General features: G+C 72.7%; 355 protein-coding genes, 6 tRNA genes, 3 rRNA genes, 3 pseudogenes and 1 riboswitch (2 of these 368 running past the window's edge). Of the genes and pseudogenes, 245 read left to right on the top strand and 122 right to left on the bottom strand.

From position 1 onward, the window contains the following. From OG764_RS11695 to OG764_RS11660, 8 genes are all read right to left on the bottom strand, one after another. A protein-coding gene (locus tag OG764_RS11695) for a GTP-binding protein (protein WP_328968356.1) crosses the window boundary here: on the bottom strand, nt 1-254 show its 5' portion. 340 nt of this gene lie to the left of the window's left edge; the window shows 254 of its 594 coding nt (coding positions 1-254); its start codon is at nt 252-254; its stop codon lies off the left edge, out of view. Then, on the bottom strand, nt 235-804 hold the full coding sequence (locus OG764_RS11690) for a DUF742 domain-containing protein (RefSeq protein ID WP_328968355.1): 570 nt from the start codon (nt 802-804) through the stop codon (nt 235-237). The genes OG764_RS11695 and OG764_RS11690 overlap by 20 nt, the downstream gene beginning before the upstream one ends. Nucleotides 805-919: 115 nt before the next feature. Further along, nucleotides 920-1,333 carry a roadblock/LC7 domain-containing protein gene (locus OG764_RS11685; protein ID WP_328968354.1) on the bottom strand — a complete coding sequence of 138 codons (414 nt, stop codon included), beginning with the start codon at nt 1,331-1,333 and terminating at the stop codon, nt 920-922. A gap of 10 nt (nt 1,334-1,343) precedes the next feature. Then, nucleotides 1,344-4,514 carry a sensor histidine kinase gene (locus OG764_RS11680; protein ID WP_328968353.1) on the bottom strand — a complete coding sequence of 1,057 codons (3,171 nt, stop codon included), beginning with the start codon at nt 4,512-4,514 and terminating at the stop codon, nt 1,344-1,346. A 286-nt stretch (nt 4,515-4,800) separates the two neighbouring features. After that, entirely contained in the window at nt 4,801-5,394 is a 594-nt protein-coding gene (locus tag OG764_RS11675) for a GTP-binding protein (RefSeq protein ID WP_328968352.1), read from the bottom strand. After that, nucleotides 5,375-5,770 carry a DUF742 domain-containing protein gene (locus OG764_RS11670; protein WP_328968351.1) on the bottom strand — a complete coding sequence of 132 codons (396 nt, stop codon included), beginning with the start codon at nt 5,768-5,770 and terminating at the stop codon, nt 5,375-5,377. The genes OG764_RS11675 and OG764_RS11670 overlap by 20 nt, the downstream gene beginning before the upstream one ends. 151 nt (nt 5,771-5,921) lie before the next feature. Next, on the bottom strand, nt 5,922-6,335 hold the full coding sequence (locus OG764_RS11665; RefSeq protein ID WP_328972957.1) for a roadblock/LC7 domain-containing protein: 414 nt from the start codon (nt 6,333-6,335) through the stop codon (nt 5,922-5,924). A 9-nt stretch (nt 6,336-6,344) separates the two neighbouring features. Continuing rightward, nucleotides 6,345-10,184, bottom strand: a complete 3,840-nt coding sequence (locus tag OG764_RS11660; RefSeq protein ID WP_443055895.1) for a nitrate- and nitrite sensing domain-containing protein — start codon at nt 10,182-10,184, stop codon at nt 6,345-6,347. Between the two features lie 571 nt (nt 10,185-10,755). Between OG764_RS11660 and OG764_RS11655 the strand changes: the two genes are divergently transcribed. From OG764_RS11655 to OG764_RS11615, 9 genes are all read left to right on the top strand, one after another. Continuing rightward, entirely contained in the window at nt 10,756-10,941 is a 186-nt protein-coding gene (locus tag OG764_RS11655) for a hypothetical protein (protein ID WP_328968349.1), read from the top strand. A 94-nt stretch (nt 10,942-11,035) separates the two neighbouring features. Next, nucleotides 11,036-11,842, top strand: coding sequence for a fumarylacetoacetate hydrolase family protein (locus OG764_RS11650; RefSeq protein WP_328968348.1), 807 nt, complete (start codon nt 11,036-11,038; stop codon nt 11,840-11,842). Further along, nucleotides 11,835-13,313 carry a glutamate--tRNA ligase gene (gltX, locus tag OG764_RS11645; protein ID WP_328968347.1) on the top strand — a complete coding sequence of 493 codons (1,479 nt, stop codon included), beginning with the start codon at nt 11,835-11,837 and terminating at the stop codon, nt 13,311-13,313. The genes OG764_RS11650 and gltX overlap by 8 nt, the downstream gene beginning before the upstream one ends. A gap of 90 nt (nt 13,314-13,403) precedes the next feature. Beyond that, on the top strand, nt 13,404-14,132 hold the full coding sequence (locus tag OG764_RS11640) for an HAD family hydrolase (protein WP_328968346.1): 729 nt from the start codon (nt 13,404-13,406) through the stop codon (nt 14,130-14,132). Nucleotides 14,133-14,218: 86 nt separating this feature from the next. Next, nucleotides 14,219-14,290, top strand: a tRNA-Gln gene (locus OG764_RS11635). Between the two features lie 28 nt (nt 14,291-14,318). Then, nucleotides 14,319-14,391: transfer RNA gene (locus tag OG764_RS11630), tRNA-Glu, on the top strand. 61 nt (nt 14,392-14,452) lie between these two features. Continuing rightward, a tRNA-Glu gene (locus OG764_RS11625) sits at nt 14,453-14,525 on the top strand. Nucleotides 14,526-14,549: 24 nt separating this feature from the next. Then, nucleotides 14,550-14,621: transfer RNA gene (locus OG764_RS11620), tRNA-Gln, on the top strand. A 28-nt stretch (nt 14,622-14,649) separates the two neighbouring features. Continuing rightward, a tRNA-Glu gene (locus tag OG764_RS11615) sits at nt 14,650-14,722 on the top strand. Nucleotides 14,723-14,980: 258 nt separating this feature from the next. Here the strand turns inward: OG764_RS11615 and ndgR are convergent. Then, on the bottom strand, nt 14,981-15,697 hold the full coding sequence (gene ndgR / locus OG764_RS11610; RefSeq protein WP_037837458.1) for an IclR family transcriptional regulator NdgR: 717 nt from the start codon (nt 15,695-15,697) through the stop codon (nt 14,981-14,983). 145 nt (nt 15,698-15,842) lie between these two features. Between ndgR and leuC the strand changes: the two genes are divergently transcribed. From leuC to OG764_RS11590, 4 genes are all read left to right on the top strand, one after another. Continuing rightward, complete coding sequence (leuC, locus tag OG764_RS11605; protein ID WP_328968345.1) at nt 15,843-17,267, top strand: 3-isopropylmalate dehydratase large subunit; 1,425 nt, start codon at nt 15,843-15,845, stop codon at nt 17,265-17,267. Between the two features lie 5 nt (nt 17,268-17,272). Continuing rightward, complete coding sequence (gene leuD, locus OG764_RS11600; protein ID WP_328968344.1) at nt 17,273-17,866, top strand: 3-isopropylmalate dehydratase small subunit; 594 nt, start codon at nt 17,273-17,275, stop codon at nt 17,864-17,866. A gap of 137 nt (nt 17,867-18,003) precedes the next feature. Beyond that, a complete protein-coding gene (locus tag OG764_RS11595) occupies nt 18,004-18,231 on the top strand; it encodes a hypothetical protein (RefSeq protein WP_328968343.1) in 228 nt (75 codons plus the stop codon). Nucleotides 18,232-18,374: 143 nt separating this feature from the next. After that, the gene (locus tag OG764_RS11590) at nt 18,375-19,046 is read left to right on the top strand and encodes an HU family DNA-binding protein (RefSeq protein ID WP_328968342.1); all 672 of its coding nucleotides are present in this window, start codon (nt 18,375-18,377) and stop codon (nt 19,044-19,046) included. Nucleotides 19,047-19,161: 115 nt separating this feature from the next. Here the strand turns inward: OG764_RS11590 and OG764_RS11585 are convergent, their stop codons facing one another. Next, complete coding sequence (locus OG764_RS11585; RefSeq protein WP_328968341.1) at nt 19,162-19,365, bottom strand: hypothetical protein; 204 nt, start codon at nt 19,363-19,365, stop codon at nt 19,162-19,164. A 9-nt stretch (nt 19,366-19,374) separates the two neighbouring features. Continuing rightward, nucleotides 19,375-20,067 carry a 2-phospho-L-lactate guanylyltransferase gene (gene cofC / locus OG764_RS11580; protein ID WP_328968340.1) on the bottom strand — a complete coding sequence of 231 codons (693 nt, stop codon included), beginning with the start codon at nt 20,065-20,067 and terminating at the stop codon, nt 19,375-19,377. Between the two features lie 143 nt (nt 20,068-20,210). Between cofC and OG764_RS11575 the strand changes: the two genes are divergently transcribed. From OG764_RS11575 to OG764_RS11565, 3 genes are read left to right on the top strand one after another with little or no spacing between them, the layout of a single operon-like run. Continuing rightward, nucleotides 20,211-20,963, top strand: coding sequence for a lysophospholipid acyltransferase family protein (locus OG764_RS11575; protein ID WP_328968339.1), 753 nt, complete (start codon nt 20,211-20,213; stop codon nt 20,961-20,963). Next, nucleotides 20,960-21,970, top strand: coding sequence for an NAD(P)H-dependent glycerol-3-phosphate dehydrogenase (locus OG764_RS11570; RefSeq protein WP_328968338.1), 1,011 nt, complete (start codon nt 20,960-20,962; stop codon nt 21,968-21,970). The genes OG764_RS11575 and OG764_RS11570 overlap by 4 nt, the downstream gene beginning before the upstream one ends. A 39-nt stretch (nt 21,971-22,009) precedes the next feature. After that, nucleotides 22,010-23,167 (top strand): D-alanine--D-alanine ligase family protein, encoded by a 1,158-nt coding sequence (locus OG764_RS11565; RefSeq protein WP_328968337.1) that lies wholly within the window; start codon nt 22,010-22,012, stop codon nt 23,165-23,167. A gap of 22 nt (nt 23,168-23,189) precedes the next feature. Here the strand turns inward: OG764_RS11565 and OG764_RS11560 are convergent, their stop codons facing one another. Beyond that, nucleotides 23,190-23,678 (bottom strand): DUF3515 domain-containing protein, encoded by a 489-nt coding sequence (locus OG764_RS11560; protein ID WP_328968336.1) that lies wholly within the window; start codon nt 23,676-23,678, stop codon nt 23,190-23,192. 20 nt (nt 23,679-23,698) lie between these two features. Next, the gene (locus OG764_RS11555) at nt 23,699-23,932 is read right to left on the bottom strand and encodes an Lrp/AsnC family transcriptional regulator (RefSeq protein WP_226737462.1); all 234 of its coding nucleotides are present in this window, start codon (nt 23,930-23,932) and stop codon (nt 23,699-23,701) included. 257 nt (nt 23,933-24,189) lie between these two features. Between OG764_RS11555 and OG764_RS11550 the strand changes: the two genes are divergently transcribed. Further along, on the top strand, nt 24,190-25,167 hold the full coding sequence (locus OG764_RS11550; protein ID WP_328968335.1) for a thiamine-phosphate kinase: 978 nt from the start codon (nt 24,190-24,192) through the stop codon (nt 25,165-25,167). Next, nucleotides 25,164-25,976, top strand: coding sequence for a bifunctional hydroxymethylpyrimidine kinase/phosphomethylpyrimidine kinase (thiD, locus tag OG764_RS11545; protein WP_328968334.1), 813 nt, complete (start codon nt 25,164-25,166; stop codon nt 25,974-25,976). The genes OG764_RS11550 and thiD overlap by 4 nt, the downstream gene beginning before the upstream one ends. Nucleotides 25,977-26,150: 174 nt before the next feature. Here thiD and rpmB read toward each other — a convergent pair whose 3' ends face one another. Then, on the bottom strand, nt 26,151-26,336 hold the full coding sequence (gene rpmB, locus OG764_RS11540) for a 50S ribosomal protein L28 (protein WP_016642993.1): 186 nt from the start codon (nt 26,334-26,336) through the stop codon (nt 26,151-26,153). A gap of 243 nt (nt 26,337-26,579) precedes the next feature. Here rpmB and OG764_RS11535 point away from each other — a divergent pair, with 243 nt between their 5' ends. From OG764_RS11535 to mutM, 11 genes are all read left to right on the top strand, one after another. Next, nucleotides 26,580-28,283: a DAK2 domain-containing protein gene (locus OG764_RS11535; RefSeq protein WP_328972956.1), complete on the top strand. Its 1,704-nt coding sequence runs from the start codon at nt 26,580-26,582 to the stop codon at nt 28,281-28,283. 26 nt (nt 28,284-28,309) lie between these two features. Further along, complete coding sequence (gene recG / locus OG764_RS11530) at nt 28,310-30,502, top strand: ATP-dependent DNA helicase RecG (RefSeq protein ID WP_328968333.1); 2,193 nt, start codon at nt 28,310-28,312, stop codon at nt 30,500-30,502. A 53-nt stretch (nt 30,503-30,555) separates the two neighbouring features. Beyond that, entirely contained in the window at nt 30,556-31,137 is a 582-nt protein-coding gene (rsmD, locus tag OG764_RS11525; protein WP_328968332.1) for a 16S rRNA (guanine(966)-N(2))-methyltransferase RsmD, read from the top strand. Nucleotides 31,138-31,163: 26 nt separating this feature from the next. Further along, nucleotides 31,164-31,643 (top strand): pantetheine-phosphate adenylyltransferase, encoded by a 480-nt coding sequence (coaD, locus tag OG764_RS11520; protein ID WP_328968331.1) that lies wholly within the window; start codon nt 31,164-31,166, stop codon nt 31,641-31,643. A gap of 92 nt (nt 31,644-31,735) precedes the next feature. Beyond that, nucleotides 31,736-32,806 carry a DivIVA domain-containing protein gene (locus OG764_RS11515; RefSeq protein WP_328968330.1) on the top strand — a complete coding sequence of 357 codons (1,071 nt, stop codon included), beginning with the start codon at nt 31,736-31,738 and terminating at the stop codon, nt 32,804-32,806. A 66-nt stretch (nt 32,807-32,872) separates the two neighbouring features. Then, nucleotides 32,873-33,598, top strand: coding sequence for a YceD family protein (locus tag OG764_RS11510; RefSeq protein WP_328968329.1), 726 nt, complete (start codon nt 32,873-32,875; stop codon nt 33,596-33,598). Between the two features lie 2 nt (nt 33,599-33,600). After that, nucleotides 33,601-33,774, top strand: coding sequence for a 50S ribosomal protein L32 (rpmF, locus tag OG764_RS11505; RefSeq protein WP_053675094.1), 174 nt, complete (start codon nt 33,601-33,603; stop codon nt 33,772-33,774). Between the two features lie 19 nt (nt 33,775-33,793). Continuing rightward, a complete protein-coding gene (gene rnc, locus OG764_RS11500; protein ID WP_328968328.1) occupies nt 33,794-34,624 on the top strand; it encodes a ribonuclease III in 831 nt (276 codons plus the stop codon). Nucleotides 34,625-34,717: 93 nt separating this feature from the next. Next, the gene (locus OG764_RS11495; protein WP_328968327.1) at nt 34,718-35,155 is read left to right on the top strand and encodes a hypothetical protein; all 438 of its coding nucleotides are present in this window, start codon (nt 34,718-34,720) and stop codon (nt 35,153-35,155) included. A gap of 12 nt (nt 35,156-35,167) precedes the next feature. Continuing rightward, on the top strand, nt 35,168-37,726 hold the full coding sequence (locus tag OG764_RS11490) for a tetratricopeptide repeat protein (RefSeq protein WP_328968326.1): 2,559 nt from the start codon (nt 35,168-35,170) through the stop codon (nt 37,724-37,726). Between the two features lie 38 nt (nt 37,727-37,764). After that, entirely contained in the window at nt 37,765-38,634 is an 870-nt protein-coding gene (gene mutM / locus OG764_RS11485) for a bifunctional DNA-formamidopyrimidine glycosylase/DNA-(apurinic or apyrimidinic site) lyase (RefSeq protein ID WP_328968325.1), read from the top strand. On the opposite strand, the gene OG764_RS11480 is transcribed toward mutM, so the two are convergent. Continuing rightward, the gene (locus tag OG764_RS11480) at nt 38,607-39,002 is read right to left on the bottom strand and encodes a winged helix-turn-helix transcriptional regulator (protein ID WP_328968324.1); all 396 of its coding nucleotides are present in this window, start codon (nt 39,000-39,002) and stop codon (nt 38,607-38,609) included. The two genes, mutM and OG764_RS11480, sit on opposite strands and share 28 nt — an antisense overlap. 144 nt (nt 39,003-39,146) lie before the next feature. Here OG764_RS11480 and OG764_RS11475 point away from each other — a divergent pair, with 144 nt between their 5' ends. Next, the gene (locus tag OG764_RS11475) at nt 39,147-39,737 is read left to right on the top strand and encodes a flavodoxin family protein (protein WP_328972955.1); all 591 of its coding nucleotides are present in this window, start codon (nt 39,147-39,149) and stop codon (nt 39,735-39,737) included. A 64-nt stretch (nt 39,738-39,801) separates the two neighbouring features. Here the strand turns inward: OG764_RS11475 and OG764_RS11470 are convergent, their stop codons facing one another. Continuing rightward, a complete protein-coding gene (locus OG764_RS11470; protein ID WP_328968323.1) occupies nt 39,802-40,710 on the bottom strand; it encodes a CAP domain-containing protein in 909 nt (302 codons plus the stop codon). A gap of 156 nt (nt 40,711-40,866) precedes the next feature. Between OG764_RS11470 and OG764_RS11465 the strand changes: the two genes are divergently transcribed. The 4 genes from OG764_RS11465 to OG764_RS11450 all read left to right on the top strand — a co-directional run bounded on the left by OG764_RS11465 (nt 40,867) and on the right by OG764_RS11450 (nt 47,497). Then, the gene (locus OG764_RS11465) at nt 40,867-41,148 is read left to right on the top strand and encodes an acylphosphatase (RefSeq protein WP_328968322.1); all 282 of its coding nucleotides are present in this window, start codon (nt 40,867-40,869) and stop codon (nt 41,146-41,148) included. 327 nt (nt 41,149-41,475) lie between these two features. Next, complete coding sequence (locus OG764_RS11460) at nt 41,476-41,688, top strand: hypothetical protein (RefSeq protein WP_328968321.1); 213 nt, start codon at nt 41,476-41,478, stop codon at nt 41,686-41,688. A 165-nt stretch (nt 41,689-41,853) separates the two neighbouring features. Beyond that, a complete protein-coding gene (locus OG764_RS11455; RefSeq protein WP_328968320.1) occupies nt 41,854-45,858 on the top strand; it encodes an AAA family ATPase in 4,005 nt (1,334 codons plus the stop codon). Between the two features lie 208 nt (nt 45,859-46,066). Beyond that, a complete protein-coding gene (locus OG764_RS11450; protein WP_328968319.1) occupies nt 46,067-47,497 on the top strand; it encodes a sugar porter family MFS transporter in 1,431 nt (476 codons plus the stop codon). 45 nt (nt 47,498-47,542) lie between these two features. Here the strand turns inward: OG764_RS11450 and OG764_RS11445 are convergent, their stop codons facing one another. Next, on the bottom strand, nt 47,543-48,529 hold the full coding sequence (locus OG764_RS11445; protein WP_328968318.1) for an LLM class flavin-dependent oxidoreductase: 987 nt from the start codon (nt 48,527-48,529) through the stop codon (nt 47,543-47,545). A gap of 63 nt (nt 48,530-48,592) precedes the next feature. Further along, complete coding sequence (locus OG764_RS11440; RefSeq protein WP_328968317.1) at nt 48,593-50,083, bottom strand: cytosine permease; 1,491 nt, start codon at nt 50,081-50,083, stop codon at nt 48,593-48,595. A gap of 139 nt (nt 50,084-50,222) precedes the next feature. Here OG764_RS11440 and ftsY point away from each other — a divergent pair, with 139 nt between their 5' ends. Further along, entirely contained in the window at nt 50,223-51,443 is a 1,221-nt protein-coding gene (gene ftsY / locus OG764_RS11435; RefSeq protein ID WP_328968316.1) for a signal recognition particle-docking protein FtsY, read from the top strand. Nucleotides 51,444-51,571: 128 nt separating this feature from the next. On the opposite strand, the gene OG764_RS11430 is transcribed toward ftsY, so the two are convergent. Continuing rightward, nucleotides 51,572-52,240 carry a bifunctional DNA primase/polymerase gene (locus OG764_RS11430; protein ID WP_328968315.1) on the bottom strand — a complete coding sequence of 223 codons (669 nt, stop codon included), beginning with the start codon at nt 52,238-52,240 and terminating at the stop codon, nt 51,572-51,574. Nucleotides 52,241-52,582: 342 nt separating this feature from the next. Between OG764_RS11430 and nsdA the strand changes: the two genes are divergently transcribed. The 5 genes from nsdA (at nt 52,583) to ffh (ending at nt 60,292) form a co-directional block, all read left to right on the top strand. Next, nucleotides 52,583-54,082, top strand: a complete 1,500-nt coding sequence (gene nsdA / locus OG764_RS11425; protein WP_328968314.1) for a transcriptional repressor NsdA — start codon at nt 52,583-52,585, stop codon at nt 54,080-54,082. A 318-nt stretch (nt 54,083-54,400) separates the two neighbouring features. Beyond that, a complete protein-coding gene (locus tag OG764_RS11420; RefSeq protein ID WP_328968313.1) occupies nt 54,401-55,747 on the top strand; it encodes an ammonium transporter in 1,347 nt (448 codons plus the stop codon). Then, nucleotides 55,744-56,082 carry a P-II family nitrogen regulator gene (locus OG764_RS11415; RefSeq protein WP_328968312.1) on the top strand — a complete coding sequence of 113 codons (339 nt, stop codon included), beginning with the start codon at nt 55,744-55,746 and terminating at the stop codon, nt 56,080-56,082. Before OG764_RS11420 ends, OG764_RS11415 begins: the two co-directional genes overlap by 4 nt. 29 nt (nt 56,083-56,111) lie before the next feature. Then, nucleotides 56,112-58,571 (top strand): [protein-PII] uridylyltransferase, encoded by a 2,460-nt coding sequence (locus OG764_RS11410; RefSeq protein WP_328968311.1) that lies wholly within the window; start codon nt 56,112-56,114, stop codon nt 58,569-58,571. Nucleotides 58,572-58,729: 158 nt separating this feature from the next. After that, nucleotides 58,730-60,292 (top strand): signal recognition particle protein, encoded by a 1,563-nt coding sequence (gene ffh / locus OG764_RS11405; protein WP_328968310.1) that lies wholly within the window; start codon nt 58,730-58,732, stop codon nt 60,290-60,292. A 139-nt stretch (nt 60,293-60,431) separates the two neighbouring features. On the opposite strand, the gene OG764_RS11400 is transcribed toward ffh, so the two are convergent. Beyond that, a complete protein-coding gene (locus OG764_RS11400) occupies nt 60,432-61,160 on the bottom strand; it encodes a methyltransferase type 11 (protein WP_328968309.1) in 729 nt (242 codons plus the stop codon). Between the two features lie 119 nt (nt 61,161-61,279). On the opposite strand from OG764_RS11400, the gene proS reads away from it, so the two are divergent. From proS to OG764_RS11310, 18 genes and pseudogenes are all read left to right on the top strand, one after another. After that, nucleotides 61,280-62,692, top strand: a complete 1,413-nt coding sequence (proS, locus tag OG764_RS11395; RefSeq protein ID WP_328968308.1) for a proline--tRNA ligase — start codon at nt 61,280-61,282, stop codon at nt 62,690-62,692. Between the two features lie 215 nt (nt 62,693-62,907). Further along, nucleotides 62,908-63,507, top strand: a complete 600-nt coding sequence (locus OG764_RS11390; RefSeq protein WP_328968307.1) for a hypothetical protein — start codon at nt 62,908-62,910, stop codon at nt 63,505-63,507. A gap of 157 nt (nt 63,508-63,664) precedes the next feature. Then, nucleotides 63,665-64,105 carry a 30S ribosomal protein S16 gene (rpsP, locus tag OG764_RS11385; protein ID WP_328968306.1) on the top strand — a complete coding sequence of 147 codons (441 nt, stop codon included), beginning with the start codon at nt 63,665-63,667 and terminating at the stop codon, nt 64,103-64,105. Nucleotides 64,106-64,107: 2 nt separating this feature from the next. Further along, nucleotides 64,108-64,347 carry an RNA-binding protein gene (locus OG764_RS11380; RefSeq protein WP_266383839.1) on the top strand — a complete coding sequence of 80 codons (240 nt, stop codon included), beginning with the start codon at nt 64,108-64,110 and terminating at the stop codon, nt 64,345-64,347. A gap of 79 nt (nt 64,348-64,426) precedes the next feature. Beyond that, nucleotides 64,427-64,987 carry a ribosome maturation factor RimM gene (gene rimM / locus OG764_RS11375; protein ID WP_328968305.1) on the top strand — a complete coding sequence of 187 codons (561 nt, stop codon included), beginning with the start codon at nt 64,427-64,429 and terminating at the stop codon, nt 64,985-64,987. Continuing rightward, nucleotides 64,987-65,808: a tRNA (guanosine(37)-N1)-methyltransferase TrmD gene (gene trmD, locus OG764_RS11370; RefSeq protein WP_328968304.1), complete on the top strand. Its 822-nt coding sequence runs from the start codon at nt 64,987-64,989 to the stop codon at nt 65,806-65,808. Before rimM ends, trmD begins: the two co-directional genes overlap by 1 nt. A gap of 133 nt (nt 65,809-65,941) precedes the next feature. Beyond that, the gene (gene rplS, locus OG764_RS11365) at nt 65,942-66,292 is read left to right on the top strand and encodes a 50S ribosomal protein L19 (protein WP_114054377.1); all 351 of its coding nucleotides are present in this window, start codon (nt 65,942-65,944) and stop codon (nt 66,290-66,292) included. A gap of 43 nt (nt 66,293-66,335) precedes the next feature. After that, nucleotides 66,336-67,121, top strand: a complete 786-nt coding sequence (gene lepB, locus OG764_RS11360; protein ID WP_328968303.1) for a signal peptidase I — start codon at nt 66,336-66,338, stop codon at nt 67,119-67,121. Next, a pseudogene (gene lepB, locus OG764_RS11355) lies at nt 67,114-68,128 on the top strand (signal peptidase I). The gene lepB (OG764_RS11360) and the pseudogene lepB (OG764_RS11355) overlap by 8 nt, the downstream one beginning before the upstream one ends. Further along, entirely contained in the window at nt 68,088-69,011 is a 924-nt protein-coding gene (gene lepB, locus OG764_RS11350) for a signal peptidase I (protein ID WP_328972954.1), read from the top strand. Before lepB (OG764_RS11355) ends, lepB (OG764_RS11350) begins: the two are co-directional and overlap by 41 nt. 66 nt (nt 69,012-69,077) lie before the next feature. Beyond that, complete coding sequence (lepB, locus tag OG764_RS11345) at nt 69,078-69,941, top strand: signal peptidase I (protein WP_328968302.1); 864 nt, start codon at nt 69,078-69,080, stop codon at nt 69,939-69,941. Continuing rightward, on the top strand, nt 69,931-70,446 hold the full coding sequence (locus OG764_RS11340; RefSeq protein WP_328968301.1) for an NUDIX hydrolase: 516 nt from the start codon (nt 69,931-69,933) through the stop codon (nt 70,444-70,446). Before lepB (OG764_RS11345) ends, OG764_RS11340 begins: the two co-directional genes overlap by 11 nt. Nucleotides 70,447-70,501: 55 nt before the next feature. Beyond that, a complete protein-coding gene (locus tag OG764_RS11335; protein ID WP_014675276.1) occupies nt 70,502-70,810 on the top strand; it encodes a DUF2469 domain-containing protein in 309 nt (102 codons plus the stop codon). Nucleotides 70,811-70,892: 82 nt separating this feature from the next. Beyond that, nucleotides 70,893-71,336, top strand: coding sequence for a YraN family protein (locus tag OG764_RS11330; protein ID WP_328968300.1), 444 nt, complete (start codon nt 70,893-70,895; stop codon nt 71,334-71,336). Beyond that, nucleotides 71,336-72,952 (top strand): YifB family Mg chelatase-like AAA ATPase, encoded by a 1,617-nt coding sequence (locus tag OG764_RS11325; RefSeq protein ID WP_328972953.1) that lies wholly within the window; start codon nt 71,336-71,338, stop codon nt 72,950-72,952. Before OG764_RS11330 ends, OG764_RS11325 begins: the two co-directional genes overlap by 1 nt. Beyond that, entirely contained in the window at nt 72,949-74,268 is a 1,320-nt protein-coding gene (dprA, locus tag OG764_RS11320) for a DNA-processing protein DprA (RefSeq protein WP_328968299.1), read from the top strand. The genes OG764_RS11325 and dprA overlap by 4 nt, the downstream gene beginning before the upstream one ends. A gap of 251 nt (nt 74,269-74,519) precedes the next feature. Continuing rightward, nucleotides 74,520-75,356, top strand: a complete 837-nt coding sequence (gene whiG / locus OG764_RS11315; RefSeq protein WP_328968298.1) for an RNA polymerase sigma factor WhiG — start codon at nt 74,520-74,522, stop codon at nt 75,354-75,356. Between the two features lie 52 nt (nt 75,357-75,408). Continuing rightward, nucleotides 75,409-75,966: a TetR/AcrR family transcriptional regulator gene (locus OG764_RS11310; RefSeq protein ID WP_328972952.1), complete on the top strand. Its 558-nt coding sequence runs from the start codon at nt 75,409-75,411 to the stop codon at nt 75,964-75,966. Nucleotides 75,967-76,030: 64 nt separating this feature from the next. Here OG764_RS11310 and OG764_RS11305 read toward each other — a convergent pair whose 3' ends face one another. Beyond that, entirely contained in the window at nt 76,031-76,495 is a 465-nt protein-coding gene (locus tag OG764_RS11305) for a M23 family metallopeptidase (protein ID WP_328968297.1), read from the bottom strand. Between the two features lie 268 nt (nt 76,496-76,763). Here OG764_RS11305 and rpsB point away from each other — a divergent pair, with 268 nt between their 5' ends. From rpsB to OG764_RS11260, 9 genes are all read left to right on the top strand, one after another. Next, nucleotides 76,764-77,672 (top strand): 30S ribosomal protein S2, encoded by a 909-nt coding sequence (rpsB, locus tag OG764_RS11300; RefSeq protein ID WP_328968296.1) that lies wholly within the window; start codon nt 76,764-76,766, stop codon nt 77,670-77,672. A 133-nt stretch (nt 77,673-77,805) separates the two neighbouring features. Continuing rightward, nucleotides 77,806-78,639 carry a translation elongation factor Ts gene (tsf, locus tag OG764_RS11295; RefSeq protein WP_328968295.1) on the top strand — a complete coding sequence of 278 codons (834 nt, stop codon included), beginning with the start codon at nt 77,806-77,808 and terminating at the stop codon, nt 78,637-78,639. 162 nt (nt 78,640-78,801) lie between these two features. Next, nucleotides 78,802-79,581 carry a UMP kinase gene (pyrH, locus tag OG764_RS11290; RefSeq protein WP_328968294.1) on the top strand — a complete coding sequence of 260 codons (780 nt, stop codon included), beginning with the start codon at nt 78,802-78,804 and terminating at the stop codon, nt 79,579-79,581. Between the two features lie 63 nt (nt 79,582-79,644). Then, nucleotides 79,645-80,202: a ribosome recycling factor gene (frr, locus tag OG764_RS11285; RefSeq protein ID WP_328972951.1), complete on the top strand. Its 558-nt coding sequence runs from the start codon at nt 79,645-79,647 to the stop codon at nt 80,200-80,202. Then, nucleotides 80,202-81,314, top strand: coding sequence for a phosphatidate cytidylyltransferase (locus OG764_RS11280; protein WP_328968293.1), 1,113 nt, complete (start codon nt 80,202-80,204; stop codon nt 81,312-81,314). The genes frr and OG764_RS11280 overlap by 1 nt, the downstream gene beginning before the upstream one ends. Nucleotides 81,315-81,515: 201 nt before the next feature. After that, complete coding sequence (gene rlmN, locus OG764_RS11275; RefSeq protein ID WP_328968292.1) at nt 81,516-82,631, top strand: 23S rRNA (adenine(2503)-C(2))-methyltransferase RlmN; 1,116 nt, start codon at nt 81,516-81,518, stop codon at nt 82,629-82,631. A gap of 242 nt (nt 82,632-82,873) precedes the next feature. Next, nucleotides 82,874-83,974: a thiamine ABC transporter substrate-binding protein gene (locus tag OG764_RS11270; RefSeq protein ID WP_328968291.1), complete on the top strand. Its 1,101-nt coding sequence runs from the start codon at nt 82,874-82,876 to the stop codon at nt 83,972-83,974. 68 nt (nt 83,975-84,042) lie between these two features. Beyond that, on the top strand, nt 84,043-85,659 hold the full coding sequence (locus OG764_RS11265; RefSeq protein WP_328972950.1) for an ABC transporter permease: 1,617 nt from the start codon (nt 84,043-84,045) through the stop codon (nt 85,657-85,659). Beyond that, on the top strand, nt 85,659-86,741 hold the full coding sequence (locus OG764_RS11260; protein ID WP_328968290.1) for an ABC transporter ATP-binding protein: 1,083 nt from the start codon (nt 85,659-85,661) through the stop codon (nt 86,739-86,741). The genes OG764_RS11265 and OG764_RS11260 overlap by 1 nt, the downstream gene beginning before the upstream one ends. A 330-nt stretch (nt 86,742-87,071) precedes the next feature. On the opposite strand, the gene OG764_RS11255 is transcribed toward OG764_RS11260, so the two are convergent. From OG764_RS11255 to OG764_RS11230, 6 genes are all read right to left on the bottom strand, one after another. Further along, complete coding sequence (locus OG764_RS11255; RefSeq protein ID WP_328968289.1) at nt 87,072-87,983, bottom strand: hypothetical protein; 912 nt, start codon at nt 87,981-87,983, stop codon at nt 87,072-87,074. 148 nt (nt 87,984-88,131) lie between these two features. Then, nucleotides 88,132-89,241 carry an LOG family protein gene (locus tag OG764_RS11250; RefSeq protein WP_328968288.1) on the bottom strand — a complete coding sequence of 370 codons (1,110 nt, stop codon included), beginning with the start codon at nt 89,239-89,241 and terminating at the stop codon, nt 88,132-88,134. A gap of 35 nt (nt 89,242-89,276) precedes the next feature. Next, nucleotides 89,277-90,344 carry a hypothetical protein gene (locus OG764_RS11245; protein WP_328968287.1) on the bottom strand — a complete coding sequence of 356 codons (1,068 nt, stop codon included), beginning with the start codon at nt 90,342-90,344 and terminating at the stop codon, nt 89,277-89,279. After that, on the bottom strand, nt 90,326-91,072 hold the full coding sequence (locus OG764_RS11240; RefSeq protein WP_328968286.1) for an ABC transporter ATP-binding protein: 747 nt from the start codon (nt 91,070-91,072) through the stop codon (nt 90,326-90,328). The genes OG764_RS11245 and OG764_RS11240 overlap by 19 nt, the downstream gene beginning before the upstream one ends. A 288-nt stretch (nt 91,073-91,360) precedes the next feature. Then, nucleotides 91,361-92,740: an aspartate aminotransferase family protein gene (locus OG764_RS11235; protein WP_328968285.1), complete on the bottom strand. Its 1,380-nt coding sequence runs from the start codon at nt 92,738-92,740 to the stop codon at nt 91,361-91,363. Then, nucleotides 92,725-93,228: an Lrp/AsnC family transcriptional regulator gene (locus OG764_RS11230; RefSeq protein ID WP_328968284.1), complete on the bottom strand. Its 504-nt coding sequence runs from the start codon at nt 93,226-93,228 to the stop codon at nt 92,725-92,727. Before OG764_RS11230 ends, OG764_RS11235 begins: the two co-directional genes overlap by 16 nt. A gap of 169 nt (nt 93,229-93,397) precedes the next feature. Here OG764_RS11230 and OG764_RS11225 point away from each other — a divergent pair, with 169 nt between their 5' ends. Together OG764_RS11225 and OG764_RS11220 are read left to right on the top strand one after the other, a co-directional pair. Next, nucleotides 93,398-94,837, top strand: a complete 1,440-nt coding sequence (locus tag OG764_RS11225; RefSeq protein ID WP_328968283.1) for a gamma-aminobutyraldehyde dehydrogenase — start codon at nt 93,398-93,400, stop codon at nt 94,835-94,837. A 95-nt stretch (nt 94,838-94,932) separates the two neighbouring features. After that, nucleotides 94,933-96,123, top strand: coding sequence for an ABC transporter substrate-binding protein (locus OG764_RS11220; protein ID WP_328968282.1), 1,191 nt, complete (start codon nt 94,933-94,935; stop codon nt 96,121-96,123). A 20-nt stretch (nt 96,124-96,143) separates the two neighbouring features. Here the strand turns inward: OG764_RS11220 and OG764_RS11215 are convergent, their stop codons facing one another. The 5 genes from OG764_RS11215 to OG764_RS11195 form a co-directional block, all read right to left on the bottom strand. Then, entirely contained in the window at nt 96,144-97,397 is a 1,254-nt protein-coding gene (locus tag OG764_RS11215) for a serine hydrolase domain-containing protein (protein ID WP_328968281.1), read from the bottom strand. A 157-nt stretch (nt 97,398-97,554) separates the two neighbouring features. Beyond that, on the bottom strand, nt 97,555-98,241 hold the full coding sequence (locus tag OG764_RS11210; RefSeq protein ID WP_328968280.1) for a response regulator transcription factor: 687 nt from the start codon (nt 98,239-98,241) through the stop codon (nt 97,555-97,557). After that, a complete protein-coding gene (locus OG764_RS11205; RefSeq protein ID WP_443055891.1) occupies nt 98,238-99,629 on the bottom strand; it encodes a sensor histidine kinase in 1,392 nt (463 codons plus the stop codon). Before OG764_RS11205 ends, OG764_RS11210 begins: the two co-directional genes overlap by 4 nt. Then, nucleotides 99,626-100,315, bottom strand: coding sequence for a glycerophosphodiester phosphodiesterase (locus tag OG764_RS11200; protein ID WP_328968279.1), 690 nt, complete (start codon nt 100,313-100,315; stop codon nt 99,626-99,628). The genes OG764_RS11205 and OG764_RS11200 overlap by 4 nt, the downstream gene beginning before the upstream one ends. A 20-nt stretch (nt 100,316-100,335) precedes the next feature. Continuing rightward, entirely contained in the window at nt 100,336-101,361 is a 1,026-nt protein-coding gene (locus tag OG764_RS11195) for an adenosine deaminase (RefSeq protein ID WP_328968278.1), read from the bottom strand. A gap of 108 nt (nt 101,362-101,469) precedes the next feature. Between OG764_RS11195 and OG764_RS11190 the strand changes: the two genes are divergently transcribed. Continuing rightward, nucleotides 101,470-102,288, top strand: coding sequence for a DUF4190 domain-containing protein (locus OG764_RS11190; protein WP_328968277.1), 819 nt, complete (start codon nt 101,470-101,472; stop codon nt 102,286-102,288). A 51-nt stretch (nt 102,289-102,339) separates the two neighbouring features. On the opposite strand, the gene OG764_RS11185 is transcribed toward OG764_RS11190, so the two are convergent. Continuing rightward, nucleotides 102,340-102,906, bottom strand: coding sequence for an NADAR family protein (locus OG764_RS11185; RefSeq protein WP_328968276.1), 567 nt, complete (start codon nt 102,904-102,906; stop codon nt 102,340-102,342). A gap of 174 nt (nt 102,907-103,080) precedes the next feature. Here OG764_RS11185 and OG764_RS11180 point away from each other — a divergent pair, with 174 nt between their 5' ends. The 8 genes from OG764_RS11180 (at nt 103,081) to OG764_RS11145 (ending at nt 112,947) form a co-directional block, all read left to right on the top strand. After that, nucleotides 103,081-104,595 (top strand): gamma-aminobutyraldehyde dehydrogenase, encoded by a 1,515-nt coding sequence (locus OG764_RS11180; RefSeq protein WP_328968275.1) that lies wholly within the window; start codon nt 103,081-103,083, stop codon nt 104,593-104,595. A gap of 49 nt (nt 104,596-104,644) precedes the next feature. Further along, nucleotides 104,645-105,895: a polyamine ABC transporter substrate-binding protein gene (locus OG764_RS11175; protein WP_328968274.1), complete on the top strand. Its 1,251-nt coding sequence runs from the start codon at nt 104,645-104,647 to the stop codon at nt 105,893-105,895. A 48-nt stretch (nt 105,896-105,943) separates the two neighbouring features. Further along, nucleotides 105,944-107,101 (top strand): ABC transporter ATP-binding protein, encoded by a 1,158-nt coding sequence (locus OG764_RS11170; protein WP_328968273.1) that lies wholly within the window; start codon nt 105,944-105,946, stop codon nt 107,099-107,101. Continuing rightward, nucleotides 107,098-108,027: an ABC transporter permease gene (locus OG764_RS11165; protein ID WP_328968272.1), complete on the top strand. Its 930-nt coding sequence runs from the start codon at nt 107,098-107,100 to the stop codon at nt 108,025-108,027. The genes OG764_RS11170 and OG764_RS11165 overlap by 4 nt, the downstream gene beginning before the upstream one ends. After that, nucleotides 108,027-108,830, top strand: coding sequence for an ABC transporter permease (locus OG764_RS11160; protein WP_328968271.1), 804 nt, complete (start codon nt 108,027-108,029; stop codon nt 108,828-108,830). Before OG764_RS11165 ends, OG764_RS11160 begins: the two co-directional genes overlap by 1 nt. Nucleotides 108,831-108,855: 25 nt before the next feature. Beyond that, nucleotides 108,856-110,274, top strand: coding sequence for an NAD(P)/FAD-dependent oxidoreductase (locus OG764_RS11155; RefSeq protein WP_328968270.1), 1,419 nt, complete (start codon nt 108,856-108,858; stop codon nt 110,272-110,274). A 172-nt stretch (nt 110,275-110,446) separates the two neighbouring features. Then, complete coding sequence (locus tag OG764_RS11150) at nt 110,447-111,052, top strand: hypothetical protein (protein ID WP_328968269.1); 606 nt, start codon at nt 110,447-110,449, stop codon at nt 111,050-111,052. Nucleotides 111,053-111,147: 95 nt separating this feature from the next. Further along, complete coding sequence (locus tag OG764_RS11145) at nt 111,148-112,947, top strand: chitinase (protein ID WP_328972948.1); 1,800 nt, start codon at nt 111,148-111,150, stop codon at nt 112,945-112,947. On the opposite strand, the gene OG764_RS11140 is transcribed toward OG764_RS11145, so the two are convergent. Both OG764_RS11140 and gabT read right to left on the bottom strand, forming a co-directional pair. Beyond that, nucleotides 112,886-113,695, bottom strand: coding sequence for a phosphatase PAP2 family protein (locus OG764_RS11140; RefSeq protein ID WP_328968268.1), 810 nt, complete (start codon nt 113,693-113,695; stop codon nt 112,886-112,888). The genes OG764_RS11145 and OG764_RS11140 overlap by 62 nt on opposite strands. Before the next feature lie 144 nt (nt 113,696-113,839). Next, on the bottom strand, nt 113,840-115,174 hold the full coding sequence (gene gabT / locus OG764_RS11135; protein ID WP_328968267.1) for a 4-aminobutyrate--2-oxoglutarate transaminase: 1,335 nt from the start codon (nt 115,172-115,174) through the stop codon (nt 113,840-113,842). Nucleotides 115,175-115,398: 224 nt separating this feature from the next. On the opposite strand from gabT, the gene OG764_RS11130 reads away from it, so the two are divergent. From OG764_RS11130 to OG764_RS11090, 9 genes are all read left to right on the top strand, one after another. Continuing rightward, on the top strand, nt 115,399-117,804 hold the full coding sequence (locus OG764_RS11130; RefSeq protein ID WP_328968266.1) for an ATP/GTP-binding protein: 2,406 nt from the start codon (nt 115,399-115,401) through the stop codon (nt 117,802-117,804). Nucleotides 117,805-117,888: 84 nt separating this feature from the next. Continuing rightward, nucleotides 117,889-119,478, top strand: coding sequence for a PucR family transcriptional regulator (locus tag OG764_RS11125; RefSeq protein ID WP_328968265.1), 1,590 nt, complete (start codon nt 117,889-117,891; stop codon nt 119,476-119,478). Between the two features lie 152 nt (nt 119,479-119,630). Next, nucleotides 119,631-121,076, top strand: a complete 1,446-nt coding sequence (locus tag OG764_RS11120; protein ID WP_328968264.1) for an aldehyde dehydrogenase family protein — start codon at nt 119,631-119,633, stop codon at nt 121,074-121,076. A 171-nt stretch (nt 121,077-121,247) separates the two neighbouring features. Next, nucleotides 121,248-123,188, top strand: a complete 1,941-nt coding sequence (locus OG764_RS11115; protein WP_328968263.1) for an acyl-CoA dehydrogenase family protein — start codon at nt 121,248-121,250, stop codon at nt 123,186-123,188. Nucleotides 123,189-123,304: 116 nt separating this feature from the next. Then, the gene (gene dxr, locus OG764_RS11110) at nt 123,305-124,555 is read left to right on the top strand and encodes a 1-deoxy-D-xylulose-5-phosphate reductoisomerase (RefSeq protein ID WP_328968262.1); all 1,251 of its coding nucleotides are present in this window, start codon (nt 123,305-123,307) and stop codon (nt 124,553-124,555) included. Next, complete coding sequence (locus tag OG764_RS11105; protein ID WP_328968261.1) at nt 124,552-125,853, top strand: M50 family metallopeptidase; 1,302 nt, start codon at nt 124,552-124,554, stop codon at nt 125,851-125,853. Before dxr ends, OG764_RS11105 begins: the two co-directional genes overlap by 4 nt. Before the next feature lie 177 nt (nt 125,854-126,030). Then, a complete protein-coding gene (gene ispG, locus OG764_RS11100; protein ID WP_328968260.1) occupies nt 126,031-127,188 on the top strand; it encodes a flavodoxin-dependent (E)-4-hydroxy-3-methylbut-2-enyl-diphosphate synthase in 1,158 nt (385 codons plus the stop codon). Between the two features lie 183 nt (nt 127,189-127,371). Then, entirely contained in the window at nt 127,372-128,214 is an 843-nt protein-coding gene (locus OG764_RS11095; RefSeq protein ID WP_328972947.1) for a GNAT family N-acetyltransferase, read from the top strand. A gap of 62 nt (nt 128,215-128,276) precedes the next feature. Continuing rightward, the gene (locus OG764_RS11090) at nt 128,277-128,849 is read left to right on the top strand and encodes a GNAT family N-acetyltransferase (protein ID WP_328968259.1); all 573 of its coding nucleotides are present in this window, start codon (nt 128,277-128,279) and stop codon (nt 128,847-128,849) included. On the opposite strand, the gene OG764_RS11085 is transcribed toward OG764_RS11090, so the two are convergent. Genes OG764_RS11085 through OG764_RS11075 form a run of 3 tightly spaced genes read right to left on the bottom strand, consistent with a single transcriptional unit; the run spans nt 128,812 to nt 131,111 of the window. Beyond that, a complete protein-coding gene (locus tag OG764_RS11085; protein WP_328968258.1) occupies nt 128,812-129,714 on the bottom strand; it encodes a slipin family protein in 903 nt (300 codons plus the stop codon). The two genes, OG764_RS11090 and OG764_RS11085, sit on opposite strands and share 38 nt — an antisense overlap. Before the next feature lie 42 nt (nt 129,715-129,756). Further along, nucleotides 129,757-130,659, bottom strand: a complete 903-nt coding sequence (locus OG764_RS11080; RefSeq protein WP_328968257.1) for an aminoglycoside phosphotransferase family protein — start codon at nt 130,657-130,659, stop codon at nt 129,757-129,759. Nucleotides 130,660-130,685: 26 nt separating this feature from the next. Further along, nucleotides 130,686-131,111: a ferritin-like domain-containing protein gene (locus OG764_RS11075; RefSeq protein WP_328972946.1), complete on the bottom strand. Its 426-nt coding sequence runs from the start codon at nt 131,109-131,111 to the stop codon at nt 130,686-130,688. 773 nt (nt 131,112-131,884) lie between these two features. Between OG764_RS11075 and rimP the strand changes: the two genes are divergently transcribed. From rimP to OG764_RS11030, 9 genes are all read left to right on the top strand, one after another. Further along, nucleotides 131,885-132,400, top strand: coding sequence for a ribosome maturation factor RimP (gene rimP / locus OG764_RS11070; RefSeq protein ID WP_328968256.1), 516 nt, complete (start codon nt 131,885-131,887; stop codon nt 132,398-132,400). Between the two features lie 2 nt (nt 132,401-132,402). Further along, entirely contained in the window at nt 132,403-133,398 is a 996-nt protein-coding gene (gene nusA, locus OG764_RS11065; protein ID WP_328968255.1) for a transcription termination factor NusA, read from the top strand. Nucleotides 133,399-133,558: 160 nt separating this feature from the next. Further along, a complete protein-coding gene (locus OG764_RS11060) occupies nt 133,559-133,834 on the top strand; it encodes a YlxR family protein (protein ID WP_328968254.1) in 276 nt (91 codons plus the stop codon). A gap of 151 nt (nt 133,835-133,985) precedes the next feature. Beyond that, complete coding sequence (infB, locus tag OG764_RS11055) at nt 133,986-137,153, top strand: translation initiation factor IF-2 (RefSeq protein ID WP_328968253.1); 3,168 nt, start codon at nt 133,986-133,988, stop codon at nt 137,151-137,153. Between the two features lie 163 nt (nt 137,154-137,316). Further along, entirely contained in the window at nt 137,317-137,610 is a 294-nt protein-coding gene (locus tag OG764_RS11050; RefSeq protein ID WP_219671569.1) for a DUF503 domain-containing protein, read from the top strand. Nucleotides 137,611-137,636: 26 nt separating this feature from the next. Then, nucleotides 137,637-138,077 carry a 30S ribosome-binding factor RbfA gene (rbfA, locus tag OG764_RS11045; RefSeq protein ID WP_328968252.1) on the top strand — a complete coding sequence of 147 codons (441 nt, stop codon included), beginning with the start codon at nt 137,637-137,639 and terminating at the stop codon, nt 138,075-138,077. Beyond that, nucleotides 138,074-138,982 carry a tRNA pseudouridine(55) synthase TruB gene (gene truB / locus OG764_RS11040; RefSeq protein WP_328968251.1) on the top strand — a complete coding sequence of 303 codons (909 nt, stop codon included), beginning with the start codon at nt 138,074-138,076 and terminating at the stop codon, nt 138,980-138,982. The genes rbfA and truB overlap by 4 nt, the downstream gene beginning before the upstream one ends. A 481-nt stretch (nt 138,983-139,463) precedes the next feature. Further along, the gene (locus OG764_RS11035) at nt 139,464-143,189 is read left to right on the top strand and encodes a serine protease (protein ID WP_328968250.1); all 3,726 of its coding nucleotides are present in this window, start codon (nt 139,464-139,466) and stop codon (nt 143,187-143,189) included. Between the two features lie 67 nt (nt 143,190-143,256). Then, nucleotides 143,257-144,216, top strand: coding sequence for a bifunctional riboflavin kinase/FAD synthetase (locus tag OG764_RS11030; protein ID WP_328968249.1), 960 nt, complete (start codon nt 143,257-143,259; stop codon nt 144,214-144,216). A gap of 119 nt (nt 144,217-144,335) precedes the next feature. On the opposite strand, the gene OG764_RS41745 is transcribed toward OG764_RS11030, so the two are convergent. The 4 genes and pseudogenes from OG764_RS41745 to eccE all read right to left on the bottom strand — a co-directional run bounded on the left by OG764_RS41745 (nt 144,336) and on the right by eccE (nt 150,001). Beyond that, complete coding sequence (locus OG764_RS41745) at nt 144,336-146,213, bottom strand: AAA family ATPase (protein WP_443056203.1); 1,878 nt, start codon at nt 146,211-146,213, stop codon at nt 144,336-144,338. 1,311 nt (nt 146,214-147,524) lie between these two features. After that, nucleotides 147,525-147,668: pseudogene (locus OG764_RS41740) on the bottom strand (SCO5717 family growth-regulating ATPase); the annotation flags it as partial. A gap of 324 nt (nt 147,669-147,992) precedes the next feature. Beyond that, entirely contained in the window at nt 147,993-148,727 is a 735-nt protein-coding gene (locus tag OG764_RS11020) for a hypothetical protein (protein WP_328968247.1), read from the bottom strand. Next, nucleotides 148,727-150,001, bottom strand: a complete 1,275-nt coding sequence (eccE, locus tag OG764_RS11015; RefSeq protein WP_328968246.1) for a type VII secretion protein EccE — start codon at nt 149,999-150,001, stop codon at nt 148,727-148,729. Before eccE ends, OG764_RS11020 begins: the two co-directional genes overlap by 1 nt. Nucleotides 150,002-150,297: 296 nt before the next feature. Here eccE and eccB point away from each other — a divergent pair, with 296 nt between their 5' ends. From eccB to OG764_RS10995, 4 genes are all read left to right on the top strand, one after another. Beyond that, nucleotides 150,298-151,839, top strand: coding sequence for a type VII secretion protein EccB (gene eccB / locus OG764_RS11010; RefSeq protein ID WP_328968245.1), 1,542 nt, complete (start codon nt 150,298-150,300; stop codon nt 151,837-151,839). Nucleotides 151,840-151,853: 14 nt separating this feature from the next. Beyond that, nucleotides 151,854-153,089: a type VII secretion-associated serine protease mycosin gene (mycP, locus tag OG764_RS11005; RefSeq protein ID WP_328968244.1), complete on the top strand. Its 1,236-nt coding sequence runs from the start codon at nt 151,854-151,856 to the stop codon at nt 153,087-153,089. Nucleotides 153,090-153,230: 141 nt separating this feature from the next. After that, a complete protein-coding gene (locus OG764_RS11000) occupies nt 153,231-153,578 on the top strand; it encodes a WXG100 family type VII secretion target (protein WP_328968243.1) in 348 nt (115 codons plus the stop codon). 80 nt (nt 153,579-153,658) lie between these two features. Then, nucleotides 153,659-153,949: a WXG100 family type VII secretion target gene (locus OG764_RS10995; RefSeq protein WP_328968242.1), complete on the top strand. Its 291-nt coding sequence runs from the start codon at nt 153,659-153,661 to the stop codon at nt 153,947-153,949. A gap of 158 nt (nt 153,950-154,107) precedes the next feature. Here the strand turns inward: OG764_RS10995 and OG764_RS10990 are convergent, their stop codons facing one another. Beyond that, nucleotides 154,108-154,341, bottom strand: coding sequence for a DUF397 domain-containing protein (locus OG764_RS10990; RefSeq protein WP_328968241.1), 234 nt, complete (start codon nt 154,339-154,341; stop codon nt 154,108-154,110). A 70-nt stretch (nt 154,342-154,411) separates the two neighbouring features. Beyond that, on the bottom strand, nt 154,412-158,413 hold the full coding sequence (gene eccCa / locus OG764_RS10985) for a type VII secretion protein EccCa (protein ID WP_328968240.1): 4,002 nt from the start codon (nt 158,411-158,413) through the stop codon (nt 154,412-154,414). A gap of 174 nt (nt 158,414-158,587) precedes the next feature. Here eccCa and eccD point away from each other — a divergent pair, with 174 nt between their 5' ends. The 6 genes from eccD to OG764_RS10955 all read left to right on the top strand — a co-directional run bounded on the left by eccD (nt 158,588) and on the right by OG764_RS10955 (nt 165,661). Continuing rightward, nucleotides 158,588-160,045 (top strand): type VII secretion integral membrane protein EccD, encoded by a 1,458-nt coding sequence (gene eccD, locus OG764_RS10980; RefSeq protein WP_328968239.1) that lies wholly within the window; start codon nt 158,588-158,590, stop codon nt 160,043-160,045. Between the two features lie 172 nt (nt 160,046-160,217). Continuing rightward, nucleotides 160,218-160,505 carry a 30S ribosomal protein S15 gene (gene rpsO / locus OG764_RS10975; protein WP_328968238.1) on the top strand — a complete coding sequence of 96 codons (288 nt, stop codon included), beginning with the start codon at nt 160,218-160,220 and terminating at the stop codon, nt 160,503-160,505. Nucleotides 160,506-160,805: 300 nt separating this feature from the next. Next, complete coding sequence (locus OG764_RS10970; protein ID WP_328972945.1) at nt 160,806-163,028, top strand: polyribonucleotide nucleotidyltransferase; 2,223 nt, start codon at nt 160,806-160,808, stop codon at nt 163,026-163,028. After that, nucleotides 163,025-164,404, top strand: coding sequence for a M16 family metallopeptidase (locus OG764_RS10965; RefSeq protein ID WP_328968237.1), 1,380 nt, complete (start codon nt 163,025-163,027; stop codon nt 164,402-164,404). The genes OG764_RS10970 and OG764_RS10965 overlap by 4 nt, the downstream gene beginning before the upstream one ends. Before the next feature lie 28 nt (nt 164,405-164,432). Beyond that, nucleotides 164,433-165,185, top strand: a complete 753-nt coding sequence (gene dapB / locus OG764_RS10960) for a 4-hydroxy-tetrahydrodipicolinate reductase (protein ID WP_328968236.1) — start codon at nt 164,433-164,435, stop codon at nt 165,183-165,185. Nucleotides 165,186-165,202: 17 nt separating this feature from the next. Continuing rightward, a complete protein-coding gene (locus OG764_RS10955) occupies nt 165,203-165,661 on the top strand; it encodes a hypothetical protein (protein ID WP_328968235.1) in 459 nt (152 codons plus the stop codon). A gap of 60 nt (nt 165,662-165,721) precedes the next feature. Here OG764_RS10955 and OG764_RS10950 read toward each other — a convergent pair whose 3' ends face one another. After that, nucleotides 165,722-166,288, bottom strand: coding sequence for a hypothetical protein (locus tag OG764_RS10950; protein WP_328968234.1), 567 nt, complete (start codon nt 166,286-166,288; stop codon nt 165,722-165,724). 94 nt (nt 166,289-166,382) lie between these two features. Further along, entirely contained in the window at nt 166,383-166,649 is a 267-nt protein-coding gene (locus OG764_RS10945) for a hypothetical protein (protein ID WP_328968233.1), read from the bottom strand. Between the two features lie 147 nt (nt 166,650-166,796). On the opposite strand from OG764_RS10945, the gene thyX reads away from it, so the two are divergent. From thyX to OG764_RS10910, 7 genes are all read left to right on the top strand, one after another. After that, on the top strand, nt 166,797-167,546 hold the full coding sequence (thyX, locus tag OG764_RS10940; protein WP_443055888.1) for an FAD-dependent thymidylate synthase: 750 nt from the start codon (nt 166,797-166,799) through the stop codon (nt 167,544-167,546). Nucleotides 167,547-167,731: 185 nt separating this feature from the next. Further along, the gene (gene dapA, locus OG764_RS10935; RefSeq protein WP_328968231.1) at nt 167,732-168,631 is read left to right on the top strand and encodes a 4-hydroxy-tetrahydrodipicolinate synthase; all 900 of its coding nucleotides are present in this window, start codon (nt 167,732-167,734) and stop codon (nt 168,629-168,631) included. A 128-nt stretch (nt 168,632-168,759) separates the two neighbouring features. Further along, nucleotides 168,760-170,445 carry a ribonuclease J gene (locus tag OG764_RS10930; RefSeq protein ID WP_328968230.1) on the top strand — a complete coding sequence of 562 codons (1,686 nt, stop codon included), beginning with the start codon at nt 168,760-168,762 and terminating at the stop codon, nt 170,443-170,445. Nucleotides 170,446-171,055: 610 nt separating this feature from the next. Further along, nucleotides 171,056-172,579: ribosomal RNA gene (locus tag OG764_RS10925) — 16S ribosomal RNA — on the top strand. 285 nt (nt 172,580-172,864) lie between these two features. Continuing rightward, a 23S ribosomal RNA gene (locus OG764_RS10920) occupies nt 172,865-175,987 on the top strand. Between the two features lie 74 nt (nt 175,988-176,061). Beyond that, nucleotides 176,062-176,178, top strand: a 5S ribosomal RNA gene (rrf, locus tag OG764_RS10915). The 16S, 23S and 5S rRNA genes sit together here with 1 tRNA gene alongside, the layout of an rRNA operon. 5 nt (nt 176,179-176,183) lie before the next feature. Beyond that, nucleotides 176,184-176,256 (top strand) — tRNA-Thr (locus OG764_RS10910). Between the two features lie 108 nt (nt 176,257-176,364). Here the strand turns inward: OG764_RS10910 and OG764_RS10905 are convergent. Next, the gene (locus OG764_RS10905) at nt 176,365-179,028 is read right to left on the bottom strand and encodes a SpoIIE family protein phosphatase (RefSeq protein ID WP_328968229.1); all 2,664 of its coding nucleotides are present in this window, start codon (nt 179,026-179,028) and stop codon (nt 176,365-176,367) included. A gap of 256 nt (nt 179,029-179,284) precedes the next feature. On the opposite strand from OG764_RS10905, the gene OG764_RS10900 reads away from it, so the two are divergent. From OG764_RS10900 to OG764_RS10865, 8 genes are all read left to right on the top strand, one after another. Then, nucleotides 179,285-184,783, top strand: coding sequence for a HAMP domain-containing protein (locus OG764_RS10900; RefSeq protein WP_328968228.1), 5,499 nt, complete (start codon nt 179,285-179,287; stop codon nt 184,781-184,783). A gap of 229 nt (nt 184,784-185,012) precedes the next feature. Further along, nucleotides 185,013-185,693, top strand: a complete 681-nt coding sequence (locus tag OG764_RS10895) for a response regulator (protein WP_328968227.1) — start codon at nt 185,013-185,015, stop codon at nt 185,691-185,693. 203 nt (nt 185,694-185,896) lie between these two features. Beyond that, nucleotides 185,897-188,656 (top strand): DNA translocase FtsK, encoded by a 2,760-nt coding sequence (locus tag OG764_RS10890; RefSeq protein WP_328968226.1) that lies wholly within the window; start codon nt 185,897-185,899, stop codon nt 188,654-188,656. 213 nt (nt 188,657-188,869) lie between these two features. After that, complete coding sequence (locus OG764_RS10885) at nt 188,870-189,715, top strand: helix-turn-helix domain-containing protein (RefSeq protein ID WP_328968225.1); 846 nt, start codon at nt 188,870-188,872, stop codon at nt 189,713-189,715. 159 nt (nt 189,716-189,874) lie between these two features. Next, a complete protein-coding gene (gene rimO / locus OG764_RS10880) occupies nt 189,875-191,362 on the top strand; it encodes a 30S ribosomal protein S12 methylthiotransferase RimO (protein WP_328968224.1) in 1,488 nt (495 codons plus the stop codon). Further along, nucleotides 191,359-192,027 (top strand): CDP-diacylglycerol--glycerol-3-phosphate 3-phosphatidyltransferase, encoded by a 669-nt coding sequence (pgsA, locus tag OG764_RS10875; protein WP_328968223.1) that lies wholly within the window; start codon nt 191,359-191,361, stop codon nt 192,025-192,027. Before rimO ends, pgsA begins: the two co-directional genes overlap by 4 nt. Nucleotides 192,028-192,121: 94 nt before the next feature. Then, entirely contained in the window at nt 192,122-192,601 is a 480-nt protein-coding gene (locus OG764_RS10870; protein WP_328972944.1) for a CinA family protein, read from the top strand. Between the two features lie 109 nt (nt 192,602-192,710). Further along, nucleotides 192,711-193,085, top strand: a complete 375-nt coding sequence (locus OG764_RS10865) for a helix-turn-helix domain-containing protein (protein WP_328968222.1) — start codon at nt 192,711-192,713, stop codon at nt 193,083-193,085. Between the two features lie 472 nt (nt 193,086-193,557). On the opposite strand, the gene OG764_RS10855 is transcribed toward OG764_RS10865, so the two are convergent. The 4 genes from OG764_RS10855 to OG764_RS10835 all read right to left on the bottom strand — a co-directional run bounded on the left by OG764_RS10855 (nt 193,558) and on the right by OG764_RS10835 (nt 201,460). Next, entirely contained in the window at nt 193,558-194,328 is a 771-nt protein-coding gene (locus OG764_RS10855; RefSeq protein WP_328968221.1) for an SDR family NAD(P)-dependent oxidoreductase, read from the bottom strand. A gap of 32 nt (nt 194,329-194,360) precedes the next feature. Next, nucleotides 194,361-195,623 carry a nuclear transport factor 2 family protein gene (locus tag OG764_RS41735; RefSeq protein WP_443055886.1) on the bottom strand — a complete coding sequence of 421 codons (1,263 nt, stop codon included), beginning with the start codon at nt 195,621-195,623 and terminating at the stop codon, nt 194,361-194,363. Between the two features lie 299 nt (nt 195,624-195,922). Continuing rightward, nucleotides 195,923-200,527: an ATP-dependent helicase gene (locus OG764_RS10840; RefSeq protein WP_328968220.1), complete on the bottom strand. Its 4,605-nt coding sequence runs from the start codon at nt 200,525-200,527 to the stop codon at nt 195,923-195,925. 60 nt (nt 200,528-200,587) lie between these two features. Further along, complete coding sequence (locus OG764_RS10835) at nt 200,588-201,460, bottom strand: AraC family transcriptional regulator (RefSeq protein WP_328968219.1); 873 nt, start codon at nt 201,458-201,460, stop codon at nt 200,588-200,590. Between the two features lie 206 nt (nt 201,461-201,666). Here OG764_RS10835 and OG764_RS10830 point away from each other — a divergent pair, with 206 nt between their 5' ends. After that, nucleotides 201,667-202,413 carry an AzlC family ABC transporter permease gene (locus OG764_RS10830; RefSeq protein ID WP_443056202.1) on the top strand — a complete coding sequence of 249 codons (747 nt, stop codon included), beginning with the start codon at nt 201,667-201,669 and terminating at the stop codon, nt 202,411-202,413. After that, on the top strand, nt 202,410-202,718 hold the full coding sequence (locus OG764_RS10825; RefSeq protein WP_328968217.1) for an AzlD domain-containing protein: 309 nt from the start codon (nt 202,410-202,412) through the stop codon (nt 202,716-202,718). The genes OG764_RS10830 and OG764_RS10825 overlap by 4 nt, the downstream gene beginning before the upstream one ends. Here the strand turns inward: OG764_RS10825 and OG764_RS10820 are convergent. Continuing rightward, on the bottom strand, nt 202,687-203,628 hold the full coding sequence (locus OG764_RS10820; protein ID WP_328968216.1) for a hypothetical protein: 942 nt from the start codon (nt 203,626-203,628) through the stop codon (nt 202,687-202,689). The two genes, OG764_RS10825 and OG764_RS10820, sit on opposite strands and share 32 nt — an antisense overlap. A gap of 81 nt (nt 203,629-203,709) precedes the next feature. Between OG764_RS10820 and OG764_RS10815 the strand changes: the two genes are divergently transcribed. The 5 genes and pseudogenes from OG764_RS10815 (at nt 203,710) to OG764_RS10795 (ending at nt 210,137) form a co-directional block, all read left to right on the top strand. Continuing rightward, on the top strand, nt 203,710-203,904 hold the full coding sequence (locus OG764_RS10815; protein WP_328968215.1) for a DUF3046 domain-containing protein: 195 nt from the start codon (nt 203,710-203,712) through the stop codon (nt 203,902-203,904). A gap of 348 nt (nt 203,905-204,252) precedes the next feature. Continuing rightward, nucleotides 204,253-205,530: an AI-2E family transporter gene (locus tag OG764_RS10810; RefSeq protein WP_443056201.1), complete on the top strand. Its 1,278-nt coding sequence runs from the start codon at nt 204,253-204,255 to the stop codon at nt 205,528-205,530. A gap of 245 nt (nt 205,531-205,775) precedes the next feature. Further along, on the top strand, nt 205,776-206,912 hold the full coding sequence (gene recA / locus OG764_RS10805; protein ID WP_328968213.1) for a recombinase RecA: 1,137 nt from the start codon (nt 205,776-205,778) through the stop codon (nt 206,910-206,912). Beyond that, nucleotides 206,807-207,475: pseudogene (gene recX / locus OG764_RS10800) on the top strand (recombination regulator RecX); the annotation flags it as partial. The gene recA and the pseudogene recX, both read left to right, overlap by 106 nt. 100 nt (nt 207,476-207,575) lie before the next feature. Then, nucleotides 207,576-210,137 carry an ABC transporter permease gene (locus OG764_RS10795; RefSeq protein WP_328968212.1) on the top strand — a complete coding sequence of 854 codons (2,562 nt, stop codon included), beginning with the start codon at nt 207,576-207,578 and terminating at the stop codon, nt 210,135-210,137. 94 nt (nt 210,138-210,231) lie between these two features. On the opposite strand, the gene OG764_RS10790 is transcribed toward OG764_RS10795, so the two are convergent. From OG764_RS10790 to OG764_RS10755, 8 genes are all read right to left on the bottom strand, one after another. Then, nucleotides 210,232-210,627 (bottom strand): rhodanese-like domain-containing protein, encoded by a 396-nt coding sequence (locus tag OG764_RS10790; protein ID WP_328968211.1) that lies wholly within the window; start codon nt 210,625-210,627, stop codon nt 210,232-210,234. Next, entirely contained in the window at nt 210,624-211,181 is a 558-nt protein-coding gene (locus OG764_RS10785) for a cysteine dioxygenase (RefSeq protein WP_328968210.1), read from the bottom strand. Before OG764_RS10785 ends, OG764_RS10790 begins: the two co-directional genes overlap by 4 nt. Before the next feature lie 110 nt (nt 211,182-211,291). Further along, nucleotides 211,292-211,378, bottom strand: coding sequence for a putative leader peptide (locus OG764_RS10780; RefSeq protein WP_328972941.1), 87 nt, complete (start codon nt 211,376-211,378; stop codon nt 211,292-211,294). A gap of 40 nt (nt 211,379-211,418) precedes the next feature. After that, complete coding sequence (locus OG764_RS10775) at nt 211,419-213,122, bottom strand: FAD-dependent monooxygenase (protein ID WP_328968209.1); 1,704 nt, start codon at nt 213,120-213,122, stop codon at nt 211,419-211,421. Nucleotides 213,123-213,289: 167 nt separating this feature from the next. Beyond that, nucleotides 213,290-214,201, bottom strand: a complete 912-nt coding sequence (locus OG764_RS10770; protein WP_328968208.1) for an amino acid ABC transporter permease — start codon at nt 214,199-214,201, stop codon at nt 213,290-213,292. After that, entirely contained in the window at nt 214,198-214,872 is a 675-nt protein-coding gene (locus tag OG764_RS10765) for an amino acid ABC transporter permease (RefSeq protein ID WP_328968207.1), read from the bottom strand. Before OG764_RS10765 ends, OG764_RS10770 begins: the two co-directional genes overlap by 4 nt. A gap of 78 nt (nt 214,873-214,950) precedes the next feature. Continuing rightward, the gene (locus OG764_RS10760; RefSeq protein ID WP_328968206.1) at nt 214,951-215,775 is read right to left on the bottom strand and encodes a glutamate ABC transporter substrate-binding protein; all 825 of its coding nucleotides are present in this window, start codon (nt 215,773-215,775) and stop codon (nt 214,951-214,953) included. A gap of 73 nt (nt 215,776-215,848) precedes the next feature. Then, a complete protein-coding gene (locus OG764_RS10755; protein ID WP_328968205.1) occupies nt 215,849-216,634 on the bottom strand; it encodes an amino acid ABC transporter ATP-binding protein in 786 nt (261 codons plus the stop codon). 286 nt (nt 216,635-216,920) lie between these two features. On the opposite strand from OG764_RS10755, the gene OG764_RS10750 reads away from it, so the two are divergent. The 3 genes from OG764_RS10750 (at nt 216,921) to OG764_RS10740 (ending at nt 220,213) form a co-directional block, all read left to right on the top strand. After that, complete coding sequence (locus tag OG764_RS10750) at nt 216,921-217,619, top strand: response regulator transcription factor (protein WP_328968204.1); 699 nt, start codon at nt 216,921-216,923, stop codon at nt 217,617-217,619. A gap of 12 nt (nt 217,620-217,631) precedes the next feature. Then, nucleotides 217,632-219,047: a sensor histidine kinase gene (locus OG764_RS10745; RefSeq protein ID WP_328968203.1), complete on the top strand. Its 1,416-nt coding sequence runs from the start codon at nt 217,632-217,634 to the stop codon at nt 219,045-219,047. 236 nt (nt 219,048-219,283) lie between these two features. Beyond that, complete coding sequence (locus tag OG764_RS10740; protein ID WP_328972940.1) at nt 219,284-220,213, top strand: ROK family protein; 930 nt, start codon at nt 219,284-219,286, stop codon at nt 220,211-220,213. Nucleotides 220,214-220,253: 40 nt separating this feature from the next. Here OG764_RS10740 and OG764_RS10735 read toward each other — a convergent pair whose 3' ends face one another. Continuing rightward, nucleotides 220,254-221,255 carry a TAXI family TRAP transporter solute-binding subunit gene (locus tag OG764_RS10735; protein ID WP_328968202.1) on the bottom strand — a complete coding sequence of 334 codons (1,002 nt, stop codon included), beginning with the start codon at nt 221,253-221,255 and terminating at the stop codon, nt 220,254-220,256. A gap of 119 nt (nt 221,256-221,374) precedes the next feature. Between OG764_RS10735 and miaB the strand changes: the two genes are divergently transcribed. Together miaB and OG764_RS10725 are read left to right on the top strand one after the other, a co-directional pair. Beyond that, a complete protein-coding gene (miaB, locus tag OG764_RS10730; protein WP_328968201.1) occupies nt 221,375-222,856 on the top strand; it encodes a tRNA (N6-isopentenyl adenosine(37)-C2)-methylthiotransferase MiaB in 1,482 nt (493 codons plus the stop codon). Between the two features lie 79 nt (nt 222,857-222,935). Next, a complete protein-coding gene (locus OG764_RS10725) occupies nt 222,936-223,655 on the top strand; it encodes a class III extradiol dioxygenase subunit B-like domain-containing protein (RefSeq protein ID WP_328968200.1) in 720 nt (239 codons plus the stop codon). Between the two features lie 97 nt (nt 223,656-223,752). On the opposite strand, the gene OG764_RS10720 is transcribed toward OG764_RS10725, so the two are convergent. Next, nucleotides 223,753-224,013 (bottom strand): antitoxin, encoded by a 261-nt coding sequence (locus OG764_RS10720; protein ID WP_328968199.1) that lies wholly within the window; start codon nt 224,011-224,013, stop codon nt 223,753-223,755. Nucleotides 224,014-224,037: 24 nt separating this feature from the next. Beyond that, nucleotides 224,038-224,256: a hypothetical protein gene (locus tag OG764_RS10715; protein WP_328968198.1), complete on the bottom strand. Its 219-nt coding sequence runs from the start codon at nt 224,254-224,256 to the stop codon at nt 224,038-224,040. Nucleotides 224,257-224,417: 161 nt separating this feature from the next. Between OG764_RS10715 and miaA the strand changes: the two genes are divergently transcribed. The 6 genes from miaA to hflX all read left to right on the top strand — a co-directional run bounded on the left by miaA (nt 224,418) and on the right by hflX (nt 232,435). Further along, on the top strand, nt 224,418-225,356 hold the full coding sequence (gene miaA, locus OG764_RS10710; RefSeq protein ID WP_328968197.1) for a tRNA (adenosine(37)-N6)-dimethylallyltransferase MiaA: 939 nt from the start codon (nt 224,418-224,420) through the stop codon (nt 225,354-225,356). Nucleotides 225,357-225,459: 103 nt separating this feature from the next. Next, nucleotides 225,460-225,933, top strand: coding sequence for a hypothetical protein (locus OG764_RS10705; RefSeq protein ID WP_328972939.1), 474 nt, complete (start codon nt 225,460-225,462; stop codon nt 225,931-225,933). A gap of 232 nt (nt 225,934-226,165) precedes the next feature. Further along, nucleotides 226,166-227,041: a diaminopimelate epimerase gene (gene dapF, locus OG764_RS10700; protein ID WP_328968196.1), complete on the top strand. Its 876-nt coding sequence runs from the start codon at nt 226,166-226,168 to the stop codon at nt 227,039-227,041. A 141-nt stretch (nt 227,042-227,182) separates the two neighbouring features. After that, the gene (locus OG764_RS10695) at nt 227,183-229,273 is read left to right on the top strand and encodes a RelA/SpoT family protein (protein ID WP_328968195.1); all 2,091 of its coding nucleotides are present in this window, start codon (nt 227,183-227,185) and stop codon (nt 229,271-229,273) included. A gap of 81 nt (nt 229,274-229,354) precedes the next feature. Next, a complete protein-coding gene (locus tag OG764_RS10690) occupies nt 229,355-230,812 on the top strand; it encodes a M1 family metallopeptidase (RefSeq protein WP_328968194.1) in 1,458 nt (485 codons plus the stop codon). 135 nt (nt 230,813-230,947) lie between these two features. Then, nucleotides 230,948-232,435, top strand: a complete 1,488-nt coding sequence (hflX, locus tag OG764_RS10685; RefSeq protein WP_328968193.1) for a GTPase HflX — start codon at nt 230,948-230,950, stop codon at nt 232,433-232,435. Between the two features lie 183 nt (nt 232,436-232,618). On the opposite strand, the gene OG764_RS10680 is transcribed toward hflX, so the two are convergent. Continuing rightward, nucleotides 232,619-233,845 carry a trypsin-like serine peptidase gene (locus tag OG764_RS10680; RefSeq protein ID WP_328968192.1) on the bottom strand — a complete coding sequence of 409 codons (1,227 nt, stop codon included), beginning with the start codon at nt 233,843-233,845 and terminating at the stop codon, nt 232,619-232,621. Between the two features lie 221 nt (nt 233,846-234,066). On the opposite strand from OG764_RS10680, the gene OG764_RS10675 reads away from it, so the two are divergent. From OG764_RS10675 to OG764_RS10655, 5 genes are all read left to right on the top strand, one after another. Continuing rightward, a complete protein-coding gene (locus OG764_RS10675; RefSeq protein ID WP_443056200.1) occupies nt 234,067-235,668 on the top strand; it encodes a diaminobutyrate--2-oxoglutarate transaminase family protein in 1,602 nt (533 codons plus the stop codon). A 41-nt stretch (nt 235,669-235,709) separates the two neighbouring features. Further along, the gene (locus tag OG764_RS10670; RefSeq protein ID WP_328968191.1) at nt 235,710-237,617 is read left to right on the top strand and encodes an IucA/IucC family protein; all 1,908 of its coding nucleotides are present in this window, start codon (nt 235,710-235,712) and stop codon (nt 237,615-237,617) included. Nucleotides 237,618-237,636: 19 nt separating this feature from the next. Continuing rightward, nucleotides 237,637-238,392, top strand: a complete 756-nt coding sequence (locus OG764_RS10665; RefSeq protein ID WP_328968190.1) for a GNAT family N-acetyltransferase — start codon at nt 237,637-237,639, stop codon at nt 238,390-238,392. 61 nt (nt 238,393-238,453) lie between these two features. Beyond that, a complete protein-coding gene (locus OG764_RS10660) occupies nt 238,454-240,307 on the top strand; it encodes an IucA/IucC family protein (protein WP_328968189.1) in 1,854 nt (617 codons plus the stop codon). 37 nt (nt 240,308-240,344) lie between these two features. Further along, nucleotides 240,345-242,315 carry an ATP-dependent DNA helicase gene (locus OG764_RS10655; RefSeq protein ID WP_328968188.1) on the top strand — a complete coding sequence of 657 codons (1,971 nt, stop codon included), beginning with the start codon at nt 240,345-240,347 and terminating at the stop codon, nt 242,313-242,315. 79 nt (nt 242,316-242,394) lie between these two features. Here OG764_RS10655 and lexA read toward each other — a convergent pair whose 3' ends face one another. Then, nucleotides 242,395-243,186 carry a transcriptional repressor LexA gene (gene lexA, locus OG764_RS10650; protein WP_328968187.1) on the bottom strand — a complete coding sequence of 264 codons (792 nt, stop codon included), beginning with the start codon at nt 243,184-243,186 and terminating at the stop codon, nt 242,395-242,397. Nucleotides 243,187-243,687: 501 nt separating this feature from the next. Between lexA and nrdR the strand changes: the two genes are divergently transcribed. The 9 genes from nrdR to OG764_RS10605 all read left to right on the top strand — a co-directional run bounded on the left by nrdR (nt 243,688) and on the right by OG764_RS10605 (nt 253,075). After that, nucleotides 243,688-244,200: a transcriptional regulator NrdR gene (nrdR, locus tag OG764_RS10645; RefSeq protein WP_328968186.1), complete on the top strand. Its 513-nt coding sequence runs from the start codon at nt 243,688-243,690 to the stop codon at nt 244,198-244,200. 150 nt (nt 244,201-244,350) lie between these two features. After that, on the top strand, nt 244,351-247,239 hold the full coding sequence (locus tag OG764_RS10640) for a vitamin B12-dependent ribonucleotide reductase (RefSeq protein WP_328968185.1): 2,889 nt from the start codon (nt 244,351-244,353) through the stop codon (nt 247,237-247,239). Between the two features lie 174 nt (nt 247,240-247,413). Further along, nucleotides 247,414-248,151, top strand: coding sequence for a DUF2071 domain-containing protein (locus OG764_RS10635; RefSeq protein WP_328968184.1), 738 nt, complete (start codon nt 247,414-247,416; stop codon nt 248,149-248,151). Nucleotides 248,152-248,200: 49 nt separating this feature from the next. Then, nucleotides 248,201-249,022 (top strand): arylamine N-acetyltransferase family protein, encoded by an 822-nt coding sequence (locus OG764_RS10630; protein WP_328968183.1) that lies wholly within the window; start codon nt 248,201-248,203, stop codon nt 249,020-249,022. A gap of 33 nt (nt 249,023-249,055) precedes the next feature. Beyond that, a complete protein-coding gene (locus OG764_RS10625) occupies nt 249,056-249,661 on the top strand; it encodes a YdbC family protein (RefSeq protein WP_328968182.1) in 606 nt (201 codons plus the stop codon). Between the two features lie 133 nt (nt 249,662-249,794). Beyond that, complete coding sequence (locus tag OG764_RS10620; protein WP_328968181.1) at nt 249,795-250,454, top strand: histidine phosphatase family protein; 660 nt, start codon at nt 249,795-249,797, stop codon at nt 250,452-250,454. An 11-nt stretch (nt 250,455-250,465) separates the two neighbouring features. Next, nucleotides 250,466-251,386, top strand: a complete 921-nt coding sequence (locus tag OG764_RS10615) for an ADP-ribosylglycohydrolase family protein (protein WP_328968180.1) — start codon at nt 250,466-250,468, stop codon at nt 251,384-251,386. Nucleotides 251,387-251,687: 301 nt separating this feature from the next. Continuing rightward, complete coding sequence (locus OG764_RS10610) at nt 251,688-252,389, top strand: ribonuclease HII (RefSeq protein ID WP_328968179.1); 702 nt, start codon at nt 251,688-251,690, stop codon at nt 252,387-252,389. 59 nt (nt 252,390-252,448) lie between these two features. Beyond that, the gene (locus OG764_RS10605) at nt 252,449-253,075 is read left to right on the top strand and encodes a hypothetical protein (RefSeq protein ID WP_328968178.1); all 627 of its coding nucleotides are present in this window, start codon (nt 252,449-252,451) and stop codon (nt 253,073-253,075) included. 80 nt (nt 253,076-253,155) lie between these two features. Here the strand turns inward: OG764_RS10605 and OG764_RS10600 are convergent, their stop codons facing one another. After that, nucleotides 253,156-253,785 carry a hypothetical protein gene (locus tag OG764_RS10600; RefSeq protein WP_328968177.1) on the bottom strand — a complete coding sequence of 210 codons (630 nt, stop codon included), beginning with the start codon at nt 253,783-253,785 and terminating at the stop codon, nt 253,156-253,158. A gap of 214 nt (nt 253,786-253,999) precedes the next feature. Then, nucleotides 254,000-256,159 (bottom strand): RecQ family ATP-dependent DNA helicase, encoded by a 2,160-nt coding sequence (locus OG764_RS10595; RefSeq protein ID WP_328968176.1) that lies wholly within the window; start codon nt 256,157-256,159, stop codon nt 254,000-254,002. 111 nt (nt 256,160-256,270) lie between these two features. Between OG764_RS10595 and OG764_RS10590 the strand changes: the two genes are divergently transcribed. From OG764_RS10590 to OG764_RS10560, 7 genes are all read left to right on the top strand, one after another. Then, on the top strand, nt 256,271-257,551 hold the full coding sequence (locus OG764_RS10590) for a DUF4192 domain-containing protein (RefSeq protein WP_328968175.1): 1,281 nt from the start codon (nt 256,271-256,273) through the stop codon (nt 257,549-257,551). A gap of 125 nt (nt 257,552-257,676) precedes the next feature. Beyond that, entirely contained in the window at nt 257,677-259,710 is a 2,034-nt protein-coding gene (locus OG764_RS10585) for a glycogen debranching N-terminal domain-containing protein (protein WP_328968174.1), read from the top strand. A gap of 72 nt (nt 259,711-259,782) precedes the next feature. Beyond that, nucleotides 259,783-260,544 carry an NUDIX hydrolase gene (locus OG764_RS10580; RefSeq protein ID WP_328968173.1) on the top strand — a complete coding sequence of 254 codons (762 nt, stop codon included), beginning with the start codon at nt 259,783-259,785 and terminating at the stop codon, nt 260,542-260,544. Between the two features lie 116 nt (nt 260,545-260,660). Continuing rightward, nucleotides 260,661-262,541 (top strand): ABC transporter ATP-binding protein, encoded by a 1,881-nt coding sequence (locus tag OG764_RS10575; RefSeq protein ID WP_328968172.1) that lies wholly within the window; start codon nt 260,661-260,663, stop codon nt 262,539-262,541. Nucleotides 262,542-262,711: 170 nt separating this feature from the next. Continuing rightward, entirely contained in the window at nt 262,712-263,599 is an 888-nt protein-coding gene (locus OG764_RS10570; RefSeq protein ID WP_328968171.1) for a FadR/GntR family transcriptional regulator, read from the top strand. Nucleotides 263,600-263,985: 386 nt separating this feature from the next. After that, entirely contained in the window at nt 263,986-265,569 is a 1,584-nt protein-coding gene (locus OG764_RS10565) for an RNA polymerase sigma factor (protein WP_328968170.1), read from the top strand. Between the two features lie 164 nt (nt 265,570-265,733). After that, nucleotides 265,734-266,558 carry a S1 family serine peptidase gene (locus tag OG764_RS10560; protein WP_328968169.1) on the top strand — a complete coding sequence of 275 codons (825 nt, stop codon included), beginning with the start codon at nt 265,734-265,736 and terminating at the stop codon, nt 266,556-266,558. Between the two features lie 109 nt (nt 266,559-266,667). Here OG764_RS10560 and OG764_RS10555 read toward each other — a convergent pair whose 3' ends face one another. Continuing rightward, on the bottom strand, nt 266,668-266,898 hold the full coding sequence (locus OG764_RS10555) for a DUF7455 domain-containing protein (protein WP_328968168.1): 231 nt from the start codon (nt 266,896-266,898) through the stop codon (nt 266,668-266,670). A 445-nt stretch (nt 266,899-267,343) separates the two neighbouring features. Between OG764_RS10555 and OG764_RS10550 the strand changes: the two genes are divergently transcribed. From OG764_RS10550 to OG764_RS10540, 3 genes are all read left to right on the top strand, one after another. Beyond that, on the top strand, nt 267,344-269,464 hold the full coding sequence (locus tag OG764_RS10550) for a DNA gyrase/topoisomerase IV subunit B (protein ID WP_328968167.1): 2,121 nt from the start codon (nt 267,344-267,346) through the stop codon (nt 269,462-269,464). A gap of 199 nt (nt 269,465-269,663) precedes the next feature. After that, on the top strand, nt 269,664-270,218 hold the full coding sequence (locus OG764_RS10545; RefSeq protein ID WP_328968166.1) for a DUF485 domain-containing protein: 555 nt from the start codon (nt 269,664-269,666) through the stop codon (nt 270,216-270,218). Nucleotides 270,219-270,271: 53 nt separating this feature from the next. Beyond that, nucleotides 270,272-271,864: a solute symporter family protein gene (locus OG764_RS10540; RefSeq protein WP_328972937.1), complete on the top strand. Its 1,593-nt coding sequence runs from the start codon at nt 270,272-270,274 to the stop codon at nt 271,862-271,864. Nucleotides 271,865-271,939: 75 nt separating this feature from the next. Here OG764_RS10540 and OG764_RS10535 read toward each other — a convergent pair whose 3' ends face one another. Next, a complete protein-coding gene (locus OG764_RS10535; protein WP_328968165.1) occupies nt 271,940-272,629 on the bottom strand; it encodes a response regulator in 690 nt (229 codons plus the stop codon). Continuing rightward, nucleotides 272,626-274,167 (bottom strand): sensor histidine kinase, encoded by a 1,542-nt coding sequence (locus OG764_RS10530; RefSeq protein ID WP_328972936.1) that lies wholly within the window; start codon nt 274,165-274,167, stop codon nt 272,626-272,628. The genes OG764_RS10535 and OG764_RS10530 overlap by 4 nt, the downstream gene beginning before the upstream one ends. Before the next feature lie 303 nt (nt 274,168-274,470). Here OG764_RS10530 and OG764_RS10525 point away from each other — a divergent pair, with 303 nt between their 5' ends. Next, nucleotides 274,471-275,682 carry a CobW family GTP-binding protein gene (locus OG764_RS10525; RefSeq protein WP_328968164.1) on the top strand — a complete coding sequence of 404 codons (1,212 nt, stop codon included), beginning with the start codon at nt 274,471-274,473 and terminating at the stop codon, nt 275,680-275,682. Here OG764_RS10525 and OG764_RS10520 read toward each other — a convergent pair. Beyond that, a complete protein-coding gene (locus tag OG764_RS10520) occupies nt 275,661-277,904 on the bottom strand; it encodes a restriction endonuclease (protein ID WP_328968163.1) in 2,244 nt (747 codons plus the stop codon). The two genes, OG764_RS10525 and OG764_RS10520, sit on opposite strands and share 22 nt — an antisense overlap. 128 nt (nt 277,905-278,032) lie before the next feature. Next, nucleotides 278,033-280,492, bottom strand: coding sequence for a DNA gyrase/topoisomerase IV subunit A (locus OG764_RS10515; RefSeq protein ID WP_328968162.1), 2,460 nt, complete (start codon nt 280,490-280,492; stop codon nt 278,033-278,035). Nucleotides 280,493-280,671: 179 nt separating this feature from the next. Between OG764_RS10515 and OG764_RS10510 the strand changes: the two genes are divergently transcribed. From OG764_RS10510 to OG764_RS10495, 4 genes are all read left to right on the top strand, one after another. Beyond that, nucleotides 280,672-282,048, top strand: coding sequence for a M16 family metallopeptidase (locus OG764_RS10510; protein ID WP_328968161.1), 1,377 nt, complete (start codon nt 280,672-280,674; stop codon nt 282,046-282,048). Between the two features lie 20 nt (nt 282,049-282,068). Next, nucleotides 282,069-283,436 (top strand): M16 family metallopeptidase, encoded by a 1,368-nt coding sequence (locus OG764_RS10505; protein ID WP_328972935.1) that lies wholly within the window; start codon nt 282,069-282,071, stop codon nt 283,434-283,436. A gap of 227 nt (nt 283,437-283,663) precedes the next feature. After that, nucleotides 283,664-283,823: riboswitch (cyclic di-AMP (ydaO/yuaA leader) on the top strand. 12 nt (nt 283,824-283,835) lie between these two features. Then, entirely contained in the window at nt 283,836-284,630 is a 795-nt protein-coding gene (locus tag OG764_RS10500) for a M23 family metallopeptidase (protein WP_328968160.1), read from the top strand. A 283-nt stretch (nt 284,631-284,913) separates the two neighbouring features. Continuing rightward, on the top strand, nt 284,914-285,597 hold the full coding sequence (locus OG764_RS10495) for a GntR family transcriptional regulator (protein WP_328968159.1): 684 nt from the start codon (nt 284,914-284,916) through the stop codon (nt 285,595-285,597). A gap of 265 nt (nt 285,598-285,862) precedes the next feature. Here OG764_RS10495 and OG764_RS10490 read toward each other — a convergent pair whose 3' ends face one another. Further along, nucleotides 285,863-286,144 carry an HPr family phosphocarrier protein gene (locus OG764_RS10490; RefSeq protein ID WP_328968158.1) on the bottom strand — a complete coding sequence of 94 codons (282 nt, stop codon included), beginning with the start codon at nt 286,142-286,144 and terminating at the stop codon, nt 285,863-285,865. Nucleotides 286,145-286,316: 172 nt separating this feature from the next. Between OG764_RS10490 and OG764_RS10485 the strand changes: the two genes are divergently transcribed. From OG764_RS10485 to OG764_RS10470, 4 genes are all read left to right on the top strand, one after another. Further along, nucleotides 286,317-289,019, top strand: a complete 2,703-nt coding sequence (locus OG764_RS10485) for a bifunctional acetate--CoA ligase family protein/GNAT family N-acetyltransferase (RefSeq protein WP_328968157.1) — start codon at nt 286,317-286,319, stop codon at nt 289,017-289,019. A gap of 40 nt (nt 289,020-289,059) precedes the next feature. Next, nucleotides 289,060-289,659: a DUF5998 family protein gene (locus OG764_RS10480; RefSeq protein ID WP_328968156.1), complete on the top strand. Its 600-nt coding sequence runs from the start codon at nt 289,060-289,062 to the stop codon at nt 289,657-289,659. Continuing rightward, nucleotides 289,659-290,864, top strand: a complete 1,206-nt coding sequence (locus tag OG764_RS10475) for an alkaline phosphatase family protein (RefSeq protein ID WP_328968155.1) — start codon at nt 289,659-289,661, stop codon at nt 290,862-290,864. The genes OG764_RS10480 and OG764_RS10475 overlap by 1 nt, the downstream gene beginning before the upstream one ends. Before the next feature lie 94 nt (nt 290,865-290,958). Next, nucleotides 290,959-291,609 carry a thymidine kinase gene (locus tag OG764_RS10470; protein ID WP_328968154.1) on the top strand — a complete coding sequence of 217 codons (651 nt, stop codon included), beginning with the start codon at nt 290,959-290,961 and terminating at the stop codon, nt 291,607-291,609. On the opposite strand, the gene OG764_RS10465 is transcribed toward OG764_RS10470, so the two are convergent. Both OG764_RS10465 and OG764_RS10460 read right to left on the bottom strand, forming a co-directional pair. Next, nucleotides 291,596-292,357: a nucleotidyltransferase domain-containing protein gene (locus tag OG764_RS10465; protein ID WP_328968153.1), complete on the bottom strand. Its 762-nt coding sequence runs from the start codon at nt 292,355-292,357 to the stop codon at nt 291,596-291,598. The two genes, OG764_RS10470 and OG764_RS10465, sit on opposite strands and share 14 nt — an antisense overlap. Nucleotides 292,358-292,867: 510 nt before the next feature. After that, a complete protein-coding gene (locus tag OG764_RS10460) occupies nt 292,868-293,641 on the bottom strand; it encodes a VOC family protein (protein WP_328968152.1) in 774 nt (257 codons plus the stop codon). A 196-nt stretch (nt 293,642-293,837) separates the two neighbouring features. Here OG764_RS10460 and OG764_RS10455 point away from each other — a divergent pair, with 196 nt between their 5' ends. Beyond that, nucleotides 293,838-294,704 carry a sulfurtransferase gene (locus OG764_RS10455; protein ID WP_328968151.1) on the top strand — a complete coding sequence of 289 codons (867 nt, stop codon included), beginning with the start codon at nt 293,838-293,840 and terminating at the stop codon, nt 294,702-294,704. Nucleotides 294,705-294,782: 78 nt separating this feature from the next. On the opposite strand, the gene sepH is transcribed toward OG764_RS10455, so the two are convergent. Further along, a complete protein-coding gene (gene sepH, locus OG764_RS10450; RefSeq protein WP_328968150.1) occupies nt 294,783-295,844 on the bottom strand; it encodes a septation protein SepH in 1,062 nt (353 codons plus the stop codon). Between the two features lie 502 nt (nt 295,845-296,346). Here sepH and OG764_RS10445 point away from each other — a divergent pair. Beyond that, entirely contained in the window at nt 296,347-297,273 is a 927-nt protein-coding gene (locus OG764_RS10445) for a hypothetical protein (protein WP_328968149.1), read from the top strand. 15 nt (nt 297,274-297,288) lie between these two features. Here OG764_RS10445 and OG764_RS10440 read toward each other — a convergent pair whose 3' ends face one another. Further along, complete coding sequence (locus OG764_RS10440) at nt 297,289-298,632, bottom strand: D-arabinono-1,4-lactone oxidase (protein ID WP_328968148.1); 1,344 nt, start codon at nt 298,630-298,632, stop codon at nt 297,289-297,291. After that, complete coding sequence (locus OG764_RS10435) at nt 298,577-299,833, bottom strand: MFS transporter (protein ID WP_328968147.1); 1,257 nt, start codon at nt 299,831-299,833, stop codon at nt 298,577-298,579. The genes OG764_RS10440 and OG764_RS10435 overlap by 56 nt, the downstream gene beginning before the upstream one ends. Nucleotides 299,834-299,991: 158 nt before the next feature. Between OG764_RS10435 and OG764_RS10430 the strand changes: the two genes are divergently transcribed. Together OG764_RS10430 and OG764_RS10425 are read left to right on the top strand one after the other, a co-directional pair. Further along, nucleotides 299,992-301,137, top strand: coding sequence for a ferrochelatase (locus OG764_RS10430; protein ID WP_328968146.1), 1,146 nt, complete (start codon nt 299,992-299,994; stop codon nt 301,135-301,137). Nucleotides 301,138-301,183: 46 nt separating this feature from the next. Further along, the gene (locus OG764_RS10425) at nt 301,184-302,005 is read left to right on the top strand and encodes an inositol monophosphatase family protein (protein ID WP_443056199.1); all 822 of its coding nucleotides are present in this window, start codon (nt 301,184-301,186) and stop codon (nt 302,003-302,005) included. 200 nt (nt 302,006-302,205) lie between these two features. On the opposite strand, the gene OG764_RS10420 is transcribed toward OG764_RS10425, so the two are convergent. Next, nucleotides 302,206-302,373: a hypothetical protein gene (locus OG764_RS10420; protein ID WP_328968144.1), complete on the bottom strand. Its 168-nt coding sequence runs from the start codon at nt 302,371-302,373 to the stop codon at nt 302,206-302,208. Between the two features lie 248 nt (nt 302,374-302,621). On the opposite strand from OG764_RS10420, the gene OG764_RS10415 reads away from it, so the two are divergent. The 4 genes from OG764_RS10415 to OG764_RS10400 all read left to right on the top strand — a co-directional run bounded on the left by OG764_RS10415 (nt 302,622) and on the right by OG764_RS10400 (nt 306,179). Then, nucleotides 302,622-303,275, top strand: coding sequence for a response regulator transcription factor (locus OG764_RS10415; RefSeq protein ID WP_328968143.1), 654 nt, complete (start codon nt 302,622-302,624; stop codon nt 303,273-303,275). 5 nt (nt 303,276-303,280) lie between these two features. Beyond that, nucleotides 303,281-304,525, top strand: coding sequence for a sensor histidine kinase (locus OG764_RS10410; protein WP_328968142.1), 1,245 nt, complete (start codon nt 303,281-303,283; stop codon nt 304,523-304,525). 395 nt (nt 304,526-304,920) lie between these two features. Continuing rightward, nucleotides 304,921-305,217, top strand: a complete 297-nt coding sequence (locus OG764_RS10405) for a DUF4193 domain-containing protein (RefSeq protein ID WP_328968141.1) — start codon at nt 304,921-304,923, stop codon at nt 305,215-305,217. A gap of 8 nt (nt 305,218-305,225) precedes the next feature. Continuing rightward, nucleotides 305,226-306,179 carry a hypothetical protein gene (locus tag OG764_RS10400; protein WP_328968140.1) on the top strand — a complete coding sequence of 318 codons (954 nt, stop codon included), beginning with the start codon at nt 305,226-305,228 and terminating at the stop codon, nt 306,177-306,179. A 29-nt stretch (nt 306,180-306,208) separates the two neighbouring features. On the opposite strand, the gene OG764_RS10395 is transcribed toward OG764_RS10400, so the two are convergent. After that, the gene (locus OG764_RS10395; protein ID WP_328968139.1) at nt 306,209-306,700 is read right to left on the bottom strand and encodes a DUF3093 domain-containing protein; all 492 of its coding nucleotides are present in this window, start codon (nt 306,698-306,700) and stop codon (nt 306,209-306,211) included. A gap of 58 nt (nt 306,701-306,758) precedes the next feature. On the opposite strand from OG764_RS10395, the gene OG764_RS10390 reads away from it, so the two are divergent. The 7 genes from OG764_RS10390 to OG764_RS10360 all read left to right on the top strand — a co-directional run bounded on the left by OG764_RS10390 (nt 306,759) and on the right by OG764_RS10360 (nt 313,630). Further along, nucleotides 306,759-307,352, top strand: a complete 594-nt coding sequence (locus OG764_RS10390; RefSeq protein WP_328968138.1) for a PaaI family thioesterase — start codon at nt 306,759-306,761, stop codon at nt 307,350-307,352. After that, nucleotides 307,352-307,885 (top strand): dUTP diphosphatase, encoded by a 534-nt coding sequence (gene dut / locus OG764_RS10385; RefSeq protein ID WP_328968137.1) that lies wholly within the window; start codon nt 307,352-307,354, stop codon nt 307,883-307,885. The genes OG764_RS10390 and dut overlap by 1 nt, the downstream gene beginning before the upstream one ends. Before the next feature lies 1 nt (nt 307,886). After that, nucleotides 307,887-308,675: a DUF3710 domain-containing protein gene (locus OG764_RS10380; protein ID WP_328968136.1), complete on the top strand. Its 789-nt coding sequence runs from the start codon at nt 307,887-307,889 to the stop codon at nt 308,673-308,675. Between the two features lie 299 nt (nt 308,676-308,974). Then, the gene (locus OG764_RS10375) at nt 308,975-311,584 is read left to right on the top strand and encodes a sensor histidine kinase (protein ID WP_328968135.1); all 2,610 of its coding nucleotides are present in this window, start codon (nt 308,975-308,977) and stop codon (nt 311,582-311,584) included. Continuing rightward, nucleotides 311,581-312,273: a response regulator gene (locus OG764_RS10370; protein ID WP_328968134.1), complete on the top strand. Its 693-nt coding sequence runs from the start codon at nt 311,581-311,583 to the stop codon at nt 312,271-312,273. Before OG764_RS10375 ends, OG764_RS10370 begins: the two co-directional genes overlap by 4 nt. Nucleotides 312,274-312,406: 133 nt before the next feature. Continuing rightward, nucleotides 312,407-312,826, top strand: a complete 420-nt coding sequence (locus OG764_RS10365; RefSeq protein WP_328968133.1) for an OB-fold nucleic acid binding domain-containing protein — start codon at nt 312,407-312,409, stop codon at nt 312,824-312,826. A 3-nt stretch (nt 312,827-312,829) separates the two neighbouring features. Beyond that, complete coding sequence (locus OG764_RS10360) at nt 312,830-313,630, top strand: DUF3159 domain-containing protein (RefSeq protein ID WP_443055884.1); 801 nt, start codon at nt 312,830-312,832, stop codon at nt 313,628-313,630. A gap of 132 nt (nt 313,631-313,762) precedes the next feature. Here OG764_RS10360 and OG764_RS10355 read toward each other — a convergent pair whose 3' ends face one another. Continuing rightward, on the bottom strand, nt 313,763-314,431 hold the full coding sequence (locus OG764_RS10355) for a potassium channel family protein (protein WP_328968132.1): 669 nt from the start codon (nt 314,429-314,431) through the stop codon (nt 313,763-313,765). Next, nucleotides 314,428-315,096 carry a potassium channel family protein gene (locus tag OG764_RS10350; RefSeq protein ID WP_328968131.1) on the bottom strand — a complete coding sequence of 223 codons (669 nt, stop codon included), beginning with the start codon at nt 315,094-315,096 and terminating at the stop codon, nt 314,428-314,430. The genes OG764_RS10355 and OG764_RS10350 overlap by 4 nt, the downstream gene beginning before the upstream one ends. Before the next feature lie 198 nt (nt 315,097-315,294). On the opposite strand from OG764_RS10350, the gene OG764_RS10345 reads away from it, so the two are divergent. From OG764_RS10345 to ddaH, 12 genes are all read left to right on the top strand, one after another. Then, nucleotides 315,295-317,343 carry an APC family permease gene (locus OG764_RS10345; RefSeq protein ID WP_328968130.1) on the top strand — a complete coding sequence of 683 codons (2,049 nt, stop codon included), beginning with the start codon at nt 315,295-315,297 and terminating at the stop codon, nt 317,341-317,343. A gap of 147 nt (nt 317,344-317,490) precedes the next feature. Next, entirely contained in the window at nt 317,491-318,822 is a 1,332-nt protein-coding gene (locus tag OG764_RS10340) for a class I SAM-dependent RNA methyltransferase (protein ID WP_328968129.1), read from the top strand. 312 nt (nt 318,823-319,134) lie between these two features. After that, nucleotides 319,135-323,943 carry an amino acid adenylation domain-containing protein gene (locus tag OG764_RS10335; protein WP_443055883.1) on the top strand — a complete coding sequence of 1,603 codons (4,809 nt, stop codon included), beginning with the start codon at nt 319,135-319,137 and terminating at the stop codon, nt 323,941-323,943. A gap of 49 nt (nt 323,944-323,992) precedes the next feature. Further along, the gene (locus tag OG764_RS10330; protein WP_328968127.1) at nt 323,993-328,531 is read left to right on the top strand and encodes a non-ribosomal peptide synthetase; all 4,539 of its coding nucleotides are present in this window, start codon (nt 323,993-323,995) and stop codon (nt 328,529-328,531) included. Between the two features lie 501 nt (nt 328,532-329,032). After that, nucleotides 329,033-330,868, top strand: a complete 1,836-nt coding sequence (locus tag OG764_RS10325) for a non-ribosomal peptide synthetase (protein WP_328968126.1) — start codon at nt 329,033-329,035, stop codon at nt 330,866-330,868. After that, the gene (locus OG764_RS10320; RefSeq protein WP_328968125.1) at nt 330,865-331,734 is read left to right on the top strand and encodes a thioesterase II family protein; all 870 of its coding nucleotides are present in this window, start codon (nt 330,865-330,867) and stop codon (nt 331,732-331,734) included. The genes OG764_RS10325 and OG764_RS10320 overlap by 4 nt, the downstream gene beginning before the upstream one ends. After that, complete coding sequence (locus OG764_RS10315; protein WP_328968124.1) at nt 331,728-332,912, top strand: cytochrome P450; 1,185 nt, start codon at nt 331,728-331,730, stop codon at nt 332,910-332,912. The genes OG764_RS10320 and OG764_RS10315 overlap by 7 nt, the downstream gene beginning before the upstream one ends. A 295-nt stretch (nt 332,913-333,207) precedes the next feature. Beyond that, nucleotides 333,208-333,420, top strand: a complete 213-nt coding sequence (locus OG764_RS10310; RefSeq protein WP_328968123.1) for an MbtH family protein — start codon at nt 333,208-333,210, stop codon at nt 333,418-333,420. Nucleotides 333,421-333,428: 8 nt separating this feature from the next. Further along, nucleotides 333,429-334,427, top strand: a complete 999-nt coding sequence (locus tag OG764_RS10305; protein ID WP_328968122.1) for a TauD/TfdA family dioxygenase — start codon at nt 333,429-333,431, stop codon at nt 334,425-334,427. Between the two features lie 47 nt (nt 334,428-334,474). Further along, complete coding sequence (locus OG764_RS10300; RefSeq protein WP_328968121.1) at nt 334,475-348,091, top strand: non-ribosomal peptide synthetase; 13,617 nt, start codon at nt 334,475-334,477, stop codon at nt 348,089-348,091. A gap of 6 nt (nt 348,092-348,097) precedes the next feature. Further along, nucleotides 348,098-349,399 (top strand): MFS transporter, encoded by a 1,302-nt coding sequence (locus tag OG764_RS10295; RefSeq protein WP_328968120.1) that lies wholly within the window; start codon nt 348,098-348,100, stop codon nt 349,397-349,399. A gap of 138 nt (nt 349,400-349,537) precedes the next feature. Continuing rightward, nucleotides 349,538-350,350, top strand: coding sequence for a dimethylargininase (gene ddaH / locus OG764_RS10290; RefSeq protein WP_443055881.1), 813 nt, complete (start codon nt 349,538-349,540; stop codon nt 350,348-350,350). Nucleotides 350,351-350,658: 308 nt separating this feature from the next. On the opposite strand, the gene OG764_RS10285 is transcribed toward ddaH, so the two are convergent. From OG764_RS10285 to OG764_RS10230, 12 genes are all read right to left on the bottom strand, one after another. Further along, nucleotides 350,659-351,111 carry a GNAT family N-acetyltransferase gene (locus OG764_RS10285; protein ID WP_328968119.1) on the bottom strand — a complete coding sequence of 151 codons (453 nt, stop codon included), beginning with the start codon at nt 351,109-351,111 and terminating at the stop codon, nt 350,659-350,661. A gap of 190 nt (nt 351,112-351,301) precedes the next feature. Next, complete coding sequence (locus tag OG764_RS10280) at nt 351,302-352,096, bottom strand: 4'-phosphopantetheinyl transferase family protein (protein ID WP_328968118.1); 795 nt, start codon at nt 352,094-352,096, stop codon at nt 351,302-351,304. 87 nt (nt 352,097-352,183) lie between these two features. Further along, on the bottom strand, nt 352,184-352,600 hold the full coding sequence (locus OG764_RS10275; RefSeq protein WP_328968117.1) for a hypothetical protein: 417 nt from the start codon (nt 352,598-352,600) through the stop codon (nt 352,184-352,186). Beyond that, a complete protein-coding gene (locus OG764_RS10270) occupies nt 352,600-353,940 on the bottom strand; it encodes a glutamate synthase-related protein (RefSeq protein WP_328968116.1) in 1,341 nt (446 codons plus the stop codon). Before OG764_RS10270 ends, OG764_RS10275 begins: the two co-directional genes overlap by 1 nt. Further along, complete coding sequence (locus OG764_RS10265) at nt 353,937-354,935, bottom strand: asparagine synthetase A (protein WP_328968115.1); 999 nt, start codon at nt 354,933-354,935, stop codon at nt 353,937-353,939. Before OG764_RS10265 ends, OG764_RS10270 begins: the two co-directional genes overlap by 4 nt. A 104-nt stretch (nt 354,936-355,039) precedes the next feature. Next, on the bottom strand, nt 355,040-356,431 hold the full coding sequence (locus OG764_RS10260) for a methylaspartate mutase (protein ID WP_328968114.1): 1,392 nt from the start codon (nt 356,429-356,431) through the stop codon (nt 355,040-355,042). Continuing rightward, nucleotides 356,428-356,847 (bottom strand): cobalamin B12-binding domain-containing protein, encoded by a 420-nt coding sequence (locus OG764_RS10255; protein ID WP_328968113.1) that lies wholly within the window; start codon nt 356,845-356,847, stop codon nt 356,428-356,430. Before OG764_RS10255 ends, OG764_RS10260 begins: the two co-directional genes overlap by 4 nt. Before the next feature lie 281 nt (nt 356,848-357,128). After that, on the bottom strand, nt 357,129-357,569 hold the full coding sequence (locus OG764_RS10250; RefSeq protein ID WP_328968112.1) for an acyl carrier protein: 441 nt from the start codon (nt 357,567-357,569) through the stop codon (nt 357,129-357,131). A 214-nt stretch (nt 357,570-357,783) separates the two neighbouring features. Then, nucleotides 357,784-359,055, bottom strand: coding sequence for a trypsin-like peptidase domain-containing protein (locus OG764_RS10245; protein ID WP_328968111.1), 1,272 nt, complete (start codon nt 359,053-359,055; stop codon nt 357,784-357,786). Nucleotides 359,056-359,058: 3 nt separating this feature from the next. Further along, complete coding sequence (locus OG764_RS10240; RefSeq protein ID WP_328968110.1) at nt 359,059-359,325, bottom strand: hypothetical protein; 267 nt, start codon at nt 359,323-359,325, stop codon at nt 359,059-359,061. Between the two features lie 307 nt (nt 359,326-359,632). Further along, nucleotides 359,633-360,493, bottom strand: a complete 861-nt coding sequence (locus OG764_RS10235; protein ID WP_328968109.1) for a phosphopantetheine-binding protein — start codon at nt 360,491-360,493, stop codon at nt 359,633-359,635. A gap of 139 nt (nt 360,494-360,632) precedes the next feature. Continuing rightward, nucleotides 360,633-362,084: a helix-turn-helix domain-containing protein gene (locus tag OG764_RS10230; RefSeq protein WP_328968108.1), complete on the bottom strand. Its 1,452-nt coding sequence runs from the start codon at nt 362,082-362,084 to the stop codon at nt 360,633-360,635. Between the two features lie 342 nt (nt 362,085-362,426). Here OG764_RS10230 and OG764_RS10225 point away from each other — a divergent pair, with 342 nt between their 5' ends. Next, the gene (locus OG764_RS10225; RefSeq protein ID WP_328968107.1) at nt 362,427-362,642 is read left to right on the top strand and encodes a hypothetical protein; all 216 of its coding nucleotides are present in this window, start codon (nt 362,427-362,429) and stop codon (nt 362,640-362,642) included. Nucleotides 362,643-362,821: 179 nt separating this feature from the next. Here OG764_RS10225 and OG764_RS10220 read toward each other — a convergent pair whose 3' ends face one another. Next, nucleotides 362,822-366,136: an AfsR/SARP family transcriptional regulator gene (locus OG764_RS10220; RefSeq protein WP_328968106.1), complete on the bottom strand. Its 3,315-nt coding sequence runs from the start codon at nt 366,134-366,136 to the stop codon at nt 362,822-362,824. Between the two features lie 195 nt (nt 366,137-366,331). Here OG764_RS10220 and OG764_RS10215 point away from each other — a divergent pair, with 195 nt between their 5' ends. After that, entirely contained in the window at nt 366,332-366,730 is a 399-nt protein-coding gene (locus tag OG764_RS10215; RefSeq protein ID WP_328968105.1) for a nuclear transport factor 2 family protein, read from the top strand. A gap of 111 nt (nt 366,731-366,841) precedes the next feature. Here the strand turns inward: OG764_RS10215 and OG764_RS10210 are convergent, their stop codons facing one another. Both OG764_RS10210 and OG764_RS10205 read right to left on the bottom strand, forming a co-directional pair. Then, nucleotides 366,842-368,074: a YncE family protein gene (locus OG764_RS10210; RefSeq protein WP_443056197.1), complete on the bottom strand. Its 1,233-nt coding sequence runs from the start codon at nt 368,072-368,074 to the stop codon at nt 366,842-366,844. A 145-nt stretch (nt 368,075-368,219) separates the two neighbouring features. Beyond that, nucleotides 368,220-368,843, bottom strand: a complete 624-nt coding sequence (locus OG764_RS10205; RefSeq protein ID WP_328968104.1) for a TetR/AcrR family transcriptional regulator — start codon at nt 368,841-368,843, stop codon at nt 368,220-368,222. Nucleotides 368,844-369,002: 159 nt separating this feature from the next. On the opposite strand from OG764_RS10205, the gene OG764_RS10200 reads away from it, so the two are divergent. The 4 genes from OG764_RS10200 (at nt 369,003) to OG764_RS10185 (ending at nt 371,891) form a co-directional block, all read left to right on the top strand. Further along, the gene (locus OG764_RS10200; protein WP_328968103.1) at nt 369,003-369,398 is read left to right on the top strand and encodes a cell division protein SepF; all 396 of its coding nucleotides are present in this window, start codon (nt 369,003-369,005) and stop codon (nt 369,396-369,398) included. Nucleotides 369,399-369,490: 92 nt separating this feature from the next. Beyond that, complete coding sequence (locus tag OG764_RS10195) at nt 369,491-370,849, top strand: AAA family ATPase (RefSeq protein ID WP_328968102.1); 1,359 nt, start codon at nt 369,491-369,493, stop codon at nt 370,847-370,849. Continuing rightward, entirely contained in the window at nt 370,846-371,256 is a 411-nt protein-coding gene (locus OG764_RS10190) for a nucleotide pyrophosphohydrolase (protein WP_328968101.1), read from the top strand. The genes OG764_RS10195 and OG764_RS10190 overlap by 4 nt, the downstream gene beginning before the upstream one ends. A 125-nt stretch (nt 371,257-371,381) precedes the next feature. Continuing rightward, the gene (locus OG764_RS10185; protein ID WP_328968100.1) at nt 371,382-371,891 is read left to right on the top strand and encodes a DUF6099 family protein; all 510 of its coding nucleotides are present in this window, start codon (nt 371,382-371,384) and stop codon (nt 371,889-371,891) included. Between the two features lie 28 nt (nt 371,892-371,919). On the opposite strand, the gene OG764_RS10180 is transcribed toward OG764_RS10185, so the two are convergent. Beyond that, nucleotides 371,920-372,186, bottom strand: a complete 267-nt coding sequence (locus tag OG764_RS10180) for a hypothetical protein (protein ID WP_328968099.1) — start codon at nt 372,184-372,186, stop codon at nt 371,920-371,922. A gap of 202 nt (nt 372,187-372,388) precedes the next feature. Between OG764_RS10180 and OG764_RS10175 the strand changes: the two genes are divergently transcribed. From OG764_RS10175 to OG764_RS10135, 9 genes are all read left to right on the top strand, one after another. Beyond that, nucleotides 372,389-373,336: an LLM class F420-dependent oxidoreductase gene (locus OG764_RS10175; protein ID WP_328968098.1), complete on the top strand. Its 948-nt coding sequence runs from the start codon at nt 372,389-372,391 to the stop codon at nt 373,334-373,336. Then, a complete protein-coding gene (mmuM, locus tag OG764_RS10170) occupies nt 373,336-374,196 on the top strand; it encodes a homocysteine S-methyltransferase (protein ID WP_328968097.1) in 861 nt (286 codons plus the stop codon). The genes OG764_RS10175 and mmuM overlap by 1 nt, the downstream gene beginning before the upstream one ends. Before the next feature lie 574 nt (nt 374,197-374,770). After that, nucleotides 374,771-376,333 carry a 3' terminal RNA ribose 2'-O-methyltransferase Hen1 gene (locus tag OG764_RS10165; RefSeq protein ID WP_328968096.1) on the top strand — a complete coding sequence of 521 codons (1,563 nt, stop codon included), beginning with the start codon at nt 374,771-374,773 and terminating at the stop codon, nt 376,331-376,333. Then, nucleotides 376,330-378,882: a polynucleotide kinase-phosphatase gene (locus OG764_RS10160; RefSeq protein WP_328968095.1), complete on the top strand. Its 2,553-nt coding sequence runs from the start codon at nt 376,330-376,332 to the stop codon at nt 378,880-378,882. Before OG764_RS10165 ends, OG764_RS10160 begins: the two co-directional genes overlap by 4 nt. Before the next feature lie 143 nt (nt 378,883-379,025). Continuing rightward, nucleotides 379,026-379,493, top strand: coding sequence for a hypothetical protein (locus tag OG764_RS10155; protein ID WP_328968094.1), 468 nt, complete (start codon nt 379,026-379,028; stop codon nt 379,491-379,493). Between the two features lie 51 nt (nt 379,494-379,544). Then, entirely contained in the window at nt 379,545-380,774 is a 1,230-nt protein-coding gene (locus OG764_RS10150; protein WP_328968093.1) for an arginine deiminase, read from the top strand. Nucleotides 380,775-380,920: 146 nt separating this feature from the next. Further along, nucleotides 380,921-381,925 (top strand): ornithine carbamoyltransferase, encoded by a 1,005-nt coding sequence (gene argF / locus OG764_RS10145; RefSeq protein WP_328968092.1) that lies wholly within the window; start codon nt 380,921-380,923, stop codon nt 381,923-381,925. A 48-nt stretch (nt 381,926-381,973) separates the two neighbouring features. Next, entirely contained in the window at nt 381,974-382,801 is an 828-nt protein-coding gene (locus tag OG764_RS10140) for an enoyl-CoA hydratase family protein (RefSeq protein WP_328968091.1), read from the top strand. A gap of 2 nt (nt 382,802-382,803) precedes the next feature. Continuing rightward, nucleotides 382,804-385,128 carry an oxidoreductase gene (locus OG764_RS10135; protein WP_328968090.1) on the top strand — a complete coding sequence of 775 codons (2,325 nt, stop codon included), beginning with the start codon at nt 382,804-382,806 and terminating at the stop codon, nt 385,126-385,128. A 428-nt stretch (nt 385,129-385,556) separates the two neighbouring features. On the opposite strand, the gene OG764_RS10130 is transcribed toward OG764_RS10135, so the two are convergent. The 3 genes from OG764_RS10130 to OG764_RS10120 form a co-directional block, all read right to left on the bottom strand. After that, entirely contained in the window at nt 385,557-386,393 is an 837-nt protein-coding gene (locus OG764_RS10130) for a GNAT family N-acetyltransferase (RefSeq protein WP_328968089.1), read from the bottom strand. A 91-nt stretch (nt 386,394-386,484) separates the two neighbouring features. Further along, nucleotides 386,485-387,414, bottom strand: a complete 930-nt coding sequence (locus tag OG764_RS10125; RefSeq protein WP_328968088.1) for a PaaX family transcriptional regulator — start codon at nt 387,412-387,414, stop codon at nt 386,485-386,487. Nucleotides 387,415-387,418: 4 nt separating this feature from the next. Further along, entirely contained in the window at nt 387,419-389,023 is a 1,605-nt protein-coding gene (locus OG764_RS10120; protein ID WP_328968087.1) for an AMP-binding protein, read from the bottom strand. A gap of 251 nt (nt 389,024-389,274) precedes the next feature. Between OG764_RS10120 and OG764_RS10115 the strand changes: the two genes are divergently transcribed. Together OG764_RS10115 and OG764_RS10110 are read left to right on the top strand one after the other, a co-directional pair. After that, a complete protein-coding gene (locus OG764_RS10115) occupies nt 389,275-390,384 on the top strand; it encodes an acyl-CoA dehydrogenase family protein (RefSeq protein WP_328968086.1) in 1,110 nt (369 codons plus the stop codon). Then, on the top strand, nt 390,381-390,779 hold the full coding sequence (locus OG764_RS10110) for a RidA family protein (protein ID WP_328968085.1): 399 nt from the start codon (nt 390,381-390,383) through the stop codon (nt 390,777-390,779). The genes OG764_RS10115 and OG764_RS10110 overlap by 4 nt, the downstream gene beginning before the upstream one ends. Nucleotides 390,780-390,882: 103 nt before the next feature. On the opposite strand, the gene OG764_RS10105 is transcribed toward OG764_RS10110, so the two are convergent. Next, entirely contained in the window at nt 390,883-392,262 is a 1,380-nt protein-coding gene (locus OG764_RS10105) for an aminopeptidase P family protein (RefSeq protein WP_328968084.1), read from the bottom strand. 196 nt (nt 392,263-392,458) lie between these two features. Here OG764_RS10105 and OG764_RS10100 point away from each other — a divergent pair, with 196 nt between their 5' ends. The 14 genes from OG764_RS10100 (at nt 392,459) to OG764_RS10035 (ending at nt 408,998) form a co-directional block, all read left to right on the top strand. Continuing rightward, nucleotides 392,459-394,825, top strand: coding sequence for a collagenase (locus OG764_RS10100; RefSeq protein ID WP_328968083.1), 2,367 nt, complete (start codon nt 392,459-392,461; stop codon nt 394,823-394,825). 112 nt (nt 394,826-394,937) lie between these two features. Further along, nucleotides 394,938-396,248, top strand: a complete 1,311-nt coding sequence (locus OG764_RS10095) for an NAD(P)/FAD-dependent oxidoreductase (protein ID WP_328968082.1) — start codon at nt 394,938-394,940, stop codon at nt 396,246-396,248. After that, complete coding sequence (locus OG764_RS10090) at nt 396,245-396,556, top strand: (2Fe-2S)-binding protein (RefSeq protein ID WP_328968081.1); 312 nt, start codon at nt 396,245-396,247, stop codon at nt 396,554-396,556. The genes OG764_RS10095 and OG764_RS10090 overlap by 4 nt, the downstream gene beginning before the upstream one ends. After that, nucleotides 396,537-398,204, top strand: a complete 1,668-nt coding sequence (locus OG764_RS10085; RefSeq protein WP_328968080.1) for an FAD/NAD(P)-dependent oxidoreductase — start codon at nt 396,537-396,539, stop codon at nt 398,202-398,204. The genes OG764_RS10090 and OG764_RS10085 overlap by 20 nt, the downstream gene beginning before the upstream one ends. Before the next feature lie 76 nt (nt 398,205-398,280). After that, nucleotides 398,281-399,192 (top strand): dihydrodipicolinate synthase family protein, encoded by a 912-nt coding sequence (locus tag OG764_RS10080; RefSeq protein WP_328968079.1) that lies wholly within the window; start codon nt 398,281-398,283, stop codon nt 399,190-399,192. 78 nt (nt 399,193-399,270) lie between these two features. Further along, entirely contained in the window at nt 399,271-400,275 is a 1,005-nt protein-coding gene (locus tag OG764_RS10075) for a proline racemase family protein (protein WP_328968078.1), read from the top strand. Next, nucleotides 400,272-401,303 (top strand): proline racemase family protein, encoded by a 1,032-nt coding sequence (locus OG764_RS10070; RefSeq protein ID WP_328968077.1) that lies wholly within the window; start codon nt 400,272-400,274, stop codon nt 401,301-401,303. The genes OG764_RS10075 and OG764_RS10070 overlap by 4 nt, the downstream gene beginning before the upstream one ends. Next, nucleotides 401,300-402,274: an ornithine cyclodeaminase family protein gene (locus tag OG764_RS10065; RefSeq protein WP_328968076.1), complete on the top strand. Its 975-nt coding sequence runs from the start codon at nt 401,300-401,302 to the stop codon at nt 402,272-402,274. The genes OG764_RS10070 and OG764_RS10065 overlap by 4 nt, the downstream gene beginning before the upstream one ends. A 56-nt stretch (nt 402,275-402,330) precedes the next feature. Further along, nucleotides 402,331-403,050 (top strand): GntR family transcriptional regulator, encoded by a 720-nt coding sequence (locus tag OG764_RS10060; RefSeq protein WP_328968075.1) that lies wholly within the window; start codon nt 402,331-402,333, stop codon nt 403,048-403,050. 193 nt (nt 403,051-403,243) lie between these two features. After that, entirely contained in the window at nt 403,244-404,995 is a 1,752-nt protein-coding gene (locus tag OG764_RS10055) for an ABC transporter substrate-binding protein (RefSeq protein WP_328968074.1), read from the top strand. A gap of 37 nt (nt 404,996-405,032) precedes the next feature. Next, nucleotides 405,033-405,983 (top strand): ABC transporter permease, encoded by a 951-nt coding sequence (locus OG764_RS10050; RefSeq protein ID WP_328968073.1) that lies wholly within the window; start codon nt 405,033-405,035, stop codon nt 405,981-405,983. Then, entirely contained in the window at nt 405,980-406,966 is a 987-nt protein-coding gene (locus OG764_RS10045; RefSeq protein ID WP_328968072.1) for an ABC transporter permease, read from the top strand. The genes OG764_RS10050 and OG764_RS10045 overlap by 4 nt, the downstream gene beginning before the upstream one ends. After that, on the top strand, nt 406,966-407,979 hold the full coding sequence (locus OG764_RS10040; protein ID WP_328968071.1) for an ABC transporter ATP-binding protein: 1,014 nt from the start codon (nt 406,966-406,968) through the stop codon (nt 407,977-407,979). The genes OG764_RS10045 and OG764_RS10040 overlap by 1 nt, the downstream gene beginning before the upstream one ends. Then, on the top strand, nt 407,976-408,998 hold the full coding sequence (locus OG764_RS10035) for an ABC transporter ATP-binding protein (RefSeq protein WP_328968070.1): 1,023 nt from the start codon (nt 407,976-407,978) through the stop codon (nt 408,996-408,998). The genes OG764_RS10040 and OG764_RS10035 overlap by 4 nt, the downstream gene beginning before the upstream one ends. 77 nt (nt 408,999-409,075) lie before the next feature. Here OG764_RS10035 and OG764_RS10030 read toward each other — a convergent pair whose 3' ends face one another. Further along, nucleotides 409,076-411,211: a S9 family peptidase gene (locus OG764_RS10030; RefSeq protein WP_328968069.1), complete on the bottom strand. Its 2,136-nt coding sequence runs from the start codon at nt 411,209-411,211 to the stop codon at nt 409,076-409,078. A 115-nt stretch (nt 411,212-411,326) separates the two neighbouring features. Here OG764_RS10030 and OG764_RS10025 point away from each other — a divergent pair, with 115 nt between their 5' ends. Continuing rightward, on the top strand, nt 411,327-412,859 hold the full coding sequence (locus tag OG764_RS10025; protein WP_328972931.1) for an MFS transporter: 1,533 nt from the start codon (nt 411,327-411,329) through the stop codon (nt 412,857-412,859). Between the two features lie 37 nt (nt 412,860-412,896). Here the strand turns inward: OG764_RS10025 and OG764_RS10020 are convergent, their stop codons facing one another. The 4 genes from OG764_RS10020 to OG764_RS10005 all read right to left on the bottom strand — a co-directional run bounded on the left by OG764_RS10020 (nt 412,897) and on the right by OG764_RS10005 (nt 418,778). After that, on the bottom strand, nt 412,897-414,345 hold the full coding sequence (locus OG764_RS10020; protein WP_328968068.1) for a cytochrome P450: 1,449 nt from the start codon (nt 414,343-414,345) through the stop codon (nt 412,897-412,899). A gap of 122 nt (nt 414,346-414,467) precedes the next feature. After that, nucleotides 414,468-414,926 carry a lamin tail domain-containing protein gene (locus OG764_RS10015; protein WP_328968067.1) on the bottom strand — a complete coding sequence of 153 codons (459 nt, stop codon included), beginning with the start codon at nt 414,924-414,926 and terminating at the stop codon, nt 414,468-414,470. 188 nt (nt 414,927-415,114) lie between these two features. Further along, complete coding sequence (locus tag OG764_RS10010; RefSeq protein ID WP_328968066.1) at nt 415,115-416,644, bottom strand: helix-turn-helix domain-containing protein; 1,530 nt, start codon at nt 416,642-416,644, stop codon at nt 415,115-415,117. A gap of 199 nt (nt 416,645-416,843) precedes the next feature. Continuing rightward, nucleotides 416,844-418,778 carry an amidohydrolase gene (locus OG764_RS10005; protein WP_328968065.1) on the bottom strand — a complete coding sequence of 645 codons (1,935 nt, stop codon included), beginning with the start codon at nt 418,776-418,778 and terminating at the stop codon, nt 416,844-416,846. A 140-nt stretch (nt 418,779-418,918) separates the two neighbouring features. On the opposite strand from OG764_RS10005, the gene OG764_RS10000 reads away from it, so the two are divergent. The 5 genes from OG764_RS10000 to OG764_RS09980 all read left to right on the top strand — a co-directional run bounded on the left by OG764_RS10000 (nt 418,919) and on the right by OG764_RS09980 (nt 426,522). After that, complete coding sequence (locus OG764_RS10000) at nt 418,919-419,944, top strand: LacI family DNA-binding transcriptional regulator (RefSeq protein ID WP_328968064.1); 1,026 nt, start codon at nt 418,919-418,921, stop codon at nt 419,942-419,944. Between the two features lie 154 nt (nt 419,945-420,098). After that, entirely contained in the window at nt 420,099-422,816 is a 2,718-nt protein-coding gene (gene acnA, locus OG764_RS09995) for an aconitate hydratase AcnA (RefSeq protein WP_328968063.1), read from the top strand. 314 nt (nt 422,817-423,130) lie between these two features. Next, on the top strand, nt 423,131-424,582 hold the full coding sequence (ngcE, locus tag OG764_RS09990; RefSeq protein ID WP_328972930.1) for an N-acetylglucosamine/diacetylchitobiose ABC transporter substrate-binding protein: 1,452 nt from the start codon (nt 423,131-423,133) through the stop codon (nt 424,580-424,582). A gap of 46 nt (nt 424,583-424,628) precedes the next feature. Next, nucleotides 424,629-425,573, top strand: coding sequence for a carbohydrate ABC transporter permease (locus OG764_RS09985; RefSeq protein WP_328968062.1), 945 nt, complete (start codon nt 424,629-424,631; stop codon nt 425,571-425,573). A gap of 13 nt (nt 425,574-425,586) precedes the next feature. Beyond that, on the top strand, nt 425,587-426,522 hold the full coding sequence (locus OG764_RS09980) for a carbohydrate ABC transporter permease (protein ID WP_328968061.1): 936 nt from the start codon (nt 425,587-425,589) through the stop codon (nt 426,520-426,522). 59 nt (nt 426,523-426,581) lie between these two features. Here OG764_RS09980 and mgtA read toward each other — a convergent pair whose 3' ends face one another. Continuing rightward, a complete protein-coding gene (mgtA, locus tag OG764_RS09975) occupies nt 426,582-429,329 on the bottom strand; it encodes a magnesium-translocating P-type ATPase (RefSeq protein ID WP_328968060.1) in 2,748 nt (915 codons plus the stop codon). Between the two features lie 605 nt (nt 429,330-429,934). Here mgtA and OG764_RS09970 point away from each other — a divergent pair. The 6 genes from OG764_RS09970 to OG764_RS09945 all read left to right on the top strand — a co-directional run bounded on the left by OG764_RS09970 (nt 429,935) and on the right by OG764_RS09945 (nt 438,641). Continuing rightward, complete coding sequence (locus OG764_RS09970; RefSeq protein WP_328968059.1) at nt 429,935-431,104, top strand: ROK family transcriptional regulator; 1,170 nt, start codon at nt 429,935-429,937, stop codon at nt 431,102-431,104. Nucleotides 431,105-431,301: 197 nt separating this feature from the next. Further along, on the top strand, nt 431,302-432,417 hold the full coding sequence (locus OG764_RS09965) for a substrate-binding domain-containing protein (protein WP_328968058.1): 1,116 nt from the start codon (nt 431,302-431,304) through the stop codon (nt 432,415-432,417). Nucleotides 432,418-432,718: 301 nt separating this feature from the next. After that, nucleotides 432,719-433,507, top strand: a complete 789-nt coding sequence (locus OG764_RS09960) for an ATP-binding cassette domain-containing protein (protein WP_328968057.1) — start codon at nt 432,719-432,721, stop codon at nt 433,505-433,507. After that, nucleotides 433,504-434,808: a sugar ABC transporter permease gene (locus tag OG764_RS09955; RefSeq protein ID WP_443055880.1), complete on the top strand. Its 1,305-nt coding sequence runs from the start codon at nt 433,504-433,506 to the stop codon at nt 434,806-434,808. Before OG764_RS09960 ends, OG764_RS09955 begins: the two co-directional genes overlap by 4 nt. A gap of 216 nt (nt 434,809-435,024) precedes the next feature. Beyond that, the gene (dxs, locus tag OG764_RS09950) at nt 435,025-436,947 is read left to right on the top strand and encodes a 1-deoxy-D-xylulose-5-phosphate synthase (RefSeq protein WP_328968056.1); all 1,923 of its coding nucleotides are present in this window, start codon (nt 435,025-435,027) and stop codon (nt 436,945-436,947) included. Nucleotides 436,948-437,072: 125 nt separating this feature from the next. Further along, nucleotides 437,073-438,641 carry an amino acid permease gene (locus OG764_RS09945; protein WP_328968055.1) on the top strand — a complete coding sequence of 523 codons (1,569 nt, stop codon included), beginning with the start codon at nt 437,073-437,075 and terminating at the stop codon, nt 438,639-438,641. Nucleotides 438,642-438,747: 106 nt separating this feature from the next. On the opposite strand, the gene OG764_RS09940 is transcribed toward OG764_RS09945, so the two are convergent. Further along, a complete protein-coding gene (locus OG764_RS09940) occupies nt 438,748-439,803 on the bottom strand; it encodes an LCP family protein (RefSeq protein WP_328968054.1) in 1,056 nt (351 codons plus the stop codon). 221 nt (nt 439,804-440,024) lie between these two features. Here OG764_RS09940 and OG764_RS09935 point away from each other — a divergent pair, with 221 nt between their 5' ends. Further along, entirely contained in the window at nt 440,025-441,182 is a 1,158-nt protein-coding gene (locus OG764_RS09935; RefSeq protein WP_328968053.1) for a hypothetical protein, read from the top strand. Between the two features lie 655 nt (nt 441,183-441,837). Here OG764_RS09935 and OG764_RS09930 read toward each other — a convergent pair. The 11 genes from OG764_RS09930 to OG764_RS09880 form a co-directional block, all read right to left on the bottom strand. Further along, nucleotides 441,838-443,439: a glycosyltransferase family 2 protein gene (locus tag OG764_RS09930; RefSeq protein WP_328968052.1), complete on the bottom strand. Its 1,602-nt coding sequence runs from the start codon at nt 443,437-443,439 to the stop codon at nt 441,838-441,840. A gap of 13 nt (nt 443,440-443,452) precedes the next feature. Next, nucleotides 443,453-444,262, bottom strand: coding sequence for an Ig-like domain-containing protein (locus OG764_RS09925; RefSeq protein WP_328968051.1), 810 nt, complete (start codon nt 444,260-444,262; stop codon nt 443,453-443,455). A 12-nt stretch (nt 444,263-444,274) separates the two neighbouring features. Continuing rightward, on the bottom strand, nt 444,275-445,078 hold the full coding sequence (locus tag OG764_RS09920) for a rhamnogalacturonan acetylesterase (RefSeq protein ID WP_328968050.1): 804 nt from the start codon (nt 445,076-445,078) through the stop codon (nt 444,275-444,277). A 2-nt stretch (nt 445,079-445,080) separates the two neighbouring features. Then, nucleotides 445,081-446,577 carry a bifunctional cytidylyltransferase/SDR family oxidoreductase gene (locus OG764_RS09915; RefSeq protein WP_328968049.1) on the bottom strand — a complete coding sequence of 499 codons (1,497 nt, stop codon included), beginning with the start codon at nt 446,575-446,577 and terminating at the stop codon, nt 445,081-445,083. A 93-nt stretch (nt 446,578-446,670) separates the two neighbouring features. Further along, a complete protein-coding gene (locus tag OG764_RS09910) occupies nt 446,671-448,665 on the bottom strand; it encodes a hypothetical protein (RefSeq protein WP_328968048.1) in 1,995 nt (664 codons plus the stop codon). Between the two features lie 234 nt (nt 448,666-448,899). Further along, entirely contained in the window at nt 448,900-449,955 is a 1,056-nt protein-coding gene (locus OG764_RS09905; RefSeq protein ID WP_328968047.1) for a phage baseplate protein, read from the bottom strand. Between the two features lie 90 nt (nt 449,956-450,045). Continuing rightward, the gene (locus tag OG764_RS09900; RefSeq protein ID WP_328968046.1) at nt 450,046-452,184 is read right to left on the bottom strand and encodes a 3-hydroxyacyl-CoA dehydrogenase NAD-binding domain-containing protein; all 2,139 of its coding nucleotides are present in this window, start codon (nt 452,182-452,184) and stop codon (nt 450,046-450,048) included. Then, nucleotides 452,181-453,407, bottom strand: coding sequence for a thiolase family protein (locus tag OG764_RS09895; RefSeq protein ID WP_328968045.1), 1,227 nt, complete (start codon nt 453,405-453,407; stop codon nt 452,181-452,183). The genes OG764_RS09900 and OG764_RS09895 overlap by 4 nt, the downstream gene beginning before the upstream one ends. A 296-nt stretch (nt 453,408-453,703) precedes the next feature. After that, nucleotides 453,704-454,987 (bottom strand): ribonuclease D, encoded by a 1,284-nt coding sequence (locus OG764_RS09890; RefSeq protein WP_328968044.1) that lies wholly within the window; start codon nt 454,985-454,987, stop codon nt 453,704-453,706. Between the two features lie 116 nt (nt 454,988-455,103). Further along, the gene (locus OG764_RS09885) at nt 455,104-455,766 is read right to left on the bottom strand and encodes a response regulator transcription factor (protein ID WP_328968043.1); all 663 of its coding nucleotides are present in this window, start codon (nt 455,764-455,766) and stop codon (nt 455,104-455,106) included. A gap of 276 nt (nt 455,767-456,042) precedes the next feature. Continuing rightward, entirely contained in the window at nt 456,043-456,693 is a 651-nt protein-coding gene (locus OG764_RS09880) for a DUF3000 domain-containing protein (RefSeq protein WP_328968042.1), read from the bottom strand. Nucleotides 456,694-456,784: 91 nt separating this feature from the next. Between OG764_RS09880 and hemE the strand changes: the two genes are divergently transcribed. Beyond that, nucleotides 456,785-457,849: a uroporphyrinogen decarboxylase gene (hemE, locus tag OG764_RS09875; RefSeq protein WP_328968041.1), complete on the top strand. Its 1,065-nt coding sequence runs from the start codon at nt 456,785-456,787 to the stop codon at nt 457,847-457,849. A gap of 196 nt (nt 457,850-458,045) precedes the next feature. On the opposite strand, the gene OG764_RS09870 is transcribed toward hemE, so the two are convergent. Together OG764_RS09870 and OG764_RS09865 are read right to left on the bottom strand one after the other, a co-directional pair. Further along, nucleotides 458,046-459,455, bottom strand: a complete 1,410-nt coding sequence (locus OG764_RS09870) for an FAD-dependent oxidoreductase (protein ID WP_328968040.1) — start codon at nt 459,453-459,455, stop codon at nt 458,046-458,048. A gap of 73 nt (nt 459,456-459,528) precedes the next feature. Then, complete coding sequence (locus OG764_RS09865; RefSeq protein ID WP_328968039.1) at nt 459,529-460,635, bottom strand: DUF4349 domain-containing protein; 1,107 nt, start codon at nt 460,633-460,635, stop codon at nt 459,529-459,531. A 199-nt stretch (nt 460,636-460,834) separates the two neighbouring features. Between OG764_RS09865 and hemG the strand changes: the two genes are divergently transcribed. After that, a protein-coding gene (gene hemG / locus OG764_RS09860; protein WP_443055879.1) for a protoporphyrinogen oxidase crosses the window boundary here: on the top strand, nt 460,835-461,373 show its 5' portion. Its footprint extends 955 nt past the window's final position; only the first 539 of its 1,494 coding nucleotides appear in the window; its start codon is at nt 460,835-460,837; the stop codon falls past the right edge of the window.

Here is a 461,373-nt window from a genome sequence, read left to right as displayed (position 1 = left end):
TCTTGGTCGAGGGTGATGCGGCCGAAGTCCATGGCGACCGTGGTGGTCGTTTTGTCACCGGTGTGGGTGAGGTCGTCGATGCCTGCGGAGGCGCTGGTCATGACGGCTTCGGTGCGCAGCGGGTTGATCTCGGAGACGGCGCCGACGAACGTGGTTTTGCCCACGCCGAAGCCGCCTGCCACCACGATCTTCGCGGAGGTGGTGGAGCGGGTGGCTCCGCCGGCAGAACCTCCGTTAGAGCTTGCGAAGTCCACTGAGCACCCTTTCGAGCAGTGTCACGTCAGGCTGACCGCCGGCCGACTCGTCGCCGCCGGGCTGGTGAATGGCGACAAGGCCGGCCTCCGCCAGGTCGGCGACGAGGATCCGGGCGACGCCGAGAGGAATGGAGAGGAGTGCCGAGATCTCCGCGACGGATTTGATCTCCAGGCACAGCCGGCAGATGCGCTGGTGCTCCGGCAACTGCCCTTGCAGCCGCGAGGGATCGGCCGTGGTGCTGACCAGCGCCTCGATGGCGAGCTGGTAGCGCGGCCGGGTCCGGCCACCGGTCATCGCGTACGGACGCACCAGCGGGTTGTGGGCCTTCGGAGCCGCCGGGGCCGCCCGGGTGGGCTGCGGCGGCGGCATATGAGGGGGCTGGGGCTGCTGTCCGTATGGCTGTTGCCCATATGGCTGTTGCATGTACGGGTTCTGCTCCTGGGCGGGGTACCGGGTGGGAGCGGAAGGGAAATTGAAGCGGTTCTGGTCGTGCGCACCCTGCGGCTGCTGCGCGCCGCCATAAGGATGTCCTCCGGGGGGTGTTGTCACGTTTCCTCCTCCGACTCCAAGAACGCAGTACTCCCTGTGGAACCGCGCCACCGCACCCTATGGTGCGATGACGCGAAACGCACTGCCTGTCTGCTGGTTGAGAACTGTTTGCCGACTAGTTGAGAAGACTTCCCTGGAGTTCGGCACGCAGGTCCGGGGTGAGGACGCTGCCCGCCCGGTCCACGAGGAGGGCCATCTCGTAGCCCACGAGGCCGATGTCGCACTCGGGGTGCGCCAGCACGGCCAGCGAGGAGCCGTCGGAGACCGACATCAGGAACAGGAAGCCCCGCTCCATCTCCACCACGGTCTGGTTGACGTGGCCGCCCTCGAAGATGCGGGACGCGCCCGCGGTCAGCGAGGTCAGTCCGGAGGCGACCGCCGCCAGCTGGTCGGCACGGTCCCGCGGAAACCCGTCGGACATGGCCAGAAGAAGGCCGTCGGCGGAGACCACCACGGTGTGGGACACCCCGGGGGTGTTGTCCACGAAATTGGTGATCAACCAGTTCAGGTTCTGTGCCGCCTGGCTCATCGGGCTCACACTAACGCTCCTGGTCATAGCTGTTACTGGACTGCTCTGTTCCCGCGGTGCGGCCCTGCTGAACACCGCGCCGCAGGTTGCTCAACCTGCCGCGCACGTCCTCGGGGGCGCGGGAGACCTGGGGGCCGCCCTGCGGGGTCGATTCCGCGGTGCCCTCGACCAGGTTGGCCTTGGGTACGCGCCGGGGGAGACCCGAGGGGGTGACCCCGCCTGCCTTCGGCTCCTTGAGCTTTCCGGCCTGCTGCCAGCGCTCGTCGTTGCGCGAGCGCCAGGCTTCGTCGCCCGCCTCGTTCTCCGTGGCGGGCGAAGTGGCCCCCTCGAAGAACGACTTGCGCTCCGTTTCCTGCTGCGCCGGCTGCCACTGCTGCTGGCTGCCGCGCCGCGGCAGGCCCGCTCCGGTCATCGTGTGACCGGCGTCGGCAGTGGTGTCCGGACGGTCGAAGCCTACGCGGTTCTGGACCTGTTCGGCACCGGCCTGAGATTCCGATTCGGACCCGAAACCCTGCTGGTAGTCGGCCTGGTACGTGTTCTGCGCAGGCCACTCGGCCTGGTGGGACTGGGCGCCGTAGCCGCCCTCGTACTCCTGGCCGACCGCCTGCTGATCCTGGTACTGCGCCTCCGGATACGCGTACCCCTCCTGCTGGTACGGCGCGTAGCCGGACTCGGCGGGCTGGGCGTAGCCGTTGTCCTGCTGCGGGTAGCCGTCGGCCTGCGGGTAGCCGCCGTTGTCGGCGTACTGGCCTTCCGATTCACCCGGGTACTGCTGGTAGCCGTGTTCCGGCTGGGGTTCCGGCTGGTACTCCGCCTGGGCGGCGAGCGCCTCGCGGCGGCCCTCGCGCTGGAGCGAACGGCCGACCGGGTCGAGGTCCACGGCGCCGTCGGCCTGCGGGGCGTCGTAGCGCGAGTCGTCGAAGCCGAGTTCGGCGGCGGTGCGCAGCGGCGCACCCTCGAAGCTCTGCTGCTGCGGGATCATCGAGGACACGGTGAAGTCGTCGTCCGGGATGCCCTCGCCACCGCCACCGTGGGTGATGGCGTCGGGGAGCATGACCAGCGAGGTGGTGCCGGCGGCCTCGCCCGAGGGGCGCAGCTGGACGCGGATCCCGTGCCGGTCCGACAGCCGGCCGACCACGAAGAGGCCCATGCGCTGCGAGATCGCGGCGTCGACGGTCGGCGGGTTGGCCAGCTTGTGGTTGATGTCCGCGAAGTCCTCGGCGGTGAGGCCGATGCCCTTGTCGTGGATCTCGACCATGACGCGGCCGTCGGGCAGGCGGGTCGCGTTGACGCGGACCTTGGTCTGCGGGGAGGAGAACGTGGTGGCGTTCTCCAGGAGCTCGGCGAGCAGGTGCACGAGGTCGGTCACGGCCTGGCCGTGGATCTCGGCCTCGGAGACGCCGGAGAGTTCGATGCGCTCGTACTGCTCCACCTCGGAGGAGGCGGCGCGCAGGACGTCGACCAGCGGGACCGGCTGGTCCCAGCGGCGGCCCGGCTCCTCACCCGCGAGGATGAGGAGGTTCTCGCCGTTGCGGCGCATACGGGTGGCCAGGTGGTCCAGGCGGAAGAGGTTCTCCAGCTGGTCCGGGTCGGCCTCGTTGTTCTCCAGGTCGGTGATGAGGGTCAGCTGGCCCTCGATCAGCGACTGGTTGCGCATGGAGAGGTTGGTGAAGATCGCGTTGACGTTCCCTCGCAGGAGCGCCTGCTCGGCGGCGAGACGGACGGCTTCGCGGTGGACCTGGTCGAACGCGCGGGCGACCTCGCCGATCTCGTCCTGGGAGTCGATCGGGATGGGCGTGACCCGGGTGTCGACCTTGCCGGGGTCGGTGCGCGAGAGCTGGTCGACGAGCGAGGGCAGGCGCTGCTCGGCGATGTCGAAGGCGGCGGTGCGCAGGTGGCGCATCGAGCGGCCCATCTGGCGGGCCATCATGCCGGCGAGGATGAAGGCGGCGAGGAGGGCCACGACCACGATGGCGCCGATGATGATGGCGTCGTTGCGGGCGTCCTCGGAGATCGCGACGGCCTCGTCCACGGCCTGGGCGACGACGTCCTTCTCGATGTCGGCGTAGGCGTCGAACTTGGCGGTCGCACCGGCCTGCCAGAAGGTGGCGTTGGTGCCCTTCTTCGCCAGGTCCTCCGGGTCCTCGCCGCTGGCTATCGCCTCGGTCATGCCCTCCAGAGCGGAGCCGTCGACGACCGGCGGCGGCACGAAGGGCTGTCCGGCGGCCTGGGCGTCCTGCTTGGCCTGCGCGAGCATGCCCTCGGCCTCTTGGGTCTTCTGGGCGAAGACGGCCTTGAGGCGCTCGGTGTCCGCGTCGGTGCCGGCGGCCACGTACTCGGCGAGGGCGATCTCCTCCAGGTACGCGTACGAGGAGAAGGCGATCAGCTGGCCGGCCTTGACGTCGTCCTTCTTGCTCGGACGGACCAGCAGGTGGGTGCCGATGGAGCGCTGGAGCGAACCGGCGGCCTTGGCCAGCTGGATCGCGTACGCCATGCGGCCGTACGAGGTGATGTTCCCGGTGCCGAGGCCGAGCTCGTTGGAGAACTGCATGAGGTTGTGCTGGACCAGCACGTAGCCCTCTTCGGTGGCCACCGGGCCGCCCTGCTTCGCCGCGACGTTCTTCTTCGCGGTCTCGGCCTGCGCCATGTACGCCGTCGCGCGGATCTGCTCCAGCTTGGGCTCTTCGCGCCGGAACAGGTCGAGGCGGTGCTCCAGGCCCTTCTTGGCGGGCATCCCCTTGACGACCTCGTCGAAGTTCACCTTCGCGCGGTCGGTCGCGGAGCGGGCCTGCGCCACCGCGTCGCTGTCCCGTTTGCCCAGCAGCAGCGGTTCGGCGGTGAGGTCGCGCTCGTTGAGGAGCGCCTGGCTGTATTCGGACGCCGCCTGGACCACGCGCGCGGTCTTCTCCGCGTCCTTGGCCTCGTTCCACGTGGCGATGGCTCCGTTGACCTGGAAGCCACCCATGACCAGTCCGACGAGGACGGGCACGAGGAGGATCGCGTTCAGACGCGTGGGCACACGCCAGTTGCGGGGGGAGAAGCGGCTCTGACTGCCGCTGCTGACGGGCAGGTCGGCAGGTACGTCCGACGACGGCACCGCGCGCTGCGCTGGGGTGAAGTTGCCCCGTGCGTTCCCGTCGGACGGGACTGCCTCCGCGGGGCCCTCGTTGCTTCGCCTCACTCGACCAACAACCTCTCGGCGGTGCTACTAGCTAGTTCATTGAATTCCAGCATGGGGAACGTCCGTGTTCCAAACAGTTGAATCCGGCCATTCGTTGGGTGTTACGTCCCGCATAAACCGGACATAAAGAGCGAGCTGCGGCAAAAATCGGAGCTTTTGTGCGCGCAGCGGCACCGGACGAACGCGTGGGGTGTCCGACTCACCGCAATTCTCTGTCGAAACGTTATGAACGAAAGGGGCGGGCCGTGTCAGAGGACACAGCCCGCCCCGATCCGGCGGTGCGCGGTTACTTCAGTCGTGCCATGAGGGCGTGTTCGACGAGGGTGATGAGTGCGGATTTGGCGTCGGCGCGGTGGCGGGCGTCGGTGGTGATGATGGGTGCGTCGGGGCCGATCTGGAGTGCTTCGCGTACTTCTTCGGGGGTGTAGGGCTGGTGTCCGTCGAAGCCGTTGAGGGCGATGACGAAGGGGAGGCCGCTGTTTTCGAAGTAGTCGACGGCGGGGAAGCAGTCGGCGAGGCGGCGGGTGTCGACGAGGACGACGGCGCCGATGGCGCCGCGGACGAGGTCGTCCCACATGAACCAGAAGCGGTCCTGTCCGGGGGTGCCGAACAGGTAGAGGATGAGGTCTTGGTCGAGGGTGATGCGGCCGAAGTCCATGGCGACCGTGGTGGTCGTTTTGTCACCGGTGTGGGTGAGGTCGTCGATGCCTGCGGAGGCGCTGGTCATGACGGCTTCGGTGCGCAGCGGGTTGATCTCGGAGACGGCGCCGACGAACGTGGTTTTGCCCACGCCGAAGCCGCCTGCCACCACGATCTTCGCGGAGGTGGTGGAGCGGGTGGCTCCGCCGGCAGAACCTCCGTTAGAGCTTGCGAAGTCCACTGAGCACCCTTTCGAGGAGCGTTACATCCGGCGTTCCGCCGGCCTCGCCGTTGCCCGGCTGGTGAATGGCCACCATCCCGGCCTCCGCCAGGTCGGCGACGAGGATCCGGGCCACACCGAGAGGCATCTGCAGCAGCGCCGAGACCTCGGCGACCGACTTCACCTCACGGCACAGCTGGCAGATGCGCTGGTGCTCGGGCAGCAGGCTCGAGAGGTGCACCGGGTCGGCCGTGGTGCTGACCAGCGCCTCGATGGCGAGCTGGTAGCGCGGCCGGGTCCGGCCACCGGTCATCGCGTACGGACGCACCAGCGGCTGGTCGCCTTCCGCGTACGACTGATCGCCGTACGAATCGGAATAGGCGGGGGGCGGGGTCATTGATCCTCCGGGCTGGACGGCAGTGGTCAGCCTGCCGTCGTAGAGGGCCGGTGGGGGGACGGGGGTACGGCCTGTCGGTGGTACTTGGAAAGGTTCCGGGTACGCCCCGGTCCCCCGGCCGGGAGTACCGCCCGGCCGGAGGAGTGGCGGTCTAGGTGAGGAGGCTGCCCTGGAGTTCGGCGCGCAGGTCCGGGGTGAGGACGCTGCCCGCTCGGTCCACGAGCAGGGCCATCTCGTAGCCCACGAGGCCGATGTCGCACTCGGGGTGCGCGAGCACGGCCAGCGAGGAGCCGTCGGAGACGGACATCAGGAACAGGAATCCCCGGTCCATTTCCACGACGGTCTGGTTGACGTGGCCGCCCTCGAAGATCCGGGAGGCGCCCGCGGTCAGCGAGGTCAGTCCGGAGGCCACGGCCGCGAGCTGGTCGGCGCGGTCGCGGGGGAACCCTTCGGACATCGCCAGAAGGAGGCCGTCGGCGGAGACCACCACGGTGTGGGACACCCCGGGGGTGTTGTCCACGAAATTGGTGATCAGCCAGTTCAGGTTCTGTGCCGCCTGGCTCATGGAACTCAACTAACGCTCCTGCTGGTGAGTGGGGCCGGTGCGGTGACTGCCCGTGGCCGGACCGTTGTTGCCCGCCTGGCGACCCTGCTGGATACCCCGGCGGAGGTTGGTGAGGCGGCCGCGCACGTCGTCGGGCGCACGCGATACCTGCGGCCCGGACTGCGCGTCGGACTGCTGCTGGGCCGTGCCCGCCACCAGGTTCGCACGGGGCACCCGGCGGGGCAGACCCGAGGTGGTGATTCCGCCCGCGGCCGGCTGGCGCACCCGCTCCGCCTGCTTCATCAGCTCGTCGTTGGGCGAGCTGCGCCAGCTGACGGTCGGGGTGGCGCCGGTGGCCGTGAGGGCGTCGCCGCCCCGCTCCTGGGCGCGCTGCGGGGGCTGCGGCTGCTGCGGGGCCGGCCGGCCGGGCTGCTGCCCGAACTGCAGGTCCTGCGGCGGCTGCTGCTGGAACTGCGGCTGGGGCTGCTGCGGTGCGGCCTGGCCCTGAGGGGCGGGCTGGCCGCCCTCCGGGCGGTACCAGTTCGACTCCAGCGTGTCGAAGAGCGGGGTGCGCCCGTCGAACGGACCCGCCGACGGCGGCAGCGCCTCCGGCTGGGGAGCCTGCGGCAGCTGCGGCGCGTCGACGCGCGGCGCCGCCACGGCCGGGAACTCGCCGGTGGTGTGCTGCTGGGGGTACTGCTGCGCGGCCGGGCCGCCCTGCTGTCCGTAGCCGCCGGCACCCGGGCCGCCGACACCGGGGCCACCGGGACGCGGGGCCTGGAAGTCGGGCCGCTCGAACTGCGCCGTGGAGGACGGGTCCTGGACCGCGGGGACCTGCGGGCGGGCGAACTGGCCGGTGGTGGAACCGGACTGCGGCAGACCCTGCTCCGGGCGGGCGAACTGGCCCGTCCGGGACGGGTCGGCCGCACCGCGCACGTCGGGCCGCTCGAACTGTCCGGTCGTGCTGTTGCCCTGCGGCGGCGGCGCGTTGAAGTCCGGCCGGGCGAACTCGGCCGTGGAGCCGGGGCCCTGGCGGTCGTCGTGACCGCGCGGGACGTCCTGGCCACCGCGGGCCGCCTGGTCCGCACCCCAGCTGGGGGCCTGCGGCATGCCGCCGGGCAGTTCGGCGCGCGCGCCGCCCCGCGGGGGCAGCTGCGGGCGGGACGCGCCCGGAGCGCCGCCGGCATCGGCCCGTACCGGAGCGGCCGGAGCCGCCGGGGCGGCGGGGGCCTGCTGGGGACGCTCGAAGCCGTTGCCCTGCGGGAAGCCGGGGTTGCCGGGCTGCGGGGCGGCCGGACGCTGCTGCGGGGAGGCCTGCGGGCCGCCCTGCGAGACCTGGGGACCGCCCTGCTGCGGACCGCGGCCGGCGCTCATCGGGGCGCCGGCGCCGAAGGCGTTGGGACCCTGCTGCTGACCGGGGCCGCCCTGGCCCTGGCCCTGCGGGCGCTGGCCGTCGCGGCCGGGGAGCGCGGCACGCTGGCCGGCTCCGGCCACCTGACCGCGCTGCGGGCCGCCGGCGAGCCGGTTCTGGCCGCCGCCCTGCGGCGCCGCACCGGCGTTCGGCCCACGGCCGGCCGGAGCCTGACCGCCCTGGCCGCCGGGCAGCGGGGCCTGCTGGCCGGCGCCGGGCACCGGGCCCGGCTTCTTGCCGCCCTGGGCCACGTCGACGGGGAGCATGACGAGCGCCGTCGTGCCGCCCGAGTCGGACGGGCGCAGCTGGATGCGGATGCCGTGTCGCAGGGACAGGCGGCCGACCACGAACAGGCCCATGCGGCGGGAGACGGAGACGTCCACGGTGGGCGGCGCGGCGAGCCGCTCGTTGATCGCGGCGAGGTCCTCGGGGGAGAGGCCGATGCCGGTGTCGTGGATCTCGACCAGCACCCGGCCGTCCGGCAGGGCGTGACCGGTCACCTTGACCTTGGTCTGCGGGGAGGAGAACGAGGTGGCGTTCTCCAGCAGCTCGGCGAGGAGGTGCACGAGGTCGTTGACGACGCGGCCGGCGACTTCGGTGCCGGGCACCGACGCCAGCTCGATGCGCTCGTACTGCTCCACCTCGGAGGCGGCGGCACGGAGCACGTCGACGAGCGGGACCGGGCGGGTCCAGCGGCGGCCCGGCTCCTCGCCCGCGAGGACGAGGAGGTTTTCGCCGTTACGGCGCATGCGGGTCGCGAGGTGGTCGAGCTTGAAGAGGGAGGACAGCTGGTCCGGGTCGGCCTCGCGCGACTCGAGCTCGGAGATGAGCGAGAGCTGGCGCTGGATGAGGCCCTGGGAACGCCGCGAGAGGTTGGTGAACATCGCGTTGACGTTGCCCCGGAGGAGGGCCTGCTCGGCGGCGAGGCGGACGGCCTCGCGGTGCACGTCGTCGAAGGCCGCGGCCACCTGGCCGATCTCGTCGCGCGAGTGCACACCGACCGACTCCACGGACGTGTCCACGTCCTGCGGGTCGGATTCGGAGAGCTGCTTGACGAGCTCGGGGAGGCGGTCCTGGGCGACCCGGGTCGCGGTGTCCTGGAGGCGCTTCAGCGAGCGGATCATGGAGCGGGCCACCACGAAGGCGCCGACGAGCGAGACGCCGAGGACGAGGAGGATCAGCGCACCGTTGATGATGGCGTCGCGCTGGGCCTCGTTCTTCAGCCTGCGCGCCTCCTGCTCCATGTCGTCGAGCAGCGAGAGCTCGATGCGCTTCATCGCGCTGATCTTGGAGTCGTTCTGGTCGTACCAGTCCATCCAGGACCGGTTGACTTCCTTGGAGAACTGGCCCGGGGTGCCGAGGATGCGGCGCGCGTAGTGCTCGCCGGCGGAGATCTCGGCGTTGCCGTCGTTGAGGGTGTCCGTGAGCTCCTCGGCCTTGCCCTGGTAGACGAGGTCGAAGGTCTTGCGGGCCTGGCCCTCGCTCTTGAGGGCGGCGAGCGCGTAGAGGCGGTCGTTCTCGCTCAGCGCGCCGCGCACGGTGTTCGACTCGGGCAGTGCCGCGGCGATGACGGCGCGCTGGATCGAGGCGTACTCCTTCGCGGAGGAGAACGCGGCCAGGGCGCGCGTACGCTTGATCATCTCCGGGCTGGAGGTGGCCTGCGCCATGTCCTGGGAGAGGCTGAGCAGCGAGAGGATCAGCTGGTTGTACTCGGAGACGGTCTGCTGGGAGCCCATCTGGTACGCGTTCTTCCGGATGTCCTCGATCGTCATCAGCTGCTGGCTGATCTGGAGGACGTTGGACCGGATCGACTGGAGCGTCTCGTCGTTCTGCTCCTGCTCGTCGATGTTCTGCGTGGCATCGACGAAGGCGGTGGCGGCGTCGTCCGTGTTCTTGCGGACGCCGTCGACCAGGCTGTTCGGCTTGTTCTTGTTGTTCTTCAGCGGGCCCGCGGACTTGTCGCGCTCCTCCTGGAGCGCGGACGCCAGCGCGGTCGCCTGCTTCGTCATCGTGGTCAGCAGCTGCATGTGCTCCAGCTGCTGGATGTCGTTCATCGACTCGTTGATACGGAAGCCACCGAGCGAGGTGGCGGCCACGACCGGCAGGGCGAGCAGCGACACGAGTCGCGTGCTGATGCGCCAGTTCTGGAGGGCGAGGCGGGAGCCGGGGCCCTGCGGGGCCGCGGCGACGGGTATCGCCTGCTCCGGCTGGCCCGGCGGCCGGCCCTTGTCGCCCTTGGCTTTGTTCTTGCCCTTGCCCTTGCCCCTGGCCTTGGCCGGAGCACCCGGTTCGGGGGCCGTGCCGGCAGCGCGGCCGCCGGCGGCAGGCCCGTGGTTCTGGGCGTGCTGGGGCGCGGAGCCACGGTCGTTCCCGCGCGGCTCCTGCTCTGCCGCAGCGTCCCCTCGGCCCTGACGGGCCTGGGGAGACCCCACGCCATCCCGCTTGAATCGTCCCTGCACTAGCGTCGCAACCTCTGGACCAGGCGTCCCTCCGGCGAGCGGTGGGACGGTGTCGAGTCGTGGGGCACTAACGAGCCCCATGGTGGTCGTCGGTGACCGGCGCTTCTCCCCTTCCGTACCGCCGCTCGGCGCTGCGTCGCGCCGCCTGCGCGCCGGATGATTCCCGCGGCGGTCCCCGGAATTCCAGCACAGTGCCGGATCTCCAACAAGGTGCGAGGAGCCCACCCCTTGATCCGTGACCCCTTGTGACGGCAGTGCTACGCGATGTGGGAGCGGTTCCTGGAGAAAACGGACTTTCGCTTATGAATCCCTTAGGCGGCCCTAGTGTCCCAGTCCTCATGATCAGGAGCGGAATGGAGCATTCAGTGGCGCAATGTCCGTTTCTCGGGGCCGAAGTGACTGTCCATTATGGCCGGAATGCCCGGTCATTGGTGAGGAAACTCACATGGCTGGAGGCATTACTTACCGACGTCGGCGGGGAATCCGATGTTTAGCCTTGCTCTTTACAGGCATGCCAATCCGACAACCGGCGCCCGCGGGTGCCCGTCACCGACAGGGTTCCGAGACAGCGATGAAGACGACGATGATGTTCCGCAACATAGCCAACCCGCGCCGCACCACCCTCGCGCACCTCAAGGACGCCGAGGAAATGCAGGCCGTCGAGGCCCCGGAGCACACCGCCGAGCTGCCGGCCCAGACCGCCAACCCGCGCCGCACCATCCTGATGAACGCCCCGGTCGCCGCCGCCGCGGAGTAGTCGCCCCACAACGGAACGCGAAGCGGCCCCGCCCGCCGCGTTAGCCTGGAGCCGCAGACTCCAGCCAGCGCAACCAGAGGGGCAGACGCAACACGTGCGCATCGCCAGGTTCTCCATCGACGGCAACGTCGCCTTCGGCGCCGTAGAGGGCAGCACAGCTCCGGGCGAGGAAGCGTCGCTCGTCCTCGACATCATCAAGGGCATCCCCTTCGCGGACTTCGAGCTCTCGGGCACCAAGGTGCCCCTCTCCAAGGTGCGCCTGCTGCCGCCCGTGCTCCCCAACAAGGTCGTGGCCGTCGGCCGCAACTACGCGGAGCACGCGGCGGAGCTCGGCCACGCCGTCGTCGACGAGCAGGGCCGGCTCGAACCGCCCCTCACCTTCTTCAAGCCCTCCACCTCCGTGGTCGGCTCCGGCGACCCGATCGCCTACCCCTCCTTCTCCCAGGAGCTGCACCACGAGGCCGAGCTGGCCGTGGTCATCGGCCGGATGTGCCGCGAGGTCCCCCGGGAGCGCGTCAAGGACGTCATCCTCGGCTACACCTGCGCCAACGACGTGACCGCACGCGACGTGCAGCAGCGGGAGAAGCAGTGGGCCCGGGCCAAGGGCTTCGACAGCTCCTGCCCGCTCGGCCCCTGGATCGAGACCGACCTCGACCCGTCGGACCTCGCCATCCAGTGCACGGTCAACGGCGAACAGCGGCAGCTGGGCCGTACCAGCGAGATGGTCCGCTCCATCGAGGACCTGATCGTGCACATCACCGAGGCCATGACGCTGCTCCCCGGCGACGTCGTCCTCACGGGCACCCCGGCAGGGGTCGGCCCCCTCAACGTCGGCGACGAGGTCGCCGTCACCATCGAAGGCATCGGCACTCTCACCAACAAGGTGATCAAGCGTGGCTAGCGCATCTCCCGTACGCGTACGGTTCTGTCCCTCGCCGACCGGCAACCCCCACGTGGGCCTGGTCCGCACCGCCCTCTTCAACTGGGCGTTCGCCCGCCACCACGGCGGCACGTTCGTCTTCCGCATCGAGGACACCGACGCGGCGCGCGACTCCGAGGAGTCGTACGTCCAGCTCCTCGACTCGCTGCGCTGGCTCGGCTTCACCTGGGACGAGGGCCCCGAGATCGGCGGCCCGCACGCCCCGTACCGGCAGTCCCAGCGCATGGACATCTACGCGGACGTCGCGAAGAAGCTCCAGGACGGCGGCTACGCCTACTCCTGCTACTGCACCACCGAGGAGCTCGACGCGCGCCGCGACGCGGCTCGCGCGGCCGGCCGGCCCTCCGGCTACGACGGCCACTGCCGCGACCTCACCGCCGAGCAGAAGAGCGCGTACGAGGCCGAGGGCCGCACCTCGATCGTCCGCTTCCGGATGCCCGACGAGACGATCACCTTCACCGACCTGGTGCGCGGCGAGCTCTCCTTCACCCCGGAGAACGTGCCGGACTTCGGCATCGTCCGGGCCAACGGCGCGCCGCTCTACACGCTCGTCAACCCGGTCGACGACGCGCTGATGGAGATCACGCACGTGCTCCGCGGCGAGGACCTGCTGTCCTCCACCCCGCGCCAGATCGCCCTGTACAAGGCGCTGATCGAGCTCGGCATCGCGAAGGGCGTGCCGGAGTTCGGCCACCTGCCCTACGTCATGGGCGAGGGCAACAAGAAGCTCTCCAAGCGCGACCCCGAGTCCTCGCTCAACCTGTACCGCGAGCGCGGCTTCCTCCCCGAGGGCCTGCTGAACTACCTCTCGCTGCTCGGCTGGTCCTTCTCCAAGGACCAGGACATCTTCTCGATCGAGGAGATGGTGGCGAAGTTCGACATCCCGGACGTCAACGCCAACCCCGCGCGCTTCGACCTCAAGAAGTGCGAGTCGATCAACGGCGACCACATCCGGATGATGGACCCGAAGGCCTTCGCGGACGCCTGCGCGCCGTGGCTGCGGGCCCCGCACGCCAACTGGGCCCCGGAGGACTTCGACGCCGCCGCCTGGGAGCGCATCGCGCCGTACGCCCAGACCCGCGTGACGGTCCTGTCGGACATCACCGCCAACGTCGACTTCCTGTTCCGGAAGGACCCGGTCGAGGACCAGGCCTCGTGGGACAAGGCGATGAAGGGCGAGCCGGCGGCCCTGCTGACGACGGCCCGCGAGCACCTCGACGCCGCCGACTGGAACGACCCCGAGTCGCTCAAGCAGGCCGTCCTGACCGCCGGCGAGGCCCACGGCCTCAAGCTCGGCAAGGCCCAGGCCCCGGTCCGCGTCGCCGTCACCGGCCGCACCGTCGGCCTGCCGCTCTTCGAGTCCCTGGAGATCCTGGGCAAGGAGCGCTCGCTGGCCCGCATCGACGCGACCCTGGCCAAGCTGGCCGCGTAAGGCACCCCGTACGCGCCCTGCCCGGGCCGTACCGGACGAAGCGCCCGGAAGCACCTCCGCTTCCGGGCGCTTCGTCGTATCGTCGGTCCCATGCCGATCCGCGCCGTGCTGTGGGACATCGACGACACGCTCTTCGACTACACGGGAGCCGACACCGTCGGCTTCGCACGCCACCTCGCGGCCGAGGGCCTGGCCGGCCGGTACGGGGATCCCGTCGCCGCGCTGGCGCGGTGGCGCGAGACCACCGACGTCCACTGGGCACGCTTCGCCGCCGGCGGCATCACCTTCGCGCAGCAGCGCCGCGACCGGGTGCGGGACTTCCTCACCGCCCCGGACCTCGACGACCCTGCCGCGGACGCCTGGATCGACCGCTACCTCGTGCACTTCAAGGCCGAGTGGACGGTGTTCCCCGACGTCGTGCCCGCCCTGGACCGCCTCGCGACCAGCCACCGGCACGGGGTGCTCTCCAATTCCACCCTGGCCAACCAAGACCCCAAGCTGCGCGCCCTTGGGCTGCGGGACCGCTTCGAGGTCCTTCTGTGCGCGGCCGAGCTGGGCGTTTCCAAGCCGGAGCCGGAGGCCTTCCTGGCGGCCTGCGAGGCCCTCGGGCTGCCGCCGGGCGAGGTCGCGTACGTCGGCGACCAGCCGGAGATCGACGCGCGCGGTGCCCGGGACGCGGGGCTGACCGCGGTCTGGCTGGACCGGACGGGCGACCGCGGACCGGGACCGGCGGACGTCCACCGGATCGAGGACCTCGACGCGCTGCCCGGGGTGCTGGCCGGGGATACCCGTTTTGGAGCACGGTCAGGCATCCGGTAATGTTCTTTCTGCGCCGCCGGAGCGGGCCGAAAGGCCGGACGGAGGCGCCACCCGAAGGAAATGTCCCGCAAGGGGTTGACTTTTGGTGGGGTATAGTGTAATTGGCAACACGAGGGTTTCTGGTTCCCTTATTCTAGGTTCGAGTCCTGGTACCCCAGCGCAGTGCAAGTAGTAACGCAGTGCTTTGCCCCCGTTGTGTAGCGGCCTAGCACGCCGCCCTCTCAAGGCGGTAGCGCCGGTTCGAATCCGGTCGGGGGTACAGATCCTTCCCGCGAGATCTCCAGGGTCGCACCCGGACGTCTCGATGCAGGATCGCTAGGGCCCCCGTTGTGTAGCGGCCTAGCACGCCGCCCTCTCAAGGCGGTAGCGCCGGTTCGAATCCGGTCGGGGGTACTGTTGGTCTGGTTTAGACCACTTTGGGCTATAGTGTAATTGGCAACACGAGGGTTTCTGGTTCCCTTATTCTAGGTTCGAGTCCTGGTAGCCCAGCGCAGTGCAAGTAGTAACGCAGTGCTTTGCCCCCGTTGTGTAGCGGCCTAGCACGCCGCCCTCTCAAGGCGGTAGCGCCGGTTCGAATCCGGTCGGGGGTACGCATCGAAAAGGCCCCTCGCGATCATCGCGAGGGGCTTTTTCGCGCTCCCGTTCCGCGTCCACATCGTGGACAGGCGCTCGACCGGCGGTGGAGCGGCGGCCGCGCACCGGCGGCGTACCGGTGGGGCCGCGGCCGCGGACCGCTGGATTCCGTTGCAAGTGATGCAAGAAAAGGGCCCAGGGGCGCCTGTGCGGACGTGTGCGGCGTCTTCAGGCGCCCCCGGGCACCGGGGGAGTATCGGGGGGAGTGCGGGCCGTCAGCCCGAGCGGCGCAGGGCCTCGCTCAGGCGCGCGGCCGCGTCGATGACGGCCTGCGCGTGCATCCGGCCGGGGTGGCGGGTCAGGCGCTCGATCGGCCCGGAGACCGACACGGCGGCCACCACGCGGTTCGACGGCCCGCGCACCGGAGCCGAGACGGAGGCCACACCGGGCTCCCGCTCGCCGATCGACTGGGCCCAGCCGCGGCGCCGTACGCCGGACAGGGCGGTGGCCGTGAACCGGGCACCCTGCAGACCGCGGTGGAGCCTCTCGGGCTCCTCCCACGCCATGAGGATCTGCGCAGCTGAACCGGCCTTCATGGGGAGCGTGGAGCCCACCGGGACGGTGTCCCGCAGACCCGACAGCCGCTCCGCCGCCGCCACGCAGATGCGCATGTCGCCCTGCCGGCGGTAGAGCTGCGCGCTCTCGCCGGTGACGTCGCGCAGGTGGGTGAGCACCGGCCCGGCCGTCGCGAGCAGCCGGTCCTCGCCGGCCGCGGCGGCGAGCTCCGCCAGCCGCGGTCCGAGGATGAACCGGCCCTGCATGTCCCTCGCCACCATCCGGTGGTGTTCCAGTGCCACGGCCAGGCGATGTGCCGTGGGTCGTGCAAGCCCTGTCGCCGCGACCAGCCCGGCGAGGGTGGCCGGACCGGACTCCAGTGCGCTCAAAACCAGAGCTGCCTTGTCGAGAACGCCGACGCCGCTAGAGTTGTCCATGCAACGATATTCACGTCTCACACTGTGAAACGCAAGTTCAATTTTTCCAAGAAGCCGCCAGTCTGTATGTACGGGCCCACGAACCAGTGGGTTCTGGGTCTCAACAAGTGCCGGCCCAAAGAAGCCGCCGGCCGGAGGGAAGGCGATGGGTAGGACACTCGCGGAGAAGGTCTGGGACGACCATGTCGTCCGGCGCGCCGAAGGCGAGCCCGACCTGCTCTTCATCGATCTTCACCTGCTGCACGAGGTGACGAGCCCGCAGGCCTTCGAAGGACTGCGGCAGAACGGCCGCAAGGTCCGGCGCCTCGACCTCACCATCGCGACCGAGGACCACAACACCCCCACCCTCGACATCGACAAGCCGATCGCGGACCCGGTCTCCCGGGCCCAGCTGGAGACGCTGCGCAGGAACTGCGCCGAGTTCGGCGTCCGGCTGCACTCGCTGGGCGACGTCGAGCAGGGTGTCGTCCACGTGGTGGGACCGCAGCTGGGCCTGACCCAGCCCGGCACCACCGTGGTGTGCGGTGACTCGCACACCTCCACCCACGGCGCGTTCGGCGCGCTGGCCTTCGGCATCGGCACCAGCCAGGTCGAGCACGTGCTGGCCACCCAGACGCTGCCGCTGGCCCGCCCCAAGACCATGGCGATCACCGTCACCGGCGCACTCGCCGACGGCGTCACCGCCAAGGACCTGATCCTGGCGATCATCGCGAAGATCGGCACCGGCGGCGGCCAGGGCTACATCCTGGAGTACCGCGGCGAGGCCATCGAGAAGCTCTCGATGGAAGCCCGCATGACCATCTGCAACATGTCGATCGAGGCCGGCGCCCGCGCGGGCATGATCGCCCCGGACCAGACCACCTTCGACTACCTGCGGGGCCGCGACCACGCGCCGCAGGGCGGCGACTGGGACGACGCCGTCGCGTACTGGCAGACCCTGCGCACCGACGACGACGCCGTCTTCGACGCCGAGGTCGTCATCGACGGTGCCACGCTCTCCCCGTTCGTCACCTGGGGCACCAACCCGGGCCAGGGCGCGCCGCTGTCGGCCAGCGTCCCCGACCCGGCTTCGTACGAGGACGCTTCGGAGCGGCTCGCCGCCGAAAAGGCCCTGGAATACATGGGGTTGACCGCGGGACAGCCGCTGCGTGACATCAAGGTCGACACGGTCTTCGTAGGTTCCTGCACCAACGGCCGCATCGAGGACCTGCGCGCGGTCGCGGGCATCATCGAGGGCCGCAAAGTCGCCGACGGCGTACGGATGCTGGTCGTCCCGGGCTCGGTCCGGGTCGCGCTGCAGGCCGTCGAAGAGGGCCTGGACAAGGTCTTCAAGGAGGCCGGCGCCGAGTGGCGGCACGCGGGCTGTTCCATGTGCCTGGGCATGAACCCCGACCAACTGGCCCCCGGCGAGCGCTCCGCGTCCACCTCCAACCGCAACTTCGAAGGCCGGCAGGGCAAGGGCGGGCGCACCCACCTGGTGTCCCCGCAGGTGGCCGCCGCCACCGCGGTACTGGGCCATCTGGCCTCGCCCGCCGACCTGTCCGACGCCCACGCGACCGCCGGAGTCTGAACACCATGGAAGCCTTCACCGCCCACACCGGCCGTGCCGTACCGCTGCGCCGCAGCAACGTCGACACCGACCAGATCATCCCGGCCCACTGGCTGAAGAAGATCACCCGCGACGGGTTCGAGGACGGTCTCTTCGAGGCCTGGCGCAAGGACCCGGAGTTCATCACGAACCGTCCGGAGCGCGCCGGGGCGACCGTCCTGGTCGCCGGCCCCGACTTCGGCACCGGCTCCTCGCGCGAGCACGCCGTCTGGGCCCTCCAGAACTTCGGCTTCAAAGCGGTCATCTCGTCCCGCTACGCCGACATCTTCCGCGGCAACTCGCTGAAGAACGGGCTGCTGACCGTCGTTCTGCCGCAGGAGACCGTCGACGCGCTGTGGGAGCTGACCGAGGCGGACCCCACCGCCGAAATCACCGTCGACCTGGTCGCGCGCCAGGTCCGCGCCGCGGGAATCGAGGCGGAGTTCGAACTCGACGACAATGCCCGCTGGCGACTGCTGGAGGGGCTGGACGACATCTCGCTCACCCTTCAGAACGAAGCGGACATTGCCACGTACGAAAGCACGCGGCCGGCCTTCAAGCCGCGCACGATTCGGGCCTGATTCCTGCCTGATCAGCGCTTATTCGCCAGTCGGCGAACGCTGAACGAACACTGTGCCCCCTGCCGTCCGGCAGGGGGCACAGTCGTATGTTGAGGCCCCGTGAGGCGACAACTCGCCCCAGATGGCACAATCTGTGCATGGAACGCGACAGTCAACTCGAGCTCTACGAGCTCGTCGCGGACCGGCTGAAAGAAGCACACACAAGGGTGCGCACACTGCAAGTCCCGGAGGGCGTAAGGATGGCGCTGACCCGGAAGCTGTTGGTCGTCACGGCCGCGGCGAAGCACGATCTCGCCGATGCGGCAAGGCGCCTGGACAGGTTGATGAAGGACCTCGACGAGGGTCGATTCCCTGAAGGCGACTGATGCGAAGGAACTCCGCAACGGTCCACATCGTTGCGGCACTAGGGTGATTAGCCCGTTTCGTGTTTGATTTGCGGTATATATCCGCCTAACGTGCGAAAAAGCTTGAACACATTCGTTCTGGCAATGTCTCCGAAGGGGAAGACGTGAACAAGGCGCAGCTCGTAGAAGCGATTGCCGACAAGCTCGGTGGCCGTCAGCAGGCCGCGGACGCTGTCGACGCGGTGCTCGACGCGATGGTCCGCGCGGTCGTCGCGGGCGACCGAGTCTCGGTCACGGGCTTCGGCTCGTTCGAGAAGGTCGACCGCCCGGCCCGATACGCCCGTAACCCGCAGACGGGTGAGCGCGTCCGGGTCAAGAAGACCTCCGTGCCCCGATTCCGCGCGGGCCAGGGCTTCAAGGACCTGGTCGCCGGCACCAAGAAGCTGCCCAAGGGCGGCGAGGTCTCGGTCAAGAAGGCCCCCAAGGGCAGCCTGACCGGCGGCGCTTCCGCGACCGTGAAGAAGGCCGCGGCGAAGAAGGCCACCACCGCCAAGAAGGCGGCGGCCACCAAGACCGCGGCGGCGAAGAAGACCACCGCCACGGCGAAGAAGACGGCCGTCAAGAAGACCACCACGGCCGCCGCGAAGAAGACCACCGCCACCGCGAAGAAGGCGGCCCCGGCCAAGACCGCGGCGAAGAAGGCCACCACGGCCAAGAAGGCGACCCCGGCCAAGACCGCGCCCGCCAAGAAGGCCGTCGCGAAGAAGGCGCCGGCCAAGAAGACGACGACGGTGCGCAAGGCCACCGCCAAGAAGACCACCGCCCGCAAGAAGTAACGGCGGCGGCAGCCCCTTCACGCGCCGGGCCGGTGTCCCCACCAGGGGATACCGGCCCGCGGCCGGTCTGCTGCCGGCCGTGCAGCGCGAGGAAGGGGCGGGGGAGGGGCGGAGGTCAGAGGGTCTGCAGCGTGATCAGGGTGATGCGGAGGTCCGGCAGGTCCCCCTCGGTCTCGATCCGCACCCGCTGCCCCGGGCGGAGCAGCCGCAGGCCGCCCGCGTCGAACGCCGGGGCGGCGAAGGGCACCGGAGTGCCGTCGTCCAGCAGCACACTGCCGCTGCGGGTCTGTGAGTCGTACGTGTACGCGGTCGCCTGCATGCGGGGATTTTATCGGCGCCGGGCCCCGGCCAGTGCCGCGTAGCGGGCCGAACTGTGCCGGCCCAGGCCCAGCAGGGCCGCGGCCCTCAGGTCCTCGCCGGTGTCGACGTCCCGGCGGACGCTCGCCACGCCCGGCAGCCGGATTTCCACGGCGCCCGAGGCCGAATGGCGGGCCCGGGACGGCCCTCCGAACGCGGGAGCCAATTCCACTCCCGGAGCCGCGGAAAGCAGGGTCGTTCCGATTCCTGCCGCATCCGCCAGAAATGCCCGGGGAAATGCCCCTGCGGTATCGAGCACGCGTTGCAATTCCGTGGGGCGCAGTGCCGGCAGATCCGCGTTCAGCGCGGCCACCGCGGCCCCGGGCATTCCGGTGCGGGCCGCCCGCGCGCCGTGTGCCAGCGCCGCGTTGAGACCGGCGCCCGGCAGGTCGGGGACGATCCGCGCGCCCAGCGCGGACAGTTCCGACGCGGCCGTCCCGTCGTCCGTGACGACCACCACATTCCGTACGGCCGCGCAGGCCAGCGCACCTGCGACGGTGTCCAGGGCGAAGGCCAGCGCCAGCGCGCGGCGGGCTTCGCCCACCGAGGGCGCGAGGCGGCTCTTGGCCAGGGCGAGCGGCTTGAGCGGGACCACCAGGGTCCAGGCGGTGTTCGTGACGACCCCCCGTCCTCGAAAGCGTGCAGGCGTGCGAGTGGGCCCCATTGTCACCCCCCGCCGCCCCGCCCGGGGTACGGTCGCCCGACCGGGGCGTACGGTGTTCTCGACAGAGACCGGACCTGGGGCGACACTGGTCCGGCCCGGCCAGGTGCCCAAGACCCGCACCGGTCCTAGAGGAAGGTGTCCGAGTGTCCCGCCGCAGAATCGGCTTCTGGTACCGCCTGGCGGCGGTCATCGCAAAACCGCCGCTGGTAGTGCTCTTCAAGCGGGACTGGCGGGGAATGGAACACATTCCGGCCGAGGGCGGATTTATCACCGCGGTCAATCACAACTCGTATCTGGACCCGCTCTCGTACGCGCACTTCCAGTACAACACCGGCCGGGTTCCCCGATTGCTCGCGAAGGCGGCCCTCTTCAAGGTGCCGTTCGTCGGGTCGATCCTCCGCGGATCCGGCCAGATCCCCGTCTACCGCGAGAGCACCAACGCCCTGGACGCATTCCGGGCCGCGGTCGACGCCATTGAGCGCGGGGAATGCGTCGCCTTTTACCCCGAGGGAACCCTCACCCGGGACCCCGACATGTGGCCGATGGCCGGCAAGACCGGCGCCGCCCGCGTGGCATTGATCACCAAGGCGCCCGTCATTCCCGTGGCGCAGTGGGGCGCGAACCTCGCGATGCCGCCGTACGCCAAGACGGACAAGGTGCGGCTGTTCCCGCGCAAGACCCTCCAGGTGCTCGCCGGACCGCCCGTGGACCTCTCGGAGTTCTACGACCGCGAACCCACCCCCGAGGTGCTCAAGGAAGCGACCGAGGTCATCATGGCGGCCATCACGCGGCTGCTGGAGGACCTGCGCGACGAGCCCGCCCCCGAGGAACCGTACGACCACCGCAAAGCCAGGGCGGAACAGCGGCGCAAAGCCGCAGGAGAGGGCAAGAAGTGACACGTCCCGTCAAGGCGGCCGTCTTCGGAACCGGCTCCTGGGGCACCGCCTTCGGCATGGTGCTCGCCGACGCCGGCTGCGAGGTGACCCTGTGGGGCCGCCGCCAGGAACTCGCCGACGCCGTCAACACCACCCGCACCAACCCGGACTACCTCCCCGGCACCGTGCTCCCGGAGAACCTCCGCGCCACCACCGACCCGGCCGAGGCCGCCCGCGACGCCGACTTCACCGTCCTCGCCGTGCCCTCCCAGACCCTGCGCGGCAACCTCGCCGCCTGGGCCCCGCTGCTGGCCCCCGACACCGTGCTCGTCTCCCTGATGAAGGGCATCGAACTCGGCAGCGCCAAGCGCATGAGCGAGGTCGTCGAAGAGGTGGCCAAGGTGCCCGCCGAGCGCGTCGCCGTCGTCACCGGCCCCAACCTGGCCCGCGAGATCGCCGCCCGGCAGCCCGCCGCCTCGGTGGTGGCCTGCGTGGACGAGAGCGTGGCCCGGCGCCTCCAGGCCGCCTGCCACACCCCGTACTTCCGCCCGTACACCAACACCGACGTGGTGGGCTGCGAGCTGGGCGGCGCCGTCAAGAACGTCATCGGCCTCGCCGTCGGCATCGCCGACGGCATGGGGCTGGGCGACAACACCAAGGGCTCCCTGATCACCCGCGGCCTCGCCGAAACGACGCGGCTGGGACTGGCGATGGGCGCCGACCCGCTCACCTTCTCCGGTCTCGCCGGCCTCGGCGACCTGGTCGCCACCTGCTCCTCGCCGCTCTCCCGCAACCACACCTTCGGCACCAACCTCGGCCGCGGCATGACCCTCGAGGAGACCATCGCGGTCACCAAGCAGACCGCGGAGGGCGTCAAGTCCTGCCAGTCGGTGGCCGATCTCGCCCGCCGCCACGGAGTGGACATGCCGATCACTGACACCGTGGTCGACATCGTCCACCACGGGAAGCCGCCGCTCGTCGCGCTCAAGGAACTCATGGCGCGCAGCGCCAAACCGGAACGCCGCTGACTCCTTTCCGGACGCCCGAGCGGGTACTCTCGTGGCGATATGAGCAGCGAGAACCTCCCCCAGACCCCTGAGCAGCAGGGCCGCAAGCCCCGCGTGGCCGTCGTGTTCGGCGGACGCAGCTCCGAACACGCCATCTCGGTCGTCACGGCGGGCGCCGTGCTGCGCTCCATCGACCGTTCGAAGTACGAGGTGCTGCCCATCGGCATCACCCGCGACGGCCGGTGGGTGCTGACCGCCGACGCCCCCGAGCGGATGGCCATCGCCGACCGCCGGCTCCCGGACGTCGGGGAGCTCGCCGAGTCCGAAGACGGCGGCGTCGTGCTCTCCGTCGACCCCGCCCACCGCGAGGTCGTCTACACCGAGCCCGGAGCAGTCCCCAAGGCGCTCGGCGAAGTCGACGTCGTCTTCCCGATGCTGCACGGCCCGTACGGCGAGGACGGCACCCTCCAGGGGCTGCTGGAGCTGTCGGGCGTCCCGTACGTCGGCTCGGGCGTCCTCGCCTCGGCCGTCGGCCAGGACAAGGAGTACATGAAGCGGGTCTTCACCAGCTTCGGCCTCCCCGTCGGCCCGTACGTGACCGTCCGCCCCCGCGAGTGGGAGCTGGACGCGGACGCCGCCCGCAAGAAGATCGTCGACTTCGCCGGCGAGCACGGCTGGCCGCTCTTCGTGAAGCCCGCCCGCGCCGGCTCCTCGATCGGCATCACCAAGGTCGACGACCTCTCCGGCCTCGACGAGGCCATCGCCGAGGCGCAGCGCCACGACCCGAAGATCCTCGTCGAGTCGCTGCTGCGCGGCCGCGAGATCGAGTGCGGGGTCCTGGAGTTCGAGGACGGCCCGCGCGCCAGCGTGCCCGCCGAGATCCCGCCGGTCTCCAGCCACGACTTCTACGACTTCGAGGCCAAGTACATCGACTCGGCGTCCGGGATCGTGCCCGCGCCGCTCACCCCGGAGCAGACGGCCGAGGTGCAGCGCCTCGCGGTCGAGGCCTTCGACGCCGCCTCGTGCGAGGGACTGGTCCGCGCGGACTTCTTCCTCACCGAGGACGGCAGCTTCGTGATCAACGAGATCAACACGATGCCGGGCTTCACGCCGATCTCCATGTACCCGCGGATGTGGCAGGAGTCGGGCGTCTCGTACGCGGAGCTGGTGGACCGCCTGATCCAGGCGGCGATGAACCGCTCCACGGGCCTGCGCTAGCCGGTACCCCGGTCGGTCCCGTTCACAGGGTGGACGGGACCGACTTCTTTACGGGGGCGGTGAAATCGGTCAGCGCGCCCACGGCGCCGTCGCCCTCGACCCGCGCGGCCACCGTGACCTCGACGTACGCCTTGCGGTACGTGGTGGTGAAGCGGCTCGCGCCGTCCGGCAGACGCTGCACGAGCCAGCCGACCCCGTCGACGTCCACGCCGTCGGACTTCGGATCGTCCATCTCCGGGGGTCGGGGAACCGCGCAGCGCAGTACGATCGCTGCGCCGCCCCACGCGGCGGTCAGCTCGGACGCCGGCTCGGGATCGAGACGGTCCTCGCCGGCCACCTCCGCCGGAAGCTCCCTGTGCAGTGCCGCACACAGCTGTGCGAGGTCCGCGGGCGGGGCAGGCGGAGGATCCACCTGCGCGCGCGCGTCACCTGAGGAGCAGCCCGCGAGGGCCAGCAGCGCAGCGGCGGCCAGGGCGGGCAGACGGAAGGGCCGGCGGCGGATTGACGTCACCGGCCAAGACTAGACGGGGGCTACAGATGGACGACGGGGCAGGTCAGGGTGCGGGTGATCCCCTCCACTTGCTGGACCTTGGCCACGACCATGCGGCCCAGGTCGTCGACGGTGTCGGCCTGCGCCCGGACGATCACGTCGTAGGGGCCCGTCACGTCCTCCGCCTGAATCACCCCCGGGATCTTGGCGATGGACTCGGCGACGAGCGACGCCTTGCCCACCTCGGTCTGGATGAGGATGTACGCCTGTACCACGGAACCTCCAGGGCGGCCACGAGGATGATCTCCCCTAACCTTCGGGTGGGGGCGGCACCGCCCCTGACACGGCGGGGCTGCCCCAGGGAAGAAGGGACGCCACGGTACCGCGTCACCGCGTGCCGCGGGGAGACCCCCGGACCCGGTGCCGCGCTCGGCGGGGCGTACGGAGAACAGAAGTTGACGTATCTGTTGACGGTACCTACAGCAGTGACGGCTCGCGACCGCAAGCCCACTGGGCCAGAAGGAGCACAGCGATGAAGGGCACCGTGGGTGAGCTGGGGGAGTTCGGGCTCATCCGAGAGCTGACCTCCCGGCTCACCACCACCCCGGCGGTACGACTGGGACCCGGCGACGACGCCGCGGTCGTGTCGGCACCCGACCGGCGGGTCGTGGCGAGCACGGACATCCTGCTCGAAGGCAGGCACTTCCGACGCGACTGGTCCACGGCCTACGACGTGGGCCGCAAGGCCGCCGCCCAGAACCTGGCCGACATCGCCGCCATGGGCGCCGTGCCCACCGCCCTGCTGCTCGGCCTGGTGGTGCCGGCCGACCTGCCGGTGACCTGGCCCACCGAGCTGATGGACGGCCTGCGCGACGAATGCCAGGTGGCCGGCGCGGCCGTGGTCGGCGGCGACGTCGTGCGCGGCGACACCATCACCGTCGCCATCACCGCCCTCGGCGACCTGCGCAACCACGAGCCGGTCACCCGGGCCGGCGCCCAGCCGGGCGACGTGGTGGCCGTCACCGGATGGCTGGGCTGGTCCGCCGCCGGCTTCGCGATCCTCTCGCGCGGCTTCCGCTCGCCGCGGGCCTTCGTCGAGGCGCACCGCCGCCCCGAGCCGCCGTACCACGCGGGCCCCGCGGCCGCCGGGCTCGGCGCCACCGCCATGACCGACGTGAGCGACGGCCTGGTCGCCGACCTCGGGCACATCGCCGAGGCCAGCAAGGTCCGCATCGACCTGCGCTCGGCCGCCATCGACATCCCCACGCAGATGAACGACATCGGCCAGGCCGTGGGCGTGGACCCGCTCCAGTGGGTGCTGACCGGGGGAGAGGACCACGCGATCGTGGCGACCTTCCCGCCGGACGTGAAACTGCCCGCCCGCTGGAAGGTCATCGGCGAGGTGCTGCACCCCTCCGCACAGCCCCAGGTGACCGTCGACGGCGCGCCCTGGACCAGCACCGGCGGCTGGGACCACTTCGGCGGCGAGATCGAGGACGGCTCGCCGTGACCGGCCGGCCCGCACGCTGCCTGACCGTCGCCGGATCCGACTCCGGCGGCGGCGCGGGCATCCAGGCCGACCTCAAGACCATGCTGGCCCTCGGCGTGCACGGGATGAGCGTGATCACCGCCGTGACCGCGCAGAACTCGCTCGGGGTCCACGGGGTGTGGGAACTGCCGCCGGAGGCCGTCACGGCCCAGTACCGGGCCGTCGTGGACGACATCGGAGTGCAGGCCGTCAAGACCGGCATGCTCTCCTCGGCGGCGCTGGTGGAGACGGTGGCGGAACTCCTGGCCGGCACCGGCGCCCCGGCGGTCGTCGACCCCGTCGGCGTGTCCAAGCACGGCGACGCCCTGCTGGCAGCCTCCGCGCTGGACGCCGTACGCACCCTGCTGCTGCCCGCGGCCACCGTCGCCACGCCCAACCTCGACGAAGTGGCGCAACTCACCGGCATCCGGGCCACGACCGAGGACGGGATGCGGCGGGCCGCCGACGCGGTCCTCGGCTTCGGGCCGCGCTGGGCGCTGATCAAGGGCGGCCACCTGCCCGCCGGCACGGAGGCCGTGGACCTGCTCACCGACGGCGACGCGGAGTACTGGCTGCGCGCGCCCCGGCGCGACAACCGGCACACCCACGGCACCGGCTGCACGCTCGCGAGCGCCGTCGCCGCCGGCCTGGCCCAGGGCCTGGACGTGCCGGCCGCGGTCGCCGCGGCCAAGGACTACGTGACGGGCGCGATCACCGCGGGCTTCGTGCTCGGCGGGGGCATCGGCCCGGTCGACCACGCCTGGCGGCTGCGCGGGCCCCGGGAGGACTGAACCGCCGGGCCGGGCGGCGCGGACCGCCCGGCCCCTAGCCTCCCCGCCCGCCGCGTGCCTCCCCGCTCCGTTGCCCGGACCCGGAAAACCGTCCGGACAAGGCAAAAAGCCGGTCCACCAGAGGTGGACCGGCTTTCAAGGCAACCGGAAAGGGCTGCGCTACGACGTGAAGCGTCAGCGCGAGACCTTGCCGGCCTTGATGCACGAGGTGCAGGCGTTGAGGCGCTTCGGCGTCCCACTGACCACGGCACGGACGCGCTGGATGTTCGGGTTCCAGCGACGCGGCGTACGGCGGTGCGAGTGCGAGATGTTGTTGCCGAAGCCCGGCCCCTTGCCGCAAACGTCGCAGTTGGCAGCCACAGGTCACTCCAAAGACTTCAGATGCACTTACAGTGAAATCCGGCGCACCGGAATCAGAGATCTGAAGTGGTTTGCCGGGGGATGGCCCGATTCGCATCGGGCAACCGGAGCAGCATACAACGTCTGCTCCCGTCCAAGAAAACTACCACGGCTCCCGCGGCCCCGGTCCCCGGAGGCCGCCTGACCCCCGTCCCCCTTCGTTACCCTGCGGTGCAGACCCGCCCGCTCAAGGAGGAACGACAGGTGCCGCACGTGCCGCACACCCTCGACGCCGATGCGGTGCGCACCTGGAGCTCGCTGGCCGTGACCGCGCTGGGCCGGGCCCGCGCGGACATCGACGCCATCAACGTCTACCCGGTGGCCGACGGCGACACCGGGACCAACCTCCTGATGACCGCCGAATCCGGCGCCCGGGCCGTGGCCGCCGCCTTCACCGCGCCCGGCGACGGCGCCGCCGCCCCCTCCCTCGCCGAGTCGGCCCGGGCCTACGCGTACGGCGCACTCATAGGCGCCCGCGGGAACTCCGGCACGATCCTCGCGCAGCTGCTGCGGGGCATGGCCGAGGTGCTGGACGGGCCCCCCGGCCGGCCCGGCGAGCAGCTGGCGCGGGCCCTGGGACGGGCCGCCGGGTCCGCGTACGAGGCGGTGGCCCACCCCGTCGAGGGCACCATGCTCACCGTCGCCGCCGCGGCCGCCCGGGCCGCGGCCACCGCCGCCGGGTCCGCGACGGAAGCCGCGGCCGGTACGCCGACCGAGGGCGGGTCCGAGACGGCCGCCGGGGCCGCGCCCGCCGACGTGGCCCGGGCCGCCTACGACGCGGCCCGCACGGCCCTGGACCTGACCACCGGCCAGCTCGACGTCCTCGGCCGCGCCGGGGTCGTCGACGCGGGCGGCTGCGGACTCGTCGCCGTACTCGGCGCGCTCTGGCAGGCCCTGTCCGGACAGGAGCCCGCACCGGAACCGGCCCCCGCCCACCCCGCCCCGGTCACCGGCGAGCAGCCCGCCGCGGCCGCCGGCCCGTGCGCCGACGAGGGCCGCGGCGGCCCCGCGTACGAGGTGGTCTACCTGCTGGAGGCCGACGATCCGGCCGTCGCGGGGCTGCGCGCCCGGCTCGACGCGCTCGGCGACTCCCTCGTGGTGGTCGGCGGCGACCGCCTGTGGAACGTCCACGTGCACGTCGACGACCCCGGCGCGGCCGTCGAGGCCGGCGTGGAGGCGGGCCGGCCGCACCGGATCCGCATCACCCACTTCGGCGACGAACGGCTGCGGACCCGCGGCGAGCGGGTGCAGCGCGCGGTCGTCGCCGTCGTGCCCGGCGAAGGCCTGGCCGGACTGTGCGGAGAAGCCGGCGCCACCACCGTGCTGGCACGCCCCGGCGAGCCGCCCACCCCCGCCGACCTGCTCGACGCCGTGCACCGGGCGCACGCCCGCGAGGTGGTGCTGCTGCCCAACGACGCCGAACTGCGCACGATCGCGGCCGGCGCCGCCGAACAGGCCCGCGCCGAGGGCGTACGGGTCGCGCTCATCCCCACCCGCTCCGCGGTCCAGGGCCTGGCAGCGCTCGCCGTGCACGACCCGGACGGCAGCTTCGACGAGGACGTCGTCGCCATGACGGCGGCGGCCGGCGCCACCCGCTACGGCGAACTCGCCGTGGCGGAAGCCCGGTCGTTCACCTCGGCCGGCATCTGCCAGGCCGGCGACGTCCTCGGCCTGATCGACGGGGACATCGCCGTGATCGGCGCCGAACTCGCCGGCACCGCCGAGGCGGTGCTCGCCCGGATGCTCGGCTCCGGCGGCGAACTCGTCACCCTGGTCCTCGGCCCCGAGGTGCCCGACGCGCTCGCCGACCGCCTCCAGGCCTACGTACGCGAGCGGCACCTGGCCGTGGACACCGTCACCTACCGCGGCGGCCGGTACTCGGCGCCGCTGCTCATCGGGGTGGAATAGCGGGCTTGTCGGCGCCATGGTGTGGAATGGAACACGTGCCCGCGCTCGACGAAGACCTCAAGAAGACGCTCGGACCCGCCACCGCCAAGGTGCTGGCCGAGCAGCTCGGCCTGCACACGGCCCTGGACCTGCTCCACCACTACCCGCGGCGGTACGCCGAGCGCGGTGAGCTGACCTCGCTGGCCGAGCTCGCCGACCAGATCGACGAGCACGTGACCGTCGTCGCGCAGGTCGCCGACGCCCGGATCCTCACCTTCAACGGGGGCCGGGGCAAGCGGCTGGAGGTGACGATCACCGACGGCAGCGGCCGGCTCCAGCTGGTCTTCTTCGGCGCGGGCGTCCACAAGCCCCACAAAGACCTGCTGCCCGGCAGCCGCGCGATGTTCGCGGGCAAGGTCTCCCGCTTCAACCACAAGCTCCAACTCGCGCACCCCGCGTACGAGCCCCTCGGCGCGGACGCCTCCGACCGGGACGCCGCCACCGCCTTCGCCAACCAGCTCATCCCGATCTACCCGGCCTGCGCCAAGCTGGAGTCCTGGAAGATCGCCAAATGCGTGGACGCGGTGCTGCCCGGCGCCCGGGAGGCCGTGGACCCGCTGCCGCCCGCCCTGCGCGAGGGCCGCGGGCTGGTACCGCTCACCGAGGCTCTGCTGAAGATCCACCGGCCGGCTGCCAAGGCCGACATCGAGGACGCTCGCCAACGTCTGAAGTGGGACGAGGCCTTCGTCCTCCAGGTCGCCCTGGCCCGCCGCCGCCACGCCGACTCCCAGCTCCCGGCCGTCCCCCGCCGCCCCGCTCCCGGCGGCCTCCTCGACTCCTTCGACGCCACACTGCCCTTCACCCTCACCGAGGGCCAGCAGACCGTCTCGAAGGAGATCTTCGACGACCTCGCGACCAGCCACCCCATGCACCGCCTCCTCCAGGGCGAGGTCGGCTCGGGCAAGACGATGGTGGCGCTGCGGGCGATGCTCGCCGTCGTGGACTCCGGCGGGCAGGCGGCGATGCTCGCCCCCACCGAGGTCCTCGCCCAGCAGCACCACCGCTCGATCACCGAGATGATGGGGGAGCTCGCCGAAGGCGGCATGCTCGGCGGCTCCGACCAGGGCACCAAGGTGGTGCTCCTCACCGGGTCGATGGGGATGCCCGCGCGCCGGCAGGCCCTGCTCGACCTGGTCACCGGCGAGGCCGGGATCGTCATCGGCACGCACGCGCTGATCGAGGACAAGGTGCAGTTCCACGACCTCGGGCTGGTGGTCGTGGACGAACAGCACCGCTTCGGCGTCGAGCAGCGCGACGCGCTCAGGTCCAAGGGCAAGCAGCCCCCGCACCTGCTCGTGATGACCGCCACCCCGATCCCGCGCACGGTCGCCATGACCGTCTTCGGCGACCTGGAGACCTCCGTACTCGACCAGCTGCCGGCCGGCCGCTCGCCCATCGCCACCCACGTCGTACCCGCCAAGGACAAGCCGCACTTCCTGACGCGCGCCTGGGAGCGGGTCCGCGAGGAGGTCGAGAAGGGCCACCAGGCGTACGTGGTGTGCCCGCGCATCGGCGACGGCGAGGACGACCCGAAGAAGAAGGCCGCCGCGGACGACGGCGACAAGCGCCCCCCGCTCGCCGTCCTGGAGACCGCCGAGCAGCTCGCCAAGGGCCCGCTGGCCGGGCTGGCCGTCGAGGTGCTGCACGGGAGGATGGACCCCGCCGACAAGGACGACGTCATGCGCCGGTTCACCGCCGGCCAGGTCCAGGTGCTCGTCGCGACCACCGTCATCGAGGTCGGGGTGAACGTCCCCAACGCCACCGCCATGGTGATCATGGACGCGGACCGCTTCGGCGTCTCCCAGCTCCACCAGCTGCGCGGCCGCGTCGGCCGCGGCTCCGCCGCCGGGCTCTGCCTGCTGGTCAGCGAGATGCCGGAGGCCAGCCCCGCCCGTGCCCGGCTCGCCGCCGTCGCCGCCACCCTCGACGGCTTCGAACTCTCCCGCATCGACCTGGAACAGCGCCGCGAGGGCGACGTGCTGGGCCAGGCCCAGTCCGGCGTGCGGTCCTCGCTGCGGATGCTCGCCGTCATCGAGGACGAGGAGGTCATCGCCCAGGCCCGCGAGGAAGCCACCCGGGTCGTCGCCGCCGACCCCGAGCTGGCCGCCCTGCCCGGGCTGCGCACCGCTCTGGACGCGCTCCTGGACACCGAGCGGGAGCAGTACCTGGAGAAGGGCTGACCCGGACGACCTATCGTGGAGTTCCCCGTACCCGCTGGACAAAGGAATCCCTGATGACCCGCGTGATCGCCGGTGTGGCCGGCGGCCGCCGGCTGGCCGTACCGCCCGGCACCGGCACCCGCCCCACCTCGGACCGGGCGCGCGAGGGCCTGTTCTCCACCTGGGAGTCGCTCCACGGAGTCGAAGGGTCCCGCGTACTCGACCTGTACGGCGGCTCCGGAGCCGTGGGGCTGGAGGCGCTCTCCCGCGGCGCCTCCCACGCCCTGCTGGTCGAGGCCGATCCGAAGGCCGCCAAGGCCATCCGGGACAACATCCGCAGCCTCGGCCTGCCCGGCGCCGAATTCCGCGCCGGCCGCGCCGAGCAGATCGTGACCGGCCCGGCGCCCGCCGAGCCCTACGACATCGTCTTCCTCGACCCGCCGTACGCCGTCACCGACGATGATCTCCGCGAGATCCTGCTCACACTCCGCGCCCAGGGCTGGCTCACGGCCGACGCGCTCGCCACCGTGGAGCGCAGCACGCGAGGCGGAACGTTCCCGTGGCCCGACGGCTTCGAGCCGCTGCGCTCCCGACGCTACGGCGAAGGCACCCTCTGGTACGGCCGCGCCGCCTCGAGCAGCCAGAGTGCATCATGACCGGATCCGAGAACCAGGGAGTTCGCGTGCGCCGCGCCGTCTGTCCGGGGTCGTTCGACCCCATCACCAACGGGCACCTCGACATCATCGGACGAGCATCGAAGCTGTACGACGTCGTGCACGTGGCCGTGATGATCAACTCCTCCAAGAAGGGGCTGTTCACCGTCGACGAGCGGATCGAGCTGATCCGCGAGGTCACCGCCGACTACGGCAACGTCGAGGTCGAGTCCTTCCACGGCCTCCTCGTCGACTACTGCAAGCAGCGCGAGATCCCGGCCATCGTCAAGGGGCTGCGCGCGGTCAGCGACTTCGACTACGAACTCCAGATGGCCCAGATGAACAACGGCCTCACCGGAGTCGAGACGCTCTTCGTCCCGACCAACCCCACCTACAGCTTCCTGTCCTCCACGCTGGTCAAGGAGGTCGCGGCCTGGGGCGGCGACGTCGCGCACCTGCTGCCGCCGACCGTCCACCGCGCGCTCGTCGAACGCCTGGCCGCGCGCTGACGTTCCTCCGGCGGGCAGCGGGCGGCCGCCCGCTGCCCGTACAGTCGTCCCGTCCGTCTCAGGAACAGCCGAGGCCGAGAGAGCGAGCACAGGTGGACGTGCAGAAGAAGCTCGACGAGATCGTCGAGACGATCGGCAGCGCCCGGTCCATGCCCATGTCGGCCTCGTGCGTGGTCAACCGCGCCGAACTGCTCGCCCTGCTCGACGAGGTGCGCCAGGCCCTGCCCGGCTCGCTCGCCCAGGCCCGGCAGCTCATCGGCGGCCGCGACCAGATGGTCGAGGAGGCCCGCCAGGAGGCGGAGCGGATCATCGAGACCGCACACCTCCAGCGCGGCTCCCTGATCTCGGACACCGAAGTCGCCCGGCGCTCCCAGGCGGAGGCGGACCGGATCCTCGACGAGGCCCGCCGCCAGGCCGAGGAGATCCGCGCCGAGGCCGACGACTACGTCGACAGCAAGCTCGCGAACTTCGAGGTCGTCCTCACCAAGACCATCGGCTCGGTGGGCCGCGGCCGCGACAAGCTCCTCGGCCACGCCCCCGGCCTCGCCGAGGAGGGCTACGCCAACGCGGACGAGTACATCGCCGCGAAGATCGGCGCCTTCGAAGCCGTGCTCGGCAAGACCCTGGAGGCCGTCGGACGCGGCCGCCAGAAGCTCGTCGGCCGGGTGCCCACCGACGACCTCGGCGCGCACATGGCCGCCCAGGACGCCGCCGGCGACTCGCGCGCGGCCACCAGCGACGCGGACTTCTTCACCGGCCTCGCCGAGCCGGTCGCGGCCATCCCCTCCCAGGACCGGAGCGAGCCGGCCTACCCCGGCGGCGGCAACGGCTACCCGGGTGCCGGCTCCACCGGAGCGTCCTACGCCGAGCCCGAGCCCTATGCGGCCGCCGCCTCGTACGGACAGCCCGTGCAGGAGGCCGCGTACGGCTACCAGGACCCCTACGGGTACCCGCAGGAGCCGCAGCAGCAGCCCGATCCGTACGGCTACCAGCAGCAGCCGGACCCGTACGCGGCCTACCCGCAGCAGCCGCAGCACGAACCGCAGCCCCCGCAGTACGCCCCGCAGGCGGGCGCGGCGGCCGGGACGCTCGACGAAACCAGCTTCTTCGACACGAGCATGATCAACCTGGACCAGGTCCGGGCGTACGAGCAGGGGCGATAGCGCCGGACCGGTCCCGGATTGGGCCCAGAGCGAAGCGCCGGGTATCCTGGCTCTTCGGTCGCGCGTATGCACCGCGATCACTGCTGTCCGCAGGTGCCCCGGATCCGGGGCCGCCCGGCAGCAACCCAGCGAATTCCGAAAGCAGGAACAGCCCTGAACCGCCAGCTCGACCACCGCAACCCTCTCGTGTTCGACACACGGGATCTGGGTCGGCGTCCTGGTGCGCTGCACAAGGTCTCCCGCACGGTCCCCGCTCCGGCGGACCTCGGACTCGCCGGTGTCATCGCAGTGCCGGAAGGCGCTCCGGTGCAGATTGGCCTCCGCCTGGAGTCGGTCATGGAAGGGGTGCTTGTCACAGGCATCTCCCGTGCATCGGCGGTGGGGGAGTGCGTAAGGTGTCTGGAGCCGCTTGAGCTGGAGCTCAACGCGCGCTTCCAGGAACTGTTCTCGTACCCTGACGCCGATGGCCGGGGCCGCCCTGTGGCGGAACCGGGCGACGACGCCGAGGACGACGAGGACAGGTACTTCATCGAGGACGACTTGTTCGACCTCGAACCCCTGCTGCGGGACGCGGTGGTGCTTACACTGCCGTCGCAGCCGGTGTGCCGGGAGGACTGTCTCGGTCTGTGCTCCGAATGCGGAGCCAGCCTGAACGAGGACCCGGACCACCACCACGACGCCGTCGACATCCGTTGGGCGGCACTGCAAGGACTCGTCGCGACCGATCAGGCCGACGAGAAGGACGATATGGGCGGCGCCGAAGCGGGCGTCGACGAGAAGCAGGAGAAGTAGCCGTGGCTGTTCCGAAGCGGAAGATGTCGCGCAGCAACACGCGCCACCGCCGGTCGCAGTGGAAGGCTGCGGTCCCCAACCTGGTTTCGTGTGAGCGTTGCCAGGAGCCGAAGCTCCAGCACATCGCGTGCCCGAGCTGCGGCACCTACAACAAGCGCCAGGTCCTCGAGGTCTGAGCGGCTGGTGAGAGGCGCAATGTCTGAGCTTGCCGGCGATAAGAAGCAGGCAGACAGTAACAATGCGGCCTCGTCCCACACGCTTCTGGAAGGGCGGCTCGGGTACCAACTCGAGTCCGCCCTTCTGGTGCGTGCACTGACCCACCGCTCGTACGCGTACGAGAACGGCGGTCTGCCCACCAACGAGCGCCTGGAGTTCCTCGGGGACTCCGTGCTCGGCCTGGTGGTCACGGACACGCTGTACACGACCCACCCCGACCTGCCCGAAGGCCAGCTGGCCAAGTTGCGGGCCGCGGTGGTCAATTCGCGTGCACTGGCGGAGGTCGGGCGTGGCCTCGAACTCGGCTCCTTCATCCGGCTCGGCCGGGGCGAAGAGGGCACGGGTGGCCGGGACAAGGCCTCCATCCTGGCCGACACCCTTGAAGCGGTGATCGGCGCCGTCTATCTCGACCAGGGCCTCGACGCGGCCTCGGAGCTGGTGCACCGGCTCTTCGACCCGCTGATCGAGAAGTCCTCCAACCTCGGTGCCGGACTGGACTGGAAGACCAGCCTCCAGGAACTCACCGCGGCCGAAGGCCTCGGCGTGCCCGAATACCTGGTCACCGAGACCGGGCCGGACCACGAAAAGACCTTCACTGCTGCCGCCCGCGTCGGTGGTGTCTCGTACGGCACCGGCACTGGCCGCAGCAAGAAGGAAGCGGAACAGCAGGCGGCGGAGTCCGCGTGGCGTGCGATTCGCGCCGCCGCGGACGAGCGGATCGCGGCGCAGGCCGCGGCCGCCTCCGGCGCCGCAACCGAGGAGACCGACGGCGGGGCGCCGACGCCCGCCGCCGACACCTCCTCGGCCTGACCCGGTTTCCTTCACCCGGGACTGCCTGGGGACGGCCCCGTCGCACCATCGTGCGGCGGGGCCGTCCGCGTTTCATCGGAAGGGGAGCAGGACATGTCCGAGGACGTCGTGCAACTGGTCGACACGATCACGCCCTACCTGGCCGCCGCGGCCGCCGCGTACGGCGGGGCCGTGCTGGTCCGCGCGCAGGAGGAGGCCGCCACGGCCACCGTGGGCCTGGGCCGCCGCCTAGCCCAGCGGATCTTCGGGGTGCGGGACGGGCACGGGGACCTCCCCGACGTGCTGGCCGACCTCGCCGAGGACCCGCGGGACCCCGACAGCCTGGGCGCCATGCGCCGCGCACTGCGCCGGTCCCTGCTCGCCGACCCCGCGCTCGCCGAAGAGCTCCGCGCCCTGCCCGCCCTGGCCCCCGCCCCGGTCCGGGCCGGCGACGGCGCGCAGATCGTGCTGCACAGCGTGGTGGCCGGCGACAACATCCAGATCGGGTCGGTCGGCGGGGACCTGCACCTGTCGCGCGAGCCGCGCGCCTGACCGGGGGCGGGCATGGCCGAGTACTCCGGGGGCCGGATCACGCACTCCGCCGTCGGCGGTGACAGCTACCAGATCGGCCGGGTGGACGGCGACCTCGTCCTCGGCGGCCCGTCCGCGGACCCGGCGCGGCGGGCACCGCTCCCCGCGGACTTCTGGACCGCGCCCGGCCCCGGCGGACCCGCGCACCGGCGGCTCGGCCTGGTCCGGGTGCGGGACGCGGACCCCGTACGGCTCGGCGTGCACCGGCCCATCAGGGTGCCCGGCCACACCGGCCCGGCCATGCCCCCGTACGTGCCCCGCGACCTCGACGCCGGGGAGCCGGGCGGGCTGCGCGCCCTCGTACGGGCCGGGCACGGCTTCGTCCTGCTGGTCGGCGGCTCCTGCGCGGGCAAGACCCGGTCGCTGTACGAGGCGGTGGCCGCGGAGCTGCCCGACTGGTGGCTCGCGCACCCCGCGGACCGGGCCCAGCTGACCGCACTGACCGCCGTCGCCGCCGACGGGCCGCCGCCCCGGCACCTGGTGATCTGGCTCGACGAACTCCAGCACCACGTCGGCGGGCCCGACGGACTGACCGCCGGGGCGGTGCGGACCCTGCTGGCACCGGGCTGCCGGGTGCTGCTGGTCGCCACGCTCTGGCCGCACCACCACGGGGCCTGGACCACGCCGCCCACCGCGCCCCGCCCCACCGGGCACGACGGCGCCGCGGGCCAGGCCGCCGAGCCGGCGGGCGGGGACCGCTTCGCCCGCGAGCGGGACCTGCTCAAGCTCGCCGAAGTGATCACAGTGGGGCCGGCTTTCAGCGTGGCCGAGCGGACCCGGGCGGAGCAGGCCGCCGGAGGGGACCCGCGGCTGCGGATCGCCCTCGACTCCGCGGACTTCGGCCTCACCCAGGTGATCGCGGCGGCCCCGCAGCTGGTGCACCGCTGGGAGGCCGCCGACCCGTACGCCCGAGCCGTGCTCGGCGCCGCCGTCGACGCGGCCGTGCTGGGCGCCCGCGGCGCGGTGCCGGCCGCTCTGCTGCGGGCCGCGGCGCCCGGCTACTGCGGCCCGGCGGAGCGCGGGGCGGCCCGCCCCGACTGGTTCGAGCAGGCACTCGGCTACGCCACCCGGCCGCAGCTGGGCGCCACCGCCCCGCTGATACCGGTCACCGAAGGCGCCCGGATGGGCGAGCCGGACGGCTACCGGGTCGCCGACTACCTGGTCCAGCACACCGGGCGCGAGCCGCGCCCCGTACCGCCGCAGGCCTTCTGGGAGGCGTGCGCCGCGCACCTGACCGACCTCGCGGACCTGCGGGCGCTCGGCTCCGCCGCGGTGGCCCGCCAGCGACTGTCGGCCGGTCTGCCGCTGTTGCGCCGGGCCGCCGACGGCGGCAGCGCGTGGGCGGCGCGCGAGGCGGCCGAACTGTACCGGCGGACGGGCGACACCGAGGGCTACCGCGTGATGGAGCGGCGACTGGCCGCGGACACCGGGAAGGACGCCCGGATCAACGAACTCCTCCTGGCCGGCTGGGACTTCGAGCAGATCTTCGACCTGGCGGAAGCCGGCAACGACTACGCCCGGTGGCACCTCATCGAATACGGCAACCCGCAGCTCGCCCTGGCCGTACTGGTCGAGGACCTGGACCCCGACGACCTGTACGCCTGGAGCCGGATCGCGCAGCTGCTCCAGGACGAGGACGAGGACGAACGAGCCCTGCCCATCCTGGAGATGCTCCTGGAACGCAGCCACGACGAGGACGACGACACGGTGGTGATGTCCCTGTGCGAGCTCCTCAAGCGCACCGGCCGCATCGACCGGCTGTACGAACTCGTCGACGAGGGATGGTTCTGCGCCGTCTGCAACCTCGCCGAACTCCTCGACGAACAGGGCCGGACCAAGGAAGCGGTCGGCCTCCTGCGGGAGTTCGCCGGTCAGGGCAGCCCGGACACCGACTGGATGCTGGCCCACCTGCTCGCCAAACGCGGCAAGGGCAAGGAACTCCGGGCGCGGGCCGCGGCCGGCGACCCGCACGCCGCGTCGGAGGCGGCGAAGCTGCTCGTCGGGCGGGGCCGCGCCGACGAGGCCATCGAGCTGCTGGCCGCTCAGGCCGGCACGGCTCCCTTCGTGGCGCACCAACTCGCCGAGCTGCTGGCCGCACACGGCCGGGAGCCGGAACTGCGGACGAGGGCGGACGCGGGCGACGCACAGGCCGCCGAGGTCCTGGCCCGCCTGATGCTGGACCGCGGCGAGTTCCACGAGGCGATCCGGCTCGACGGCCAAGGGGGCCGGCCGTCGCTCGCGCACGAGGTCGTGGCCGCCCTGGAGGCCGCCGGCGAGGTGGACCGGGCGATCGGCTACCTCACCGAGCGGACCCGGGCCGCCGCCGGGGACCGCTACTGGGGCTCGGCGCTGGCGGACCTGCTCGCACGGCACGGCCGGGCCGACGAGCTGCGGGAGCTGATCGACCGGGGCTCGCAGCCGGCCGCGGACCGGCTGCACACCCTCCTGACCGAACGGGGCCGGGCCGAAGAGGCCGCCGCACTGCGGAGGTACGGCCTGACGGCCGACGGCCGGCCGGAGGCCGGGCGCTAGGCTGACCGTGTCGTTGCCGTGCTGCCACAGGAGACACCGTGCCCGAGCTGCCCGAGGTCGAAGTCGTACGCCGCGGGCTGGAGCGCTGGGTCGCCGGACGGACCGTCGCGTCCGTGGAGGTCCTGCACCCCCGGGCGGTACGCCGGCACCCCGCGGGCGGCGCCGACTTCGCCGCCCGGCTGGCCGGGCGCACGATCGGTGTGCCGCAGCGCCGCGGCAAGTACCTGTGGCTGCCGCTGGACAACCGGGAGCTGTCGGTGCTGGGCCACCTCGGGATGAGCGGCCAGCTGCTGGTGCAGCCGGAGGGCGCCCCCGACGAGAAGCACCTGCGGATCCGGGTGCGCTTCGCCGACGCCCAGGGCACCGAGCTGCGCTTCGTCGACCAGCGGACCTTCGGCGGCCTGTCGCTCCACGAGAGCGCCGCGGGGAGCACGGACGGGCTGCCCGACGTCATCGCGCACATCGCGCGGGACCCGCTGGATCCGGCATTCGACGAGACGGCGTACCACCTGGCGCTGCGCGCCAAGCGCTCCACGGTCAAGCGGGCGCTGCTGGACCAATCGCTGATCAGCGGGGTCGGCAACATCTACGCCGACGAATCGCTGTGGCGCGCCAAGCTGCACTACGAGCGCCCCACGGCCACCCTCACGCGCCCCCGGAGCGCGGAACTCCTCGGGCACGTGCGCGACGTGATGACCGCGGCCCTGGACGTCGGCGGGACCAGCTTCGACAGCCTCTACGTGAACGTGAACGGCGAGTCCGGCTACTTCGACCGGTCGCTGGACGCGTACGGGCGCGAGGACGAGCCGTGCCGCCGCTGCGGTACGCCGATCCGCCGCCGGCCGTGGATGAACCGGTCGAGCTACTTCTGCCCGCGCTGTCAGAGGCCGCCGCGCGCCGCGTCGTAACGCTCCCGTGAGGCCATGACCTCCGGAGTGCCCTCTTCGAGGAAGCGGATCAGCGGGACGAGCCGCTCCGCGACGCCCCGGCCCAGCGGGGTCAGCTCGTAATCGACCCGTGGCGGGTTCGTCGGCTGGGCCTCGCGGTGCACGATGCCGTCGCGTTCGAGCGCCTGCAGGGTCTGGGAGAGCATCTTCTCGCTCACGCCGTCGACCCGTCGGCGCAGCTCGTTGAACCGGCACGCGCCGTCGTACAGCGCGCTGACCGTGAGCGTGCCCCAGCGGCCGGTGACGTGCCCGAGGGTCTCCCGCGAGGGGCAGCTGCGGGCGAAGGCATCGAACGCCAGGTCTTGGGAGGGGGTGGCGGCGCAGTCCATGGGACGAGGGTACTCCGGATGCCCCACGGCGGGTAAGCGCTGAGCGCAGGATTGCGCTTTCTGAAAGTTAGTGCTTTCCTTCTGTCAGTGCCCGGCGACGCCCTGCCGGCCCGCTGCCCCTCCCGAGGAGATTCCATGAGCACCGTGCAGACCCCCGTCGTCTCGATCGCCTACCACTCCGGCTACGGCCACACCGCCGTGGTCGCCGAGGCCGTCCGGGCCGGCGCCGAGAGCGCGGGCGCGACCGTGCACCTGATCAAGGTCGACGAGATAGACGACGCGCAGTGGGCGCTGCTCGACGGGTCCGACGCGATCGTCTTCGGCTCGCCCACCTACATGGGCACCGCGTCCGGCGCCTTCCACGTCTTCGCCGAGGCCACCTCGAAGCGCTGGTTCACCGACGCCTGGCAGGACAAGCTGGCCGCCGGCTTCTCGAACTCCGGTTCCAAGAGCGGCGACAAGGGCCACACCCTGCAGTACTTCCAGACGCTGGCCGCGCAGCACGGCATGAGCTGGGTGAACCTGGGTCTCAAGCCCGGCTGGAACGCCTCCACGGCGTCCGAGAACGACCTCAACCGCCTGGGCTTCTTCTCCGGCGCGGCCGCGCAGACCAACTCCGACGAGGGCCCGGAGGCCGTGCACAAGGCCGACGTGGCGACCGCCGAGCACCTCGGCCGCCGGGTCACCGAGCAGGCGCGCGTCTTCATCGCCGGCCGCGCGGCACTGGCCGCCTGACGCCTCACGCCTGATGCCCGGCTTCGGGGCTCCGGGATTCCGGGCCCCGGGCCGCGGACTTCGGCTAGAAGCCGAAGTCCTGGGTCCACCAGGGGCCGCCGGCGGCGAAGTGCGTGCCGACGCCCAGGGTGCGGAACTCGCAGTTGAGGATGTTGGCCCGGTGGCCGGGGCTGTTCATCCAGGAGGCCATCACGGCCTCCGCGTCGGCCTGGCCGCGGGCGATGTTCTCGCCGCCGAGGCCCGAGATGCCGGCGTTCGAGGCACGGTCCCAGGGGGTGGCCCCGTCCGGGTCCGTGTGGTCGAAGAAGCCCCGGTCGGCCATGTCCTTGCTGAACGCGCCGGCCAGCGTGGCGAGCGGCGGGTTTTGGCGGACCGGACGGCAGCCGGCCCGGGCGCGCTCCTGGTTCACCAGGGCCAGCACCGCGGCCTCCGCGGCCGACTCCCCGCCGGACGTCGCGGGCCGCTCCGGGGCGGTCGTCGGCTCGGGCGCCGGCGTGGTCCGCTCCACCGTCTTCTGCACGCTCGGCTTCGGCTCGGGCTTCGGCTTCAGCGTGGGGGAGGCCTTGGCGGAGGCCGAGGCCTTCGGCTTCGCGGAGGCCGGGGCCTTCGGCTTCGCGGAGGCCGGGGCGGACGCGCTGGGGGAAGGTGAAGCGGAAGCAGATTTCGAAGCTCCGGCGGAAGCGCGGCCGGTGCCGCCGCCACCGCCCGAGGAGCCGGAAGCGGAACTGTCGGTCAGGCTTTTCAGGCCGCCGTTGACGCGCTCGGCGGCCGGGGAGGCCTTCGCCTCGACCTTCACCTTGGGCGCGGCGTCGGAGCTGCTCCCGCCGAGCACGAAGTTGTCACCGACCGGCACCAGGCCGGAGGCCACGGCGGCGACACCGAGCGCCGCCGCAGCGGTGACGCCCAGCAGACCGGTGCGCACGGGGGCGGTCCGCTTGCCGGGGCGCGGCGCGGTGCTTCGGTGGCGTCCCATGGGCGGTGCCTTCCTGGCCGTACAAGATCGCGTACGACTTCTCGTACAAGATCAACCGTTACTCACCCAAATGGGTGGCTCATTGAGGCGCGACTGTACGCCATGAGCCCCGGGGGCGAAGTGACCATCGACTCATTGCCCCGTTAGCGTTCACGCATGAGCGAAGACGTACGCATGACCGCCTGGGTGCGCGGCCGTGTGCAAGGAGTGGGCTTCCGGTGGTTCACCAGGGAGAACGCCATGACCATCGGAGGCCTCACCGGTTTCGCCTCCAACCTCGACGACGGCCGGGTGCAGGTCGTCGCCGAAGGTCAACGTGAGAATTGCCACCGGCTCCTCGAATGGCTGCGATCTTCCGGCACGCCCGGGCGGGTCGACGGAGTCACGGAAATATGGGGAGAGCCCCGCGGGGGGTACGAGGGCTTCGCGATCAAGTGACCGTCGGCGGGTCGTCCCGCCGGCTGTTCATGCAGATCACACGCGGCGTTGCCGAACCGGCCGCGGCGTGGAAGGCTCGGAGTGAGCTGATCTTCGCAGCCGCTCGCGAACGCCTGGAGCGAGCCGGGTTGCCCGCCGATACGGGGCGTGATCGTGTTGACCGTCAAACTTTTTGGTGAGACGCTGGAAGCCCCGCGCACCCTAGCTGTTTGGCAGTGTCGGCAGAAGAACCGCCGTTACACACAGACACTGCCGGGCACCGCGGGTGCGATTCCCTCACGACCCACACCGCTTCGGTCGGTCACTCAGTGTGGAGGACCATCCATCATGGCAAAGGCGCTTCTCGGTTACGTCGGCGGTTCCGACCCGCGACTCCTCGCCGAGATGCGACGGCTTCAGCAGCGCGTCCAGGACCTCGAGTCCGAGCTCGTTCGGATTCAGTCCGAGAACGACGCGCTTAACGCCGCCGCGCAGCACGGAGACTCGCTGCTGGACAGCATCGACATCGACGTACCCCAGGCGGAGCCTGCGCTCACCTGATAGTCAGACGCTTGACCCTACTCCAGCAGTACCTGCAAGGGGCGCTTCGGCGTCCCTTCTCTCTTTCGTCTCCCTACGCCCAGGCGGGGGGCCGTTTTCATTAAGGTCTGGTGTGCCCTGCACCTTCCCGGGTGAAACCGGAGGGGAAAGGTAGAGTCCGGCGGCGTGCACCTCAAGGCCCTGACCCTCCGCGGATTCAAATCCTTCGCTTCTGCCACGACCCTGCGCTTCGAGCCCGGCATCACGTGTGTCGTGGGACCCAACGGCTCGGGCAAGTCCAACGTCGTGGACGCCCTGTCCTGGGTGATGGGGGAGCAGGGAGCCAAGTCGCTGCGCGGCGGGAAGATGGAAGACGTCATCTTCGCCGGGACCACCGGCCGGCCGCCGCTGGGGCGCGCCGAGGTCTCGCTGACGATCGACAACGCGGACGGCGCGCTGCCCATCGACTACGCCGAGGTCACCATCACGCGGATCATGTTCCGCAACGGCGGCAGCGAGTACCAGATCAACGGCGACACCTGCCGGCTGCTCGACATCCAGGACCTGCTCTCCGACTCGGGCATCGGCCGCGAGATGCACGTCATCGTCGGCCAGGGGCAGCTGGACTCCGTCCTGCACGCCGATCCGATGGGCCGCCGCGCCTTCATCGAAGAGGCCGCGGGCGTGCTCAAGCACCGCAAGCGCAAGGAAAAGGCGCTGCGGAAGCTGGATTCGATGCAGGCCAACCTCGCACGGGTGCACGACCTCACCGAGGAGCTGCGGCGCCAGCTCAAGCCGCTGGGGCGGCAGGCGGCGGTGGCCCGGCGGGCCGCGGTGATCCAGGCCGACCTGCGCGACGCGCGGCTGCGGCTGCTCGCCGACGACATCGCGACCCTGCAGACCGCCCTGGACGCGGAACTCGCCGACGAGGCGGCACTCAAGGAACGCAAGGAGAACGCCGAGGCCAGGCTGCGGGCCGCCCAGAACCTGGAGGCGGAACTGGAGGCGGCCGTCGGCGAACTCGCACCGCGGCTGCGGCTGGCCCAGCAGACCTGGTACGAGCTGTCGCAGCTCGCGGAACGGGTCCGCGGCACGGTCTCGCTGGCCGACGCGCGGGTCAAGAGCGCGAGCGCGCCGGCCGAGGAGGAGCGGCGCGGACGCGACCCGGAGGACATGGAGCGCGAGGCCGCCCGGATCCGCGAGCAGGAAGCGGAACTGGAAGCCGCGCTGGAGGCAGCCGACCGGGCACTGGAGGACACGGTCGAGCACCGGGCCGAACTGGAACGCGCCCTGGCGGCCGAGGAGCGCCGCCTGAAGGACGTGGCGCGCGCGATCGCCGACCGGCGGGAGGGGCTGGCGCGCCTCTCCGGACAGGTCGGCGCGGCCCGGTCCCGGGCCGGCGCGGCGCAGGCGGAGATCGACCGGCTCGCGGAGGCCCGGGAAGCCGCCGCCGCCCGGGCCGCCGCCGCGCAGGAGGAGTACGAGCAGCTGGCCGCCGAGGTGGCCGCGCTGGACGCGGACGACTCGGAGGTGGCGGCGGAGCACGAGGCCGCCCGGGCGGCGCTGGCGGCGGCGGAGGCCGCGTTCTCCGCGGCCCGGGAAGCGGCCACGGCGGCCGACCGGTCCCGCGCCGCGGTCTCGGCCCGGCACGACGCCCTCGCGCTGGGGCTGCGCCGCAAGGACGGCACCGGCGCGCTGCTCGCGGCCCGCGACCGGCTCGCCGGGCTGCTCGGCCCGGCCGCCGAGCGGCTCTCCGTCGCGCCGGGGCACGAGACCGCGGTGGCGGCGGCGCTGGGCGCGGCGGCCGATGCCCTCGCGGTGTCCTCGCCGGCCGCGGCCGCGGAGGCGATCCGCCACCTCCGCGCCTCCGACGCCGGCCGCGCCGCCTTCCTCATCACCCCACCCGCCCACCCCCCGACCATCCCCGCCCCGACCCACCCGACCCCGACCCCGGCCGACGCGCCACCGACCGTCCCGGCCCCGGCCTCGGCCGACGCGGCGCCGGCCGTCCCCGGCCCGGCCCACCCGGGCCCGGGCTCGGGCGAGGTGGCGCCGGCGGTCCCCGGCCCGGCCCGGCCGTCCCCGGCCTCGGGCGAGGTGGCAGCGCCCGTCCCCGGTCCCGCCCACCCGCGTTCGGCCTCGGCCGACGCGGCGCCGCCCGTCCCCGGCCCGGCCCACCCGGCCCCGGCGTCGGGCGAGGTGGCAGCGCCCGTCCCCGGTCCCGCCCACCTGGGTTCGGCCTCGGCCGACGCGGCGCCGCCCGCCCCCGCCCCGCACCATCCGGCCCCGGCCGGTGCGGATCCCGCTGTCCCAGGCCCCGCTGTCCCCGGCCCTGCCGGGCCCGGCCCCGCCGGGGCCGGGCGGGGTGACGTGCTCGCCGTCGTCGCGGGGCCCGTGCCCGCCGTGGCGCTCGTACGCGGGGACGCCGGGTTGCAGGAGGCCCTGGAGCGGGTGCTCCGGGACCACTACGTCGTGCCGGACCTCGACGCGGCGCAGGCGCTGCTGCGGGAGCGCCCCGACGCGGTGGCCGTCACCGCCGACGGCGACGTGCTGGGCGCGCACCTCGCGCACGGCGGCGCCGCCGGGGCCCCGAGCCTGCTGGAGGTACAGGCGGCCGTCGACGAGGCCGCCGCCGAACTGGCCCGCCTCGACCTGCGCTGCGCCGAGCTGGCCGCCGCCCAGCAGGAGACCGCCGCCGCCCGCACCGCCGCCACGGCCCTGGCCGAGGAGCTGGGGGAGCGCCGCCGCGCCGGCGAGAAGGAGAAGGCGGGCGTCGCCCAGCAGCTCGGCCGGCTCGCGGGCGTGGCCCGCGGCGCGGCCGGCGAGGCCGAGCGCAGCGCCGCGGCCGCCGCCACCGCGCAGGACGCGCTGGAGCGGGCCCTCGCCGAGGCCGAGGAGCTGGCCGAGCGGCTCCTGGTCGCCGAGGAGATGCCGGTGGACGAGGACCCCGACACGGCGGTGCGCGACCGCCTCGCCGCCGATGGCGCGAACGCCCGCCAGACCGAGATGGAGGCCCGGCTCCAGCTCCGTACCCACGAGGAGCGGGTCAAGGGCCTGGCCGGCCGGGCCGACGCCCTCGACCGCGGCGCCCGCGCCGAGCGCGAGGCCCGGGCCCGCGCCGAGCGCCGCCGCGCCCGGCTGCGCCACGAGGCGGACGTGGCCGCCGCCGTCGCCCGCGGCGCCCGCCTGCTGCTCGCCCACATCGAGGTGTCCGTCGTCCGGGCCGAACAGGAGCGGGCCGCCGCCGAACAGGCCAAGGGCCGCCGCGAGCAGGCGCTCGCCGAGGAGCGCACCCGCGCCCGCGGCCTCGCCTCGGAACTCGACAAGCTCACCGACTCGGTGCACCGCGGCGAGGTGCTCGGCGCCGAGAAGCGGCTGCGCATCGAGCAGCTCACGGCCCGCGCCCTGGAGGAGTTCGGCGTGGAGCCCGCCGGGCTGGCTGCCGAGTACGGGCCCGACCAGCCGGTGCCGCCCTCCCCGCCGGCCGACGGCGAGGAGCTGCCCGAGGACCCGGACCATCCGCGCAACCGGCCGGGGCCCTTCGTACGCGCCCAGCAGGAGAAGCGGCTCAAGGCCGCCGAGCGGGCCTACCAGCAGCTCGGCAAGGTCAATCCGCTGGCCCTGGAGGAGTTCGCGGCGCTGGAGGAGCGTCACAAATTCCTGAGCGAGCAGCTCGACGACCTGCGCCGGACCCGCGCCGACCTCCTTCAGGTCGTGAAGGAGGTCGACGAGCGCGTCGAGCAGGTCTTCACCGAGGCGTACCGGGACACCGCCCGCGAGTTCGAGGGCGTCTTCTCGCGGCTGTTCCCGGGCGGCGAAGGCCGGCTGGTGCTCACCGACCCCGCCCACATGCTGACCACCGGAGTGGACGTCGAGGCCCGGCCGCCGGGCAAGAAGGTCAAGCGGCTGTCGCTGCTCTCCGGCGGCGAGCGGTCGCTGACGGCCGTGGCGCTGCTGGTCTCCATCTTCAAGGCGCGCCCCAGCCCGTTCTACGTGATGGACGAGGTCGAGGCCGCGCTCGACGACACCAACCTGCAGCGGCTGATCCGGATCATGGAGGAGCTCCAGGAGAGCTCGCAGCTGATCGTGATCACCCATCAGAAGCGCACGATGGAGGTCGCCGACGCGCTCTACGGCGTCTCGATGCAGGGCGACGGGGTCTCGAAGGTGATCAGCCAGCGCCTCCGCTAGGAGTCCACTCCCGAACTCCATTCGTTCAAGACTTGAAGGTCAGTGGGCGAGGGGCGGCTTGAGAATCCACTCAAAGCATCTTCGTTCGAAACCTTGACTTCATAAAATGAACACATAGGCTCGCTCCGCTGCCTCCCGCCTTCCGGTGGTGCCCGATCTTGAACTGTGCGCCACTGGGAAAACGGACAAAACCCTCACGGAGCACACCTTGACCAGCACAGCGAAGGCGACCGCGCCGGACTCCGGACGCACGCCGCCCCCGGAACACCTCGGCCACGTCATCTTCATCACCGCGGCCGCCGCCATGGGCGGCTTCCTCTTCGGATACGACAGCTCCGTCATCAACGGCGCCGTCGAAGCCATCCGGGAGCGCTTCGCCATCGGCTCCGAGGCCCTCGCCCAGGTGATCGCCGCCGCGCTGATCGGCTGTGCCATCGGCGCCGCCACGGCCGGCCGCCTCGCCGACCGGATCGGCCGAATCCGCTGCATGCAGATCTCCGCCGCCCTCTTCACCGCCAGCGCCATCGGCTCCGCCCTGCCCTTCGCGCTCTGGGACCTGGCGATGTGGCGGGTCATCGGCGGCTTCGGCATCGGCATGGCCTCGGTGATCGGCCCCGCCTACATCGCCGAGGTCTCGCCGCCCGCCTACCGGGGTCGCCTCGCCTCGTTCCAGCAGGCCGCGATCGTGATCGGCATCGCCGTCTCCCAGCTGGTCAACTGGGGCATCCTCAACCTCGCCGACGGCGACCAGCGGGGCGAGATCGGCGGCCTCGAGGCCTGGCAGTGGATGCTCGGCGTGATGGTGGTCCCCGCGATGCTCTACGGGCTGCTGTCCTTCGTCATCCCGGAGTCCCCGCGGTTCCTGATCTCGGTGGGCCGCACCGAGCAGGCCAAGAAGGTGCTCGGCGAGGTCGAGGGCGCCGCGGTCGACCTCGACGCGCGCGTCCGCGAGATCGACGCGGCCATGCGCTCCGAGCACAAGTCGACCTTCAAGGACCTGCGCGGCGGCCGCTTCGGCCTGCTGCCCATCGTCTGGGTCGGCATCGGCCTGTCCGTCTTCCAGCAGCTCGTCGGCATCAACGTGATCTTCTACTACAGCTCCTCGCTGTGGCAGTCCGTCGGCATCGACCCGACCAGCTCGTTCCTCTACTCCTTCACCACGTCGATCATCAACATCATCGGCACGGTGATCGCGATGGTCTTCGTGGACCGGATCGGCCGCAAGCCGCTCGCCCTCATCGGCTCGGTCGGCATGGCGCTCTCCCTCGGGACGGCCGCCTGGGCCTTCTCCTACAAGGAGGACGTCGCGGGCGAGATCTCGATGCCCGAGACCCAGGGCACGATCGCGCTGATCGCGGCGCACTCCTTCGTCCTCTTCTTCGCCCTCTCCTGGGGCGTGGTCGTCTGGGTGCTGCTCGGCGAGATGTTCCCCAACCGCATCCGGGCCGCGGCCCTGGGCGTGGCCGCCGCGGCCCAGTGGGTCGCCAACTGGGTGATCACGGTCTCCTTCCCGACCCTGTCCGACTGGAACCTGTCGGGCGCCTACGTGATCTACACGGTCTTCGCCGTGCTCTCGATCCCCTTCATCCTCAAGTGGGTGCCGGAGACCAAGGGCAAGGCGCTGGAGGAGATGGGCTGACCTCCCCGCCCGCGCCCCTCTCCTCGTACGCGGTGCTGCCCCGGCTCAGTCCTTGAGCCGGGGCAGCACCTGTTCGCACAGCAGGTGCAGGCTGCGCCAGCCCTCGTCGACCGGCATCCCGCCGCACAGCGGGTGCAGGACGAGGTTCCCCGACTCGCCCGCCTCCCGCGCGTACGCCAGTGCCTGGTCCGGGGTGAGGATCCGGTACACGCCCTCCGCGCGCAGCTCCGCCACCGTGGTGGCGGCCGAGCGGACCGCCGAGCGGATGTCCGCGGACTGCCAGGACGCGTACATGCCCGCCTCGTGCAGGAAGCGCTCCCCGTGCTCCGCCCACGCCTTGTCCGGGTCCTCGGCCAGGTGCAGCAGCGGGGTCTGCGCCGCCGGCATCATGCAGAAGCCCTCCGTGCCGTACTCCGCCAGCCGCGCCCGGTAGTACTCCTCCAGCTCCGGCAGGTGCGCGCTCGGGAAGAAGGGCAGGCCCAGCCGGGCCGCGCGGCGGGCCGCCGCCTGCGAGCTGCCGCCGACCAGCAGCATCGGGTGCGGCCGGGTGAAGGGCCGCGGGGTGACCCGTACGGTCCGGCCCCGGTACGTGAACTCCTCGCCCGTCCAGGCCCGCAGCAGGGTCTCCAGCAGCTCGTCCTGGAGCCGGCCGCGGCGGCGCCACTCCACGCCCTGCTGCTCGTACTCCTCGGGCCGGTAGCCGATGCCGGCCACCGTGACCAGCCGGCCGCCGCTGATCAGGTCCAGGACCGCGATGTCCTCGGCCGCGCGCAGCGGGTCGTACAGCGGTCCGATGATCGCGGAGACGGTGACCGCGATCCGCCGGGTGGCGCCGAAGACCGCGCCCGCGAAGGCGAACGGCGAGGGGAGCCAGTTGTCGGCGGCGCCGTGGTGCTCCTCGGTCTGGACGGTGTCGATCCCGCGGTCGTCGGCGTACGCGGCCATCTCCACGGCCGCCCGGTAGCGGGCCGAGAGCGACTCGGGGGTGCCGTGCGGGTCGACGAGATTGAACCGGGCCACGGTGATGGGCATGGAGAAGTCCCCCTTCGCCTTGGTGGACGGGCCGGGCGAAGGGGGACGTTAGCTGACGCAGCGTCAGTTGGACAGGGATCCGGCAGGCTCGCGCTCCGCTTCCGCGGCCGTGCCCGACTCGTCCGCCGAGCCCTCCGCCGCCGCGTACGTGGCGTCCGCCGCGGACACCGGGTTGCCCGGCAGGACCGCGTACAGCAGGCCCGAGGTGAGGATGCCGGCCACCCAGCCCAGGCCGTTCTCGCCGATCCAGGTGGTCGCGAGCGGTCCGCTGAACCAGTCCACGCGGGTGAAGAGCAGCCCCACCGCCAGCGCCGCGCCCCACGCCGTCATCGCCTGCCAGGCGAAGCCGCCCCGGTACCAGTACGCGCTCGTGCGGGTGGTGTCGAGCAGGGCCTTCGCGTCGTAGGCGCGGCCGCGCAGCAGGTCCACGCCGAAGACGCCGATCCACGCCGAGAACGCCACCGCGAGCAGCGTCAGGAAGGAGATGAACGAGCCGAAGAAGCTGGTCGCGACCACCATCAGCAGGAAGCCGAAGACCAGGCTGATCACGGCGTTCACGCTGACCGCCCACGCCCGCGGGACCTTGATGCCCAGGGTCTGCGCCGTGAAGCCCGCCGAGTACATGGACATCGAGTTGATCAGCAGCATGCCGATCAGTGCGATCAGCAGGTACGGGACCGCGATCCAGGTGGGCAGCAGCTCGCCGATGAACGACACCGGGTCCTGCGCCGTCGCCAGGTCCGGGGTCCCCACGGCCATCACCGCGCCCATCAGCACCATGGGCAGCACGACCACGCCGGCGCCGCCGATGGTCGCGCCGACCATCCCGCGCGAGGAGGCCGTACGGGGCAGGTAGCGGGTGAAGTCCGGGCCGGAGGGCACCCAGCTGATGCCGCCCGCGGCGATCGTGCCGATGCCCGCGATCATCATCGCCGTGGAGCCGGCCGGCTTGCCGAAGACAGACGACCAGTCGGTGGTCGCCACCAGGTAGCCGAGCACCAGCACGCTGAAGGCCCCGAACAGGTACGTGGACCAGGTGCTGCACACCCGCAGGGCGTTGATGCCCAGACCCGACACCAGGAAGGTGCAGCCCACGAAGAGCAGCAGCGTGACCACGATCAGCGCGGTGCTGCTCTTGATGCCGAAGAGCAGGTCGAGGACGGTGAGCAGGGCGTAGGCGCCGCTGACCGCGTTGATCGTCTCCCAGCCCCAGCGCGCGATCCAGATCAGCGCGCCCGGGAAGAGGTTGCCGCGCTGCCCGAACACCGCCCGGGACAACGCCATCCCGGGGGCGCCACCGCGCTTCCCCGCGATCGAGACCAGGCCCACCAGTCCGTACGAGACGACGGGTGCGACCACCGCGACGACCAGCACCTGCCAGATGTTGAGCTTGTTGAAGATCACCAGTCCGGCGCCCATGGTCAGCAGCAGCACGCTGATGTTGGCGGCGACCCAGGTGGGGACGAGTTCGCGGACGCGACCGGTGCGCTCGGCGTCGGGGACGGGCTCCAGGCCGCGGGTTTCTATCGCGCCGTCGGCGGGCTCGGCAGGCATGCGTGCTCCGTGGGGGAGATGTGGGGGAGTCGCCCATCATCGTAGGTTTCGCGCGAAAAGAACAAATAGAGGCTTAAGCCCTCGTGTGAAGCTCCAGGGTCCGGGTTCCGCGGCGGCCGTGGCCGATACTGGTCGCGTTATGGAAATCCTCATCCTTGCTGTAGTCATCGCCCTGGTCGCGGTCGGCGTGATCAGCGGGCTCGTGGTCAGCGGCCGCAAGAAGAAGCAGCTGCCGCCCACGGCGCCGTCGAGCACGCCGACCATCACTGCCCCGCCCGCCGAACCGCACGTGGGGGAGGAAGCCGCACCCACGGCCGAAGAGCCGCGCCGCACGATCGAAGAGGTCGCGCTCCCCGAGGCCGAGGCGCAGGCACCCGCCGTGGAGGCGCCCGCGGCGGAGCCCCAGGCCCCGGCCGCACCCGAGATCGAGGTGCCCGAGCCGACGGCCGGCCGCCTCGTCCGGCTGCGCGCCCGCCTCTCGCGCTCCCAGAACTCCCTCGGGAAGGGCTTGCTCACGCTGCTCTCCCGGGAGCACCTCGACGAGGACACCTGGGAGGAGATCGAGGAGACCCTCCTCATCGCCGACGTCGGTGTCGCGCCCACCCAGGAGCTGGTGGACCGGCTGCGCGAGCGGGTCAAGGTGCTCGGCACCCGTACCCCCGAGCAGCTGCGCACGCTGCTGCGCGAAGAGCTCATCGCGCTCATCGGCCCGGACACGGACCGCGCGGTCAAGACCGAGAGCGGTGTCGACACCCCGGGCGTCGTCATGGTCGTCGGGGTCAACGGCACCGGCAAGACCACCACCACCGGCAAGCTCGCCCGGGTCCTGGTGGCCGACGGCCGCAGCGTGGTCCTCGGCGCGGCCGACACCTTCCGCGCCGCCGCCGCCGACCAGCTGCAGACCTGGGGCGACCGGGTCGGCGCCCGCACGGTGCGCGGCCCCGAGGGCGGCGACCCGGCCTCGATCGCGTACGACGCGGTCAAGGAGGGCATCGCCGAGGGCGCGGACGTCGTCCTCATCGACACCGCGGGCCGGCTGCACACCAAGACCGGCCTCATGGACGAGCTCGGCAAGGTCAAGCGCGTCGTGGAGAAGCACGGCCCGCTGGACGAGATCCTGCTCGTCCTCGACGCCACCACCGGGCAGAACGGTCTGGTGCAGGCCCGCGTCTTCGCGGAGGTCGTCGACATCACCGGCATCGTGCTGACCAAGCTCGACGGCACCGCCAAGGGCGGCATCGTCATCGCCGTCCAGCGCGAGCTGGGCGTCCCCGTCAAGCTCGTCGGCCTCGGCGAGGGCCCGGACGACCTGGCGCCGTTCGAGCCGGGCGCGTTCGTGGACGCCCTGATCGGGGACTGACCCCCGCACCCGGTACGACGTGTCCGGTACCGGCGTACCCGGTGGTGGCGTATCCGTACCGGCGCACCCGGTACGACGACGAGGGGCCCGGCGGCCGAGACCGCCGGGCCCCTCGTCGCATCCCGCGCCTACAGCTGGAAGCGGTGGCAGATGTACGCCAGGGTGCCCAGCAGCAGCCGGGCCTGCGGCGGGTCGCCCGCCGAGTCCAGGGCCGGCGGCCGAAGCCAGCGCATCGGGCCCAGCCCGCCGCGGTCCGACGGCGGCGCCGTGACGAAGCTGCCGCCGCCCAGGGCGCGCAGGTCCAGGTCCGCGTCGTCCCAGCCCATCCGGTAGAGCAGCTGGGGCAGCTCGGCGGCCGCGCCGGGCGCCACGAAGAACTGGGCCCGGCCGTCCGGGGTCGCGGCGACCGGACCGAGCGGCAGCCCCATCCGCTCCAGCCGTACCAGCGCCCGCCGCCCGGCCTCCTCGGCCACCTCGATGACGTCGAACGACCGGCCCACCGGGAGCAGCACCGCCGCACCCGGGAACTCGCCCCAGGACTCGGTCACCTCGTCCAGGGTCGCGCCCGCCGGCACCCCGGCGTCGAAAGCCAGCGGATGCGCGCCCGGCGCCGGGCACTGCGGGTCGCCGCAGGAGCAGGCCCGGCTGCCGGCCGCGGCCCGGGCGCCCGGGACCACGTCCCAGCCCCACAGCCCGGTGTACTCGGCCACTGCCGTGCACTCCGACATCCGGCCGCGGCGCCGAGAGCCGGCCCGGAACTCCTTGGTTCCCCGACTGCCGCCGATCGTGAAGCCCATGCCCCCTCCAACGGGTCGAACTCGCCGGTGGTTACGAAGCGGAAGACCGCGGCTGCCCGGCGCACTCCATCGCCGCGCGCGCCCCGGCGCACTCCGTTCCGCCAAATTTCTGGTCCTCCTGTGTCAAGTGAATCGCGCCCGGCCCGTGGCGAGTTCATTCAAAGGGGTGGCGAATGGTGGCGATTGTGGAATCGGGGTCGCCGAGGACGTGATCGTAGGATTACTTTCGGTACGCGGAGCCTTGTGGAAGGCGCATCCTTGGGTATGCCGGAGGCAGGATGCGGTTGGCGATTCCCTTCCGGCGCAAGGGTGTTCCGAAGGCGAGTGGATGGGGGCGTTCCAGTGAGCGGCAGTGGCCCAAGCGGTGTGAGCGTGGAGCCTGCCCCCCGAGGCAGCAGTGGTGAGACACGCCGCAACGAGCAGCTCACCTCGTGGTTCGTGCGCAGCGGCTGGTCCAAGGGCGAGCTCGCCCGCCAGGTGAACCGCCGGGCCCGGCAGCTCGGCGCGCACCACATCAGCACCGACACCTCCCGGGTGCGGCGCTGGCTCGACGGCGAGCAGCCCCGCGAGCCGATCCCGCGAATCCTGTCCGAGCTGTTCTCCGAGCGGTTCGGCACCGTCGTCGCCGTCGAGGACCTGGGCCTGCGGGTCGCCCACCAGTCGCCCTCCGTCTCCGGCGTCGACCTGCCCTGGGCGGCCCCGCAGACCGTCTCCCTGCTCAGCGAGTTCTCGCGCAGCGACCTGATGCTCGCCCGCCGGGGCTTCCTCGGCACCTCGCTCGCACTCTCCGCCGGCCCCGCCCTCATCGAGCCCATGCAGCGCTGGCTCGTGCCGGTCCCGGCCGCCGATCCGGGACCCGGGGGCGGGCCGGCGGGCCGCCGGTCCGCCCGCCTCTCCGGCCCCGAGCTGGACCTGCTGGAAGCCACCACCGTGATGTTCCGGGAGTGGGACGCCCAGTGCGGCGGCGGGCTGCGCCGCAAGGCCGTGGTGGGCCAGCTCCACGAGGTCACCGACCTGCTCCAGGAAAACCACCCGGCCCCCACCATGAAGCGGCTCTTCAAGGTCGCCGCCGAACTCGCCGAACTCGCCGGCTGGATGAGCTACGACATCGGGCTCCAGCCGACCGCGCAGAAGTACTTCGTGCTCGCCCTGCACGCCTCCAAGGAGGCCGGGGACAAGCCCCTCGGCTCGTACATCCTCTCCAGCATGAGCCGCCAGATGATCCACCTGGGCCGCCCCGAGGACGCCCTGGAACTCATCCACCTCGCCCAGTACGGCAGCCGCGACTGCGCCGGCCCGCGCACCCAGGCCATGCTGTATGCGATGGAGGCCCGCGCGTACGCCAACATGGGCCAGCCCAGCCGCTGCAAGCGGGCCGTGCGGATGGCCGAGGACACCTTCTCCGACATCGCCTTCGGCGACGAGCCCGAGCCCGACTGGATTCGGTTCTTCTCCGAGGCCGAACTCAACGGAGAGAACTCCCACTCGTACCGCGACCTGGCCTACGTGGCCGGGCGCAGCCCCACGTACGCCTCCCTCGCCGAGCCCGTCATGGCGCGGGCCGTGGAGCTCTTCCGCAAGGACGACGTGCACCAGCGCTCGCTGGCCCTCAACCTCATCGGCATGGCCACCGTCCACCTGCTGCGGCGCGAGCCCGAGCAGGCGACCGTCCTCGCCGAGAGCGCCCTCGTCGTGGCGAAAAAAGTGCGCTCCGAACGGGTGAACACCCGGCTGCGCAAGACCGTCGACACCGCCGCCCGCGAATACGGCGACGTCGCCGAGGTGGTCCGGCTCACCGACCGGATCGCGGCCCAGCTCCCCGAGTCCGCGGAGGCCGTCTGACGGCCCGCCCGGGACCGGGCACGACCCCGGCCGCGGCAGCCACCCGCTGAAGCCCGACTCGGCTCCCCCATGCCAGGTCATCCGGGTGCTGCCGCGGCCGGCCGCATGCCGCACCCCGTTCATGGACGCGTAACACGTCCGACCTCTTCGTCACGGCAGCGAAACATCGAGCGGCACCGCCGGAAACCGGCCTGCGCGAATCTCAGGGCTCATAACCGGCCAGTGCGCCGGACGGCCCGCCCCAGGCCGTACGCCTTGCGCCGCTCAGGTTTCCCACGATCGCCCGCACGCGAACGTACCGACGACGAGGAGACGCCGATGGCACCAGCCATCACGACCCTGGCAGCAGACGCCCCCGAGCTGTCTGCGGCCAACACCGGGTTCATGCTCATCTGCTCCGCCCTGGTCATGCTGATGACCCCGGGCCTCGCCTTCTTCTACGGCGGCATGGTCCGCGTCAAGAGCAGCCTCAACATGCTGATGATGAGCTTCATCAGCCTCGGGATCGTCACGATCCTGTGGGTGCTCTACGGCTTCAGCCTCGCCTTCGGCACCGACTCCGGCTCCCTCATCGGCTGGTCCGCCGACTACGTGGGCCTCAGCGGCATCGGCATCACCGAACTCTGGGACGGCTACACCATCCCGGTCTACGTCTTCGCCGTCTTCCAGCTGATGTTCGCGATCATCACCCCGGCCCTGATCAGCGGCGCCCTCGCGGACCGCGTCAAGTTCAGCGCCTGGGCCCTGTTCATCGCCCTGTGGGTCACCGTCGTCTACTTCCCCGTCGCCCACTGGGTCTGGGGCGCCGGCGGCTGGCTCTTCGAGATGGGCGTCATCGACTTCGCGGGCGGCACCGCCGTCCACATCAACGCCGGCGCCGCCGCCCTCGGCGTGATCCTCGTCATCGGCAAGCGCGTCGGCTTCAAGAAGGACCCGATGCGCCCGCACAGCCTCCCGCTGGTCATGCTCGGCGCGGGCCTCCTGTGGTTCGGCTGGTTCGGCTTCAACGCCGGCTCCTGGCTCGGCAACGACGACGGCATCGGCGCCGTCATGTTCGTCAACACCCAGGTCGCCACCGCCGCCGCCATGCTCGCCTGGCTCGCCTACGAGAAGCTGCGCCACGGCACCTTCACCACGCTGGGCGCCGCCTCCGGCGCGGTCGCCGGGCTCGTCGCCATCACCCCCTCCGGCGGCAGCTGCTCCCCGCTCGGCGCGATCGCCATCGGCGCCATCGCCGGTGTCGTGTGCGCCATGGCCGTCGGCCTCAAGTACAAGTTCGGCTACGACGACTCCCTCGACGTCGTCGGCGTCCACCTCGTCGGCGGCATCCTCGGCTCCCTGCTCGTCGGCTTCTTCGCCACCGGCGGAGTCCAGTCCGACGCGGCCGGCCTCTTCTACGGCGGCGGCCTCGACCAGCTCGGCAAGCAGGCGGTAGGCGTCTTCGCGGTCCTCGCCTACTCTCTCGTGGCGTCCGCGGTACTCGCCTTCCTCGTCGACAAGGCGATCGGAATGCGCGTCTCCGAGGACGACGAGGTCTCCGGCATCGACCAGGTCGAGCACGCCGAGACCGCGTACGACTTCAGCGGAGCCGGCGGCGGCGCGTCCTCGCGCAGCACCGCCCTGCCCGCCCACGCCGCCACGGAGACCAAGAAGGTGGACGCATGAAGCTCATCACCGCGATCGTCAAGCCGCACCGGCTGGACGAGATCAAGGAAGCCCTCCAGGCCTTCGGAGTCCAGGGCCTCACCGTCACCGAGGCCAGCGGGTACGGCCGCCAGCGCGGCCACACCGAGATCTACCGGGGCGCCGAGTACACCGTCGACCTGGTCCCGAAGATCCGCATCGAGGTGCTCGTCGACGACACCGACGCCGACGACGTCATGAACGTCGTGGTGAAGGCCGCCCGGACCGGCAAGATCGGCGACGGCAAGGTGTGGAGCCTGCCCGTCGACTCGGTCGTCCGGGTCCGCACCGGCGAACGCGGCGCGGACGCCCTGTAGGCGGACCGGAAACGAAGGGGAGCCCTCGGGTGACGAGCGTCGAAGAGACCACCGAACAGTCGGACTCGGAACCCGGCGGCTACGCCGCGGCCCGGCTGCGACTCCTCCAGGAGGAGTCGCGGTCCGGGCCCTCGCGCCGTGCCGAGCTGGCCGCACTGACCGACGGCTGGCTGACCGCACTGTTCGCGGCGGCCGTCAAGGACACCGGCGTCCGGGGCGCCGCCCTGGTCGCCGTCGGCGGCTACGGCCGCGCCGAACTCTCCCCCCGCAGCGACCTCGACCTGCTGCTCCTGCACGACGGGAAGGCCGCCCCCGGCGACCTCGCCGCCCTCGCCGACCGGATCTGGTACCCGGTCTGGGACCTCGGCCTCGCCCTCGACCACTCCGTGCGGACCCCCGCGCAGGCCCGCAAGACCGCCGCCGAAGACCTCAAGGCACACCTGGGCCTGCTCGACGCCCGCCCCGTCGCCGGCGACCTCGGCCTGGTCGCCGCCCTGCGCACCAGCGTCCTCGCCGACTGGCGCAACCAGGCCGTCCGCCGGCTGCCCGAGCTCCACGCCCTGTGCCGGGAACGCGCCGAACGCGCCGGGGAACTGCGCTTCCTCCTCGAACCCGACCTCAAGGAGGCCCGCGGCGGCCTGCGCGACGTCACCGCCCTGCGCGCCGTCGCCGCCTCCTGGGTCGCCGACGCACCCCGCGAAGGACTCGCCGACGCCCGTCGCCGCCTCCTCGACGCCCGCGACGCCCTCCACCTGACCACCGGCCGGGCCACCGACCGGCTCTCCCTCCAGGAACAGGACCAGGTCGCCGACGGCCTCGGCCTGCTGGACGCCGACGCCCTGCTCCGCCAGGTCTACGAGGCCGCCCGGGTCGTCTCGTACGCCGGCGACGTCACCTGGCGCGAGGTCGGACGGGTGCTGCGGGCCCGCTCCGCCCGGCCGCGGCTGCGCGGGCTGCTCGGCACCCGCACCGCCCCCGCCGAACGGGCCCCGCTCGCCGAGGGCGTCGTCGAACAGGACGGCGAGGCCGTCCTCGCGCTCGCCGCCCGCCCCGACCGCGACCCGGCCCTCCCGCTGCGCCTGGGAGCCGCCGCCGCCCAGGCCGGACTGCCCGTCTCGCTGCACGCCGTACGCCGACTGGCCGCCCATGCCCGGCCGCTGCCCGTGCCCTGGCCGGCCGAGGCCCGGGAACAACTGCTCACCCTGCTCGGGGCGGGCGAGCCCACCGTGGCCGTGTGGGAGGCACTGGAGGCCGAAGGGCTCATCACCCGGCTACTGCCCGACTGGGAGCGGGTGCGCTGCCGCCCCCAGCGCAACCCCGTCCACACCTGGACCGTGGACCGCCACCTCGTCGAGACGGCCGTCCGCGCCTCCGCCCTCACCCGCCGCGTCGGCCGCCCCGACCTGCTGCTGATGGCCGCGCTGCTGCACGACATCGGCAAGGGCTGGCCCGGCGACCACTCCGTGGCCGGCGAGACCATCGCCCGGGACGTCGCCGCCCGGGTCGGCTTCGACCCCGACGACACCGCGGTCCTCGGCACCCTGGTCCGCCACCACCTGCTGCTCATCGACACCGCGACCCGCCGGGACCTCGACGACCCGGCCACCGTCCGCGCCGTCGCCGACGCGGTCGGCTCGGCCTCCACCCTGGAGCTCCTGCACGCCCTCACCGAGGCCGACGCGCTGGCCACCGGACCGGCCGCCTGGAGCACCTGGCGCGGCTCCCTCGTCGCCGACCTGGTCGCCCGGGCCGCGGCCGTACTCGGGGGCGAGCACCCGCCCGCCCCCGGACCGCAGGCCCCGTCCGCGGACCAGGAACGGCTCGCCGTCGAGGCGCTGCGCACCGGCGAACCCGTCCTGGCCCTGCACGCGCGCACCGAGGCGGAGGACGGCCCCGCGGACGTCGCCGAGGCGGCCGACGCCGCCGAAGTCGGCGTCGAGCTGGTCGTCGCCGTCCCCGACCAGCCCGGCGTACTGCCCGCGGTGGCCGGGGTGCTCGCCCTGCACCGGCTGACCGTGCGCGCCGCCGACCTGCGCTCCCTGGAACTGCCCGACCTGCCCGGCGAGGTGCTCGTGCTGCGCTGGCGGGTCGCCGCCCAGTACGGCTCGCTGCCCCAGGCCGCCCGGCTGCGCGCCGACCTGGTCCGGGCGCTCGACGGCTCGCTGGACGTCCCGGCCCGGCTCGCCGACCGGGAGGCCGCGTACCCGAAACGGCGCGGCGTGCTCCCGCCGCCGCCTCGCGTCACCGTCGTCCCGGACGTCTCCTCGCTCGCCACCGTCCTGGAGGTCCGGGCCCCCGACGCGGTCGGCCTGCTGCACCGCATCGGGCGCGCCCTGGAGGCCGGCGGGGTCCGCGTCCGCAGCGCCCACGTCTCCACGCTGGGCGCCAACGCGGTTGACACCGTCTACCTCACCGGCACCGACGGAAAGCCCCTCGGCACCGAGGACGCGCAGGCCCTCGCGGCCGCCGTGCAGAGCGCCCTCGACTAGGGGGTGTCCGACCCTGATCCGCCGGACACCCCCTAGGGCGGAAACCGGACGGAACGGGCCCCGCCCGCCGGATCCGGCGGGCGGGGTCGATTCCGCTCCGGGGCCGGATACCCTGGAGGGCGATCCAACGCCCCCGAACCCAAGGACCAGCGAGCGCCGTGTTCGATACTCTCTCCGACCGCTTGGCGAATACTTTCAAGGCCCTGCGCGGCAAGGGGCGCCTCTCCGAGGCAGACATCGACGCGGCGGCCCGGGAAATCCGCATCGCGCTGCTCGAAGCCGACGTCGCCCTGCCCGTCGTCCGCTCCTTCATCGCGAACGTCAAGGAGAGGGCGCTCGGCGCCGAGGTCAGCAAGGCCCTCAACCCTGGCCAGCAGGTCCTCAAGATCGTCAACGAGGAGCTCGTCCGGATCCTCGGCGGCGAGACCCGCCGACTGCGCTTCGCCAAGACGGCGCCCACCGTGATCATGCTCGCCGGTCTCCAGGGTGCCGGTAAGACGACCCTCGCCGGCAAGCTCGGCCTCTGGCTCAAGGAGCAGGGCCACGCCCCGCTGCTCGTCGCCTGCGACCTCCAGCGCCCCAACGCCGTCAACCAGCTCAGCGTCGTCGCCGAGCGCGCCGGCGTGGCCGTCTACGCCCCGCAGCCGGGCAACGGCGTCGGCGACCCGGTCCAGGTCGCGAAGGACTCCATCGAGTACGCGCGCACCAAGCAGTACGACGTGGTCGTCGTCGACACCGCCGGCCGCCTCGGCATCGACCAGGAGCTGATGCAGCAGGCCGCGGACATCCGCGACGCCGTCAGCCCCGACGAGATCCTCTTCGTCGTCGACGCGATGATCGGCCAGGACGCGGTCAACACCGCCGAGGCCTTCCGCGACGGCGTCGGCTTCGACGGCGTGGTGCTCTCCAAGCTCGACGGCGACGCCCGCGGTGGTGCCGCGCTCTCCATCGCGCACGTCACCGGCAAGCAGATCATGTTCGCCTCGAACGGCGAGAAGCTCGACGAGTTCGACGCCTTCCACCCCGACCGCATGGCGGGCCGGATCCTCGACATGGGGGACATGCTCACCCTCATCGAGCAGGCCGAGAAGACCTTCGACCAGGCCGAAGCCGAGAAGATGGCGGCCAAGCTGGCGAAGGGGCCGAAGGAGTTCACGCTCGACGACTTCCTGGCCCAGATGGAGCAGGTCCGCAAGATGGGCTCCATCTCCAAGCTGCTCGGCATGCTGCCGGGCATGGGCCAGATCAAGGACCAGATCAACAACATCGACGAGCGCGACGTGGACCGCACCGCCGCGATCATCAAGTCGATGACCCCGGCCGAGCGCCAGGACCCGCACCTGATCAACGGCTCCCGCCGGGCCCGTATCGCCAAGGGCTCCGGCACCGAGGTCAGCGCCGTCAAGAACCTCGTCGAGCGCTTCTTCGAGGCCCGCAAGATGATGTCCCGCATGGCCCAGGGCGGCGGCATGCCCGGGATGCCGGGCATGCCGGGCATGGGCGGCGGCCCCGGCCGGCAGAAGAAGCAGATCAAGCAGGCCAAGGGCAAGCGCAAGAGCGGCAACCCGATGAAGCGCAAGGCCGAAGAGGCAGCCGCTGCCGCCCGCAAGGAGCAGGGCGGCACGCCTGCCCTGGAGCCGGGCGGCGCCTTCGGCCTTCCGGCCGGGCAGCCGGGCGAGGACTTCGAGCTGCCGGACGAGTTCCGGAAGTTCATGAAGTAGCACCGGCGCGAGCCGTACGGATCAGGGCCTCCGCCGCGGCGGAGGCCCTTTCCGCTGCCCCGGCCTGTCGGCCGCGCCCGCCACCCTCGACGCCGTCGCCAGGTCCTCCCGAGGGCCCGCTCCGCCCGCTCCGCCCGGGCTACGGCACCCGGGCGATCACGTAGCGGAACACGTTCGGCAGCCAGACCGTGCCGTCCGCCCGCGCGTACGGGTGCAGTGACTCGGCCAGCTCCTTCTCCGCCTGCGCCGGGTCCGCCGCGGCCGGATCCGCCCCGAAGCCGCCCGCACCGGCGCCGGTCCCGGCACCGGGGGAGCGGCTCGCGGACAGCAGCCCGCGCACCGCGCTCTCCATGTCGGCGTACCCGAACGGGCAGAACACCCGCCCCGAGCCGTCCGGCTGCAGCCCCGCCGCGGCCGCCACCTCCTCCAGGCCGTCGCGCCGCGGCGGCAGCCGCCACTGCGCCCCCAGGACCGTCAGCGTCGCGCACCGCTCCGCCGGGCCCCAGCCGGTCAGCACCACCGCCCCGCCCCGCCGCACCAGCGGCAGCACGCGGCCGAGGTCCGCGACGGCATCGGGCGAGAAGGCCGCCAGCACGTCGTACCCGGCGCCGCCGGCCGCGGGCGGGGCCGCCGCCACGTCCAGCCGGCGCTCGCGGGCCAGCGCGAGCCGCTCCGGATCCGGTTCGGCCCCGGTCACCCGGGCTCCTCGCGCGGCGCCGAGCAGCAGGGCCAGCCCGGCCCCGCAGTCCAGCCCGAGCAGCCGCGTGCCGGGACCGATGTCCAGCCGGTCGTACACCGCTTCGTACAGCGGTACGAGCATCCGCTCCTGGATCTCCGCCCAGTCCCGGGCGACGAGCGTCGAAGTCATGCGAAAGCGCTCCTGTCCTCCTTGCCCCCCTTGTCAGAGAACTGCTCATCGGGCCGCCCGTCCATAGGACGGCCGACCCGATTCACGCTCACCCTGCCCGGCGCCGTACCATTCGCGCCATGGCAAAGGCTCCCGTTCTCACCCCCCAGGCGGACGACTTCCCCCGCTGGTACCAGGACCTGATCAACAAGGCCGAGCTGGCCGACAACGGCCCAGTGCGCGGCACGATGGTCATCCGTCCGTACGGCTACGGCCTGTGGGAGCGGATGCAGCAGGAGATGGACGCGCGCATCAAGGAAGCGGGCGCCCAGAACGCCTACTTCCCGCTCTTCATCCCGCAGTCGTACCTGACGAGGGAAGCCGAGCACGTCGAGGGCTTCGCCCCCGAGCTCGCCGTCGTCACCCACGGCGGCGGCAAGGAGCTCGACGAGCCCGTCGTGGTCCGGCCGACCTCCGAGACGATCATCAACGACTACTTCTCCAAGTGGGTGCAGAGCTACCGCGACCTGCCCCTGCTGATCAACCAGTGGGCGAACGTCGTCCGCTGGGAAATGCGCCCCCGCGTCTTCCTCCGTACGAGCGAGTTCCTCTGGCAGGAGGGCCACACGGCCCACGCCACCTACGAGGACGCCCGCGACTACGCCGCGCACATCCACCGGAACGTGTACGGCGACTTCATGACCAACGTGCTCGGCATCGACGTCGTGCTCGGCCGCAAGACCCCCAAGGAGCGCTTCGCCGGCGCCATCAACACCCTCACCCTCGAGGGCATGATGGGCGACGGCAAGGCCCTCCAGCTGGGCACGAGCCACGAGCTCGGCACCAACTTCGCGAAGGCCTTCAACACCTCCTACCTGTCCAAGGAAGGACAGCAGGAGCTGGTCTGGCAGACCTCGTGGGGCGTCTCCACCCGCATGGTCGGCGGCCTGATCATGTCCCACGGCGACGACAACGGCCTGCGCGTGCCGCCGCGGCTCGCGCACGTCCAGGTCGTCGTCATGGCGATCAAGGGCGACGAGGCCGTGGCGAAGGTCCGCGAGCTGGGTGCCCAGCTCAAGGCCGCCGGCATCCGGGTGCACGTCGACGACCGCGTCGACACCCCCTTCGGCCGCCGCGCCGTGGACTGGGAGCTGAAGGGCGTACCGGTCCGCATCGAGATCGGCCCCCGCGACCTGGAGGCCGGCACCGCGATGCTGGCCCGCCGGATCCCGGGCGGCAAGGAGCCGGTGCAGATCGACTCCCTCGCCGACCTCCTGCCCAAGGTGCTGGAAGAGGACCAGGCCCAGCTGCTGCGCGAGTCCCGCGAGCGCCGGGAGTCCCGTACCAGCGACGTGTCCACGATCGAGGAGGCCGCCGAGGCCGCCGCGGCCGGTGGCTGGGCGCGGATCCCGTGGGACGTGCTGGGCCCCGAGGGCGAGGCCAAGCTCGGCGAGCAGGCCGTGACCGTGCGCTGCCTGGTGGCCGAGGACGGTTCCGTCCCGGTCGCCGACGACGCCCCGGGCACCATCGCCATCGTGGCGCGCTCCTACTGAGGCGAACGCCGCCTGAAGTGAACGGCTGCGCACCGCTGTGACGCAGGAGATCCCCCGGGCCACGGTCCGGGGGATCTCCCGTACGTACCGACTCCTCCGCACATATGCGCACCCGCCCTCGTCGGGATGCATGAGTGTGAACTGACTGGTACGTGCAAAAAATTTGGAATGGCCCGGAATCGGAACACCGGGGGCCTCCGGCTCGTTGTCACGACGTGAGCACGACACCACCTGTACTCGCCGCAGAGCTGGCGCAGGCGTGGGCCGACATTCAGCGGTACCACCCCGAGCTGCCCGACCTTGCCGCACCCGAGTCTTTGATCGGGGAGTCTTCGTCCGCGTGTGGCGCGGAGCTCTCCTTCGAGCGACTGCTCCACGAGGCAGTCCACGGAATCGCCGCCGCCCGCGGGGTCCGGGACACCTCGCGGGCCGGCCGCTACCACAACCGCCGATTCCTCGCGATCGCCGAGGAGATGGGCCTCGACCACGCCGACGAGCCGCATGCCAGCAGCGGCTTCTCGCTCGTGACCCTCAACCCCGAGGCGCGCAAGCGCTACCGCCCGACCATCGAGCGGCTCCAGCGGGCCCTGCGGGCGCACACCGTGGCCACGGCCGCCGACACCAAGCGCAGTTTCCGAGGACCGGCCGCCCGGCACGGCTCCTCCGGCGGCGGCGTCCGCGTCAAGGCGGTCTGCGACTGCGGGCGCAACGTGCGCGTGGTCCCGTCGGTCCTGGCCCAGGCCCCGATCGTGTGCGGCGGCTGCATGAAGCCCTTCCGCATCCCCGAGGTGGCGGTGACGGCTGCCGCGTCCTGACGCGCGGCGGGCATGTGGCACAATGGCTAGCTGTACTCGACAGTCGAACAGGACCCCTCTCTCCTACGGCTGACGCGTCCATCGGGCACCCGAGTACCGCAACCCCACGTGGCATCTCATGTGCCCCACCACGTCAAGTTCAGGAGACACCACTCCAGTGGCAGTCAAGATCAAGCTCAAGCGCCTCGGCAAGATTCGCCAGCCGCACTACCGCATCGTCGTCGCCGACGCCCGCACCCGTCGGGACGGTCGCGCGATCGAGGAGATCGGCATCTACCAGCCGACCTACAACCCCTCGCGCATCGAGGTCAACGGCGAGCGTGCGCAGTACTGGCTCTCCGTCGGCGCCCAGCCGACCGAGGCCGTGCTCGCCATCCTGAAGCTCACCGGTGACTGGCAGGCCGCCAAGGGCCTGCCCGCCCCGGAGAAGCCGCTCCTGCAGCCGGCGACGAAGGAAGACAAGCGTCGTTCCTTCGACGAGTTCGCCAAGGCCCTCGAGGGTGGCGACGCCAAGGGCGAGGCCATCACGCAGAAGGCGAAGAAGGCCGACAAGAAGGCGGACGAGGCTGAGGCCGCCGCCGAGTCGACCGAGGCCTGAGCATGCTCGAGGAGGCTCTTGAGCACCTCGTAAAGGGCATTGTGGACAACCCCGAAGACGTGCAGGTCGCCTCGCGCAACCTGCGTCGCGGGCAGGTGCTGGAGGTCAGGGTTCACCCCGACGACCTCGGCAAGGTGATCGGCCGCAACGGCCGCACCGCACGTGCTCTGCGTACCGTCGTGGGCGCCATCGGCGGCCGTGGGATCCGCGTCGACCTCGTCGACGTGGACCAGGTCCGCTGACGAAGTTGAATCACCGGCACGGGCCGGGGAGGGCTGAGGCCCGCCCCGGCCCGTCGTCGTATGAACAGGAGAAGGAAGAGTGCAGCTGGTAGTCGCGCGGATCGGCCGCGCCCACGGCATCAAGGGCGAGGTCACCGTCGAGGTGCGCACGGACGAGCCCGAGCTGCGGCTCGGCCCCGGCGCCGTACTCCACACCGAGCCCGCGTCGGCGGGACCGCTGACGATCGAGACCGGCCGGGTGCACAGCGGCCGGCTCCTGCTCCGCTTCGCGGGCGTCAAGGACCGTACCGGCGCCGAGGCGCTGCGCAACATCCTGCTGATCGCCGACGTGGACCCGGAGGAGCTGCCGGCGGACCCGGAGGAGTTCTACGACCACCAGCTCATGGACCTCGACGTGGTCCTCGCCGACGGCACCGAGATCGGCCGGATCACCGAGATCTCGCACCTGCCCTCGCAGGACCTCTTCATCGTGGAGCGCCCCGACGGCACCGAGGTGATGATCCCCTTCGTCGAGGAGATCGTCACCGAGATCGACCTGGAGAACCAGCGCGCCGTCATCGACCCGCCGCCCGGGCTGATCGACGACCGCGCCGAGATCGCGTCCGCGCGGGACGACGAGGACGACGAGGACGCCTCCTGATGCGGCTCGACGTCGTCACGATCTTCCCGGAGTACCTGGAGCCGCTGAACGTCTCGCTCGTCGGCAAGGCCAGGGCCCGCGGGCAGCTCGACGTCCACGTCCACGACCTGCGGGACTGGACGTACGACCGGCACAACACGGTCGACGACACCCCGTACGGCGGCGGCCCCGGCATGGTCATGAAGACCGAGCCGTGGGGGGACTGCCTGGACGACGTCCTGGCGTCCGGCTTCGAGGCGGGCGCGCACGGGCCGGTGCTCGTCGTGCCCACGCCCAGCGGCCGGCCCTTCACCCAGGAGCTCGCCGTCGAGCTCTCCGAGCGGCCCTGGCTGGTCTTCACGCCCGCCCGTTACGAGGGCATCGACCGCCGCGTCATCGACGAGTACGCCACCCGGATGCCCGTGTACGAGGTCTCCATCGGCGACTACGTGCTCGCCGGCGGCGAGGCCGCGGTGCTGGTGGTCACCGAGGCGGTGGCCCGGCTGCTGCCCGGCGTCCTCGGCAACGCCGAGTCCCACCGGGACGACTCCTTCGCCCCCGGCGACATGGCCAACCTGCTCGAAGGGCCCGTCTACACCAAGCCGCCGATGTGGCGCGGGCGCGGCATCCCCGACGTGCTGGTCAGCGGCCACCACGGGAAGATCGCCCGGTGGCGGCGGGACGAGGCGTTCCGCCGGACCGCACGCAACCGCCCGGACCTCATCGAGCGCTGCGAGGCCTCCTCCTTCGACAAGAAGGACCGGGAGATGCTGTCCCTGCTGGGCTGGTCCCCGACCGCGGACGGCCGATTTTGGCGCAGGCCCGGAGCCGTGGAAGAATAGGCGGCTGCTGTACGCCCGCGGGCGCCCCTGCCACAGGGGGACCGTCGCCGGCCGGGTGGGACAGCACCCGATTTCTCTACGAAAACCCCGCTCGGCGGCCTGTGGCGTCGTGCGAAGAAAGCAGACGAAGAACATGTCTCACCTGCTCGATGGCGTCAACGCCGCTTCCCTGCGTTCGGACGTCCCGGCGTTCCGTCCCGGTGACACCGTCAACGTCCACGTCCGCGTGATCGAGGGCAACCGCTCCCGTATCCAGCAGTTCAAGGGCGTTGTCATCCGTCGCCAGGGCTCTGGCGTCTCCGAGACCTTCACCGTTCGCAAGGTCTCCTTCAGCGTCGGCGTGGAGCGCACCTTCCCGGTGAACTCCCCGATCTTCGAGAAGATCGAGCTCGTCACCCGCGGTGACGTGCGTCGCGCGAAGCTGTACTACCTCCGTGAGCTCCGCGGCAAGGCCGCGAAGATCAAGGAGAAGCGCGACCGCTAGTCGCCCCTGCGGGTCCACAGGGCGGCCGGATAGGCTCCCCCCGATGGACACCGAGGCACGACTCACGCAGCGCGACCGCACTTCCTCCGGTACGGGGGAGGAGCGGTCGCGCTTCGCGCGTTTCCGGGCCGGTCCGTCGGGCTCGCGGACCACGGGGATGCTGTCCTGGCGGCGGGCCGGGCTGCTGGGCGTGGCCTGCACCGTGCTCCTGCTGCTGTTCTCGCACTTCGTGCTCCAGCCCTTCCTGATCCCGAGCCGTTCGATGGAGTCGACCCTGAAGGTCGGCGACCGGGTGCTGGTGAACAAGCTGGCGTACCGTTTCGGCAACCAGCCCGCCCGGGGCGACGTCGTCGTCTTCGACGGCACCGGGTCCTTCGTACGCGAGCAGCCCGCGGGCGATCCCGTCGTCGGGCTGCTGCGCGGTGCGGCCGCCGCCCTCGGCATCGCGGAGCCGGCCGACACGGACTTCGTCAAGCGGGTCGTGGGCGTCGGCGGCGACGACGTCGTGTGCTGCGACGCGCGGGGCCGGCTGAGCGTGAACGGCGTACCGGTGGACGAGGAATACCTCCGGCCCGGTGACGCTCCCTCGAAGGTGCCGTTCCGGATCGTCGTGCCGATCGGCACGCTGTGGGTGATGGGCGACCACCGGTCGCAGTCGCGTGACTCCCGGGACCACCTCGGGGAGCCGGGAGGCGGGATGGTGCCGGTGGAGAAGGTGATCGGGCGGGCCGACTGGATCGGCTGGCCGCTCTCCCGCTGGGGCTCGGTCCCGGCCACCACCGCGTACGAGAAGGCCGGCGCGGCCAGACCGGGCGGGGGCCATGGGTAGCCGGGGGCGGCCGCGCGGGGCCGCCGCCCGTACGGCGCCCGCCGACGCGGCGCCGGTCTCCGCGGTCCCCGCGACCCGGGCCGAGCGCCGGCTGCTGGCCCGGCGGGTCAAGCGGCGGCGCCGTACCCGGCGCGCCGGCGAGGTGCCGCTGCTGATCGTCGTGGCGCTCCTGATAGCCCTCGTGCTCAAGACCTTCCTCGTGCAGGCTTTCGTGATCCCGTCCGGCTCCATGGAGCAGACGATCCGGATCGGCGACCGGGTGCTCGTCGACAAGCTGACCCCGTGGTTCGGCGGCAAGCCCGGGCGCGGGGACGTCGTCGTCTTCAAGGACCCCGGCGGCTGGCTGAAGGGCGAGACCCGCCGGGTCGAACCCGATCCGGCCGGCATCCGGCAGGCCAAGCAACTCCTGACCTTCATCGGACTGCTGCCGTCGGCCGACGAGCAGGACCTGATCAAGCGGGTGGTCGCGGTCGGCGGCGACACCGTGGCCTGCTGCGACGGGAGCGGCCGGGTCACCGTCAACGGCACGCCTCTCGACGAGCCGTACGTGAACCCGGGGAACGCGCCTTCGGAGATCCGCTTCACGGTGAAGGTGCCCGCGGGGCGGCTGTTCGTCATGGGCGACCACCGGGCCAACTCGGCCGATTCCCGCTTCCATCTGGGCGAGAAATACCAGGGAACGATCTCCGAACAAGGGGTGCTCGGGCGGGCCGTGGTCATCGCCTGGCCGTTCTCCCACTGGCGCAAGCTGGAGGAGCCCGCGACCTTCCGACCCGTGGCGCAACCAGCGCGCCGGGGGCGCCGCCGCGTCGGGCCCGTCGCATAGTCTGTCCTCTTGGACTTGTGATCTCTATCGAACGGTCCGGCTCCCGACCCCTGCGGAACTCCCGCTCGTTAAGGGGAGTGGAGGTTCCGTGTCCTTCCGGACGCGGACGGCATGCGGAGTGAGGAGTGGACGTGGGGGATGTGGCGGTCGGCGCACGGTCCGGACGCGAGGAACCCGATGAGCGGCCGGAGGTTGCTGTGGACAGCGAGACCGCCCCGACCGGCGATTCCGGCGAGCCCGGTGACGGCGCGTCCGGGTCCGGAGACGGCGAGGAGCACGACGGGCATGAGGGCACCGGGCGCAAGCAGCGGTCCTTCTGGAAGGAGCTGCCGCTCCTCATCCTCATCGCACTGGTCCTGGCCCTGCTGATCAAGACCTTCCTGGTGCAGGCGTTCTCGATCCCGTCTGACTCGATGCAGAACACCCTGCAGCGGGGCGACCGGGTGCTCGTGGACAAGCTGACGCCGTGGTTCGGCTCCGAGCCGGAGCGCGGCGAGGTCGTGGTCTTCCACGACCCGAACAACTGGCTCGAAGGCGAGCCCACCCCCGACCCCAACGCGGTGCAGAAGTTCCTGAGCTTCATCGGACTCATGCCGTCCGCGGAGGAGAAGGACCTGATCAAGCGGGTCATCGCGGTCGGCGGGGACACCGTCGAGTGCCGCAAGGGCGGCCCGGTCAAGGTCAACGGCAAGGCGCTCGTCGAGCCGTACATCTTCCCCGGCAACACCGCGTGCGACGACAAGCCGTTCGGCCCGTTCAAGGTGCCCGAGGACAAGATCTGGGTGATGGGCGACCACCGCCAGAACTCGTACGACTCCCGCTGGCACATGGACGACGCGACCAAGGGCTTCGTGCCGGTCGACAAGGTCGTCGGGCGTGCCGTGGTCGTCGCGTGGCCGGTCACCCGCTGGGCGGCCCTGCCGATCCCGGACACCTTCGACCAGCCCGGCATCAACACCACCGCGGCGGCGGCCCTGGGCGCGGCCCCGGTGGGCCTGGGTCTGGCGGGCGCGGTGCCGCTGGTGCTGTGGCGCCGGCGCAAGCTCACCCGCGACCGGGGCTGACCCCGGGCCTACCGCCGGGTAGGGTGCCGTCCCAGGTCACGACTCTGGAACTTCGGGGGTGCTGGGATGGGCGGATCGGGCGGAACAGGACGTGGTGCCAACGGCCACGGCCGTCTCGGCAGCGTGCTGTCGGGAGTGGCCGTGGCCGTCGGCTTTCTGCTGTTCCTCGGCGGCTTCGTCTGGGGGGCCGTCGTGTACCAGCCGTACACGGTGCCCACGGACTCGATGGTGCCGACCGTGAAGCCGGGCGACCGGGTGCTGGCGCAGCGCATCGACGGGTCCGAGGTGCGCCGCGGCGACGTCGTGATCTTCACCGACGCGGTGTGGAGCAACGCCCCCATGGTCAAGCGGGTCGTCGGCATCGGCGGCGACGTCGTCAGCTGCTGCGGCAAGGGCGGGCGGCTCACCGTCAACGGCGTCCCGATGGACGAGCCGTACCTGGGGCTGTTCGCGGGGCAGGCCTCCGAGACGCCCTTCGAGGTCACCGTGCCCGAGGGCAACCTCTTCCTGCTGGGCGACCAGCGCGGCGCCTCCCTCGACTCCCGCTCGCACATCGCGGAGGCCGGGCAGGGCACGGTGCCGCGGTCCGCGGTCACCGCCCGCGTCGACGCCGTCGCCTGGTCCGACCCCGCGATGCTGGAACGGCCCGAGGCGTTCGCCGCACTGCCCGGCGGAATCTCCGCCCCCGGACCGCTGCGGCTCCAGCTGTACGCCGCCGCGGGCGGCGCGGCGCTGGTGCTCGCGGGAGCGGCGTACGGGCCGCTGGCGCGGCTCGGCGGGCGGCGCCGGGGCCGGACCGCGGGGCGCGGTGGCGCGAGCGCCGGGGCCGGCGGTGGTGGTGCGGGCGGCGGCAGACCGGGCGGCGGCGGTGGAACGGGCGGTGGCGGAGCGGGCGGCGGTAGCGGCCGGGAGCCGAGCCGTGTCGGCTGAGCACGCCGGTCCGGTGATCCCGCCCGGGGCCCGGCAGGTGTCCCGGGTGGTGCTGCTGGACCCGCGGGACCGGATCCTGCTGCTGCACGGCTTCGAGCCGGCGGACCCCGCCGACCACTGGTGGTTCACCCCCGGCGGCGGCCTCGAGGGCGCCGAGACGCGGGAGCAGGCGGCGCTGCGCGAACTCGCCGAGGAGACCGGGATCACACGGGTCGAACTCGGGCCCGTGCTGTGGCGGCGGTACTGCTCCTTCCCCTTCGACGGGCGGCGCTGGGAGCAGGACGAGTGGTACTTCCTCGCCCGAACCGACCAGACCGAGACGGCGCCCGCCGGACTCACCGAGCTGGAGCGGCGCAGCGTGGCCGGGGCCAGATGGTGGACCTACGGGGAACTGTCGGCGGCCCATGAGACGGTGTACCCGACCAGACTCGCCGAGCTGCTCCGCACACTGCTCGACGAGGGTCCTCCGGGTGCGCCGGTGGTCCTGGCCCCGGAAATCGTTTAGGGGCGCGGCGGCCTGGCGCACAATAGGGGGACGCACGGCTGAAGGGGAACATGCCATGAGCGCCGAGGACCTCGAGAAGTACGAGACCGAGATGGAGCTGAAGCTCTATCGCGAGTACCGCGACGTCGTCGGGCTGTTCAAGTACGTGATCGAGACGGAACGCCGTTTCTACCTCACCAACGACTACGAGATGCAGGTGCACTCGGTCCAAGGCGAGGTGTTCTTCGAGGTCACGATGGCCGACGCGTGGGTCTGGGACATGTACCGGCCGGCCCGCTTCGTCAAGCAGGTCCGGGTGCTGACCTTCAAGGACGTGAACATCGAGGAGCTCAACAAGAGCGACCTCGAACTTCCGGGTGGCTGAGTTGTCCACAACGGCCATGTTGTCCACCAAGATCCACTAGCCGGGGGCGGATGCGGGACCGTCGGTGCCGGAGGTGGTACCGATGGACATGCGGACCCGGGTACGGGACGGAGTCGGCGGCAGCCGTGCTGGCGACGACGGTGGCGGTGGCGGTGCGAAGCGGGCCGACGGGGCGCGCAGGGCGCTGGGGCGGTACGGCGAGGACCTTGCGGCCCGGCGGCTGACCGACGCCGGACTGACGGTCATCGCGCGGAACTGGCGCTGCCGCGGCGGAGAGATCGACATCATCGCCCGGGACGGCGACGCCCTGGTCGTGTGCGAGGTCAAGACCCGCCGCGAGGGCCCCTTCGAACACCCCATGGCCGCGCTGCGGCCCGGCAAGGCGGCGCGGTTGCGCAGGCTCGCCGGGCGGTGGCTCGCCGACCACGGCGGACCACCCCCGGGCGGCGTGCGCATCGACCTCGTCGGAGTCGTGCTGCCCGGACGCGGAGCGCCCCGGGTCGAACACGCCAAGGGGGTGGCGTGATGGGATTCGCCCGCGCCTGCTCGGTGGCCCTGGTCGGAGTGGAAGGCGTCGTGGTGGAGGTCCAGGCCGACCTCGAACCGGGCGTCGCCGCCTTCACCCTGGTGGGGCTTCCCGACAAGACGCTCGTCGAGAGCCGTGACCGGGTTCGCGCCGCGGTGGTCAATTCTGGGGCCGAGTGGCCCCAGAAGAAGCTGACCGTGGGACTGAGCCCGGCCTCCGTTCCCAAGTCCGGCTCCGGATTCGACCTCGCCGTGGCAGCCGCCGTACTCGGCGCCGCCGAGCGCATCGACCCACGCGAGATCGCCGACCTCGTCCTCATCGGGGAACTGGGACTCGACGGCAGGGTGCGGCCCGTGCGCGGCATCCTGCCCGCCGTGCTCGCCGCCGCCGAAGCCGGATACCGGCAGGTCGTCGTACCCGAGCAGTCCGCCGCCGAAGCCGCGCTCGTGCCCGAGGTGGCGGTGCTCGGCGTGCGCAGCCTGCGCCAGCTCATCGCCGTACTGACCGACGGCGAAGTACCCCAGGAGGAGCCGCCGGACCGGCCGGGCCGGCCGGACGCCATGCTCGCCGGACTGCTCGTGCCCGGCGCGGGCTCCGGCAGCGGACTGACCGGCCGCCGCACCGAGGCACTCGACCTCGCGGACGTCGCCGGGCAGCGGGCCGCCCGCCGGGCCTTGGAGGTGGCGGCCGCCGGCGGCCACCACCTCTTCCTCTCCGGCCCGCCCGGGGCCGGCAAGACGATGCTCGCCGAGCGGCTGCCCGGCATCCTGCCGCCGCTGACCCGGCAGGAATCCCTGGAGGTCACCGCCGTCCACTCCGTCGCGGGCATCCTGCCGCCCGGCGAACCCCTGGTGACCGCCGCCCCGTACTGCGCCCCGCACCACTCGGCCACCATGCAGTCCCTGGTGGGCGGGGGGAACGGGCTGCCGAGGCCGGGCGCGGTCTCCCTCGCCCACCACGGGATCCTCTTCCTGGACGAGGCGCCGGAGTTCAGCACCAAGGCGCTCGACGCGCTGCGCCAGCCCCTGGAGTCCGGGCAGGTGGTCATCGCGCGGGCGGCCGGCGTGGTCCGGCTGCCGGCCCGCTTCCTGCTCGCCCTCGCGGCGAACCCCTGCCCCTGCGGACGGCACACCCTGCACGGCTCCGGGTGCGAGTGCCCGCCCTCGGCGATCCGCCGCTACCAGGCGAGGCTCTCCGGCCCGCTGCTGGACCGGGTGGACCTGCGGGTCGAGGCCGAACCGGTGACCCGGTCCGACCTCCTCGGCCATGGCGGGCGCGGAGAATCCAGCGCCGCCGTCGCGGCCCGGGTGCGGGAAGCCAGGGCACGGGCCGCGGCCCGGCTCGACGGCACCCCGTGGAGCATCAACGCCGAAGTGCCCGGGCATGAACTGCGCACCCGCTGGCGGGCCGGCCCCGGCGCCCTGGCCCAGGCCGAACGGGACATGGAACGGGGCCTGCTGACGGCGCGCGGGCTGGACCGGGTGCTGCGCGTGGCGTGGACCATCGCCGACCTCGGCGGCCGGGACCGGCCCGGCCCGCCGGACGTGGCGGTCGCACTCGAACTGCGCACCGGCATCGCCCGCGGCGTGCCGCTCCCGGCCGGATCCCCGTCATGAGCGCGCGCCCGGACCCGCGCACCGGGGAAGATCCGGGCGGGGAGCCGCCGGGACACCAGGCGTACGGGCACGAGCGGCAGGTGCACCGGGGGCGTGGGCTCGGGGAGGACGCGCTCGCAGGCCCCGGGGCGGGACCGCCCGCACCCGATGCGCTCGCCCGGGAGCGGCTCGCGCGGGCCGCGCTGACGCGGGTGCTGGAGCCGGGGGACGAGCACGGCGGACGCTGGCTGCGCGACCACGGCGCGGCCGGCCTGCTCGACCTCCTGACCGGCCCGGAATCCGGCAGCGCCGGGCTGAGCGGAGTGGGGCCGGACCGGCTCGCCGGATACCGCAGACGGGCCGCGGCCGCCGACCCGGCGGCCGATCTCGCGGCCACCGAGGCGAGCGGCGGGCGCTTCGTGTGCCCCGCCGAACCCGACTGGCCCCGCCAGCTCGACGACCTGGGTGACGCCCGGCCCATCGGGCTGTGGGTGCGCGGCCGGCCCTCCCTGCGGACCTGGGCACTGCGCTCGGTCGCCGTGGTCGGCGCCCGGGCCTGCACCCCTTACGGCGCGCACATGGCCACCGACCTCGCCGCCGGACTGGCCGAGCGGGGCTGGGTGGTGGTCTCGGGCGCGGCGTACGGGATCGACGGCGCCGCCCACCGCGGGGTGCTGGCCGCCGGCGGGGCCACTGCCGCGGTGCTCGCCTGCGGGGTGGACACCGGCTACCCGCGCGGGCACGCCGGACTGCTGCGCCGGATCGCCGAACAGGGGCTGGTCGTCGGAGAGCTGCCGCCCGGCAGCCATCCGACCCGCAGCCGGTTCGTCCTGCGCAACCGGGTCATCGCGGCCCTGACCCGGGGCACGGTCGTGGTGGAAGCGGCCTACCGCAGCGGGTCGCTGGCGACGGCGCGCTGTGCACAGCGGCTGGGGCGGCACACGATGGGCGTGCCCGGACCCGCGACCAGCGGGTTGTCGGCCGGGGTGCACGAGCTGCTCCGCGGGGAAGCGGTGCTCGTCACCGACGCGGACGAGGTCGTCGAACTGGTCGGCGACATCGGGGAGCTGGCGCCCGTCCGGCGGGGCCCGGTCTGCGCCCGGGACCTGCTGGCCCCGGCGGCCGCCCGGGTGCTGGACGCCCTCCCGGCCGGACGCGCCGCGACCGCCGCCGAAGTGGCGCTCGCCGCGGGCTCGGACACCGATGAAGTCATCGGCAGACTGTACGAACTTCACTCTCTGGGGTTCGTCGAACGGCAGGGCGACGCCTGGCGGTTGACCACTCGTCAGGAGGAGCCGGGCACACGAACCGGGGACCCCCGGCGAGGCGGTCCTTGACCTGGGGCGTTCCGGTGAAAGGGTGAAGCCGATGAGATACGCCGTCTTCCCGGTCTCACCCGCCGGGGCCGCGCACCCGGTGCCGGACCCGGACCGCCCGCGCGTCCCGGGGAGCCCGTGCGCCCCCTCGTCATCCCGTACTCTTCGCGCACCGCGACACTTCAGTCACGCTACGCTCGCAGGGATCCCGAACCGGCCACGGCCTCCCGCACAGATCAGCCAGTACACAGCAGAACGGCTCAAGGCGACGCATGCCCCAGCACACCTCCGGGTCTGACCGCGCTGCGGTGCCCTCCGCTGCCCGAGGCGGCGTGCGGCCCGCCGCACCCTCGTCGCTGGACGAGCTCTGGCGGTCGTACAAGGACTCGGGCGACGAGCGACTGCGCGAGCAGCTGATCCTGCACTACTCGCCGCTGGTGAAGTACGTGGCGGGCCGGGTCAGCGTGGGGCTGCCGCCCAACGTGGAGCAGGCGGACTTCGTGTCCTCCGGGGTGTTCGGGCTGATCGACGCCATCGAGAAGTTCGACATCGAACGCTCCATCAAGTTCGAGACGTACGCCATCACCCGGATCCGCGGGGCGATGATCGACGAACTGCGGGCGCTGGACTGGATCCCGCGCTCGGTGCGGCAGAAGGCGCGGGCGGTCGAGCGTGCCTACGCCACGCTGGAGGCCCAGCTGAGGCGGACTCCGACCGAGACGGAGGTCGCCGCCGAGATGGGGATCGGCCTGGAGGACCTCCATACGGTATTCAGCCAGTTGTCCCTGGCGAACGTGGTGGCGCTGGAGGAGCTGCTGCACGTCGGCGGCGAGGGCGGCGACCGGCTCAGCCTCATGGACACCCTGGAGGACACCGCCGCCGACAACCCGGTCATGGTGGCCGAGGACCGGGAGCTGCGGCGGCTCCTCGCCCGGGCGATCAACACCCTGCCGGAGCGGGAGAAGACGGTCGTGACCCTCTACTACTACGAGGGCCTCACCCTGGCGGAGATCGGGAACGTCCTCGGGGTCACCGAGAGCCGGGTCAGCCAGATCCACACGAAGTCGGTGCTGCAACTGCGGGCCAAACTGGCTGATGTGGGCCGGTGAGCTTGCGGCCCGTCCGTAGAGTGGAAGCGTGCCCAGGATTCGAGCGGCCTCCGTGGCCGAGCACCGGACGATGCAGCGCGCCGCCCTGCTGGATGCCGCGCGCTCCCTGTTGTCCGAGGGCGGGACGGACGCGCTGACGTTCCCCGCCCTCGCCGAGCGCACCGGGCTGGCCCGGTCCTCCGTGTACGAGTACTTCCGGTCCCGCGCCGCCGTCGTCGAAGAGCTGTGCGCGGTGGACTTCCCCGTGTGGGCGGCCGAGATCGAGGCCGCCATGGAGGCCGCGGACACCCCCGAGGCGAAGATCGAGGCCTACGTGCGCAGCCAGCTGGCGCTGGTGGGGGACCGCAGGCACCGGGCCGTCGTCGCCATCTCCGCGAGCGAGCTGGACGCGGGCGCCCGCGAGAAGATCCGCGCGGCCCACGGCGGGCTCGTCGCGATGATCGTCGAGGCGCTGGGCGCGCTCGGCCACGGGCAGCCGCGGCTCGCCGCGATGCTCCTGCAGGGCATCGTCGACGCCGCCGTCCGCCGGATCGAGCTCGGCGCGGCCGAAGACCCGGCCGACGTGACCGCCGCGGCCGTGTCCATGGCCCTGCGCGGCGTCCGCGGCTGAACCCCTCCCGTTGCCTGAGCCCTCCCTCGCCTGAGCCCCGCTCCCGGCTGAGTCCCCTTCCCGCTCAGGGGAGGGGCAGGAGGCGCGGCGTGGGGCGGGGGAGCAGGCGGAGCGGGTCGAGGTAGGCGTCGCCCGCGAGGAGGCCCCAGTGGAGGCAGGGCTCGGCGCAGTGGGTGCCCGCGGCGAGGACGGCCACGAGCTGGCCGGCACGCACCTGCTCGCCCTCCGTGACCAGCGGCCGGACCGGCTCGTACGTGGTCCGCAGGCCGCCCGGGAGGGTGAGGGACAGGACGCCGCGGCCCGCCACCTGTCCGGCGTAATGCACACGCCCCGGCCCCACGGCCCGGACCCCGGTGCCCTCGGGCGCGGCCAGGTCGACCCCGCGGTGCCCGGCGGCGTACGGCGTGGGCGGTGGATCCCACCAGCGCAGCACGCGCAGCGGTGGGGGCAGCGGGCGGGCGGCGGCGTACGGGGCGGGCGCGGATGCGGGCACGAGGGCGAGCAGCAGGGCCAGGACGAGTGCGGTCATGGGGCCAGCGTGGCCCGGAGCGGCGGTGCGGCGGGCCGGGCTGTGGACGGCGGCGCCGCTGTGGACAGGAGCGTCACCCGGCACGGGTGCCGGTCCCGTACACTTCTTGTGGCGATCCGGGTCACCGGGTCGACTTCGCACGCCCCGCCACCTGGTCCGCAAGGCCGGTGGCCGCGCTCCTCGGTCCCTCGTGGCACGGCGCGTCGGGGCGTCAGGCGCGACCGCCGTCCGGTGGTCGCGGTAACCGAGCACCTCAAGGAGTACGGCCATGGCCGTCGTAACGATGCGGGAGCTGCTGGAAAGCGGCGTCCACTTCGGTCACCAGACCCGTCGCTGGAACCCGAAGATGAAGCGCTTCATCTTCACCGAGCGCAACGGCATCTACATCATCGACCTGCTCCAGTCGCTGTCGTACATCGACCGCGCCTTCGAGTTCGTCAAGGAGACCGTCGCGCACGGCGGCTCCATCATGTTCGTCGGTACGAAGAAGCAGGCGCAGGAAGCGATCGCCGAGCAGGCGACCCGCGTCGGCATGCCCTACGTCAACCAGCGCTGGCTGGGCGGCATGCTCACCAACTTCTCCACCGTCTACAAGCGCCTTCAGCGTCTGAAGGAGCTCGAGCTCATCGACTTCGAGGACGTGGCCGCCTCCGGCCTCACCAAGAAGGAGCTCCTGGTCCTCTCCCGCGAGAAGGCCAAGCTGGAGAAGACCCTCGGCGGTATCCGCGAGATGTCGAAGGTTCCCAGCGCCGTCTGGATCGTCGACACCAAGAAGGAGCACATCGCCGTCGGTGAGGCGCGCAAGCTCCACATCCCGGTCGTCGCGATCCTCGACACCAACTGCGACCCCGACGAGGTCGACTACAAGATCCCGGGCAACGACGACGCGATCCGCTCCGTCACCCTGCTCACCCGCGTGATCGCCGACGCCGTCGCCGAGGGCCTCATCGCCCGCTCCGGCGCTGCGACCGGCGACTCGAAGCCGGGCGACAAGGTCGTCGGCGAGCCGCTCGCCGAGTGGGAGCGCGACCTGCTCGAGGGTGACAAGAAGGCCGACGAGGCCCCCGTCGCCGCCGAGGCCCCCGCTGCCGAGGCCCCCGCCGCCGACGAGGCTGCGGCCGTCGAGGCCCCCGCCGCCGACGAGGCCGCCCCGGCCGCGGACGCCGAGCAGGCCTGACCCACTGGGAGCGCCCGGAGTTCACCCTCCGGGCACTCGCAGCACGGACGATGACGACGGGGGACGGTGCCACGAGCGCCGGCCCCCGCCGTTCACCCGTAGATCTACGACTTCGAGAGAGAATCACAGACTCATGGCGAACTACACCGCCGCTGACGTCAAGAAGCTCCGCGAGCTCACCGGCGCCGGCATGATGGACTGCAAGAAGGCCCTGGTCGAGTCCGACGGCGACGTCGACAAGGCCGTCGAGGCCCTGCGCATCAAGGGTCAGAAGGGCGTCGCCAAGCGCGAAGGCCGTTCTGCCGAGAACGGTGCCGTTGTCTCCCTCATCGCCGACGACAACACCTCCGGTGTCATCGTCGAGCTGAAGTGCGAGACGGACTTCGTCGCCAAGGGTGACAAGTTCCAGGCCGTCGCCAACACGATCGCCGAGCACGTCGCGGCCACCAAGCCCGCCGACATCGAGGCCCTGCTCGCCTCCGAGATCGAGGCCGGCAAGACCGTCCAGGCGTTCGTGGACGAGGCCAACGCCAACCTGGGCGAGAAGATCGTCCTGGACCGCTTCGCGTACTACGGCGACGGCTTCGTCACCGCGTACATGCACCGCACCATGCCCGACCTGCCCCCGCAGATCGGTGTTCTGGTCGAGCTCGACAAGGACAGCGACATCGCTCGCGGCATCGCGCAGCACATCGCCGCCTTCGCGCCGAAGTACCTCTCCAAGGAGGACGTCCCGGCCGAGGTCGTCGAGTCCGAGCGTCGCGTCGCCGAGGAGACCACCCGCGCCGAGGGCAAGCCCGAGGCCGCGCTCCCGAAGATCGTCGAGGGTCGCCTCAACGGCTTCTTCAAGGACGCCACCCTCCTGGGCCAGCCGTACGCGCTGGACAACAAGAAGTCCGTCCAGCAGATCCTGGACGAGGCCGGCGTCACCCTGAAGCGCTTCGCGCGCATCAAGGTCGGCATCTGAGTCCGTCCGTACGCGACGGACACCGGACCCCGGTAGGGTCTGAGGCAGTCGTCCGCGTTCGCGCAGGACGACCGCAGATCTGACGAGGAGGCCATTGCCGCAGAGGGAACCGCAAGGACCCACCGGCAATGGCCTTCTTCGTATGTGCACGAGGAGATCTCCATGAATCAGGGCGTGGACCCCCACACCGCTTCCGACGACAAGAGCGACCACGAGAAGAAGGGTCGCCGCTTCATGCTGAAGCTGTCCGGCGAAGCCTTCTCAGGCGGCGGCGGGCTGGGCGTCGACCCCGACGTCGTGCACGCCATCGCCCGTGAGATCGCGGCCGTGGTCCGTGACGGCGCGGAGATCGCGATCGTCATCGGCGGCGGCAACTTCTTCCGCGGCGCCGAGCTGCAGCAGCGCGGCATGGACCGGGCCCGGTCCGACTACATGGGCATGCTCGGCACGGTCATGAACTGCCTGGCCCTCCAGGACTTCCTGGAGAAGGAAGGCATCGACTCCCGTGTCCAGACCGCCATCACCATGGGTCAGGTCGCGGAGCCGTACATCCCGCTGCGTGCGGTGCGCCACCTTGAGAAGGGACGCGTCGTGATCTTCGGCGCGGGCATGGGCATGCCGTACTTCTCGACCGACACCACCGCCGCCCAGCGGGCCCTCGAGATCGACGCCGAGGCGCTCCTCATGGGCAAGAACGGCGTGGACGGGGTCTACGACTCCGACCCGAAGACCAACCCGGACGCGGTGAAGTTCGACGCGCTCGAGTACGGCGAGGTGCTCTCCCGCGACCTCAAGGTCGCCGACGCCACCGCCATCACGCTGTGCCGTGACAACAAGCTGCCGATCCTCGTCTTCGAGCTGCTCGCGGAGGGCAATATCGCTCGCGCCGTCAAGGGTGAGAAGATCGGCACGCTGGTGAGCGACCAGGGCACCCGGGCCTGATCCTCCGGTCCCGCCCGCCCCGCACCGCCCGAACCATCCACTCAAGACATGCAGGAGCACGTGGTGATCGAAGAAATCCTCCTCGAGGCCGAGGAGAAGATGGAGAAGGCCGTCGTGGTCGCCAAGGAGGACTTCGCCGCGATCCGCACCGGCCGTGCGCACCCGGCGATGTTCAACAAGATCGTGGCTGACTACTACGGCGCCATCACGCCCATCAACCAGCTCGCGTCCTTCTCGGTGCCCGAGCCGCGCATGGCCGTGGTGACCCCGTTCGACAAGAGCGCCCTGCGCAACATCGAGCAGGCCATCCGGGACTCCGACCTGGGCGTCAACCCCAGCAACGACGGCAATATCATCCGGGTGACCTTCCCCGAGCTGACGCAGGACCGCCGCAAGGAGTACATCAAGGTCGCCCGCACCAAGGGCGAGGACTCCAAGGTCTCGATCCGCTCCATCCGCCGCAAGGCGAAGGACGCCCTCGACAAGCTCGTCAAGGACAAGGAGTCCGGCGAGGACGAGGTGCGCCGCGCGGAGAAGGAGCTCGACGACACCACCGCGAAGTACGTCGCCCAGGTGGACGAGCTGCTCAAGCACAAGGAAGCCGAGCTGCTCGAGGTCTGATGAACGACTCTCCCTGGGGGGCCTCGCCGGGCGCCGGATACTCCGGCGTTCGGCTGCCGTCCGACCAGGGGCCTGTCCCGGAGCCGGTTCCGGCGGGTCCCGCATACGATGCGCAGGAGGGCCCGCACACGCGGCCCCTGTCCCTCGTGCACGACCGCTTCGCAGACCAGGAAGCACGCGACCGGGGGGCCGCCCAGACGGGCGGCCCCCTGTTCCGCGACGAGACGCCGCCGCAGGAGCCCATGTCCATGCCGCCCCCACCGCAGGCGCCCCAGGCCTCGCAGCCGCCGCAGAAGAAGCGCGCGGGGCGGGATCTGCGTGCCGCCATAGGGGTCGGCGTCGGCCTCGGCGCGGTCATCTTCGCCTCGCTGTTCATCGTGAAGGCGGTCTTCGTCGGCGTCATCGCCGTCGCGGTGGTCGTCGGCCTGTGGGAGCTGACCTCCCGGCTGGCCGAACGCAAGCAGATCAAGGCGCCGCTGGTGCCCCTCGCGGTCGGCGGTGCGGCGATGGTCGTCGCCGGCTACCTCCGGGGTGCCGAGGGCGCCTGGGTCGCCATGGCCCTCACCGCGCTCGCCGTGCTCGTCTGGCGGATGACCGAGCCGCCCGAGGGCTACCTCAAGGACGTCACCGCGGGCGTCTTCGCGGCGTTCTACGTGCCGTTCCTGGCGACCTTCGTGGCGATGCTGCTGAGGGCCGACGACGGCCCGCAGCGCGTGGTCACCTTCCTGGTGCTCACCGTCGTCAGCGACACCGGGGCGTACGCGGTCGGCTGGCGCTTCGGCAAGCACAAGCTCGCCCCGCGCATCAGCCCCGGAAAGACCCGCGAGGGCCTGTTCGGCGCCGTGGCCTTCGCGATGGGAGCCGGCGCGCTGTGCATGGAGTTCCTCATCGACGGCGGCGTCTGGTGGCAGGGCCTGATCCTCGGCCTCGCCGTCGCGGTCAGCGCCACGCTGGGTGACCTCGGCGAGTCGATGATCAAGCGGGACCTCGGCATCAAGGACATGGGGACGCTGCTCCCCGGACACGGCGGGATCATGGACCGGCTGGACTCGCTCCTGCCGACCGCCCCGGTGGTCTGGCTGCTCCTGGCGGCCTTTGTCGGAACGGGCTGACCTGCACGAACAGCCGGCCTCGGCAGCTTTGGGGCGGTACGGGTTATCCTGAAGGGCGCGTCACTCGCGAGTGGCGCGCCTTTTCCGTCCCGCGACCGCGCGGACGGACCTCTGAGGTCTTCCCGGCTCCCGGTCGAGCCACTGTCCGCTGCGCGTCCCGCGCAGGCGCGCCCAGGCCTCGTCGTACCGAGGAGTACCTTCATGGCCCCCCGTCCCGTCCCGGGCGAGCTCACCTTTGTCGCGCCCCGCGGAGCCAAGAAGCCCCCGCGCCACCTGGCCGACCTGTCGCCCACCGAGCGCCGCGAGGCCGTGGCCGAGATCGGCGAGAAGCCGTTCCGCGCCAAGCAGCTCTCCCAGCACTACTTCGCGCGCTACGCGCACGACCCGGCCGAGTGGACCGACATCCCGGCCGGGTCCCGCGAGAAGCTCCGCGAGGCACTGCTCCCCGACCTGATGTCCGTCATGCGGCACATCTCGTGCGACGACGACACCACTCGCAAGACCCTGTGGAAGCTGCACGACGGCACGCTCGTCGAGTCCGTCCTGATGCGCTACCCCGACCGGGTCACCATGTGCATCTCCTCGCAGGCCGGCTGCGGCATGAACTGCCCGTTCTGCGCCACCGGCCAGGCGGGCCTGGACCGCAACCTGTCCACCGCCGAGATCGTGCACCAGATCGTCGACGGCATGCGCGCCCTGCGCGACGGCGAGGTCCCCGGCGGCCCGGCGCGTCTGTCCAACATCGTCTTCATGGGCATGGGCGAGCCGCTCGCCAACTACAAGCGGGTCGTCGGCGCCATCCGCCGCCTCACCGACCCCGAGCCCGACGGCCTGGGCCTGTCGCAGCGCGGGATCACGGTGTCCACCGTCGGCCTGGTCCCGGCCATGCTGCGCTTCGCCGACGAGGGCTTCAAGTGCCGCCTCGCCGTCTCGCTGCACGCCCCCGACGACGAGCTGCGCGACACCCTCGTGCCCGTGAACACCCGCTGGAAGGTCCGCGAGGTCCTCGATGCGGCCTGGGAGTACGCCGAGAAGTCCGGCCGCCGGATCTCCATCGAGTACGCCCTGATCCGCGACATCAACGACCAGGCCTGGCGCGGCGACCTGCTCGGCCGCCTCCTCAAGGGCAAGCGCGTCCACGTCAACCTGATCCCGCTGAACCCGACCCCGGGCTCCAAGTGGACGGCCTCCCGTCCCGAGGACGAGCGCGCCTTCGTCGACGCCATCGCCCGCCACGGCGTGCCGGTCACCGTCCGCGACACCCGCGGCCAGGAGATCGACGGAGCCTGCGGACAGCTGGCCGCCAGCGAGCGCTGAGGGCTGGTTCGGGCCCGGGGTACGCTGGGCCCGAACCAACTGCATATTCCGACAGGGGAGCGCCACAGCGCTGAGAGTGCGGGAACCGTCAGTCCCGCAGACCCTCTGAACCTCGCCCAGGTCATTCTGGGTAGGAAGTTCGGTCAACACACCTCAAGCTGTTGCGCCCTGCCCGGCGTCCGCTCTCCAGAGCGCCGGTGCGGGGCCGCGTCTTCTCCTGGTCAACCCAGGAGGAATGTTCCGTGAGCACCACCCAGAAGATGGCGGGCACCGCGCTCGCCGTGGCCCTCGCCGCCGTCGGTCTCGCCGCGTGCGGGAGTGACAGCGAGGAGAAGCCCGGCGCCGCCGGCGACGCGCCGAAGCAGAAGACCGTCACGCTCGTCACGCACGACTCCTTCGCGACCTCTCCGGCCGTGCTGAAGGCGTTCGAGAAGGAGAGCGGCTACACGGTCAAGGTCCTCAAGAGCGGCGACGCCGGCGCGGCGCTCAACCAGGAGATCCTCACCAAGGGATCGCCGCGCGGCGACGTCTTCTTCGGCGTCGACAACACCCTGCTCTCCCGCGCGCTCGACCACGGCATCTTCACGCCGTACGAGGCGAAGGGCCTGGCCGAGGTCCCCGAGCAGTACCAGCTCGACAAGGCGCAGCACCGGGTCACGCCCGTCGACTCCGGCGACATCTGCGTCAACTACGACAAGAAGTACTTCGCGGACAAGAAGCTCGCCCCGCCGCAGACCCTGGACGACCTGGTGAAGCCGGCGTACAAGGACCTGCTCGTCGTCGAGAACGCCGCGACCTCCTCGCCCGGCCTCGGCTTCCTGCTCGCCACTGTCGGCAAGTACGGCGACCAGGGCTGGGAGACGTACTGGGGCAAGCTGAAGGCCAACGGCGTCGAGGTCGTCGACGGCTGGGAGCAGGCCTACAACGACCGCTTCTCCGGCTCCGCGGGCGGCAAGAAGGCCAAGGGTGACCGGCCGCTGGTCGTCTCGTACGCCTCCAGCCCGCCGGTCGAGGTGCTGTACGCGCAGCCGCAGCCCAAGGAGGCGCCGACCGGCGTCGCCACCGGCACCTGCTTCCGCCAGACCGAGTTCGCGGGTCTGCTGGACGGCGCGAAGAACGAGGCCGGCGGCAAGGCGCTCCTCGACTTCCTGATCGGCAAGAAGTTCCAGGAGGACATGCCGCTCACCATGTTCGTGAACCCGGTCGTCAAGGGCGCCGCGCTGCCCGAGCTGTTCACGAAGCACGGGGTGGTCGTCGACAAGCCGGAGACCGTCCCTGCGGACCGGATCGCCGAGAACCGCGAGCAGTGGGTCAAGGCATGGACCTCGCTCGTCCTGAAGTAGCGCGCCGGGACAGCCCGAAGGAGGAGCGTGCGGCGGGCGGCCGGGACACGGCCGCCCGGCTGGCCCTGATGGCCCTGCCGCTCGTCTTCTTCGGGCTGTTCTTCGCGTACCCCGTGGCCGCCATCACCGGCCGCGGGCTCAAGACCGGGAGCGGATGGCAGTTCGGGCGGATCGGCGAGGTGCTCGCCCGCCCGGACATCGCCGACGTGCTGTGGTTCACCACCTGGCAGGCGCTGGCCTCCACCGCGCTGACCCTGCTGGTCGCGCTGCCGGGCGCGTACGTCTTCGCGCGGTTCGAGTTCCCCGGCAAGCAGCTGCTGCGGGCCGTGGTCACGGTCCCCTTCGTGCTGCCGACCGTCGTGGTGGGCACCGCCTTCCTGGCGCTGGTCGGCCGGGGCGGACTGCTCGACGAACTGTGGGGCGTACGGCTGGACACCACGGTGTGGGCCATCCTGCTCGCCCACGTCTTCTTCAACTACGCCGTGGTGGTCCGCACCGTCGGCGGGCTGTGGGCGCAGCTCGACCCGCGGCAGGAGGAGGCCGCGCGGGTGCTCGGCGCCGGCCGGTTCGCCGCGTGGCGGCGGGTGACGCTGCCCGCGCTCGGCCCCGCGGTGGCCGCCGCCGCGCTGATGGTCTTCCTCTTCACGTTCAGCTCCTTCGGCGTCGTCCAGATCCTCGGCGGACCGGCGTACGCCACCCTCGAGGTGGAGGTCTACCGGCAGACCGCGCAGCTCCTCGACCTGCCCACGGCCGCCGTGCTGACCCTCGTGCAGTTCGCCGCGGTCGGCGCGATCCTGGCCGTGCACGCCCGGACCGTGCGCCGGCGCGAGAGCGCGCTGCGGCTGGTGGACCCGGCGCGGACCGCGCACCGGGTCCGCGGCGCCGGGCAGCGGGCCCTGCTGGGCGGGGTGCTGCTGACGGTCTTCCTGCTGATCCTGCTGCCCATCGGCGTCCTGGTGGAACGGTCCTTCGACGCCGCCGGCGGATACGGACTGGACTACTACCGGGCGCTCCAGGACGAGGGAGCGGGCGGCGGGACGTTCCTCGTGCCGCCGCTGGAGGCGATCTGGAACTCCCTGGAGTACGCGCTCGCCGCCACCGCCATCGCCCTGCTGATCGGCGGGCTCGCGGCCGCCGCCCTCACCCGGCGCGCCGGCCGGCTGGTACGCGGCTTCGACGCGCTGCTGATGCTGCCGCTGGGCGTGTCCGCGGTGACCGTCGGCTTCGGCTTCCTGATCACCCTCGACGAGCCGCCGCTGGACCTTCGCACCTCGTGGATCCTGGTGCCGCTGGCCCAGGCGCTCGTCGGGGTGCCCTTCGTGGTGCGCACCATGCTGCCCGTGCTGCGGGCCGTGGACGGCCGGCTGCGGGAGGCGGCGGCGGTGCTCGGAGCGTCGCCGCTGCGCGCGTGGCGCGAGGTGGACCTGCCGCTGGTACGGCGGGCCCTGCTGGTCGCCGCCGGGTTCGCCTTCGCCGTCTCGCTCGGGGAGTTCGGCGCGACCGTCTTCATCGCGCGGCCCGACCGGCCGACCCTCCCGGTGGCCGTGGCACGGCTGCTGGGCCGGGCCGGCGAACTCAACTACGGGCAGGCGATGGCGCTCAGCACCATCCTGATGCTGGTGTGCGCGGTGTCCCTGCTGGTGCTGGACCGCCTGCGCCCCGACCGAACCTCCGGAGAATTCTGATGACGCTGCTGGAACTCGACGGGGTCACCGTCCGCTTCGGGGACCGGCCCGTGGTCGACTCCGTCGGCCTGTCGGTGGCCGAGCACGAGATCGTGTGCGTGCTCGGGCCCAGCGGCAGCGGCAAATCGACCCTGCTGCGGGTGGTGGCCGGGCTGCAGCGGCCGGCCGCCGGCCGGGTGCTGCTGGGGGGTACGGACCAGGCTTCCGTACCCGTGCACCGGCGCGGGGTCGGCCTGATGTTCCAGGACCACCAGCTGTTCCCGCAGCGCGACGTCGGCGGGAACGTGGCGTTCGGGCTGCGCATGCACGGGGTCGGGCGGGCCGGACGCGAGCGGCGGGTCGCGGAGCTGCTGGAGCTGGTCGGGCTGCCGGGCGCGCAGCGGCGCGCGGTCTCCGCCCTGTCGGGCGGCGAGCAGCAGCGGGTGGCGCTGGCCCGGGCGCTGGCCCCGAGGCCGCGCCTGCTGATGCTCGACGAGCCGCTCGGGCAGCTGGACCGGGGGCTGCGGGAGCGGCTCGTGGTGGAACTGCGCGGGCTGTTCGCACGGCTGGGCACGACCGTGCTCGCCGTCACCCACGACCAGGGGGAGGCGTTCGCGCTCGCCGACCGGGTGGTGGTGATGAGGGACGGGCGGATCGCCCAGGCAGGCACCCCGCTGGAGGTGTGGCAGCGGCCGGCGTCCGAATTCGTGGCCCGCTTCCTGGGCTTCGACAACGTGGTGCCGGGGGTTGTGTCGGACGGGGTCGCGGAGACGCCGTGGGGGCGGATTCCGGTGCCCTCGGGCACGCCGGACGGGGACTGCCGGGTGTTGGTGCGGCCGGGTGGGGTCCTGCTGGGGCCGGGCCAGGGCCGGCCGGGTTCGGGAGCCGGGGAGGGCGTGCCGGCGCACGGATCCGGGGAGGGGCTGGCGTGCACGGTGGAGTCCCGGACGTTCCGGGGGACGCACGTGGCGGTGGCGTTGCGGGTGGGGGAGGGGCGGCCCGGGCTGGAGGCGGAGTGTTCTCTGGAGGGGGCGCCGGGGGTGGGGGAGCGGGTTGTCGTGCGGTTTGGTGGGGCGGGGGTTGTGGTCCTGCCGGTGGGGTAGCGGGGGGTGTTTTTCCCCACCCCGCCCCTTCCCGAACCGCGTGGCGGCGCGGGCCGCCCGGGGCTGCGCCCCGGGACCCCGCTTCGGGGGCTCCGCCCCCGGGCCCCCGCGCCTCAAACGCCGGCGGGGCTGGATTCCCCCGGGCTCCTGCGCTTCGAACGCCGGCGGGGCTGGATTCCCCCGGGCTCCTGCGCTTCGAACGCCGGCGGGGCTGGATTCCCCCGGGCTCCTGCGCTTCGAACGCCGGCGGGGCTGGATTCCCCCGGGCTCCTGCGCTTCGAACGCCGGCGGGGCTGGATTCCCCCGGGCTCCCGCGCCTCGAAGGCCGGCTCAGACGCCGGTCAGGGTGGGGGCGGGTTCCGGGGTGGGGGTTTCCGGGGTGTCGTGGGTGCCGAACCAGGCGACGGCCACTGCGCCGGTGACGGCCAGGGCGAAGCCTAGGACGGCGAGCCAGGCGTAGCCGGGGCGGGAGGCGTCGCCCAGGGCGAGGACGCCGATGGCGCCCGGGAGGACCGTTTCGCCGACGACCAGGGCTGCGGTGGCGCCGTTGACCGAGCCGATCTGGAGGGCGACCGTGTGCAGGTACATGCCGCCGACGCCGGCCAGCACGATCGCGTAGAGCGCCGGGTCGGTGAGCAGCTTCACGGGGTCGAAGGGGTCGATGCCGCCCAGGATCCGGACGCCGACGCCGAGGGCGCCGAAGCCGAGGCCGGAGAGCAGGCCGGCCAGGATCGCGGCGCGGGAGCCGAGCAGTCGGACGGCGAGGGTGCCGCCGGCCATCAGCAGCACGGTGATCGCGAGCAGCCACCAGTGCGTGGACATCGGGGCGTGGGTGTCGCCCTCGTGGCCCGCCGCGGTGGCCAGGAGCACCAGCGCCAGGCAGACCGTCGCGATGGACGACCATTCCCTGCGGGTCAGCCGGATGCCGAGCATCTTCACGCTGAGCACCGCGGTGATGACCAGGTTGGCGCTGATGACGGTCTGGGAGAGGAAGAGGGGCAGCAGGCGGGCGGCCAGCGCGCCGAGGCCGAAACCGATGAAGTCGAGGACGGTGCCGACGATGAACTCCCAGGTCATCGCCGCCTTCGCGGTCGAGGACAGGCTGGGTCCGCCGTGCTGGGTCCGCTGGTCGGCGTTGGCCGCCTCGCGGCGGGCGGACTTGCGGGACCCGACGGCTTGCAGGACGGATCCCGTGCCGTAGCAGATCGATGCCGCGATGGCGGTCAGCAGGCCTATGAGCACCGGAGGGCTCCGTTCACGTCTGGCAGGTTGGGCGGTACCTCTGCCAGACGTGAGAAGGAGCCCTTGAGTTGCCTCGAAGTCGGTCCGAAGTTGCCTCGGAGTCGATTGATTCGTCCCGAATGGGCCCGGACGGGTGGCCGGAGCGGGGTCAGGAGAGGGCGGCGAGGGCGGCCGGGACCTCGTCCACGGAGTCGACCAGGGCGATCCGCGACTCCATGGGCCGGCCCACGGCCAGCGCCTGGAGGAGCGGCCAGGCGGGCAGGCGCTCCGTCCAGTGGGCGCGGTCCACCAGCACCATCGGGGTGGGCTCGCCCCGCGACCCGTAGTAGTTCGGGGTCGCGTTGTCGAAGATCTCCTGGACGGTGCCGGCCGCGCCCGGCAGGAACACGACACCGGCGTTCGAACGGGCCAGCAGGCCGTCCTCGCGGGTCGCGTTGGCGAAGTACTTGGCGATGTGGCCGGCGAACGCGTTCGGCGGCTCGTGGCCGTAGAACCAGGTGGGGATGCCCACCGAGTCGCCGCCGCCCGGCCAGAGCTTGCGCACCTCGAAGGCGCCGTCCGCCCACGCGGTGACCGACGGGGCGAAGGACGGCGTCGCGGCCAGGTGGCCCAATGCGTCAGGGAGCGCGGCGTCGTCGAAGGGCGCCAGGTAGGCGCCGAGGTTGGCGGCCTCCATCGCGCCGGGGCCGCCGCCGGTGGCCACCGTGAGCCCCGTACGGGCCAGGGTGCGGCCGAGCAGGGCCGCGCCCGCGTACGGTTCGCCGCCGCGGGCCATGGAGTGCCCGCCCATCACGCCGACGACCCGGTGCCCCGCCAGGTGCTCGTCCAGGGCGTCCGAGATCGCGTCGTCGTGGATGGCGCGCAGCATCGACGAGAAGACGTCGCCGTCGGCCTTGGTCTCCTGGAACCAGCCGTACGCGAGGGCGTCGGGCGTGGCGTCGTAGCCGGCGGACAGGCCGTCGAAGAGTTCCTCGGGGGTGTAGAGGAGACCGCGGTACGGGTTGAACGGCAGGTCGGGGATGGGCGGGAAGACGAGGGCGCCGTCGCCGCGGACCTTGGTCGCAGCGTCGGGCTGCATGGGGCAGCCGAGGAACACGGCGGCCGAGGTGTCCGCCGAGAGCAGGGCGAAGGTGCGCTCCAGCAGGTTCACGGACTGGATGCGGTAGCCGCTCAGCGAGCCGCGTGCCGCCACCTGGTCGAATTCGGCGAGGGTCTCGATCTCGTTGTCTGGCGTGTCTGCGCTGTCTCGGTTGGCCACCCGGTCACCCTACGGCGCGGCCTCCGGGGCGCCCCCTAGCGGGTCACGGCGAGCGTGGCCAGGCGGGCGACCGCCCAGGTCAGAGGGGCGCAGCCGAGCAGGAGGGCCGTGATGCGCAGGGCGGCCGCGGTCCGCAGCACCGGGCTCGGGGCGCCCAGGTCCGCCAGCGTCTCCCGGGTCGCGGCCCGGGCCTGTCGGGCCTCGACGGCCGTCACCAGCAGCGTGGCCGCCGCGCACAGGGCGACCAGCGCGGCCGCGGGAGCGGTCAGCGGTCCGAGGGGCGCCTCGACGCGTCCCTGGAGGGCGGGCACGGTGAGCCCTGCCGCGGCGACCGCGCACAGCACGCCGAGCGGCGGGCCCAGCCGGGAGGCCTCCTCTTGCAGGGCCCGGCCGGCCAGCAGCCGCGCCGCGCCCGGCCGCAGCAGCTGGACCAGGGCGCCGCTGCCGTGCACGACGGCCGGTCCGGCCAGTGCCAGTCCGGCCGCGGTCAGGGACCAGCCGGTCAGGGTGCCCGCGGTCTGCGGGCCCGCGTAGGTGAGCACCGCGAGCCCGGCGGCGAGCAGGGCCACGCCCCAGGGCAGCAGCTCCTGCGGGGACCTGGCGGTCCGCGGCCGCAGCGCGAGCGCGGCCGCGAGGGCTCCGGCGAGCGGGACCAGGGCCAGCAGGGTGAGGGCGGCGGGCAGCGGGAAGGGCCGGCCCGCGTGCAGCAGCCGGGCCGCGGCCCCGTCGAACGGCAGCCCGGCGATGTCACCGCGCAGGTGCAGGAAGAGCAGCAGGGCGACGGAGCTGCCGAGGGCGCAGGCGACGGCGGTCGAGATCGCCGCGACCACGCTGAGCCGTACGGGTCCCAGGCCCATCGCGGACAGGCCCTCGCGGGTCACGGTGGCGGGGTCGGTGCGCGCCACGGCGACCGCGAACCGCACGGTGAGGACGAGCGGCACCAGGCACCACAGCAGCCGGGGCGCGGAGCCCTCGGGGCGGGCCACGGCCCCGGCCAGGATGGCCAGGAGCAGGAAGCCGGTGCCGGCCGAGGCGGCGGCGACCAGCAGCCGGCGGAGCTGGACGAGCGGGCGGGAGCCGCGGGCTAGGCGGAGAGCGAGCACTCGGCGTGGCCTTCCGCGTCGGCGGGGGGAACGGCGCCGGCGGGGGCGGCGGCGCCGGCCAGGCGACCGTCGGTCAGGGCCACCCGGCGGTCGGCGTGCGCGGCGCTCTCCTCGTCGTGGGTGGCGAGGACCACGGTGATGTCGTGGGAGCGCGCGGCGGTGGTCAGGGTGCGCAGCAGCTGGGCGCGTTCGGCGCGGTGCAGGGGCGCGGTGGGCTCGTCGGCGAAGACCACGGCGGGCCGGCCGACCAGGGCCCGGGCCAGGGCGACCCGCTGGGCCTCGGCCTGGTCGAGGGCGCCGGGGCGGCGACGGGCGTGGGCGCCGATGTCGAGCCGGTCCAGCCATTCGGTGGCGGCACGCTTGGCGCTGCGGTGCGAGGCGCCGGCCAGCAGGAGCGGCAGGGCGGCGTTCTCCCACACGTTGAGTTCGGGGATCAGCTGGGGTTCGGGGCCGATCCAGCCGAACCGGTCGCGGCGCAGCCGCTCGCGTACGAGGGGGCCCAGCGTGTGGACGGGGATGCTGTTGAACCAGACCTCGCCCTCGTCGGGCCGCAGCTGCCCGGACAGGCAGCGCAGCAGGGTGGTCTTTCCGCTGCCGCGGGGGCCGGTGAGGGCGAGGATCTCGGCTGTCCGGACGCTGACGGAGACGGCGGTCAGCGCGGGCGAGCCACGGTGGGAGTGGTGCAGGGCGTGTGCCCAGAGCACATCGTTGTCCGGCGGGGCCACCATGGCGTACACCTCGGTTCACATCGACTGCGGACCGGACTCGCTGCCCGGCTCCCCCGTCCGGGGGAACGAAGGCGAGGCCGATCGGTCACGAGGCACCGTAAGGAGACAGACCCGGGGAGTGGGGACAGCACACGGCCCGGACGCGCCCGTTCTCACTCGAACGGGCGTATCCGGGCCGTGTGGCATGACGGCGGTGAGGGTGGCCGTCATGGGCTCGTCGGGACCCGCAACGTCCCGGGGGGAGCCTGGCTCGTCAGGCCGGACAGGGGCCTGAGGAGGTGTGGGTGCTTACAGCTTGGTCCACGCCTCGGTGAGCACCGAGCGCAGGATGCCTTCGATCTCGTCGAAGGTGCCCTGGTCGGCGATCAGCGGCGGGGCCAGCTGGATGACCGGGTCGCCGCGGTCGTCGGCACGGCAGTAGAGGCCGTTCTCGAAGAGCGCCTTGGAGAGGAAGCCGTAGAGCACGCGCTCGGTCTCCTCGTCCGTGAAGGACTCCTTGGTGCTCTTGTCCTTGACGAGCTCGATGCCGTAGAAGAAGCCGTTGCCGCGGACGTCGCCGACGATCGGCAGGTCGTGCAGCTTCTTCAGGGTGTTGAAGAAGTTGCCCTCCTGGTCCAGCACGTGCTGGTTCAGGCCTTCCTTGTCGAAGATGTCGAGGTTGGCCAGCGCCACCGCGGAGGACACCGGGTGGCCGCCGAAGGTGTAGCCGTGCAGGAAGGTGTTGTCGCCCTTGTAGAAGGGCTCCGCGAGGCGGTCCGAGATGATGCAGGCGCCGATCGGGGAGTAGCCCGAGGTCATGCCCTTGGCGCAGGTGATCATGTCCGGCACGTAGTCGAACTTGTCACAGGCGAACATCGTGCCCAGACGGCCGAACGCGCAGATCGTCTCGTCCGAGACGAGCAGGACGTCGTACTGGTCGCAGATCTCGCGGACCCGCTGGAAGTACCCGGGCGGCGGCGGGAAGCAGCCGCCGGCGTTCTGCACCGGCTCCAGGAAGACGGCGGCGACGGTGTCGGCGCCCTCGAAGAGGATCTCCTGCTCGATCTGGTCGGCGCACCAGCGGCCGTAGGCCTCGGGGTCGTCGCCGTGGATCGGGGCGCGGTAGATGTTCGTGTTCGGCACCTTGTGCGCGCCGGGCACCAGCGGCTCGAAGGGGGCCTTCAGCGCCGGCAGGCCGGTGATGGAGAGGGCGCCCTGCGGGGTGCCGTGGTAGGCGACCGCACGCGAGATGACCTTGTACTTGGTGTGCTTGCCCTGCAGCTTGAAGTACTGCTTGGCGAGCTTCCACGCGGTCTCGACGGCCTCGCCGCCACCGGTGGTGAAGAAGACCTTGTTCAGGTCGCCCGGGGCGTAGTGCGCCAGACGCTCGGCGAGCTCCACGGCCTTGGGGTGGGCGTAGGACCAGATGGGGAAGAACGCGAGTTCCTGGGCCTGCTTGTAGGCGACCTCGGCCAGTTCCTTGCGGCCGTGACCGGCGTTGACCACGAACAGGCCGGCGAGGCCGTCGAGGTAGCGCTTGCCCTTGTCGTCCCAGATGTAGGTGCCCTCACCGCGCACGATGGTGGGCACGGGTGCGTTCTCGTAGGACGACATGCGGGTGAAGTGCATCCACAGGTGGTCGTACGCGGTTTTGGAGAGGTCCTGGCTCACGGTTATCGAGTTCCCCACATGTAGGTCTGCTTCTTCAGCTTCAGGTAAACGAAGCTTTCGGTGGAGCGCACGCCGGGGAGCGTACGGATCCGCTTGTTGATCGTCTCCAGAAGGTGGTCGTCGTCCTCGCAGACGATCTCCACCATCAGGTCGAACGAGCCTGCGGTCATCACCACGTACTCGCACTCGGCCATCGCGGTCAGTGCGTCGGCCACCGGATCGAGGTCGCCCTCGACGTTGATGCCCACCATCGCCTGGCGTCGCAGGCCCACGGTGAGGGGGTCGGTGACGGCGACGATCTGCATGACGCCCTGGTCGAGCAGTTTCTGCACGCGCTGGCGTACTGCAGCTTCCGACAGGCCGACGGCCTTGCCGATCGCTGCGTAGGGACGGCGACCGTCCTCCTGCAGTTGCTCGATGATCGCCAGGGACACAGCATCGACCGAAGGGGATGTCTGCCTGTTCCTGGAATCTGCGCTTCGACTGACCACGACCTCACTGTGCACGAGGACTCGACAGTTCCGCAACCCGAAAGCGATGAAATTCGTTGTTCGGAGGATCGGATCTCACTGATTTCGTAGTTGGTGGGGTGCCGCCCTGTCGAAAGCATCACCCAAGGGACTAGGCTGGGGCACTGTCTCAACCATTGGACATGTGATCAGGAGAGTGGCTGTAGTGACCACCGAACTGCGTCGTCTGCGCAACTACATCGGCGGGGAGTTCAAGGACGCCGCCGACGGGCGGACCACCGAGGTGGTCAACCCCGCCACCGGCGAGGCGTACGCCACCGCTCCGCTGTCGGGCCAGGCCGACGTCGACGCGGCCATGGCCGCCGCCGCGGCCGCCTTCCCCGGCTGGCGGGACACCACCCCGGCCGAGCGCCAGAAGGCCCTGCTCAAGATCGCGGACGCCTTCGAGGCGCGCGCGGACGAGCTCGTCGCCGCGGAGTCGGAGAACACCGGCAAGCCGCTCGGCCTGACGGCCAGCGAAGAGCTGCCGCCGATGGTCGACCAGATCCGCTTCTTCGCGGGCGCCGCGCGCATGCTGGAGGGCCGCTCCGCCGGCGAGTACATGGACGGGATGACCTCGATCATCCGCCGTGAGCCCGTCGGCGTCTGCGCCCAGGTCGCGCCGTGGAACTACCCGATGATGATGGCCGTGTGGAAGTTCGCGCCGGCGATCGCCGCGGGCAACACCGTGGTGCTCAAGCCCTCCGACACCACCCCGGCCTCCACCGTGCTGATGGCCGAGATCATCGACTCGGTCCTGCCCAAGGGCGTCTTCAACGTCATCTGCGGCGACCGCGAGACCGGCAAGGCCATGGTCGAGCACCCCGTCCCGGCGATGGCCTCCATCACCGGCTCCGTGCGCGCCGGCATGCAGGTCGCCGAGAGCGCCTCCAAGGACGTCAAGCGCGTCCACCTGGAGCTCGGCGGCAAGGCCCCCGCCGTCGTCTTCGGCGACGCCGACCTCGCCAAGGCCGTCGAGGACATCGCGGTCGCCGGCTACTTCAACGCCGGCCAGGACTGCACCGCGGCCACCCGCGTCCTGGTGCACGAGTCCATCCACGACGAGTTCGTGGCCGCCCTGGCGAAGGCCGCGGCCGACACCAAGACCGGCCAGCCGGACGACGAAGACGTCCTCTACGGCCCGCTGAACAACCCGAACCAGCTCAAGCAGGTCTCCGGCTTCATCGAGCGCCTCCCCGCCCACGCCAAGGTCGAGGCGGGTGGCCACCAGGTCGGCGAGAAGGGCTACTTCTACGCCCCGACCGTCGTCTCCGGCCTCAAGCAGGACGACGAGATCATCCAGAACGAGGTCTTCGGCCCCGTCATCACCGTCCAGTCCTTCGCGGACGAGGCGCAGGCCCTGGAGTACGCGAACGGCGTCGAGTACGCCCTCGCCTCCTCCGTGTGGACCAAGAGCCATGCCCTCGCGATGCGCATGTCCAAGAACCTCGACTTCGGCTGCGTGTGGATCAACACCCACATCCCGCTCGTCGCCGAGATGCCCCACGGCGGCTACAAGAAGTCCGGCTACGGCAAGGACCTCTCCGCCTACGGCTTCGAGGACTACACCCGCATCAAGCACGTCATGACCTCGCTCGACGGCTGATCGCGGCCGGGCTGACCAAGTCCGTTCCCGTCAGGGGCGGGCAGTAGACAGACTGTCTATTGCCCGCCCCTCGGCATTCACCCCAGGGTGGGGGCATGGCCGAACGCATCGCTGAACGTACGATCTCCCGCCGCGCGGCGTTGCGCGGCCTCGGCGCGACGGGTCTGCTCGCCGCCCTCACGGGCTGCGGCGTCCCCGCCGCGTACGTGGAGGAGGGCCGGCGGTCCGCCGCCGACCGGTCGGCGGCGGACAAGAGCGTCTCGTTCGCCAACTGGCCGCTGTACATCGACACCGACGACGAGGACGAGTCGAAGCGGCCCACCCTGGAGTCCTTCACGCGCCGCACCGGCGTGCAGGTCCGGTACTCCGAGGAGATCAACGACAACGACGAGTTCTTCGGCAAGGTCAGCCCGGCCCTGATGAACCACCAGGAGACCGGCCGCGACCTCCTCGTCGTCAGCGACTGGATGGCCGCCCGCTTCGTCCGGCTGGGCTGGGCCCAGGAGATGGACCGCGCGACGCAGCCGAACGTCGCCAAGTACCTCGACCCGCAGCTGCGCTCGCCCGCCTTCGACCAGGGCCGGCTGCACACCGTGCCCTGGCAGTGCGGGATCACCGGCATCGCCTACAACCGCAAGAAGCTGGGCCGTGAGCTGAAGTCCACCGCCGACCTGTGGCGGCCGGAACTGGCGGGCAAGGTCACCCTGCTCTCCGGCCTCGACGAGTCCTTCTCCCTGCTGATGCAGGGGGACGGGGTGGACGTCACCCGCTGGACCGAGAACGACTTCCACCGGGTGTGCGACCGCGTGGAGGAAATGGTCCGTACGAAGCACATCCGCCGATTCACCGGCAACGACTACATCAAGGACCTCTCCACGGGCGACGTGCTCGCCTGCCAGGCCTACTCCGGCGACGTGATCCAGCTCCAGGCCGACAACCCCGACATCGAGTTCGTGGTCCCCGAAGAGGGCGCCGAACTCTGGGCGGAGAGCCTGCTGGTCCCCAACCTGGCCCGCCACAAGGCCAACGCGGAAGCCCTGGTCGACCACTACTACCAGCCCGAGGTCGCGGCGGAGCTGGCCTCCTGGGTCAACTACGTCTGCCCGGTCCCGGCCGCCCGCGACATCCTCGCCGACTCCGACGACGAGGACACCGCCGCGCTGGCCGAGGACCCGCTGATCTTCCCCGACGACGACATGCGCAAGCGCCTCGTCATCGCGCGGGACATCTCCGCCGCGGAACGCCAGCCCTTCGCGAAGCGCTGGAACGCCATCGTCGGCCTCTGATCCCGCCGCGAGGCCACCCGCTACCCGCCGAAGGCGGCCAGGACGATCCCCAGGGCCACCGGGTTCATCCCCTCGCCCTTCGCGTCCGTCGCGTTGACCGAGTACACCAGGCTCCGGGACAGGTCGCGGGTCGCGCCTATCGCGGTGTTGTACCCGTGCCGCCCACCGGTCTTGCCCCAGGCCTCGGTGCCGTCGGGCAGGACGATCCGCGCCATGCCGGCCGTCAGCTGCCCGGGCTTGCCGGTGACGAAGTCCGGCACCCCCGGCAGCGTGAACATCTCCTCCAGCCGGGACCCCGGCACGACCCGGCCGCCGAACAGCGCCAGCGTGAAGCGCTCCAGGTCGGCCGTGGTGGAGATGATGTCCCCGGCCGCCCAGCGGTCCGAGCTGTTCCACTCGGTCACGTCCCGCAGCTCGGTGGAGCCGTCGGCCCGCTTCACCGCCTGGTAGCCGCGGTTGTGCGGCCCCGCGATCCGCGTCCCGTACCGCCCGGGGAAGTACGTGTGGCGCAGCCCCAGCGGCCGCAGGACGCGCTCGGCGACCGCCTGCTCGTACGTCGTGCCCGTCAGCTCCTCGATCAGCACGCCGAGCACCGTGTAGTTGATGTTGAGGTAGTGCTGGCGGGTACCCGGGGCGAACTCCGGCCCCTTGGCGACCGCGTCGGCGATCTGCCGCCGCGGGTCCGTCACGTCGAACCGGTGCTCCCACTGCGCCTCGAAGGAGTCGCCGGGCCCGTCCGCCGCCTGGATCCCGCTGGTGTGATTGAGGAGCCGGCGCACCGTCACCGGCCCGAAGGAATCGGGCAGCAGCCCCGGCAGGTAGTGCTGCACCGGCCGGCCCAGGTCGACCCTGCCCTCCGCCGCCAGCTGGAGCACCACGGCCGCGGTGAACGTCTTGGTCACCGAACCGGCGCGGAACCTGCCCTGTTCGACCGCCGTGCGCCCGGAGGCCAGATCCGCCACCCCCGCGCCGCCCCGCCAGCTTCCGCCCGAGCCCCCCACCCGTACCAGGGCGGCCGTGGCCTCGGCCTTCGGCAGCCCCGCGATCGCCCTCCGCAGCACCCCGGCGTCCGGCTCGGCGACCGCCGCACCGTCCGCCGTGGCCGCCGCACCGGGCGCCGCACCGGGCGCCGCGGCCGCCGCCGTACCGGCCGCCGACCAACCGGCCGCCGCGACCGGGGCGGCCGGGTCGGCCGACGCCGATCCGATCGCCGGCCCCGTCGCGATCCCCAGGACCAGTGCGACCGCCGCCATCGTGCGCATCCGTGCGTTCATGTCCCGTGCTCCCCCGTGAAGTGTCGTCACCGGGTGGGCCCTTCGCCCCCCGACGACCTCCATCGTGCTCGCCGGCCGGGGTCGCGCGAATCACCAGCGAGAGCCATCCTCACCGGTACGACAACTCACCACCGCGAGGGATACGCCCGCCCGGACCTCACTCTCCGGAGGGAGTACCCACGGCGCCGGCCGCCACCAGACCCGACTCGTACGCGCAGATCACCGCCTGGATCCGGTCCCGCAGCCCCAGCTTCGCCAGGACGTGCCCCACATGCGTCTTCACCGTGTGCTCACTGACCACCAGCGCCGCCGCGATCTCCGCGTTCGACAGCCCGCGGGCCAGGTGCAGCAGGGTCTCCCGTTCGCGCGCGGTCAGCACCTCCAGCCGCTGCGAGACCGCGGCGTCCGCGGCCGGCCGCGCCGTCGCCGCCGTGTACTCCTCGATCAGCCGGCGCGCCACCGAGGGAGCCAGCAGCGACTCCCCGGCCGCCACCACCCGTACCGCGTGCACCAGATCGTCCCGCCGCACGTCCTTGAGCAGGAACCCGCTCGCCCCCGCGTGCAGCGCTTCGTACACGTACTCGTCCGAGTCGAACGTCGTCAGCATGACCGTGCGGCACGCCGTCTCCGCGCTGATGGCGCGGCAGGCCTCGATGCCGTCCAGCACCGGCATCCGGATGTCCAGCAGCGCCACGTCGGGGGAGTGCCGGCGGACCGCCTCGACCGCCGCCGCGCCGTCGCCCACCTCCGCGACCACCTCGATGTCCTCCTGGACCCCGAGGATCAGCGCGAAGCCGCTGCGCACCAGTTCCTGGTCGTCGGCCACCACCACACGGATCGTCAACTCCCCACCTCCAGCGGCGACACTACAAGCCGCACCCGCACCTCGAAGCCCTGGCCGCCGGGGCCCGGCCCGGCCGTCGCCGTGCCCCCGTGGGCGGCCGCCCGCTCGCGGATCCCGATCAGCCCGTGACCGCCGCCGGCACCCGACGTCCGCGGGTGCTCCGTTCCCGGGCCCTCCGCACGCGCGCTCTCCCTTCCGCCCTCCGCACGCGGGCCGTCCTCGCCGGAGACCCCCGCACACGGGCCGTCCTCGCCAGGAACCCCTGCACGCGGGCCGTCCTCGCCGGAGACCCCCGCACGCGGGCCGTCCGTACGCGGCCCCCGCCCGTCGTCCGTGACCGTCACCGTCACCTCACCCGGCCCGTGGTCGAGCAGCACGGTGACGGTCGTGGCCGCCGCGTGCTTCACCACGTTGGTCAGCGCCTCCTGCACCACCCGGTACACCGTCGTGTCCACGGCCGGCGGCAGCGGGCGGACCTCGCCCCGTTCCTCGAACCGCACCCGCGGCCCGCCGAGCCGCACCCGGTCCAGCAGCGCCGGCAGCACGGCGACCCCGGGCTGCGGCGCGCGCGGGGCGGCGCCCTCCGCGACGCCGGCCCCACCCGCCCCGCCTCCCGCCGCGCCGCCGTCCTCCGCGCGCAGCACGCCCAGCATCCGGCGCAGCTGGGTCATCGCGTCGCGCCCGGTCTCGGAGATGGCCTCGAACGCGGCCTCGGCGCGTTCCGGCGCACGCCGTACGGCCAGCGGCCCGGCCTCCGCCTGCACGATCATGATGCTGACGGCGTGCGAAAGGATGTCGTGCATCTCCCGGGCGATGCGGGCGCGTTCGCGCGCGGCGGCCTGCTCGGCCTCGATCCGGCGGGTGCGCTCCAGCTGCGCCGCGCGGTCCTCGATGGCGGCCAGGTAGGCCTGCCGGGTGTGCTGGAGCCGCCCCAGCGTGTAGGCGGCGCCGAAGACGAACAGCGAGAACAGCAGCTCCATCGCGGTCCGGGTGTTGAGCGCCACCGAGACGACGACCACCGCGGTCACGGTGGCGCAGAGCGTGAACCGCACCCGGGCCGTGCACAGCAGCGCCACCGTGTAGAAGGCCACCAGCCCGGCGTACGGCAGCGGCTGCCCCGGCCCGTCGACGGTGAAGCGGTACAGCCCGCCCGCCGCTATCACCCCGAAGGCCACCAGCACCGGCGCGCGCCGCCGCCACACCAGCGGCACCGAGGACACCGAGGTCAGGCCGTACGCCAGCCAGGTGGCCTTCGAGGCGTCCGGGTCCCGGGGGACCACGAACGGAATGGTCACCGCCACCTGGACGAGCAGGGCCAGCGCGAGGTCGGCGGCCCGCGGGCCGACCGCCGCCCGCAGCCGTGCGGCGAGCACCGGTATCGGCGTCACCGGCCGGACTCGGCGCGCACGGCGACGAGGGCGTCGACCCGGTTGGTGGTGACCGCGTCCACGCCGGCGGCGATCAGCCGGCGCATGGTCCGCTTCGTGTCCGCCGTCCACGCGGAGACCAGCAGACCGTCCGCGTGCAGCGCGTCGGTCAGCTCGCGGCTCACCAGCCCGAAGCGGTAGTTGAGCCAGCGCGGCGCCACCGCCTCGACGAGCACCCGGCGCGGCGGGCACAGGCTCGTCCACGTCATGGCGATCTCCGCGCCGGGGTCGGCGGCCCGGACGGCGAGCATGGTGTCGGCGCCCGCGCAGTACGAGGCGCGCTCGCGGGCACCGCACTCGCGCACCAGCCCGACCACCGTGCGGACGGCCTCCGGGGCGGCCCCCGGCAGGTCGATCATGACCCGGCCGGCCCCGGTGGCCATCAGCGCCTCCCGCAGGGTCGGCACCTGCCCGGCCGTCAGCTCGCGCAGCTGGGCGGCGGTCATCTCGTCCAGCCGCACCCCGAACCCCCACAGCCGGTGCAGGTCCTCGTCGTGCAGCAGGACGGGCACCCCGTCGCGGGTCACCCGTACGTCGACCTCGACCGCGTCCGCGCCGCGCGCGAACGCCGAACGCAGCGAGGGCAGGGTGTTCTCACGGGCGACGTAAGGATCTCCGCGGTGGCCGATGGCCGTCAGGGTGCGCATGGCCCCATTCTGTGCGGTCGTCAGCGGGCCAGCCACGCGTCGGTGTACGTGTCGATCTCCGCGGCCAGTTCGGCCTTGCCCGCCGGGTCGAGGAACGAGGCCTCGACGGCGTTCTTCGCGAGCTGCGCCAGCCCGCGCTCGTCCAGGTCCAGCAGCCGGGCGGCCACCGCGTACTCGTTGTTGAGGTCGCTGCCGAACATCGGCGGGTCGTCGCTGTTGATGGTGACGAGCACGCCGGCGGCCACCATCTCCTTGACGGGGTGCCGGTCGAGGTCGGTGACGGCGCGGGTGGCGATGTTGGAGGTCGGGCAGACCTCCAGGGCGATCCGGTGCTCGGCCAGGTAGGCGAGCAGCTCGGGGTCCTGGGTGGCGCTGGTGCCGTGGCCGATGCGCACGGCACCGAGCTCGCGGATGGCGTCCCAGATGGTCTCCGGGCCGGTGGTCTCGCCCGCGTGCGGCACGCTGTGCAGGCCGGCGGCGCGCGCCCGGTCGAAGTACGGCTTGAACTGCGGGCGCGGCACGCCGATCTCGGGACCGCCGAGCCCGAAGGAGACCAGGCCCTCGGGGCGCAGGTCGATGGCGAGGCGGGCGGTCTCGGCCGCGGACTCCAGGCCGGCCTCGCCGGGGATGTCGAAGCACCAGCGCAGCACGACGCCGAGTTCGGTCTCGGCGGCCTTGCGGGCGTCCTCGATGGCGGCCATGAAGGCCTTCTCGTCGATGCCGCGGCGGGTGGAGGAGTACGGGGTGATGGTGAGTTCGGCGTACCGGATGTTCTGCCGGGCCATGTCGCGGGCGACCTCGTAGGTCAGCAGCCGGACGTCCTCGGGGGTGCGCACCAGGTCGACGACCGAGAGGTAGACGTCGATGAAGTGGGCGAAGTCGGTGAAGACGAAGTAGTCGGCGAGCGCCTCGGGATCGGTGGGGACCTTGGAGTCGGGGTGCCGGGAGGCGAGTTCCGCGACGATGCGGGGAGAGGCCGAACCGACGTGGTGGACGTGCAGTTCAGCTTTGGGCAGTCCCGCGATGAACGCGTGGAGATCGGACACGAGGGCCTCCGGATGAGGGGATTCGGGCTGTTCGGGATCATCGTAGGCAGGCCGGTGGGCGGCGCGGGCGAGCCCGTAGCATGGCGGCAGGAGAGGGGGCCTGAACTGATGTCCGACCACAATCCGGGACCCGCGCAGGAACCGTCCCGGGATCCCTGGGCGCCGCCGGAGGAACCGAAGGTCCGGCTCGGCAAGGAGCCGGGCGGGCCCGCGCCCGCCGCCGGCCCCGCCACGCCGTCCGGCCCCGGCACGCCGTCCGTGCACGATCAGCCGACGATGGCCGCGATGCCCGGCGCCGGCCCGGACACCCCGCCGTACCCGACCCCCGCCCACCCGACCCCGCCGCGGCCCCAGCAGTACGTGACGCCCAACCCGCCCGCGTACGGCTACCCCGCGCAGCCCCAGTACGGCTACCCCGCGCCCGCGCCCGCACCCGCACCCGCACCCGCACCGGCGCCCGCGCCGGCGGCGTACGGGTACGCGGGCCCGGCCGCCGTCGGGGCGCCGACGTACGGCTACGTGGGACCGCCCGGCGGAGGCGCGCCGCAGCCCGGGATGCCCTACCCGGGCCATCCGCACCAGCACGGCTGGGGGCAGGCCCCGCCGGACAACACGCTCGGCACGGTGGCGATGGTGCTGGGCATCCTGTCGCTCGTGTTCTTCTGCGTCAGCTTGCCTTTGGGCCTGGCGGCGGTGATCTGCGGGGCGATCGCGCGCGGCCGGTTCCGGCGCGGCCAGGCCGCCGCCAGCGGCCAGGCGCTGGCCGGGATCATCCTCGGCGCGATCGGCCTCCTGGTCGGCGTCGTGTTCGTGGCCCTCCTGCTCGTCGGCATCGCCACCGACCGAGAAGGCCCGGACCAGGAGGACGGCCCGTCCGGCAGGCCGACCCACTCGACCGAGCAGGTCCTGCGCACGACGAAGGTCTGACCCGGCGCGACCCCTGAAGGGGGCCGTGCACGGCTCACGCGCGGGCGCCGCTCAGGCGGTCGGCGCCCCGGCCCCCGAGCGCAGCCGCTCGCGCGCCTCCATCAGGGCGAACCCCAGCAGGTTCAGCCCCCGCCAGCGCGCCGGGTCCAGGGCCCGCTCGTCGTCCGCCGCCAGGCCGATGCCCCAGATGCGGTCCATCGGCGAGGCCTCCACGAGCACCCGCTCGCCGGTGCCCAGCAGGTACCCCATCAGCTCCGGAGTGGCCGAAAACTTGTGGACGCTGCCGGTCACCACGATGGCGAAGCGCTCGCGCTCCCATATCGCGCCGTCGAAGCCCCGCACCAGCCGCCCGGCCTTCTTGGCCTCCGCCGGAGTGGCGGCGCGCAGCGCGGCGGCCTCGGCGTCCGCGTCCCCGAACAGCCGGGCCTTCTCCGCCATCATCCAGTGCTCGGCGGTTGCATAGGTGACGTCACCGACCGTGAAGGGGGCGGGCCACCACTGGCTCAGACAGCTGGGCCCGAGCGTGCCGTCGGGGCGCGGCCGGTGCCCCCAGAAGGGCAGCCACTTCACCCGTGTACCGGCATTGACCTGCTCGATCAGCTTGTCGATCTTCTCCATGCACGCGAGTCTGACAGTCGCCACTGACAGGTCGTACGGGATTTTCGGTCCGACGCGACACATGGTCGACCGATTCCGTCGCGTAATCAAAAGGCAACAACGGAATCACTTGGCGGGGGCGGATGCCTCTGTCAGGATCGGCACTCAATTCGAGCTGTAGCTACGGAGAGCGTGATGGGCAACCGCTTCCAGGTCAAGGACCGTTTCGCAGACGGCGCGCAGTACATCGACGGTCGGCTCAGGTCCGGGACCTCGGGACGGTCGCACACCGTGGTCGATCCGGCCACGGGCGAGGACGTGCTCACCTACGAGCTCGCCTCCACGGCGGACGTCGACGCGGCGGTCGCCGCCGCCAAGGCGGCCTTCCCGGCATGGTCGGCCGCCACCCCGGGCGAGCGCTCCGACGCGCTGCACCGGCTGGCCGCCGTACTCGCCGGGCAGGCGGAGGACTTTGCGTATGCGGAGTCCCTCCAGTGCGGCAAACCGCTCAAGCTCACCACCGAGTTCGACGTGCCGGGGACGGTCGACAACACGGCCTTCTTCGCGGGCGCCGCACGCCACCTCCAGGGTCAGGCGGCCGCCGAGTACTCCGGCGACCACACCTCCTACGTACGCCGTGAGGCCATCGGGGTGGTGGGCTCGATCGCGCCGTGGAACTATCCGCTCCAGATGGCCGCCTGGAAGATCCTCCCGGCGGTCGCGGCGGGCAACACCATCGTGCTCAAGCCCGCCGAGCTGACCCCGCTGACCTCCCTGATGTTCGCCCAGGCGGCCCAGGAGGCCGGCATCCCCGACGGCGTCATCAACATCGTCACCGGCGCGGGCCGCGACGCCGGCGAGCACCTGGTCGGCCACCCCGACGTGGTCATGACCTCCTTCACCGGCTCCACCGCGGTCGGCAAGCGGGTCGCGGAGATCGCCACCGCCACCGTGAAGCGCCTCCACCTGGAACTCGGCGGCAAGGCACCCTTCCTCGTGTTCGACGACGCGGACGTGGAGGCCGCCGCGCACGGCGCGGTCGCCGGCTCGCTCATCAACACGGGCCAGGACTGCACCGCCGCCACCCGCGCCTACGTCCAGCGCCCGCTGTACGACGCCTTCGTCGCCCGGGTCGCCGAGCTGATGGAGACCGTCCGGCTCGGCAACCCGTTCGCGCCCGGCACCGACCTCGGCCCGCTCGTCTCCCACGTGCAGCGCGACCGCGTCGCCGCCATCGTGGAGCGCGCCCGCGGCTACGCCACCGTCGTCACCGGCGGCGAGGCCCCGCAGGGCGAACTTGCCGAGGGCGCGTACTACCGGCCCACCCTGATCGCCGGCGCCGCGCAGGACAGCGAGGTCGTCCAGTCCGAGATCTTCGGCCCGGTGCTGGTCGTGCTGCCCTTCGACACCGACGACGAGGGCATCGCGCTCGCCAACGACACCCCGTACGGCCTCGCCGCCTCCGCGTGGAGCCGCGACGTCTACCGGGCGAACCGGGCCACCCGCGAGATCAAGGCGGGCTGCGTCTGGGTCAACGACCACATTCCGATCATCAGCGAGATGCCCCACGGCGGCTACAAGGCCAGTGGTTTCGGAAAGGACATGTCCGCGTACTCGTTCGAGGAGTACACGCAGGTCAAGCACGTCATGTACGACAACACCGCGGTGGCCGCGAAGGACTGGCAGCGCACGATCTTCGGGGACCGATAGCAGCGCTCCGCCCGACCAGCGGACCACCACACCCGAAAGGGCACAGCGCATGGAGCAGTACGAGACCGACCGCCTTTCCGCGGCCCAACTTGCCGCGATGCGGCGCAGTCTCACCAGCGGCCGCGGGGCGCTCACCCGCCGCTCGCTGCTGAGGGCCTCCGGCGTCGGAGCGCTCACCGTCGGCGGCCTCGCAGGCCTGACCGCCTGCGGGATCCCGCCCGCGAAGCGGAGCGACGGCGACGCACCGGCCTCGGACGACCACTCGGCCCAGGAGAAGTCGCTGACCTTCTCCAACTGGACCGAGTACATGGACATCAGCGAGGACGAGAAGACCCGTCCGACCCTGACGGCTTTCACCAAGCGCACCGGCATCAAGGTCAAGTACACCGAGGACATCAACGACAACGTCGAGTTCTTCGGCAAGATCCGACCGCAGCTCGCCGCCGGCCAGGACACCGGCCGGGACCTGATCGTCGTCACCGACTGGCTGGCCGGGCGCATGATCCGGCTCGGCTGGGCTCAGAAGCTCGACCCCGCGCACCTGCCGCACGCCTTCGCGAACCTGTCCCCGCAGTTCCGCACCCCCGACTGGGACCCGGGCCGCGCCTACACGTACCCGTGGACCGGCATCTCCACCGTCATCGCCTACAACTCCAAGGCGACCGGCGGCAAGAAGGTCGACTCCATCACCCAGCTCCTGGACGACCCGTCGCTCAAGGGCCGGGTGGGCTTCCTCACCGAGATGCGCGACACCGTCGGCATGACCCTGCTCGACATGGGCAAGGACCCGGGCGCGTTCACCGACGCCGACTACGACGCGGCCATCGGCCGCCTCCAGAAGGGCGTCGACAAGAAGCAGATCCGCCGCTTCACGGGCAACGACTACACCTCCGACCTCGACAAGGGCGACCTCGCCGCCTGCGTCGCCTGGGCCGGTGACGTCATCCAGCTGCAGGCCGGCAACCCGGACATCAAGTACGCCATCCCCGCGGCCGGCTACATCACCTCCAGCGACAACCTGCTCGTGCCCGCAAAGGCCCGACACAAGGCCAACGCCGAGAAGCTCATCGACTACTACTACGAGCTTCCCGTCGCGGCTGAGCTCGCCGCGTACATCAACTACGTCTGCCCCGTCGAAGGGGTCAAGGACGAACTCGCCAAGATCGACCCGGCGCTCGCGGCCAACACCCTGATCGTCCCGGACAAGGCCATGGCGGCGAAGTCCCACGCCTTCCGCTCCCTCAGCAGCGCGGAAGAGACGGCGTACGAAGAGAAGTTCGCCAAGCTCATCGGCGCCTGACCGGCGTGCCCTCCCCTTCTTCCGACACCACCCCTGGGACCGCGACCCATGACTGACAAGACCGCGGGCGGCGATGTCCGCCTCACCGGGATCAGCAAGCACTACGGCTCCTTCACCGCCGTGCACCCGCTGGACCTCACCATCCCGCAGGGCTCCTTCTTCGCCCTGCTCGGCGCCTCCGGCTGCGGGAAGACCACCACGCTGCGCATGATCGCCGGGCTGGAGGAGCCGTCCACCGGCACCGTCCACCTCGGCGACCAGGCGGTCACGCACCTGCCGCCGTACAAGCGCCCGGTGAACACCGTCTTCCAGAGCTACGCGCTCTTCCCGCACATGGACATCTTCGAGAACATCGCGTTCGGCCTGCGCCGCCGCGGCATCAAGTCGGTCAAGAAGCAGGTCGACGAGATGATCGACCTGGTCCAGCTCGGCGAGCACGCCCGCAAGAAGCCGCACCAGCTCTCCGGCGGGCAGCAGCAGCGCGTGGCGGTCGCCCGCGCGCTCATCAACCACCCCCAGGTGCTGCTCCTCGACGAGCCGCTCGGCGCACTCGACCTCAAGCTGCGCCGCCAGATGCAGCTGGAGCTCAAGCGCATCCAGACCGAGGTCGGCATCACCTTCGTGCACGTCACCCACGACCAGGAGGAGGCCATGACCATGGCCGACCAGGTCGCGGTCATGAACGGCGGCCGGGTCGAGCAGCTGGGCGCCCCCGCCGAGCTCTACGAGAACCCGCGCACCACCTTCGTCGCCAACTTCCTCGGCACCTCGAACCTGATCGAGGCGGCCGTCGAGGAGCCCGGCGGCGGCTCCTCGGACGTGGTGGTCTCCGCGGCCGGCACCACGCTGAGGCTGCCCGCGCAGCGATGTTCGACCACCCCCCGCTCCGGCGGGAAGCTGCTGGTCGGCGTGCGCCCCGAGAAGATCTCGCTGGTCCACGCGGACGAGGAGCACACCATCGCGGCCGGCCGCAACAAGGTCGCCGGCACGATCGTCGCCTCCTCCTTCATAGGCGTCTCCACCCAGTTCGTCATCGACAGCCCGGTCTGCCCGGAGCTGGAGGTGTACGTACAGAACATCGAGCGGGACGCCCGCCTGGCGCCGGGCGCCGACGTGGTCCTGCACTGGAACCCGGCGCACACCTTCGGACTCGACGCCGCCCAGGACATCGACGCGGGCATCGAGACGGTCGAGGAGGGCGCATGACCGCCACCGAGGCGCCGCCCGCCGCCGCGCTCCCGGCGGATCCGCCGGTCCACAAGCCCTCGGTCCGAAAGCGGCTGGTCCCGTACTGGCTGCTGCTGCCGGGCATCCTGTGGCTGCTGGTCTTCTTCGTGCTGCCGATGGTCTACCAGGCCTCGACGTCCGTGCAGACCGGCTCCCTGGAAGAGGGCTTCAAGGTCACCTGGCACTTCCAGACCTACTGGGACGCCTTCACCGAGTACTACCCGCAGTTCCTGCGCTCGCTGCTGTACGCGGGCACCGCCACCGCGCTTTGCCTGCTGCTCGGCTACCCGCTGGCCTACCTGATCGCCTTCAAGGCCGGCCGCTGGCGCAACCTGCTGCTGATCCTGGTCATCGCGCCGTTCTTCACCAGCTTCCTGATCCGCACCCTGGCCTGGAAGACGATCCTCGCGGACAGCGGCCCGGTCGTCGGCGTCCTGAACAGCGTCGGCTTCCTGGACGTGACCAGCTGGCTGGGCATGACCCAGGGCGACCGGGTGCTCGCCACCCCGCTCGCGGTGGTCTGCGGTCTGACGTACAACTTCCTGCCGTTCATGATCCTTCCGCTCTACACCTCGCTGGAACGGATCGACACCCGCCTCCACGAGGCGGCCGGCGACCTGTACGCCCGCCCCTCCACGACCTTCCGCAGGGTGACCTTCCCGCTCTCCATGCCGGGCGTGGTCTCCGGGACCCTGCTCACCTTCATCCCGGCGAGCGGCGACTACGTCAACGCGGAGCTGCTCGGCTCCACGGACACCCGGATGATCGGCAACGTCATCCAGTCGCAGTACCTGCGGATCCTCGACTACCCGACGGCGGCCGCGCTGTCCTTCATCCTCATGGCCATCGTGCTGATCATGGTCACCATCTACATCCGCCGAGCGGGGACGGAGGACCTGGTCTGATGGGCGCTCTCGTGGGCTGGTTCCGGCGCAACTTCGTCGTCATCGCAGGTCTGGGCACCCTCGCCTACCTGATCCTGCCGAACGTCGTCGTGACCGTCTTCTCGTTCAACAACCCCACCGGGCGGTTCAACTACGCCTGGCAGGAGTTCTCGCTCGACGCCTGGAAGGACCCGTGCGGGGTCGCCGACATGTGCGGCTCCCTGTCGCTGTCCCTCCAGATCGCCCTCTGGGCGACGATAGGCGCGACCGTCCTGGGCACCATGATCGCCTTCGCGATGGTCCGCTACCGGTTCCGGTCCCGGGGGGCGATCAACTCCCTGATCTTCCTCCCGATGGCCATGCCGGAGATCGTGATGGCCGCCTCGCTGCTCGCCCTCTTCCTCAACATGGGCATCCAGCTGGGCTTCTGGACGATCCTCATCGCCCACGTGATGTTCTGCCTCAGCTTCGTCGTGGCCGCCGTCAAGGCGCGCGTGCTCTCGATGGACCCGAGGCTGGAGGAAGCCGCCCGGGACCTCTACGCCGGGCCCGTGCAGACGTTCCTGCGGGTGACCCTGCCGATCGCCGCCCCCGGCATCGCGGCCGGCGCGCTGCTGTCGTTCGCGCTGTCCTTCGACGACTTCATCATCACGAACTTCAACTCGGGCAACACCGTCACCTTCCCCATGTTCGTGTGGGGATCGGCCCAGCGCGGTACGCCTGTCCAGATCAACGTCATCGGCACGGCGATGTTCGTCATCGCGGTGCTGGTGGTCCTCGCCGGCCAGCTCGTCAGCAACCGGCGGAAGAAGCAACAGCACTAAGCAGTTCCGTAAGGAGTTGGAAACCATGGCCCCAGTCGCCATGCGTACCGTTGCACAATCCCTTTCCGACGCACTGCCGGTCTCGTACTGGCTCGACGACCCCGGCAAGCCCGCCCCGCAGCCCGCCCTCACCGGCGACGAGCGCTGCGACCTCCTGGTCATCGGAGGCGGCTACAGCGGCCTGTGGACCGCGCTGCTGGCCAAGGAGCGCGATCCCGCCTGGGACGTCGTCCTGATCGAAAGCCGCGAGGTGGGCTGGGCCGCCTCGGGCCGCAACGGCGGCTTCTGCGCCGCTTCCCTCACCCACGGTTTCGCCAACGGTCTGGCCCGCTGGCCCGGCGAGCTCGCCAAGCTGGAGGAGATGGGTGCCCGCAACCTCGACGCCATCGAGGCGGCGGTCGCCCGCTACGGCATCGACTGCGACTTCGAGCGCACCGGCGAGATCGACGTGGCCACCGAGCCCCACCAGGTGGCGGAGCTCAAAGAGCTGCACGAGGAAGCCGAACGCCTCGGCCTGGCCGGCGGCTCGCAGTGGCTCGACCGCGACGCCCTGCGCGCCGAGGTCGACTCGCCCACCTTCCTCGGCGGCCTGTGGGACCGCGACGGCGTCGCGATGCTCAACCCCGCCAAGCTGGCCTGGGGCCTCAAGGAGGCCTGCCTGGGCCTGGGCGTGCGGATCTACGAGAACACCCGCGGGCTCGACCTGGCGTCCGCCGGAGCCGGAATGGCCGTGCGCACCCCGTACGGGCGGATCGCCGCCCGCCGGGTCGCGCTCGGCACCAACATCTTCCCGTCGCTGGTCAAGCGCGTCCGCCCGTTCACCGTCCCGGTGTACGACTACGCGCTGATGACCGAGCCGCTCACCGAGGAGCAGCTCGCCGCGATCGGCTGGAAGAACCGGCAGGGGCTGGGGGACAGCGCCAACCAGTTCCACTACTTCCGGATCACCCCCGACCACCGCATCCTGTGGGGCGGCTACGACGCGATCTACCCCTACCGGGGCAAGCTCAACTCGGACTACGACCACCGGCCGGAGACCTACCTCAAGCTGGCCGAGCACTTCTTCACCTGCTTCCCGCAGCTGGAGGGCGTGAAGTTCAGCCACGCCTGGGGCGGCGCGATCGACACCTGCTCGCGCTTCTCGGCCTTCTTCGGCACGGCTCACCGCGGCAAGGTCGCCTACGCGGCGGGCTTCACGGGACTGGGCGTGGGCGCCACCCGCTTCGGCGGGGACGTGATGCTGGACCTCCTCGACGGGGAGCGCACCGAGCGCACCCGGCTGGAGATGGTCCGCTCCAAGCCGATGCCGTTCCCGCCCGAGCCGTTCGCCTGGACCGGCATCACGCTGACGAAGTGGTCGCTGGCGCGGGCCGACGAGCGGGCCGGACACCGCAACCTGTGGCTCAAGACCCTGGACCGCTTCGGCCTGGGCTTCGACAGCTGACGATCAGAGGCTGATCCGATCATCCGGGGTGGTGCGCCCCCTCCTGCGGGGGGCGCACCACCCCGGCCTTCGTGTGCCCCCGCTCACCACCACCGGCCGGCCGAACCCGCGTCATGACCGCGGCCCCGCGCGCTCTCCCCCGTAGGACTTCCCACGAGCGAGGAGACGGGCGATGGGTGCAGCGGGGGACAGGGCGGCGGTCGAATGGCTGGCCTCGGTGGCGCAGGATCCCGACGGCTGCCGCTGGGAGTGGGAGCGCAACCCGCTGGGGGTGGCCCTGCTGCCCGCCGGCCGGCACTGGGACGTACTGATCCTGACCGGGGGGCTGGCCCGGCCCACCTTCGAGGTGCTCGCCCGGCTGGTCGCGCGGCCCGGCCCGGTGCTCGCGGGCCTCGGCGAGGAGCGGCTCGGCTTCTTCGTGCCGCCCGGCACGACGGCCGGCTGGCTCGGCACCGGGGTGCGCGGCGCCGGCCCGGGCGCCTGGATCGCGGTCCCGCACCCGGGCCGGGCCGCCGGCGGGGTGCGCTGGGTGGTCCCGCCGGACGGCTCCGGGCGGCTGACCGATCCGGTGCTGCTGGAGCTGGCGATGCACGAGGCGGCGGGGCGGGCCGGGGGCCGCCCCGCGGGGGAGGGCGGCGGACCCGGGGGTGGATCCGGCAGCGGACCCGGCGGCGGACCCGGCAGCGGACCCGGCGGCGGACCCGGCGGCGGATCCGGCGGCGGACCCGGCGGCGGATCCGGGAGCGGACCGGGCGGCGGATCCGGTGGCAGGTCTTGACGCGATGATTGGTCTGGACCATCTTGTGTACGACGCGTCGCCTCTCATCCCCCCATGTTCCGGAGGCAGTTGTGCCACGCACCCCCATCCGGTTCCTGTCCTGGCTCGCCGCCGCCGCGCTGGCCCTCGCAGGGCTCCTCACCGCGGGGCCGCCGGCCGCCGCGGCCGACGCGGACCTCGTCCGCAACGGCGGATTCGAATCCGGCCTCGACGGCTGGAGCTGCACCCCCGGCAGCGGAGCCGCCGTCACCACCCCCGTGCACGGCGGCGCCTCGGCCCTCAGGGGCACCCCGGCCGGCCAGGACCACGCCAAGTGCTCCCAGACGATCCAGGTGAAACCCGACTCCGCGTACACCCTCACCGCCTGGGTGCAGGGCAGTTACGTCTACCTCGGCGCCTCGGGCACCGGCACCACCGACGTGTCCGCCTGGACCCAGTCGCCGGGCGCCTGGCGCCAGCTCGGCACCGCCTTCCGCACCGGCGCGGCCACCACCTCGGTGACCGTGTACACCCACGGCTGGTACGGCCAGCCCGCCTACGCCGCCGACGACGTCAGCCTGGTCGGGCCGGACCCCGGCACCGGACAGCCGCAGCCCCCGGCCGCCCCCACCGGCCTCACCACGGGCTCCGCGACCGCCTCCAGCGTCACCCTGTCCTGGTCCCCGGTGGCCGGCGCCGTGAGCTACCGCGTCTTCCGCGACGGCACGCACGTCCTGACGGCCGCCGGCACCTCCGCCACCGTCACCGGCCTCACGGCCTCGACCACGTACTCCTTCCAGGTCACGGCCGTGAACGCGGCGGGCGAATCACCGCGCAGCGTGGCCGTGCCGGGCACCACCACCGGCCCCGGCCCGGGCCCCGGCCCGGGGCCCGGGCCCGCCCTGCCCGCCCACGCGCTCGTCGGCTACCTGCACGCGAGCTTCGCCAACGGCTCGGGCCACGTGCGGATGGCGGACGTGCCCGCCTCCTGGGACGTCGTGAACCTCGCCTTCGGCGAGCCGACCTCCGTCACCTCGGGCGACGTCCGCTTCCGGCTCTGCCCGGTCGCCGAATGCCCGAACGCCGAGACCCCCGCCGAGTTCAAGGCCGCCATCAAGGCCAGGCAGGCCGCGGGCAAGAAGGTGCTGATATCGATCGGCGGCCAGAACGGCCAGGTGCAGCTCGCCACCACGGCCGCCCGCGACACGTTCGTCAGCTCCGTCTCGAAGATCATCGACGAGTACGGGCTCGACGGCCTCGACATCGACTTCGAGGGCCACTCGCTCTCCCTGGCCACCGGGGACACCGACTTCCGGAGCCCCACCACACCCGTGGTGGTCCACCTGATCTCCGCGCTGAAGACCCTCAAGGCCAGGTACGGCCAGAACTTCGTCCTGACCATGGCCCCCGAGACCTTCTTCGTCCAACTGGGGTACCAGTACTACGGGTCCGGTCCCTGGGGCGGCCAGGACCCGCGCGCCGGGGCCTACCTCCCGGTCATCCACGCCCTGCGCGACGACCTCACCCTGCTCCACGTCCAGGACTACAACTCGGGCCCGATCATGGGCCTGGACAACCAGTACCACTCGATGGGCGGCGCCGACTTCCACATCGCGATGACCGACATGCTGCTCACCGGCTTCCCGGTCGCCGGCAACGCCGCACGCGTCTTCCCGGCGCTGCGTCCCGAACAGGTCGCCATCGGCCTGCCGGCCACCACCAACGCGGGCAACGGCCACACCCCTCCCGCCGAGGTGAACAAGGCGCTCGACTGCCTGACGAAGAAGACCGACTGCGGCACCTACCGGACCCACGGCACCTGGCCCGCCCTGCGCGGCCTGATGACCTGGTCGGTCAACTGGGACCGGTTCGGCGGCTGGGAGTTCTCGAAGAACTTCGACGCGTACTTCGGCTGACCCGGGCGACCGGGACCAGCAGCAGGAAGCTCAACAGCACGCTGGCCAGCACGTCCAGCGGCCAGTGGAAGCCCCGCAGCACCAGACCGGCGCCGGTCGCCGTCGCGAGCACGACGGCGGCCGGCACCGCCCAGTTCCGGCGCAGGTGCGGAGCGACCAGCAGCGCGGCGCCGAGGTAGGCCACCATCGCCGTCGCCGTGTGGCCGGAGGGGTAGTAGCCGGCGGCCCACGGCTCCAGCGGGCCGGGCCGGGCCGTCCACTCCTTCAGCGGCACGATCACCGCGGGCACCAGGGCCATCGCCAGGCCCGCGGTGAGCGGGGCCCGCCAACCGCGCCCGCGCCGGCCCGCGTACGCCATCGCCGCGGCCAGCACCGGCAGCGCGACCGGGATGTTGCCGAGGTCCGCGAGGCGTTCGGTGACGGAGTCCGGGACGGTGTGTACCAGGGCGCGGCTGAGCCGCTCGTCGGGGGTCAGCAGCGGGCCCGAGACCAGGACCTGCCAGGTCGTCAGGGCGAACAGCACCAGCGCGGCCGGCACCAGGAAGAAGAGGAGGGCCGGCCGTCCCGGAACAGGGGGGATGGTTCCGCGGCGGCCGGCCGGACCGGGCTGCCGCGCGCCCCGGGGGGTGTGGGGCGGGCGGCCATCCGATCGGTGAGGAGTGTGCGCGAGCGCACGTCCGGTACGGAGCTGGGGAAGCCCGGTGCCGGATTCGCCTGCAGTTCCCTGCGGACGGGGTGTTTCACTCATCTGCAGAAACCGTACGCCAGCGGAAAGGGGACCGACAGCGGGAACGCGTCCCCGCCATCGGCCCCCCACACCATCTTCACAGCGCCCACCGGTTACCGGGGGTACTGGACGGACGGTGTCCGGACGCCTGTTCCAGACGCTCGATCAGATGGCCGCGAACGCGGCCTCGATGACGTCCAGGCCCTCGTTCAGGAGGTCCTCGCCGATGACGATCGGGGGCAGGAAGCGCAGCACGTTGCCGTACGTGCCACAGGTGAGGACGAGGACGCCCTCGGCGTGGCAGGCCTTGGCGAGCGCGCCGGCCGCCTCCGGGAACGGGGTCTTCGAGACCGGGTCCTTCACCAGCTCGATCGCGATCATGGCGCCGCGGCCGCGGATGTCGCCGACGATCTCGTACTTCTCCTGGATGGCCGTCAGACGGGCCTTCATGATGGACTCGATCTTCTTCGCCTTGGCGTTGAGGTCGAGCTCCTTCATGGTCTCGATGGAGCCGAGCGCACCGGCGCAGGCCACCGGGTTGCCGCCGTAGGTGCCGCCCAGGCCGCCCGCGTGCGGGGCGTCCATGATCTCGGCGCGGCCCGTCACGGCGGCGAGCGGCAGGCCGCCCGCGATGCCCTTGGCGGTGGTGATCAGGTCGGGGACGATGCCCTCGTCCTCACACGCGAACCACTGGCCGGTGCGGCAGAAGCCGGACTGGATCTCGTCGGCGACGAAGACGATGCCGTTGTCGTTGGCGAACTTCACGATCGCCGGGAGGAAGCCCTTGGCCGGCTCGATGAAGCCGCCCTCGCCGAGCACCGGCTCGATGATGATCGCGGCGACGTTCTCGGCACCGATCTGCTTGGAGATCTGGTCGATCGCCTGGGCGGCGGCCTCGGGGCCGCAGTTCTCGGCACCGGTGGGCCAGCGGTAGCCGTACGCGACCGGGACGCGGTAGACCTCGGGGGCGAACGGACCGAAGCCCTGCTTGTACGGCATGTTCTTCGCCGTCAGCGCCATCGTCAGGTTGGTGCGGCCGTGGTAGCCGTGGTCGAAGACGACGACGGCCTGGCGCTTGGTGTACGCACGGGCGATCTTGACGGCGTTCTCGACGGCCTCTGCGCCCGAGTTGAACAGCGCCGACTTCTTGGCGTGGTCGCCCGGGGTCAGCTCGGCCAGCGCCTCGCACACCTCGACGTAGCCCTCGTACGGCGTGACCATGAAGCAGGTGTGGGTGAAGTCGGCGAGCTGCGCGGAGGCGCGGCGCACCACGGCCTCGGCGGAGGCGCCGACCGAGGTCACGGCGATGCCGGAGCCGAAGTCGATCAGGCGGTTGCCGTCGATGTCCTCGATGATGCCGCCGTCCGCACGGGCCGTGAAGACGGGCAGCACGGAGCCCACGCCGCCGGCCACCGTCTGCAGGCGGCGGGCCTGCAGCTCCTGCGACTTCGGGCCGGGGATCGCGGTGACGAGTCGACGCTCCTGCGGGACAGCGCTCATGGGGGCTCCTGGGGGGTTTCGGACGCACTTGTGTCTTTGTCGGCAGGCTAGGCCCGGGCAGGGGGCCAAGGCATGCTCCATCGGGGAGTGGTGCCCGCGTGTCCTTGTCCGCGGCGGCCATAGGGAGTGTCGTGCGGCCCGTGCCGCGTAACGGCCGCACGGCGGCGCCCGGGCACTAGATTGAGCGGCGCACCACGGGAATCACGGTCAGGGGGCAGGGGTTCATGGACACCGAAGGCACGTACGACGCCGTCCGGCGCGCGGGGGTGCCCCGCCCGGCCGGACCGCCGCCCGCGCTGCCGCCGAAACCCGAGCGCGCCCCCGGCCCCGCCCTCACCGACTGGCTCCGCGTCCCCCGCCCCACCGCCGAACCCGGCGTCTGGCGGTACGGACACACTCCGCGCGCCGACCACGAACCCGAGCGCACCCCCGACCGGTCCCTGCTCAGCGGCGCCCTCATCTCCTTCCTGGCGTGCGTGCTGCTGTGGTCGCTCGTGCACAACCACTACATCCCGCAGTGGGACCTGCCGCTGCGCCTGTTCACCCCCGCCGACTGGTGGACCGCCACCGGCGCCCCGGCCAGGGCCACCGGCGGCCTGACCGCCCTCGCCGTCTACGAACTGCTCCTCACCGGTGGACTCCTCTACGGCTTCGGGCGCCTGGGCAGCTGGCCGGAGGCCTGGCACAGACTGGTCGCCGCGCGCGGTCCGGTCGCCCGCACGGCCGCCGCCCTCGCCGCCGCGCTCGTCGTCTACGCCATGGTCAAGGCGGGCACCCTGCCGCTGAAGCAGGCGGCCTACGGCTTCCTCCCCTTCGACTACACCCGGCCCGGCACCGCCGCCGAGATGCAGGTGATCATGCGGTCCAACCAGGACCTGATCACCCGCGCCGACCTGACCGTCTACCTCCTGCTCGCGCTGCCCTTCGCCTGGCTCGCCGGCTGGTTCGGCCCGCTCGGCCGCTCCCTGCGCGCCCGCCGCGCCGCCGCCGCGACCGGATCCGGCGCGGCCGCCCCCCGCCCCGGAGCCGCGCAGGCGGCCCCAGGGTCCCCGTCCGAGCCGCCCGCCGACCCCGCCGCCTGGCCGCAGCTGCGCTCCGCCGGGCTTCCCGAGGCCGCGGACCGGCTCGCCGACGAGACCGCCTCCGGCCGGATGAACGACGTCGACTACCTCCGCATCCGCCGCGCCTGGCAGTCCGTACAGGCCGACCCCACCCGGCTGCGTGCCTTCACCGACGCCGTCCGCGCCCACGGCGCCGCCGCCTGCGTGCACCCCTCCACCGCCCGCGACCTCCCGCACCGCGCCGCCGCCCACGACCTGGCCGTCTCCCAGGTCCGCATCGGCTCCGTCGACCCCGGCGAACGCAACCCCTACCCGCGCCGCGGCACCGGCCTCGCCCTCGACCCCGGCGTGCTCGGCACCTCCCTGCTCGCCGTCGGCCCCTCCGGCGCGGGCAAGACCCGGCGGCTGGTGCGGCCCGTCGTGGAATCCCTCGCCCTACAGGCACTCGCCGGACAGGCCGCCGTCATCGCGGTCTGCGCCGCCGGCACCCCGCTCGGCCCCGACGACGCCTACGACGTGGTCGTCCGCATCGGCGACCCGGCCTCCGTCTACGACCTCGACCTGTACGGCGGCACCACCGACCCCGACGAAGCCGCCGCCCTCCTCGCCGAAGGCCTCGCCGGCGACGTGCCCGGCGAGGGCTCCAGGCGCGCCGCCACCGTGCTCGCCCAGCTGCTCGGCCCGTTCCGGGCCGCCCACGGCCGCTTCCCCGCCGTCCCCGAACTGCGCGAACTCCTCGACGGCGGCCCCGCCGCCCGTACCGCCCTGCGCGCCGCCCTGGAGGCCGCGGGCGCGCACGCCATGCTGCGCGAGCTCGACGCCCGCGACCGGCAGTCCGTACAGCCCGGCGACCCCGCGGCTCTGCTCGCCGACCGGGTCGCGCTGCTGGACCGGCCCGTGTTCGCCGGCTTCTTCGACACCTCCGGCCACGGCCGGCCGTTCTCCCTGCGCTCCCTCGAACACCCGCTGCGGGTCCGCATCGACCTGCCCGAACGCGCCCACGCCGAGGCCTCCCGGCTGCTGGCCCGGCTGCTCCTCGCCCAGTTCACCGCGAGCGCCGCGGCCCGCGCCGACCGCTCCCTCTTCGCCTGCCTGGTCCTCGACGACGCCTCGCACACCCTGACCGCGGAGACCCTGCGCGGCGTGCAGCGGCTGCGCTCCGCCCACGCCGGCGTCGTCCTGCCGCTGCGCACCCTGGACGACGTACCCGAGCAGCTGCGCACCCCGCTGCTCGGCGCGGTCGGCTGCCGGATGGCCTTCTCCGGGGTCACCACCTGGGACGGCAAGCGCTTCGCGGAGGCCTGGGGCACCGCCTGGGTGGAGACCCGGGACGTCACCAGCCGCACGGTCTACGCCGACCAGCCGCTCACCCGGATGGTCAACTCCTTCCGCAAGCTGGTCACCGGCAAGGCCGTCACCACCGACGCGGTCACCGTGCGGCAGGTCGAGCGGGAGCGCTGGTCGGCCTCCGAGCTGGCGCACACCGTGCCGCCGGGCCACGCGGTCGTCTCCCTGACCTCGGTGCGCGGCGAGCGCACCGCCCCGCTGCTCGTCGCGCTGGACAGCTGATGTCCTGACCCTTACGAGGTGGCAGAATCGAGCTACGCCGTTCATACGCCACGGCGAAATCCTCTGCGAAAGCCCACGGTACTCATGCCGCTCACCCTCGCCTCGCTCGTCCAGCACTCGGCGCTCAAGCTCAGCGTCCGGGCGGGGGAGAGCCGGCTGGACACCCCCGTCCGCTGGGCCCACGTCAGTGAGCTGGCCGATCCCGTCCCCTACATGGAGGGCGGCGAGCTGCTGCTGATCACCGCCATGAAGCTGGACGCCGAGAACCCCGACGAGATGCGCCGCTACGTCCGCCGGCTCGCCGCCGCCGGGGTCGTCGGCCTCGGCTTCGCGGTCGGCGTGAACTACGAGGAGATCCCGCAGGCCCTCGTCGACGCGGCCCGCACCGAGGACCTGCCGCTGCTGGAAGTGCCGCGGCGCACCCCGTTCCTCGCCATCAGCAAGGCCGTCTCCGCGGCCCTCGCCGCCGACCAGTACCGCGCCGTCACGGCCGGCTTCGAGGCCCAGCGGGAACTCACCCGCGCCGCCCTGTCCGCCGACGGCCCCACCGAACTGCTCACCCGGCTCGCCGCCCACGTCCACGGCTGGGCCGCCCTCTACGACGCCTCCGGCATGGTCGTCGCGGCCGCCCCCGACTGGGCCGCGCGCCGCGCCGCCCGCCTCACAGCCGACGTGGAACGGCTGCGCGAGCGCCCCGCCCCGGCCAGCGCCGTCGTCGGCGGCAACGAGGACCGCGTCGAACTCCAGTCGCTCGGCACCGGACGGCGGGCCCGCGGCGCCCTCGCCGTCGGCACCGGAGCCCCCCTCGGCACCGCCGAGCGCTACGCCGTGCACTCCGCGGTCGCCCTCCTCACCCTCACCACCGAACGCTCCCGCTCCCTCCACGACGCCGAGGCCCGCCTCGGCGCCGCCGTCCTGCGGATGCTGCTCGACGGCCAGGCCGACCACGCCCGGCCGGTCGCCGCCGCCCTGCACGGCGGCCTCCTCGACGGCCCCTTCCGGCTGATCGTCGCCCAGTGCACGACCCCCGAGCCGCTCGCCCTCCTCGCCGACGCCGTCGAATCCGCGGCCGCCCGCGCGGGCGAGCCCGTCCTCGTCGTCCCGGACACCGACCACCCGACAGGCCGGCTCGTGGTGCTCGCCGCCGACGGCGGGGCCGCCGTCCAGGCCTGCATCGACCACACCGAATCCCTCGAGGCCGCCGCCGAACCCGGTTCCGCCCCGCACGGCGACCTCGGCGTCGGCCTGTCCGCACCCGCCGACGCCGCATCCGCCGCCGAGGCGTACAAGCAGGCCGACCAGGCCCTCGCCGTGGCCCGCCGGCGCGCGCGCACCCTCGTCGAGCACGAGGACCTCGCCGCCGGCTCGGTCCTGCCGCTGCTCGCCGACGACGCCGTACGCGCCTTCGCCGACGGCACCCTGCGGGCCCTGCGCGAGCACGACGAGAAGGGCCGCGGCGACCTCGTCGCCTCCCTGCACGCCTGGCTCTCGCGGCACGGGCAGTGGGACGCCGCGGCCGCCGACCTCGGCGTGCACCGGCACACCCTGCGCTACCGGATGCGGCGCGTCGAGGAGATCCTCGGCCGCTCCCTCGACGACCCGGACGTCCGCATGGAGCTCTGGCTCGCCCTCAAGGCCACCGGCACCGGATCCGCCACGGCGCAGTCCGCGTAAGGCGTGCACGGCCGCGGCCGCCCGGACAGTGCCAAACCGGAGCGGCCGCCCGGCACGGTGCTACAGAGCGGACAAGCGCCAAAAATCCCGGATCGCCCTACGGTGGGATCGACAGGAACCCCACCGCACAGATCCGAAGGGCCGGGATTCGCATGACTTCCACCCACGCCTTCTGGCTCGCCGGCCGCCAGGCCACCGGCGAGGACAGCTTCGACGTCCACAACCCGTGGGACGGCCGTCTCGTCGGCACCGTCAGCGTGCCCACCGACGCCCAGGTCGAAGAGGCCGTGGCCGCGGCGTACGCCGTGACGGCGGAATTCTCCGCGACCCCCGCCCACGTACGGGCCGCCGCCCTGGACCACGTGTCCAAGCGGCTGACCGAGCGCACCGAGGAGATCGCCCAGCTGATCTCCGCCGAGAACGGCAAGCCCATCAAGTGGGCCCGCGGTGAGGTCGGCCGCGCGGTGTCGGTGTTCCGCTTCGCCGCCGAGGAGGCCCGCCGCTTCAACGGCGGCGACGCCCAGCGCCTCGACACGGACGCCGGCGGTGTCGGCCGCCTCGCGCTGACCCGCCGCTTCGTCAAGGGCCCGGTCCTCGGCATCGCGCCGTTCAACTTCCCGCTGAACCTGTGCGCCCACAAGGTGGCCCCGGCCATCGCCGTCGGCGCGCCGATCATCCTGAAGCCGGCCCCCGCCACCCCGCTGTCCGGCCTCATCCTCGGCGAGCTGCTCGCCGAGACCGACCTGCCGGCCGGCTCCTGGTCCGTCCTGCCCGTCGCCAACGACAAGATGCCGGCCCTGGTCAAGGACGAGCGGCTGCCCGTCATCTCCTTCACCGGCTCGGACAAGGTCGGCTACGCCATCCAGCAGTCGGTGCCCCACAAGCACTGCACGCTGGAGCTCGGCGGCAACGCCGCGGCCGTGGTCCTCGCCGACTGGTCCTCCGAGGCCGACCTCGACTGGGCCGCCACCCGCATCGCGACCTTCTCGAACTACCAGGCCGGCCAGTCCTGCATCTCCGTGCAGCGCGTGATCGCCGACGCCTCCGTCTACGACCGCCTCGTCGAGAAGGTCGTCGCCAAGGTCCAGGCCCAGGTCACCGGCGACCCCGCGGACGACGCCACCGACGTCGGCCCGCTCGTCTCCGAGGACGCCGCCAAGCGCGTCGAGTCCTGGGTCGACGAGGCCGTCAACGCCGGCGCCAAGCTGCTCACCGGCGGCAAGCGCGACGGCGCCTCGTACGAGCCCACCGTGCTCGCCGAGATCCCGGCCGACACCACCCTCGCCTGCGAGGAGGTCTTCGGACCGGTGCTGACCCTGCACCGCGTCGACGGCACCGACGAGGCGTTCGCCGCGGTCAACAACTCGAAGTTCGGCCTGCAGACCGGCGTCTTCACCCGCGACATCCAGGTGGCGTTCCGCGCCCACCGCGAGCTCGAGGTCGGCGGTGTGATCGTGGGCGACGCCCCGTCCTACCGCGCCGACCAGATGCCGTACGGCGGCGTCAAGCAGTCCGGCGTGGGCCGCGAGGGCGTCCGCTACGCGATGGACGACTACACGTACGAGCGAGTCCTGGTCCTGACCGGCCTCGACATCTGATCGCGTACGGCCACTCAGCCGACGGCCGAAGCCCACTGTGCGGGGGCTTCGGCCGTCCCCCTTTTCCTTCGCCCCCGAAACGGGTACGACTCCCTGGTAGCACCGACCGGTAATCCGGTCATGCGTTGATCCGGAAAGTCATCCGACTTCGGCGGCGAGGTGAGTCCCCTCATGTCCGCAACACAGCCCGCACAGCCCAAGGTGACCGAACGCGAAGCGCGGCAGGTCGCGGAAGCGGCCCGGGAACAGGACTGGCGCAAACCCAGCTTCGCCAAGGAGCTCTTCCTCGGCAGGTTCCGGCTGGACCTGATCCACCCCCACCCGCTCCCCGCCGACGAGGACGTCCGGCGCGGCGAGGCCTTCCTCGCCCGGCTCCGCGACTTCTGCGAACGCGAGATCGACGGCGCCCGCATCGAGCGCGAGGCCAGGATCCCGGACGAGACCGTCCAGGGCCTCAAGGAGCTCGGGGCGCTCGGCATGAAGATCGACGCCAAGTACGGCGGCCTCGGCCTCACCCAGGTCTACTACAACAAGGCCCTCGCCCTGGTCGGCTCGGCCAGCCCCGCGATCGGAGCGCTGCTCTCCGCGCACCAGTCCATCGGGGTGCCCCAGCCCCTGAAGATCTTCGGCACCCAGGAGCAGAAGGACAACTTCCTGCCCCGCTGCGCCACCACCGCCATCACCGCCTTCCTGCTCACCGAGCCGGACGTGGGCTCGGACCCGGCCCGGCTGGCCACCACCGCGGTCCCCGACGGCGACGACTACGTCCTCGACGGCGTGAAGCTCTGGACCACCAACGGCGTCGTCGCCGACCTGCTCGTCGTCATGGCCAGGGTGCCGAAGCACGAAGGGGGCAAGGGCGGCATCACCGCCTTCGTCGTCGAGGCGGACTCGCCCGGCATCACCGTCGAGCACCGCAACGCCTTCATGGGCCTGCGCGGCCTGGAGAACGGCGTCACCCGCTTCCACCGGGTGCGGGTGCCCGCGAACCAGCGGATCGGGGCCGAGGGCGCCGGCCTCAAGATCGCCCTGACCACCCTCAACACCGGCCGGCTCTCGCTGCCCGCGATGTGCGTCGGCGCCGGCAAGTGGTGCCTGAAGATCGCCCGCGAATGGTCCGGGGTGCGCGAGCAGTGGGGCCGCCCGGTCGCCCGGCACGAGGCCGTCGGCGCGAAGATCTCCTTCATCGCCGCGACCACCTTCGCCCTGGAAGCCGTCGTCGACCTGGCCTCCCAGATGGCCGACGAGGACCGCAACGACATCCGCATCGAGGCCGCCCTCGCCAAGCTCTACGGCAGCGAGATGGCCTGCCTGATGGCCGACGAACTGGTCCAGATCCGCGGCGGCCGCGGCTTCGAGACCGCCGACTCGCTGGCCGCGCGCGGCGAGCGGGCCGTGCCCGCCGAGCAGATGCTCCGCGACCTGCGGATCAACCGGATCTTCGAGGGATCCACCGAGATCATGCACCTGCTGATCGCCCGCGAGGCCGTCGACGCCCACCTCTCGGTCGCCGGCGACCTCATCGACCCCGACAAGGACCTCGCCGACAAGGCGAAGGCAGGGGCCCGCGCCGCCGGGTTCTACGCCCGCTGGCTGCCCAAGCTGGCCACGGGCGCCGGCCAGGTTCCCGGCACCTACCGCGAGTTCCACCCGCGCGGCCACACCGACCTCTCCCCGCACCTGCGGTACGTGGAGCGCAGCGCCCGCAAACTCGCCCGCTCGACCTTCTACGCGATGTCCCGCTGGCAGGGCCGGATGGAGACCAAACAGGGCTTCCTCGGCCGGATCGTCGACATCGGGGCCGAGCTGTTCGCCATGAGCGCGGCCTGCGTACGGGCCGAGCACCTGCGCGCCTCCGGGGACCACGGCCGGGAGGCCTACCAGCTCGCCGACGCCTTCTGCCGGCAGTCCCGGCTGCGGGTCGAGGAACTGTTCGGTCGGCTCTGGGCCAACACCGACGACCTCGACCGCAAGGTCGTCGCCGGCGTCCTCTCGGGCACGTACGCGTGGCTGGAGCAGGGCGTCGTCGACCCCTCCGGCGACGGCCCCTGGATCGCGGACGCCACCCCCGGCCCCTCCCGCCACAAGAACGCCCACCGGCCCATCCGCTGACCCGCGCCGCCGCCGCCCGGCCGGTGCGCCGGGCGACGGCGGCCCGACCACCGGCGCGGCCCCGCGGAAGGGGAGTCCGTGTCCGCCGGCTCCCGCGATGCGGCAACAATGGGGGGATGAGCGACAGCCCATCCCCCCTCGCCGACCCGCACCTCCTCTTCGACGCCGCGGACGGCCGCCGGGACATCGTGGTCCTCGGCTCCACCGGGTCCGTCGGGACCCAGGCGGTCGACCTGGTCCTGCGCAACCCCGACCGCTTCCGGGTGACCGGCCTGTCCGCGGCAGGCGGCCGGGTGGGCCTGCTCGCCGAGCAGGCCCGGCTGCTGCGCGTGCGCACCGTGGCCGTGGCGGACGAGACGGCCGTGCCGGCCCTGCGGGAGGCGCTCGCCGCGCAGTTCGCGGGCGAGCCGCTGCCCGAGATCCTCGCCGGGCCCACCGCGGCGGCCCAGCTCGCGGCCTCCGAGTGCCACACCGTGCTCAACGGGATCACCGGCTCCATCGGCCTCGCGCCCACCCTCGCCGCCCTCGAAGCGGGCCGTACGCTCGCCCTCGCCAACAAGGAGTCGCTGATCGTCGGCGGCCCCCTGGTCAAGGCGCTGGCCAAGCCCGGCCAGATCATCCCGGTCGACTCCGAGCACGCCGCGCTCTTCCAGGCGCTCGCCGCCGGCACCCGGGCCGACGTCCGCAAGCTCGTGGTCACCGCCTCCGGCGGCCCGTTCCGCGGCCGCACCCGCGCCGAGCTCGCCCACGTCACCGTCGGGGACGCCCTGGCCCACCCCACCTGGGCGATGGGCCCGGTCATCACCGTCAACTCGGCGACCCTCGTCAACAAGGGCCTGGAGGTGATCGAGGCGCACCTGCTCTACGACATCCCCTTCGAGCGCATCGAGGTCGTGGTCCACCCCCAGTCGTACGTCCACTCGATGGTGGAATTCACGGACGGCTCCACGCTCGCCCAGGCCACCCCGCCGGACATGCGCGGCCCCATCGCCATCGGCATCGGATGGCCCGAGCGGATCCCGGACGCGGCCCCCGCCTTCGACTGGACCAAGGCCTCCACCTGGGAGTTCTTCCCGCTGGACACCGAGGCCTTCCCCTCCGTGGGGCTGGCCCGGCACGTCGGCGGACTCGGCGGCACCGCCCCGGCCGTCTTCAATGCGGCGAACGAGGAATGCGTCGAGGCCTTCCTCGCCGGTCGGCTGCCGTTCACGGCAATCATGGATACCGTCACGGCTGTGGTCGCAGACCACGGGACGCCGGCGTCGGGAACTTCGCTGACCCTCGCGGACGTCCTGGAAGCGGAGAGCTGGGCCCGGGCCCGGGCCAGGGAGATGGCGGCGAAGGCCGCAGTGGAGGCGCGCGCATGACCCTTCTCATGACGGTGCTGGGGATACTCGTCTTCCTGGTCGGACTGCTCGTCTCGATCGCGTGGCACGAGCTGGGACACCTCTCCACCGCCAAGATGTTCGGAATCCGGGTGCCCCAGTACATGGTCGGCTTCGGCCCGACCGTCTGGTCCCGCAACAAGGGCGAGACGGAGTACGGGATCAAGGCCATCCCGATGGGCGGCTACATCCGCATGATCGGGATGTTCCCGCCGGGCGACGACGGCAAGGTCACCGTCCGGTCCACCTCCCCGTTCCGCACGATGATCGAGGACGCCCGCTCGGCGGCGTACGAGGAACTCCAGCCGGGTGACGAGCGGCGGCTCTTCTACACCCGCAAGCCGTGGAAGCGCGTCATCGTCATGTTCGCCGGGCCGTTCATGAACCTGGTGCTGGCCGTGGCGATCTTCCTCGGCGTGCTGATGACCTTCGGCCTGAACACCCAGACCACCACCGTCAGCTCGGTCTCCGCCTGCGTGATCCAGCAGAGCGAGAAGCGCACCGACTGCACCGCCAAGGACCGGGAGGCCCCCGCCAAGGCGGCCGGCCTCAAGGCCGGTGACAAGATCGTCGCCTTCAACGGGCGCCCCGTCGACGACTGGGCCTCCCTCCAGAAGGACATCCGCAGCACCATCGGCCCCGCCACCATCACCGTCGAGCGGGCCGGCAAGCAGCTCGACCTGCACGCCGACCTGATCGAGAACAAGGTCGCCAAGACCGACTCCGACGGCCGCTACGTCAAGGACCAGTACGTCACCGCCGGCTTCCTGGGCTTCGCGCCCGCCGTCGGGTACGTCGACCAGTCCTTCGGCCAGGCCGTCGGCCAGATGGGCGAGATGTTCGAGGCGGGCGTCGACTCGCTCATCGCCCTGCCCGGCAAGGTGCCCGCCCTGTGGGGCGCGGCCTTCAACGGGGACGAGCGCGAGCAGGACTCCCCGATGGGCATCGTCGGCGCCGCCCGGGTCAGCGGAGAGATCTTCGCCCTGGACATCCCGCCCCAGTACCAGCTGGAGTTCTTCCTCAAGCTGCTGGCCGGCTTCAACCTGTCGCTGTTCCTGTTCAACATGCTGCCGCTGCTCCCGCTCGACGGCGGGCACATCGCGGGCGCCCTGTGGGAGTCGGTCCGGCGGCACACCGCGCGGCTCTTCCGGCGCCCCGACCCCGGCCCCTTCGACGTGGCGAAGCTCATGCCCGTCGCGTACGTCGTGGCCGGCGTGTTCGTCTGCTTCACCGTGCTGGTGATGGTCGCGGACGTGGTGAATCCGATCAAGATTTCGTAGCGCGGACGATCGGCATACACGAGACGCGGGGAGCCGGGCACGCATCGTGCCCGGCTCCCTACGTTCGGGTGGCCCCGCCGGGCCGCATGCAGAGGGACCGTGCTGATTGGCGTAATCTCGAAGGCTGGAGCCCGCCGATATCGGGACCTTGATCCACACCTTGGGGTTGCACAGCAGATGACTGCGATTTCTCTCGGAATGCCGGCCGTACCGACGAAGCTCGCCGACCGTCGGGTCAGCCGCAAGATCCAGGTCGGTTCCGTGGCCGTCGGCGGCGACGCACCGGTCTCGGTGCAGTCCATGACGACCACGCGCACCTCGGACATCGGCGCCACCCTCCAGCAGATCGCCGAGCTCACCGCCTCCGGCTGCCAGATCGTCCGGGTGGCCTGCCCGACGCAGGACGACGCCGACGCGCTGTCGGTCATCGCCCGCAAGTCGCAGATCCCGGTGATCGCCGACATCCACTTCCAGCCGAAGTACGTGTTCGCGGCCATCGACGCCGGCTGCGCCGCGGTCCGCGTGAACCCCGGCAACATCAAGCAGTTCGACGACAAGGTCAAGGAGATCGCGCGCGCCGCCAAGGACGCGGGCACGCCGATCCGCATCGGCGTCAACGCCGGCTCCCTCGACGCGCGCCTCCTGAAGAAGTACGGCAAGGCCACCCCCGAGGCGCTGGTCGAGTCCGCGCTGTGGGAGGCCTCCCTCTTCGAGGAGCACGACTTCCGCGACATCAAGATCTCGGTCAAGCACAACGACCCCGTCGTCATGGTCGAGGCCTACCGCCAGCTGGCCGCCCAGTGCGACTACCCGCTGCACCTCGGCGTCACCGAGGCCGGCCCCGCCTTCCAGGGCACCATCAAGTCCGCCGTGGCCTTCGGCGCCCTGCTCTCCCAGGGCATCGGCGACACCATCCGGGTCTCCCTCTCCGCCCCGCCGGCCGAGGAGATCAAGGTCGGCATCCAGATCCTGGAGTCGCTGAACCTGCGCCAGCGCCGTCTGGAGATCGTCTCCTGCCCGTCCTGCGGCCGCGCCCAGGTCGACGTCTACAAGCTGGCCGAAGAGGTCACCGCCGGCCTGGAGGGCATGGAGGTCCCGCTGCGCGTCGCGGTCATGGGCTGCGTCGTCAACGGCCCCGGCGAGGCCCGCGAGGCCGACCTCGGCGTCGCCTCCGGCAACGGCAAGGGCCAGATCTTCGTGAAGGGCGAGGTCATCAAGACCGTCCCCGAGTCGAAGATCGTCGAGACCCTCATCGAAGAGGCGCTGAAGATCGCCGAGCAGATGGAGAAGGACGGCGTCGCCAGCGGCGAGCCGCAGATCTCCGTCGCCGGCTGAACCCGACACCGCGCTCGGCCGCACGGCACCGCCGCCCGGCCTCCACGGCACCGCGCCCGGCCCCGTTCCCGCAGCTCGCGGGCGGGGCCGGGCGTTTTCGTGACCCGGCGGGGCGGCGCTCCGGCGCGCCGCCGGGTACAGTGCGGAGATCAGCAGACGTGCATGGTGAGGCCCCCGACAGTGTTGACGCAGACCACCACCCGGGTCCTCGAGCCCAGCGATCTCGCCGCGGCGCTCGAGGTGCTGGGCCGCGACCCCGTCGCGAACGCCTTCGTCACCTCGCGGGTCCAGGTCGCCGGGCTCGACCCGTGGCGTCTGGGCGGCGAGATGTGGGGCTGGTACGCGGACGGTGAACTCCGCTCGCTCTGCTACGCCGGCGCCAACCTCGTCCCGGTCTGCGCCACCCCCGACGCGGTCCGCGCCTTCGCCGACCGAGCCCGCCGCACCGGCCGCCGCTGCTCCTCCATCGTCGGCCCCGCGGAGGCCACCGCCCGGCTGTGGCGGCTCCTGGAGCCCAGCTGGGGGCCCGCCCGCGAGGTGCGCGCCCACCAGCCGCTGATGGTCACCGAGCAGACCTCCGCCGAGATCGCCCCCGACCCGCTGGTCCGCCGCATCCGCAAGGACGAGATGGACCTGATCATGCCCGCCTGCGTGGCCATGTTCACCGAGGAGGTCGGCATCTCCCCGATGGCCGGCGACGGCGGACTGCTCTACCAGGCGCGGGTCGCCGAACTCGTCGGCACCGGCCGCTCCTTCGCCCGGATCGAGGACGGCAAGGTCGTCTTCAAAGCCGAGATCGGCGCGGCCACCAGCCGCGCCTGCCAGATCCAGGGCGTGTGGGTGGCCCCCGAGTTCCGCGGCCGCGGCCACTCCGAGACCGGCATGGCGGCCGTGGTCGCGTACGCGCTGCGCGACGTCGCCCCGGTGGTCAGCCTCTACGTGAACGACTACAACACCGCCGCCCGCGCCGCCTATCGCCGCGTCGGCTTCCGCGAGGTCGGCGCGTTCATGAGCGTGCTGTTCTGACCCCCGCGGCCGTCCCCGCCGTTCCGGCACCGGGGCCGGGACGGGCGAAGTAAGGTCGCCGCATGCCGCACGCACCCGGGGGCACCCCCCGCCTCCCCGCCGGAGTCGCCATCGGTCCGCTGGACCTGGGCGAGCGGGTCGACGAGGCCCTCGAAGTCCAGGCCCTCGCCTTCGGCCTGACGGAGGACGAGATCGCCATCCGGCGGCACATCGTGCTGCGCCACATGGAGTACCCGGGCGCGTGCGCGCTCGGCGCCACCGCCGCCGACGGGGCGCTGGTCGGATTCGTGTACGGGATGCCCAACGACCGCGCGCACTGGTGGTCCGGCGTGGTCGAGCCGTACCTGCGCGACAGCGCCCACGAGGCCTGGCTCGACGGCTCGTTCGTCATCACCGAACTGCACGTCCACCCCGGCTACCAGGGCCGCGGGGTGGGCCGCTCCCTGATCACGCGGATCACCGACGGGTCCGGGCAGCCGCGCTCGATCCTGTCCGCCATCGACATCGAGAGCCCCGCCCGCGCGCTCTACCGCCGGCTCGGCTACACGGATCTGGCCCGCCGGGTGCACTTCCCGAGCGCCGCCCAGCCGTATGCCGTCATGGGCGCTCCGCTGCCGCTGAACCGCCTTCCGTAGGCGGGACCGCGGCGGGCTCCGGCTCCTGGCCGGGGTCCGCGGCCGCCGGTACGGGCGCGACCGCGGCGGGGGAGGCGGGCGCGGGCTGCGCGGGGGCTGGCGGCGCGGGAGCCGCGCGCTCCAGGAAGCGCAGCAGTTCCACCGGGAACGGCAGCACCAGCGTCGAGTTCTTCTCCGCCGCGACCGCCACCACCGTCTGGAGCAGGCGCAGTTGCAGCGCCGCGGGCTGTTCGGACATCACCGCGGCCGCCTCGGCCAGCTTCTTCGACGCCTGCAGCTCCGCGTCCGCGTTGATCACCCGCGCCCGCCGCTCGCGGTCCGCCTCCGCCTGGCGCGCCATCGACCGCTTCATCGTCTCGGGCAGCGACACGTCCTTGATCTCCACCCGGTCGATCTGCACGCCCCAGCCGACGGCCGGACTGTCGATCATCAGCTCCAGGCCCTGGTTGAGCATCTCGCGGTTGGACAGCAGGTCGTCCAGGTCGCTCTTGCCGATGATCGACCGCAGCGAGGTCTGCGCCATCTGCGAGACCGCGAACCGGTAGTCCTCGACCGCGATGATCGCGTTCGCCGGGTCGATGACCTTGAAGTACACCACCGCGTCCACCCGGACCGTGACGTTGTCCCGGGTGATGCCCTCCTGGGCGGGCACCGGCATCGTCACGATCTGCATGTTCACCTTGTGCAGCCGGTCCAGGACCGGCACCACCATCGTGAGGCCGGGCACCCTGATGCCCTCCCGCAGCCGTCCGAAGCGGAACACCACGCCGCGTTCGTACTGCTTGACCACCCGGGCGGCGGCTCCCAGATACACCGCGACGCCGACGCCCGCGGCTGCGATCGCTGTCAGCAGTTCCTCGACCATGACGGCCCCCTGCCAGGCGTACCCCTTACCTACGGTATGCCCCTACAGCCAGGCGGCGAACTCCAGCAGCAGCTCCGCGTCCCGGCGGCGCCCGGCGGCCACCGCGCGCACCCCGGACTCGACGGCACGGAACAGCGTCCAGCCGCGCAGCCGCTCCGGGTCCACGTCCAGCGACTCGGCGAGCCGGGTCAGCCGCCGCCGCACCCCCGCGGCCCCCGTCGTGGAGGCGACCTGGTCGTCCAGCCGGTCCCTGACCAGGCGCGCCAGGTCGTAGGCCCGCTCGCCGACCAGCGGGTCCGGCCCCACCGTCAGCCACGGCGCCCGGTCGCCCGCCAGCACCTTGCCCTGCCGGAACGCGCCGTGCAGAAGGACCTCCTCGGGCGGCAGCGCCACCAACTCGGCGCGCGCGTCCAGCGCCGCCCCGGCCAGCGCCCGCAGGGTCTCGGGGGCCTGCCGCACGGGCTCCGACTGCCGTCCGGTGCGCTCGGCCACCGTCTCGAAGGGGTGTCCGACCGGCGGCTGCACCCACAGCCGGCGGATCGTCCCCGCGGCCTCCAGAAGGGCCTTCGCCTCGGGCAGCGAGCGCAGCGAGACCTCCGCCTGGAGCCGCTCCAGCAGCAGCGCGCCGTCGTCGTGCCGGGTGTCGAGCACCCGTACGGCGCCGAAGCCGCCCCAGTGGGCCAGCGCGGCCAGCTCCCGGTCCGGCCGGGAGGCCGGCGGGGCGAGCTTGAGGGTGGCGGGGGTGCCGTCCGGGTAGCGGACCAGCACCACCATGCTGCTGCGGCCGCCGGGGGTCTGGACCCGCTGGGCCGTCAGCCCGCGCCGGGACACGGCGTCCCGGGCCAGGCCGGGCAGCGCACCGAGCCATTCGGCGGTCCGGTCCTCAGGGGCCCCGGGCATCTCGCCGAGCGCCCGTACGAGGAGCTCCGGCGGTTCGAAAGCCATACGTGCAAGGTCCCTTTCAGCTTTTTTCAGCTTTTGTCGGCTCGTTCCGATCGTTCCGCGAGCCCAGGGAAGGCTACGCCGACACCGTGCCAGCGTGCCGCCCGCACGGCCGCCCCGGTCAGTGCGTCGGCGGCGGTGCGGCGCAGCGGACCCTGCCCGGCGCGCACCAGATCCGCGTAGGCGCCCGCCACCCGGTCCTCGATCACGGCCGCGAGGCGCTCGGCGTCGGCGGCCGTGCGGACCGGCGCGGGCAGCGCGTACGCGGCCTCCGACGGGCGGGGCGCGCCGCCCAGTTCGCGCACCGTACGGGTGAGGGCGTCGCGCCGGGCGTGGTGCTCGGCGAACGCCTGCCGGGCCTCGGCCCCGCGGTCGTCCGCGGCGCGCGCGCCGACCACGCCGTACCCGTACACGGCCGCGTGCTCGGCGGCCAGTGCCGCCTGCGCGGCCGCCAGCGCCGCGGCCCGCGCCCGCGGGTCGGAGGGGCCCGCGCCGCCACCGGCCTTCGCGGCCTTCCCGGGTGCGCCGGGGGAGTCCGCGGTGCCCTTCGCCGTCAGGAGGTACGCGTGGACCGACCCGCAGGCCGCGACCGAGGCCAGCAGCCTGGCCAGCTCGCCGGGCGCCTGGCCCAGGGCGGTGCCGCGGGCCTCGGCCAGGCTCCGCTCGGCCCCGGCGAGCGCGGCCAGGGCCTCCTGCGGCGCGGCCGGCACCGGGGCGGTCGCGGCCGGGGGAGCGGCCGCTCCGGTCGCGCCCGCGGGCACGGACGGGGCCGTCGAGGGAGGGGCCGTCGCGCCCCGGGGGGCCAGCGCGGCCACGTGGGCCGCGACGGCCGCCCGCAGCGGGGCCAGCCGGCCGGCGAGCGCCGGATGCGCCGCCGCCGTCGCGTCGTACCGGGCGAGCAGCCCGGTGCTCTCCCGGACGGCCGTCTCCCGCATCCGCCGTTCGAGCGACACCGCGCGCCGCTCCGCGCGCTCGGCGCCGCTCTCGCCCGAACACCCGGTGATCAGCACGCCCGTCGCCGCACCGGCGGCCCCGGCGAGCAGGCTTCGTCGCGAAGGGATGGTGAAGGGCACGTGAAGTCCTCGCAGTGGCAGGCGGCGGGCAGGTGATCACCGTACCCGGGGCCGCCGCCCCCGGGGCGGACGGCAACACCCCCTTGGACCGGATACCCTTTGACCTGACACGCGACGGAAACCACAACAGCACACGCGGCCGAGGAGTCACCCGGATGAGCACCACCCAGAGCGACAGGCTGCGCGGACTTCTGGAACCGCTGGTCGCCGCGAAGGACCTGGACCTGGAGGACATCGAGCTGTCCCGGGCGGGCAAGCGGCGGATGCTCCGGATCATCGTGGACTCCGACGACGGCGTGGAACTGGACACCTGCGCGGAGCTGAGCCGCGAGATCTCCGACACGCTGGACGAGACCGACGCGATGGGCGAGGACGAGTACGTCCTCGAAGTCAGCTCGCCGGGCGCCGACCGCCCGCTGACCGAGCGCCGCCACTACGTACGGGCCATCGGCCGCCTCGTGAAGTTCCAGCTCGCCGCCGACGGCGAGAAGGCTGCCGGCGACCTGGTCGCGCGCATCCTCGACGTGGACGACGAGGGCATGGACCTGGAGGTTCCCGGCGTGAAGGGCCGCAAGGCCACCGCCCGCCGCATCGCCTTTGCGGAGATCGTCAAGGCGCGTGTCGAAATCGAGTTCAACCGCAAGAACGACACGAAGGAAGAGGAGGCGTAGCCGTGGACATCGACATGAGCGCCCTGCGGGGTCTGGTCCGGGAGAAGGAGATCTCCTTCGACCTGCTGGTCGAGGCGATCGAGTCCGCTCTCCTCATCGCGTACCACCGCACCGAGGGCAGCTTCCGGCGCGCCCGCGTCGTGCTCGACCGCACCAACGGTCACGTGGTCGTGTGGGCGACGGAAGACCCCAGGGACCTCGAAGAGGGCCAGGAGCCCAAGGAGTTCGACGACACCCCGTCCGACTTCGGCCGGATCGCAGCGACGACGGCCAAGCAGGTCATCCTCCAGCGTCTGCGCGACGCCGAGGACGACCTGACGTTCGGCGAGTTCCTCGGCCGCGAGGGCGACGTCATCACGGGCGTCGTGCAGCAGGGCAAGGACCCCAAGAACGTCCTCGTCGACATCGGCAAGCTCGAGGCCATCCTGCCGGTGCAGGAGCAGGTCCCGGGCGAGGAGTACACGCACGGCCTGCGGCTGCGCACGTACGTGGTCCGGGTGGCGAAGGGTGTCCGCGGTCCGTCCGTGACCCTGTCGCGCACCCACCCCAACCTGGTGAAGAAGCTCTTCGCGCTGGAGGTCCCTGAGATCGCCGACGGTTCCGTCGAGATCTGCGCGATCGCCCGCGAGGCCGGCCACCGCACCAAGATCGCGGTCCGCTCCACCCGGTCCGGCATCAACCCGAAGGGCGCCTGCATCGGCCCGATGGGCGGCCGCGTGCGCAACGTCATGGCCGAGCTGCACGGCGAGAAGATCGACATCGTCGACTGGTCGGACGACCCGGCGGAGATGGTGGCCAACGCGCTGTCCCCCGCACGGGTGAGCCGGGTCGAGATCGTCGACATGTCCCAGCGCTCCGCGCGGGTGACCGTGCCCGACTACCAGCTGTCGCTGGCCATCGGCAAGGAGGGCCAGAACGCCCGCCTCGCCGCCCGCCTCACCGGCTGGCGCATCGACATCCGGCCCGACACCGAGCCGGACGAGCAGACCGGGCGCTGACCCGGCGGGGCCCGGCGGGCGGCCGTGGTGCCGCGGCGGCCGGGCTCCGGGAATAATCCGCTACCCGCCGGGGGTTCCCGGCGGGTAGACAAGTAGCGACGACAACCGTTCGATTTCTCGCCCGAAGAGGTGAGGTCGGTGCGGGGAGGTAGACTTAAGCGTGTCTGGCCGGACGCAAGCCCGTGCATGCCCTGAACGCACCTGTGTGGGGTGCCGGAAGCGAGCGGCCAAGAGCGACCTGCTGCGCATCGTGGCGATCGAGGGCGAATGCGCCCCGGATCCTCGCGGTACGCTGCCCGGCCGGGGTGCGTACGTCCACCCCGCCCTGGTCTGCCTCGACCTGGCGGTCCGCCGCCGGGCGTTTCCCCGGGCCCTTCGGGTCCCGGAAGCGCTCGACACCGCGGAACTGCGCAAGGTCGTCGAGGCGACACCGTAAGAAGAAGTACGGCACGGGACCATCACCGTGCGGTCAGGTACCTCGCGAGTTGGAAGTAGGTCGAGATTGCGATGAGCACTCGATGAGTACGCGATGAGTACGCCCATGAAGTAGCGACGGTCCGGCGTAACCCGGACCTAAAAGGAGCGAAGTGGCTAAGGTCCGGGTATACGAACTCGCCAAGGAGTTCGGGGTAGAGAGCAAGGTCGTCATGGCCAAGCTCCAAGAACTCGGTGAATTCGTCCGTTCGGCGTCCTCGACGATCGAGGCGCCGGTTGTACGCAAGTTGACTGACGCACTGCAGGGGCCCGGCACCGCCGGCAAGTCCGCTGCAAAGCCCGGCGCGCCCCGCAAGGCCGCGCCCTCCCCCGCTGCGGCCGCCGGCCGCCCGGGTGGTTCCCCCTCGCCCGCGGCGCCGTCTCCGGCCGCCGCGGCACGTCCCGCTGCCCCGAAGCCCGGCGCCCCGGCCCCCAAGCCGGCCGTTGCCGAGGCTCCGGCCGCAAGCGCCCCCGTGACGCCGGCCGCCTCCGGCCCGCGTCCCGGCCCGAAGGCTCCGGCCCCGAAGCCCGCTCCGGCGGCTCCGGCTCCGGCCGTGCCCGAGTTCACCGCGCCGCCGGCGGCTCCCGCCGCGCAGCAGCAGCGTCCCGCCGGCGCGACCCCCGGTCCGCGTCCCGCGGCCCAGCAGCGTCCGGAGCGTCCGGCGGCTTCCGGTCAGGGCGGTGCCCGTCCCGGCGCGCCGCGTCCGGCCGGTTCGGCCCCCGGTGCCCAGGCCCCCCGTCCGGGTGGCGCCCAGGCTCCGCGTCCCGGTGCCCGCCCCGCGGGCCCGCGTCCGGGCAACAACCCCTTCACCTCCGGCGGCTCCACCGGCATGGCGCGCCCGCAGGCGCCCCGTCCCGGCGGCGGCGCGCCGCGTCCCGGCGGCGCTCCCGGCGCCGGCCAGGGCGGCCCGCGTCCGCAGGGCGCCGGTCAGGGCGGTCCCCGTCCGCAGGGTCCCGGCCAGGGCGGTCCCCGTCCCTCGCCGGCCGGCATGCCGCGTCCGCAGGGCGGTGCCCCGCGTCCCGGTGGCGCCCCCGGCGGCAACCGCCCGAACCCGGGCATGATGCCGCAGCGTCCGGCTGCCGGTCCCCGCCCCGGCGGCGGTCCCGGCGGTGCCGGTCGTGGGCCCGGCGCCGGTGGCCGCGGTCCCGGCACCGGTGGTGCCGGTCGTCCGACCGGCGGCGGCTTCGCCGGCCGTCCGGCCGGTCCCGGTGGCGGCGGTCGTCCCGGTGGCGGCGGCGGCTTCGGCGGCCCGCGTCCCGGTGGTGGCGGCGGCTTCGGCGGCGGTCCCGGTGCGGGTGGCGGCGGTCGTCCCGGCTTCGGCGGTCGTCCCGGTGGTCCGGGTGCCCGTGGTGGCACGCAGGGCGCCTTCGGCCGTCCCGGCGGTCCCGCGCGTCGCGGTCGCAAGTCGAAGCGTCAGAGGCGCCAGGAGTACGAGGCCATGCAGGCCCCGTCCGTGGGCGGCGTGATGCTGCCCCGCGGCAACGGCGAGACCGTTCGCCTGTCGCGCGGTGCGTCCCTCACCGACTTCGCGGAGAAGATCAACGCCAACCCGGCGTCGCTGGTCGCGGTCATGATGAACCTCGGCGAGATGGTCACTGCCACGCAGTCCGTCTCCGACGAGACCCTGCTGCTCCTCGCCGGCGAGATGAACTACACGGTTCAGATCGTCAGCCCGGAGGAGGAGGACCGCGAGCTCCTGGAGACCTTCGACATCGAGTTCGGCGAGGACGAGGGCGGCGAGGAATTCCTCATGCCGCGTCCGCCGGTCGTGACCGTCATGGGTCACGTCGACCACGGTAAGACCCGACTCCTCGACGCGATCCGCAAGACCAACGTGGTCGCGGGCGAGGCCGGTGGCATCACCCAGCACATCGGTGCGTACCAGGTCTCCACCGAGGTCAACGACGAAGAGCGCAAGATCACCTTCATCGACACCCCGGGTCACGAGGCGTTCACCGCCATGCGTGCCCGTGGTGCCAAGTCGACCGACATCGCGATCCTCGTGGTGGCGGCCAACGACGGTGTCATGCCGCAGACGATCGAGGCCCTGAACCACGCCAAGGCGGCCAACGTGCCGATCGTGGTCGCGGTCAACAAGATCGACGTCGAGGGTGCCGACCCGGTCAAGGTGCGCGGTCAGCTGACCGAGTACGGCCTGGTGGCCGAGGAGTACGGCGGCGACACCATGTTCGTCGACATCTCCGCCAAGCAGGGTCTGCACATCGACTCCCTGCTCGAGGCCGTCGTCCTCACCGCCGACGCCTCGCTCGACCTGCGGGCCAACCCGGAGCAGGACGCTCAGGGTATTGCGATCGAGTCCCACCTCGACCGCGGCCGCGGTGCCGTCTCCACCGTCCTGGTGCAGCGCGGTACCCTCCGCATCGGCGACACGATGGTGGTCGGCGACGCGTACGGCCGAGTCCGCGCGATGCTCGACGACAAGGGCAACAACGTCGAGGAAGCGGGTCCCTCGACCCCCGTCCTGGTCCTGGGTCTCACCAACGTCCCCGGCGCCGGCGACAACTTCCTCGTCGTCGACGAGGACCGTACGGCCCGCCAGATCGCCGAGAAGCGGGCGGCGCGCGAGCGCAACGCCAACTTCGCCAAGCGCACCCGCCGGGTGTCCCTCGAGGACCTCGACAAGGTGCTCAAGGCCGGTCTGGTCCAGGAACTCAACCTCATCATCAAGGGCGACGCGTCCGGTGCGGTCGAGGCTCTCGAGTCCTCGCTGCTCCAGCTCGACGTCGGTGAAGAGGTCGACATCCGGGTCCTGCACCGCGGTGTGGGTGCGGTCACGGAGTCGGACATCGACCTGGCCATGGGCTCCGACGCCATCGTCATCGGCTACAACGTCCGTGCGGCCGGCCGTGCCGCGCAGATGGCGGAGCGCGAGGGCGTCGACGTCCGGTACTACTCGGTGATCTACCAGGCCATCGAGGAGATCGAGGCGGCCCTGAAGGGTCTCCTGAAGCCCGAGTACGAAGAGGTCGAGCTCGGTACGGCGGAGGTCCGCGAGATCTTCCGCTCGTCCAAGCTGGGCAACATCGCCGGTGTCCTCATCCGCTCCGGCGAGGTCAAGCGCAACACCAAGGCGCGGCTCCTGCGCGATGGCAAGGTCATCGCCGAGAACCTCACCATCTCCGGTCTGCGCCGCTTCAAGGACGACGTCACCGAGATCCGCGAAGGCTTCGAGGGCGGTATCAACCTCGGAAACTTCAACGACATCAAGATCGACGACGTCATCGCGACGTACGAGATGCGCGAGAAGCCCCGCGCGTAAGCGCGAGGCGGTTCGCACCGTGTCGTAGGTGCTGTCACACCGGGGCCGGTCGGCGGAATATCCGTCGATCGGCCCCGGCCGTTGCGTGTACGGTTCTGGTGACCCCGCCGGGCGACGGCCCGGCAGGCCACCTAACCCGCACCGGCGGGATATCCGGAACTGCATGTACGTGGGGACTCTGTCCTTCGACCTGCTCCTCGGCGACGTCCATTCGCTGAAGGAGAAACGCTCCGTCGTCCGGCCCATCGTCGCCGAGCTCCAGCGCAAGTTCTCTGTGAGCGCGGCCGAGGTGGGTGACCAGGACCTCCATCGCAGGGCCCGGATAGGGGTGGCCCTGGTGTCGGGGGACGCGGGGTTCGTATCGGACGTACTGGACCGCTGCGAGCGGCTGGTCGCGGCGCGTCCGGAGGTGGAGCTGCTGTCGGTGCGACGCCGGCTCCACGGTGATGAAGACTGAATGCAAGGAAAGAAGGAGACGGACCAGTGGCCGACAACGCGCGGGCGAAGAAGCTGGCGGACCTCATCCGGGAGGTGGTCGCCCAGAAGCTGCAGCGCGGTATCAAGGACCCGCGTCTCGGTACGCACGTGACCATCACCGACACCCGGGTCACCGGTGACCTGCGGGAGGCCACGGTCTTCTACACGGTCTACGGCGACGACGAGGAGCGGGAAGCCGCGGCCAAGGGCCTGGAGAGCGCCAAGGGCATCCTGCGCTCCGCGGTCGGCCAGGCGGCGGGCATCAAGTTCACGCCCACCCTGACCTTCGTCGCGGACGCCCTGCCGGAGACCGCGAAGACGATCGAGAGCCTTCTCGACCAGGCGCGCGCCTCCGACGCCCAGGTGCGCCAGGCCTCCTCGGGTGCCACGTACGCCGGCGAAGCCGACCCGTACAAGAAGCCGGGCGAGGACGACACCGAAGAATGAGCACCGACAGGCAGAAGACGCCGGACGGCCTGGTCATCGTCGACAAGCCGTCCGGCTTCACCTCGCACGACGTGGTGGCCAAGATGCGCGGGATCGCCAAGACCCGTCGCGTCGGCCACGCGGGCACCCTCGACCCGATGGCGACGGGCGTGCTCGTGCTCGGTGTGGAGAAGGCCACCAAGCTGCTCGGCCACCTCGCGCTGACCGAGAAGGAGTACCTCGGTACGATCCGGCTCGGCCAGAACACGCTGACCGACGACGCCGAGGGCGACCTCACCTCGTCCACCGACGCCTCCGCGGTCACCCGCGAGGCGGTGGACGCGGGCATCGCGAAGCTGACCGGCGACATCATGCAGGTGCCGTCCAAGGTCAGCGCCATCAAGATCGACGGCGTGCGGTCGTACAAGCGGGCCCGTGAGGGCGAGGAATTCGAGATCCCGGCCCGGCCGGTCACGATCTCCTCCTTCCAGGTGTACGACATGCGCGAGGCGGAGGCCGCGGACGGCACGAAGGTGGTCGACCTCGTGGTCTCCGTCGTCTGCACCAGCGGCACCTACATCCGCGCCATCGCGCGCGACCTCGGCGCGGACCTCGGCGTGGGCGGTCACCTGACCGCGCTGCGCCGTACCCGGGTCGGCCCGTACAAGCTGGACAAGGCGCGGACCCTGGACCAGCTCCAGGAGGAGCTGACCGTCATGCCGCTCGCCGAGGCGGCCGCCGCGGCCTACCCGCGGTGGGACCTCGACGAGAAGCGGGCCCGGCTGCTGGGCAACGGCGTACGGCTGGAGATGCCGGACGAGTACCCGGCCGGGCGCTCGGTCGCGGTCTTCGGGCCGGACGGGAAGCTGCTGGCCCTCGTGGAGAGCAAGGGCGGCAAGGCGAAGTCCCTCGCGGTCTTCGTCTGACGCGGTCCTCGTCGGATTCGTCGGATTCGTCGGCGTCGAGCCGGTGGCGGTGAGCTGTCGCACGGCCGGGCCGCAGCACAGCCGGGCAGGGTATCCCTGCCCGGCTGTCGTGCTCTGGGCGTGTCGCGGCTGTGGTGCGGTGCCCCCGGTGGCGTGGTGCCTTCTGCGGCGCGCCGCCGCTGTGGTGCTTCGCTGTGGTGCTTCGCTGTGGTGCTTCGTTGCCGTGCTTCGTTGCCGTGCTTTCGGTGTCGTGGAGCGGTGAGCGCACCCCCCTGTGACGCTCACCGCTCCACGTTCCCCCGGCCCCCCCCCTCGTGCCCCCCGCACGGTGTCTATCCATCCGGCACCCGTTATTCACCCGACCGAGCAGGCGCTCGGAGTGAATGGAGGGAGCGCAGGGGGGCGCATCGGGCAGGCGTTCTGTACCGGCTGATCTTTGCCGACCTACCGTCGTCCTCACCGGGCGTGGAGGGAGCGGGCGATGACGGCGCTGGTCAGGATCTGTGATCTCGCCGGACGGCCGCGGGGCAGCGGTTTCGTCGCCGACGACGGCGGGACGGTGGTCACCGGCCACGAGGCCGTGGACGGCCTGGACCGGGTGGTGCTGCACGCACCGGGGGAGCGGACCTGGCTGGCCGGACCCGAGGCGATCGCGCCGCTCCCGGAGTTCGGGCTCGCGCTGGTGCGCACGGACGGGCTGGGGCTGCGGCCGCTGCCGGTCAGCCCGCGCGACCGGGTGCCGTCCGGGACGTACGTACGACTGGCCGCGCGGGGCTGGCGGCAGGCGCGGGTGCTCGGCGAGACGGAGGTCGCGTACACGGCGGACGACCGGGCGTACCGGCTGGCCGCCGCGCTGGAGCTGGCCATCGGCACCGACGGGAGCGACGCGCTGCGGCTCGGCGGAGAGGTGTGCGGCGGGCCGGTGCTCGACGCCGGAACCGGAGCGGTGCTCGCGGTCCTGGGCAGCGCTCTGCACGCGGAGCACCGCTCGGCCGGGTTCGCCGTACCGCTGCGGGCCGCCGCGGCCGCGGACCCCGCCGGACCGCTCGCCCGGCTGCTGGCGCGCAACGCGGCCACCGTGCCCGGCTACGGGGCGGACCTGAACCTCGCCGGCGCGCTCCAGCTCACGGCCACCTGCGGATGCCCGCCCGCCACCGGGCCTGAATTCGTCGAACGCCCTGACGTGGCAAGGGAGTTCGCCGCCTTCGAGGCCTCCGAGGCCGTGCTGCTCGGGCTGGCCGGCGACCCCGGCACCGGCCGGAGCGCCGAACTCGCCGCGCTCGCCGCCCGCCGGGCCCGCGGCCCGCAGCCCGCTCCCACCGTCCTGCTGCGGGGCGCGGACCTGGCCGCCACGGACACCGGGGTGGCCGACGCGGTGGCCCGCGCGCTCGGCGAGGCCGGCCGGATCCTCGCCGCGGCCGGAGCCGACGGCGACATGACCGCGGCCACCCCCGACCGGATCGCCGCCCTGGCGCGCGCTGCCGGCCGGCCGCTGCTGGTGCTGCTCGACGGGCCCGAGGAGATGCCCGCGGCGCTCGCCCACCGGCTGGCCGGGTGGACGGCCGGCACGGCACGGTGGCTGCGGGCCGCGGGGGCCCGGATGGTCGTCGCCTGCCGGACCGAGCACTGGGAACGGGCCGCCGCGCTGTACCCGCCGCAGGCGCTGCACCGGCCGCTGCGGGCCGCGCGCGGCCTGCCCGGGGCGGTGCGCCTGGGCGGGCTGCCCGCACCGCAGGCCGCCCTGGCCCGGGCCAAGTACGGGATCCCGGAGGGGGTGCTGGGCGGGCCGGACGCGGCGCACCCGCTGGCGCTGCGGCTGCTCGCGGAGGTCAGGGCGGCCGGGGTCACCGGCGGGCGGCCGGACCGGGACGCGGTCTTCGGCGCCCACCTCGACCTGATGTGCCTGCGGATCGCGGTGCGGCTGGCGGCCGGGGAGCCGTCGCCGCCCCGCGGGCCGGCGGTCCGGCGGCTCGCCGCGCGGGTCTCGGGGCGCGTCCACGAGGCGGCCCGGCACTGCCTGGGCCCCGGCGGGGGCGCGCTGGAACGCGCGGCCTTCGAGGAGCTGTTCCCCTGGCGGACGGGCTGGGCCGCGGCCGTCCTCGCGGAAGGCTTGCTGCTCCCCGCGGGCCCCGGCTACCGCTTCGCCCACGAGGAACTCGCCGACTGGCTCCAGTCCCGCCACCTCGACCTCCCGGCGACCCTGGCCACGCTGGTGCACCGGCGCGCGGACGGCGATCCGGCTGCGGCCCGGGGCGGTGTCCGCGCGGGAGGGGATCGCGGGCAGGGGACCGGGCAGGGGGGCGGGACGGCTGCGTGGCCGCGGGAGCGGATCGGGCCGGTGTGGGAAGCCTTGCGGCGGGCCGAGGCGGCGGGAGGGACTCCCGACGGGCAGCTGATGGGGCTCGTCGAGGCGCTGCACGCCCGCCCGGACCCGGACGCCGGCTGGTGGGCGGCCCGGCTGCTGCGCGCGACCCTGCTGCGCTGCGCGGACGCGGAGCGGTATCTGCCGGTGCTGCACGCGCTCGCCGAGCACGTCGCCGAGACGGGCCCCGGGGCGTTCGGAGGCTGGTTCTGGAACCGGCTCCCGGTGACCGAGCCCGTACGTCTCGACCTGCTCCGCCGGCTGCTGCCGTCGGACGCGCCGCCTGCCGACGCGCGGCCCGGCGATGCGCCGTCTGCCGATGCGCCGCGCGCCGACGGCCCGCACCCGCCCGGGGGCGTCGGGGCGTTCGGTGCCGTCCGGTCGGCCGGTGGCCCGGGCCCGTCCGAGCCGGCCGACGGCTCGCGCCCGTCCGGGCCCGTCGACGGCCCGGGTGGGGCTGCGCCCGCCGACTGCCCGCCGGGGACCGCCGCCGGGGCCGCCGGCCCGGCGGACCGCTTCATCGATGCCGCCGCCCGGCGGCTGCGGCGGGACCCGCGGGGCGTGCAGCCGTTGCTCTGCGGGTGGTTCACGGACGAGCGGGCGTTGCGCGGCCGGCCCGGGGCCACGGTGGCGACCGCCGCCCAGGCGCTCCTGCACACCCACCGGCGGCTCGCCGTCGACGAACTCACCGAGACGCTCGTCGGCTGCGCCCACCCGCGCGCCGACGAACTCCTGGCCGCGCTCGCCGAGGAGGAGCCGTCCGCGCTCTGCCGGGCCGTGGACCGCTGGTCCCACGATCCCCGGCCCGAGCGCCGGGTCGCCGCGGCCGCCTACGGGCCGCTCGCCGCCCGGCACGCCGACACCGCCGCCGACCGCGAACTCCTGCGCTACGCCGCCCTCGCGCTGCTCGCCCGCCCCGAGGACGGCACCCTGCACGGGGCCGCCCTCGCCCTGCTGGTCCGCGACCCCGACACCCGTTCCCGGTACCTGCCCGCCGCCCTGGAGCGCTTCGCCGCGGGCGACCCGCGGCTGCCCGCCGACGCGCTGGCCGTGGCCCTCGCCACCCACCCCGACCCGGTGTTCGCCGCCTTCCGCGACCGGCTGCGCGCCCCCCGCGACACGGCCGGCGACGATGCCGGCCCAGGCGTCGGCCCGGGTGCGGGCGCCGGTGCCGGCTCGGGTACGGGCGCGGGCGCGGTACTGCGGGCCCTCGCCGAGGTCACCGAGCCCGTCCAGGCCCGCCGCGCCGCCGCCCTCGTACGCGAACACCTCGACCACCGCCCCGACGGCGCCGCGTACGCCGCCGCCTTCGTCGACCGGCGCCTGGACCACGGCCCGGCCGCCCGCCAGGTCCTCTTCCCGCTCGTCGTCGGCCTGCTGCGGGGCCGCCCGGCGGCTGTCCGGCGCGCCCTGGCGCCCGTACTGGCCGCGCCGGGCACCGAGGCCTCCCGACCGCTGCGGGCCGAGCTGCTCACCGTCCTGCTGGAGTGCGAGGACCGGCACGAGGTCCTCGACGCCGTGCTGTGCGCGGCGGCCGGCGCGGCCGCGGCGCGCGGCGCGGACGCCACCCGCGAGCTGGTCCGCCGTACCGCCCGGCTGCTGGCCCGGACGCCGGAGGGGGCCGCCGTCCTGGACCTGCGGCTGGCGGAGCTGGCGCGCACCGTGCCGGGGTTCGCCGTACTCGCGGCGGGCTGGCTGGCGGCGCGGCCCCAGGAGTGGTCGGCGGTGCTCGGGCCGGGCGCGCGGCGCACGCTGGAGACCCTGGCGGGTGCGGACCGCGCGGACTTGAGCCCGATACCGATGAGGGCCGAGGACCATGGGCATGGCAGTCTTAGTCCTGCGTAATCGCGCCATACGGGATTACGAACACGGGATCAGGATCACTACAGGGTTCGGGCGAGGAGCGGTCACAGTGCAGCGCTGGCGTGGCTTGGAGGACATCCCCCAGGACTGGGGACGCAGCGTCGTCACCATCGGCTCCTACGACGGTGTCCACCGGGGGCATCAACTGATCATCGGACAGGCCGTGGCGCGCGCCCGCGAGCTGGGCGTCCCGTCCGTCGTCGTCACCTTCGACCCGCACCCCAGCGAGGTCGTCCGGCCGGGCAGCCACCCGCCGCTGCTGGCCCCGCACCACCGGCGTGCCGAGCTCATGGCCGGGCTGGGCGTGGACGCGCTGCTGATCCTGCCGTTCACGGCGGAGTTCTCGCAGCTGTCCCCGGCCGACTTCATCGTGAAGGTGCTCGTCGAGGCGCTGCACGCGAAGGTCGTCATCGAGGGCCCCAACTTCCGCTTCGGGCACAGGGCCGCGGGCAACACCGCGTACCTGACGGAGCTGGGCGCGACGTACGACTACGAGGTCGAGGTCGTGGACCTGTTCGTGCGCGGCGAGGCGGGCGGCGGCGTGCCGTTCTCGTCGACGCTGACCCGGCGCCTGGTCGCCGAGGGCGACGTCGAGGGCGCCGCCGAGATCCTCGGCCGTCCGCACCGGGTCGAGGGCGTCGTGGTGCGCGGCGCGCAGCGGGGGCGCGAGCTCGGCTACCCGACGGCGAACGTCGAGACGCTGCCGCACACCGCGATCCCCGCGGACGGCGTGTACGCGGGCTGGCTGACGGCGGACGGCGAGCGGATGCCGGCCGCGATCTCGGTCGGCACCAACCCGCAGTTCGACGGCACCGAGCGGACCGTCGAGGCGTACGCCATCGACCGGGTCGGGCTCGACCTGTACGGGCTGCACGTCACGGTGGACTTCCTCGCGTACGTGCGCGGGATGGCGAAGTTCGAGTCGCTGGACGGGCTGCTGGAGGCGATCGCCGACGACGTGAAGCGGTCGCGGGCGCTGACGGACGCGTACGACGCGGCGGCGCGCTGAGCGCCTACGGGGTTTTCACCTACGGGTGACGGGCGAGGGCCCGTACCGTCCTGGCGGACGGTACGGGCCCTCGTCGCGTACGGGCGCCCGCGGGCGCGTGCGGGAGTTGCCGCCGGGGGTCAGTGGCCGGGCTGCTGCCCGTAGGGGGACTGCGGGGGCTGAGGGTGCTGGTACGGCTGCTGCTGGGGGTTGTAGGGGTACTGGGGGTAGGGCTGGGGCTGGGGCTGGTGCGGCTGGGGCTGCGGCTGCTGGTGGCCCGGGTGCGGCGGCGGGGCGGGGTACTGCTGGCCCTGGTGGGGCGGCAGGCCGGGGCCGCCCGGGAGCGGCTGCCCCCACACGGGCTGCCCCTTGGCCTGCTGCGCGCGGGCGAAGTCCTCGGCCACCAGGGTGGCGAGGTGGAAGTACGCCTCCCGGGTCTTGGGGCGCATCATGTCGAGGTCGACCTCGGCGCCGGCGGCGAGGTGCTCGTCGAACGGGACCACGACCACCCCGCGGCAGCGCGTCTCGAAGTGCTGCACGATGTCGTCCACTTTGATCATCTTGCCGGTCTCGCGGACCCCCGAGATGACGGTCAGCGAGCGCGACACGAGGTCGGCGTAGCCGTGGGCGGACAGCCAGTCGAGCGTGGTGCTCGCGCTGCTGGCGCCGTCCACGGAGGGCGTCGAGATGATGATCAGCTGATCGGCGAGGTCCAGGACGCCGCGCATCGCGGAGTACAGGAGGCCGGTGCCCGAGTCGGTGAGGATGATTGGGTACTGCTTGCCGAGGGTGTCGATCGCGCGGCGGTAGTCCTCGTCGTTGAACGTCGTCGAGACGGCCGGGTCCACGTCGTTGGCGATGATCTCCAGGCCGGAGGGCGCCTGCGAGGTGAACCGGCGGATGTCCATGTACGAGTTCAGGTACGGGATCGCCTGCACCAGGTCCCGGATGGTGGCCCCGGTCTCCCGGCGCACGCGGCGGCCCAGCGTACCGGCGTCCGGGTTGGCGTCGATCGCGAGGATCTTGTCCTGGCGCTCGGTGGCCAGCGTCGAGCCGAGGGCCGTCGTGGTCGTGGTCTTGCCCACGCCGCCCTTGAGGCTGATGACGGCGATCCGGTAGCAGGACATCACCGGCGTGCGGATCAGCTCCAGCCTGCGCTGGCGCTCGGCCTCCGCCGCCTTGCCGCCGAACCGGAACCGGCCGCTGCCGGCCCCGCCCCGGCTGCTCTTCGGCTTCTGCTTGTTGCGCAGCAGCCGGTCCGAGGACAGCTCGACGGCCGCCGTGTAACCGAGCGGCGCGCCCGGCACGGAACGCTGGCGCGGGTCGTGGGCGACGGTACTGGGCCACTGCTCGCCGGCCCGCGGGTCGGTCGGCTGCACGGGTGCCGGCGGCTGCGGCTGGTGCTGGGCCGGTGCCGGTCCCGGTGCCTGCGGCTGGTGCGGCGGCTGGGCCGGCCCGTGCGGCGGTGCGTAGGCCTGCGGGTGCTCGTGCCAGGGGGTGCCCGCGACCGGCGCCTCGGGCTGGACGAGGGGATGCCCGGGGCCGCCGCCCTGCGGGGTCCCGTACGGGAACGCGCCCTGAGGCGGCGGCAGTTCGCCGGGAACGGGAGGTACCGGCGGGATCCGCACGGTCGGCGGCGAGGTCACGTCACCCCAGCCGGCACCGTCCGCGGGCACCTCGCCCAAACGGGTCCCGGCCACCGGCGGCGCCTCGGCCCCGGCGACGGGCGCCGCCGCGGGGAAGTCGCCGACCGGCTCGGCATACGGGGTGCCCGTCGTAACCGGCGCGGCGGCGGAGTCCGTTGCCGAAGTGTCCGACTCAACCGGTCCGGCAGGCACGGTCACTTCTCCGACCGGGACGGCCGACACGCCGCCGGGTGCGGCAGTTTCGGCAACGGGAGCGGGGTCATCGGGCGCGGCGGCCGGCTCGCCGTACGCCCCGGCCGCGGACGGCGCCAGGCCGGGGCCATCGGCCTCGACCGTCGCCGGTGGAACGTCTGTTGCCGCATGCGAAGCCATCGGCGTCACGCCAGGCGCGGAATCGCCCGCCGGGGCATGGCCGTTCGCCGGAGTGCCGGCAGCGTCGGCATCCGCGTGAGCGGACACGGCGGCCCGGTACGGCTCATCCGCAGCCGAACCGGGCCCCGCGGGCGGCGTGGCGCCCCGGTACGCGACACCGGGAGCCGGCACGGAATCCGCCGGAGCCGGAGCCGGAGCCGGAGCCGGAGCCGGAGCCGGAGCCGGAGCCGGAGCGGGAGCGGGAGCCGGAGCGGGAGTTGCGGCCGCCGGGTACGTGTCACCCGGAGGCTGTACGGCATCCGCAGGCGGGTACGCGTCACCGGCAGTCGGTACGGAATCCGTGGGAGTCGGAGCGGCCGCAGCTGCGTACGGGTCACCCGTGGGCGGGACCGAAGGCGCCGGAGCGGGGTACGCGTCACCCGCAGTCGGTACGGAATCCGTGGGAGTCGGAGCGGCCGCAGCTGTGTACGCGTCACCCGTGGGCGGGACCGAAGGCGCCGGAGCCGGGGCCACCGCAGGGGGGAGCGTTGCGGCCGGGGTGTGCTCGGCCCGGGCCGGAGCGGCCGGGGCCGGGTGTGCGGGAGCCTCGGGCGGGGCGAACGCTGCCGGCGGCTGCTCCGTACCCGTGGGCCCGGGAGCCGCCGCATGCGGCGGAGTGGCGCCGCCCGGCGCGGGGGAGGCCGCCTCGGCGGGGGCGTAGGCAGCGGGCGCCTGGGCCGCGGGAGCCGCGTGCGCGCCGGCCGCAGGGGAGGGCTGGGCCGGGATCCGCGGGGCCGAGACGCCATCGGGGGCCTGGCCGGGGAGCTGACCTGCAAGCCGGCCCTCACCCGGGAGCCCGCCCTGAGCCGGGACCCCGCCCTGAGCCGGGACATCGCTCGGAGGCGGCGACTGGACCGGTTCCGGAGCCTGGGCCTGGCCCGCCACCTGGCCCGGGCCTTGGCCCACCACGTGGCCCGCCGCCTGGCCTTCGCCTTGGCCCACCACGTGGCCCGGGCCTTGGCCCGCCACATTGCCCGCCGCCTGGCCTTCGCCTTGGCTCACCACCTGGCCTTGCCCCGGCATCTGCCCCTGGGCCTGGCCGGGAGTCTGGCTCTGGCTCAGAACATGCCCGTGCGCGTCCCCGTGCCCGTACGCGTGCCCGTGTCCCGGCCCCAGGGCCTGGCCGGCCACAGGCTGTTCCCGCTCCGCCGGAGCGGGCGAGACCGCGCCGGTCGGTGTGCTCGGTACGCCGGCCGGCGGGGTGGTCCAGTGCTCGAAGCCGCTGCCCGGCGGCAGGCCGGGGACCACGGGGGCCGGGGCCGCGGATCCCTGCGTGTACCAGGCGGGCGGCGTGTAGTCGATGGTGAACTCGCCCGTCAGCTCGGGCTCCGCGTCGGACTGATCATCCGTCGGGACGTCCCACGCCCCGCCGCGGCTCTCGTTCCGATCGCCGGTCACTGCGCCTCCTGGTTTCATCGCGTACCGGCGCCCCACCCTCGGGCGGCGCGCCCACGGTCAGCCTAATCGGGCCCGGACCGCCCCGGCCCCCGCTCCACCGGCCCGCCGCCGCCCCCGGAACCGGCGGCTGACGATCCCGCAACGGGCAGCCAACGGCCCCGCAACCTGCAGTCGACGGGCCCGTGACGGGGTACCCGGCGGACCTGCACACCCGCCCCCTCGACCCGCCCGCTGACGCGCCCCGCCTCCCGACGCCCCCTACTGGCGGGCCCCATCGCCTGCCGGAACCCGCACGCGCCCCGCAACACCGCACCGCCCCCGGGCCGGCCCCAGGTCCCCGCCCTAGTCGATCCGCCGCGCCGCCCCCAGCAGCCCCGTCTCCGCCTCCGTGCCCTGCGTCATGACGAACTGCCGGTCCCGATCCGTGCACCACAGGGTGACCCCGTCACCCAGTGTCGGCAGGGCCTCCACCGACTCCCGCGGCAGGTTCATCAGCCGGCCGACCTGCTCCGCCTCGTCCGGCGACACCCGCTGCACGCCCACCAGCGAGGCCTGTTCCAGCAGCCGGGGGGCCGCCGGGCTCAGGTACGGCAGCAGGGTGACCACCGACTGCCAGGGGCCCGCCGCGACCCGGCCGCGGGGCGGACGCATCCCGCAGTCCCGGACGACCAGGACGGGGCTGCCCGCCGACGCGCCCTGCGGCGGCACCCGGCCCACCTCGTGCAGCGTCACGCACGGCTGCCCGCCGCCCGCGGCTTGCGCCAGCGCCGTCCACACCGCGGCGCGGCCCGTTTCCACGGCCACCCGGGCTCCGGTGGCCGCCGCCCGCAGCGCCAGCACCTGGGCCGTCCACAATCCGCCGATCAGGGTCACCTCGTAGGGGACCGGCCGGTTGACGCCCAGCACCGCCGGCCGGCCCTGCGCGTCCACCCCGATCACCACGCCGTCGTCCCCGACCGGCACCGCCAGGGCGTCCAGCTCCGCCCACGGCACCGCGTGCCGGTCCCGGCGCGGCCCGCTGAGCCCGTAACCGAGCCGCGGCCGCGCGGTGCGGCCCGCCCCCGACCGGAAGCCCATCAGCGCGCACCGCCCAGCGGCAGCGACGCCAGCACGCCCGGCAGCTGATCGCGGTCCAGCCGGACCAGCCCCGTCCTCACGCCCCGCGCGGTACGTTCCAATTCCCTTCGGGCGGCGACCAGTTCCTCGTCGCTGCGCCCGGTGATCCGGACGTGCCCGGTCACCGTCACCTCCTGCCGCTCGCCCGCCGCCAGGGTCAGGCTGAAGTTCGTCGCCAGCGCCGGAATCGACGTCAGCAGCGCCACGAAATGCGGCAACGGCGCCTCGCCGCCGCCCAGTTGCGGCCAGCGGCCCACCCAGTACGTGGTGTGCCGGCGGTCGTCGCACCGCCAGGTCCGCGCCGTCTCCTCGGTGCGCCGCCCCGGCGTGCCCGACCGGCCCGCCTGCGTGATCGCCATCGGATTCGCGCACGAGGAGGTCGCCAGCGCCGCCGTGAGCTCCTGCTCGGTCAGCACCGTCGCCCGGAACCCGGCCCCCGCCAGCCGGCTCGCCAACTGGTCGGCCACCCGCACCACACACCGCTGCGCACCGGCCTGCCCGCCGCCGCGCGCCGCCACCGCCTCCGGGCACAGCTCCGGGTCGAGCTTGAGGGCGATCCACGTCAGCCGCACCGCGGGGGTACCCGTACGGGCCTGCAGCGGCCGGTAGTTGCGGGCGGCCATCGACTGCGGCGGCAGGTGCGGCGCGGGCGCGGGCTGGGTGTGCTGCACGAGCTGCACCGACTCCAGCCGGATCCCGTCCGTCTCCAGCACCTCGCGCAGCAGCGACAACGGCAGCGGCCGCGCCGCCCGGTCGGGCCGCAGCGCCGTCGCGTCCGTGTCCACCTGGACCAGTGCCGTCAGGAAGGTGCCGTCGCCGATCATCCCGACCGGCCGCCGCTCGCGGTCGCTGAACGTGTACGTGCGCAGGGCCGGATCGCACTCCACCACGGGCGCGAGCCCCGGCTCGGTGCCCGCGGGCACCGTGAAGGCGGCGGCCCGGCGCCGACGCGCCCGCAACCCCAGCGCGGAGCCCAGCCATTCGGGCATCGACCGCTGGTGCCGGCGCACCAGCGCGAGCAGCACCAGCACCGCCGCGAGCACCCCGGCGGGCGCCAGCAGCAGCGGACCGGCCGCCGCCGCGAGCAACACCAGCGCGCCCGCCAGCTGGAGCAGGACGAGCTGTTGCAATCGGAACGGGCCGAACCGGCCGGGCGCCGACTTCGGGCGTGGTGACACGGCGTCACGCGATGCCGCGGCCGCGGTCGTACGCGGCTCCGTCGCGGTGGCGCTCACAGGCGCACCTTCCCTTCCCCGAACGGGAATCCGCGGGGATCCGCAGGAGTCCGCGCGTACGCGCCGCACACCCGGCGGCGGCAACTGCCGCCGCGCCTCCCCGGAACCTCCCCGTTCCGCCCCAATGAACCCTGAGGACCCCGAATGCCCCCGGTACGGACGGCAACGGAAGGCAGGGGTCAGCGCGCTCACCCTACCCGCCCCCACCGGCCCCCGGACCAACGGGCATAGTAGGTTGCCGGTCCGACAACCGAGGCCCGGAGGCCCTGAGCGGTCTGGGGGAGAAGCAGGCGGTCATGGCATCACGGCGCGACGAGCTCAACGCGTACACCTTTGCGAAGAAGCGGACGGTGGCGGCCTTCTTGCAGCCGTCCGCCACCGGCACCGAGGAGGGCGCCCCGCGCCCGCTGCGCGCCGTCGTCCCCGGTCTGGTCGTCGCCGCCCTGATCCTGGCGGGATTCGGCGCGTGGGGGATGTTCCGGCCGCAGGCACCCAAGGACTGGGACCGGCCCGGCGCCAGGGTCATCGTCGGCAAGAGCTCGACCACCCGCTACGTGGTCCTGAACACGGACGGCCGGCCCCGGCTGCACCCCGTGCTCAACCTGGCCTCCGCCCGCCTGCTCCTCGACCCGAAGGACTCCGCCGACGTCATCCAGGTGAGTGACGAAATCCTGGACGCGGGCAAGCCCCCGCGCGGCCCGGTCGTCGGCATCCCGTACGCCCCCGACCGGCTGCCCGGCAAGGAGGACGCGGGCCGCGCCAAGCGCTGGGCGGTCTGCCAGCAGCCCGGCGGCAACGGCAAGGGCGTCCAGAGCGCCGCCTTCGTGCTCGCCGACCGCGAGGCGGCCTCGACGGACGACGCCCGCCGCCTCACCGGCGCCCAAGTGCTGTACGTACAGGGCCCGGACAAGGCCCGCCACCTCGTCGACGCGGACGGCACCCGGTACCGCGTCGCCGGCGCGAAGAAGGACCGCGGCACCCTCCTCAACGCGCTCGTCGGCGAACGCGAGCCGCAGCCCGTCACCGCCGACTGGCTCGCCACCCTCCACGAGGGCACCCCGATCGCCTTCCCCGAGCTCCCGGGCACCCCCGGCGCCGACGCCCGGGTCCCGGGACTGGCCACCGCCGACAACCGGGTCGGCATGGTGCTCCGCGCCACCACCGGCTCCGGCCCCCAGCACTACGTGGTGCTGCCCGGCAAGGTCCGGGCCGTCTCCGAGTTCACGGCCTGGCTGCTCATCCACGCCCCAGCGAACGAACAGCTCCACATGACCGGCCGGGCCCGGGAGGTCGACCTCCAGTCCCTCGACCCCCGGGGCGAATTCGCGGCCGGCGCCCGCTGGCCCCGGAACAAGACCGCACAGGTCAACACGGCCCCCGAGGCGGGCGTCGGATCCGGCGCGGGCGCCCGCGACACCGTGTGCAGCGTGCTGCGCCGGACCGACGCCCGCGGCCGCACCACCCTCAGCACCTGGGCCGGCACCGGCTTCCCCGTCGACATCACCGCCACCGGCAGCAGCACGTACGTCACCCCCGGCACCGGACTCCTCTACACCCAGGTCCAGGGCACCAGCCCGGACGGCTCGCTGTTCCTGCTGACCGACACCGGACTGCGGTACGCCGTCCAGGCCAACGGCGACAGCGACGCGGGCCGCTCCGGGATCGGCGCGGCCGCCCCCGGCACCGGTCAGGACGGCGCACCGGAGCCCAGCCAGGCGCAGATCCGGCTCGGCTACGGCAAGACCGCCCCGGTCCCGGTCCCCATCGCGTGGTCGGACTTCCTCTCCAAGGGGCCCCGCCTCGACACCAACAGCGCCCGCCAGCCGCAGGGTTCGTGAAGGGCGCCTCGACCATGCCGAAGAACCCGGCCCGCCGCCGTCCCCTCCTGCGCACCGCCCTGCCCGCGGCCCTCGCCGCGGTCGCCGCGGTGACCCCTTCCGCCGCCCCCGAAGCCGCGCTCGCCCCCGCCCCGTTCGCCCTCGCCGGCTCCGGCGCCTGCACCTTCCCCATGAAGAAGCAGACGCCCGGCCGCCCCTGGGCCCTCCAGCGGGTCCTCCTCGACCAGCTGTGGCAGGACACCAAGGGCAAGGGAGTCCGCGTCGCCGTCATCGACACCGGCGTCGACCGGGTCAACCCGCAGCTGCGCGACGCCGTCGACACCGCCGCCGGACGCGACTTCCTCGAAGCGGGCAAGGACGGCACCGACGACCGGATCGGGCACGGCACCAAGGTCGCCGGCGTGATCGCGGCCCGGCCCCGCGCGGGCACCGGCTTCGTCGGCCTGGCCCCCGAGGCCACCATCATCCCGATCCGCCAGAACGACGAACGCAACAGCGGCAACGCGAAGACGATGGCCGACGCCATCGACCACGCGGTGGCGCGCAAGGCCGACGTCATCAACATCTCCCAGGACACCGAGCAGCCGCTCGCCCCCACCTCCGCACTCGCCCAGGCGGTCCGCAAGGCCGTCGCCGCCGGCGTGGTCGTCGTCGCCTCCGCGGGCAACGACGGACTCGACGGCGAGCAGAAGCGGACCTACCCGGCCGCCTTCGACGACGTCCTCGCCGTCGCCTCCTCCGACCGCAACAACGAGCGCGCCGCGTTCTCCCAGTCCGGAGACTTCGTCGGGGTCGCCGCCCCCGGCGTCGACATCCTCTCCACCGTCCCCGGCGGCGGCCAGTGCGTCGACAACGGCACCAGCTTCTCCGCCCCCTACGCGGCCGGCGTGGCCGCGCTGCTGAGCGCCAAACACCCCGACTGGACCCCGCGCCAGATCATCGCCCAGATCGAGCAGACCGCGGAGCGCTCGGTCAACGGCCGTGACCGGTTCGTCGGCTGGGGCGTCGTCGACCCCGTACGGGCCCTCACCGAGGACCGCGCGCCCCGGGAGTCCCCGGAACCCGACCCGGGCCCGCCGCCCGCCGCCGCACCCGAACCCGCCGCGCTCGCCGTCGGCGAGACCCCCCAGGAACGCGACGAGCGGTACGCCACCTACGCCTTGGGCATCGCCGCCGTCCTGGTCGCTGTGATCTCCGGCACCGCGGTAGTCCTGCGCGACCGCCGCCGGCGCCGGACCCGTACGCCCTGAGAACCCGTACGGGCCGCCTTGGCCCCGGCCGGGCGAGAACCCGTACCACCCCTACTCCCGAAGGCCCTTGCGAGTCCGGTCGTATGAAGTGGCTAGAGTGTCGGGGGACTTCACAAGTGTGATGACGGGAGAGAACCGAGCATGGCGATGAACCTCCAAGTCGATGACGTCAGGAAGCAAAAGCTCGCGGGGGAGATCAACGCGTACCACACGGAGCTCTCCAGCCGGATCAATGCGCTCAACGACGTGGTCGACCGCATCCAGGCGGGCTGGAAGGGCGCGGCGAGCCAGGAGTACGACCAGCTGCAGCGCGGCGTGAACCAGCACCTCGCGAAGATCAAGAGCAAGCTCATCGAGCTGGAGGAAGCCATGCGCCTGAGCGTCAAGGGCTTCAACGCCGAGGAGCAGCAGCGCATCGCCGACATCCGCCGGGTCGGCGCGAGTGGCGAAGAGGGCGGCGGCAACACCAGCTCCATCCTCACCATGTGACCACCGCGCACATGTGACCACCGCAGTCAGGTGACCACCGCACCCCACAGCCGCTCGACGAACCACGGGAGAAGACCGACATGTCCCTTGCAGTCAACTACGACACCGTCGCGACCGCGTCCGGTGACGTGCGCCGCACCGCCCAGAAGCTCAGCCAGGAACTCGACCAGCTGATGGCGCAGGTCAAGGAGGTCGCCGGGACCTGGGAGGGCGAGGCGAAGACCGCGTACATGGACATCCAGCAGACCGTCTCCACCGAGATGGCCGGCATGAACGCCAAGCTCGGCGACATCGCCAACCTGCTCGACAGCTCCCTGGCCGGCTACCAGGACACCGACAAGGGCAACGCCGCCCGCTTCCGGATGGTCTGAGCAGCCGCACGCACCCTCGCGCACCCGCCCGGGCGCGCACGGCGAAGGGCCCGGTACGCACACCGCGTACCGGGCCCTCGCGCATGCCGCCACAACGGACGGGAGGAGCCGATCGGACCGGGCCGGACCCGCTCGGGGCGTGCCCGGCCCGGGCAGGCTCAGGTCAGGTCGAACTCGCCGTCCCGCGCCCCGAGCACGAAGGCGGTCCACTCCGCCTCCGTGTACCGCAGCACCGTGTCCGGGTCCAGCGACGACCGCATCGCCACGGCCCCGCCCGGCAGGTGCGCGATCTCCACGCGCTCCTCGTGTTCCTCCGTGCCGGGCGCGCTGAGCCACTCGGCTCCGGAGATGTCGAGGGCGTACAGCTCGTCCTTTTCGCGTGCGTCAGCCATCAGCGCGATTTCCCTTCGGCGGTGCGGTGGGGCGGTACGAACAGCCTAGTCACGCATGGTACTTCCCCGCCTACTGCTCGGGCAGCCAACCGAGCTGGACCAGCGGATTGCCCCGCTTGCGCGAGACGAACACACCCCGGCCCGGCGGCATCGGACGGGCCCGCACACTGCCCAGGATGTCGCCCTCGTTGCGGTCGCCCGACAGCACGACGCCCTGCGCGCCCAGCTCCTTCACCCGCTGCACGAACGGCTCGTACGCGGCCCTCGACGCGCCCGCCGAGCTGCGCGCCACGATGAACCGGATGCCCACGTCCCGCGCGTACGGCAGGTTCTCCACCAGCCCCGCCATCGGGTTGCCCGAGCCCGCCGCCACCAGCTCGTAGTCGTCGACGATCACGAACAGCTGCGGACCCGTCCACCAGCTGCGGTCCCGCAGCTGCTGCGGGGTGACGTCCGCCTTCGGGGCCCGCCGCGCCATCACCGTGGCCACCGCGTCCATGTGCATCTCCATCGCCGCGGCCGTCGGCGCGTACTCCAGCAGGTGCGAGGGCGCCACCGCCTCCAGCATCGTGCGCCGGTAGTCGCCGACCACGATCCGCGCCTGGTCCGGCGTGTACCGCTCGGCCAGCTGCTTCGCGATCAGCCGCAGCAGCGCCGTCTTGCCCGACTCGCTCTCGCCGAACACCAGGAAGAACGGATCCGTCTCGAAGTCGACGAACACCGGCTCCAGATTCGTCTCGTCGATCCCGATCGCGATCCCGTGCTGCGGGTACTCGAAGCCCTTCGGCAGCCCGTCCGCGGGCAGCCTGCGCGGCAGCAGCCGCACCGCCGGAGCCCCCGGACCCGCCCAGTTCCCGCGTACGGACTCCACGAACGCGGCCGTGGCCTGCGCCAGGTCGTCCGCGCCCGGCCGGGCGTCGGTGCGCGGCAGCGCCGCCATGAAGTGCAGCCGCTCCGGGACCTGGCCGCGGCCCGGCGCGCCCTGCGGCACGTTCGCCGCGACCTTCCGGTCGAACTCCGAGTCCATGACGTCGCCGAGGCGCAGCTCCAGCCGGCCCAGGATCTGGTCCTTCAGCGCCGAACGCACCTCCATGTACCGGGAGGCGGTCAGCACCACGTGGATGCCGTAGCCGAGCCCGCGCGCCGCGATGTCCGCGACCACCGGCTCCAGCTGGTCGTAGTCGGCGCGGAACGCCCCCCAGCCGTCCACCAGCAGGAACACGTCACCGAACACCTCGCCCGGCAGCTCGCCGGCCGCCCGGCGCCGCCGGTAGGTGGCCATCGAGTCGACGCCGTGCGCCCGGAAGAACTCCTCGCGCCGCGACAGCACCCCGGCGACCTCCGCGACCGTACGCCGCACCCGCTCCGGATCCAGCCGCGAGGCCACCCCGCCCACGTGCGGCAGGTCCGCCACCGACGCCAGCCCGCCGCCGCCGAAGTCCAGCCCGTAGAACTGCACCTCGCGCGGCGTGTGGGTGAGCGCGAACGATGACACCAGGGTGCGCAGCAGCGTCGACTTCCCGGACTGCGGGCCGCCCACCACCAGCAGATGGCCCGCCGCCCCCGAGAAGTCCCGGTACAGCACCTCCCGCCGCTGCTCGAACGGCTTGTCGATGAGGCCGAGCGGAACCACCAGGCCGCCGGGCCGGGTGTACCCCTCCGCGTGCAGCCCGCGCTCCGCCGACACCGCCGTCGCCGGCAGCAGCTGGTCCAGCGGCGGCGCCTCGTCCAGCGGCGGCAGCCACACCTGGTGCGCCGGCACCCCCTGGCCCTCCAGCCGCCGCACGATCACGTCGAGGACCGTGTCCGCGAGCGCCTCGTCCTCCCGCCGCGCGGCCGCCGCCAGGTACGCCGGGTCCGGCGCCGCGTACACCACCGGCACCGGCGCCGCCGTGAACAGCACGGGCCGCCGCTCCACCGGGAACTGACCGACCGACAGGTCCGGGCCGCCCGACCGGTACGCACCCGACACGTAGGCCGCCTTGAACCGCGTCATCTCGTCGGTCCCGAACTTCAGGTACCCCGAACCGGGCACCGACGGCAGGTGGTACGCGTCCGGCACCCCGATCGCCGTCCGCGACTCGGACGCCGAGAACGTCCGCAGACCGATCCGGTACGACAGGTACGTGTCCAGGCCGCGCAGCTTGCCCTCCTCCAGGCGCTGCGACGCCAGCAGCAGGTGCACGCCCAGCGACCGGCCGATCCGGCCGATCTGGATGAACATGTCGATGAAGTCCGGCTTCGCCGTGAGCAGTTCGCTGAACTCGTCGATGACCAGCACCAGCGAGGCCAGCGGCTCCAGCGCCGCACCCGCCGCCCGGGCCTTCTCGTAGTCGTGGACGTTCGCGTAGTTGCCCGCCGACCGCAGCAGCTCCTGCCGGCGCTGCAGCTCACCGCGGATCGAGTCGCCCATCCGGTCCACGAGCGTCAGGTCGTCCGCCAGGTTCGTGATGACCGCCGCCACGTGCGGCATCTGCGCCATCCCCGTGAAGGTGGCACCGCCCTTGAAGTCCGCGAGCACGAAGTTCAGCGTCTCCGAGGTGTGCGTCACCGCCAGCCCCAGCACCAGCGTGCGCAGCAGCTCCGACTTGCCGGAACCCGTCGCGCCGACACACAGCCCGTGCGGGCCCATGCCCTCCTGCGCCGCCTCCTTGAGGTCCAGCATCACCGGGGCGCCGTCCTCGCCCACGCCGATCGGCACCCGCAGCCGCTCGCCCGCCGACCGCGGCCGCCAGGTCCGGGCCACGTCGACCGAGCCCGCGTCGCCCAGGTTCAGCAGGTCCGTGAAGTCGAGGTTCGCCAGCAGCGGCTCGTCCTCGTCACCGCCACCCGTGCGCAGCGGTGCCAGCTGCCGCGCCAGCGCCTCCGCCGCCGGCAGCGACAGCGCGTCCGGCACCCCCTCGTACGCCACGCCCGCAGCGGACTCCAGCCGCAGCCGGCCCGGCCGCACCACCACCGACAGGCCGCCGCGCCCCGGACCCTCGCCCGCCAGGAGCGGCCCGGCGTCCGCGTCGCCCGCCGTCACCTCCACGATCGTCACGCCCTGCAGGCCCTCGGCCGCCGCGAACACCGAGTCCGGCGGCACCAGACCGCGCCGCCCGTCCGCGTCCAGTACCACCACCAGGTGCGGCTGGTCCAGCACCGGCTGCACGTCCCGGCTGAACCGCGGACGGCCCTCCAGCCGCGGCGCCAGCAGCCGCTCCAGCTCACCCAGGTCGTCCCCGAACAGCCGCTTCGTACCGGCCCCGTCGAAACCGTCCGGCCGCTGCCCCGGCACCTGCGCGTGCGGCAGCCACTTGACCCAGTCCCACGACGGCGCCGCGCCCGGCGCCGCCACCACGGCCACCACCAGGTCGTCGGGGGAGTGCAGCGTCACCAGCTGCGCCACCAGCGCCCGCGCCGTCGCCCGCGCCGACTCCGCCTCCCCGGACACCCCCAGGTGGTAGAACGCCCGCAGCGAGACCGCCACCGGCAGCCCGTCCACCTGCGCGTGCACCGACACGAACCGCTGCATCGCACCCGCGGCCAGCGGCTCCAGCTCGTCCACCGGCGCCGTCTCCGGCGCCACCAGCGGCGTCGCCAACTGCTGCGCGCCCAGCCCCAGCCGGGCCTGGCCGAAGTCCGCGTCGCCGACCCGCCGCTCCCACACCCGCGAACCCTCGGCCACCACCGACCACAGCTGCTCGGGCGCCGGGTGCAGGTACAACTGCGCGTCCCGCTGCGCCCGCGCCGTCCGCCGCACCCGACGCCGGGTCTGCGCAAGGTACTTGAGGTAGTCCCGCCGAACGTCGGCCATTTGCCCCTGTGTACCGCGCCGGTGGCGCACCACCTGGGCCACCACCATCGCCGCGGTGGCCACCAGCATGAGCACGCCCATGATGCGCATGAACGCCTGCGGCGAGATGAAGAAGAACACGACCGACGAACCCATGCCGAGCATCGGCAGGAGCTGCATCAGCACGCCCTCCTGCTGCCCGCGCGGCAGCTCCGGAGGCGACTCCAGCAGCACGTCGTCCGACGGGACTTCGGGCGGCAGGGACCGCGGCGGACGCTTGACGACGATCTGGCTCACCGGAGCATCAATCCCTCGAAGACGGACGGGACGGCCGGGCCGGCGCCCCCGCGCCGGCGGTCTCCCCTCCGCGCGCTGGAGATCCTACTGGCCACCCGCACCACACTCGCCCGGTAGGGTGACGCGCGCATCAGCCGCACACCGTGCGCAACCGCGAACGAGGGGACAGAACAGGTGAGTACGGCCGCAGCGACCGGATTCTGCAGGGTCACCGTCGTGGCACCGGACAGCCGCATCGACGTCGCCCTCCCCGAGGACATCGCCGTCGCCGACGTCTACCCGGAACTCCTGCGCCTCACCGGCCAGACCCAGCCGCCCGGCACCCCCACCGGCTACCACCTGGTCCGCCGCGACGGCCGCGTCCTCGACGGCGCCCGCACCCTCGCCGCCCAGCAGGTACTCGACGGCGAAGTGCTGAGCCTGCGCCCCTTCGCCGAGTCCCTGCCCCCGGCCGTCTTCGACGACGTCTCCGACGCGGTCGCCGCCGCCGTCGTCCGCGACCGGCACCGCTGGAGCGACGACATGCTGCGCGCCGCCGGCCTCGCGGGCGCCGCCGTCCTCCTCGTCCTCCTCGGCTTCGTCCTCTGGTACGCCGACCCCGTGCGCCACGACATGCACGGGCTGCCCGGCGTCATCGCCGGAGCCGCCGGCGTCCTCCTCACCGCGTACGCCGCCGTCCGCGCCCGCGTCTACCGCGACCGCGGCTCCGCCGTCGCCCTGGGCCTGGGCGCGCTCCCGCACCTGCTGATCGCCGGTTCGGGGATCGTCGCCCCCACCGCCGGCTCCGGACCGGGCCGCCTGCAGTTCCTGCTCGGCTGCCTGTGCGTGCTGACCGCGGCCGTCGCCCTGACCGCCCTCACCCCCAGCGGGGACGCGCCCTTCGTCGCCGCCACCTTCCTGGCCGCCGCCGGCGCCCTCGCCACCTTCCTGGCGATCGTCACCGAGGCCTCCGCCACCGCGGCCGCCGCCGTCTGCGCCCCCGCCGCCATCGGCCTCGTCGCCTTCCTCCCGGGCCTGTCCGCACGCTTCGCCCGGCTGCCCATCGGCTACACCGCGCCGCACGGCGCCACCGAGAGCTACGAGGCCGCCGAGGCCGCGGGCCGCCGCGACCCCGACACCACCGAGGCCGCCGCCCCCGTCGACGCCGAGCGGATCGCCGCCCAGGCCCGCCGCGGCCACGAGATGCTCCTCGGCCTGGTCGGCGGCTGCAGCGCCGTCGTCGTCGGCTCCGCCGCCGTCCTCGGCTTCTCCGGCAACACCTGGGGCCGCCTCCTCGCCCTCGCCGCCGGCCTGGCCATGCTGCTGCGCGCCCGCCTCTTCCGCTACACCTCCCAGGTCGTCTGCGCCCTCGCCGCGGGCCTCGCCGCCGTCGCCCTGCTGATCCTCGGCCTGGCCCTCGCCCACCACGGCACCGCCGCCGGCCCGGACACCCGTACGATCTGGCTCTCCGCGGCCGTCGCCCTCGGCGCCGCCCTGCTCACGGGAATCGCCCTGGTCATCCCGCGCAAGGGTCTGTCACCCTTCTGGGGGCGCCTCCTCGACCTGACCGAGGCCGCCGTCCTGCTCAGCCTCGTCCCGCTCTGCCTCGCCGTACTCGACGTCTACGCGGCCGCCCGCTCGCTCACCAGCTGAGACACGCCGGTCCGCACGCCTGGTACGCTGTGTGACGGCCGTTTGTGTACGCGCTCCCGGATTCTTCTGAGAGCTGCGCTCAGCGGACCCCGCCTCCCGAGTAACGGAAGATCCCCGGAGATTGAGACCTGGGGCACTCGGTGGCTCTTACAGACATCACAGAGGAGTACGCGTGCCGCTCGACGCCGCTACGAAGAAGCAGATCATGGCCGACTTTGGTACCAAGGAGGGCGACACCGGCTCCCCCGAGGTCCAGGTCGCGATGCTCTCCCGCCGGATCTCGGACCTGACCGAGCACCTCAAGGCCCACAAGCACGACCACCACTCCCGTCGTGGTCTGCTCATCCTGGTCGGCCAGCGCCGCCGCCTTCTGCAGTACCTCGCCAAGAAGGACATCGCGCGCTTCCGCGTCCTGGTCGAGCGCCTCGGCATCCGCCGCGGTGCCGCGGGCGCCAAGTAAAGACGCTGTGAAGGGAGCGGACCCCACTCTGAGGGGGCCGCTCCCTTTGCTGTACGTGCGGGACGCACCGGACGCTTTGTAGTCTGGTAGACGCGAGCGTTTCGACGCCGCCGCACAACTGAAGAGGAGAAGCGCACTCCCTACGCCGCCGGTCCTCGGTAGTGGCACCCGGAAAGCCCGACGGGCCCTGCACCGGGTGCTTCGATCGAAGACCGGCCCGCACGCAAGGAGCGCTTCTCCAGAAACCGTCCGCCGCCACACGGGCAGCGGACGGAGACGACGAAAATGGAGAGAACGCTAGTGGAGAACGAGACCCACTACGCCGAGGCCGTCATTGACAACGGTTCCTTCGGCACCCGCACCATCCGCTTCGAGACGGGCCGTCTGGCCCGCCAGGCCGCCGGCTCCGCCGTTGCCTACCTGGACGACGACACGATGGTGCTTTCCGCCACCACCGCGTCGAAGAAGCCCAAGGACCAGCTCGACTTCTTCCCCCTGACGGTGGACGTCGAGGAGCGGATGTACGCGGCCGGCAAGATCCCCGGCTCCTTCTTCCGCCGGGAGGGCCGCCCCTCCGAGGACGCGATCCTCACCTGCCGCCTGATCGACCGCCCGCTGCGCCCGTCCTTCAAGAAGGGCCTGCGCAACGAGATCCAGGTCGTCGCCACGATCATGGCGCTCAACCCCGACCACCTGTACGACGTCGTCGCGATCAACGCCGCGTCCGCGTCCACCCAGCTGGCCGGCCTGCCCTTCTCCGGCCCGATCGGCGGCGTCCGCGTCGCGCTGATCCGCGGCCAGTGGGTCGCCTTCCCGACGCACACCGAGCTCGAGGACGCCGTCTTCGACATGGTCGTCGCGGGCCGTGCGCTCGAAGACGGCGACGTCGCGATCATGATGGTCGAGGCCGAGGCCACCGAGAAGACCATCGCCCTCGTCAAGGGCGGCGCCGAGGCGCCGACCGAGGAGATCGTCGCCGCGGGCCTCGAGGCCGCGAAGCCGTTCATCAAGGTCCTCTGCAAGGCCCAGTCGGACCTCGCCGCCAAGGCCGCCAAGCCCGAGGGCGAGTTCCCGGTCTTCCTGGACTACCAGGACGACGTGTACGAGGCCCTCGCGGCCGCCGTCAAGGGCGACCTCTCCCAGGCGCTGACCATCGCGGGCAAGCAGGACCGCGAGGCCGAGCTGGACCGCGTCAAGGAGATCGCCGCCGAGAAGCTCCTCCCGGCCTTCGAGGGCCGCGAGAAGGAGATCTCCGCCGCCTACCGCAGCCTGACCAAGGCCCTGGTGCGCGAGCGCGTCATCAAGGACAAGGTCCGCATCGACGGCCGCGGGATCACGGACATCCGTACCCTCGCCGCCGAGGTCGAGGCCATCCCGCGCGTGCACGGCTCGGCGCTCTTCGAGCGTGGCGAGACCCAGATCCTGGGCGTCACCACCCTCAACATGCTCCGCATGGAGCAGCAGCTGGACACCCTTTCCCCGGTGACCCGCAAGCGCTACATGCACAACTACAACTTCCCGCCGTACTCGGTCGGCGAGACCGGCCGCGTCGGTTCCCCCAAGCGCCGCGAGATCGGCCACGGCGCGCTCGCCGAGCGCGCGATCGTGCCGGTCCTGCCGACGCGCGAGGAGTTCCCCTACGCGATCCGCCAGGTGTCCGAGGCCCTCGGCTCCAACGGTTCGACCTCCATGGGCTCCGTCTGCGCCTCCACCATGTCGCTGCTGAACGCCGGTGTGCCCCTCAAGGCCCCCGTCGCCGGCATCGCCATGGGCCTGATCTCCCAGGAGATCGACGGCCAGACGCACTACGTCGCCCTCACCGACATCCTCGGTGCGGAGGACGCCTTCGGCGACATGGACTTCAAGGTCGCCGGCACCAAGGAGTTCGTCACCGCGCTCCAGCTGGACACCAAGCTCGACGGCATCCCGGCCTCGGTCCTGGCCGCCGCCCTCAAGCAGGCCCGCGACGCCCGCCTCCACATCCTCGACGTGATGATGGAAGCGATCGACACGCCGGACGAGATGTCCCCCAACGCCCCGCGGATCATCACCGTCAAGATCCCCGTGGACAAGATCGGTGAGGTCATCGGCCCCAAGGGCAAGATGATCAACCAGATCCAGGAGGACACCGGCGCCGAGATCACGATCGAGGACGACGGCACCATCTACATCGGTGCCTCCGACGGCCCGGCCGCCGAGGCCGCCCGCGCCACGATCAACCAGATCGCCAACCCGACCATGCCGGAGGTCGGCGAGCGCTACCTGGGTACGGTCGTCAAGACCACCACCTTCGGTGCCTTCGTCTCCCTCATGCCGGGCAAGGACGGCCTCCTGCACATCTCGCAGATCCGCAAGCTCGCCGGTGGCAAGCGCGTGGAGAACGTCGAGGACGTGCTCGCGGTCGGCACCAAGGTCCAGGTCGAGATCGCCGAGATCGACCAGCGCGGCAAGCTCTCCCTGATCCCCGTGATCGACGGCGAGGCCGCCGGCGACGACGCTGACAAGGACGACTCCGACAAGTGATGTCGCGTAGTTCCCGTGTGACGGCCCGCCCCTCTTCGGAGGGGCGGGCCGTCGCCCGTACCCAAACCCTCCTCCCGGGCCGTGACGGCATCGGCACGGTCCGTCGTACGACCCTTCCGGGCGGCCTGCGCATCGTCACCGAGACGCTGCCCTCCGTCCGCTCCGCCACCTTCGGCATCTGGGCGCACGTCGGGTCCCGCGACGAGACGCCCACGCTCAACGGCGCCACGCACTACCTGGAGCACCTCCTCTTCAAGGGCACCAAGAAGCGGTCCGCGCTCGACATCTCCTCCGCGATCGACGCGGTCGGCGGCGAGATGAACGCCTTCACCGCGAAGGAGTACACGTGCTACTACGCACGCGTGCTCGACACGGACCTGCCGCTGGCCATCGACGTGGTCTGCGACATGCTCACCGGCTCGCTGATCCTCGAATCCGACGTCGACGCAGAGCGCGGCGTCATCCTCGAAGAGATCGCGATGACCGAGGACGACCCGGGCGACATGGTCCACGACCTGTTCGCGCACACCATGCTCGGCGACACCCCGCTGGGCCGCCCCGTCCTCGGCTCCGTCGAGACGATCAACGCGCTCGGCCGCGACCAGATCGCCCGCTTCTACAAGAAGCACTACGACCCCACCCACCTGGTCGTCGCCGCCGCCGGCAACGTCGACCACGCCAAGGTCGTCCGCCAGGTCCGCGCCGCGTTCGAGAAGGCCGGCGCGCTCACCCGCACCGACGCCGTCCCGGTCGCCCCGCGCGGCGGGCAGCGCACCCTGCGCACCGCCGGCCGCGTCGAGCTCCTCGGCCGCAAGACCGAGCAGGCCCACGTGGTCCTCGGCATGCCCGGCCTGGCCCGCACCGACGAGCGCCGCTGGGCCCTGGGCGTGCTGAACACCGCCCTCGGCGGCGGCATGTCCTCGCGGCTCTTCCAGGAGGTCCGCGAGAAGCGCGGCCTGGCCTACAGCGTGTACTCGTACACCTCCGGCTTCGCCGACTGCGGCCTCTTCGGCGTGTACGCGGGCTGCCGCCCCAGCCAGGTCCACGACGTGCTCCGGATCTGCCGCGACGAGCTCGACAAGGTCGCCTCGGACGGGCTCACCGACGAGGAGATCAGCCGTGCCATCGGCCAGCTCTCCGGCTCCACCGTCCTCGGCCTCGAGGACACCGGCGCCCTGATGAACCGCATCGGCAAGAGCGAGCTGTGCTGGGGCACCCAGATGTCGGTCGACGACATGCTGACCAGCATCGCCGCGGTGACCCCGGACGACGTCCGCGCCGTCGCACAGGATGTACTGGCACAGCGCCCCTCGCTCTCGGTCATCGGCCCGCTCAAGGAGAAGCAGGCCGCACGACTGGACGAAGCGGTCGCCTAGTTCCGTACGCACGTAAGGAAGCGAAGACATGAGCAAGCTGCGCGTGGCCGTCCTCGGCGCCCAGGGCCGGATCGGCTCCGAGGCCGTCCGGGCCGTCGAGGCCGCCGAGGACATGGAACTGGTCGCGGCGCTCAGCCGCGGCGACAAGCTGGAGACGCTGGTGGAGACCGGCGCCCAGGTCGCCGTCGAGCTGACCACCCCGGCCTCCGTGATGGGCAACCTCGACTTCTGCGTCCGCCACGGCATCCACGCCGTCGTCGGTACCACCGGCTGGACCGAGGACCGCCTCGCGCAGCTCACCACCTGGCTCTCCGGCTCCCCGGAGACCGGTGTGCTCATCGCCCCGAACTTCTCCATCGGGGCCGTCCTCACCATGAAGTTCGCGGCCCAGGCCGCGCGCTACTTCGAGTCGGTCGAGGTCGTCGAGCTGCACCACCCGAACAAGGTGGACGCCCCCTCCGGCACCGCCACCCGCACCGCCCAGCTCATCGCCGAGGCACGGACGAAGGCAGGCTGCGCCCCGCAGCCCGACGCCACGGCCACCGCCCTCGACGGAGCCCGCGGGGCGAACGTGGACGGCGTCCCGGTGCACGCGATCCGCCTGCGGGGCCTGCTGGCCCACCAGGAGGTGCTGCTCGGCGGCGAGGGCGAGACCCTGACGATCCGCCACGACTCCCTGCACCACAGCAGCTTCATGCCGGGCATCCTGCTCGGCGCGCGCCAAGTGGTGCGGACCCCGGGCCTCACCTTCGGCCTGGAAAACTTCCTCGACCTCGGCTGAACAGCAGGCAGCAACACATGCGCGCGAAGATCACCTACTTCATCACGGCAGCCGTCCTGGTCGTCTACTTCGTCCTGGTCGGCAGCCGCGGCCTGATGCTGATCCGGCACGGCACCTGGCTCACCGTCACCTTCGGTGTGGCCGTGCTGATCCTGCCGGTCGTCGGCATCTGGTTCCTGTGGCAGAACACCCGCTTCGTCAACCGGGCCAACCGGCTGGCCACCGAGCTGGAGGCGGAGGGCGGGCTGCCCGTCGACGAACTCGACCGGGACCAGTACGGCCGCATCGTCCGGGACTCCGCGGACGAGGTCTTCGCCCGCCGCAAGGCCGAGACCGAGGACGCCCCGAACGACTGGCGCACCTGGTTCCGGCTCGCCGTGGCCTACCACGACGCCCGGGACACCCCCAGGGCCCGCAAGGCCATGCAGCGCGCCATCGCCCTGCACACCCATGCGGGCCGGCCCGCACGGGGCTGACCTGTACGGGCCGTTCACCGACGCGCAGAAGCCCGCGGCACGAGCCGCGGGCTTCGCCGTTCAGCCTGCCTGTGCCGCCGGCCGGTACTCGGCCGCCCACGCCGCCACGAGGTCGGCGGCCCGGTCGAAGGCCTCCGTGCGCGACAGGAAGTCCGCGTTGTGATCGGTGAGCAGCAGCACCCGCTGCTGCTCGGCGCCGCGCGCCGCCAGCGTCAGGGCCTGGCCCTGCACGGTCCGCGGCAGTCCCAGCCAGCGCACCGGCTGCTGGCTGGTGCGCACCTCGGCGACCTCGCTCCAGGCGTGGGTACGGGTGGACAGGAACGCGACCCGGCGCAGCCCCCGCGGGCTCACCCACGTCCCCATGCGCAGCAGGCGCAGGGCGGCCGCGATGACCGCGGCGGAGGCGGCCAGGCAGAGCCCGGCGCCGACGAGTTCGCCCGCCATGGCGATGATCATGACGGCCAGGAGCATGAACGAGGCCAGGAGCAGGAGCAGCGCCGCAGCCCCGACCCGCCAGGGTCCGGGCCGGTACGGGCGGCGCCAGCGCTCGTGGTCGTGGAAGGGAAGCGCGGAGTCGTCATCTTGCGCGTCGAATGCGCTGTCCGCCGTCAGGAAGGGCAGGGGCACGGCTGATCCTCACTCACATGCACATTCGGTCTGGCTGTGCCAGGTGAGGCTATCCAGCCCGGTCCCGGCCTTCCACCCCAGGGGCCCGGACGGGTCAGCGGCTCTGCGCGGCTTCGGGCTGCTGCGCCTTCTCGGGCGCATGAGGAGGCTGGAGCGCCGGCATGCCGAAGAGCAAGGCGCCGATCAGACCGGACACCACTGTGAGTCCGACCAGACTACGGGCGGCGATCTGAGTCTTGCTCAGACGCTCGCGCGGCGGGGGAGTGACGTTGCTGCGGAATCGGTCTGCCTCGGCGACGAAGGCGAACGGGACGGGCTCGCGCGCGGGGGCCCCTCCCGGCGATGGCGGGGGGAGGAACATGGTGGGCTCTCCTCTCGGTGGATGCTGTGACACCTGTTACAGGTACAGACGCTCAAACGGCCCAAAGGGTGCCCTTTTTCGGCAAATTCGCCGAAGTTTGTAGCGCTCGGCGTGGCCCGTAGAGTGGGCGCCGCCTCAGCGAAGCGAATGGGAAGGACCTCGGTGAGCGAGACCCCTGGAATGAAGATCGACTTCCGCAGCGATGTGACCGTCGACCTCGTCAAGCACTCCGCGGCCGACTCGGACGTCCTTTGGGCCGCCCGCGTGTCGACGGCCGGCGAGCAGTCCCTGGAGGAGCTCCAGAAAGACCCCGAGCGCTCCAAGGGCCTCATCAACTACCTGATGCGGGACCGCCACGGCAGCCCCTTCGAGCACAACTCGATGACCTTCTTCATCAGCGCCCCGATCTTCGTGTTCCGCGAGTTCATGCGGCACCGCGTGGGCTGGTCGTACAACGAGGAATCGGGCCGCTACAGGGAGCTGGAGCCGGTCTTCTACGTCCCCGGCGCCGAGCGCAAGCTGGTCCAGGAGGGCCGCCCCGGCAAGTACGTCTTCGTCGAGGGCACCCAGACCCAGCAGGAGCTGACCGGCCGGGTGATGGAGGACTCGTACCGTCAGGCGTACGACGCCTACCAGGAGATGCTCGCGGCCGGTGTGGCCCGCGAGGTCGCCCGCGCGGTCCTGCCGGTCGGCCTGTTCTCGTCGATGTACGCCACCTGCAACGCGCGCTCGCTGATGCACTTCCTCGGCCTGCGCACCCAGCACGAGCTGGCCGCGGTGCCCTCGTTCCCGCAGCGGGAGATCGAGATGGTCGGCGAGAAGATGGAGCAGCACTGGGCCCGGCTGATGCCGCTGACGTACGCCGCGTACAACGCGAACGGGCGTGTCGCGCCGTAGCCCGCACACACGTGCGACGACATCAGCTGAAGTGTCCGTATTGCGGCGTTTCGTGAAGTTCATCTAGGCTGATCAAACGGACCCGGCACTGCTTGAACCCCCGAGCAGGCAGTGCCGGGCTCCAACACCCTCATCACATCCCCCGAGGGGACACCGCGGGCAGAGCAGCGAGTAGCGTGTTACCCATGGCTCCGATCTCCACTCCGCAGACCCCCTTCGGGCGGGTCCTCACCGCCATGATCACGCCCTTCACGGCGGACGGCACTCTCGACCTCGACGGCGCGCAGCGACTCGCTGCCCACCTGGTGGACGCAGGCAACGACGGCCTGATCATCAGCGGGACCACCGGCGAGTCCCCGACCACCACCGACGCGGAGAAAACCGCCCTCGTACAGGCCGTGCGCGAAGCGGTCGGAGACCGGGCCCACGTGGTCGCGGGCATCGGCACCAACGACACCCGCCACAGCGTCGAGCTCGCGCGCCAGGCCGAGCGGGCCGGCGCCCACGGCCTCCTCGCGGTGGCGCCGTACTACAACAAGCCCCCGCAGGAGGGTCTGCGGCGCCACTTCACAGCGATCGCCGACGCGACCGGCCTGCCGGTCATGCTCTACGACATCCCGGGCCGCACCGGCGCGCCGATCGACACCGAGACGCTCGTCCGGCTGGCCGAGCACCCGCAGATCGTCGCGAACAAGGACGCCAAGGGCGACCTCGGCCAGGCCAGCTGGGCCATCGCCCGCAGCGGCCTGGCCTGGTACTCCGGCGACGACATGCTGAACCTGCCGCTGCTCTCCGTGGGCGCGGTCGGCTTCGTGTCCGTGGTCAGCCACCTCGTCACCCCGGACCTGCGCAGCATGCTGGAGGCCCACCTCACGGGCGACGTGCAGAAGGCCACCGAGATCCACCAGAAGCTGCTGCCGGTGTACACGGGTATGTTCCGGGCTCAGGGCGTGATGACGGTCAAGGCCGCCCTGACCGTGCAGGGCCTGCCCGCCGGCCCGCTGCGCCTTCCCCTCATCGGCCTGACCGACGAGGAAACGGCACAGCTCAAGGTCGACCTCGCCGCCGGCGGGGTACAGCTCTGACAACAGACTTCACAAATGAATAAGAAAGACAACTGAACAGATTCACCCCCAGACAACAGCAAGTGCACGAATGTCATGCGCGCCACGTGCCTCCTGAGGTACGTGGCGCGTGTGGTGAGGAGAGACTTTTGAGCCATCCGCATCCGGAACTCGGCCCGCCGCCGAAGCTGCCCAAGGGCGGTCTTCGGGTCACCCCCCTGGGTGGCCTCGGCGAAATCGGCCGGAACATGACCGTCTTCGAGTTCGACGGCAGGCTTCTGATCGTCGACTGCGGCGTCCTCTTCCCGGAAGAGGAGCAGCCGGGCGTCGACCTGATCCTGCCGGACTTCTCGTCCATCAGGGACCGGCTCGACGACATCGAGGGCATCGTGCTCACGCACGGCCACGAGGACCACATCGGCGCCGTCCCCTACCTCCTGCGGGAGAAGCCGGACATCCCGCTGATCGGTTCCAAGCTGACCCTCGCGCTGATCGAGGCGAAGCTCCAGGAGCACCGCATCCGCCCCTACACCCTTGAGGTGAAGGAGGGGGAGCGCGAGAACCTCGGCCCCTTCGACTGCGAGTTCATCGCGGTCAACCACTCCATCCCGGACGCCCTCGCCGTCGCCATCCGCACCCCTGCGGGCCTGGTGGTCGCGACCGGCGACTTCAAGATGGACCAGCTCCCGCTGGACGGCCGCCTGACCGACCTGCACGCCTTCGCGCGCCTGAGCGAGGAGGGCATCGACCTTCTCCTCTCGGACTCGACGAACGCCGAGGTCCCGGGCTTCGTCCCGCCCGAGCGCGACATCTCGAACGCCATCCGCAGCGTCTTCGCGGGCGCCCAGAAGCGGATCATCGTGGCGAGCTTCGCCAGCCACGTCCACCGCATCCAGCAGATCCTGGACGCCGCGCACGAGTACGGCCGCCGGGTCGCCTTCGTCGGCCGCTCCATGGTCCGCAACATGGGCATCGCCCGTGACCTGGGCTACCTGCGCGTGCCGGCCGGACTCGTCGTCGACGTCAAGACCCTCGACGACCTGCCGGACCACGAGGTCGTGCTCGTCTGCACGGGCTCGCAGGGCGAGCCGATGGCCGCGCTGTCCCGGATGGCCAACCGCGACCACCAGATCCGGATCGTCCCCGGCGACACCGTGATCCTGGCGTCCTCGCTGATCCCGGGCAACGAGAACGCGGTCTACCGCGTGATCAACGGTCTGACCCGCTGGGGCGCCAACGTCGTCCACAAGGGCAACGCCAAGGTCCACGTCTCGGGCCACGCCTCCGCCGGCGAGCTGCTGTACTTCTACAACATCTGCAAGCCGCGGAACCTGATGCCGGTCCACGGCGAGTGGCGCCACCTGCGTGCCAACGCCGAGCTCGGCGTGATGACGGGCGTCCCCGCGGACCGCATCGTGATCGCTGAGGACGGCGTGGTCGTCGACCTCGTCGACGGCAAGGCCCGCATCACGGGCAAGGTCCAGGCCGGCTACGTGTACGTGGACGGCCTCTCGGTCGGCGACGTCACCGAGGTCCACCTCAAGGACCGCCGCATCCTCGGCGACGAGGGCATCATCTCGGTCTTCGTCGTGGTGGACAGCACCACCGGCAAGGTCGTGGGCGGCCCGAACATCAACGCCCGCGGCTCCGGCATCGAGGACTCCGCCTTCGCGGGCGTAGTCCCGAAGATCGAGGAGGCCATCGCGAAGGCCGCCGCGGACGGCGTGGCCGAGCCCCACCAGCTGCAGCAGCTCATCCGCCGCACGCTGGGCAAGTGGGTCTCGGACGGCTACCGCCGCCGCCCGATGATCCTCCCGGTCGTGGTCGAGGTCTGACCGACCCGTACAGCCCGTACTGGAGCGGGGCAACCGGATTTGCATCCGGGGGCCCCGCTCCAGTACGTTTACATCTCCGCCTCGGAGGGAAGCCGCGCACACGTGTGTGCCGGGCCGCCCCCGAGAGCCGGTGGACAAGGCAGTCAGGGAGACCTGATAAAGTCTGATCCACCCGAAAGGGAAAGGCCCCCAACGGCCACCGGAATTCGAATTCCAAGTCGGAAACGACACGGAAAAGAGTCTGGTAAGGTTGGAACCGCCGGAAAGGGAAAACGCGAAAGCGAAGAACCTGGAAAGCACCGAGGAAGTCGGGCCCGAAAGAGTCTGATAGAGTCGGAAACGCAAGAACGAAGGAAGCGCCCGGAGGAAAGCCCGAGAGGGTCAGTACAAAGGAAGCGTCCGCACCTTGAGAACTCAACAGCGTGCCAAAAATCAACGCCAGAAGTTGATACCCCGACTCACTTCGGTGAGTTGAGGTTCCTTTGAAAAAGTCCTGGCAGGTCTTCGGATCTGGCAGGCAACACTACAGCGAGGACGCTGTGGACGATCTGCCTTATTCCGGCGTGATCGTCCCGCTCTTGCGTGGTGTGCACCCGATTACGGGTAAACATTCACGGAGAGTTTGATCCTGGCTCAGGACGAACGCTGGCGGCGTGCTTAACACATGCAAGTCGAACGATGAAGCCCTTCGGGGTGGATTAGTGGCGAACGGGTGAGTAACACGTGGGCAATCTGCCCTTCACTCTGGGACAAGCCCTGGAAACGGGGTCTAATACCGGATAACACTCCTGCCTGCATGGGCGGGGGTTAAAAGCTCCGGCGGTGAAGGATGAGCCCGCGGCCTATCAGCTTGTTGGTGGGGTAATGGCCTACCAAGGCGACGACGGGTAGCCGGCCTGAGAGGGCGACCGGCCACACTGGGACTGAGACACGGCCCAGACTCCTACGGGAGGCAGCAGTGGGGAATATTGCACAATGGGCGAAAGCCTGATGCAGCGACGCCGCGTGAGGGATGACGGCCTTCGGGTTGTAAACCTCTTTCAGCAGGGAAGAAGCGAAAGTGACGGTACCTGCAGAAGAAGCGCCGGCTAACTACGTGCCAGCAGCCGCGGTAATACGTAGGGCGCAAGCGTTGTCCGGAATTATTGGGCGTAAAGAGCTCGTAGGCGGCTTGTCGCGTCGGATGTGAAAGCCCGGGGCTTAACCCCGGGTCTGCATTCGATACGGGCAGGCTAGAGTGTGGTAGGGGAGATCGGAATTCCTGGTGTAGCGGTGAAATGCGCAGATATCAGGAGGAACACCGGTGGCGAAGGCGGATCTCTGGGCCATTACTGACGCTGAGGAGCGAAAGCGTGGGGAGCGAACAGGATTAGATACCCTGGTAGTCCACGCCGTAAACGTTGGGAACTAGGTGTTGGCGACATTCCACGTCGTCGGTGCCGCAGCTAACGCATTAAGTTCCCCGCCTGGGGAGTACGGCCGCAAGGCTAAAACTCAAAGGAATTGACGGGGGCCCGCACAAGCGGCGGAGCATGTGGCTTAATTCGACGCAACGCGAAGAACCTTACCAAGGCTTGACATATACCGGAAAGCATTAGAGATAGTGCCCCCCTTGTGGTCGGTATACAGGTGGTGCATGGCTGTCGTCAGCTCGTGTCGTGAGATGTTGGGTTAAGTCCCGCAACGAGCGCAACCCTTGTCCTGTGTTGCCAGCATGCCCTTCGGGGTGATGGGGACTCACAGGAGACCGCCGGGGTCAACTCGGAGGAAGGTGGGGACGACGTCAAGTCATCATGCCCCTTATGTCTTGGGCTGCACACGTGCTACAATGGCCGGTACAATGAGCTGCGATACCGTGAGGTGGAGCGAATCTCAAAAAGCCGGTCTCAGTTCGGATTGGGGTCTGCAACTCGACCCCATGAAGTCGGAGTCGCTAGTAATCGCAGATCAGCATTGCTGCGGTGAATACGTTCCCGGGCCTTGTACACACCGCCCGTCACGTCACGAAAGTCGGTAACACCCGAAGCCGGTGGCCCAACCCTTGTGGAGGGAGCTGTCGAAGGTGGGACTGGCGATTGGGACGAAGTCGTAACAAGGTAGCCGTACCGGAAGGTGCGGCTGGATCACCTCCTTTCTAAGGAGCATATAGCCGACTGCGATCGAATGAATCGCACGGTTGCTCATGGGTGGAACGTTGATTAGTTGGCACAGTCTTCAAAGCCTTCTGTAAGTACTGCTTCGGCGTGGAACACGGAAGAGTGGCGGGGATTGTGCTTGGCACGTTGTTGGGTATCTGAGGGTACGGCCGGTTTGGTCGAACCTTCGCGATGCCGGCCCCAGTGCACTCACTAGCTTGTCTGGTGGGGTGATGGGTGGCTGGTCGTTGCTTGAGAACTACACAGTGGACGCGAGCATCTGTGGCCAAGTTTTTAAGGGCGCACGGTGGATGCCTTGGCACCAGGAACCGATGAAGGACGTGAGAGGCCGCGATAGGCCCCGGGGAGCTGCCAACTGAGCTTTGATCCGGGGGTGTCCGAATGGGGAAACCCGGCAGTCGTCATGGGCTGTCACCCACTGCTGAACACATAGGCAGTGTGGAGGGAACGAGGGGAAGTGAAACATCTCAGTACCCTCAGGAAGAGAAAACAACCGTGATTCCGGGAGTAGTGGCGAGCGAAACCGGATGAGGCCAAACCGTATGCGTGTGATACCCGGCAGGGGTTGCGCATGCGGGGTTGTGGGAATTCTTTTGATCGGTCTGCCGGCCGGTCGGCGAGTCAGAAACCGTTGATGTAGTCGAAGGACATGCGAAAGGTCCGGCGTAGAGGGTAAGACCCCCGTAGACGAAACATCAGCGGCTTGCTTAAGAATCTCCCAAGTAGCACGGGGCCCGAGAAATCCCGTGTGAATCTGGCGGGACCACCCGCTAAGCCTAAATATTCCCTGGTGACCGATAGCGGATAGTACCGTGAGGGAATGGTGAAAAGTACCGCGGGAGCGGAGTGAAATAGTACCTGAAACCGTGTGCCTACAAGCCGTGGGAGCGTCGCGCATTGAGTTTACTCAATGCGTCGTGACTGCGTGCCTTTTGAAGAATGAGCCTGCGAGTTAGCGGTGTGTAGCGAGGTTAACCCGTGTGGGGAAGCCGTAGCGAAAGCGAGTCCGAATAGGGCGATTGAGTTGCACGCTCTAGACCCGAAGCGGAGTGATCTAGCCATGGGCAGGTTGAAGCGGAGGTAAGACTTCGTGGAGGACCGAACCCACCAGGGTTGAAAACCTGGGGGATGACCTGTGGTTAGGGGTGAAAGGCCAATCAAACTCCGTGATAGCTGGTTCTCCCCGAAATGCATTTAGGTGCAGCGTCGTGTGTTTCTTGCCGGAGGTAGAGCACTGGATAGGCGATGGGCCCTACCGGGTTACTGACCTTAGCCAAACTCCGAATGCCGGTAAGTGAGAGCACGGCAGTGAGACTGTGGGGGATAAGCTCCATGGTCGAGAGGGAAACAGCCCAGAGCATCGACTAAGGCCCCTAAGCGTACGCTAAGTGGGAAAGGATGTGGAGTCGCAGAGACAACCAGGAGGTTGGCTTAGAAGCAGCCACCCTTGAAAGAGTGCGTAATAGCTCACTGGTCAAGTGATTCCGCGCCGACAATGTAGCGGGGCTCAAGCGTACCGCCGAAGTCGTGTCATTGCAGCAATAGGGCCAACGCCCGCTGTGATGGGTAGGGGAGCGTCGTGTGCCGGGTGAAGCAGCAGCGGAAGCTAGTTGTGGACGGTTCACGAGTGAGAATGCAGGCATGAGTAGCGATACACACGTGAGAAACGTGTGCGCCGATTGACTAAGGGTTCCTGGGTCAAGCTGATCTGCCCAGGGTAAGTCGGGACCTAAGGCGAGGCCGACAGGCGTAGTCGATGGACAACCGGTTGATATTCCGGTACCCGCTTTGAAACGCCCAATATCGAATCAGGCGATGCTAAGTCCGTGAAGCCGTTCCGGACCCTTCGGGGAAAGGAAAGTGGTGGAGCCGACGAACCAGACTTGTAGTAGGTAAGCGATGGGGTGACGCAGGAAGGTAGTCCAGCCCGGGCGGTGGTTGTCCCGGGGTAAGGGTGTAGGCCGAGGGGTAGGCAAATCCGTCCCTCATTAAGGCTGAGACCTGATGCCGAGCCGATTGTGGTGAAGTGGATGATCCTATGCTGTCGAGAAAAGCCTCTAGCGAGTTTCATGGCGGCCCGTACCCTAAACCGACTCAGGTGGTCAGGTAGAGAATACCGAGGCGTTCGGGTGAACTATGGTTAAGGAACTCGGCAAAATGCCCCCGTAACTTCGGGAGAAGGGGGGCCATCACTGGTGATCGGATTTACTCCGTGAGCTGGGGGTGGCCGCAGAGACCAGCGAGAAGCGACTGTTTACTAAAAACACAGGTCCGTGCGAAGCCGTAAGGCGATGTATACGGACTGACGCCTGCCCGGTGCTGGAACGTTAAGGGGACCGGTTAGTGACCTTTCGGGGTTGCGAAGCTGAGAACTTAAGCGCCAGTAAACGGCGGTGGTAACTATAACCATCCTAAGGTAGCGAAATTCCTTGTCGGGTAAGTTCCGACCTGCACGAATGGCGTAACGACTTCTCGACTGTCTCAACCATAGGCCCGGTGAAATTGCACTACGAGTAAAGATGCTCGTTTCGCGCAGCAGGACGGAAAGACCCCGGGACCTTTACTACAGTTTGATATTGGTGTTCGGTTCGGCTTGTGTAGGATAGGTGGGAGACTTTGAAGCAGCCACGCCAGTGGTTGTGGAGTCGCCGTTGAAATACCACTCTGGTCGTGCTGGATGTCTAACCTCGGTCCGTGATCCGGATCAGGGACAGTGTCTGATGGGTAGTTTAACTGGGGCGGTTGCCTCCCAAAGAGTAACGGAGGCGCCCAAAGGTTCCCTCAGCCTGGTTGGCAATCAGGTGTTGAGTGTAAGTGCACAAGGGAGCTTGACTGTGAGACCGACGGGTCGAGCAGGGACGAAAGTCGGGACTAGTGATCCGGCGGTGGCTTGTGGAAGCGCCGTCGCTCAACGGATAAAAGGTACCCCGGGGATAACAGGCTGATCTTCCCCAAGAGTCCATATCGACGGGATGGTTTGGCACCTCGATGTCGGCTCGTCGCATCCTGGGGCTGGAGTCGGTCCCAAGGGTTGGGCTGTTCGCCCATTAAAGCGGTACGCGAGCTGGGTTTAGAACGTCGTGAGACAGTTCGGTCCCTATCCGCTGCGCGCGTAGGAATATTGAGAAGGGCTGTCCCTAGTACGAGAGGACCGGGACGGACGAACCTCTGGTGTGCCAGTTGTCCTGCCAAGGGCATGGCTGGTTGGCTACGTTCGGGAGGGATAACCGCTGAAAGCATCTAAGCGGGAAGCCTGCTTCAAGATGAGTATTCCCACCTCCTTGAGAGGGTAAGGCTCCCAGTAGACGACTGGGTTGATAGGCCAGATGTGGAAGCCCGGTAACGGGTGGAGCTGACTGGTACTAATAGGCCGAGGGCTTGTCCTCAGTTGCTCGCGTCCACTGTGTTAGTTCTGAAGTAACGAACCGTGTCCATGCCCGGTTGGTTAACTTCATAGTGTTTCGGTGGTCATAGCGTTAGGGAAACGCCCGGTTACATTCCGAACCCGGAAGCTAAGCCTTTCAGCGCCGATGGTACTGCAGGGGGGACCCTGTGGGAGAGTAGGACGCCGCCGAACAACCCGCCCTTTTAGCTCAGTCGGTAGAGCGTCTCCATGGTAAGGAGAAGGTCAACGGTTCGATTCCGTTAAAGGGCTCAAACGAAAAAGCCCCCACCATCTGGTGGGGGCTTTTTTGCGTTCCCGGACCGTTTTCGGGACCGCTTCCGCCGGCTGGCCCACGGCCAGCCGGCGGAAGCGCCGGGGTCAGTCGCCCTCGCGGGGCTCGGGAATGCGGAACGCCAGGATGGCCATGTCGTCCGAGGCGGGCTCCGCCGCGAAACGCTCCACCGCGCGCAGCACCCGGGCGGCCACCGCGCCCGCCGTGAGGCCCGTACACGTGGTGAGGACATCGGCGAGGCCGTCGTCGCCCAGCATGCGGGTGCCCTCGCGGCGCTCCGTCACCCCGTCCGTGACGCACAGCAGGACATCGCCCGGGTCGAGCGTCAGGTTCTCCTCGTACAGTTCGAGGTCCTCCATCACGCCGAGGAGGGGCTGCGGCTCCGCGGCCGGCTCCACGCGGCCGTCCGGGCGCAGCCGGAGCGGCAGCGGGTGGCCAGCGCAGACCAGCTTCAGCTGGGCGCCGCCGTCCTCGCGCGGGCGGAGCTCGCCGTACAGGAGGGTCAGGAAGCGGCTGCGGGCGCCCTCGTCGAGGATGGCCGTGTTCAGGCGCTCCAGGACCGCCGGGCCGCCGAAGCCCTCCCGGGCCAGCAGGCGCAGCGCGTGCCGGGCCAGGCCCGTCACCGCCGCCGCCTCCGGGCCCGTACCGCACACGTCGCCGATGGCGAAGCCGTAGGCGCCGTCGCGGATCGGGAAGACGTCGTAGAAGTCGCCGCCGACCTCGTTGCCCTCGCCGGCCGCGCGGTAGATGACCTCCACCTCGATGCCCGGGATGGCCGGGGCGCTGGGCGGCAGCAGGCTGCGTTGCAGGGAGCGGCTGATCGCCATGCGCTCCGAATACAGGCGCGCGTTGTCGAGGGCGAGGGCGGCCCGCCGGGACAGGTCCTCGGCGAGCTCCACGATCTCCTGGCGGAAGTGCTCGTCCGTGGGCTTCCCCAGGGTGAGCAGGCCGATGACGCGGTTGCGGGCCATCAGGGGCAGCACCACCGTCTCGCCGCCGACGGCCGCGGCCGTGGCGAGGACGGAGCCGAGGCCCGGCGTGTGGCCGGCGTGCGCGCCGTGGTCCAGCGCGCGCATGGACGTCCGCAGGGCGGCCTGGTGGGCGGCCTCGGTCGGCGCGGTCCACGGGCGGGCACCGGGGGTGTTCACCGGCTCGGGCGGGCTGATCCGGCTCAGCAGGGCCTTCAGGCCGTCGATCCGGTCCTCGTCCTCGTGCAGGACGTACGACAGCTGCGGATCGGAGGCCGGGTCCGCGATCGTGTACACGGCGCACCAGGTGGCCAGGGTGGGCACGGTCATCTGGGCCATCAGCGCGAGCGTCTGGTCCCGGTCCAGGGTGCCGGCCAGCAGGTCGGAGGCCTCGACGAGGAAGGACAGCGAGCCGCGGCGCAGGCGTTCCAGCTCGCCGAGGCGGGCGGACTCGACGGCCAGGGCGATCCGGTCGGCCGCGAACTGCAGGCGCAGGGCCTCCTCGTTCGTGTAGCGGCCCGGTGCCTCGGTGGCCACCCCCAGCGAGCCGGTCAGCCGGCCCTCGACCTTCAGGGGGACGGTGACCACGGAACGCATGCCGGTGCCGCCCAGCAGGGGGACCGCGCCGGGCACCGCCGCCAGGTCCTCGTGGACCGCGGGCATCCGGGCCGAGCCGAAGCGGCCGGTGCCGGCCTCGACGGGGACCCGGGCGAAGCGCTGGCGGGTGGACGGCAGGCCGGTCGTCGCCCGGACCTCCAGCTCCGTCTCGTCGTCGGTGGCCAGCAGCAGGAAGGCGGCGTCCGCGTCGAGCATGTCACGGGCCCGCTCCACCGTGCGCTGGAGCAGCCCGTCGAGGTCGTCGGGCGCCGGGGAGCCGATGAACACCTCGAAGGGGTCCGCGCTGCGGGGCTCGGAGTGCTGGCCCGCGTCGGTCGCCGGGGTGCGGGCCGGAGTCTGCAGGACGGCCCGGTCCTGTTCGTGGACGAGCAGGCAGACGGTGGACGCCACGCCCTCGGCGTCGCGTACCCGCAGGTGCGAGGCGTACACGGGGATCACGCGGCCGTCGGCGCACTGGATGCCGTAGCTGCCCTCCCAGCGGGACAGGCGCAGGGCCTCGGCGAGGCCGGTGCCGGTGCCCGGGGTGTGCGGCCAGGCGGCGAGCTCGCCGAGGGGGCGGCCGATGGCCTTGGCCGACGGGTAGCCGAACAGGTGTTCGGCGTCCTTGTTCCAGGCGGCGACGACGGCTTCCGTGTCGATCTGGAGGACGGCGACCCGGACCTTGGTGTCGGCCACCGGAAGCTGCTGGTCGGGAATGGCGGGGCCGGCGTACCGGGTGCCGACGGGGCGGGCCGGCAGGTCCAGCTGGAACCAGACGTGCTTGAGGGCCGGGGCGTAGTCCACTCCCCAGCGGGTCGCGAGGGCCGCGCAGAGCATCAGCCCGCGGCCGCTCTCCTGGTCCGGGGCGGGCAGGCCGCGCTCGGGGTGCTGGAGGGGGACCTCGCGCTCCGGGTAGCGGTCGGCGACCTCGATCCGGATCCCGTCGGGGGTGCGCAGGCACAGGACGTCCGCGCTGGTGCCCGCGTGGATGACGGCATTGGTGACGAGTTCGCTGGTCAGGACCACGGCGTCGTCGACGACGTCGGCGAAGCCCCAGCCCTGGAGGGTGTCGCGGACGAAGGCGCGGGCACCGGCGACCGAGCGCGGGACAGGGTCGAAGCTGGCAGCCGCCCGGGCCGTGATCACAGGACTCCTCAATCGTGTCGTGACGCCCGGTTCCGCCATCGGACCACCCCTCCGGTGCCCGGTGTTCCACGCGCCCCCGACCCGGCCGGGCGGACCGGGGCGGTTGGACAGTCGGGTGCCAGGTTACTTACCTTCGCGGTCGGTGCGGGCGCGCTCGGCCGGGATTCCACCCGCAGGTGCCCGTCGCTGCACGAAGGTGCCGAACAATTGCGGCCGGGTCCGGCCATGGTGAAAGACTGGGAAGGCTTGGCACAGGAGCCCGGGCAGTGCGGTCGACCCTTTCGGGAGGGACACGGTGGAGTCTGGCGTGGCGGCGCGGAGGACCAGTACGCGTGCAAAAGGCGGACGGTCCCGGCGGAACGGCACCACAGAGGTGGACACGGCTGCCCTGAACCGGTTGCTGACGGCGCTCGTGTCGATGCGGGACGGCAACTTCCGCAAGCGGCTGACGGTGTCCGGCGACGGTGTGATGGCGGAGATCGCCGCCGTCTACAACGAGGTCGCCGACCGGAACCTGCACCTGACCGGGGAGCTGTCCCGGGTCAGGCGGATGGTGGGACGGGAGGGCAAGCTCAGCGAGCGGCTGGAGACGGGGGCCTGCGAGGGCTCCTGGGCGGCCGCGATCGACGCCTCGAACGCGCTGGTCGACGACCTCGCGCGGCCGGTCTCGGAGGTCGGCCGGGTGCTGTCGGCGGTCGCCGAGGGCGATCTCGACCAGCGGATGGACCTGCGGACGCAGTCGCCCGAGGGGGTGGGGCACCCGCTGCGCGGCGAGTTCCTGAAGGTCGGGCGCACGGTCAACAACCTGGTCGACCAGCTGTCGGCGTTCACCGACGAGGTGACCCGGGTCGCGCTGGAGGTCGGTACCGAGGGCAAGCTCGGCGGGCAGGCGCAGGTCCGCGGGATGTCGGGTTCCTGGAAGGACCTGACGGACTCCGTCAACACGATGGCGTACCGGCTCACCGCCCAGGTGCGTGACATCGCCCTGGTGACGACGGCGGTGGCCAAGGGCGACCTGTCGCGCAAGGTCACCGTGCACGTGGCCGGCGAGATGCTCCAGCTGAAGAACACCGTGAACACGATGGTGGACCAGCTGTCGTCGTTCTCGTCCGAGGTGACCCGCGTCGCCCGGGAGGTCGGTACGGAGGGCGAACTCGGCGGGCAGGCGCAGGTGCCGGGCGTGGCCGGGGTGTGGAAGGACCTGACGGACTCCGTCAACACGATGGCGGGCAACCTGACCGCGCAGGTGCGGGGGATCGCCCAGGTCACCACGGCCGTCGCCAACGGAGACCTGTCCCAGAAGGTGACGGTGAGCGCGCGGGGCGAGGTGGCCCAGCTCGCCGAAACGATCAATCAGATGACGGAGACCCTGCGAACCTTCGCCGACGAGGTGACCCGGGTGGCGAGCGAGGTCGGCGCGAAGGGCCTGCTGGGCGGCCAGGCGCAGGTGCCGGGCGCGGCGGGCACGTGGAAGGACCTCACCGACTCGGTGAACACGGTCTTCCGCAACCTCACCACGCAGGTGCGGGACATCGCGCAGGTGACCACCGCGGTGGCCAACGGCGACCTGTCGCAGAAGGTCACGGTCGACGTCGCGGGCGAGATGCTGGAGCTGAAGAACACCGTCAACACGATGGTGGACCAGCTGCAGTCCTTCGGCGCCGAGGTGACCCGGGTGGCCCGGGAGGTCGGCGTCGAGGGCGAACTCGGCGGCCAGGCGCAGGTGCCGGGTGCGGCGGGCACGTGGAAGGACCTCACCGACTCGGTGAACACGGCCTTCCGGAACCTGACCGGGCAGGTGCGCAACATCGCGCAGGTGACGACGGCGGTGGCCAACGGCGACCTGTCGCAGAAGGTCACCGTGGACGTCTCCGGTGAGATGCTCCAGCTGAAGAACACCGTGAACACGATGGTCGACCAGCTGTCCTCGTTCGCCGACCAGGTCACGAGGATGGCCCGGGACGTGGGTACGGAAGGGCGGCTCGGCGGTCAGGCGCGGGTGGAGGGGGTCTCCGGCACCTGGAAGGAACTGACGGACTCCGTCAACTTCATGGCGGGGAACCTGACCTCGCAGGTGCGGCAGATCGCCCAGGTCACCACCGCGGTGGCGCGCGGCGACCTGTCGCAGAAGATCGACGTGGACGCCCGCGGCGAGATCCTGGAGCTGAAGAACACCATCAACACGATGGTCGACCAGCTCTCCGCCTTCGCCGAGCAGGTCACGCGGGTGGCCCGGGACGTGGGCACGGAGGGGCGGCTCGGCGGTCAGGCGCAGGTGCCGGGCGTGGCCGGCGTGTGGCGGGACCTGACGGACTCGGTGAACGGCATGGCCGGGAACCTGACCTCGCAGGTCCGCAACATCGCGCAGGTGGCGACGGCGGTGGCGCGCGGCGACCTGTCGCAGAAGATCGACGTGGACGCCCGCGGCGAGATCCTGGAGCTGAAGAACACCCTCAACACGATGGTGGACCAGCTGTCGTCGTTCGCCGAGCAGGTGACCCGGGTGGCCCGCGAGGTGGGTACGGAGGGCATCCTCGGCGGCCAGGCCGAGGTCAAGGGTGTCTCGGGCACCTGGAAGGACCTCACGCAGTCCGTCAACTTCATGGCGAACAACCTGACTTCGCAGGTGCGCAACATCGCCGAGGTCACCACCGCGGTGGCCATGGGCGACCTGTCGAAGAAGATCACGGTCGACGCGAAGGGCGAGATCCTCGAACTCGTCACCACCGTGAACACGATGGTGGACCAGCTGTCGTCGTTCGCCGAGCAGGTGACCCGGGTGGCCCGCGAGGTGGGTTCGGAGGGTCAGCTCGGCGGCCAGGCCCGGGTGCGCGGGGTCACCGGCATCTGGAAGGACCTCACCGACAACGTCAACCTGATGGCCAACAACCTGACCTCGCAGGTCCGCAACATCTCGCAGGTCTCGGCGGCCGTCGCCAACGGCGACCTGACGAAGAAGGTCACCGTGGAGGCGCGCGGCGAGGTCGCGCAGCTCGCGGACACCGTGAACACGATGGTGACCACCCTGTCCTCGTTCGCGGACGAGGTGACCCGGGTGGCCCGCGAGGTGGGCACCGAGGGCCGGCTGGGCGGGCAGGCGCACGTGCCCGGCGTCTCGGGTACGTGGAAGGACCTCACCGAGTCGGTGAACTCGATGGCGTCCAACCTGACCGGCCAGGTCCGCCAGATCGCCATGGTCACCACCGCCATCGCCAAGGGCGACATGACCAAGAAGATCGACATCGACGCCCGCGGGGAGATCCTGGAGCTCAAGACCACAATCAACACGATGGTGGACCAGCTGTCGTCGTTCGCCGACCAGGTGACCCGGGTGGCCCGCGAGGTGGGCACGGAGGGCATCCTGGGCGGGCAGGCCCGGGTGCGGGACGTCGACGGCACCTGGCGGGACCTGACCGAGTCCGTGAACGAGATGGCCGGAAACCTCACCCGGCAGGTGCGTGCCATCGCGGCCGTGGCCACCGCGGTGACCCGCGGCGACCTGAGCCTGAAGGTCGACGTGGACGCGGCCGGCGAGATCCAGGTCCTCCAGGACAACATCAACACGATGATCGTCAACCTGCGCGACACCACCTTGGCCAACAAGGAGCAGGACTGGCTCAAGGGCAACCTCGCGCGGATCTCCGGCCTGATGCAGGGCCGCCGGGAGCTGGACGACGTGGCCGGGCTCATCATGAGCGAGCTGACCCCGGTGGTCTCCGCGCAGCACGGCGCGTTCTACCTGGCGCAGCCTTCCGGCGGGGCCGGCGAGATCGGTGCCGAGGTCGGCGGGGACGGCCCGTACGAGCTGCGGATGCGGGGCAGTTACGCGTACGCCGGCAGTGCGATGCCGACGTCCTTCCGGCCGGGGGAGGGGCTGATCGGGACGGTGGCCGAGGAGAAGCGGATCATCCTCGTCGAGAACACCCCGCCCGGCTACCTGAAGATCTCCTCGGGGCTCGGCGAGGCGCCGCCGGCGCACGTGATCGTGCTGCCGGTGCTCTTCGAGGGGAAGGTGCTCGGTGTGATCGAGCTGGCCTCCTTCCAGCCGTTCACGCAGATCCAGAAGGACTTCCTCAGCCAGATCGCCGAGATGATCGGCACCAGCGTCAACACCATCAGCGTCAACTCCAAGACGGAGGTGCTGCTCAAGCAGTCCCAGGAGATGACGGAGCAGCTGCGGGAGCGCTCGGACGAGCTGGAGAACCGGCAGAAGGCGCTCCAGGCGGCCAACGCGGAGCTGGAGGAGAAGGCCGAACTGCTGGCCCGGCAGAACCGCGACATCGAGGTGAAGAACACCGAGATCGAGGAGGCCCGGCAGGTGCTGGAGGAGCGGGCCGAGCAGCTCGCCGTCTCCATGCGCTACAAGTCCGAGTTCCTGGCGAACATGTCCCACGAGCTGCGCACCCCGCTCAACTCGCTGCTGATCCTCGCCAAGCTGCTGGCGGACAACGCGGACTCCAACCTCTCGCCGAAGCAGGTGGAGTTCGCGGAGACGATCCACGGGGCGGGTTCCGACCTGCTCCAGCTGATCAACGACATCCTCGACCTGTCGAAGGTGGAGGCCGGGAAGATGGACGTGAGTCCGACCCGGATCGCGCTGGTCCAGCTGGTCGACTACGTGGAGGCCACCTTCCGCCCGCTGACCGCGGAGAAGGGGCTGGACTTCTCGGTGCGGGTCTCGCCGGAGCTGCCGGCCACCCTGCACACGGACGAGCAGCGGCTGCTCCAGGTGCTGCGCAACCTGCTGTCGAACGCGGTGAAGTTCACCGACAGCGGGGCCGTGGAGCTGGTGATCCGGCCGGCCGGCGCCGACGTGCCGATCGCGATCCGGCAGCAGCTGCTGGAGGCCGGGTCGCTCCAGGAGGCGGACGCCGACCTGATCGCCTTCTCGGTCACCGACACCGGGATCGGGATCGCGGCGAGCAAGATGCTGGTGATCTTCGAGGCGTTCAAGCAGGCCGACGGGACCACCAGCCGCAAGTACGGCGGCACCGGGCTGGGGCTGTCCATCAGCCGCGAGATCGCCCGGCTGCTCGGCGGCGAGATCCACGCGGCGAGCGAGCCCGGCCGGGGCTCCACCTTCACGCTCTACCTCCCGCTGCACCCGAGCGAGCTGCCGCCGCAGGGGTACGCGCAGCCCGCTCCGGGGGGCCGGGCGGACCTCGGGCGCCGGGCGCCGGTGCCCGAGCTGCCGGCGGCCGAGCTCTCGGCGGCGTCGTTCCCGTACGGGGCCGGGGCGCCTGCGGCGGGGCGCGGGCAGGCGGCGAGCCCGACGCTGTTCCGGCGGCGCCGCAAGGCCGCGGGCGACGTGGAGCGGCGGCCCGCGCTGCCGGGCCAGCCGAACGCCGTGCCCGGGGGCGAAGAGCTGTGGGGGAGCGTGCCCGAGGAGCTGCCCGTGCCGCCGCGGACGTTCGACTTCCACGGCGAGAAGGTGCTGATCGTCGACGACGACGTGCGCAACGTCTTCGCGCTGACGAGCGTGCTGGAGCAGCACGGGCTGGCGGTGCTGTACGCGGAGAACGGCCGGGAGGGCATCGAGGTCTTGGAGCAGCACGACGACGTGACGGTGGTGCTGATGGACATCATGATGCCGGAGATGGACGGCTACGCGACGACGGCGGCGATCCGCAGGATGCCGCAGTTCGCCGGACTGCCGATCATCGCGCTGACGGCGAAGGCGATGAAGGGCGACCGGGAGAAGGCCATCGATTCCGGCGCTTCCGACTATGTCACCAAGCCGGTCGATCCCGACTATCTGCTGACCGTCATGGAGCAGTGGATGCGCGGAAAGTGATCGTAGGGCCCTTGTCCGGGGCCCGTTGCTGACGCAGGGTGGCGGAACGGAGGTGGGCGGGCGGGAGACGGGGAACCTTCTGCTCTCCCACGCCGTTCCTGCTACGTGCACAGTGACATCTCGGTGACAGGGTGTGGCGATCTCGGGAGTGGGGCTACCATGACCGGCACAAGGACGGACGGGCTCTGCGTGTCGGGGAGGCCCCATGCCGGGGCGAGGAGGACAGGGCATGGTGCAGAAGGCCAAGATCCTCCTGGTCGACGACCGACCGGAGAATCTGCTGGCGCTCGAGGCCATTCTCTCGGCGCTCGATCAGACACTGGTCCGGGCGTCGTCGGGGGAGGAAGCGCTCAAGGCGCTGTTGACGGACGATTTCGCGGTGATTCTGCTCGATGTGCAGATGCCGGGCATGGACGGGTTCGAGACCGCGGCGCACATCAAGCGGCGTGAGCGGACCCGGGACATCCCGATCATCTTCCTCACGGCGATCAACCACGGACCCCACCACACCTTCCGCGGGTACGCGGCCGGCGCGGTGGACTACATTTCCAAGCCCTTCGACCCGTGGGTGCTGCGGGCCAAGGTCTCGGTGTTCGTCGAGCTGTACATGAAGAACTGCCAACTGCGCGAGCAGGCGGCGCTGCTGCGGCTCCAGCTCGAAGGCGGGCAGCCGGGCACCGGCGGCTCCAAGGAGGCGGCGGGCCTGCTGGCCGAACTCTCGGCGCGCCTCGCGGCCGTCGAGGAACAGGCCGAGGCGCTGTCCAAGCAGCTCGACGACGAATCGGCGGACGCGGCGGCCGTGGCGACCGCCGCCCACCTGGAGCGCAAACTGACCGGGCTGCGCAGGGCGCTGGACGCCCTGGAGCCCGGCGCGGGCGGCGCCGCCGCGCCCCTGCCCGCGCAGACCTGACGGACCGGCACGCAGCGGGTCCGGCCCGGAGCAGTCGCCGGCCGGACCCGTCGGCGTTCCCCGACAGGGCTGCCTGACGCGGGATCGGGACGTGCCGCGCCGGGTCTGGCCGTACGTCAAACTGCCGACGCGCGGCCCGACACGAACGGGTGAAGGGGTGGGCACACGTGTCCGCCGCCGCAAGCACCGGTAACCTCGCCCCCATGGCCTCACGTACGTCCGGCAAGGGTTCCCAGAGCAGCGAGGGCACCGCGAAGGCCCGCACCGGCCGTACGACGGCAGCGGCCAAGAAGGCGGCCCCCGCACGCAAGCCACCCGCCAAGAAGTCCGCCGCGCCCGCCCGCCGCGCTCCCGCGAAGAAGGCCGCGCCGAAGCCGGCCCCGTCCCCCACCGGGGGCGTGGTCAAGGTGGTGCGGGCCGTCTGGCTCGGCGCCGCCCACGCCGTCGGCGCCGTTTTCCGCGGGGTGGGCCGGGGCGCCAGGAACCTCGACCCCGCGCACCGCAAGGACGGGCTCGCGCTGCTGCTGCTCGCCCTCGCCCTGATCGTGGCCGCCGGCACCTGGTCGAACCTGCGCGGGCCGGTCGGCGAGCTGGTCACCATGCTCGTCACCGGCGCGTTCGGCCGGCTCGACCTGCTGGTGCCGCTGCTCCTCGGCTTCATGGCCGTCCGCTTCATCCGGCACCCCGAACAGACCGACGCCAACGGCCGGATCGGGGTCGGCCTGACCGCCCTGGTCGTCGGCGTCCTCGGCCAGGTGCACATCGCCTGCGGCGCACCCGGCCGGGACGCCGGCACCGAGGCCATGCGGGACGCGGGCGGCCTCGTCGGATGGGGCGCCTCGCAGCCGCTCATCTTCACGATGGGGGCGCCGCTCGCGGTGCCGATGCTGTTCCTGCTGACCGTGTTCGGGCTGCTGGTGGTCACCGCTACCCCGGTCAACGCGATCCCGCAACGGCTGCGCCAGCTCGGTGTCCGGCTCGGCATCGTGGCCACCGACGAAGAGGACCCGTACGGCACCGACACCGGCACCGAGCACGATCCCGAGCAGTGGCAGGCCCGCTCCCGGCGGGCGCCCGCCCCGGTGGACGAGGTGGACCTGGCCGAGGAGGAGGCGCTGAAGCGGCGCCGCCGCCCGCGCCGGGCCTCGGTGCAGCCGCCGCTCGACCGCCCGTTGGACGCGGTGGACGTGGCCGCGGCCGCCGCGGCCGCCCTCGACGGGGCCGTGCTCAACGGGCTGCCGCCGTCCCCGCTCGTCGCCGGCCTCACCCAGGGGGTCGCCGCCGAACGCCCGGTGGAGACCACCGAGCCGGTGCCGGCCCCGCCGGTGCCGGGTGCCCGGCCGGCCGCCGGCCGCGGGGCCGGACCCGCGGTCCCGCCCGTGCCCACGGTCCCGCCCCTGCCCGCCGCAGTGCCGGACCTCACCAAGGCGCCGCCGGAGACCTCCGGCCCGCTGCCGCCGCGCGCGGAACAGCTCCAGCTGCGCGGGGACATCACGTACGCGCTGCCCTCGCTCGACCTGCTGGAGCGCGGCGGGCCCGGCAAGACCCGCAGCGCCGCCAACGACGCGGTGGTGGCCTCGCTGACCAACGTGTTCATGGAGTTCAAGGTCGACGCGGCCGTCACCGGCTTCACCCGCGGTCCGACGGTCACCCGGTACGAGGTCGAGCTCGGCCCCGCCGTGAAGGTCGAGCGGATCACCGCGCTCACCAAGAACATCGCGTACGCCGTGGCCAGCCCGGACGTCCGGATCATCAGCCCGATCCCCGGCAAGTCGGCGGTCGGCATCGAGATCCCGAACACCGACCGCGAGATGGTCAACCTGGGCGACGTGCTGCGGCTGGCGGACGCGGCCGAGGACGACCACCCGATGCTGGTGGCGCTGGGCAAGGACGTCGAGGGCGGCTACGTGATGGCCAACCTGGCGAAGATGCCGCACGTGCTCGTGGCCGGCGCCACCGGTTCCGGCAAGTCCTCCTGCATCAACTGCCTGATCACCTCGGTCATGGTGCGGGCGACCCCGGAGGACGTCAGGATGGTGCTCGTCGACCCCAAGCGCGTCGAACTCACCGCCTACGAGGGCATCCCGCACCTGATCACCCCGATCATCACCAACCCCAAGCGGGCAGCCGAGGCCCTGCAGTGGGTGGTGCGCGAGATGGACCTGCGCTACGACGACCTGGCGGCCTTCGGCTACCGGCACATCGACGACTTCAACAAGGCCATCCGTGACGGGAAGGTCAAGCTGCCCGCGGGCAGCGAGCGCGAGCTGACGCCGTATCCGTACCTGCTCGTCATCGTCGACGAGCTCGCCGACCTGATGATGGTCGCGCCGCGCGACGTCGAGGACGCGATCGTCCGCATCACCCAGCTGGCCCGCGCGGCCGGCATCCACCTGGTGCTGGCCACCCAGCGGCCCTCGGTCGACGTGGTGACCGGCCTCATCAAGGCGAACGTGCCCTCCCGGCTCGCGTTCGCCACCTCCTCGCTCGCCGACAGCCGCGTCATCCTCGACCAGCCCGGCGCCGAGAAGCTGATCGGCAAGGGCGACGGACTGTTCCTGCCGATGGGCGCCAACAAGGCGACCCGGCTGCAGGGCGCCTTCGTCACCGAGGACGAGATCGCCGCGATCGTCCAGCACTGCAAGGACCAGATGGCGCCGGTCTTCCGGGACGACGTCACGGTCGGCCAGAAGCAGAAGAAGGAGATCGACGAGGAGATCGGCGACGACCTGGACCTGCTGTGCCAGGCGGCGGAACTCGTGGTATCCACCCAGTTCGGCTCCACCTCGATGCTCCAGCGCAAGCTGCGGGTCGGGTTCGCGAAGGCCGGCCGGCTCATGGACCTCATGGAGTCGCGGGGGGTCGTGGGCCCCAGCGAGGGCTCCAAGGCACGCGACGTGCTGGTCAAACCGGACGAGCTGGACGGGGTTCTGGCCGTCATCCGCGGGGAGTCTCACCCGTAAGGGATCGGGGGGAAACCGTTTCCCCCGGGCGCGCGTCAAGTTGAGGGAAGGGACGGAGCTGCACGCCATCGTGCTCGTCCGGCTCATCGGAGTCGGTTCGGACACAGAGCCATACCGATGGCGTACGGAGGCCACCCTCCGGTTGCTCCACCCTTTCGTCACCCCCCTAGACTGGACGTCCAGCAGGTGGCTACACGCTCGAAAGGCGCCCTCGTGTCCATCGGCAACTCCAACTCCCCCGAAGACGACCGGCCTTCGACCGATGACCGGCCTTCGATCGGGCGTGTCCTGAAGAAGGCGCGCATTCGCGCCGGACTCACCGTCGAAGAGGTCAGCGGCTCGACCCGCGTGCGCGTCCCGATCGTCCAGGCGATCGAACAGGACGACTTCAGCCGCTGTGGCGGCGATGTGTACGCACGCGGCCACATCCGTACCCTCGCCCGTGCCGTCGGGCTCGATCCGGAACCCCTGGTCGAGCGCTACGACGCCGATCACGGCGGCCGTCCCGCACCCACGCCGGCCGCACCCAGGTTCGAAGCGGAACGGATCCGCCCCGAGCGGCAGCGGCCGAACTGGACCGCAGCCATGGTCGCGGCGATCGTCGCCGTGATCGGATTCGTCGGCTTCACCATGTTCAACGGAAGCGACGAAGCCGCCAAGAAGCCGGTGGCGGAGGGATCCGTCTCGCCCCAGCCGGCACCCAAGCCGTCCGGCGCGGTCAAGCCCGCCCCCACCCCGCCGCGGCCCGAGCCCTCGAACAGCGCCATCGCGGCCGCGCCCAAGGACCTGGTCACGGTCGTGCTGTCGGCGGTCGACGGCCAGAGCTGGATCTCCGCGAAGGACCACAACGGCCGGCTGCTGTTCGACGGAATGCTCGAACAGGGCGACTCCAGGACCTTCACCGACAAGGAGTCCGTGGACCTGGTCCTCGGCGACGCCGGCGCGGTCACGCTGTTCGTGAACGGCAAGGAGATCAAGGACAGCTTCCAGCCCGGCCAGGTGGAGCGGCTGACCTACACGAAGGACGACCCGCGCGAGGCCCCGGCCCAGGAAGGCTGACCGGGTACCGGCCCGACGCGCCCGACCGGGCGCGGACCGGGCGCGCGGGCCGAAGCGGAATACGGCCGGATCCCCGGGTGCGCGGCGCCGCACCCGGGGATCCGCGCTGCTCCGGGCACCCGGCGGGGGCCGGCGGCTGGACGAAGTACTCTTGAGTCCATGCCCGAACGCCGTACCGTCGCCCTTGTCACTCTTGGCTGCGCCCGTAACGAGGTGGACTCGGAGGAGCTCGCAGGCCGCCTGGCGGCGGATGGCTGGGAGCTCGTCCAGGACGCCGCGGATGCGGATGTGGCCGTCGTCAACACCTGCGGCTTCGTCGAAGCCGCGAAGAAGGACTCCGTAGACGCCCTCCTGGAAGCCAACGATCTCAAGGATCACGGCAAGACCCAGGCCGTCGTCGCGGTCGGCTGCATGGCCGAGCGCTACGGCAAGGAACTCGCCGAGGCCCTGCCCGAAGCCGATGGTGTCCTCGGCTTCGACGACTACGCCGACATCTCCGACCGCCTCCAGACCATCCTGAACGGCGGCATCCACGCGTCGCACACCCCGCGCGACCGCCGCAAGCTCCTCCCGATCAGCCCGGCCGAGCGCCAGGGCGCCTCCGAGGTGGCCCTGCCCGGCCACGCGCAGGAGACCCCCGAGCCCGCCCCGGCCGACCTGCCCGACGGGCTGGCCCCGGCGTCCGGACCGCGCGCCCCGCTGCGCCGCCGGCTGGACACCAGCCCGGTGGCCTCCGTCAAGCTCGCCTCCGGCTGCGACCGCCGCTGCTCCTTCTGCGCGATCCCGTCCTTCCGCGGCTCCTTCATCTCGCGCCGCCCCAGTGACGTGCTCCAGGAGACCCGCTGGCTGGCCGAGCAGGGTGTCAAGGAGGTCATGCTGGTCTCCGAGAACAACACCTCGTACGGCAAGGACCTCGGCGACATCCGGCTGCTGGAGACCCTGCTGCCCGAGCTGGCCGAGGTCGAAGGCATCGAGCGGGTGCGGGTCAGCTACCTCCAGCCCGCCGAGATGCGCCCCGGCCTGATCGACGTGCTGACCTCGACGCCCAAGGTCGTTCCGTACTTCGACCTGTCCTTCCAGCACTCCGCTCCGGACGTGCTGCGGGCCATGCGCCGCTTCGGCGACACGGACCGCTTCCTGGAACTGCTCGACACGATCCGCTCCAAGGCCCCGCAGGCCGGTGTGCGGTCCAACTTCATCGTGGGCTTCCCCGGTGAGACCGAGGCCGACTTCGCCGAGCTGGAGCGTTTCCTCACGCACGCGCGGCTCGACGCGATCGGCGTCTTCGGCTACTCCGACGAGGACGGTACCGAGGCGGTCGGCTACGAGCACAAGCTCGACGAGGAAGTGATCGCCAAGCGCCTCGCCCACATGCAGCGCCTCGCCGACGAGCTGACCTCGCAGCGGGCCGAGGAGCGCATCGGCGAGATCGTCGAGGTGCTCGTGGAGTCCGTGGGCGAGGAGACCGGCGACGAGGACGGGGCCACCGGACGCGCCGCGCACCAGGCCCCCGAGACCGACGGCCAGGTTATGTTCACGACAAGCGAGGGACTGGTTCCCGGTCGTATGGTCATGGCAAAGGTGGTCGGCAGTCTGGGCGTGGACCTGGTCGTCGAGCCGCTGGACCTTGAGGAGGCGGCCGGATGACCGGAGTCCCGGCATCAGCGGCGGGTGGGACCGGCCGTCGGCCTGCGCCCGGCGGAAAGCTGGGGGCGGCGGCCGTCAATCAGGCCAGCCTGTGGAACATCGCGAACATCCTTACGATGATCCGCCTCGCTCTGGTGCCGGGCTTCGTCCTCCTGCTGCTCGCGGAGGGCGGGTACGACCCGGCCTGGCGCGCGCTGGCCTGGGCCGCGTTCGCCATCGCCATGATCACGGACGTGTTCGACGGGCATCTGGCCCGTACGTACAACCTGGTCACGGACTTCGGGAAGATCGCCGACCCCATCGCCGACAAGGCGATCATGGGTTCGGCGCTGATCTGCCTGTCCTATCTCGGCGACCTGCCCTGGTGGGTCACGGGGGTGATCCTCGGGCGCGAGCTCGGCATCACGCTGCTGCGTTTCTGGGTGATCCGCTACGGGGTGATTCCGGCCAGTCGCGGCGGGAAGCTGAAGACCCTCGCGCAGGGAACCGCCGCGGGCATGTACGTTCTGGCTCTGACCGGGCCGCTCGCGACGCTGCGCTTCTGGATGATGGCCGTCGCCGTGGTGCTGACGGTGGTCACCGGCCTGGACTACGTGCGCCAGGCGGTCGTCCTGCGGCGCCGGGGACTGGCGGCGGAACGCGCCGCTCAGGGCGGACAGGGCTGAGCGACAGGACTGAGTGGCGAGAACGGTCATGACAGTGAGCACAGGGGCCGGCGATTCCGCCGGTACGGGTGGGGCCGCGGCGGACGCGCTGCGGATGCTTGCGGAGCGTGACGAGTCGCTCGCCGTCGCCGAGTCGCTCACCGGTGGACTGGTCGCCGCCGAACTGACCGCGGTGCCCGGTGCCTCCCGCTCCTTCCGCGGCTCGGTCACCGCGTACGCCACCGAACTCAAGCAGCGGCTGCTCGGCGTCGACGGGGCACTGCTGGACGCGCACGGTGCGGTGAACGCGCAGGTCGCCGCGGAGATGGCGGCCGGAGTGCGACGAGCGCTCGGGGCGGTCTGGGGGATCGCGACCACCGGGGTGGCCGGCCCCGATCCGCAGGACGGGCAGCCGGTGGGCACCGTCTTCGTCGCCGTGTCGGGTCCGGCGGGGGAGAGGACGGCCGCCTTGAGGTTGAACGGCGGCCGAGCGGACATCCGTAGGGAGAGCGTACGGAGGGTGCTCGAACTCCTCTTGAGCGAACTGCGGGAGAATCCGCGGACACAGGGTACGGAACAGAACGGGGGGATTTGATGTTTGCAGCCCTGAGTGAACACGACATCGCTCCCCGCACGGCCGCCGCGCGAGGCGGTACGGTGGGGCGTGAAGGATGCCGCTACACGGTCAGAGGAGGGAGCCACCGATGATTCTGCTCCGTCGCCTGCTGGGTGACGTGCTGCGTCGGCAGCGCCAGCGCCAGGGCCGTACTCTGCGCGAAGTCTCCTCGTCCGCCCGAGTTTCGCTCGGCTATCTCTCCGAGGTGGAGCGGGGGCAGAAGGAGGCATCCTCCGAGCTGCTCTCCGCGATCTGTGACGCGCTGGACGTACGGATGTCCGAGCTGATGCGCGAAGTCAGCGATGAACTCTCGCTCGCCGAGCTGGCCCAGTCGGCTGCTGCGAGCGATCCGGTACCGGTTCGCCCGATGCTCAATTCGGTTTCGGTGACTTCGGTCACCGTCCCGACCGAGCGGGTGACCATCAAGGCGCCGGCCGAAGCGGTGGATGTCGTAGCCGCTTGAGATGAAGCGTGGGGCGAGGCCCCGGCCGGGTGTGTACGCACTGTGTGCGCACCCGGCCGGGGCCTCGCGCTGTCCCGGGGCGGTTCTGGATGCGGCCGCCACGGGGGTACGGGAGGATGGGCGGGTCCCGACCCCCGGCCCGAGGAGGCAGCCGTGTGGCGGATACGGACGCCTCTGCTCGTGGCCGCGGCGGTGGCCGGCGGGGTGCTGTGGTGGTGGGCCGTGCTGCGGCTCGCCCTGGTGCCCGCGCGGGCCGGCGTGGTCGAGGGCGCTGTGGCCGTGGGCGGGTGGGGGCTGAGCCTGCTGCCGGTGCACTGCGTACCGCTGGGGCGGGCCGCAGGGATCTCCGAGGCCCGGCGCCGGCGGGACGGCCCGCTGGGGCGGGCGGCGGCGCGGGCCGCGGGCCGGGCGGCCCGCAGGGTGGCCGCCGTGGCGAACCCGACGGCACGGCGTCCGGTCCGGGCGTCGTGGACTACCAGGGCATCGAGACGCCGCCGTTCGGGCGGAGGATCTGGCCGGTCATGAAGGACGAGGCGTCCGAGGCCAGGAACAGCACGGTCTGAGCGATGTCGGCGGCCTCGCCGACCCTGCGCAGCGGGGACATCCTGATCATGGCGGCCTCGGTCTGCTCCTGGACCTCGGGGCTGTGCCGGCCGGTCATCGGGGTGCGTATCCAGCCGGGCGCGACGGCGTTCACCCGGATGCCGAGCGGCCCCACCTCGGTGGCGAGGGTCTTCGTGAGCTGGACGACGGCGGCCTTGGCGGCGCTGTAGCAGAGCAGCCCGGGCTGGGCCGCGTCCACGGCCCCGGAGGCCATGGTGACGATGCTGCCGGGGCGGCCGGCCGCGGTCATCGCGCGGGCCGCCTCCTGGCAGGTGCGCAGGACGCCCTTGAAATTGACGTCGAGCACCCGGTCGAGGTCCTCGTCGCGGGTGTCCAGGACGCTGCTCGTGTGCATGATGCCGGCGATGGCGGCGGTGATGTCGAGGGGGCCGGCGGCGGCCACGGCGGCGCGGACCTGGGCGCGGTCGGTGACGTCGAGGGGGTGGGTGACGGCGGCGCCGCCGTCAGCCGCGACCAGGGCGGCGGTCTCGTCGAGGCCCTTCTCGTCGCGGTCGGCGCAGTGCACGGTCGCGCCCGCCCGGGCGAGGAGCACGGCGGTGGCCCGTCCGATGCCGCTGGCGGCGCCGGTGATCAGCGCGGTGCGGCCGGTGAGGTCGTACGAGGCGTGGGGTGTGGGCATGCGGGGACGGTACGACCGGATCTGACGGACCGTCAACCAGTGGGGGCGGGGTCTTCCGGGTGGGCGGGGCCCTCGGGATGGGCGGTGCTCGTGGGGTGGGCGGGGGCTTCCCGGGGGGTGGGGCCCGCGGGGTGGGCGGTGCTCGTGGGGTGGACGGGGGCTTCCGGTAGCCGGTCGGTCCGGACCTGCCAGCGGGTGATCTTGCCGCCGCGGACCGTGGCGGCCCACCGGGCGGGGCCGGCCGGCCGCGGATCGGAGCACTCGCTGTACCCGGAGACGCTGACCACGTCCCCGTGGACGGTGACCGAGTCGAACACGTTGCGGTGGTCCGGGAAGGCGGCGAAGAAGCGGCGCCAGGCGTCGACGCAGGCGGACCGGCCGGCCACGACGGCGCCCGCGCCGTCGACGAACACGTGGTCCTCGGACATCAGGCGGGCCAGGCCGTCGGGGTCGCGGGCGGTGATCCGGCCGTTGAAGCGCAGCACGACGGAGCGCGGGTCATGGCCGACCGGGCCGCTCTGGCAGCGCGGGCACCAGTAGGTGGGGCGGTCGTCCTGCGGGGCCTCCCGCAGCGGCGTGCGGCAGCGCAGGCAGGGGCGGCCGGCCCGGCCGTAGACGAACAGGTCCTGGCCCGGTCGGTGCAGCCCGGTGGTGTTGCGGGGGTGCTCGGCCGGGCCGATGTTGGCCTTCAGGAGGCGGTGCGCGGCGCCCGCGATCCGGCCGAGGTCGGGGGCGGCGAGATCGCCCACCGGAGTCCAGGGGGTGACCCCGGCCAGGAAGCAGAGCTCGGACTTGTAGATGTTGCCGATGCCCGCCAGGTTCCGCTGGTCCAGGAGGGCCTCGCCGAGGGGGCGGGCCGGATCGGCGAGGAGGTTGCGGGCGGCGGCCGCGGGATCCCAGTCCGGGCCGAGCAGGTCGGGGCCGAGGTGGCCGACCACGCGGTCCTCGTCGGCGGTGCGCAGGAGTTCCAGGACCGGCAGCCGGTAGCCGACCGCGGTGTGGGCGGCGGTGCCGAGCACGGCGCGGATCTGGTGCGCGGGACCGCCGCGCCACGGCCGGCCGGCCGCGAACACGTGCCAGGCGCCGTCCATGCGCAGGTGGCTGTGGAGGGTGAGCCCGCCCTCGACGCGGGTCAGCAGGTGCTTGCCGCGGGGGACGACCTCCTCGACCGTGCGGCCGGTGAGGTCGGTGGTGGCCAGCCGGGGCACGCGCAGGTCCCACCGGGTGAGCTCGCGCCCACCGAGCGCGTCCCGCAGACGTGCGGCGACCCGCCAGATGCTGTCTCCTTCGGGCATGCGGCCATTGTCCCCCGGGTGGAGGGCGGGGGTGGGGGTGGCTCGGGGGCCCGTCGGCCGTTGGCTGGCGGGCCGGCGGTCTGGCGGTCCCGGGGGTTGGCGGTCCGGCGGCCTGGCGGTCCGGTGGGTTGGCGGTGCGGCGGGTTGGCGGTGCGGCGGTTGGGTGGCGCGGAGGTCTGGGGTCCGGCGGCGCGGCGGCGCGGCAGACCGGCAAGCCGGCAAGCCGGCGGTGCGGTGGTCCGGTCCCGTGTCCACCCGGCCGCGCGTCCCCGCCGGGCCGCTCCCGCCCGACACCCCCGTCACGTGCGCGCCCGTAGGCCCCTCGGGGTGGCGTGGAAGCCGGTGGATTCCAGGGTCGGGGCGAACGGGGAGGTCAGGGCGGCGGCTCCGTTGATCCGCTCGACCGTGAGGGCGGGGAGGCGGCCGGTGTGGGCGGCGGTGGCCAGGGCTTCCGCTGCCCTGGCCAGGCGCGGGTCGTCCGGGCCGGGCCAGCACAGCAGGGTCTTGCCGCCCCGCTCCAGGTAGAGGGTCAGCTCGCCGTCGACCAGGACCACCAGCGAGCCCGCCTTGCGGCCCGGCTTGTGGCCGGCGTCCGAGGGCGGTTCGGGCCAGGGCAGGGCCGCGCCGTACGCGTTAGCCGGGTCCGCCGCGGCCAGGACCAGGGCCGGCCGGGCGGCGCCCGCCTCGTCGCGGTCCCGTGCGGTGGCCGCCGCGCGCAGCCGGTCCACCGCGCCCTCCATCGCGAACTGGGCCGCGCCCAGGCCCTCGACGACGTAACCGCGGCGCGCCTGACCGCTGTCCTCGAAGGCGGACAGGATCCGGTAGACGGCCGAGAAGCCGCCCTCCACCCCTTCGGCGGCGACCGCGCCGCGGGTCACCACGCCGTGCCGGTCCAGGAGGGTGCGGGCCAGGGCGTGCGCCCGATGGGTGGCCTCCGGTTCGCGGTCGGGCAGCAGCGACCACCGGCCGGAGACCGTGGGCGGTCCCGTACGGGAGGCCGTCGCGCTCAGCGAGCCGTAACGGCCGCGCGGGACCGTGCGCTTGGCCCGGTGCGCGGTCGACCCGGCGGTGCGCCCGGATCCGAGCAGCGCGCGCAGCGGCGCCAGCGTGTCGTTGGTGAGGCGGCCCGACCAGGTCAGGTCCCAGATGGCGTCGGCGAGTTGAGGGTCGGTCACCTCGGGCTGTACCGCGCGGACTTCGCCGGCGATCTGGCGGAAGAACAGGCCGTACCCCCCGGCCAGCGCGTCCAGTACCGCCCGGTGCAGCGGGCCGAGCTCCAGCGGGTGCGGGGCGGGAAGCAGGAGCGGCGCCGTGTCCGCCGGATAGAGGGAGATCCAGCCGTCCTTGCCGGGCAGGGCGCCGGCCCCCGCCCACACCACCTCGCCGCTGGTGGTCAGCTCGTCCAGCAGGGTGGGGGAGTAGCCGCTCACCCGGGAGGGCAGCACCAGCTTCTCCAGCGCGGAGGCGGGCACCGGGGCGCCCTGGAGCTGCTCGACCGCCCGGGCCAGGCCGTCGATGCCCCGAAGGCCGCCACCCAGGTGCTGCCACTGCGGCAGGAAGCCGGCGAGGGCGGCCGGCGGCACCGGCTCCAGCTCCTGGCGCAGGGCCGCGAGGGACCTGCGCCGCAGCCGCCGCAGCACGGTCGTGTCGCACCACTCGCGGCCGATGCCGGCGGGATGGAACTCGCCCTGCACCACCCGGCCCGCCGCCGCGAGCCGTTGCAGGGCGCCCTCGGTCACCGCGGCGCCCAGGCCGAAGCGGGCCGCGGCCCCGGACGAGGTGAACGGGCCGTGGGTGCGCGCGTACCGGGCCAGGAGATCACCCAGCGGGTCCTTCACCGGCTCGGTGAACGCCTCCGGAACCCCCACCGGCAGGGCGGTGCCCAGCGCGTCGCGCAGCCGGCCCGCGTCCTCCACGGCCGCCCAGTGCTCGACCCCCGCGATCCGGACCCGGATCGCCCGGCGGGCCGCGCCCAGCGCCTGCGGCCAGGCCGGCTCCGCGCCCCGCGCCGCCAGCTCGTCGCCGGTCAGCGGGCCGAGCAGGCGCAGCAGGTCGGCCACGCCCTCGGCGTCCTTGATCCGCCGCTCCTCGGTCAGCCACTGGAGTTCCCGCTCCAGCTCTGCGAGCACCTCCGCGTCGAGCAGTTCACGCAGCTCCGCCTGGCCGAGCAGTTCGGCCAGCAGGCTGGAGTCGAGGGAGAGCGCGGCCGCCCGGCGCTCGGCCAGCGGGGAGTCGCCCTCGTACAGGAACTGCGCGACGTAGCCGAAGAGCAGGGAGCGGGCGAAGGGGGAGGGCTCGGGGGTGGTGACCTCGACCAGGCGGACCCGGCGGGCCTCGATGTCGCCCATCAGCTCGGTGAGCCCCGGCACGTCGAACACGTCCTGGAGGCACTCCCGGACCGCTTCGAGCACGATCGGGAACGAGCCGAACTCGGAGGCGACCTGGAGCAGCTGGGCGGCGCGCTGCCGCTGCTGCCACAGCGGGGTGCGGCGGCCCGGGCTGCGGCGCGGCAGCAGCAGGGCGCGCGCCGCGCACTCCCGGAAGCGGGACGCGAACAGGGCGGATCCGCCGACCTGTTCGGTGACGATGCCGCCGATCTCGCCCCGGTCGAACAGGACGTCGGCGGCGCTCAGCGGGGCCTGCTCGCTGTCGAACTCGAAGCCGGGCGCGGCCGGATCGTGGTCCAGCAGGTCCAGGCCGAGGAGATCGGCGTCCGGCAGCCGCAGCACGATCCCGTCGTCCGCGTGCATCACCTGGGCGTCCATCCCGAACCGCTCGGCGAGCCGTGCGCCCAGCGCCAGCGCCCACGGCGCGTGCACCTGCGCGCCGAACGGCGAGTGCACCACCACCCGCCAGTCGCCCAGTTCGTCACGGAACCGCTCGACCACGATGGTCCGGTCGTCGGGCACGTGCCCGCAGGCCTCGCGCTGCTCCGTCAGGTACGCGAGGACGTTGTCCGCGGCCCAGGCGTCGAGGCCCGCCGCGAGCAGCCGCAGCCGGGCGTCCTCGGCGGGCAGCCCGCCGACCTCGCGCAGGAACGCGCCGACCGCCCGGCCCAGCTCCAGCGGCCGGCCCAGCTGGTCGCCCTTCCAGAACGGCAGCCGCCCCGGCACTCCGGGCGCCGGGGTGACCAGCACCCGGTCGCGGGTGATGTCCTCGATCCGCCAGGAGGTGGTGCCCAGGGTGAAGACGTCGCCGATCCGGGACTCGTACACCATCTCCTCGTCCAGCTCGCCGACCCGGCCGCCGCCCTTCTTCGGGTCGGCGCCGGCCAGGAACACCCCGAACAGCCCGCGGTCCGGGATCGTGCCGCCGGAGGTGACGGCGAGGCGCTGGGCGCCGGGCCGCCCGGTCACGGTGCCCGCCACCCGGTCCCAGACCACGCGCGGCCGCAGCTCCGCGAACGCGTCCGAGGGATAGCGGCCCGCGAGCATGTCGAGGACCGCGGTGAACGCCGACTCGGGGAGCGCGGCGAACGGGGCGGCGCGGCGCACCAGCGCCAGCAGGTCGTCCACCTGCCAGGTGTCCAGGGCCGTCATCGCGACCAGCTGCTGGGCCAGCACGTCCAGCGGATTCGACGGCACCCGCAGCGACTCGATGGAGCCCGTGCGCATCCGCTCGGTGACCACCGCGGCCTGCACCAGGTCGCCGCGGTACTTGGGGAACACCACGCCCGTCGACACGGCGCCCACCTGGTGGCCGGCCCGGCCCACCCGCTGCAGCCCGGACGCCACCGAGGGCGGCGACTCGACCTGCACGACCAGGTCCACCGCACCCATGTCGATGCCCAGCTCCAGGCTGGACGTGGCGACGACGGCCGGCAGCCGGCCCGCCTTGAGGTCCTCCTCGACCAGGGCCCGCTGCTCCTTGGACACCGAACCGTGGTGGGCGCGGGCGAGCAGCGGCGGCGCGCCCTTCGCGGCCCCGGACTGGGCCATGATCTCGGCGGGCGGAGCCCCCTCGGGCAGGGCCCGGCCGACGGCGCGCTCGTACGCGATCTCGTTGAGCCGGTTGCACAGGCGCTCGGCGAGGCGCCGCGAGTTGGCGAAGACGATGGTCGACCGGTGGGCCTGGACGAGGTCCGCGATCCGCTCCTCCACGTGCGGCCAGATCGACGGCTTGTCGCCGCCGTCCCGCCCCTCGGTGGCGGGGGAGCCGCCGAGCTCGCCCATGTCCTGCACCGGCACGACCACCGACAGGTCGAACTCCTTGCCCGACGGCGGCTGGACGATCTCCACCCGGCCCCGCGGCGCCAGGTACCGGGCCACCTCGTCCACCGGCCGGACCGTCGCCGACAGGCCGATCCGGCGGGCCGGGCGCGGCAGCAGCTCGTCCAGCCGCTCCAGGGACAGCGCGAGATGGGCGCCGCGCTTGGTGCCCGCGACCGCGTGCACCTCGTCGAGGATCACCGTCTCGATGCCCGACAGCGCCTCGCGGGCCGCCGAGGTCAGCATCAGGAACAGCGACTCGGGGGTGGTGATGAGGATGTCCGGCGGCCGGGTGGCCAGCGCCCGCCGCTCGGCGGGCGGGGTGTCGCCGGAGCGGATCCCCACCCGGATGTCCGGCTCGGGCAGCCCGAGCCGCACCGACTCCTGCCGGATGCCGGTCAGCGGGCTGCGCAGATTGCGCTCCACGTCCACCGCGAGGGCCTTCAGCGGAGACACGTACAGCACCCGGCAGCGCTTGCGGGGCTCCGCGGGCGGCGGGACGCTGGCGAGCCGGTCCAGGGCGGCCAGGAAGGCGGCCAGCGTCTTGCCCGATCCGGTCGGCGCCACCACCAGGACGTCCGAGCCCGCCCCGATCGCCCGCCAGGCGCCTTCCTGCGCGGTCGTGGGCTGCGCGAAGGCCCCGGTGAACCAGGAGCGGGTCGCGGGGGAGAACGAGTCGAGCGCGGTGCCGGCCATGCCCCCCATCGTGCACCCGGCCACTGACAACGGTCCGCAGGGCGGCCGCGGACGGGCCGTTCAGCCCGAGGCGCCGGGCCCGCCGCCCGGCCCCCGCCGCTCGCGCCGGTACGCGCCCGGCGGCACCCCGACGATGCGGGTGAAGTGCCGGTTCAGGTGTGGCTGGTCGCTGAAGCCGACCGCCACCGCCGCGTCGCCCGGCGCCGTGCCCGCGTCCAGCAGCCGCCGGGCCTCCCGTACCCGGGCGTCGGTCAGCCAGGTGTGCGGGGGCATCCCGTACGTGCCCCGGAACGCGCGCAGCAGCGCGAACGGGCCGGTGCCCAGGGCCGCCGCCAGCTCCTCCAGGGACGGCGGGTCGGTCAGCCGGTCCGCGAGCACCGCCCGCGCCCGGGCGGCGGTGGCGGCCCCGGCCCCGGAAGGCGGGCGGGCCGGCAGGGCGCCCCCGTACTGGCGCAGCATCCGCGCGACCACCACCCGCAGGAGGCTGTCGGCGGCCAGCGCGTTGCCCTCCTCGGCGGCCCGGTGGACCCCGCTGATCAGCCGACAGCCCTCCGGGTCGGGCACCGTCGACGCGGTGAAGCCGGGGGTGCCGCGCAGCGTGGACAGCTCGCCGGCGACCTCGGTGACGATGTCCCGGGCCGCGTACAGGGTGGCGTACGCCCAGCCCTCGGGGACCCCCGCGCGGGCCGTGTGCGGCACCTCCGGGTTGATCAGCACGACGCTGCCCGGCCCGGCCCGGTCGGTGCCGCCGGGCAGGCCGACCTCCTCGATGCCGCCGGTGACGGCCGCGATCACGTACCCGTCGTGGGCGTGGCGCGGGAAGGTGTGGCGTACGTAGTGGGCCCGGAGCAGGTCCAGGCCGGGCAGCTGCTCGTACTGCCAGTGCCGTGCCCACTCGCCCGTGTCCCGCGCCCCCGCCCTGCCCGTGCTCATGCCCTCATTCTGCGCGCCCCCGCCGCGGCGCAAGAACGTACAAGACGACGATCACACCGCGCGCATAGCGTCGGGACGTGGCAGAACAGACAGCACAGCAGCGCGCGGCGGCCCGCCCGCCCCACCCGGACGGCCCGGCCGACCCGGCGGGCACGAGCGCGGACAGGACGGGGCAGGTGTCCGAGGTGCGGACGGCCGGTCCCGGGATGCGGGCGGCCGGGGCCCACGACACCCACGACGGCCGGCCGCCGGGCGCCCCCGTCGACCGGCGCGCCGTGATCCGCGACGCCCTCGGCGTCGGCATCGCGGTGGGGCTGTCCGGCTTCGCCTTCGGCGTCACCGCCGCAGGATCCGGCATCACCGTCGCGCAGGCCTGCGCCCTGAGCCTGCTGGTGTTCACCGGCGCCTCGCAGTTCGCGCTGGTCGGGGCGCTCGCCGCCGGCGGCAACCCGCTGACGGCGGCCGCCGGAGCGTTCTTCCTCGGCACCCGCAACGCCTTCTACGGCCTGCGCCTGTCCCAGCTCCTCGCGCTGCCCCGGGCGGTGCGCCCGTTCGCCGCGCACTGGGTCATCGACGAGACCACCGCCGTCGCACTCGCCCAGCGCGGCCGGACCGCCGCCCGCCTGGGCTTCACCGTCACCGGCCTGAGCCTGTACGTGCTGTGGAACCTGACCACCCTGCTCGGCGCGCTCGGCGCCGAGGCCCTCGGCGACACCGCCGCCTGGGGACTGGACGCCGCCGGGCCCGCCGTGTTCCTCGCGCTGCTCGCCCCGATGCTGCGCACCGGCACCGAGCGGGCGGTGGCCGTGTTGGCCGTCCTGCTCGGCCTCGGCTTCCTGCCGGTGCTGCCCGCCGGCGTGCCGGTCCTGGTCGCGGCGCTCGCCGCCCCCGCCGTCCTCTACGTCAAGGGGCGCGGCGCGCGCCGCCGGGAAACGGAAGGAGAGACCCCGTGAACGTCTGGATCGCCATCGCCCTCACAGCCGCCGGCTGCTACCTCGTCAAGCTCCTCGGACTGCTGGTCCCCGCCGGGGCCCTGGAGCGCCCGCTGGTGCGCCGCCTCTCCGCACTCCTCCCGGTCGCGCTGCTCGCGGCGCTCACCGCCCAGCAGACCTTCAGCACCGGGTCCGCGCTGGCCCTGGACGCCCGTGCCGCCGGTCTTGCGGGCGCCGGGATCGCGCTGCTGCTGCGCGCGCCCTTCCTGGTGGTCGTCGGGGTGGCCGTGGCGGTCACCGCGGGCGTCCGGGCGCTGGGCGGCTGAACTCCGCACGGCCGTACGCGCGCAGCGTCAGCAGCGCCTCGATCGTGGCGATCGGGCGGCGCTCCAGCGCGCTGCCCGGCGCCCAGGCCCGGCGCCGTACCGGCCAGCCGCCGTCCTCCTGCTGCTCCGCGGCGAGGAAGTCCAACGAGCGGCCCAGCTCCTCGTCGGTGAACCAGCCGCGCGCCGGGGACTCCGGGCGGCGGGCCAGGTCGTGCGGGAAGAGCTGCTCGCCGGGCGCGTACCCCGGGCCCGGCGGGTACTCCTCGCGCCGCCGCGGATCGAGTACGACCAGCCCCTGCTCGCGCACCAGCCGCCCCAGACGGTCGGCGGCGGCCGCGGCGCGCGGCCGGTCCGGCACCCCCTCCAGGAAGGCCACGGCCGCCTGGATCTCGTACGGATGCGAGTGGCGCAGCGTCTCGACCCGGTCCCAGCACCAGTCGGTGGCGCGGAACAGCCAGGCGTGCCACACCCGGTTGCGGTGCAGCAGGCCGACCACCGGGCCGGTGGTGAGCAGCTCGCTCGGCGGATCGTCCACGGCCGGGTGGTAGGGCGCCGCGGGGAAGTGGCGCGCGGCCGGACACCGCAGCGGGAGCGCGCCCTCCGGCGTGGACACCTGGGTCAGGTGGCGGCACAGCCGCTCGATCCGCTGGCCCGCGCACCGGCCCAGGCTGTCGAGGACCCGCAGCGCGTGCGCGGTGTGCAGCGGCTGGCTGACCGGGCCGCGCAGGTCGGGATCGAGCGCGTGCCCGTAGCCGCCGTCCCCGTTGAGGTACGAGCCGAGGGCGGCGTCGACCGGGTCGGGGCTGCCGCCGAGGAAGTGGAAGGCGAACCTGCGCTGCTCCAGGACCCGGGCGGTGAGCCAGACGAACTGCTCGGCGCGGACCAGTGGTGATGCCTCGTCTCCAGCCATGACGGAAACGGTAGGGCGGGGCGGTGGTGCGGCACCGGGCGAACGGGCCGGGGCCACTCTCCGGGGCGGGATACTGGATGCATGCGGTTGACGATTTTCTGGGAGCGGATGGCCGACCACTTCGGATCCGGGTACGCGGACTCCTTCGCGCGCGACCACGTGATGACCGAACTGGGCGGCCGCACCGTGCACGAGGCGCTCGACGCGGGCTGGGAGGCCAAGGACGTCTGGCGCGCGGTGTGCGCGGCGATGGACGTGCCCGGCGAGCGGCGCTGACGTCTGAGGGCTTGAGGGCTTGAGGACCGGCTGGTCGAGGCTGCGGCCGGTCGGGGGTCCGATGACGTCGGAGCCGGGACGCGGGTAGGCGAGACTTGCGGGGTGGCAGCCACAGACGAGACCGACCAGCCGGGGGGCGCGAGCGCGCCCGCAAGCACGACGGAGGCGGGCGGTGCGCCCGGTGCCGCACCGGCGCGGGCCGGGGGGAGAGTCCCCGCCGGCCGGCGGGGGCCGGCGCTCCCCGGGGCGGCGGCCGAAGCGCAGACGCCCCGGGAGCAGACGCCCCGGGAGCAGACGCCCGGGGAGCAGGCGCCCGGGGAGCAGGCGCCCGGAGCGCGGACGCCCGGAATCGGCCCGGGCAGTGGTCCCGGCGACGGCGGCCCGGAACCCCTCGGGACGGACGGCACGGACGGGACGGACGGCACGGGCGGAGCGGACGAGCCGGCCGCCGCGTCCGGCGGGGCCGGGGCCGGGGCCGGGGCCGGGGACGGCGGCCGGGGTCCCGGCGCGCCCGCCGGGCTCGCGGCCGCGGCCCGGATGCCGCGCTGGCTGCCCCGCGCCGTGATACTCGTGCTCGCCCTCTACGCCTGCTTCCAGCTGGGCAGCTGGGCCTTCCACCAGCTCATCGGGCTGCTCATCAACATCCTGATCGCCTTCTTCCTCGCGCTCGCGGTCGAACCGGCCGTGGCGCGGATGGCGGCCCGCGGCATGCGCCGCGGCCTCGCCACCTTCCTGGTCTTCCTCGGGGTGCTGGTCGCGGCCGTCGGCTTCGTCGTCATGCTCGGATCGATGCTCGCCGGGCAGATCCTCGACATGGTGGAGGACTTCCCCGGCACCCTCGACTCGGTGATCAGCTGGATCAACGAGACCTTCGGCACCGAGCTGTCGAGGCTGGCCGTCCAGGACAGCATGCTGCGCTCCGACTGGCTGCAGAAGTACGTGCAGAACAGCGCGAGCGGCGTCCTCGACGTGTCCGCCACCGTGCTCGGCGGTCTCTTCCAGCTGCTGACGATCGGCCTGTTCTCCTTCTACTTCGCGGCCGACGGCCCCCGGCTGCGCCGCGCGCTGTGCTCCGTACTGCCGCCCGCCAAGCAGGCCGAGGTGCTGCGGGCCTGGGAGATCGCGGTCGCCAAGACCGGCGGGTACCTCTACTCCCGCGGCCTGATGGCGCTGATCTCGGGCGTCGCGCACTACATCCTGCTCGCCGTGCTCAACGTGCCGTACGCGCCCGCGCTCGCCGTGTGGGTCGGTCTGGTGTCCCAGTTCATCCCGACCATCGGCACCTACCTCGCCGGCGCGCTGCCGATGCTGATCGCCTTCACCGTCGACCCCTGGTACGCCGTGTACGTCCTCGGGTTCGTGGTCGTCTACCAGCAGTTCGAGAACTACGTGCTGCAGCCCAAGCTCACCTCGAAGACCGTGGACATCCACCCGGCCGTGGCCTTCGGCTCGGTCATCGCCGGCACCGCGCTGCTCGGCGCGGTCGGGGCGCTCATCGCGATCCCGGCCATCGCGACGCTGCAGGCGTTCCTGGGCGCGTACGTACGGCGGTACGAGGTGGCCGACGCGGCGACCGGGCCCCGGGCGCGGCGGGTGCGGCGGCCCTGGCTGCCGTGGCTGAGGTGATGGTGGTGACGGTGTGGCGGCGGGGGCGGTGGTGATCACAGTGACCGTGGTGCACGCTCCTGGCGGGCCGCATGCCGTCGGCGGCGCGCCCGCGGGGGGTGTGGCGTGGCGCGCTTGACACGGAATTCGAACATCCATTCTGATGAGTTATCCACAGCCGCGGAGGCCGTGGAGGAGCATTGTCAGTGGCAGGCGTTAGCGTCTTTCACGTGAAGCGATCGACTCAAGCATCCCGGGTGGAACCCATGGCAGGCACCGACCGCGAGAAGGCGCTCGACGCCGCGCTCGCACAGATTGAACGACAATTCGGCAAGGGCGCAGTGATGCGCCTGGGCGACCGGCCGAACGACCCCATCGAAGTCATCCCCACCGGGTCGACCGCCCTGGACATCGCCCTCGGCGTCGGCGGTCTGCCGCGCGGCCGTGTGGTCGAGGTCTACGGGCCGGAGTCCTCCGGTAAGACCACGCTGACCCTGCACGCCGTCGCCAACGCGCAGAAGGCCGGCGGCACCGTCGCCTTCGTGGACGCCGAGCACGCGCTCGACCCCGAGTACGCCAAGGCCCTCGGCGTCGACACCGACAACCTGATCCTGTCCCAGCCGGACACCGGTGAGCAGGCGCTCGAAATCGTGGACATGCTCGTCCGCTCCGGCGCCCTCGACCTGATCGTCATCGACTCCGTCGCGGCCCTGGTGCCCCGCGCGGAGATCGAGGGTGAGATGGGCGACTCGCACGTCGGCCTCCAGGCCCGCCTGATGAGCCAGGCGCTCCGGAAGATCACCAGCGCGCTCAACCAGTCCAAGACCACCGCGATCTTCATCAACCAGCTCCGCGAGAAGATCGGCGTGATGTTCGGCTCCCCGGAGACCACCACCGGTGGCCGGGCGCTGAAGTTCTACGCCTCGGTGCGCCTGGACATCCGCCGCATCGAGACCCTCAAGGACGGCACCGACGCGGTCGGCAACCGCACCCGCGTCAAGGTCGTCAAGAACAAGGTCGCGCCCCCCTTCAAGCAGGCCGAGTTCGACATCCTCTACGGCCACGGCATCAGCCGCGAGGGCGGCCTGATCGACATGGGCGTCGAGCACGGCTTCGTGCGCAAGGCCGGTGCCTGGTACACGTACGAGGGCGACCAGCTCGGCCAGGGCAAGGAGAACGCCCGCAACTTCCTGAAGGACAACCCCGACCTCGCCGACGAGATCGAGCGGAAGATCAAGGAGAAGCTCGGCGTGGGCATCCGCAAGCCCGCCGCCGACGCGGAGCCCGCCGCGGACAAGGCGGGCGCCGACGCCCCGGACACGGCCGCCGCCGTGCCCGCGCCGGCCTCGGCGTCCAAGGCCAAGACGGCCAAGGCCGCCACGGCAGCCACGGCCAAGAGCTGACCGTGGCACGTGCGGAAGGGAGCGTCTCCGGCTCGTCGAGGGCCGAGCGGGAGACGCCCCCTCAAAGTCCCGAGGAGCAGGCGCGGGCCATCTGCCTGCGCCTGCTCACCGGGACCCCGCGGACCCGGCGCCAGCTCGCGGACGCCCTGCACAAGCGGGGCATCCCCGATGAGGTGTCCGAGGAGGTCCTCTCCCGCTTCGAGGAGGTGGGCCTCATCGACGACGCCGCCTTCGCCGGCGCCTGGGTCGAGTCCCGGCACCACAGCCGCGGGCTCGCCCGCCGGGCACTCGCCCGCGAGCTGCGCACCAAGGGAGTGGACTCCGCCCTCATCGACGACGCGATGGGCCGCCTCGACTCCGACCGCGAGGAGGAGACGGCCCGGGAGCTGGTCGCCCGCAAGCTCCGCGGCACCCGGGGCCTGGAGCGCGACAAGCGGATCCGGCGCCTCGCCGGCATGCTCGCCCGCAAGGGATACCCGGAGGGCATGGCCCTGCGGGTGGTGCGCGCCGCCCTGGAGGCCGAAGGCGAGGAGACGGACGACCTGGGGTACGAGGCGTTCTGACGGGGGCTCGGCACCCGCCCGGGAGTAGGGCTGTCCCCCGGGTGCAGAGACCGGGGCACGCCAATGCCCCGCGGGGGTGCCCGTCGGCATCGTTGCCCCCATGATGCTGCGCTACGCACTCAAGACCGTTCGGCACCGCACCGCCGGCTTCCTCGGCGCCTTCGTCGCACTCCTGTGCGCGGCCGCCCTCATCACGGCCTGCGGCACGCTCCTGGAGACCGGGCTGCGGGGCAGGATCGCCACCGAGCGCTACGCGGCCGCACCGCTGGTCGTCTCCGCCGACCAGAACGTCCACCGGACCACGGTCAAGCGGAAGAAGGGCAAGACCAAGGTCAAGCACAAGGCCAAGCCGGTCGCGGAGCGGGCCTGGCTGCCCGCCGGCACGCTGGAGAAGGTCCGGGCCGTCCCCGGCGTCGGCCGGGCGGTGCCCGAAGTCACCTTCCAGGCCGCCCCCCTGACCACAGGCACCGGACGCCCGGCCGCCGGCAAGGCGTACGGGCACGCCTGGGAATCCGCCGCGCTCACCCCGTTCACGCTGGCCGAGGGCCGCGCCCCGCGCAGCGCCGCCGAGGTCGTCGTCGACCACGCACTGGCCGCCCGCGCCGCACTCCGGCCCGGCTCCCGCCTCACCGTCCTGGCCACCGCCGAGCCCCGTACGTACACGGTGACGGGGATAGCCCGCGCCGAGCGGGCCCCCGGCGGCGCCCTCGCGCACCAGGAATCCCTCTTCTTCAGCACCGCCGAGGCACGCCGGCTCTCCGGCCGTCCCGCGGGCAGCTACACCGCCATCGGGGTGCTGCCCCGCCCCGGCACCACCACCGGTGACGTCGAGAGCGCCCTCGGCCGGGCGCTGCACGGCAGCACCGCCCGGGTCGCCGCCGGGGACGCCCGCGGGCCCGTCGAATTCCTCGACGCGGCCGGCGCCCGCACCCGGCTCGTCTCCCTCGGCGGCGCCATGGGCGGCACCTCGCTCCTCGTCGCCGTCCTCGTGGTCGCCGGCACCTTCGCCCTCGCCGTCCGCCAGCGCCAGCGCGAGCTCGCCCTGCTGCGCGCCATCGCCGCCACCTCCGGGCAGCTGCGCCGACTCCTCGGCCGTGAGGCCCTGATCGTGGGCCTGGCCGCGGGCGTGCTCGGTTCCCTGGCCGGACTGCCGCTGGCGGCCTGGCTGCACGGCCGGTTCGTGACGGCCGGGGCCGTCCCCGCCACCCTGGAGCGCACCACGGGCGTCTTCCCGATGGCCGCCGCCGTCGCCGCCACCCTCCTGGGCGCCTGGTCCGCCGCCCGCATCACCGGCCGCCGGGTCGCCCGTATCCGCCCTGCCGAAGCGCTCGCCGAGGCCGCCGTCGAACGCTCCCGGCCCGCCTGGGCGCGGATCGCCACCGGGGTCCTGCTGCTCGCGGGCGGCGCCGTCCTGGTCGCCGTCCTCAGCACCCTGCGCACCGAGCCCGCCGCCACCCCGGTCACCTTCCTGGCCGTGGTGGTGCTCGCCGGGGCGGTCTCCCTGCTCGGGCCGCTGCTGGTGCGCGGGGCCACCGCCCTGCTCGCCGGCCCGCTGCGGGCCGCGGGCGTCAACGGCCGCCTGGCCACCGCCAACCTGCGCGGCAAGGCCACCCGGATGGCGTCCGCCGTCACGCCCGTCGCCCTGCTCGTCGGCATGACCTGCACGGTCCTGTTCGTGCAGCCCACGCTCGGCGACGCCGCCCGGGCCCAGGCCCGCGACGGCGTCCGGGCCGGCTGGGTGCTCTCAGCGGCGGGACCCGGGGTCACCGCGGGGGCCGCCGGGCGGGTGCGCCGCACCCCCGGCGTCACCGCCGCCACCGAGATCGTGAACACCACCGTCCGGGTCGGCCTCACCAAGTACGCAGCCCAGGGCGTCACCCCCGCCGGGCTCACCAGGACCTGGGACCCGCAGGTCACCGCCGGCACCCTGGCCGGCTTCGGCGGACACCGCGCCGCGGTCAGCGAACTCGCCGCCGACCGGCTGGGCCTGCGGCCCGGCAGCCCGCTGCGGCTGACCCTCGGAGACGGCACCCCCGTCACGGTCACCGTCACCGCGGTCTACGGCCGGGGCCTCGGCTTCGGCGACCTGACCCTCGCCCACGACCTGGTCGCCGCCCACGTGGACAACCCGCTCGCGAGCAGCGTGCTGGTGGCCGCCGGACCGGGCACCGGCCGAGCCGAGCTGACCGCGGCCCTGCGGGACTTCCCCGGCACCGCGGTGCTCACCGCCCGCGACGCCGACGACGTACGGGCCGACCGGCAGCGGTCGGGGGCCGAGATCAACCTGCTCGCCATGGGCCTGGTGCTCGCCTTCACCGCGATCGCCGTCGTCAACACCCTGGCCATGTCCACCGCCGAGCGGATCCGGGAGTTCGCGATGCTGCGGCTGGCCGGGGCCACGCGCCGGCAGGTGCTGCGCATGCTCCGCATCGAGGCCCTGTCGGTGGTCCTGATCGGCGCGGTCCTCGGCGCCGGCATCGCCCTCGCCGTCCTGACCGCCTTCAGCGTCGGCATGACCGGCCGGGCGGCGCCCACGGTGCTGCCGCTCGCCGCCGGTACGGTCGTCGGCCTGGCCGCGCTGCTGGCCCTGGCCGCGACCGCGCTGCCCGGCCGGGCGGCCCTCCGGGTCCGCCCGGTGCACGTCGCCACCGCCGCGGAGTAGCCGACGGCACGACACGCGCGGCAGAGCAGGTACGACGGGGGCGTCCGGCACTTGCCGGGCGCCCCCGTGCGCTTCTGTCCGCCCCGTCCGCGGCTCACACCACCGGCAGGCCGGCCGCCTTCCAGGCCTGGAAGCCGCCCACCAGATCGGTCGCCCGGTGCAGCCCGAGCCGGTGCAGCGAGGCCGCCGCGAGGCTGGACGCGTACCCCTCGTTGCAGATCACGATCACCTGCAGGTCGTGTCCGGTGGCCTCGGCCGCCCGGTGGCTGCCCTGCGGATCGAGCCGCCACTCCAGTTCGTTGCGCTCGACCACCAGCGCGCCCGGGATCAGCCCGTCGCGCTCGCGCAGGGCCTGGTAACGGATGTCCACGAGCAGCGCACCGGCCTCCCGGGCGCGGTGGGCCTCGCCGGCCTCGACGCGCGCGTAGCCGGCCCGTACCCGCTCCAGCAGTTCGTCGATCCCGGTCGGCCCGGGCCCGGCGGCGCTCACTGCCAGTCCGCCGGACGCTCGACGTGCTCCAGCCGCAGGACCGGCCCGGTACGGCTGTAACGGCGGATCAGGGGCAGCGGCGGGTAGTAGGCGTGCACGGAGACGGCGTGTTCGGTGGTGGACTCGTTGAACACCTCGTGCACGTGGAACTCGCGGAAGGCGCGGCCCGTTCCGGCGGGCAGGGTCCGGCTGCGGTCGACGTCCGGGGCGAGCTCCAGGCTCTGCCAGCCCTCCGAGGGCAGCCGGGCGGCGAGCGAGTGCTCGGTGAGGCGGCCCGCGGCGGTCGCGAAGGCGCCCCGGGACTCGGCGTGGTCGTGCCAGCCGGTGCCGGTGCCCGGCGGCCAGCCGATCAGCCAGGCCTCGCTGCCGCCCGGCCCGTCGAGCCGCACCCACGTACGGCCCTCCGGGTCGAGGGGCAGGGCCGCGACGAGTTCGGGGTCGGCGGCGGTGCTCAGGGCGAAGTCGAGGAGCTCGGCGGCGCCGGGGCCGTCCAGCGGACGGGCCGGCGGGCGGGCGGGGGCGTGCGGGAACAGCGTGGTGGACACGGCAGACATGGGGGACCGTCCTGGGGTTCGCTTGGCAGCGCGCGGCGGCGACCGCGGGCCGCGGCGGACACGTGGTCCGGCGGCGCGGGGCGCGGGGGCGCGCGGGGAGAAGGGGCGAATCAGCAGGACGGGCGACAGACGCAGCCCGCGAAGCGGAGCAGGTCCATGTGGACCCTCCGCCAGAGGTGTACGTCGGTGCCGGTCATGTCCCGGAGTACACCATGCGCGGCCCGGACGGTCAATTGATCACACTGGTGGCCCACTTGAACGCGGCGCCGCCGGCACCGCCGGAACCGCCCGCGCGACCGCGCCGGCCGGCTCGGCCGGGCCCGCCGCGGCGCCCGCCCGGACGCCCTCCGGACCGTCCCCGCAACCGCCCGCCGGACCGCCCCGCACGGCGTCCGCCGCCGCGTACAGATCCGCCGGCCGCACCCCCGCGAAGGCGGCCGCCAGGTGCCCGTCCGGGCGCACCAGCAGCACGGTGTGCGCCGCCGCGCCCGGATAGCTCTCGGCCACCAGCAGCTCGGCGCGGACCGGCAGCGCGCTCACGGCCGCCGCGAGCCGCGGCATCAGCCCGGCCTTCAGCCAGTGCCGCCGGTCCCACACCCCGGTGCCGGGCGCGACCAGCACCACCAGCAGCCGTCCGCGCCCCAGCAGGTCGCGCAGCGGCACGGTGGCCCCGTCCGGAGCCGTCACCCGTACGTCGGCCACGGGCGCGCCGGGCTCGGTGGCGGTCGGCGCCGCGGACTCGGCGGGCGGCGGCGCGAGCGGCGAACGGCCGTAGCCGGGCGCGGAGCCGAGCGCGCCGCGGCCGAGGTGGCCGTCCGTCAGCATCGCGTCGTGGGTGCGCGCGGCGCCCGGCAGGTAGCCGCGCAGGCCTCCGCCGCCGCGCAGGGCGGGCAGGGCCTGGTCGGCGGCCCGCAGCCGGGCCGCGACCGCGGTGCGCCGCTCCGCCTGGTAGCTGTCGAGGAGTTCCTCGGAGGCGCCGTGGTGCCAGGCCAGGGCCAGCTTCCAGGCGAGGTTCTCGGCGTCCCGGAGGCCCTCCTCGACCCCCTGCGTGCCCAGGGCGCCGAGCAGGTGGGCCGCGTCCCCGGCGAGGAAGGCCCGCTGCACGCGCCAGCGCCGGGCCAGCCGGTGGTGCAGGGTGTGCACGCCGGTGTCGAGCAGGTCGTACGGGGGAGTGGTGCCCCCGCACCAGCCGCCCAGCGTGTCCCGCACCCAGCCCACCAGCATGTCGGGGGTGACGAGTTCGCCGCGCGGCGGCAGCAGCCAGTCCAGCCGCCACACGCCGTCGGGCAGTGGGCGGGCGCAGACCTCGCCCGCGGAGCCGGCGCCCAGCCACGGCGGCGTCCGGTGCAGGACGGCCTCGCCGGGCCAGGGGAGCTCGGTGCGCAGCGCGGCCACGGCGTGCCGTTCCACGGCGGTCCGACCGGGGAAGCGGATCCCGAGGAGCTTGCGCACGGTGGACCGGGCGCCGTCGCAGCCGACCAGGTAGCTGCCGCGCCACCAGGTGGTCTCGGCGCCCCGGGTATGCGCGGTGATCCCGCCGCCGTCCTGCTCCACGGCGTCCAGTTTGCTGTCCGTGACCAGCTGGACGAGCGGGTGCGCGGCCGCCGCGTCGCGCAGGCCGCGGGCGAGCGCGTGCTGCGGGACGTGCAGCGGCGCCGGGCCGGTCGGCCCGGGGTCCTCGAAGGCGGTGCGCGCCGGTTCCTGACGTCGCCTCAGCGAGCGCCAGGCCGCCCAGCGGGCGCCCTCGTCCCGCAGTGTGGCGCAGCCCAGCCGATGGGCCATGGCCGCGGTGTCGGCGTGCAGGACGACGGTCCGGGCGGGTCGCGGCTCGTCCTTGCCGGGGCCCTCGTCGAGCAGCACGCAGGGCACGCCCTGCCCGGCGAGGGCGAGGGCGAGCGAAAGCCCGACGGGCCCCGCGCCGACGACGATCACCGGGTCCATGGCAGGGCTCCGGCGGTCCGGTAATTGATCACAGAACGTATGCAACCCACTGCGCGTGCGTGCGTCAAGTGACGGCGGTCAGCCGGTGCGTTTCGCCCAAACCGCGTGTGGTGCGGCGGACCGGGTCCACCGCACCACACGGGTCACTTCAGACTGCTGAGTACCGGTCAGGCCTTGTCCACCGGTCCGGCGGGGCCGGCCGGGCCCGGGGTCGCCGCCAGTTCCTCGACGTCTTCCGGGTGGAGCACCGCGCCCGTGCTCTTCTTCGAGGCGCGCAGCTTCCGCTCCAGCCAGGAGGCGAAGGAGGTGAGCAGGAAGTTCACCGCGATGAAGATCGCCGCGATCACCACGAGGGTGGCGATGGTGTTGGCGCCGTAATTGGCCGGGATGGTGCGGTACTGCGCCATCAGGTCGTTGATGCCGAGAAGGGCGCCGCCGAGGGCGGTGTCCTTGAGGATCACGACGAGCTGGCTGACGAGCGCGGGCAGCATCGCGGTGACGGCCTGCGGGACCAGGATGTACAGCATGGTCTGGCCCTTGCGCATGCCGATCGCCTTGGCCGCGTCGGTCTGGCCGCGCGGCAGGGACAGGATGCCGGCCCGGACGATCTCGGCGATGACCGACGCGTTGTACAGGACCAGGCCGGTGACCACCGCGTAGAGCGGGCGGACGTCCGAGCTGACGTCGGTGAACCGCACGTACAGGGCGCTGCCGAAGATCATCAGCATCAGCACGGGGATGGACCGGAAGAACTCGACCCACGCGCCGACCGGGACCCGGACCCATCGGTGGTCGGAGAGGCGGCCGATGCCCAGCAGCGCGCCCAGCGGCAAGGCGATCACGATGGAGAGTGCCGCGGCCTTGAGCGTCTCGCCCAGCCCCGGCAGAAGGTACGTCGACCAGATCTGCCCGTCCGCGACGAATGGCTTCCACTTGTCCGCGTCCAACTGCCCCTTGTCCGCCATGGCGGCCAGGACCCACCACAACGCCGCCGCGCAGACGGCGATGAACACGACCGCCGTGATGGCATTGCGCCGCCGGGCCTTGGGCCCGGGGGTGTCGTACAGCACGGAGCTCATCGCTTCACCGCCACTCGCTTGGCCACCCAGCCGAGGATCAGCCCGGTCGGGAGGGTGAGAACGATGAACCCGAAGGCGAAGACGGCGAAGACGGCGAAGAGCGCGTCGGCCTCGTTCTCGATCATTTCCTTCATCAACAGCGCCGCCTCGGCGACACCGATCGCGGCCGCCACCGTGGTGTTCTTCGTGAGGGCGATCAGTACGTTCGCCAGTGGTGCGACCACCGCGCGGAACGCCTGCGGCAGCACGATGAGGGTCAGCACCTGGAAGAAGTTCAGGCCCAGGGCGCGGGCGGCCTCGGCCTGGCCCTGCGGGACGGTGTTGATGCCCGAACGCAGCGCCTCGCAGACGAAGGTGCCGGTGTACGCGATGAAGCCGAGGACGGCGAGCCGGAAGCCCGTCTGCTCGAAGGTGTCGCCGCCCATCGTGATGCCGAGGGTGGACCCCAGGCCCAGCGAGCAGGCGATGATCAGCAGCGTCAGCGGGGTGTTGCGCACCACGTTCACGTAACCGGTGCCGAAGGTCCGCATCAGCGGAACGGGACTGACCCGCATCCCGGCGAGGATCGTGCCCCAGATCAGGGAGCCGATGGCCGAGTACACGGTGAGCTGCACCGTCACCCAGAAGGCGCCGAGCACGTCGTACTGCGGATTGTCAAGAAAGTCGAACACGTTGCCCTGCGCTCTCCCCAGGATGGCCGATGGGGCGCGCCGCCGGTGGCAGGCCGGCGGCGCACCTCACCGCTTCGGTCAGCTGCCTTCGGTGATCTGCGGGGCCGGCTCGTTCTTGTAGTTCGCCGGTCCGAAGTTGGCCTTCACGGCCTTCTCCCACTCGCCGCTGTCGACCATCTTCTTCAGGGCGGCGTTGATCTTCGTCTGAAGGTCCTTGTCGCCCTTCTTCAGGCCGATGCCGTAGTTCTCGTCGCTCATGGACAGGCCCACGAGCTTGAACTTGCCCTGGTGGGCGGGCTGGGCGGCGTAGCCGGCCAGGATGGAGGCGTCGGTGGTGAGGGCGTCGACGGACTTGTTCTCCAGGCCGGTCAGGCACTCGGAGTAGCCGCCGACCTGCTGCAGGTCGGCCTTGGGCGCCAGCTTCTCCTTGACGTTCTGGGCCGAGGTCGAGCCGGCGACCGAGCACAGCTTCTTGCTGTTGAGGTCCTCGGGCTTCTTGATCGAGTTGTCGTCGGCGCGGACCAGCAGGTCCTGGTGGGTCAGGAAGTACGGACCCGCGAAGTCGACCTTCGCCTTGCGCTTGTCGTTGATCGAGTAGCTCGCGACGACGAACTTGACGTCACCGTTCTGGATCAGGTTCTCGCGCTCGGCCGAGACGGCCTGCTTGAACTCGACCTTCTTGTAGCCGAGCTCCTTGGCCACGTAGTTCGCCACGTCGACGTCGAAACCGGTGAACTTGCCGTCCGGCGTCTTCAGGCCGAGGCCGGGCTGGTCGAACTTGATGCCGACGACGACGGAGTCGCCGCCGTCAGAACCCTTGTCGCTGTCGCCGCCACAGGCGGTGGCGGTCAGCGCGAGCGCGACGGCGGCGGCGAGCGCCGCTCCGGCCTTGGAAACCTTCATGGTGAACTTCCCTCGGGTGAGACGTTGTTGGCGATGCGAATACTGCTGACCGGATCAGTACCAGAAGGACAGGTCAGTGGTGCAGGATCTTCGACAGGAAGTCCTTGGCGCGGTCGCTGCGGGGGTTGCTGAAGAACTGCTCCGGCGTGGCCTCTTCGACGATCCGGCCGTCCGCCATGAAGACGACCCGGTTGGCCGCCGAGCGGGCGAAGCCCATCTCGTGGGTGACCACGACCATCGTCATGCCCTCGCGGGCGAGCTGCTGCATGACCTCCAGCACCTCGTTGATCATCTCCGGGTCGAGCGCCGAGGTCGGCTCGTCGAAGAGCATCACCTTCGGGTCCATCGCCAGGGCCCGGGCGATCGCCACGCGCTGCTGCTGGCCGCCGGAGAGCTGCGCCGGGTACTTGTCCGCCTGGCTGCTCACGCCGACCCGGTCGAGCAGCGCCCGCGCCTTCGTCACGGCGGTCGCGCTGTCCGTGCCGCGCACCTTCAGCTGGCCGAGGGTCACGTTCTCGAGCACGGTCTTGTGGGCGAAGAGGTTGAACGACTGGAACACCATGCCGACATCGGCGCGCAGCCGGGCGAGCGCCCGCCCCTCGGACGGCAGTTCGCTGCCGTCGATGGTGATGCTGCCGGAGTCGATGGTCTCCAGACGGTTGATGGTCCGGCACAGCGTCGACTTGCCGGAACCGGACGGGCCGATCACGACCACCACTTCACCGCGCGCGATGCTCAGGTCGATGTCCTGGAGCACGTGCAGCGCGCCGAAGTGCTTGTTGACGTTTTTCAGCACGACCAGGCCGTCGGCGGCCGGAACCGCGTCGCCCGTGCCCTTGTCCACTGATACTCCGCTCATCGGCCTCTAGCTCCGTCCTGCTCGGTTGGAAGGACAGTAATGAGGAGGTCAGCGCAGCGTCATTACATCTGAGCGAGAATTGAGCATAACGATACGGCCTCGCTAGGCCACTGAGCGTGACCGGCTCCGGTGTACTCGTACCGGGTGCATAACGGAAGGCGCGCCGGAGCGGAACCCCCTTGACGTGGGGCTCTTCATCCGCGTGGATGCATGGTGGCCCGTACGTGACCGGTACGCGGCCCGTACGGGACTCGGGAAGACTCGGGACATCGGGAAAGGGGACGCCATGAGACTGCTGCTCGTCGAGGACGACGACCACGTCGCGGCGGCCCTGTCCGCGATCCTCGGGCGGCACGGCTTCCAGGTGGTGCACGCCCGCAGCGGCGAGGAGGCCCTCCAGGCGCTGCTGCCCGCGGACGCCCCGCCCTTCGGCGTGGTGCTCCTCGACCTCGGGCTGCCCGACCAGGACGGCTACGAGGTCTGCGGGAAGATCCGCAAGCGCACCGCCACCCCGGTGATCATGGTGACCGCGCGCGGTGACGTGCGCTCCCGGATCCACGGGCTGAACATGGGCGCCGACGACTACGTGGTCAAGCCGTACGACACCGGCGAGCTGCTGGCCCGCATCCACGCCGTCAGCCGGCGCACCTCGGGCGCCGACGAGGCCGCACCGGCCGGCGGCGCCGTGGTCCGCTTCGGTCCCGTCGGCATCGAGCTGCCCACCCGGCGGGTCACCGTCGACGGCGCCGACGTGCCGCTCACCCGCAAGGAGTTCGACCTCCTCGCGCTCCTCGCGCAGCGGCCCGGAGTGGTGTTCCGCCGCGAGCAGATCATCAGCGAGGTCTGGCGCACCAGCTGGGAGGGGACCGGACGCACCCTAGAGGTGCACGTGGCCTCGCTCCGCTCGAAGCTGCGCATGCCCGCCCTGATCGAAACCGTCCGCGGAGTCGGCTACCGGCTCGTCGCCCCGCCCGCCGGCCCCTGACGGTCACGTACTGTGCGCACCCGCCTGCTCCCCCTGCTCGTCGTCCTCATGGCGGGCGTCCTGATCGCCTTCGGCTTCCCGCTCGCCGTCAGCCTCGCCGCCGCCCGCCAGCAGGAGGTCGTCGTCGACCGGATCGACGACACCGCCCGCTTCGCGGCCCTCGCCCAGTTCGTCAGCGACGCGGCCGCCAGTGGGGCGGTGGGCGCCGACGAGCGCCGCGCCACCCTCCAGTTCGAACTCGCGCGCTACCACGACCTGTACGGCATCCGGGCGGGCGTCTTCACCCGCACGGACGCGTCCATGGCCCGCGCCCCCGGCTGGTGGAGCCTGCCCGAGGAGGGCCAGGGCCGCCGCGCGTTCGAGGAGGCGCTCGCCGGCCGCCGCAGCCACGACCCGCCGCAGGTCTGGCCCTGGCAGCGGTCCTGGCTGGTCGTCGCGTCGCCGGTGGTCCTGGACGGTGACGTGGTCGCCGTCGTGGTCACCGAGTCGCCCACGGGCCCGATGCGTTCGCGGATCCTGCGCAGCTGGCTGATCGTGGTGGCCGGGCTCGCCGCCGCGATGCTGCTGGCGTTCGGCGCGGCCCTGCGGCTCACCAGCTGGGTGCTGAGGCCCGTACGGATCCTCGACGCGGCCACCCACGACATCGCGACCGGACGGCTGAACTCCCGGGTCGCGGCCTCCGGCGGGCCGCCGGAACTCCAGCGGCTGGCCCTCTCCTTCAACGACATGGCCGACAACGTCGAAGAGGTCCTGGAGCAGCAGCGGGCCTTCGTGGCCGACGCCTCGCACCAGCTGCGCAACCCGCTGAGCGCGCTGCTCCTGCGGATCGAACTGCTCGCCCTGGAGCTCCCGGAGGGCAACGAGGAGATCGCCTCGGTGCGCACCGAGGGCAAGCGGCTCGCGCAGGTGCTCGACGACCTGCTGGACCTGGCGCTCGCCGAACACGCCGCCGTCGAGAGCACCCTCGTGGACATCCGCGCGCTCGCCGCGGAACGGGCCACCGCCTGGCGGCCGTACGCGGAGGAGAAGGGCGTCCGCCTGACCGAGGACGGCGAGGCCGTCGTCACCGGCTGGGCCGACCCCATCGCGCTGTCCAGCGCCCTGGACGCCGTCATCGACAACGCGCTGAAGTTCACTCCGGCGGGCGAGGAGGTCACCGTCACCACCACCGCCGGGTCCGACTTCGCCGCCGTGGTGGTGGCCGACCGCGGCCCCGGCCTGACCGGCGAGGAACTCGACCGCGTCGGCGACCGTTTCTGGCGCAGCGGCCGCCACCAGAACATCAAGGGCTCCGGCCTCGGCCTGTCGATCTCCCGCGCCCTGCTCGCCAAGAGCGGCGGCTTCCTGTCCTACGCGGACAACCCCCCGCACGGCCTGCGCGTCACCGTCGCCGTCCCGCGGCGCGAGGGCGCACCCGGACGCCCGTAGCCGCCCGCGGCCCCGGTACGCCCCCGCCAGCGGCCGTACGCGCCCAGCCCTGCTCCTCCGTACGCCCCGGACCTCCGCCGCGCAGGCCGCGTACGGCGTCTGCGACGCGCCGGTCACCGGCCGCCCCGGACCGCATACTGGATCTCGACCGTCCCTCAGGAGCGCCCGTGACCAGCCCCGTCCGACCCCTTCCCGCCGCGTACCCCGGCCTTCCCGCCGCGGGCCCCACCGTCGCCGTGGACATCGGCGGTACGAAGATCGCCGGGGCGCTGGTGCACCCGGACGGGACGATGACCGCCGCGACCCGCCGCCCCACGCCGCGCGGCACGGACCCGGAGGCGGTGATGGCGGCCGTGGCCGAGGTCGTGGCCGACCTCGCCCGGGATCCCCTGTGGCCCGAGGTCCGGCGGTGCGGCATCGGCAGCGCGGGCCCCGTGGACGCCGCCCGCGGCACCGTCAGCCCGGTCAACATCGGCGCCTGGCGCGACTTCCCGGTGCTCGCCCGGACCGCCGCCGAACTGGCCCGGCACGGCGCGGACGTCCCCGCCGTCCTGGTCGGCGACGGAGTGGCCATGACCGCCGCCGAGCACTGGCTGGGCGCCGCCCGCGGCCGCGCCAACGCCCTGTGCATGGTCGTCTCCACCGGCGTCGGCGGCGGCCTGATCCTCAACGACCGCCTGCACCCGGGCCCCACCGGCAACGCGGGCCACATCGGTCACATCTCGGTGGCCTTCGACGGTGAGCCCTGCGCCTGCGGCGGCCGCGGCTGCGTGGAATCCATCGCCTCGGGAACGGCGATCGCCCGCTGGGCCGCCGAACAGGGCTGGACCGGACCCGACCCGAGCGCCGCCGGCGTGGCCGAGGCCGCCCGCGCCGGCGACCCGGTCGCCGTGGCGGCCTTCGACCGCGCGGGCCGCGCCCTCGCGGCGGCGATCGCGGCCACCGCGACCCTGGTCGAGACGGACATCGCGGTGATCGGGGGCGGCGTCGCCACCGCGGGCGACACCCTCTTCGCCCCGCTGCGCCGCCACCTCGCCTCGTACGCGACCCTGTCCTTCGTCCAGGGGCTCGAAGTGGTCCCGGCGGTCCTCGGCACCTCCGCAGGCCTCATCGGAGCGGCCGCCGCGGCAGCCGAACTCCTCGCCGGCCCCGACCGCACGCCGTGACCCGGCACGCCACGCAGGGGGCGGGTCCTTCGACCAGCCCTTACGGCTTGGCCGAGCGGTAGTACCGGGCCGCGCCCTCGTGCAGCTCCAGCGGATCCGTGTAGATCGCCGTCCGCAGGTCCACCAGCTGCGCCGCGTGCACCGCGTGCCCGATCCGGTCCCGACTGCCGATCACCGTACGGGTCAGGCCCTCCGTGAGGTCCGGATCCGTACGGTCGGTCGTGACCAGCAGGTTCGGCACGGCCAGCGTGGTGACGTCGTCGTTGCTCCGCGCCCACTTGTACGTGTCCGGCGAGATCACCGCGCTGCGGTAGTACCGCGCCGGCGTCCCGCTCCGCTGCAGTTCCTTGATCAGATCGCCCAGCTGCACCAGCCGGATCTCGGTCCGTTCCGACAGTGCCTTCACCGCGTTCGTCGGCAGCCCGCCCGACCATATGAACGCGTCGATCCGCCCCGCCTCCAGCTGCGCCGGCATCTGGTCGATGCCGATCGCCACCGGTGTGACGTCCGTCTCCGGATCCAGCTTCGCCGCCTTCAGCAGCCGCTCCGCGATCAGCCGAACCCCCGACCCCGGCTGCCCGATCGCGACCCGCATGCCGCGCAGGTCCCGTACCGACTCCACCCGCGAGTCCGCCGGCACCACCAGCTGTACGTAGTCGTCGTACAGCCGCGCGCAGCCGCGGAGCCGGTCCGCGCCCGGCCGGTCGTCCATCCGGTACTTGGAGACCGCGTCCGCCGTGGCGATGGTGAAGTCCGCCCGGCCGGTGGCCACCCGCTCCAGGTTCTGCTGGGAGCCCTCGCTGGCCAGGAGCTTGACGTCGACCTTCGGAAGATCCCGGGCCAGCGCCTGCTGCAGCAGCTTGCCGTACCGCTGGTAGACCCCCGAGCGGGCGCCCGTGCTGAACGTCAGCGGACCTTCCGGTTCCGCCTTGCCCAGCGGCAGCAGCCACCAGAGCAGCAGGCCGACCACGGCGAAGCCGGCCGCCGCACCCGCCAGGGCACGACGCCTGCTGATCCGGATCCGGGGGATTGCGACGGGCATGCGCGCGATCCTGCCACCTCGTCCGATTCCCGGCCAGACCCGGCGTCCCACGTCACACCGCGCCGGGCCGGACCGGTCACCGGCACGAGCCACCGCCGCGCCCCCTTTACCCTGGACAGGTGAAGACGTACGAGGTGCGCACCTACGGGTGTCAGATGAATGTGCACGACTCCGAGCGGCTCTCCGGCCTGCTGGAGGACGCCGGCTACGTCCGCGCCCCCGAGGGGACCGACGAGGGCGACGCCGACGTCGTCGTCTTCAACACCTGCGCGGTGCGGGAGAACGCCGACAACAAGCTGTACGGCAACCTCGGCCGTCTCGCCCCGATGAAGACCAAGCGCCCCGGCATGCAGATCGCCGTCGGCGGCTGCCTGGCCCAGAAGGACCGCGACACCATCGTCAAGCGGGCCCCGTGGGTCGACGTGGTCTTCGGCACCCACAACATCGGCAAGCTGCCCGTCCTCCTGGAGCGCGCCCGCATCCAGGAAGAGGCGCAGGTCGAGATCGCCGAGTCGCTGGAGGCCTTCCCCTCCACGCTGCCGACCCGCCGAGAGTCCGCGTACGCCGCCTGGGTCTCGATCTCCGTCGGCTGCAACAACACCTGCACCTTCTGCATCGTCCCGGCGCTGCGCGGCAAGGAAGAGGACCGCCGCCCCGGCGACATCCTCGCCGAGGTCGAGGCCCTGGTCGCCGAGGGCGTCTCCGAGATCACCCTGCTCGGCCAGAACGTCAACGCGTACGGCTCCGACCTGGGCGACCGCGAGGCCTTCAGCAAACTGCTGCGCGCCTGCGGCGCGATCGAGGGGCTGGAGCGGGTCCGCTTCACCTCCCCGCACCCGCGCGACTTCACCGACGACGTCATCGCCGCCATGGCGGAGACCCCGAACGTCATGCCGCAGCTGCACATGCCGCTGCAGTCCGGTTCGGACCCGATCCTGAAGGCGATGCGCCGCTCGTACCGGCAGGAGCGCTTCCTCGGGATCATCGAGAAGGTGCGCGCCGCGATCCCGCACGCCGCCATCTCCACCGACATCATCGTGGGCTTCCCCGGCGAGACCGAGGAGGACTTCCAGCAGACGATGCACACGGTCCGCGAGGCCCGCTTCGCCAACGCCTTCACCTTCCAGTACTCCAAGCGCCCGGGCACCCCGGCCGCCGAGATGGCGGACCAGATCCCCAAGGAAGTCGTCCAGGACCGCTACATGCGCCTGGTCGCCCTCCAGGAGGAGATCTCCTGGGAGGAGAACAAGAAGCAGGTCGGCCGCACCCTGGAGGTCATGGTCGCCGAGGGCGAGGGCCGCAAGGACGGCGCCACCCACCGGCTCTCCGGCCGGGCCCCCGACAACCGCCTCGTCCACTTCACCAAGCCGGCCGCGGAGGTCCGCCCCGGTGACGTGGTGACCGTCGAGATCACCTACGCGGCCCCGCACCACCTGCTCGCCGAGGGTCCCACGACCGAGGTGCGCCGCACCCGCGCCGGCGACGCCTGGGAGAAGCGCAACGCCGCCCCCGCGCAGCCCGCCGGCGTGATGCTCGGCCTGCCGGCCATCGGCGTGCCCGCGCCGCTGCCCGCGGCCACCGGCGGCTGCTCCGTCGCCTGACGCGTCACAGGCCCGGCGGCCGGCTCCCGCACAGTGGAGGCCGCCCCGCCGGGCCTTCGCGCGTACTACGCTGCGGATCATGCTCGTAGCCGCTGCCGTATGCCCCTGCCCGCCGCTCCTCGTGCCGCAGGTCGCGGCCGGGGCGGCCGACGAACTCGCCGCGGCGCGCACCGCGTGCTCCGACGCCCTGGCGGTGCTCGCCGCCTCGCGGCCCGACCGGCTGGTCGTGGTCGGGCCCGCGGACCCGGCGGGCGAGGGCGCCCACCCGCAGGGCGCGCGCGGGTCCTTCCACGGCTTCGGCGTGGCCGCCGAGGTCCGGCTGGGCGCCCCGGTACCGGGCGGGCCCGCCGCCGGACGGGACCTGCCCCCTTCGCTGGCCGTCGCCGCCTGGCTGCTCGACCACACCGACTGGGCCTGCGCCCCCGTGTCGGGACTGGGCGTCGGCCCCGCGCTGGCCACCGAGGACTGCCTCGCGGCAGGCCGGGAGCTGGCGGGCACCGCCGGCCGGGTCGCGCTGCTGGTGATGGGTGACGGCAGCGCCTGCCGCACCGTCAAGGCCCCCGGTTATCTGGACGAGCGCGCCGCCGCCTTCGACGCGGCGGCCGCCCGCGCGCTGGGCACCGCCGACACGGCCGCGCTGGCGGCGGTCGACGCACGGCTCGGCACGGAACTGCAGGCCGCCGGACGGGCCTCCTGGCAGGTGCTCGCGGGCGCGGCCGAGGGCGCGGGCCTCGACGGCCGGCTGCTGTACGAGGACGCCCCGTACGGCGTCGGCTACTTCGTCGCCGCCTGGTCCTGAAACCCCCGACCCGCCCCGCGGCCGCCGACCGCCCCCGGGAACGCGTGAGGGGTGCGGGGAGGAACCCCCCCCCGCACCCCTCACACCGGACGCCGTGTCAGGGCGCCGCGGGGCCACTGCCCGGCGCCGTGGGGCCACTGCCCGGCTCGTCCTTGTGGGCGATCTTGCCCAGCGCGTCCTTCGCCTTGCCCGTGCCGGTCGCAATCTGGCCGCTGTACTTGCCCTTGGTCTTGGAATCCACGACCTGGGCGACCTTGTCCAGGCGCTCGCCGATCTTTCCCTCGTGCTGCTGCGCGAGGTCACCGACCTTGTCCTTGGCCGGTGCGATCTTGGCCTTGAGATTGTCCAGCAGGCCCATGGGTCACCTTCTCTTGGCGGATACCTACGTACGGGCGCCCTCACCGGTCTCGCTGTCCGCCGCCTCGTCCGCCGACTGCTGCTTCGGGATCTCCACGCCTTCCGTGGCCGTGACCTCCCGCGCCGTCGTCGCCTCGGCGCCTACGGCCTGCGGCTCCTCCGCCGGGGCAGGCGCCGAAGTCTCCTCGGCAGCCGCCTCGACGGCGTCCTTGGCCTTCCGGCGAAACCATGCAAACACGCCCATGTCTACTCCAATAACGTTACTCGTGCGGGTAAAGTTCCGCGGCGGTGAACTGGGCCGACGGAGCGCCGGACCGGCGGAACCCCGCCAGGGCAACGACCCCGGCCGCCGGCTGTCACGTAGCTCGTTCGGGTACCGGGCCAGGTGTTTGCGAGACTGGGTCGGTGAGAAGTGCAGCCCCCGCACCGCGGGTCATCGCCGTCGTCGGTCCCACCGCGGCCGGAAAGTCCGATCTGGGAGTCGCCCTCGCCCGGCATTTCGGGGGCGAGGTCGTCAACGCGGACTCCATGCAGCTCTACCGCGGGATGGACATCGGCACCGCGAAACTGACGATGGACGAGCGCGGTGGCATCCCGCACCACCTCCTCGACATCTGGGACGTCACGGAGACCGCCAGCGTCGCCGAGTACCAGCGCCTCGCCCGCGCCGAGATCGACCGGCTGCTCGCCGAGGGCCGCACCCCCGTCCTGGTGGGCGGCTCCGGCCTTTACGTGCGCGGCGCCATCGACGCGCTGGAGTTCCCCGGCACCGACCCCGAGGTCCGCGCCCGCCTGGAGGAGGAGCTGACGCTGCGGGGCCCCGGCGCCCTGCACGCGCGCCTGGCCGCCCTCGACCCGGCCGCCGGACAGGCCATCCTGCCCGGCAACGGCCGCCGGATCGTCCGCGCCCTGGAGGTCATCGAGATCACCGGCCGCCCCTTCACCGCCAACCTCCCGGGCCCCGACTCCGTCTACGACTGCGTGCAGATCGGCGTGGACGTGGCCCGCCCCGAGCTCGACGAGCGCATCGCCCTGCGCGTGGACCGGATGTGGGAGGACGGGCTCGTCGACGAGGTGCGGACCCTCGAAGCCGCCGGCCTGCGCGACGGAATCACCGCCTCCAGGGCGCTCGGCTACCAGCAGGTGCTGACCGCACTCGCGGGGGAGTGCACCGAGGACGAGGCCCGCGCCGAGACCGTGCGCGCCACCAAGCGGTTCGCCCGCCGGCAGGACTCGTGGTTCCGCCGCGACCCGCGGGTCCACTGGCTCAGCGGCGCCGCCGCGGACCGCGCGGAACTGCCCGGACTCGCGCAGTCGTTGGTCGAACGAGCGGTTACAGCCTGATCACGTGATGGCATCGGGACGCTCCGGACGCCCGTACGGGGTCCGCGGGCGTGCCATCATCAAACTCGGCGGAACGAAGTCCTAGTGGGGAGGGCACGTGGCGATGGAGGCCGGCCCTCGAGACACCGGGCGCGACGGCACCGGACAGGATCCGGAGTCGATCCTCCCTGCCGTCCTGGGCCTTCCCGCGGAGCCGGACCGGCTCAGTCCGGACGGACCCGAGCACGAGCAGGTCGTCCCCGAGTTCGAGGTCGAACTGCGCCCGCAGCGCAGGCTGCGGATCTGGCAGCTCGCACCCATCGTGATGCTCGCGGCCGCCGGATCCCTCATGTTCGCCTTCCCCCTCGCCTTCGAGTTCGGCGACGGCGGCGCGGTCGTGGCCATGCTCGGCCTGCTGATCAGCTGCTGCGCCGGTGGCTGGGGCATGATGGCCGCCCGCCGCGTCGGCCACACCTGGCCGGGCCTGCCGGCCCGCGGCTCGGGCGAACGCCCCGACTGGCGCATCGTCGGCCTGTACGCGGTCATCGTCCTCACGGTGGCCTTCCTCGCCGTATGGCGCGTCGCCCGGCTGCGCTGACCGCCGGCCTCTCCCGCCCGCGTCGCCCGGCTGCGCTGACCGCCGGCCTCTCCCGCCCGCCCGCGTCGCCCGGCTGCGCTGATCGTCGGCCGCTCCCGCTCCCGCTCGCTCGTGCCGCCCGGCCGACGACCGTCCGCCGGGCCGCCGCCGTCCGCCGCGCCCGCGGCGCTCCCGGTCCGGTGCGGGCCCGCCCCGTCCGCCCGCCGTCACCCCGCCCCCGTACGATGGCCGGGTGACCACTACAGGGCTTGCCTTCCTCAAGGGCCACGGGACCGAGAACGACTTCGTGATCATCCCCGACCCGGACAACGCGATCGACCTGCCGCCCACGGCGGTCGCCCGGCTGTGCGACCGCCGCGCCGGCATCGGCGGCGACGGCCTGCTGCACGTGGTCCGCTCCGCGGCCCACCCCGAGGCCGCGCACCTGGCCGCCGAGGCAGAGTGGTTCATGGACTACCGCAACGGGGACGGCTCCATCGCCGAGATGTGCGGCAACGGCGTCCGCGTCTTCGCCCGCTACCTCCAGCACGCCGGCCACGCCGAGGCCGGGGACCTGGCCATCGCCACCCGCGGCGGCGTCAAGCGCGTCCACCTCTCCAAGAGCGGTGACGTCACCGTCGCCATGGGCCGCGCCGCCCTGCCCGGCGGAGACGTCACCGTCTCCGTCGGCGAGCACACCTGGCCCGCGCTCAACGTGAACATGGGCAACCCGCACGCCGTGGCGTTCGTCGCCGACCTCGACGACGCCGGCAACCTGTACACCGCACCGCCGTTCAGCCCTGCCGAGGCCTACCCCACCGGTGTGAACGTCGAGTTCGTCGTCGACCGCGGCCCCCGCCACGTGGCCATGCGCGTCCACGAGCGCGGCGCGGGCGAGACCCGCTCCTGCGGCACCGGCGCCTGCGCCGTGGCCGTCGCCACCGCCCGCCGCGACGGCGCCGACCCCGCCACCACCGGCGAAGCCGCCACGTACACCGTCGACCTGCCCGGCGGCACCCTGGTCATCACCGAGCAGCCGGACGGCAGCGTCGAGATGACCGGGCCGGCCGTGATCGTGGCCGAAGGCGAGATCGACCCGGCCTGGCTGACCGAAACGGCTTTCGCCTAGAGCTTCCCTCGAATGGGTGATCCGGTTCACGCTGGGCGAGAGCCGGACTGCGCCACGTGGTGGGGTCGGTAACATCAGACACCGGCCCCGAGGGCTCACCCCATGCCCGTCCACCGCCGGTCGATGCCGCCGGAGGTCCCCATGAGTGCAGAGGCCACAAACCCCGACGCAGCGGCGGAGCTCCGCCTCGGCGGATCCGCCGCCCGCAGACGGGGCCGCACCAGGATCGATCTGCGCAGGCTGGGCCGGGCCGCACTGCTCGGCCCGGCCTCCCGCGACCGGCTCCCCGACGCCATCGGCCACGTCGCCGAAGCCCACCGCGCCCACCATCCCGACGCGGACCTCGCCGTCCTGCACCGGGCCTACGTCCTCGCCGAGACCTCGCACCGCGGCCAGATGCGCAAGAGCGGCGAACCGTACATCACGCACCCGCTCGCCGTGACGCTGATCCTCGCCGAACTCGGCGCCGAGACCACCACGCTGACGGCCTCACTCCTCCACGACACCGTCGAGGACACCGAGGTGACCCTCGATCAGGTGCGCGCCGAATTCGGTGCCGAGGTCTGCTACATCGTCGACGGCGTCACCAAACTCGAAAAGGTCGACTACGGCGCCGCCGCCGAACCCGAAACGTTTCGCAAGATGCTCGTCGCCACCGGCAACGACGTCCGCGTCATGTCGATCAAGCTCGCCGACCGCCTGCACAACATGCGCACCCTCGGCGTGATGCGTCCCGAAAAGCAGGCCCGCATCGCCAAGGTCACCCGCGACGTCCTGATCCCGCTCGCCGAGCGGCTCGGCGTCCAGGCCCTCAAGACCGAGCTCGAAGACCTCGTCTTCGCGATCCTGCACCCCGAGGAGTACGAGCACACCCGGGCCCTGATCGCCGCGCACGCCGCCGAGAACGACCCGCTGCCCGCCGTCGCCGACTCCGTACGCGCCGTCCTGCGCGAGGCCGGCATCGCCGCCGAAGTGCACGTCCGCCCGCGGCACTTCGTCTCCGTGCACCGCATCGCCCGCAAACGCGGCGAGCTGCGCGGCTCCTCCTTCGGCCGGATCCTCGTCCTGGTCGGCGAGGACGCCGACTGCTACGGGGCCCTCGGCGAGCTGCACACCTGCTTCACCCCGGTCGTCTCGGAGTTCAAGGACTTCATCGCCGCCCCCAAGTTCAACCTGTACCAGTCCCTGCACACCGCCGTCGCCACCCCCGACGGCTCGGTGGCCGAAGTCCTCATCCGCACCCGCCAGATGCACCGCGTCGCCGAGGCCGGCGTCATCGCGCTCGGCAACCCGTACGCCCCCGCCGAATGCGCCGACCCCGCCGCCGCCGGCGAGCGGATCGACCCCACCCGGCCCGGCTGGCTCTCCCGGCTCCTCGACTGGCAGCAGTCCACCCCCGACCCCGACACCTTCTGGACCTCGCTGCGGGCCGAACTCGCCCAGGACCGCGAGATCACCGTCTTCCTCGCCGACCACCCCCGCCCCGTCAGCCTGCCCGCCGGCGCCACCTGCGTGGACGCCGCCTACGCCCGGCACGGGGAGGCCGCCCACGGCTGTATCGGCGCCCGCGTCAACGGGCGCATCGCCGCCCTCGGCACCCGGCTCGCGGACGGCGACACCGTACAACTGCTCCTGTCGCAGGACGCGGCCTCCGGGCCCGCGCCGGACTGGCTGGAGCACGCCCGCACCCCGGCCGCCCGCATCGCCATCAGCGGCTGGCTGCGCGCCCATCCCGACGGGCCGCACGTGCCCACCGCCGCCCCGCGGGCCCCCCTCCCCATGACCGGGCTGCGCGCCGCCGGCGGCAACGCCGTCGTGGACCTCCCCGACGCCCCCGTACGCCTGGCCGGCTGCTGCACCCCCGTACCGCCCGACTCCGTCGCCGGGTTCGTCGTCCGGGGCGGCGCCGTCACCGTCCACCGCGTGCAGTGCTCGGCCGTCGACCGCATGCGCGAGACCGGCCGCACCCCCGTCGCCGTCCACTGGCGGGCCACCGCCGACTGCATGGTCACCCTGGTCGCTGAATCGTTCGGCCGCCCCCATCTGCTCGCCGATCTCACCGAGGCCATGTCCCGCGAAGGCGCCTCCATCGTCTCGGCCACCGTGGAACCCCCCAACGAGCAGCGCGTCCGCCACACCTACACCGTCCAGCTCCCCGACGCGTCCGGCCTGCCCGCCCTGATGCGCGCCATGCGCGAGGTCCCCGGCGTCTACGACGTCAGCCGCGCCTGAGCCGCGCCGGATCTCTCCCTTTCGGGTGGGATCGTCGCGCGCCGCCCCCGGGCACCGCGCAGGCGCTGGTAGCGGTGTGTCATGCAGCTCACCTCGCGCCGCCTGCGTGCCGCCCTGCTCGCCGCCGCCTCGATGACCCTGGTCGCCGCCGTCATGCCGCCGCCGCTGGCGCTCGGCATCGGCGACCGCCTCTTCCCCGAACTCGGCAACCCCGGGTACGACGTACTCGCCTACGACCTGTCCTTCACGTACGCGAGCAACACCAAGCCGCTCGACGCGGTCACCACGCTCGACGCCGTCACCCTCCAGCCGCTGGAGCGGATCAACCTCGACTTCACCCACGGCACAGTGGCGTCCGCCGAGGTCAACGGCGAGAGCGCACGGTTCGAGACGGCCGGTGAGGACCTCGTCCTCACCCCGCAGACCCCGCTCCCGCAAGGCGCCACGCTCCGCATCACCGTCCGCCACACCAGCGACCCGCGCGGCCGCGCCGACGGCGGCTGGGTGCCCACCGAGGACGGCCTCGCGATGGCCAACCAGGCCGACGCCGCCCACCGGGTGTTCCCCTGCAACGACCACCCCGCCGACAAGGCCTACTTCACCCTGCGCATCACCGCCCCCGACGGCCTGACCGCCGTCGCCAACGGAATCCCCGAGTCAACCGTCCGCAACGGCCGTCGGGGCGCCGCCCCGGCCACCACCACCTGGACCTACCGCACCCTCCACCCCATGGCCACCGAACTCGCCCAGGTGTCCATCGGCACGTCCGCCGTCGTCCACCGCGCCGGCCCGCACGGCCTGCCCGTCCGCGACGTCGTGCCCGCCGCCGACCGCGAGCGCTTCGAACCCTGGCTCGCCAAGACCCCCGGCCACCTGACCTGGCTGGAGGACCGCCTCGGCCCCTACCCCTTCGAGAACTACGGGGTGCTGATCGCCCGCGCCCGCACCGGCTTCGAGCTGGAGACGCAGACCCTCTCGCTCTTCGAGAGCGCCCTCTTCACCGAACCCGGCTACCCGACCTGGTACGTCGAGGCCGTCATGGTGCACGAGCTCGCCCACCAGTGGTTCGGCAACAGCGTCAGCCCGCGGACCTGGTCCGACCTGTGGCTCAACGAGGGCCACGCCACCTGGTACGAGGCCCTGTACGCCGACGGGCTAGGGAAGTACTCCCTGGAGCGCCGCATGCGCGAGGCCTACCAGCGCTCCGACCAGTGGCGGGCCGCCGGGGGACCGCCCGCAGCCCCCAAGGCCGCCGCCCCCGGCCAGAAGATCGGCCTGTTCCGGCCCGTCGTCTACGACGGCTCGGCGCTCGTCCTGTACGCCCTGCGGCAGGAGATCGGCGCCGCGGCCTTCGACCGACTGGAGCGCCGCTGGGTCGCCGACCACCGCGACGGCACGGCCGACACCGCCGACTTCGTCCGGCTCGCCGCCGAGGTCTCCGGCCGCGACCTCGACGCCTTCTTCCAGGCCTGGCTGTACGGGGACAAGACGCCCGCGATGCCCGGACACCCCGAGTGGGCCGCCGCCCACGCACGGTGACGCCCCGCCGCGAAAAGGGTGTGACGCCCTCCTGAAGGGCATGTCACTATCGACAGGCCGCGGGCGCCGGGGAATCTTCCCCGCACGTCACGCGTTGCAACCAAGCAGCACATTCACATCTGACGTAAGGATCCAATGACCTCCTCTTCTTCCCCTTCCCAGGACGCGCAGGACGCGCAGAGCTTCACCGAGAGCCTTCGGGCCGATGCCCTGATGGAAGAGGACGTCGCCTGGAGCCACGAGATCGACGGAGACCGGGACGGCGAGCAGTTCGAACGCTCCGAGCGCGCGGCCCTGCGCCGCGTGGCCGGCCTCTCCACCGAACTCGAAGACGTCACCGAGGTCGAGTACCGCCAGCTGCGCCTGGAGCGCGTGGTGCTCGTCGGTGTCTGGACCTCCGGCACGGTCAACGACGCGGAGAACTCCCTCGCGGAGCTCGCCGCACTCGCCGAGACGGCGGGCGCCCTCGTACTCGACGGCGTCATCCAGCGCCGCGACAAGCCGGACCCGGCCACCTTCATCGGCTCGGGCAAGGCCCGCGAGTTGCGCGACATCGTCATGGAGACCGGTGCCGACACCGTCGTCTGCGACGGCGAGCTCAGCCCCGGCCAGCTCATCGCCCTCGAAGACGTCGTCAAGGTCAAGGTTGTCGACCGGACCGCGCTGATCCTCGACATCTTCGCCCAGCACGCCAAGTCCCGAGAGGGCAAGGCGCAGGTCGCGCTCGCGCAGATGCAGTACATGCTGCCGCGACTGCGAGGCTGGGGTCAGTCGCTCTCCCGTCAGATGGGTGGCGGCGGCGGTGGCGGCATGGCCACCCGAGGCCCCGGTGAGACCAAGATCGAGACCGACCGGCGCCGCATCCGCGAGAAGATGGCGAAGATGCGCCGGGAGATCGCCGACATGAAGACGGGCCGCGACATCAAGCGGCAGGAGCGGCGCCGCAACAAGGTGCCGTCCGTCGCCATCGCCGGCTACACCAACGCAGGCAAGTCCTCGCTGCTCAACCGCCTCACCGGCGCGGGCGTCCTGGTGGAGAACTCGCTGTTCGCCACCCTCGACCCGACCGTGCGGCGGGCCGAGACGCCCACCGGCCGGATCTACACCCTGGCCGACACCGTGGGCTTCGTCCGGCACCTGCCCCACCACCTCGTCGAGGCCTTCCGCTCCACGATGGAGGAGGTCGGCGACTCCGACCTGATCCTGCACGTGGTCGACGGAGCGCACCCGGCGCCGGAGGAGCAGCTGGCGGCGGTCCGCGAGGTCATCCGGGAGGTCGGCGCGGTCGACGTCCCCGAGATCGTGGTGATCAACAAGGCCGACGCGGCGGACCCGGTGGTCCTGCAGCGGCTGCTGCGCATCGAACGGCACTCCATCGCCGTCTCGGCGCGCACCGGCATGGGGATCGAAGAGCTCCTCGCGCTCATCGACGCCCAGCTGCCGCGGCCGTCCGTCGAGGTCGAGGTGCTCGTGCCCTACACGCACGGCGGGCTCGTCGCCCGCGCCCACGCCGAGGGCGAGGTGATCTCCGAGGAGCACACCCCGGAGGGCACCCTGCTCAAGGCGCGGGTCAACGAGGAACTCGCCTCGGACCTCGCGCCGTACGTGCCGGCCAAGCGGTAACCGGCAGGCACAGCAGCCGAGGCAGGCACGGCGGCAGTCGCACCCGTCGCGGCGGTGGCCGCGCGAAGGGCCCCGGCCCCCTGATCACAGGGGGCCGGGGCCCTTCGCACGTGCCGTCGTGCGTGCTGCTTTCCGTACCGTCGTGCCTGCCGTCGTCCAGGACTGCTGTCCGGCCGTCAGGGACTACTGTCCGGCGAACTTGCCGCTCGTCGCCCTGAAGATCGCCTTCGCCTCCGGGCCCAGCCGGGGACCGGCCAGCCAGCCCGCGGTCACCGGTCCGATCGAGGTGTTCGACACCAGCGCCGGCTCGCCGTCACGCCCGGTGGCCACCCAGCCGCCGCCCGAGGAGCCGCCGGTCATGGTGCAGCCGATCCGGTACATCACCGGGTCCTGCTCGTTCAGCGAGAGCCGGCCCGGCCGGTCGGCGCACTGGAACGCCCGCTGGCCGTCGAAGGGCGCGGCAGCCGGGTAGCCGGTCGCCGTGATCTTCGCGATCTTCGGCACCGACGGCGCCTGGAACTCCACCGGGAGCGCCGCCCCGACCGTCTCCTCCAGCGACTTGCCGGTCGCCTCCTCCGGGGTCACGTGCAGCACCGCGAAGTCGTACGGCGCGCCCGCGCCGCCGGTCGGGCCGCCCTCGGCGATCCACTGGTCCGAGGTCTGCGCCCAGTCGCTCCACCACACGCCGTACGGGGCGACCTGGTCGCGGCTCGCGTCCTTGAGCTCCTGCGCCGAGCGGCCCGCGTCGTTGTACGACGGCACGAAGGCGATGTTGCGGTACCAGCCGCCCTTCTTGCCGGCGTGCACGCAGTGGCCCGCCGTCCACACCATGTTCGACTTGCCGGGGTGCGCGGGGTCCTTCACCACGGTCGCCGAGCAGACCATCGAGCCCGCGGGGCCGTCGAAGAAGACCTTCCCGGCCTCGGCGACGCTCTGGTGGTACGGCGTACCCACCGCGCGGGCCCGCACCGGCGCCGGCGTCGGGTCGGTGACGCCCTGGTCGCTGCCGAGGTCCGGGTCCGCCACCGGCTGGTCGGGCTGCTCGGCCCGCCGCATCCGGTCCGGGTCCCACAGGTCTTCGATGATCGGGTTCATGAAGTCCTCGGCCTCGCGGAGCCAGTCGTCCTTCTTCCAGTTCTTCCAGGCACCGCCCTTCCACTTGTCCAGGTCGATGCCGTGTTCCTTGAGCTTCTCCTTCAGCTGGTCCGGGATCTTGAGCCCGCCGGGGCCGGGGGCCGGATCGCTGGCCGCGACGGTCGGCTTCTCACCGGACGCCTCGTCACCGCCCGGCCCACAGGCCGCCGCGGTCACGGCGAGGACGGCACACAGGCCGGTGGCCGCCAGAACCCGGGGTCCGCGGCGGGAACTTCGCCCGCTCGGGGCGGCGGAAGCCGGTCGGATCGGTCGCATGTCGTGTATCCCCCTGCTGCTTCGAGGCGTGGAGTGCAACCCCCCACTATGCCGCTGCCGTTGGTGACGGTGCGGAGCGGGGCCGCGGTTCCCCGACCGCAAGGATCTTCGGACCCACCCGTGATCCGCCGCCGCCACCGTCGTTGGTACGTACGGGGGAATGCGAGGACAGCGTCCTTGTTCGAAGAGCGATCCATGCGGGAGGACCGAGAGCCGTGGCCTTGACCGAACAGGCTGCCGCAGCAGCACGCGTGGACGCGGTGGCCGGGGCCGGCGGGCCCGAGGCCATCCTGCGCCGCCAGTCCCTACGGGAGTCCGCGGCCCGGACCTACGCACGCTCGCTGCCTATCGTGCCGGTGCGCGCCCGCGGGCTGACCATCGAGGGCGCCGACGGCCGCCGCTACCTCGACTGCCTCTCCGGTGCCGGCACGCTGGCCCTCGGACACAACCACCCCGTGGTACTGGAGGCCATCCGCAAGGTCCTCGACTCCGGAGCGCCCCTGCACGTCCTGGACCTGGCCACCCCCGTCAAAGACGCCTTCACCACCGAGCTGTTCGCCAACCTCCCGGCCCCGCTCGCCGCGCACGGCCGGGTGCAGTTCTGCGGGCCGGCCGGGACCGACGCGGTCGAGGCCGCCCTCAAGCTGGTCCGCACCGCCACCGGCCGCTCCGGACTGATGGCCTTCACCGGCGCCTACCACGGCATGACGGCCGGCGCCCTCGACGCCTCCGGCGGCGCCCAGGACGTCCGGGTCACACGGCTGCCCTACCCCCAGGACTACCGCTGCCCCTTCGGAACGGGCGGTCCGGCCGCCGCCGAACTCGCCGCCCGCTGGACCGAGAGCCTCCTCGACGACCCCAAGGGCGGTGTCGCCGCGCCGGCCGGCATGATCCTCGAACCCGTCCAGGGCGAGGGCGGCGTACTGCCCGCCCCGGACGCCTGGATGCGCCGCATGCGCACGCTCACCCGTGAGCGCGGCATCCCGCTCATCGCCGACGAGGTCCAGACCGGCGTCGGCCGCACCGGCGCCTTCTGGGGCGTCGACCACGCCGGCGTGGTCCCCGACGTGATGGTGCTGTCTAAGGCCATCGGCGGCAGCCTCCCGCTCGCGGTCGTCGTCTACCACGAGGACCTCGACGCCTGGCAGCCCGGAGCCCACGCCGGCACCTTCCGCGGCAACCAGCTCGCCATGGCCGCCGGCACCGCCACCCTGGCCTACGTGCGCGAGAACCGGCTCGCCGAGCGCGCCGCCGCACTCGGCGACCGCATGCTCACCGCCCTGCGCGGACTGGCCACCGCCCACCCCTGCATCGGCGACGTCCGCGGCCGCGGCCTGATGATCGGCCTGGAAATCGTCGACCCGGAAGCCCCCCGCCGCCTGGGCCCCCCGGCGGACGACCACCGCCCACCCCCCGTCGGCGCGGACACGTCCGGGCCCGGCGGCACGGCAGGCCACCGCACCCCGGCGCAGCGCCGCGGCTCCGCAGCCCCGGCCACCGCCCCCGGCCCGCAGCACCCGACCGGCACCGCCCACCCGGGCGACGCCCAGCACGCCGCACACGCTACGGACGACCCGGCCCGGGTGGTCGGCACCGCTGGCGGACCGGGCTCCGGCGGACCCGCCCCCGCCGATCCCGCACTCGCCGCCGCGGTCCGGCAGGAGTGCCTGCGCCGCGGACTCATCGTCGAGCTCGGCGGCCGCCACTCCAGCGTCGTCCGGCTGCTGCCCCCGTTGACGCTCACCGACGAACAGGCGGCAGCCGTGCTCGACCGGCTGGCCGACGCCATCGCCGCCGCGGAACGAGCCCGCCACCACACGTGACCCGCCGCGCACCGAACCGGACACCTCTCCAAGGAAGCCCCGTGAACGCGACCCCCGCACCCGAACCGCCCCCGGCCGAAGGCCACCCCCACGCCCCGCAGGCCCACCCCGACGCGGCGCCGGCGGCGACCGTGCCCCGGCAGAAGGACGGCGTCACCCGCCACCGCCCGCCCGCGCCGGACCCCGTCGCCCACCCGGCCGGGACGCGCAGCCTCCCCGGTCTCGCGGGCCAGCCCGACCTCCTCGACCACCGCGATCCGGCGCTCGCCGCCGAAGCCGCCGCCGTCGAGAACCTGCTCCGCTGCTGGGTGCGCGAGAACGACCTGCCCGAGCCCGCCGGCGGCGTCCTGCGCATCCCGCTCACCGCCTCCGGCACCGCCCTGCTCACCCCCGTCCGCTACTGGTCCGCCACCGGCTGGCACCGCTTCGCCCCGCCCCGGCTGGAGTGCGCCCCGGCCGAGGCCCCCGTCCTGGACGCCGTGACCCTCGCCGGGCTGCTCGTCCGCGAAGGCGGCGCCCGCGGCGGCGCCGACCTGGTCGGCAGGGTCGCCGACTCGGTACGCCGCACCGCCGTGTTCATCCGCCACCGGCGCGCCCACCCCACCGCCCCGGCCGGCTCGGATCCCTTCCTCACCGCTGAACAGTCCCTCCTTCTCGGCCACCCCCTGCACCCCACGCCGAAGAGCCGCGAAGGACTCTCCGACGCCGAGGCCCGCCTGTACTCACCCGAACTCCACGGCTCCTTCCCCCTGCACTGGATGGCCGTCCACCAGTCCGTCCTCGCCACCGATTCGGCCTGGACCGAAGGGGGCCGTGCCGTCCCCGCGGCCCGGCTCCTCGCCCGCCTCGCCCCCGGACTCGACCTCCCCGAGGACACCGCCCCCCTTCCCCTGCACCCCTGGCAGGCCCGCGACCTGCTGCACCGCCCGCCGGTCGCCGCCCTGCGCGACGCCGGACTCCTCCACGACCTCGGCCCCCACGGGGAGCCCTGGCACCCCACCTCCTCCGTCCGCACCGTGCACCGCCCCGGCGCCCCCGCGATGCTCAAGCTCTCCCTCGGCGTCCCCATCACCAACTCCCGCCGGGAGAACCTCCGCAAGGAACTCCACCGCGGCGTCGAGGTGCACCGGCTGCTGCGCTCCGGCCTCGCCGAGCAGTGGCAGGCCGCCCACCCCGGCTTCGACATCGTCCGCGACCCCGCCTGGGTCGCCGTCGACACCCCCGACGGCGAGCCCGTGCCCGGCCTCGACGCCCTGCTCCGGCACAACCCCTTCGGCCCCGCGGACGACGCCGTCTGCATCGCCGCCCTCACCGCACCGCGCCCGTGGCCCGGACGCGACACAGTGACCTCCCGGCTCGCCGACACCGTCGACCGGCTCGCCACGAGCACCGGCCGCCCCACCTCCGCCGTGGCCACCGAGTGGTTCCTGCGCTACCTCGACCAGGTCGTCCTGCCCGTACTCGCCCTCGACGCCCTGGCCGGCATCGCCCTCGAAGCGCACCAGCAGAACACCCTCGTCCTGCTCGACCCGGCGGGCTGGCCCACGGGCGGCCGCTACCGCGACAACCAGGGCTACTACTTCCGCGCGTCCCACCGCGCCGAACTCGACCGCCGCCTGCCCGGCATCGGCTCCGCCAGCGACACCTTCGTCCCCGACGCCGTCACCGACGAACGCTTCGCCTACTACCTCGGCATCAACAACGTCCTCGGACTGATCGGCGCCTTCGGCTCCCAGCACCTCGCGGACGAACGCCTCCTGCTCGCCGCCTTCCGCCGCTTCCTCGGCAAGAACTCAGGCCTCGGCCCCCTCCCGGCCCTGCTGCTCGAATCCCCGACCCTGCGCTGCAAGGCCAACCTCCTCACCCGGCTCCACGGCCTGGACGAGCTCGTCGGACCCGTCGACACCCAGTCCGTCTACGCCACCCTCACCAACCCCCTCCACGACTGATCCGAGAAGAGCCGCCGCCATGACACCCACCGACGCGGGCCCCGATCCGCACACCGCACGCGCGGTCCGCCGCGCCGGCTCGTCGTGCGACGACACCCTTGAGCTGAGGATCCCGGGGGAGCTGCTCGCCCTGCTCGCCGCGGAACCCGTCCCGCCCGCACCGCGCCCCGACACGATCGAGAGCCTGCCGTTCCTCGCGGAGGCCGACCTGCTGGACTCCCCGGCCACCTGGCGGCCGGCCCACACCACCGCGGGCGCCTTCCAGCTCGTGCCCGTGCGCGTCGAGCGCGACCTGGAGCTTCTCGCCCGCTGGATGAACGACCCGGCGGTGACCGCCTTCTGGGAACTCGCGGGACCCGCATCCGTGACCGCCGCGCACCTGCGGGCCCAGCTCGACGGCGACGGCCGGAGCATCCCCTGCCTCGGGGTACTCGACGGCACACCGATGAGCTACTGGGAGATCTACCGGGCCGACCTCGACCCGGTCTCCCGGCACTACCCGGCGCGCCCCCACGACACGGGTATCCACCTGCTGATCGGAGACGTCACGGACCGCGGACGCGGTCTCGGAACGCTGCTGCTCCGTGCCGTGGCCGACCTCGTGCTCGACAACCGTCCCCGCTGCACGCGCGTCGTCGCCGAACCGGACATCCGCAACACCCCCTCCGTCTCAGCCTTCCTCAGCTCTGGATTCCGCTTCGCCGCGGAGATCGACCTCCCCGGCAAGCGCGCCGCCCTGATGTTCCGTGAGCGGGCCCTGCGCAGCCTGCTCTGAACAACCCCCGACACCTGCAAAACGCCGCTCTCCGCCGCCGAGTTCCCACCCGAGGAGTCCCGTGCAGAATTTCCCGGCCCGCCCCGACTCCACCCCGCCGCCCGAGCCGCCCGCCCCCCACACGCCGCCCGAACTCAACGCCGCCACCTGGGAATCCGCCGGTCGGCGCCTGCTGGCCAAGATGATCGCCGAGTTCGCGTACGAGGACATCCTCCGGCCCCGCGCCGACCCCTCCGGCACCGATGCCTGGACGCTGGCCCTCGACGACGGATTCGTCCTCGGATTCCGGGCCCGCCGCCGCACCTACGACAGCTGGCACGTCGACCCCGGCACCCTCACGCTCACCCCGGCGACGGCACACGCGGCGCCCCCGGCGGCGCCCGTTCCGTTCACGGACCCGTTCAGGTTCGTGGTCCTGGCCCGCCGCCTCCTCGGGCTCGACGGCGCCACCCTCGGCCACCTGATCCGCGAACTCGGAGCGACCCTCAGCGCCGACGCCCGCCTCGACCACCACGCCCTCACCGCGGACGTACTCGCCGACCTCGACTACGCCGCGCTCGAAGGCCACCAGACCGGACACCCCTGGCTCGTCCTCAACAAGGGGCGGCTCGGATTCTCCGGCACGGACACCGCCACGTGGTCACCCGAGGCCCGCACCCCCCGCCGGCTCCCCTGGCTCGCCGCGCACACCTCCCTCGCGAGCTACCGCGGGGTCGCCGGCCTGGAGGACCCCGGCCGGCTCTACGCCCGCGAGCTGGACCCCGTCACCCGGGCCGGTTTCGACCAGGCGCTGCGCGAGCGCGGCCTCGACCCCCGCGGCTACCTCTACCTCCCCGTGCACCCCTGGCAGTGGGACGAGATCGTCCTCCCCCTCTTCGCCTCCTCCCTGGCCTCCGGCGCCCTCGTACCGCTGCCCGCCGACCTCGACGTCCGGCTGCCGCAGCAGTCCATCCGGACCTTCCTCAACGTCTCCCGGCCGGAACGCCACAGCGTCAAGCTGCCGCTGTCCGTCTTCAACACCCTCGTCTGGCGCGGGCTGCCCACCCGGCTGGCCCGCGCCGCTCCCGCCGTCACCGCCTGGGTGCACTCGCTGCGCGACGCCGACCCGTTCCTCCGCGACGAATGCGGGGTGATCCTGCTCGGCGAGGTCGCCTCGGTGACCGTCGGCCACCCCGTATACGAGGAGCTCCCCGAGGTCCCGTACCAGTACAAGGAGCTCCTCGGCGCGATCTGGCGGGAGCCGCTGACCGGCCGCCTCGCTCCCGGCGAGCGGGCCCGCACCCTCGCCTCGCTGCTGCACACCGACCCCCGCGGCCGGGCCTTCACCGAGGAGCTGATCGCCCGCTCGGGCCTCACCCCCACCGTCTGGCTGCAGCGCCTCTTCACCGCGCTGCTCCCGCCGCTGCTCCACTTCCTCTACCGCTACGGGACCGTCTTCTCCCCGCACGGCGAGAACGCCATCGTCGTCTTCGACGCGCACGACGTCCCCGTCCGGCTGGCCGTGAAGGACTTCGTCGACGACGTCAACGTCAGCGCGGAGCCGCTGCCCGAGCGCGCCTCCATGCCCGAGGAGGTGCGGGACGTCCTCCTCACGGAGCCCGCGAGCTTCCTTCCCCAGTTCATCCACTCCGGCCTGTTCGTCGGCGTCTTCCGCTACCTCTCCGCGATCTGCGAGGACCGCGTCGGCGTCCCCGAGAGCACCTTCTGGTCGCTGGCCCGCGACGAGATCGTGCGCTATCAGGAGCGCTTCCCGGAGCTGAAGGAGCGCTTCGAGCTGTTCGACCTCCTCGCCCCCCGGATCGGCCGGCTGTGCCTCAACCGGAACCGGCTGTACAGCGACGGATACCGGGACCGCCCCCAGCGCCCGCACGCCGTCGTCGACGGCACCGTCCCCAACCCGCTGCACCGGCCGTGACGCGATGTCGGCGGAGCCGCGTAGGGTTGTCGGTGCTATGACGAAGCCCTCCCTCCCCGACCTGCTGCACGCCGCCGTCACCGCCGTCGGCGGTACGGAGCGGCCCGGCCAGGTGGCCATGGCCGAAGCCGTCGCCGAAGCCATCGACGACAACTCCCACCGGCTTATCCAGGCCGGCACCGGCACCGGAAAGTCCCTCGGCTACCTGGTGCCGGCCCTCGCGCACGGCGAGCGCGTGGTCGTGGCCACGGCCACACTCGCGCTCCAGCGCCAGCTGGTCGAGCGCGACCTGCCGCGGACCGTCGAGGCGCTGCACCCGCAGCTGCGCCGCCGGCCCAATTTCGCCATGCTCAAGGGCCGGTCCAACTACCTGTGCCTGCACCGCCTGCACGAGGGCGCCCCGCAGGACGAGGAGGACGGCCTCTTCGACCAGTTCGAGGCCGCCGCCCCGACCAGCAAGCTCGGCAAGGACCTGCTGCGCCTGCGGGACTGGGCCGACGAGACCGAGACGGGCGACCGCGACGACCTCACCCCCGGTGTCTCGGACCGGGCCTGGGGCCAGGTCTCCGTATCCTCCCGGGAGTGCCTCGGCGCGACGAAGTGTGCGTACGGCGCCGAATGCTTCGCCGAGGCCGCCCGCGAGCGCGCCAAGCTGGCCGACGTCGTGGTCACCAACCACGCGCTGCTCGCCATCGACGCCATCGAGGGGGCGCCGGTGCTCCCGCAGCACGAGGTGCTGATCGTCGACGAGGCGCACGAGCTGGTCTCCCGGGTCACCGGCGTCGCCACCGGCGAGCTCACCCCCGGCCAGGTCAACCGCGCCGTGAAGCGGGCGGCGAAGCTGGTCAACGAGAAGACGGCCGACTCGCTGCAGACGGCCGCCGAGGGATTCGAACGCCTCATGGAGCTGGCGCTCCCCGGCCGCCTCGAAGTGATCCCAGAAGACCTCGGGTACGCACTGCTCGCCCTGCGCGACGCCGCCCGCAACGTGATCTCGGCGATGGGCGCGACCCGCGACAAGTCCGTCCAGGACGAGGACGCGGTCCGCAAGCAGGCCCTCGCCGCCGTGGAGACGATCCACTCGGTCGCCGAGCGGATCACCAACGGCTCCGAGTACGACGTGGTCTGGTACGAGCGGCACGACCGCTTCGGCGCCACCCTGCGGGTCGCCCCCATGTCGGTGTCCGGCCTGCTGCGGGAGAAGCTCTTCGCGGACCGGTCGGTGGTCCTGACCTCGGCCACCCTCAAGCTCGGCGGCGACTTCAACGGCGTCGGTGCCTCGCTGGGCCTGGCCCCGGAAGGCGTCACGGGGGACGACCTGCCGGTCTGGCGGGGCCTCGACGTCGGCTCGCCGTTCGACTACCCGAAGCAGGGCATCCTGTACGTCGCCAAGCACCTGGCCACGCCGGGCCGGGAGGGCTCGCGGGGCGACATGCTGGACGAGCTCGCCGAGCTGATCGAGGCGGCCGGTGGGCGTACGCTCGGCCTGTTCTCCTCGATGCGCGGCGCCCAGGCGGCGGCCGAGGAGCTCCGCAGCCGGCTGGACGTGCCCATCCTCCTCCAGGGCGAGGAGACCCTCGGTGAGCTGATCAAGAACTTCGCCGCCGACCCGAAGACGTGCCTGTTCGGAACGCTGTCCCTCTGGCAGGGCGTCGACGTCCCGGGCGCCAACTGCCAGCTGGTGGTCATGGACCGCATTCCGTTCCCGCGCCCCGACGATCCGCTGATGAGCGCCCGGCAGAAGGCCGTGGAGGAGGCCGGCGGCAACGGCTTCATGGCGGTCGCCGCCACCCACGCCGCGCTGCTGATGGCCCAGGGAGCCGGGCGGCTGGTGCGGGCCGCAGGGGACCGGGGCGTCGTCGCGGTGCTCGATCCGCGGCTGGCCACGGCCCGCTACGGAAGCTTCCTGCGGTCGTCGCTGCCCGATTTCTGGTACACCACCGACCGCAACCAGGTCCGCAGGTCGCTCGCCGCCATCGACGCGGCGGCCGCGGCCGACGGCACGTAGCTTCCGGCCCGCGTGCGGGCACGGCAGGACCCCGGGACCGGCGCAGTAGGTCCCGGGGTCCGGTCTAGGGAGACGGGTCTCAGACCCGTCGCAGCACGGCCACGACCTTGCCGAGGATGGTCGCCTCGTCGCCCGGGATCGGCTGGTAGGCGGCGTTGTGCGGGAGCAGCCAGACATGGCCGTCCTCGCGCTTGAAGCGCTTCACGGTGGCCTCGCCGTCCAGCATCGCGGCCACGATGTCGCCGTTCTCCGCGACCGGCTGGCGGCGGACGGTCACCCAGTCCCCGTCGCAGATGGCCGCCTCGATCATGGAGTCGCCGACGACCTTCAGTACGAAGAGCTCGCCGTCGCCGACCAGCTGCCGCGGCAGCGGGAAGACGTCCTCGACGGACTCCTCGGCCAGGATCGGGCCGCCGGCCGCGATCCGGCCGACGAGCGGCACGTACGAGGCGGCGGGCTTGCCAGTGGTGTCCGTGGGCTGCGAGCTGGGCTGGTCAGAGCCGCGCACCTCGTACGCCCGGGGGCGGTGCGGGTCGCGCCGCAGGAAGCCCTTGCGCTCCAGAGCCATCAGCTGGTGGGCGACGGAGGAGGTGCTGGACAGGCCGACGGCCTGGCCGATCTCCCGCATCGACGGTGGGTACCCGCGCCGCTGTACCGAGTCCCTGATGACCTCGATGACCCGCCGCTGCCGGTCCGTGAGACCGGAACTGTCCGCTCGGATGCCAGGAGGTCGGCCGGGCAGGGAGCGTGCCGGGCGCACGCCGTCACCCTCCGGGGTCATGGCTGCGTCATTCATGGCATGCACCGGCTCGAGTCGGCTCTGGGAGCGGTTCTGGGCAGTGATGGTGGCACTGTCTGCGGTGGTGGTCACGTCGGCCCCTCTCGACTTGTTCTCCCTAGCTGGACAACGGTAGTAGCTTTCGAAAGGTTGCGCCAAACACACGTTCGAGTGAAAAAACAAAGTTCACCGACCGTGATCAGCGGGTGAGGTGTATAGGTGGCCGACGCGGCTGCCGGTCCGAACGCGGGTTCGGTGCCGGAACCGTTCCCTACGGTACCCTTCCCGGTCGGGTGGCCACGGGGCGGCGCCGGTGGGGCGTCGGTCCGCCACCAGGTGCGACGAGAGTCTCAGTCTGGCATCCGGGGCGGCCTCATCAGGCCATGAAGACCCGCGACACGCTGGGCTGCCTCAATCCTTGCCAACCCAAGATCTAGTGGTTGGATTGCCGAGGCTACCCAGAAGTTGTGGTCCTCGGGTCTGACGAGGGTCCCGGCATCGCATATGCTGGTGGCTGCTTCGAGAGCCCTGGCAGGACCTGTCCGGGATGATTCCGAGGCGAATCAGTCGTGCCGAGAGGGAGGGTTGGGAGCCATGCACTGCCCCTTCTGCAGGCACCCCGACAGCCGCGTCGTCGACAGTCGTACGACGGACGACGGCACGTCGATCCGCAGACGCCGCCAGTGCCCGGACTGCTCCCGCCGTTTCACGACGGTCGAGACCGCGTCGCTGATGGTGATCAAGCGCAGCGGGGTGACGGAGCCCTTCAGCCGTACCAAGGTCATCTCCGGCGTGCGCAAGGCGTGCCAGGGGCGGCCGGTCACGGAGGACGCCCTCGCCAAGCTCGGCCAGCGGGTCGAAGAGGCGCTGCGCGCCACCGGGAGTGCCGAGCTGACCACCCACGACGTGGGTCTGGCCATACTCGGCCCGCTGCAGGAGCTCGACCTCGTGGCGTACCTGCGTTTCGCGAGCGTCTACAAGGCGTTCGACACACTCGAGGACTTCGAGGCCGCGATCACGGAGCTCCGTGACCGGCGGCCCGCCCTGGCGGAGTGCGAGCCCGGAGGGACCGGCTCGGTCCCCGTGCCCGCCACCGCCGCCGACTGACCCGCGGCCGCAGAGCGGCCGGGCGGTCCGGCAGGACACAGACCTGTCCGCGGAGCGTTACCCGCGGGCTTTGAGCTAGATCAGACACACACCGTGCCATGGGATTAATCCGGCACTTTTGGGCGTTTTTGCCCGCATATGGGAGGCGGCATGACAGAGACGGCGAGCGGTCCGGCACGTGGTTCCCGAGCCAAGGGGACCAAGGCTGCCGCGGCCCGGCAGGGGCTGCGTATCGAGCGCATCCACACCACCCCCGGCGTGCACCCGTACGACGAGGTGGCCTGGGAGCGCCGTGACGTCGTCATGACCAACTGGCGCGACGGCTCGGTCAACTTCGAGCAGCGCGGCGTCGAGTTCCCCGACTTCTGGTCGGTGAACGCGGTCAACATCGTCACCAGCAAGTACTTCCGCGGCGCGGTCGGCACCCCGCAGCGCGAGACCGGTCTCAAGCAGCTGATCGACCGGATCGTGAAGACCTACACGAAGGCCGGCGAGGACTACGACTACTTCGCCTCGCCCGCCGACGCGGAGATCTTCGAGCACGAGCTGACCTACGCCCTGCTCCACCAGATCTTCAGCTTCAACTCGCCGGTCTGGTTCAACGTCGGCACGCCCCAGCCGCAGCAGGTCTCGGCCTGCTTCATCCTCGCCGTCGACGACTCCATGGAGTCGATCCTCGACTGGTACAAGGAAGAGGGCATGATCTTCAAGGGCGGCTCGGGCGCCGGCCTGAACCTCTCCCGCATCCGCTCCTCCAAGGAGCTCCTCTCCTCCGGCGGCAACGCCTCCGGCCCGGTCTCCTTCATGCGCGGCGCCGACGCGTCCGCGGGAACGATCAAGTCGGGCGGCGCCACCCGCCGCGCGGCCAAGATGGTCGTGCTCGACGTGGACCACCCGGACGTCGAGGACTTCATCGCCACCAAGGTGAAGGAAGAGGAGAAGATCCGCGCCCTGCGCGACGCGGGCTTCGACATGGACCTGGGCGGCGACGACATCACGTCCGTCCAGTACCAGAACGCCAACAACTCCGTCCGCGTGAACGACGAGTTCATGACGGCCGTCGAGAACGGCACCGAGTTCGGCCTGCGCGCCCGCATGACCGGCGAGGTCATCGAGAAGGTCGACGCCAAGGCGCTCTTCCGCAAGCTGGCCGAGGCCGCGTGGGCCTGCGCCGACCCGGGCATCCAGTACGACGGTGTGATCAACCGCTGGCACACCTGCCCCGAGTCCGGCCGCATCACCGCCTCGAACCCGTGCAGCGAGTACATGCACCTGGACAACACGTCCTGCAACCTCGCCTCGCTGAACCTGATGAAGTTCCTCAAGGACGACGGCAAGGGCAACCAGTCCTTCGAGTCCGAGCGCTTCGCCAAGGTCGTCGAGCTCGTCATCACCGCGATGGACATCTCCATCTGCTTCGCCGACTTCCCGACGGAGAAGATCGGCGAGAACACCCGCGCCTTCCGCCAGCTCGGCATCGGCTACGCCAACCTCGGCGCCCTGCTGATGGCGACCGGCCACGCGTACGACTCGGACGGCGGCCGCACCCTCGCCGCGTCGATCACCTCGCTGATGACCGGTACGGCGTACAAGCGCTCCGCCGAGCTCGCGGCGGTCGTCGGCCCGTACGACGGCTACGCCCGCAACGCCGAGCCGCACAAGCGGGTCATGAAGCAGCACGCGGACGCCAACGGCGCCGCCGTGCGCGGCGACGACCTGGACGCCCCGATCTGGGCGGCGGCCACCGAGACCTGGCAGGACGTGCTGCGCCTCGGCGAGCAGAACGGCTTCCGCAACGCGCAGGCCTCCGTGCTCGCGCCGACCGGCACCATCGGTCTCGCGATGTCCTGCGACACCACCGGTGTCGAGCCGGACCTGGCCCTGGTCAAGTTCAAGAAGCTCGTCGGCGGCGGCTCGATGCAGATCGTCAACGGCACCGTCCCGCAGGCCCTGCGCCGCCTGGGCTACCAGGAGGAGCAGATCGAGGCGATCGTCGCCCACATCGCCGAGCACGGCAACGTGGTGGACGCGCCCGGCCTGAAGACCGAGCACTACTCGATCTTCGACTGCGCGATGGGCGAGCGCTCCATCTCCCCGATGGGCCACGTCCGCATGATGGCCGCGATCCAGCCCTGGATCTCCGGCGCGATCTCCAAGACGGTCAACATGCCGGAGACGGCGACCGTCGAAGAGGTCGAGGAGATCTACTTCGAGGCGTGGAAGCTCGGCGTCAAGGCCCTCGCGATCTACCGCGACAACTGCAAGGTCGGCCAGCCGCTCTCCGCCAAGAAGAAGGACGACGAGAAGGCCGAGATCACCGCCAAGGCGGAGGAGACCGTCCGCGCCGCGGTGGAGAAGATCGTCGAGTACCGCCCCGTCCGCAAGCGCCTCCCCAAGGGCCGCCCGGGCATCACCACCTCCTTCACGGTCGGTGGCGCCGAGGGCTACATGACGGCCAACTCCTACCCGGACGACGGCCTGGGCGAGGTCTTCCTGAAGATGTCCAAGCAGGGTTCCACCCTCGCGGGCATGATGGACGCCTTCTCCATCGCCGTCTCGGTGGGCCTGCAGTACGGCGTCCCGCTGGAGACGTACGTCGCGAAGTTCACGAACATGCGCTTCGAGCCGGCCGGCATGACGGACGACCCGGACGTGCGGATGGCGCAGTCGATCGTCGACTACATCTTCCGCCGCGTGGCGCTGGACTTCCTGCCCTTCGAGACCCGCTCGGCCCTCGGCATCCACTCCGCCGAGGAGCGCCAGCGCCACCTCGACACCGGTTCGTACGAGCCGGCCGAGGAGGAGCTGGACACCGAGAGCCTGACGCAGCCGGCCCCGCTCGCGGCGGTCGCACCGGCCCCGCAGCCGGTCGCCGCGGTGCCCGCCCCCAAGCAGGCGCACTCCAACGCGGAGCTCGTCGAAATGCAGCTCGGTGTGAGCGCCGACGCCCCGCTGTGCTTCTCCTGCGGGACGAAGATGCAGCGCGCCGGCTCCTGCTACATCTGCGAGGGCTGCGGCTCCACCAGCGGCTGCAGCTGATCCCGGCCGAGCCGGCGGTCCCCAAGGCGACCGCCGGCCGAGCAGGCTGACGAAGCGGGACCGGTCCTCGGACCGGTCCCGCTTCGGCGTACGGCCACCCTCCCCGGGGCGGTCCGCGGCGCGCGTGCTTCCATGTGCACGCACCGTCCGGCGGGCACAAGGGGAGAACACGCCATGATCAATCCGCGACTGGCGAGCGTCATCGAGCGCCGGCTCCTGGTGAACTACCGGGTCGACCCCGAAGCGGCCGCCGCGCTCCTGCCCGCCGGGCTGGTGCCGCAGCTGGTCAACGGCTGGGCCGTCGCCGGGATCTGCCTGCTGAGACTGGGGAACACCCGGCCCGTGTGGGCGCCCGGGGGCACCGGACTGCGAAGCGAGAACGCCGCGCACCGGATCGCCGTCACCTGGGAGGGCCCGGACGGCGCCGGTACGGGCGTCTACATCCCGCGCCGGGACAGCGGCTCCCGGCTGAACGTCCTGGCGGGCGGGCGGGTATTCCCCGGAACCCACGGTTCTGCCGTGTTCGACGTCGCCGAGACGCCGCACGACCTGCGGATCGGCTACGAGACGCGCGACGGGACCACCCGGGTGCAGGTGGCCGCGCGGGTCGCCGACGCGCTGCTGGGCAGCGAGCTCTTCGGCACCGTGGACGAGGCCTCCGAATTCTTCCGGCAGGGCCCCTCGGGCTACTCGCCCGACCGCTCCGGCACCCGGCTCGACGGCATGCGGCTGCACACCGACGCCTGGAGGGTGGTGCCCGCCGTCCTCGACTCGGTCACCTCCACCTTCTTCGAGGACCCCGAGCGCTTCCCGCCCGGTACCGCGCACCTGGACAGCGCCCTGCTGATGCGCGATGTCCCGGTCCACTGGGAGCCCCTGGCCGCCCTGCGCCTCGCCGCCGGGGCATCATGATCGAGGGGCGGGCCGTAGACCCCGCCCACGACATCCGTACGGGGGACACATGTGGAACGCTGAGGCACTCGATCTCGACGCCTATCTGACGCGGATCGGTTACGCCGGGGAACTCCGGCCGGACCTGGGGACGTTGCAGGAGATACACCGCTGCCACACCCGGTCCATCCCCTTCGAGAACCTGGACGTCGCCCTCGGCCGGAGGATCTCCCTCGACGTCAAGAGCCTCCAGGACAAGATCGTCCGCCGTCGCCGCGGCGGCTACTGCTACGAACAGAACTCGCTGCTCGCCGCAGCCCTGGAGCGGGTCGGCTTCGAGGTGGCCGGCCGCGGCGCCCGCAACCGCACCCGCGGGGGCGCTCTGACGCCGGTGACCCACGCCGTCCTCGTGGTCACCGTCGCCGGCCGGCCCTGGCTGGTCGACGCGGGATTCGGTGCGCAGGGGCCGCTGGAGCCGGTGCCGCTGGAGCCGGGCACCGAGGTCCACCAGGGCGTGTGGACGTACGCCGTCGCCGAGGAGGACGGGGGGCGCCTCGTGCTGCGCTCGCTCCGCGACGAGACGGGCTGGCTGGACCTGTACGCCTTCGCTCCGCAGCGTCTCCACCCGGTCGACTTCGAGGTCATGAACCACTACAGCTCCACGCACCCCGACTCCTTCTTCACCGGCCGGGTCGTGGCCATGCGGTCGGCGCCGGACCACCGCCTGGCGCTGCTGGAGGACTCGGTGGTCCGCTTCCTGCCCGGGTGGGAAGCCGAGCGGAACCGCGTTGCATCCGATGATGTGATCGGGCTGCTCGACCGGGAGTTCGGAATCGAGCTCCCGGAAGAGGACGCAGCGCAACTGCTTCGCACCTACTGGCCCGGAGTCTGACCGCTGCCGCGCTGATCCCCGTACGATGGCGCGGTGCTGGTCAAGTGGATTCGCTGCACGGTGGTGGACCGCCGGGGGTTCGAGCGCGGGCAGCGGAAGTGGGCAGGGCTGCCGGGCGAACCGGGGTTCCGGGGGCAGGGCGGCGGCTGGAGCCGGGGCCGGCAGGGGGTCGCGCACGTCTTCGCCTTCTGGGAGAGCCGGTCGTTCTACGACTCCTTCATGGCGCGCTCCCACGACCGGCTGGCGGCCTCGCAGCACGGCACCTTCACCAACGCGCGGGTCACGCTCTTCGACCACCGCTTCGACGTGAAGACCGGCTTCGCGCCGCAGTTCAGCGACGCGGACGTGCTGCGCGTCGCGCACTGCAAGGTGCGCGAGGGGCGGCTCGAGCACTTCGCCCTCATGCAGGAGAAGGTGTGGAACCCGGCGATGGCCGGCTCGCCCGGGATGCTGCGCGGACTGTTCGGCGAGGCTCCCGGGCGGGAGTTCCTCGTCCTGTCCATGTGGGACTCGGAGGCCGAGCACGGCAAGTACCGGGAGGAACGGATCGAGCGGCTCTCGCTGCGCGCCCAGACGGAAGCCGACATCGAGGCGCTCACCGGCGACGTCATCGACCTGGAGCGCGCCTGGACCGTGTGACGCCGCCACCGCGGCCGACGCCGCGTCCGGCGGGCGCGTGAGCGGGCGCGCGGACCGCCCGTCCCGCCCGCCGCTCCTCCGTTCGGCCCTGTGAATCCGCTCGAACGGGCGCGGTCCGTTCTAGGGTCGGACCATGGCACGACCGCGGCGCATCGTCCTCCTCCGGCACGGGGAATCGGAGGGCAATGCCGATGACACGGTGTACGAGAGGGAGCCGGACCACGCCCTGAGACTCACCGTGACCGGCCGCGCCCAGGCGGTGGCCGCGGGGGACAGGCTGCGCGCCGTCTTCGGCGACGAGCCGGTCAGCGCTTACGTCTCCCCGTACCGGCGCACCCTGGAGACCTTCCGGGCGCTGCGGCTGGATCCCTCCCGGGTCCGGGTGCGCGAGGAGCCGAGGCTGCGCGAGCAGGACTGGGGCAACTGGCAGGACCGTGACGACGTACGGCTGCAGAAGGCGTACCGGGACGCGTACGGGCACTTCTTCTACCGCTTCGCGCAGGGCGAGTCCGGGGCGGACGTGTACGACCGGGTGGGCGCCTTCCTGGAGAGCCTGTACCGCAGTTTCGAGGCGCCGGACCATCCGCCGAACGTCCTGCTGGTCACGCACGGACTGACCATGCGGCTGTTCTGCATGCGCTGGTTCCACTGGTCGGTGGCCGACTTCGAGTGCCTGTCGAACCCCGGGAACGGCGACTTCCGGATACTGGTCCTCGGAGAGGACGGCCGGTACCGGCTCGACCGTCCCTTCGAGCGGTGGACCACACCCGAGCCTTATGACCTGGACGGCTAGAGTGGCCCGCGATGACCCCTGACTCCTCTCCCGACCGGCGCTTCGCACGCGCCCTGGCCAGCCTGCGCGGACTGGCGGTGGGTGACGCCCTGGGCTCCCAGTTCTTCGTCCCCGCGCACTACCCGCTGCTCAAACGGCGCGAGCTGCCCGAAGGCCCCTGGCAGTGGACCGACGACACCGAGATGGCCTGCTCGGTCGTCGGCGTGCTCGCCGCCCACGGCCGTATCGACCAGGACGCCCTGGCCGCCTCCTTCGCCGACCACCACGACTTCGACCGCGGCTACGGCCCCGCGGTGAACCGGATGCTCCGGCTCATCCGGGAGGGCGAGGACTGGCGAGTGCTGTCCGCCGCCCTGTTCAACGGCCAGGGATCGTGGGGCAACGGCGCCGCGATGCGGATCGCGCCGCTCGGGGCCTGGTACGCCGATGACCCGGAACAGGCCACCCACCAGGCCGAGATCTCCGCGTACCCGACGCACCAGCACCGCGAAGCCGTCTGCGGCGCCATGGCGGTGGCCGCGGCCGCCGCGCTGGCCGCCGACCCGGCGGGACCGCCCACCCCGACGGCCCTGCTGGACGGCGTGGTCGCGCTGGTGCCGCGCAGCACGGTCGCCGCCGGCCTGCGGCGGGCCCGCGACATGCTCGACTACGACGACGCCACGACGGTGGCGGCGGTGCTCGGCTGCGGGCGGCGCACCAGCGCCCACGACACCGTGCCGTTCGCCCTGTGGTCGGCCGCGCGCCGCCTCGGCGACTTCGAGCAGGCGTTCTGGACCACCGCACAGGTCGGCGGAGACGTGGACACGACCTGCGCGATCGTCGGCGGGGTGCTGGGCGGGCGCGGCACCGCCTCGATGCCGGCCGCCTGGCTGGACCGGACGGAGCCGCTGCCGGAGTGGGTTCCGGACGGGGTCCGGTCCGGCGGACTGTGACGAAGTCGCCGCTTTCGTGGCCTTCGCCGGCCGGGAGCCAGGGCGTCTCGGCCGGCGTTCGCGAAAGTGATGCTTGAGTTGGACGACTTTCTTTCGTTTGTGGAATTTCGTTCGTTTTAAGGTGCTTTTCGGTGGTGTTTGGCGTGTGTGCAGGTGTATTCAGAGGTGTGCGCAAGCGAAGGCTGGTGGCCTCGCCGAGCGGAGCGGGACAGTCCGGGTGATCCGGTCGCGCCCAGTCCGCGAGAGGGGTGCCGCCCGGGGTGTCGCGGGTGGCACGGAGCGGCGTACCCTTGCTGGCGCCATGCCGTACGAAGCACCCACTCACACCGTCGAGCGCTCCCTCCGCGCAACCACCGGCGCCAAGATCATCGCCGGGGTCGACGAGGTCGGACGAGGGGCCTGGGCCGGTCCCGTCACCGTATGCGCGGCGATCACCGGCCTGCGTCGCCCTCCCGAAGGACTCACCGACTCCAAACTCCTCACCGTCAAGCGGCGTGACGCGCTCGCCGTGATCCTGGAGCAATGGGTCACGGCGTACGGCCTGGGCCACGCCTCTCCCGAGGAGATCGACGAGCTCGGCATGACGGCCGCACTGCGGCTCGCCGCCGTCCGCGCCCTGGCGCTGCTGCCGGTGCGGCCCGATGCGGTGATCCTGGACGGCAAGCACGACTACCTCGGCGCGCCCTGGCAGGTGCGGACGGTCATCAAGGGCGACCAGTCCTGCATCGCCGTGGCCGCGGCCTCCGTGATCGCCAAGGTCCGGCGCGACCGGATGATGGCCGAACTCGGCCCCGGAATTGAAGACTTCGCTTTCGCGGACAACGCCGGCTATCCCTCGCCGGTGCACCGCGCGGCGCTGGAAGAGCGGGGTCCCACCCCCTATCACCGGCTCTCCTGGGCCTATCTCGACGGTCTGCCCCAGTGGCGGCACCTGAAGAAGATCCGCAGGAGCGAGGAATCGCTGGAACTGGAAAACGGAGGCCAGCTCGGCTTCGATTTCTGATCGCGCACACGCACCACCCGCTGGTATGACTCGTACTGGCGTTTGACACACATCCACTCATGCCTCTCATCCCCGAGGAGCCTCAGATTCACGAGAGTGCCCAGGGTCCCCGCGTCACTCCGGCCCCCGGCCGGGTCGCGCAGACCCCACGCCCTGTCCCTGGTCCGCGTCCCGCCGCCGTCCCGCGGCCCGGACGCCCCGGTCCCGCCCGGCCCGCCCCGCCCGCGCAGCGCGCGCCGCAGGGCCAGCCGGCCACCGGACCCGCCGCTCCCTCCGCGCCCTCGGTCTCGACCGCGGTGCCGCAGATCCAGCTGATCCCGGCCTCGGCCGAGGGCGCGCTGGACGCCGCCGAGGAGGCCGTCGACCTGCTGCTCGAAACCGGTCGGGCGCCCGGCGACATCCTGGTGCTGACCACTGGTGAACCCCACCCGTGGGCCGCGCACGAGCTGTCCTTCGGCGAGGAGTCCTACTGGGCCCAGCACGACGCCCGGGACGACGTGTTCTACGCCGACGCGGCGCACGCCGCGCGGGCCGGCGCCCGTCCGGTCGTGGTCTTCGCGGCGAACGGCGGTACGCCCGACGCGATCGCCCGTACGCTGCCGTCGGCCCTGGGCCGGGCGGCCGCGCTGCTGATCGTGTGCGGCGACGCGCAGCAGATCAACTCCGTGCTGGGCGCGAGCGTCTGACGCTCTGTGGTCCCGCCGCGCCCTCGTGGCGGGACCGCCCGGTTACGGCCGGGCGCTCGACGTCCGGCTGCGGCCTCGCGTCAGCGCGCCGCCGTGCGGCGCAGCGCCTCCGCAGCCCCGCCGCCGGTCCGCGGGGTGAGCGACGCGGCGTCGAGAGCGGTGTCGCCCAGGCGCACCGGCGCCGATCCGAAGCCAGGCTGACGGCCGCCCCGGCCCTCGCCGAGGACCTGCCAGCCGCCCTGGGTCAGCGTGATGTACGCGCCGCAGCGCAGCCCGTGCAGGGTGCAGGCGTCGCGCAGCCCCCACATCCAGGCGCCGTCCTCCTCGGTCCACCGTTCATCGCCCTCACGGCAGTAGAGCAGCACCGCGGTCCGCACCGGGGTGCGCCGGCGCAGATCGTGCGGGAGCACCCGGCGCAGCCGCGACAGCAGCGCGTTGCGGTACTCCCAGCCGTCCGCGGACAGCGTCCGCTGGGTGAACGAGGCGCTGGCGACCAGGCGTTCGTCGGGGTCGAGCACGGCGATCACGGCCGTCGCGGGCCCCGGGGTGTGGCGGGCGTGCAGACCGCTGACGACCTCGCGCGGATTGGTCAGCAGCGGGATGCCCGCGGACGCCCATTCCGCGGGTTCCAGTAGCCGCCCGTGACGGCTGGCGGCACTGGCGGACCCGGGTATCGAGGCCGCTGAGGACGGAGCGAATCCGAAGGTCACGGTTCTCCCTTCGGCTGCACGCCCGGTGACGGGCACGGCTGAGTGACGGCGCGCCGCGGCGCGGCAGTGGCAGTGCCGACGAGCCGTGCGGGAGCACCCCAATTCTTGCGTGGCCCGTCAGCGCGCGGCAACGAGCAATTGACTCGACCGACCGGATTCGGCCGGTATGTGTTTCATAATCCTTGCCCCGCCACACCGGGTCCGACGCATCCGGCTACGGCTGGACCGCAAGGACCAGCGGAAACACCGCCTTTGCTCCCGACGTGCGCAGCAGCCGCGCGGCCACCGCGAGGGTCCAGCCGCTTTCCGACCGGTCGTCGACCAGAAGCACCGGACCCGAGGCCTGCGCGAGCGCCTCGGCAAGCTCCGGGGGCACCGACAGCACCTCGTGCAGCGCCCGGACCCGCTGGGCGCTGTTGGACGAGGGCAGCCCGTAGCCCGGCACGTCCGCCGCGTACGCGAGGCTGCCCAGCAGCGGCATGCGGCCGATCTCCGCGATCCGCGCGGCGAGCGAGCCGATCAGCACCGGCCGGGTCCGCGAGGGCACCGCGACGACGCCCACCGGGCGGGCCGGGGCGTCGGCCGCACCCGAGGCCCAACCACCGGGCCCCCGAGCCCAGTCGGCGAGGACCTCCACCACAGCCTGCGCGACATCGTCCGGAATCGGCTGGTCGGGGGCCTGAGGGGCGAGCAGCGGACGGAGCCGGTTGCCCCACCCGATGTCCGACAGCCGGCCCAGCGCCCGCCCCGTGGCGGCCTGTTCGCCCGCGGGGATCCGGCCCTTGAGGTCCACTCCGACCGCGGCCAGCCCGGTGGGCCACATCCGGCGCGGCTCCAGCTCCACGCCCGGCCTGCCCAGCTCGCCACGCGCGTTGTCCAGGGCGCCGGCGGACACCTGGGCCGTGTACCGGGCGCCCGCGCAGTTGTCGCAGCGCCCGCAGGGCGCGGCGCCCTCGTCGTCGAGCTGGCGGCGCAGGAACTCCATCCGGCAGCCGGTGGTCGACGCGTAGTCCCGCATCGCCTGCTGTTCGGCGGCCCGTTGCCGGGCCACCCAGGCGTACCGCTCCGCGTCGTACACCCAGGGCTCGCCGGTGGCCGTCCACCCGCCCTTGACCCGGTGCACAGCCCCGTCGACGTCCAGCACCTTGAGCATTGCCTCCAGCCGGGTGCGCCGCAGGTCGACGAGCGGTTCGAGCGCGGGCAGCGACATCGGCCGGTCCGCCCGGGCCAGTACGTCCAGCGTCCGGCGGACCAACTCCTCGGGCGGGAAGGCGACCGATGCGAAGTACTGCCAGATCGCCTCGTCCTCGCGGCCGGGCAGCAGCAGCACCTCGGCGTGCTCGACGCCGCGGCCGGCGCGGCCGACCTGCTGGTAGTAGGCGATCGGGGAGGACGGCGAGCCCAGGTGCACCACGAACCCGAGGTCGGGCTTGTCGAAGCCCATGCCCAGCGCGGACGTCGCGATCAGCGCCTTGACCCGGTTGGCCTGGAGGTCCTCCTCCGCCTGCATGCGGTCCGCGTTCTCCGTCTTGCCCGTGTACGAGGCGACCGTGTGGCCCCGGTGCCGCAGATAGGTCGTCACCTCCTCGGCGGCGGCCACCGTCAGGGTGTAGACGATCCCCGACCCGGGGAGCTCGTCCAAGTGGTCGGCGAGCCACGCCAGCCGGTGTGCCGCATCGGGCAGCGGCAGCACGGCAAGGCTCAGGCTCTCGCGGTCCAGCGGCCCGCGCAGCACCAGCGCGTCCGTCCCGGCCCCCGTGCCCAGCTGCTCCGCGACGTCGGACGTGACGCGGGCGTTGGCCGTGGCCGTCGTCGCCAGGACGGGCACGCCCGGCGGCAGATCGGCGAGCATCGTGCGCAACCGCCGGTAGTCGGGGCGGAAGTCGTGCCCCCAGTCGGAGATGCAGTGCGCCTCGTCGACGACCAGCAGCCCGGTGGCGGCGGCCAGCTTCGGCAGCACCTGGTCGCGGAACTCCGGATTGTTGAGCCGCTCGGGGCTCACCAGCAGGACGTCCACCTCGCCGGCGGCGACCTCCGCCTGGATCGACTCCCACTCCTCCGGATTCGAGGAGTTGATGGTCCGGGCGCGGATGCCGGCCCGCGCCGCCGCCTCCACCTGATTGCGCATCAGCGCGAGCAGGGGGGACACGATCACCGTGGGCCCGCTGCCCGCCGCGCGCAGGAGCGAGGTGGCGACGAAGTACACCGCCGACTTGCCCCACCCGGTGCGCTGTACGACGAGTGCCCGGCGCTTGTCCGCGACGAGGGCTTCGATCGCCCGCCACTGGTCCTCGCGCAGCCGGGCGGCGCCCGTGGAATCTCCGACGAGGCGGGCGAGTACGGAATCGGCCGTGGCCCTGAGGTCTGCGTTCATGCCCCCATGCAACCCGATGCCCCTGACATCGCGCGAATGGGCCCACCAGCCTGTGGATAACTTTATCCACAGGGGTTTCGCCGGAGTGCCCGTCCGCGGGACCGTCGGCCCATGACTCAGAACCACGAATGTGCGGGGCCCCGCTCCGCCGAACAGATCACCCTGCGCAGCCCCGGCGAGCTCGCGGACGCCCTGCCCTACATGGTCGGATTCCATCCGAGCGATTCGCTCGTGATGGTCGCCGTGCACGGGCCCGGCGGCCGGTTCGGCGGTCGGCTGCGCGTCGGAATCCCCCGCACGCCGGGGGAGTGGGAGGAGCTCGCCGCGCAGGTGGCCGACTGCCTCGTGGGAGGCAGCGTCCGCCGCGGCGGACGCCCCGACGGCATCGTCGTGTTCCTCTGCCGGGAACCGGGCCCCGACGAGAGCGGACAGCAGGTGATGGAGCGGCTGCGGCCCCTCGCGCAGCAGGTCCGGATCGCCTGCGGAGCCCTCGACGTGCCCGTGCTCGAAGCGCTGTGCATCTCGGGCGGCGCGTACTGGTCCTACTGCTGCCCCGACCGGCGCTGCTGCCCGCCCGAGGGCAGGCCCCTGGCCATGCCCGGCACCTCCGTGATGGCCGCGGCCGCCACCTACGCCGGCATCCGGGTGCGCGGCTCCCTGCGCGAGCTGGAGGGCCGGCTGGCACCGCTGCGGGGCGCCGCCGCGACGGCCCAGGGACACGCCCTGGACCGGGCCGCCGCGGAGCTGGTGCCCCGCATGCTGGACGGCGTCACCCGGACCCAGGTGGGAGCCGAGACGATCGCCCTCGCGGGCAAGGTGCTGACGCGCTTCGCGCAGGCGCCGCCCGCCGACGGCGGACCCGCCTCCGACGACTGGGACGACGCACTCGTCGAGGACGCGGAGGCCGCCGCGCTCGTCCTCGGGCTCCAGGACCGCGAGATCCGCGACATCGCCGCCGAATGGATGGAGGGCCCCGAGGCGCTGCCCGCACTGCGGCTGTGGCGGGCCCTCGCCCGGCGCTGCGTGGAGGGGTACGAGGAGCACGCCGCGGCCCCGCTCAGCCTGGTCGGCTGGGTGGCCTGGTCGACGGGTGACGAACCGTACGCCCGGATCGCCCTCTCGTTGGCCCTGCGGGCCGATCCCGACTACCGCTTCGCCGAGCTGCTGCACCACGCCTGCAACGCGGAACTCGACCCCGAGACCCTGCGGGAGTGTCTGCGCGAGGAGCGCCGCCGTCGCGAGCAGCCGCACGCCGCCCCGCCGCCCCACAGGCGCCCGGGCGGCGCCGCGAAGGCGGGGCCGCGGACCCGTCCGGGGACAGGCGCACCGGCCGGCCGACAGCCCCGCTCCGGCCGCATCCCGCGGCAGCGCACCGCCGGGAGCGGGGAATGACCCGGCACCGGGTCCGCGTCCGGGCCGTGACCCCGCCCGCCGCGGACGCGTTCAGCTTTGTGGTGCAGGGGGCCCTGCCGCGCCGCCGCCCAGCCGAACCGTCCGGAGCGCAGACAAGGCGACGCATGCCCCACCCTGTTCCCCCCGCCCGCAGACCCTCCTCGGGGCCGCCTCCCGGCGGCCACGGACCCACCCCGCGCGGCGGCCCGCCCCGCAAACCCGCCGCCGAACTCCCGCCCGTGCACGCGGCGCTCATCTGCGTCGCGGCACCCTGCCTCGCCATCTCGCCCGAGCACGGACAGCTCACCGGGCGCGGACTCGACGGGATCTACCGGTCCGGCCGCAGACTGCTCTCGCGCTGCCTGCTGCGGGTCGCCGGGCGGGACCCCGTCGCGGTGCAGGGCCGAAGCCTCGGCGCCGACCGGGCCGGATTCACCGCCATCGTCCGCAGCGGAGCCGACCCGGGACCCGACCCCGACATCACCGTGGACCGGGTCCGGCACGCCGACGGCACCGAGCGCATCACCCTGCGCAGCCACGCGAGCCGCAGACTGCGGCTGCCCGTCGAGATCTCCCTCGGCACCGATCTCGCCGAACTCGGCGCGGTGGCCGCCGGCCGCGCCGGGCCGGAACTGCCCGCCGCCGTGCACGCTGCCGGACTGCGCTGGAGCCGCGGCGCCGCCCAGGCCGTGACCACGGCCGAGCCCGCACCCGACGACGCGCTCGCCGCCCTGGGACTGCTGCGCTGGGAGCTGGAGCTGGCACCCGGAGAGTCCCGCACCATCGAGCTGCGCACCGCACAGGACCGCGCCCCGCGCATCCCCGCCGGACAGCTCACTGGGACCCTGTCCGCGGCCCGGGCCGAGGGCGACGACCCCCGGGTCGAGGCCTACTTCCGCACCAGCCTCGATGACCTGCGCGCCCTGCTGCTCCGGGACCCGCAGGAGCCGGCCGACGCCTTCGTCGCGGCCGGCGTGCCCTGGCGCTGCGGCCTGGCCCCCGCCGAGTCGCTGTGGGCCGCCAGGATGGCCCTGCCCCTGGGCACGGGACTGGCCGCGGCGACCCTGCGGACCCTGGCCCGTACCCAGACCGGCGGCCGGGGCGCGGACACCGGGAAGATCCCCGGCCCGCGGCGCGGCGGCGGTCCCCAGCTGCCACCGGGCTGCACGGGCACCGAGGCCACCTTGGCCTTCCCCGCCGTCCTCGCCGAGGCCAGACGGTGGGGGATGCCCGAAGTGGAGGTCGCGGCGCTGCTGCCGGCCGCCGAACGCTGCCTGGACTGGCTGCGCAGAACCGCCGACGGCGACCTGCTCGCCGATCCGGCCGACGGGCCGCGGCGCTGCGAGACGCAGGCCCACGCCCACCGGGCCGCGCTGCTCGGCGCCGACCTGCTGGAGGAGTGCGGCCGCCCGGGGGCGCGGGAGCTTCGGGACTGGGCGGCGGCCCAGCGCGAGCGGTTCCGCGAGGCGTTCTGGACCGACGACCTCTCCGGCGGCCGGCCCGCGGCGGCCGTGCACCCCGACGGCCGGCCGCTGCCCTACCTGAGCGGGGCGGCCGCCCACCTCCTCGACACCGGGCTGCTCGGCGGCGGCCGGCACGCACCGGGCCTCCTCGACCGGGTGCGCACCGAACAGCTCGCCAGACTCCTCGGCGCCCCCGCCATGGACTGCGGCTGGGGCCTGCGCGGCCTGGGCGCGAAGGAGCCCGGCCACAATCCCTTCGGCCACCGCTCCGGGGCCGTGCGGGTGCACGAGACGGCGGTCGCCGTGACGGGGCTGGCCGCCGCCGGGTTCGAGAAGGAGGCCGGATCCCTGCTGCGCGGGCTGATGGACGCCGCAGAGTTCTTCGGGCACCGGCTCCCCGAGATGTACGGGGCCGCGCAGCGCACCGCGGGGAGCGCCCCGCTGCCGCACCCGGCGGCGTGCCGCCCGGCGGCGGTCGCGGCCGCGGCGGGCATCCACGTACTCGTCGCACTGGCGGGAATCCGCCCGGATGCGCCCGCCGGGACGGTGGCCCTCGCGCCGGTCGCCGGCGCACCCCTGGGGGCCGTACGGCTCGCCGGGCTGCGGGTCGCCGGGGAGCCGTTCGCGGTGCGCGTCAGCAGGCTGGGTCTCGGGATGGTGGAGGAGGCCGCCGATGCGCTGCAGCTGGGTGTCTGAAACCGTGCGGTGCCTGGTGAAGGGGATCACCAAAGGACTGTTTATCGTCAGGCAGACGACTATGATCGCGTCATGCCCTACGACCCGTCGGCCTATCCGCCCTTCGCTGTCACCGTCGATCTGGTCGTGCTCACCGTGCAGCGGCACGCGCTCTGCGCGCTGGTGGTCCGCCGGGGCGAGCAGCCGTTCCAGGGGCGCTGGGCGCTGCCCGGCGGCTTCGTCCGCGGCGAGGAGGACCTGGCGGCCGCGGCCGCCAGAGAGCTCGCCGAGGAGACCGGCCTGTGCGCCCACGACCCCGCCGAACCCGGCGCGGGCAACGGCGCGCACCTCGAACAGCTCGCCACCTACGGGGACCCCAAGCGGGACCCGAGGATGCGGGTGGTCAGCGTGGCGCACCTGGTCCTCGCCCCCGACCTGCCGGCCCCGCGGGCCGGCGGCGACGCCAACAGCGCCCGGTGGGCACCGGTCGGTGAACTCCTGGACGCCGAGGGCGGTTTCGACGCGGACGCCGATGGCCCCGCAGCGCTGGCCTTCGACCACGCGCAGATCCTCGCCGACGGCGTGGAGCGCGCCCGCTCGAAGATCGAGTACTCCTCGCTCGCCACCGCGTTCTGTCCGCCGGAGTTCACGGTGGGCGAGCTGCGCAGGGTGTACGAGGCGGTCTGGGGCGTGGCGCTCGATCCGCGCAACTTCCACCGGAAGGTGACCGGGACCCCGGGGTTCCTGGTTCCGGCCGGCGGGACCACCACCCGGCAGGGCGGCCGGCCGGCCCAGCTGTTCCGGGCGGGCGGGGCCACCGTGCTGAACCCCCCGATGCTGCGGCCCGAGGTCTGACGGACCGACACTCGGCGGGTGGCTGGCCAAGTTACGTCAAAAATCGGACATATCGCGTTATCTTTCTGTGGTATTCACCGTGCCGCAGAGCGGTCTCACCCCCCGCGAGAGAAGCGATGCTCCAGGCCATCGGACTGACCAGTGCCCCCCGCAGAGACCTCCCGCCCGCCGTGGACGACCTCACCTTCGAGGCCCGGCCCGGGAGGGTGACCGCCCTGCTCGGTGATCCGGGTGCGGGCAAGACCACCGCGCTCCGGCTGATGCTCGAACTGGATGCGGGCCGCGGCGTCACATACTTCCGCGGCCGCCCCCTGCACCGGATCGCCCACCCCTCCCGCGAGGTGGGGGTCCTGCTGGGCGACGTGCCCGGGCATCCGTCCCGGACCGTCCGCAGCCAGCTGCGGATGCTGTGCGCCGCGGTGGGCGTCCCCGGCTCCCGGGCCGACGAGATGCTGGACGTGGTCGGCCTGGCCGGACTGCGCGACCAGCGGCTCGGCTCGCTGTCCGCGGGCATGGACCGGCGGCTGGGGCTGGCCGCGGCGCTGCTCGCGGACCCGTGCACGCTGCTGCTCGACGAGCCCACCGCCGGCCTCGCCCCCCGCGAGCAGAGCTGGCTGCACGGCCTGCTGCGCGGCCACGCCGAACTCGGCGGCGCCGTCCTGTTCACCACGGCCGACGCGAAGGAGGCCGCCCGCAGCGCCGACCGCGTCGTCGTCATCGACGGCGGGCGGCTCGTCGCCGACCAGGAGGCGACGGAGTTCGCCCGGACCCGGCTGCGCCCCCGGGTCGCGGTCCGGACCCCGCACGCCCCGCGACTCGCCGCGCTGCTCGGCCGGGAGGCGCGGGCCGCGCAGCGGTCCGTCGAGGTCGTCGAGGAGGGCGGCAACCGACTGTCCGTTTACGGCAGCAGCTGCGCGGAGGTCGGCGAGACGGCCTTCCTGAACGGTGTCCTCGTCCACCAGCTCGCCGACGAGACGGGCGACGCGGGCCCCCTGCCCGTACCGCGCCCCGGCGCCGGCCCTGACGGCGGCGCGGGTGGCCCGGCCGCGGAGGCGGCGCAGACCGCGGCGCGGGGCCACGCGCCGGACCCGGCGGGGCACGCCGTGCCGGGGGAACCGCCGGCGCCCGGGCCCGGCGGCGACGGACGTGCCGCGGACCGGCCCGGATCCGGCGCCCCGCGCACCGGGGCCGGTCCGGTCCGGCCCGCCTCGACGGTGCGCAGGGTCGGCGGCCCGCTCCGGCCCTTCCGCTACGAACTGCGGCGGGCCTCGGGGACCGGGACCGTGGCCGTGGTCACGGCCGTATCCGTGGCGCTCTCCGTGCTGCTCGCCCTGTTCACGGCGCGCTCCGGGGGCCTGCCGCAGCCGCGGCTGGCTGCGGCCTGGCCGGCGTACCTGCCGCTGCCGCCCGCGGTCCTCGGGGCGGGCCTGCTCGGCGCGCTCGCCTTCGGCGAGGAGTACCGCTACCCCGCGCTCGCCGCCGACCGCGGGACGGTGCCCCGCCGGCTCGGGCTGCTCACCGCCAAGCTGGTGCTCTCGGCCGTCCTGGCCCTGCTGATCGGGACCCTCGCGGTCCTCGCCGACGCGGCCGCACTGCGGCTGGTGTTCGACACCGACCTGGTCCGGGTCCCCCGGGAGTGGCTGTCCCCGGCGGCGAGTTGGGCCGGCCTGCTGGTCGGGTGCGCGTGGGCGGGCGTCCTCGCCTCCGGCGTCTTCCGCTCCGCCGCCGCCGGACTGGCCGCCGTCCTCGCCGTGCCCGTGCTGATGGTTCCCCTCGTACGCAGGGCCTTTGCCGGGCCGTCGGCCTACGAGACCTCGGGAGTGGCGGCCCGGCTGCGGAGCCTGGCGTGGGCGCACTGGCCGCACGAGGCGGACCGCCTGGTGCTCGGCGCCATCCGGATGCTGGCCCAACCCGTGGGAACGGCGCTGGCGTTGTCGCTCACGGTCCTGTTGTGCGCGTATGGGTTCACGGGCCTTCGCAGCCGCGTCCGTTGGTGATCGTTCAGGGTTGAAGACTGGCCGGATTCCCCGTTGGCGACCACAACTCCCCGGAACGCGCCCGGTTCTTTACGATAAGTCGTCAATTGCGCAGGTGGCACCGATCACCCTTTCGTGTGCTTTTCACCAAAGACCTCAAGGGCCGTCGAACCGCGGCCGACAAAGGATTCGTGAGTACCCTTGCGCACACCATGATGACCGCCGCCCGCCATGCCGACTCCGGCCTCGCCGGCCCGGGCGAACTCGACCGCTACCCCTACGCGGATGCCCCCGGCACCGACCGCGTCGGACCGCCCCACTGGGACGGCGCCGACGTCGATCTGAGCCGGGTGGGCCGTCGTGCGGCGGGCAGCCGCGGCCGTGGCCTGCACGGCCAACTCGTCCAGCAGCTCGGTCAGATGATCGTCTCCGGTGACCTCGGCGCGGACCGCCCGCTCGTCCCCGAGGAGATCGGCCAGCGCTTCGAGGTCTCCCGCACCGTCGTCCGCGAGTCGCTGCGCGTCCTGGAGGCCAAGGGCCTCGTCAGCGCCCGTCCGAACGTCGGCACCCGGGTCCGCCCGGTCGCCGACTGGAACCTCCTCGACCCCGACATCATCGAGTGGCGGGCCTTCGGGCCGCAGCGCGACGACCAGCGGCGCGAGCTCAACGAACTGCGCTGGACCATCGAGCCGCTGGCCGCCCGCCTCGCCGCCGGACACGGCCGCCCGGACATCCAGCAGCGGCTGTCCGACATGGTGGAGATCATGGGCCACGCGCTCGCCCAGGGCGACGCGATCACCTTCGCCCGCGCCGACAACGAATTCCACTCCCTGCTCATCCAGGTCGCCGGAAACCGCATGCTGGAACACCTCTCCGGCATCGTCTCGGCCGCCCTCCAGGTGTCCGGCAGCCCCATCACCGCCTGCGACCGCCCCAGCGAGGCCTCCGTGGCCCATCACGGCCGCATCGTCGAGGCCCTCGCCGCCGCCGACGCCCAGGGAGCCGAGAACGCCATGCGTCAGCTGCTGACGGTTCATCCGGAGGTGGAGCGGGTCGTCCCGGCGCCGCGCGAGCACTGACGGCCGCGGCGGGCACGGCCACGGCGTGCGCCGCGCGGCTGCGCGGCGCGTGCGGACCGGGTGTCGCCGGACCTCTCGAGGGTCCGGCGACACATGCGTGAGCGGGGCACGTGGCGGGCCCGCTCGGTGCCGCGGTACCGCCGAGTGGGGCGTTTCTCCGACCATCGTGTGACTCGGGCCACGAAGATTGGGCGTAACGCTCCGCGAGGTCACGCGATGACCTAAGAGGTGATGGCCGACGGAGGGAAGACAGCAGCCGTTGTGGGCGCTGTGCAGCTCCCCGGTCCCTGCCCGCGCCGCCGGCCATTCCCGGTCGGTGGTCGTCGGCTCCGGTCCAGCACCAGGCCGGGGTCGGAAGCCGTTCCCATCGTTCCGAGAGGTTGTTCGTGTCGGCCAGCACATCCCGTACGCTCCCGCCGGAGATCGCCGAGTCCGAGTCTGTGATGGCGCTCATCGAGCGGGGCAAGGCCGAGGGGCAGATCGCCGGCGATGACGTGCGTCGGGCCTTCGAGGCTGACCAGATTCCGCCAACCCAGTGGAAGAATGTTCTTCGCAGCCTCAACCAGATCCTCGAGGAAGAGGGTGTGACGCTGATGGTCAGTGCCGCGGAGTCGCCCAAGCGCGCCCGCAAGAGCGTCGCGGCCAAGGCCCCCGTCAAGCGCACGGCCACGAAGACCGTCGCTGCGAAGACGGCGGCCGTGAAGCCCGTCGCCGCCGAGGCCCCGGAGGCCGGGACGGTGGACGTGGACGCTCCGGTGGACGAGCCCGGGACCGAAGCAGGGACCGAGGCCGGGGCGGGGACGGCCAAGAAGGCCGTGGCCAAGAAGACGGCGGCCAAGAAGGCGGCGCCCGCCAAGAAGACCGCCGCGAAGAAGACGACGGCCAAGAAGACCGCTGCCAAGAAGGACTCCGACGAGGCCGGCGACGAAGAGCCGACCGAAGAGGGGCCCGGCACGGCCAAGGCCGAGGGCGAAGAGGAGGAGAGCGGCGAGGCCAAGGGCTTCGTCCTGTCCGACGACGACGAGGACGACGCGCCGGCGCAGCAGGTGGCCGTCGCGGGCGCCACCGCGGACCCCGTCAAGGACTACCTCAAGCAGATCGGCAAGGTGCCCCTCCTCAACGCCGAGCAGGAGGTCGAGCTCGCCAAGCGGATCGAGGCGGGCCTGTTCGCCGAGGACAAGCTGGCGAACGCCGACAAGCTGGCGCCCAAGCTCAAGCGCGAGCTGGAGATCATCGCCGAGGACGGCCGCCGGGCCAAGAACCACCTGCTGGAGGCCAACCTCCGCCTCGTGGTCTCCCTCGCCAAGCGCTACACCGGCCGCGGCATGCTCTTCCTGGACCTGATCCAGGAGGGCAACCTGGGCCTGATCCGCGCGGTTGAGAAGTTCGACTACACCAAGGGCTACAAGTTCTCCACGTACGCCACCTGGTGGATCCGCCAGGCGATCACCCGCGCCATGGCCGACCAGGCCCGCACCATCCGCATCCCGGTGCACATGGTCGAAGTGATCAACAAGCTGGCGCGCGTCCAGCGCCAGATGCTCCAGGACCTCGGGCGCGAGCCCACCCCGGAGGAGCTGGCCAAGGAACTCGACATGACCCCCGAGAAGGTCATCGAGGTCCAGAAGTACGGCCGCGAGCCGATCTCCCTGCACACCCCGCTCGGCGAGGACGGCGACAGCGAGTTCGGCGACCTCATCGAGGACTCCGAGGCGGTCGTGCCGGCCGACGCGGTCTCCTTCACGCTGCTCCAGGAGCAGCTCCACTCGGTGCTCGACACGCTCTCCGAGCGCGAGGCGGGCGTCGTGTCGATGCGCTTCGGCCTGACCGACGGCCAGCCCAAGACCCTGGACGAGATCGGCAAGGTCTACGGCGTCACCCGCGAACGGATCCGCCAGATCGAGTCGAAGACGATGTCCAAGCTGCGCCACCCGTCGCGCTCGCAGGTGCTGCGCGACTACCTCGACTGAGGCAGCGGGTCCGCCCCGGAGGCACGTGCCCCCGGCCGCGACCGCTCACGAAGGCCCGGTCGTCCCGTTCGCGGGACGCCGGGCCTTCGTCGTGCGCGGGTGCGCGGCGCGGCAGCTCGTACCACCCTGGGTGGGGTCATGTACACACAGAGTCAGGAGGCCTGATGCGTCGTCCCTTTGCCCGCACCCTGGTGGGCACGCTGACCCTGGCGGCGGGAGCGGCCGTGGCACCGCTGGCCCCTGCGTCTCCCGCCGTCGCGGACGGCGTCGTGGTCGGCGGCGCGCCGGTCCGGGCCGCCGACAGTCCGTGGGTGGTGGCACTGTCGAGCCGTGACCGGTTCGGGGGTACGCGGGCGGGCCAGTTCTGCGGGGGAGTGGTGGTCGCTCCCACCAAGGTCCTCACGGCCGCGCACTGCCTGGCCCGCCAGGTGCTCGGGGGGCCCGTGGAGTCCCTGGGCGACCTGCGGGTGGTCGTCGGCCGTACGGAGCTGCTCGGCGACGAGGGCCACGAGGTCCCGCTGCGCGAGGCCCGGGTCAACCCGTCGTACGACCGCCGGACCAACGTCGGCGACCTCGCCGTCCTGACCCTCGCCGAACCCGTGCCGGAGCGGTACGTGCTGCCCATGGCGGGACCGGGGGACGAGGCGTACGCGCCGGGTGCCGAGGCGACCGTGTACGGCTGGGGCGACACGAGCGGTTATGGCGACTACACGACGGGGCTGCGCGCCGCCCAGCTGACGGTGTTCCCCGACGCCGCCTGCCAGGAGGCCTATCCAGGGGGCCCTGACGGCCGCTACGAGCCCGCGGCGATGGTCTGCGCCGGAGACAGCCGGGGCGGCCGGGACGCCTGCCAGGGGGACAGCGGAGGGCCGCTGGTGGCCCGCGGGAAGCTGATCGGACTGGTGTCGTGGGGGCGGGGCTGCGGGCGCGCCGACAGCCCGGGGGTGTACACCCGCATCGCGCCCCTGACCGGCCTGGTCACCGAGTGACCGGTTCGTCACGGATCCGGACATGAGGACGGGCGCCTCCCTGGTTCACAGGGGCGGCGCCCGTCGACCGATCCTGGACCGGTCCTGGCTCGTCGGGATGGAGGCTTTGTCAGCGGTCCTCGGTGTCGGCGCTGGCCGGAGCGGCCGTGAGCCGCTCAGTCTCATCCTGTATTTCCGCGGCGATCTTCTTGAGTTCCGGCTCGAACTTGCGTCCGTGGTGGGCGCAGAAGAGCAGCTCACCGCCGCTCAGCAGGACGACGCGCAGATATGCCTGGGCGCCGCAACGGTCGCATCGGTCAGCGGCCGTCAGCGGGGTCGCGGGTGTCAGAACAGTAGTCACGTCGCCTCTTCTCTAGCTCGACGAGCTGTCGTACCAGGGTCAACATCCAACCAGGCCGAAAACGTTCCCGCTCGCGGCTTTTCCTCGAAACTTTCCTTCCGAGCTGGCCGGCTGTTGCCGGTTGGCGGCGAAGGAGCCGTATTGCATTGCTCTACGGTTTCGCGTTGTTGTCGTTGTCGGTCGCAGTCCCCAGGGCTTCCGGCAGGGTTGCCGGTTGTTCATGAGGACGTGCCCGAACCCTAAATGGTTCATGCCTCGAAGGGAACGTGATGTTTGCTTCACTCCATCGAGGGATCGAACATCCGTGCGGATCTGGACTAGGCTGAAGAAGCAGCAAGGGTGGCGTTGCACCGGCTCTACCAGGCCTCGGTACCCTCTGAGCGGTGACCGACCCACCCCTGCGCCCCACCGGGCCAGAAAAGAAATTCAGCGAGGAGCGAACTGCGTGACCGCCGACACGTCCGTGCCTTCCAGCGCGCTGCTGTCCGGAGCAGACCGCGACGGCTCCAACTACACCGCGCGGCACCTGCTCGTCCTCGAAGGGCTTGAAGCGGTCCGCAAGCGGCCCGGCATGTACATCGGGTCCACGGACAGCCGGGGCCTCATGCACTGCCTCTGGGAGATCATCGACAACTCCGTCGACGAGGCCCTGGGCGGCTACTGCGACCACATCGAGGTGATCCTCCACGAGGACAGCTCGGTCGAGGTCCGGGACAACGGCCGCGGAATCCCGGTCGACGTCGAGCCCAAGACCGGCCTGTCCGGCGTCGAGGTCGTCATGACCAAGCTGCACGCCGGCGGCAAGTTCGGCGGCGGCTCGTACGCGGCCTCCGGCGGCCTGCACGGCGTGGGCGCCTCCGTGGTGAACGCGCTGTCCGCCCGCCTCGACGTCGAGGTCGACCGCAACGGTGCCACGCACGCGATCAGCTTCCGCCGCGGCGTCCCCGGCATGTTCACCGAGCAGGGCCCCGAGGCCCCCTTCGACCCGGCGAACGGGCTGCTCAAGGGCAAGCGCGTACCCAAGACCCGCACCGGCACCCGGGTGCGCTACTGGGCCGACCGGCAGATCTTCCTCAAGGAGGCCCGGCTCTCGCTGGACACGCTCTACCAGCGCGCCCGCCAGACCGCCTTCCTGGTGCCCGGCCTGACCCTCGTGGTCCGCGACGAGCGGGCCATCGACGGCGCCGGCAAGACCGAGGAGGTCTTCCGGTACGACGGGGGCATCAGCGAGTTCTGCGAGTACCTCACCCAGGACAAGCCCGTCTGCGACGTGCTGCGCCTGACCGGCCAGGGCACCTTCAAGGAGACCGTGCCGGTCCTCGACGAGCGCGGCCACATGACCCCCACCGAGGTCACCCGTGAGCTCGGGGTGGACATCGCGCTGCGCTGGGGCACCGGCTACGACACCTCGGTCAAGTCCTTCGTCAACATCATCGCCACCCCCAAGGGCGGCACGCACGTCTCCGGCTTCGAGCGCTCGGTCGCCAAGACGGTCAACGAGGTGCTGCGCTCGTCGAAGCTGCTGCGGGTCGCCGAGGACGACGTCGTCAAGGACGACGCCATGGAGGGCATGACCGCGGTCGTGACCGTCCGGCTCGCCGAGCCGCAGTTCGAGGGCCAGACCAAGGAGGTGCTCGGTACCTCGGCGGCCACCCGGATCGTCTCGGCCGTCGTCGCCAAGGAGCTCAAGGCGTTCCTGACCTCCACCAAGCGGGACGACAAGCAGCAGGCCCGCGCCGTGATGGAGAAGATCGTCGCGGCCGCCCGCACCCGGATCGCCGCCCGCCAGCACAAGGACGCCCAGCGCCGCAAGACCGCGCTGGAGTCGTCCTCGCTGCCGGCCAAGCTGGCCGACTGCCGCAGCGACGACGTGGAGCGCAGCGAGCTCTTCATCGTCGAGGGCGACTCCGCGCTCGGCACCGCCAAGCTCGCCCGGAACTCCGAATTCCAGGCGCTCCTGCCGATCCGCGGCAAGATCCTCAACGTCCAGAAGTCGTCGGTCTCGGACATGCTCAAGAACGCCGAGTGCGGGGCGATCATCCAGGTCATAGGGGCCGGCTCGGGCCGGACCTTCGACATCGACGCGGCGCGCTACGGCAAGATCGTCCTGCTCGTCGACGCCGATGTCGACGGTGCGCACATCCGCTGCCTGCTCCTGACGCTCTTCCAGCGGTACATGCGGCCGATGGTCGAGGCCGGCCGGGTCTTCGCCGCCGTGCCGCCGCTGCACCGCATCGAGCTGGTCCAGCCCAAGAAGGGCCAGGACAAGTACGTCTACACGTACTCGGACAACGAGCTGCGCCAGACGCTGCTGGAGTACCAGCGCAAGGGGGTCCGCTACAAGGACTCCATCCAGCGCTACAAGGGCCTCGGCGAGATGGACGCCGACCAGCTCGCGGAGACCACCATGGACCCGCGCCACCGCACGCTGCGGCGGATCAACATCGGCGACCTGGACTCGGCCGAGCAGGTCTTCGACCTGCTGATGGGCAACGAGGTCGCGCCGCGCAAGGAGTTCATCACCAGCTCGGCGGCCACCCTGGACCGCTCGCGCATCGACGCCTGACCCGGCGCGCCGGACCCCGGCCCGCCGGGGTCCGGGCTCGAGGGGCGCAGGTTCCCCGGGTCCGTGCTTCCGGGGTCCCGGTGTGCTTCCCGTCATCACCTGATGGGGTGAAGCACACCGGGACACCAGTCCGGAAACCGACCTCTCCGCACATCCTTGTGGGCACGCGGCCAATGCGGCAGCGGACAAGGAGAGTTCGGTGGACAAGCACGAAGGGCGTGACGCCGGAACGATCCGGCTGGACGATCCCTGGTACGACGCGCTCGCGTCCGGCTGGGGTGAGGGCGCCGAAGCCGCCGCGCCGCCCACGGCGGACCCGCGCGGCGCCGCCGGATCCGACGGCTCCGGGCCCGGCCGCGCCGTCCCCGGCCACCCCGGACCCGCGGGCCGGCCGGTCTCCGGCGCGGCCGAGATCTACCTGGAAGTGCAGCGCAGCGCCGCCTTCCAGGAGGTGCGCAGCCGCTACCGCCGGTTCGTCGTCCCCGCCACCCTCGCCTTCCTCGCCTGGTACCTCGCGTACGTGCTCACGGCGGTGGCCGCTCCCGGGCTGATGGCCCGCCCGGTGTTCGGCGCCGTCAACGTCGCGCTGATCGCGGGACTCGGGCAGTTCCTCTCCACCTTCCTGCTGACCTGGGCCTACGCCCGGCACGCCCGGCTGCGCCGGGACCGGGCGGCGCTCGACCTGCGCTGGACGGTGTTCGAGCAGGAGCGCGGACGGGAGCAGGGCCGGCGCGGACGGGAGCGCGGGCGGTGACCGGCCCGGCCCTCGCGGCGGGCGGCGGCGTACCCGCCCTGGCAGCCGGCGGGCTGTCGACCGGTCATCAGACCCTCGCCCTGCTCCTCTTCAGCAGTTTCGTCGCGGTCACCCTGGCCATCACCACCTGGGTGAGCCGCAACCGGCGCGGGTCGGCCGAGGAGTTCTACGCGGGCGGCCGCCTGTTCTCTCCCATGGAGAACGGTTTCGCCATCGCCGGCGACTACATGTCCGCGGCCTCCTTCCTGGGCATCTCCGGCCTCATCGCGCTGTTCGGCTACGACGGCCTGCTGTACTCCGTCGGCTTCCTCGTGGCCTGGCTCGTCGTGCTCTTCCTGGTCGCCGAACTGGTCCGCAACTGCGGCCGGTTCACGCTCGCCGACGTGGTGGCGGCCCGGATGAGCGAGCGTCCCGTACGGATCGCCGCCGGCACCTCGTCCGTGACCGTCTCCGTGCTGTACCTCATCGCGCAGATGGTCGGCGCGGGCAGCCTGGTGTCCCTGCTGCTCGGCGGGAGCAGCGCCGCGGCCCGGGCCTGGACGGTGATCGGCGTCGGCGCGCTGATGGTGATCTACGTGTCCTTCGGCGGCATGCGCGCCACCACGTGGATCCAGATCGTCAAGGCGGTGCTGCTCATGGGCGGTGCCATCGCGCTGACCGTGCTGGTGCTGGTGAACTTCCACGGGAACTTCAACCAGTTGCTCACCAGCGCCGCCGAACGCAGCGGGCACGGCGACAGGTTCCTCGGCCCCGGACTGAAGTACGGCGGCGACTGGACGGCACGCTTCGACTTCCTGAGCCTCGGCCTCGCGCTCGTCCTGGGCACGGCCGGGCTGCCGCACATCCTGTCCCGCTTCTACACCGTGCCGACCGCGCGCGCCGCCCGCCGCTCGGTGGTCTGGGCGATCGGCCTCATCGGTGGCTTCTACCTGATGACCATCGTGCTCGGCTTCGGCGCGGCCGCCCTGGTCGGACCCGAGGAGGTACGCGCCTCCAACGCGGCCGGGAACACCGCCGTACCGCTGCTCGCCCTGTTCCTGGGCGGCGGCAGCGGCACCACCGGCGGCACCGTGCTGTTCGCCGTGGTCGCGGCCATCGCCTTCGCCACCATCCTCGCGGTGGTGGCCGGCATCACCCTCGCGTCCTCCGCCTCCGTCGCCCACGACCTGTACGCCTCGCTGAAGCGCAAGCACGCCAAGCAGCGCAGCGAGGTGGCGGTGGCCCGGACCGCCGCGGTGGGCATCGGCGCCGTCGCGATCGGGCTCGGGCTGCTCGCCCAGGACCTCAACGTCGCCTTCCTGGTCGGCCTCGCCTTCGCGGTCGCCGCCTCGGCCAACCTGCCGGTGCTGCTCTACTCGCTCTTCTGGCGGGGGTTCACCACCCGCGGTGCCGTCTGGTCGGTGTACGGGGGACTCGTCCCGGCCGTCGTGCTGGTGCTGCTGTCGCCCGTGGTGTCCGGCAGCCCCGCGGCGCTGTTCCCCGGCGTGGACTTCCAGGTCTTCCCGCTGCAGAACCCGGGGATCGTCTCCATCCCGCTCGGCTTCCTGGCCGGCTGGCTGGGCACCGTCACCTCGCGCGAGGTGCCCGACGAGGCCCGGCACGCCGAGACCGAGGTGCGCTCCCTGACGGGGGCCGGGGCGGTCTGAGGCCCGGGCGCCGGCCCGTCGGTCCGCGGTCGCCGGTTCGCGGGGGGACAGCCGCTTCTCCGGTGGGCGCGGGCGTCAGGCCTGCGGACCGGCCGCCACCCACGCGTAGCGGTGCTCGGGGCGGCCGGTTTCGCCGTAGCGCAGGGTCAGGCGGACCCGGCCGCTGCGCTCCAGGAGCTTCAGATAGCGCTGGGCGGTCTGCCGGCTCACGCCCGCCCGGTCGGCGATCTCCTGGGTGGACAGCGTGTCTCCGGCGGCCAGCAGGACCTGCCGGACCAGTTCGGCGGTGGTGGGGGAGTGGCCCTTGGGGAGTTCCACGGGGGCGCCGGCCGCAGCGAGCGCCCCGAAGATCCGGTCCACCTCGGCCTGTTCCGCCTCGCCGCCCGCCGCCAGGGTGCGGCGCAGCGCCGCGTACGCCTCCAGCTTCGCCCGCAGCCCGGCGAAGGCGAACGGCTTGACCAGGTACTGGAGGGCGCCGAGGCGCATCGCGGATTGGACGGTGGCCAGGTCCCGGGCGGCCGTCACCATGATCACGTCGGCGTGGTGGCCGAGCTGCCGCAGCCGGCGTACGAGGTCGAGGCCGTTCCCGTCGGGCAGGTAGTGGTCCAGCAGCAACAGGTCCACCGGGTGACTCCCGAGGAACTCCAGCGCCTCGGCCACGGAGTGGACCCGGGCCACGGCGCGGAAGCCGGGAACCTTCGCCACATAGGCCGCGTTGATCAGGGCAACACGCTGGTCGTCGTCCACCACGAGTACGTCGATCACCGCAGCGCCTCCGGGAGGACGACGGCGAATTCCGCCCCGCCGTCGGCCGCCGCCCCGGCCCGGGCGCTGCCGCCCTGCCGCTCCGCCAGGCGGCGCACCAGCGCGAGTCCGAGGCCGCGCTTGCCGTGCGCCTGCGGCTGGGGCCGCTTCGTGGTCCAGCCCTCGGTGAAGATCTGCTCGCGCTGCCCCGCGGGTACGCCGGGCCCGCTGTCGCGGACCCGGAGCACGACGGCGTGCCCTTCGGCCTGCAGTTCCACCTCGACGCGCGGGTCCGGGGAGCCCGCCGCCGCGTCCAGCGCGTTGTCGACGAGATTGCCGAGGATCGTGACGAGACCGCCCGGGTCCACCAGGCGGTCGGGGAGGAGGGTGTCCGCGGAGAGCCGCAGCGGCACGCCGCGCTCGGCCGCGACCGTCGCCTTGCCGACCAGAAGGGCCGCCAGCAGCGGATCCCGGACCTTCTCGGTGACCTGCTCGGCCGTGGTCCGGTGCACCCCCACCACCTCGGTGACGTAGGCGGCCGCCTCCTCGTGGAGTCCCAGCTCCAGCAGGCCGAGCAGGGTGTGCAGCCGGTTGGCGTGCTCGTGGTCCTGGGCGCGCAGCGCGTCGATGAGGCCGCGGGTGGAATCCAGCTCCCGGCCGAGCTGCTCCAGCTCGGTGCGGTCGCGCAGGGTGGCGACGGCGCCGCCGTCCTCGGTGGGCATCCGGTTGGCGACCAGGACGCGGGAGCCCCGGACGGTCAGGAGGTCCTCGCCGGTGACCCGGCCCGCGAGGACGTCGGTGGTGCGCCCGCTGCCGAGCACCTCGTCCAGGGGGCGCCCGGCCGCGTCCGGACCGAGACCGAGCAGCCGCTGCGCCTCGTCGTTCACGAGCCGGATCCGGCCGTCCGAGTCGAGTGCGACGACGCCCTCGCGGAGCGAGTGGAGCATCGTCTCGCGTTCGGTGAGCAGGGCGGAGATGTCGGAGAAGGCCAGGTCGCGGGTCTGGCGCTGGATGCGGCGGGAGATCAGGTACGCGGCGAGCGCCCCCGCGGCCAGGGCTCCGCCGGCGTACGCCAACAGGCCGGGGATGGCCCCGAGCAGCCGGTCGCGGACGCTGTCGTACGCGATGCCGACGGACACCGCCCCGACGATCCGGCCGTCCGCGGCGCGCAGCGGGACCTTGCCGCGGGCCGACCGCCCCAGCGTGCCGTCGTCGATCTCCATGACCTCCCGGCCGGCGAGGGCCTCGGCGGGGTCGGTGGAGACGTGCCGGCCGATGCGCTCCCGGCTGGGGTGCGAGCGCCGGATGCCCTGGAGGTCGAGGACCACCACGTACTCGGCCCCGGTGGCCCCGCGCACGCGTTCCGCGGTGGCCTGTACGGGGCTCTGCGGGACGGCGCGGTGGGCCAGCACGTCGGCCGCCAGTCGGGGGTCGGCCGCGGTGCTCTGCGCGATGGCGAGGGCGCGGCGCATGGCCTGGTCGTCGAGCTGGCTGCCGAGCGGTGCGAGGAACAGGCCGGTGGCCAGCACGGTGACGCCGGCGGCGATCGCCAGCTGCATCAGCAGCACCTGGGAGAACACGCGCCGGGGCAGGCCGAGCCGGGGAAGCCCGAGCCGGGGCAGGCCGGGTCGCCGGGTCTGCCCGGATCTGCGGTTACGTCCCGGTGTGGCGCTCATGAGTACGAACGGTAGAACGGCCCGGGGGTCTCACGTCAATCTCCGGCGGGCACGCAAACGGCCGCCGCCCCGCCGGGCAGCCTCGCCGCGCTCAGCCTGGCGCCTTCGCCCTGCCCGGCCGCGCCCGGTCGGCCCACCCGGCGCCGCCGCGGCCCGCCCGGCGACGGTCTGACTACCATCGTCCGGGTGACCAGCAGGCAGCCCATCCCCGTCGTCGTCCTCGCCGGATTCCTCGGATCCGGCAAGACCACCCTCCTCAACCACCTGCTGCGCAGCAGCCGGGGCACCCGGATCGGGGTGGTCGTCAACGACTTCGGATCGATCGAGATCGACGCGATGAAGGTCGCGGGCCAGGTCGGCGACTCGATGGTCTCGCTCGGCGGCGGTTGTCTGTGCTGCGCGGTCGACGGCAGCGAGCTCGACGCCTATCTGGACAAGCTGTCCCGCCCCGAGCACCGGATCGACGTGATCGTGATCGAGGCGAGCGGGCTGGCGGAGCCGCAGGAGATGATCCGGATGCTGGTGGCCGGCGAGAACCCGGCGGTCCGGTACGGCGGCATGGTGGAGGTCGTGGACGCGGCGGAGTTCGACGCCACCCGGGCCCGGCACCCCGAGACCGACCGCCATCTGACCGTCGCCGACCTCGTCGTCCTCAACAAGACCGACCGCGTCCCGGCCGCCGAGGTGGCGCGGATCGAACAGGTCGTGGCGGGTCTGTCCCCGGGAACCCCGCTGGTCCGGGCCGACCACGGCCGGATCGACCCCGGTCTGCTCTTCGACCGCAGGCCGTGGACCGAGACCCGCGGCCAGCTCTCCTTCGAGGACCTCGTCGCGGAAGCCGAGGAGCACGCGCACGCGGCCGACCACGAGGGGCACGCGCACACGGCGTACGAGAGCGTGGAGTTCGAGACGGACCAGGCGATGAACCCGCGCCGGTTCATCGACTTCCTCGACCGGCGGCCGGCCGGCCTCTACCGGATCAAGGGCCACGTCCGCTTCGGGGTGCCCGGCCACGGGGAGAAGTACGAGATCCACGCGGTGGGCCGGTTCCTGCGCTTCGAGCCGCTGCCCTGGGGCCGGGGGGAGCCGAGGCTGAGCCGGCTCGTGCTGATCGGCTCCGGCACCGACGGCCCGGCCCTGCGCGCGGGGCTGGAGGGCTGCCGCGAACCGCGCCCGCAGGACCTGAGCCCGGACACCATGTGGGGCGTCCTGCGCTACGTGGACCGGCGGGAGCCGGCGGACGGCACGGACAGCACGGACGCCGGCGAGGGTGCAGAGGACGTCGGCGGGCCGGACTGGTCCGCCCCGCCGACCGAGACCGGCCCGTACGACCCATACGACCCGCCCGGCGTGTCCGGCCCGTCCGGTGCGGACGCTCAGGCCACGTCGATGCCGTAGTCGCCGAGCAGGTCCGCCAGGCCGCCCGGGTAGCCCTTGCCGCCGGCCACGAAGTCCCAGTCGCCGCCGGCGCGCCGCCGGAAGGACCCGAGCACCAGGGCCGTTTCGCCCGGCCGGCCGTCGGAGACGTCGAGCCGGCCGAGTTCCCGGCCGGAGGCGTCCAGCAGCCGTATCGCAGCCCGGGTGAAGCCGGCCAGGTCGGCCTCCGGGTTCACCTCCGGGTCCACCGCGGCGGCCAGCACCAGCCGGTCCGCCCGGTCCGGCAGCGCGTCGAAGGAGACCTCGACGGCCGCCTTGTCGGGCGCGGCCCGCGGGCGGGCGCGCACCGCACCGTCCGGGGTCTGCGGGTTGTTGAAGTAGACGAAGTGGTCGTCGCCCAGCGCGCGGCCGCCCGCGCACACCAGGGCGCACACGTCGAGGGCCACCGGGCCGGCCCAGGTCATGCCCAGGATGTTGTGGTCCCCGTCCCCGTCCCCGCCCGTGGCCGCACCGGACTCCGCGGCCGCCGCGTCCCGCGCGGCCGCCGTGGCGGGCAGGACTGCCGTTTCTGCCAGATCGGCCGGACCTGCCGCATCAGCCTGACCTGCCGCATCGGCCGGACCAGCCGTATCGGCAACCGTGCCGGCCGGACCGGTCGCATCCCCGCGCGGAGCCGCCCCGGCGGCGGACCCGCCGCCCAGCCGGCCGCGCAGTCCGTGCCGGTGCAGGAGCTCGACCAGGTCCGGCCCGGACACCAGCTCCAGCGGCTTGCCCTCGGCGAACTGGTGCGAACTCGGCCCGAACGACGAGGTCGTCACCAGCACGCCCTTGTTGGCGCCGGCGTCCTGGACCGTCCCGTACAGGTCCCGCACCGCGGTCGGCGGCACCGTGTTCCGGTAGCGCTTGACCTGCACCACGATCCGGCCGCCCCGGATCGGTGCCGGGTCCACCGCCGCCACGTCCACGCCGCCGTCGCCCGACCGCTGGGTGGTGACCGCTTCCATGCCCATCGCCCGGAACAGCTCGGCGACCAGGTTCTCGAAGTCGATCGGGTCCATCGCGAACAGGTCGGGCTCGTCGCCCCGCGCCGCCCCGCCGTGCGTGACCACCCCGGACGAGGCTCCGACCTCGTCGGGCATCCGGCCGGGTCGTACCGCGGTCAGGAGGTCCGGGCGGGCGGACAACTGCCCCCGCAGCCCCTCGACCAGGCAGTCCACCGCGCTCACCCGGTCCAGGTGCAGGCCCTCGAAGGCGGCCCGGCCGGCGGTGACCGTCGCCAGCACCAGTTGTGCCTGCCGGCCCGTCACCGGATCGTGGTCGTCCACGAACCCGTTGACCACGACCGACTCCAGCGCGCCGAACTCGTCGGCCGCGTACACCTCGCGCAGCACCAGCAGCAGGCACTGCGCGAGCGCGTCGCGGTACAGCGCGCGCCGCTGGGTGACCGGGCGGGCCGTCTCCTTCTCCTGGTCGGAGCTCGGCACGTACCGCACCGACTTGGCCTCCGGCACGATGCCGAAGCCGGGCAGCTCCCAGGCCAGCACCAGCTGTCGGGCGCCGCCGTCGTACGCCGCCGCCACCTGCCGCGGCAGCTCCTGCGGCCAGGCCGCGGACGCGTACAGCGCCGCGGAGAAGTACTCCACCACCGCCTCGGCCTCACCCGCGCGCAGCGAACGGGCCAGCTCCACGAGCCCTTCGTTGTGCGCGCGGATCCCGCCGAGCTGCTCGGCCGCCCACCGGTCGTACTGGGCGCGGTACGCCGCCAGGTCCGCCCGGCGGCGGGCCTCCGCGGCCTGGGCCGCCTGCCAGGCCTGCGTGTAGCGGGCGTGTGCCTCCCGCTCGGCTTGCGCGCGGCGGCCGGAGCTCAGGGACCAGCCGCTCTGCTGCTGGAAGTGCCGCAGTTCCGGCATCGGCACGGGCTGCTCCAACGCGCCCGGACGGAACGGTTCCACGTCTTCGGGGCGGCGCATGGTGTCCATCCGGAACGCGGGCGCACGGCAGCCGGCCGCCAGCATGCCCTGCAGCCGGGCCACTTCGGCCTCGATCTGCTCGGTGCGCCGCCGGGCCTCGCCCTCGCGGTGCCGGCGGTAGGCGGCCTGGTGCTCGCGCTCACTGCGCGCGACCTCCCGCTCGTACGCCCGCTGCCGGCGCTCGCCCTCCCGCTGCTGCACCAGCTGCGCCTGGTACTGCTGCCGCTGGGCCTCGGCCCAGTTGCCGACCAGCCCACTCGATCGACGGCTCATCCGCTGTGCCTACCCCCGCCTCCGGTCCTGCCACCGACTGTAGTTGAGGCCGCGCCGGATCAGGCCTGAAAGGGGACGATCAGGCCTGATCCGGGACGCCGGAGTCAGATGGGGCAGGAGGCGCCCTGCTACAGCGGCGGTCCCGCCACCACGGCGACCGGGCCGTCGAGCGGGGTGCCCGAGCCGTCCCGGCGCGGGTCCGGGGCCGGGAGCGCGGCCGGCGCCCCGGTGTCGGTGGCCGCCCGGGCGGGCGCGGGTCCGGCCCAGGCCAGCACCAGCAGGTCCTCGCCCTTGAGGAAGCGCTGGCAGCGCACCCCGCCGGTGGCCCGGCCCTTGCGCGGGTACTGGTCGAACGGGGTCAGCTTGGCCGTGACCGCCGAGTCGTCCAGGGTGCCGTGCGAACCGGCCACGCTGAACACGAAGGCGTCCGCCGCCGGGTCCACCGCCGAGAAGTGGAGGACCTTCGCGGCGTCCGCGAGCTTGATGCCGGCCATGCCCCCTGCCGGGCGGCCCTGCGGCCGCACCTGGGCGGCCGGGTACCGCAGCAGCTGGGCGTCGTCGGTGATGAAGACGAGGTCCTCCTCGCCGGTCCGCAGCTCGACCGCGCCGACGATCCGGTCGCCGTCCTTGAGGGTGATGACCTCCAGCTCGTCCTTGTTGGCGGGATAGTCCGGCACGACGCGCTTGACGACGCCCTGTTCGGTGCCGAGCGCCAGTCCCTGCGAGGACTCGTCGAGGGTGGTCAGGCAGATCACCTTCTCGTCCGGATCCAGCGCGGACAGGAACTCCGTCACCGGTGCTCCGCCCGCCAGGTTCGGCGCCGCGTGCGTGTCGGGCAGCTGCGGCAGGTCGATCACCGCGAGCCGCAGCAGCCGGCCGGTCGAGGTCACCACGCCCACCTCGGCGCGCGCGGTCGCCAGGACCGACGAGACGATGAGGTCGTGGCGGGCGCGCGGCCCGTCGGCCTCGGCCGCGGCGAGCGGCTCCCCGGTGACGGTCCGGGCCAGCAGGCCGGTCGAGGAGAGAAGCACCCGGCACGGGTCGTCCGCGACCTCCAGCGGAACGGCCGCGACCTGCGTGCCCGCCGACTCCAGCAGGACCGTACGCCGCTCGGTGCCGAACTTCTTGGCGACCGCGGCGAGTTCCGCCGAGACCAGCTTGCGCAGCTCGGAGTCCGAGTCCAGGATCCCGGTCAGCTCGTCGATCTCGCCGCTGAGGCGGTCGCGCTCGGTCTCCAGCTCCAGCCGGTCGAACTTGGTGAGGCGGCGCAGCGGGGTGTCGAGGATGTACTGGGTCTGCACCTCGCTCAGCGAGAAGTGCCCGATCAGCCGCTCCTTGGCCTGCGCCGAATTCTCGCTGGAGCGGATCAGGGCGATGACCTGGTCGATGTCGAGGAGGGCGACGAGCAGGCCCTCCACCAGGTGCAGCCGGTCGCGCCGCTTGGTGCGGCGGAACTCGCTGCGCCGGCGCACGACCTCGAAGCGGTGGTCGAGGTAGACCTCCAGCAGCTCCTTGAGGCCGAGGGTGAGCGGCTGGCCGTCGACGAGTGCGACGTTGTTGATGCCGAAGGACTCCTCCATCGGCGTCAACTTGTAGAGCTGCTCGAGTACCGCCTCCGGGTGGAAGCCGTTCTTGATCTCGATGACCAGGCGCAGGCCGTGCGAGCGGTCGGTGAGGTCCTTGACGTCGGCGATGCCCTGGAGCTTCTTGGAGCCGACCAGGTCCTTGATCTTGGCGATGACCTTCTCGGGGCCCACCGTGAAGGGCAGTTCCGTGACGACCAGGCCCTTGCGGCGGGCCGTCACGTTGTCCACGGCCACGGTCGCGCGGATCTTGAAGGTGCCGCGGCCGTTCTCGTACGCGTCCTTGATGCCGGACAGGCCCACGATCCGGCCGCCGGTGGGCAGGTCGGGACCCGGCACGAAGCGCATCAGCGCCTCCAGGTCCGCCTGCGGGTACCGGATCAGGTGCCGGGCCGCCGCGATGACCTCGCCCAGGTTGTGCGGGGGCATGTTGGTGGCCATGCCGACGGCGATCCCGGAGGCGCCGTTCACCAGCAGGTTCGGGTACGCGGCGGGCAGGGCCACCGGCTCGCGTTCCTGGCCGTCGTAGTTCGGGGTGAAGTCGACGGTGTCCTCGTCGATGGACTCCGTCATCAGCGAGGTGGCGTCGGCCATCCGGCACTCGGTGTAACGCATCGCGGCCGGCGGGTCGTCGTTGCCGAGCGAGCCGAAGTTGCCGTGCCCGTCGACCAGGGGGAGCCGCATGGAGAACGGCTGGGCCATGCGCACCAGCGCGTCGTAGATCGACGCGTCGCCGTGCGGGTGCAGCTTGCCCATGACTTCGCCGACGACGCGGGCGCACTTCACGTAACCGCGGTCGGGGCGGAGCCCCATCTCGTTCATCTGGTAGACGATGCGCCGGTGCACCGGCTTCATGCCGTCCCGGGCGTCGGGCAGGGCGCGGGAGTAGATCACCGAGTACGCGTACTCGAGGAAGGAGCCCTGCATTTCGTCGACGACGTCGATGTCGAGGATCCGCTCCTCGAAATCCTCCGGCGGCGGGGTCTTCGTGCTGCGGCGGGCCATCGCTGCTGCGGCTCCTTACCAAGGTGGTGATCTGACGCGGTCCATTGTGGACCGGCGCTCTGACAACGCCGACCCCGACCCGGGAGGACCGGGAACTTCTCCGGGTGTCGGCACGCTTGCATACAGTGGCAGGGCTGACAGACAACCCTGTTTCTCGCGATCGAAGGGATCACATGCCCATGGGTCACACGGCCACAGCTCAGGACGCCACCGGCGGCCTGTCGGCTACCGAGCACCGCCTGGCCAACGGCCTGCGCGTGGTGCTCTCCGAGGACCACCTGACCCCGGTCGCCGCGGTCTGCCTCTGGTACGACGTCGGTTCGCGCCACGAGGTCAAGGGGCGTACGGGACTGGCTCACCTCTTCGAGCACCTGATGTTCCAGGGCTCGGCGAGCGTACCCGGCAACGGGCACTTCGAACTGGTCCAGGGCGCGGGCGGGTCCCTCAACGGCACCACCAGCTTCGAGCGGACCAACTACTTCGAGACCATGCCCGCGCACCAGCTGGAGCTCGCGCTCTGGCTGGAGGCCGACCGGATGGGCTCCCTGCTGACCGCCCTCGACGACGAGTCGATGGAGAACCAGCGGGACGTCGTCAAGAACGAGCGCCGCCAGCGCTACGACAACGTGCCGTACGGCACCGCCTTCGAGCGGCTGACCGGCCTGGCCTATCCCGAGGGCCACCCGTACCACCACACCCCGATCGGCTCGATGGCCGACCTGGACGCCGCCTCCCTCGAGGACGCCCGGCAGTTCTTCCGCACGTACTACGCGCCCAACAACGCGGTGCTGTCGGTGGTCGGCGACATCGACCCGGAGCAGACCCTCGCCTGGGTCGAGAAGTACTTCGGCTCGATCCCCTCGCACGACGGCAAGCAGCCGCCGCGCGACGGCTCGCTGCCCGAGATCATGGGCGGCCAGCTGCGCGAGGAGATCACCGAGGAGGTGCCCGCCCGCGCGCTGATGGCCGCCTACCGGCTGCCGCACGACGGCACCCGCGAGTGCGACGCCGCCGACCTGGCGCTGACCGTCCTCGGCGGCGGCGAGTCCTCCCGGCTGCACAACCGCCTGGTGCGGCGCGACCAGACCGCCGTGGCCGCCGGCTTCGGCCTGCTGCGCCTCGCCGGCGCGCCCTCGCTGGGCTGGCTGGACGTCAAGACCTCCGGCGGCGTCGAGGTCCCGACCATCGAGTCCGCCGTGGACGAGGAGCTCGCGCGCTTCGCCGCCGAGGGCCCGACCGCCGAGGAGATGGAGCGGGCCCAGGCCCAGCTGGAACGCGAGTGGCTGGACCGGCTCGGCACCGTCGCGGGCCGCGCCGACGAACTCTGCCGGTTCGCCGTGCTCTTCGGGGACCCGCAGCTGGCGCTGACCGCCGTCGAGCGGGTCCTCGACATCACCGCGGAGGAGGTCCAGGCCGTGGCCGCCGCCCGGCTGCGCCCCGACAACCGCGCGGTGCTGGTGTACGAGCCGCTCGCCGGGTCCGGCGACCCCGGCACCGAAGACAGCGCCACCGACGAGCACGACGAGCACGACGAGACCGAGAAGGCGGCCCAGTGAGCGACGCGACCGCAGCCACGATGACCTTCCACCCCCGGCCGCAGGCCGGCGAGGCCACGCCGTGGGCGTTCCCCGCCCCGGAGCGCGGCGCCCTGGCCAACGGCCTGACGGTGCTGCGCTGCCACCGGCCCGGCCAGCAGGTGGTGGCCGTCGAGATCATCCTCGCGGCCCCGCTGGACGCCGAGCCGGCGGGCCTGGACGGCGTGGCCACCATCATGGCCCGCGCGCTGTCCGAGGGCACCGACAAGCGCTCCGCCGAGGAGTTCGCCGCCGAGCTGGAGCGCTGCGGCGCCACCCTCGACGCGCACGCCGACCACCCGGGCGTCCGGGTCTCCCTGGAAGTCCCGGTCTCCCGCCTGCACAAGGCGGTCGGCCTGCTCGCCGAGGCGCTGCGGGCACCCGCCTTCGCCGACAGCGAGGTGGACCGCCTGGTGCGCAACCGGCTCGACGAGATCCCGCACGAGCTGGCCAACCCGTCCCGGATGGCGGCCAAGCAGCTCTCCAAGGAGCTGTTCCCGGCCTCGCTGCGGATGTCCCGGCCGCGCCAGGGCACCGAGGAGACGGTGTCCCGGATCGACGCCGCGGCCGTGCGCGCCTTCTACGAGGCGCACGTACGGCCGTCCACGGCCACCGCGGTGGTCGTCGGCGACCTGGGCGGCACCGACCTGGACGCGGTCCTCGCCGACACCCTCGGCGCCTGGACCGGCGGCACCGCGGAGCCCCGCCCGGTGCCGGAGATCACCGCCGACGACTCGGGCCGCGTGGTGATCGTGGACCGCCCCGGCGCCGTCCAGACCCAGCTGCTCATCGGCCGGATCGGCGCGGACCGGCACGACCGGGTGTGGCCGGCCCAGGTGCTCGGCACGTACTGCCTCGGCGGCACCCTCACCTCGCGCCTCGACAAGGTGCTGCGAGAGGAGAAGGGGTACACGTACGGGGTCCGGGCCTTCGGCCAGGTGATTCGTTCCACGGCGCAGGGCACCGGTGCGTCGATGCTGGCCATCAGCGGCTCGGTGGACACGCCGAACACCGGGCCGGCGCTGGAGGACCTGTGGAAGGTGCTCCGGACGCTCGCGGAGGGCGGGCTGACCGATGCCGAACGGGACGTGGCGGTGCAGAACTTGGTGGGCGTGGCCCCGCTGAAGTTCGAGACCGCGGCGGCCGTCGCGGGCACGCTCGCCGATCAGGTCGAGCAGGAGCTCCCGGACGACTTCCAGGCGCAGATGTACGCGCGCCTGGCCGAAACGGGCACCGTGGAGGCCACGTCGGCGGTCGTCAACGCCTTCCCGGCGGACCGCCTCGTCGCCGTGCTCGTGGGTGACGCGTCGCAGATCGAGGAGCCGGTACGGGCGTTGGGCCTCGGCCCGGTGACCGTGGTCGGTGCCTGAGCCCGGAGGCGGATCTGCTCGGCCCGAAGCGGCCTGAAGCATCAGGGGCCCTGGCGGAATCTCCGCCAGGGCCCCACTTCATGTCAATTGTCCGTTTCATTGGGATGGTTGCGGCTATGCCTAGTGGCGTACGCCACAAAACCGCGTGTCTGTTTGGTGATCGGATGATGATCCGCCTAGTTTCGGTCCAGCTGTCCGTCAGCTGTACACGCCGCACCCGCGGCACCGGACAGCAATCGCCGAGTCCCCGTCAGGCGCGAGCCTGGGGAGCCGGGGACCCACAAGTGTCCCTGGGGTGAATCGGACCGCCTCGCCAGAGGGGGCCCGTAGGAGACCTTCCTGCTCCGAACCCGTCAGCTAACCCGGTAGGCGAGAGGGAAGGAAAGGATCAGCCTTTTCATGGCGTTTGGCACTCGACCCACCGGCAAGCACCGTGGTTCCAGCCGCATGAACCGCAAGGCCGCCGGCATAGCCGGGGTCACCGCCCTCGCCGCCACGGGTGTGGTCGGCTCTCTCGCGGGCCCCGCGTTCGCCGCCGGTCCGGCCCCCGAGAAGTTCGAGGACACCGGTCTCAACACCGTCGTGGTCGCCGAGGACATGGCCGGCCAGATCGAGACCCAGGCCACCGTCCAGGCGCAGGCCGCCGAGATCGCCGCCGCCAAGGCGCAGGCCGAGGCCGACGCCAAGCAGCGCGCCGCCGAGGCCAAGGCCAAGGCCGAGGCGAAGGCCAAGGCCGAGCGCGAGGCCAAGGAGCGCGCCGAGCGCGAGGCCGAGCGCAAGCGCCTCCTGCAGTTCGTCGCCCCCCTTCAGGGCTCCTACGTCAGCACCCAGTACCACGCCGGCGGGGCCATGTGGTCCTCCGGCAGCCACACCGGCATCGACTTCCACGCGGACCTCGGCACCTCGGTGCGCGCCGTCGGCATGGGCGTCGTGGTCGAGGCGGGCTGGGGCGGCGCCTACGGCAACAACGTCGTGATCAAGCACAACGACGGCTCGTACACCCAGTACGGCCACATGGACTCGCTGAACGTGGTCGTCGGCCAGCAGGTCACCCCGGGCCAGCAGATCGGCCTGTCGGGCAACACCGGCAACTCCAGCGGCGCGCACCTCCACTTCGAGGCCCGCACCGGTGCCGACTACGGTTCGGACATCGACCCGATCGCGTACCTCCGCTCGCACGGCGTCACCGTCTGACACCCTGCCCGAGGCCGGCGCGACACCGCCCGGCGCGGCACACAGGCTTCCCGAAGGCCCCGGCTCCCCGAGCCGGGGCCTTCGGCGTGCCCGGGTGCAGGCCGGCATGCCCGGGCGAAGGCAGTGCGCCCGGGCAAAGGATCGCCAAAAGACCGGATTTCAATTCCGGCCGCCCTCGGGAATTCCGGTGTGCTGCAATAGGCTCGCAGGGATGAGCTCGCCAGAGATCGCCAGAAGTCGCCCACCGCGATGCGCGGGGCGGGAAACAAGCGGAGGTCCGGTTTTGCGTATTCCGGCGCACGCGGTGTGCACCGCCATCCGCGAGGACATCGTCACCGGTGTCTTCGAGCCGGGCGGCCGGCTGACCGAGGAACTGCTGGCCCGCCGCTACGGGGTCTCACGGGTGCCCGTCCGCGAGGCCCTGCGCACCCTGGAGTCCGAGGGCTTCGTCACCACGCGCCGGCACGCGGGCGCCTGCGTGGCCGAGCCCACCGAGCAGGAGGCCGCCGACGTCCTGGAGATCCGGATGATGCTGGAGCCCCTGGGGGCCGCCCGGGCCGCCCAGCGGCGCACCGAGGCCCACCTGAAGGTGCTGCGCGGACTGGTCCGGCTGGGCCAGGAGCGGGCCAGGCGGGGCCAGGGCGAGGATCTGCGCTCCCTGGGCGGCTGGTTCCACGAGACGCTCACCCAGGCCTCCGGCAGCCCGGGGCTGATCGCCCTGCTCACCCAGCTGCGCCACAAGACGGCGTGGATGTACACGGTGGAGGCTCCCGTTGCCCCGGTGGAGTCCTGGGCGGAGCACGGGGCGATCGTGGACGCGGTGGCCCGCGGGGACGCGGCCCGGGCCCGCGCCCTCACCGCCGCGCACGCCGACCGGGCCGTGGCCGCCCACCGGCTGCGCCGCCCGGCCGAGGGGCGCGTGAGGACTTCGCAACCTGCCGTAAACACCGTGGGTTCCGGTTTTTAACAAAGGGCGTATACAAAGAGCGGGAATGTGCGCGGGGTCGGCGGAATTCATTCGCCCGGGGCCGGGTGGGCTCCAATTCCGGGATTCCGGGATTCCGGCATCCCGTGCACCCTATTCTGCTGCGCGCATTTCCATTCTCCGTTCCGGGCAGGACCGGGGCCGGGTCGGAAGGGGCCGCGGTGGAGCGGACGTGCAAAAGCGGCGAGGCCGCGGTTCCCGGTGCCGGGAACCGCGGCCTCGCCGCGAGCAGGGGGTGGTCCGGAGGTCAGACCGTCTCGGGGAGCTCTTCGAGGCCCTCCGCGACGAGCTTCGCCAGGCGGTCGAGCGCGATGTCCGCGCCCTCGGCCTCGGACGCGAGGACGATCTCCTCGCCGCCCTGGGCGCCCAGACCCAGGACCGCGAGCATGGAACCGGCGTTGACCGGGTCGCCGCCGGCCTTCGCGATGGTCACCGGGATACCGGAAGCCGTCGTCGCGCGGACGAAGATCGAGGCGGGACGAGCGTGCAGGCCTTCGGCCCAGCCGACGTTGACGCGGCGCTCTGCCATGGTGATGCCCTTCAGGTTCTTGCGGTTGTCTAGACCAGTCTCTCACGGTGCTCCGGATGCTCGGGCCGACCTCCGGCCCGGAAGTACCTGCCGTTCGGCCCGACCCAGCTTGCACCGATATGCCCCGGCTTGGCTCGCACGCCGCGCGAGGGCGCCCCGTAGGCTTGGCCGCATGACCACGGTGTCGGACCCCTCGTACCCCGCCCACTGGGAAGCCGATGTGGTGCTGCGCGACGGCGGCACCGCCCGGATCAGGCCGATCACCACCGCGGACGCGGGCCGCCTGGTCAGCTTCTACGAGCAGGTCTCGGACGAATCGAAGTACTACCGCTTCTTCGCCCCCTACCCCCGCCTGTCCGACCGTGACGTGCGCCGCTTCACCCACCACGACTACGTGGACCGGGTGGGCCTGGCCGCCACCGTCGGCGACGAGTTCATCGCGACCGTCCGCTTCGACCGGATCGGACCCGACGGCCGCCCGGCGTCCCACCCCGCCGACGAGGCCGAGGTCGCCTTCCTCGTGCAGGACGCCCACCAGGGCCGCGGCGTCGCCTCCGCCCTCCTCGAACACATCGGCGCGGTCGCCCGGGAACGCGGCATCCGCCGGTTCGCCGCCGAAGTGCTGCCCGCCAACACCAAGATGATCAAGGTGTTCACGGACGCCGGCTACGAACAGAAGCGCAGCTTCGAGGACGGGTCGGTACACCTGACCCTCGACCTGGAGCCCACCGCCGAGACCCTCGCCGTCCAGCGGGCCCGCGAACAGCGCGCCGAGGCCCGCTCGGTGCAGCGGCTGCTCAACCCGCGCTCGGTCGCCGTGATCGGCGTCAGCCGCACCCCCGACGGCGTCGGCCGGGCCGCCCTCGCGCACCTCCTCGCCGGCGGCTTCCCCGGCCCCGTCCACGCCGTCAACAGCGCCCTGGAACCCGGCGTCACCGAGCTCGCCGGGGCGCCCGCCCACCGCTCCGTCGCGCAGATCCCGGACGGCGTCGACCTCGCCGTGCTGGCCGTGCCCGCCGAGCGGGTGCCCGAAGCCGTCACGGACTGCGGGGAACACGGCGTACAGGGCCTGGTCGTACTGTCCGCCGGCTACGGCGAGAGCGGCCCCGAAGGCCTGGAGCGCCAGCGCGAACTCGTCCGCCAGGCCCGCTCGTACGGCATGCGGATCATCGGGCCCAACGCCTTCGGCGTGATCAACACGGCGTCGGGGCTGAACGCCTCGCTCGCCCCCGGCACCCCCCAACCCGGCCGCATCGGCCTGTTCACCCAGTCCGGCGCCATCGGCATCGCCCTGCTCTCCGCCCTGGTGCGGCGCGGCGCCGGCCTGTCCTCCTTCATCTCCGCCGGCAACCGGGCCGACGTCTCCGGCAACGACTTCCTCCAGTACTGGTACGACGACCCCGCCACCGACGTGGCGCTGCTCTACCTGGAAACCCTCGGCAACCCGCGGAAGTTCACCCGCCTCGCCCGCCGCACGGCCGCCGTCAAACCGGTCGTCGTGGCCAAGGGCGGACGGCACACCGGCGTCAGCCCCGCCGGCCACGCGGTACCCGAGACCCGGCTCCCCGACGCCACCGTCTCCGCCCTCCTGCGGCAGGCCGGCGTGATCCGCGTCGGCACCGTCACCGAACTCGTCGACGCCGGCCTGCTCCTCGCCGAACAGCCGCTGCCGGCCGGCCCGCACGTGGCCATCCTCGGCAACTCCGAGTCCCTGGGCGTCCTGTCGTACGACGCCTGCCTCACCGAGGGGCTGCGCCCGCACGCCCCGCAGGACCTCACCACCGCCGCCGGCCCGGCCGACTTCCGGGCCGCACTGGCCGCCGCCCTCGCCGACCCGGCCAACGACGCGGTGATCGTCACCGCCATCCCGCCGCTGGGCGAGGCCAGCCTCACCGAGGACCTCGCCCGGGCCCTGCGCGAAGCCGCCGCCGAGCTGCCCGGCAAGCCCGTCGCCGTGGTCCACGTGGAACTCGACGAACTGCCCGCCGCCCTCGCCGCCGCCCCCCGGATCCCCGCCTACCCCGCCGCCGAGCGGGCCGTACGCGCCCTCGCCGAAGCCGTCCGCTACGGCACGTGGCGGCGCGCCAACGCCCAGGGCGGGGCCCTGGTCCCCGAATACGAGGACATCGACACCGCCGGGGCCGCCGGCCGGCTCGCCGCCCTGCTGGCCGACGTCGACCCGGACGCCGTCCGCACGCTCGACGCGCCAGACGCGCACGCGCTGCTCGCCTGCTACGGCATCGCCGTGCGGCCCACCCTGCCCGCGCCCACCCCCGAGGCAGCCGCCGCCGCGGCCCGCCGGCTCGGCTACCCCGTCGCCCTCAAGACCACCGCCCCGCACCTGCGCCACCGCGCCGACCTGGGCGGCGTACGCCTCGACCTCGGCGGTGAGGAGGAGCTGCGCCGCGCCTACGAGGAGCTCACCGAGGCCCTCGGCAGCCCGGACGAGCTCCAGCCGGCCGTCCAGGCGATGGCCCCCCGCGGGGTCGACACCGTCGTCCGGTCCGCGATCGACCCGGCCGTCGGCGCCGTGCTCTCCTTCGGGCTCGCCGGGGTCGCCTCCGAGCTGCTCGGCGACACCGCCCACCACCTGGTCCCGGTCACCGACCGGGACGCCGCCGAGCTGATCCGCTCGCTGCGCGCCGCGCCGCTGCTGTTCGGCTGGCGCGGCAGCGACCCGGTGGACACCGCGGCCCTGGAAGAGCTGCTGCTGCGGGTCTCCCGGCTCGTCGACGAGCACCCGGAGGTCGCCGGCGTGGACCTGGAACCGGTGGTCGTGGCGGCCGACGGCCTCTCCGTCCTCGGGGCCACCGTCCGCATCGCGCACCCCCCGGCCCGCACCGACCTCGGCCCGCGCACACTGCCCAGCTACTGAGCAGGCCGAGGCGCCCCGTACGGGCCTTAGGATGGACCTCATGGCGAAATCCGGTACGACGACCCAGGGGCTGCGCGCAGCGATCGAGCGCAGCGGCTACTACCCGGCCCTCGTGGCCGAGGCGGTTGAGGCCGCCGTGGGCGGCGAGCCGATCTCGTCGTACCTGGTCCACCAGGAGACCACCTTCGACTCCAACGAGGTGCGGCGCCACGTCACGGTGCTGGTCCTGACCGACCAGCGCTTCATCGTCAGCCACACCGACGAGCAGGCCGCCGACGCCGGGTCCCCGTCCCCGTACGCGACCACCTCCACGGAGTCGGTGAAGCTGAGCAGCATCGCCTCCGTCGTGCTCAGCCGCGTCGTCGCGAACCCCGAGTCGTACACCCCGGGCACCCTGCCCCGCGAGGTCGTCCTGACCATCGGCTGGGGCGCGGTCTCCCGCATCGACCTGGAGCCCGCCGCCTGCGGCGACGCGAACTGCGACGCCGACCACGGCTACACCGGCAACTCCACCGCCGACGACCTCAGCCTGCGCGTCAGCGAGGCCGGCGACGGCCCCGAGGCGGTCCGCCAGACCCTGCTGTTCGCGCAGGCGCTCAGCGAGGCGACAGCGGCGACGTCCCCCTCCGCCGCCCGCTGATGCCGTACTCCGCCGCGCAGAACTGGCACGAGCCGGAACCCCTGGACCTGGCCGGCGCCCCCGTGCCCGCGTACGGCTCGGGTTCGCTCGCCGACCTGCTGCCCACCCTCGCGGCCGGCCTCGGCGTCCCCGGCTTCGACGCCGTGATCCCCGAGCTGACCCCGGCCGACCGGAACTGCGTGTTCCTGATCGACGGGCTCGGCTGGGAGCAGGTCAAGGCGCACCCGGCCGAGGCCCCGTACCTCACCTCGCTGCTGGGCAGCTCGCGCGGCGGCACCGGGCAGCCTCTGACCTCCGGCTTCCCCGCGACCACCGCGACCTCGCTGGCCTCCGTCGGCACCGGCCTGCCGCCGGCCCGGCACGGCCTGCCCGGCTACGCGGCCCGCAACCCGCAGACCGGCGAGCTGATGAACCAGCTGCGCTGGCGGCCGTGGACCCAGCCCAAGGTCTGGCAGCCGTACCCGACGGTCTTCCAGCTGGCCCACGAGGCGGGCGTGGCCACCGCGCAGGTGTCCTCGCCCGGCTTCGAGACCACCCCCCTGACGAAGGTCGCGCTGAGCGGCGGCAGCTTCCTCGGCCGGATGACGGGCGAGGAGCGCATGGACCTCGCGGCCGAGCGGCTGGCCGCCGGCGACCGCTCGCTCGTCTACACGTACTACAGCGAACTGGACGGCGCCGGACACCGCTTCGGCGTCGACTCCGACGCCTGGCGCGGCCAGCTCATGTACGTGGACCGGCTGGTCCAGCGGCTCGCCGAGCAGCTGCCGCCGCGCACCGCCCTCTACGTCACCGCCGACCACGGCATGGTCGACATCCCCTTCGACGAGGACTCCCGGATCGACTTCGACGAGGACTGGGAGCTCGGCGCCGGAGTGGCCCTGCTGGGCGGCGAGGGCCGGGCCCGGCACGTGTACGCCGTACCCGGGGCCGAGTCCGACGTGCTGACCGTGTGGCGCGAGGTGCTCGGCGACCGGTTCTGGGTGGCGAGCCGGGACGAGGCGCTGGAGCGCGGCTGGTTCGGCCCGCCCGGCGAGTGCGACGACCGGGTGCGCGGCCGGATCGGCGACGTGGTCGCCGCCGCCCACGACGACGTGGCCATCACCGCCTCGGTGAACGAGCCGAACGAGTCCGCGCTGACCGGCATGCACGGCTCGATGACGGCGGCGGAGCAGCTCGTCCCGCTGCTGGAGGTCCGCTCCACCTGAGCGGCCCGCCCCACCGTCCGGCCCGTCCCGCCCCGCCTCCGTCCGGCCCCGGCCGTCCCCCTCCCGACACGACCCGAAAGGTCTCGTACCTCCCATGCCTGAGCTGGTGTTCTTCTCCGGAACGATGGACTGCGGAAAGAGCACGCTGGCGCTCCAGATCGGGCACAACCGGTCGGCCCGTGGCCTGCAGGGCGTGATCTTCACGCGGGACGACCGGGCGGGCGAGGGCAAGCTGTCCTCGCGCCTGGGCCTGGTGACGGAGGCCGTCGAGGCGGGCGAGGGCATGGACCTGTACGGGTACCTCGTGGACCTGCTGTCCAAGGGCGGCAAGGCGGACTACGTCATCGTCGACGAGGCCCAGTTCCTCGCCCCCGAACAGATCGACCAGCTGGCCCGCACGGTCGACGAGCTGGGCCTGGACGTCTTCGCCTTCGGCATCACGACGGACTTCCGCACCAAGCTCTTCCCCGGCTCGCAGCGCCTGATCGAACTCGCGGACCGCATCGAACAGCTCCAGGTCGAGGCCCTGTGCTGGTGCGGCGCCCGCGCCACGCACAACGCCCGTACGGTCGGGGGCGAGATGGTCGTCGAGGGTGCCCAGGTCGTGGTCGGCGACGTGAACCGGCCGGCGGAGGAGATCGGCTACGAGGTCCTCTGCCGCCGCCACCACCGCAAGCGCATGACCTCGGCGGCGGCCCACGCGAGCGCCCTGTCCCCGGACGTCCTCCCCGTCAACCACGCCTGACCGGCGGTGCGGCCGGATCGGCGACCGATTCGATGATCCCCTGCCAGGTGCGGCGGTAGCCCTCGCGCAGGGCGCCGCCGGTGAGGCCGAGGACCCCGCCGGCCGCGGCGATCAGCGCCGAAGGGTCGCCCGACGTGCACAGGTGCAGGTGTCCGTCGACGAGGGCGCCGCCGCGCTCGCCGTCCGCCGCCCGCAGCCGCCGGGGCAGCCACTTGCCGCCGCCGGTCCATGCGCGGTGGTGGTCGAAGAGGAGCTCGGCGGCGGTGCCCAGCACGACCCCGGCCACGGCCAGCCGTTCCGCGGGCTCGACGGCGTCACCGAGGTCGTCCAGCGCGTCCGTCAGCACGTAGCGCTTGGTCTCGACCGCTTCGGGCGCGAGCGCCGGCGGGCCGGTGCGCAGGTCCGCCTCGGCCAGCCCCCGCGCCCACCCGGCCGCGCCGTCCCGGTCGGCCAGGACGAGGCCGCCCGCGTACATGTGCTGGAGGACCGCGCGCCGGGTGGCGACGTCCGCGGCGAAGAGTTCCGCCAGGCCCGCGCGGGTGTGGAACAACAGCTCCACCACGCGCCCCTCGCAGCGCACCGTTTCCCGGCCGGTCCCGCCCTCGTCCCCGACCAGCACCGCGATGTCCAGGTCGCTGCTCGCGGTGGCCCGTCCGGCGGCCGTCGACCCGGCCAGGACCACGGAGAGGGCGTCGGGGAAGCGGTCGTGCGCGAGGCGTCGGGCCAGCTCGATCGGGTCGGGGTGCATGCCCGGAAGCGTGCCACGGAAGCGTCCGACCCGCCAAGATCTTTCCCGCCCGCCGGGCCGCCCGCCCGCCCGCCGGGCCGCCCGCCCGCCCGCCGGGCCGCCCGCCCGCCCGCCGCCGGGCCGCCCGTGCGGGTAGGGCCAGGGGCCCACCGACCCGCCCGCCAGCCACGAGTACGGCCAGGTGCCGGCCCGCCGGCCGCCAACCCCGCCCAACCTCCAGCCCTGCGGGCACCCCAGCCTCGCCGGCTGCCCGAGTGGCAACCTCCTGCCTCGGCGGCAACATCCAGCCTCGCCGATGCCCTGAGGGGCAACATCCAGCCTCGCCGGCGTTTGAGGCGCGGGTCCGGGCGGAGCCCGGTGCCCGGCGTCAGCCGGGTCGTCTGTTGGGGCTCCGCCCCGAACCCCGCGCCTCAAACGCCGGCGAGGCTGGGAATTGCGCCCTAGGCGCCGACCAGGTTGGGGGGCGCGGCCCCAGGCGTCGGTGAGGCTGGAGGTTGTGCCCCAGGGCGTTCAGCGCGCTGTTGAGTGGACCACCGTGAAGACGGCGCCCTCCGGGTCCGCGACCGTGGCCCGGCGCCCCCCGGCGTCCTCCCGGGCGGGCTCCAGCACCCGCCCGCCGAGCCGCAGCACCTGCGCCGCGGCCCGGTCCGGGTCGTCGACCTCGAAGTACGTCATCCAGTGCGCGCCCCGGTCGTGCGGCAGGGCCCGCCCCACCCCGTGCACCGAGGCCACCGGGCGGCCCTCCAGGTGGAGGGTCAGGCGGTCGATGTCCGCGGAGATCTCCGCCTCCGGCTGGTGGCCGAACACCGACTGGTAGAACTTGGCGACCGAACTGTCCTGCGTCACCAGCTCGTTCCACGCCGGGGTGCCGTGCCGTCCGGTCAGCCGGGTGCCCAGGTGGCCCTCGGCCTGCCAGATGCCGAAGACCGCCCCGAGCGGGTCCGAGCAGATCGCCACCCGGCCCGCGGCCCCCGCGTCCAGCGGTCCCACCGCGACGGTGCCGCCGCAGCTGCGGACGGCTTCCGCGGTCGAGTCCGCGTCGGCCGTGGCCAGGTAGGTGGTCCAGGCGGGGGCCAGGTGCCGGTCGGGCGGCAGCTGGCCGATGCCCGCCACGTCCTTTCCGCCCATCGTGGCCCGCACGTACGGGCCGAGCTGCGGCGGCCCCGGGGTGTACTCCCAGCCGAACAGGGCGGCGTAGAAGTCCTCGATCTCGCCGAGCCCGTGCACCATCAGGCTGACCCAGCACGGTGTGCCGGGCACGCGTCGCATCCCTGACTCGGTCATGGCCGCCCTCTCTCGGTGCGTTCGTCCGCTCACGCTGTGCTGCACGCTCTGCGCCAGATGCTCGCACTACCCGACGGCTCGCGCGCCCCGGCCGCGCCGCTTTCCCCTGCCCCGCGGGAGAGTGTCCGAATCGGTACGGGCCCCGCGTGTCCGGGTTGTTACGCCGCGGCCATCGGCGGGGAGGAAGATGTCCCGCATGGATGCCAACACTTCCTCCCAGGCCTCGCCCCTCGTCTCCGCGACCGCGCTCGCGGAGCGGCTCGCCGGGGCCCGCCCGCCGGTGCTGCTGGACGTGCGCTGGCAGCTCGGCGGACCCGGCCAGCGCCCCGCGTACGAGTCCGGTCACCTGCCCGGCGCCGTCTTCGTCGATCTCGACGCCGAGCTCGCGGGCCCGGTGGGCGACGGTGCGGGCGGCCGGCACCCGCTGCCCGACACGGAGGCCTTCGGGGCGGTCATGCGTCGGGCCGGGGTCTGCGCGGACACCGACGTGGTCGTGTACGACGGCGGCCAGGGCTGGGCGGCGGCGCGTGCCTGGTGGCTGTTGCGCTGGACGGGGCACACGCGGGTGCGGGTTCTCGACGGGGGACTGGCCGCATGGACCGCGGCCGGCGGTCTGCTCGACCAGGAGATCCCGGCCCCGAAGGAAGGCGATTTCAAGCCAACTCCTGGCGGTCTCGGCCTGCTGGACGCCGACGCGGCCGCCGCGCTCGCCGATGCGGGGGTGCTGCTCGACGCGCGGGCGGGGGAGCGCTACCGAGGCGAGGTGGAGCCGATCGACCCGGTCGGCGGTCACATCCCGGGCGCGCTGTCGGCCCCGACCACGGAGAACGTGGACGCGGACGGGCGCTTCCTGCCGGCCGAGCGGCTGCGGGCCCGGTTCGCCGCGCTGGGCGCGGCCGACGGCACGCCGGTCGGCGTCTACTGCGGCTCCGGGGTCTCGGGCGCGCACGAGGTGCTCGCACTGGAGGTGGCGGGCGTCCCGGCCGCGCTGTACGCGGGCAGCTGGTCGCAGTGGTCCCACGACCCGGCCCGCCCCGTGGCGACCGGCCCGGACCCCCGCTGACCCGACGGCCCGGCCGCGGCGGTCGCGCGGAAGGGCCCGGCGGGTGGACATCCCCGCCGGGCCCTTTCCGTGTGACCGCTATTCCTGTTTCTTGCGCCGGGTGCCGAAGACGATCTCGTCCCAGCTGGGGACGGCGGCCCGGCGGCCCGGACGGACGCCGTCGGCCTCCGCCTGCCGGTCGGTGGTGCCCGTCAACCGCTCCCGGTGACCGGCCACGGTCCGCGGCATCAGGACGTCCGCGTACGCAGAACCGGCCGAGGCCGCGGCGGCCGCGGGCGGCTCCTCCGCCTCGGTTTCCTCCGTGCTCTCCACCGGCGCGGGGCGCTCCGGCACGACCAGGTCGCCCCGGAAGCTCGGCACCGCCTCCAGCAGGCTGGTCAACGAGTCCCGCTCGTCCTCCGGTTCCGGCGCCGGGGCCGCGGCCACCGCCGGCAGCTGCCGGTCCAGCGCGCGGTCGAGCGGCCGGTCACGGGGCAGCCGCGCGATCCGCGGTACGAACGGGAAGCTCGGCTCGGGCGTCGAGGGCAGGTCGTCCGTCTCGCCGATCAGCGAGCGGGCCTCGTCGTCCACGGCCTGCACCAGCCGGCGCGGCGGGTCGTACGTCCAGCTCGCCGAGTGCGGTTCGCCCGCGACCCGGTAGACCAGCAGGACTTCCCACGTGCCGTCGTCGCGCCGCCAGGAGTCCCACTGCACGGCGTCCTTCTCGGCGCCGCGCAGCAACAGCCGCTCCTGCACGGCCTCGCCGAGCTGGGGGCCGTTCCCGGTGTTCTCGCCGGGGCGCCGGACGGGGGTCTTGCGGGCCCGCTCCGCCATGAACGCGCGCTCCGCGAGCACGGGGCCCTCGAAGCGGCGGACCCGGTCGACGGGGATGCCGGCGAGCTGGGCGACTTCCTCGGCGGAGGCACCGGCTCGTATCCGCGCCTGGATGTCACGGGGGCGGAGGTGGCTCTCCACCTCGATCTCGATCTGCCCGAGACGCGCCCGGTCGTTGCGGACGGCCGCGCGCAAGCGCTCGTCGATCGGAAGGGTGTACTCCGTGCTGTCGGCAGCCTTGAGCACCAGTCGTGTGCCGTCATTGGAGACGGCCACGACACGCAGTTCGGGCATGGGGACCTCCCGGGTGGTGCCTGCCGACGTCACGTGCGTCGCTGCTTCCGCTAGTCGAGTGTGGCCTGCCCGGGTGCAGCCTGCCACAACCTTGCCGTGTTAAACCGGCGTGTCGGGCATGCGCCCTTGATCGCCGTTATGGCACGGTTACCTGTTGGGCACGGACAGTGACCGAGCGGTCACTCTGCGCATCAGGCGTCCGTGCGGTGCCGCGGCGCCGCCGGTGTCGAGTGCCGTTTCTCCATCAGCCGGCTCCCTCTCCCGGGCCCGGACATCCGAAAGGACGGACGGCCCCAGGGCTCGCCACAGTACTCCATTCGGGCCACCTGGGTGGACAGCCGCGCCGCCGAAGTTGTCCTGCGGCAGGGGAGTTGGGAACCCGTGTGCCTTACGGCCCCTTGACCTGTGGGCGGTTTCGGGTGTGATGCTTCACAGAATCACCAGAAATGGAACTATCTACTTCGCCCATCTGTCAGTAACTGCTGTAAGCACCGGCGCGATACACGAACGCCGCGGCACACGGCAGAGGATGGGGATGGGTCGGAAAACGCTCACCGGGATCGAAGAGGCGCCGGAGGAGAAGAAGGAGAAGCGCATCGACCTGAGCGTCGCTCAGGTCGCGGGCAGCTCCCTGGCCACGGTCGCCGCGGCCGTACTCGCCTCGAAGATGGGCGTGTACGGCACGATCCTCGGCGCGGGCGTGGTCAGCGTGGTCGCCACCGCGGGCGGCCCGGTCATCCAGCACCTCTTCCGGCGCACCGGCGAGCAGTTGCGCGAGGCCGGCGACGCCGCCCGGCCCATGTCCCGCCGGGTTCCCGTACCGCCGCAGGGCCCGGGGGAGCCGACGCCGCCGGAGGCGGCCGACGCCACCCGCGTGCTGCCGGCGTACGACCGGCACGACCGCACCGTGCTGCTGCGCGCCCCCGGTGCGCCCGGCGCAGACGCCGACGCGTTCGGGACGGCGTCCACGCACGGCACCCGGGTCCGCGGCTGGAAGCGGACCGCGCTCGCCGCGGCCGTCGTCTTCGGCGTCGCGATGGGCGGGATCACCGCCTACGAGAGCCTGTCCGGCTCGAACCTGAGCGGCGGCGGCAGTTCCACCCTGCGCACGGCCTTCACCGGCGGCTCGGACACCCGCTCCCACGGCGACGGCGGCGACGGCGGCGGCGGAGCCGAGGACGCGCCCGCGCCCACGCCGCAACGCAGCGACGACGGGGCCGGCACCGGTGAGCGGCCCGGTACCGGGACATCGCCCGGCCCGTCGGCCCCGCCGTCCGGATCCGGCCCGGCGCCCACCCCCACGCCCACCCCGACTCCGACCCCCACGCCGACCCCGCCCCCCACCCCGACGCCCACGCCGACCCCGTCCGGGGACGCCTCGCGGCAGCCCGCCACCGGGGACGGCGCGGGCGCCGCCGACGCGGGCGCCGACGCCGGGCGCGAAGACACCGGCGCCCCCTGACCGGACCCGGCCGCCTCAGTCCCCGAGCACCCGGCGCAGGTAGTCGTTGCCGAACACCCGGTCCGGGTCCAGCCGGTCGCGGACCTTGGCGAACTCCGCGAACCGCGGGTACACCGAGGCGAGGTACTCGGCGTCCCGGGTGTGCACCTTGCCCCAGTGCGGCCGTCCGCCGTGCGCCGTGAAGATCCGCTCGGCGGCCGTGAAGTACGCCTGGTACGGGGTCCCGCGGTACATGTGCACCGCGATGTACGCGGTGTCCCGGCCCGACGCGGTCGAGAGCGCGATGTCGTCGGCCGGCGCGGTGCGCACCTCCACCGGGAAGCCGATCCGCAGGTCCGAGCGGTCCACCATGGCCTTCAGCTCGCGCAGCGCCTCGACCACGCGCTCCCGCGGCAGCGCGTACTCCATCTCCACGAACCGCACCCGGCGGGGGCTGGTGAACACCTTGTACGGGATGTCCGTGTAGGTACGGGCGGACAGGGCGCGGCTGGCGACGCGGGCGATGCCGGGGACGGCCGCGGGGAACGCCCGGCCGACCGAACACGCCACCTGGAAGACCCCGTTGGACAGCAGCTCGTCGTCGATCCAGGCGCTGACGGCGCCGGGCGGGGCGGGCGGTCCGGCGCTGCGGTTGTTGCGCTTGGTGTTGCAGTTGCCGGTGTGCGGGAACCAGTAGAACTCGAAGTGCTCGTTCTCCGCGTAGTGGGTCTCGAACTCCTCCGCCACCTGCTCGAAGCGCATCGGCTCCTCACGTGCCGTCAGCAGGAAGAGCGGCTCCACGGCGAAGGTGATCGCGGTGACGATGCCGAGGGCGCCGATGCCGATCCGGGCGGCCGCGAACACGGCCCGCTCCTCCTCGGTGCCGTCCGCGGAGCAGGTCAGCAGCGAGCCGTCGGCCGTGACCAGTTCCAGGGCGACGATCTGGGCGGCGATCGAGGCCGAGTCCCGGCCGGTGCCGTGGGTGCCGGTGCTGGTCGCGCCCGACACCGTCTGCTCCATGATGTCGCCCATGTTCACGAGCGAGAGGCCCTGCCGGGCCAGCGCCGTGTTCAGGTCCTTCAACGCGGTGCCCGCGGCCACCTTCACGGTGCCCGCCGCCCGGTCGACCTCCAGGATCCCGGCCAGCGCCTGCGGCCGGACCAGCAGTCCGTCGGTGGCGGCCGCCGCCGTGAAGGAGTGGCCGGTGCCGACCGCCTTCACCTTGAGGCCGTCGGTCGCGGCGCGCCGCACCTCCTCCTGGAGGGCGCCGACCGTCGCCGGCGCGGCCACCCGGGCGGGCGTGGCGGACACGTTGCCCGCCCAGTTACGCCACGTGCTCGTCGTTCCGGTCCGCCCTGCCCTCGTGCTCGTCGTACCCATCGGGTCCCTCCCCTTGCGCGGGCCTCGTCAGCCTGCGGTAACCCGCGAACGCCACCGCCGCCGCGGCGCCGCCCGCCACGATGGAGACCACGTACCCGCTCTTCGCCCCGGCCGAGTCGATGACCCAGCCGGCCGCGGAGGAGCCGAGCGCGACGCCGACCGCGAGCCCGGTGCCCGTCCAGGTCATGCCTTCCGTCAGCTTCGCGCGTGGTACGTGCGCCTCGATCAGGGCCATCGTGGTGACCATCGTGGGAGCGATGGCGAGGCCCGCGACGAAGAGCGCCACGGCCAGAAACGGAAGGTTCCCGGCCAGTAGGAGGGGGATCATACTCACGGCCATCGCACATATGCCCAGGAGCCAGCGAGGTTCTGCCCGGCCCTTGAGATGGAGCAGTCCGAAGGCCAGTCCGGCGAGGCAGGAGCCGAGCGCCCAGACGGCGAGCACCACGCTCGCCATGGCCTTGTGGCCCTGTTCCTCGGCGAAGGCCACCGTCACCACGTCGACCGAGCCGAAGATCGCGCCGGTCGCGGTGAAGGTGGCGACGAGCACCTGAAGGCCGGGGGAGCGCAGCGCGGAGCGGCGGTCCGCGCCGGGATCACGAGGGTGCGGCGGCGGCTCGGTGGCCCGCTGGGCGGTCAGCCACCACACGCCGACCAGCAGGAAGACGGCGGAGATCAGTGGCCCGGCCTCGGGGAACCATGCGGTGGACAGGCCGATGGAGGCGATCGGCCCGACGATGAAGCAGACCTCGTCCATGACGGACTCGAAGGAGTACGCGGTGTGCAGCTCGCGCGGCGAGTCCCGGTAGAGCGTGGTCCAGCGGGCGCGCAGCATCGCGCCCACGCTCGGGGTGCAGCCCGCGCAGGCGGTGAACACGAAGAGGGTCCAGTCCGGCGCCCCCAGCTGAGCGGCCGTCAGCAGCCCGGATATCGCGGCCACGGAGATGAGGGTGGCCGGCCGCAGCACGCGCCGCTGGCCGTGCTGGTCCACCAGCCGGGAGACCTGTGGGCCCAGCACGGCGGCGGACAGCGCCAGGGTCGCGGTGAGGGCGCCCGCCAGTCCGTAGCGGCCGGTGAGCTGGGAGATCATCGTGACGATGCCGATGCCGAGCATCGACAGCGGCATCCGGCCGAAGAATCCGGCCGCGGTGAAGGCCCTGGTGCCGGGGGCGGCGAAGAGGGCGCGGTAGGGACTGGCCAAGGGGGCCCTCCGTCAGGAATGTACGTGTCCTATGCAGGTTACGGCCGGGCCCGTCGCATCCGCACCTGAGTTCAATCGTGTCAGTTAGGTATACCTTACCCGTCTCGCTCCGCGGTGCCGGTTCCCGCCCGTCGGCACCGGGTGGCAGGATTTCCGTCATGCCAGATCAGCGTGATCAGTCCGCCGCCAGCCCGTACGACGCCCTGCTGCTGCTGTCCTTCGGCGGCCCGGAGGGCCCCGACGACGTCGTGCCCTTCCTGGAGAACGTGACCCGGGGCAGGGGCATCCCCCGGGAGCGCCTCAAGGAGGTCGGGCAGCACTACTTCGGCTTCGGCGGGATCAGCCCCATCAACGCGCAGAACCGCGAGCTGCTGGACGCGCTGCGCAAGGACTTCGCCGGGCACGGGCTGGACCTCCCGGTGTACTGGGGCAACCGCAACTGGGCCCCGTACCTGACCGACACCCTGCGCGAGATGGTGCGCGACGGCCGCCGCCGCATCGCCGTCCTCGCCACCAGCGCGTACGCCTCGTACTCGGGCTGCCGGCAGTACCGCGAGAACCTCGCCGACGCGCTCGCCACCCTCGCCGAGGAGGGGCTGGAGCTGCCGCGCGTGGACAAGCTGCGGCACTACTTCAACCACCCCGGTTTCGTGGCGCCCATGACCGACGGCGTCCTCGACGCGCTCGCCGCGCTGCCCCAGGGCGTCCGCGACGGCGCCCGCCTGGCCTTCACCACGCACTCCATCCCGACGGCCGCCGCGGACACCTCCGGGCCGGCCGAAGAGCACACCGGCGGCGGCGAGGGCGGCGCGTACGTCCGCCAGCACCTCGACGTGGCCCGCCTGATCGCCGGCGAGGTTGCCGAGCGCACGGGCCGCACGCACCCCTGGGAACTCGTCTACCAGTCCCGCAGCGGCGCCCCGCACATCCCGTGGCTGGAGCCGGACATCTGCGACCACCTGGAGGCCCAGGCGGCCGCCGGCGCGCCCGCGGTGGTCATGGTGCCCATCGGCTTCGTCTCGGACCACATGGAGGTCCTGTACGACCTCGACACCGAGGCCACCGCGAAGGCGGCCGAGCTCGGCCTGCCCGTCGCCCGCTCGGCGACCGTCGGCGCCGACCCGCGCTTCGCCGCGGCCGTACGGGAACTCGTCCTGGAGCGCGCCGCCCGCGAGCGCGGCGAGGGCGCCCCGGAATGCTGGGTGGGCACCCTGGGGCAGAGCCACGACGTGTGCCCGGTGGGCTGCTGCCCGGCCCGCGCCGCCCGGCCGGCCGCCGCCGGCGTGGACAGCCCGTACGCGTGACGCCCGCAGGCGTGGACCCGAGGAGACCGACCCAGTGACCGACCCCGTGACCGATCCCCTGACCGAGACCGGCCCGCTCGCCGCCGAACTGCTGGCCCTGGCGCTGGAGGCCGCCCGGCTGGCCGGGGACCTGCTGCGCGACGGCCGCCCCGCCGACCTGGCGGTGGCCGCCACCAAGTCCAGCCCGATCGACGTCGTCACCGAGATGGACATCGCCGCCGAGAAGCTGATCACCGGCTTCCTGGCCGAGCACCGGCCCGTGGACGGCCTGCTCGGCGAGGAGGGCGCCGACAGCCCCGGCACCAGCGGGGTCCGCTGGATCGTCGACCCGCTCGACGGCACCGTGAACTACCTCTACGGGCTGCCCGCCTGGGCCGTCTCGATCGCCGCCGAGTACCGCGGCGAGACCGTGGCCGGCGTCGTCGCCGTCCCGATGCGCGGGGAGACGTTCCAGGCGGTGCGCGGCGGCGGGGCCCGGCTGGCGGGCGGGCCACCGCTGCGCTGCCGGCCGGCCGCCCCGCTGGACCAGGCGCTGGTGTCGACCGGCTTCAACTACGTGCACCGGGTCCGCAGCCACCAGGCGGACGTGGCCCAGCGGCTGATCCCGCAGGTACGGGACATCCGGCGCAGCGGGTCCGCGGCGGTCGACCTGTGCGACGTGGCCGCCGGCCGGCTGGACGGCTACTACGAGCGCGGGCTGCACCCCTGGGACCTGGCCGCCGGGGAGCTCATCGCCCGCGAGGCCGGCGCCCTCACCGGCGGCCGGCCCGGTCAGCCCGCCTCGGGGGAGCTGACGGTGGCCGCCACCCCGGCCGTCTTCGGCCCGCTCCAGGCCCTCCTGGACGAGGCGGGGGCCTGGCACGACTGACCGGGGCACCGGGTCCCCGGCCGGCCTGGCCGGGCCCTCCGCGCCCGGCCAGGGCCCCGAGCGCCCCGTCAGGACCCGACGTGGCCCGCCGGCACCCCGGCGCGGCCCGGGCAGGGCCCGTACGCGGCCCGTCAGCGCCCGGACGCACGCGTGCCCCGGTCCACCTCGGTGGGCCGGGGCACGCGCGGTCGGGGTTCGGGTCAGGCGACGGTGACGGGGACGCCGTGTTCGGCGGCGAGACGGTGCAGGTCCTCCAGCTCGGCCTGCTCGACCTCCACGAGGAAGTCGTCGCCCGTCTCGCGCGCCCGCGTGAGGTCGGTTTCCGTGGTCTTGATGCGCTGCAGAAGACCTGCGGTGAATGCGTCCATGGTGCGCCTCCTCTTCCTCGGCCGGGGCATGGCACGGCACTCTCAGGGGGGTGATCGAGGGTGTGCACTCGTCCTCCCCGGCACCCGGTGCCCAGAAACCTCGCGAGGCCCGGGAATCCTCGGCTCCGCCTCCGCAAGGGCGCCTTACAGCCGGTTTACGGCCGAAAGGGGCAGGATGGATCCGCTCAGTGGACCGTCCTGAGCACCCGACACACCCCGCCCGATGGGCTCAGAGGAAGGAAATCGACGTGCGCGTACTCGTCGTCGAAGACGAGCAGCTGCTCGCCGATGCGGTGGCCACCGGACTGCGCCGGGAGGCCATGGCCGTGGACGTCGTGTACGACGGCGCGGCCGCCCTGGAGCGCGTCGGAGTGAACGACTACGACGTGGTCGTGCTCGACCGGGACCTCCCGCTCGTGCACGGCGACGACGTCTGCCGCCGGATCGTCGAGCTCGGCATGCCCACCCGCGTCCTGATGCTCACCGCCTCCGGCGACGTCAGCGACCGGGTGGAGGGCCTGGAGCTCGGGGCGGACGACTACCTGCCCAAGCCCTTCGCCTTCAGCGAGCTGACCGCGCGGGTCCGCGCGCTGGGCCGGCGTACGACCGTGGCGCTGCCGCCGGTCCTGGAGCGGGCCGGCATCAAGCTGGACCCGAACCGCCGCGAGGTGTTCCGGGACGGCAAGGAGGTGCAGCTCGCGCCGAAGGAGTTCGCGGTCCTGGAGGTCCTGATGCGCAGCGAGGGCACGGTGGTCTCCGCCGAGCAGCTGCTGGAGAAGGCCTGGGACGAGAACACCGACCCGTTCACCAACGTGGTGCGGGTCACCGTCATGACGCTGCGCCGCAAGCTCGGTGAGCCGCCGGTCATCGTGACCGTGCCGGGCTCCGGATACCGGATCTGATGCGGGTGGCCTCGAATCCGGCGCCGCCGTCGGCGCCCCCGAAACCCACCTGGGACCCGGCCCAGGCGGAGAGCCCGTTCCCGTGGCTCAGACCGACCATCCGGATACGCCTGACGCTGCTGTACGGCGGGATGTTCCTGATCGCGGGCATCATGCTGCTCTCGATCATCTACCTGCTGGCCGCCCAGGCCCTGCGGGTGGGCAGCGAGCCGCCCTTCAAGATCATCGGAGGGGAGGACGTCAAGGTCTCCAGCTCGTCCTGCCAGGGTGTGGCCGGTCTCCAGCAGATCAGCCAGTTCAACGACATCATCGCGACCTGTATGGACGCCCAGCGCAAGCACTCGCTGGACGACCTGCTGAGCCGCTCCCTGATGGCGCTGCTGGGCCTGAGCATCATCGCGTTCGCCTTCGGTTACGCGATGGCCGGCCGGGTCCTCTCGCCACTGGGCAAGATCACCCGTACCGCCCGCCGGGTGGTCGGCTCCGACCTGACCCGGCGGATCGAGCTGGACGGGCCCGACGACGAGCTCAAGGAGCTCGCCGACACCTTCGACGAGATGCTCGACCGGCTGGAGCGGGCCTTCACGGCCCAGCAGCGCTTCGTCGGGAACGCCTCGCACGAGCTGCGCACCCCGTTGGCGATCAACCGCACGCTCCTGGAGGTCCACCTCTCGGACCCGGCGGCGCCGGTGGAGCTCCAGCAGCTCGGCCGGACGCTGCTGGCCACCAACGAGCGCAGCGAGCAGCTCGTGGAGGGCCTGCTGCTGCTCGCCCGCAGCGACAACCAGATCGTGGAGCGCAAGCCGGTCGACCTGGCCGAGGTGGCCTCCCGGGCCCTGGACCAGGCGCGGGCGGAGGCGGAGTCCAAGGGCGTGCAGATCCGCGGCGAGCGCGCCTCGGCCGTCGTCCAGGGCAACGGCGTCCTGTTGGAGCGGATCGCCCTGAACCTGGTCCAGAACGCCGTCCGGTACAACGTGCCGGAGGGCGGCTGGGTGGAGGTCACCACCGAGGTCCAGCACGGCCAGGCGGTGCTCACGGTTTCGAACACGGGTCCCGTTGTTCCCGCGTACGAGATCGACAATCTCTTCGAGCCGTTCCGGCGGCTGCGGACGGAGCGTACGGGCAGTGACAAGGGCGTCGGGCTCGGTCTGTCGATCGCCAGGTCGGTGGCCCGGGCGCACGGCGGCCGGATCTCCGCGGTGCCCCGCGAGGGCGGTGGCCTGGTGATGCGTGTCACGCTGCCGCTCTGACGGAGTGGACCGCAGATGGCCCCGGGGTTCGCTTTGGGTGAAATCTGCCACACTTGCACAATGTCGGTTCATGTGTGATCGATCACAGTGCAGTGTGCCGGGTCATGCACGTTCAGTGACCCTCCAGGGGCCGGAAAGCCCGGGAAAGTCCGGGTTTCCGGCCGCCTGAAAGGCGGAAAATACACGGGGTGGCGCCCGTGCATCACCACCACCGGACCGTGTACGGTCCCGATCGCCAACCCAGCCGATCGCCCCTTCAGGCGTGCAGCTGGGTGTCGATTGAGTAACAGACCTTGATGTGAGGCAAAATCTCCGCCTCAGGTCGGGCACAAGTCCGGCCTCTCGCGCGTTACGTGCGCTGAGACACCGCTAACACCCAGAGGGGGAGAGCGAACATGGCAACGGACTACGACACCCCACGCAAGACCGACGATGACGTCGACAACGACAGCCTTGAAGAGCTGAAGGCCCGGCGCAGCGACAAGTCGGCCTCGGCCGTCGACGTCGACGACTTCGACGCCGCAGAAGGCATGGAGCTGCCCGGCGCGGACCTCTCCAACGAGGAACTGGCCGTCCGGGTGCTGCCCAAGCAGGCCGACGAGTTCACCTGCATGAGCTGCTTCCTGGTACACCACCGCAGCCAGCTGGCCCGCGAGAAGAACGGCCAGCCCATCTGCGTCGACTGCGACTGACAGCCGCCGTGGCAGGCTCGACGCCGTTCCGGAAACGCCGTTTCCGGAAGGAGCTGGGATCCGCGGAGGCGTACGAAGGCGGCACGGGCCCGGGAACGGGCCTGGAGGCCTCCTCCGTGCCCTCCGCCACGCCGGCACCACCCGGCGGCGGCGAGGGCGGCGACAAGCCGTCACAGCCCCGGCTGAAGTCCGGGGCGCGCCGCCTGTACAGCGGCGCCAGGGCCGACCGGGTCGTGGACGCCGTCGTATTCGGCGTGCGCAAAGGCGGTGAAGGAGCGCGCACCGGTCTCGCGTACCTCGCGGACCGGGTCATCGACATCGCCCCGCGCGTCCCGGTACGCGACCTCGCCACCCTGCGCGCGCAGTTTCCCGGCCTCGGTCCCGATCAGCTGGCCGACAAGCTGATCGCGGGCGCGGCCAACGCCACGTCGACGGTGGGCGCCGGCATCGGCGCGGCCGCCATGCTGCCGGTTCCGCCGGCCATGCCCGCCGAGCTCGCCGCCGAGATCACCGGCGTCGCGGCCATCGAACTCAAACTCATAGCCGAACTCCACGAGGTCTACGGCCTGCGGCCGCCCGGCTCGCTCATGCAGCGCAGCACGGCGTACCTGACGGCGTGGACCGAGGAGCGCGGCATCGACGTGTCCAAACCGGCCACGCTCAACGCCGCGCTCGGCGGCCAGATGAAACGCGAACTGCGCCAGCAGATCATGAAGCGGACGCTCCGCAACCTCCCGAACCTGATGCCGTTCATGGTCGGCGCGGCCGTGGGCGCCGTGATGAACCGGCGCGACACCCGCCGCCTCGCGGACAAGGTCCGCACGGACCTGCGCCGCCGTGCCGTCCCCTGGGACGCCCTCCGGCAGCTTCCGCCGCTCGAGCAGCCCGAACATCCGCTGCCCCCGCCCGGGAGCCCCGGGAACGCCCTGGAAGGCCCGCAAGGGCCCCTCCAGGGTCTTTGAGGCCGCGGCCCGGCGCCCTGCGCGACCCGCTACTGCGCCGGGCCCGCCGGCTGCCCGCCCTGCCGGGGCACCCGCGCGGCGCGCAGCGCCTCGGCCAGCGCCTGCGGCTCCCGCGTGGACAGGTACACGTACGGCGTCGGGTCGGCCGGGTCGGTCACCTCGACCCGCACCGCCGTCGGCACGTAGCTGCGCATCAGCATGAAGGCCCGGGTGTCCGCCTTGTACGTGCGCCAGGCGCGCGCCTCCTCGGCGTCCAGCACCTCGGGCTCGCCGAGCGCCGAGACGGGGATCCGGGCGTCGCCCGCGGCCAGCGTCCCGTTCACCACGCGCACCCGCGCGGAGCCGTACGAACTCACCAGCAGGCCCGCCAGCGCGGTGCCGCCGAACAGGCCGGCCAGCAGCGGCAGGGTGCCCAGCGGCAGCAGCATCAGCGCGCACGCCACACCGGTGAGGGCGGCGATGCCCCACCAGGAGCGCGGAGCGGTCAGGCGTTCGTCGTGGTGCGAGGCGGAGAGCTGCATGGCATCAAGCTTGGCACGGGGCGACCGGCGGGTAGCCGCGCGGGTAAGGTCTGCGCCTGTGAGTGGACGAAACGCTGCATCGACTGCACTGTCGCCACCGGACTACGCCACCGCGCCCGTCCGGCACCCTGACGCCCCCGCACCCGGCGAGCTCCTCGGTGCGCACTACGGCCACTGTTTCGGCTGCGGCGAGGCCCAGCCCCACGGCCTGCACCTGGAGGCGCGGGCCGGCGAGGGCGTCACCGTCACCGCCGAGTTCACCGTCAAGCCGGCGCACCAGGGCGCACCCGGCCTCGCCCACGGCGGGGTGCTGGCCACGGCGCTCGACGAGACGCTCGGCTCGCTGAACTGGCTGCTGCGGGTGATCGCGGTGACCGGGCGGCTGGAGACCGACTTCGTGCGGCCCGTCCCCGTGGACACCGTGCTGCACCTGGCCGCCGAGGTCACGGCCGTCGCCGGGCGCAAGATCTACTGCACGGCGGTCGGCCGGATAGGCGGCCCCGAGGGCCCGGTCGCGGTACGCGCCGACGCCCTCTTCATCGAGGTGAAGGTCGACCACTTCATCGACAACGGCCGGCCCGAGGAGATCCAGGCGGCCATGGCAGACCCGGACCAGGTCAGGCGCGCCCGCGCCTTCGAGGTGAACCCCTGATGACCGAGAACCACCCCCCCGTCGACGTACTCATCCGACGGACCGACCCGGACGTGCCGCTTCCGGCGTACGGGCACCCCGGCGACGCCGGCTGCGACCTGGTGACCACGCAGGCCGCCGAGCTCGCCCCGGGCGAGCGGACCGTACTGCCCACCGGCGTGTCCATCGCCCTCCCCGACGGGTACGCGGCCTTCGTGCACCCGCGCTCCGGGCTGGCCGCCCGCTGCGGCCTCGCCCTGGTGAATGCCCCGGGGACGGTGGATGCCGGGTACCGTGGGGAGATCAAGGTGATTGTGGTCAACCTCGACCCGCGCGAAAGCGTCCGGTTCGAGCGCTTCGACCGCATTGCCCAACTGGTTGTCCAGCGAGTCGAGAAGGTGCGCTTCCACGAGGTGGCGGAACTTCCGGGTTCGGCACGGGCCGAGGGGGGATTCGGGTCGACCGGCGGGCATGCGGCTGTGGCCGGATCCGGCGCTGGGCAGCAGGGTGGGACTGGCTACGCTTCGGTCGTATCCGACCGGGAAGGACAGTGACGTGTTCGGACGTCGCAAGAAGAGCAGCTCCGTCAGCGGGAGCGACGAGGCCGAGCAGGTCGTCGATGGTGTCGCCGCGGAGCAGGACGCAGATGAGCTCACCGGTCTCGAGACCGGTGGACAGCGCAGGGTGAACCTGCCCCCGGCCCCGAGGCCGGACGGTCCCTGGGACATCTCCGAGGTGCCCGGTCCCGCCGAGGGCCGTGTCGACCTGGGCGGCATCCTGGTGCCCGGAGTCGAGGGCATGGAGCTGCGCGTGGAGGTCGCCGGTGACGCGATCGTCGCCGCGACCGTGGTGCTGCGCGACAGCGCGGTGCAGTTGCAGGCCTTCGCCGCCCCCAAGAAGGAGGGCATCTGGGGCGAGGTCCGCGAGGAGATCGCCTCGGGCATCACCCAGCAGGGCGGAATCATCGACGAGGTCGAGGGCCCGCTGGGCTGGGAGCTGCGCGCGCAGGTCCCCGTGCAGCTGCCCGACGGCACGGGCGGGGTGCAGCTCGTGCGCTTCGTCGGCGTCGACGGCCCGCGCTGGTTCCTCCGGGGCGTGATTTCCGGCCAGGGAGCGGTCCAGCCCGAGGCTGCCGGCCTGCTGGAATCGATCTTCCGTGACACCGTCGTGGTGCGCGGCGAGGGCCCGATGGCCCCGCGCGACCCGATCGTCCTGAAGCTGCCGAACGACGCCCAGATGGTGCCGGACGGCGTGCAGACCGACGAGCAGGACCAGGACGGCTCCCGCTTCTCCGGCGGCATGGGCCAGCTGGAGCGCGGTCCGGAGATCACCGAGGTCCGCTGACACTCAGCGGGCCGGGCCGTACGCGCGGCCGACGAAGCAGATGCGACCGACGGGCCGTACTCCCTTGGAGGGAGTGCGGCCCGTCGGCGTTCCCGCAGGTGGTCACGTGTTCCGCCCGGCACCTGTCAGGAAAGCGTCAAGGGCGCGGCCCGGGGCGTATGGAGAGCGTCAAGGGAGGTGGGGACGGCCGGGAACGCAGGGTTTCCTGGAGTGCCCGGAGGTCCCGGAGGACGCGAACGTCCTGGTCAAGGGGTGGTCCCCCGAGGATGGGCAGACGGGACGTGACAGACAATGAGGACATGGCACGCGGAAGACTTCGGATCTACCTCGGCGCGGCACCGGGCGTCGGCAAGACCTACGCCATGCTCTCCGAGGCACACCGGCGGACCGAGCGGGGCACGGACTGCGTCGTCGGCTTCGTCGAGCACCACGGCCGGCCGCGCACCGAGGTGATGCTGCACGGCCTGGAGCTCGTACCGCGGCGCGAGCTGGAGTACCGGGGGGCCGCGTTCACCGAGATGGACATGGACGCCGTGCTCCGTCGGCGGCCCGCCGTCGCCCTCGTGGACGAACTCGCCCACACCAACGTGCCCGGCTCGCGCAACGCCAAGCGCTGGCAGGACGTGGAGGAACTGCTCCGGGCCGGCATCGACGTCGTCACGACCGTCAACATCCAGCACCTCGAATCGCTCGGCGACGTCGTCGAGTCGATCACCGGGGTGCGGCAGCGGGAGACCGTCCCCGACGAGGTCGTGCGGCGCGCGGACCAGATCGAGCTGGTCGACATGTCCCCGCAGGCCCTGCGGCGGCGGATGGCGCACGGCAACGTCTACCGCCCCGACAAGGTGGACGCGGCCCTGTCGAACTACTTCCGCCCCGGCAACCTGACCGCGCTGCGCGAACTCGCCCTGCTGTGGGTCGCCGACCGCACCGACGAGTACCTGCGCCAGTACCGCGGCGAGCACGACATCCGCTCCACCTGGCAGGCCCGCGAACGCATCGTCGTCGGCCTCACCGGCGGACCCGAGGGACGTACGCTCATCCGGCGCGCCGCCCGCCTCGCCGAGAAGGGCGCCGGCGGCGAGGTCCTCGCCGTCTACATCGCCCGCAGTGACGGACTGACCGCGGCCTCGCCCAAGGAGCTCGCCCTCCAGCGCACCCTGGTCGAAGACCTCGGCGGCACCTTCCACCACGTCATAGGCGACGACGTCCCGCACGCGCTCCTCGACTTCGCCCGCGGCGCCAACGCCACCCAGATCGTCCTCGGGGTCAGCCGCCGCAAGCCCTGGCAGTACGTCCTGGGCCCCGGCGTCAGCGCCACCGTGGCCCGCGACTCGGGACCCGACCTCGACGTCCACCTGGTCACCCACGACGCCGTCGCCAAGGGCCGCCGCGCGCTGCCCGTCGCACCCGGCGGCGCGGCCCGGCTCGGCATGCCCCGCATCATCGCCGGCTGGGTGGTCGGCGTGGTCTTCCCCGTCCTGCTCGCCCTGCTGCTCACGCACGTCGACGCCGACCTGGGCCTCGCCAACGACATGCTGCTGTTCCTGGCGCTGACCGTCGCGGCGGCCCTGCTCGGCGGGCTGCTGCCGGCCCTCGCCTCGGTGGCGTTCGGCTCCCTGCTGCTGAACTACTACTTCGCCCCGCCGGTGCACCGGCTCACCATCTCCGACCCGAAGAACATCATCGCCCTCACCGTGTTCTTCGCGGTGGCCGTCTCGGTGGCCTCGGTCGTCGACCTGGCGGCCCGGCGCACCCACCAGGCGGCCCGGCTGCGCGCCGAATCCGAGATCCTCTCCGTCCTCGCGGGCAGCGTGCTGCGCGGGGAGGACTCGCTCGTCGCCCTCCTGGAGCGGGTCCGGGAGACCTTCGCGATGGAGTCCGTGGCCCTGCTGGAGCGCGCCGGCGAGCTGGACCCCTGGACCCGCGCGGCCGGCGTGGGACCCGCACCCGCCGCCCGGCCCGAGGACGCCGACGTGGACCTGCCCGTCGGCGACACCGTGGCGCTCGCCCTGTCCGGCCGGGTGCTGCCGGCCGAGGACCGGCGGGTGCTCGGCGCCTTCGCGGCCCAGGCCGCCGTGGTCCTCGACCGGCAGCGGCTGGTGGGAGAGGCCGAGGAGGCCCGCGCGCTCGCCGAGGGCAACCGGATCCGTACCGCGCTGCTCGCCGCCGTCAGCCACGACCTGCGCACCCCGCTCGCCGCGATCAAGGCAGCCGTGTCCTCGCTGCGCTCCGAGGACGTGGAGTGGTCCGAGGAGGACCGCGCCGAGCTGCTCGAAGGCATCGAGGCCGGCGCCGACCGCCTCGACCACCTCGTGGGCAACCTCCTCGACATGTCGAGGCTGCACACCGGCACCGTCACCCCGCTGATCCGCGAGATCGACCTCGACGAGGTGGTGCCGATGGCGCTGGGCGGCGTACCCGAGGGCAGCGTGGACCTGGACATCCCCGAGAGCCTGCCGATGGTCGCCGTCGACCCCGGGCTGCTGGAACGCGCCGTCGCGAACATCGTGGAGAACGCCGTCAAGTACAGCCCGGACGGGACGGCCGTGCTGGTGGCGGCCAGCGCGCTCGGCGACCTGGTCGAGGTACGGGTGGTGGACCGCGGGCCCGGCGTGCCCGACGAGGCCAAGGACCGGATCTTCGAACCGTTCCAGCGGCACGGCGACGCCCCGCGCGGGGCGGGCGTCGGTCTCGGCCTCGCGGTCGCCCGGGGCTTCACCGAGGCCGTGGGGGGCACTCTGACGGCCGAGGACACTCCGGGGGGCGGGCTGACCATGGTCCTGACCCTGCGGGCGGGCGCCGCGGTCCGCGACCCCGCCCCCGCGCCGGCCGCCGGACCCGCCGAGAGCGCTCCATACCCGTACGACACCGTCGAACCGATGCGACAGAAGGCAGGACCCCAATGACCCGGGTGCTCGTGGTGGAAGACGAGCCGCAGATCGTGCGCGCCCTCGTGATCAACCTGAAGGCGCGCAAGTACGAGGTCGACGCCGCGTCCGACGGAGCCGCCGCCCTGGAGCTGGCCGCGGCCCGCCACCCGGACGTGGTCGTGCTCGACCTCGGCCTGCCCGACATGGACGGCGTCGAGGTGATCAAGGGGCTGCGCGGCTGGACCAGGGTCCCGATCCTCGTGCTGTCGGCCCGGCACAGCTCCGACGAGAAGGTGGAGGCCCTCGACGCGGGCGCGGACGACTACGTGACGAAACCTTTCGGCATGGACGAGCTGCTGGCCCGGCTGCGGGCCGCGGTGCGCCGGGCCGAGCCCACCGCCGGCGCCGGCGGGGAGGAGGTGCTCGTCGAGACCGAGGGCTTCACCGTGGACCTGGCCGCCAAGAAGGCCGTCCGCGACGGCCGCGACGTACGGCTCACCCCCACCGAGTGGCACCTCCTGGAGGTGCTCGTGCGCAACACCGGGAAGCTCGTCAGCCAGAAGCAGCTGCTCCAGGAGGTCTGGGGGCCCTCCTACGGCACCGAGACGAACTACCTGAGGGTCTACATGGCACAGCTGCGCCGCAAGCTGGAGGCGGACCCCTCGCACCCCCGGCACTTCATCACCGAGCCGGGCATGGGATACCGCTTCGAGAAGTCGAAGTGACACCGCTTCGAGAGGCGACACCGCTTCGAGAGCGGACCCGGGAGGGGCGGGCGGGACGCCGGTCCGGCAGGCGGGCCGGAGAGGTGGGCCATACCGCTGCGAGCGGAGGCCGCCGCGCCGGTAGGCTTCCTGTATGAGTGCTGTACCTCGTTCCGAGAAGCCCGTGAAGCCGGCGAAGCAGGGCGGCCGGTTCCGCCGGATGATCGAACGCCTGTCGACCTCGCAGGAAGAGCTGCACTCCGCGGAGCTGCAGGAGGACGCAGAGGCCGCGGGGTGCACCCGCATCTGCGACTGCCACGACCGCCAGATAGTCAAGGTCACCGGAACCCTGCGTACGGTGACCCTGCGCCCGCGGGCCGGCGTGCCCGCTCTGGAGGCCGAGCTCTTCGACGGGTCGGCCGCTCTCGACGTGGTCTGGCTCGGCCGCCGTTCGATCGTGGGCATCGAGCCGGGCCGCAAGATGATCGCGTCCGGCCGGATCGCCATGAGCCACGGACGCCGGGTCCTCTTCAATCCGAAGTACGAACTCCGACCGCTCGGACAGGAGCACTAGCCGGTGACGTCACTCGACAAACCGACCGCGGGACAGCCTTCGGGGCAGCCCGCGGGGCAGGCCGCCGACGCGGCCCCAGCATCCGGCGACCAGGTCGCGGGCGGCCCGACCGGGCAGAGCCCGCAGGACGTGAAGGCCGTCACGCAGGCCGCGCTCTTCGACGCCTTCGGCGGCATCCGGGGCACCGTGGAGACGATGCTCCCCGGCCTGCTCTTCGTCATGATCTACACGTTCAACAAGGACGTGCGGATGTCCGCCATCGCGGCGGGCGGCGTGGCGGTGGCGCTGGTGGCCGTGCGGCTGCTGCGCAAGGACACCGTCAAGCACGCCTTCAGCGGCGTCTTCGGCGTCGGTGTGGGCATCGCGTTCGCGCTGTTCACGGGATCGGCCAAGGGCTTCTACCTGCCCGGCATGATCTACGGGGCCGGCCTGGGCGTGGCCTTCACGCTGTCCGCGCTGGTGGGTTTCCCGCTGCTGGGCGTGGTGCTGGGGCCGGTGTTCCGGGAGAACCTGTCCTGGCGCACCCGCAACCCGGGGCGCAAGAAGGCGTACACCAAGGCCAGCCTGGCCTGGGGCCTGATCTTCCTCGCCAAGTACGCGATCCTCTTCCCGCTGTACTTCTGGGGCGACGAGACGCAGCTCGGCTGGCTGCTGGTCGCGCTCAAGCTGCCGCCGATGGTGCTCGCGGTCTACTTCACCTGGGTGTTCCTGGCCAAGGCGCCGCCGCCGATCGACGTGATCGCCGAGTGGGAGGCCGAGGAGCAGGCCGAGAAGGAGCGCAAGGCGAGGACCCGCGAGGCGTAGGTCTCCGTTGGCCGGTACGGGGCGCAGGTCGGTCTTCGTTACTCGGTACGGGGCGCAGGCACGTGGAAGGGCCCCGCAACCCTAAGGTTGCGGGGCCCTTTGACGTACGTGCGCGACGCGTGCCCGGGCGGGTCAGCCGTCGCGACGGGCGTTGAGGAGCTCTTCGAGCTGCTCCTCGCGGGCCTGGGCGGCCACGAACAGCAGCTCGTCGCCCGCCTCCAGGGTCTCCTCCGGGTGCGGGGTGAGCACCCGGTTGCCGCGGATGATGGTGACCAGCGAGGTGTCCTCGGGCCAGGCCACGTCGCTGATCTGCACGCCGGCCATCGGGGACTCCGGCGGCAGGGTCAGCTCGACGAGGTTCGCGTCGCCGTGGCTGAAGCGCAGCAGGCGCACCAGGTCGCCGACGCTGACGGCCTCCTCGACCAGCGCCGACATCAGGCGCGGCGTTGAGACGGCGACGTCGACACCCCAGGACTCGTTGAAGAGCCACTCGTTCTTCGGGTTGTTCACGCGGGCCACCACGCGGGGCACCCCGTACTCGGTCTTGGCCAGCAGCGAGACGACCAGGTTGACCTTGTCGTCACCGGTGGCGGCGATGACCACGTTGCAGCGCTGGAGCGCCGCCTCGTCCAGCGAGGTGATCTCGCAGGCGTCCGCCAGCAGCCACTCGGCCTGCGGCACCCGCTCCACGGAGATGGCGGTGGGGGCCTTGTCCACGAGGAGCACCTCGTGGCCGTTCTCCAGCAGCTCGCCCGCGATGGAGCGGCCCACGGCGCCGGCCCCGGCGATCGCGACCCTCATGCGTGTGCCTCCTCGGGCCCGTCGGCGAACGCCGCCTCGACCTTCTCGATCTCGTCCGTGCGCATCATCACGTGGACGAGGTCACCCTCCTGCAGCACGGTCTGCGAGGTCGGGAGCATGGCCTCGCCCAGCCGGGTGAGGAAGGCGACGCGGACCCCGGTCTCCTCCTGGAGCTTGCTGACCTTGTGGCCGATCCAGGCGGGGGAGGTGTGCACCTCGGCGAGCTGTACGCCACCGCTCGGGTCGCGCCACAGGGGCTCCGCGCCGGAGGGCAGCAGCCGGCGCAGCATCTGGTCGGCGGTCCAGCGCACGGTGGCCACCGTGGGGATGCCGAGCCGCTGGTAGACCTCGGCGCGCTTGGGGTCGTAGATCCGTGCGGCCACGTTCTCCACACCGAACATCTCGCGGGCCACCCGGGCGGCGATGATGTTGGAATTGTCACCACTGCTGACCGCGGCGAAGGCTCCCGCCTCCTCGATCCCGGCCTCCCGCAGGGTGTCCTGGTCGAAGCCGACGCCGGTGACGCGGCGGCCGCCGAAGCCCGATCCCAGCCGGCGGAACGCGGTGGGGTCCTGGTCGACGACCGCGACCGTATGCCCCTGCTGCTCCAAGGTCTGCGCGAGAGCGGAACCCACTCTTCCGCAGCCCATAATGACGATGTGCACGGCCGTCCTTCCGGCTGTCAATAGTTCAGACCCTCGGGGCGCTCTTGTGGTGCCCAGGCCTCAGGGTCTCAGACCATGGCCCAAGCTACACACGGGCGGTCACCAGTGTGACCTCTTACGGCGCGCCGGTGCGCAATTGGACCGGGCCAGGGGGTGGTGGTTGGTCAGGGATCTTTTCGAACGCTTACCATCCTCTCCGTGTCCAAACTGACCGACGTGCCCAAACGGATCCTCATCGGCCGGGCGCTACGCAGCGACCGCCTGGGAGAAACTCTCCTCCCGAAGCGGATCGCCCTCCCCGTCTTCGCGTCCGACCCGCTGTCCTCCGTGGCGTATGCCCCCGGAGAGGTGCTCCTCGTCCTCTCCATCGCGGGCGTATCGGCCTACCACTTCAGCCCCTGGATCGCGCTCGCGGTCGTCGTGCTGATGTTCACGGTGGTGGCCTCGTACCGGCAGAACGTGCATGCCTACCCCAGCGGCGGCGGCGACTACGAGGTGGCCAACACCAACCTCGGCCCCAAGGCCGGCCTGACCGTGGCCAGCGCCCTGCTCGTCGACTACGTCCTCACCGTGGCCGTCTCGATCTCCTCCGGAGTCGAGAATCTCGGCTCCGCGGTGGACTTCGTCGTCGAACACAAGGTGCTCTCGGCAGTCGTCATGATCCTTTTGCTGACGCTGATGAATCTGCGCGGCGTGAAGGAATCCGGAAAACTCTTCGCGATTCCCACCTACGTGTTCGTCGTGGGCGTCTTCATCATGATCGCCTGGGGTGCCTGGCAGGGGATCGTCCTCGACGAGACCATGAAGGCCCCCACCGCCGATTTCGAGATCAAACCCGAACACGAGGGCATCGCCGGCTTCGCGCTGATCTTCCTCCTGCTCCGGGCATTCTCCTCCGGCTGCGCCGCCCTCACCGGCGTCGAGGCGATCAGCAACGGCGTCCCCGCCTTCCGCAAGCCCAAGAGCAAGAACGCCGCGTCGACCCTCGCCCTCATGGGCGCCCTCGCCGTCACGATGTTCTGCGGCATCATCGGCCTGGCCATGGCCACCAACGTGCGCATGGCCGAGAATCCCGCCGAGGACCTCATCGTCAACGGCACCCCCGTCGGCGCCGACTACGTACAGAACCCCGTGATCTCGCAGGTCGCCGAGGCCGTCTTCGGCAACGGCAGCTTCCTGTTCGTCGTGCTGGCCAGCGCCACCGCGCTCGTCCTCTTCCTCGCGGCGAACACGGCGTACAACGGCTTCCCGCTGCTCGGCTCGATCCTGGCGCAGGACCGCTACCTGCCCCGCCAGCTGCACACCCGCGGCGACCGGCTCGCCTTCTCCAACGGCATCGTGCTCCTCGCGGGCGCCGCGATCCTGCTGGTGTGGATCTACGACGCCGACTCGACGAAGCTGATCCAGCTGTACATCGTCGGCGTGTTCGTGTCCTTCACGCTCAGCCAGATCGGCATGGTCCGGCACTGGAACCGCCACCTGCGCACCGAGCACGACCCGGCGGCCCGCCGCCGCATGGTCCGTTCCCGCGCGATCAACACCTTCGGCGCCTTCTTCACCGGCCTGGTGCTGGTCGTCGTCCTCGCCACCAAGTTCACCCACGGCGCCTGGGTCGCCCTGCTCGGCATGGTGATCTTCTACGGCACCATGAGCGCGATCCGGAAGCACTACGACCGGGTCGCCACCGAGATCGCCGCCGCCGAGGGCCCCAGCGACGACAGCGTGCGCCCCTCGCGCGTCCACTCGATCGTCCTGGTCTCCAAGGTCCACAAGCCGACGCTGCGGGCCCTCGCCTTCGCCAAGCTGACCCGCTCCGACCGGCTGGAGGCGCTCAGCATCAGCGTCGACCCGGCCGAGACCAAGGCCCTGCGCGACGAGTGGGAGCGGCGCGGCATCAACGTACCGCTCAAGATCCTCGACTCCCCGTACCGCGAGATCACCCGCCCGGTCGTCGAGTACGTCAAGGGCCTGCGCAGCGAGAACCCGCGCGACGCGGTCAGCGTGTACATCCCGGAGTACGTCGTCGGACGCTGGTACGAGCACCTGCTCCACAACCAGAGCGCCCTGCGCCTCAAGGGCCGGCTGCTCTTCACGCCCGGCGTGATGGTGACCTCCGTCCCGTACCAGCTGGAGTCCTCCGAGCTCGCGAAGAAGCGGGCCAAGAAGCGCCAGGACTGGAACGCGCCGGGCGCGGTGCGCCGCGGCCCGGTGGACACCCCCCGCACGAAGGACCGCGCGGGCAAGTAGCGGCGCGAGCCGCGCTACCCCCGTCCGGGTGGCGAACGGCCGGACAGGATCCACGTAAACTGGTGGGTCGGCTGTCCGGCCGTTCGCGCGTGAACCTTTTTTGCACCTTGAACCCCTGTGCACCATGAACCTTGGAGTCTCCCCACCATGACCGAGCAGAACGAGAAGCAGTCACTGGTCGGGGAGGAGTACGAGGTCGAGGTCGGCCCCGTCGCGCACGGCGGCCACTGCATCGCCCGCAACGCCGACGGCCGCGTCCTCTTCGTACGCCACGCCCTGCCCGGCGAGAAGGTCATCGCGAAGGTCACCGAGGGCGAGGAGGACTCCCGTTTCCTGCGCGCCGACGCGATCACCGTCCTGGACCCCTCCAAGGACCGCGTCGAGGCCCCCTGCAAGTACGCCGGCCCCGGCAAGTGCGGCGGCTGCGACTGGCAGCACGCCAAGCCGGGCGCCCAGCGCCGCCTCAAGGGCGAGGTCATCACCGAGCAGCTGCGCCGCCTCGCCGGGCTCACCCCGGAAGAGGCCGGCTGGGACGGCACGGTCGTCCCCGCCGAGGGCGACAAGCTGCCCGCTGGTGAGGTCCCGCAGTGGCGCACCCGCGTCCAGTTCGCCATCGACGAGGACGGCCGGGCCGGCCTGCGCCGCCACCGCTCGCACGAGATCGAGCCGGTCGACCACTGCATGATCGCGGCGCCCGGCGTCAGCGAACTGGGCATCGAGCAGCAGGACTGGCCGCAGATGGAGACCGTCGAGGCGATCGCCGCCTCCGGCTCCGGCGACCGGCAGGTCGTCCTCACCCCGCGCCCCGGCGGCCGCCTCCCGCTCGTGGAACTCGACAAGCCGGTATCGGTGCTGCGGGTCGAGGAGAAGGACGGCGGCGTCCACCGCGTGCACGGCCGCCCCTTCGTCCGCGAGCGCGCCGACGGCCGCATCTACCGCGTCGGCATGGGCGGCTTCTGGCAGGTCCACCCGCAGGCTGCCGACACCCTCATCAAGGCCGTCATGCAGGGCCTGATGCCGCGCAAGGGCGAGATGGCCCTCGACCTCTACTGCGGCGTCGGCATCTTCGCCGGCGCCCTGGCCGAGCGCCTCGGCGAGACGGGCGCCGTCCTCGGCATCGAGTCCACGAAGCGCGCCGTCGAGGACGCCCGCCACAACCTGGCGGACTTCCCCCGCGTCCGCATCGAGCAGGGCAAGGTCGAGTCGGTGCTCCCGAAGACCGGCATCACCGAGTGCGACCTCGTCGTCCTCGACCCGCCCCGCGCGGGCGCCGGCAAGCAGACGGTCAAGCACGTCGCCGGCCTCAAGGCCCGCCGCATCGCCTACGTCGCCTGCGACCCCGCCGCCCTGGCCCGCGACCTGGCGTACTTCAAGGACGCCGGCTACAAGCCCCGCACCCTGCGCGCCTTCGACCTCTTCCCGATGACCCACCACGTGGAGTGCGTGGCGATCCTGGAGCCGATCCGCGAGGACGCCTGACCCCTTAGGTCCCTGCCCTGGTGGGGAGCTCTCGCACCTGCTTCGGGCTGTCCGTAGGTGCCTTGTATCTGCAGCAGGGGCAGAAGACGGAACGCGGATACGGGTCGCGTACCTCATCAAGCACACGCACAACGCCAACGACGACACCCCCTCGGCCCTTGAGTCGAGGGGGTGTCGTCGTTGGCGTTGGAGGCGGTCGGGCGGTGGGGAAACTGCCGATGGTCCTCCGGGGAAGCTGCCGATCGGGGTGGGAGGGGCGTTCTAGCGTCGGGACCACTGCCCGCAGCGTCGTTAATTCATCGGGGTTGGATGATGGAATCTCGCGGTTTCCCCTTCATGTCCGTCGCACGCCGGTTCCCGGACCGTCCGGCCCTACGGCTCGGCGGCCGGACCGTCAGCCACCGGGAGTTGGACGAGCTGAGTGGCGCGCTCGCCGCCCGGATCGCGCCCGGGGGGACGGTGGCGGTCACCGGCCGGGACCGGCTCGACCACGTGGTCGGGCTGCTCGCGGCGCTGCGTGCCGGTGCCACCTACCTGCCGCTGGACCGGGAGGCGCCCGAAGAGCGCAACCGCTGGATTCGCGAGGATGCCGGTGCCACTCTCGACTACATCGACGGTGAGCTCGTCGAGATCGGGGGGCCGGAGGGATCCGGCGGTGGCCGTGAGTCTGCTGCGGGCTATCTGATCTACACCTCCGGCACCACCGGCCGCCCCAAGGGCGTGCACGTGCCGCTCGCCGCGCTGGCCGGCCATCTGGCCGCGGCCGTCGAGCGCTTCGGCCTCACCGAGGACGACGTCGTGCTGCACTTCGCGCGCCCGACCGTGGACGTGGCCGTCGAGCAGGTGCTCACTGCGCTGTCGGCCGGTGCCTGCGTGCTGATACCCGAGGAACAACTGCTGGCGCCCGCCGCGCTGTTGGACCTGCTGGACACCGAGGGCGTCACCGTGGCCAACCTGGCCGCCGGCTACTTCCAGGAGGTGGTGGCCGCGCTGCGTGAGGGCGGCCGCGGGCTGCGCACCCTCCGCCTGATGATCTCCGGGAGCGACCGGCTCTACCCGGACGCCGCCGCGGGATGGTGGGCCGCCACCGGTGTGCGGCTGCTCAACGCCTACGGGCCGACCGAGACCGTCGTCACCGCCACCGTCCACGAGCTGGCGGGTCCGGGCGCGGCGGAGGGCGACACGGTTCCCATCGGCCGTCCGCTCGGCGACCGCCGTGCGTACGTGCTGGACGACCGGCTGAGGCCGGTGGCACCCGGCGAGCCCGGCGAGCTGTACCTCGGCGGGCCGCTGCTGGCCTCCGGCTACCACGGCCGCCCGGGCCTGACGGCGGGACGGTTCCTCGCCGACCCGTTCGCGGCGGAGCCGGGCGCGCGGATGTACCGCACCGGCGACGTGGTCCGGCAGTCCGGTGCGGACGCCGCGCTGGAGTTCGTCGGCCGCGCCGACCACCAGGTGAAGATCCGCGGCTTCCGGGTCGAGCCCGGCGAGATCGAGCAGGTGCTGGCCGGTCACCCGGACGTCGCCGGGGCGGTCGTGGTGGCGCACGAGGGCCGTCTCGCCGCCTACGTGACCGCTGCCGCTGCCGTGGCCGGAGCCGTTGCCGATTCCGACCCCGCTGTCGCCGACCCTGCTGTCGTCGCACCCGCTGTCGCCGACCCCGCTGTAGCCACCGCCGACGGCTCCCTCGACGTGGCCGGGCTGCGCGCCCACCTCGCCGCGCGGCTCCCCGAGCACATGGTCCCGGCGACCGTCACCGCCCTGGCCGCCTTCCCGCTGACCGATGGCGGCAAGGTGGACCGCGCGGCGCTGCCCGAACCCCAGGCCGCGCCCGCCGCCCCGGCTGCCGGCCGCCGGCCGCCGCGCACCCCCGCCGAGCAGCTGATCGCCGCCGTCTGGGCGGACGTGCTCGGGGTGTCCGAGGTCTGCGCCGACGACAACTTCTTCCACCTGGGAGGGGATTCGCTCACGGCCGTACGCGTGGTCGGCCGGGTCTTCGACGTGTTCGGCATGATCTCCCCGTACACCATCTTCGACGCGCCCACCCTGGCCGAATTCGCCGCCGCGGTCACCGCGGCGTCGGACCGCGAAGAGCGTCCGGCGCTGAAGCGGACCGGTGCCACCGAGGCGCCGCTCGCCACGTTCCAGCGCGGGCTGTGGTTCCTGGACCAGTGGAACCCGGGCGCACCGACCTACATCGTGCCCTGGGTGTTCCGCTTCGGCGGGCCCGTCGACCCGGACCTGCTCCGCCGCGCCCTGGCCGGGGTGACCGACCGGCACGAAGCGCTGCGCACCACCTTCGAGCTCACCGAGGACGGCCCCCGGCAGGTGGTCCACCCGTCCGTGGAGCTGCCGTTCACCGTCCTGGACACCACCACCGAAGCCCTCGACGGCCTGCTCGCCGAGGCCGCGATGGGGCCCTTCGACCTGGAGACCGGCCCGCTGGTCCGCGCCCACCTCTACCGCACCGGCGACACGTCCACCCTGCTGCTGCTGTGCCACCACATCGTCTGGGACGAGGGATCGCTGACCGTCCTGGAGCGCGAACTCGCCTGCCTGTACGCGTCCCTGGCCGTCGGCCGCCCCGCTGAGCTGCCGGAACTCGCGGTCCAGTACGCCGACTACAGCGCCTGGCAGAGCGAGGACGGCGCCGCCGACCGGCAGCTCGAGTACTGGCGTGAGCACCTGCGCGGCGCCTCCACCGAGCCGGCGCTTCCCGTCGACCACCCCCGCCCCGAACAGCGGGCCTTCCGCGGCGCGTTCCACCGCTTCGCGATGCCCCGCCCGGTCGCCGAGGCCGTACGGGCGATGGCGCGCAGCGAGGACGCGACGCCGTTCATGGTGCTGCTGGCCGGGCTCGCGCTGACCCTGCACCGGCGGACCGGCCGGGACGACCTGGTGCTCGGCTCCCCGGTGAGCGTCCGCGGCCGGGCCGAACTCGACGCGCTGATCGGGTACTTCGTCAACCTGCTGCCGCTGCGCGTCCGCATCGAGGAGGGTATGGACTTCCGCGAGCTGGTCCGGCACGTCCGCGAGGTGGCGATCGAGGGCTACCGCCACCAGGAGGCGCCGTTCGACGCCATCGCGCACGCCGTCATGGAGGAGCTCCCCGACGACGACCGCGCCGAGGACCGCAACCCGCTCTGCCAGGTACTGCTGGAACTGCACCCGCTCGACACCCGCCCGCTGACCATCGGCGGCACCGAGGTCACGCGCGAGCTGTACTCCAACCCGGTCTCCCGCTTCGACCTGTCGATCTCCGTCGACGACCGGGGCACCGACTTCACCGGCCGCTTCGAGTACGACTGCGACCTGTTCGACCCCGCCACCATGGCCGAGCTGTGCGAGGCCTGGCTCGGCACCCTCGCCGCCGCGGTCGAGGCGCCCGTACACACGCTGTTCGAGGACCGGGCCGCCCGCGCGCCGCGCGCCCTCGCCCTGGTGTCCGGCGAGGACCGCCTCGACTACGGCACCCTGAACGAGCGGGCCAACCGCCTCGCCCACCACCTCGGCGGCCTGGGCATAGGCCGCGGCGACACCGTCGCCGTCCTCGTCGAGCGCGGACCCGACCTGGTGGTCGCCCTGCTCGCCGCACTGAAGGCCGGCGCCGCCTACACCCTGCTCGACCCGGACTTCCCGGCCGGGCGCCTCGCCGGAGCCGCCGCCGACAGCGGCGCCGCCCTGCTGGTCACCCACCGCGAGACGAGCCCGCCGTTCCCGGTCGCCCGCCACCTCGACCTGGACGCGGCGGCCGGTGCCATCGCGGCGGAGCCCGGCCACGACCCGGGCCTGCCGGTCACCGGCACCGACCTCGCCTGCGTGATGTTCACCTCCGGCTCCACCGGCCGCCCCAAGGGCGTGGCCGTCCCGCACCGCGCCCTCACCGCCACCTACCTCGGCCAGGACTACGCACGCTTCGGGCCCGAGGAGGTCTGGCTGCAGTGCTCCCCGGTCTCCTGGGACGCCTTCGCCCTGGAGCTGTACGGCGCCCTGGCGTTCGGCGGGGTGTGCGTGCTCCAGCCCGGCCAGCGGCCGGACCCGCAGGCCGTCGCCGAACTCACCCGCCGGCACGGCGTCACCCAACTCCAGCTCTCCGCCAGTCTGTTCAACTTCCTGCTGGAGGAGTTCCCGGAGACCTACGACGACCTCAAGGTGGCCTTCACCGCCGGTGAGCGCGCCTCCGTCACCCACGTAGGCAAGGCCCTCGACCAGTACCCGGGCCTGGTCGTCGCCAACGGCTACGGCCCCGTCGAGAGCCTCGGGCTCACCACCTGCCACCACGCCACCCGCGAAGACGCCGCAGGCGCCGCCATCCCGATCGGCCTCCCCCTGCACGGCAAGGACGTCCACGTCCTCGACGAGCAGCTGCGTCCCGTCCCGGACGGGACCACCGGTGAGCTGTACGCGGCCGGCGGCGGGCTGGCCCTCGGGTACGTCGGCCGTCCCGGCCTGACCGCCGAGCGGTTCGTCGCCTCTCCGTTCGGGGCGCCCGGCGAACGGCTCTACCGCACCGGGGACCTCGGCCACCGCACGGCGGAAGGGCTCCTGGAGATCACCGGCCGCATCGACGACCAGGTGAAGATCCGCGGCTTCCGGGTCGAGCCCGGCGAGATCGAGGACGCGCTCACCCGCCACCCGCACGTGGGGGAAGCGGCCGTCACCGTCCACGAACCCGCGCCCGGCGACCCCCGGCTCGCCGCGTACGTCACCGCGGCCGCCGGAGCGCCGGTGCCCGACCCGGACGCGCTGCTCGACCACCTGGCCGGGCTGCTGCCCGAGCACATGGTGCCCGCCACGCTCGACGTGCTGGACGCGCTGCCGCTCAACCCCAACGGCAAGGTCGACCGCCGGGCGCTGCCCGCGCCGGACCGGCGCCCCGAAGCCGCCCCGGCCGACCCGCTGACCCCGCCGCAGCGGCTGGTCGCCGACGCGGTCCGCGCCGTCCTGGAGCTGTCCGAGGACCTCGGTTCGGACGCCAACTTCTTCCGGATCGGCGGCAATTCGCTGGCCGCCGTACGCGTCGCCATGCGGCTCTCCCAGCAGACCGGCACCCGCGTCCCGCCGCAGGCCGTCTTCCGCGGCCGGACCGTCGGAGCCATCGCCGAACGGCTGGCCCCGTGAGGCCGCGACACCCCGCCCGCCAGTCCGCCCGACCGAAGGGAACGAGGCCGTGAGCCCGTCCGCCGACCAGCCCGCCGCGCCGCCGACCGCCCCGTCGGCCGCCGCGCCCGCCACCACCCTGCCGTCCACCACCCTGCCGTCCACCGCGCCCGCCGGGCCGGTCCGTACCGCACCCGTCTCGGGCCTGCAGCGCGGCCTCTGGTTCCTCGACCGGCTGAACCCGCAGGCCGCCACCTACACCACCCCCTGGACGTACGACGTCGACGGCCCGCTCGACCTCGGTCTGCTCCAGCGGGCACTGGACGGGGTGGTCGCCCGGCACGAGGCGCTCCGCACCACCTTCGCCCTGCACCCCGACGGACCGCGCCAACACGTCCACCCCGCGCTCACCGTGCCGCTCGCCGTCACCGACCTCCGTGACCTGCCCGAGGTCGAACGGGACGCCCGCGCCGCACAGTTGACGCAGGAGCGCGCCGTCGAGCCGTTCGACCTGGCTGCCGGACCGCTGCTGCGCGCCGAGGCCTTCCGGCTCGCCGACGACCGCACCACGCTCCTGTTCGTGGTCCACCACATCATCTGGGACGGCTGGTCGGCCGAGGTCTTCGAGTGCGAACTCCTCGAATTCCACCGCGCCCTGACCGAAGACCGGGCCCCGGTGCTGCCGGAGCTCACCACCCAGTACGCCGACTGGGCGGAGGAGGAGCAGTACACCTCCTACGAGGAGCACCTCGCACACTGGAAGCAGAGCCTGCACGGCGCCCCCACCCTGTTGGAGCTGCCCGGCGACCGGCCGCGCCCCGCCGAACGCAGCCAGCGCGGCGCCACCGAGCCTTTCGGCCTGGTCCCCGGCACCGCGGCCCGGGTCCGGGAGCTCGCCGAGCAGGAGGGCGTCACCCCCTACACCGTCCAGCTCGCGGCCTTCGCGCTGCTGATGGGCCGCTGGACCGGCACCGACGACCTGCTCGTCGGCACCCCGGTCACCACCCGCAACCGTCCCGAACTGGCCGATCTGCTCGGCTACTTCGTGAACCTGCTGCCGCTGCGCGTGCGCCTCTCCCCGCAGGCCACCTTCCGCGCGCTCCTCGCCGACCTGCAGGACGGGGTCTTCGACGCCTTCGGCTACCTCGACGTCCCCTTCGACCAGCTGGTCGACCTGGCCGGCGCCGCCCGCACCCCTCAGCACCCGCCGCTGGTGCAGGTGGTCTTCGGCGCCCATGCCGAGGACCGCACACCGCTCGCGTTCGGCGACGCCACCGCCACCCGTAGCGTCCGCTCCAACGGCACCAGCAAGTTCGACCTCACCTGGTCCGTCTTCGAGGACGCCGACGGCGGTGAACTGCGCGGCGAGGCCGAATACAGCAGCGACCTGTTCGACGCCGCCACCATGCGCCGGCTCGCCGCCGACTACGCCAGGCTGCTGGACGCCGCCCTCGCCGACCCGGACGCCACCGTGCTCCGGCTCACCTCCGCCGGGCAGCCGCCCCGCCCAGCCCGGCAGGCCCCCGGCAACCGCCTGCACGACCTCTTCGAGCGAGCCGCCGACGCGTACGCCGACCGGCCCGCCGTGAGCGACGGGAGCGGCACCCTCAGCTACGCCGAACTCGACCGCCGCGCCAACCGGCTGGCCCACGCCCTGCTCGCCCGGGGGGTGCGCCCCGGCGACCGGGTCGGCCTGCTGATGGAGCGCACCGCCGCCGTGCCGGCCGCGATCCTGGCCGTGCTCAAAGCGGGCGCCGCCTACGTCCCGGTCGACCTCGCCGCCCCGGCCGACCGGGCGGCCCTGGTCTTCGGCGACACCTCCGTCGCCGTCGTCCTCACCGACCGGCCCGACCGCGTGCCGGACGGCCCCTGGCAGGTCCTCGACCTCGCCGCCCGGTCCGAGGAGATCGCCGCCCACCCGGCCGACCGGCCCACCGTCGCCGGACGCCCCGACGACCTCGCGTACCTCATCTTCACCTCCGGCTCCACCGGCCGCCCCAAGGGCGTCGCCGTCTCCCACGAGCACGTCAGCCGCCTCCTCGACTCCGGCCGGGAACACTTCGGCTTCGGCCCGGAGACGGTCTGGACGCTGTTCCACAGCTACGCCTTCGACTGGACGGTGTGGGAGCTCTGGGGCGCCCTGCTGCACGGCGCCCGCCTGGTCGTCGTCCCCTACCTCACCAGCCGCTCGCCCGACGAGTTCGCCGGACTGCTCGACGAGGAAGGCGTCACCCACCTCTGCCTCACCCCGTCGGCGCTGCGCCAGCTCGAACCGGCGCTGCGCCGCCACCCGCGGGCCCTGCCCGCACTGCGGTGGATCATGCTCGGCGGAGAGGCCCTCGACCCGGCCGTGGTCCAGCGCTGGCACGAGCTCGACCCGCTGCCGCCCGCCCGGCTGTGCAACCTCTACGGCATCACCGAGACCACCGTCCACGTCACGATCCACGACGTGGCCGACGGCGGCGCGGGCTTCGAACGCAGCCTGGTCGGCGACGCCATGCCGCACCTCACCGCACTCGTCCTCGACGACTGGCTGCGCCCCTGCCCGCCCGGCGTCCCCGGCGAGCTGTACATCGGCGGCGGCAGCCTCGCGCACGGCTACTGGGGCCGACCCGGACTCACCGCCGGCCGCTTCGTCGCCGACCCGTACGGCCCGCCCGGCGCCCGGCTCTACCGGACCGGCGACGTCGCCAGGCGGCTGTCCGACGGCATGCTTGAGTACGTGGGCCGGGCGGACTTCCAGGTGAAGCTGCGCGGCTTCCGCATCGAGCTCGGCGAGATCGAGAACGCCGTCGCCGCCCACCCCGACATCGATGCCTGCGTGGTCACCGTGAACGACGACCGGCTCGCCGCGTACGTCACCGGACGCCCGCCGGCCGACCCCCTGGACCTGCGCGCCTTCCTCGGCCGCTCGCTGCCCGAGTACATGATCCCGGCGAGCGTCACCGTGCTGGACGCGCTGCCGCTCACCGTCAACGGCAAGGTCGACCGGGCCGCACTCCCCGACCCCGACCGGGCCGTGGCCACCCCCGCCGGGCGGCACGTCGAGCCGCGCACGCCGGAGGAGGAGCTGTTCGCCGCCGTGTGGACGGAGGTCCTCGGAGTCGGCGGGATCGGCGTCCACGACGACTTCTTCCACCTCGGCGGGGACTCCATCCGCGCCGTCCAGCTGGCCGGCGCACTGCACGACCGGGGCTGGCAGATCACCCTGCGGGACGTCTTCAACGCGCCCACCGTCGCGGCCCTGCTGCCGCTGGCCCGCCCGGTGGCCGCCGACCCCGCCGCGGACCGCCCGTACGCACTGATAGCCGACGAGGACCGGGCCGAACTGCCGCCCGGGATCGTCGACGCCTACCCGATGGTCTCCATGCAGCTCTCCATGGTCTTCCACATGGAGGTCGCCGGCGGCACCGACAGCTACCACAACGTCAACTCGTACCGGATCACCGGCGACCTCGACGAGAACGCCTTCCACCGCTCCGTCGACGAGGCGATGGCCCGGCACGCCGTCCTGCGCACCGGCCTCGACCTCTCCGGCTACGGCGAACCGCTCCAGCTGGTGCACGGCGCGCTGCCCGCGCCGGTGGAGTTCGCGGACCTGCGCGGCGCCGCACCGCAAGCGCAGGACCAGGCGGTGCGCACCGTCTTCGACCACCACCGGGACCGGCCCTTCGACCTCGCCGAACCGCCGCTCTTCCGGATCACCGTCCAGCGGCTGGCCGACGACGCCTTCCAGCTCACCATCTCCGAGCACCACGCCATCCTCGACGGCTGGAGCTTCACCTCGCTGCTCACCGAGATCCTCGAACGGCACACCGCGCTCGCCGCCGACCCGGCCTCCGCACCCTGCCCGCCGCCGCGCACCGCGTTCCGCGACTTCGTCGCCGTGGAACGCGAGGCCACCGCCGACCAGGAGTCCCTGGCGTACTGGCACGGGCGCCTCGACGGCGCCACCGGCCAGCTCTGGCCCGGCAGCGAGGACGTCCACGAGCTGCCGCGCACCGTCGAGCGGGTGCTGCCCGACGCCCCCGGGCAGCTGCGCGCGGTCGCCGACGCGCTCGCCGTCCCGGTCAAGTCGGTCGCGCTCGCCGCCCACCTGCACGCCCTCGCCAAGATCACCGGGCGCCGCCGGGTCACCACCGGGCTGGCGATGAACGGCCGGCTGGAACGGCTCGGCGGGACCGAGGTGTACGGACTGTTCCTCAACACCGTCCCACTGGTCGCCGAGCCGGACGAGGACCTGGCCGCCCTGGTGCGGCACGTGCACCGGGAGGAGCTGGACATGATGCCGCACCGCCGGGTGCCGTTCGCCCGGCTGGCCCGGATGATGGCCGACACCGCGCTCGACAGCCAGTTCGGCTACCTGCGGTTCCACGCGCTGGGACGGCTGAGCGCGGCCCGGATCGAGGACGGCCGGATCGGCTGCGAGCCGACCCTGCGGCACGAGCCCAACAGCTTCACCTTCGGCGCCTCGCTGATCCAGGACCCGGTCTCGCAGCGCGTGCTGCTCGCCGTGGACCACCAGCGGTCGCTGGTCGACGACGCGACGGCGGAAGAGTTCATCGAGGCCTACGCCGACGCGCTGGCGCGACTGGCCGCCGACGTCTGACGCGCCGACGTCTGACGCGCCGCCGGGCGCGGGTCGTTGGCCGTACGGCCGGTCCGGGCGTGCGGGCCCGCGGGGCCACGCCTCCCGGGGCTCCGCCCCGGACCCCGCGCCTCAAACGCCGGCGGGGCTGATCAGGCCGTCGGGCACCTGCGGGGCCGGTCAGCTCGCCGGGCACCCGCGGGGCTGATCAGGCCGCCGGGCACCCGCGGGGCTGATCAGGCCGCCGGGCACCTGCGGGGCTGATCAGGCCGCCGGGCACCCGCGGGGCTGATCAGGCCGTCGGTACCTGCGGCTGGTGCCGTAGGGCGAGGTCCGTGCCGCGGTCGCCGGCGGGGCTGACCAGGCCGTCGGGCACCCGCGGCTGGTCCCGTGGGGCAAGGCCCGTGCCGCGGCCCCCGGCGGGGCCGGCCAGGCCCGCCCGTTGCATGCCCGCGCGCCGCTCTGGCAGCGCCCGTACATCGTGATCCACCCATCCCACCGAGCACCGAGGAGTGCCTCCGCATGACCACCTTCGCCGAGCCGTCCACCGTCACCGCTCCCGCCCGGGCCCAGGCCCCGGCCGCCGACCTGCTGTCACGGCTGCGCGCCGCCGTCGCCGCCCACCCCGCGCGGGCCGCCGTGGAGGCCGTGGACGGGAGCCTCGACTTCGCCGCCCTGGACCGCCGCACCGCCGCCCTGGCCCGCGCCCTGCGGGCACACGGCGTCCGGCGCGGCGACCGGGTCGGCGTGCACCTCGCCCGCACCGCCGACCTGCCCGTGGCACTGCTCGCCGCCTGGCGGGCCGGGGCCGCGTACGTCCCCCTCGACCCGGCCTACCCGGCCGAGCGGATCGCCTTCATGGCAGCCGACGCCCGCCTCGCCGCCGTGGTCAGCACCGACGCCGCGCCGCCCGTCCCGGCCGGAGTCCCGGTGCTCCGCCCGGACGCCGCCGCCCCGGCCGCCGCGGCCCCGGACGCCGAGTTCTTCCCGCACCCGCTCGACTCCGCCTACGTCATCTACACCTCCGGCTCCACCGGCCGACCCAAGGGCGTGGAGGTCCCGCACGGCGCCGTCGCCGACCTCGCCACCGCACTGGAGCTGAGCGGCGCGTACCGCCCCGAGCCGGGCGTCGTCGCATGGAACGCCAGCGTCTCCTTCGACGCCTCCGTCCAGCAGTGGATCCGGATCTGCCGCGGCGACACCCTCGTGGTGATCGACGACGCGCAGCGCGCCGAACCGGCCCGGCTCGCCCGGCTGCTCGCCGAACACGGCGTCACCGACCTCGACCTGACCCCTTCGCACTGGCAGCTGCTCCGCGAGGCGCTGGCCGGCGCCCGCGTCCCGCGCCTGTTCATGGGCGGCGAGGCGGTGCCCACCCGGACCTGGCGCGAACTGGCGGACGGCGGCATCGACGCGCTCAACCTGTACGGGCCCACCGAATGCACCGTCGACGCGATCACCGCCCCGATCGCCGGCCCCGGCCCGCACCTCGGCGAGCCGCTGCCGGGCGTGCGCGCCCACCTGCTGGACGACCGCCTCGCCCCCGTGACGGCCGCCGGCGCGGTCGGCGAGCTGTACCTGGCCGGTCCCGGCCTGGCACACGGCTACCCGGGCCACCCGGGACTGACCGCGAGCCGCTTCGTCGCGGACCCGTTCGCGCCGGAGCCGGGCGCCCGCATGTACCGCACCGGGGACCAGGCCCGCCGCTCCGCCGAAGGCCTGCTGGAGTACGTCGGCCGGGTGGACCGCCAGGTCAAGCTGCGCGGCTTCCGCATCGAGCCGGGCGAGGTCGAGCACGCGCTCGGCGCCCTGGCCGGGGTCGCCGCCGCCGCGGTCACCGTGTACGAGGCCGCCCCCGGGGACCAGCGGCTCGCCGGCTACGTCACCGGCGCGGGCCTGCGCCCCGCCGACCTGATGGCCGAGCTGCGCCGCACCCTGCCCGCCCACCTGGTGCCGTCCACCGTGACCGTGCTGGACGCGCTGCCGCTCACCCCGAACGGCAAGGTCGACCACCGCGCCCTGCCCGCGCCGACGGCGGACGCCCCCGCACCGCAGGAGGCCGCCGGTCCGGACGCGCGGGGCAGCATCGACGAGCTGGTCGCGGAGGTCTGGCGGACCGTGCTCGGCGTGCCCGACGTCGAGCCGACCGACGACTTCCTCACCCTCGGCGGCCACTCGCTCGCGGCCCTGCGCGTCGTCCACCTGCTGCGCCGCAAGCTCAACGTCGAGCTGCAACTGCGCCACCTGCTGGACGCCGTCGACCTGGCCGCGTTCACCGACGAGGTCCGCCGCGCCGCCGAAGCCGGTCCGGCCGCCGCCCGCCCCGCCCTCACCGCCCGCCGCCCGGCCGTCCGATGACCACCGCGACCACCGCTGTCACCACGGCGAGGGCGGCGACGGCGTCCGGTACTCCGGCCGCGCGCACCGCACGCACCGCGCGCCCCCGGGCCGAGGGCGACTGGCTGCTCGTCCCCGTACCCCAACCCCACCGCCCCGTCCGGCTGTTCTGCTTCCCGCACGCCGGCGGCGACGCCACCTCCTACATCCCGCTGGCCCGCGCCCTGGCCCCCGTGGCCGAGGTCTGGGCACTGCGCCCGCCGGCCCGGGGCGGTCGCAGCAGGCACCCGATGCCGCCCGACTTCGACGCCCTGACGGCCGCCGTCACCGAGGCCCTGATCCCGCACCTGACCGGTGCCGAGGGCGGCCGGTTCGCCTTCTACGGGCAGTCGTTCGGCGCCCTGCTCGCGTACGAGGTCGCCCGGGCGCTGCCCGCCGACCGCCGCCCCGAGCAGGTGGTCGTGGCGGGCGCGCCCGCTCCCGCCGAGTGGACCGAGCGCGAGACCCGGGACCTGGACGCGTCCGAACTCCTCCGGCTCACCGGCCTGGACGAGCTGGTCCGGGCCGACCCGGACCTGGCCGAGCTGGCCCTCGGCGGCATCCGCACCGACCTCGCCGTCACCGCCACCTACCGCCATCGCCCGCACGCGCCGATCGGTTCGGCACTGTACGCGCTGGCCGGCGCCGACGACCCGATGCTCGCCACCACCTGCCTCACCGGCTGGGCCGCGCACACCCGCGGCGCCTTCGGCCACCGTGTCGTCCCCGGCGGGCACCTGCTCGCCACCGTCGACCGGCCCGGCCCGGCCGAACTCCTGACCACCCTCCTGACGGAACGCCGGGAGCCGGCCCCGTCCCGTACCGCCCCCAGGGAGCAGCGATGCTGAGCACCACCACCGTCGACCTCACCGACCCCGACCTGTGGGCCCGGCCCGACACCCCGGCCCTGGTCGCCGAACTGCGGCGCGAGGCGGCCGTGCACCGCACCGACACCGTCGACGACGGCCCGGTCTGGTCGGTCCTCACCTACCGGGAGTCGGCGGACGTGCTGCGCAACGCGGCCGTGTTCAGCTCGGAGTCCGGCTCGCTGCTGGGCGCGGGGGAGGGCAACGTGCCCGTCGGATCGGGCCGGATGATGGCGCTCACCGACCCGCCCCGGCACCGCGAACTCAGGGCGCCCGCGAACCCGTTCTTCTCCAAGGGAGGTGTGCGCGGCGCGGCCCGCTCGATCGCGGAACGGGCCGGCGAGCTCTTCGACCAGGCCGTCGAGCAGGGCGAGGTGGACCTCGTGGACGTGGTCTCCGCGCTGCCGCTCGCGGTCATGTGCGACCTGCTGGACGTCCCCGAGCAGGACCGCGACATGATGGTCAGGGTGTGCGACACGGCCTTCCTCGGCCGTACGCCGGAGGAACGCCGGGCCGGACACCAGCAGTTGATCCCCTACCTGATGCACCAGGTGATGCTGCGCCGCTCCGACCCGCGCGACGACCTGATCTCGATGATGGCCACCTACAAGGTCCGCGGCCGGCTGATGCCCATCGAGGACGTCGTGCTCAACCTGGACAACATCGTGGTGGGCGGCGTCCAGACGGTCCGCCACACCGCCGCCATGGGCCTGCACACCCTGACCCAGCGGCCTGACCTGTGGCAGAAGCTACAGCGGGGCGAGGTGTCCATGGACTCCGCAGTGGACGAGCTGCTGCGCTGGACCTCGGTGGGCCTGCACACGCTGCGCACCGCCACCCGGGACATCGAGCTCGGCGGGCGGCAGATCCGGCGCGGTGACCGGGTCGCGGTCTGGGTGTGGTCCGCCAACCGGGATCCGGAGGCCTTCGAGCAGCCCGAGGAGATCCTGCTCGACCGTTCGCCCAACAAGCACCTCGCGCTGGGCCTGGGCGCCCACTACTGCATCGGCGCGCCGCTGGCCAAGGCCGAGCTGAGCGCGCTGTACACGGCCGCGCTGGAGAAGGCCGCCCTCATCGAACCGGCCGGGCCGGTCGTCTACAACCGCTCGATCATCAACTTCGGCCCGGACCACCTCCCGGTACGCCTCACCCCCCGCTGACCGCACCCCCCCCGCTGACCGCACTCCTCGCGGCCCGCCGGCGCCCTTCCGGCCGCCTGCCCCCGTTGCCGCCCGCGTTCCGCTCCGCCCCGCGCCCCCGGCCGCCCCGAGCCCCGCTCCCGGCCTGCCCCGCCCCGCCCGCCCGCTTCCCCGGGCCCGGCGGGGCGGCAGCGTTTCCGGACCCGGGCGCGCCGCAACTGCCGCTCTCCTGCCGGAGCTTGCGCCGCTCGCGACCACCCGGCGCACCTAATTTCGAATCACACCACCAGAGCACCTCTCACCTGCGGAGACCACCATGAGCAACCCGTTCGAGGACGACAACGCCGGCTACCTGGTCCTGGTCAACGACGAGAACCAGCACTCGATCTGGCCGGTCTGGCTCGACGTCCCGGAAGGCTGGACCACCACCTACGGCGAGGCCACCCGACAGGAGTGCCTCGACTGGATCGAGGTCAACTGGACAGACATCCGCCCCGTCAGCCTGCTCGCCTCCCTCGGCGGGCGGTGACCGTCGCCATGCCGACCTGGGACATCAACCCCGGCCGTCCGGCCCTCGCCCACGTGCCCGCCACCGCGGACCTCGCCGAGGCCTGCGCGTGGCTGCGCGAGAACGAGGCCGCGCTGACCGCCGCCCTGCACGAGCACGGCACGATCTTCCTGCGCGGGCTGCCGGTGACGCGCAGCGAGGACGTTGCCGCCGTCCGCGACGTACTGATCCCCGAGCCCACCCCGTACCGGGAAAAGGCCACCCCGCGCAGTGACTTCGGCAACGGCGTCTTCTCGTCGACCGACCTGCCGCCGGCCCAGTCGATCCGGATGCACAACGAGAACAGCTACACCCTGACCTTCCCCGGCCGGCTGCTCTTCGCCTGCCTCACCGCACCCGCGGAGGGCGGCGCCACCCCGACCGCCGACGTCCGCAAGGTCCTCGCGGGGCTGCCCGCCCACCTGGTGGAGCGCGGCAGGTCGTCCGGCTGGACGCTCACCCGCAACTACTCGGACTACATCTCCCTCGGCTGGCGCACCGCGTTCGGCACCGAGGACCGGGCCGACGTCGAGGAGTACTGCCGGGAGAACGGCATCGCCTGGCAGTGGCAGCCGGACGGCAACCTGCGGACCAGCCAGCTGCGTTCGGCCACCGTCCACCACCCGCAGACCGGCGAGGAGGTCTGGTTCAACCACCTGGCCTTCTGGAACGAGTGGTCGCTCGACCCGGACATCCGGGAGGCCATGGTCGACGAGTTCGGCCCGGACGGCCTGCCGTTCAACACCGGCTTCGGTGACGGCGAGCCGCTCACCCGCGAGGACATGGACGCCCTCAACGCGGCCTACGAAGCCGCCACGGTCCGTGAGACCTGGCAGGTCGGCGACGTGATGCTGGTCGACAACGTGCTCTGCGCGCACGGCCGCGACCCCTTCCGCGGCGACCGCAAGATCGCCGTCGCGATGGGCCGTCCCGTCGAACTCCTGGACTGCCGGCCCACGGTGCGACCCACCACCGCAGTCCCCGCCTGAGGCAATCCGCACACCATCCACGCCGTGACGTGAGCAGAGGAAGCACCATGATCCCGGTTTCGTACGCACAACAGCGTCTCTGGCTGATCGACCAGATCGAAGGGCCGACCGCGCTCTACAACCTGCCGTTCGCGGTGCGCCTGCGCGGCGCACTCGACACCGCCGCGCTGCGTGCTGCGACGGCGGACGTGGTCGCCCGGCACGAGGCCCTGCGCACGGTGTTCCCGGTGGTCGGGGGAGTCCCGGTGCAGCAGATCCTGCCGTCCTCGGAGGCCGACGTCGCCTTCGAGACGGTGGACTGCGCACCGGGCGACTACCCCGCGCTGCGGGACCGGGCCGCCGCCCACGCCTTCGACCTGAGTGCCGAACTGCCGATCCGGGTCACGGTCTTCTCGCTCACGTCCGACCGGTCCTCCGACCGTTCCTCCGGCCGGCCCGCGCCCGCGGCCGGCCCCTGCGACGAGCACGTGCTGCTCGTCGTGCTCCACCACATCGCCGGCGACGGCTGGTCGCTCGGCCCGCTGCTGCGCGACCTCGCCGCCGCCTACACCGCCCGTCTCGGCGGCTCCGCCCCCGAGTGGGAGCCGCTGCCGGTCCAGTACGCCGACTACGCGCTCTGGCAGCGCGACCTGCTCGGCGAGGAGACCGACCCCGACAGCCTGATGAGCCGTCAACTCGACTACTGGAGAGGAGTGCTGTCCGGCCTGCCGGAAGAGCTGGAGCTGCCGGTGGACCGCCCCCGGCCGCCCGCCCCGACCGGAGCCGCCGACGCCGTCGCGTTCGACTACGGCCCCGAACTGCACGCCGCGCTGGCCGCCCTGGCCCGGCGGCACCGCGCCACCCTGTTCTCCGTGCTCCAGACCGGCCTCGCCGCGCTGTTCACCCGGCTCGGCGCCGGCACCGACATCCCGATCGGCACCGGTGTGGCCGGCCGATCCGACGAGGCGCTGAGCGACCTGGTCGGCTTCTTCGTCAACACCCTGGTCCTGCGCACCGACACCTCGGGCGACCCGTCCTTCACCCAGCTCCTCGGCCGGGTACGGGAATCCCAGCTCGAGGCGTTCGCCCACCAGGACGTGCCCTTCGACCGGCTGGTCGAGGAGGCCAACCCGGTCCGCGCCCTCGGCCGCCACCCGCTGTTCCAGACCCTGCTCGTCCTGCAGAACACCGAAGAGGGCGAACTCGGACTCCCCGGACTGGAGTCGGCGCCCGAGCCGCTCGGCCTGCGCGTGGCCAAGTTCGACCTCAACATCGGCATCACCGAGCAGTTCGCCCCCGACGGCGCCCCCGCCGGTCTCACCGGCTCCGCCGAGTACGCGGCCGACCTCTACGACCGCGCCACCGTCACCACCCTGTTCGAACGCCTGGGCCGCCTGCTGGCCGCCGCGGCCGCCGAACCCGAGACGCCGATCGGCGCCCTCGACATCCTCGCCCCCGACGAGCGCACCCGCCTGGACGAGGAGTGGAACGCCACCGCCGCCACCGTGCCGCTCGGCTCGCTGCCGGAGCTGTTCGAGGCGCAGGCCGCCCGCACCCCGGACGCCGTCGCCCTCGCCCACGACGGCGGCGCCGTCGGGTACGCCGAACTCAACACCCGCGCCAACCGGCTCGCGCACCACCTGATCGCCGCGGGCGTCGGCCCGGAGTCCCCGGTCGCCCTGCTCATGGAACGCTCCGTCGACCTGGTCGTCGCCACCCTCGCGGTGCTCAAGGCCGGCGGCTGCTACGTCCCGATGCACGCCAGCCTGCCGCCGGAGCGCATGTCCGCACTGCTCGCGGACACCGCCGCCCCCGTCCTGATCACCGACCGCGCCGACCCGGGCTTCCCGCACACCGCCACCGTGGTCCGCCCCGGCGACGAGGCCGCCGCCCCGGCCCACGACCCCGGCCTGCCCGTCCACCCCGACCGGCTCGCCTACGTGATGTTCACCTCCGGCTCCACCGGCACCCCCAAGGGCGTCGCCGTCCGCCACCGCGACGTGGTCGACCTCGCCGCCGACCGCCGCTGGAAGGACGGCCGCCACCAGCGGATCCTGCTGCACTCGCCGCACGCCTTCGACGCCGCCACCTACGAACTGTGGACCCCGCTGCTGTCCGGCGGCACGGTGGTCGTCGCGCCCCCCGGCGGCCTGGACGCCGAGGCCCTGCACGCCGTCGTCACCCGGCACCGGGTCAGCGCCGTCTTCCTCACCAAGGCGCTCTTCGACCTGGTCGCAGAACAGGCCCCGGAGACCTTCCGCGCCCTGCGGACCGTCTGCACCGGCGGCGAGGCCGCCTCCGGCACCCTGATGCAACGCGTCCTCGACCACTGCCCCGACCTCCTCCTCGCCCACGTCTACGGGCCCACCGAGGCCACCACCTTCGCCACCCACCACCACCTCGCCCCCGCCGACCTGGCCGGCCCCCGGCCGCCGATCGGCGGCCCGCTCGACAACATGCGCGCCCACGTCCTCGACGCCCGGCTGCACCCCGTACCGCCCGGCGTCCCCGGCGAGCTGTACGTGGCGGGCGCCGGCCTGGCTCGCGGCTACTGGCGCCGTCCCGCGCTGACCGCCGAGCGCTTCGTCGCCGACCCGTACGCGCCGGGGGAGCGGATGTACCGCACCGGCGACCTCGTCCGCCGCCGGGCCGACGGCGCGATCGAGTTCCTCGGCAGGATCGACGGCCAGGTCAAGCTGCGCGGCTTCCGGATCGAGCTGGGCGAGATCGAGGCCGTGCTCTCCCGCCACCCCGCCGTCCGCCAGGTCATCGTGGTGCCCCGCGAGGACCGCCCCGGCGACACCCGGCTGGTCGGCTACTGCTCGGTGCTCGGCACCGACCCCGAAGGCACCGACCCCGACGGGACCGCATCCGGGGTGACCGCGGCCGGGGCGACCGCCGAACTCGGCGCCGAACTGAAGCAGTTCGCCGCCGCGACCCTCCCCGGCTACATGGTCCCCTCCGCCGTGGTCGTGCTGCCCGCGCTGCCCCTCAACGCCAACGGCAAGATCGACCGGCGCGCACTGCCCGCCCCCGAGCTGGGCACCGACACCGCAGGCCGCGCCCCGCGCGACGAGCGCGAGCGCACCCTGTGCGCGCTCTTCGAAGAGATCCTCGGCATCGACGACATCACCATCGACGACGACTTCTTCGAACTCGGCGGCCACTCCCTGCTGGCCACCCGCCTCGTGGGCCGGGTGCGCACCGAGCTCGGCGCCGAACTCGCCATCGGCGACTTCTTCCAGGACCCGACCGTCGCGGCCCTCGCCGCCCGGCTCGCCACCGTCGCGTCCCGGCCCCCGCTGCGCCCCGAAATCCGCCCCGAACGCCTGCCGCTCTCCTTCGCCCAGCGCCGCCTCTGGTTCCTCGGGCAGGCCGAGGGCCCCGCCGCCACGTACAACGTCACCCTCGCCCTCCGGCTGACCGGCCCGCTCGACGCGGCCGCCCTCGAAGCCGCGCTGGGCGACGTCGTAACCCGCCACGAGCCACTGCGCACCGTGTTCGGCGAGCACGACGGCGTCCCGTACCAGCGGGTGCTGCCCGCACCCCCCGCGCCGCTGCTCACCGTCACCGACCGCCCGGTCCAGGAGCTCGTCGGCCACACCTTCGACCTGTCCGCCGACGTCCCCCTGCACGCCTACCTGCGCCCCGAGTCGTCCGAGGAGCACGTGCTGCTCCTGGTGATGCACCACATCGCCAGCGACGGCTGGTCGCTGCGACCGCTCTTCCGCGACCTCGCCGACGCCTACGCCGCCCGGCTGGGCGGCGAACGGCCCGCGTGGGAACCGCTGCCGGTCCAGTACGCCGACTACACCCTCTGGCAGTACCGGCTGCTCGGTGACGACACCGACCCGCAGTCCCAGCTGTCCCTCCAACTCGACCACTGGCGCACGGCGCTGGCCGGCCTGCCGGACGAGCTTCCGCTCCCGCTCGACCGCCCCCGCCCGGCGGTCGCCGGGCACCGCGGCGACGTCGTCCCGCTGGAGCTGGACGCGGACCTGCACGCACGGCTCGCCGAGCTGGCCGCCGGCCACGGCGCCACCCTCTTCATGCTGCTCCAGGCCGCCTACGCCACCCTGCTGCACCGCTTCGGCGCCGGCGACGACCTGCCGATCGGCACCCCGCTGGCCGGCCGCCTCGACCCGGCCGCCGACGAACTGGTCGGCTTCTTCGCCAACACCCTGGTCCTGCGCACCGACCTCACCGGCCGGCCCACCTTCGCGGAACTCCTGGCCCGCGTGAGGGAGGCCGACCTGGCCGCCTACGCCCACCAGGACGTGCCGTTCGAGCGGCTCGTCGAGGAGCTCAACCCCGCCCGCACCCTGGCACGCCACCCGCTCTTCCAGGTGATGATCGCCTTCGACAACACCGCTGGCGGCGGCCCCGAGTTCCCCGGCACCCGTACCGCCTACGAACCGCTCGGCCTGCCCACCACCGCGTTCGACCTCACCCTCAACCTCTCCGAGCGCCACCACCCGGACGGCACCCCGGCCGGCCTCGAAGGCGGCCTGGAATTCGCCACCGAACTCTTCGACCGGAGCACCGCCGAACGGCTCGCCGAGGCCCTGATCCACCTGCTCGCCCAGGTCGCCGACGACCCGCACCGCCCCGTCGTCGAACTGGACGTGCTCGGGGAGCCCGGCCGGGCCGCGCTCGCCGAGTGGCACGACACCGCCCGCCCCGGCGCGGACGTCCTCGTCCCGGCGGCTTTCGCCGCCCAGGCGGCGACGACGCCGGACCTCACCGCCCTGGTCTTCGGGGACACCCGGCTGACCTACGCCGAGCTGGACGCCCGCGCCAACCGCCTCGCCCACGGCCTGACCGCCGCCGGCATCAGGCCCGAGGACGTCGTCGCGCTCGCCCTGCCCCGCTCCGCCGAATCGCTGGTCTCCGTCCTCGCCGTGCTCAAGGCCGGTGCGGCCTTCCTCCCGCTCGACGCCGAGTACCCCCGTGAGCGGCTCGCCCACATGCTCGCCGACGCCCGCCCCGCGGCCGTCCTCACCGGCGCCGGCTGGCCCCTGCCCGACGTGCTCGACGGCCTGTCCGCCCGCACCGGCGCCACCGCCCCCGTGGTCCTGGACGCCGCCGAGCAGACCTGGGCCGGGCAGCCCGCCACCGCCCCGGCCGTCCGCCTCCACCCGGCGAACGCCGCCTACGTCATCTACACCTCCGGCTCCACCGGCCGCCCCAAGGGCGTGGTGGTCCGCCACGGCGGCCTCGCCAACCTGCTCGCCTTCCACCGCACCGAGACCATCCCCGCCGCCCGGCAGGGCGACAGCGGGAGGAGGTTCACCTTCGCCCAGGCGGCCTCGCTCTCCTTCGACACGGCCCTGGAGGCGCTGCTCTGGATGGTGGCGGGCCACGAACTCCACCTGCTCGACGACGACCTGCGCCGCGACGCCGCCGCGATCGTCCGCTACGCCGAGCACACCGGCGTCGACGTCCACGACGTCACCCCCGGCCAGGCAGAGCGGCTGGTCGAGGAGGGCCTCCTCGACCGCTGCCCGCCCGCCCTCCTCATGGTCGGCGGCGAAGCCCTCGGCCAGAACCTGTGGACCGTCCTCACCGCCGCCCCCGGCACCGTCGTACTCAACATGTACGGCCCCACCGAGTGCACCGTCGACGCCCTGCACCACCGGCTCTCCGGCGACCCGCGCCCGCTCATCGGCCGCCCCCTGCCCAACCTCCGCGCACACATCCTCGACACCGGCCTGCGACCCGTCCCGCCCGGCGTCCCCGGCGAGCTGTACCTGAGCGGCGACGGGCTGGCCCGCGGCTACCTCGGCCGCCCCGCGCTGACCGCCGAGCGCTTCGTCGCCGACCCGTACGCGCCGGGGGAGCGGATGTACCGCACCGGCGACCTCGCCCGCCGCCGCCCCGACGGCCAGGTCGAATACCTGGGCCGCACCGACCACCAGGTCAAGGTGCGCGGCTTCCGGATCGAACCCGGCGAGATCGAGACCGTCCTGACCGCCCACCCCGACGTCCTCCAGGCCGCCGTACTGCCGTACGAGGACGCCTCTGCGGGCACCCGGCTGGCCGCCTACGTCGTGGCGCACACCCCGCTCGACCCGGCCGCGCTGCGCGCCCACGCCGCCGCCACCCTGCCGGACCACATGGTCCCGGCGGCCTTCACGACGCTCGACGCGCTCCCCCTCAACGTCAACGGCAAGCTCGACCGGTCCGCGCTGCCCGCCCCCGAGTTCACCGCGGCCACCGGCGGCCGGGCCGCCCGCACGGCCCGCGAGGAGATCCTCTGCGGCCTGTTCGCCGAAGTCCTCGGCGTGACCGGGACGGTCTCCGTCGACGACGACTTCTTCGGACTCGGCGGCCACTCGCTGCTCGCCACCAGGCTCCTCAGCCGGGTCCGCACGGCACTCGGCGCCGAACTCGGCATCCGGGACGTCTTCGAGGCGCCCACCGTGGCCGGCCTGGTCCAGCGCCTCGACGGCACCGGGGCACGCCTCGCCCTCACCGCCGGCGAGCGCCCCGAGCGGCTCCCGCTCTCCTACGCCCAGCAGCGGCTCTGGCTGACCGACCGGATGGAGGGGCCGAGCGCGCTCTACAACATGCCGCTCGCCCTGCGCCTGACCGGCCCGCTCGATCCGGCCGCCCTGGAACTCGCGCTCGGCGACCTGGTCGCCCGGCACGAGATCCTGCGCACCGTCATCGCCGAACACGACGGCGAGCCCCACCAGCAGGTCCTCGCCCCCGCCGGCGCCGCGTTCCCCGTCGAACTCCTCGACTGCGCACCGGAGTCCGTGGACGCCGAGGTCGACCGGGCCGCCCGCCGCCCCTTCGACCTGGCGGCCGAGCCGCCCGTCCGGGTCACCCTGCTCCGGGTCGCCGCCGAGGACCACGTCCTGGTCGTCGCACTCCACCACATCGCCGGCGACGGCTGGTCCATGGGCCCGCTGCTGCGCGACCTCGCCGACGCGTACACCGCACGCAGCGACGGCTCGGCCCCCGCATGGCAGCCGCTGCCCGCCCAGTACGCCGACTACGCGCTCTGGCAGCGCGAGCTGCTCGGCGCGGAGGACGACCCCGACAGCCTGGCCGCCGCACAGCTCGCCTACTGGCTCGACACCCTCGCCGACCTCCCGGAGGAGCTGACGCTCCCCGTCGACCGGCCGCGCGGAGCCCGCGCCGACCACCGGGGCGACCGGGTCGCCCTGCCCATCGACGCCGCACTCCACCGGGCGCTCATCGAGGTGAGCCGCGAACACCGCGTCACCCTGTTCATGACCTTCCAGGCCGCACTGGCCGCGCTGCTCACCCGGCTCGGCGCCGGCACCGACGTGCCGATCGGATCGGTCGTCGCGGGCCGCTCGGACGAGGCGCTCGACGACCTGGTGGGCTTCTTCGTCAACACGCTGGTGCTGCGCACCGACACCTCCGGCGACCCCACCTTCGCCGAACTCCTGGGCCGCGTCAGGGAGACCGGCCTCGGCGCCTACGCCCACCAGGACCTGCCGTTCGAGCGGCTCGTCGAGGAGCTCAACCCGGCCCGCTCGCTGGCCCGCCACCCGCTCTTCCAGGTGGCGATGGTCCTCCAGTCCAACGCCGGCGCCGAACTGGAACTGGCCGGCCTGCGCGCCGAGGCGCTTCCCGCGGACACCGGCGTCGCCAAGTTCGACCTCAACGTGACCCTGGAGGAGTTCTTCGGCCCGGACGGCGCCCCCGCCGGACTGGACTGCGCCATCGACTTCGCCACCGACCTGTTCGACCGGGAGACCGCGGAGTCCCTCGCCGCCCGCTTCGGCCGGCTGCTGACAGCGGTGACCGCCCGGCCCGACCTGCGGATCGGACGTGCCGACCTGCTGGCCGAGGGCGAGCGCGCCGAACTCCTCGGCGGCCTGCGCCCGCTGCCCGCCGCGCTGCCCCTCGTCCCGGCCGCTTTCGCCGCCCAGGCGGCGACGACGCCGGACCTCACCGCCCTGGTCTTCGGGGACACCCGGCTGACCTACGCCGAGCTGGACGCCCGCGCCAACCGCCTCGCCCACGGCCTGACCGCCGCCGGCATCGGACCCGAGGACGTCGTCGCGCTCGCCCTGCCCCGCTCGGTGGAGACGGTCGTCTCCCAGCTCGCCGTGCTCAAGGCCGGCGCCGCCTTCCTGCCGCTGGACGCCGAGTACCCGCTGGAGCGCACCACCCACATGCTCGCCGACGCCCGCCCCGCGGCCGTCCTCACCCACTCCGACTGGCCGCTGCCCGAGGCCCTGGACGGCCTGGCGGGCTCCATCGTCCTGGACGCCGGCGAACGCCACTGGGCCGGACGGCCCGCCGACGCCCCGCCCGTCCGCGTCCACCCGTCCGACGCCGCCTACGTGATCTACACCTCGGGTTCCACCGGCCGCCCCAAGGGCGTCGTGGTCAGCCACGGTTCGATCGCCGCACTGCTCGCCGCCCACCGGGCGGAGACCTTCGGCGAGCCCGAGCGCAGGCACGGCCGGATGCGCGCCGCACTGACCGCCTCGCTCTGCTTCGACGCCTCCTGGAACAGCCTGCTGTGGATGGTCGCGGGCCACGAGCTGCACCTCATCGGCGACGACCTGCGCCGCGACCCCGCCGCCCTGGTCCGCCACATCCGCACCACCGGCATCGACGCCCTCCAGTTCACCCCCACCTACGCCGAACAGCTCATCGCCGAAGGCCTGCTGGACGCACCCGCACCGCGCGTGGTGCTGCTCGGCGGGGAGGCGGTCGGCCAGTCCCTGTGGACCCGCCTGCGCGAGGCCCCGGCCACCACCGGCCACAACCTCTACGGCCCCACCGAGTGCACCGTGGACACCCTGCTCCAGGCGTTCGACGGCGCGGAGCGCCCCACCATGGGACGCACCGTCCTCGGCACCCGGGCGTACGTCCTGGACGAGCACCTGAACCCGGTTCCGGCCGGTGTGCCCGGTGAGCTGTACCTGGCGGGTGCGGGGCTGGCCCGCGGGTACCTGGGCCGCCCGGCGCTGACCGCGGAGCGGTTCGTCGCGGACCCGTTCGTGCCGGGGGAGCGGATGTACCGCTCCGGGGACCTGGTCCGCCGCACCCGAGAGGGCCGGATCGACTACCTCGGCCGCACCGACCACCAGGTCAAGATCCGCGGCTTCCGCATCGAACCCGGCGAGATCGAGCAGGTGCTGGCCGGACACGCGAGCGTCCGCCAGGCCGTGGTCACCCCGCACGAGAGCGCGGACGGCGACCGCCGCCTGGTCGCCCACTGCGCGGTCACCGCCCCCAGCCCCGAACTCGCCGTCGAACTCCGCAGGTTCGTGGCGGACGCCCTGCCCGCCTACATGGTCCCGGCGGCCGTCGTCACCCTCGACGCGCTGCCGCTGACCGGCAGCGGCAAGGTCGACCGGCGGGCCCTTCCCGCCCCCGACTTCCAGCTGTTCGCCGGTGGCCGGGCCGCCCGCACGGCCCGCGAGGAACTCCTCTGCGGCCTGTTCGCCGAGGTGCTCGCCGTACCGGGCCCCGTCACCATCGACGACGACTTCTTCGTCCTCGGCGGCCACTCCCTGCTCGCCATGAAGCTGGTCAGCCGGGTCCGGACGGTCTTCGCGGCCGAACTCGGCGTCCGGGACGTCTTCGAGGCGCCCACCGTGGCCGGCCTGGTCCAGCGCCTCGACGGCACCGGGGCACGCCTCGCGCTGACCGCCGGCGAGCGCCCCGAGCGGCTCCCGCTCTCCTTCGCGCAGCAACGGCTCTGGCTCATCGACCGGATGGAAGGCCCCAGCGCCCTCTACAACCTCCCGATCGCCCTGCGCGTCACCGGCCCGATCGACCCGGCCGCCCTGGAACTCGCACTCGGCGACCTGGTCGCCCGGCACGAGATCCTGCGCACCCTGGTCACCGAGCAGGACGGCGAGCCCCGGCAGCGGATCCTCCCGCCCGCCGAGGCCCGGATGCCCTTCGACCACCGGACCACGCCGCCCGCCGACCCGGCGGCAGCCCTGACCGAATGCACCGCCGTCCCCTTCGACCTGGCCGCCGAACTCCCCGTACGCGCCCACCTGCTGCGGCTCGCCGACGACGAGCACCTGCTGGTCCTGGTCCTGCACCACATCGCCGGCGACGGCCTGTCCATGGATCCGCTGCTGCGCGACCTGGCCGCCGCCTACGCCGCCCGCCGTGACGGGGCGCTGCCCGCGTGGCAGCCGCTGCCCGTGCAGTACGCGGACTACGCGCTCTGGCAGCGCGAGCTGCTCGGCGCGGAGGACGACCCCGACAGCCTGTTCGCCGGACAGCTCGCCTACTGGCGCGACGCCCTGGCCGATCTCCCCGAAGAGCTGTCGCTGCCGGTGGACCGCCCCCGGCGGGCCGACAGCAGCCACCGGGGCGACCGCGTGGTCGTCCCGCTCGGCGCCGAACTCCACCGGGAACTGGCCGAGTTGTCCCGCAGCCACCGGGTCACGATGTTCATGACCCTGCAGGCCGGGCTGGCCGCGCTGCTCACCCGGCTCGGCGCCGGCACCGACGTGCCGATCGGATCGGTCGTGGCGGGCCGCTCGGACGAGGCGCTCGACGACCTGGTGGGCTTCTTCGTCAACACGCTGGTGCTGCGCACCGACACCTCCGGCGACCCCACCTTCGCCGAACTGCTCCACCGCGTCCGTGAGACCCAACTCGACGCCCACGCCCACCAGGACGTCCCGTTCGAGCGGCTCGTCGAGGAGCTCAACCCGGCCCGTTCGCTGGCCCGCCACCCGCTCTTCCAGGTCATGCTGCTGCTCCAGGGCGGCGGACGGGCGGCCGCCGGACAGGGCGGGGACCGGCCCGGCGCGCCGGACGGCTCCGCCGGGGCGCCGCTCGACCTGGCGGGACTGCCGGCGACCGTCGAGCCCGTCGGCGGGTACGTCGCCAAGTTCGACCTGTCCATCGCCATGGGCGAGTCCTTCGACGCCGACGGCGCACCCGCCGGACTCGAGTGCGCGATCGACTTCGCCACCGACCTGTTCGACCGGGAGACCGTCGAGTCCCTGGCGGTCCGCCTCGGCCGCCTGCTGGCGGCCGCAGCCGCCCACCCCGATCTGCCGATCGGCCGGGCCGACCTGCTCTCCGCCGACGAGCGCGCCGAACTACTGCCCACCGGACGACGGTTGCCTGCCGACGTGCCGCTGCTGCCCGCCGCCTTCGAAGCCCAGGCGGCCCGCACCCCGGACGCGACGGCGCTGGTCGCCGGGGACACCCGGCTCAGCTGGGCCGAGCTCAACGCCCGCGCCAACGACCTCGCCCACCGCCTGACGGCCGCGGGCGCCGGCCCGGAAACCGTCGTAGCGCTGGCCCTGCCCCGCTCCGCACAGACCGTGATCGCCCTGCTCGCCGTACTCAAGGCCGGCGCCGCCTCGCTCCCCCTGGACGCCGAGTACCCCGCCGACCGGACCGCCGCCATGCTCGCCGACGCCGCACCCGCGCTCGTCGTGACCGGCGACGGCTGGCCCCGGCCCGAACTGCTCACCGGCCTGCCCCTCCTGACCGCGGACGCCCCGGCCGACGACAGCGATCGTCAAGGCCGGGCGCACTCCGGCCCCCCGCCCGCCCCGCGCCCCACCGGCGATCCGGCGCCCCGCGCCGGTGCCTCCGACGCCGCCTACGTGATCTACACCTCGGGTTCCACCGGCCGCCCCAAGGGCGTCGTGGTCAGCCACGGTTCGATCGCCGCACTGCTGGCCTCGCACCGCTCCCCGGACGGCCCGATCGGCGCGACCGAGCGCCGCCACGGCCGCCAGCGCGTCGCACTCACCGCCTCGCTCTGCTTCGACGCCTCCTGGGACGGACTGCTCTGGCTGATCGCCGGCCACGAGCTCCACCTGATCGGCGACGAGGTCCGCCGCGACGCCGCCGCCCTCGTCCGGCACGTTCGGATGGAGTCCCTCGACGTCCTGGAGGTCACCCCCTCCTACGCCGAACAGCTCCTCGAAGAGGGTCTGTTGGACACCCGTGCGTCGTCGAGGACGCCGCGCGTGGTGCTGCTCGGCGGCGAGGCGGTCGGCCAGTCCCTGTGGACCCGCCTGCGCCAGGCCCCGGCCACCACCGCCCACAACCTCTACGGCCCCACCGAGTCCACCGTCGACGCGCTCACCCAGCCGTTCGGCGCCACCGAGCGCCCGGCCCTCGGCGCCACCGTCCTCGGCACCCGGGCGTACGTCCTGGACGAGCACCTGAACCCGGTCCCGGCCGGTGTGCCCGGTGAGCTGTACCTGGCGGGTGCGGGGCTGGCCCGCGGGTACCTGGGCCGCCCGGCGCTGACCGCGGAGCGGTTCGTCGCGGACCCGTTCGTGCCGGGGGAGCGGATGTACCGCTCCGGGGACCTGGTCCGCCGCACCCGAGAGGGCCGGATCGACTACCTCGGCCGCACCGACCACCAGGTCAAGATCCGCGGCTTCCGCATCGAACCCGGCGAGATCGAGCACGTACTGACCCGCCACCCCCGGGTCCTCGCCGCCACCGTCTCGGCGTACGGCGACGACAGCGCGGCCGGTCCCCGGCTGGTCGCCCACGTCGTGGCGGACGGTCCGCTCGACCCGGCCGAACTGCGCGCCTTCGCCGCCGGCTCACTGCCCGGCTACATGCTGCCGACCGCCGTCGTCACCCTCGACGCCCTGCCCCTGACCGCCAGCGGCAAGGTCGACCGGCGCGCCCTTCCCGCCCCCGACCTCACGTCCTCGCCCACCGGCCGCGCCCCCCGCACACCGCACGAGGAACTGCTCTGCGACCTCTTCGCCGACGTCCTGGGCCTGCCCGGCCGGGTCGGCGCCGACGACGACTTCTTCGAGCTCGGCGGCCACTCCCTCCTCGCGATGAAGCTGCTCGGCCGGATCCGTACCGCGCTCGGCGCCGACCTCGGCATGCGGGCACTCTTCGAAGCCCCCACCGTGGACGCCCTGGCCCGGCTCCTCACCCGCCACCTCGACCCGGCCGACGGGACGGCCACCGACGCCCGCAGCGCACTCGACGTCCTGCTCGCCCTGCGCACCGGCGGCGCCAAGGCCCCGCTGTTCTGCATCCACCCCGCCGCCGGCATCAGCTGGGTCTACTCCGGGCTGCTGCGCCACCTCGACCCGGACCGCCCGGTCCACGGCCTCCAGGCGCGCGGCCTGAGCGGGGACTCCCCCTCCTCCGTCACCACGATCGCCGAGGACTACGTACGGCAGATCCGCGCCGTCCAGCCGGAGGGGCCGTACCACCTGCTCGGCTGGTCCTTCGGCGGGGTGGTCGCCCAGGCGATGGCCGTCGCCCTCCAGGCCGACGGCCGGCAGGTCGCCCTGCTCGCCCTCCTCGACGGACTCCCCGCCGACCCCGCCCGGTACGCCGCCGACGGCACACCGCCCTCCGACGACCCGGTCGACACCCTCGCCGAGCTGCTCGCCTCGCTGGGCTACGACCCGGCCGACGGGCGCGGACAGGCCGACCTCACGGCACTCCTCGGCGAGGCGGCCGGCGTCCTGCCCGACGTCTTCGAGCACCACCGCAAGCTGATGGCCGAGCACGTGCCGGACCGCTACCGGGGCGACGCCGTCTTCTTCGGCGCCACCCTCGACAAGCCCGACGGCTGGCCCTACGGGGAGGCCTGGCGCCCGTACGTCGACGGCCGGATCGAAGAGCACCGCATCACCTGCACGCACGGCGCGATGACGCAGCCGGAGCCCATCGCACGGATCGCCGCCGTGCTGGCCGACAAGCTTGGAGCGTGAAACGGAATGACCGCCGCCCCCGTCAAGCCGCCGTCCCCGCCGTCCCCGGTGGCGGAGGGACCGCCCAGGAGCCGTTGGGGCCTGTGGGCCCAGGAGAACTTCCGCAAGCTGTGGATCGGTGAGACGACCAGCGGACTCGGCACCGCCGTCGGAAACGTCGCACTCGCCCTGGTGGCCGTCGTCACCCTGAACGCTTCTCCGTTCATGGTCGGGGTGCTCACCGCCTCCGCATGGGCGCCGTGGCTCTTCCTCGGCCTGGTCGCCGGCGCCTGGGTGGACCGCTGGCCCCGGCTGAAGGTCATGCTGGTCTGCGACCTCCTCCTGCTGGTGCTGTTCGGCAGCGTCCCCGTGGCCGGCTGGCTCGGGGTGCTGACCATGGCCCAACTGGTGGTCGTGGCACTGCTGGCCGGCGCGGTCAAGGTGTTCCTGTCCACCGCGAACAGCGCCGTGCTGACCTCACTGGTGGCCAAGCAGGACCTGCTGGAGGCCAACGTCAAGCTGCGTTCCGGCGATGCGGCGGCGGAGATCGCCGGCCCCGGTGCGGCCGGCCTGCTCTCGCAGGCGTTCGGCGCGGCCAGCGGACTGCTCGCCGACGCGGTGACCTACTTGGTGGCGGCCCTCTTCGTGAGCAGCATCAAGGTCGAGGAGACGCCGCCGCCGGTCTCCGAACGGCGCGGGATCCTGCGCGAGATCGGCGAGGGCGTCCGGTTCCTGGTGCGCGACCCGTACCTGCGCACCCTGGCGAGCTTCGCGGCCGTCGGCAACCTCGGCCTCAACGGCATCCAGGCGGTGCAGACCATCTTCCTGATCCGCAGCGTGGGAGTCTCGCCCGCCGGGGTCGGCGCGGTGTTCGCGGTGGTGTCGGTCGGCGGCCTGGCCGGCGCGGCGCTCGCCGGGCGGATCGCCCGCCGGTTCGGAACGGCGCGCGGGCTGCTTCTCTGCGAGCTGGTGGGCGCGCCGTTCATCCTCCTGCTGCCGCTGGCGGGGGAACGGCTGCCGCTGGCGGCGAGCGCGGTGGCCTGGTCGGTCGCGGTCTGCGGTGTGATCGCCGGGAACGTCATCGCCGGCAGCTTCTACCAGGCGTACTGCCCGCCCGCGATGATCGGCCGGATCCGAGCCAGCGCCTCGACCGTCAACTTCAGCGCCATCCCGGTCGGGGCCCTGCTCGGCGGCTGGCTGGGCGAGGCGCTCGGCGCCCGCACCACCATCTGGATCATGGCGTGCGTGCTGCTCTCGGCCGGCGCGGTCCTGCTGGCGAGCCCGCTCCGCGGCCTGCGCAGCTTCCCCGAGCGCCCCGCGTCCTCCTGACCGCGCCCCGCGTCCTCCTGACCGCACCGCCGCTTCGCGTCCTGCTGCCCCCGCCCTCTCCGCCCCTCCCGCTCCGTCTCCCTCCCGCCCCGGCCCCTGCCCCTGCCTCAGCCGTACCGAACCCTCCTGGAGTCTGCCGTGACCCGCACTGCCCGCCCCCGCCGGTTCCTGATGTGCCGCCCGACGTACTTCGAGGTCAGCTACGCGATCAACCCCTGGATGGACCCGGCGAAGCCGGTCGACACCGACCTCGCCGTCGCCCAGTGGGAGCGGCTGTACGAGCAGTACGTCGCACTCGGCCACCGCGTCGAGCTGATCGACCCGCTGCCCGGTCTGCCCGACATGGTCTACGCGGCGAACGGCGCGACCGTCATCGACGGCAAGGTGCTCGGCGCCCGGTTCCGCAATGCCGAGCGCGCCGCCGAGGGCCCCGCGTACCTGGAGTGGTTCCGGGCCCACGGGTTCACCACCCACGACCCGGTCCACGTCAACGAGGGTGAGGGGGACCTGCTGCTGACCGGCAGCTACCTGCTCGCGGGGCGCGGCTTCCGCAGCGTCTCCGCCGGACACGCGGAGGCCCAGGAGGTCCTCGGCCGCCCGGTGATCGGCCTGGACCTCGTGGACCCGCGCTTCTACCACCTCGACACCGCGCTCAGCGTGCTCGACACCGACCAGGTCATGTACTACCCCGGGGCGTTCTCGGCGGGCAGCCGGGCGGTGCTGCGGCAGCTCTTCCCGGACGCGGTGCTGGTGACGGAGGCGGACGCGGAGGTGTTCGGGCTCAACGTGATGAGCGACGGCCTGAACGTCATGCTGCCGGAGGCGGCGACCGGGGTGGCCGCCGCGCTGCGCGAGCGCGGCTTCCGGCCCGTCGGGATGGACCTCTCGGAGCTGTTCAAGGGCGGCGGCAGCGTGAAGTGCTGCACCCTGGAGATACGCGAGTCGGCCTGACCGGCGCCCGCACGGCGCGGCCACCCGGATGTTCCGGGTGGCCGCGCCGTCGTCGTATCCGCCGTGTGGAGCCGCCCCGGCCGAACGTGCGGGCCCGCTGGGGGACTTCGGCGGGAGCCGGCGCACACCGAGGTGGGCAACCGGATCCTGCCCGAGCGCGAGGCCCCCGGACCACCGCCGGGAGGTGCACCGGGCACGGCACGTCACTGCACCGCGTTGAGGTGCACCGGGCACGGCAGCTCGCTGCTCCGCGTTCGCCGCGCGCTCGACCGGCGGGATCGGCACGGGCCGGCCCGGCCGGAGGCCGGTCAGAGCTGGAGTTTGAAGCCCACGTGGGAGGCGGTGAAGCCCAGCCGCTCGTAGAACCGGTGGGCGTCGGGGCGGGTCTTGTCGGAGGTGAGCTGGACGAGTCGGCAGTCCTGGCGGCGGGATTCGGCGACGGCCCACTCGATCAGCTCGGCGCCGAGGCCCTCGCCGCGGGTCGAGGCGTGGACGCGTACCCCCTCGATGACCGAGCGGGTCGAGCCCTTGCGGGAGAGGCCCGGGATGATCGTGAGCTGGAGGGTGCCGACCACCTCGCCGGCCCGGTCGGCCACGACGACCAGCTGGTTCGGGTCGTCACGCAGGCGGGCGAAGGCCGCCAGGTAGGGAGAGAGGTCGTCGGGGGACTCGCGGGTCGCGCCGAGCGCGTCGTCGGCGAGCATGGCCACGATGGCCGGGAGGTCGGCTTCCGAGGCCGGGCGGATCTCGATCTTGGTCATGGCGCGCATGCTAGTTCGGCGGCGCGGCGCGCGACGAGAGCCGCCGGACGGCGTGCGGCCCGCGGCCCCGCCCACACCGCCACCGTCCTGCGCCCTGCATCGTGCGTCGTGCGAGCAACGAGCAGACGCCCTGCGGCCCCACAGCTCTTCGGGCTGTGGGGCCGCAGGGCGTCGGGCCGGCGGTTCCTCGTCAGGTCGTTCGTGGCCGGAGGCCGTCCGGGTCCGGGGGCCGGAGCAGGGGCGTCGAGGCCGGCGCGGGCAGGCGCAGTGCCACCGCCGCGCAGTGGCCCTCCGGCACCAGGACGTCGGTCAGGGACCAGCCGGGCGGCGGGGCCGGGGCCGGGCCCGCGCCGACGTAGTCCCCGGCAGGGTCCTCGGACAGGCCCACGCCCAGACCCTTGAGGTAGGCCTCCTTGCGGGTCCACACCCGGGTGAAGGCGCGTGCCTGCTCGTCCGGGGGCAGGGCCGCCAACTCGGCGGCCTCGCGGGGGTGGAGGATGTCGGAGGTCTCCGCGACCACGTGCAGCGGTGGCACCGCCTCGACGTCCACGCCGACCGGGGTGGTGGCGAAGGCGAGCAGGCTCAGGCCTTTGCAGTGCGACAGCGAGAAGTGCAGCGTGTCGCCGGGCAGCACCGGGCGGCCGTGCGGCTCCCCGCAGCCGGGGCACGGCGCCCGGGACACCGTCACCGCGCCGGGCGGCAGTCCCAGGTAGCCGCCGAGGAGGCGGCGCAGTCCGACGTGGGCGCACAGGTAGGTGTCGCGGTCGGAGCCGTGCAGGAACTTGGCTGCTTTGGCCAGTTCCTGACGGTCCAGCAGCGACGGGGCGTGTCGGGCGGCCGTCACCCGGTGGGTGACGGTGTCCACCAGCCACACCTGGGGAGTGCCCGGGTGCAGCGGTGAGTTCGTGGGCGGAGCCACGTACACGCCCGCCAGGGGGGTCGGGGTCAGTGGCGGGCGGAGGGCGGTCAGGGCGGGTTCGGGCATGGCAACCTCACACCATGGCAGGTGAGTTGTCGGGACGGTGGCACGGACGGTGGCTCCGCCCGGTGCGGTGGCGAGGCGGTGTCGGGGTCAGCCGGGGCGGCGCCGTATCCGGAGGCGGGCCGTGCCCGGCCCGCCGCTCAGGGCCGAGGCGACCGCGAGCGTGGCCGCCCGCTGCTCCGTCGCCGTGAGTGCGGCGGCCTGCCGGGCCGTCCGGGGCGCGGACCCGTCCGTACGGAGCTCCAGCCGGCCGCCGAGGTAGCCGCGGCCCGCTTCGGTCAGGGCGCGGGCGGCCGCGGCGCAGGCCGGCCCGGCCCGCTCCGGCTGCACGGTGACCACCGGGAGCTCGGACAGCGAGAACCGGGCGTTGACCGTCGTGCCGTGGTCCGCCCGCCCGCCGCCCGGGCGGCCCGGCCCGGGGCGGCTGGACGCGGTGCGGCCGACGCGGGTGCGGCCGCCCCCGGGCGGCAGGTGGGTGCCGCCCCGCGAGCGGCGCGCTGCGGTCATCACGGGTTTCCCGGGCCGGCGGCGGACAGCGGAGCCGGGGCCGGGGCGGCCGGCGCGGCCCCGGGCCACCACAGGTCCTCGGCGCCCAGGGAGCCGGGCGCGTACTTGCCGAGCGCGCTGATCAGCAGGCGGGCCTCCAGGGCCAGCGCCTCGGCCAGCCGGACGAGGCCGTCCTCGGGGTCCTCGTCGACGGCGATCAGCGCGGCCCGGCCCAGGCCCACGGCCCGGGCGCCCAGGGCGAGCGCGCGCACCGCACGGCCGCCCTCCCACATCCGGCCGGTCGCCAGCAGGCAGCCGCCGGGGCCGTCGGAGGCGCCGGAGCCGTGGTGCCCGGACGCGGCGATCAGGCGCAGGCAGTCGGCCAGGCCGAGCCCCACCTGGTCGAGGAACACCCGCGGCGCCCAGCCCGTACCGCCCTCCGCGCCGTCGACGGTGACGGCGTCCGCGCCGGCCCGCCAGGCCGTCGCCGCGGCCCGCGCGACATCGCGTCCGGGGTGGAACTTCACCCACGTGCGCGCCTTGGGGAAGTTGTTGCGCATGAAGCGGAGTTGCTGGCGGACGATCTCCTCGGTGAACGTGCCGGGGGTGGCGCAGCGCAGCCGGTGCTCGGCCGTGCCGTCCGCCGTGCCCGAGCCCAGCACGTCCCGTACGGTGAACCGCCCCGACAGCCGGTCGGCTTCGGCGCGGTCGACCACCGTCATCCCGCCCAGCCCCGGCTTGGCGCCCTGCCCGGTCTTCAACTCGAAGGCCAGCCGCCCCGATTCCAGCAGCGGTCGGGTGGCGGGGTCGCTGTAGACCAGGTTCCACACCTCCGAGTCGGCGTCCTCGGTGGACTGCTGCACCGCCACGCCGCCGACGCCGTCCGGCACGGCCTCCGTGTAGGCGCGGATCCGGGCGAGCAGCGCCGAGCGCACGCCGTCCGCGGCCGCGCGCCGGTAGCCGTGCACCGGCACCATGTTCTCGCCGATGACCATCGGGATGCCCAGCCGCGCCGCCTGCCGGCTCGCGGCCACGCCGAGATCGCCGCTGCCCGCCCGGGTGGAGCCGAACGCCGAGAGGAACAGCGGAAGTTCGCTGGCGAAGCCGCCGACCGAGGTGTGCAGTTCCACGTCGTCGTGACCCGGCTCGCGGCCCAGTTCGATCAGTTTCTCCAGCCGCCGGGGCATGAAGACCGGCGGCGCGATCCGTGCCCGGTCCAGCTCGTCGGGCACGCCGTCGCGCAGCTCTCCGTACAGCTCCTCGCCGTATCCGCCCGCGGGCGGGAACACCTCGGCCGTCCCGTTGCGGGCCCGGGCGCGCACCGCGCGCTCGGGGAAGCCCGCCGCCCGCAGCCCGGTCACGGGGACACCGCCCCGGGGAGCTTCGGGTAGGCGCTGACCTGCCACAGCGCGTCCAGGCCGGTCAGGAACCGGACCAGGCGCTGGAGGCCCATGCCGAAGCCGGCGCTGGACGGGATGCCTTCGCGGGCCAGGTCCAGGTACCAGGCGTACTTGGCGGGGTTCTCGCCGCTCTCCCGCATCCGCGTGACGATCGTCGCGTAGTCCGCCTCGCGTTCGCTGCCGCTGACCAGCTCGCCGTAGCCGCCGTGCGCGAGCAGGTCGAAGTTGCGCAGCACGCCCGGGTGTTCGGGGTCCTCGCGGTCGTAGAAGCCGCGCGAGCCCTTCGGGTAGTCGTTGACGAAGAACGGCCGGTCCGCCTCCAGGGACAGGATCCGCTCGCCCGCCCAGTCGATCTCGGCGTCCGGGCTCTGCGGATGGCCCCGGGCGATCAGCCGGGACACCGCCTCCTCGTGGGTGCAGGCGTCGAACTTCCCGGACCGCAGCTCGGCGAAGTCCAGCTCGTCCCGGCCCAGTTCGGCGAGGACGTCGGGGACGGCCGTCCAGACGTGGTCGACGATGTGGGTCAGCATGCCGGCGGCCACGTCCTGCGCGTCCTGGCGGCTCGCCCCGGCGATCTCCACGTCGATCTGGTGGAACTCGACCAGGTGCCGGCCGGTGCCGGCGGTCTCCTCGGGCTCCACGCGCACGTTCGGCGCGATGTAGAAGAGCTTGGGGAAGCCGCTCAACGAGGCCTGCTTGTACAGGATCGCGCTCGTCATCAGCTTGTACGGGTGCCCGTAGTAGTCCACGTCGAGCGCCTTGGCGCCCCGCCCGCCCGGGTCGGTGACCGGGCCGATCAGCGGCGGCAAGAGCTCGGTGAATCCCTCACCCCGCAGGAACTCCCTTGCCGCGTGAAGGGCTTCCTGCTGTACGAGCATGGCGGCGCGCAGCCGGGGCGAGCGGAGGTGCTCGCCGAGCGGCGGCGGAAGCGGGACGGCGGGCTCGGACTGTTCCATGGCTACTCCCGTTCAAGGGTCTCAGGGACGAAGGGCAAGAGGTGGCGCGGAGCGGGCGGACGGAGCGGGTGGACGGGACGGGCGGGTGGGGCGGGTGCCCGGCGTCAGTGCGTGAGGGCCGGGTCGGTGCGTGCGGCGGGCGCCGCGCCCGGCGCGGACCCGGACGACGGTTCCGGGGCGAATGCGTCGAAGCGGCTCGCGACCCCGTGGACCGCCGCGAGCAGGCCGTCCGCGGTCAGTGCGGACCGGCCGCCGGCCACCAGGGAGGGCGCCACCGGCATCGCGCCCGCGTCCGACCAGCGCAGCCGGCCGCGGGAGTCCACGAAGCTGCGGGAGCGGCCCGCGTTGTCGGGGTGCAGGCAGAACGGGACGTCGAGGTAGCCGCGCGCGAACGCGGTCCGCAGCGCCCGCCCGGTGTCCGCACCGATGTCCAGCACCGCCTCCACGAACGCCCGGGCCTCGGCGTACACCTCGCTGTCCTCGTCCGCCCGCGCGGTCGGCGGATGCTCCGTCAGAACGGCGGTGGAGGCGGCGGTTTCGAGTGCGCGGACGTTCTCGTCGACGGTCGGGATCCGGTGGGCCTCCGCCGCGGTCTTCACGATCAGGCGGTGCGCGCCGGCCCGTACGGCCAGCTGAGCGGACGCCTCCAGCAGCCGGACCGCCCCGTGCTCGGTGCGCGGGTACACCCCCATGTACGTGTAGAGCACCACGTGCCGGTCCACCTCGGGCGGCAGGAACTCGGCGGCCAGCCGGCGCAGCGCGCGCACGGCCTCCTCGTCCTGGCCGGGGTCGGTCTGCTGGGCGTAACTCAGCGAGACGCTGCGGATGCCGTGTTGGGCGAAGAACATCCCCTCCAGCAGGCTGATCGCCACCAGCAGCCCGGGCGGGCACAGTTGGCCGAGCATGCAGCCGCCGAAGCTCTCCAGGTGCGGGACCCGGGGGGCGGGTACCAGGGCGGCGAGCAGTTCGCAGCCGCGGGCCCAGTTGTCCACCGACTCGCCGAGCGGGGTGCGTCCGTACGGGAGGCAGTACGAGACCGGTCCGCCCTCGGTGGCGTCGAGGCCCGCGGCGGTCAGCGCACGGATGATCGCCTCGGGGCGGGACGAGCCGTGCCGGACCTGGACCGGGAAGGTCTCGTCCAGCACTCCGTCGAGGAGGCCGCGGGTCCGGTCGGTGGGGTGCGTGGCGATCGGGTAGCCGTTGAGCGGCACGCCCTCGGCGAGGGAGGCGCGGGCGGCGGCCACGTCACCGACGCGGGTGTAACTATCGATGGTGAGGGTGCCCACGGTGGTGGCCGCGGCCGCCTTGGTCCGCTCCAGGCCGGTCCGCATCAGCCGCGGGTCGCAGAAACCCATCCGGGGCTGGACGACGAGCCGGCCGGCGGCGGCCGCCTCCGCGACGAAGGCGCCGAACGACGGTACGGGGGCGGCGTCGTGGGGGTCCGGGGCAGCCCCGGCCGCTGCCCGGGCGGGCGGGGTGAGCGTGGAACCGGTCATGCCGTGGCCCGATCGGACAAGGCCTCGATGTCGGCGACGAAGGTGCGCAGCGCGTTCACGGCGCCGTCGTCGAACACGGCGTCGCAGCCCGCCTCGCGCAACTGCTCCGCCCGCTCGGGGTCCTGCGTCCCGGCGACGCCGAGCTTCCCGCCGATGACGACGGGGACGCCGCCCAGACCGGGCTCGGCGCGCAGCCGCCGTACCGCGGAGAGGCCGTCGCGATAGCCGTGGCCGTTGACACTGCTGATGACCACGAGGCCGGGCGCATGCTGGTGGCAGGCCGACGCGAGGAGGTCGTCCGTGACACACGGGCCGAGGTTGACGACCCGGTGCCCGAGCTCTTCGAGAAAGAGCTGCAGATAGACCAGATTCCAGGTGTGGGAATCGGATGCCGTGCCGGTCAGCAGAATCTTCATGGCTCGAAAGTAATTGCGGTACGCACGCGAGAGGGGAAGTTGCGGCGGCAGAATGAGGGAAGTCGGTGGTGCTCGGCACGGATGTGCCGCGTGGACGGAAGGAGCAGGTGGGAGCGGTCGGGGCAGGTGGAGGCGGTCGGGTCGCGGCGGTCGGGACACGGCGAAAGGGCCGTGTTTCGCAGAATTCTGCGAAACACGGCCCGGGCGCGTGATGTGTCACCGATTCGAATCTCGGGCGGCATACCGGAAAGCCGGAACCTTCGGAACCGTTCAGGGATTTTTCAGGGATTTTTCAGGGGACCGTTCGCCGGGTGCTCCGGGGAGTCGTGGATCCGGCGGGCGAGCAGGGCCGGGGTGGGTGCCAGGAACAGGTCGCGGATGCGGACCTCGACCCCCAGCAGGGCGCGGATCCGGTTCGTGAGCCGCACGCCCGACATCGAGCGCCCGCCGATGGAGAAGAAGTCCTCGTCGGGACCGACGACCCGTTCGATCCCGAGCGCCACCGCGAACAGCTCCTGGAGCAGCTCCTGATGGGGCGCGACCCGGTCCCCCGACGCCGCAGCCCCCACCGCCGGCCCGGTGCACGTCGTACGGTCCGACCCGGGCGCAGGAGCCTGCCGGTCGGGATCCGTCGCGATCCGGGCGCCGATCCGCTCCGGGACGGGCGGTCCGGGCCGAACCGACGGTCCGCGGTCGAGGAGCTCTGGCTCGGGTGCGGGCATCGTGGGAACCTCCAGGCGGGGGCGCGAGGGTGCGGACTGCGGATTCGGGGGGACGGTGGTGTCCGTTCCGCTCGCCTCCGTGCCCTCAGGCTAGGCGCGGGCCCCGGCCGCGGCGGGCAGTCCGCGCGGCAGAATGCGGGCGCGTACTGCCGCCTGCGACCACCTCTCTTCCGGTGCGGGGCGCAGAGCCGGGCCGCACCGGAAGCTTCCGCGGTCAGGCCGTCGTCACGTGCACCGGCGCACGCGCGAGCAGGTGCCGGCACTGCGCCGACGCCCCCATGACGTCCGTACGCCACTCCCCGTCGGAGCGGGCCAGCAGCAGGAGCCGCACCCGGTGGCGGGTGGTGCTCAGGTGCTCGACGAGCCGACGGACCACCTGCGGGCGCGTGTCGGCGTCGTCGACGACCAGCAGCAGCCAGTGGTGGGTGTCCAGCGTGCTCAGGTCCGGCCCGTCCTCGTGCGCGAAGCCCGGCCGTGCCGCGGCCGGAGCACCGGGGCCGCCGGGCGGCGCCGCCGGAACGTCCCGCAGGTCCGGGCGGAGGCGGCCGGTCACCCAGCCGGTCCGGCGCAGCATCCCGGCCAGTTGCCGGGCCGGCCGGGACGTGCCCCGGCCGCCGGGACCCGTCAGTACGTGCACGGCGAACGGCGCCGGGTCCGCGCACCACGCGGCCAGCACGCGCAGCTCCTCGTGCCGGCCGCGGAAGCCGACGGCTTCGGCCTCCGCGCCCGGCGGCATCGCGGGGGAGCGCAGGTCGTCGTCCCACTCGGCGGGTGACAGCAGCCGGGCCGGTTCGGCGGGCTCGACCCACGGCTCCCGGCCGGTGTGCGCGCCGACGTGCGCGCGGAATTCCGGGTCGGCCAGCAGCACGGCCGCGGGGGTGGCGGTGAGCCGGGTGCCGCCGCCCGCCTGCCGGTCCCGCCGGACCACCCCGCACAGCAGGTCGCCGGCGAGCACCGCGGCCCCGGACATGCCCGACCACAGGGTGCCTCCGGCCGGCAGCGGCAGCTGCCCGGGGACCGGCGCGTCCGCCCCGACCAGTTCGTAGCGGCCCGCGAGCGAGCCCGCGCCGGGCCGGAGCGTGACCTCCACCTGCTCGTCCTGCGGCCCGCCGGCCTCGGCTTCGCGCCGCACGCGCGGGAAGCCGTGGGTCGTCACGGACAGTGGCCGGGGCCCGATCATCGCGCCCCAGCGCTGCGGCGTACGGGCCCGTAGGCCCGCCAGTGACTCGGGCGGCAGCCACCCGCGCTCCTCGGACACTTCCAGCAGGGCGGTATCGGTCCGCGCGTCCCGCCGGTACCAGCGCACGACGGCGGGGAAGCGCTCCGGGCCGCGGCCCGGCAGGCACACCGACACCGTGCCCGGCCCCGCGACGACATGACCGGCCGTCAGCACGAGCCGCGGCGCGATCAGATATCCGGAGCCGAAGCCCGTGCCGTCGCCTCCCGTTCGGTGCAGCCGCACCTGCACCCGGCGGTCCAGGTCCACCGCCTACTCCTCGTCGCCCACGTCCACGGACCCGGCGGATCCGGCGCCCGGTCCGGGCGTGCCTGATCCCCCGGCCCACGCGGTCGCGTCCGAGCCGCCGGCCGCGTCCGTCGCGGCGAACGCAACGGCCCGGTGGGCCGGGTCCGTCCGGCGCGGCGCCGGCCGGACCGTGTCCTCGTGCGCGGCGTGGTCGGCGAGCCCGCTCGTCCCGCCCGGGCGACCCGCGCCGAACCGCGGCCCGCCGCCTGCCGTCCCGTCCGCATCCGTCATCCGGCCCCCTCGTGCCCCGTGCGCGCTCGTTCCCACTTGTTGCCGCTCGTTCCCGCTCGTTCCCGCGTGGATCGCGCGTCGTCCGGCATCCTCACCGAATCGAACGATCCCATGCGGCACCGGCAACGGCCGCGCGTTTCCCCAACCTCCCCGCACGGCGGCTCGGGCTCGGGCACAGGCCGCGGCCCGTGCCACGGTACGCGGCGAGGTGCGGGGCCCGGCGTCCCGGGTCAGGCGGGATCCGGAAGAGACGGCCCGGCCGGGGGAGAGTCCCGGGTCAGGCGGGGTCCGGAAGAAACGGCCGGGCTCATCCGGCCGCGGGCGCGGCGGCCGCGGGCTGGGGGGCGCACCGGCGTCCCCGGGTGGTGAGGCGTTCGGCGAGGAGCGCGGGCGTCGGGCTCTGGAAGACGTCGCGGACCGTGACCCGGGTGCCGAGGACCGTGCTGACGCGACTGGCGAGCCGGGCGGCGAGGAGTGAGCGGCCGCCGAGGTCGAAGAAGTCGTCGTCGACGGCCGGCGGCGCGGGGGCGGCCAGCAACTCCGTGAACAGTGCGCGGAGCATCTCCTCCAGCGGTGTGTGCGGAGTGCGGCCGTCGGCGGCGCCGGGCACCGGGGTGGGCAGCGCCCGTTCGTCGATCGCGCCGTTCGCGGTGAGCGGGAGGCGGTCGAGGACCGTGACGGAGTACGGGACCAGGTGGTCCGGCAGCAGGGTGCGCAGCCACGTGCGGATCTCCTGCGGCCCCGGCACCCGGGCGGCCGCGGCTCCGGACCGGGCGTCCGGTCCGGCTTCGTCCCGGCGTTCGCCTCCGCCCTCGGCCTCGCTGCCGCTGCCGTCTCCGTCTCCGTCTCCGCCTTCGGAATCGGCTCGGGCCGTGACGTGCGCGACGAGCTGCGGGATGCCGTGGCGGTCCGGGCAGGTGGTCACCGCGGCCCGGGCGATCCGCGGATGGCTGGTGAGGACGGCCTCGACGTCCGCCGGGTCGATGCTGATTCCGCGGGCCCCGATCCGCCCCCCGGCGCGGCGGGCGCCCGGGAACCTGCCCTCGGAGTCCCCGTACGCGGTGTCTCCGACGTGGTGGAGACGGGTGCCGGGGGGCGTGGGATCGAGGCGGATGCCGACGGAACGGCAAGCGGTCGGACCGGGTGCGGTGCCAGGGTCGGACGCCATGGGAGAGCTCCTTGTGTGATCACGGGGGGTGCGGGCACACGGCCGTCGCCGGGGGCGTTCCGCGCACCGCCCGGCCGGTGTCATCCAAACCCGGGTGCCCTGCCGCGGGCGGCAGTTGTTCCGGCATTACGGCAGCAGTTCAGCGCGCGGCGGCGGCCAGCGCGGTCGGGGCCACGCCGCGCGGCCCCGCCGGTCCGGCGTGCCCGGAGTGCGCGGAGTCCTCCGGGCGGTGCTCCGCCCGGAAGGCGCGGACCAGCTGAAGGACCCGGAACCGGGACCGGCCGGCCTCGTGACTGGGCCGGATCACCCCGCCGATCAGCAGGTCGCGCACCATCCGGCCGCACTCGGGCAGCCCGAGCCCGGTGAGCCCGACCACCTCGTCGAGCCCGAACTCGCCCTCGGGGGCGGCGCACAGCGCGGCCAGCAGCGCCCGGTGTCCGGAGGTCAGGCGCGCCAGTCCGCGGTGCAGCGCGTCCTGGAAGCGGCGCCCCCCGTCACCCCCGGCCAGGTGGTCCAGCAGCGGGCCGGGGTCCCGGTCCAGGGACCGGGACAGGGTGGGCAGGTCGCACACCGCGAGCCAGGAGGCCGCCGCGCCCAGCGCCATCGGATGCCCGTCCAGCCGCCGGCAGATCCGGGCAACCTCCGCCAGGTCCGCGGCCGACGGCGCGAACTCCGGCCGCACCCGCCGCACATGGTCCAGGAACAGACGTACGGAGGCCGACCCGGCCACGCCGGCCGCGTCGGGTCTGTCGCCGGACACGGGCTCGGCCGCGGCCGGAACCTCCAGGGGCGCCAGGAGGAAGGGCCGTTCACCCGGCACCTGCCACGGCTGCTCGGAGGTGACCAGCAGCCGCAGCCCCGGGCAGTCCCGCATCAGCCGGGTCAGCCGGTCGAACCGCGGCGCCCGCTCCGGAGCCCCGTCCAGCACCAGCAACACGGCACGGTCACCCAGGAGTTCGGCCAGCTCCGACGCCCCGTCGGACGGCCCGGACTCGAAGAGGTGCACCACCCCGGCCCGTACGATCTGCTGCCCGGGGCCGGTGTCCGCGGCGAGATAGTCGCGGGCCGCCCCCGGGAAGGCGTGCCACAGCACCGACAGCAGTCCCGCCGCGTGCAGCCGGTTGGCCACCTCCAGGGCCAGCCGGGTCTTGCCGACCCCGCTCAGGCCCACCACGTTCACCAGCCGCTCGGCGCCGGAGGACAGCTCCCGCACCATCACCTCGGTCTCCGCCTCCCGGCCGGTCAGCCCGTGCAGAGCGGTCGGCGGCGCCGGGGACTCCGCGTCGAGGGCGGCCCCCGCCGAGCCGCCGCACCGGCCCTGCTGGGCCGCGGCCTCCAGCGCGGTACGGGCCCGCGGGCCCAGCCGCAGTGCGTCGGCGATCAGCCTGACCGTGTCGGTCCGCGGGCGGCGGGCCTTGCCCTGCTCCAGGTCGCGGATGGCGCGCACACTGATCGTGGACAGGTCGGCCAGCTCCCGCTGAGTGAGGCCGATGCGCAGCCGGTGGCCCCGTATGAGTGTCCCGACCTGCGAGGTTTCGGGTGCCGCGGAGGGGTCCGCGGCCGGTGCGGTGGCCGGGCTGATGGTGCTCATATGCGCTCCCGCGAGTCGTGGTGGGGAACCCGTGGCCAGGTGCAGGCCGACGCCCCTCCTTCGTGGGGTGGCCGCGGCCCGGTTCCTGTTCCCATCGTCCGAACCGCGCTATCGGCGGGGCATCACCCGACCAATGGCCACGGGTTGACGGGGCGCCTGCCGCTATCTCCGATCCGCTGTCTCCGCCCGGCGTCGGCGGCCCGCCTATCCGCACATGCCAAAACCGGTTCGGGCGGTGATAACCCGGCGATAGGGGCGGAGACGGTGGGGGGATTCCCGGACTTCCTAGCGTGGTGCCCACAGAGAACGAAGCGCACCACACAGCCGAAGGGACCCACCCCGATGAGCCTGACCAAGGCCTTCCGCACCGCTCTGCTGACCGTCGCCGTCGCCGGCGCCGCCGTGCTCGGGACCCAGGCCGCCCAGGCCGACGACACCACGACCCCCGCCGGCCCGCCGCAGGTCACCCGCAACGCCCCGCTGGAATCCGGCTCCGAGCAGCAGGCCACCCCCGCCCCCAGCCCCACCGCGAGCCACGCCAACGACCCCTGGGACTGATCCCCGGCACCACCGGCTCCCGGACCACCGGTTCGCGGCGCCAACGGCCCCGGCACCACCGGCCCCGGCACGCTGCACAACCGGCTCCCGCCGGTCCGCGGCGCCAACGGACCCGGCATCACCAGCCCCCTGCCCCCAGCCCCCAGCACCAACGCCCGCGCCCCGCGGGAACGCGCCCGTCAGCGCCCGAGGAGAAGCCGGGCCTCGCGCAGTTCCGGCGCCATGTTGCGGTCGCGGAACGCCTGGGCCGCGTGTTCCAGCAGATCGCGGGAGCGCCCCGCCTCGCCCGTGCGGGCCAGCAGCCGCGCCAGGTCCAGCCGGACCAGCGCCGCCCCGCCCTGATCCATGATCTGTTCGCGCACCGACAGCGCCCGGTCGTAGCACTCCCGCGCCTGTTCGTCGCGGCCCGTGGCCGCCAGCGCCTGGCCGAGGTCCCGCAGCAGGTGCCCCTCGCCGATCACGTCGCCCCGGCGCCGGCACAGTTCCAGCACCTCGGTGAAGGTGAGCACCGCCCGCTCGTGCTCCCCCTGCAACTGGAGCAACTGGCCGACCCGGCGCAGCGTACGGGCCTGCCCGCCCGTGTAGCCCACCGACCGGTAGATCCCCAGCGCCTCGTCCAGCTGGCCCTGAGCGGTCGAGCCCTGCCCGCGCCGCATCCAGATGTGCGAACTGTGCGTCAGCACGTTCGCCCGGCCCACCGCGTCACCGGCCAGGTCGAAGTCCGCCAGCGCCAGCCCGTACAGGCCCAGCGCCCGGTCGTCGTCGCCGCGCAGCCGCTCCAGCAGCGCCAGGTCCCGGCGGCACAGCGCGCGCCCGTGCGGATCGCCGAGCTCCGAGAACAGGCCCAGCGCCGTGCCGAGCGCCGCCCGCGCCTCGTCGTGCTGGCTGCGGCTGAGGTGCAGCGACCCCATCGAGCTCAACAGGGCTGCGGTACCGCGGGTGTTGCCGGCCAGCCGTACCGCGGTCAGGGCCTGCTGGTGGGTCTGTTCCCACTGGTCGTGATAGCCGCGCACCTCGAACAGCGTGACCAGCGTCGTCGCCAGGTCCCAGCACAGTTCGTGCATCCCCTCGCGGGCCGCGTGCGCCACCGCCTGGCACAGGTTGGCCTGTTCGCTGTCCAGCCACTCCAGCGGATCGATGAGGAGCTCGTCGACCACCATCCGCGGCGGCTCCCAGCGCGGCGCCCGGCCGTGCAGGACCGTGAAGTCCCCGCCGTAGATCCGCCGGTGGGCGTGCTCGGCCAGCGCCATCCAGCCGCCCATCATCCGTCCGAGCGCCGCCGACTGCACGGCCGGGTCGTCGTGCGCGGCCAACTGCTCCCGCGCGAACACCCGGATGATCTCGTGGAAGCGGTACCGGAACCCTCCGGTGGACTCGACCCCGACCACGTCCAGCATCTGTACGTCGACCAGCGGCTCCAAGAGGTCCGAGGGGAAGGGCCGTTCGTCGTCGAGCAGGGCGCCCGCCAGCCAGCCGGGCAGCGTCGGCCCCTGCGCGAGGCTCAGCAGGCGCAGCAGCCGCCGCTCCGCCGCCCCGAGCCCGTCATGGGTCAGCGACAGGCTCGCCCGCATCGTCATCTCGCCGTGCGTCAGCTCGTCGAGGCGGTGCCGCTCGTTGGCCAGCCGGTGCACCATCGACGCCAGCGACCAGTGCGGGCGCGCCGCCAGCCGGGCGGCCACGATCCGCAGCGCGAGAGGCAGGCCGCCCACGGTCCGGATCAGCGCCTCGGCCGCGACCGCCTCGCGCTCCACCCGGTCCGGGCCGATCACCCGGACCAGCAGTTCCAGGGCGCGCTCGGTGTCCAGGACGTCGAGTTCCACCCGGTGCGCGCCGGGCAGTCCGGTCATCCGCACCCGGCTCGTCACCAGGACCGCGCAGCTGCGGCTGCCGGGCAGCAGCGGCCGTACCTGGCTCTCCGAGGCCGCGTCGTCGAGCACCACCAGCACCCTGCGGGAGGCGAGCAGGGTGCGGTACATCTCGGCCCGCTCGTCCAGGCTGTCCGGGATCACCGGGCCGGGGATGCCGAGTGCGCGCAGGAAGCGGCCGAGCACCTCCGACGCGGTCGCCGGGGCGGGCGTGGTGCCGCGCAGGTCGCAGTACAACTGCCCGTCGGGGAAGGCGCTGTCGCTGAGCAGGTGCGCGATGTGGGTGGCGAGGGTGGACTTTCCGGTGCCGGGTTTGCCGACGATCACGGCCACCCCCACCGCACGCCGGGCCTCGTCGCCGAGCAACGCCCGCTCGATGACGGCGATCTGCTCCTCGTCGCCCACGAAATCGGCAGTGTCGGCGGGGAGTTGGCGTGGCGTCTCCTCCCGGTAGCCGGGGCCGCCCTCGGGCTCGGCGGCGCCACCGGCGCCGGGGTGCTCGATGCCGGCCGCCGCACCCGCGGGTGCTCCCGTCCCGACGGCGAGGTATCCCGCGAATCCCCCTGCCGAGGGCCACGCGCCGCCGCCGACGGCCGCCGGCGCGCCACCGTCACCGGAATCCGCCGTGCCGCCCGGGAACTCGGCGCCGGTCCCGCCTCCGCCGGCCTTGGCCTCGTCTGTCGTGGCCCGGGCCCCGGCTCCCGTACGTTCCGGCCCGGCGCTACCGCCCGCAGGACCGGCCCCGGTCGCGGGCCCGGCCGTCGTACTCGTTCCGCCCCCCGCCGGTCGGGCGGGGGTCCGGCCCGCCGTCGCCGTCGAGCCCGTCTCCCGGGGCCCCGCGTGCAGGGGCGCCTCGCCCGACAGGATCGCCGACTCCAGCCGGCGCAGCTCCTCGCCCGGTTCGAGACCGAGCTCTTCCACCAGGAGCTCGCGGCCGGCCCGGTAGGACTCCAGTGCCTCGGCCTGCCGTCCCGAGCGGTAGAGGGCCAGCATCAGCTGCCCGCGCAGCCGCTCGCGCAGGGCGTGTTCGCGCACCAGGAGTTGTATCTCGCCCACGAGTTGGTGGTGCCGGCCGAGGTCCAGCTCCAGCTGGATCCGCGTCTCGATGGCTGTCAGCCGCTCCTCGTCCAGCTGGAGTGCCTTGCTGCGCAGGGTTTCGCCGGTGACTCCACCCAGGCAGTCGCCTTGCCACAACGCCTCGGCGGCACGCAGCTGTTCGACGGCGTCGGCCGGGCGGCCCGCCTTGCCGAGCGCCCGCGCCTCGGCGACCTGCCGGGCGAACAGGGTCGAATCCACGCTGTCCGCACCGGTGGTGAGCACGTAGCCGGGCGGCCGGGTGGTGATGGCGGTGTCGAGCCGGGCCCCGGCGAAGAGTTTGCGCAGCCGCGACACGCAGATCTGCACCTGGGTGCGGGCGGTGTCCGGCGGCTCGTCGTCCCAGATGAGGTCGACGAGGTGGTCGGTGCTGACCACCCGGTTCGCCTCCAACAGCAGGGCGGCCAGGATCACTTCCTGGCGTCCGGGCGGCACCCGGACCGGGCCGAGGGGGCCCGCGACCTGTAACGGTCCGAGGATGCGGAAAACGGGGAGGGCGGGGGTGTGGCGTACCCCGCCGTTGGAATCGGGCATGCGTCTCCCAGCTCGGGGCCCGGCACTCGGAGAGAAAGATCGGCTTTGCGGCGTCGTGACAGTCTCGGGGAATGCAGGGTTCTTGTCCATGGTGTGGATATTCCGTGGTGGTCCCCGGTGGTGATAGCTCAGCGATAGTTCGGGGTTGCGACGGCGGAGCACAGTGGCCGAGGTCGTACGAAAGGACACGGACCGGTGAGCAGTGAAGGCAGCGACGGCAGTCAGAAGTACGGGGACGAGGAGTGCAGGCGCACCCTGGGGGGCATGGTGACCGCGGCCGGGGTCGACCACGTCCGGCTCGCCTACCACTATCTCGATGCCGGGGACCTGGAGGGGTACGGCTCGCTCCTCGACGAGGACGTGGAACTGAACCGTCCGGATGTGCCCGCGGCACACGGCCGGGACGAGGTGATCAGGGTGCACGAGGAGGGCGTCGTGCCGGGTGCCCGGCACGCCATCGACCGCATCGTCTCCCAGGGCGACAGCGTGGTGGCGATGGGCCGGGTCGACGGGATCGGCTTCGTGGACGTGTTCACGCTCTCGCCCGACGCCATGCTGCGCGGCTGTCGCCGCTACTACCACGTGGCCCCCTGAGCGACGCCGCACCCGTACGCGGCCCGGACTCCGCGCGGCGCCGGGAGCACGCGTCCCCGGCCCCGCCGGCGCCCGGGGGTTGCGCCCCCGGGCGCCGGCGGGGCGGGGAGGTCAGGAGGCGGGGCCGTTCCAGTCGGCGGGGACCCGGCCGAGCCGGACCCGCTGCGGGTGGTCGCCGACCGGCACCGAGACGGTGGCCCGCCCGGTCGCGAAGTCGATGGCGGTGACCCGGTCGGCGCCGCTCTCCGAGATCACGCAGGCGGTGCCGTCGCCGCTGACCGTCGCCCAGTAGGGCTTCGAGGCGGGCACCAGCGGGCCCTCGAACAGGGTGGCCCGGTCGACGATGGTCGCGTAGTCGTCCATGGTGCCGGCGACGCAGAGCCGGCTGCCGTCGGGGCTGATCGACAGCCCGTGGTGGCGGGAGTCGTTGACCCACGTGGTGCGGTCGGGGTTGGTGGCGGGGTTGGCGGGCAGGGTGCGGACCTGCGTGATCCGGTCGGCGGCCACGTCGTACTCGACCAGCCCGTTGAAGAAGGAGACCTGGAAGTACAGCTTCGAGCCGTCGGGCGTGAAGGACACCGGGCGCACGGCGTCCGAGAGGTCGGGCCGGCCGAAGGCGTCGAGGCGGGCGCGCATGTCGATCACCTTCACCTGGCGGAAGGTCGTCGTGTCGACGACGGTGATCCGCCGGTCGCCCTTCGTCCAGTCCAGCCACGGCGCGTCGAGGGCGCTGGTCACATCGCCGATGGCCATGTTCCACAGGTAGCGGCCGCCGTCGGTGAAGACGTTCTCGTGGGGCTTGTCGCCGGTGCCGAACGAGCCCGCCGCGCGGCCGGTCGCGATGTCCAGGACGTGCACGGTGTTGGAGGTCGAGGCGGAGACCGCGACCCGGGTGCCGTCGGGGGACACGGCCATGTGGTCGGCGCGGTAACCGGAGACGGGGAAGCGCCAGTTGATCCGGCCGGTGGCGAGGTCGATCGAGACGACGTCGGCGAAGCTCGGGCGCGAGACCACGACCGCCGTGCCGTCCGGTGTGGCGTACATGTCGTCCACGTACTGGTCGTGGCCTTCGCCGGCGGTGCCGCGGACGCCGAGGAAGTAGGCGAGCTTCACGGGGTTGAGGTAGATCTCGCGCAGTCGTTCCGCTTTGTCGGGTATCACGTTGATCCGGCCGATCTTGGCCAGGTCGCCGCGGGAGGCGAGGACGTCCGCCGTGCCGTCCCAGTTGTTGCCGACGAACAGCACCTCCCGCAGGCCGTCGGCGGCCCGCGGGCCGGCGGCGGGCCCTGCGGCGGCCGGGCCCGCGGCGGTGAGGGTCAGGGCGGCCAGCAGGGCGGCGGCCAGCGCGGCCGGCCGCCGGAGCGAGCGGCCGGGATGGCGCGGCCGGTCCGGCGCGGCCGTGGTGCGGTACGCGGTGCGGGCGGGGGTTCCGTTTCCAGCGTTCACCGTCTGCTCCTGAAGGGGAGGAAGAAGACTTACCGCGGGTAACTTAGTGGTCGAGCATGCGGTGGGCCAGCAGTGTGAGGCTGCGGATGATGCGCTGCGGCTCGAAACCCAGCTGGTGGCGCTGGAATCGGTAGACCTCCGGGGCGAGCGGTCCGAGCAGCGCGTCCGCGCAGGCGTCGGGGTCCGGACTGCCCGCGTCGAGCAGCAGCTGGCGCACGTGGGCCCGCCAGCAGCGGTAGGCGCCGGTGTCGAACCGGGCCGCCCCCGCCTCGGCGCCCAGCACCAGCGGAAGGTGACGCTCCAGCAGTTCGACGGAGGCCGTGTAGAAGGCCGCCAGCCGCTCGGCCGCCGGGGCTCCGGGTCCCAGCGGCGGCGGTCCGTAGGCCAATTGCCCCTGGAGCAGCCGCTCGTGCTCCTCCAGCAGCGCCTCGGCCACGGCGGCCGGGTCGGGGAACCGCCGGTAGAGCGTGGCACGCCCCACACCTGCGGCTTTGGCTATCTGGTCCATCGTGACCGTACGCGGATCCCGTTCGGTGAAGAGCTGCTCGGCGGCGCCGAGGATCTGGGCGCGGTTGCGTACGGCGTCGGCGCGCTGCCGGCGGCGGGGAGCGTGCCGGCCGGCCGCCGGTATCTCGCTCGGCAGCCGCAGCTCCTCACCGTCAGTCATGGCCAAGACCTTACGTCGAGCGAGCGGAACGGGTTCTGCCGTCTCGACGCCGGGAAGGGGCCCGTGCGGGCGGGAAGGGCTCGTGTCGGTGTTGGGCTGAACGGGTGAAACGCGAGAGGATGGCGGGATGCACATGAAGCGTGGGGCCGAGGTGGGCCGGTGAGCAGGTACGACGTCACCGACGAACAGTGGGAGGGGCTTGCCCAGGTGGTGCCCCTGCGCAGCCGCAACGAATGGCCGTCGAGGGTCGACCACCGCACCATTCCCGGGCCTTCGGCCGACCTCGCGGCGCAGCAGCGGCGGTTCGTCGTGCTGCGCGTCCAGGTCTTCGCGGACGCGCGGGAAGTGGCGGAGTACCTGGTCGCGCAGATCCCGGTACTGCTCGACCTGACCGGCGCCGACACCGAGGTCGCGAAGCGGATCCTGGACTTCAGCAGCGGCGTGGTCTTCGGGCTCGGCAGCGGGATGCACCGCGTCGACCGCAACGTCTTCCTGCTGGCGCCGGTCGGCACCGAGGTCGAGGGGATCGCCGCCGCGGCCGTCCCACGGTCGTAGGAAGGGATCGCCGCCGCGGCCGTCCCCCGATCGTAGGAAGGCGGCGCGGACGGAACGGTTCGCCGCGGCGGGGGGTGCGTAGCGTCCGGCTCATGGACGCCCTCCACCCCGCCGCGCCCGCCCCCGCCGCGCGCCCCGCCCCCGCCACCCTCCCCCTGCCCGCCGCCCCGGGACCCGGGCCCGCCCCGGCGCGGCCGCCTGCCCACGGCCGCGCCGCCGCCGCTCCGGCCGCCGGACCCGCCCCGGTGCAGCCCCGCACCCACAGCCGCACCGCCGACCCGGCGCCGGTCGTCCCCGTCCGGTCCGGACGGGCCCCGGCGCCGGCCCGTCCCGCCGTCACCGAACTGCGGCTCTCCTCCTTCAAGTCGCACCGCGGCGCCGCGTTCGCGCTGGCCCCGGTCACCCTCTTCACGGGCCCCAGCGGCAGCGGCAAGTCGCACGTACTGGAGGCCTACGAGGCCCTCGCCCGCCTCGGCTCCGGCGCCGCCCTCGGCGAGGTCTTCCCCGACCCGGTGGGCTGCGTCCCGGAACGCGCCGGCGCCGACGCCCAGGGCCGGCGCGGCTTCCGGATCGGCTGCACCGTCGACGGCCCGGCCGGCCCCGTCAGCCTCGACCTCGCCGTCCAGGCCGAGCCCGAGCTGCGGATCGTGGGCGAGCGGCTGACCGCCGGCGGCCAGACCCTGCTCACCACCGCCCTGCGCGACCCCGGCCGCCGGTCCGTCCAGGCGGCCTGGTTCACCGGCGGCGCCATCGGAGTGACCCGGGCCCCGCTGCCCGACGACCGGCTGGGCACCGCCCTGCTCCCGCTGCGGGTCGCCGGCAGCACGGCCGGCCAGCGGCAGGTGCTGGAGGCGGCGGAGCAACTCGTGGTCGCGCTCCGCTCGGTGTTCGCCTGCGACCCCCAGCCGCGGCGGATGCGCGAGCCGGTGCCCGCCGGCACCGGCCGGCTCCGCGGCGGCTGCGACAACCTCGCCGAAGTGCTCCGCCGCACCCGCCACGAGTGCGGCACCCGGCACGCCGTCCTGGTCGAAGCGGCCCGGGCGGGCTGCGCCGGCCCCGTCGAGGGCCTCGTCGCGCAGGCCCTGCCCGACGGCCGGATCCGCGCGCTGCTGGACCGCGGTACCGAGGCCGGCAACCCGGCCGGCACCCCGCTGGGCCGGCTCGCCGACGGCGAACTCCGTTTCCTCGCCCTCGCCCTGGTGCTGCTCACCGGCCCCGGCGTGCTGGCCGTGGACCCGGCGGCGGAACTGCTGCCCGCCCGGCAGGCGCTCACCGTGCTGGCCGACGGTCTCGACCGCGGGCTCGACGCCCGGCAGAGCGCCGAACTGCTCCGGCTGGCCCTGATCTGCGGCGACCGCGGTCACATCCGGCTGGTCGGCGCCGTGGGGGAGGCGGCCGCCGGACCGGCCCGCGGGGTCGCCGGAGTGTCGGTGGTAGACCTGGTGCGGTGAGTGAATCCGAGAAGCAGCAGCCCTCCCTCGACGCCCTGCAGCGCCGGCTCGCCGAGTTCGCGGCCGCCCGGGCCTGGCAGCAGTACCACACGCCGAAGAACCTGGCGGTCGCGCTGAGCGTGGAGGCCTCCGAACTGGTCGAGATCTTCCAGTGGCTGACGCCCGAGCAGTCCGCGCGGATCATGGAGGACCCGCGGTCCGCGCACCGGGTGACCGACGAGGTGGCCGATGTGCTGGCCTATCTCCTGCAGTTCTGCGAGGTGCTCGGGGTGGACCTGCTGGCGGCGCTCGCCGCGAAGATCGAACGGAACGAGGCCAGGTTCCCCGTCGCGGGAGCGGCGCCGGGAGCGGCCCGGGAAACGGTCTCGGACACCGAAAAGGGGCATGATCGTCACTCTTCGGAGTGATGGGCCCGTCCACAACCGTGAGAGTGTCCACAGATTTCCGAATACCCCTGGCTTTACGGTCCCATTGCCTTCACGCTGGGTAGTGAGTGAGGGACGGGGCAAGTCGTAGGGACGGGGGACGGCTCATGGATGCGGTGCGGCTCATCGCAGCCGGCCGCCATGCTCTGGCACAGAGCCGGGCGGCACTGGACATCGTGGTGGAGGCCTGGCAGGCCCAGGCGCTCGCCCAGGCGATAGGGAGCTGGCTGGCGGTCACCGGACCGCCGGAACTGAGAGCGGAGGCACGGGGGCTGGGGGAGGCGGGCGGCAGAGGCTGCGGCGTCCTCGACCGGCCCGCGCTCACCCAGGACGGGCGGAGCGGGGACTACCGGCCCAGAGCGGCGCAGCTCTCGGAGGTGTCCGACCCCCGGCAGGCGCTGCTGGGGCTGGGCGCGCTGCTGGGCGAAGTGGGCATAGCCCTGGTCGGGGTGGCCTGCGCCACGGACGAGGAGGGGCTCTACTGGCAGTGCATCGAAGCCATCGACGCGGCCGACGAGTCGAGCGACCGGGTGCGCGCCCTGCTGCGGCGCCTCACGGACCGGGAGCGGGGCAGCACCTCGGGCGCTGCCCGCGACTCGACGGCGGGGGCGACCTGAGCGGCCGCTGCCCGGAGGGTCCGCGGGCTCAGAAGCCGCGGTAGGAGGGGCGCTCGGTCTCCGGAGCGGGGTGCGGCGCCCGGTTGAGGATCATCGGATCGGCGGAGGGACGCTCCGCGGAGGACTGCAGGTCGGCGTCGAGCTGTGAGAGGTCGGCGTTGAGCGCGGCCATCAGCTCTTCCATCTGCTGCAGCAGGCCCTTGGGCTGTGCGCTCTGCGCGGGCAAGGAATGCTCCTGCCGTACGTGGTCGTGTGCTGCCTGTCCGGTGTGCTCGGGCACGGGTTCCTGGGACATGGCGGCCTCCTCGGCCCGGTCCCTTCCGAGGGGGAAGGGTGCGGTGGACGCACCGGCGACGGCCGCCGGCGCGCGGGCCGGGCGGTCCGGCTCCGTCCGAGCCAACGATCTCCATCCGCCCCGGTCACTGGCGGGGGCGGGGCCGACGGCCTGGTTGACGGAGATTCACCCTGCCGGGGTGCGCAGGCGGCAGGATGGAGGTATGGATCTTCGCATCTTCACCGAGCCGCAGCAGGGCGCCGGTTACGACACGCTGCTGGCCGTCGCCAAGGCCACCGAGGACCTCGGCTTCGACGCCTTCTTCCGGTCCGACCACTACCTGCGGATGGGCGGTGCCCGGCCCGGGCCGGGCGACGAGCCGCCGGGCATGCCGGGTCCGACGGACGCCTGGATCACCCTCGCCGGCCTGGCGCGCGAGACCAGCCGGATCCGGCTGGGCACCCTCATGACGGCGGGCACCTTCCGGCTGCCGGGCGTCCTCGCCATCCAGGTCGCCCAGGTGGACCAGATGTCCGGCGGGCGTATCGAACTGGGCCTGGGGGCGGGCTGGTTCGAGCGGGAGCACGAGGCGTACGGAATCCCGTTCCCGGCCGAGAAGTTCGGACGGCTCGAGGAGCAACTGGCCATCGTCACCGGGCTGTGGGCGACGAAGGTGGGCGAGACGTTCAGCTACGAGGGCAAGCACTACCAGCTGACCGACTCCCCGGCGCTGCCCAAGCCGCTGCAGGAGAAGGTGCCGGTGCTCATCGGCGGGCACGGGGCGAGCCGCACCCCGCGGCTGGCTGCGCGGTACGCGGACGAGTTCAACATCCCGTTCGCGTCGGTGGCCGACACCCGCAGGCAGTTCGGGCGGGTGCGGGACGCCGCCGAGCGGATCGGGCGCGACTCGGGGGAGCTGGTGTACTCCAACGCCCTGGTGGTGTGCGTGGGCAGGACCGATGCGGAGGTGGCGCGCCGGGCGGCGGCCATCGGACGGGAGGTGGACGAGCTCAAGGCGAACGGTCTCGCGGGCAGCCCCGCCGAGGTCGTCGAGAAGATCGGCGCCTACCGCGAGGCCGGGTCCTCGCGGATCTACCTCCAGGTGCTCGACCTGCACGACCTCGACCATCTGGAGCTGATCTCGTCCCAGGTCATGTCCCGGCTCGGCTGATGGCCCGCGCGTCCGGCCCGCCGCCGCTGGACCGGCGGACCGTCCTCCTCGACGGCGGGCTGAGCAACCAGCTCGCCGACCAGGGCTGCGACCTGTCCGGTGCGCTGTGGACGGGCCGGGTGCTCGCCGAGGCACCCGGACAGGTGGCGGCCGCCCACACCGCCTACCTCCGGGCGGGCGCGGAGGTGCTGATCACCGCCAGCTACCAGGTGACCGACCCCGAACTGGTCCGCCGCAGCGTCGAGGTGGCCGCCGGGGCAGCCGCCGGCGCCGGGCGGCCGGTCTGGATCGCCGGCTCCGCCGGGCCCTACGGGGCGGTGCTCGCGGACGGCTCCGAGTACCGGGGGCGGTACGGGCTGAGTACGGCCGCGCTGGAGGCCTTCCACCGGCCGCGGATCGAGGCGCTGGCCGCCGCCGGAGCCGACCTGATCGCGCTGGAGACCGTGCCCGACACCGAGGAGGCGGAGGCGCTGTTGCGGGTGCTCGCGGACTGTCCCGTCCCGGCCTGGCTCTCGTACACGGTCGAGGGCGGCCGCACGCGGGCCGGGCAGCCGCTGGACGAGGCGTTCGGGCTGGCCGCCGGGGTGCCGGGGCTGCTCGCCGTGGGCGTCAACTGCTGCGACCCGGGGGAGGTGGAGCCGGCCGTGCGGATCGCGGCCGCCGCGACCGGCAAGCCGGTGGTGGCCTATCCCAACGACGGGTCCGTGTGGGACCCCGCCGGCGGGGTCTGGCGCGCGCCCCCGGTTCCGCGCGTGTGGGAGGTCGCCCGCTGGCAGCGGGCCGGTGCCCGCCTCATCGGCGGCTGCTGCCGAGTGGGCCCCGCCCACATCGCCACCCTCACCCCCCACCCGCCCCCCTGACGCCCCCGCCTCCAGCCCTGGGGCGCGCAGCCCCGGCCCCTCCAGCCCCTGGGGCGCACCCCCCGGCCCCGTCCGGTACCTGGGGCACACCGCCCGCCTCGCCGGCGCGCTGAGGTGCAACTTCCCGCCTCGCCGACGCTACGTGCGGCAATTCCAGCCTCGCCGGTGCCCTGGGGGGCAACACCCAGCCCTTGTCGGCCCTGCGTGCGGCAACACCCGGCTCTTGTCGGCGCTGCGGGGCGCAATTCCCAGCCTCGCCGGCGTTTGAGGCGCGGGGTTTGGGGCGGAGCCCCAAGGACAACCCGGCTCCGCCGGCACCGGGCTCCGCCCGGACCCGCTCCTCAATCGCCGGAGGGGCTGGAGGGGGGCGACGGGGTTGCCGGGCCCTGCCCGTACCCGCTCCTCAAACGCCGGCGAGGCTGGAGGTTGCCCCTCAGGGCGTCGTCGAAGCTGAAGGGTGGGCGCCGGTCGACCGGCGAGGCTGATCTCGCCCCGGGCACCGGCGAGGCCGGGCCGGGTCGGTGGGGCGTAAATGCGTGGTGGGGCGGGGGTGGGCGGGGCAATACTCGGACGGGTGTTCCTGACGATCTCCACCACCGGCACCCTGGACCGACCCGCCACCGACCTGGGCTTTCTGCTGCACAAGCATCCCGGCAAGGCGCAGGCGTTCGGCACCTCCCACGGCACTGCCCACGTGTTCTACCCCGAGGCCTCCGAGGCGCGCTGCACCGTGGCGCTGCTGCTGGAGGTCGACGCGGTCGGCCTCGTGCGCAAGGGCCGGGAGCAAGGCCGCGGCCGGAGTGCCGGGCCCGACACGGCGCTCGCCCAGTACGTGAACGACCGGCCGTACGCCGCGTCCTCGCTGCTGGCGGTCGCCCTCGCGACGGTGTTCCGCACCGCGCTCGGCGGGACCTGCAAGAACCGGCCCGACCTCGAGGGCCGGGTCATGCCGCTGCGCGTCGAGATCCCCGCCCTGCCGGCCCGCGGCGGCGGCGCCGACCTGGTCGGCCGCCTGTTCGGCCCGCTGGGCTGGGACACGGTCGAGGCCGAAGCCCTGCCGCTGGACGAGGAGTTCCCGGACTGGGGCGACTCGCGGTACGTACGCCTGGTCCTGGAGGGCGAGCTGACCCTCGCCGACGCCCTGCGCCAGCTGTACGTCCTGCTGCCCGTGCTCGACGACGCCAAGCACTACTGGGTCGCCCCCGACGAGGTCGACAAGCTGCTGCGCGCGGGAGACGGCTGGCTGGCCGGGCACCCCGAACACCGGCTCATCGCCAGCCGGTTCCTGTCCCGCCGCTGGGGCCTGACCCGGACCGCCATGGAGCGCCTGGAGCTGGCCCGCCTCGCGGACATCGACGACAGCGAGCCCGAAGAGCTCGACAACGCCGTCGAGGACCACCCCGAACACCCCGACACCCCCGACCACCCCGACCACCCCGAGCGCTCCGAAAGCCCCCAAGGCCCAGAAGGCCCCGACAGCGCGGCGGGCGACGCGACCGCGACCGCGGCCGTCCCGCTCGCCGTGCGGCGGCAGGAGGCCGTTCTCGCCGCCCTGCGCGCCGCCGGCGCCCAGCGGGTGCTCGACCTCGGCTGCGGTGAGGGCCGGCTGGTCGGGGAACTGCTCAAGGACGTCTCGTTCACCGAGATCGTCGGCGTCGACGTGTCCGTACGCGCCCTGACCGTGGCCGCCCGGCGGCTGCGCCTGGAGCGGATGGGCGAGCGGCAGCGCGCCCGGGTCACCCTGCTGCAGGGCTCCCTCGCGTACACCGACAAGCGGCTGGCCGGCTACGACGCCGCCGTGCTGAGCGAGGTGATCGAGCACCTCGACCTGCCCCGGCTGCCGGCCCTGGAGTACGCGGTGTTCGGCGCCGCCCGACCCCGCACGGTGATCGTGACCACGCCCAACCGCGCCTACAACGTCCGCTGGGAGTCGCTCCCCGCCGGGCACGTCCGGCACGCCGACCACCGCTTCGAATGGGACCGGGCGGAGTTCCGCGCCTGGGCGCGGACCGTCGCCGACCGGTACGGCTACACGGTCGGCCACGTACCCGTAGGACCCGAGGACCCCGAGGTGGGTCCGCCCACCCAGATGGCCGTCTTCACGGCCGCCGCCCCGAAGGAGGAGCAGGCAGCATGACCGAGCACGACGCGCGCACGCGCACCCTGGCCGTCACCGACCTGTCCCTCGTGGTGCTGATCGGCGCGACCGGATCCGGCAAGTCCACGTTCGCCCGCAAGCACTTCGCCGCCACCGAGGTGCTCTCCTCCGACTACTGCCGCGGCCTGGTCGCCGACGACGAGAACGACCAGGGCGCGAGCAAGGACGCCTTCGACGTCCTGCACTACATCGCGGGCAAGCGGCTCGCCGCCGGGCGGCTGACCGTCGTCGACGCGACCAGCGTCCAGCCGGAGGCCCGCAAGCAGTTGGTCCGGCTGGCCCGCGAGCACGACGTGCTGCCCATCGCCATCGTCCTCGACCTGCCCGAGTCCGTCTGCGCGGCCCGCAACGCCGCCCGCCCCGACCGGGCCGGGCTGCCCCGCCAGGTCATCCAGCGGCACCGCCGCGACCTGCACCGGTCCCTGCGCGGACTGGAACGCGAAGGCTTCCGCAAGGTGCACGTGCTGCGCACCGAGGAGGAGGCCGAGCGGGCCCAGGTGGTGCGCGAGCGCCGCTTCAACGACCTGCGCCACCTGACCGGCCCGTTCGACATCATCGGCGACGTCCACGGCTGCAGCTCCGAGCTGGAGACCCTGCTCGGCAAGCTCGGCTACGTGGACGGCGCACACCCCGAGGGCCGCACCGCGGTCTTCGTCGGCGACCTCGTCGACCGCGGACCGGACAGCCCGGGCGTGCTGCGGCGCGTGATGGACATGGTCGCTGCGGGCACCGCCCTGTGCGTGCCCGGCAACCACGAGAACAAGCTCGGCCGGTGGCTCAAGAACGGCAAGGCCAAGCTCACGCACGGGCTCGCCGAGACCGTAGAGCAGCTGGGACGCGAGGACGAGGCCTTCACCGCCCGGGTCCGGGAGTTCATCGGCGGGCTCGTCAGCCACTACGTGCTCGACGGCGGCCGGCTCGTGGTCTGCCACGCCGGGCTGCCGGAGAAGTACCACGGCCGCACCTCCGGCCGGGTCCGCGCGCACGCCCTGTACGGGGAGACCACCGGCGAGACCGACGAGTTCGGGCTGCCGGTCCGCTACCCGTGGGCCGAGGAGTACCGGGGCAAGGCGGCCGTGGTCTACGGACACACCCCGGTCCCCGACACGTCCTGGATCAACAACACCATCTGCCTGGACACCGGGGCGGTGTTCGGCGGGCGGATGACCGCGCTGCGCTGGCCCGAGCGCGAGCTCGTCGACGTACCGGCCGAGCGGGTCTGGTACGAGCCGGTGCGCCCGCTGGCCGCCGAGACGCCCGGCGGGTCCGACGGCCGTCCCCTCGACCTCGCCGACGTGCACGGCCGACGGGCCGTCGAGACCCGGCACCTGGGCCGGGTCACCGTACGGGAGGAGAACGCGGCGGCCGCGCTGGAGGTCATGAGCCGGTTCGCGGTCGACCCGCGGCTGGTCCCGTACCTGCCGCCGACGATGGCGCCCACCGCCACGTCCAAGGAGGACGGCTACCTGGAGCACCCCGCCGAGGCCTTCGCCCAGTACCGGGCCGACGGCATCGCGCAGGTCGTCTGCCAGGAGAAGCACATGGGCTCCCGGGCCGTGGTGCTGCTCTGCAAGGATCCGGCGGCCGCCCGCGAGCGGTTCGGTACGGACGGGGTGAGCGGCGCGCTGTACACGCGGACCGGACGGCCGTTCTTCGCCGACCCGGCGGTCACCGAGGAGGTGCTGGAGCGGCTGCGCACCGCCGTCACCGGGGCCGGCCTGTGGGAGGAACTCGGCACCGACTGGCTGCTGCTGGACGGCGAGCTGCTGCCGTGGTCCCTGAAGGCCACCGGGCTGCTGCGCAACCAGTACGCGTCCGTCGGCGCGGCCGCCGCCGCGGTCCTGCCGCCGGCGCTGGCCGCCCTGCGGGCCGCCGCGGCCCGCGGTGTCGACACGGGCGACCTGGCGGTCCGGCAGGGCGAACGGGCCACCGACGCGGCCGCGTTCACCGAGGCCTACCGCCGGTACTGCTGGCCGACCAGCGGTCTGGAGGGCGTCCGGTTCGCGCCGTTCCAGCTGCTCGCCGTGGAGGGCCGCAGCCTGGCCGCCGTCCCGCACGACCGGCAGCTCGGCTGGCTGGACCGGCTGGTCGCGGCCGACGAGCGGGCCGGTACCGGACTGCTGCGCGGCACCGGGCGGATCGTCGTCGACACCGGTGACGCCGAGTCGGTCCGCGCGGGCACCGAGTGGTGGCTGCGGATGACCGCCGACGGCGGCGAGGGCATGGTCGTCAAGCCGCTCCAGGCGTACGCGCGCGGGGCCGACGGCCGCCCGGTCCAGCCGGGGATCAAGGTGCGCGGGCGGGAGTACCTGCGGATCATCTACGGTCCGGAATACGTGCGTCCGCACAACCTGGAGCGGCTGCGCTCCCGCCACCTGGGGCACAAGCGCTCGCTCGCGCTGCGCGAGTACGCGCTCGGCCTGGAGGCGCTGGACCGGCTGGCGGACGGGGAGCCGCTGTGGCGGGTCCACGAGCCGGTGTTCGCGGTCCTCGCCCTGGAGTCGGAGCCGGTCGACCCCCGGCTGTAGGCCGGCCTCCGTTAGGGCAAATGGGGGAACTTTTCGGGGAATCGGCGGGCGGGCTCGTTCTCCCAGGGAGCGGAGTGTCCGCGAGGCCTGGAAGGACGGAACACAGAATGAAAATCACCGCGCGCGGGAGCATTGCGGCGCTCATGACGTGTATGGCGACGGCGGCGGCGGTGTCGCCGGCCGTCGCCGGGGGGCACGTGCCCGTCGACGTGCCGCTGGAGGCGCTGGAGTCGTCGGTGGGGGTGCCCGCACCGAAGCTGGCGAGCGGTGTCCCGCTGCTGACGCCCGGGGCCATCGAGGCTCCGACGCACCACAAGGGCGAGCTGCTGCCGACCCCGCTGGTGCCGGTGGTCCCGATCGTGGGGGAGTTGGCGCCCACCCGCGCCGGGAGCGTGCTGCCCGGCCTGCTGGGCACCGGCAACCCCGACGAGGCGGAAGTCACCTCGCCGGCCTCGCCGCTGCGCGCCGCCGGCCCGGGCCTGGTGGCCGGTCTCCCGCTGAGCATGCCCGACGGATCGCGGATGGGACTGCCGGAACTGGTCGAGCCCAGGCTCGGCGTGCTCCTGCCGTCGCTGCAGTCGGACCCGGCGGCGGCGCTGGGTCTTCACTGACCGTCAGCCGAGCCCCCTCCAAAAGGCCGCCCGGTCTGCGACCGTGTACGCATGGGATTCCATGTCGATTCCGAGACCGGGCGGCTTCGCCGCGTCATCCTCCACCGGCCCGACCTGGAGCTGAAGCGGCTCACCCCCAGCAACAAGGACGCCCTGCTCTTCGACGACGTGCTGTGGGTGCGCCGGGCCCGTCAGGAACACGACGGTTTCGCCGACGTGCTGCGCGACCGCGGGGTCGAGGTGCACCTCTTCGGGGACCTGCTGCGCGAGGCACTGGACGTGCCGGAGGCCAGACACCTGGTCCTCGACCGGGTCTTCGACGAGAAGGAGTACGGGCCGCTCGCCACCGGGCACCTGCGCGAGGCCTTCGAGGACCTGCCGGCGGCCGACCTGGTGGACGCGCTCGTCGGCGGCATGACGAAGCGTGAGTTCCTGGATCGGTTCGAGGAGCCCGTCTCGGTGCGCTTCCACGCGCTGGAACTCGACGGCTTCCTGCTCGGCCCGCTCCCCAACCACCTGTTCACGCGGGACACCTCGGCCTGGATCTACGACGGGGTGTCCATCAACGCGATGCGCTGGCCGGCCCGGCAGCGCGAGACCGTCCACTTCGAGGCCATCTACCGCCACCACCCGCTGTTCACGGCCTCCGGCGCCTTCCACTACTGGTCGCAGGGCCAGGCCGACTACCCCTCCACCATCGAGGGCGGGGACGTGCTGGTCATCGGCAACGGGGCCGTGCTCATCGGGATGAGCGAACGCACCACCCCGCAGGCCGTGGAGATGCTGGCGCGCGGCCTGTTCGCCGCCGGGTCCGCCCGTACCATCGTCGCGCTCGACATGCCCAAGCGGCGGGCCTTCATGCACCTGGACACGGTGATGACGATGGTCGACGGAGATACGTTCACCCAGTACGCGGGCCTGGGCATGCTGCGCTCGTACACGATCGAGCCGGGCACGGGCGAGGCGGACCTGAAGGTGACCGACCACCCGCCGGAGCACATGCACCGGGCGATCGCCGCGGCCCTGGGCCTCGACGCGATCCGGGTGCTCACCGCCACCCAGGACGTGCACTCCGCCGAGCGCGAGCAGTGGGACGACGGCTGCAACGTGCTGGCCGTCGAGCCGGGGGTGGTCGTCGCCTACGAGCGCAACGTCACGACCAACACCCACCTGCGCAAGCAGGGCATCGAGGTGATCGAGATCCCGGGCAGCGAGCTGGGCCGCGGGCGCGGCGGGCCGCGGTGCATGAGCTGCCCCGTGGAGCGCGACGCCGTGGACTGAGGCAGGCTCGGGGGGACGGCGGACGCGGTGTGCGGGGGCGGTGCGGACGGGCCCGGGACCGGATGGCGAAACGGGACTGCATAGCAATGCAGCTTGTCGTATACACTTCCAAAAGTCCCCCGCCTGTGAGACCGAGGAGCGCCCCCATGGCCACCGACCTGGCCGGCCGCAGTTTTCTGAAGGAGCTCGACTTCACCGCCGACGAGTTCCGCGGCCTGATCGAGCTGTCCGCCGCGCTCAAGGCCGCGAAGCGGGCCGGCGTGGAGGAGCCCAGGCTGCGCGGCAAGAACATCGCCCTGGTCTTCGAGAAGACCTCCACGCGCACGCGCTGCGCGTTCGAGGTCGCGGCCGCCGACCAGGGGGCCTCCACCACGTACCTCGACCCGGCGAGCTCGCAGATCGGGCACAAGGAGTCGGTCAAGGACACCGCGCGGGTACTCGGCCGGATGTTCGACGCGATCCAGTACCGCGGGGACAGTCAGGACGCCGTGGAGCAGCTGTCCGAGCACGCCGGCGTGCCGGTCTACAACGGCCTGACGGACGACTGGCACCCCACCCAGATGCTCGCCGACGTGCTCACCATGACCGAGCACTGCGACAAGCCGCTGGAGCGCATCGCGTTCGCGTACCTGGGCGACGCCCGCTTCAACATGGGCAACTCCTACCTGGTCACCGGCGCCCTGCTGGGCATGGACGTACGGATCGCCGCGCCCCGCTCCTACTGGCCGGCCGACGGGGTCGTGGCGCTGGCCCGGGAACTCGCGCGCGTCAGCGGGGCCCGCGTCACCCTCACCGAGGACGTCGCCGAGGCGGTGGCGGCCGTCGACTTCGTGGCCACCGACGTCTGGGTGTCCATGGGGGAGCCCAAGGAGGTGTGGGACGAGCGGATCGAGGCCCTGGCCCCGTACGCCGTCACGATGGAGGTGCTGCGCGCCACCGGCAACCCGAACGTGAAGTTCATGCACTGCCTGCCCGCCTTCCACGACCTGGGCACCCGGGTGGCCCGGGAGATCCACGCCCGGCACGGCCTGGACTCGCTGGAGGTGACGGACGAGGTGTTCGAATCCGACCACTCGGTGGTCTTCGACGAGGCGGAGAACCGGCTGCACACCATCAAGGCGGTGCTGGTCGCGACCTTGGGCGCCGCCTAGTATCGCGTTCCTGTGACGATAGTCACGAGTTGGTGATACGTTCGTGGGGTGAGCCCCTTCACCGGTTCCGCAGCCCGTACGCAACGATGGCGCCACCTCCGGCTGACCAGCCGGGACGGGGTCGCCACCGTCACCCTCGACCGTCCCGAGAAGCTGAACGCGCTCACCTTCGGCGCCTACGCCGACCTGCGCGATCTGCTCGCCGAACTGTCCCGTGAACGCTCCGTGCGCGCCCTCGTCCTCGGCGGCGAGGGCCGCGGGTTCTGCTCCGGGGGCGACGTGGACGAGATCATCGGCGCCACCCTCGCCATGGACACCGCCCAGCTCCTCGACTTCAACCGGATGACCGGGCAGGTGGTCCGCGCCATCCGGGAGTGCCCCTTCCCCGTGATCGCCGCCGTCCACGGCGTCGCCGCCGGCGCCGGCGCCGTCCTCGCCCTCGCCGCCGACTTCCGCATCGCCGACCCCTCCGCCCGCTTCGCCTTCCTCTTCACCCGCGTCGGACTGTCCGGCGGCGACATGGGAGCCGCGTACCTGCTGCCCCGGGTGGTCGGCCTCGGCCACGCCACCCGGCTGCTGATGCTCGGCGAACCCGTACGCGCCGCCGAGGCCGAGCGGATCGGCCTGCTCAGCGAACTCACCGACGAGGGCAAAGCCGACGCGCGGGCCGCCGAACTGGCCGCCCGCCTCGCCGCCGGCCCCGCCCTCGCCTACGCCCAGACCAAGGCGCTCCTCACCGCGGAACTCGACATGCCGCTCGCCGCGGCGGTCGAACTCGACGCCGCCACCCAGGCGTTGCTCATGAACGGCGAGGACTACCGGGAATTCCACGCGGCGTTCGGCGAGAAGCGGCCGCCCGACTGGCGGGGACGGTAGCCATGCGCATCGCGGTGGTCGGCGGCGGGCCGGGCGGACTGTACGCGGCGGCACTGCTCAAACGACTGGGCCCGGACCGGGACATCACCGTCTGGGAACGCAACGCACCCGAGGACACCTTCGGCTTCGGCGTGGTCCTCTCCGACGAGACCCTCGGCGGGATCGAGCAGGCCGACCCCGCCGTGTACGAGGCGCTGCGGCGCGAATTCGTCCGCTGGGACGACATCGACATCGTGCACCGCGGACGGATCCTCACCTCCGGCGGCCACGGCTTCGCCGCCATCGGCCGCCGACGGCTCCTGGAGATCCTGCACGACCGCTGCGCCCGCCTCGGAGTGCGGCTGTGCTTCCGCACCGAGGCCCCCGACCCGGCCGCCCTCGCCGCCGGCCACGACCTGGTGATCGCCGCCGACGGCGTGCACAGCCGCACCCGGGACGCATTCGCCCACGCCTTCCGCCCGCGGATCGAAACCCACCGCTGCCGGTACATCTGGCTGGCCGCCGACTTCGCCCTCGACGCCTTCCGCTTCGAGGTCGCCGAGACCCCGTACGGGGTCATGCAACTGCACGGCTACCCCTACCACCGCCCGACCGCGACCCCGGGCACGCGGCCCCCGGCGGGCCCCGCCGCGGGATCCGAACCCGCGGGCGCCTCCACCGTCATCATCGAAATGCGCGAGGAGGTCTGGCAGGCCGCCGGCCTCGACCTCTGCGACGAGCAGGAGTCCGCGGCCCGCTGCGCCAAGATCTTCTGCGAGGCGCTGCGCGGCCGCCCGCTGCGCGGCAACAACTCCGCCTGGACCGTGTTCCGCACCGTGGTCAACGCGCGCTGGTCGCACGGCAACACGGTGCTGCTGGGCGACGCGGCGCACACCGCGCACTTCTCCATCGGCTCCGGCACCAAACTCGCCGTCGAGGACGCGCTGTCGCTGGCCGCCTGCATCGAGGAGCAGGACGGCCTGCCGGCCGCGCTCGCCACCTACGAGGCCGAGCGCCGGCCGGTCGTCGAGTCCACCCAGCGGGCCGCGACAGCCAGCCTGCGCTGGTTCGAGGACCTCGCCGGATACGTGGACCAGCCCGACCGGCAGTTCGCCTTCAACCTGCTCACCCGCAGCCGCCGCGTCACCCACGGCAACCTGCGGCTGCGCGACGCCCGCTTCACCGGCCTGGTCGAGCGGGACTTCGGCTGCCCGGACGGCACCCCGCCCATGTTCACCCCGTACCGGCTGCGCGGACTGACCCTGCGCAACCGGGTGATCGTGTCCCCGATGGACATGTACGCGGCCGTCGACGGGGTGCCCGGCGACTTCCACCTCGTCCACCTCGGGTCGCGCGCGCTCGGCGGCCCCGGGCTGGTCATGACCGAGATGGTGTGCGTCAGCGCCGAAGGGCGGATCACCCCAGGCTGCACCGGGCTCTACACCGAGGAACAGGCCGCGTCCTGGCGGCGGATCGTCGACTTCGTGCACACGTCGGCGGCCGGCACCGCGCTCGGCGTCCAGCTCGGGCACTCCGGGCGCAAGGGCTCCACCCGCCGGATGTGGGAGGGCATCGACGACCCGCTGCCCGCCGGCAACTGGCCGCTGGTCGCCGCCTCGCCGCTGCCGTACCGGCACGGGGTCAACCAGGTGCCGCGCGAGTTGTCCGTCGAGGAACTCCCGCTGATCCGGGAACAGTTCATGGCCGCTGCCCGGCGGGCCGCGGACTGCGGCTTCGACCTGCTCGAACTGCACTGCGCGCACGGCTACTTGCTGTCCGGCTTCCTCTCGCCGCTGACCAACCGGCGCACCGACGCGTACGGCGGGGCGCTGGCCAACCGGCTGCGGTTCCCACTGGAAGTCTTCGACGCCGTACGTGAGGTGTGGCCGCAGGACCGCCCGATGACGGTCCGGATCTCCGCCACCGACTGGATGCGGGGCGGGACGGACGCGGCGGACGCCGTCGCCATCGCCCGGGCCTTCGCCGAGCACGGCGCGGACGCGATCGACGTGTCCACCGGCCAGGTCGTCGCGGACGAGCGGCCCGAGTACGGGCGGTCGTACCAGACGCCGTACGCGGACCGGGTCCGCAATGCGGTGGGCGTGCCGGTGATCGCCGTCGGGGCGATCTCGTCGTGGGACGACGTCAATTCGCTGCTGCTCGCCGGGCGGGCGGATCTCTGTGCGGTGGGGCGGCCGCACCTGTACGACCCGCACTGGACGTTGCACGCGGCGGCGGAGCAGGAGTATGCGGGGCTGGGGGCGCCCTGGCCCGACCCCTACCGGGCCGGGTCCCGTCGCCCCCCGACCGGCCGCGCCGACACCCCCAAACCCCGTCTGACCCTCTGACCCGGCCCTGCCCTGAACCCGCCCCCAGCCGCGCCGGTGCCCTGCGGTGCAACCCCTCGGCCTTGCCGGTCCCTGGGGTGCCACACCCCAGCCTCGCCGGTGCCCTGCGGTGCAACCCTTCGGCCTTGCCGGTCCCTGGGCAGCGCCCAATCCAGCCTCGCCGGCGTTTGAGGCGCGGGGTTTGGGGCGGAGCCCCAAGACAACCCGGCTGGCGCCGGGCACCGGGCTCCGCCCGGACCCGCGCCTCAAACGCCGGCGAGGCTGGATGTGCCCCTCAAACGCCGGCGAGGCTGGATGTTGCCCCTCAGAGCGCCGGCGAGGCTGGATGTGCCCCTCAGGGCGTTGGCGAGGCTGGATGTGCCCCTCAGGGCGCCGGCGAGGCTGGAGGTTGCCCGACAGGGCGTCGGCCAGGCTGGGCGTGGCGGCGGTCAGGCGATTACGTAGAGGCGGTCTTCTACGGGGCGGTAGCCGAGGCGGAGGTAGAGGGCGTTGCTGGTGGGGTTGGAGAGGTCGGTGAAGAGGAGGACCTCGTCCGCCCCCGCCCCCCGCGCCGCCGCGGAGACCGCCGCCGTCACCGCCCCCGCGTACCCGCGCCCACGCAACGCCGGCGGGGTGTACACCGGCGCGACCCGGCTCGTGCCGTGCAGCGGCCGCGTAAAGGCGGCCATCGACACCGGAACCCCCTCGTTCTCCCACACCAGCAGGCCCCCGTACGAGATGCGGTCACGCAGGGCCGCCTCCGAGACCGGCGCCGGCTGATCCGTGTCGATGCCGAACGCCTCGTACCAACGCGACAGCAGCGGCAGGTCCGCCGCCGTGGCCGGACGGGCCGAGCCGGCCGGCGCGGGGTCCGGCGGAACCAGCTCCTCCAGCCGGTAGAGCCGTATCTCCTCCGCCACCTTCGTCTCCCGCCCCCACGCCTGCGCCAGCGCCCGCGCGTCGGCCCGTCGCGCGTTGAATCCGCCGGCCCGTTCCAGCAGCGGCTCGTCGGCCAGCGCCGCGCCGAGCGCGGTCACCGCCTCGGCGCTGAGCTCGCCCAGCAGCAGCGGGTACGGCGGCGTGCACACCATGGCCCCGGCCACCGTGCCGTCCTCCTCCTGCCACCACCCGAAGCAGGGCACGCCGTCCCCGAAGGCGTGCGGGCCGCGCCGCGTCAGCCCGTCGGCGACCGTCAGCATCATCGTGTGCGTCACGGGCCGGGCCGCCACGAACGCGCCCGCGGCGGCGAGATAGGTGTCCATGTCTTCAGTGAATGTCCACGTCATGCAACATGATGACCGGACAATCCAGCCGCACGCACGGGATTTCGACCGTAAAACGGCCGGGAATGGTCTGCCCCCTCCCGCCCGGGCGGACTCACAGGGCGGCGAAGGCGGCCCCTGCGTCCCGCAGCCGCGCGTGCAGCTCGGCGAAGACCGCCGCGGACCGCTCGCCCGGCCAGTCGGAGGGCAGCAGCGCGCTCGGCAGGCCCGGATCCGCGTACGGCAGTCGGCGCCAGGAATCCAGCGCCAGCAGGTAGTCCCGGTACGCCCGTTCCGCGCGACCTCCCTCCGGTGAGCCCCCCGTCTCCGGTGAGCCGCCCGTGCCCGGTGAGCCCCCCGCCTCCGGTGTGCCGCCCTCTCGCGGGCCGCCGACCCGCGGGTCATCCTCCGGCGGGCTCCCCGCCGCCCGCGACTGCCAGCCGCGCAGCACCGGTTCGTGCAGGTCGAGGAACTCCTCGTGCTGCTTGGCGATCGCCGTCAGGTCCCACCACCGCGACACCGCCTCCGCGGTCGGCGCGAACCCCAGGTGCGCGCCGCGGAACAGGTCCACGTACCCGCCCAGGTGCAGCCGGTCCAGGGTGTGCCGGGTCTCCTCGTACAGCCGGGCCGGGGCGATCCACACGCCGGGCGCGGCCGTGCCGAAGCCCAGGCGCGCCAGCCGCGAGCGCAGCAGGTGCCGCTTGTGGCGTTCCTGCTCGGGGACCGAGAAGACCGCCAGGAGCCACTCGTCCGCGCCGCCCCCGGGGGCGTCCGGCGTCCGGTAGATCCGCCGGTCGCCGTCCGCCAGCATCTCGCGCGCCTCCTCCGACAGCGCGTACGCCGCCGCGCCCTGCGCCGTCCGGGCGGGCACCAGGAAGCCGCGGCGTTTGAGCCGGGACACCGAGGAGCGGACGGAGGGCGCGTCGACGCCGGCCGCGCCGAGCAGCCGGATCAGGGCGGCCACGGGGACCGGGCCCCGCTCCGGCCGCCCGTAGGCGCCGTAGAACGTGACGATCAGGGATCGGGGGGTGTGCTGCTCGGCCACCTGATCACTCTAGATCGCGCAGCCGGAACCGCTGCAGTTTGCCGGTGTCGGTGCGGGGCAGCGACGGCAGGAAGACGAAGGACCTGGGGCACTTGTGGGGGGCCAGTTCCGCCTTCATGAAGGTCCGCAGGTCGTCCTCGGAGACGCGGGAGCCGTCCCGCAGCACCGTGTAGGCCACCACGACCTGCCCGCGCCGCTCGTCCGGCCGGCCCACCACCGCCACCTCGGCGACCTCCGGATGGCGCAGCAGGGCGTCCTCCACCTCGGGCCCGGCGATGTTGTACCCCGCGGAGATGATCATGTCGTCGGCCCGGGCGACGTACCGGAAGTACCCGTCCGGCTCGCGGACGTACGTGTCGCCGGTGATGTTCCAGCCGTGCCGCACGTACTCCCGCTGCCGCTCGTCCGCCAGGTACCGGCAGCCCACCGGCCCCCGTACGGCCAGCAGCCCGGGCTCGCCGTCGGGCACCGGCTTGCCCGCCTCGTCGACCACCTGCGCCTGCCAGCCCGGCACCGGGCGCCCGGTGGTGCCCGGCCGGATCTCCTCGTCGGCGGCCGAGATGAAGATGTGCAGCAGCTCGGTGGCGCCGATGCCGTTGATGATCCGCAGCCCGGTGCGCGCGTGCCAGTCCTCCCAGGTCGCGGCCGGCAGGTTCTCGCCGGCCGACACGCAGCGGCGCAGCGCGCTCAGGTCGTGGCCGTCCAGCTCGTCGAGCATCGCCCGGTACGCCGTCGGCGCGGTGAACAGCACCGACACCCGGTGCGCGGCCAGCGCGGGCAGCAGCTGCCGCGGCCCCGCCTGCTCCAGCAGCAGTACGGAGGCGCCCGCGCGCAGCGGGAAGACCACCAGCCCGCCCAGCCCGAAGGTGAAGCCGAGCGGCGGACTGCCCGCGAACACGTCGTCCGGGCCGGGCCGCAGCACCTGCCGGGAGAAGGTGTCGGCGACGGCCAGCAGGTCCCGGTGGAAGTGCATGCAGCCCTTGGGCCGGCCGGTGGTGCCCGAGGTGAAGGCGATCAGCGCCACGTCGTCGGCGGAGGTGTCCACGGCCCGGTACCGGTCCGGTTTGCCCTCGGCCCGCCGCAGCAGGTCGTCCGGGCCCTCGCCGCCGTACGCGGTGATGCGCAGCCCGGCCACCTCGGCCCGGTCCAGGTCCGCCCGTACGGAGGTGTGGCAGAGCGCGTGCGTGACCTCGGCGATCCGGCAGACGGTGGCCAGCTCGTGGGGCCGCTGCTGGGGCAGGACCGTGACGGCCACCGCGCCCGTCTTCATGACGGCCAGCCAGCAGGCGGCCAGCCAGGGACTGGTGGGGCCGCGCAGCAGCACCCGGTTGCCCGGGGCCACGCCCAGGTCCGAGGTGAGGACGTGGGCGATGCGGTCCACGTGCCCCCGCAGCTGCCCGTACGTCCAGGTGCCGCCATCGGCGGTGTGGAAGGCCGGCCGGTCCGGGCCGAAGTCCTCCACCGTCGTGTCCAGCAGCTCCGCACCGCAGTTGAGGCGGTCCGGATAGGCCAGCTCGGGCAGCGGGAAGATCAGTTCGGGCCACTCGTCGACGGGCGGCAGGTGGTCGCGCGTGAACGTGTCCGCGTGAACGGAAGGTTTGAGCTCCAAAGCGGTTCGCCCCCTTGCGACATCCGGGATGGGAAGGGTGGTGCCGGCCGTGCGGATCGCGGATCGAGCGTAACGTCATGGTGACGCCGATCGGCCGGGCGCGATAGACAGAGCACGACGGAAGAACACGTGTCCGACCAGAACTACCGGGCCCGACCTGCCGGATGCCGCCCGATGCACCGGGCGCGCCGGAGGGGCCCGGCCGCATTCACCCGACCGCACTCGCGCGCGCGAGAGGAACGAGGGCCGTGATGCCGGGGTTCGTACTCGAACCGGACCAGGAGCAGTGGTGCGCGGGGCTGCGCGCCCTGGCCGCCGAACGGCTGCGGCCGCTCGCCGAGAAGGGGGAGCCGGGCCGGGTCAACCGCCCGCTGCTCGCCGCCCTCGGCGAAGCCGGCCTGCTGGAGCGTCTGTTCACCTCCGGAGCACTCCAGCTCTGCCTGCTGCGCGAGTCCCTCGCGTACGCGTGCACCGAGGCCGAGACCGCCCTCGCTCTGCAAGGGCTGGGCAGCCACCCGGTGCTGCGGGCCGGCACCGACGCGCAGCGCGAGCGCTGGCTGCCCGAGGTGCGGGCCGGCCGCGCGGTCGCCGCGTTCGCGCTGAGCGAGCCGGACGCCGGCTCCGACGCCGCCGCCCTGGCCCTGCGCGCGGAACCGGACGGCGCGGGCTGGCGGCTGACGGGCGAGAAGCGCTGGATCTCCAACGCCCCGGAGGCCGACTTCTACACCGTGTTCGCCCGGACCGGCGAAGCGGCGGGATCCCGCGGCATCACCGCCTTCCTGGTGCCCGCCGACCGGCCCGGACTCGGCGGCGAGCGGCTGGAGATGCTCTCGCCGCACCCGATCGGCACCCTCGCCTTCGACGGGGTCCCGGTGGGCCCGGACGACCTGCTCGGCGCGCCCGGGAAGGGCTTCCGGGTGGCGATGGACACCCTGAACCTCTTCCGGCCCAGCGTCGGCGCGTTCGCCGTCGGCATGGCGCAGGCCGCACTCGACGCCGCGGTCCGGCACACCGCCCGGCGCACCGCGTTCGGCGGGGTGCTCGGGGACCTCCAGGCGGTCGCCCACCGGGTCGCCGAGATGGCCACCCGCACCGAGGCGGCCCGGCTGCTGGTCTACGCGGCGGCCGGCGCGTACGACAGCGGGGCGGCGGACGTGCCCAAGCGCGCGGCGATGGCGAAGCTGCTGGCCACCGAGACCGCGCAGTACGTCGTCGACCACGCCGTGCAGCTGCACGGGGCGGCCGCCCTGCAACGGGGCCACCTGCTCGAACACCTCTACCGGGAGGTGCGCGCCCCGCGGATCTACGAGGGCGCCAGCGAGGTCCAGCGCACCATCATCGCGAAGGAGCTGTACCGATGAGCCTGGAGCGGATCAACCCGCCCGAACTCTCGCCGCCGACCGGCTTCTCGCACGCGGTCGCCGCGACCGGCAGCCGGCTGGTGATGCTGGCCGGGCAGACCGCGCTGGACGGCGCGGGCAAGGTGGTGGGGGAGACCCTGCCCGAGCAGTTCGAGACGGCGCTCGGCAATCTGCTGGCCGCCCTGGCGGCGGCCGGGGGCGGCCCGGCCGACCTGGCCCGGGTCACCGTGTACGCCACCGACGTCGCCGGGTACCGGGAGCACGCGCCCGAACTGGGCCGCATCTGGCGCCGGCTGGCCGGCCGCGACTATCCGGCCATGGCCGTGATCGGCACCACCCGGCTCTGGGACGAGCAGGCTCTCGTGGAACTGGACGGCATCGCGGTCCTGGAGTAGCCGCGGTCGCCGGCCGGGTGGTGGGCCGGGTGCGGGCGTACGGCAGGGACGTACGCCCGCACCCGGGACGTACGCCCCCCACCTCGCTCCGGTGGTGCGGGGGTCAGCCCTCCAGCAGGGCGCCCATCCACTCCTCGATGCCCGCCACGGTCCGCGGCAGTGCGCCGGACATCAGCCGCGCGCCGTCGGCGGTGATCACGAGGTCGTCCTCGATCCGGACGCCGATGCCGCGCAGTTCGGCGGGGAGCGTCCCGTCGTCGGGCTGGAGGTAGAGGCCGGGCTCGACGGTGAGCACCTGGCCCTCCTCCAGCACGCCGTCGAGGTACGTGTCGGCGCGCGCCTGCGCGCAGTCGTGGACGTCGAGGCCGAGCATGTGGCCGCTGCTGCACAGGGTGTAGCGGCGGTGCAGGTCGCTCTCGGCGTGCTTGAGGACCCCCCACTCGGCCAGGCCCTCGGCGATGACCCGCATGCCGGCCCGGTGGAAGTCGCGGAAGCTCGCGCCGGGGCGCAGCGCGGCGATGCCCGCGTCCTGCGCGGCCAGCACCAGCTCGTAGACCTGGCGCTGGACGGGGGAGAAGCGGCCGGACAGCGGCAGGGTGCGGGTGATGTCGGCGGTGTAGAGGGTGTCGGTCTCGACGCCCGCGTCGAGGAGCAGCAGCTCGTCGGGGTCGAGCCGGCCGTCGTTGCGGATCCAGTGCAGCACGCAGGCGTGCGCCCCGGAGGCGGCGATGGTGTCGTAGCCGGTGCCGTTGCCCTCGGCGCGGGCCCGCAGGCCGAAGACGCCCTCGATCCAGCGTTCGCCGCGCGGGTGGCCGAGGGCCTGCGGCAGCGCCCGTACGACGTCCTCGAAGCCGGCCGTGGTGTGGTCGACGGCCAGCTGGAGCTGCCCGACCTCCCAGGCGTCCTTGATCAGTCGCAGTTCGGAGAGGGCGGCGGTCAGTTCGGTGTCGGCGGGTGCGATGCGGCCGGGGAGGGCGGTCAGGGGGGCGAGTCCGTCGAGGTGCTCGCAGCGGATGCCGGTGAGCCGCTCGGCCTCCGCGAGGTCGGGGCGGCGGCCCACCCAGAACTCGCCGTAGCGGCGGTCGCGGTAGAACTCCTCGTTGCCGCCGGAGCGCGGCGAGCGGGGGCGCAGGTACAGCACCGCCTCGTGGCCGTGCGGGCCGGAGGGCTCCATGACCAGGACGTGGCCGACCTGGTCCTCGCCGGTCAGGCCGGTCAGCCAGGCGTACGCGCTGTGCGGGCGGAACCGGTGGTCGCAGTCGTTCGTACGGACCTTCAACTCGCCGGCGGGGATCACCAGGCGCTCGCCGGAGAAGCGGGCGGAGAGCCGGGCCCGACGGGCCGGCATGACGTCGTACCCGGGGACGCGGGCGCTGTCGGGCAGCGGTGAGGCGGCCCAGTCGGCCGCCATGAAGCGGGACAACTCGGGCGACACGGGAAGGTCGTGGCTGCCGATGTTGAGCCGGGAGGAGGTCTCGGTCACGGGGACTCCCTGAGGGGTGGCGGCGGGCGGAGTGTGGCGCTCCGGAAAACAGGAGGTGCACAGGGGTTGTCAGTGCAATTTCACATTACTATGTTACAGCTCACATCGCCGGGCGGTCCTCCCCGTCAACTGCCCGCCGCAGCAGGGAAGTTCAGCACCACATCCCCCACCTCCCCCTCCCAGCCTGGAGTTCTTGGTGACCAAGCACCGCACCGTGCGCACGTCGTTCCTCGCCGCCGCCATCACCGCCACCCTCCTGGCCTCCGGCGGGCAGGCCCTGGTCCAGGCCGCCGAGACCGGCACCCCCGCCACCGTCCCCGCCGCCCTGTCGGCAGGCCGTCAGGCCCCGGTGGCCGCGCCCGCACCGAACCCCTTCGACGAGGTGCAGCACCTCGCGAAGGCGCCGAACGCCAAGGCCGTCGCGGCCCCGGCCCCCGGCAAGCTGGCCCCGGGCCGTGTCCCCGGCCCGCAGACCAAGCCGCCGGCCGCGGCCAAGACCGCCAAGGGTGCGCTCCCGGCACCCGCCACCACCGCCGGCGTCCCCTGCACCCTCGACGGGATCACCGGGCTGGGCCCGGAGCAGTTCGCCGACTTCCTCGCCGACCCCGCGGTGACCGCGAACGTCTGTCTGCGCTCCCTCATATGGACCTGGGACGCGCGCCTGGCGCCCGTCATGTCCGACGCGCACGTCCAGGCCGTCTCCCGCCGGATATCCGGCCTGGCCGCCGCCCACGACGGGAACAACGGCAGCCACCTGGAGGAGATGTTCACCTACCTCCACGCCGTCGCCTACCACGACCACACGCGCGGCGAGATCGACGTCACCGACGCCCCCACCGTCGACGCCATGCGCCGCGCGATAGCCGACTTCGCCGGCGCCGCCCGCTCCTTCGACGTCACCAAGACCAACGCCAACACCCTGCGCGAGGCCCTGTACGCGGGCAGCGCCCCGGGCCTGCGCCACCACCAGCTCGGCCTGATCGCCAAGGTCCTGGCCACGATGGGACCGGACCGCCCGGCCACCCACCACGACGAGAGCTGGGGCAAGGCGGCCCTCGCGGCCCTGTCGGTGAACTACCTCGGCGTCTACCCCGGCAACCGGGACGCCGCCTTCCACGCCGCGGCCCGCCAGGACGCCTCGTACCGCTCGGTGTTCAAGGCGTTCGCCACCTACGGCCACCTCAAGGGCTCGGTCAACGCCTGGGCCGTGCGCGACGCCATGTCGGAGCTCGGCCGCTTCGGCCAGGTCGACGGGCTGCGCGACACCACCGTCGCGGACCTCGGCTGGGCGCTGAAGCAGCTGGAGAGCTCGTTCGGCCGGGGCACCGAGCAGTGGGCCGCGGTCGTGTCCTGGCTGAAGTTCCACGACGCCTGCGCCCAGTTCCGCGTCTGCAAGGAGGACATCGAGGCCTGGCTCTTCCCGAACCTCTACACGTACGACAACGGCGCCATCAAGGTCCGCACCGCCCTCGACCGCGCCACCGTCGACCAGCTGTACTACGCGAGCAAGCGGGTCAAGGCCCAGTTCCACCGCGTCATCGGCACCGACCAGCCGCTGGCCGGGGACCCCAACTCCACGCTGAACATCGTGCTGTACGCCTCCCGCGCGGACTACGTGAACCTGCACCCGATCCTGACCGGCATGGGCACCGCCAACGGCGGCGTGTACATCGAGCGCGGCGCGACCTTCTACACCTACCAGCGGCGCGTCCCGCAGGACTCCCAGCTCACCCTCGAAGAGCTCTTCCGTCACGAGTACGTGCACTACCTCAACGGCCGCTTCGCCGTCCCCGGCTCCTTCGGCCAGGGCGAGTGGTACCAGGGCGACCGCACCACCGCCATGGACGAGGGCACCGCGGAGTTCTTCGACGGCGCGACCCGCGACGACGGCATCGCCGTCCGCAAGTCCCTGGTCAAGAGCATCATCGCGGACACCGCGGGCGGCGGCCCGCGGATGAGCGTCGAGCAGCTCCTCAACGCCACCTACGACGCGGACGGCTTCCGCTTCTACAGCTACGCGGGCACGTTCTTCGAGTTCCTGTGGGCCGAGAAGCCCTCGCTGCTCCAGGAGATGTACAAGCACCTGCGGGCCGACGACCCGGCGGGCTTCGACGCCTGGCGCAACCGGCTCGGCGCGGACACCTACCTGCAGCGCGACTACGACCGCTTCCTGACCGCCCAGATCGCCAAGGTCGACCAGCTGTTCGTGCCGAACACGGTCTTCACCCCGGTCGACCGGCTGCGCGACTCGGCCCTGGCCGACGTCAAGGCGAGCTTCCACCAGGCCACGTACAACAACCCCGACTGCGTCGAGAACGGCGAGCCGGGCAAGCGCCGCTTCGTCTGTACCGGCAAGATCACGGCGAACCTGAAGAACTGGCGCAGCGACGACCAGAACTTCAAGGACATGTCCGAGACCGTCGACTACTTCATCCTCGACCGCGCCGGCGCCGCCTCCAACAACCTGGCCGACATGAACTGCTCGTTCGGCCCGGTGGAGGTCTGGGCGAGCCGCGTCGCCGGTACGTCCACCTACTCCTGCGACGGCCCGCTGCGCGGCTGATCCCGGGATGAGGCCGGTCCCGGACCCGCGGGGGGCGGGACCGGGACCGGCCGTTCCGGATACCCCGGGTGAACTCTTGTCCCCCCTCTGAAGAATGTGACATATTACTGTCGTGCCCAACAGACTCTCCCCCGACGTCGTGATCATCGGCGCCGGCGTCGTCGGAGCGGCCTGCGCCTACTACGCAGCCCGCTCCGGACTCTCCGTCGCAGTCGTCGACCGCGGTCCCGTCGCGGGCGGCACCACCGGTGCGGGGGAGGGCAACCTGCTCGTCTCCGACAAGGAGGCGGGCCCCGAACTCGACCTCGCGCTGCTGTCCACCCGACTGTGGCACGAGCTGGCCGCGGAGCCGGACGTTCTCCCACCCGAGACCGAGTACGAGCCCAAGGGTGGCCTCGTCGTGGCGCCCGACGAGGCCACCCTGAAGGCCCTGCGCGTCTTCGCCGAGGGCCAGCGGGCGGCCGGCGTGGAATCCCGCGAGGCCGCCGCGGACGACCTGCACGCGCTGGAACCGCACCTGGCCCCCGGCCTCGCGGGCGGCTTCCACTACCCGCAGGACGCCCAGGTCCAGCCCGCCCAGGCGGCCGCCCGGCTGCTCAGGGCCTCCGGCGCCGTCACCTACCTCGGCGAAGAGGTCACCGGCTTCCTCACCGGGCCGGACGGCGCCGTCCGCGGGGTCCGCACCGCCCGCCGCGACATCGCCGCCCCCGCCGTCGTCAACGCGGCCGGCACCTGGGGCGGCCGGATCGCCGAACTCGCCGGCACCAGCCTGCCGGTGCTGCCGCGCCGCGGGTTCGTGCTGGTCACCGAACCGCTGCCGCGCGTGGTGCGCCACAAGGTGTACGCCGCCGACTACATCGCCAACGTGGCGAGCGACTCGGCCGCCCTGCAGTCCTCGGCGGTCGTCGAGGGCACGCCCGGCGGGCCCGTACTGATCGGCGCCACCCGCGAACGGATCGGCTTCGACCGCACCCTGTCCACCGAGGCGCTGCGCCGGCTCGCCGGCCAGGCCGCCGCGCTGTTCCCGGTCCTCGCCGGGGTCAAGGTCATGCGGACCTACCACGGCTTCCGGCCGTACCTGCCCGACCACCTGCCGGCCATCGGCCCGGACCCCCGGGTGCCCGGCCTGTTCCACGCCTGCGGCCACGAGGGCGCCGGCATCGGCCTCGCCCCCGGCACCGGCCTGCTCGTCGCCCAGGTCCTGACCGGAGCCGAACCGGTCCTGGACCTCGCGCCGTTCCGCCCGGACCGCTTCGGGGAGGGGCCGGACGAGGGGCCGGCCGGCGCACCGGTCTCCGGTCCGGCCGACGGCATGGCGGACGGACCCGCGGCCGGACGGGTCTCCGGCCCGACCGACGGCCCGACCGACGGCCCGGCGGACCCCGGCCACCCCACCCACGGAGCGAACGGAGCCGGCCGATGAGCGACCCGCGCGACCTGGTCCGGGGCACCCCGGACGCCACCTTCACCCTCGACTTCGACGGCCGGGCCCTGCCCGCCCAGAGCGGCCAGACCATCGCCGCCGTGCTCTGGGGCGCGGGCATCATGGCCTGGCGCACCACCCGTCAGGGCGGCAGCCCGCGCGGCGCGTTCTGCGGGATCGGCAGCTGCTACGACTGCCTCGTCACCGTCAACGGACGCCCCAACCAGCGCGCCTGCCTGGTCGCCGCCCGCCCGGACGACACCGTCACGACCCAGGAAGGGACCGGCCATGCCGAACTCGGCGTCTGATCCCCGCCACCCGGCCGCCGCCCCCCTGTCGGGCCCGCCGGCCACCGCGGTCGCGGCCACCGCCACGGCGGCCTCCGGCGCCCCGGCCACCGCGGCCGGCGCCTCCGCCGACACCGCCGGTGCGCCCGCCGCCGGCCTCGCCGTGGTCGGTGCCGGGCCGGCCGGCCTGGCCGCCGCCGTCACCGCCGCCGACCTGGGCCTGCGCGTCACCGTGCTGGACGCCGGCGAACGCCCCGGCGGCCAGTACTACCGCCACCCCGCCGCCGCCCTCGGCGCCGAACACCCCGAGGCACTGCACCACGGCTGGGCCGCCTTCGCCTCGCGCGAGCGGCGGCTGCGCGCCCACGAGCGGGCCGGCCGGATCCGGTACCTCTCCTCCCACCACGTGTGGACCGTGGTCCGCGACGCGGCCGCGGCCGCCGACGGCTCGGGGGAGTGGCTCCTGCACGCCCTCGCAGGCCCCGAGGAGCGCCCCGTCACCGTGCGGGCCCGCGCGGTCCTGCTCGCCACCGGTGCGTACGAGCGCCAACTGCCATTCCCCGGCTGGACCCTGCCCGGCGTGGTCGGGGCCGGCGGCGCCCAGGCCATGCTGAAGTCCGGGCTGGTGCTGCCCGGGCGCAGGGTGGTCGTGGCGGGCAGCGGCCCGCTGCTGCTGGCCGTCGCCGGATCCCTGGCGGCCGCCGGGGCGAGCGTTCCGGCCGTCGTCGAGGCCGCCGCGTACACGAACTACGCCGGCCGGCTGCCCGCCCTGCTGCGCAACCCCGGCAAGCTCGTCGAAGGCGCCACGTACGGCGGTGCGCTGGTGCGCCACGGCATCCGGCTGCTCACCCGCGCCGCCGTCACCGAGGCCCACGGCACCGACCGGGTCGAGGCCGTCACCGTCTCCCGGCTGGACCGCGACTGGCGGCCCGTGCCCGGCACCGCGCGCCGCGTCCCCTGCGACGCGCTCGCCGTCGGCCACGGCCTGGTCCCCCAGCTGGAACTGGCCACCGGCCTGGGCTGTGCCACCCGCACCACCGCCGACGGCACCGCCGCCCTCGTCCTGGACCGGGCGCAGCGCACCTCGGTGCCCGGCATCTGGTCGGCGGGCGAGACCGGCGGCATCGGCGGGGCCCAACTGGCTCTGGCCGAGGGCGAGCTGGCGGCCCGTTCGGTGGCGGGCCGGCCGCTGCCCGCCGAACTGGTGCGCCGCCGCGCCCGGCTGCGCGCCTTCGCCGACGCGATGGGCGCCGCCCACCGCCCCGGCGCGGGCTGGACCGGCTGGCTCACCGACGAGACGGACGTGTGCCGCTGCGAGGAAGTGCCGGCCGGGACGGTCCGCGAGGCGGTCCGTGACCTCGGAGCGCAGGACGCCCGGACCGTCAAGCTGCTCACCCGGGCCGGCATGGGCTGGTGCCAGGGCCGGATGTGCGGCCAGGCCGTCGCCGCCCTCGCCGGCTGCGCGCCCGGCCCCGACCGGCGTCCGCTGTCCTGCCCGGTCCCGCTCGGCCACCTCGCCGCCCTGCCGGCGGCCCCGGGAGCGCCGGCCGCGCAGCTCTCGCAGCCCTCCCCGCCGACCCCGGAGCATGCTTCGGATCCGTCCTCCGAGCCGTCTTCGGACCGGCCGGCAGGGGGCGGTTCCGCCGCCGGTCTGCCCGCCGACCGCTGATCACACCCGTCCCGGCCCTTGTGGCCGGTGTACGGCGGCTAGTAAAATGTCACACACCACACTAGGGAGTCCTGCCATGACCCACGCGTCCACCCCCACTCGTACCCGTCCCTGGCACGGAATCATGGTCGCCACCACGCTGCCGCTGCGTGAAGACCGCTCCGTCGACTACGACGCGTACGCCGAGCACGTGGCCTGGCTGATCGCCAACGGCTGCGACGGCGTGGTCCCCAACGGCTCGCTCGGCGAGTACCAGACCCTCACCGACGAGGAGCGCGCCCGCGTCGTGCGCACCGCCGTCGAGGCGGCCGGCGACGGAGACCGCGTGATGCCCGGCGTCGCCGCGTACGGCAGCGCCGAGTCCCGCCGCTGGGCCGACCAGGCCGCGGAGGCCGGCGCCGGATCCGTCCTGCTGCTCCCGCCGAACGCCTTCCGCGCCGACGAGGACACCGTACGCGCCCACTACGCCGAGGTCGCCGGCGCGGGCCTGCCCATCGTCGCGTACAACAACCCGATCGACACCAAGGTCGACCTGACCCCCGCGCTGCTGGCCCGCCTGCACGCCGACGGCAGCATCGTCGCCGTCAAGGAGTTCAGCGGAGACGTCCGCCGCGCCTACGAGATCGCCGAGCTCGCCCCGGGCCTCGACCTGCTCATCGGCGCCGACGACGTCCTGCTGGAGCTGGCCCTCGCGGGCGCCGTCGGCTGGATCGCCGGCTACCCCAACGCCCTCCCGCAGTCCTGCGCCACCCTCTACCGCGCCGCCGTCGCCGGCGACGTGGAGACCGCGCTGCCGCTCTACAAGTCCCTGCACTCGCTGCTGCGCTGGGACTCCAAGACGGAGTTCGTCCAGGCCATCAAGCTCTCGATGGACCTCGCCGGCCGCCCCGGCGGCACCACCCGGCCGCCGCGCTTCCCCCTGACGGGGGAGATCGAGGCCGCCGTGCGCGCCGCCACCGAGAAGGCGCTCGCCGAGGGCCACAACTAAACGCACCGGACCATCCCGGTCGCCGGGCCGCAGGGCCCGGCAAACCGCCACACACGACGAGGACGAGGGGGGACCCCCATGCGCACACGGCACGTCTACCACGCGGTGGACTCGCACACCGAAGGCATGCCGACCCGGGTCATCACCGGCGGCGTCGGGGTCATCCCCGGCGCCACGATGGCCGAGCGGCGGCTGCACTTCATCGAGCACATGGACGAACTGCGCGGACTGCTCATGTTCGAGCCGCGCGGCCACTCCGCGATGAGCGGCGCGATCCTCCAGCCGCCGACCCGCCCCGACGCCGACTACGGGGTCCTCTACATCGAGGTCTCCGGTCTGCTGCCCATGTGCGGGCACGGGACCATCGGGGTCGCCACCGTCCTCGTCGAGACCGGCATGGTGCCGGTCACCGAACCCGTCACCACCGTCCGGCTGGACACCCCGGCCGGCCTGGTGAGCGTCGACGTCCAGGTGGACGACGGCGCCGCCACCGCGGTGACCTTCACCAACGTCCCCGCCTTCTCCGTGGGGCTGGACCTCAAGGCCGAGGTGCCCGGCTACGGCACGGTCACCTACGACCTGGCCTACGGCGGCAACTTCTACGCCTTCGTCGACCTCGACGCCCTCGGACTGCCCTTCGACCGGGCCCGCAAGCAGGACCTGGTGACCGCCGGGCTCGCGGTCATGGACGCGATCAACCACTCCCCGCAGCGGCCCGTGCACCCCGAGGACCCGCGCATCGCCGGCGTCAAGCACGTCTACCTCGCCGCGCCCGGCTCCGACGCGACCCGCTCGCGGCACGCCATGGCCATTCACCCCGGCTGGTTCGACCGCTCCCCGTGCGGCACCGGCACCTCCGCCCGGATGGCCCAGCTGCACGCCCGCGGCGAACTCCCCCTCGACCGCGACTTCGTCAACGAGTCCTTCATCGGGACCGAGTTCACCGGCCGGCTGATCGCCGAGACCACCGTCGCCGGACTGCCCGCCGTGGTGCCCACCGTCACCGGGCGGGCCTGGATCACCGGCACCGCCCAGTACTTCGTCGACCCGACCGACCCGTTCCCCGGAGGGTTCCTCCTGTGAGTTCGACCGCGTACGCCGCCGGCACCGTGCACACGACCGACTACCACACGGCGGGCGAACCCTTCCGGATCGTCACCGGCGGACTGCCGGCGGCCCCCGGCGACACCGTCGCCGAGCGCTGCGCCACCGCAATCGGCCCCGGCGGCTCCGGCACCGCGCCGCGGCGCGGCCCGCTGGACGACGTACGCCGGATGCTGGTGCAGGAGCCGCGCGGCCACGCGGGCATGTACGGCGGGTTCCTCGTGCCGCCGGACGACGACGGCGCCCACCTCGGCGTGCTCTTCTGGCACAAGGACGGCTACTCCACCGCCTGCGGCCACGGCACCATGGCGCTCGGCGCCTGGGCCGTGGACACCGGTCTGGTACCCGCCCCGCACGACGGCGACGCGCAGGTCCGCATCGACGTCCCCTCCGGGCGGGTCACGGCCACCGTGCACCGGGTCGACGGCCGCACCTCCGGCGTCACCTTCCGCAACGTCCCGGCCCGGGTCACCGCCCGCAAGGTGCCCGTCGCCACCGGCTTCGGCATCGCCGAGGTGGACATCTCGCACGCCGGCGCCTGCTACGCCTCGGTGTCCGCGCGGTCCCTCGGCCTCCAGGTCACCCGCGCCGCGCTGCCCGACCTGGTGCGCGCGGGCCAGGAGATCCGCGCCGCGCTCGCCACCCACCCGGGCACCTGGCACCCGGAGAGCCCGCTGCTGTCCGGGGTGTACGGGGTGATCCTGTACGACGAGCTGCCCGACACCCCGTTCGGCCCGCACCAGCGCAACGTCACGGTGTTCGCCGACGGCCAGATCGACCGCTCGCCGTGCGGTTCGGGCACCTCCGCCCGGCTCGCCCTGCTCGCCGAGGACGGCCTGCTCGCCGCCGGCGACGACCTGCTCCACGAGTCCGTCACGGGCACCGTCTTCACCGGCCGCCACCTCGGCCGGGGGATCACCGAGGTGACGGGCACCGCCTACCGCACCGGCGAACACGCCTTCGTCCTCGACCCGCGCGACTCCCTCGGCCTCGGGTTCCTGCTGTGAGCGCCGTGCGTTCCGCCGGCGTGGCGGACACCGTGCTGCGCCTCGGCGAGGCGGACGTCGCCGCGTTGGTCACGCCCGCCGGCGCGGTCGAGGCGCTGGCGGCGGTGCTGCGCGACGGGCTCGACCCTGAGAGCTGCCCGCACCGCACCAGCATGCCGGTGCCCGCGGGCGAACTCCTGCTGATGCCCGCCGCCGGCGGCGGCTACGCCGGGGTCAAGATCGCCGGGGTGGCGCCCGGCAACGCCGCCCGCGGCCTGCCCCGGATCACCGGCAGCTACCTGCTGCTGGACGGGACCACGCTGCACCCGGTGGCGCTGCTGGACGGCGCGGCCCTCACCGCGCTGCGCACCCCGGCGGTCTCCGCCCTCGCGGTGCGGCACCTGGCGGCCCGACGCCCCCTGCGCACCGTCGTGTTCGGGTCCGGACCGCAGGCGTACGGGCACCTGGCGGCGCTGCTCGCCGTACGGGAGCTCGCCGAGGTCGTGGTGGTGGCGCGCAACGCGGCCGCCGGGGCCTCGCTGGCCGACCACGCCCGTACCCTGGGCGTGCCCGCCGCCCGTACCGGCACGGCCGCCGACGTGGCGGGGGCGGACCTGGTGGTGTGCTGCACCACCGCCCGGGAGCCGCTCTTCGACGGCCGGCTGGTGCCCGACGGCGCCACCGTCGTCGCCGTCGGCTCGCACGAACCGGACGCCCGGGAGACCGACACGGCGCTGGTGCGCCGGGCCGCGGTGTACGTGGAGTCCCGGGCGGCGGCGCTGCGGGAGGCCGGCGACCTGCTGATCCCGGAGGCCGAGGGGGCGATCGGGCCGGGCCACGTCGCGGGTACGCTCGCGGATCTGGTGCGCGGACGGCCGGGAGGACGCCCGCCGGGTGGTCCGCAGCTCTTCAAGAGCGTGGGCATGGCCTGGGAAGATCTCGCCGTGGCCGCGGCTGTGTACGCCGCGGCCGTCGCGGGCAGCGAAACGTGACATTGTACGCTGTTCCTCTGCCCGGCGTAGGCGTCGGGCGTCTCGGAGGAAGAGCAATGGGTGACCTGAAGCAGCACAGTCTCATCAAGGCCCAGGAACGGCTTCGCGACCAGGTCGGTCACGCACTCCGAGCCGCCCTGATAGCGGGTGAGCTGCGGCCCGGCAACGTCTACTCGGCGCCCGGCCTCGCGGCGGAACTCGGCGTCTCGGCCACCCCGGTGCGCGAGGCGATGCTGGACCTGGCCCGCGAGGGCCTGGTGGAGCCGGTACGGAACAAGGGCTTCCGCATCACCGAGGTCAGCGAGCGCGACCTCGACCAGTACACCGAGCTGCGCACCATGATCGAGGTGCCGACGATCGGGCGGATCACGAAGATCGCGACCGCCGAGCAGCTGGAGGCCCTGCGGCCGATCGCGCTGGAGATCGTCACCAGCGCGCGCGAGCACAACCTCATCGGCTACCTGGAGGCCGACCGGCGCTTCCACCTGTCCCTGCTGGCGCTGGCCGGCAACGACCGGCTGGTGGAGACCGTCGGCGACCTGCGCAAGCGGTCCCGGCTGTACGGGCTGACCGGCCTGGACGAGGCCGGCAAGCTCGTCTCCTCCGCGGAGGAGCACATCGAGCTGCTCGACCTGATGCTCACCGGGGACGCGGAGGCGGCCGAGGAGTGCATGCGGCGCCACCTGGGCCACGTGCGCTCGCTGTGGGCGCAGGGGCGGGACGAGCCGGTGGGGCAGCGCCCGAAGCTCGGGCTCGGCAAGGCCGGCGGCGCGTAGCGGCGGGTCGTCGCACGGAACACGGTTGGGGCACGGACCTGCGGGTCCGTGCCCCAACGTGCTTCCGGGGGCGGTCATTTGGACACGGCTGGATAACGACGCGACAGATCCCTTGTCAGTACAATTTCACATTACTATGTTACGGGTCACATCTCAGAGCGTTCTTGAGCGCGGCCCTTCCCTGGAGTGACCTATGACCAAGCGCACCCGACTCGCCCTCGCCACCACGCTGGTGGCCGCTCTCGCCGTCGGCGTCACCGGCTGTTCGGACACGGAGAAGAGCAAGGGGGGCAAGGGCGGCTCCGGTGCCTCCAACCCCGCCGCGGCGACCAACGGCAAGATCCTCGGCGGCAACCCGGTCAAGGGCGGCACGCTCACCGTCCTGTCCAACCAGGACTTCGCGCACCTCGACCCGGCCCGCAACTGGGTGATGCCGACGATGGACTTCGGCACCCGGCTGCTCTACCGGACCCTGGTCACCTTCAAGGCCGGCCCCGGCAAGACCGGCAGCGAGCTGACCCCCGACCTCGCCACCGACCTCGGCCGCTCCTCCAACGGCGGCCGCACCTGGACCTTCACCCTCAAGCCCGGCCTGAAGTACGAGGACGGCTCGCCGATCAAGGCCCAGGACATCAAGTACAACGTCGAGCGCTCCTTCGCCCCCGACCTCACCGGCGGCCCCGACTACGCGGCCCAGTACCTGGCCGGCGGCGAGAACTACAAGGGCCCGCTCCAGGGCAAGCACCTCGACTCCGTGAAGACCCCGGACGACCGCACGATCGTCTTCGAACTCAAGCGCCCCGTCGCCGAGTTCTCGGCCACCGCCACCCTGCCGACCTTCTCCCCGGTCCCGCAGTCCCAGGAGAAGGGCACCCAGTACGACGCCCGCCCGTTCTCCTCCGGCCCGTACAAGATCGAGTCGTACGCCCGCGACAAGAAGCTCGTCCTGGTCCGCAACCCGCACTGGGACGCCTCGACCGACCCGGTCCGCAAGGCCTACCCGGACAAGTTCGTCGTCGTGATGGGCCTCAAGGGCGGCCAGATCGACGACCGGATCATCGCGAGCGCCGGCGCCGACGGCTCCACCGTCCAGTACGCCGACATGCGGCCCGAGAGCGCCCCCAAGGTGCTGCCGAAGGCCGACGTCAAGGCCCGGCTGCTCGCCGAGTCCCAGGGCTGCACCGAGATGCTCCACCTCAACAACTCCCGCGCCCCCTTCAACGACCCGAAGGTCCGCGAGGCCATGCAGTACGCGGTCGACAAGGAGGCCCTGATCACCGCCGGCGGCGGCCCCGCCCTCAACGACGTCGCCACCGCCTACCTGCCCCCGGCGCTGACCGGCGGCAAGCAGGCCGACACCCTGAAGATCCCCGCGGCCGGCGACCCCGAGAAGGCCAAGGAACTCCTCAAGGCGGCCGGCAAGACCAAGCTCAAGGTCTCCCTCGCCGTCTCCACCGGCGACAAGAACAAGGCCGAGGCGATCCAGCAGGGCCTGGCCCGCGTCGGCGTCGAGGTCGTCGTCGACACCGTCGACCCGGGCGCGTACTACGACGTGGTCGGCGACCTGTCGACCACCCCGGACATGAGCCTCACCGGCTGGTGCCCCGACTACCCGTCCGGCTCCACCTGGATCCCCTTCGTCTTCGACGGGCGCACCATCAAGGAGAAGGGCAACTCGGGCAACTACGCCCAGTTCCGCGACGACGCGACCATGAAGCGGATCGACGAGATCAACGCCATGGCCGACCCGGCGGCCGCCAACAAGGCCTGGATCGAGCTCGACGCGGCCATCATGGCCAAGTCCCCGTCCATCCCCGTCGTCCTGGAGCGCAAGCCGCTCCTCATCGGCACCAACATCGCGGGCGCCTACGGCCACCCGGTGTGGACCGGCAGCATCGACTACGGCACCGTCGGCCTCAAGGACCCCTCGAAGAGCCAGGGCTGAGGCGACGGCCGGACCTGAAACGACACACCGACCGGTCATGACCGCCACCGCAGCAGCCGGCACCACGCCGGCCGCGCCGGCCGTCCCGCCGGGCAGCAGCCCCTGGCAGCTCGCCCGGCGGGAACTCCGCCGCCGCCCCGCCGTCCGCATCAGCCTCTCCGTCGTCCTCCTCTTCGTCCTCATGGCCGTCGCCGCCCCCTGGCTGGGCGCGCTGGGCGGCTGGTCCCCCGACGAGTTCGACAAGACCGCCATCGACCCGTACCTCGGCGGCCAGCCGCTCGGGTCCTTCGGCGGGATCAGCCCCGAGCACTGGCTCGGAGTCGAACCCGTCACCGGCCGCGACCTGTTCGCCCGTGTGGTGCACGGCGCCCAGGTCTCCCTCCTGATCGCCTTCACCGCGACCGTCATCGTGGTCGCCGCCGGCACCGCGGCCGGCATCGCCGCCGGCTACTTCGGCGGCCGCACCGACGCGGTGCTCTCCCGCCTGATGGACCTGACCATGTCCTTCCCGTCGCTGATCTTCATGATCGCGATGCTGTCCGTGGCCAAGGACGTCAACCGCATCGTGCTCATCACCCTCGTCATCGGCGTCTTCGGCTGGCCCGGCGTCGCCCGCGTGGTCCGGGGCCAGACCCTCTCGCTCAAACACCGCGAGTACGTCGACGCCGCACGCGTCGGCGGAGCCGGCTCGTGGCGGATCCTCACCCGGGACATCCTGCCCGGCGTGATGGGCCCGGTCATCGCGTACACCACCCTGCTCATCCCCGGCATGATCAGCACCGAGGCCGCCCTCAGCTACCTCGGCGTGGGAGTCCGCCCGCCCACCCCGTCCTGGGGCCAGATGATCGCCGAGAGCGTCGCCTACTACGAGACCGACCCCATGTACTTCGTCATCCCGAGCGTCTTCCTCTTCCTCGCCGTGCTCGCCTTCACCCTGCTCGGCGACGCCCTGCGCGACATCCTCGACCCGAGGGGAAGCCGCTCGTGATCCTCTTCCTCGTCCGCCGCCTGGCCGGCGTGGCCGGAGTGCTCCTCGCCATCGCCGCCGTCACCTTCCTCATCTTCTACGTCCTGCCCTCCGACCCGGCGGCCGCCGCCTGCGGCAAGACCTGCAGCACCGAGCGGATCGCCGACGTGCGGGCCTACCTCGGCCTCGACCAGCCGATATGGCGGCAGTTCACCGACTTCCTCACCGGCATCTTCACCGGCCGCACCCTGGGCTCCGGCCAGTACGCCGTCCAGTGCGACTTCCCCTGCCTGGGCTACTCGTACGAGAACTCCCTGCCCGTCTGGGACCTGCTCATGGACCGGCTCCCGGTCTCCGCCTCGCTGGCCGTCGGCGCGGCCCTGCTCTGGCTGGTGCTGGGCCTGGGTGCCGGCGTCACCGCCGCCCTGCGCAAGGACTCCGTCACCGACAAGGCGCTGATGGTCGGCGCCGTCGCCGCGGCCTCCCTGCCGGTCTACTTCACCTCCGTGATGCTCATCTACGGAGTCATCCGCATCGCCGGCCTGCTGCCCTACCCCAGCTACCAGCCCTTCACCGAGAACCCGGTCGGCTGGGCCAGCAACCTGCTGCTGCCGTGGATCGCCCTCGCCCTCCTCTACGCGGCCATGTACGCGCGCCAGAGCCGCGGTTCGATGATCGAGGCGATGGCCGAGCCCTACATCCGCACCGCCCGGGCCAAGGGCATGCCGGAGCGCACCGTCGTCGTCAAGCACGGCCTGCGCTCCGGGATGACCCCCATCCTGACCATCTTCGGCATGGACCTCGGCGGCCTGCTGGCCGGCGCCGTCATCACCGAGTCGATCTTCGGGCTCCCCGGCATCGGACGCCTCTTCTACGGCGCGCTGGTCAATTCCGACCAGCCCGTGGTGCTCGGCGTCACCCTCCTGGCCGCCTTCTTCATCGTCGTCGCCAACCTCGCGGTCGACCTCCTGTACGCCGTCGTCGATCCCCGGGTGAGGTACTGATGGCCGCCGCGCCGCCCCTGCTCGAAGTACGCGACCTCCAGGTCACGTTCACCACCCCGCGCGGCCGCGTACGGGCCGTCGACTCGATCGGCTTCACCGTCGAGGCGGGCCGTACCCTCGGCATCGTCGGCGAGTCCGGCTCCGGCAAGTCCGTGACCTCGCTCGCCGTCATGGGACTGCACCGGGGCGCCGAGATCGGCGGCTCCATCGCCCTCGCCGGGCAGGAGCTCACCGGCCTGTCCGAGAAGGAGCTCTCCAAGCTGCGCGGGCGCCGGATGGCGATGATCTTCCAGGACCCGCTGTCCAGCCTGCACCCCTACTACACGGTCGGCGAACAGATCGCCGAGCACTTCCGGGTGCACTTCCGGGCCGGGCGGGCCGCCGCCCGCAAGCGTGCCGTCGACATGCTCGGCGAGGTCGGCATCCCCGAACCCGCCCGCCGGGCCGGGGAGTACCCGCACCAGTTCTCCGGCGGCATGCGCCAGCGGGCCATGATCGCCATGGCGCTGGCCTGCGAGCCCGACCTGCTGATCGCCGACGAACCCACCACCGCCCTCGACGTCACCGTCCAGGCCCAGATCCTCGACCTGATCGCCAAGCTCCAGCAGGAACGCGGCCTCGGCGTCGTGATGATCACCCACGACCTCGGGGTCGTCGCCCGCGTCGCCCACGAGGTGCTGGTCATGTACGGCGGCCGGGCCGCCGAACAGGCCTCCGTGGACGAGCTGTTCGCCGAGCCCGCGCACCCGTACACCAGCGGCCTGCTCGACTCCCTGCCCCGCCTCGACGACGCCGACGACGCGCCGCTGCGGGCCATCCCCGGCTCGCCGCCCTCCCTCCTCGCCCCCGCCCCCGGCTGCGCGTTCGCACCCCGCTGCGCCCGCTCCGCCGCGGCCGCCCCGGCCGAACGCGACCGCTGCACCACCGAGCGCCCCGCCTTCGTGCCGTACGGCGAAGGCGCCCGCATGACCGCCTGCCACCTCGCGGGCGCCGTCCAGGAGGCGGCCCGATGACCACCACCGAACCCCTGCCCGCCGTGACCGACGGGGCGGCCGACCCGCCCCTGCTGTCCGTGACCGACCTGACGATGACCTTCCCCGGTCGGCGCAGCGCCACCGGACGCCGAGGCGCCCCGATCCGGGCCGTCGACGGGGTCTCCTTCGACCTGTCGCCGGGGGAGACCCTCGGCCTGGTCGGCGAGTCCGGCTGCGGCAAGTCGACCACCGGCCGGATGCTCGTGCGGCTCCTGGAGCCGACCTCCGGCAGCATCTCCTTCGAGGGACGCGAGATCAGCCGGCTCTCACAGGGCCGGATGCGCCCGCTGCGCAAGCAGCTGCAGATGGTCTTCCAGGACCCGCACTCCTCGCTCAACCCCCGCCAGACCGTGGCCCGGATCATCTCCGACCCGCTGCTGGTCCAGGGCTGGAGCGCCGCCGACGCCCGGCGCCGCGCCGCCGAGCTGATGGAACTCGTCGGCCTCATCCCCGAGCACATCGACCGCTACCCGCACGAGTTCTCCGGCGGCCAGGCCCAGCGCATCGGCATCGCCCGCTCGCTGTCCACCAGCCCCCGCCTGGTCGTCGCCGACGAGCCGGTCTCCGCCCTCGACGTCTCCGTCCAGGCGCAGATCGTCAACCTGATGGAACGGCTGCGGCGCGAACTCGGCCTCGCCTACGTGTTCATCGCCCACGACCTGTCCGTCGTCAAGCGGGTCAGCGACCGGGTCGCGGTCATGTACCTCGGCCGGATCGTGGAGATCGGCGACAAGCACGCGCTGTACGGCAACCCGCAGCACCCGTACACCCGGGCGCTGCTGTCCGCCGTACCGCTGCCCGACCCGGCCGCCGAGCGGCGCCGGGAGCGCATCACCCTGCTCGGCGACCCGCCGAGCCCGGCCTCCCCGCCGCCCGGCTGCACCTTCCACCCCCGGTGCGCCAAGGCACAGGAGATCTGCCGGACCGAACGCCCGCTGCTGCGCATCGCCTCACCCGGCGAGACCCGCGAGGTGGCGTGTCACTTCCCGGGGGACTGACGGGGGACCACGGGAAGAAGGGCCCCGGAGACAACGGCGTCTCCGGGGCCCTTCCTTGTGTGCCTTCCCTGCGTCCCCTAGGGGAGGGTGCGGCGCAGGAAGTCGAGTTCCAGCGCCATCAGCTTCTCGTCCACGCCGCCCGGGGTCATGTGGGTCACCCCCGGCAGCGCCAGCAGCTGGTGCGGCCGGCCCGCGGCGGTGAGCGCCTGGGACAGCAGCAGGGTGTGCGAGGGGTGGACGTTGTCGTCGGCCAGCCCGTGCACCAGCATCAGCGGCCGGCTCAGCGCCGGCGCGTCACCGATCAGGCAGTCCCGCTCGTACACCTCCGGGTGCTCCTGCGGCAGGCCCAGGTAGCGCTCGGTGTACGCCGTGTCGTAGTGCCGGAAGTCGGTGGGCGCGGCGCCCGCGACGGCCGTGTGGAAGACGTCCGGGCGGCGCAGCACCGCCATCGCCGCCAGGTAGCCCCCGTACGACCAGCCGCGTACGGCCACCCGGCCCAGGTCCAGTTCCGGGTGCCGCTCGCCGAGTGCCAGGAGCGCGTCCACCTGGTCCGCGAGGGTCACCTCGGAGAACCCGCGGTACATCGCGTGGGCGAAGGCGGGGGAGACGAACGGGGTGCCGCGGTTGTCGGTGGTGACCACCGCGAAGCCCTGGTCGGCCCACCACTGGCGGTGCTGCCAGCGGCGCGGCTCGGCCGACACCGCCTGGTAGCCGGGGCCCCCGTACACGTCGAGGAGCACGGGCAGCCGCTCGCCGGGCCGGTGGCCGCGCGGCAGCACCAGCGCGGTGGGCAGCCCGCGTTCGGTGACGCGGGCCAGCCGGGGCTCCACCCGGTACGGCAGCGGCTCGGACAGGTCGCGCGGGGCGAACGCCCGGCCGTCCGCGGTGCGCACGGACCGCCGGACGCCGTCGGCGTCCGCGGTGGTGATCAGCAGCGCCCCGCCCTGGGCGAGCACCGCGTGCACGCCGGGCCCGTCGGCGACCGGCCGGACCTCCCCGGTGTCGGGGTCGACGAGGACGACCTGCTGCTCGGAGGGGTCCCGCAGGCCGGCCTCGACGAGCAGGGCGCCCGCGTGCACGCCCGCCACCCGGCGGACCTGGATCCCCTCGCCGGTGCGGACCTTGCCGTCGACGGCGAGTGCCCGGGCCGCGCCGCCCGGGGTGTCGGCGGACGTCAGCAGCCGGCCGTCGGGCAGCCGGGCGGGGGTGCCGGGCAGCGGGTCGACCCAGAGCGGGTGGAGGGTACGGGAGAGTTCGCGGGTCCGCCCGGTGGCCGGATCGGCGCTGAGCAGCAGGACGGTCTGTTGCAGCCGGTCCTGGACGGTCAGCAGGATCTCGTCGGCGGAGTCCCACTCGGCGTCCGAGACGTACGGGAAGGCCTCGGCGTCCCACTGGAGGCGGACCCGGCTCTGCCGCGCGCCGAAGACCCACAGCTGCACGTCGGCGTTGGGGCCGCCGGCCTGCGGGTACGCGAAGTCCTCGGGGGCCCGCTCGGGGTGCGCCGGGTCGGCGAACCACCGGCGGGGCAGGGCGGATTCGGCGACCCGGGCGGCGAGCAGGGCGGTGCCGTCGGGCGACCACCAGTGGCCGCGGGAGCGGCCGAGCTCCTCGGCGGCGGCGAACTCGGCCACGCCCCAGCGGGCCCCGTCGGCGGGGCTGACCCGGCCGCCGGGGGACACGTACAGGGCGTCGCCGGTCACGTAGGCGACCTTGGAGCCGTCGTGGCTGGGGCGCGGGTCGAAGGCGGGGCCCGCCACCGGCACTTCCACCGGCACGGCCGCGGGTGCCTCCGCGGGTGCCCGCGAGGCGGTGTCGGCGGGCGCGTCGGCCGTCACGTCGGAGCGCCCGTGGGCGCGGACCCGGAAGACGCGCCCGTACAGGGCGAAGACCGCGCTGAGGCCGTCGCCGGACAGCGCGAAGGAGCCGATGCCGGGGGCGGTGAGCCGGATCCGCTCGCGCAGCCGCCGCTCGACGGCCGGGAGTTCGCCGCCCGCGGGGGCGAGCAGCGCGGCGTCGGCGAGCAGCCGCTCGGTGCCGGCCGGGCCCGCGGGCCCGTCGGCGGTGTCGAGCACCCACAGGGAGTCCACCGGGTCGGCGGGCCCGGTGGAGCGCAGGAAGTACAGCAGCCGCCCCCGGTCGCCGAAGGCGGCGGCGCGCGGGGCCCCGTACGTGAACCGCCCGGTCCGGGCGGAGAGCTGAAGGAAGGAATCCATGAAGGCAGTGTGACATGTGAAATTACACACCGAAATCCCCCTCTCGACCCTTACGCCGTTCGAGTGGTGGATCACCAGGGCCGGGCTTAGCGTCGAAAGGGTGGACCGGAAAACCGTGCCGACCACCACCGGGACCGACGGCAAGGTCCGAGGAAGCGGGAACGGGCTCGCCCTGTTCGTCATCGCCTCCTGCCAGCTCATGATCGTCCTCGACATCACGATCGTGAACATCGCGCTGCCGCACATCCAGACAGCGCTGGGGTTCTCCACGACCAGCCTCTCCTGGGTGGTCAACGCCTACACGCTCACCTTCGGCGGGCTGCTGCTCCTCGGCGGCCGGACCGGCGACATCCTCGGCCGGCGCCGGGTGTTCATCTTCGGCGTCCTCCTCTTCGGCCTGGCCTCCCTGCTCGGCGGCCTCGCCCAGAACTCCGGCCAACTGCTCGCCGCGCGGGCCCTCCAGGGCGTGGGCGGCGCCATCGCCTCCCCGACCTCGCTCGCGCTGATCACCACGACCTTCACCGAAGGGCCCGCCCGCAACCGGGCGTTCGGCGTCTTCGCCGGCGTCTCGGCAGGCGGCGGCGCGATCGGCCTGCTCCTCGGCGGCATCCTCGTCGAATGGCTCGACTGGCGCTGGATCTTCTTCGTCAACGTGCCCATCGCGCTGCTCATCGCCTTCGCCGCACCGCGGGTGATCAAGGAGTCCGAACGGCACCCCGGACACTTCGACTTCACCGGCGCCGTGACCGCCACGGTGGGCATGGTGGCCCTGGTCTACGGGTTCATCCGCGCCGCACAGGAGGGCTGGCGGGACCCCCTCACGCTGGCCTCCTTCGGCGCCGCGGTGGTCCTTCTGACGCTGTACATCCTGATCGAGCGCCGCTCCGCGCAGCCGATCACCCCGCTGCACATGTTCGCGGACCGCAACCGGGCCGGCACCTACGGCATCATGCTCATGCTCGCCTGCGCGATCTTCGGCATGTTCTTCTTCCTGACCCTCTTCGTGCAGAACGTGCTGGACTTCAGCCCGCTGCAGGCCGGTCTGGCCTTCCTTCCGATCAGCGCGGTGATCGCGGTCGGCGCGGGCCTCACCTCGCAACTCCTGCCGAAGTTCGGCCCCAAGCCCTTCATGGTGATCGGCGCCCTGCTGTCGGCCGCGGGCCTGGCCTGGCTGACGCTGACCGACATCCAGTCCACGTACCTCGGCAGCATCCTCGGGCCGATGCTCGTCTTCGGCATGGGCATGGGCCTGCAGTTCGTGTCGCTCACGCTCATGGCCCTGTCCCGGGTGCCCGACCAGGAGTCCGGCGCCGCCTCCGGCCTGCTCAACGCCACCCAGCAGGTGGGCGGTTCGCTCGGTCTGTCGATCCTCGTGACGGTCTTCGGCACGGCCAGCAGCACCGAGGCCGGCAAGGTCGTGCCCGCCTTCCTGGCCCAGGCGAGCCCCGCCGAGCGGCTGCGCTTCAACCGCACGCAACAGCTGCCCGACCCCTGGGGCGACCAGGTGCTCACCTACGGCGTCACCCGGTCCTTCATCGCCGCGGCCATCTTCGCCGCCGTCGGCGCCCTCATCGCCCTGTTCGTCATCCAGGTACGCCCCGACGACCTCGAACGCCTCAAGGGCACCAACGCCCCGCCCGGGCTCTGACCCCGGCCGCCCGGCCGCCCGGCCGGGCGCGGCCCGGTCAGAGCGGGCGCAGCCGGCAGTTCAGCGGTGTCGCCGAGCTCAGCGTGATGCCGGCGGACACGGCCACGGAACCGGTGTCGGACTCGAAGGCGTAGGCCCGCAGCAGCATCGCCAGCGCGGTCACCGACTCCAGCATCGAGAAGTGCTGGCCGATGCAGGCCCGCGGCCCGCCGCCGAACGGGAACCACGCGTAACGCGGGCGCGCCGCCTCGGCCTCGGGGGTGAACCGGTCCGGGTCGAAGCGCTCGGGGTCGGGCCAGTAGCGCGGGTGCCGGTGCGTCACCCACGGGGCCACGATCACATCGGCCCCCGCGGGGATCACCCGGCCGCCGATCTCGGCCGCGGCCACCGCCCGGCGCCCTATCACCGGCGCCGCCGGGTAGAGCCGCATCGCCTCCTTCAGCACCTGTGTGAGGTACGGGAGTTTGTCCAGGTCGGCGGCCTCGGGGGTGCGGTCGCCCAGCACCTGGGAGATCTCGGCGCGGGCCCGGTCCTGCACCTCGGGGTGGCGGGCCAGCAGCCAGAGCGAGAACGCCAGCGAGGTGGCGGTGGTCTCGTGGCCGGCGAGCAGGAAGATCAGCACCTGGTCGCGGAGTTCGTCCGCGTCGAAGGCGGTGTCCTGCGCGCTGCGCGCGGCGGCCAGCAGGGTCAGCAGGTCCTCGCCCGCCCCGGACCCCGCCCCGTCACCGCCGCCGTTGTCCGTTTCCGTACCGGGGTCGTCGCCGTGGTCCTCCCCGTGCCGGACGCCCGCGCCGCCGCGCCCGGCGATGATCTGGTCGCAGACCCCGTACAGCTCGGAGATCGCGGCGGCCGCCCGCCGGTTGGCGGGGGTCGGCACCTGGCGGGGGAGTTTGAGGGGGGAGTAGCCGCGGCGCAGCGTGTACTCGGTGATGACGGGGAAGCAGCGGTCCACGACCGCGGCGGCGGCGTCGACGTCCGTGCCGAACAGGATCCGGGCGACGGTGCGCAGCGCCAGCCCCATCATCTCGGTGCCGACGTCCAGGGTGGTGGCCGGTCCGCCGGGCCCGCCCGTACGGCCGTGCCAGGTGCGCAGGAGGCTGTCGGTCTCGGTGGCGACCGCGGCGGCGTAGCCGTCCACCCGCCGCCGGGTGAACAACGGCTGCACCAGCCGCCGCTGCCGCAGGTAGTCCTCGTCCTGGCTGGTCAGCAGGCCGTTGCCGAGGGACTCGCGGATCTCCTGGTAGACCGAGCTGTCCTTGCGGAAGTTGGCCGCCTCGCCGGCCAGCACCTGCTGGGCACCCTCCGCGGAGAACACCGCGTAGAGCTCGGCGCGCAGGCCGGGCGGGCCGGCGGAGAGGCGTACCACGTCGCCGTGCTCGCGCTGGGCCCGCAGGAAGGTGCCCAGCGAGTCGTTGCGGAGGTCCAGCAACGATCCGAGCAGGGGAACCCCTGCGGGACCAGGGGGTCTTGCGTCCGCGCCTGCCATGCCGCTCCTCAAGTGATCGTCTTCATCGATGGTCACTGCGGGCAAGTGTGCGGCGCGGTGACCGCACGGGGGGCCCGATCCGGAAGGTCCGGCCGGAAAACGCCCGTGCGGCCCGCTCGGCCTCAGTGGCAGGTGGTGTAGCCCCGGCCGTTGGCGCGCCAGGAGCACGCGTCCTTCTTGACGCCGTTCGCGGCGGTCAGCGTCACCGAGCCGCCGCTGTTGTTGAACCAGAAGTTGTTGAGCTTCCGGTACACGTGCTTGGCGGTGTTGCCGCCCTGGCCGTTGTGCAGGCGCACGCTCTGGTAGGCGCCGAGCTTGAACGAGCCGAACTTGTACACGAAACCGGAAGCGGTCCGGACCGTGTAGCCGGTCAGCGTGACGGGCGTCCGGCTGTTGTTGTGCAGGTCCACGAACTCGGCGTTCAGCTTCGCGTTGGTGCGCGGCAGGTCCGGGCCCGGACCGTCGAACTGGAGCGCACCGAAGTGCAGCCCGCCCTGGTGAGTGGCGGCGGTGGCCTGCGGCGCGGCGAGCGCGACGGCGGCGAGCGCGGCGGCCGCGGCGAAAGTGGCGGTCTTCTTCATAAGGGGGTCCCCTCCCTGTAGTGCAACGGTGAATCACTTGGAGCGGCGCTCAAGATACACAAGACGATGATCCGTATTCCGGTATGTCGCGGAAATGAGACACCGGCACATGCGCACCCCCCGCCCAGAACGCGCAAAAGCCCCCGTCGGCGGGGCTGCCGACGGGGGCTTCGTACGTACGTGCGGGCCTAGATGTCGCGGAAGATCTCGATCTGGGCGCCCACCGAGTTGAGGCGCTCGGCGAGTTCCTCGTAGCCGCGGTTGATGACGTAGACGTTGCGCAGGACCGAGGTGCCCTCCGCCGCCATCATCGCGAGGAGGATGACGACCGCGGGGCGCAGGGCCGGCGGGCACATCATCTCGGCCGCGCGCCAGCGGGTCGGTCCCTCGACCAGGACGCGGTGCGGGTCCAGGAGCTGGAGGCGGCCGCCGAGCCGGTTGAGGTCGGTGAGGTAGATCGCGCGGTTGTCGTAGACCCAGTCGTGGATGAGGGTCTGGCCCTGGGCGACGGCCGCGATGGCCGCGAAGAAGGGCACGTTGTCGATGTTCAGCCCGGGGAACGGCATCGGGTGGATCTTGTCGATCGGGGCTTCGAGCTTCGACGGGCGGACCGTCAGGTCCACGAGCCGGGTGCGGCCGTTGTCCGCCGTGTACTCCGTCGAGCGGTCGTGGTCGAGGCCCATCTCCTCCAGCACCGCGAGCTCGATCTCCATGAACTCGATCGGCACCCGGCGGATGGTGAGCTCCGACTCCGTGACCACCGCGGCGGCCAGCAGGCTCATCGCCTCGACCGGGTCCTCGGAGGGGGAGTAGTCCACGTCGACGTCGATGGTGGGGACGCCGTGCACGGTCAGGGTCGTGGTGCCGATGCCGTCGACCCGGACGCCCAGCGCCTCCAGGAAGAAGCAGAGGTCCTGGACCATGTAGTTGGAGGAGGCGTTGCGGATGACCGTGACGCCGTCGTGCCGCGCGGCGGCCAGCAGCGCGTTCTCGGTCACGGTGTCCCCGCGCTCGGTCAGCACGATCGGCCGCTGCGGCGCCACCGCGGCCTCGACCACGGCGTGGTAGATGCCCTCGGTGGCCGTGATGTCCAGGCCGAACCGGCGCAGCGCGATCATGTGCGGCTCGATGGTGCGGGTGCCCAGGTCGCAGCCGCCCGCGTACGGCAGCTTGAACTGGTCCATGCGGTGCAGCAGCGGGCCGAGGAACATGATGATGCTGCGCGTCCGGCGGGCGGCCTCCTCGTCGATGGAGTCCATGTCCAGCCGGGCCGGCGGCACGATTTCGAGGTCGACGCCGTCGTTGATCCAGCGGGTGCGGACGCCGATGGAGCCCAGCACCTCCAGAAGGCGGTACACCTCCTCGATGCGCGCCACCCGGCGCAGCACCGTGCGGCCCTTGTTGAGGAGGGTGGCGCACAGCAGCGCGACGCAGGCGTTCTTGCTGGTCTTGACGTCGATGGCGCCGGAGAGCCGGCGGCCGCCGACCACCCGCAGGTGCATCGGGCCCGCGTAGCCCAGCGACACGATCTCGCTGTCGAGCGCTTCACCGATTCGGGCGATCATCTCAAGGCTGATGTTTTGATTGCCGCGCTCGATGCGGTTCACGGCGCTCTGGCTGGTTCCGAGCGCATCGGCAAGCTGACTCTGTGTCCAGCCACGGTGCTGCCGGGCGTCACGGATGAGCTTGCCGATGCGTACGAGGTAGTCGTCTGCCATGGGGGCACGGTATCTCAGATATGAGATGCGGCCGATTCGGGGCGCCCCAAAAGGGTGTTATCGCCCGTCAGGTCCGGATTCAAGCACTCCGGATTTGAGCTATCCCCCCGCGGGCTGCCCGGCTGACCGGCCGCCGGACTGTCGAGCGGTCGCCCGGCTGCCGGGCCGTCAGCCCGCGGGAGCGCAGCCGCCGCCGCGGTCAGTGCCCGCCGCACCCGCACGCGCGGTGCCGGCCGCCGTGCACCGCCGCGTACGAGGCAGGGCGCGGGCCGGCCGCCGCGCGCGCCAGCCGGGACACGGCCGCCCGGCCGGTGGCCGAGTGCGCGTCGTGCACCGCCTTGCCGCCCACCAGCGTCAGTTCCACCCGCGTGTCGCTGATGTCCTTGACCGGGCAGCGCGTCACGTCGCGGTCCAGCAGCACCAGGTCCGCCGCCTTGCCCCGCTCCACCGTGCCCGTCAGCGCGTCCTGCCGCAGCTGCCAGGCGGTGCCGAGGGTGTGCATCCGCAGGGTCGACGCCCGGCTCAGCCCCTCCAGCTCCCGGTACAGCGGCCCGTCCCCCTCCGCGCCCTTGCGGTCGATCGACGTACGGATCTGGTTCCACACCTGCAGGGCGTCCACCGGCCAGTCGGACCCGCCCGACAGCCGGGCGCCGGCCTTCTCCAGGCTGCGCGCCGGGTACATCCAGCGGTGCCGCTCCGGCCCGATGTACGGCAGCAGCGCGTCCATCGTCCAGGTGTCCCGGGCCGCCCACTGGAGCTGCATGCACGCGGCCACGCCCAGCTGCGCGAACCGCTTCAGGTCCGCCGGGTCCACGATCTGCAGGTGCGCGACGGCGTTGCGCGCGTCCCGCACGCCGGTCACCCGGCGGGCGTACGCGTACCCGTCCAGGGCGGTGCGCACCGCCCGGTCGCCCAGCCCGTGGGCGTGCATCTGCCAGCCCGCCGCGTTGAAGGCCGCGGACAGCCGCCCGTAGTCCCGCCCGGATACGTACAGTTCGCCCCGGTTGTCCGTGGGCTTCCCGTGGCCGTCCAGGTACGGCTCCAGCAGCGCGGCGGTCTGCGCCGGGTGCTCGATGACGCCGTCCAGGAACACCTTGACCATCCCGAACCGCAGCCCGCGCACCCCCTCGAACTCCTTGCGCAGCCCGCGCGCGTACGCCAGCGAGCCGGCCGGGTCCTTGGCCTGCGCCGCGTCCAGTCGCAGCGCCGGGACGATGCGCTGCGGCAGCTTGCCGGCCTTGGACAGGGCCCGGTAGAGCTCCAGTTCGTGGCGGCCCACCAGGGCGTCCATCATCGTGGTGACGCCGGCCGCGGCGGCGTCGCCGAGCGCCCGCGCGCAGGCCGCGACCAGCTGGGCCTTCGTCGGCTCCGGCACGTGCCGGGTCACCAGGCCCTGGGCGTCGTCCTTGAGCACGCCGGTGGGCTTCCCGTCGGCACCCTTGACGATCTTTCCGCCGGCCGGGTCCGGGGTGGCCGCCGTGATGCCCGCGATCTCCAGCGCCCGGCGGTTGGCCCACAGGTTGTGGCCGTCGCCGCCGACCAGCGCCACCGGCCGCCGCGTGGGCAGCGCGTCCAGCATGGCGTGGTGCGGGGCGGTGCCGGCGGGCAGCAGGCCGACCGGGTTCCAGTCCTCCACCACCAGCCAGGAGTCCGGCTCGGCGCCCGCGCCGCCGGTGTCGGCGAGGAACCCCTTCAGGATCTCCTGCAGTTCGGCCACGCTCGTCTCGGCGCTCTGCAGCGAGGGGCGCAGCGAGCGGTCGCCCGCGCCCAGCGGGTGCACGTGGCCGTCGTGGATCCCGCTCATCACGGTGTTGCCGCGGGCGTTGACCACCTCGGTGTCCCGCCCGATCAGCCGCCGCACCGCCGAGCCGGTGCCGGTGGCGAGGATCCGGCCGTCCCGGCCCACCGCCACCGCCTCGACCGGGCGTGCCCCGGGCACGCCCGTGAACACCCGCGCGTTGTGGATGATCAGCGTCGCGGCGGCCGAGGTCCGGGCGCCGGCCGGCGCCGCGGCGGCCGTGCCGGGCACGGCCGCGACGACCGCGCCGCCGGCCGCGACCGCACCCGCGGCGAGCAGCCCCCGGCGCGAGAGGGGGGACAGCGGCAGAGAAGACTGCGACAGCGAAGACGACATGGCCACTCCCAAGCACTTCTGGCGGCAGCCGGCGTCCTCTGACACCGGCTGTGGCCAGGACACTGGGTGATTAACCCGTTAACCAGAACCACCCCGCGGCGACGGATTCCGTACGTCGGCCCGGCGCGCGGCTCCGTACGATGACGCTCGTGCCGCCACCCACCATCGCCGACATCGCGCGGGCCGCAGAGGTGTCCACCGCGACCGTCTCGCACGCCCTCAACGGCACCGGCCGGGTCGGCGAGGGCACCCGGCGCCGGGTCCGCGAGGTCGCCGCCGCCCTCGGGTACGGCGCGCGCCGGGGCCCCCGTACCCGCACCCTCGGCCTCGCCGTCACCACGTACGCCGGCAACGCCTGGGACTTCGCGGGCGTCGCCTACTTCTCCCGGCTCATCACCGCCGCGACCTCCGCCGCCCACGCCCGCGGCTACGCGCTGACCACGCTGCCCGCCGAGCGCGGCGCCGAGGCGCTGTGGCACACCCTCGCCGTGGACGGGATGCTCCTCCTGGACAGTCCGACGGGCGACCCGGTGCTGCGCGCGCTGCGGGCCCGCGGGATGCCGGTCGTCTTCGACGGCCGGCCGGCCGATCCCCGGCCGGGGGACGTCTGGGTGGACAACGACCACGCGGCGACCACCCGCGAGGTGCTCGACCACTTGGCCGCGGCCGGCGCGCGGCGCATAGCCCTGCATTCCGATTACGGACACGACCACTACTCGAACGCCGTCACGGCCGCGTACGAGCAGTGGTGCGAGGAGGGGGAGCGGGAGCCGCTCGTGATTCCCTTCGACCCGCACGACACGCCGGGGCACGCCTTCGACGAGGCGCTCGCCGGGCCCCCGGGCGCGCGGCCGGACGCCGTCCACTGCGTGTTCGACCCGGGCGGCCGCCAGGTGCTGTCCGCCGCCCGGCGGCACGGCCTGCGGGTCCCCGGGGACCTGCTGCTGGTGTGCGCGAGCGAGGACCCGGCGTACGCGGAGGGCGACCCGGCGGCGGGGGCCGTGCCGGTCAGCACGGTCACCCTGCGGCCCGAGGTGATCGGGGAGACGGCGGTGGCCGCGCTGGTCGCCCTGATCGAATCCGGGCAGCCGGAAACGCCCGGCCAGCGCACTGTTCCGGCGGGCCTCGAGGTGCGTGCTTCGTCTCGGCCCCCGGTCATGTACTAGAGTTATCTCGACATCGAGATATCTGCCGAGGGCGCACCGCAGCCGCCTCCGCTGTAAGGGTTACCTAACTTAGCCTTACCTTAGCGGATGGGCCACAGGGCGTGGCGGCAGGATGCGGTAAGAACGCGCGAATTCATGCATGAAGGAGACTGTCGTGTCGGCGAACAGCTTCGACGCCCGCAGCACGCTGCAGGTGGGCGACGAGTCGTACGAGATCTTCAAGCTGGACAAGGTCGAGGGCTCCGCCCGCCTGCCTTACAGCCTGAAGGTCCTGCTGGAGAACCTGCTCCGTACCGAGGACGGCGCGAACATCACCGCCGACCACATCCGGTCGCTCGGCAACTGGGACTCCCAGGCGCAGCCCAGCGAGGAGATCCAGTTCACGCCGGCCCGCGTGATCATGCAGGACTTCACCGGTGTGCCCTGTGTCGTCGACCTCGCCACCATGCGCGAGGCCGTCAAGGAGCTCGGCGGCGACCCGGCGAAGATCAACCCGCTCTCGCCCGCCGAGATGGTCATCGACCACTCGGTCATCGCCGACAAGTTCGGCACGAAGGACGCCTTCGCGCAGAACGTCGAGCTGGAGTACGGCCGCAACAAGGAGCGCTACCAGTTCCTGCGCTGGGGCCAGACCGCCTTCGACGACTTCAAGGTCGTCCCCCCGGGCACCGGCATCGTCCACCAGGTCAACATCGAGCACCTGGCCCGCACGGTCATGGTCCGCAACGGCCAGGCGTACCCCGACACCCTCGTCGGCACCGACTCGCACACCACCATGGTCAACGGCCTGGGCGTGCTGGGCTGGGGCGTCGGCGGCATCGAGGCCGAGGCCGCGATGCTCGGCCAGCCGGTCTCCATGCTGATCCCGCGCGTCGTCGGCTTCAAGCTGACCGGCGAGCTGCCGACCGGCACCACCGCCACCGACCTCGTGCTGACCATCACCGAGATGCTCCGCAAGCACGGCGTCGTCGGCAAGTTCGTCGAGTTCTACGGTGAGGGCGTCGCCGCCACCTCCCTCGCGAACCGCGCCACCATCGGCAACATGTCGCCGGAGTTCGGCTCCACCGCCGCGATCTTCCCGATCGACGACGAGACGCTGAAGTACCTGCGCCTGACCGGCCGCGACGCCCAGCAGGTCGCGCTCGTCGAGGCGTACGCCAAGGAGCAGGGCCTCTGGCTCGACCCGGCCGCCGAGCCCGACTTCTCCGAGAAGCTGGAGCTCGACCTCTCCACGGTCGTCCCCTCCATCGCCGGCCCGAAGCGCCCCCAGGACCGCATCGTCCTCGCGAACGCCTCCCAGCAGTTCGCCCAGGACGTGCGCAACTACGTCGACGAGGAGGACGAGGCGGGCAAGGAGTCCTTCCCGGCCTCCGACGCCCCGGCGAACCACCCGAACGGCGGCCCGTCGAAGCCCACCCCGGTCACCCTGGCCGACGGCACCACCTTCGAGATCGACCACGGCGCCGTCACCGTCGCCGCGATCACCTCGTGCACCAACACCTCGAACCCCTACGTCATGGTCGCCGCGGCGCTCGTGGCCAAGAAGGCGGTCGAGAAGGGCCTGGGCCGCAAGCCCTGGGTCAAGACCACCCTGGCCCCCGGTTCGAAGGTCGTCACCGACTACTTCGACAAGGCCGGCCTGACCCCGTACCTCGACAAGATGGGCTTCAACCTCGTCGGGTACGGCTGCACCACCTGCATCGGCAACTCCGGTCCGCTGGACGAGGAGATCTCGAAGGCGATCAACGAGCACGACCTCGCGGTCACCTCGGTGCTCTCCGGCAACCGCAACTTCGAGGGCCGGATCAACCCCGACGTCAAGATGAACTACCTGGCCTCCCCGCCGCTGGTCGTCGCGTACGCCATCGCGGGCTCCATGAAGGTGGACATCACCAAGGACGCCATCGGCACCGACACCGACGGCAACCCGGTCTTCCTCAAGGACATCTGGCCCTCCGAGGCCGAGGTCAACGACGTCGTGGCGAACGCCATCGGCGAGGACATGTTCAGCAAGTCCTACCAGGACGTCTTCGCGGGCGACGCCCAGTGGCAGGCGCTGTCGATCCCGACCGGCAACACGTTCGAGTGGGACCCGCAGTCCACCTACGTCCGCAAGCCCCCTTACTTCGAGGGCATGACGATGGAGACCACCCCGGTCTCCGACATCACCGGCGCCCGCGTGCTGGCGAAGCTGGGCGACTCGGTCACCACCGACCACATCTCCCCGGCCGGTGCGATCAAGGCCGACACCCCGGCCGGCAAGTACCTCACCGAGCACGGCGTCGAGCGCCGCGACTTCAACTCGTACGGTTCCCGCCGCGGCAACCACGAGGTCATGATCCGCGGTACGTTCGCCAACATCCGCCTGCGCAACCAGATCGCGCCGGGCACCGAGGGCGGCTTCACCCGCGACTTCACCGTCGACGGGGCCCCGGTCTCCTTCATCTACGACGCCTCCCAGAACTACCAGGCCGCCGGCATCCCGCTGGTCATCCTGGCGGGCAAGGAGTACGGCTCGGGCTCGTCCCGCGACTGGGCCGCCAAGGGCACCGCGCTGCTCGGCGTCAAGGCCGTCATCGCCGAGTCCTACGAGCGCATCCACCGCTCGAACCTGATCGGCATGGGCGTCCTGCCGCTGCAGTTCCCCGAGGGTGCCACTGCGGCCTCCCTGGGCCTCACCGGCGAGGAGACCTTCTCCTTCACCGGCGTGACCGAGCTGAACGACGGCACCACCCCGCGCACCGTCAAGGTGACCACCGACACCGGTGTGGAGTTCGACGCGGTCGTCCGCATCGACACCCCCGGCGAGGCGGACTACTACCGCAACGGCGGCATCATGCAGTACGTCCTGCGTAACCTGATCCGTGGCTGAATGCACTGATTAGCCGGACATGTTCGGCACCATAGGGCCGTATCCCCGTTAAGGGGGTACGGCCCTTCCGGTTTTCGGGGAAGGCTCCCCGTGTGACGGACAGGTCTCAACTCGGAAAAACCGGGGGTCATCCTTGTGCACGATCTTGCTCAGGCGAGCGGGAGTGGACTATACCTGTGCCCGTCCGGACGATCGCGGTACGCGCGACCCCCGGACCGGGGGATGGCGGCGACCTGCGGTGATGCCCGCGTGCACGGCAACTGCCCTGATTTCCGGCCCTCCTTCACACTCCTGACGAAGGCGAGGACATGAGCATGGGATCCACCTCCGCCCACGGCGAGCACGGCACCGGTGACGGCGTCGGCCGCCGCGACCTGATCAAGCGCTCCGCGGCACTCGGCATGATCGCGGTGCCGACGATGAGCTTCCTGTCCGCATGCGCCTCCGGCGGCGGCGAGGACCAGCCGAAGGCCACGGCGACCGCCAAGGCGGACAAGAACAACCCCTTCGGCGTGGCCAAGGGCAGCAAGCTCGACGTGGTCGTCTTCAAGGGCGGCTACGGCGACGACTACGCGAAGGCCTGGGAGGCCGCGTTCGACAAGAAGTGGGGCACCACTTCCTCCCACCTCGCCACCCAGGAGATCACCGCCAAGCTCCAGCCGCGCTTCAACGGCGGCAACCCGCCGGACGTCATCGACGACTCGGGCGCCCAGCAGATCAAGCTCGACGTGCTCCTCAAGGGCGGCCAGCTCGCCGACCTGACCCCGGTCCTCGACGCGCCCTCGCTGGACGACCCGACCAAGAAGGTCCGGGACATGCTCATCCCCGGCACCGTCGAGCAGGGCACGCTGGGCGGCAAGTTCGTCGCCGTCCAGTACGTCTACACCGTGTGGGGCCTGTGGTACTCCGGCAAGCTCTTCAAGGAGAAGGGCTGGACCGAGCCGAAGACCTGGGACGACTTCCTGGCGGTCTGCGCCAAGGCCAAGGCGGCCGGCATCGGCGGCCTCGCGCACCAGGGCAAGTACCCGTACTACATCAACGTCGCCATCATGGACCTGATCGCCAAGAAGGGCGGTCTGGAGGCCATGAAGGCGATCGACAACCTGGAGCCGAACGCCTTCGAGGGCAACCCGGTCGCCCTGGAGGCCGTCGAGGCCGTCTACGAGCTGGTCGAGAAGGGTCTGCTCATGCCGGGCACCAACGGCCTGACGCACACCGACTCGCAGACCCGCTGGAACCAGTACAAGGCCGCCTTCATCACCTGTGGCTCCTGGCTGGAGAACGAGCAGCTCAAGCAGACGCCCGCGGACTTCGACATGCGCTTCCTGCCGATGCCCGTGCTGGCCGGCAGCAAGCTCCCGTTCGAGGCCATCCGGGCCGGCGCCGGCGAGCCGTTCATCGTCCCGGAGAAGGCCGCCAACAAGGCCGGCGGCATGGAGTTCGTCCGCTCGATGCTCTCCCGCGAGTGGTCCACCCTCTTCGCCCAGCAGGCCAACTCGCTGACCATCGTCAAGGACGGCGTGGACCCGAACGTGAAGCTGCGGCCCGGCACGAAGTCGGCCGTCGACGCGTTGAAGGCGGCCGGCGACAACACGTTCAACTACCGTTACCCGGACTGGTACAGCCAGATGGACCTGGACATCCAGGACGCCTCCAACGAGCTGATGGCCAAGCGCATCCAGCCCAAGGAGTGGATCAAGCGGGCCCAGGCCGCGGTCAACAAGGCGACCAAGGACCCCAACGCCAAGAACAACCACCGCGACTGACCGCGCAGTCGTCCGACGGGCATCCGGGACACCAGGGACGGACACCATGAGCCACGTAGCCAAGAGCAGGGGACGGGGCGGCTTCATCGCCGGCTTCCTCTTCGTACCCCTCGCGCTGTACCTGACCTTCGTCATCTGGCCGTATGTTCAGACATTCGGCTATTCCTTCACCAACTGGAGCGGCCAGTCGCCGACGTTCGACTTCGTCGGCCTGGAGAACTACCAGGCCCTGATGGAGGACGAGGTATTCCTCAGCGCGATCTGGCACAACCTGCTGCTCCTGGTGTTCGTCCCGGTGATCACCATCCTGCTCGCCCTGTTCTTCGCCTTCATGGTGAACGCGGGCGGGCGGGGCGGCGCCGGCGGTGTCCAGGGCGTCCGCGGCTCGGGGTTCTACAAGATCGTCTACTTCTTCCCGCAGGTGCTGTCCCTCACCATCCTCGCCGTGCTGTTCGGGGCGGTCTACCGCAGCGACGAGGGCGGCCTCCTCAACGGCGTGCTGATCAAGCTCGGCCTGGTCGACCCGCAGAAGCCGATCGAATGGCTCAACGAGCCGAAGTTCGTGCTGTGGTGCCTGCTGCTGGTCGTGGTCTGGCACGGGGTCGGCTTCTACCTCGTGCTCTTCTCCGCCGCCATGCAGTCTGTGCCCAAGGACATCTACGAGGCGGCGCTGCTCGACGGCGCCGGCCGCGGCCAGACCTTCTTCAAGGTCACCCTGCCGCTGCTGTGGGACTCGGTGCAGACCTCCGCGGTCTACCTCGGCATCGTCGCGATGGACATGTTCGTCCTCGTGTCGACGATGACCTCGGGCCAGTTCGGCGGCGGCCCCGACCACCACAGCGAGGTCATGGCCACGGTCCTGATGCGCAACTTCCTCTACCTGGGCCAGAGCGGCTACGCCTGCGCCATGGGCGTGGTCATGCTCGTCCTCACCATGATCCTCTCCATCATCACGCTGCGTGCCACCCGCCGCGATCGCATCGAGTACTGAGCGGGAGAACACCATGACCACCGAGTCCACTGTGATCAAGGCGCCGGGCGAGGCGGCCGCCGAGCGGAGCGGCGACTCCGGGCGCACCGACGAGCGCGACAAGCGCCGCTCCGAGGGCATGGCCCTGAACGTCTTCTCCCACGGCTTCCTCGCCGTCTGGGCGATACTGATCGTCCTGCCGCTGATCTGGCTCGCGCTCGGCGCCTTCAAGACCGACGCGCAGATCGGCGGATCGGCCCTCAGCTGGCCCTCCAACTGGCATTTCGACGCCTTCGGGCGGGCCTGGAGCAAGGGCATCGGCGACTACTTCGCCAACACCCTGATCGTGATGGTGTTCTCGGTCCCGCTGACCATGCTGTTCGGCTCGATGGCCGCGTACGTGCTGGCCCGGTACCCCTTCACCGGGAACCGGATCATCTACTACTTCTTCGTCAGCGGGGCCATGTTCCCCGTCTTCCTGGCGCTCGTCCCGCTGTTCTTCATGGTCAAACGGCTGGACATGCTGAACAGCTACCAGGGCCTGATCCTGGTGTACGTCGCCTACTCGATGCCGTTCACGGTGTTCTTCATGCACTCGTTCTTCCGCACCCTGCCCACGGCGGTGCACGAGGCGGCGGTCATCGACGGGGCCTCGCACACGCGCATCTTCTTCCAGGTGATGCTGCCGATGGCCAAGCCCGGCCTGATCAGCGTCGGGATCTTCAACGTGCTGGGCCAGTGGAACCAGTACATCCTGCCGGCCGTGCTGATGCAGCCCCAGAGCAGCAGCGACCCCGAGCGCTACATGCTCACCCAGGGCCTCGTGCAGCTCCAGTACCAGATGGGCTACGAGACGGACCTGCCCGTGCTGTTCGCGGGCGTCACCATCGCGATGATCCCCATGCTGGTGGTCTACCTGTCCTTCCAGCGCCAGATCCAGGCCGGCCTCACCTCGGCCACCCTGAAGTAGCCCCCGCGACCCGTACGGGGCTCCGCCGGCCCGCGGCGGAGCCCCGTACGGGTCGTGGCTCACAGCCAGGTGCCGAACCTGCGGACGTACGCCGTCTTCACCAGCTGCGTCAGCGTGCAGTAGGCGAGGAGCACGGCGACCAGCCACGGGAAGTAGCCGGCGGGCAGGGGTACGAAGCCCAGCGACGCGGCCAGCGGCGAGAACGGCAGCCACAGTCCGGCCAGCACCGCGAGCACGGTCGTCACCATGACCGGCCACGAGGCCCGGGACTGCACGAACGGGATCTTGCGGGTGCGGATCATGTGGACGATCAGGGTCTGGGAGAGCAGGCCCTCGACGAACCAGCCGGACTGGAACAGCGCCTGGTTCGCCTCGGTGTTCGCGCCGAACACGTTCCACATGATCACGAACATCGCGATGTCGAAGATCGAGCTGATCGGTCCGATGGTCACCATGAACCGGCCGATGCCCTTGGCGTCCCAGTTCCGCGGCTCGCGCAGGTACTCCTCGTCCATCCGGTCCCACGGCGTCGCCAGCTGGGCGATGTCGTAGACCAGGTTCTGCACCAGCAGCATGACCGCCAGCATCGGCTGGAAGGGGATGAACGCCGAGGCGACCAGCACCGAGAAGACGTTGCCGAAGTTCGACGACGCGGTCATCTTGACGTACTTGATGGTGTTGCCGAAGGTGGTCCGGCCCTGGACGACGCCGTGCTCCAGGACGGTCAGGTCCTTCTCCAGCAGGATGATGTCCGCCGACTCCTTGGCGATGTCGACGGCGGTGTCCACCGAGATGCCGACGTCCGCGTCCCGCAGCGCCGCGGCGTCGTTGATGCCGTCGCCGAGGAAGCCGACCGTGTGCCCGCCGGCCTGGAGGGCGCGCACGATGCGGGCCTTCTGGACCGGGTTGACCTTGGCGAACACCGTGGTACGGGCGGCCAGTCGGCGGAGCCGGACGTCGTCGAGCGCTTCCGTGGCGGCACCCGTGACGACCTCGCCCACGTCGAGGCCCACGTCCGCGCACACCCGGGCGGCGACCAGCTCGTTGTCGCCGGTGACGACCTTGACCGCGATCCCCTTGTCCGCCAGGCCCTGAAGGGCGGCGGCCGCGCTGGCCTTCGGCGGGTCGAGGAAGGCGAGGAAGCCGACCAGGGTCAGGCCGTCCTCGTCGGCCACCGTGTAGGTGTCCCGCGGGACGTCCACGGTCCGGGTGGCGACCGCCAGCACCCGCAGGCCCCGCCGGTTGTCGTCCTCGGCGATCCGCGTGGCCTCCCGGCGCAATTCCGCGGTCAGCTCGATCGTCTCGCCGTGGTGCGTCAGGTGGCTGCACCGGTCGAGGACCTCCTCGACCGCGCCCTTGGTGATCAGGACGTGCTCGGGGCGGCCGGCGGCCCCCAGGAGGCCGTTGCGCGCCAGGACCACCGACATGCGGCGTCGGGCGAAGTCGAAGGGGATCTCGTCGACCATCGAGAACCGTGCGTCGACGACAACCTCCTCGGCCTCGCTGACGCGGTCGATGACCGCCTGGTCCATCAGGTTGCGCAGGCCCGTCTGGAAGTGCGCGTTGAGGTAGCCGTACTCGAGGACCTCGTCGTCCTCGTTGCCGTGCACGTCCAGATAGCGGTCCAGGACGATCCGGTCCTCGGTGAGGGTGCCGGTCTTGTCCGTGCACAGCACGTCCATGGCGCCCAGGTTCTGGATCGCGTTCAGCCGCTTGACGACGACCTTGTGCTTCGACATCGCGACCGCGCCGCGGGCCAGGTTGGCGGAGACCACCATCGGCAGCATCTCGGGGGTCAGGCCCACCGCGACGGCCACGGCGAAGAGGAACGCCTCGTCCCAGTCGCCCTTGGTGAGGCCGTTGATCGCGAACACCACCGGGACCATCACCAGCATGAAGCGGATCAGCAGGTAGCTGACCTTGCGCACGCCGGTGTCGAAGTTGGTCTGGGGGCGCTCGCCGGCCAGCGAGCCGGCCATCGAGCCGAAGTAGCTGTCGGAGCCGGTGGCGACGACCACGCCGGTGGCCGTTCCGGAGGTCACCGAGGTACCCATCAGGCACAGGTTGCCCGCCTCGACCGGGTCGCCGGTCTCCTGCTGTCCGAGGTCCCCCGCCGCGGGGGATCCACCGGCGGAGCGCGGGGGAGTGTCTGACTTGGCCACCGGCAGCGACTCGCCGGACAGCGCGGCCTGGCTGACCATCAGGTCCTTGGAGGTGAGCAGCCGCAGGTCGGCCGGGACGAGGTCGCCGGCGGCGAGCCGGACCAGGTCGCCGGGGACCACCTGGCTCATCGGCAGTTCGACGGTGGTGGGGACGGACCCGCTGCCGGCCCGGCGCTGGACCGCGCAGGTGGTGGTGACGAGCTTCTTCAGCGCGTCGGCCGCCCGGCCCGAGCGGTACTCCTGCCAGAAGCGCAGCAGGCCGCTGATCCCCACCATCGCGGAGAGGATGACCACGCCCGGGTCCGCGGGGTCCTGCCAGTACATGACCGCGGCCAGGAAGACCAGGACGGCGATGAACGGGTTGGCGTACGCCCTCGCCAGCTGGACGAACCAGCGCGGGGCGCGCTCCTGGGCGACGGTGTTCGGGCCGTGGCGCTCCAGGCGGCGGACGGCCTCGGCCTGGGTGAGGCCGCTGCGGCAGGTGTCCATGTCCTGAAGGACCGTGACGGCGGGGGCGGCGCTGAGGCCGGCGAGGCGCTCGCCGGCCTCACGGGTGCGGGCGGCCAGTTCGGCGGCCTTGCGCTCGCGGCGGCCGGGGCCCGGCGGAGCGAGCTTCTTCGGGGTCAGAGGGGTGAGCATGGTCATGATGAGCCTCCCTCCGGGCGGGGCGGGACAGCGCGGAGCCGTCCGGTCACCCGGAGTGGTCATGGACCGGCGGACGGCGCCCCGAGGCGGCCGGGACCCGCAGGTCGGCATGGGTGTGTCGCATCCCTTGGGGCGCCGCTACGGGCGCGTCAGGGCATGCGGAAGGAAGAATCGGGGAACGGAAGCACGCGCAAGGGCGCGGAAAACCGTGGGGAAACGCGAGGGCCCGGGAGGGCGGGCTCGCGGGAACAGGCCGCTGAGCGGGTCAGACGGCGAGCGCGCGGCAGGAACTTCGATCGGGACTCATCCCGAACACCTCCTTGCGTCGCGCGGTCGAAGAGGCGCCGGGTCCGGCCGGAAAAGCCGCAGAGGATCGGCGCCTCAGCGACCGTAACACGAACTCCTGGGCCGGATCTCTCATACTTATGACTGGTACTGGCTGATTCGTGCTGTGTCAGCCTCTTGACGTCTGAAGGGCCAAAGGCTCGACTTAGGGTTCACAAGTTGGAGAGACGCCGGGGTCTCGCCCGCCAGCGACACAGGGCGTGCGGTCCCGGCCGGGGGGCGACGGCCGGCCGTCGCTACAGGGCAGGAGTGGATGAGGCGTGGAGACTCCGGGTTCGCAGTCGTCGCTGCACCGGGCGAATCTCGAAAGGGTCGTGCGTGCCGTGCGGCTCGCGGGTTCGCTGACCCAGGCGGAGATCGCCCGTACCACCGGTCTGTCGGCGGCGACGGTGTCCAACATCGTCCGGGAGCTGAAGGAGGGCGGCACCGTCGAGGTCACGGACACCTCGGCCGGCGGCCGCCGCGCGCGCAGCGTCTCGCTCAGCGGTGACGCGGGCATCGTGATCGGCGTCGACTTCGGGCACGAGCACCTGCGCGTGGCCGTCGGCAACCTGGCCCACCAGGTGCTGGCCGAGGAGGCCGAGCCGCTGGACGTGGACGCCTCCTGGGCGGACGGCTTCGACCGGGCGGAAGCGCTGGTCGGACAGCTGATCACGACCGTCGGAGTGGGCCGGGACAAGGTCATCGGGGTGGGCCTGGGCGTCCCCGGCCCGATCGACGTGGAGTCCGGCACCCTGGGCTCCACCGCCATCCTTCCGGGCTGGGCGGGCATCAATCCGCGCCAGGAACTGTCGCAGCGCCTGGGCGTGCCCGTGTACGTCGACAACGACGCCAATCTCGGCGCGCTGGGCGAGCTGGTGTGGGGCAGCGGGCGCGGCGTGAAGGACCTCGCGTACATCAAGGTGGCCAGCGGCGTCGGCGCCGGCCTCGTCATAAACGGGCAGATCTACCGCGGTCCGGGGGGCACCGCGGGGGAGATCGGGCACATCACCCTCGACGAGTCGGGCCCGGTGTGCCGGTGCGGCAACCGCGGCTGCCTGGAGACCTTCGCCGCCGCCCGGTACGTGCTGCCGCTGCTCCAGGGCAGCCACGGGCCCGAGTTGACGATGGAGGGCGTGGTCAAGCTCGCCCGGGACGGCGACCCCGGCTGCCGCCGGGTGATCGCGGACGTGGGCCGGCACATCGGCAGCGGTGTCGCCAACCTCTGCAACCTCCTCAACCCCAGCCGGGTGGTGCTCGGCGGCAGCCTCGCGGAGGCCGGGGAGCTGGTCCTCGCGCCCATCCGCGACTCCGTGTCGCGGTACGCGATCCCCAGCGCCGCACGGCAGTTGTCGGTGGCGACGGGCGCGCTGGGCAGCCGGGCCGAGGTGCTCGGGGCGCTCGCGCTCGTACTGAGCGAGATGGGTGATTCGACACTTCTGCCGGGGTGACCTCCCCGCTCGTGTCCGCAGCATCGTCCAAGGTGGCCGCAGTCCTCTCAGCGGCCACCTTCGTGCGTTCAGTTAGATAACGAATGGCACCGTTGTCATCTCGTTAAGTCTTCACTCCTTGACGACAAGGTTGTGGCCGAGTTGACTCACGTCCACCTCGGCCGCAAGGACGCGGCCTCGTCAGGGAGGTTCACAAGATGAACACGCGTATGCGTCGTGCCGCTGTCGCCGTCGCGGCCACCGCGATGGCCGTCTCTCTCGCCGCCTGCGGCTCCGCCAAGGAGTCCGGCGAGAAGGCCAATGGCTCGGGCACCCCGGCCGCGGGTGATGCCATCAAGATCGGCCTGCTCCTTCCGGAGAACCAGACCGCGCGGTACGAGAAGTTCGACAAGCCGCTCATCGAGAAGAAGATCGCCGAGCTCACCGGCGGCAAGGCCGAGGTCATCTACGCCAACGCCAAGCAGGACGCGACCACGCAGAACGCCCAGGTCGACACGATGATCACCAACAAGGTGAACGCGCTGATCATCGACGCCGTGGACGCCAAGGCCATCGCCGGCTCGGTGAAGAAGGCCAAGGAGGCCGGCATCCCGGTCGTCGCGTACGACCGCCTGGCCGAGGGCCCGATCGACGCCTACACCTCCTTCGACAACGAAGAGGTCGGCCGCGTCCAGGGCAAGGCGCTGCTGGAGGCCCTGGGCGACAAGGCCAAGGCCGGCCAGGTCGTGATGATGAACGGCTCGGTCACCGACCCGAACGCCGCCCTGTTCAAGAAGGGCGCACACTCCGTCCTCGACGGCAAGGTGACCATCGGCAAGGAGTACGACACCAAGGAGTGGAAGCCGGAGAACGCCAACACCAACATGGCGGCCGCGATCTCCGCGCTCGGCAAGGACAAGATCGTCGGCGTCTACTCGGCGAACGACGGCATGGCCGGCGGCATCATCACGGCCCTCAAGGCCGGCGGCGTCACCCCGCTGCCGCCCGTGACCGGCCAGGACGCCGAACTCGCCGGTGTGCAGCGGATCGTGGCGGGCGAGCAGTTCATGAGCGTCTACAAGCCGTACGCCCCCGAGGCCGCGGCCGCCGCCGAGATGGCCGTCGCGCTGGCCAAGGGCGAGAAGCTCGACGGCGTCGCGAAGTCCACGGTCGACAGCCCCACCACCAAGGCCGTCCCGTCGGTGCTGGTCCCGGTCGTCTCGCTGACCAAGGACAACATCAAGGACACTGTGGTCAAGGACGGCGTGTACTCGGTCGACGAGATCTGCACCGCCAAGTACGCGGCCGCCTGCGCGACCGTCGGCCTGAAGTAGGCCCCCCGGCCCCCTGTGGGGCCCCCGGCCTCACCCGTGAGGCCTCCCCGGTCCGGCCCCTCACGAGGCCCGGCCCGGCGGACATCCCCGAGCCTGTCCGGCGCCCCGCCCCATACCCCGCCACCCGCGGGGCGCCGGCCAGAAAAAGGAAACGTTTCCCCAGGTGGTGGAGACCGGGAGGTCCCGAGAGGGCCCGAAAGGCCCGTGAAGGCCGCGAGCGAGCGTGAGGAAACGTTTCGCCCGCCCCCGCCCCACCCCTGCTGTTCTGTACGACATCCCCGCCGGTCAGGCGGCGAAGGAGATGGTTCATGTGACCGCTGCGCCCGTGCTGGCGTTGCGAGGGGTCTCGAAGCGGTTCGGCGCCGTCCAGGCACTCACCGACGTAGAGCTCGAGATCCACGCCGGCGAGGTCGTCGCCCTCGTCGGCGACAACGGCGCCGGAAAGTCCACGCTCGTCAAGACGATCGCCGGCGTGCACCCCATCGATGAGGGAGTCATCGAATGGGAAGGCAAGGCCGTGTCGATCAACAAGCCCCAGGACGCCCAGCACCTGGGCATCGCGACCGTCTACCAGGACCTCGCGCTGTGCGACAACATCGACGTCGTCGGCAACCTCTTCCTGGGCCGTGAGCTCAAGCGCCGCGGCGTCCTCGACGAGGTGGAGATGGAGCGCCGCGCCCGCGAGCTGCTCACCACCCTGTCGATCCGGATCCCCAGCGTCCGCATCCCGATCGCCTCGCTCTCCGGCGGTCAGCGCCAGACCGTGGCGATCGCCCGCTCGATGCTCGGCGAGCCCCAGCTCGTCATCCTCGACGAGCCCACCGCCGCCCTCGGCGTCGAGCAGACCGCCCAGGTCCTCGACCTGGTCGAGCGGCTGCGCGAGCGCGGCCACGCCGTCATCCTCATCAGCCACAACATGGCCGACGTGAAGGCCGTGGCCGACAAGGTGGCGGTCCTCCGGCTGGGCCGGAACAACGGCGTCTTCCGCGTCGCCGACACCTCGCAGGAAGAGATCATCTCCGCCATCACGGGCGCCACGGACAATGCCGTGACCCGCCGTGCGGCGCGTACCGGGGAGGCTCGCAAGTGAGCACCGAACACCACGCCCCAGAGCACCACGGCACCGACGCCGTGGCCGACCTGGCCAACCCCGCCGCCCCGGCGGACGCCATCCCGGTCGTCGACCCGCGGCTGCTCGTGCGCGAGCAGGGCCTGGCCGGCTACGTGAACGAGTTCAAGCGCAAGATGCGCGCCGGCGACCTGGGATCGCTCCCGGTCGTCGTCGGCCTCGTGATCATCTGCGCCATCTTCCAGAGCCTGAACTCGAACTTCCTCTCCGCCGGCAACCTCAGCAACATCGGCGTGACGATGGTCGCCACCGGCATGATGGCCGTCGGCATCATCTTCGTCCTGCTGCTCGGCGAGATCGACCTCTCGGTCGGCTCGGTCAGCGGCGTCTCCGGCGCCATCGTCGCGGTCCTCGCCGTCACCCACGGCGTCAACGAATGGCTGGCCATCCTGGTCGCCATCGCGGGCGGCGCGGCCATCGGCGCGATCCACGGCTTCTTCTTCGCCAAGGTCGGGGCCCCCGCCTTCGCGGTGACCCTGTCCGGCCTGCTGTTCTGGTCCGGCTTCATGCTCCAGATCCTGGGCAGCAACGGCACGATCAACCTGGACTCCGACGGCGTCGTCGGCAAGCTCACCACGTACTACTTCACCGACGTGGCGGCCGCCTACGGCCTGGCCTTCGTCGCGGTGGCCGGCTACTTCGCCGCCGCCTTCTTCGACAACCGGCGCCGCCAGGCGGCGGGCGTGCCGTCCCGGCCGCTCGGCGAGATCCTGCTGCGCACGGCCCTGCTCGCCGTGGTCGCCTTCGGCGCCGCCGCGGTCTTCAACCAGTACAAGGGCCTGCCGCTGGCCGTCCTGCTCTTCCTGGTGGTCCTGGTCGGCACGGACTTCCTGCTGCGCCGCACCACCTTCGGCCGCAAGGTCTTCGCGCTCGGCGGCAGCGTCGAGGCCTCCCGGCGCGCCGGCATCAACGTGGCCGCGATCCGCATCGCCGTCTTCTCCATCGCCGGCACGTTCGCGGCCGTCGGCGGCCTGTTCTGGGCGTCCAAGATCGCCGCGGCCAACCAGAGCGCCGGCTCCGGCGACCTGCTGATGAACGTCATCGCGGCGGCCGTCATCGGCGGCACCAGCCTCTTCGGCGGCCGCGGCCGGACCTGGAACGCCCTGCTCGGTGTCATGGTCATCACGTCCATCCAGTACGGTCTCGCGCTGGAGGGCATCGCCACCCCGATCCAGTACATGATCACCGGTGCCGTGCTGCTGGCCACCGTGGTGATCGACTCGATCACCCGCAAGACCCAGAAGACCGCAGGTCGCGCCTAGTAGGGCACGCCCGGCTGTCCGTACGGCCCGGTGCCCGATGCCACCTCGTGTGGCATCGGGCACCTGTGCGTGCGTCCACCCGTCCGTGGGGTGTGACATCGCGGTGTTGTGTACAGGTATGACAATGGTGTGACCCTGCTGGGACCGCCCGATGACCACCGCCGCGGGCGGAACATTAGACTCGGCGGACCAGCAAGCAACTGCAAGGAGGCACGGGTGCTGCTGACCCGCATCAAGGGACCGCGCGATCTGGACCGGCTCGGCCCGGAGCAGCTGAACCAGCTGGCCGCAGAGATCAGGTCCTTCCTCGTCGACGCGGTCTCCAAGACCGGCGGGCACCTGGGCCCCAACCTCGGCGTCGTCGAACTGACGATCGCCCTGCACCGGGTCTTCGACTCGCCCAAGGACAAGGTCCTCTTCGACACCGGGCACCAGGCCTACGTCCACAAGCTGCTCACCGGCCGCCAGGACTTCTCGAAGCTGCGCACCAAGGGCGGCCTCTCCGGCTACCCCTCCCGCGCCGAGTCCGAGCACGACGTGATCGAGAACTCGCACGCCTCCACCGTGCTGGGCTGGGCCGACGGACTGGCCAAGGCGAACCAGGTGCTCGGCAAGAGCGACCACCACGTCGCCGCGGTCATCGGCGACGGCGCGCTCACCGGCGGCATGGCCTGGGAGGCGCTGAACAACATCGCCGCCGCCAAGGACCGCCCGCTCGTCATCGTCGTCAACGACAACGAGCGCTCGTACGGCCCCACCATCGGCGGCCTCGCCGACCACCTGGCCACCCTGCGCACCACGGACGGCTACGAGCGCTTCCTGGCCCGCGGCAAGGACATCCTGGAGCGCACCCCGGTCGTCGGGAAGCCGCTCTACGAGACCCTGCACGGCGCCAAGAAGGGCCTCAAGGACTTCATCGCCCCGCAGGGCATGTTCGAGGACCTGGGCCTGAAGTACATCGGCCCGATCGACGGCCACGACGTCGAGGCCCTGGAGTCCGCCCTGACCCGCGCCAAGCGGTTCAGCGGCCCGGTCATCGTGCACTGCCTCACCCAGAAGGGCCGCGGCTACGAGCCGGCCGTCCAGGACGAGGCGGACCGCTTCCACGCGGTCGGCGTCATCCACCCGGACACCGGCCTGCCCGTGAAGGCCGCCGCCGCCAGCTGGACCTCCGTCTTCGCCGACGAGATGGTCAAGCTCGGCACCGAGCGCGAGGACATCGTCGCCATCACCGCGGCCATGCTCCACCCGGTCGGCCTCAAGAAGTTCGCGGACGCCTTCCCGGACCGGATCTACGACGTCGGCATCGCCGAACAGCACGCCGCGACCTCGGCCGCGGGCCTGGCCACCGGCGGCGTCCACCCGGTCTTCGCGGTGTACGCGACCTTCCTCAACCGCGCCTTCGACCAGGTCCTGATGGACGTGGCCCTGCACAAGTGCGGGGTCACCTTCGTGCTCGACCGGGCCGGCGTCACCGGCGACGACGGCGCCTCGCACAACGGCATGTGGGACATGTCCATCCTCCAGGTCGTCCCCGGCCTGCGGCTGGCCGCCCCGCGCGACGCCGAGCAGCTGCGCGCCCAGCTGCGCGAGGCCGTCGAGGTCAAGGACGCGCCGACCGTGCTGCGCTACTCCAAGGGCGTCGTCGGCCCGGCCGTCCCGGCCGTCGGCCGGATCGGCGGCATGGACGTGCTGCGCGCCCCGGCGCCCGAAGTCACCCGACCGGACGTACTGCTCGTCTCGGTCGGCGCGCTCGCCCCGATGTGCCTGGAAATCGCCGACCTGCTCGACAGGCAGGGCATCTCCACCACCGTGGTCGACCCGCGCTGGGTCAAGCCCGTCGACGAGGCCCTCGCCCCGCTGGCAGACCGCCACCGGGTCGTCGTCACCGTCGAGGACAACGGCCGCACCGGCGGTGTCGGAGCCGCGGTCTCGCAGGCCCTGCGGGACGCCGGCGTCGACGTGCCGCTGCGCGATTTCGGCATTCCGCAGCGCTTCCTCGACCACGCGCCGCGCAAGGAGATCCTCGCCGAGATCGGCCTGACCGCGCCGGACATCGCCCGCCAGGTGACCGGGCTGGTCGCCAAGCTGGACGGGCGTTTCGACCGCGAGCCGGCCGCCGAGGTCGCCCGCGACTGACGCCGTCGGCGGTGGGGGACCACTGGCCGATTGTGATCGCTCGCGTTGCACGTGACGGGCCGGGAGGGTCACCCTTGAAGGGTGGTCCGACCGGCCCATTCGCGTGACAGCGTGGAGGTATTCCGGTGAGCACATCGCAGGACGCGGGGCCGGGGCGCCCCGGCAAGGTCTCGGGACCGTTCCGTACCAAGACGGTCGAGCAGTCGATCCGTGACACCGAAGAGCCCGAGCACGCCCTCCGCAAGTCGCTCTCGGCCTGGGACCTGACGGTCTTCGGCGTCGGCGTCATCATCGGTACCGGCATCTTCGTCCTCACGGGCAAGGTCGCCAAGGAGACGGCGGGACCCGCCACGGCACTGGCCTTCGTGGCCGCCGGCGTGGTGTGCGCCCTGGCCGCCCTCTGCTACGCCGAATTCGCCTCCACCGTCCCGGTGGCCGGCTCGGCGTACACGTTCTCGTACGCCTCGATCGGTGAGCTGCCCGCCTGGATCATCGGCTGGGACCTGGTGCTGGAGTTCGCGCTCGGCACCGCGGTCGTCGCGGTCGGCTGGTCCGGGTACGTCCGCTCGCTCATGGACAACGCGGACATCCACCTGCCGGTGGCGCTCCAGGGGCCCGACGTGCCGGGCGGCAGTTTCGACCTGCTGGCGTTCCTGCTGGTACTGGTCCTGACCGTGGTGCTCGTGGTGGGCGTCAAGCTCTCCGCGCGGATCACCGCGATCGTCGTCGCCATCAAGGTGACGGTGGTCCTCATCGTCATCATCGCCGGACTGTTCTTCATCACCGGCAGCAACTACTCGCCCTTCATCCCCAAGGCGCAGCCACAAGAAGGCGGCTCGGGCCTCGACGCGCCCCTGGTGCAGCTGATCTTCGGCTACGAGCCCACCAACTTCGGGATCATGGGCATCTTCACGGCCGCCTCCGTCGTTTTCTTCGCCTTCATCGGCTTCGACGTGGTGGCCACCGCCGCCGAGGAGACCAAGCATCCGCAGAAGGACATGCCGCGCGGCATCCTCGGCTCGCTGATCATCTGCACGGTGCTCTACGTCGCGGTCTCGCTCGTGGTCACCGGCATGCAGCACTACTCGCAGCTGTCGACGAGCGCGCCGCTCGCGGACGCGTTCAAGTCGGCCGGGCACCCGGTGTACGGCGGCATCATCAGCTTCGGCGCGGCGGTCGGTCTGACCACGGTCTGCATGATCCTGCTGCTCGGGCAGACCCGGGTGTTCTTCGCGATGAGCCGGGACGGCCTGCTGCCGCGGTTCTTCTCGGTGACCCACCCGAAGTTCCGCACGCCGTACCGCCCGACCATCCTGCTCGGCGTCATCATCGCCGTGGTCGCGGGCTTCACCAGCATCAACGAACTCGCGACGCTGGTGAACATCGGCACGCTGTTCGCCTTCGTGGTCGTGGCCCTCGGCGTGATCATCCTGCGCCGCACCCGGCCCGACCTGCACCGCTCGTTCCGCACCCCGCTGGTCCCGCTGGTCCCGATCCTGTCGATCGCGGCCTCGGTCTGGCTGATGCTGAACCTGCCGGCCGAGACCTGGGTGCGCTTCGGCATCTGGATGGTGATCGGCATCGCCGTGTACTACCTGTACGGACGCTCGCACAGCCGGCTCGGCCTGGGCCAGGGGCGCGCGGCGGCCCCCGGGGCGCCGGAGGAGCCCACCGAGCCGCCCATGGCCCGCTGACCGTTCCCGGGTTCCCACAGCGAACACACAGCGGCCTCCGGACCACCACCTGCACGGGGCAGGCGGGTCCGGAGGCCGCTCGTTGCTGCGTTGGTGCCGTCGCGGCTCAGCCGCCGGTGGCGGGGGACTTCTTCGCGGAGGCGGGGATCGTGGTGTCGTTGCGCACCGCTTCCCACAGCTGGTCCGCCTGCGGCTGGGCCGCCACCACGCGGTTCTCGTCGATCTTGTCGTACGCCACCGGGAGCATGATCGTCTCCATGGTGTTGGCGTCCACGCCCTTCATCGTCTTGGCGAAGTCGGCCAGCGCCGTGAGGGAGTCCAGGTCGGAGTCGGTGGTGAGCGCCTTGGTGCCGGCGTCGGCCAGCTTGTAGAGGCGGGCCGGGTTGCCGAGCGCGTCCTGGTTCTTGATCTCCGTCAGCATCGCGAGCATGAACTGCTGCTGGAGGCCGATGCGGCCGAGGTCGCTGCCGTCCTTGTAGCCGTAGCGGGTACGGACGAACTTCAGCGAGTCGGTGCCGTCGAGCTTGTGGGTGCCGGCGTCCAGCTGGAGGCCGCTCTTGCCGCCGTTGATGGGCTGGTCGATGGTGACGTTGACGCCGCCCAGGGCGTCGACGAGACCCTTGAAGCCGGCGAAGTCGACCTCGACGAAGTGGTCGATGCGCACGCGCGACATCTGCTCCACCGTGTTCACGACACAGGCCGGACCGCCCACGCTGTAGATGCTGTTGAACATGATGCGCTTGCCGGACGGGATCGTGGAGCCGTCCTTCTTGCGGCACTCGGGCCGGGTGACCAGGGTGTCGCGGGGGATGCTCACCGCGGTGGCCTTGGACCGGCCTTCGGGTATGTGGATCAGCATCGTGGTGTCCGAGCGGGCGCCGCTGACGTCGCCGTGGTCCAGATCGCCGTTGGCGCCGCTGCGCGAGTCGGAACCCAGGACCAGGACGTTCTGCGCGCCCGTGACGACCTTCTGCGGCCGGTTGTCGCCGATCGCCTCGTTCAGGTCGACGCTGTCGATGTTGCCGTTGAGGTGGCTGTACGCCCACCAGCCCGCGCCCGCCAGGCCCACGACGAGCACGGCGAGCGAGAGCAGCGCGATCGTCAGCGCGCGGCGTGCACGGCTCTTCGGGCGCCGCCGGGAGGTGCCGGTCTGCGGGGTCATAGCTCGTCGAGCCCTTCCGTCGGGACGCTAGGGTGGCCTGCGAGGGACGGCGGCGGTGAGGTGAACCCGCCCGGCCGTCAGCCTAAGGATGGTGTGAATAATAGACAGACTTTCGAAGTGTTCGAGAGGCCAGGTCTGCGGGGGCGTTCACATCGGGGTGTGACAGTGCGCAGAGCGCGAACAGCGGTTACGACGGGAACAACGGAAAGGCAGCAGGCGCCGTGATCCGTGGCAGAGGTGGCAGCAGAGCCGCGGAGTCCACAGCGGAGACCGCATCCGGGCCGGGTGCCGCCACGGGCGGCCGAGGCCCCGCGCCGCTTTCGGCGCCCGGCGGTAAATGGCTGTTCAAGGCCGGGGACGGCCGCCTGACGGCCTACGCCGCGGGTCCGCGGGCGCTGGTCCGCTGGACCGAGGACCCGGCAGCCGAGGGCCGCTGGACCGGGCCCGAGCCCCTCGACGTACCCGGCTGGGCCGGCGCAGTCGCCATGGCTCAAAACCGCGAGGGATATGTCCATTTCGCGGTTCTGCGGCACCCCGTGCAGGGGGACGAAGGACCCGAGATAGCCTTCGCCACCCAGTTCCAGTCCGGCCGCGCCCTCACCGACTGGCACAGCCTCGGAGTCCCCGGCGTGCGCGGCGGCCCGGCCGGCGACCGGATCGCCGGCCCCCCGCGGATCGCCGTCAACCAGCGCTCCGGCTCCGTCCACGTCCTCGTCCCGCTCCGCCTCGGCGGGATAGTCCGGCGCAGCCGCAACTCCGAAGGCGCCTGGGGCACCTGGAAGCAGGTCACCGCCGAGTCGTACGCCGGCGAACTCGCCGTCGTGATGCCCGCCGGCGCCCCCCTCGAACTCCTCGCCTTCGGCCAGGCCGGCATCGACCGCTGGACCGGCGCCGGGCAGGGCCGCTTCCGCCTCGCCGAGCGAATCGGCACCCCCGTGGTCCCCGGCACGCCCGCCGTCTGCGAGACCGGTCGTGGCCGGGCCACGTACTTCTGGCGCTACCCCGGCGACGGCTCGCTCGTCGCCTGGCGCGCGCCCCACCAGGAGGTCCAGGGCGGCCTGATGGCCCTCGGCGGCGCCGGCGGGCAGGGGCCGGCGGGCGTCTGCCGCGCGCTCATCGGCGAGTACGACTGCACGGTGCTCACCCAGGTCGGGGCGCAGGGCGACATCGAACTCACCGCGTACGTCACCGAGAACGAGGGGTACGGGGCGTGGTGGGCCTCGCTGGGGGGCCGGGGGCTGCGGACCCCGCAGGTGGCCGTGGACAGCGCCGGGCGCGTCGTGGTGGCCGCCCTCGACCCCGCCGGTGCGCTCGTCACAGCCCGCCAGGACCCCACCCACCCCACCCTCACCTTCACCCCCTGGCACCCGGCCACCTGACCCGCCGGGGGCCGACGCCCGAGGGGGCAACTCCCTGCCCCGGCGGACTCCTTCAGGCTGGGCAGGGCCCCATCCGGCCTTGCGGGCGTTTGACGCGCGGGTCCGGGAAGCGCCCGGCAACCCCTCGCACCCTTCAGCCGCGCTGGCGTTTGGGGCGCGGGCGCGGGCGGAGCCCGGCAACCCCTCGCACCCTTCAGCCCCTCCGGCGTTTGAGGCGCGGGCGTGGGCGGAGCCCGGCAACCCTGCGCCCCCTTCAGCCCCTCCGGCGTTTGAGGAGCGGGTCCGGGCGGAGCCCGGTGCCCGGCGGAGCCGGGTTGTTCTTGGGGCTCCGCCCCCGACCCCGCGCCTCAAACGCCGGCGAGGCTGGATTGCCCGCCCGCAACGCCGGCGAGGCCGGGAATTGCCCGCCAGGCGGGACATGCCGCCAAGGCACCGGCGAGGCTGGATTGCCCGCCTGCAACGCGGGCGCGTCCCAGGGCGCTGGTGAGGCGGGGAATTGCCCGCCAAGGAACCGGCGGGGCGGGGGGTTGCGCCGCAGGGTACTCGGCAGGCTGGAGTGGGTAGGGCCGAGCCCGGTACGCGGGGCGGTTGTCGCCGGGGGCGTACCGGGCTCCGGGCGCTTCACGCGCCGGGCGCGTTACCGGGCTCTGCCGGGTCAGCCCCGTACGGGGAGGGGGGTGCGCTGGGCCACCTCGATGCTGAGGCCGCCGGACGGCGTGTAGTGCGGGGTCGCGACCAGCTCCTGGCCCTGGACCCCCGGCACCGGCGCGATCGCCACCGGCAACCGCGCCATCGTGTCGAGCTCCGGGGACCGCTTGGGCCCGAGCCGGACCTCCTGCGTCACGCCCTCGAAGCTCACCGCCAGGTACAGGTCCCAGATCCCCGGCGGGAACGGCCACCCGCTGGAGGTCTGCGCCAGGTTGATGCGCGAGGAGAACCGGCCCATCGCACGGGCGTTGCCGCGCGCGTTGGTGAGGTTGTCGTCGCGGCGGGCCGTCACGGAGAAGCTCTCCTCCACGCCGGTGTGCCGCTCCCGGATGACGACCCGGGTGGCACGCTCCTTCGTGGACAGCTGCTCGTAGAAGGCGTAGCCGTCCAGCAACAGGAGCGAGCCGTTCCACTTCATGCTCTGGAGCTCGTGGCTGACCGTCATGTCGGCGGTGATGTCGAAGATCTCGTCCGGCAGCGGGACCGCCGGGTCCCGGAAGAACGGCAGCTGGGTGTAGACCCGGCCCTTCTCCACGGTCTTGCGCACGCCCGGGCGGTCCTTCTCCACCTCGAACGCGGCCATCCGCTCGGCCTCCGCGAACTTGCCCGCCGCGAGCAGCGCGAACCGCACCGCCACCATGCGCGGCAGCAGCGCCAGCGCGCCCGGCGAGGCCTGCGTGCGCAGCACCTCCGAGGCCGCCCACAGGCTCTGCTCGCGGTCCGTCGGGTCGGTCGGGTTCAGCAGCGCGGTGGCGGTCGCCTTGCCCAGCTCGACCTCCAGGTGCCGCGAGTGCAGCTTGTCGCGCTGCGGGCCGGGCGGCAGCAGCGAGTCGACGAGCCGCAGCATCCGCGACACCAGCGAGATGCGCTCGGTCAGCGAGACCCGGGCGGCCTGGTTGGGTCCCTTGATCACACAGGTGCCGTCGCCGACCACCGAGATGTTGTCGGCGCCGATGTACGCGGCGGCGGTGAACGCCTGGTCGTCGCCGATCGTCATGTCACTGGGGAAGGCCAGCCCGCGCCGCTGCACCATCGAGGTGCGGAACAGCTTGTCCGGGGTCAGCGACCAGTACACCTTCGAGCTGTACGGATCGGTGTGCGTCTGGCTCTTGCGGAACATGGAGGTCGCCACCGTGTGCCGGCCCGAGCTCTCCAGCTTGCCCAGCACGACGTCGGCCTCGTTGCGGTCACCGGAGGCGACCATCGCCTCCAGCGCGCCCGGCGCCAGCCGGTCGGTGGCCTCCAGGAACATCACGTACCGGCCGGTGGCCTGGCTCAGCGCCCAGTTGCGGGCGGCGGCCGCGCTCAGCCCGCGCGGCACCTGACCCACCCGCATGAACGCGGGGTACGCGTGCGCCGCGCGCGCCAGCATCGCACCGCTGTCGTCGGTGGAGCCGTCGTCCACGGCGATGATCTCAAGCCGCTCGGTGCCTATGGTCTGCGTGGTCAGCGAGGCCAGGCAGGCGTCGATCACGGCGGCTTGGTTGCAGACGCGGACGGCGACCGTCACGTCCTTGATGTCTCCGGGTCGCACCCAGGCAGAGCTCATGGTCGGTTGCACCTCATCGGTTCCGGGCGGACTGGTCCTGCCGGGGCCACGGCATCTCCCCGGTGAGCTCCGGCCACTGCCAGCCGCGGAACTCGGCGGTCGTCCGGCGTTCGGGGAACACCCCGGGCGCGTGGTGCCCGGGACCGACTAGGACGTTCACGTGCGAGGAGAGCGTGGCGCCGGCCGGCGTGCTCACCGTGTACTCGAAGCGGTCGTAGCCGGTGAAGCCGCGCTCGGGCGAGTACGTCACCCAGCCGTCGTACGCCAGCTCGGACTTGCCGTGCCGCGGCCGGGTCACCGACACCGCGGAACTGCCGGCCGGCACCCCCGCCAGCACGTTGACGGAGGCGTTCTGGCCGGGCTCGGCGGCGAGCCGCAGCCCCGGGGCCTTCGGCTTCATCACGACGAGCGCCTCGTCGCTGAGCTTGCCGGTGCGCAGCACCTTGCGGCCGGTGGCGTCCGGGATGCCGACCATGATCTGCGGCCGGATCCGGCGGGCGCTCGCGGGGTCCTTGATGCGCAGCTGGATCACTGCGGTGCCGGTCGTGCCGCCGTCGGCGCGCACCCGGAACCACCGCTGCTCGCGGAAGTACTCCATGCCCTGGACGGCCTCGATCTCGGCGGCCCCCACCAGCGGGGCCTCCGGCAGGTACGCGAAGCCGTGCGAGGCGCCCTCGCCCGGGGCCACGGACAGGCCGAACTGGACCGTCTCGCCCGGCAGCACCCCGTGGAAGGGGTCCGCGGAGCTGTACAGGCCCGCGTAGACGACACCGGGGGAGGGGTTCTCGCCGAGGATCCGGCCCCGGCACAGCAGGTGGTTCACGCGCCGGGCTCCTTATTTGCCGGGGTACTGGGACACGCGGGACTTGGTGCGCTGCCAGAACGTCTCCTCGTCCAGCCAGCCCATCTCGTCGTACGAGAAGCGCCGGCGGTCGAGGTCGCGGCCCCAGTGGCCGGGGATGACGCCCTGCTCGAGCATGCTGCGGACCACGAACCGGGCCACCTCGACGGCGCCCTCGGCCCGCAGGTGCACGTTGTCCGCGTCCTGGACGTTCGCCTGGAGCGGCTCACCGGGCCGCAGGTAGACGAAGACCGGCTTGGAGTTCTCCGGGCCGAGCTCCTCCCACCACTGCAGGCTCTGGCGGTACAGGTCGATCACGGGCACGTGCTCGTCCTCGGCGAGCTGCTGCGCCGCGAGCGGGTAGTCGCCGAGGAACCGGGACACGTTGCCGTGCCGGTCGATGCGGCGCCGCTCGTACGGCAGCATGATCACCGGGTGGCCCTGCGCCTCGCGGACCCCGTGCACGTACGCCGACATGTGCTCCATGAAGGTGGAGAACGGCTTGGTGTGCAGGCCGGGGTCGGGCTTCACGTCGTTCTGGCCGAAGCCGAACAGCAGGTAGTCGCCCGGCGACATGTTCTCCAGGATCCACTGGAGTCGGCCGCGCTCCCGGAAGCTCTTCGAACTGGCCCGCGCGCGGGCACAGTTGACGACCTCGACGTGGTCGGTCAGGAAGAGCGGCATGGCCTGTACCCAGCCGGCCATGGGGAGGTAGCTGTACGGACGGCTGACCGCGTTGGAGCCGCCCGCGACGAAGATCCGCGGGCGCCTGCCCGGCTGCCCTGCTGGCTGGGTCATTTCTAGCCCTCCGAGGACCGGCTCAGTACGGACGCCAGGGCCGCCTCGAAGCCCGAGCGCTGGGCGGTCGGTGCGGTCGGGTCCTGCTGGCGCACGTCGATGACGTGGCCCGTCATCTCGGACAGCAGCACGTCCAGCGAGCTGCGAGCCACCGACTCGGAGGACAGCAGCGAGCCCTCGGGCTCCACGCCGAACGCCTTGGTGCGCATCGGGGTGGCGGTGCGCTCCGGGTTGATGCAGTTGACGCGGACCCGGTCGCCGGCCCACTCGTCGGCGAGCGCCTGGGTCAGGTTGACCATGGCGGCCTTGGTGGAGGAGTACAGGCTGTAGTCCGCGCGGCCGCGGGTGTAGCTGCTGGAGGTGAAGAGCAGCAGCTGGCCGTTGGTCTCGCTGAGGTACTTGAACGCGGACCGGGCGATGTTCACCGGCGCGAGGTAGTTGACCTCCAGCGCCTCGCGGATCGCGTCGTTGTCGGTCTCGGCGAGCCGGCCGACGCGCAGGATGCCCGCGGTGTTCACCACGAAGTCCACCCGGCCGGTCTCGGCGTACGCCTGCGCGAACGCCTCCTCGACGTGGTCGGGGTTCTGCACGTGGGTGCCGGTGGTGGAGCGGCCCAGGGCGAAGACGCGGGCGCCGTGGCCCTCGGCTATCCGCGCTATGTCGGCGCCGATGCCGTACGAGCCGCCGAAGATCAGCATGGTCTTGCCGGTGAGCTGCTCGCGGTAGAACTCGTCGCCGGCGCCCTCGGGGGCGAGCGAGGACGCGAGCTGGAAGAGCTTGTCGGCGATGAACACGTCGACCGGCTGGGTGACCTTCATGTTGTACTCGTCGCCCATGACCACGTGCACCGGTACGTCCGGCAGGTAGCGCACCACGACCGAGCAGTCGTCGGTGGCCTGGAACGCCGGGTCGGCCGCCGCCAGCTCGTACGCGCGGCGGATCGTCGACAGCCAGAAGCCCTGCGGGGTCTGGCCGCGGCGCAGCCGGGAGCGGTCGGGGACCTCGGTGATGAACTCGCCGTCGTCGCCGTGGGTGCGGGTCACGATGACCGTGTCGGACGACGGGATGGCCACGTCGACCGCCTGGTAGCGCTCCAGGGCCTCGACGCACTCCTTGACCACGCGCTGGGACAGCAGCGGGCGCACGGCGTCGTGGAAGAGCAGGTTGCAGTCCTCGTCCGGCCCGAGGGTGTCGGCGATGGCGCGGATCGCGACGTTCGTCGTCTCGCTGCGGGTGGCGCCGCCGGCCAGGACGCGGGAGACCTTCTTCAGTCCCGCGCGGGCGACGATCTTCTCCGCCTCGCCCACGTAGTCGGCCGTCATCAGCACGATGACGTCGTCGATGTCCGGGGCGTGCTCGAAGATGTGCAGCGTGTGTTCGAGGATCGGCTTCCCGGCGATCTTCAGGAGCTGCTTCGGGATTTCGAGTCCGATGCGCTGACCGGTGCCACCAGCGAGGACGACGGCGACGGTACGGCGTCGGGATGCACTGTGGGACAAGGTCTCCTGCTTCCTGAGATTTTTGAGGGGAAAACGTCGGTCGGTGAACCGGTGGACGATGGGCGGTGGAACTGCGCCGGAGAGCCGGCGGAACTACACCGGAAGGCCCGGCTGCTCCGGATACTCGATGGGAAAGTCCCGGAGACCGCGCCGGTACAGGTCGTTCGCGGCGTTGTTGAAACGGACCGTCGACGGCGGGTAATCCTGGCCGAGCAGATATTCCTTCAGCTGCTCGCGGTAGTGCGCCATGACGTCCTGGTCGGGGAAGAGCATGGCGTTGATCGCCGCGTCGAGCCCGCCGCAGTCCATGTCGAGCAGGTACGAGGCGTACGCCGTGCGCTGCTCGTTCCGGAATTCGGTGTCCGGAAGCCCCTCGAGGTTGAAGATGGCGTACGGCTTGCGGGTCGCCACGAAGTCGGACACCACGCTCGACATGTCACCGATGAGCAGGTCGGAGTGGTTGAAGCACTCGTACAGCGCCGGGATGCGCTCGATGACCACGTGGTGGGCGGAATCCGGGAGGGATTCCCAGTAGAGCGCGCCGGCCTGGTTGCGGCTGCCGCGGATGCGGGCGGTGCGCTCCTCCTCGGACAGGTCCGGGTACTTCGAGCGGACGCCGCGCTCGGACAGGTCGGCGATCCGCTTGTCGATGCGGGCCAGCTTGCGGGCCGCGGTCTTCGAGTCGGCCATGTTCTTGCCGAAGCGGGCCGCGTTGTCCTGTTCGAGCAGCGCGATGATCGCCTTGTGCGCGGCCAGGGCGACCGGGGAGCGGGTGCCGGTCAGCGGGTGCGGCTTGTAGATGATCCGGATTTCCTGCTTGTGGTCGAGCAGGGTGCGGATGAGCTTCTCGCCGGCCGGGATGACCGATGTGTAGCAGGCGTCGTCGGTCCAGCCCTCCCAGGTGGGGGCGTAGATGACGGTGGGGACCTTGTTGGCGACCTTGCCGGTCCAGTGGTGCAGGGTCATCAGCTGCGGGCGGCCGACCTCGACGATCTGGCCGGCGGTCACCGCGTGCTTGATGCGCTCGTAGCGGTCGCGGCCGGCCCGGCCCGCCACCCAGATCTCGTCGAAGACCTTGCTGACGCGGTTGCTGGAGGCGAGCTTGTCGCTGTCGCCGTGGCCGATGAAGACGTGCTTGACCTCGGCGCGCTGGAGCATGTGGACGTTCTTGCCGGCGTTGCCGGGGTACAGCGCGACGCGCAGCTCGGGCATCTCCACCCGGGCCAGGTTGTCGGCCTTGGGCACGCAGATGACCGGCACGGAGGTCGCGTCCAGGTACCGCAGGGTGGCCCGCTCGCGCAGCACGATGATCGGCCGCAGGTCGAGGGCCTCCAGGGCCTCCAGCCACATGTTCACCTGGTACATGAAGTCCCGGGAGATGGCGGCGAAGGTGAAGTACAGGGCGACCTGGGGGCGGTAGCCCTCCAGCTGCCGGTTGAGCTCTTCGAGGGCCTCGTCGGGGGTGGGCAGCAGCAGCGCGTTCCACGCGCCGGGCAGCAGCACCAGGACGGCCACGAAGGCCACCCAGACCGTCGCGATGGATCCGAAGGTGACGAAACGCCAGTCGTCCGTGGCGATGGTGCCCAGCGCACCCGCGACCAGCGGGATGTCGAGGTGCAGCATCTTGCGGACGTGCTTGTCCATCAGGAACGGGTGGGGCATGCGCCGGATGCCCAGCAGCTCCATGTCCAGCCCGCGGGTGGTGTACGGCAGCTCGGCGCGCTTGCTGCGGACCCGCTTGAGGATCGCGCCGTAGACCAGCTGCAGCACGAACAGCAGCAGCAGGCCGAGCGAGGCCATCTTGGCGACGAAGGAGTCGAGCTCGGCGATCGAGCCGCACAGGGCGAGCAGCAGGAACTGCCGGATGAGGAAGCGGATCGTCAGGCCGAATCGCGAGTCGCGCAGCCGGTCGAGCGTCGAGGACTCTGCGCTGTGCAGCATCAGGTCCGCGCCGTAGCTGACCGCGGCCGAGTACACGAAGATCGGAAGTGAGGCGACGGCGACCGCGGCCATCATGCCGAGAAAGCTGAGCACCAGGGCAGAGCTGATGAGAACGCCCATCGCTGCCTGACGGCTTTGCCTGCCCATGCGGCATGGCCTCCCGGCTGTAAGGATCTTGTTAAGTGCCGCAGTAGTATAGGCATCAAAGTCGCCGGCGCTGAACCGCCGAATAGACCCGGGGGAAACGAACGGCAAACACGGGCGGGACTGTTCATCAACAGCTGACCGTCGCGTGATCGGCGCGCAATAAAATGTGACGCTCCGTGCCCACCCCGTCACGGTCCGGCTATTTTTCCGGAACCCCGGCGTTCTCTCCGCGCTTCACTGTGTGAAGCGATACACAGTGAGCTTGCGCCGGTCGCCGCTCTTCACGGAGAAGCCCACGCACAGCCGCGGACGCCCGCCCGCCATGCTCACGGCGATTCCCTCCGGCTCCCGGAAGTCGAGGTCGGGTGCCGCCGTCACGAGCTGCCGGCCGGCCCGCTTCCCCGTCTGCACGTCGATGGCCGACACGTACGTATTTCCTCCGTCGGACGGGGGATTCTCGCCTTCGTCATCCGTGTAGGGGCTGCCGGTCAGCTGGTAGATGTAGTCCCCGTACAGGGCGCAGCCCTGGAAGGACTCGCCGTCCCGCTGCCAGACGTCGGGCAGCTCGTGCAGCGCCCCGTGGGCGCCCTTGCGGAAGCGGTCCATGGGGTAGATGGCGTACCGGCGTTCGGTGCCCTCCCGGAAGCTGACCAGGACACGGCGCGTCTCCAGGTCCAGGGCCGGGTGGGTGGCCAGCGCGCCGGGCAGCGGCTCCTGGTGGCGCACGTCCGGGTCGGAGCTGTCCAGGACGCTCCCGTCGCGGAACGGGACCCGGGTCACGGTGCGCCCGTAGCCGCTCTTGCCGCCGGCGGCGTCGCCCTCCACCCACAGGTGGGTCCGGCCGTCCGTGGGCTCCACGCCGAGGGAAATTCCGTGGCCGAATCCGCGCAGATACATGTGTCCGCGTATCTTGCCGTCGAAATCCAGGCGGGTGACGCACATATCGCCGTATTCGCGCCGTGAACCGGTGGTGAGGGCGCCTCTTTCGTCAGGCAGTTCTATTCCACCCTGGATGAGCTGGAGCGTGTAGACGAATTGGTTCTCGTCATCGAATGCGAAAGACTGCGGACCGGTTTTGTTGTAGAGCGAAGTCGGCGCCAGAAATTCCTTGGAGCGTGCCATGTCGAATTCACCGACATGGGTTCCGTATTCCTTCTCCGGCTGCTCTTCGTCCCGCATGGCCGTGGCAATGATTCCGGTACCGGCGAGCCCCGTGAGCACGGCACCTCCCGCCAGCAGGATCGTCCTGCGGCTCGGTCGGCTTTTCTCGTCAGCGGTACGGAAACTCATGATCGGCATTCTGTCATCCGGGTGTCAACGGGCACGGCCCGCCCCCGGGGTACCGGGGACGGGCCGTGTGGTTCAGGCGGTGCGGGCGGTTCAGACCGGGACGCTCGCCAGGCCCGGGGCCAGGAACTTCTTGCCGTTCACTCGCTCGGAGACGCCTTCGCGGTCCAGGTACGGCGTCACGCCGCCCAGGTGGAAGGGCCAGCCGGCACCCGTGATGAGGCAGAGGTCGATGTCCTGGGCCTCGGCCACGACACCCTCCTCCAGCATCAGGCCGATCTCCTGCGCCACCGCGTCCAGGACGCGGTCGCGGACCTGCTCCTCGGTCAGGACGGTGTCGCCCTGCACGAGGAGGGCGGCGACCTCGGGGTCCAGCTCCGGCTTGAAGCCGTTCTCCGGCTTGTAGACGTAGAAGCCGCGCTTGCCGGCCTCGACGACGCGCTTGAGGTTCGGCGAGACGGTGAAGCGCTCCGGGAAGGCGCGGTTCAGGGTCTCGGAGACGTGCAGACCGATGGCCGGACCCACGAGCTCCAGCAGCACCAGCGGGGACATCGGCAGGCCGAGCGGCTCGATGGCCTTCTCCGCCGTGACCACCGGGGTGCCCTCGTCGATGACGTTCTGGATCTCGCCCATGAAGCGGGTCAGGATGCGGTTCACGACGAACGCCGGGGCGTCCTTGGTGAGGACCGCGGTCTTCTTCAGCTTCTTGGCGACACCGAAGGCCGTGGCCAGCGAGGCGTCGTCGGTCTGCTCGCCGCGGACGATCTCCAGCAGCGGGAGGATCGCGACCGGGTTGAAGAAGTGGAAGCCGACCACGCGCTCCGGGTGCTGGAGCTTGGAGGCCATCTCCGACACCGACAGCGAGGAGGTGTTGGTGGCGAGGATCGCGTGCGCCGGGGCGACCGCCTCGACCTCCGCGAACACCTTCTGCTTGACGGACATCTCCTCGAACACGGCCTCGATGATGAAGTCCGCGTCCGCGAAGCCCGCCGCCTTGTCCAGGACACCGGTGACCAGGCCCTTGAGGCGGTTGGCCTTGTCCTGGTTGATCCGGCCCTTGCCGAGCAGCTTCTCGATCTCGGCGTGGACGTAGCCCACACCCTTGTCGACGCGCTCCTGGTCGATGTCGGTGAGGACCACCGGCACCTCGAGGCGGCGCAGGAAGAGCAGCGCCAGCTGCGAGGCCATCAGGCCCGCGCCGACGACGCCGACCTTGGTGACCGGGCGGGCCAGGGACTTGTCCGGGGCGCCGGCCGGGCGCTTGGCGCGCTTCTGGACCAGGTTGAAGGCGTAGATGCCCGAGCGCAGCTCGCCGCCCATGATGAGGTCCGCGAGCGCGGTGTCCTCGGCGTCGAAGCCCTTCTGGAGGTCGCCGTCCTTGGCGGCCTCGATGATCTCCAGGGCGCGGTAGGCGGCCGGGGCCGCGCCGTGCACCTTGGAGTCGGCGATGGCACGGCCCTTGGCGACGGCCGCGTCCCAGCCCTCGGCGCGGTCGATCTCGGCCCGTACGACCTCGGTCTCGCCGGTGAGGACCCGGGCGGTCCACAGCAGCGACTGCTCCAGGAAGTCCGCGCCGTCGAAGAGCGCGTCGGCGATGCCCAGGTCGAAGACCTGCTTGCCCTTGAGCTGCTTGTTCTGGTTGAGCGAGTTCTCGATGATCACCGAGACCGCGCGCTCGGCGCCGATCAGGTTCGGCAGCAGGGCGCAGCCGCCCCAGCCGGGGACCAGGCCGAGGAAGACCTCGGGCAGCGAGAACGCCGGGATGGCCTTCGAGACGGTGCGGTAGGTGCAGTGCAGACCGACCTCGACACCGCCGCCCATCGCCGCGCCGTTGTAGTACGCGAAGGTGGGGACCGCCAGCGCGGACAGGCGCTTGAAGACGTCGTGGCCGCCCTTGCCGATGGCGAGCGCCTCGTCGTGCTTCTTCAGCAGCTCGACGCCCTTGAGGTCGGCGCCGACCGCGAAGATGAACGGCTTGCCGGTGAGGCCCGCGCCGACGATGGTGCCGGCGGTGGCCTCCTGCTCGACCTGGTCGATCGCCGCGTTCAGGTTGGCGAGGGACTGCGGGCCGAAGGTGGTCGGCTTGGTGTGGTCGAAACCGTTGTCCAGCGTGATGAGCGCGAAGCGCCCGGCGCCGAACGGCAGGTCCAGGTGACGGACGTGCGCCTGCGTGACGACCTCGTCCGGGAAGAGCTCGGCGGCGCCCTTCAGGAGCTCGGCGGTGGTGCTCACTTGGCGTCTCCCTCGGAGGTGAAGTGCGGGTTCTCCCAGATGACCGTGGCGCCCATGCCGAAGCCGACGCACATGGTGGTCAGGCCGTAGCGGACGTGCGGCTGGTCCTCGAACTGGCGGGCCAGCTGGGTCATCAGGCGGACGCCCGAGGAGGCCAGCGGGTGGCCGAACGCGATCGCGCCGCCGTACTGGTTGACGCGGGCGTCGTCGTCGGCGATGCCGTAGTGCTCCAGGAACGCGAGGACCTGGACCGCGAAGGCCTCGTTGATCTCGAAGAGACCGATGTCCTCGATCGTCAGGCCGGCCTGGGCCAGGGCCTTCTCGGTGGCCGGGATCGGGCCGTAGCCCATGACCTCCGGCTCGACACCCGCGAAGGAGTACGAGACGAGGCGCATCTTGACCGGGAGGTTGTTCTCGCGGGCGAAGTCCTCGGACGCGATGAGGGAGGCGGTGGCGCCGTCGTTGAGACCGGCGGCGTTGCCCGCGGTGACCCGGCCGTGGGTACGGAACGGAGTCTTCAGGCCCGCCAGGTTCTCCAGCGTGGTGCCCGGGCGCATCGGCTCGTCGGCGGTGACCAGGCCCCAGCCCGTCTCACCGGCCGCCTCGTTGGTGTTGCGCACCGAGATCGGCACCAGGTCCTGCTGGATCTTGCCGTCGGCGTACGCCTTGGCGGCCTTCTCCTGCGAGCGCACGGCGTACTCGTCGGCGCGGAGCTTGGTGATCGTCGGGTAGCGGTCGTGCAGGTTCTCGGCGGTCATGCCCATGAAGAGGGCGGACTCGTCGACCAGCTTCTCGCTGACGAAACGCGGGTTCGGGTCGACGCCCTCACCCATGGGGTGGCGGCCCATGTGCTCGACGCCGCCCGCGATGGCGATGTCGTACGCACCGAAGGCCACGCCGCCCGCGACCGCGGTGACGGCGGTCAGCGCGCCGGCGCACATGCGGTCGATCGAGTAGCCGGGCACGGACTGCGGCAGGCCCGCGAGGATGCCGGCCGTACGGCCGAGCGTGAGGCCCTGGTCGCCGATCTGCGTGGTCGCGGCGATGGCGACCTCGTCGATCTTCTTGGGGTCCAGGTCCGGGTTGCGGCGCAGCAGCTCCCGGATCGCCTTCACGACGAGGTCGTCGGCCCGGGTCTCGTGGTAGATGCCCTTCGGGCCCGCCTTGCCGAACGGGGTGCGGACGCCGTCGACGAAGACGACGTCCCTGACGGTACGAGGCACGATGGCTCTCCTCCAGGGTGCGGGGTGGCGCTGCTGCGCGGCGCGCGCGGCTGAGCGCGCGCTCACCTGGCCCATGCTACTTGCGAGTAACCAATGTGCACACCCCCCACCCCGGGAGCGGCGAACGTCACACTCCCGCCCCGGCGGCAACCTCCAGCCCCGCCGGCGTTTGAGGCGCGGGTCCGGGCGGAGCCCGGTGCCCGGCGTCAGCCGGGTTGTCTGTTGCGCCCCGGCGGCGGCGGGGTACGCGGGAGCCCCCGGCGGGGGTGCCGGGGGCTCGGGGGGCGGGGCTGCGGTCAGGCTGAGGCTTCGGTGAGGGCCGCGGTCAGGACCGGGGTGACCTGCTCGATCTGCCACGGCCGGGCGCCGTAGCCCGCCAGCGTCTCGGACACGGCGTCCGCCGTGACCCGCCCCGGCGGCTCCCAGCACAGCCGCCGCACGGAATCCGGGGTGATCAGATTCTCCTGCGGCAGGTGCAGCGACTCCGCGAGCGCGGACACGGCCGCCCGCGCCGCCGAAAGCCGCGCGGCGGCCAGCGGGTCCTTGTCCGCCCAGGAGCGCGGCGGCGGCGGCCCGGCCGGCGTCTGCCCGGGCAGCGGCAGCTCGTTCTCGGGCAGCGCCTTGGCCCGGTCCACCGCGGCCATCCACTGGTCCAGCTGGCGGCGCCCCATCCGCGTCCCGTACCCGGGCAGCGCGGACAGCGCGTGCACGTTCAGCGGCAGCGCGAGCGCCGCCTCCACGATCGCCGCGTCACCCAGCACCTTCCCGGGGGACACGTCGCGCCGCTGTGCGATCCGGTCGCGGGTGGTCCACAGCTCCCGTACGACGGCCATCTGCCGGCGCCGCCGGACCTTGTGCATGCCGGAGGTGCGGCGCCAGGGGTCCTTGCGCGGCGGCGCGGGCGGGGCCGCGGCGATGGCGTCGAACTCCTGCCGGGCCCAGTCGAGCTTGCCCTGCCGGTCGAGTTCCTTCTCCAGCGCGTCGCGCAGGTCGACGAGGAGCTCCACGTCCAGCGCGGCGTACCGCAGCCACGGCTCGGGCAGCGGGCGGGTCGACCAGTCGACGGCCGAGTGCCCCTTCTCCAGGGCGTAGCCGAGGACGCTTTCGACCATGGCGCCCAGTCCGACCCGCGGGAAGCCGGCCAGCCGCCCGGCGAGCTCGGTGTCGAAGAGGGAGGTCGGCACCATGCCTATTTCGCGCAGGCACGGCAGGTCCTGGGTGGCGGCGTGCAGGATCCACTCGGTGCCGGCCAGGACCTCGCCGAGGCCCGACAGGTCGGGGCAGCCGACCGGGTCGATCAGGGCGGATCCGGCGCCTTCGCGGCGCAGCTGGACGAGGTACGCGCGCTGGCCGTAGCGGTAGCCGGAGGCGCGTTCGGCGTCGACGGCGACGGGTCCGGTGCCGGCGGCGAAGGCCGCGATCACGCGGGCGAGCGCTTCGTCGTCCGCGACCACCGGAGGGATCCCCTCGCGCGGTTCGAGCAACGGAATCGGCAGCCCATCGGACTTGTCGACTTCGTCCGGGGGGCCGCCCCCGGTGGTGGTGCGCAGTTCTGCTGCGGTCTCTTGGGCGTCGGTCACCTGTCAAGGGTATCCGCGGATGCAGCGCGCCCGTCGCCGGAACGTTCCGTCGACGGGCGCGAGGGCTGCGTACAGCTGTCGGCCGGGGGCTCCCCGGCTGTTCGGGCGGTTCGGTGTCAGTGGATGATTCCGGTCCGCAGGGCGACGGCGACCATGCCGGCGCGGTCACCGGTGCCCAGCTTGCGGGCGATGCGGGCGAGGTGGGACTTGACGGTCAGGGCGGACAGGCCCATCGAGACGCCGATGGCCTTGTTGGACTGGCCCTCCGCGACGAGGCGCAGGACCTCGACCTCGCGGCCGGAGAGCTCGCGGTAGCCGCCCGGGTGGCTCGGGGCACCCGGGGGGCGGCGGTGCATCCGGGCGGCGGCGGACCCGATCGGGGCGGCGCCGGGCCGGCTGGGAAGCCCGATGTTGGTACGGGTGCCGGTGACGACGTAACCCTTGACGCCGCCCGCGAGGGCGTTGCGGACCGCGCCGATGTCGTCGGCGGCGGACAGGGCCAGGCCGTTCGGCCAGCCCGCGGCGCGGGTCTCGGAGAGCAGGGTGAGACCGGAACCGTCGGGCAGGTGGACGTCGGCCACGCAGATGTCGCGCGGGTTGCCGACGCGGGGACGGGCCTCCGCGATGGACGACGCCTCGATCACGTCACGGACTCCGAGGGCCCACAGATGGCGGGTCACGGTGGAACGGACGCGCGGGTCGGCCACGACGACCATGGCCGTCGGCTTGTTCGGGCGGTAGGCGACCAGGCTTGCGGGCTGCTCGAGAAGAACGGACACCTAGGCCTCCTGGGGGAGTGGCGGGACGGCCGGCTCGGGGAAGAAGCCGGTGCGAACCGTACGGATGGTCACTGACTCCTTCGGCACGTCACCCGCCCGGCTTTAGGGAATGATCACGATTTGGTGAGTAACAATTCGGGCAATTAGGACGCACGATCGATCAAGGGACGATCAGAAGCCCGTAATGGATGCGTCGAATTGACGCTCCGTTACGGGCCTGATCCGTCCCTCTTCGACCATTCCCGACATGTCGGGTTGCGCCGATCGCCGCTGTTCCTACGGGTGGTGCGGGCCGCGCCGCTGTGGCAGGGAGACCACCGCAGTGTCCGCGGGCCCGCCCGGGGGCAGCCCGGCGACCTGGCACAGCAGCTCGCACCAGGCGGACAGGTGGGCCGCCGTGTCCGGCACCCCGCCCACCCCCTCCCGCGGCGTCCACGACGCCCGGATCTCGATCTGTGTCGCCGGCCTGCGCGCCGACAGACCGCCGAAGTAGTGCGAGCTCGCCCGTGTCACGGTGCCGCTCGCCTCCCCGTACGTCAGCCCGCGGGCGTCCAGCGCCCCCGTCAGCCACGACCAGCACACCTCGGGGAAGAGCGGGTCCGCGGCCATTTCCGGCTCCAGCTCCGCCCGTACGAGCGTCACCAGCCGGAAGGTCCCGTGCCAGGCGTCGTGACCGGCCGGGTCGTGCAGGAGGATGAGCCGGCCGTCGGCCAGGTCGTCCTCCCCTTCCACCACCGCTGCCTCCAGTGCGTACGCGTGCGGCGCGAGCCGCTGGGGCGGCCTGGTGGGGTCGATCTCGATCCCCGGCCGCAGCCGCGCCTTCTTCAAGCCGTCGACCGCCCGCCGGAACGGGAGCGGGACGGAGCTCTCCTTTGCGCTGTCCGTACCGTCAGCGCCATCTGAAAATCGTCCCTGAGCCGCAGCCATGCGGGGAAGACTAGGCGGAACGAGGCCCCGTACGGCGCAGGGACACCCGCCCCGGGACGGCCACTTCTTCATACGTGCGAAGATTCGGGTCGTGAGCGCCAACCTCAGCCCCGCGGGCCAGCCGAGTCAGACGTACGATTCCGCCTTCCTGAAGGCGTGCCGACGCGAGCCGGTGCCGCACACGCCGGTGTGGTTCATGCGCCAGGCCGGGCGCTCACTCCCCGAGTACCGCAAGGTCCGCGAGGGCACCGCCATGCTGGAGTCCTGCATGCGGCCCGACCTGGTCACCGAGATCACCCTGCAGCCGGTCCGGCGCCACGACGTCGACGCGGCGATCTTCTTCTCGGACATCGTGGTCCCGCTCAAGGCGATCGGCGTCGACCTGGACATCAAGCCGGGCATCGGCCCGGTCGTCGCCCAGCCGATCCGCCGCCGCGAGGACCTCGCACAGCTGCGCGACCTCACCCCCGAGGACGTCCAGTACGTCACCGAGGCGATCGGCATGCTCACGGGTGAACTCGGCGCCACGCCGTTGATCGGCTTCGCCGGTGCGCCCTTCACCCTCGCGAGCTACCTGGTCGAGGGCGGGCCGTCCAAGAACCACGAGCACACCAAGGCGCTCATGTACGGCGACCCGCAGCTGTGGGCCGACCTGCTCGACCGCCTCGCCGAGATCACCTCCGCCTTCCTGAAGGTCCAGATCGAGGCCGGCGCCTCCGCGGTCCAGCTCTTCGACTCCTGGGTCGGCGCGCTCGCCCCGGCGGACTACCGTCGCTCCGTCATGCCCGCGTCGGCGAAGGTCCTGCAGTCCGTCGCCTCCTACGGGGTCCCGCGGATCCACTTCGGCGTGGGCACGGGCGAGCTCCTCGGCCTGATGGGCGAGGCCGGCGCGGACGTCGTGGGCGTCGACTACCGGGTCGCGCTGGACGAGGCGGCCCGCCGGGTCGGCCCGGGCAAGGCGTTCCAGGGGAACCTGGACCCCGCCGTGCTCTTCTCCACGACCGAGGCGGTCGAGGCCAAGACGGACGAGGTGCTCGCGGCCGCCGCCGGTCTGGAGGGCCACATCTTCAACCTCGGCCACGGTGTCCTGCCGACCACCGACCCCGAGGCCCTGACCCGCCTCGTGGACTACGTCCACACCAAGACGGCCCGCTAAGCGCCACTGCCGGGGCTCCGCCCCGGACCCCGCGCTTCGAACGCCGGCGAGGCCGCAATCGCCCACGTGGGCTGGATTCGCTCAGCGAATTCCAGCCCACGCGGCGTTTGAGCGCACCGGTGCGGAGCGCCGGTCCGGGTCCGGGCGGAGACCGGGGAACGGGGGGAAGGGCGGGTAGGGGAGCAGCCCCGCAGGGTCAGACCCCCGCCGCGCGCACCGCGGAGACCGCCTTGCGGGCCGCGACCAGGACCGGGTCCCATACGGGAGAGAACGGCGGGGCGTAGCCCAGGTCCAGGGATGCGACCTGCTCCACCGTCATGCCGGCCGTCAAGGCCACCGCCGCGATGTCCACCCGCTTCGCGGACCCCGCCCCGCCGACGATCTGGACGCCCAACAGCCGCCCCGTGCGCCGCTCGGCCAGCATCTTCACGGTCATCTCCGCCGCCCCCGGGTAGTAGCCCGCGGTGTTCGTCGAGCGGATCGTCGCCGTCACGAAGCGCAGCCCCACGGCCAGGGCGTCCTTCTCGCGCAGCCCGGTACGGGCGATCTCCAGGTCGCACACCTTGCTGACGGCCGTACCCACCACCCCGGGGAACGTCGCGTAGCCGCCGCCCACCCCCGAGCCGATGACCTGGCCGTGCTTGTTCGCGTGGGTGCCCAGCGGAATGTGCCGGGTCCGGCCCGCGACCAGGTCGAGGACCTCCACGCAGTCGCCGCCCGCCCACACGTTCGCCTGTCCGCGCACCCGCATCGACAGGTCGGTCAGCAGGCCGCCGGAGTCGCCGAGCGGGAGGCCGGCCGCGCGGGCCAGCTCGGTGCGCGGCTCGACGCCGATGCCCAGCACCACCACGTCCGCCGGGTACTCGGTGCCGTCCGCGGTGGCCACCGCCCGGACCCGGCCCTCGGATCCGCCGAGGATCTTGGTGACCTCGGCCCCGGCGACCGTACGGATGCCCATGGCGTTCATCGCGCTGTGCACCAGGCCGCCCATGTCCGGGTCGAGGGTGGCCATCGGCTGCTCGCCGCGGTGCAGAACCGTCACCTCGTAGCCCCGGCCCACCAGCGCCTCGGCCATCTCCACGCCGATGTAGCCGGCGCCGACGACGACCGCCCGCCGCGCGGGCGCGTCCGCCGGCGGGGCGGGGGACTCCAGCGTGTCGAGGGTGTCCAGCAGGGCCTGGCCGTCGGCGAGGGTCTGCACCCCGTGCACCCCGGCCGTGTCGATCCCGGGCAGCGGCGGCCGCACCGGGCGGGCGCCGGTGGCCAGCACCAGCCGGTCGAAGCCCGTCCACTCCTCGGCGCCGGACTCCAGATCCCGGGACCGGACCCGCTGCCCGGCCAGGTCCAGCTCCACCACCTCGGTCCGCATCCGCAGATCGATGTCCCGGGCCCGGTGCTCCTCGGGGGTGCGGGCGATCAGCTCGTCCCGGGCCGGCACGGCGCCGCCGATCCAGTACGGGATCCCGCAGGCCGAGTACGAGGTGAAGTGCGAGCGCTCGAAGGCGACGATCTCCAGATCGGCCGGGCCCCGCAGCCGCCGGGCCTGTGACGCGGCGGACATGCCCGCCGCGTCGCCTCCGACCACCACCAGTCGTTCCGTCGCCATCGTGCGTCCCGTCCCTCCGTCGACCGTGCTCCCGCGGAGCACACTGCGGAACACGCTACGGGGGCAGGCCGGTTCAGTCCTCCGCGGCGGCCTCGCCGCCGGCCCGCGGCGCCGGCTGCCCCCCGGCCGTGACGGGCGCGACGGGAGCGGCGGGGGCGCCGGACGCGGGGTCCTGCGGGTGCCGCGGCGGCCACGGACCCGCCTGCGGACCCGGCGCCCGTACCGGCTCCGGCGCCCGCACCGGCCTCGCCGGGCGCACCTTCCGGTACGCCCGCAGCAGCGGCCGCCGCACCACCAGCAGCACGACGGCCAGCACCAGGAACGGCAGCACCGCCCCGAACACCAGCGTGATCCACCGCACCACCGCGACGAACGCCGACCAGCCGCCCGCCAGCGCGTCCCCGAACCCCGGATCCGACTCCCCGGCCCCCTCCTCCGCCGGGGCCGGCTCGGAGACCGACAGGGTGATCGTGGCGAGCGAGGTCCGGTCCTTCAGCGATTCCTGCTGCGCCAGCAGTGCCTCCAGTTCCGCCTGACGCCTGCTCAACTCCCCCTCCAGCATGACCACATCGCTGAGGGCGGAAGCCCGCTGCATCATCTCGCGGACCCGGATCACGCTCGCCTGCTGCGACTTGACGCGGCTCTCGACGTCCACCACCTGCTGGGTGACGTCCTGGGCGTCCACCTTGCGGCTCAGCAGCCTGCCGCCGCCCTCCAGCGCGGCCAGCACCCGGTCGAAGCCGTCCGCGGGCACCCGCAGCGTGACCTGCGAGACCATCGCGCCGCCTTCGTCCCGCCGCGTGGACTCGCTGCCCACGTACCCGCCGGCGTCCACCGCCGCGGCCCGCGCCGCGCCGAGCGCCCGCTGGGCGTCCTTCGCCTCGACCGCCAGGGTCGCGGTCCGGATGACATGGCTGCGCACCGCGGGCGGCTTCGCCACGCCACCGGGCTTGGCGGGCGCCGCCGCGGAGCCGTTCGCACCCCGCTCGGTCCCGCGGGCGGCCTCGTCGGCGGCCTGCGGGGCGTCCGCCCGCAGCCCGGCGGACTTCTCGGAGCTGTCGTCGGCGCCCATCCCGCAACCGGTGAGCGCCAGCGCCCCCGCGAGGGACAGCGCCGCGAGCGCTCCTGCGGTGCGCCGGGCCGCCCCGGCGGTGCGGCGGTTGGTGCGGCTGGTGTGCATGGGCTGCCCCCGAGTGTCGGTTCCCGCTGGATCGCGCCGCGCGGTGACGCGGCGCCGTGCGGCACGTCCGTACGCGTGCCGCGCTGCCTGGTGCTGCTTCGACGTGCCGCCCCCCGCCCCGGGTTGCGCCGCATGGTCCCGAACCGGTTCCGAACCCGTCACGTTCCGGCCTCGGTACCGGAAATGAGACGATGCATCCATGCAAGAAGCGGACGTGCGTGCGGAAACCACCGGGCGGACCGGCCCGGGCGGCGAGGGCGGCCCGGCCCGGCGGGTGCTCGTGATCGGCGGCGGCATCGCCGGACTCGCGGCCGCGCACCGGCTGCTCGCGGCCGGCGCCCGGGTGACCGTACTGGAGGCCTCCGGCCGGCTCGGCGGCAAGCTGTACGCGGGAGAGCTCGCGGGCCGGCCCGTCGACCTCGGCGCCGAGTCCATGCTCGCCCGCCGCCCCGAGGCCGTGGCCCTCGCCCGCGAAGTCGGCCTCGGCGACGCCCTCCAGCCGCCCGCCACCGCCACCGCGACGCTCTGGACCCGCGGCGCCCTGCGCCGCATGCCCGCCGGCCACGTCATGGGCGTCCCCGGCGACCTCGCCCCGCTCGCCGCCTCCGGCGTCCTCACCGACGCCGGGCTGCGCCGGACCGCCGAGGACGCCGAACTGCCCGCCACCGAGGTCGGCGAGGACGTCGCCGTCGGCGCGTACGTCGCCGCCCGGCTCGGCCGCGAAGTCGTCGACCGCCT

The organism is Streptomyces sp. NBC_00239 (assembly GCF_036194065.1).
GTDB lineage: Bacteria > Actinomycetota > Actinomycetes > Streptomycetales > Streptomycetaceae > Streptomyces.
This window is presented reverse-complemented; position numbering and strand designations above follow the sequence as displayed.

Coding starts and splice junctions, on each gene's coding strand:
- OG764_RS11685 (WP_328968354.1), bottom strand. CDS start 1,333: ATGAGCCAGGCGGCACAGAACCTGAACTGGTTGATCACCAATTTCGTG.
- OG764_RS11670 (WP_328968351.1), bottom strand. CDS start 5,770: ATGACCCCGCCCCCCGCCTATTCCGATTCGTACGGCGATCAGTCGTAC.
- OG764_RS11665 (WP_328972957.1), bottom strand. CDS start 6,335: ATGAGCCAGGCGGCACAGAACCTGAACTGGCTGATCACCAATTTCGTG.
- OG764_RS11655 (WP_328968349.1), top strand. CDS start 10,756: ATGAAGACGACGATGATGTTCCGCAACATAGCCAACCCGCGCCGCACC.
- OG764_RS11640 (WP_328968346.1), top strand. CDS start 13,404: ATGCCGATCCGCGCCGTGCTGTGGGACATCGACGACACGCTCTTCGAC.
- ndgR (WP_037837458.1), bottom strand. CDS start 15,697: ATGGACAACTCTAGCGGCGTCGGCGTTCTCGACAAGGCAGCTCTGGTT.
- leuC (WP_328968345.1), top strand. CDS start 15,843: ATGGGTAGGACACTCGCGGAGAAGGTCTGGGACGACCATGTCGTCCGG.
- leuD (WP_328968344.1), top strand. CDS start 17,273: ATGGAAGCCTTCACCGCCCACACCGGCCGTGCCGTACCGCTGCGCCGC.
- OG764_RS11595 (WP_328968343.1), top strand. CDS start 18,004: ATGGAACGCGACAGTCAACTCGAGCTCTACGAGCTCGTCGCGGACCGG.
- OG764_RS11585 (WP_328968341.1), bottom strand. CDS start 19,365: ATGCAGGCGACCGCGTACACGTACGACTCACAGACCCGCAGCGGCAGT.
- cofC (WP_328968340.1), bottom strand. CDS start 20,067: ATGGGGCCCACTCGCACGCCTGCACGCTTTCGAGGACGGGGGGTCGTC.
- OG764_RS11565 (WP_328968337.1), top strand. CDS start 22,010: ATGAGCAGCGAGAACCTCCCCCAGACCCCTGAGCAGCAGGGCCGCAAG.
- OG764_RS11550 (WP_328968335.1), top strand. CDS start 24,190: ATGAAGGGCACCGTGGGTGAGCTGGGGGAGTTCGGGCTCATCCGAGAG.
- recG (WP_328968333.1), top strand. CDS start 28,310: ATGGAACACGTGCCCGCGCTCGACGAAGACCTCAAGAAGACGCTCGGA.
- rsmD (WP_328968332.1), top strand. CDS start 30,556: ATGACCCGCGTGATCGCCGGTGTGGCCGGCGGCCGCCGGCTGGCCGTA.
- OG764_RS11510 (WP_328968329.1), top strand. CDS start 32,873: ATGCACCGCGATCACTGCTGTCCGCAGGTGCCCCGGATCCGGGGCCGC.
- rnc (WP_328968328.1), top strand. CDS start 33,794: ATGTCTGAGCTTGCCGGCGATAAGAAGCAGGCAGACAGTAACAATGCG.
- OG764_RS11495 (WP_328968327.1), top strand. CDS start 34,718: ATGTCCGAGGACGTCGTGCAACTGGTCGACACGATCACGCCCTACCTG.
- OG764_RS11490 (WP_328968326.1), top strand. CDS start 35,168: ATGGCCGAGTACTCCGGGGGCCGGATCACGCACTCCGCCGTCGGCGGT.
- OG764_RS11480 (WP_328968324.1), bottom strand. CDS start 39,002: ATGGACTGCGCCGCCACCCCCTCCCAAGACCTGGCGTTCGATGCCTTC.
- OG764_RS11470 (WP_328968323.1), bottom strand. CDS start 40,710: ATGGGACGCCACCGAAGCACCGCGCCGCGCCCCGGCAAGCGGACCGCC.
- OG764_RS11465 (WP_328968322.1), top strand. CDS start 40,867: ATGAGCGAAGACGTACGCATGACCGCCTGGGTGCGCGGCCGTGTGCAA.
- OG764_RS11460 (WP_328968321.1), top strand. CDS start 41,476: ATGGCAAAGGCGCTTCTCGGTTACGTCGGCGGTTCCGACCCGCGACTC.
- OG764_RS11445 (WP_328968318.1), bottom strand. CDS start 48,529: ATGCCCATCACCGTGGCCCGGTTCAATCTCGTCGACCCGCACGGCACC.
- OG764_RS11440 (WP_328968317.1), bottom strand. CDS start 50,083: ATGCCTGCCGAGCCCGCCGACGGCGCGATAGAAACCCGCGGCCTGGAG.
- ftsY (WP_328968316.1), top strand. CDS start 50,223: ATGGAAATCCTCATCCTTGCTGTAGTCATCGCCCTGGTCGCGGTCGGC.
- OG764_RS11430 (WP_328968315.1), bottom strand. CDS start 52,240: ATGGGCTTCACGATCGGCGGCAGTCGGGGAACCAAGGAGTTCCGGGCC.
- OG764_RS11420 (WP_328968313.1), top strand. CDS start 54,401: ATGGCACCAGCCATCACGACCCTGGCAGCAGACGCCCCCGAGCTGTCT.
- OG764_RS11415 (WP_328968312.1), top strand. CDS start 55,744: ATGAAGCTCATCACCGCGATCGTCAAGCCGCACCGGCTGGACGAGATC.
- OG764_RS11400 (WP_328968309.1), bottom strand. CDS start 61,160: ATGACTTCGACGCTCGTCGCCCGGGACTGGGCGGAGATCCAGGAGCGG.
- proS (WP_328968308.1), top strand. CDS start 61,280: ATGGCAAAGGCTCCCGTTCTCACCCCCCAGGCGGACGACTTCCCCCGC.
- OG764_RS11380 (WP_266383839.1), top strand. CDS start 64,108: ATGCTCGAGGAGGCTCTTGAGCACCTCGTAAAGGGCATTGTGGACAAC.
- trmD (WP_328968304.1), top strand. CDS start 64,987: ATGCGGCTCGACGTCGTCACGATCTTCCCGGAGTACCTGGAGCCGCTG.
- rplS (WP_114054377.1), top strand. CDS start 65,942: ATGTCTCACCTGCTCGATGGCGTCAACGCCGCTTCCCTGCGTTCGGAC.
- lepB (WP_328968303.1), top strand. CDS start 66,336: ATGGACACCGAGGCACGACTCACGCAGCGCGACCGCACTTCCTCCGGT.
- lepB (WP_328968302.1), top strand. CDS start 69,078: ATGGGCGGATCGGGCGGAACAGGACGTGGTGCCAACGGCCACGGCCGT.
- OG764_RS11335 (WP_014675276.1), top strand. CDS start 70,502: ATGAGCGCCGAGGACCTCGAGAAGTACGAGACCGAGATGGAGCTGAAG.
- OG764_RS11330 (WP_328968300.1), top strand. CDS start 70,893: ATGGACATGCGGACCCGGGTACGGGACGGAGTCGGCGGCAGCCGTGCT.
- OG764_RS11325 (WP_328972953.1), top strand. CDS start 71,336: ATGGGATTCGCCCGCGCCTGCTCGGTGGCCCTGGTCGGAGTGGAAGGC.
- dprA (WP_328968299.1), top strand. CDS start 72,949: ATGAGCGCGCGCCCGGACCCGCGCACCGGGGAAGATCCGGGCGGGGAG.
- whiG (WP_328968298.1), top strand. CDS start 74,520: ATGCCCCAGCACACCTCCGGGTCTGACCGCGCTGCGGTGCCCTCCGCT.
- OG764_RS11305 (WP_328968297.1), bottom strand. CDS start 76,495: ATGACCGCACTCGTCCTGGCCCTGCTGCTCGCCCTCGTGCCCGCATCC.
- rpsB (WP_328968296.1), top strand. CDS start 76,764: ATGGCCGTCGTAACGATGCGGGAGCTGCTGGAAAGCGGCGTCCACTTC.
- tsf (WP_328968295.1), top strand. CDS start 77,806: ATGGCGAACTACACCGCCGCTGACGTCAAGAAGCTCCGCGAGCTCACC.
- pyrH (WP_328968294.1), top strand. CDS start 78,802: ATGAATCAGGGCGTGGACCCCCACACCGCTTCCGACGACAAGAGCGAC.
- OG764_RS11280 (WP_328968293.1), top strand. CDS start 80,202: ATGAACGACTCTCCCTGGGGGGCCTCGCCGGGCGCCGGATACTCCGGC.
- rlmN (WP_328968292.1), top strand. CDS start 81,516: ATGGCCCCCCGTCCCGTCCCGGGCGAGCTCACCTTTGTCGCGCCCCGC.
- OG764_RS11265 (WP_328972950.1), top strand. CDS start 84,043: ATGGCCCTGCCGCTCGTCTTCTTCGGGCTGTTCTTCGCGTACCCCGTG.
- OG764_RS11260 (WP_328968290.1), top strand. CDS start 85,659: ATGACGCTGCTGGAACTCGACGGGGTCACCGTCCGCTTCGGGGACCGG.
- OG764_RS11240 (WP_328968286.1), bottom strand. CDS start 91,072: ATGGTGGCCCCGCCGGACAACGATGTGCTCTGGGCACACGCCCTGCAC.
- OG764_RS11220 (WP_328968282.1), top strand. CDS start 94,933: ATGGCCGAACGCATCGCTGAACGTACGATCTCCCGCCGCGCGGCGTTG.
- OG764_RS11215 (WP_328968281.1), bottom strand. CDS start 97,397: ATGAACGCACGGATGCGCACGATGGCGGCGGTCGCACTGGTCCTGGGG.
- OG764_RS11200 (WP_328968279.1), bottom strand. CDS start 100,315: ATGCGCACCCTGACGGCCATCGGCCACCGCGGAGATCCTTACGTCGCC.
- OG764_RS11190 (WP_328968277.1), top strand. CDS start 101,470: ATGTCCGACCACAATCCGGGACCCGCGCAGGAACCGTCCCGGGATCCC.
- OG764_RS11185 (WP_328968276.1), bottom strand. CDS start 102,906: ATGGAGAAGATCGACAAGCTGATCGAGCAGGTCAATGCCGGTACACGG.
- OG764_RS11180 (WP_328968275.1), top strand. CDS start 103,081: ATGGGCAACCGCTTCCAGGTCAAGGACCGTTTCGCAGACGGCGCGCAG.
- OG764_RS11175 (WP_328968274.1), top strand. CDS start 104,645: ATGGAGCAGTACGAGACCGACCGCCTTTCCGCGGCCCAACTTGCCGCG.
- OG764_RS11170 (WP_328968273.1), top strand. CDS start 105,944: ATGACTGACAAGACCGCGGGCGGCGATGTCCGCCTCACCGGGATCAGC.
- OG764_RS11165 (WP_328968272.1), top strand. CDS start 107,098: ATGACCGCCACCGAGGCGCCGCCCGCCGCCGCGCTCCCGGCGGATCCG.
- OG764_RS11160 (WP_328968271.1), top strand. CDS start 108,027: ATGGGCGCTCTCGTGGGCTGGTTCCGGCGCAACTTCGTCGTCATCGCA.
- OG764_RS11155 (WP_328968270.1), top strand. CDS start 108,856: ATGGCCCCAGTCGCCATGCGTACCGTTGCACAATCCCTTTCCGACGCA.
- OG764_RS11150 (WP_328968269.1), top strand. CDS start 110,447: ATGGGTGCAGCGGGGGACAGGGCGGCGGTCGAATGGCTGGCCTCGGTG.
- OG764_RS11140 (WP_328968268.1), bottom strand. CDS start 113,695: ATGAGTGAAACACCCCGTCCGCAGGGAACTGCAGGCGAATCCGGCACC.
- gabT (WP_328968267.1), bottom strand. CDS start 115,174: ATGAGCGCTGTCCCGCAGGAGCGTCGACTCGTCACCGCGATCCCCGGC.
- OG764_RS11130 (WP_328968266.1), top strand. CDS start 115,399: ATGGACACCGAAGGCACGTACGACGCCGTCCGGCGCGCGGGGGTGCCC.
- OG764_RS11125 (WP_328968265.1), top strand. CDS start 117,889: ATGCCGCTCACCCTCGCCTCGCTCGTCCAGCACTCGGCGCTCAAGCTC.
- OG764_RS11120 (WP_328968264.1), top strand. CDS start 119,631: ATGACTTCCACCCACGCCTTCTGGCTCGCCGGCCGCCAGGCCACCGGC.
- OG764_RS11115 (WP_328968263.1), top strand. CDS start 121,248: ATGTCCGCAACACAGCCCGCACAGCCCAAGGTGACCGAACGCGAAGCG.
- dxr (WP_328968262.1), top strand. CDS start 123,305: ATGAGCGACAGCCCATCCCCCCTCGCCGACCCGCACCTCCTCTTCGAC.
- OG764_RS11105 (WP_328968261.1), top strand. CDS start 124,552: ATGACCCTTCTCATGACGGTGCTGGGGATACTCGTCTTCCTGGTCGGA.
- ispG (WP_328968260.1), top strand. CDS start 126,031: ATGACTGCGATTTCTCTCGGAATGCCGGCCGTACCGACGAAGCTCGCC.
- OG764_RS11090 (WP_328968259.1), top strand. CDS start 128,277: ATGCCGCACGCACCCGGGGGCACCCCCCGCCTCCCCGCCGGAGTCGCC.
- OG764_RS11085 (WP_328968258.1), bottom strand. CDS start 129,714: ATGGTCGAGGAACTGCTGACAGCGATCGCAGCCGCGGGCGTCGGCGTC.
- OG764_RS11080 (WP_328968257.1), bottom strand. CDS start 130,659: ATGGCTTTCGAACCGCCGGAGCTCCTCGTACGGGCGCTCGGCGAGATG.
- rimP (WP_328968256.1), top strand. CDS start 131,885: ATGAGCACCACCCAGAGCGACAGGCTGCGCGGACTTCTGGAACCGCTG.
- OG764_RS11050 (WP_219671569.1), top strand. CDS start 137,317: ATGTACGTGGGGACTCTGTCCTTCGACCTGCTCCTCGGCGACGTCCAT.
- truB (WP_328968251.1), top strand. CDS start 138,074: ATGAGCACCGACAGGCAGAAGACGCCGGACGGCCTGGTCATCGTCGAC.
- OG764_RS11035 (WP_328968250.1), top strand. CDS start 139,464: ATGACGGCGCTGGTCAGGATCTGTGATCTCGCCGGACGGCCGCGGGGC.
- OG764_RS41745 (WP_443056203.1), bottom strand. CDS start 146,213: ATGGCTTCGCATGCGGCAACAGACGTTCCACCGGCGACGGTCGAGGCC.
- OG764_RS11020 (WP_328968247.1), bottom strand. CDS start 148,727: ATGGGCTTCCGGTCGGGGGCGGGCCGCACCGCGCGGCCGCGGCTCGGT.
- eccB (WP_328968245.1), top strand. CDS start 150,298: ATGGCATCACGGCGCGACGAGCTCAACGCGTACACCTTTGCGAAGAAG.
- mycP (WP_328968244.1), top strand. CDS start 151,854: ATGCCGAAGAACCCGGCCCGCCGCCGTCCCCTCCTGCGCACCGCCCTG.
- OG764_RS11000 (WP_328968243.1), top strand. CDS start 153,231: ATGGCGATGAACCTCCAAGTCGATGACGTCAGGAAGCAAAAGCTCGCG.
- OG764_RS10995 (WP_328968242.1), top strand. CDS start 153,659: ATGTCCCTTGCAGTCAACTACGACACCGTCGCGACCGCGTCCGGTGAC.
- OG764_RS10990 (WP_328968241.1), bottom strand. CDS start 154,341: ATGGCTGACGCACGCGAAAAGGACGAGCTGTACGCCCTCGACATCTCC.
- dapB (WP_328968236.1), top strand. CDS start 164,433: ATGAGCAAGCTGCGCGTGGCCGTCCTCGGCGCCCAGGGCCGGATCGGC.
- OG764_RS10955 (WP_328968235.1), top strand. CDS start 165,203: ATGCGCGCGAAGATCACCTACTTCATCACGGCAGCCGTCCTGGTCGTC.
- OG764_RS10945 (WP_328968233.1), bottom strand. CDS start 166,649: ATGTTCCTCCCCCCGCCATCGCCGGGAGGGGCCCCCGCGCGCGAGCCC.
- thyX (WP_443055888.1), top strand. CDS start 166,797: ATGGGAAGGACCTCGGTGAGCGAGACCCCTGGAATGAAGATCGACTTC.
- dapA (WP_328968231.1), top strand. CDS start 167,732: ATGGCTCCGATCTCCACTCCGCAGACCCCCTTCGGGCGGGTCCTCACC.
- OG764_RS10905 (WP_328968229.1), bottom strand. CDS start 179,028: ATGGCGGAACCGGGCGTCACGACACGATTGAGGAGTCCTGTGATCACG.
- OG764_RS10895 (WP_328968227.1), top strand. CDS start 185,013: ATGGTGCAGAAGGCCAAGATCCTCCTGGTCGACGACCGACCGGAGAAT.
- OG764_RS10890 (WP_328968226.1), top strand. CDS start 185,897: ATGGCCTCACGTACGTCCGGCAAGGGTTCCCAGAGCAGCGAGGGCACC.
- rimO (WP_328968224.1), top strand. CDS start 189,875: ATGCCCGAACGCCGTACCGTCGCCCTTGTCACTCTTGGCTGCGCCCGT.
- pgsA (WP_328968223.1), top strand. CDS start 191,359: ATGACCGGAGTCCCGGCATCAGCGGCGGGTGGGACCGGCCGTCGGCCT.
- OG764_RS10870 (WP_328972944.1), top strand. CDS start 192,122: ATGCTTGCGGAGCGTGACGAGTCGCTCGCCGTCGCCGAGTCGCTCACC.
- OG764_RS10865 (WP_328968222.1), top strand. CDS start 192,711: ATGATTCTGCTCCGTCGCCTGCTGGGTGACGTGCTGCGTCGGCAGCGC.
- OG764_RS10855 (WP_328968221.1), bottom strand. CDS start 194,328: ATGCCCACACCCCACGCCTCGTACGACCTCACCGGCCGCACCGCGCTG.
- OG764_RS41735 (WP_443055886.1), bottom strand. CDS start 195,623: ATGCCCGAAGGAGACAGCATCTGGCGGGTCGCCGCACGTCTGCGGGAC.
- OG764_RS10840 (WP_328968220.1), bottom strand. CDS start 200,527: ATGGCCGGCACCGCGCTCGACTCGTTCTCCCCCGCGACCCGCTCCTGG.
- OG764_RS10835 (WP_328968219.1), bottom strand. CDS start 201,460: ATGAGCACGGGCAGGGCGGGGGCGCGGGACACGGGCGAGTGGGCACGG.
- OG764_RS10830 (WP_443056202.1), top strand. CDS start 201,667: ATGCGGGCGGCCGGGGCCCACGACACCCACGACGGCCGGCCGCCGGGC.
- OG764_RS10820 (WP_328968216.1), bottom strand. CDS start 203,628: ATGGCTGGAGACGAGGCATCACCACTGGTCCGCGCCGAGCAGTTCGTC.
- OG764_RS10815 (WP_328968215.1), top strand. CDS start 203,710: ATGCGGTTGACGATTTTCTGGGAGCGGATGGCCGACCACTTCGGATCC.
- recA (WP_328968213.1), top strand. CDS start 205,776: ATGGCAGGCACCGACCGCGAGAAGGCGCTCGACGCCGCGCTCGCACAG.
- OG764_RS10795 (WP_328968212.1), top strand. CDS start 207,576: ATGATGCTGCGCTACGCACTCAAGACCGTTCGGCACCGCACCGCCGGC.
- OG764_RS10785 (WP_328968210.1), bottom strand. CDS start 211,181: ATGTCTGCCGTGTCCACCACGCTGTTCCCGCACGCCCCCGCCCGCCCG.
- OG764_RS10780 (WP_328972941.1), bottom strand. CDS start 211,378: ATGACCGGCACCGACGTACACCTCTGGCGGAGGGTCCACATGGACCTG.
- OG764_RS10775 (WP_328968209.1), bottom strand. CDS start 213,122: ATGGACCCGGTGATCGTCGTCGGCGCGGGGCCCGTCGGGCTTTCGCTC.
- OG764_RS10770 (WP_328968208.1), bottom strand. CDS start 214,201: ATGAGCTCCGTGCTGTACGACACCCCCGGGCCCAAGGCCCGGCGGCGC.
- OG764_RS10760 (WP_328968206.1), bottom strand. CDS start 215,775: ATGAAGGTTTCCAAGGCCGGAGCGGCGCTCGCCGCCGCCGTCGCGCTC.
- OG764_RS10755 (WP_328968205.1), bottom strand. CDS start 216,634: ATGAGCGGAGTATCAGTGGACAAGGGCACGGGCGACGCGGTTCCGGCC.
- OG764_RS10750 (WP_328968204.1), top strand. CDS start 216,921: ATGAGACTGCTGCTCGTCGAGGACGACGACCACGTCGCGGCGGCCCTG.
- OG764_RS10735 (WP_328968202.1), bottom strand. CDS start 221,255: ATGCCCGTCGCAATCCCCCGGATCCGGATCAGCAGGCGTCGTGCCCTG.
- OG764_RS10725 (WP_328968200.1), top strand. CDS start 222,936: ATGCTCGTAGCCGCTGCCGTATGCCCCTGCCCGCCGCTCCTCGTGCCG.
- OG764_RS10720 (WP_328968199.1), bottom strand. CDS start 224,013: ATGGGCCTGCTGGACAATCTCAAGGCCAAGATCGCACCGGCCAAGGAC.
- OG764_RS10715 (WP_328968198.1), bottom strand. CDS start 224,256: ATGGGCGTGTTTGCATGGTTTCGCCGGAAGGCCAAGGACGCCGTCGAG.
- OG764_RS10705 (WP_328972939.1), top strand. CDS start 225,460: ATGGAGGCCGGCCCTCGAGACACCGGGCGCGACGGCACCGGACAGGAT.
- OG764_RS10695 (WP_328968195.1), top strand. CDS start 227,183: ATGAGTGCAGAGGCCACAAACCCCGACGCAGCGGCGGAGCTCCGCCTC.
- OG764_RS10690 (WP_328968194.1), top strand. CDS start 229,355: ATGCAGCTCACCTCGCGCCGCCTGCGTGCCGCCCTGCTCGCCGCCGCC.
- hflX (WP_328968193.1), top strand. CDS start 230,948: ATGACCTCCTCTTCTTCCCCTTCCCAGGACGCGCAGGACGCGCAGAGC.
- OG764_RS10680 (WP_328968192.1), bottom strand. CDS start 233,845: ATGCGACCGATCCGACCGGCTTCCGCCGCCCCGAGCGGGCGAAGTTCC.
- OG764_RS10665 (WP_328968190.1), top strand. CDS start 237,637: ATGACACCCACCGACGCGGGCCCCGATCCGCACACCGCACGCGCGGTC.
- OG764_RS10655 (WP_328968188.1), top strand. CDS start 240,345: ATGACGAAGCCCTCCCTCCCCGACCTGCTGCACGCCGCCGTCACCGCC.
- nrdR (WP_328968186.1), top strand. CDS start 243,688: ATGCACTGCCCCTTCTGCAGGCACCCCGACAGCCGCGTCGTCGACAGT.
- OG764_RS10640 (WP_328968185.1), top strand. CDS start 244,351: ATGACAGAGACGGCGAGCGGTCCGGCACGTGGTTCCCGAGCCAAGGGG.
- OG764_RS10635 (WP_328968184.1), top strand. CDS start 247,414: ATGATCAATCCGCGACTGGCGAGCGTCATCGAGCGCCGGCTCCTGGTG.
- OG764_RS10630 (WP_328968183.1), top strand. CDS start 248,201: ATGTGGAACGCTGAGGCACTCGATCTCGACGCCTATCTGACGCGGATC.
- OG764_RS10620 (WP_328968181.1), top strand. CDS start 249,795: ATGGCACGACCGCGGCGCATCGTCCTCCTCCGGCACGGGGAATCGGAG.
- OG764_RS10615 (WP_328968180.1), top strand. CDS start 250,466: ATGACCCCTGACTCCTCTCCCGACCGGCGCTTCGCACGCGCCCTGGCC.
- OG764_RS10610 (WP_328968179.1), top strand. CDS start 251,688: ATGCCGTACGAAGCACCCACTCACACCGTCGAGCGCTCCCTCCGCGCA.
- OG764_RS10605 (WP_328968178.1), top strand. CDS start 252,449: ATGCCTCTCATCCCCGAGGAGCCTCAGATTCACGAGAGTGCCCAGGGT.
- OG764_RS10595 (WP_328968176.1), bottom strand. CDS start 256,159: ATGAACGCAGACCTCAGGGCCACGGCCGATTCCGTACTCGCCCGCCTC.
- OG764_RS10590 (WP_328968175.1), top strand. CDS start 256,271: ATGACTCAGAACCACGAATGTGCGGGGCCCCGCTCCGCCGAACAGATC.
- OG764_RS10585 (WP_328968174.1), top strand. CDS start 257,677: ATGCCCCACCCTGTTCCCCCCGCCCGCAGACCCTCCTCGGGGCCGCCT.
- OG764_RS10580 (WP_328968173.1), top strand. CDS start 259,783: ATGCCCTACGACCCGTCGGCCTATCCGCCCTTCGCTGTCACCGTCGAT.
- OG764_RS10575 (WP_328968172.1), top strand. CDS start 260,661: ATGCTCCAGGCCATCGGACTGACCAGTGCCCCCCGCAGAGACCTCCCG.
- OG764_RS10560 (WP_328968169.1), top strand. CDS start 265,734: ATGCGTCGTCCCTTTGCCCGCACCCTGGTGGGCACGCTGACCCTGGCG.
- OG764_RS10530 (WP_328972936.1), bottom strand. CDS start 274,167: ATGCAGCTGGCGATCGCCGCCGGCGTCACCGTGCTGGCCACCGGCCTG.
- OG764_RS10520 (WP_328968163.1), bottom strand. CDS start 277,904: ATGAGCCGTCGATCGAGTGGGCTGGTCGGCAACTGGGCCGAGGCCCAG.
- OG764_RS10515 (WP_328968162.1), bottom strand. CDS start 280,492: ATGGCCCGCCGCAGCACGAAGACCCCGCCGCCGGAGGATTTCGAGGAG.
- OG764_RS10510 (WP_328968161.1), top strand. CDS start 280,672: ATGGGTCACACGGCCACAGCTCAGGACGCCACCGGCGGCCTGTCGGCT.
- OG764_RS10505 (WP_328972935.1), top strand. CDS start 282,069: ATGACCTTCCACCCCCGGCCGCAGGCCGGCGAGGCCACGCCGTGGGCG.
- OG764_RS10500 (WP_328968160.1), top strand. CDS start 283,836: ATGGCGTTTGGCACTCGACCCACCGGCAAGCACCGTGGTTCCAGCCGC.
- OG764_RS10490 (WP_328968158.1), bottom strand. CDS start 286,144: ATGGCAGAGCGCCGCGTCAACGTCGGCTGGGCCGAAGGCCTGCACGCT.
- OG764_RS10485 (WP_328968157.1), top strand. CDS start 286,317: ATGACCACGGTGTCGGACCCCTCGTACCCCGCCCACTGGGAAGCCGAT.
- OG764_RS10480 (WP_328968156.1), top strand. CDS start 289,060: ATGGCGAAATCCGGTACGACGACCCAGGGGCTGCGCGCAGCGATCGAG.
- OG764_RS10475 (WP_328968155.1), top strand. CDS start 289,659: ATGCCGTACTCCGCCGCGCAGAACTGGCACGAGCCGGAACCCCTGGAC.
- OG764_RS10470 (WP_328968154.1), top strand. CDS start 290,959: ATGCCTGAGCTGGTGTTCTTCTCCGGAACGATGGACTGCGGAAAGAGC.
- OG764_RS10465 (WP_328968153.1), bottom strand. CDS start 292,357: ATGCACCCCGACCCGATCGAGCTGGCCCGACGCCTCGCGCACGACCGC.
- OG764_RS10460 (WP_328968152.1), bottom strand. CDS start 293,641: ATGACCGAGTCAGGGATGCGACGCGTGCCCGGCACACCGTGCTGGGTC.
- OG764_RS10455 (WP_328968151.1), top strand. CDS start 293,838: ATGGATGCCAACACTTCCTCCCAGGCCTCGCCCCTCGTCTCCGCGACC.
- OG764_RS10445 (WP_328968149.1), top strand. CDS start 296,347: ATGGGTCGGAAAACGCTCACCGGGATCGAAGAGGCGCCGGAGGAGAAG.
- OG764_RS10440 (WP_328968148.1), bottom strand. CDS start 298,632: ATGGGTACGACGAGCACGAGGGCAGGGCGGACCGGAACGACGAGCACG.
- OG764_RS10430 (WP_328968146.1), top strand. CDS start 299,992: ATGCCAGATCAGCGTGATCAGTCCGCCGCCAGCCCGTACGACGCCCTG.
- OG764_RS10420 (WP_328968144.1), bottom strand. CDS start 302,373: ATGGACGCATTCACCGCAGGTCTTCTGCAGCGCATCAAGACCACGGAA.
- OG764_RS10405 (WP_328968141.1), top strand. CDS start 304,921: ATGGCAACGGACTACGACACCCCACGCAAGACCGACGATGACGTCGAC.
- OG764_RS10395 (WP_328968139.1), bottom strand. CDS start 306,700: ATGCAGCTCTCCGCCTCGCACCACGACGAACGCCTGACCGCTCCGCGC.
- dut (WP_328968137.1), top strand. CDS start 307,352: ATGACCGAGAACCACCCCCCCGTCGACGTACTCATCCGACGGACCGAC.
- OG764_RS10375 (WP_328968135.1), top strand. CDS start 308,975: ATGGCACGCGGAAGACTTCGGATCTACCTCGGCGCGGCACCGGGCGTC.
- OG764_RS10370 (WP_328968134.1), top strand. CDS start 311,581: ATGACCCGGGTGCTCGTGGTGGAAGACGAGCCGCAGATCGTGCGCGCC.
- OG764_RS10365 (WP_328968133.1), top strand. CDS start 312,407: ATGAGTGCTGTACCTCGTTCCGAGAAGCCCGTGAAGCCGGCGAAGCAG.
- OG764_RS10355 (WP_328968132.1), bottom strand. CDS start 314,431: ATGAGGGTCGCGATCGCCGGGGCCGGCGCCGTGGGCCGCTCCATCGCG.
- OG764_RS10340 (WP_328968129.1), top strand. CDS start 317,491: ATGACCGAGCAGAACGAGAAGCAGTCACTGGTCGGGGAGGAGTACGAG.
- OG764_RS10335 (WP_443055883.1), top strand. CDS start 319,135: ATGGAATCTCGCGGTTTCCCCTTCATGTCCGTCGCACGCCGGTTCCCG.
- OG764_RS10325 (WP_328968126.1), top strand. CDS start 329,033: ATGACCACCTTCGCCGAGCCGTCCACCGTCACCGCTCCCGCCCGGGCC.
- OG764_RS10320 (WP_328968125.1), top strand. CDS start 330,865: ATGACCACCGCGACCACCGCTGTCACCACGGCGAGGGCGGCGACGGCG.
- OG764_RS10315 (WP_328968124.1), top strand. CDS start 331,728: ATGCTGAGCACCACCACCGTCGACCTCACCGACCCCGACCTGTGGGCC.
- OG764_RS10310 (WP_328968123.1), top strand. CDS start 333,208: ATGAGCAACCCGTTCGAGGACGACAACGCCGGCTACCTGGTCCTGGTC.
- OG764_RS10305 (WP_328968122.1), top strand. CDS start 333,429: ATGCCGACCTGGGACATCAACCCCGGCCGTCCGGCCCTCGCCCACGTG.
- OG764_RS10300 (WP_328968121.1), top strand. CDS start 334,475: ATGATCCCGGTTTCGTACGCACAACAGCGTCTCTGGCTGATCGACCAG.
- OG764_RS10295 (WP_328968120.1), top strand. CDS start 348,098: ATGACCGCCGCCCCCGTCAAGCCGCCGTCCCCGCCGTCCCCGGTGGCG.
- OG764_RS10285 (WP_328968119.1), bottom strand. CDS start 351,111: ATGACCAAGATCGAGATCCGCCCGGCCTCGGAAGCCGACCTCCCGGCC.
- OG764_RS10280 (WP_328968118.1), bottom strand. CDS start 352,096: ATGCCCGAACCCGCCCTGACCGCCCTCCGCCCGCCACTGACCCCGACC.
- OG764_RS10275 (WP_328968117.1), bottom strand. CDS start 352,600: ATGACCGCAGCGCGCCGCTCGCGGGGCGGCACCCACCTGCCGCCCGGG.
- OG764_RS10265 (WP_328968115.1), bottom strand. CDS start 354,935: ATGGAACAGTCCGAGCCCGCCGTCCCGCTTCCGCCGCCGCTCGGCGAG.
- OG764_RS10260 (WP_328968114.1), bottom strand. CDS start 356,431: ATGACCGGTTCCACGCTCACCCCGCCCGCCCGGGCAGCGGCCGGGGCT.
- OG764_RS10255 (WP_328968113.1), bottom strand. CDS start 356,847: ATGAAGATTCTGCTGACCGGCACGGCATCCGATTCCCACACCTGGAAT.
- OG764_RS10250 (WP_328968112.1), bottom strand. CDS start 357,569: ATGCCCGCACCCGAGCCAGAGCTCCTCGACCGCGGACCGTCGGTTCGG.
- OG764_RS10240 (WP_328968110.1), bottom strand. CDS start 359,325: ATGACGGATGCGGACGGGACGGCAGGCGGCGGGCCGCGGTTCGGCGCG.
- OG764_RS10235 (WP_328968109.1), bottom strand. CDS start 360,493: ATGGCGTCCGACCCTGGCACCGCACCCGGTCCGACCGCTTGCCGTTCC.
- OG764_RS10230 (WP_328968108.1), bottom strand. CDS start 362,084: ATGAGCACCATCAGCCCGGCCACCGCACCGGCCGCGGACCCCTCCGCG.
- OG764_RS10225 (WP_328968107.1), top strand. CDS start 362,427: ATGAGCCTGACCAAGGCCTTCCGCACCGCTCTGCTGACCGTCGCCGTC.
- OG764_RS10220 (WP_328968106.1), bottom strand. CDS start 366,136: ATGCCCGATTCCAACGGCGGGGTACGCCACACCCCCGCCCTCCCCGTT.
- OG764_RS10205 (WP_328968104.1), bottom strand. CDS start 368,843: ATGACTGACGGTGAGGAGCTGCGGCTGCCGAGCGAGATACCGGCGGCC.
- OG764_RS10195 (WP_328968102.1), top strand. CDS start 369,491: ATGGACGCCCTCCACCCCGCCGCGCCCGCCCCCGCCGCGCGCCCCGCC.
- OG764_RS10185 (WP_328968100.1), top strand. CDS start 371,382: ATGGATGCGGTGCGGCTCATCGCAGCCGGCCGCCATGCTCTGGCACAG.
- OG764_RS10180 (WP_328968099.1), bottom strand. CDS start 372,186: ATGTCCCAGGAACCCGTGCCCGAGCACACCGGACAGGCAGCACACGAC.
- OG764_RS10175 (WP_328968098.1), top strand. CDS start 372,389: ATGGATCTTCGCATCTTCACCGAGCCGCAGCAGGGCGCCGGTTACGAC.
- mmuM (WP_328968097.1), top strand. CDS start 373,336: ATGGCCCGCGCGTCCGGCCCGCCGCCGCTGGACCGGCGGACCGTCCTC.
- OG764_RS10160 (WP_328968095.1), top strand. CDS start 376,330: ATGACCGAGCACGACGCGCGCACGCGCACCCTGGCCGTCACCGACCTG.
- OG764_RS10155 (WP_328968094.1), top strand. CDS start 379,026: ATGACGTGTATGGCGACGGCGGCGGCGGTGTCGCCGGCCGTCGCCGGG.
- OG764_RS10150 (WP_328968093.1), top strand. CDS start 379,545: ATGGGATTCCATGTCGATTCCGAGACCGGGCGGCTTCGCCGCGTCATC.
- argF (WP_328968092.1), top strand. CDS start 380,921: ATGGCCACCGACCTGGCCGGCCGCAGTTTTCTGAAGGAGCTCGACTTC.
- OG764_RS10135 (WP_328968090.1), top strand. CDS start 382,804: ATGCGCATCGCGGTGGTCGGCGGCGGGCCGGGCGGACTGTACGCGGCG.
- OG764_RS10130 (WP_328968089.1), bottom strand. CDS start 386,393: ATGACGTGGACATTCACTGAAGACATGGACACCTATCTCGCCGCCGCG.
- OG764_RS10115 (WP_328968086.1), top strand. CDS start 389,275: ATGCCGGGGTTCGTACTCGAACCGGACCAGGAGCAGTGGTGCGCGGGG.
- OG764_RS10110 (WP_328968085.1), top strand. CDS start 390,381: ATGAGCCTGGAGCGGATCAACCCGCCCGAACTCTCGCCGCCGACCGGC.
- OG764_RS10090 (WP_328968081.1), top strand. CDS start 396,245: ATGAGCGACCCGCGCGACCTGGTCCGGGGCACCCCGGACGCCACCTTC.
- OG764_RS10085 (WP_328968080.1), top strand. CDS start 396,537: ATGCCGAACTCGGCGTCTGATCCCCGCCACCCGGCCGCCGCCCCCCTG.
- OG764_RS10080 (WP_328968079.1), top strand. CDS start 398,281: ATGACCCACGCGTCCACCCCCACTCGTACCCGTCCCTGGCACGGAATC.
- OG764_RS10075 (WP_328968078.1), top strand. CDS start 399,271: ATGCGCACACGGCACGTCTACCACGCGGTGGACTCGCACACCGAAGGC.
- OG764_RS10060 (WP_328968075.1), top strand. CDS start 402,331: ATGGGTGACCTGAAGCAGCACAGTCTCATCAAGGCCCAGGAACGGCTT.
- OG764_RS10055 (WP_328968074.1), top strand. CDS start 403,244: ATGACCAAGCGCACCCGACTCGCCCTCGCCACCACGCTGGTGGCCGCT.
- OG764_RS10050 (WP_328968073.1), top strand. CDS start 405,033: ATGACCGCCACCGCAGCAGCCGGCACCACGCCGGCCGCGCCGGCCGTC.
- OG764_RS10040 (WP_328968071.1), top strand. CDS start 406,966: ATGGCCGCCGCGCCGCCCCTGCTCGAAGTACGCGACCTCCAGGTCACG.
- OG764_RS10035 (WP_328968070.1), top strand. CDS start 407,976: ATGACCACCACCGAACCCCTGCCCGCCGTGACCGACGGGGCGGCCGAC.
- OG764_RS10030 (WP_328968069.1), bottom strand. CDS start 411,211: ATGGATTCCTTCCTTCAGCTCTCCGCCCGGACCGGGCGGTTCACGTAC.
- OG764_RS10020 (WP_328968068.1), bottom strand. CDS start 414,345: ATGGCAGGCGCGGACGCAAGACCCCCTGGTCCCGCAGGGGTTCCCCTG.
- OG764_RS10015 (WP_328968067.1), bottom strand. CDS start 414,926: ATGAAGAAGACCGCCACTTTCGCCGCGGCCGCCGCGCTCGCCGCCGTC.
- OG764_RS10010 (WP_328968066.1), bottom strand. CDS start 416,644: ATGGCAGACGACTACCTCGTACGCATCGGCAAGCTCATCCGTGACGCC.
- OG764_RS10005 (WP_328968065.1), bottom strand. CDS start 418,778: ATGTCGTCTTCGCTGTCGCAGTCTTCTCTGCCGCTGTCCCCCCTCTCG.
- OG764_RS10000 (WP_328968064.1), top strand. CDS start 418,919: ATGACGCTCGTGCCGCCACCCACCATCGCCGACATCGCGCGGGCCGCA.
- ngcE (WP_328972930.1), top strand. CDS start 423,131: ATGGGATCCACCTCCGCCCACGGCGAGCACGGCACCGGTGACGGCGTC.
- OG764_RS09985 (WP_328968062.1), top strand. CDS start 424,629: ATGAGCCACGTAGCCAAGAGCAGGGGACGGGGCGGCTTCATCGCCGGC.
- OG764_RS09980 (WP_328968061.1), top strand. CDS start 425,587: ATGACCACCGAGTCCACTGTGATCAAGGCGCCGGGCGAGGCGGCCGCC.
- mgtA (WP_328968060.1), bottom strand. CDS start 429,329: ATGACCATGCTCACCCCTCTGACCCCGAAGAAGCTCGCTCCGCCGGGC.
- OG764_RS09965 (WP_328968058.1), top strand. CDS start 431,302: ATGAACACGCGTATGCGTCGTGCCGCTGTCGCCGTCGCGGCCACCGCG.
- OG764_RS09960 (WP_328968057.1), top strand. CDS start 432,719: ATGGTTCATGTGACCGCTGCGCCCGTGCTGGCGTTGCGAGGGGTCTCG.
- OG764_RS09940 (WP_328968054.1), bottom strand. CDS start 439,803: ATGACCCCGCAGACCGGCACCTCCCGGCGGCGCCCGAAGAGCCGTGCA.
- OG764_RS09930 (WP_328968052.1), bottom strand. CDS start 443,439: ATGAGCTCTGCCTGGGTGCGACCCGGAGACATCAAGGACGTGACGGTC.
- OG764_RS09920 (WP_328968050.1), bottom strand. CDS start 445,078: ATGACCCAGCCAGCAGGGCAGCCGGGCAGGCGCCCGCGGATCTTCGTC.
- OG764_RS09910 (WP_328968048.1), bottom strand. CDS start 448,665: ATGGGCAGGCAAAGCCGTCAGGCAGCGATGGGCGTTCTCATCAGCTCT.
- OG764_RS09905 (WP_328968047.1), bottom strand. CDS start 449,955: ATGAGTTTCCGTACCGCTGACGAGAAAAGCCGACCGAGCCGCAGGACG.
- OG764_RS09880 (WP_328968042.1), bottom strand. CDS start 456,693: ATGGCTGCGGCTCAGGGACGATTTTCAGATGGCGCTGACGGTACGGAC.
- OG764_RS09870 (WP_328968040.1), bottom strand. CDS start 459,455: ATGGCGACGGAACGACTGGTGGTGGTCGGAGGCGACGCGGCGGGCATG.
- OG764_RS09865 (WP_328968039.1), bottom strand. CDS start 460,635: ATGCACACCAGCCGCACCAACCGCCGCACCGCCGGGGCGGCCCGGCGC.